The sequence below is a fragment of the Corynebacterium epidermidicanis genome (assembly GCF_001021025.1).
Taxonomy (GTDB): Bacteria; Actinomycetota; Actinomycetes; order Mycobacteriales; family Mycobacteriaceae; genus Corynebacterium; species Corynebacterium epidermidicanis.
Window position 1 is genome coordinate 1090921 of the sequence record NZ_CP011541.1, and the last position, 461373, is coordinate 1552293.

Below are 461373 nucleotides of genomic sequence, written 5' to 3' on the forward strand. Positions count from 1 at the left end.
CGGCGCCGCCGACAAAGACGTCGTACCAACCGCCGACGAATAGCACCCGCACTTCAGGGGCAATATCTCGAAGCCGGGGCGCAAAGACAACTCATCCTAATAGGCGGAGCGTTCCGGATTATTCAGCCAAGTATGGAGGTACGGCTCGTTTGCCACTTAAGGAGCTGACTCGAGCGGCAAGTGCGAAAAGATTTCCGACATCTGCGCATAAGCGGACTCAGGGATAGCTCCTACGCTTTTTACCAGCCAGCTTTCCTCAAAGGCCAGCGCGAACACGCCGCCGGGCTAGAACCAACCGTCGTAGTAGTCAACTGGGGTTTCCGCAGCGATGACCGCGGTCAAACCGCGTGGGCGTCGCACAGCGGCCTGCAACGCGGCAGTCGCCGTATAGGAAGTGCCATACAACGGCACCTCGCCAGTGCTTTCGGGAAGATTAGCAGCTCATTCAACCGCCTCAACCCCATCAGCACCCTCATTAACGAACGGCTCCCACACGCCATCCGAGGCATTCCGGCCACGCACAACCTGCGCGATAAACAAGAAACCAGCCTTGCTGAAAATCTCGCCGACCGCGGGGTACCAATCCTTGTTGTAAGGAGCACGCTGCAGAATCACCGGTGCCGGGAGCTGGTCAGGAAGATATATATCCGCCCGCAGCAACACACCATCACTTAACACCTGTTCGACATTCTTTCGGATTTCCCTAGCTTGAAATTCGGCCAGATCACAAGAGGTAATACCTAGCGATTGCCAGAATCTGCCTGGCATTCGTGGGAAAGTGCCGGTTTCTGCCGGGCTGGCCAAGTTTGCTGGGGTGGTTGGGCTAAGCTTGCTGTGCAACGCTGTACGGTAAGAATAGTGATAAAAACTAGCTGTTTTCACACCGAAGAACGCCAAAACCGGAAATGGAGTAACTGAAGGTGCCTGAGATTTCTCGCGAAGAAGTCGCTCACTTGGCCAAGCTCTCTCGCCTCGCGCTCAACGAGGAGGAACTGGACCAGTTCGCTACCCAAATCGACGACATCATTGCCTCAGTCAGCGCCGTCGGCAAAGTCGACGCTGCCGGCGTGAAGCCGATGAGCCACCCGCATGACATCGAGACGACGATGCGTGCCGACGTCGTGGAGCCGACGCTTACCGCAGCCCAGGCACTGGACCAAGCTCCAGAAGTTGCCGAACAACGTTTTGTCGTGCCACAAATCCTCGGGGAGTAGAAAACCATGAACAAATACCTAGTTGGCGCGCCGGGATCCTCTGAGCTCACCGGAATGACCGCCGCGGCCCTGGCTGAAAAGATCCATGCCCGGGAAGTTTCCGCAGTCGAGGTCACCCAGGCCCACCTGGACCGCATCACCGAAATCGACGGCGAGATTCACGCGTTCTTGCACGTCGGTGCTGAGGAAGCGCTCGCAGCCGCGCGGGAAGTCGATGAGTCGCTGGATGGCGGGGCAGACCCGGCGTCCGCGCTTGCTGGCGTACCCCTGGCCCTCAAGGACGTGCTCACAACCACGGACGCCCCAACTACGGCCGCCTCAAAAATTCTGGAAGGCTACCTTAGCCCTTATGACGCAACGGTCACACGCAAGCTGCGTGAGGCTGGTATCCCAATCTTGGGCAAGACCAACATGGACGAATTTGCCATGGGTTCTTCCACGGAGAACTCAGCCTTCGGCCCAACCCACAATCCATGGGATCTCGAGCGCACCCCAGGTGGCTCCGGGGGTGGATCTTCGGCTGCGTTGGCTTCGGGAGAGGCTCCGCTAGCTATTGGCACCGATACCGGTGGCTCGATCCGTCAGCCGGCCGCGCTGACCAACACGGTGGGCGTGAAGCCTACTTACGGCACCGTTTCGCGCTACGGTTTGATCGCCTGTGCATCTTCCCTGGACCAGGTGGGTCCTACCGCACGAACCGTGCTGGACACCGCCCTCCTGCATGAAGTGATTGCCGGTCACGACAAATTTGACGCCACATCGGTGGATCGCCCGGTCGCGCCCGTCGTGCAAGCTGCCCGCGAAGGGGCAAACGGTGACCTGTCGGGTGTGAAGGTCGGTGTGGTGAAGCAGTTTGACCGCGAAGGCTGGCAGCCTGGTGTGCTCGAACAATTCCATGCGGCCGTTGCCCAGCTCCAGGAGCAGGGCGCCGAGGTGATCGAGGTCGATTGCCCCCATTTCGACGACGCGTTGGCCGCCTACTACCTGATTCTGCCGTGTGAGGTGTCCTCCAACCTCGCACGTTTCGACGGCATGCGCTACGGACTGCGCGTCGGTGACGACGGCACCCGCTCTGCCGACGAAGTCATGGCCATGACCCGCGCAGCGGGCTTCGGCCCGGAGGTGAAGCGCCGCATCATGCTGGGCACCTATGCGTTGTCCGTCGGCTACTACGACGCCTACTACCTGCAAGCCCAGCGCGTGCGTACCTTGATCGCGCAGGACTTCGCCGCGGCATACGAGAAGTGTGACGTGCTGGTCTCGCCGACGACCCCAACCACTGCATTCAAGCTGGGGGAGAAGGTTTCGGATCCAATGGCGATGTACAACTTTGACCTGTGCACCCTGCCGTTGAACTTGGCAGGCCTGTGTGGCATGTCGCTGCCAGCTGGTTTGGCAGCGGATACGCAGCTGCCAACCGGCCTGCAGATCATGGCGCCAGCGTTCCAGGACGATCGCCTGTACCGCGTGGGCGCAGCATTTGAGGCTGGACGCGCGTAGTTTTGGCACTTAACGAAAATCGCTGCATTTATGCAGCTCAGGGGCCGGTGGCTTTACACTGGCCCCATGAGTATTTCTACCAAGGCGCTGCAAAAGACTGGGCCCAACGAACCATTCCAGATCGCCACCATTGAGCGTCGAGACCCGCGTGCCGACGATGTCGTCATCGATATCATGGCCGCGGGTATTTGCCATTCCGACATCCACACGATCCGCAACGAATGGGGACAGGCGCATTTTCCCTTGACGGTCGGGCACGAGATCGCCGGTGTAGTGTCCGCAGTGGGAGAAAACGTCACCAAATGGCAGGTCGGCGACCGCGTCGGTGTTGGCTGCTTGGTGAACTCTTGCCAAGAATGTGAGGAGTGCCGTGCCGGCTTCGAGAACAACTGCCTGAACGGCGCGGTGGGCACCTATAACTCCACGGACATCGACGGAACGATTACCCAAGGCGGGTATGCCCAGAAGATTGTCGTAAATGAGAACTTTGTGTGCCGGATCCCGGACTCGCTCGATTTTGATGAAGCGGCCCCACTGCTGTGCGCCGGAATCACCACCTACTCGCCACTGGCGACGTGGAAAGTTTCGCCAGGCCAGAAAGTTGCCGTGCTCGGATTGGGTGGCTTGGGGCACATGGGAGTCCAAATCGCAGTGGCCCGTGGGGCGGAAGTCACGGTGCTGAGCCGTTCGTTGAAGAAGGCAGCAGTGGCACAAAGTCTGGGCGCGACGCGCACCCTGGCCACCACCGAAGAGGGATTCTTCGAAAACCACCGCGGCGAGTTCGACTTCATCCTCAACACCATCAGCGCAGATATCGACCTTTCGGGATATCTGCGGTTGCTCAAGCCTCGAGGTGTCATGGCGGTGGTCGGCTTGCCACCTGAGGCACAGGCCTTGAAGTTCAACGCGCTTATCAACGGCCGAAAAGTGCTCACTGGTTCTAACATCGGTGGCATTGCCGAGACCCAGGAGATGTTGGATTTCTGCGCTGAGCACGGCTTTGGGGCGCGGATCGAGAAGATCGGTGTCGATGAAGTCGATGCTGCTTATGATCGCGTGGTCGCTGGGGATGTGCAGTTTAGGTTTGTCATCGACACCTCAACGTTTCCTGCAGAATAGCCCCTGTTATAGTTTGACAATGTAATTCATTTTCGTGGTGGGGTAGGATTCTCTGCCTCGCTCAGGGGCGACCCTGACCTCAATGAAGAGGAATTCATTGGCAACCGGGAAACAATTCCTTCGTTCTAGCCCGCTGGTACTTTGGGCAATTCTCGTAGGTCTCTTAGCCTTCGGTATCGTATCCTGGGTGTACTCGCTGACAATTGGGGCCGTATCTTTCGATTATGCCGCGGTGTGGTCGGCCGTCTTTGGTACCGGAAATCCGGATCCGTCGATAGCCAATGTGGTGTGGCAGTTGCGGGCGCCGCGTGGACTTCTGGCGATGGTGGCGGGCGCTGGCCTGGCGACGGCCGGTGTGGTGATGCAGACCCTGGTGCGAAACCCGCTGGCAGACCCCTACCTACTCGGGGTCTCCTCGGGAGCGAGCGTGGGTGCAACTGCCGTGTTGACCACAAGTTTCTTGAGCAGTTTCGGCCTGGTGGCACTCACTTCGGGGGCTTTGCTCGGCGCGGTGCTGGGCTCGGCGATCGTCTACGGCGTGACCATTCTGCAAGGCGGACTCTCTCCATTGCGGCTGGTTTTGTCTGGAGTGGTACTTTCCTCCGCCTTTTCCGCGGTCGCCAGCTTTTTGGTATTTAAGGCGCCTGACCCCCGGGCAGCCCAAAGCGTGATGTTTTGGATGCTCGGATCGGTGGCTGGGGCGCAGTGGAACAAGATTTACTTACCAGCACTTTTCGTTGTGGTTTCCATTTTGGTGGTACTGGTTTTGGCTCCCCAGCTTGATGCGCTCGCCACCGGCCCAGACACCGCGGCTGCGCTGGGGGTGCGCGTGCCCGCACTGATGAAATTGCTCTTCGTGCTACAAGCCGGTCTCGTCGGTGTGCTCGTGGCAGTGGTCGGTGGCATCGGGTTTGTAGGGCTAGTAATCCCGCACCTTGCGCGGCTGATCGTGGGCAGTAGCCATCGACGCGTTGTCCTCGTCGCGCCGTTGTTGGGTGCAGTGTTTTTGCTGTGGGTGGACATCATCGCGCGGGTGGCGGCCGTCCCGCAGGAGATCCCGCTCGGGGTCGTCACGGGTATTGTCGGCGCCCCAATTTTCTTGATGCTTATGGGGCGCAACACGTACCAATTTGGAGGTGAACGGTGAGCCCGGCCCTCAGCGTGAAAAACTTAAGCTGCGGCATTGGACGCACCACTATCCTGCGCGACATCACCTTCGCGCTAGAACCTGGCCAGAGCTGCGCGATAGTTGGTGTTAATGGCGTCGGAAAGTCGACCCTGTTGCGCGCGCTCGCCGGTCTCCGAGAGCCTCTTTCTGGCCAAGTGCTTATCGATGGCACCGACGTGCGTTCCCTCGCGCCGAAGCAGCGTGCACGCCTTGTGTCTTACGTGGGACAGGAGGAGCAACTTTCACCTGATATGAGGGTGGGGGAGGCACTGGCCTTGGGTCGATTGCCCTATGCGAAACCTTGGGAATTACATACCCGATCGTCACGCGTGCTCGTGCGCTCCGCACTGGAACAGGTCGGCTTGCCCGGCGTGCACGATCGTAACGTTAGTGACCTTTCCGGTGGGCAACGCCGCCTCGCGCTCCTAGCCCGAGCCTTGGTGCAAGACACCCCGGTGATCATCTTGGACGAGCCAACCAATCATCTCGATGTCAACCACCAACACATGCTCTTGGATGTGGTGCTCGGGGCGAACAAGACGGTCGTGGCAACCATGCACGACCTCGATTTGGCACTCGCACGTTTTGATCACGTGGTGCTTTTGGCCAACGGTGGCATTGTGGCCACTGGTGCCGGGCGGGAAGTGCTCACAGCGGCACGGCTGACGCAGTACTTCGGAGTACATGGGGTTGTGGTCACCCCGCCGGATTGTCAGCATCCGCATCTTGTCATTGATTCCGTAAAGTGAGAGAAGAGAATGAAGAAGTTTTCAGCCTTGTTGGCCGTTGTGTGTCTGACCTTGACGGGGTGTGGGGCCAAGGGGGCGTCGAAAAGCGCTGAGAGTGCCGTCGGGGTGGCAGTGGATAATTGCGGGGAGAATAAGACTTTGCCCCGCACAAATAAGCTGTGGGCTTATGACGGCAGCATCATCGCAATCTCGTTGGCAGCCGGGGCGCGCGACAATCTGCAGTATGTCAGTGGAATTGCTCGAGACAGGGACGTCTTGGAGAGCAAGTACGGCTCGCTTGATTCGATCGAAGAGGCTACCACGCAGGCACCCAGCCTCGAGGAATTGGTTGCTCGAAAGCCGGATGTTTACTTCGCCGGATGGGGCTACGGCCTTGGCGAGGCATCGGGTGTGACGCCGGATGTGTTGGCGAAGCACGGGATCGATACGTATTTGCTGAGCGAAACGTGCAAGCAGGCCAATGGCAATCGCGGGGTTTTTGATCCCTGGGAGGCGGCCAATACCGATATTCGCAATATCGCGGCTATAGCGGGTGACTCGGCGACCGCAGAGGAAACCATAGCCGACATCGATCGCAGGCGGGCTGCGTTGGAAAGCGCACCCAAAGTAGCGCAGGCTCCCAAGGTGTTCCTGTTTGACTCAGCGAAAGACACTATTTTTACGTCGGGGAAGTTCGGCGGGCCACAAGCCATCTTTGAATCGGCGGGGGTGGGAAGCGCGACCGCGGACATCGCGGATACCTGGACTGCTGTGAGCTGGGAAAAGCTCGCTGCAGCTGCACCGGATGCTATTGCTTTTGTGGACTATCCGGGGCAAGATTTTTCAACCAAGGTGGAGCTGCTCAAGAATAACCCGGCCACAAAGGACCTAGTGGCGGTGCAAGAAAACCGGTTCATCAACTTGCCCTATGCGATGTGGACGTCGGGACCATTGAACGTCGATGCTGCGGAGCATGTCCGCGCGAACATGGAGGGGTTTGGCTTCTTACCGAAGTCCGACATCGCCCCGCAGCTCACCCTCCCCGCCACGCTGGCGGGGCAGGAGTATGGCGTTAGCGGGCGTCGTTAAGGGCGTAGGCGGCGCCAGCCGCGGTCGTCGTTACGGCAATAACAGCTGGCCATGCACCAATTTTCTTAGCTAGCGGGTGGGAGGCACCGAATGCTGCAAGGTATCCGGCGGTCAGCCCTACGCAGGTAGCGACGCCGGACTTTGCGTACCAGGAGCGCCCCGCCCATGCGCCGGCGGCCGCCAATACGACACCACCCAGTGGTCGAATTCCAGTTTCGCGGGCAGTGATCCAGCCGCCGATCAATCCCGTGGCTACTACAGCCGCCGTGTTTACATTTTCCGGTTTCTTCACATCAGACATACCAGCAGCATACTCGCGGTCGGCAATGCGGGTATCCTTTCCCGGGTGAATCAAACTTATTCGCTGTCTCAAGCGTGGAAGGCGCTCGCTGCCCTGTGCACCGGCTTCTTCATGATCCTGCTAGATCAAACGATTGTGGCGGTAGCAACCCCGCAGTTTCAAAGGGAACTTGACGCGAGCCTCAACTCAGTGGTCTGGGTGACCTCGATATACCTCCTCGCCTACGCGGTACCCTTGCTGGTAACGGGGCGCTTGGGCGACCGATTCGGGCAAAAGCGTATGTATCTCGCTGGCATGACGGTATTTACGTTGAGCTCGCTGGCATGTGGTTTGGCACCCAGCGTCTGGTGGCTGATTGTTGCCCGAGCCGTGCAAGGGCTCGGCGCATCTATGCTCACTCCGCAGACGATGAGCATCATCAACCGGATTTTCCCACGCGATAAGCGTGGCGCCGCGATGGGAATTTGGGGATCGGTAGCGGGTCTGGCATCGCTGGCAGGGCCCATCCTCGGCGGAATTATTGTGGCGAATTGGGGTTGGTCGTGGATCTTTTATATCAATGTCCCAGTGGGTGTGTTGTGCCTGATCTTAGTGTGGCTGTGGGTGCCGGATGTTCACTCTACGGCTTCCGGGATTGACTTCCTCAGTGTGCTCACCTCGGTCGTCGCTGTCTTCGCGGTGGTCTTTGCACTGCAAGAGGGCCCGGGTCAGCAGTGGTCGTGGTGGATTTGGCTGCTTTTTGCCCTAGGGCTTGGGGTGTTCGGGGTCTTCCTCGCTCTGCAGCGTAGCGCGACGCGACGCGGGCGCAGTCCGTTGGTGCCCCTCGAACTGTTTGGCAACCGAAATTTCTCCCTCGGGGCGTTCTCGATCTTCACCATGGGGTTCGCGGTGGCCGGTACGATGCTGCCCATCATGATGTACTTGCAGCAAGGTCGCGGGTTGAGCTCAGAGGCAGCTGGCGTGATGATGGTCCCGATGGCAGTGATATCCGGCGTGTTGGCTCCCTTCGCCGGCCGGCTGGCGGATCGACTCCACCCGCGGGTACTTTCCATGGTTGGTTTCGGTTGGATGACGCTCGCGATGGTGGCCATGGTCGCGATCATGCGGGAGAGTGTGCCGGTGCAGTGGGTCTTTCTTGGCAGCGCTTTGCTCGGCCTGGGCAACGCCTTCGTGTGGTCGCCAAATGCCAGCACCACGATGCGTGACCTGGAAGTCCATCTCCTGGGGGCAGCGTCCGGGGTGTACAACACCGCCCGGCAAGTCGGCGCTGTGGTGGGCTCGGCCGCCATCGGCGCGGCGATGCAGATTGCGGTGCAGCACACTTCGGTGGCCAATGCGATGGGCTGGGCGATGAGCGTTCCGGCAGTCGTTTTGCTTACAGGATTTGTGGCGGTGTCCCGCTTTGAAGACCGACGCCACGCTTAGCGACGCCCAGCTGGTCCAAGCGCTCCGGGCGAACCCCACCGGCACCTACCAGAACTAGCTGATGTGTTGGGGGTAAGTGAGAAGGTAGTATCCAGGCGCTACCGGGCCTTACGCGACAATAGCTTGCTGCGGGTTTATGCCCGCACCTCGGCGCAGTTTGGTGGAGCGATCCCCTGGATGGTTCGGGTCAGTTCCGACACGGTATTTCTCACCCATTTGGCAACGAGGATCCGCACAATCCCTTGCACGAGGTGGGTGCGCATCACCGCGAACTTTAGCGAGGTTGTCTTCGGAATGGTCACTGCTTCCATTCAAGAGGAAGCACTGCTGCGCACAATTTCGGATGATAGCCGGGTCAGCAAAGTTGATATCATCCCGATTTTGGAGATTTTTACGTCGACAAGCCTGCCCACGCGCAATGCGGAAAGCGCACCCGTGGAACTGAAAAAAGTCGACCACGGCATCATCGCCGCGCTGAACGACGACGGTCGCATCCCCAATCACGAGTTGTCCGCGAGGTTAGGCGTCGATCCAACCACGGTGGCGCGACGCCGAAAGCGCCTGCTGGAAGAAAAGATTATCTACTATGACCTGGATGCTTCTTCCGCACTGTTGGGTTCGCCGGTTGATCTGATGCTGTGGCTCAAGGTTCGTCCGGGGCATATCCGGTCTCTGGGGCAACGGTTGGCTGAGCATCCGATGTGTTTGTTTGTTGCAGCCACTGGCGGGACGTATCAATTGGTCTGCAATGTCAATGTTGCTACCTCCGCGGCGGCACTGGCGTTCATCGACGAGTACTTAAGCGAGTGACCTGGAGATTATGCAGCTAGGAGCGGTGTACAAGCGAGCAGGAAGGTGACCCCTGCTTGTTCAGCCTGACAGGGTAGAGATAGCTAGACTAGAAAACATGCGTATTGCGACTCTAACTTCTGGTGGCGACTGCCCAGGCCTCAACGCGGTGATCCGCGGCATCGTTCGAACTGCATCCTCCGAATTTGGTTCCACTGTGGTGGGCTACGAGGATGGCTGGGTCGGTTTGATGGAAGACCGCCGAGTGCAGCTTTACGACGACGCCGACATCGACAAGATTTTGTTGCGCGGTGGCACCATCCTCGGTACCGGTCGTCTCCACCCGGACAAATTCAAGGCGGGACTGGATACGATCAAGGCAAACCTTGCCGACGCTGGGGTGGATGCGCTGATCCCGATCGGTGGCGAAGGAACACTCAAAGGCGCGAAGTGGCTCGCCGATAATGGCATTCCAGTTATCGGGGTACCCAAGACCATCGACAACGATGTCAATGGCACCGACTTTACTTTCGGGTTTGATACGGCGGTGGCGGTTGCTACCGACGCGATTGACCGCCTGCACACCACCGCAGAATCACATAACCGAGTCATGATCGTCGAAGTGATGGGACGCCACGTGGGTTGGATCGCCTTGCACGCTGGCATGGCTGGCGGCGCGCACTACACCGTCATCCCAGAGGTACCTTTCGATATCAACGAGGTAACCAAGGCGATGGAGCGTCGATTCCAAATGGGCGAAAAGTACGGCATCATCGTCGTGGCTGAGGGTGCGCTGCCTAAGGAGGGAACCATGGATTTCCAAGAAGGCGAAGAAGACCAGTTCGGGCACAAGACCTTCAATGGCATCGGCCAGGTCATCGCCGATGAGATTCACAAGCGTCTCGGGCACGACGTGCGCACTACGGTTCTTGGCCATATCCAGCGCGGCGGCACCCCAACCGCGTTCGACCGCGTCCTGGCTACTCGTTATGGTGTCCAAGCTGCGCGTGCCGCCCACCGGGGCGACTTCGGCAAGTGCGTGGCGTTGCACGGTGAACACATCGAGCTCATTGACCTCCAGGAAGCCGTCGGCACGCTCAAGCGGGTGCCCGAGAAGCGCTACTACACGGCTCAGGCATTGTTTGGGTAGTAGCTATTTGGGTGCGCTCGGCACCGGGTAGGCTCACCCAAGCGCACCCTTGAGGCTGCGAACTTAGTAGACTAAGTAACCATGACTGACCTCATGGATTACGACGAAGTTCTCAGCAAGTTTGACCCAGTGATGGGCATGGAAGTGCACGTAGAGCTGGCAACTGAAACCAAAATGTTTTCTGCTAGCTCCGCACACTTTGGCGCCGAGCCAAATAGCAACGTCGATCCAGTGAGCCTCGGGCTTCCGGGCGCGCTGCCGGTAGTTAATGCCAAGGGCGTGGAGTGGGCTATCAAGATCGGTCTGGCGCTCAATTGCACCATCGCCGAGTCTTCGCGTTTTGCACGCAAGAACTACTTTTACCCGGATCAGCCGAAGAATTACCAGATCTCGCAATACGATGAGCCCATCGCTTACGACGGCTACCTGGACGTAGTCCTCGACGACGGGGAGACCTGGCGGGTGGAAATTGAACGCGCCCACATGGAAGAAGACACCGCAAAGCTGACCCACCTCGGCGGCGCGGATGGTCGCATTTCCGGTGCGACCTCGTCGTTGGTGGATGCCAACCGCGCTGGTGTGCCGCTGATCGAGATCGTCACCAAGCCGATCGAGGGTGCGGGGGAGCGCGCTCCTGAGGTCGCGCGTGCTTATGTCACCGCACTCCGCGAGCTGGTCAAGGCGCTGGGCGTGTCCGACGCCCGCATGGACCAAGGATCGATGCGCGTGGACTCCAACCTTTCACTGCGTCCTATTGGGACCAAGGAATTCGGCACCCGTACCGAGACCAAAAACATCAACTCGTTGAAGTCGGTAGAACAGGCAGTGCGTTATGAAATGATGCGCCAGGCCGCGGCTATCGAAAATGGCGAAGAGATCGTGCAGGAAACCCGGCACTACCAGGAGGCTGACGGATCTACCTCCAAGGGACGTCCGAAAGAAACTGCCGAGGACTACCGCTACTTCAATGACCCGGATTTACCACCGGTGATCGCACCTCGCGAGTGGGTCGAGGAAATCCGAGCCACTCTGCCGGAACTGCCGTGGATCCGCAAGGCGCGGATCCAGAAGGAATGGGGCCTGAAGGACGCCGAGATGCGCGATCTGGTCAACGCGGGCGCGCTCGAATTGATCATCGAAACCACCGAAGCTGGGGCGACTCCTGACGAAGCCCGCTCCTGGTGGGTCTCCTACCTCGCCCAAAAGGCCAAGGAACATGGGGTTGAACTGGACGCACTGGCGATCACCCCAGCTCAGGTTGCTCGAGTCGCAGCCCTCATTAAGGAAGGCAAACTCACCAACAAGCTCGGTCGCCAGGCTGTCGACGGCGTGCTTGCGGGTGAAGGTGACGTGGATGATGTCGTCGCAAAGCGGGGCCTGGAAGTCATGCAGGATGACGGCGCGGTAGCAAAGGCCGTCGATGAAGCTTTGGCTGCAAACCCTGATGTTGTGGAGAAGATCAAGGGTGGCAATATGAAGGCGGCAGGTGCCATCGTCGGTGCTGTGATGAAGGCGACGCGTGGCAAGGCTGACCCGGCGACGGTCAACAAGTTGATTGCGGAGAAGTGCCGCTAATTTAGGCTGGTTAAACGCCGCTCCTAGAAACGGGGGCGGCGTTTCGCTTTGTCTTTAAGAGGTTCGGACGCGCTACAATCACTGTTATTCTTGTGACACAAGTGAAAGAAGTGGTCTAGTGAAGTTGTTGAGTCCGAATCGTTTCGCGGCGTTGGCGCTGGTGGCGGCGGCCATGATTTTGCTGGTCGTTGGGTTTCAGACGGTGTCGTTTAATAACACGTCGACCGCCGATGGTGTCGACGTAGGTACGGTCGCCGTTGACGACATCCCGCCGATTGCCGAGAGTGCCGCGGTGGAGATGGTGATTCCCGCGTTGAATATGCGCGCCGACTTTGAGGCCAATTCGTGCCGCTTTAAGAACGGCGCCATTGATCCCGCGACCATGGACAAAGCCTGCATCTACACTGCGCCAGATCGGCCTTACACATTGCCGGGGACGTCCGCGCCCGACCTTGCAGTAATTGCCGGGCATACTGGTGCGGGTGTTCCGGGGGTCTTTAATGTGCTTTACGACGGCGCGGCGGACAAGCACCGCGTAAGCGTCGGTGACCAGCTCTTTGTCCGCACCGTGGAATCTGGGGATCGCTGGTTGGTATATACCGCTACCGATCTGCATGCGCCGGAGAAGGCGACGTTAGGGGAAGATGTCGCTGTGTGGGGCGACGCGCCAATGCCAGGGAGGTTGCTCACTATCAGCTGCGTCCAGCCAGCTAATCCGCTTGCTGCTTCGGTGAAGAATGCCGTGGTGGGGTGGCAGTTTGCTGGGGTGTCTACCCGGGGTGCTGCGGGGGATGGGATTTCGCTCGATCGACCCGCAACGGAAATTCCGGCGTTGCCTGCGAGCGTGGTGAATGCGCCTCGCGCTACTCGATAGCCCACAACGGGTGCGGTTTGCTGTAGCGACACGCTTTCAATAGAAGATTTACCGATTTGTTACATAAAGTTTTCTTGCGGTTTTGTAGCGGTTTGAACTGGGTGTTTGCAGAATCCCGTTGGTGTAACTCGTTCGAGATTGATATTTAAATCATTAAAAACGGCTGACATTCTGGGACTGATGTTATTCAATGAGTCTCGTGGTGCTGAAGTGGTCAGCGCCGAAGGAAACAAAGGAGACTCTTCATGAAGCATGTTGTTAAGGCAGCCTCTGCGCTTGCGCTCTCTGGTGTACTGACTCTCGGCGCCATGCCAACCGCGGTGGCCCAGGCGCCGGCCGCGCCATCGGCGGCCAAGTTGAATGTGACTGGAGAATGCTCGTCACAGTTTCAGGCAAGCATTAACCAGTACAATTCGGCCACTACTGACGCTGAGCGCCAAACGGCAATGGCTCAGGTTCAGGCTGATCTCGAGGCATCGAAGTTGACCCATCCAGGTTGTGGGTTCGAAGCAGAAGCAGCAGTCTCGACAACCAGTGAAGCAACTCCAACGGAATCGGTAACCAGCGAGACGCCAGCTGTTGAGACTCCAGCAGCGGGTGAAGATGCTGCATTGCCGGGATCGCTTGCGATCTCTGGCGAGTGTCCGTCACAGCTGCAAGTCACGATCAATCAGTACAACGCAGCCAAGGATGATGCAGAGCGTAAGGAGGCTTACGCACAAGCTGCCCAAATCGTTGAAGATGCCAAGCTTACCCACCCTGACTGCAAGGTAGTAGTCCAGAAAGCGGACAAGAACAACAAGTATCTCCCGGGTGCCATCCTGCTCGGTGTTGGCGCGCTTGGAGCGCTCGCACTGGGTGCCGGTGGATCCTCCCAGGGCTCCTCTCAAGCCGGTAATGGCGCTGAGCCAGGTGCTGCGAAGCCGGAAGCCGCGAAGACAGGTACTGCTGAAGCTGCAAAGCCAGGGGCTGGGAATCCGGGCGCTGCTGCGCCTCAGAAGGGAATCGATCCAAAGGGTGCGCCTGCTAAGGGTACGGAAGCTAAGGCTGCGGAAGCTAAGGCTGCCCGCGGTGCCATGGCTCAAACCGGCAACAATGCGGTTGCGATGACGCTTGCGGCACTAGTTGCTCTAGCAATTGCTGGCGCGGGTGTATTTGTGGCCCGTCGCAACCGTGCATAACAACTGCTAACTCCATCTAGGGCTTAGGTCCCGACATCCAACTGGGTGTCGGGGCCTTTTGCGTAGCAAAAAGGCCACCTACCCCCGGATTGGGGTAATCGTGCTATGGCTAACAATCGTTCAAAGTGTATGGTAACCTGCATCAATGTGGCCAATGTTACTAATGTGACTGTTGTGACTGAAGTGAAAAATGTTCCTAAAGTGGCGTGAGGGGCTAATGTATTTCCTGTGAAGTCGATAGACCACACGTCACCAGTTTCAAACAATGTCGAAAATGCGTGACCACTTGTTAACTATTTCGTTTTTGAGAGGTTCAAATAATATGAAGCGCATCGTCACTTCGATCTCCGCTGTTGCAATGGCTGGCGTCATGTCTGTCGCAGTTCTTCCAGCAGCTTCTGCTCAATCCACGCCGTCGGCCCTGCAGTGTGCGATCGCTGCAGTTCCAGACGCTGTAAAGATCTCTATCGCCGCAGACGCGGCCGACGGCCGTATCGACGCCAAGTTGGATGCCGCAACTGCTGCAGCTGTTTACAAGTGCTTCGGTGGCAGCATCTCCATCGCTGGATTTGATGCTGCTGCGGAAGTTAACGGCAACGGCAACGATGCAGCTGGCGGTAATGCCAAGGCTGAAGCTCAGGCATCGGGCCTGTCTTCTGATTCCAATAAGAACAATGGCAACGGTGCAGCCGCCGTGGCTGGTTCTGCACTTTCTTCTGAGCTTGCTAAGCAGGCTACTGGCAATGGTGCAGCTGGCTCGTCTGCAAGCGGAGAGACGAACGCTAACGGCACCACCACCGGCAACGCTAACGGTACGACGACCGCTAACGGCACGACGACCGGCAACGGCACCGCCACCGGAGAAGGCAAGGCTGAGGCCAATGCGACTTCCTCAGAGAACTACGGTTCTTCTGGAAACGCGGCTTTCAAGATTCTCGGCGACGAAAATGCCAACAAGGCACTGATTATCGCCGGCACCACGCTGGGTTTGGTGGGCTTGGGTGGCCTGCTTTCCTCTGGCTCCCTGGGATCTTCCGCAAATGGCTCCAAGACCTCTGAGAAGCCTTCGGATACCCCTAAGCACCCAGATGCTCAGAAGCCTCGCGATGAGAAGAGCGGAAACGGTGCATCCGGCGCTAACTCCGGAAACGGTGCTGTTCAGGCTGATAAGAACAAGGACAGTGTCAAGGGCGTCAAGGCAAACCGAGGCATGCTCGCTGCAACCGGCTCGAACACGGTTGCTCAGCTGCTCGTTGGCCTGGTTGCAATCGCACTGCTGGGAGCTGCAGTCGCAGTACGTCGCAAGTTCAACTAAGTCAAGCTAAACCCCGAGGGCTGCTTCCCAAGTGATCCGTGAGGATCGCCGGAGGCAGCTTTTGCATTGTGTAAGTCAGTGCAGAATGAGGCGAACCGCGAGGAAAACCATCAGGCAGCCAATCGCGAAATTTACGCGTCGCCACATTTCCGGCTGGGATAGTGGTCCGGATAGCTTCAGTGCGCCATAGCCCAAAGCGGGGAACCAAACGCAACTTGCTAGCAATGCACCCGCAGAGAAGACCCAGCGCAATTGGGAGCCGTATTGATTCGCAATACCACCGAGCATGACGAGGGTGTCCACATAAGCTGCCGGATTTAACCAGGTAAAGGTCAATGCAGCCAATACTGGGGCTTTCCATGATGCTGCTACGGGGCGCGCTTTGGTAAGTGTTGCGGTGCTGACGCTGTTACCGGCGTCGAAAAGCTCTTCAGGCACCGGGGCTGCTTCATCGACGGTGAGCGCCTGGGAACGACGGGCGTCGCGGAAGCAGGTGTAGCCAAAGAAGAGTAGGTAAGCGACGCCGAGCCACTTCAGAACGACCAGGAACGCAGGTGCTTTGTCTACCAGAACGCCCACTCCGGCGGTGCCCCCGAGGATCAACAGGACGTCGGAAAGCAGGCAGACGATGAGGATTGGGGTAACGGGTTCTCGTTTGATTCCTTGTTTTAATATCAGAGCATTTTGGGGGCCAATTGCAATGATCAGTGATAGTCCCATCAGAAAGCCGCTCAGAAAAATGCTCATAGTAGGTATTGTGCGACACATGATGGGTTAAGGAAAGTTGGGAGAATTTAGGATACGTTAGACTATCTTCATGAATCAGACGCACTTGGCCACGCTGCTGGCTGTTTTGGAGGAAGGCAGCTTTGATGCTGCAGCTGATGTTCTGGGGATTTCGCCGTCTGCGGTAAGCCAACGTATCAAGGCCCTGGAAAGCGATATTGGGCGAGTGCTGGTGCGTCGCAGCAGCCCGGTCGTGGCAACAGAGTCCGGCGAAGTGCTGGCCCAGGCAGCGCGACGGATGGCGCTGCTGCAAGCAGAAACGGATGTGGCGCTGCGTCGGACGATCGCGCGAGTGCCATTATCGATTGCTATTAATGCTGATTCGCTTGCCACCTGGTTCCAGCCGGTGTTTAGCGAGGTCGCCAAGTGGGATAACGCCACCCTGCGGCTGCGCATCGAAGATGAATCGAGGTCGATGATGCTGCTGCGCCGCGGCGACTGTCTGGGGGCAATCACCACGGAAGCCACCGCAGTGCAAGGCTGCGAAGTTAGGCACCTCGGCGTGTTGCGCTACCGCGCGATGGCCAGCCCCGCTTTGCGGGATGCCTACACCGATCGCACCGGAACTATCGATTGGGCGCACATGCCGACGCTTCGTTACGGCCCCAATGACAAGCTACAAACCAACGATCTCGACGGGCGACTCGAAGGTAAGCCTGTCAATCGGCGAGTGTCCGAAATTCCCTCATCAGAAGCATTTCTGGAAGCCGCCCGTCGGGGCCTGGGGTGGGCGCTGGTGGCGGAACTGCAAGGTAGAGAATTGGTCGAATCCGGAGACCTGGTGCTTCTCGACGACATCGTGAGCGATGTGCATCTTTATTGGCAATACTGGCGCTTGGAATCGACCATGCTGCATGATTTGACCGCCGCAGTGGTCACTGCGGCGGCCGAGGCGCTGGATTAGTGAACAGCCGGTGGCTGTTCCGATTCCGGGACTGGTCCTGGAGCGGTGCTACCCGGAGCAAACGGCTGGCCTGGTAGCCGATCGCGGTCGTGCGGGGTGAGCAAATCAGCCATTCGTGGGCCCTTTGGGATCACGCGGGTGGGGTTGATTTCGGTGTGGGTTCCGTAATAGTGGGCCTTGACCTGATCAAGGTCAGTGGTGTCACCGAAACCCGGGGTCTGGAACAGATCGCGGAGGTAGCCCCACAGATTAGGCATGTCCTTGATCATGTTGCGGTTGCACTTAAAGTGTGAGAAATAGCAGGCGTCGAAGCGCACCAGGGTAGGGAAGAGACGTACGTCTGCCTCGGTGATGTGGTCTCCGACCAGGTAACGGCGGGTGCTCAAGCGTTCCTCGAGCCAGTCGAGCGCGGTGAAAAGGCGATCGTAGGCCTTGCCATATGCTTCTTGAGTTCCGGCGAAGCCACAGCGGTACACGCCGTTGTTCACCTCAGTGAAAACCCGTTTGTTGACCGCATCGATTTCCTCACGTAGTTCCTCAGGGTAGAGGTCTGGCGCGCCCTCGCGGTGGAATTGCTTCCATTCGCTGTTGAAATCAAGCGTGATCGACGCGTAGTCGTTGGTGACGACCTGCTTAGTTTCAATGTCCACGATCGCAGGGACAGTGATGCCACGAGGATAGTTGGGGAAGCGGTTGAAATATGCTTCTTGCAGTCGAGGGATCTGCAATACTGGGTCAAGTCCGCCTTCATCAAGTTGGAAGTTCCAAGAGCGCACATCGTGGATGGGGTGCGCCAAACCTAGGGAAATGACATTTTCCAAGCCCATGAGGCGACGCACGATAAGTGTACGGTGTGCCCACGGACATGCCCTAGCTGCGATAAGTCGGTATTTTCCAGCCGCTACTGGCCACAACTCTGCTGAATCGGCGCGGTCAGGATCCTGTCGGGTGCGCTCGGATACACTAGCGACGATTCGGTCTTCGATGTAGTTGGTGTCTCGAACAAATTCGCCGTCCGGTGAGGCATTGCGGGCATCTCCGGCCCAGTCGGCGAACAGTGCTTCATTCTCATTGTAATTTTTCATGATACGTCAACAATATTCCTTTGTTTGACGGAAAACAAGCAGATTTGGTAACAGCTTGGTTGAAAAAGCACCAACAAGACGTGTTCCTCACCGCTGTTGTGAGCGAACTCGCCTAGCCTGGTGGGCATGAACAACCCAAATAAGCCAGATCGTGCCAATGCAGACAGCCTCGACGGCCTCAGCGATGTCCCAACCTACAACAGCGCCAGCGGACAGACCTCGAACGTGTATCAACGAGCCGGGAGGAGCGCGCCGCAAAGCATCGAGCCTCAGTCACAGCACCCAGAGACGTCACGCTTGTTTGAAGTTCGCGAAGAGACGGTAAGTCTGCCAAAAGAACCAGCGCAGGCTGAACCAACTGTGACGGACATGCCGGCCCAACAAATCATGCCGGAGCCTACGTACACGTCCCCAGTCGCAGCAGCGCCTGTCGTCCCAACGACGGCCACCTCAGAGTACGAAGAAGAGGTGGAAAAGCCACTCGACCACCGGCGTGGCACGATGGATTTTGGTCTCTTTATTATCCGTTTGGTAGCCGGCCTCGTGTTGCTGTGGTCGGGTGTGCGAACCTTCTTCGAGCTGGGCGGGGCACCGGGACTCAACGGCCTGAAAGCTGAGTTCGGGGATTATGCGCTTCCGGATCTGCTGAGCATCGCTGTCCCATCGATGCAGCTGGCTGCCGGCGTTTTCTTGCTGCTCGGCCTGCTTACTCCGGTAGCGGCTGCCCTGGCAACGGTGGTCACCGCCTTTAACATGCTGCATGCCGTCGCACAGCAAGACAACTTCTCGGTGACGAACGCCAATGACAGCGTAATCCTTGCGCTGGTGATGCTGGCACTCGCTCTCGGCCTGCAATTCACCGGCCCAGGTCGGGTCTCCCTCGACGTTAACCGCAGTTGGGCACGCCGTCCGCTGGCATCGTCCTGGATCCTAGCGATCCTCGGCATCGCAGGCGCGGTAGCCCTGTGGTGGTTCGGCGCAGGAGTCAACCCACTGAGCTAACAATTACGACCTTCGTTAGTGCCCCGGTGCCACCTCCCCGTGCACCGGGGTTTTTCTTAACGCAAAATACATGGCAATTAACACGGCGAACGCCATCCAGGTGTAACCAGAAAGCACGAGCTTTTGGAAGAAAGTCATGGTGAAGGACTCATCGCCAAGGTCACCATAGAACCACAACGGTTTGATCTGCAGGCAAAACAGCGACACCAGTGATGCCGATAGGCCAATGAGCACGGGATAGCCGTCCGTAGACAGCCAGCGGAAAATGAGCACCAAGGCAACTAGAGGCAACCAGACCCAGTGATGGGACCAAGAAATCGGGGAGATCAACAGCATCAAAAGGGCGTTGACTAAGGCGGCGTCCACGACCATTTGGCGGCGAAGCATCATTGCCATGAGCACTGCGCATCCCGCTATGGTCACCAAGGAGAGGACGAACCAGATGGCGTCGATAAGGCCTTGGTGGGTGACGGCGTCGGAGGGGGAGCTGAGCCAGCGGGTCACCATGCCTTTGATCGACTGGTTGGAGATGTAGGCGGTGCTTACACCAGCGTCTTTGGTGGAATTCATCTTGAAGACAACGTCGGTGTAGTACCGGATCGTGTCCTGGAGACGGAAGCAAGCGGTTAGCCCGGTGGCAAGCAGCATTGATGCCGCGGCGACGAAAATGGCCCGGTACTTGCGATTGAGGAGGAAGAACAGGCACATTACCAAAGGGGTGAGCTTAATCGCAGCGGCGAGGCCAATGAAGGTACCTTGGGGAAGGAACCGGCGGCGTGGTACAAGGTCGAGCACGCACAACGCCATGACCACCACGTTGATCTGTCCGAAAGAGGCGTTCAGAGTTTGTGGTTCCGAAAGCAGCGCGAACGGCCAGACCAATGCTGCGATAGCGAAAGCCTCAAGATGTCGGCCCAGCGGAACCAGCGCGCGAGCCACAAAAAGAATGCACATGAGGGTCAGCAAGCCAGAAAGCACGATCATGCTGGTGGCAGCGAGATCTTCGGACAAATAATGAAACGGGGTCAGTAGGAAGGCGCCAAACGGCGGGTAAATGAATGGCAGCTGAATACCGGCGACCGGGAAAGGGCGCGAATACAGCGACTCATTGTCGAGGAAGGCATTCGCCCCCGCGCGATAGACCTCCATGTCGATATGGAGGTCCCATTCGTGAACTAAGGAGCGCAGCTGCCACCAACCGGACAAGAGGCCAGTGACAGTGATGATCCAAAGCACTGAGGTAGGCAGGTGAAGCTTGACCTGCGTGTACTCAGATGTGTGAAAACTCGTGGGCATGCCCACAAATATTAGTCGATTCGCCGCACCGCGCCCTTATCAGCCGACGTTGCCAAAGCCGCGTAGGCGCGCAAGGCCCGGCTGACAGTCCGCTCCCGGTTGCGTGGCTGCCACGGCTTGTCGCTCGCCGCCATCGCTTCTCGACGCCGCTCGAGCTCATCCTCTGGTACTGCAACGCTCAACTCGCGGGTATGCACATCGATGGTGATCAGATCGCCATCCTCGATCAGCGCAATCGTGCCTCCGTGGGCTGCTTCCGGGCTGATGTGTCCGACCGAAAGGCCCGAAGACCCGCCGGAGAAGCGGCCATCCGTGATCAGCGCACACTTCTTGCCCAAACCAGCACCCTTGAGGAATGCGGTAGGGTGCAGCATTTCCTGCATCCCCGGGCCACCCGACGGACCCTCGTAACGCACAACGAGAACCTCGCCCGGCTGGATCGTCTTGTTGAGAATGACGGAGACTGCCTCTTCTTGAGACTCGACCACGCGGGCAGGGCCGGTGAAACGCCACAGATCTTCATCGACACCAGCAGCTTTGATGATGGCGCCGTCCTCTGCGACATTGCCGCGCAATACAGCAAGGCCCCCATCCTTGGTGTAAGCATGCGCAACCGAACGGATACAGCCATGCTCGGCATCAGTGTCGAGGCTATCCCAACGATTATCAGTGGAAAAGGCCTCGGTGGTGCGCACGCCACCGGGAGCCGCATGGAAAAGCTCGAGTGCCGCTGCACTTGGCTGAGCTGCACGGATATCCCAGGTTTCCAACCATTCGGTCAACGAAGGGGAATGGACCGCGTGCACTTCAGTGTTGAGGAGATCGGCGCGGTAGAGCTCGCCCAGGATCGCCGGGATCCCGCCCGCGCGATGGACGTCTTCCATGTGGTAGTCCGAGTTGGGGGACACCTTTGCCAGGCAGCCGACGCGCTTGGACAGGGCGTCGATATCTGCCAGACCGAAGTCCAACTCGGCTTCCTGAGCCGCTGCCAAGATATGGAGCACGGTGTTGGTGGAGCCGCCCATCGCCATGTCCAGCGCCATGGCATTTTCGAACGCGGGCTTGGAGGCAATGTTGCGTGGCAAGACTGACTCGTCACCATCGCGGTAATAGCGGGTAGCCAGCTCGACAATTGTCCGGCCAGCTTCCTCGAACAGGCGACGACGCGCAGAATGGGTAGCCAAAGTTGAGCCATTACCAGGCAGGGAGAGCCCCAGGGCTTCGGTGAGGCAGTTCATGGAGTTTGCCGTGAACATTCCCGAGCAGGAACCGCAGGTCGGACACGCGGAACGTTCGACCTCATTGAGCCCATCTTCGGTCACCGCGTCCGAGGCGGAGGCCGAAATGGCGGTAACCAAATCCGTCGGAGCATGCGCGACACCGTCTACAACCACGGCCTTGCCTGCTTCCATTGGACCACCGGAGACGAAAACGACCGGAATGTTGAGCCGGAGCGCCGCGTTGAGCATTCCGGGAGTGATCTTGTCACAGTTAGAAATGCACACCAATGCGTCCGCAGTATGCGCGTTGACCATGTATTCCACTGAATCGGCGATGATCTCGCGCGATGGGAGCGAATACAACATGCCACCGTGTCCCATGGCGATGCCATCGTCGACGGCAATGGTGTGGAATTCGCGCGCGACGCCGCCAGCTGCGGTGATAGCTTCGGCGACAATATCGCCGACATTCTTCAAGTGCACGTGGCCTGGGACAAACTGGGTGTATGAGTTCGCGATGGCAATAATAGGTTTGCCAAAATCACTGTCGCCCATACCGGTGGCACGCCAGAGCGCGCGAGCGCCTGCAGCATTGCGTCCGACGGTGGTTACTCGAGATCGAAGTGGAAACATGGGCTGGTCCTAACGGGAGTTAAGGAGCTAGCTTTCTTCGGCTTCTTTCAATACTTGTCGACCGTCACGGTGAATGATGACGACCTTCTTGTTGGCAGCTTCTTTGCCGGCGCTGAGCGCGTCGACAATGCGACCGTCGGAAGCTTCGCTGAGCTTCGGCAACGAATTGAAAGTGATACCAGGAAGTGCAAACTCGGTGTTGTCTTTGGCGCGGGCAAAGGTCTTGCTGCCGCCGAATCGGATGCCGGCGAAATCTTCCCAAGTGACCTGGCGTGGGCGGTGGAAAGCATAGTGCGCGGTGATCCCGGAGTTGTCCACTACGGTCTTGGATTTCACAACCCAATACGTAAAGAGGACTGGCAACAAGAGAATCCAACCGAGCTTCAGTGGCGCGACACCGATGACGAGCAGCGAGATCATTCCCATGACCACGGCGCCGATCAGGTGGGTGCGGTCGGTGGCGAAGGTCGTTGCTGCACTAGCTTGTGGCTTGGCAGCTGGGGCAGAGGACGATGAACTCATAGCCGACATTGTAGGCAAGTGCCGGCCCCGAAACGTAATTGTACCGGCACAGGCGTACTCAAAAGGGAAGTTCCGATCGTCAAATGCGAATCACCAGGTACCGGGTTGCTGAAGCAGTGTGGTTACCCCCGGATGGAAAAAATACGTGGATCGGATCACTTTATGCAATGGGTTGTGTATTATCGAAGCCATGAACATTATTCGACTTGTACTCGTAACCTCACGGCGCTTGCCGTAGGCGACGCTACAAGTCGACCCCGCAAGCGCCCTCGACAGCACACACAAGTGCTGGCCGGGGGCTTTTGCTTTAGATTGCCCACCCGCAACAAACGAAAAGTAAGACTTTCTTGACTTGTTCGATGTCATCGCTGCTACCGCCACCCCTGGTAACTGAGGAGACAAGAACTAAGTGTTGAACTTTGATTAGGGAGTGAAGAAGTTGTGACACAGCCAGGAGCGAAGCAGGAGGCCGCCGGGCCTAACCCAGCGATGCTGGCGAGCCTTGCCAAGGCCCAGCGAGTAAACCAGCCAGAAGTAATGACGGGCGCGCAAGCAATCGTACGGTCTTTGGAAGAGCTCGGCACTGATGTCGTGTTCGGTATTCCCGGCGGAGCTGTGCTCCCGCTGTACGATCCGATCTACCACTCCACGAAGCTGCGTCACGTCCTCGCGCGGCACGAGCAGGGGGCCGGACATGCGGCCACCGGCTATGCGCAAGCCACCGGAAAAGTCGGGGTGTGTATCGCCACCTCCGGCCCCGGCGCCACCAACCTGGTCACCCCGCTTGCCGACGCCAACCTGGATTCCGTACCCCTCGTAGCCATTACCGGGCAGGTGGGAGCCAATTTATTGGGAACGGATGCGTTTCAGGAAGCGGACATCCGCGGGATCACCCTGCCTGTCACCAAGCACAATTTCATGGTGACTGATCCGAACCAGATCCCGGCGGCAATGGCGGAGGCCTTCCATTTGGCGTCGACAGGCCGGCCGGGAGCGGTGTTGGTGGACGTGCCGAAGAATGTTCAGGAGGCGCGCTGTGAGTTTAGTTGGCCGCCGGTGATTGACCTGCCAGGATACCGGCCGGTCACTACTCCGCACCCGAAGCAAATCGACGAAGCCGTCAATTTGATTACCCAGGCTCGTCAGCCGGTGTTGTATGTCGGTGGCGGCGTCATTAAGGCGGATGCGAGCGCAGAGCTCATTGAGTTCGCGGAGCTCACCAGCATCCCCGTGGTGACCACCTTGATGGCGTTGGGTGGTTTCCCTGCGTCGCACCCGCAGTTCCTGGGCATGCCGGGCATGCACGGCACCGTGCCTGCCGTGGGAGCGCTGCAGGAATCGGACCTCATCATCGCCGTCGGTGCGCGCTTTGATGACCGGGTAACTGGGCATGTGGCTTCCTTTGCTCCCAATGCGCAGGTGATCCATGCCGATATCGACCCGGCTGAAATCGGCAAGATTCGGGAAGTTGCGGTTCCGATCGTCGGCGATGCGCGCGAAGTGCTACGCGCGTTAATCGATGCCTACCGCGATAAGGGCGTGCCTGCGCCGGAAACCACACACTGGTGGAAGTTCATTAACAATCTGCGCACGCGTTTCCCACGCGGTTATGAGCCACAATCTGACGGCAAGCTATCACCGCAGTTTGTCATCGAGACGCTGTCGCAAACAGTTGGTCCGGATGCGATCTACTGCGCTGGAGTGGGACAGCATCAGATGTGGTCCGCACAGTTTGTGGATTTTGAGCATCCGCGTACCTGGCTGAACTCCGGTGGTTTGGGCACGATGGGCTACGCCGTCCCCGCCGCTATGGGTGCCAAGGCTGGCCGGCCTGACAAGGAAGTGTGGGCCATCGACGGCGATGGTTGCTTCCAGATGACCAACCAGGAACTCGTGACCTGCGCGGTCGAGGGCTTCCCGGTGAAGATCGCATTGATCAACAATGGCAACCTCGGCATGGTTCGACAGTGGCAAACCCTGTTCTACGAGGGGCGTTACTCCAACACCCGCCTGGGGCACGACACCGGCTACCTGCCGGATTTCGTGCGACTGGCCGAGGCGATGGGGTGTGTGGGGTTGCGCGTGACCAAGGAAGAAGATGTCATTCCGGCGATCAAGCAAGCCCAGGCGATTAACGATCGTCCGGTGGTCATCGACTTTGTCGTTGGCGAGGATGCCCAGGTGTGGCCGATGGTGGCAGCTGGTAAGTCGAACTCGGAAATCCAGTACGCGTTGGGGTTGAGCCCGGAATTTGATGTCGAGGCGCCGGTCAGCCCGGCAGAAATGGAGCAGCAGCGATGAGCATGACTAATCAGGCAGCGGGCGTCGAAAAGCGGCATACTCTTTCGGTGCTGGTGCAGGATGTAGACGGTATCACCTCGCGCATCGCCGGCATGTTCACCCGGCGCGGCTTCACGATGTATTCTTTCAGCTCCGCGCGGACCGAACACGAAAACATCAACCGCATCACCATCGTCGTGTACGGCGACGAGGTAGTAGTAGAGCAGATCACCAAGCAGCTCAACAAGCTTGTCGACGTGCTCAAGGTGGTGCGCCTAGATGAGGAGTCCACGATCGCCCGGGCCATGTTGCTGGTCAAGGTGAACGCCGACAACACCACGCGTCCGCACGTGGTCGATGCGGCCAACATTTTCCGCGCGCGCATTGTCGACGTCGCGCCGGAATCGGTGGTCATCGAAGCAACCGGCACTCCAGGCAAGCTCAGCGCTTTGTTGGATGTCCTAGAGCCATTCGGCATCCGGGAGTTTATCCACTCCGGTGAGATTGCCGTGGGGCGTGGTCCGAAGACCATGACCCCGCAGAAGAACTCATAAGATATATCAATTCATTTTTGAAAGGACAATTCCCATGGCTATCGAACTTTTTTATGACGACGACGCTGACCTGAGCATCATCCAGGGACGAAAAGTGGCCATCATCGGCTACGGCTCCCAGGGGCACGCCCACGCCCAGAACCTGCGGGATTCTGGTGTCGAGGTTGTCATTGGTCTGCGCGAAGGCTCCGGTTCGGCCGCTGAGGCGCAGGAGGCTGGATTTGAAGTCAAGTCCAACGCCGAGGCTGCGGCGTGGGCAGATGTGATCATGCTGCTGGCTCCGGATACGTCGCAGGCAACAATCTTCACTGAAGATCTCGCGCCAAACCTGAAGGACGGCGACGCGCTTTTCTTCGGACATGGCCTAAACATCCACTTCGGCCTGATCACCCCGCCACAGGGAGTCACCATCGGTATGGTTGCACCAAAGGGGCCCGGCCACCTGGTTCGACGCCAGTTTGTCGACGGCAAGGGCGTTCCATGCCTGATCGCAGTCGACCAAGATCCTCGTGGCGAGGGCCGCGACCTCACGCTGTCCTACGCGGCTGCCATTGGTGGCGCCCGCGCAGGTGTCATCCCTACGACCTTCAAGGACGAGACCGAAACGGACCTATTTGGTGAGCAGGCTGTGCTCTGTGGCGGTGCCGAGGAACTCATCAAGGCTGGCTTCGACGTCCTAGTCGAGGCCGGCTACGAGCCCGAAATGGCCTACTTCGAGTGCCTTCACGAGATGAAGCTGATCGTGGACCTGATGTTCGAGGGTGGCCTGTCCGCTATGAACAAATCAATCTCCGACACCGCCGAATTCGGCGGCTACCTCTCGGGCCCGCGCATTATCGATGCCCGCGTCAAGGAATCCATGCGCGAAGTTCTGCGGGATATCCAGGATGGAACCTTTACCAAGCGCCTGGTAGCCAATGTTGAGGGTGGCAACAAGGAATTGGAGCAACTGCGGGCAGAGACCGCAGGGCACCCAATTGAGGCCACCGGGGAAAAGCTGCGCGGTTTGATGTCCTGGGTGAAGTAATCTGCGCGTGACGACCGTACCCACCTATAGTTGATCTATACGTTTCTTCGTAGTCGTCTATAGGAAAGGTTGTGCCTTGCGGAGGTTTTCAGGTCTCCCCGTGCTAGCTACTATCGCTTGTTCCGCCCTAGTGCTAGCCGGGTGTCAAGGCTCTCAGCCGCCAGCACCTGACTCGGAACATGCTTTGGGTAATGAAGCTCGAGCGAACCAAGCGATAACCGTGTCGGAAAGATTCGCACGCCAGCCAGAGGTGCTGCGCGATGAGGACGGCTCCGGCGTTGAGGTAGCCACGCGAGTTTTCGAACACTCGGAAACTCTCGTGGTTAGTGATCCAACGCCCGGGGCACAATTGCGCGCAGCGTCCATTGCCGTCGCGGCCCATGCCCCGATGGTGGTGTCGCATTCGGCCAATAACTCGGCGATTCAAGAGGCGGTATCCCGCCTGAAAGTCAACACCGTGCTGCTGGTGGGGGATCCAGCTTTGCAAGATTTCGGTGCGACAAAGGTGGTACGCGACCCCGGTACTGAACAGGGGCTCACGCAGCTAACAGCCTCGAAGTTCAATTCGGTGGAAACCACGGAGCCGGTAAAAAGCCTGGCTCAACTCCAAGCCAACCAGCCGGTGCTGCTCCGGCACCCGGACTGGAACCTGCCCGAACGTGGCGATACGCCAGCCGATAATTTCCCCTTCCAAAGCGTGCAAGACGGTGGTTCCGCTCCGGTGGTGGTGGTCACGGAGGAATCTTCGCTAGCTTCGGTTGCTTCCGCGAAGGCTTTCGGGGCTCAGGTGCGGTACTTGTCTTATCCGGACCCCCGCGTCGATGACAAGGCTATGGAAGCGGTCGCGGGGCTCAGTGAAGCCCCGCTGCTTGCGCTCGGGCGCCAATTCGGTGATAGCGCGACTTTGCAGCGTCGGATACAAATGGGCGAGAAGATCACCCAGCAGCAACCCGGAGGCGGCGGTTTGGTCTTCCCTGGGCGACGCATTGTGGCGTTGTATGGGCACCCCAGTGGCCCGGCTCTTGGCGCAATGGGGGAGCAGCCACCGGCGGAGGCGGTCGCGCGGGTCAAGGATCTGGCCGCCCAGTATCAACACCATTCGGCTGAGCCTGTTGTCCCGGCTTTTGAAGTCATTGCGACGGTGGCGTCGGGCGGTCCCGGCGCGGACGGCGACTTTAGTAATGAGTCGGATCCGCAGGAGTTGGTGCCGTATATCGACGCCATCACCCAGGCTGGTGGCTACGCGATTTTGGATCTTCAACCTGGTCGAGCATCGTTGTTGCAGCAGGCACAGCGCTACGAAGAATTGTTGAAGCGGCCGAATGTAGGTTTGGCCCTGGATCCGGAGTGGAAGATCGGGCCGTCGGAAAGGCCCATGCAGCGGGTGGGCAGCGCGGAGGCGGCCGAAATCAACGAGGTTTCGGATTGGCTGGCCACGCTTACGCGCGAGAACAAGTTGCCGCAAAAGGCGTTTGTGCTGCACCAATTCCAGTTGCAAATGATCCGTGACCGGGAGCAGCTCAATCTTTCGCATGACGAGCTGGCATTTGTGTTGCATATCGATGGGCATGGCTCGACGGGTGACAAGTTTGCTACTTGGGACACAATGCGGGAGGGGCTTGATCCGCGGTTCTTCCTGGCATGGAAGAACTTCATCGACGAGGACAAGCCGATGTTTAATCCGGAGCGCACGATGAACGAGGTGCGTCCGCGGCCGTGGTTGGTGACGTACCAGTAGCTGGCGCTGACGGGTGGTAAATTTTTATCAACACTGAAAAGTTTACATCAATTAGTATATTTTCTAGTGGTTTGCGCTAGAGATATGCAAATTATGCAAAGTTTTGGCTAGGATATTCAGAAGTTGCCATCGTCGCAAGGTGTGCAACCCGCTTTGTCCCGGCGCGGTCGTGCCTGGGCCTGGCGGCGGAATACTCATCATCAGGAGATGATCACGTGAGCTCGAATGCCCGTCCTGTAGTCCTCATCGCAGATAAGCTAGCCCCGTCCACTGTGGACGCCTTGGGTGAAGGTGTGGAAGTTCGTTGGGTTGACGGTCCGAATCGAGCTGAATTGTTGGCCGCTGTGCCGGAGGCAGACGCCCTTTTGGTGCGTTCGGCCACCACGGTGGACAAGGAAGTTCTGGACGCAGCCAAGAACTTGAAGATTGTTGGTCGTGCCGGTGTTGGCCTCGACAACGTCGATATTGCCTCCGCCACCGAGCGTGGCGTCATGGTGTGCAACGCCCCGACCTCGAACATTCACTCCGCATGTGAACATGCGATTTCGCTGCTGCTCGCCACTGCCCGCCAGATTCCGGCGGCGGACGCCACCCTGCGCGACGGGGAATGGAAGCGTTCGGCGTTTAAAGGCGTGGAAATTTTCGGCAAGACCGTCGGCATCGTCGGCTTCGGCCATATCGGTCAGCTGTTTGCTCAGCGTCTCAAGGCGTTTGAAACCACTCTGATTGCATATGATCCGTACGCAAATCCGGCGCGGGCGGCGCAATTGGGTGTCGAGCTAGTGGAGCTGGAAGAGCTCATGGCGCGCGCTGACTTCGTCACGATTCACCTGCCCAAGACGAAGGAAACCGCCGGCATGTTCAACGCTGAGCTGCTGGGGAAGGCCAAGCCAGGCCAGATCATCGTCAACGCTGCTCGCGGTGGCCTTGTCGACGAACAGGCCCTGGCTGACGCAATCAAGTCCGGGCAAATCCGGGGAGCCGGCTTTGATGTCTTCGCTACGGAGCCATGCACGGATTCGCCGTTGTTTGGTTTGCCTGAGGTCGTGGTGACCCCGCACTTGGGTGCGTCTACAGAAGAGGCACAAGACCGCGCGGGGACCGATGTGGCAGCGTCCGTGCTCAAGGCGCTCTCGGGAGAATTCGTAGCAGATGCAGTGAACGTATCTGGCGGTCGCGTTGGTGAAGAAGTGGGCCGTTGGATGGAATTGACCCGCAAGCTCGGCTTGGCGGTGGGGCACCTGCTCGATGGCGCTCCAACTCGCCTGGAAGTAGAAGCGCGAGGCGAGCTGTCTACGGAGGATGTCGAGGTCCTCGGCCTTTCTGCCTTGCGTGGCCTCTTTACTGGTATCACGGACCAGCCAGTGACCTTTGTCAATGCACCGAAGATCGCGGAAGAACGTGGGGTGGAATTGGAGGTGTTGACCAATTCTGAGTCCGCTACCCACCGTTCTGATGTGGTGGTGCGTGCATTTAGTGGAGACGGCAGCAAGGCGACGGTCGTGGGTGCGTTGACCGGCGTGAATCGCCAAGACAAGATCGTTCGCATCAATGGCCGTAGCTTGGACATGCGGGCGCAGGGCCAAAATATCTTCATGTTCTACGAAGATAAGCCGGGCGCGATCGGACAAGTTGGTACGATGTTAGGCGCGCACAACATCAACATCGAGGCGGCCGCCATGTCCCTGCATGACGACGGCGGCGCGATCCTAGTGTTGCGGGTTAATCAGGAAGTGTCCGCTGATCTGCTGGATAACGTGGCGGCGCAGTTGGGTGCAAAGAAGTTCCAATTGTTCTTGGATTAGCGTTCGAGAAAGGTTGGTTCGTGTTCACCACAGATTTTCGCCAAACCGTAGGTACTTTTCCTTCCGGGGTGACTGTGGTGACCACGCACGATCCGGGTTCTACTACCTTGCAACACTTGCAGGTGGGGAGCTTCATCGGGGTGTCCGTGCTTTCCGACGGGCAATTGGAGCTAGCTCAGCGTTTTGCACGTCGTGGGGTGGACAAGTTCGCGGATACCTTTGTGCACCGAGTCGCTGATGGGGTGCCGATCTTGGACGGGGCTTCCGCTTTGTTCGTGGGGAAGGTGCAGGCGCATCATTTGGGTGGGGATCACACCATTTTGACTGTGTTGGTGGAAAAAATGGGCCACGAAGAGGCGGCGCGGACACTGTTGTATCAGCGTGGTTCGCTGCGGGAATGGCCGATTTAGCTCACTCCCAGGCTTGCTAATGAAAAAAGTTGCCATTAATGTGGCTGCTTATGAAAACGACTCCTGTTACCGTGCTTAGTGGCTTCCTGGGGACGGGGAAAACCACGCTGCTCAACCATCTGCTCGCCAATCGGCAAGGGCGCAAGATCGCCGTCATTGTCAATGACTTCTCGGAAGTTAATATCGATGCCGCGCTGATCGCCGGGGAAGGTCAGTTGACCAGGGGTGAGGATCGCTTTGTTGAGCTGTCCAATGGTTGCATCTGCTGCACTCTGCGCGAGGACTTGGTGGAATCCGTGGCCAAGCTGGCGCGCGCCGGCAAGTATGAGCACATCGTCATTGAATCCACCGGAATCTCTGAGCCGATGCCGGTTGCAGCGACTTTTGATTGGCAATTTGAGGACGGTTTTCGCCTCGGGGACCTGGCGCACATTGACACGATGGTCTCTCTGGTCGATGCATCTTCGTTTTTGTCGATGCTGAAGAAAGGGACGAAACTCGCGGAGGCAGACCGCTCAGCCGACGAGGACGACGAGCGCACCGTCTCTGACCTCTTGGTAGATCAAGTTGAGTTTGCGGACCTGCTGTTGATCACTAAATCGGACCTCGTTTCGGCCGAGGAGCTGGAAAAAGTTCAACTCGCGCTTACCGCGCTTAATCCGCGGGCTCGCCAGGAAGTGGTTGTTGCGGGGGAGATTGATCCAGCCCTCGTTCTCGACGCTCACCTTTACGATGAAGCCACCGCTCGGGCCTGTGAAGGTTTCTATGATGAGTTGGCTAACCCGCACGCGCCCGAAACTGAAGAATATGGGATTTCCTCAGTGGTGTTCCGTAGCGATCGGCCGTTTAGCAAACAGCGCCTGCTGCAGGCCCTGCGTGCGACAAGGGGATTGGTCCGGTCTAAAGGATTTTGTTGGCTGGACAATGATGTCACGGTGGTGCACGCCTGGCAGCAGGCGGGACCCAACCTGCGCATCCAGCCGGCGGCGCTGTGGGCCAGTGTAGATATGCGTCCCGGGAGCGAAATTGTCCTGATCGGCGTGGGTTTTGATGCTGACCGCACGCTGGAGCTATTTGCCGACGCAGTGCTGACCGACCAGGAGGTGGCCTCCATACTGGGGTAGCGACGCAAGGGGCATGCTACACTCACCCTAATCCCGTTAAGCGAGAAAGGTGTCCCACATGTTGAAACTTGCTGTTATTGGCGGCGACGGCATCGGCCCAGAAGTAACCGCCGAAGCACTCAAAATCCTGCAGCATGTCCGCGACGACATGAGCGTAACCGATTTCGACCTCGGCGCTCGTCGCTTTCTCACCAACGGCGAGCTGCTTACCGACGCCGACCTGGCCAGCCTACGCGAACACGACGCAATTCTGCTCGGTGCGATCGGTGCTCCGGGCGCGGTCGCCCCAGGAATCCTGGAACGCGGTCTGCTGCTCAAGCTGCGTTTTGAGCTGGATCACCATGTTAACTTGCGTCCGGCAAAGCGCTACGGGACGTCGAAAAGCCCCTTGGCGGAGCCGGGCGAGATCGACTTTGTCGTGGTGCGCGAGGGGACCGAAGGGCTGTACTGTGGCAACGGCGGAGTCTTGCGGCGGGGCACCCCGCAGGAAGTTGCGAGCGAGGTCAGCCAGAACACCCGCTTCGGGGTTGAGCGGGTGGTCCGGGATGCGTTCGCTCGGGCGCAGTCGCGGCGAGGACATCTCACCTTGGTGCACAAGACGAATGTGCTGGTCAACGCTGGGGACCTGTGGCAGCGCACCGTCAACGAGGTGGCTGCGGAATTCCCTGATGTGACCGTTGACTATCAGCATATCGATGCCGCTACGATCTATCTGGTCACTGACCCGGGGCGCTACGACGTGATCGTCACAGACAATCTGTTCGGCGACATTCTCACCGACTTGGCGGGCGCGGTGACCGGCGGAATTGGCCTGGCGGCGAGTGGAAATATCGACGCTACCGGCACGAACCCTTCGATGTTTGAACCAGTGCATGGTTCGGCGCCGGACATTGCCGGCCGCGGAATTGCGGATCCTACCGCGGCGATCTTGTCGGCTGCGATGCTGCTCCGTCATGTCGGTGATGATACCAATGCGCAACGCATTGAGGATGCCGTCACCGCAGATGTGGAAGCCCGTACCGCAGAAAGTAGTACAAAAACTACCGAAATTGGAGATCGGATCCTCGCCAGGATCTAAAGTATGAGCCATGACATTAGAGCTCGAGGCGATCACTGACTTCCTCGCCCAGGAACTGCCGTTTTCCCACCTCCCAGCGGCAGCTCTGGCTACCCTGCCACAACACATGGACATGGTGTACGCTAAGCGTGAGACGGTGCTCATCGAAACCGGACAGCCCAACGACTTCCTCTACATCATCCGGTCCGGAGCCATCGATGTCCTCGATTCCGAGGGCGGATTGCTGGACCGACGGGGAGTGGGCAGCACCTTCGGCTACTCGACACTCAACGGGTTGAACGCCAGCAACTATCGCATGGTCGCAGTCGAGGACAGCCTGCTGCTGCGACTGCCTCGCGCGGAGTTCAACGCGCTCACCGATACCTATCCGTGGCTGGGCGCCCACTTTGCGGAACACTCCCAGCGCATCCGGGCCGTCGCCGATCAGCGCACGGACGACACCTCAGCTGCGGTTTTGCGCACGAAAGCTCGGGAGTTCCTCAACCCGGATCCAGCCGTGGCGGCGAAAGAAGACACGATCGGGCAAGCTGCAGCAGTGATGGAGGAAAAGAATTGCTCCGCGTTGCTCATCATGGATCAGGGGAGGCTTGCTGGCATCGTCACGGACCGCGACCTGCGCCGAATGGTCGCCACCGGTGTCAACAGTGGGGTGCCCGTTGCACAACTCATGACGCCACAGCCACGCACCATCGGCCCAGACACTTTTGCTTTTGAAGCGATGCTCGTTATGGCTGAGCTGGGCATTCACCACCTGCCGGTGTTGGACGGAAACGAGCTGTGCGGGGTGGTGTCGTCCGCCTCGATCGTAAGTTTGTTGCGCAACAACCCGATGTACCTCACCGCAGAGCTCTCCAAAGTCAACGAACCGGCAGACATGGCCGCCACCTTTGCTGCAGCCGAGGAAATCGCCGTGCGGCTCATCGAACGCGGCGCAACCTCGCAAGACGTGGCCGGACTACTCACCGTCGCGGCCGACGCCGTAGCCCGCCGCCTCCTGGCGCTAGCCGAGGAAAAGCTAGGGCCACCACCGGTGCCGTACTGCTTCGTGGTGGTGGGCTCCCAGGGACGTCGTGGCATGGGGTTGGCCTCCGATCAAGACAACTGCCTGGTCATTTCCGATGACTACCAGCCTGAGCACGACAGCTACTTCGCGCAGCTCTCCGAATTCGTCTGTCGTGGGCTTGATACCGCTGGTCAGGTGCTGTGCCCGGGGGACATGATGGCCATGAATCCAGCGTGGCGGATGACCACTAGCCAGTGGATTTCAACCTTCCGGCAATGGATCACCGCGCCCGAACCGGATGCCTTGCTGCACGCGCAGACCTTCTTCGACTTCCGTGGCATTCATGGCGAGACTTCCCTGGCTCAGGAAGTCCACCAGGCGGCCGTCGAGATGGCGCAGCATGCCCCGCGGTTGCATGCCCACCTTGCGGCGCTGGCGGCGCGTCGTGAACCACCACTGAGTTTCTTCCGCGGCTTCGTGGTCGAGCGCAGTGGCGAGTATGCGCAGACCCTGGATGTGAAGAAGGGTGGAACCGCGGCAGTGGTGCAGATGGCGCGTCTGTACGCGTTGGCGGCGGGGTGTCCGGAGGTGGGAACGGAGGAGCGTCTGCACGCGGCTGCGGGCAAGAGCGTTTCGGAGGGTGGCGCCCGAGATCTTGGCGACGCCTTGGAATTCTTACATAGTGTCTCTTTGCGCTGGCAGGCCGAGCAACTGCGCCGGGGCGAGCGCCCCAGCTACCACATTGACCCGAAGGAACTGTCCAAGAGCGACCGCGAGCGGCTGCGGGATTCCTTCCAGGTGATTAAGTCGATGCAAACCGCCTTGGCTACCAAATTCCCTGTTCGGAGCACCTAAGTGTTTGGTTTTGGGAAGAAGAAGTCCGCACGTGGCGCCCTCGCGGAGTATCTGGCGCAGCCGGCGGTGGACCGTGATACGGCCGTCGAGAAGCTGAACCTGTTAGCTGTGGACGTGGAGACGACGGGGCTGAAGGCGGGCCGCGACGCCCTGCTGTCGATCGGCTGGGTGCCGGTCACCGCGGGCGTGATCGAGCTGGCGGCCGCGCGCCACCATGTGCTGCAGACTGGGGCGGAAGTAGGACAGTCCGCCACCGTGCACGGGCTTACCGACGACCAGGTGGCCGCCGGCAGCGACCCCCGAGAAGCACTGGGAGAGTTTCTAGACGCCCTGCAAGGACGAATCGCCCTGGTGCACTACGCGCCAATAGAGCAGAATTTCCTCTCGCATGCGTGTAACCAGCACTTCGGTGCTCCGTTGAAACTTCCGGTCGTGGACACTTTCGCTCTCGAGCGACGCCACATGGAGCGCATGGGCACCTATCCGCGCGGCGAAGATCTCCGGCTGGGACGGGTCCGCGCCCGCTATGGCTTGCCGACGTACCGCAACCACAACGCGCTCACCGACGCGCTGGCCACCGCAGAGTTGTATTTGGCGTGGGCCGCTCGCTCCACCGCCCGCACCTTGAGAGACCTGCAGGTATAGCTGCTAGCTGACTCGAAAGCAACAATAAGTGACCAGTGCCATGTATGATTCCTGCTATGCGAATTGGACGAATTGCCACCCCTGAAGGAATGACCTTCTGTGTCTTCGACGACGAAGGAACCACCGCTAAGCAGATCTCCGGCCACCCATTTGAAGCCCCGCAGTACACCGGCAAGGAATGGCCTTTGACCGAGGTACGTCTGCTGGCTCCAATGCTGCCAGGCAAGATCGTCGCGCTGGGGCGTAACTACGCCGACCACGTTGCCGAGGTTTTCCAGAAGAGTGCTGAATCCCTGCCTCCGACCATCTTCATTAAGCCGTCTACTGCGGTGATTGGGCCAGGCGCGGCCATTAAGATCCCGGACTTTGCCACCAAGGTCGAATTTGAAGGCGAAGTGGGTATGGTCATTTCCAAGGCCTGCAAGAACGTCAAGGCGGAAGATTGGCAGGACTACATCCTGGGCTTTACCATCGTCAACGATGTTTCCTCCCGTGACCTGCAGTTCGCCGACGGCCAGTGGGCGCGCGCAAAGGGCATCGATACGTTTGCTCCGATGGGGCCGTGGATTGAAACTGATCTTTCCAAGTTCGAGTTCGACAATATCTCCATCAAGGCGCACCTCACCCACGACGGTGAAACCACCACGCCGCAGGACTCCAACTCCCACCAGATGATCAAGACTTTCGGTGAGATCCTGGAAATGATCACGGCGTCCATGACGCTCCTGCCTGGCGACGTCGTCATCACCGGCTCACCGGCTGGCACCAAGGAAATGGTTCCTGGCGACTTCATCGAGATTGAAGTCCAGGGCATCGGCAAGCTTGGCAACCCGATCGAGCGCGCTTAGGTCTACGACCTTCGCGAATTGAAAGACATAGAACCCGATAGTCTGGGCATAACAGCTGCTACTTGCCTAATTCTGGCGCAGTAGTGAACGCTTTGCTCCGACTATCGGGTTTTCATCTGTTTGGAATCCGGCGAAACTCTCGTCCCACCCAACTAATGAGTAACCCCGTCACCAAAAAGACCGCCATCTCGATGATCACTAACGGGTGACGGTTTTCCACGAGGGCTAACGCAGCCAGCACCAGGTGCCCGATGAGAATAAGTTTGGGTGTGATCACAGGTCGGGTGCCCCGGAGGGATGCGATGAACCAGTCGATGACCTTGCACAATAAGGTGAGCCCCAGCGAGATGAGTACCCCGGCCATGAGGTAGAGATAGAGCACGGTAACTCCCCACACTTCTTCGAAAGGGAACACATGAACCACGATTTCGAACAATTCTACGCATCCCAGGACCAGGTGTGGTCGGGCAATCCCAATGAGAACTTGGTCAATGCCCTCGGCGATGTGCCCCCGGGCACCGCGTTGGATATCGGGTGTGGCGAAGGTGCCGACGTGAAGTGGCTGCATGACCAGGGCTGGGTAGTTACCGGAATCGATCCCTCCGCGACCGCGATCGAACGCACCCGGGCGAAATGCCCGGAGGCCACCCTGCACGTGGGAACTTTCGAGGAACTCGAACTAGGCACCTATGACCTTATCGTCGCCTCCTACGTGCCGCTGGCCAAAGACGCAGGCAAAAAGCTCAAGGCCTGCCTCAATGACGGCGGAAAGCTAGTGTTACTGCACCACGAGTTCCCGCTGCACCAAGCACCCGAGGACTACCTGATGCCGCACAACGCTCATGAGCTGCTGGGCGGGGAGTGGGACATTAAAGTGACTAAGAAGCAGCGCAGCGTGCAGCATGGAAAAGGCAAGCACCACAAGGACGATCTGCTTCTAACAGCTACAGTCCGAGAGCACGCAAAATAGTTCGGAGTTTTGCGTCAGTTTCCGCCAACTCGGCGGAAGGGGAGGAGGACGCTACAATCCCGCCACCGGCCCAGGCGCGCGCGGTGAGCCCATCGGGCTCGACCTCTGCGCAGCGGATGGCCACCATGTATTCGCCATCACCTGAAGCGTCGCACCAGCCGACGGCGCCGGCGTAAAAGCCGCGTGGGGTTTCTACGGACTCGATGAGCGCTTCGGCGGCGTCGACAGGAGTTCCGCAAATAGCTGGCGTCGGGTGGACCAAAAGGGCTAGTTCCAGCGCAGTCATCTCGCGAGCGAGCGTGCCCACGATCGGCGTGGCCAGATGCCACATCTCATCGGTCTTGGTCAGCTCCGGCACGGTCGGGGCTGAAAGGGAGGAGCACACTGGCTCCAAAAGCCGTAGCAGGTGCTCAACCACGAAGCGGTGTTCCGCCAGGTCCTTGGTGCTGGCCTGTAAATCCGCGCCGGCCACGTGGTCGGCCACGGGATCAGCTGACCTGGGTGCGGAACCTGCAAGCGGGTAAGCCGTCACCGTGGAGCCTTGCAGCTTGATCAACACCTCCGGCGAACTGCCGACCAGAAATCCGCGGCCTACTGGTCCCAAATCTGCGATGAAGCCATCGAAATTGTGGGAATTGTCGATCAGCCGGGCCGCCACGAGGCGGGGGTCGACGGGCGTCGTAAAGCTAATGTCCACGGCGCGGGCCAGCACGACCTTTTCCAGCGCGGTGTTTTTGAGCGTTGCTACCGCGGCGGCGACGCGTTCTTCGTGCTCAGCAGGGTCAGGGTCGAAGCCGGTGATGGCAGCCGTGAGCTCTGAGCCGGGGCCGATGCGGTAGTAGGAGTGGGGTTCCAGTGGGCCGTCTTCACGAACGATCTTCTCAGGGACGGTCAGCGCAGCGGGGGCGCCCCGCAGGAAGGGCAGCGCGCCCACGACCATTTCTGCCTCGCCGTTCTTCAGTGCCGCGACGGCGTCCCAGGGGTCCGTGAAGGTGCGGATGCTGCCTTGGGTGCGGACCGAACCGTGCGTGCGGGAGAGCAAGAAATCGGGCGCGGTGGACGGGCGAGGGTTACTCATAGTTAGTCAAGCTTACTGGACTAGACTTGGGTGCCATGACTGAAGTACGCGTACGATTCTGCCCGTCCCCGACCGGCGCCCCACACGTCGGCATGGTCCGCACCGCACTGTTCAACTGGGCCTACGCCCGCCACACCGGCGGTAAGCTCGTCTTCCGTATTGAGGACACCGACGCTGCTCGCGACAGCGAAGAAAGTTACCAGGCGATCATCGACTCGCTGACCTGGCTCGGCATGGACTGGGACGAAGGCGTTGTCACCGGCGGGCCGCATGAGCCGTACCGTCAGTCCCAGCGCATGGACATCTACGCAGAGGTACTGCAAAAGCTTATCGACGCCGGCCAGGTCTACCCAGCGTATTCCACCGCGGAAGAAGTGAAGGAGCGTCACATCGCCGCCGGGCGCGACCCACAGCTGGGCTACGACAACTTCGACCGGGACCTCACCGAGGAGCAGGTAGCAGCGTTCAAGGCCGAGGGGCGCGAGCCAGTGTGGCGCCTGCGTATGCCGGATCAGGACTGGACGTGGACCGACCTGGTGCGTGGGGAGATCACCTTCCAGTCTTCGACTCAGCCGGATTACGTGGTAGCCCGCTCCAACGGCGCGCCGCTGTACACGCTGGTTAACCCGGTTGACGATGCGCTGATGGGCATCACCCACGTGCTGCGTGGCGAGGACCTCCTGCCGTCGACCCCGCGCCAGTTGGCCCTCTACGAGGCGCTGAAGCGTATCGGCGTGGCTTCGTTTACGCCGGAATTCGGCCACCTGCCGTTCGTGATGGGTGAGGGCAACAAGAAGCTGTCCAAGCGCGACCCGCAGTCGAACCTGTTTAACCATCGCGATAACGGCATCATCAAGGAGGGCATGCTGAACTACCTGGCGCTGCTCGGGTGGTCCCTTTCCGCAGACAAGGACATCTTCTCGGTCGACGAGCTGGTCGCGAACTTTGACGTCCACGACGTGCTTTCGAACCCAGCTCGCTTTGACCAGAAGAAGCTGGAGGCTATCAACGCCGACCAGATCCGCCTGCTTCCGGAGTCCGAGTTTGCCGAGCGCTTCCGCGCGTGGCTGGAGGAGTACACGGACTTCCCGGCAACCTATGACGTGGACAAGTTCGCTTTCTTGGCCTCTTTGACTCAGACCCGCATCAAGACCTTGTCGGAAGGCTGGGACCTGGTGAAGTTCCTGTTTACTGCTGATGAGGACCTGGTGCTCGACGAGAAGTCCGCTCGCAAGAACTTGAAGGAAGATGCCGTCCAGCCTCTCGACGTGGCTATCTCTGTGCTGTCTGACCTGGACGTTTTTGACACCGCTGCGATCGAAGCCGCACTGTCCAAAGCGCTCATTGAAGATCTGGAGCTCAAGCCACGCAAGGCCTACGGCGCACTGCGCGTCGCGATCTCTGGAGCAGCGGTTTCACCTCCGTTGTTTGAGTCGATGGAGTTGCTGGGCAAGGAATCCACCCTGGCGCGTTTGCGCGCGGCACGTGAGGTAACTCCGTTCGCCTAAGCGGTTTTAGCTAAGGCTGGCTTCCCTTATTGGGGGCCAGCTTTTGTTATGTTTTGGGATTATGTGGAAGTTTCGTCAGGCGCTGGGGTTGGTTCAGGTTGATCCGTTGGACACATTGATTGATCTTCTGGAGCAGATGCCTGCCGAACTGCAGGAGCTGCCTGGCAACGATCCTCGCGTGGTAGCGTGGTTGCAGGATCGCGCTTTGCTGGAGCAGCCCGGAATCGCGCCCCGTTGACCTGCAGATTTGTCCAACTGACATGGTTGTGGTTATAGTATTCCTCGTTGCACAGCGCGCTTAGCGGCTGGAAAACATTGGCCTATGGTGTAATTGGCAACACTAGGGTTTCTGGTACCCTCATTCTAGGTTCGAGTCCTGGTAGGCCAGCAGCAGTTCACTGTACTGCATAAACAACAGTAGTCCTGCCCCGTTCGTCTAGCGGCCTAGGACGTCGCCCTCTCACGGCGGTAACACGGGTTCAAATCCCGTACGGGGTACACAATGAAAGAGCTCCTTCCTTGGAAGGAGCTCTTTTTTGATGGAAGAACCTCAAAATAGTCATTTCAAACTGACTATTAGAGGCTAGGTGTCTGCCCTTCTGACTAGACTGTTAGGCATGAACCAAAATAGGACAGTCGACCAGCAAATCGCGGTCTTTGGACAATCTGGAAGTGGCAAAACGGTGCTGTTGTGCTCGTTTTATGGTGCTGCTCGCGACAAAATTCAACTTGATCAGTCACTCTTTGATCTGCATGCTCAAGACAACCGGCACACCACTCTCATCTCACAATATTTAGGAATGAAAGAGGATCATAAGGTTCCGCAACTGACTCGATTTGCATCAGTCCAAACGGAGTTTAAGCTCAAGCAAAAAGGACTCGGGCTCAAAGAGTTGGCAAAAACTGATTCAGTGCGCCTTACTTGGTGGGATTACCCAGGTGACTGGTTTGAGAGGGGAACATCCACCGAATCTGAACGCCAAGATAAGGCCCAAACTTTCCGCAAACTGCTGGGATCAGATGTCGCACTATTCCTAGTCGATGGCCAACGATTGCAGGAGTACGTCGGCGAGGAAGAACGATACTTGCGGTATCTTTTCGATAGTTTTTCCAGCACCCTCAACGACATTCAAGACGACATTCTCCAAAGCGGTGGTTTGCTCAAGCAGTTTCCGAGGATTTGGGTACTAGCGTTATCCAAGGCTGATCTATGGCCCGACATGACGGTTCAGGACTTTGAAAATCTTTTGAACAAGAAGGCTGCAAGTGAGATCAATACACTTCGGTCCAAATTGCTTGAATTTATTGAGGACGACGAGGCATTTTCATTTGGCAAAGACTTTCTGCTGCTTTCCTCCGCGAAGTTTTCACTGGGGTCCATTGACATGAGTGAGCGCAAAGGGATCGATGTTCTTTTGCCATTGGCTTGTGTATTGCCAATACAACGACATCTTTGGTGGCACGAGCTCAAGATATTGCCGATGAATCTTGCAGAGAAGCTGCTGGACTTGGAGCTAGTTAAGGCTCTGGTGCCTGTTGCAATCAAAGCTTTGCGCATAGGAAAAGGTACAGGGAAAATAAAGTATTTGGCGGCGGGCGCCTTTGCAGATCTCGTCGAACAAATGGCTGATCAGTCTTTTGATAGTCTGGCGCGAATCCAAGCCGAGGCTACTGAAAAACGCGAATTTTTAAGGGCATTGGTCGCGGATTTTACTCAGCGTCTGAACCAAGCCGAAAATGATCGAGTACTGCTTAGGGATTCAAAATGACCTTGATGTGGGCCACACGAGGGCAAAACTGGGGTTTCCAGTTTCTCGAGGATGGTGGCGAACTAGATCCGTTGCCTACTTACAAACGGGCCTTTGCTAATAAGACAGATGTTGCTGAATTTGTGGGCGTTGGTAGTGAATTTACCGCAGCCAGAATTATGGACCCATTGGGGCGCACTGATCATGCCGGAAGAGTGATTCCACACGATTTTGTTTTGCGGGGAAAGATGGCCGAAGGAATTCACAGTATAGAAGACGTGCAGGAAATAATTTGGCCGATCGTTGCTGAAAAATACGATGAGATTTGGGGTCGAAAATCGTTTTAGACCCTTTGCTACTACGGGTACACCGTCGCGTCGTTTTCGCCTGCACGGGAAATCATCTTGGAGTCGTCCACGGAGCACTTCAGGGTGTAAATCTGGCAGGTCTTTGAGAAAAAGGAGCCGACCGCGGGGTTAATTGCGATTGGAACTTCTCGATACTCGAGAGGATGTCAGGCCGCCTTGAAAGCTTCCAACAAAATTCGCGAACCCGCGGGTCGCAGCGCCCCGCACCGCGCCGTCGAAAAGCCCAAACCCTAGCCCGACCCAAACTGCCGGGGTACTGTGATGAGTATCTCATCTGGTGATGCAAATTCGAGGAGGTTCCCCATGACGCACACGATTGTCATCGGCGCAGGTATGGTTGGGCTTGCTACCGCCTGGCACCTGCAGGGATACGGGCACGAGGTCACGGTTATTGATCGCGCCGGTGTGGCAGCTGGTTCGAGCTGGGGGAATGCGGGCTGGCTCACTCCGGGCAAGTCCATTCCGCTGTCGAATGCCAGCTTGTGGGCTTATGGACCGAAGGCGCTGCTCGACCCGGATGCGGCGATGTCGGTACCCACTCGCGTGGATCTGAGGCTCTGGGAATTCTGCGCGCGCTTCATGGCTCGTGCGAACCAGAAGTCGTGGGATGACACGATGGCGGGGCTGACTCCGATCGATAAGATTGCGCTGGAAGCTTTCGACGAGCTCGCGGGAGGCGGCGTCGATTCCTGGACGAAGGAAGGCCCGTTCGTCATCGCCTTTGAAAACGAAGCCCAGGCCCGCGGGTTCCATGAGGAAATTGAGGGCGCTATTCGCCACGGGCAGGATGTCCCGTATGAGCGCCTGGATAACCCGCGCGAACTGGTATCTCAGCTTTCCGATAATGCTCGCGTGGTGTATCGACTCGAAGGGCAGCGCTTTTTTGAACCCGCGCCATTTGTGGAGGCGTTGGCCCGCGCCGTGACGCAGCGTGGCGGTGTGATTGAGACTGGCGTCGCGGTGGAGGAAGTTAACTCGACGAGGCTGCCGATCATCAAGCTGTCGACCGGCGAGTACCGCACGGCCGACAATGTAGTGGTCGCTACGGGCGCGTGGCTGCCCAAGCTGGTGCGCAAGCTTGGGGTCAAGCAACTGGTGCAGGCGGGTCGGGGTTATTCCTTCACGGTTGCTACCGACGAACCCATCGAGTACCCGGTGTATCTTCCGGAGGAGAGGCTGGCCTGCACCCCTTATCAGGGCCGTTTCCGAATCGCGGGCACGATGGAATTCCGTGGCCCAGACGAGCCGTTCCAGCCGCGCCGCGTCCAGGCGATGGTCAAGCATGCCAAGAAGATGTTGCGTGGCGTGGATTTCGATGACCTGCAGGATCAATGGGTGGGCTCCCGCCCAGTCACGCCCGACGGTTTGCCACTCATTGGCGAGACGAAGGCCCCCAACGTTTATGTGGCCGGCGGCCACGGCATGTGGGGCATGGTCTTAGGTCCGGCCACCGGCAAGCTTTTGGCCGCCCAGATCGCCACCGGGGTGGTTGACCCGATGTGTCGCCGGTTTGATCCGCTGCGCTAGCGGGCGTCGATTAGGCCTCCGGCGTCAGGTTGAGTCGTCTGATGAGGCTAGTGATCGACATGTCGGGCACCTGCTCCAGCAGCACAAACTTGTAGTCGTGGTCGAGTTTGCGCAGCGGCCCTGACGAAAACGCATGCGCAAGCCCGTGGGCGACGCACCACAGGTGCAGCGAGTTTTCGTAAAGAGTCCACGAGGTGCGCGGCCCGCCACCTTTCTCGATCGCGGCCCGCACGCGCTCCAGCAAAAAGTCGAACGACGGACCAATATCAAAATCCTCCGAGCTCTTCTCAAACGTGCGTGGCACGATCGAACCGCTCGCAATTGTGGTGAGAACATTGAAGCCTGCCGGATCATTCAGCGCGGTGCAAACGAAGGCGACGCCCGTCGCCTTGCCCATGCTTATCGACGAGCTATGCTCCGGAAGCAGCGCCTGAAAAGATGCAACGGAGACATGCATCTCTTTATCCAGATAGCTTTCTAATTGCCGCTCGAACGGCACAGAGCGCGCCACCACAGAGCGCGCCAACTCTAGACTGAGCCCCGCACGGCGTGTAGCGCTTTCGAGTTGTAGCTGCTCGACGCCTCGATCGGCCACATCTTCGATAGCAGCCCTAAAGAGTGCTCTGCGCATCTGTTCAGGGGTTTCTCGTGGCATGGTTGAGGCTCTCGGAATTCCAGCGGTCGGCGAAGCCGCAGAGCTAAGAGTCGGGAGAATAGTCGGGGTTATATTGGTGCGTAAGCTGTCGCCAATACCGACCATCACATGCTCGATGAGCCCGAAGAGCAGTTGTTCTTGGGCGGTATGGTTGAGGAATCGCAAAACCCCTTGAGAAGTTAGGCAACCAAAACCGTGGATAGCCGCGAAAATGAAAATTGCTCGGGTCCGCATCAAGTTGAGATCGTGGGGCCACCGAGGCGAATGATCTCCTCGCGTACCGCGGTGACGATTGTCTTGACGAACGGGTGCACATCGAGGCGCCGAGGTCATCGTCGAAAGATTGTAGCTTGCCCCTATATACGTGCAAACAACCAAAGGCAGTGAAGGTGTCACTCTCTACCTGAGAAAACCTGAAGTATCTGCGGGCAATCGCGACGATCTGATCGGTGAATCCAGCGTCGGCGGGCAGTTGCTGCACATAGTTGTCTATATGGAGCTCGAACCGGCGTGCGGTGCGCTCCGCCACGCACTGTAGAAACTCGCGATCACTTGCGAAAAGGTCGGCAACGTCGTCCGGATGAGCGTCGAGTTCGTCAGCGATACTCGCCAAGCACAAGGTGTGCACTTGAGAGATGCTCACTTTTTCGATGCCAGCAAGAATCAGCTTCTCGCGGAGTAGCGCAAGATCGCGGTTTTCGACAGGCTTAAAGCTCACTTACAAACTCTTACTATCGGCTCATCTAAAGACCTTAAAGCAGATCTAATTGTATTCAGCGCTTAGCCCCTCGTTCTACGTTAGTGGACCCGCGGGGCGAAAGTGAACGAAAGGGCAAAAGAGTGAAAAATTTGGGTTAACTGCTGGTTAATGTATATTTTCACAAACCCTGTTTTAGGTCCGGAGTTAGCGATACAGTGCAAGTATGCGGAAACCAAAGAGGTGCCGCAGAAGTTACGTAACTTGCCTTTTCAAACTCGGAACAGATGGGAGAGTGGATGGTAGAAGATGAAGCAAAGCGACTTTTCGCCAGCGTAACTTTTCTAACGCGAGCACAGCCATAATCCAATCCTTCGACACGCGCAAGAGATGCGTGAAGGTGGAGCTAGAAGAAGGAACGCACATGCGAAACCAGTCTCGCGAGCGACTGCCTCAACGATGACCTTGCATGCGGCACCTCAATTCCCTTAAGGAATGCGCGGACGCTGCCCCGATAGCTACCGAGGGGTCAGACGACACTTCCGCACCGACGCCGACGAAGTTGCAGACTACGGTCACCTAGGCCAATTGTGCCAGCAGCAACGCGAAGCGAAAAAGGAATTGCCAGCACCTCGCCGTGTGAGCCCGCTTAGCAAAAGCGGATAGCCACGACGGGGTGTTGCGCGATTTTGGAAAGTGTAGCTGTTTCCGCCGATATGCTGCGGATTTGTATCTCCACCAAAGTGCGTTTACTATTGCCTAGTCGCTGCACATCCCTGGTGTGCGTATTACGGACATGCCCCGTTCGTCTAGCGGCCTAGGACGTCGCCCTCTCACGGCGGTAACACGGGTTCAAATCCCGTACGGGGTACTAATTACCTCGAGTCATCGATCATTCGCTGGCTCGAGGTTTTTGTTGTTGTGGCGTTCTAGGGGATAAATAAAGAAAAGTGTTTCTGATTCGTGGTTTCCGCGACGTCGTGGTCCTCAAACCGGCAGTTATTGTTGACCGGGAGCTAAGGGGCGCTCGATGTCGTCCCTTCGGTGTAGTCAGACTACCGCCGTGGAATTTTATTCATCAAAAACGGCCTCCCCACGTAGTCAGACTACGCCGAAGCGACGACATAGCACTTGCGCAGCAAACCCGCACGGCCGGCAAGAAGCCACCCGGACACACTTTTCTTTAGTCAACTTCCGTGTTTGGCAGCCACGGAGCTGCACACCTGCTAGGTCGTACTACCCCGGAGGTGCCCACTAGCACTTTTGAAGCCCTCCCGACCCGGCAAAACCGGGCACGGCACCGGTAAAACCGGGCACGGCACCGGTAAAACCGGGCACGGCACCGGCAAAACCGGGAACTTCTCCAGACGCGGCGAAAGCCACTTCGCGCCACGAACGATCGGCACCATCTCGTCCATCGGGGCTGGCAGCTTCAAGTCCAAGCGGTGGAAGATGCTCGTCGTCGAGCAGTTGAGTACCGGATCGATGAGGTCGTGCTTGAGGTCGAGGGGTAGGCAGTGGAGGGGCCGTTGGCCAGCAGCGTTGCTAGGCCGTGGGTGATGCTCCAGAGGTTCAGGCAAGTTTCGTAGAGAGTCCAGGAGGAGCGGGGGCCGCCACCAGCCTCGATGCTCATCCGAGTGATGTTGACGTGGGTTTCAAAAGCTTGTCCCATGTCGTGGTTTTCCGGGCTCTTGTCAAACGTGTTCGGCACTATCGAGCCGTTGACCATGGCGGTGTGGATATCGAAACCATCCGGGTCGCTCATCGCCATTTCGACAGCGCCTCGAAATAGCGCCTCGGCCATTTCCTCCCTGGTTTTGCGTGGATACAGCCTTGCTGGCGGCACTGATTCTTTGAGCTCACCCACGAACCGGTGTGGCATGGTGCTAAACGAACGTCCCCCCGGCATGATGAGCTCGACACCGGTGAGGATATGCGAGGTGAGGCAGCTAAATACCTGCTTCTTACCCGTCTTATGCAGGTATCGAGTCACACCAAAGGTGTTGAGATGAGCGCTGCCGTGGATACCGGAATACAGGGAAAGGGCAGCGACCGCCCACAACCAGGCGTCGCGTGGGGCGTCGATACGGCGCATTTCGGCGCGGGAGTTGTCAAGCTGATACCGGAACACCGGGCCGATGCGCATGCTGGTGAGGTCGGCCTCGAAGTCTTCGGCGAAGTCTAGTGTTTCGATCATGGCACTGAGCGCGGCGAAGTGCTCCCGGCTCGTGGTTGCGAAACAGTGGTAGGCGCGGGCGAATGCCCAGACCCGGTCGGCGAAGGACGGGCGTCGTCAAGCGAAGCTAGCTGGTCGGCGACGTGGTCGAACAGCTGCTCTGTCATGCGGTTGCCGAGCTCGGTGCGGAAGGATTCGTCGGTGGGGAAGACGCGCTGGATCTCGGCGAGGGGAAGCTCAAGCTGGTGGGAGATCTGGGACAACGTCACCTGTCGGCCGTTGATCTGACTTGCGAGAACCGTGCCGTTGGCGAGGAGGCGTTCACGGAAGAAGGCGTCTGCACGGCGTTTCTCGGGCAAGCTATTCACCCGGCAAGCAGAACGCGAATTGAATCGAATTAGGGTGACCTAGGAAGGTGTGGTGAGGAAACTCTCTAACTGAGGCAGCCCCACGGCGGCAGTGGTGCGCCAAGAATAACTTGCAAATCGCGTGAGATTCGTCTCCTGGGGTGAAATTTCAATCATCGCCGGCGCAAGCAGCGGGAGGGTGGCCGCCGGTTGCACGATTCCAGAAGTGCCTACCACCAGCAGCGCATCGCAAGAACTGATGAGGTCTTCGGCGCGCTGCCAGGCATCAGTGGGGAGCATTTCGCCGAACCACACTACGCCGGGCCGGATGAGGTTGCCACAGAGCGGGCAGGCAGGTGGTGTCGCTCGCTCAGCTGGGGATTCTGGCAACTCCACGCCACGGAAGGGCCGTGCGCAGATGGTACAGCGGAAGGAAAAGAGGCTGCCATGCAGGTGAACTACCTCAACGGAGCCACCTCGTTCATGCAGGTTGTCGATGTTTTGCGTGACAATAGGGATGGGTGCGAGCGCGCGATGCCCGGCATTTGGCTGAGCTTCGGCGGCCAGGCGAGCCCGCCACAGGTACCAGGCCCACATGGGATCCGGGTCGCGTGCCCAGGCATCAATGCTGGCCATGGCTTGCGGATCGACGTTCTCCCAGAGTCCCGTCGTGGCATCGCGGTAGGTATCCAATCCGGATTCCGCGCTCATGCCGGCGCCCGTGAATGCGACTACGCGACGGGCGTCGGCAAGCAGGCTCGTTACTTCCTCCGGAACCATGGCTACAGCCTCAGTTGGGTGGCGGCAGCTACCAGGAGCGGGCCCCATTCCTCGCCGGCAGTGCGGGGGAAACGAGCGTCCGGCCCCGAGACGGACAGTGCTGCCACCACGACGCCCGCTTGGTTAAAAACAGGGACGGAAACGGACGCTAAGCCTGCTTCGCGCTCGGAGAAGGAGGCAGCCCATCCTTGACTGCGGACCTTGTCTAGATCTTCGGCGGCAAAGTGCTCGTCGGCGTTCAAGCGCTTGCGGGTCTCGGCAGGGGAAAACGCGGCGAAAACCCGGGCAGCGGAGCCGGCGCTCAAAGAAAGTCGCGTGCCGACGGGCACGGTGTTTTGCAAGCCCGAAGCGGGAGAGACCGCTGCGACACAGATGCGGGACGTGCCAGCGATCCGGTAGAGCTGCATGGATTCGCCAATCTGCTCCATGAGGTCTTCCATGATCGGGGTCGCTGCCTTAATCAGGGCGTCGCCCTGCGAAGCGGTGAGGGCAGCGAGCCCTGGGCCGATGAGCCAACGGCCGTCCTCGTCGCGGGAGAGGAAGTCGTGCATCTCTAAAGCGCTGGCTAGTCGGTGGGTGGTGGCTCTGGGTAGGCCGGTGTCCTCGCATAGCTGGGCGAGGGTGCGGGGGCTTCCGGCGACCGCTTGGAGGATAAGCACTGAGCGGTCTAGAACCTTGATGCCACTAATGGGTGCGGACTCTGACTCGGTTATGCTAACGTGTTCCATACAGTGATATTAACATCTCAAAATATGGGACGCAATCGCTGTGGGTCGAGAAAGAACCCAGAAATAATCACCAACCGCAACACTAGGAGGTCACTGTGGCAGATCCCAACGCAACCGGGTTGACGCTTGCAGAAAAAGTTTGGCGCGACCATGTGGTCACCCGTGGTGAAAACGGCGCACCAGACCTAATCTATATCGACCTCCACCTGCTCCACGAAGTGACCTCACCACAAGCGTTCGAGGGACTGCGCCTAGCTGGACGACGGGTGCGACGCCCAGACCTCACCATCGCCACCGAAGACCACAACGTGCCCACCACCGGGGTGAGCACCGGAGCGATCGAAGAAATCACCGATCCGATCTCCCGAACACAGGTAGCCACGCTGCGCAGCAACGCCGAAGAATTTGGCATCCGGCTGCACCCAATGGGCGACATTGAACAAGGTATCGTCCATGTCGTCGGCCCGCAATTGGGACTCACCCAACCCGGCATGACGGTGGTCTGTGGAGATTCGCACACCTCCACCCACGGCGCTTTCGGTGCCATCGCCTTCGGTATCGGCACCTCCGAGGTAGAACACGTCCTGGCCACCCAAACCCTGTCCCTGCAGCCTTTCAAAACCATGGCCGTCAACGTCAGCGGGGAACTGCAGCCAGGGGTAAGTGCCAAAGACCTCATCTTGGCCATCATCGCCAAGATCGGCACCGGCGGCGGACAAGGCCACATCATCGAATACCGCGGGTCAGCGATCGAAAAGCTCAGCATGGAAGAGCGGATGACCATCTGCAACATGTCCATCGAAGCCGGTGCGCGCGCCGGGATGATCGCCCCTGACGAAATCACCTTCGCCTACCTGAAGGGCCGCCCGCATGCCCCACAAGGCGAACAATGGGAGCAAGCAGTGGCCTACTGGCGCACCTTGCGCAGCGACGACACCGCGACTTTCGATACGGTCGTCGACATCGACGGCAGCGCACTAGCGCCCTTCGTGACCTGGGGCACCAACCCCGGACAAGGTCTCCCGCTGACCGCCAACGTGCCCAACCCGGAAGACATCGCCGGGGACAGCGAACGAGCAGCCGCGGAAAAGGCCATCGAATACATGGGGCTGCACCCAGGCCAGCCCCTGCGGGAAATCGCCATCGACACGGTCTTCGTCGGATCCTGCACGAACGGCCGGATCGAAGACCTGCGTACCGCAGCCAAGGTGGTCTCCGGGCGCCACATCGCGCCGGGCACCCGCATGCTGGTCGTTCCTGGCTCGGCGCGTGTTCGGCAACAAGCGATCGAGGAAGGCTTGGACAAGATCTTTACCGAGTTCGGCGCGGAATTCCGTGCACCAGGCTGCTCCATGTGCCTAGGAATGAACCCCGACCAGCTCGCCCCTGGGGAACGTTCAGCATCCACTTCCAACCGCAACTTTGAGGGCCGCCAAGGTCCCGGCGGGCGCACCCACTTGGTATCGCCTGCGGTCGCGGCTGTAACCGCGGTGGCTGGGCATTTGGCCAGCCCGGCCGACATCTAAGCCCCGGACACATTCAAGCCCAAAGGAGCACACCATGGAAAAGTTCATCACTCACCGCGGCGTTGGCGTACCATTGCCGGTCTCCAACGTTGATACCGACCAGATTATCCCGGCGGTCTACCTCAAGCGGGTCACCCGAACGGGCTTCGACGACGCCCTGTTCGCCTCATGGCGCAAAGACCCAGCGTTTGTCCTCAATCAGCCGGAGTACACCCAGGGCAGCATTTTGGTAGCCGGCGCAGATTTCGGCACTGGTTCCTCCCGCGAGCACGCCGTCTGGGCGCTGCACGACTATGGATTCCGGGTCGTAGTATCTTCACGATTCGCCGACATCTTCCGCGGAAACGCCGGCAAGGCCGGGTTACTCGCGGCGCAGGTTTCCCCCGAGGACGCGGATCTGTTGTTCAAACTCATGGAAGCCGAACCCGGACTCGAACTCACCGTCGACCTCGAGCACAAACGCATCACGGCCGGAGGGCACACCGTCAGCTTCGACATTGACGACTACACCCGGTGGCGACTCATGGAAGGCCTCGACGACATCGGGCTGACCCTCCGGTCAGAGGAAGAGATCAAGTCGTACGAACAGGCCCGCCCCGGCTTCAAACCCGCCACCTGCTAGTGAGCGCTCCTGGCTACTTGACCGGCAGTGGGCTTTCCAGGTAGTCCGCCCCGGTCAAGTCACCGTTATTGAAGCTCAGCACCCAGGTGGATGCCTTCTTGGCCGGGAAGTCAGTCAGCGGCAGTCGCCCCTTCGCTGACATCGCCGCCACCATATCCGGGATGATGGTGCCCTGGGCCACGACCACATGGATTCCGCCCATCCGGGTGAGCTCCTCGAATCGTCGTTGCGCCTCAGCTTGCTTGGTCAGCCACGCATCGTCGCCGAACAATGGGTCGACGGTGATGTCAATGCCCAGTTCGTCGGCAAGCGGAACGGCAGTCTGCTGGCAGCGGTCAGGGAGCGCGGAGTAGACGGAGGTGGGTTTGAACGGCAGGAGCATCGGCACCAGCATTTCTGCTTGTCGACGCCCCTTCTTTTCCAACGGGCGCAGATTATCGTCACCGATCCAAGTGCGCCGGTCAAAAGCTTTGGCGTGCCGAACGTACAGGATGCGGGTATCGGCAGGCAAGCTGAATCGCTTTTCCGCCTTGGCCAGTACCTGACGGTCTACCTCATAGGACAGCAGCTCAGAAGCTTCCCGGATCGGCAACCAGCGGATCTCATCGACTTCAGCATTCGGGGTGAACTCGCCACCGAGCACCTCGCCGGTCCAGTAGTACACCACTTTGGTCCGGTCCATCACCGGGTACGTGACCTTGCCGAGCAACTTGCCAAGCCGCACCTCAAAGCCGGTTTCTTCCAGGATTTCGCGGGCAGCGGTGGTGGGGAGTGATTCTCCGGGATCAACTTTGCCTTTGGCCAGCGACCAGTCGTCGTAATGCGGGCGGTGGATGACGGCGATTTCAATCGAGGCCGGATCGGAGAGATCCCCGCGCCACAGCACCGCGCCGGCGGCCAGGGTGGCGCGCTTGAATTCCTTTGCTGGAGACGCGGAAATCGTCTGGAAGCGCCCGGTCACGGCGAGATTGTTGGAAGCATCCTTGTCTACTTCGTGAGCCGATTTTGCAGATTTGTTGGCCATCGTCACATCCATCCTTCTTCCACGACACTGCTGTGCCCATACACACCTACTATCGTAACGATAAGCTAGCGAGGCACAGTGCGCGTTCAACGGGCCGGGCAGCAACCCGCTGTTCGTCATTCGGAAATCCGTAGCTAAAGTGTCAACATACAGTGCAGCAGGCTGATCCACATCTTTTCAACAACAGCAGGGGAGCAATTGCCGTGGTAAATGTCGCAGTGATGGGAGCTGGCTCCTGGGGAACGACGATGGCGAAAGTTTTTGCCGAGGCAGGCAACACGGTGCGGCTCTGGGCGCGTCGAGAAGCCCAAGCTCAAGTCATCGAATCCACCAGGCGCAACGCGGACTACCTGCCTGACATCGAATTGCCCCCGGCCATTTCTGCAACCTCCGACCCGCAGCACGCCCTGGACAATGCGAGCATCGTCGTCCTGGCCGTGCCCAGCCAGACCGTGCGCACCAACTTGGAGGCCTGGCGGGAATACCTGCCGAGTGACGCGACCTTCGTGTCCCTAGCCAAAGGCGTGGAGCGCGACACCCGAATGCGGATGAGCCAGGTGATCGCCGAAGCTGCGGATGTGCCACCCGAGCGCATCGCGGTGCTTTCCGGGCCCAACCTGGCTCGCGAGATCGCCGAATCCCAACCTGCTGCCACGGTGATCGCTTGCCCGGATGAAAACCGCGCCAAGCTTGTCCAGGCGGCGGCGTCCGCGCCCTATTTCCGTCCCTACACCAACAGTGATGTGGTGGGCTGTGAAATCGGGGGCACCTGTAAAAACGTCATTGCTCTGGCATGTGGCATGGCCGCCGGGCGAGGCTTGGGGGAAAACACCATCGCCACGTTGATCACCCGCGGGCTCGCTGAGATCACCCGCCTGGGAGTAGAACTCGGAGCCGAACCACGGACTTTCGCAGGCCTCGCCGGGCTTGGTGACCTCGTAGCGACCTGTTCTTCGCCACTGTCGCGCAACCGCACCTTCGGGGCGCGGCTCGGCGAAGGGAAAACTCTTGCCGAAGCCAGCGCAGCCACCAACGGTCAGATAGCCGAAGGAGTCGTCGCTTCGCGGGTGGTGTTCGAACTCGCCAATGCCCACGGGGTGGATATGCCCATCACGCAGGCGGTCTTCGCGGTGTGCCACGAAGACATGGACGTCAACGAAATGATCTTGGCGCTCATGGGGCGTTCTAAGAAAGCGGAGTAGCAGCTCGGGGTAAAGTGTGCCTCGTGACTAACAACGAACGCATTACCGTCGCCGTCGTCTATGGAGGGCGCAGCTCCGAACACTCCGTGTCTTGTATTTCTGCCGGGGCCATCATGTCCCACATGGACCCGAGCAAGTACCAGGTGGTGCCCGTCGGTATCACTGAACAGGGCCAATGGAGCGCAGCCGAATTCGACCCGGAACGTTTGCGCGCCCATGGTCGCACCCTACCGACGGTGACCTGCACCCGGGAAATTTACCTCAGCACCGACCCCGCTCGCCGCGGCGAGCTTCGCTACGTGGATAACGGCGAGCTCTACGCCAAGGTCGACGTCGTCTTCCCCGTCTTGCACGGCAAATTCGGCGAAGACGGCACCATCCAGGGCCTGTTCGAACTCTCCGGCGTGCCTTATGTGGGCTGCGGGGTATTCGCGTCGGCCGCCAGCATGGACAAGGAATACACCAAGAAGCTCGCCGCTGCCGAAGGCCTGCCGGTCGGACGCGAAGTGGTGCTGCATACCCAGCGCGAGCTTCACGACGCCGAACGCGACGCCCTCGGCCTGCCCGTCTTCGTCAAGCCAGCCCGCGGTGGATCCTCCATTGGTATCTCGCGGGTGACCGACTGGGCCGATTTCCCGGCAGCCGTCGAATTAGCGTTTAACGAGGACAATAAGGTCATCGTCGAGGCGGAAATCGTCGGCTCGGAAGTAGAATGTGGTGTCCTTCAGCTGCCCGACGGCACCCTCCAGGCATCCCTGCCAGCACAGCTCGCCGGAACCGACGCCTCCGCGGAAGGGTTCTATGGCTTTGAAACCAAGTACCTCGATGACGTAGTCACCCCTCAGATTCCGGCTCCGATCGGCGAGGACAACATCGCGCTCGTGCAATCACTCGCGATCCAGACCTTCAAGGCGATGAACTGTGAAGGGTTGGCCCGCGTGGACTTCTTTGTCACTGCTAAGGGGCCGGTGCTCAATGAGATCAACACCCTGCCTGGGTTCACCCCCATCTCGATGTACCCGCAGATGTTTGCCGCTACCGGCATCGATTACCCAACGCTGCTGGACACCCTGGTCCAACGGGCGCTTGTTGGGCAGCGCTAAGCCCTTCTAGCCGCGGGGCTTGGTGTTCGCTGAAATCGCCTCGGTCAGGGACACCATCGCCGCGTTCCCGGCATTGCTTGGCAGACTTACCGCCACGTTGACCTCACGGCCCAGCGCGTACATCGTCCCGGAAGTCGTGCCATTAGCCACGGTGGTGTCCTCAAACCAAGGGACATCATTGATCTGGCTCAAGCGCGCACCCGGGGCATATCCCGCGGGATCCGCCACTCCACAGCGCAACACCACCGGCTCCATTCCCGGCGCCACCCAGGCCGCTGTCGCAGCGGAGAGGGCGACGTCACGGGTGCGTCGATAAGCCTCGCCCAAATTCTCTGGGAGGGCGAGCAACAAGGCCGCGCACTGCGGATCCGTGGCGGTTGGCGCAGCCAGCTGCGTTAAGGGAACCGGATTCGGCTTGGCCGACGCCCCGGTGAAATCGCGCACGGCCTTGCCCAGCTCCTGCACCGGCATGTCCCGCTCGCCCAGCACCTCAGCATCAGTCGTAACGGCAACGATCGGGTGCGTGTTCACACTAAACCACGTCTGCAACGTGGAACCTGGCGTGTTGTCCACCACCGGCAACCACTCAACGCCATCGACTAGGCGGGTTTGGGAGAGCTCCGTGTATTGCAATGGCGTCTCCACCCCGCAGCGGAGCGTTATACGCTTCGACGGCCCAGCGGAATATGCAGCAGTACCCGGCTGAACCGGATCCGCTAACTTCGCCCGCGACACCTTCAGCAAGGAATCTGGTAACGCCTCCACAAACCGAGCGCACTCCGCGGAATCCGCGTCCGGCGCAGGCAATGCGCTCAGCGCCACCGGTTGTTTCGCAGCATTGCCAGCCAACAACTTCGCCCCTGTCAAGACCCCAATGACCAGCGCCAGCGACAATACAAGTGCAACTATGAGTGGTACTCGGTTAAATTGGATATCTTCAGGGGTGCTCATGACCTCATAGCTTAGTCCGTCCGCAGGCGGGCAAAACCATCGAACACACAAGGACGACGCATGGCAGAACTAACCCTAGGAGATCTAGGCGAACATGCGGTGATCGAACGCATCGTCGCGGTAGCCCCATCGTCACGCAATGGCGATGACGCCGCGATCCTCGGCCAAGCCGCCCCCAACTCCCGCACGGTAGTCACCACCGACATGCTGATCGAAAACCGACACTTCCGCACCGAATGGTCCACCCCGGAAGAAATCGGACAACGCGCCATCCTGCAAAACTTCGCCGATATCGAAGCCATGGGCGCCCGCCCCATCGCAGCAGTGCTCGCCATCGCCGCCCCACCCAGCACCCCCATCAGCTTCATCGAAGGCCTCGCCCGCGGCGTGGAGCAGCGCGTCGAATACTACAATGCCGAACTCGTGGGCGGCGACCTCACCTCCGGAGACATGGTCGTCATCTCGGTCACCGCCATCGGTTCCCTCGGAGGATCCGCACCCGCCCTCGAACTACACCGTGCCAAGCCCGGGCAAACAGTTATCGCTGCCGGCAGCATCGGCTACTCCGGCGCAGGCCTGGCACTACTCAAAGCAATGCCCCGCAGCGACGTCCCCAGCTCACTCAGCCCGCTTATCGACGCCTTCGTCGCTCCCACCCTGAACCCAGGACGCGGCATGATCGCCCGCGCCACCGGGGCCACCGCCATGACCGACAACTCCGACGGCCTCGTGTTCGACCTCAGCACCATCGCCACCCGATCCAAAGTCAGTATCGACCTTGACCCCAACACCATCGCCCCCGACGCACTACTCCTAGAAGCCGGCGAACTGCTAGGCATAGACCCCTGGGACTGGATACTCGGTGGGGGAGAAGACCACACGCTGCTCGGCACCACCGCCTTCGACGTGCCCAGCGGATTCCGGGCCGTCGGGCACGTCGTAAAGCCCGGCACGCACCCCGTCACCCTCGGCGGCGAGCCCCCACGCACCACCTCAGGATGGGTCAGTTTTTAAGATGCTCACTTACCACCCCAGCTGGGAACCTGTGCTCGGCCCCATGACAGAGCACATCGAGGCCATCGGCACCCGCATCGGCGCAGACTACCTACCCCCAGAACCGGACGTCTTCCGCGCTTTCACCCTGCCCTTCGACCAGGTGCGCGTCCTCATCGTCGGCCAAGACCCCTACCCAACACCCGGACACGCAATGGGACTATCCTTTTCTGTCCGACCAGACGTCACCCCGCTCCCACGCAGCCTAAACAACATCTTCCAGGAATACCACGACGACCTCGGCCTCCCTCGGCCCACCAACGGAGACCTCAGCCCCTGGCTCGACCAAGGCGTCATGCTGCTCAACCGCGTCCTCACCGTCGCGCCGGGCCAGGCCGGTGCGCACCGTGGCCTGGGATGGGAAACAGTGACCGAACGCTGTATTACCGCGTTGGCACAGCGCCCACAGCCGATGGTGGCGGTGCTCTGGGGAAAAGACGCACAGCAGCTCGCCCCGCTCGTCGACCCATGGCCCGTCGTTGCCTCCCCGCACCCCTCACCACTGTCAGCGCGCCGGGGATTCTTTGGCTCGCGACCGTTCAGCCAGGTGAACGATCACTTGCGCTCACTTGGTGCCCAGCCAGTTATGTGGGAACTGTAAACTGACAGATTATGCTGAACAAAACGCATCTCGACGGCGCTGGGCTGCTCAGCTGGGCAACCCGCGCCGCTGAGCTGTTGACCCTGCGCTGTGCTGAGATTAACGCTCTCAACGTGTTCCCAGTGCCCGACGCTGATACGGGCTCGAACATGGCGCACACGATGGAAGCGGCGGTCGCCGAAGTAGCAAAACAGGGGCTTAGCGAGCAGGACGGGGTCGCGAGTATCGCGGGTGCACTGGCCGCGGGGTCGGTGCGGGGAGCCAGGGGAAATTCCGGGGTGGTACTGAGCCAAATGCTGTGCGGTGTCGCCCAAGCCGCCGCCGGTGGGGACCTGGACGGCGCTGCCGTAGTGGACGCGCTTAACTTCGCGCTCGACATGGTGCTCAAAGCCATCAAAGAACCTGTCGACGGCACCGTCGTAACCGTCATGCGCGCCACTGTGGTGTCCATCAATGCCCTCGATGAAACCGCGATAGAGTCAGTGGTCGCCGAGGCGCTCCAGGCGGCGCGCGCAGCCCTAATGTTGACCCCTTCGCAGTTGCCAGCGCTGCGGGAGGCTGGTGTGGTTGACGCCGGGGGACAAGGGTTTGTGGTTCTACTCGAAGCGCTTGCCGACGTCGTCTTCGACAACCTCACCAGACCCACAGGAACCACCGCTCCAAACGTGCCAAAACCGTTGACTACCACGGCGCGCAGCAACGAACTCGAGGTGATGTTCTTCTTCACCGGCGACCGGCTCGATGAGCTGGAAGAACGACTAGGCGGCATGGGCGACAGCTTGGTTGTCGCACGCACCGTTCCGCAGCTCGGTCTGGGAGAAGCTACCCCCAGCGCCCAAGTGCACATCCACAGCAACCAGGCCGGTGCGGTCATTGAATTGGCCTATGGGATGGGGGCCGTCTCCGACCTGCGCTTGGAGGTGCTTCCTCTCACGCCTGGGGCCACCGCCAAGCGGCGCCTAGTCCTGGCGATCGCCCCAGCAGGACCGATCGCTGACCTTTACGAAGAAGCCGGGGCCGAAGTCGTCGTCCCTGGCGATTCCGATGTGGTGAGCGACATCATCGCCGCCGTGCGTAAGGCAGAGGCCGAAGAAGTAATCCTGTTGCCGAACGGCATGCTGGCGTACGGTGAGCTGGTCAATGCGGAACTGGCCAGCCACGCCGTAGCGGCGTCGATGAATATTCTGCCGACGGCAAGGTTGGTATCTGGCATTGCCGCTCTCGCCGTCCACGATCCTGCCCAGCCGCTAGCCGCTGACACCTACGCCATGGCCGAAGCCGCCGGTTCCACCAGGACCGCGCTGCTACAACGCACGCCACGGGCCATGATTACCCAGGCAGGCCGGGCGGATGCCGGGGACATCATTGCTAGTTCCGGGGTGGAAATCCTCTACGTCAGCCATGACCTGCAAGCCGCCCTCGAGACGACCGTCCTGCGGCTCCTCCAAAGCGGCGGGGAATTGGTCACCCTGCTGGTCACCGCCGAAGCTGCCCGGGAAATCTCCGCGCAGGAACTGCGCTACGCCATCGGCATTGACTCCGCGGTGGAAGTAACCGTCTACCCAGCGGAAGGTATCGAGCATCTCATCGAAATCGGGGTGGAGTAGCACGTCATGTTGGGGTGGACTGATCAGCGGCCTCTAGCGACCCTACTGCCTGAAGCGGAAGCTAAGAAGATTACCTCGGCGTTTGGCTACCGCACCGCAGGGGAGTTGCTGCTGCACTTTCCACGTACCTGGTCGCACCATGGCTCTGGTGTGTCGCTCGACGGTGCCACCGAAGGCGAGCAGGTCACCATCGTGGGAATTGTGACTTATGCCAACACCACGTTCACCCGTTCGGGGAAGAAGCTCACCAAGATTGTTGTCGAGTTCGGTGCGAGCCACGCAGGGGCGACGTTCTTCAACTCTGTGGTCGCGCAGCGGCAATTGACCGTCGGCAAGGCAGTGATGCTTTCTGGGAAAGTGAAGTATTTTCAGGGGCGCGCCGAGATTTCCCATCCGGCCTTCATCGTGTTGCCGGAGGCGGGGGAGAAGCCGAAAAAAGCAGTGGGTACGCTGCGTGAACTCTCGGCCTATGGCTCGGCGAGCCAGCTGGAAGAGCTGCTTTCTAGTCTGGAGTACATCCCTATTTACCCGGCGAAGAAGGGAGTGACTGCCTGGTCGCTGCTTGGTGCGATGAGTCACGTTCTGGATCAGACGCCACCCATCCCGGAACCTCTCGATCAGGTGCCCAGTGGCCTGGTTAGTTTCGATGAGGCCCTGCGCCTTATTCACCACCCGGACAGTCGCGGGCAGCAGCCGGCTATCGATCGCATCAAATATAACGAGGCGCTGTCGTTGGCGCTGGTCATGGCGTTGAGGCGTGCCGATGCTCAGAGCTATCGCGCACCAGTCCTGCCCGCTTCTGAGGAAGGCGTGCGTGCCGAATTCTTGCGAAATCTGCCCTTCGAATTAACCGCCGGACAACGTAAGGTCATAGCCGACATCGCCCAGGACCTCGCCCAACCTCACCCCATGCAACGGCTACTGCAGGGCGAAGTCGGTTCCGGCAAGACGGTGGTGGCGCTCATCGCCATGCTGCAGGCCATCGACGCCGGCTGCCAATGCGCCCTGTTGGCACCCACGGAGGTCTTGGCGGTCCAGCATGCGCGCGACCTCACGCAACTGCTTATCGACGCCGGGCTGCCCACCAACGTTGTGGCGCTCACGGGATCGATGAGCACCGCTACGCGCAAGAAAGCCCTCTTGGACATCATGAGTGGGCAAGCGGACATAGTGGTGGGTACTCATGCCTTGATCCAGGAGTCCGTGGAGTTCTTCGATTTGGGTTTGGTTGTTGTCGATGAGCAGCATCGCTTCGGTGTGGAGCAGCGCGACATGTTGCGCGGCAAGGGCAGCCATGACCGCACCCCGCATCAGCTCGTGATGACTGCCACCCCAATTCCCCGGACCGTGGCCATGACTTCTTTTGCCGACCTCGCGGTTTCCGCACTCCACGAGTTACCTGCCGGACGTCAAGAGATCCAGACGTCGGTGGTGCCGGAGTTTAAACCGGAGTGGGTGGCGCGAGCCTGGGAGCGGATCCGTGAGGAAGTCGCTGCTGGTCGGCAAGCCTTTGTGGTGTGTCCGCGAATCGAGGGGGAAGGGGGAGTTGAGGAGACCTTTGACTACCTACGCACGCAGATTTTCCCTGAGCTCAATGTAGCGATGCTTCATGGTCGGATGCCCGCTGAGGAAAAGGACGCGATCATGGCCGATTTCGCTGCCGGGGGAATCGATATCTTGGTGGCTACCACCGTTATCGAAGTAGGCATCAACGTGCCTAATGCTTCGGTGATGTATATCCGCGAAGCACACAGTTTTGGGGTGTCGCAGCTGCACCAGCTGCGGGGCCGGGTGGGGCGTGGTGAGTACAAGTCGCTCTGTTTGCTGCACACCACCATGGAGCCGGGCACCCCGTCTGTGCAGCGGCTTTTCGACGTCGCGGCGACCTCCGACGGCTTTGGACTAGCCGAGCTTGACCTGCGGACTCGTCAGGAAGGCGATGTGTTGGGCACGGCGCAGTCCGGCACGAAACGCCGGGTGCGTCTGCTGAGCTTGCTCAGTGACCGGGCGTTGATTGAACGTGCCAATGCGGATGCCACCGCGCTTGTCGCTCGCAACCGGTCGCTGGCCGAACATCTAGTTTCGGACATCGAAGGTCAGGACTATTTGGAGAAAAGCTAGAGTAGAACACATGAAAATTTGCGCACCGTTTGCCGGTATTGTCCGCTACGTTGTGGCTGACGGCGCCGAGGTGGATACTGGAGACACCCTCGCGGTGGTGGAATCCGTCAAACTTGAAGCGCCCGTGCTTGCCCCCGGGCCGGGCGTGGTCACGCACCTTGCTGTCGCGGACTTTTCCGACGTCACCGGCGGCGATGAGCTGCTCGAACTGGGAGAGAAATAATGGGAATGACACGGATCATCTCAGGTGAAGCACGCGGCCGAAAGATCAAAGTTCCACCGGAAGGAACCCGGCCCACCTCGGATCGCGCTAGGGAGGGACTGTTTTCTTCCCTGCAGGTTCGCTTTGGCTTTGAAGGTGCGCACGTCTTGGATCTTTTTGCCGGTTCCGGCGCCCTCGGGCTCGAGGCCGCGTCCCGCGGTGCAGAATCCGTGGTGTTGGTGGACAATTCGCCACAGGCGACGGCCGTGATGCAGCACAACGCGGGCGTGGTTAAACATCCGAACGTGCGCATCGTCGAGATGAAGGCATCTACCTACCTGCCGCAAGCTCCCCGTGGACATTTTGACATGGTGCTGGCGGATCCGCCTTACGAGTTGTCGGATGAGGCGGTCGTCGAGATGCTGCACGCGCTGATCCCAGCGCTTGCCGACGGCGCTGCGGTGGTGGTCGAGCGTCACGTAGACTCGCCAGAAACGGCCTGGCCGACGTGCTTCGTGCCTACAACGCAAAAGCTGAAGAAGCGTACGTATGGCATTGCGCGGATGGACATGGCGGTATTCGATGCTGACCTCGTGGAGGAGTCCTGACATGCATGCAGTTTGCCCCGGGTCTTTCGATCCAGTGACGATGGGTCACCTCAATATTTTTGAGCGCGCCGCGGCCCAATTTGACCAGGTGACCGTGCTGGTGACGTTCAACCCGAACAAGTCCGGGATGTTTAGTTCCGAGGAGCGGATGGAGCTGATCCGTCAGTCAGTGGCGCACCTAGACAACGTGATGGTGGATTCATGGTCGGGGCTGCTCGTGGATTACTGCACTGCTCATGGGGTGACGGCGCTGGTCAAGGGCCTGCGGTCGGCGTTGGACTATGAGTACGAGTTACCGATGGCGCAGATGAATAAGCGCCTGTCCGGGGTGGACACGTTCTTCCTCATGACGGATCCTGAGCTGGGTTACATTTCTTCGACGCTGTGCAAGGAAGTCGCCCGATACGGTGGGGACATCGACGGGTTGCTGCCACCCCCGGTAGTGGCTGCCATCCGCGCAAAGGTTTCCTGATTACTGTGAATTTAAGCGTACTCTAGTGTGAGTGAACACACTTATCCTCGTTTTTTGCGTCGTGGTTTTGGGCTCGAGCCTGCAGCGGGTAGCTGGGATGGGGTTAGGGCTGATCGCGGGGCCAATACTGTCGCTCTTCATGGGGCCAGTGCACGGGGTGATGGTGGTAAATATCCTCGCGATGATTAACGCCGCGCTCACGACGGTGACGGTGCGCAAAGATGTCGATTGGCGGCGCTTCGCACTCATCGGATCTGTGATGGTTCTTGGTTCGATCCCTGGCGCGTACCTCATCAAGTCGATGTCTACGGCGTGGATGCTCGTGGCGGTGGGCACAGTTTTGCTGGCAGCGTTGTCGGTGGTGACGCTCGCCAAGCGCTACGTTCCCGCGACTCAAGCCACGTGGCCCATGATGCTCTCTGGTGTAATCGGTGGTTTTACCAACACGCTGGCAGGTGTCGCAGGCCCAGTAATTACGGTGTACGCCCAAGCTGCTCGTTGGGAGCACAAGCGGTTTGCCGCGACACTGCAGCCACTATTCGTGGTCTCAGGTGGCGTGTCTTTCGCGGTGAAATCCCTCACCGGGGCAGCGGATCTTAGCGGGACGACCTGGTTGATCTGGCCCGTTGGGATCGCCGGGATGTTCTTGGGAGTCTTCCTCGGCGGAAAACTCGCGCAGGTGATTACCCGCGACAAAGCCCACAAGCTGGCCTTAGGCCTGGCGCTTGCGGGCGGTTTTTCGGCGCTGTTGCGCGGTTTGTTGTCGCTTTAGAGCAGCTTAGATAAGAATTCCTGCGTGCGTGGGTGCTGCGGATTATCCAGGACCTCGGTTGGCGTGCCAGCCTCGAGCACCACGCCACCATCCATGAACACGACTTGGTCGGCGACTTCGCGTGCGAAACCCATTTCGTGTGTGACTACCAGCATGGTCATGCCGTCCGCCGCGAGCTCGCGCATGACACGCAGTACCTCGCCGACTAGTTCGGGGTCGAGTGCGGAGGTCGGCTCGTCGAAAAGCATGAGCTTGGGCTCCATGGCTACGGCGCGGGCAATTGCGACGCGCTGTTGCTGACCGCCGGAGAGTTGGACTGGGTAGGCGTCCGCTTTGTGCGCCATGCCGACTTGTTCGAGGAGTTCGAGGGCACGGGCGCGGGCTTGTGCCTCCGGTACGCCTTTGACCAGGATGGGCGCCTCGATGACGTTCTCGATGACTGTGCGGTGTGGGAACAGGTTGAACTGCTGGAACACCATGCCGATGCCTTGGCGCTGCTTCGCGGCGTCGCGTTCGGAGATTTCGTAGAGTTTGCCGTCGCGCTCGCGGTAACCGATGAGCTCGCCGTCCACGTAGAGACGGCCCCCGCTGACCTTCTCAAGGTGGTTGACGCAGCGCAGGATCGTGGACTTGCCAGATCCAGAAGGGCCGATCAGGCAGGTGACAGTGCCGCGCGGCACCTGCAGGTTGATTCCTTTGAGCACCTGCAACTGGCCGAAGCTTTTGGTGATGGACTGTGCATCAATCATGAGGTCAGACATTTACTTCTCCATCACGTTGTACGGGTCGGTGAGTTCTACATTGCCGGGGAGTTTCCCTTCGGCGTCGGCAAGCGCTGCGAGCTGGCGGCCGGTGAGGTGGCGGGTGGTGCCGCGCTCGTAGTACTTCTCGACGTAGTTCTGGACGACCATCAGCAGGGAAGTAATCACGAGATACCAGGTAGCGGCCACCATCAGCATCGGGACCGGCTGGAAGAGAGCGTTGGAGATGTCCATCGCACGGCCGTAGAGTTCGCCGGAGTAAGGGATGGCAACGACCAGGGAAGTGGTCTTGAGCAAGGAGATGAATTCATTGCCGGTGGGTGGGACGATAATGCGCATGGCCTGCGGCAACACCGTGCGCTTCATGGTCTGCCACCAGCTCATGCCGAGGGCCTTGGAGGCTTCGATTTGGCCCTCCGGAACTGCTTGGATGCCAGCGCGAACGATCTCTGCCATATAGGCGGATTCGTTGAGAGCGAGGCCGATCACCGCGAGGATGAAGGCATTCTGGGCGAGGCCCTCCAAGCTGATCTCGGTGACACCAAGGTTGATCGAGTGGTAAATCGCGCCGATCAGACCCCAGAACACGAGCTGGACGTACACCGGGGTGCCACGGAAAATCCATAGGTAGACCCAGGAGACACCCCGAAGAACCGGGTTGGGGGACATGCGCAGGACGGCCAGGAGCGCGCCCAGGATCACACCCGCGAGCATCGCGAGGACGGTGATGGCTAGGGTGTGCAGGGCCGCGACGGCGATCCTGCGGTCAAGGAGGTACTGGAAGTAGATGTCCCAGCTGTAAGCCTCATTTTTGGCCGAGGCGATGATAAACCAGGCTGCCAGGGCAAGCAAGATAGCGGAGGCAACCCACCGCCCGGGATGCTTGAGCGGGATTGCTTTGATTTCTTCAGGGGTAGTCATGCATTCTTCCTTGGGATGCTTAGTTGCCGTTGACGGTGGCTTTTTCCTTCAGACCCTGGTCAATACCCCAAGGCTTAAGGATTTTCTGGTAATCGCCGGTATCGATGAGGTGCTGCAAGGCGGCCTGCAAAGCTGGGGCCAAGTCGGAGCCCTTCTTCACGGGCCAGCCATAATCGGCGGCGTCAAACATCTCGCCCACGGGTTGGAGGCGACCATCGGCGCGAGCAATAGCGAAGGCGGTGACAGGGGAGTCCATGGAGGCGGCATCCGCTCGGCCTAGCACGACGGCGGTAGCGGCCTGGTCTGATAGCTCGTAGGACAAAACCTTGATCGGTGGCTGACCGGCTGCGACGCAGGCTTCTGACTTCGGCGCGACGTCATCCGTTTCCGACACCGTACCCTTCTGGACGGCTACAGTGAGCCCACAGGCGTTGTTCGGGTCGACCTCGTGGCCGGTTTGGGCGGTCCACTGCACGCCGGCGCTCAAGTAGTCGACGAAGTCATAAGACTTCTGGCGTTCCTCATTATCGGTCATGCCGGTGGCCCCGAAATCAAGGGTGTTGCCGGAAATGCTCGGCAGGATCAAGTTGAAGTCCTGCTCCTGAACCTTAAGCTCAAGGCCCATTACGGCAGCCGCTGCGCGTGCCAAATCGACGTCCACGCCGATGATCTCCCCGGTGTCGCTCTTAAATTCCATCGGGGCGAACGGAGGGTTAGTACCCATCGTGAGATATCCGCGCTGCTTGATGTCTGCGGGAACTAAAGCTTGGACCTGCGGGTTGGCAGCGGGCTTAACTACCTGCCAACCCTCCGGGTTGCCTGTTTCGCTGTTGGTGACACAGGCGGTGAGGGAGGTAACAAGGGCGACTGTGGTGAGCAGCCCCGCGACGCTTCGCCTGAATATTTTCATAGGGTGTCCTTGAAGGTGCATATTCAGCGGTTCACACGTCTGGTTGACGCAGCCTGCTGAATAATTTGCATACGCTAGTAATATATGCAGAGAAGGGGTGGGGTGCAAACTTGGTGTGTTGGCGGTGCTGGGTGGGGCCGTGAGGTGACTGCCTGAGCTTGCAGGAGTGCGTGGGGTGAAGTGTCCCAGGTTTTGTTCCGTTTGAGTAGATGGGAAAATTTGGAACATGCCAAGGAAATTTGACCAGGATGCGAAGGACCGTGTGGTCCGTCTTGTGGAAGACCGCATCTTGGCGGAAAACATGTCGATGCAAGCCGCGTGCCAGGCAGTAGCTCCAAAGCTGGGGGTTTCATGGCACACGGCCCGTCAATGGACTCAGCAGGCACGCCGTGCGGGAAACATACCAGAACCTGTGCCTGAAGATTTGGCTGCCGAGAACGCGAGGCTACGTCGTGAAAATCAAGAGCTACGCGACACTAACGAGCTGCTGAAGGCTGCCTCAGCTTTTTTCGCGTCGGAACTCGACCCAAAACGTCGGAAATGATCCGATTCATCGATGAATACCGGAATCGTTTCTCCGTCGAGTTCATCTGTAAGACGTTGAAGAATAACCGGGCTGGTGGGTTTATCACCTCGCGTGGGTATCGCCAGTCCAAGGCCCGTGGATTGAGTGCTCGTCGCCTTCGTGATGCTGTGCTGGTCGACCGCATTAGAACTGTTCATCGGGATAATTACGGCGTCTACGGCGTGCGGAAAATGTGGCATGCTCTCCGCCGTGACGGAATTGATATCGGTCGTGAACAAACTGCTCGGTTGATGCGCTTGGCTGGTGTTTCTGGCAAAGGCAGATCACCTCTCACAACCCGTAAGGCTAATGTGCCTGATCTGCGCCCGGACTTGGTCGAGCGTGAGTTCAAAGCTCAGGGCCCGAATAAACTGTGGGTGGCCGACATTACGTATGTGCGCACGAAGAAAGGCTTTGTGTACGCCGCGTTTATCACCGACGTTTACTCTCGACGGATCGTTGGGTGGGCGTTATCAGACTCGATACGGACGGAAACACTGCCGCTGCAAGCTCTTAACCAGGCGATCGTGTGTGCTGAGGAAACAACAGGTCTCATTCACCATTCGGATCACGGCTCACAGTATGTCAGCGTTGTCTACAACCAGCGACTTGCCCAGCACGGGATTGCCGCTTCCACCGGAACGGTCGGGGATTCTTATGACAATGCTCTGGCAGAAAATGTTAATGGTTCCTACAAGAACGAGCTGATCCATGCTCGCAGGTGGGATGATGTTGTCGAGGTAGAAATCGCGACGTTCGAGTGGGTGTCATGGTGGAACGAGACTAGGCTCCACCAAAGCTTGGAATACCGAACCCCGGTCGAGGTCGAAACCGAATTTTGGAAGCAGAACCCGCCACAGGAAATAATAGAAATCAAGGCAAACGCCTAGGAACAAAACCCGGGGCACTTCACTCGAGATTCTTTTCTGCCCGTGCCCGACAGGTAGGTGCGATACGGCAGAACTGGCACCAAAACCCGGGTTTGAATTCGCCCTCACCTTGTGCGGCCAGGTCGGCTGCCGGACCGACGACCTCATGGCCCCAACGCTCCAAATCGTGGGTGCTAAGGCTCCAGGTTGAGATGGACTGGCGGCGCGGCTGCACAATCGTCAACTGCACCTCAGACAGGTCATAAAGGCTGCCGAAAGCATGCAAAGCACCCAGACCATAGAGCATGAGCTGCGGGTTCTCCTCAGCCTCAACCAGCACGCCTTGGCCGTATTTGAAGTCGATGACTTCGATGCGGTTGCCGGCGATGATGATGCAGTCGGCGGTACCAAACCCACCAGGCACAAGGTGGCTGAAATCCAGTCGCTGCTCGACAGCCATCACAAACGATGGGTCATCGGCCTGGGCTTGTGAGGCTCGCTCCAAGATGAAGGTGGCGTAATCACTGGTGTGTTCTTCCATCTCCTCATCGATCAGAGGACTGGCTGGCTTTTCACCTGCATCGTCACGGAGCCTGTGGTCGAGGCGGCGGATCTTCCACTCAGCTAGTGCGTGGGCGACGGTTCCTTGCTCTGCAGCCGGTGATGAAGTATCGCCGTGTTCTGCGCGAAGGGCTGCCTCGATCAGGGCTGATGGGGTGCAGTTGATCCACCGGTGCGCACCTGACGCTGAGAGTGTTGCGTGAGCTACCGGGGCCATTTATTTCAGCTCCTTCGCCCGTGCAAAGAGTGCCGCATACTGTTCTTCAGGAACAGCAGAGAGCTTGTCGTACCCAAACTCACCCAACAGGCCGCGTACCTTTTCAGTCAGACCCGACTGGGACAGCCGGGCAAGCAAAGTGCGAAGCTCAACCAGCGTCACCTCAGCCATAACCTCTGGTGCGGCCGCAGCTGCTGCTTCTGGTGTTGCTGTCTGTTCAGCTTGGGCCTGTGCAGCCTCGTAGGCTTCTGCTTCAGCTACAAGGTCCGGGCGGTACAGCTCTGCCGCTGTGATGGGACGCGCTCCAACAGCGTCGGCGTGATCCTCGATGGCCGCCCAGGAGGTTTCTTCAATCGCCTTGCCTAGCAGGGTCACGCCTTCAGCAATTGTGTTCAGTGCGTGGATGAACTTATTTGAGTCAGTGATGTTCATTGCTTAGGCCTCCTGCTTCTTGCCAGCCGGGTGGCGCATAACCGCATCAGCCAAGGCCATCAGATCGTCTTCTGGCTTTTGGGTGATGGTGACCTGGTCGACGCTGTCGCCAGGAACAACGATGGTGAACTTCTTCTTGTCACCCAGTAGGAAACGGGCGAAGCGTTCACGCAGGGTGATGTTGCGAAGGCCAACGACCTTCTCACGGTCAACCTGGGTGCCCAGGTTGAGATTCAAGTTGTGCCGCATGATGTGGCTACCTTCCACTCGGGCAAGACCCGGTGCCGGGATTGGCTTTTTCTGTCTTGCTACTGGAAGGGCTTCAAACGGCCATGTTTTATAACCGCTCATGCCAACTTCTCCTGAAAATCTTTCGCCAGTTTCTTCAACCGCTTTGCTACAGCGGGCTGGGAGATACCAAGTTGCCGAGCGATGTCAGACTGGCCGTAGCCCATCCGCTTGCCAATGACGATGGCGCGATCGACCCGGTCAAGAGTTGCCAGGAAGTCCCGGTACTGGATTTCCGCGTCCCACTCGTCAGATGGCTCATAAATGTCATTTGACGTAGCTTCGACGATTGAAACCTGCTCAGCCTGGTCTTCTTCGGCAAAGTTCCTGGGTGCTGCTTCAAACCAGGTGTTCCGTAGGTGCTGCTTCGCGTTGTTGTAGTCCAGGTTGCCCAGCTCTTTGAAGATGTCATGGACACTGCGGCGGCTTACCGCAGCAGGATTTTCAGCCTCGTCTTTGCGTTGCTGGTAGTCGCGTTCGACCATGATCTCTGCCTCGTCAGCAGTGATGTAGTAGGACTGGTTGCGTACTGGGTAGCGTTCACTGATCCCTTCGGTGCGTTCGTACTGGAACACAATCTTGATGGTGTTTGGCTTATCAGCCATGAGCCTTGCTCCTTCACGTTGTTGGTGAAGGGGAAGACCCGATGAGCTAACACGTGTTGGGAGTCAAAAGCGTTGAGCAATAAAGAACGGGCACCTCAACCCCACAGCCAGATACGTGACTGCGGTGGTCAAGGTGCCCGTTAAGCGCTCAACGGTGACTTCCCGCTACGACAAATGCGCGCGAAAAACTAGAAACGGTGGTTCATACTGCGACTAGACCCGGGTGCCGCGGTGAGCCATATGAAGTGGAGGCGACCCAGCTACAGCTGGTCACTGGGCCGCCGAGGATGCCTTACTTACGTTTTGAAGGCTTGGCTTGTGCCAGAACGGAACCAGCCAGTTGCTTGGTTAGCTTGCTGGTGGCCTTGCTCCTTAGTGCTGCTGAAGCTGCCGTTGCAGTCTTAGCTGAGCTTTGCTTGGGGTTGTGTTTGCCCACGTCGTCACCTCCGATCAAAATCTCTAGATCCAATACCGGGATATGAGGGTTTAGTGCCAAGTAGTGTGAGATAATCAGGGTGACCCGACCGGCTCTTCTACGTGAACTTTCCTCATGTATCCACGGTATGAAGCAGTTTTGGGACGGCGGAACGGCTGTTGCTGGCCATTTTTGGGACAACCGGGTCGATTTTTGGGATGAGCTTAGAAGGAGATAGGGTGACCACACTCAAAGAGCTGTGCAGGGCCGCCTATCGCAAGTGCGATAAGCACAAGTCCCAAGGAAAGTTCGCCGTTCAGCTCTTTGAAGCATGCGGGTGCACCTATCGCTTTGATAAATCGGGTGACTACGCTAGAAAAATATGTTTTGACGCCCGTGCAATCTCAGATGACATTCGTTTAGCACTACCGAAAACTGGGGTTAAGACAGCGGCTGTTTCTCAGTTCATTCAACTCAGCATGGAATCTAGTCGTGGCGAAAAGCAAACCATGCAAGATCGTCTGCAAGAAGTGGCACGTAATTTAGGGTTTCCGAGCGACGTCGAGGTTGAGTCCGAAGCCTTTTACTGCGCATACGCGCATGCAATAAAAATTGCAGTCCAAGGCTTGAATGATCAACGGGACGTCCTTAGCCTTTATGAACTTCACGTTTCAGAAGCTGTTGATGAAGACGATCAATATTGGACACCTTTATATGAAGGCGACAGGGTGAAAGCGTCACAGCCGCCTGCGCTGCAGAACAATCAACTCGATTACTGGGAGCTGCTCACTCACGAATGGGTACTGCACAACCAAGGAAGTCTCCGGTGGGAAAACCGGACATTGGTATGTCTAAATCCAAATGACCGTTTTCTAAGGCCGATGGACACCGAACTCATAGAGATTCCAACGGTTGAACCATCTAAATTCGTCAGGATCAGTGCAACTTTCAAAGCACGTGGGCGCGACGGAACAGGGACTAGCGAGTGGAGAATGCTTGACCAACGGGGACAAGATTGTTTCCCAAATCAAAGATCTGAATTTAACGTGCAAGCACACATTGGCAACAACACCGTATTGGGCGAAGGGCAAAAGGCATGAGTGTTGAAACAGAAAAATGGGTAACCATGAAAGACGTCCAAGAACACATGGGCGTCACAAGGGAAACCATAACTCAATGGATAAACACCAAAAAAATGCCTGCCTACAAGGTGGGCCGCTCATGGAAATTTAAGCTCTCAGAAGTCGACGACTGGGTCCGCTCCAACGGCGCAGCTGACGATCAAAACGAAGTAGAAATCTAAACGAGGTACGACATGCCAGAACTTAATTGGGTCGGTAAAGACAAAGTCATCACCCACCATCTAGACGTACCATTCCGCGTTCTCGACCACCAGTATTCTTTCGATGAGAACGGTCAGCACGAAGCTGACAATGGTTCAGAAAATATGATCATTCATGGTGACAACCTCGAAGCGCTCAAAGCACTGCTTCCGCGCTACGAAGGCAAAGTTGACTGCATATACATCGACCCTCCATATAACACTGGCAACGAGGGGTGGGTCTATAACGACAATGTCAATGATCCACGTATCAAGAAGTGGCTGGGTGAAGTTGTCGGTAAAGAAGGGGAAGACCTCTCCCGGCACGACAAGTGGCTATGTATGATGTACCCGCGCCTCAGACTTCTTGGGAAGTTGCTTTCTCCGAAAGGAGTACTCATTGCAAGCTTGAGCATCCACGAGCTTCATTTCTTCTTGGAAGTGCTGAATGAAATCTTTAGCTCTCGCCAAGTAATACCGGTGACGGTGCAGACTTCTGGGGGTAAAACCAATAAGGGTTTTAATCACCAGAGCGAGTTTTTGATATTTGTAACGCCAAAAGAGTTTGTGCCAAATTCATACAGAAGCGCAAAAAATACCTATGCCAGCGGGTACCACGGAATGAATCTAGCCGGATTCAATCAGACAAACAGGCCAAATCAGGCATATCCAATTTTCGTTAACGAAAAGGGCGCGATTGTTGGAGTAGGTAAGTCTCTCAAGGAACGCGTAGAAGACGGATCCTACGATGGAGATCTTGCAAACTTTGAGTTTGATTATGATGAAGCACCATCTGGTTCGACCGCTGTTTGGCCCGTCACAGCAAAAGGTGTTCCCTGCGTATGGCGTTTGCAGGCTAAGCGCCTTCTGAAAGAGTGGGAACGAGGATTTATTAAAGTCGTTCCGTCAAAAGACAAGACCAAAAATATCTGGGCAGTTCAGTATCTATCCGATGGTATTTTGCGAAAGATTGAAAGTGGCGATTTTGTAACTTATCGGATTTCCGATGACCCAGAAATTCCAACGTTGGAGCTAAAAAATTATGAAACGAGCGGTTCGAGTATCCCGACCGTTTGGTACGAAAAGGAATACTTTACGACTAGAGGTAGTGAGCTAATTAGAGAAATTCTTGGCTCAAAGGATGCATTCACCTATCCAAAGCCAATAGATATCGTTCAAGAGGCAATAGGACGAGTTACTAAGCCTGATTCCCTTGTTTTGGATAGTTTTGCCGGCTCAGGCACCACGGCGCATGCGGTTCTGAATCTGAATTCAGAAGATCAGGGTAACCGGAAATTCATACTCATTGAACTCGACGATTATGCAGAAACGGTGACAGCGGAACGCATCCGAAAAGTCATTAAAGGATACGAAGACGTTGAAGGCGATCTCGTTCCGGGAACCGGTGGAAGCTACTCGTTCTTTTCGTTAGGAACCACATTATTTGAAGGTTCCGACCTGAACCCAGAAGTGCCACTTGATCAAATTAGAGCGTATATCTGGCATTCAGAGACAGGTATTGAGGCTGCATCAAATAAAGTTGTTGAGTTTCCAGATTTCCTCGGTATCCACAACGACACTAGCTACATCTTTGCCTACGAACTCGACAGAGCCACTGTGCTTGATCGTGAATATCTCAGCCGTATCCCAGCTGAATGCGGTGCAACCTCGTATGTCATCTATTCGGACACCTGTTTGCTGTCTGAACAGGAACTACGTGAAATGAACATTACTTTTAAGAAAATCCCGCGAGACATCACCCGCCTCTAGACCTGGAAGTACAGAACTATGGAACTGAAGAAGTATCAAAAACGGGTGATTGCAGACCTCACGGACTACCTCACCCAACTCAATGAGCAACCCACACTGACTGATGCTTTCGCTGCTCATTGGGAGTCTCGACAGATCATGGTGGGGCAAAACGGTGTTGCCGGTTACCAAAACGTCATCGATGGTGTGCCGCATGTTTGCTACAAGGTGCCAACCGGTGGCGGTAAGACCTTCCTGGCATGTGCATCGGTGAAGCCAATCTTTCAGGCACTTCCACCAACACGTAAGCAAGCTGTGGTCTGGCTGGTACCGTCAGATTCGATTCTGACCCAGACCCTTGCTGCTTTGAAGAACCCAGAGCACCCTTATCGTCAAAAGCTCAACGCTGATTTCGGTGGACGAGTTGAGGTCTACTCAAAGGAAGAACTCCTGGCTGGGCAAAACTTCAGCCCTGCAACCGTATCTGAGCAGCTATCAGTAATGGTTCTGTCCTACGATTCATTCCGTACCCGTAGCAAGGATGGTCGCAAGGCCTATCAGGCAAACGGCAACCTTGCCTCTTTCGCTACAGCTTTCGGCGCACCTGAACAGCCCATCGAGAACGCAGACGAAACCGCGTTGTTCCAGGTCATTAACCAGCTGAATCCTGTGGTGATTGTGGATGAGTCTCACCATGCAACCAGTACCTTGAGTCATGAAATGCTGGTGAACTTCAACCCAGCCTTCATCCTGGATTTGACTGCGACCCCTAAGAAGCAAGCCAACGTCATTTCATATGTAGACGCACTTGCTTTGAAGAGTGAAAATATGGTCAAACTACCCGTGATCGCTTACAATCGCTCAAGCCAAACCGAGGTAATCACTGACGCTATCGACCTGCGCAACTCACTCGAGGTCGCTGCACAGCAACAACAGGAAAAAGGCGGACGGTACATCAGGCCAATCGTGCTTTTCCAAGCGCAACCCAAAACCGGCGAGGATGCAACTTCGTTCGAGAAGCTACGCGAAAAACTCGTCAAGACAGGTATCCCTGAAGACCAGATTGCGATCAAGACTGCGGACATCAACGAACTCAAAGGCGTGGACCTGATGAGTGAAGATTGCCCGATCCGGTTCATCATCACCGTTAACGCCTTGAAAGAAGGGTGGGACTGCCCATTTGCTTACATCTTGGCCTCGTTAGCGAACAAGACTAGCCAGGTAGATGTCGAACAGATTCTTGGTCGTGTGCTGCGCCAGCCTCACGCAACCAAGCAGCGCAACTCCCTACTAAACATGAGCTACGTGTTGACCTCGTCAAATGACTTCAACGCAACTCTCAATCAGATCATCGCAGGGCTCAACAGCGCAGGTTTTTCCAAGCGCGATTTCAGGGCCGCAGATCAAGAGCAGCTCGATTTCACCCAGAATCAACAGCCGACAGCTCCAACTGAGCTGCCTGCTACCGAGCCTCAAACGGTTACAGAGACGGAGGACTTCCTGGAATTTGACGAAACTCAGGTAGCCGAAAATCTGGAAAATTGCCAGCACACAGAAACCGTTGATGAAGCTCCCGTCTCTGCTGGGCTTGCCGCAATGCTCGAACAAGCTCAAGAGCAAGGCAGCTCGTATGAACAAGAAGCTGAAGACGCAACCAGCATGGGCGACATCTTCGTCCCCACAGATCTGGAGAACGCCGTGGAAACATACAGGGTCAATATTGAGTTCGATGGCGACATTAAGTCTCTACGCTTGCCTCAGTTCGTTATCAAAGCACCGGCTTCTACCTTGTTCTCAACAGGTGAAGGCGACTTTGATTTGCTTCGACATGAAGCCCTCGCGGCAGACTTCGTATTGCTGAATAAGGACATCGAACTGGATCTCACAGCAGCAGATGAACAAATGTATCGCGTGGACGTCAACAGTAACTCTGACGTCCCTAAGGCCTTCCGCATGAGCGCAGCAGACCAGCGGTTCATGCGTGAGCACTTCGCCAAACTCAGTATCGAGAGCCAAAAACGCAATGCGGCCGATGCAATCTATGAACGCTTGAAGCCAATCAACGCGATCAATGATTCAGATCTGCGTAAATACATCGGGCGTGTAGTTGACGCCTTCGGCTCTGAAGAACTATTGACTTATCAGGAACACCCCAATGCAGTGGCTGAAAAGATCAAGCAAAAAATTCTGGGGCTACTGGAAGAACACAAGTTCAAAAAGTTCTACGCCGATATTGAGACTCGCAGGGTCGACATCCAGGACTTTTACTCACTGCCTCCAGTGATTCAGCCAGTTCAGTCCAGCTCGCTCATCGGCGGATCTCTGTATGAGGCAGAGGATCGAATGAACAACGACGAGATGGACTTCGCTGGTCGCTTCTCAGGTTTGGAAAACATCCGATGGTGGCACCGAAACATTGACCGCAAGGGTTTTTGCATCAACGGCCCTCTTAACCATTACCCAGATTTCATTCTGATGACTCAGAGCGGCACAGTCGTCATCGTCGAGCCCAAGGGCGCACACCTCAAGAACGACGATTCACGCCGCAAACTTACCCTTGGACGCAAGTGGGCGGACATGGCCGGCAACAAATTCCGCTATTTCATGGTTTTCCAAGACGGAGTAACCCCGTTGGAGGATGCGTACACCATGTCCGAGTTCCTGCGAATTCTTGAACAGCTCTAGGAAAGAACCACAGATGCTATGAACACAGCTCTCCCGACCACACTGCCCAATATCGATCTTGCCTCGGTATTCACAGAAGTAACTCTTGATGAGCAACTTCAGCTCAACAGTGATGGTTCAGGGCTGCGCTTATTTCATCTCCAAGTACGCAACAACAAATTCGATTACGCGAGCCTAGAAGATCTCCTCATGAATAGGCTTGGGCATTTTGTGCTCTCCAGAGCCCAGATTGCCCAATACGAAATAGAAGGAAACCTTGGGTCGATTGGACTACAGGCGTCGCGTTTTCTGCGGCGGCCCGAGAACCAAGAACTTAAGGAAAATGCGCTCGGTAACTTCATGCTGCACGCGTTTCTAGAATTGGCGTTGGGTGCTCCAAAACTGCTGAGCAAAATAGAAATTGCTGAGGTTTCAGGAACCAGACAGATTCTCTGTGACGCCGTCCATTTGCTTGACCAATCAACGGGATCGAAACTGCGAGCAAACCTTATTTTTGGCGCTTCGAACGTAGTGGGAGACTTCGGAGATACCGTAGACCTAGCGCTAGAACGGGCGGTGGCAATCGCTGAAAACGAGGATGCGGAGTGCAAGCTGGTAGATCAAAACATTCTCCAGCAGCGTTTCGAACCTAAGACTACCGAGTACCTTAAGAACCTCTTACTCCCAACTGCGGCTAACAGCGCCAACTACGACGTTGGATTTGGTTTGTTTCTTGCCTACGACCTAGGCCTTGATCCAACGCTCTACCAGCGTGAGGAATTTCCACAGGTGATGGAGCAAAAACTCAAACAGGATCTACGCGCACACATCGGTCACATTCGTGACGAGATCCAAAACCGCGGCTTAGGAATCTACCCTTTCTACATTTACACCCTGCCAATGAATGACGCTGAATCTGACCGCGTCACCATCACTGAGGCGGTGCTGTAACCATGACACAGAACAAAACAGGCACACTGGGCGACGAAATTTTCGCAAACATCGAGAACAACGAATACCTTATCGCGCTCTACGAACAGCTTCTCGAGCACTACGGCCACAATACGCTTGGCAAGGAATCACTGAGACTTGGTGATAAGCAGCTCGATGATGTACTCCGATTTGCTGACTTACTGTCAAAATCCACTCATCCAGAACGCCGTGAATATCACCAGGTGTGGGCTCAGGAAATCGCAGTGTTATGCATGGAACTCTACTGCGACAACCCAATCAGCTCACCATATCTAACCTCCATTTTCCAAGCTGTGGGCAACTACCAAGCTCTTGGAAGACTAGAGAACCAAGCTCTGCCTGACCTCTTTGAGCAGGCCTTTAACGAGTTTCAATCTGACTACCTTACGGTGCCAGGCGAAGAGGACAAGAAATTCTTCGCACCGCAAAAGCGCGCCTTCGACGCTTTCAAGAATGATGCCTTCAGCTTTTCTGCACCCACATCATTGGGCAAATCCTTCCTGATGCGCACCTTCATCAAAGACCGCATGCTCAAAGGAGGCAAGGAAAACTTCGCAATTCTCGTGCCCACCAAGGCACTTATCAACGAAATGCGGTCGCGGTTCATCAACGAACTGGGTGAAGAACTCGAAGCCAAGAACTATCGCGTCGTAGCCTCAGGTGGGGACATCGTTCTTGAAGGCGAGCACAACTTCATTTTTGTATTGACTCCAGAACGGATGCTTTACCTTCTGATCAACAAGCCTGACACCCACCTCGATTATCTCTTTGTGGATGAAGCTCACAAGCTCTCAGGCAAGAGCAAGCGAGCCCCGTTTTATTACCAGGTCACTACGATGCTGCTCCAGCGTCCTGAGCCGCCGAGGTTCATTTTCGCATCACCCAATATCCCAAACCCAGGAGCATTCCTTTCATTGCTCCAGTCTGCCCCTGAAAGTAGCGATGCTATGCGGACGAGGTTTTCGCCCGTATCGCAATTCAAGTTCTTTGTCGACCTTCAAACTCAAACTGTCTCCGGGTACAACCACCGGACGAAACAAACACAGCATCTTTCTACTCTGAATGGTATTTCAAGCGTTGAAGATTACTTGTTGCACTTACGTCAACTTTCGTTAGAAAAGAAGCGCGAGCAGACCATCGTCTATCACGGGTCGAAACAAAAGGCCGTTGAAAACGCGCGCCATTTCGCCTCACTACTACCGAAAATCCACGACGATGATCTTCAAACTCTCGCAGCTGACATTCGCCGTGAAGTCCATGACTCCTACTTCTTGGCAGAGCTCATTGAAAAAGGCGTCGCCTACCATGTAGGACATCTGCCAGCTTCTGTGCGGCTGCGGGTTGAGGAGCTTTTCCGCGAAGGTAAAATCCACACAATCTTCTGCACCAGCACTCTACTTGAAGGCGTGAACCTACCAGCCGACAACCTAGTTGTCACAAGCCACAAAAATGGTCGCAGCAACCTCAATGAGATTGATTTCAATAACCTGATAGGCCGAGTAGGTCGCATTGAATTCAATCTCTTTGGCAACATCTACTTTGTGATGGGTGAAGGATTCAGCGCCAAAAGCACTGTCGAGAAACTGCTCAAGACTGATGTGCCTAACCAACAGCTTGCAGTAAGCGAAGCCAGCCTTCCAAACAAAATCAAAGAAGCCATCGTGTGCGCGCTCAAGGAAGGACGCATGCCTGAACCCACTGACCTGGGTAAGGGAGAGCAAGCAGAAATGGCTCGTACCTTTTCAATCATTCTTCTGCGCGACCTTACCGCAGGAAGAGAGAGCCTAGTTACGCGATCCTTCCAGGAACTATTAACCCCTGATACTAGAGCGAGGATTTTAGAAAAATTCCGTGACTCCTACCAATCGCAACAGGATGACGACATTAACGTTTCTGTTGATCAACATGAATCGCTAGAAGCTGCTGTTAAGGCAGGTCTGAGATTTCCCCATATTGATAGAGACACAGGCCGCCCGAATTACGACGATACTCTGGGGTTTCTTCAACGACTGGCACGTATTTTTAAGTGGGACAAATATGAGAGCGCCACTATCGGTCGAACAAATAATTCAGGGTTCACCTCATTGCGCTGGTACGCAGTAATTCTTATCCAGTGGATCGAAGGTAACGGCCTGAACAGGATTCTGAAGGAATCTATTGACTATCAGCGCAAGAACCCCGATAAGTTTTGGGTTAACTACAGGCAGGTGCGATATTTGGATACGCCTTTACACAAGAACATCGTGTGCAACGATACCCTTGAAGCCATTGAGAACATCATCCTGTTCAGCTTCGCCAACTACTTTCTGCGAGTCTCAAACGAAATCAAGAAGCAAGAGGGCAAGGAAGTGATTGAGAATGACTGGTATGAGTATGTCGAGTACGGTACTACCAATACCAGCACTATCACGCTTCAGCGCATGGGGTTTACGAGAGAATCAGCCACATGGATTAGAAAGCATCATGCTGGCAACTACATGTTTCAAGATAAGGAAACGGGTAGCACCTACCTCAACCCGGCGCTCCTGGATGCTGAGAACCTCAGTGTTCGCCGTGAAGCCAACGAGATTAAGTTCAACGTCCCGAAGTCATTCGGCATGCCTTATTTCCTCTGGTAGTGGCAACCTAACCTTTCGACGTCGCGCTAAACCTTTCGACGGCTACCTTGAGTGAATGTTGAATGGGTGCGTAACGATTACTGCTTGCGTCAATCCAGCAGAGAAACAGTCTGGGTTCCGACAAGAGAGGCGAGACAGATTGCGAGCTTCGTTTTTCGCCTATGGCTAGGTTTTGCTGAAATCTACTGGAAACCAAGCTCATCAGTAAGTAGCTACGCCGCGAGCGCGTATTCGCACCCAGCGTTTGCTCGTATCATCGGGCGCATCGTCTTTTTGGTGAGGATGTAGTCAAAGGTCTGGTCCTCGAAACGGTCGTTGGTGAGCGTATTGCCGAACTGGATGGAGTCCGGGTTGTTGCCCTGCATAATCAGGTCAGCTTTACCAATGCCGTAGGCGAACTCCATGAGTTCCTGGCCGTGCAGGGAGACTTGGATGTTGCGGTTGAGTTCTTTCAACTCGTTTTTGGCCACGAGCAACATGCCGCCGGTACCAGCGCAGGGGTCGTAGACGGTTCGGACCGGCGCGTCACCGGCCAGGCCGTCATCGTCCGATGCGAACAGCACGCCGACCATCAGCGCGATGGCGTCACGCGGGGTGTAGAACGCACCGGCGGACTTGCCCTTGGTGTTAAACGCCCGGTACATCACGTCCTCGAACATGTCGCCCATGGCGGTGTCCGGCAGGTTGTCCGGGTGCATGTCGATCTTGGCGAAGTGGCCGACCACGCCGTACAGGCGCTGGGCGCGGGCAAGGGTTGTGATCTTCTCGGTGAACTTGAAACTGTCCCAGATGTCGCGCAGGTTGGGGGAGAAGTGGCCGAGGTAGGTGCTCAGCGCTTCGTCCACGTTGTCGTCGGTTTTGGCGATAGCGTCCAGGCTGAGTTTGGAGGTGTTGTAGAAATGCAGTCCCAGCTTGGTGCGGGCGTGGATGGACACAATCCGCTCGTCCGGTATGCCGTCGTACTGCTTTTTCAGCCCCTGGTAAAGCTTTAGGAACTCGGTTTTGCGGGAGTCCAACATGCACTCGATGCGGCGTAGGACGGCGAACGGGATGATATAGTCACCGTATTCTTCCGGCTCGACCACACTGCGCAGGTATTTGTCGGCGGTGTTCCATACCGCGTCGGCGATGGTGCTGCGGGCGTGGCTGAGTTGTTCCTGGGTGGGGGACACGGCTTCTTGCTTCTCCTGATTGGGTCGGGTGTTTTCTTGGTGTTACCAGCATATATGGCCCATGTGGCCGGTTTGTAGCACAAGCGCTTAGACGTGGGACGTATCACGGCTGGGGCGGGTTGTTGCTACATGTGGGGCGTCGTCTCTGGTGATGAGGTGCATACGGGGAGGCTGATGTGACAGTGTGGTCAGGCGCCCCGATGTGGGGGTGAGAAGTGGAGTTTCTCGGCTCGTTCGCGCAGCTCGTCCTGGAAGGCGTCAATCCGCCGACCGAGCGCCTGCATGCGCTCCACAGCATCAATGAGATAGTCGGTCAGTTCGCGGGTTTCGATGGCATCTCGGTATTGGCTGAGCATCTTGGCGCCGACAGCCACCGCTATCGACGTGCGGTAGGCAAACAGTAGACTATCGAGTTCGAGATCGGTGGGGTTCGTGCTCACTGCTAGGAACTGGTAGTAGGCACGCCAGGCGTTGTGATGGGTGTAGCTGCACAGCACTTCGTAGAAGCCCTCACCGACCAGCTCGCCCAAGGTTTGTTTGACCAACTTGTCATAGCCGACTTCATCGTGTTTGAGCTCGGGGATGGTGTGCTTCTTGGTGTAGCGTTGCAAGACCGTGTTGAGGCCGCCGTAAAGTTCGTCGAGCCCCTTGATCGTGTGTACTTTGTCCCGGTTCATGCCACACCGGATGGCACGAGCGGCTCGGACGGTATGCTCCTCTGGTTTGTCCTCGTCTCGGTTGATGTAGAGCAACAGCGCGATGTTTTCAATGGCGGTGCGGGCAAGTGGAGCGACGGTGGCGGGAGTGGTGAACTCGCTGTGCATAAGCTGGCCGATTTGGTTTGGGTGAGCAGCGGCGACTTGCATGATGGCTCGCGCTAGCTCGTCAGGAAGCCGCGCGACATTGCTGACGGCGGGATCGAGAATCTTGTTTACAGGTCCGGTGATGTCCGGGCCCCAAGCGGGGTGAGCGATGCCGATGCGGTTTGCCGCGTTGGCGACCCCTGTGGACAGCATGAACATGTCTTTTTTGAAGGCCGCGAACTGGGGATCGAGCTGGCCGGATTTGTCTGTTGTCATCATGGTTGCCAAGTGTGACAGCTGGGGTGGACACGTCGCTGTGCGGGTGCGAACGCATGTGCGGGTACGTTCGTTCTAGCTGGGTTTTCCTTGTCCCCCTAGCGTCTCTGCCCCGTGGTCAACCGCGCACGTCGCTCGGCAATCGGAGTGTCCGCTTCTTTTTGGAAACCACAGTCGGGGTGGGTTGCCCGGTTATAGGATCGAACTCCTCCGGGTTGACCGGCTGGCGCCGAAAATGACCAAGGTCTACGCCACACGCGGACACCCTTTTCGGCCTAGTACGTTCGGCGAGCCTGCTCGATAGCGTCATCGGGTTCGGGTGGGTGCGGGGTCGTTGGTCTCCGCGATCCGGCGCCGGTAGTCCACCCAAATGCGCCAATTCTACTTCGTTGCTATTTTGCCTAACAGAAGTGTTTGGCCACTCTAGCTGCGTTTTCCGTGTCCCCGCTACTGTGAAAGCGCAATGGCAAAGCCCGCGACTGTTTGCATTTTGGAGAAAACTCCAAGGGATTACCGAGGTTTACTGAAACCCCTCGCCCTACAGTGCCCCTGGTGAGACTCGAACTCACACTGCACGGGTTTTGAATCCGTTTCCTCTGCCAATTGGGATACAGGGGCGTTAGCGTCAAACCGGTTGGCTCGTGCGCTGGAAACAAATATTAACCCAAAGCTTGGCAGAAAATGAAATCGCCTAGACTGGGGTGTCGTGAATGCTACTCAGACCCGCCCTCGCCTTTTGCTCCTAGACGGTCATTCCATGGCTTTCCGCGCGTTTTACGCTTTGCCGGCGGAGAACTTCTCCACTAGCGGTGGTCAGCATACGAACGCGGTGTATGGCTTTATTTCCATGCTTGCGAATTTGCTTGCGGAGGAGCAGCCGACCCACGTCGGAGTGGCCTTTGATGTGGGACGAAAGACTTTCCGCGCGGAGATGTTCCCCGCGTATAAAGCGCAGCGTGAGGCTGCGCCGGAGGAGTTCCGCGGGCAGGTCGAGCTGATCGAGGAGGTGCTGCATAGCCTCGGCATCACCACCATCAAGCAGGAAAACTACGAAGCCGATGACATTATCGCTACGCTGGCCACCGCTGCCAAGCCCCTCGGCTTTGAGACCTTCATCGTCACCGGCGACCGCGATTCCTTCCAGCTGGTCAACGACACCACGACCGTGCTGTACCCCATGCGTGGGGTGTCCACCCTGCATCGGTTTACGCCGGAAGCCGTGGAGGAAAAGTACCAGCTCACGCCCGCGCAGTACCCGGACTTCGCTGCCCTTCGTGGGGACCCCTCAGATAACCTGCCGAACATCCCGGGCGTGGGGGAGAAAACTGCTGCCAAGTGGATCCAGCAGTACGGCAGCCTCGAAGAGCTGCTCGCACACGCCGACGAAATCAAAGGCAAAGCTGGCGATGCATTCCGTGAGCGGCTCGACCAAGTCCGCATGAACCGCACCCTCACCCAGATGATCATGGACATGGAGCTGCCCGTCTCCCCGGACGAACTCGAACCGAAGCCGGTCGATGTCGCCGAAGTGGCCGCCAAGTTCGACGACCTCGAATTCGGTGCCAACCTGCGCGAACGCATTCTGGCAGTCGTGAAGACACAAGGGGAGAACCCCACGGAGCAACCGGTGGCGGCGGAGGTGGTCGTCGATAAGCTCAAGCTGGCCGAGTGGCTCCCCGGTCGCGGTCCGCTCGCCGTGGCGCTAGCTGGAACGGGCGCGCCGGCCGCCGGAGACGTGCACAGCCTGGCGCTTATCGACGCCGAGGCGCACGCACTAATCGTGGACCCCGCGGACCTCGATGAGGCCGACGACCACGCACTGGGCGAATGGCTGCGCTCACCTGAGCCGAAGTTCTTCCACGACGCCAAGGCCGCCTGGCACATGCTCGCCGGGCGTGGCTATGAGGTGAAAGGAATCGCCTTCGACACGGCGCTGGCCGCCTACGTCCTCCGGCCTGGGCAGCGGACCTACGCGCTCGCCGACGTCTACCAGCGACACCTGAAGAAAACCCTCGCAAGCGCCGACGCTCAGCTCTCCTTGCTCACCGACAACACCGAACTTGCCGACCACGCGCATGCCATCTGGGAACTCACCCAGGAACTCACCAAAGAGCTACAGAGCATCGACTCCTACGAACTCTTCGCCGACCTGGAACTTCCCCTCGTGGACGTGCTCGCACGCATGGAAGCCGCGGGCATCGCCGTCTCCGTAGACACATTAGAGGAGCAGCGCGACACGTTCGTCGAGATGGTGGCCGATGAAGAAGCGGCTGCCCGTGAGCTCGCCGGCGACCCCACCCTGAACCTGTCCTCGCCGAAACAGCTACAAGTCGTGCTGTTTGAGACGCTTGGTATGCCGAAGACCAAAAAGACCAAAACGGGCTATTCCACGGCCGCGAAGGAAATCGAGCAACTAGCGGTGAACCATCCCCACCCATTTCTCGATCACCTGCTAGCGCACCGCGAATACCAGAAAATGAAAACCACCCTGGATGGGCTCATCAAATCCGTCGGTGGAGATGGGCGCATCCACACGACCTTCAACCAGACCGTCGCCTCCACCGGACGACTGTCCTCCACCGAACCCAACCTGCAAAACATCCCCGTGCGCACCCCAGCCGGCCGACGCATCCGCGCTGCTTTTATGGTGGGTTCGGGGTACGAAACTTTGCTCACCGCCGACTACTCACAAATCGAAATGCGCGTCATGGCCCACCTATCCGAAGATCCGGGCCTGATCTCCGCCTACCAATCCGGCGAAGACCTGCACAACTACGTCGGCTCCCGCGTTTTCGACGTCCCCGTCTCCGAAGTCACTCCCGAGCTGCGCCGTCGCGTCAAAGCCATGTCCTACGGCCTCGTCTACGGCCTCTCCGCGTTCGGACTAGCCGGCCAGCTCGACATCTCCGCTGGCGAGGCGAAGAAAATCATGGACGCCTACTTCGAGCGCTTCGGCGGGGTGCGCCGTTACCTCTCGACAGTCGTCGAGCAAGCCCGCAAAGACGGCTACACCGCCACCCTGTTCGGGCGCCGCCGCTACCTACCCGAGCTACTGTCCGATAACCGCGTCGCCCGCGAAAACGCCGAGCGTGCAGCGTTGAACGCACCCATCCAGGGAACCGCCGCCGACATCATAAAAGTAGCCATGCTGCGTGTCGACGCCGCCCTGGAAGGCATGAAGTCACGCATGCTGCTGCAAGTCCACGACGAACTCGTGGTCGAAGTAGCCCCCGGCGAGCTACACGACGTGCGCGAAATCCTCGAACGCGAAATGAACGCCGCCATCACCCTGCGCGTGCCACTCGAAGTGTCCGCAGGCTCCGGCGAGAACTGGGACCTAGCAGCGCACTAGGCGCAAGCTACGCGAGGTGGGCGACGAAGATAGCAGTGCCAGGGAACACCCGCCCCCGGTTCGGAGACCACTGCCCCCAGTTCTCGGTGAGGCCCACGGGCCATTCCGGCTCGATGAGATCGTCGAGGACGAAACCGGCCTGGAGGAGTTCCCGGATGCGATCACCGAGCGTCCGATGCTGCTCAGCGTAGGTGAGCCTCTCGCCCTGAAACTCCGTGTAGCCCTCGCGGTCAAAATAGCTGTACTGCACCTCGAACGATTCCGGATCATCGGCAAAAATCCACCGCATCGGATGGTTAATGGACATGACAAAACGACCGCCCCGCTTGAGCACCCGCGCGGCCTCGTCGAGCACGCTTAGCGACGACTCCACGAAAGGAATCGCACCGAAGGCCGAAAAGACGACGTCGAAGGAATTATCAGCGAAGGGCATAGCCAACGCATCGGCTTGAACAAGGGGAGCGTTGCCCGTGGAATGGGAAAGCATGCCCCACGAAATATCGAACGCAGTGATAAATTCCACACCATCGTCGTAAAGCCAATTGGCGCACGGCGCGGAGCCGCAGCCTATTTCCAAAACGCGCTTGTCAGCGACGTTGCCGAGCAACCGGACGTCCTTTTCGTGCAGCATTTCCGGGCACCAGTAGAAGCTGGACAGGTAGGACTCGTGTGACTGGTGATAAATTTGGGAATCAGAATCCCACCAGGCGCGGTTAGCCGCCGAAAAAGATGAAGACATGTGCCACATTCTATTTGAATATGCTGGGGAAACGGACTAACGTAAGGCGGGCGTATCTGCAACGATGCAACTGCGGGGCCTTAATAGGAGGGTGCCGCGAGCATTCGCTGCTAGCCCGCTGAGGGTAGATCACGCACTTCAACTGTCCATTTTCGATTTCCTATAAGGTTCACATGCCCAACCACAACGTTCCTCAGGTAGCCATCAACGACATCGGCACCGCTGAGGATTTCCTCGCAGCGATCGACGCAACCATCAAGTACTTCAACGACGGCGACATTGTCGAAGGTACCGTCGTCAAGGTTGATCACGACGAGGTTCTGCTCGACATCGGATACAAGACCGAAGGTGTCATCCCATCCCGCGAGCTGTCCATCAAGCACGACGTTGACCCAGACGAAGTCGTCCAGGTCGGCGACCAGATCGACGCCCTCGTCCTCACCAAAGAGGACAAGGAAGGCCGTCTGATCCTGTCCAAGAAGCGCGCACAGTACGAGCGTGCATGGGGTGCCATTGAAGAGCTCAAGGAAAAGGACGAGCCAGTCACCGGTACCGTTATCGAGGTTGTCAAGGGCGGCCTGATCCTCGACATCGGCCTGCGCGGCTTCCTGCCTGCATCCCTCGTTGAAATGCGTCGCGTTCGCGACCTCGACCCTTACATCGGTCAGCAGATCGAAGCCAAGATCATCGAGCTCGACAAGCACCGCAACAACGTCGTTCTGTCCCGCCGTGCATTCCTCGAGCAGACCCAGTCTGAGGTCCGCTCCGAGTTCCTCGCACAGCTGCAAAAGGGCCAGGTCCGCAAGGGTGTCGTTTCCTCCATCGTCAACTTCGGCGCATTCGTCGATCTCGGCGGTGTCGACGGCCTCGTGCACGTCTCCGAGCTGTCCTGGAAGCACATCGACCACCCATCCGAGGTTGTCTCCGTCGGTGACGAAGTCACCGTAGAGGTCATCGACGTCGTGCTCGAGCGCGAGCGCGTCTCCCTGTCACTGAAGGCTACCCAGGAAGATCCATGGCGCGTCTTCGCACGCACCCACGCTGTGGGCCAGATCGTGCCAGGCAAGGTCACGAAGCTTGTCCCATTCGGCGCCTTCGTCCGCGTCGAAGAAGGCATCGAAGGCCTCGTCCACATCTCCGAGCTCGCTGAGCGCCACGTGGAGGTCCCAGACCAGGTTGTCGGCGTTGGCGACGAAGCAATGGTCAAGGTTATCGACATCGACCTCGAGCGTCGACGTATCTCCCTCTCCCTCAAGCAGGCTGACGAGGACTACACCGAAGAGTTCGACCCATCCAAGTACGGCATGGCCGACTCCTACGACGAACAGGGCAACTACATCTTCCCAGAAGGCTTCGACCCAGAGACCAACGAATGGCTCGAAGGCTTCGAAGAGCAGCGCGCTGCTTGGGAAGCTCGCTACGCCGAATCCGAGCGTCGCCACCAGCTGCACACGGTTCAAATCGAAAAGAACCGCGCCGCTGCTGCCGAGGCCGCTGAAGCTGCACCAGCTAGCTACTCCTCCGAAGCAGCAGCTACCGAGGACACAGAAGCACCAGCAGTCGAAGAGACCACAGGTTCGCTCGCATCCGACGAGCAGCTCGCAGCTCTGCGCGAAAAGCTCGCAGGCAACTAGTTCCTAGCTAGTACACTTCCAGCCCGCCCAGGCTTCAACCTGGCGGGCTTTTTGTATGCTTGGGTACATGAAAAAGATCGGCCTCACCGGGGGCATTGGAAGTGGGAAATCGACCGTCGCGGGCATGTTGGCAGCGCGGGGAATTCCAGTGATCGATGCCGACCAAGTCGCGCGGGACGTCGTCCCTACAGCCCTCCCAGAGCTCAGGGTGGTGTTCGGCCCCGATATTATCGCCGCCGACGGCTCACTTGATCGCGCTGCTTTGGCTCGTCTGGCCTTCGCCTCACCCGCGGCGACGGAGAAGCTCAACGCCATCATGCACCCATTGATTCGGGAGGAGACGGAGCGTCGATTCGCTGCTGCCCAGGCTGCCGGTTATGCGACGGTCGTGTACGACATGCCTCTGCTAGTCGACCTCGGCTTAGATCAGGGCATGGATGAGGTATGGGTAGTGCACGTCGACCCGGAGGAACGGGTCAGGCGCCTGATCAGGCGTGGGTTGTCCGAGGAGGATGCACGACGTCGAATGGCAGCACAGATCGGCGACTCGCAGAGGAATGCGGCCGCTGATGTGCTGCTGGATAATAATGGAACGTTGGCAGACCTTCAACGTCAGGTGGAGGCTCTGGCGTAGGCGTCGTAGGTTAGGCCTCGCCATCCTGCGGTGAGGAGGTCGTTGGCGGAGTATCTGACAGGGTCGCCGGGTCTTCGTTGGTGGCCGGGGTATCCTCCGTTGCCGCGGATGATGCGGCCGTTGCGTACTGTTCTCAGGTCGTCGTTCATGCCGTTGTGTTTCTTGCACAGCGGCGCGAGGTTTTCCCAGGATGTTTCCCCACCCTGTGCGGCGGGATGGATGTGGTGGGCTTGGCAGTCCATCGCTATGTGGTGGCATCCGGGCCAGGAGCAGACGAGTGTATCTAATGCCGCGATCATGCGGTGTTCTCCGGTGGAGAATCGGGTGTTTTGGATGCGGGCGACGGTGATGGCTTGGGCGGTGCCGGTAGCATCTAATGCTGTTTGTAGGGCCCAGCCGGTGTCGTCAAGCTGTGCTTTCAGTAGCTCGACTGGGTCGACGCGGACGCCGTCGGCGGTGACGAGGTAGCCCCGTTCCCATGTTAGTGAGGAGTCAACGGGCATGAGCAGTACGGGTTTGTATGTCTTGCGGGCCTCTGATACCGGCGTGGTCAGTTGGCGCAGGAGCCACATGTGTAGCGCTTGCCCGTAGCTGAGGGTGGGGTCTTTTTCGCGGGCTGCGGCGATGTATGCTCCCGCATTTGCTTTCATGTCGGCGTGTTCCGCGTCGGTGAGATAAAAACTTACGCGTCGTCGTCCCCAGTAGTCTGGCCGCTTTGCGACGGCGACGCTGCCACGTGGGCGTGTGCGGTTTTTGCCGCGGTTCAGCTCTCTGGTGGCGGCGCGCAGGTGGTCTTCGGCTTCGGTGTAGGTGGTGTTTTCAACTGCGCGGAGGAGGACGGGGATGTCGTCGGGAAGCACGCGTTTGGACCAGGTGGAGACGAGGAGAAGCGTGTCGAGGGGGATTCCGAGGGTCGCCGCCAATTCGCGGTGGGGCGATAGCTGTTTGTGGGCTTCGAGGTGGGCGCGGATCTCTAGGGGTGGGATGCCCGTGTCGGCCGACAGTTTGTCGATGCCTAGCTTGCTCGCGTGGCGTGCGCAGGCGTCGACGATTGCGATGCCCGGGGTGTGGGCTGCTGCGAAGGCGAGGAAGGCGTCGGTCATGGCGCCTAACCTAGCGCACTGGGTGGGGAGTGTGGCGCGCGTGAAAGGCAAACCTGTGGATAACTCGAGTTATCCACAAGCGGTAGGCTGGACGCATGGCATTTCCTGCAGAGCATCCTTTGATTCCGCATTCTGAGCATCGTCCGGAGGACATCGAGCGCAGTGATGCGCGCTTTGAGGTCATCAGCGAGTTCCAGCCGGCTGGCGATCAGCCTCAGGCGATCAAGGAATTGACGGAGCGCCTGAATCGTGGTGAGCGGGACGTCGTTTTGCTGGGTGCGACGGGTACGGGTAAGTCGGCGACGGCGGCGTGGTTGATTGAGCAGGTGCAGCGACCGACTCTCGTGATGGCGCCGAATAAGACGCTGGCGGCGCAGTTGGCGAACGAGTTGCGGGAATTGCTCCCGAATAACGCGGTGGAGTATTTCGTCTCTTACTACGACTACTACCAGCCGGAGGCGTATATCGCGCAGTCGGATACGTATATCGAGAAGGATTCGTCGATCAACGAGGACGTCGAGCGCCTGCGCCACTCGGCGACGTCGAGTTTGCTGAGCCGTCGCGACGTCGTGGTCGTCAGCTCCGTGTCCTGCATTTATGGTTTGGGTACGCCGCAGTCGTACCTGGATCGCTCCGTGATGCTCCAAACAGGCGAGGAGATCGAGCGTGATAAGTTCCTGCGCTTGCTTGTCGACGTCCAATACGCCCGCAACGATGTCGCGTTCACGCGGGGCACTTTCCGGGTAAAGGGGGACACGGTGGACATCATCCCTGCGTATGAGGAGCTGGCCGTACGGGTGGAATTCTTTGGCGATGAGATCGACGCGTTGTACTACATCCACCCGCTTACCGGAGACGTGATTCGCCAGGTCAACGAGCTGCGGATTTTCCCCGCCACCCACTATGTTGCGGGCCCCGAGCGGATGGAGCGCGCGGTTAAGGCGATCAAGGAGGAGTTGGCCGAGTGTCTGAGGGACTTCGAGAACCGCGGCAAGTTGCTTGAGGCGCAGCGCCTGCGCATGCGCACGGAGTATGACCTCGAGATGATTGAGCAGGTAGGTTTCACCTCCGGTATCGAGAATTATTCGCGGCATATCGATGGCCGCCCTGCCGGCTCCGCCCCGGCCACGCTGATTGACTACTTCCCGGAAGACTTCCTGACGATCATCGACGAGTCCCATGTCACTGTGCCGCAGATCGGCGGCATGTACGAGGGCGACGCTTCCCGTAAGCGCAACCTGGTCGAGTTCGGCTTCCGCCTACCGAGTGCGTTGGATAACCGACCCTTGACGTGGGAAGAGTTCGATGCCCGCAAGGGCCAGTGTGTGTATATGTCGGCAACTCCGGGCAATTACGAGATGGCTGCTGCTGGTGGCGAGTTCGTCGAGCAGGTCATTCGTCCGACGGGGCTGGTGGACCCGAAGATCGTCGTGAAGCCAACAGAGGGGCAAATCGACGATCTCATCCACGAGATCCGGCTGCGCACGGAGAAGCAGGAACGCGTGCTCGTCACGACGCTGACCAAGAAGATGGCGGAGGACCTCACGGAGTATCTGCTGGAAAACGGCGTTAAGGTGCGCTATCTGCATTCGGACATCGATACCTTGCAGCGGGTGGAGCTGCTGCGTCAGCTGCGCCTGGGTGAGTATGACGTCCTGGTCGGCATTAACCTGCTGCGCGAGGGTTTGGACCTGCCGGAAGTCTCACTGGTAGCGATTCTGGATGCCGACAAGGAAGGTTTCCTGCGTTCGACAACTTCGCTCATCCAGACGATTGGCCGCGCGGCCCGAAACGTCTCCGGCGAGGTGCACATGTACGCCGACCGGATCACTGACTCCATGCAGCATGCGATCGAGGAGACGGAACGTCGTCGAGAGAAGCAGGTGGCCTACAACAAGGAACATGGCATCGATCCGCAGCCGTTGCGGAAGAAGATCGCGGACATCCTGGAGATGGTGGAGGAATCCGGCGAGGCGGGGGATGCAGCGGTGGTCGTCGAGAAGCGGGATACGTCCACGATGGCACAGGGCGAGATTAAGAAGCTTATCGACGACCTGACGGCGCAGATGAAAGACGCGGCCCGCGATCTGAAGTTCGAGCTCGCGGGCAGGCTGCGTGACGAGATTTACGAGCTGAAGAAGGAGCTGCGAGGTTTGAGCGACGCGGGCATCTAATAATTTCGTCTCTCGATGAGAAAGAGGTTGCAAATCACAGTCCAGGTGGCAAGGTTTGTCCATAATGTGGACTATCCTTGAAACGTGGACCGTGTATTCTGCTTTGACAGACTAGACGGCATCGAACTACCTGGAAGAAGGAATGCATATGAGCAACTACACCAAGATCGTTGTCGGTACGGACGGCTCCAAGTCCTCCATGCTCGCTGTTGAGCGCGCCGCTGCCATCGCAGCCGCTTTCGACGCCGAGTTGGTCATCGGCTGTGCTTACTACGAGTCGAAGGAAGACGCCAACAAGACCCTGCGCCAGGATTCGGTGACTGTCTTGGGCGACGACCCAGCGCAGGAGAACCTCAACAAGGCCAAGGTTGAAGCGGAGAAGGTCGGCGCCAAGAAGATCGTTACCGCGATCAAGCCGGGCACCCCAGTTGAGGCGCTCATGGCCATCGTCACCGAACACGACGCTGACCTGCTCGTCGTCGGCAACCGCGGCATCAACTCGCTGACCGGCCGTCTGCTGGGCTCCGTGCCTGCCGACGTCGCTCGCCAGTCCAACTGCGACGTCATGATTGTGCACACGGTTACGTCCTAGGTTTTGCGAACCTGGCCCGCCTTTTCGGCGGGCTTTCGCTATTTCAGGACAGTGAGTGTTTGGGTGGCGCGCGTGGCAGCGACGTACAGATCCTGCAGCGAATCAGTAGCAATCTCGTCTGGGTGCACGATCACGACATGGTCGAATTCCAGGCCCTTAATGTCTGAAACCGGCCGGTGGCCAGGTCCGATGATGGTCGCGCCCTCGATGTCGGCGAGTTCATCTATCGTGCCGAAACGCACTGGAACCCCCGTGGATCGGATGGCCCGCGCGGGCTGCTGCTCGGGCGCGATTTGTTTCAGAAGCTCGTTTGCGTATGTCATGATTTCCGCTGGGGTGCGGTAATTCACGGTGAGTTCGTGCAGGCGTATGCGCGTGCCGACGAACGGTGCCAATGTCTCCGTCCACGAATCCACGCCCGCAGGAGAGCCGGTTTGGGCGGTGTCGCCAACGATCGTCATCCAGTGGGAAGGGCAACGGCGCATGACCATGCGCCATTCCATCGGGGTGAGTTCTTGCGCCTCATCGATGATGACGTGCCCGTAGGCCCATTGCAGGTCGGCGCGGGCGCGTTCGGCGGTGGAGCGGTGGTCGCGGACTTCTTGCCGTTCGGCAAGGGTTTCGGCGTCGATGACGTCGTGCGCCATGAGGACTTCGGCGTCGAATCCGTCGTCGAGGTCTTGCACGGCAGAGCCGGTGAGAATATCCAGGGCCTCTTGGGCTTCGGCGACGCGTTCGCTCCACTCATGGTCGGCGGTGGCTTCGTGGTCGGGCAGCCCGATGAGTTGGGCGAGCTCGTCGAGAAGTGCGGCGTCGGCGGGGGAGAAGCCCGCCTGTGCGCGGTAGAGCGCGTCTTGGGTTTCGGAGTCGTACTCGGCGGCGGCTTCGGCGATGCGTTCGCGGCTGGTGAGTAGGTCGCCCAGGACGTCGATAGGGTCGAGGTTGGGCCACAGTTCCTCGCATACGGCAAGGACTGCGGGTTCTTCGGCGAGGTCGTCGTGGAGCTGGGCAACGTCTCCTTTGGAGAGGAGGTTGGCGCCTCCGAGCGGATCGGTACCGATGAGGTCAGCGAGCTGGGCGGCTAGCAGGTCGAGGAGGTAGTCGGTGAAGATGGCTCGGGCGTCGTTGTGCGGGCGGCGCGAGCGACGGGCACGGGTGCGCGCGGATTTCACCATGGCGGGCGTGACCTGAAGTTCGAGGCTGCCGAAGCGGATGGGGATGGGTGCTTCGGGCACGATTTGGTAGGCACGGACGGCTTGGGTGAGGATGTACACCATCTCTTCCGAGCCCTTGATTTCCTGGGCTATGCGGCTGTCCGCGAGGTCTGGGGTCATGCCCGGGTAGAGGTCGCCCACGGTGGAGAGCACGACGCCGGTTTCGCCAAGTTCCGGCAGCACGTGGGAGATGTATTCCAGGAATACCTTGTTGGGGCCGACGATGAGGACGCCGGTCTTGGCCAGCTGTTCGCGCCAGGTGTAGAGCAGGTAGGCAGCGCGGTGCAGCGCGACTGCGGTTTTCCCGGTTCCCGGTCCGCCCTGGACGACCATCACTCCGCGGGTGGTGTCGCGGATAATCGCGTCCTGCTCGCGCTGGATCGTCTCGACGATCGTGTTCATGTGCTCGCCGCGGGCAGCGTTGAGGGCCTTGATCAGGGCGGATTCGCTCGCGATGTCGGGTGCGCTGTCTTTGCCGTTGCGGAGGTCTTCGTCGTCGATGCTGGTGACGGTGCGGCCCTTGGTTCGGATGTGCCTGCGCGTTTCGACGCCTTCTGGGGTCACCGTGGTCGCGAGGTAGAAAGGTCGGGCTTGGGGTGCGCGCCAGTCGAGAAGAAGATTGCGGTAGTTGTCTTCCTTGGCATCGATGCCCATGCGGCCGATGTAGCGGCGCTCCAGGTCTGGGCGGCCGGGCACGGGGTTTTCGTTCGCTTCGGGTGGCGTCGCGATGTCGATCCGGCCGAAGACCAGCCCGATTTGCGCGATCGTCAGCTGGTCCAGTTTCGCGTTGAGCGCGTGGTAGGCGGTTTCGCGTTCGACGAGCGCGTCTGGATTTGCAAGGTCGATCTCTTTCAGCACTTTGTCTAGCCGCGCCTTGGACTGCTGCACTTCCGTGTCGATCCGGGCAAAGAGGCCGTCGACGTACTCTTGTTCGGCTGCTATGCGGGGATCAGAATTCATAGCAGTCCAGGATAGGCGAATGCCCCCGGAAATGCTTCCCGGGGGCGGTTCGTCGTCAAGCTGCTAGATGTCGAGCTTGGCGAACTTCTTCTGTGCCTTTGCCGTGGTCTTCTCGGCCTTTTTCTGGTACTTAGCTGCGGTCTTTTCGGCCTTCTTCTGGTACTTGCCGGAAGCCTTCGCGGCTTGCTTTTGGTACTCGTTCGCGCGATCCTGAGCAACAGCGGCTGCCTGGACGAGGCCGGACTTCGCGGTCTTTGAGTGTTCCTTGGCGCGGTCGAGCCAGTCATCCTTGTTGTCGTCAATGTAGCTCGTGGCTGCTTCGACGTACTCGGTGACCTTGGCGGAAGCGTCGTCGATGAATCCCTTGGCGTTGTCGGCGAATTTTTCCTGCTCGGTCTTGGTGGGTAGCTGCTTTTGGATCTGTTTGCCGGCGTGCTGCGCGCGCCATGCCAGCCCTGGCTTGCCCTGGGTATCAGCGGTGGCGATCATGAGGCCACCCAGAAGAGCGGTATTGGTGAGCAGGCCGTTGCGACGTTCCTGCTTCTCCTTTGGATCCTGCGTCTCCCAGAAAGCGTAGCGAGAGAGCATGGTTGGCACGGTCAGTGCTGCCAGGGTGGCGGAAGTCAAGCGAGGTGCCTTGCCCAACGCGAGGAGAGCTGCGGAAGCTGCCTGGCTGCCACCGAGCGCCCGGGTGACGGTGTCTGGGTCGGTCGGGATGTAGCTGTGGTACTCGGTTGGCACGATTGCGCGTACCTTGTTGAGCAGTTCTTGGGTGCCCTCGCGGTGCTCGGCGGTGTTCTTGATCATGTCCGCGCCGGAAGCGACGAATACGGACGCGAGCATTGGTCGAGCTAGTTTCCTCAGCATGGTGGTACTCCTTACTAAATTTCGTTCACAATCTTGTGCTATCCAGCGTAGCGACTTTTCTGCCCGCCGACGGCTGATTCACCAAACGACCCCAGACCTTCATTGCCCCTACCTGCACTGATACGTGAATGTAACAAATCGGTCAAGGGGGGATAGTTAGCATGGCTGCTATCACTTTTTCACTCGATTGAAGGAGAAGATCATGACGAAAGGTTTTTTCGTTGTTTCGGCTGCCAACGGGTGGACGCTTTCCGACGGCTCAGTGCACCCCACCGGGTTTTGGGCAGAAGAATTGACGGAACCCCACCGGGTTTTCCGGGAGGCCGGCTTCGATATTGCTATTGCGACGCCAGGTGGGGTGGCGCCCACCGTGGATAAATTGAGTTTGGGTGACAAGGAAGTCGAAGGGTACCTGGATTCCATCGCGGGTGAACTGAGCAAGCCATTGGTATTGGCTGAAGTGGAGGAAGCAGAGTATGACCTCGTGTTCTACCCAGGCGGACACGGCCCAATGGAAGATCTCGCCACGGACACCAACTCGGGTGCGCTGCTGCTGAAGCGTCTAGATGAGGGTCGCCCGGTGGCGCTGCTGTGCCATGCGCCGGCTGCGGCTTTGGCAGCTGAGCGGCCCGATGGCACGAATGCGTTCACGGGCAAGCAGATGACGGGCTTTTCCAACATTGAGGAAAAGGTGAACCCATTTGCATTGAAGGCTCAGTGGTTGCTGGAAGATCGCCTGAAGTTGCTGGGTGTTGATTACAGCAAGGCTGCGTTGCCATTCCGTCCAAACGTGGTGGTCGACGGGAATTTGTTTACCGGGCAGAATCCGCAGTCAGCAACGCAGCTGGCAGAACAGTTGGTGGAGGCACTCCAGAAATAGGAGTTCACCACCCGCGCTCGCGCCACTCGTCGAGGTGCGGGCGCTCGGCGCCCAGGGTGGTGGGGGCGCCGTGGCCGGGGTGGACGATCGTGTCATCGGGGAAAACGTCGAAGATGCGCTCGGTGACGTCGCGAAGCAAGCGGGCGAATTCGTTTTCGTTTCCGGTCTTGCCGACACCGCCGGGGAAGAGGGAGTCGCCCACGAAGAGGTGCGTGCGGTCGTCGATGGTGGCGGCGAAGGCGAGCCCGCCCGGGGTGTGTCCGCGGAGGATGATGGCGTGGAATTCGTGGCCAGCAAAGGTGAAGGTGTCGCCGTGGTTGAGGGCGATGTCGACCGGGGCGGGGAGTGCGGGGGCGTCCAGGAATGAGGCGATGTGGGTGGCTCCGGTTGCCTCGAGGACGGCGGGCAGGGCTCGTACGTGGTCGGAATGCCGGTGGGTGGTGAGCACATGGGTGATGGTGGTGTTGTGCTGCTCGGCCAGGCGAAGGAGGTCGTCGGGGGAATCTGCAGCGTCGATGAGGAGTGCGTGGGGGCCGGCGATCAGCAGGTAGCAGTTGTTGTCCATGTCGGACACGGAAATGTGGTCGAGAGTTAGGTTCATGGTTTTCCAGGGTACTGTAGGATGTTGTAATTTCGTTGACAGTTGGAAGGGTTGCGCACGTGGCTGATCGCCTGGTTGTTCGAGGAGCGCGGGAACACAATTTGAAGGGCGTGGATATTGACATTCCACGCGAGAAGCTGGTTGTGTTTACCGGCTTGTCGGGTTCAGGTAAGTCTTCCCTGGCTTTTGACACTATTTTCGCTGAGGGGCAGCGCAGGTACGTCGAGTCCCTGTCGTCGTACGCGCGCATGTTCTTGGGGCAAATGGACAAGCCGGACGTGGACTTCATCGACGGCTTATCTCCTGCGGTGTCTATCGATCAGAAGTCAACGAACCGTAACCCGCGTTCGACCGTAGGTACGATTACGGAGGTCTATGACTACCTCCGTTTGCTCTATGCGCGCGCCGGTACGGCCCATTGCCCGGTCTGCGACGCGCCGATTGAACGACAGACCCCGCAGCAGATCGTCGATCAGGTTTTGGCGATGGAGGAGGGGCTGAAATTCCAGGTCTTGGCCCCGGTGGTACGCACCCGTAAGGGCGAGTTTGTTGATCTGTTCGCTGATCTTTCAGCGCAGGGCTTCTCCCGCGTGCGGGTTGATGGCGAGGTTTATACGCTTAGCGAACCGCCAACACTAGAAAAGCAGATCAAGCATGATATTGACGTCGTGGTGGACCGCCTGCAGGTTAAGGCGTCGCAACGCCAGCGTCTGACTGATTCGGTGGAGACCGCGCTTAAGCTTGCCGACGGCGTGGTGGCCCTGGAATTCGTCTCCCTGGAGGAATCGGATCCGAACCGGGTGCGCCGATTCTCGGAGAAGATGGCCTGCCCGAACGGCCATGTGCTTACGGTGGATGAGCTGGAGCCTCGCGCGTTTTCTTTCAACTCGCCTTATGGCGCTTGCCCGACGTGTGATGGTTTGGGCACGAAGATGGAGGTGGATACGGGTCTAATCATTCCGGACCCGGATGCTCCGTTGATCAAGGCGATTCAGCCGTGGAATTCGAGCCCGAACAGTTCCTATTTTGAGAAGCTGCTGACTGGTTTCGCGGAAAGTTTGGGGGTTAGCCCCGATACTCCGTATTCGGAGTTGACGAAGGCGCAGCAGAAGAAGGTACTGCACGGCTCAAAAGACGTCGTCTCGGTGCGCTACAAGAACCGCTATGGCCGGGTGCGGAATTGGTCGGCGCCGTATGAAGGGGTTATTCCATTCCTGCATCGCAAGGCCGATGAGACGGAAAGCTCCTGGTCCAAGGATCGCTATTTGTCCTACATGCGGGATGTGCCGTGTCCGGCCTGCCAGGGCGCGCGCCTGAAGCCGGAGATCTTGGCGGTGCGGATCGCTTCCGAAGCGCATGGGGAGAAGTCGATTGCGGGGCTTTGTGAGCTTTCGATTGGTGATGCCCGCGAATTTCTGTCGACCTTGCGGTTGAGCAAACGTGACTCGATGATCGCGGGCGCAGTGCTGAAAGAGATTAATGCGCGTTTGCAGTTTCTGCTGGATGTGGGCTTGGAATACTTGACCCTGTCCCGCTCTGCCGGCACGCTTTCGGGCGGGGAGGCGCAGCGTATTCGCTTGGCCACGCAAATCGGTTCGGGTTTGGCGGGTGTGCTGTATGTGCTGGACGAGCCGTCGATTGGCCTGCATCAGCGTGATAACCAGCGGTTGATCGCTACCTTGGAGCGGCTGCGGGACATTGGCAATACGTTGATCGTCGTGGAGCACGATGAGGACACCATCAAGGCTGCGGACTGGTTGGTTGATATTGGCCCGCGGGCCGGCGAATACGGTGGCGAAGTCGTGTATCAGGGCGAACCTGCCGGGGTGTTGGACTGCGAGGAGTCGCTGACCGGGGCGTACCTGTCTGGGCGACGCACGCTGGGTGTGCCTGAGCAGCGTCGGGAGATCGACCCTGGGCGCGTGCTGCGCGTGGTGGAGGCCCGGGAAAACAACTTGAAAAACGTCAGCGTGGATATCCCGCTGGGTGTCCTCACCTGCATCACCGGTGTGTCTGGCAGTGGCAAGTCGACGCTCATCAACCGCATCTTGGCTCGGGTGTTGGCCAATGAGCTCAACGGCGCCCGCCAGGTGCCGGGGCATGTGAAGCGCGTGGAAGGTTTGGAACACCTGGACAAATTGGTGCAGGTTGACCAAAGCCCGATCGGCCGTACCCCACGGTCGAATCCGGCTACCTATACGGGCGTTTTTGACAAGATTCGTAACTTGTTTGCCGAAACGACCGAGGCCAAGGTTCGTGGCTACAAGGCGGGGCGCTTCTCCTTCAATACGAAGGGCGGCCGCTGCGAAGCCTGTCGTGGCGACGGCACCCTGAAGATCGAGATGAACTTCCTGCCGGATGTGTACGTGCCGTGCGAAGTGTGCAACGGTGCTCGCTACAACCGGGAGACTTTGGAAGTCACCTACAAGGGCAAGAACATCGCCGAGGTGTTGGACATGCCGATTTCCGAGGCCGCGGAGTTCTTCGAGCCGATCAGTTCGATTCACCGCTACCTCAACACGCTGGTGGAGGTCGGCCTCGGCTACGTACGGCTCGGCCAGTCCGCGACCACGCTATCCGGCGGCGAGGCGCAGCGCGTCAAGCTGGCGTCCGAACTGCAGAAGCGTTCGAAAGGCCGCACGGTGTACATCCTTGACGAACCAACCACGGGCCTGCATTTCGAAGATATTCGCAAGCTCATGCTGGTGATCCAAGGGCTCGTCGATAAGGGCAATTCCGTGGTGATCATCGAACACAACCTGGACGTGATCAAGGCCGCCGACTGGGTCATCGACATGGGCCCCGAGGGCGGTTCCGGCGGTGGCCTGGTAGTCGCCGAGGGAACTCCGGAGGAAGTCGCTGCTGTAGCGGGCTCGCACACGGGCTCTTTCCTCCGCGAGCTTCTCGACGCCTAACGCTGCGCCATTCGCTTGCTCCGCAGCGTCGCGATGACAAGCAGTGCGATGCCGGAGATAAGGAAGGCAATGACCCTCGGGACGCCTTCAAGGGCGCCGAGGTCGAAGAAGATCAGCTTGACTGAGGCTGCGATCGCCAGGATCAAGCCGACGTTGATTGGGCGGGAGAGGTCGAAAATCAGCAGGTAGGCTGCCAACAGCATCCAGCCGATCGACACCATCGCGTGCCCCACGAGATAGCCCAGCCACATGCCATTTTGCCCGCCGACGAGGTGGAAGAGGAAGGTGGTGAGCGTGACCACTACCAGGCTGGAAAAATAGAGCAAGATGCAACCGCTGAGGACGTTGAGTTTTTTCGCCTTCAGCAGCACGACGCTAATCAGCGCGATGATGGCGAGTGCTTGGATGGCCGCGGAGGCTCCGGTGAGCCAGACGGGCGACTTGGCCAGCACTGCGCGCCCCAGCTCCCAGCTGATAACGAGGGATGAGCCGGCCCACCAGAACCATGGTTGATTCCCTAACTTCAAACCCCAGGCTGCCGCACTGGCGATGAGGAAGAACAGAACCACGTAGAGCGGCCGGCTAAAGAGAGCGAGGTCTCCGGCTGGAGGAGAGTACCACCAGTGGGCCAGGTAGAAGACGGGGAAGGCGGAGGCCATTGTTACGGCACCCGGACGCTGCAAGAAAGCAGTTACCGGGGTACGGCGACCAAGCATGAAGTGGAACGCGACGCCACAGGAGAGGATGACCAGCAGGGCGAGCAACGAGGCGTACGGCTTGCTTCTTAGCGCGACCCCGATGGCCAGAAGTAACACCGGGGTGGCGATGGCAGCGAGTCTTTCGGCTGTGGCGCGCGTTGGAATGCGGTCCGCGAGAACCCCGAGGGCGAAGAACAGGGCTAAGGCGCCGGCCATGATTGGTGAGTCATTGACGAGAGAACGGTTGACATCGTTGACTGTCAATGAATTCAAGGTGAAAGTAGCTAGTGTTCCAACAGAAGAGATTATGCGTGCTCGAGACCACCCGAGCTGCAAGGATGCTACGAACATGAGCATAAATGGCGCGAATAACGGCACGAAGTAGTCATTGCCATCACGGACAAGCATGAGCGTCGGGATGGTGGCGCCCACTAAGCCGAGGATGGTGAGAATTTCATCGCGCCACCAGCGGGCGAGCCCGGCAAAGGTGGCGGTGCAGGCCAAGCATGCCAGGGAACCGACGAGACCCGGCCACCATTCGAGGACGAGGGTTGTTGCGCATATGGTGGTCTGGGCGGTGAGCAGTGAGGTGATAGCTAGCGCATTGCGCCCCGGGACAGACCAGCCTTTACGGTGAACCAGAATCGCCCCGATGAGGAAAACCCCGGCGAGTGCCCAGGCGCCGATGACCCGACCAAGCGGGCCAAGCAGGCCGTTCTGAATGGCCAGGGCCACAAGCAGTCCAACGCCAGCCAGAGTGATGAGCACACCACCGACGGCAACGAGCTTGATGACGTTTGCTTCTTTCCGCCACCACGGAGTGACATCGACTGGCTTGGGAGGCGCAGCCACAGGTGTGGGCTTGGGTGGCTCCGGTGCGGACTGCACTGGGGTGGAGGTGGGCGCTGTTGTATGCTCGTAGAGTTCTGCGAGCATGTGTCGGACATCCGTTAGAGCCGCTTCAGCGGTATTTAGCCGTTGTGCAATGCGTTGCAGTTGCGCGCGCTGATCGATGTTCGAGTTCATGTCTAGGCAGTGTATCGCCCTTTTAACCGTTGCACAGGGTAAGAGATTTGGTGGCTGATATGGTTGCGTGTTACTATCTACGGGCTACCGCCAATTGTGCGAATACTTGCTCGTGCAACGGCTGCAAGTGGAGGTCCCTCCCACCAGATGCCGCTTTAGAAAGTTTTCTGAGGCAGGATAACGGTCAAGAGCTTAGCTTTAACGGATCTCCCGCTTTAACCAGTGCTGGTAAAGCGGGTTTTTGTCGTGGAGTTTCAGGCAATTGTTGGGGGAAATTTACTTTCGGTCCGCGGTACTCACATTATTTACTGCGAATTGAGGAGTACACATCAGCGCTGAAGCTCGAATCAATGAACGTATCCGGGTCCCCGAGGTACGTCTTGTAGGTCCAAACGGTGAACAGGTGGGCGTCGTCCGCATTGAGGACGCTCGCAAGTTGGCATATGACGCCGACCTCGACTTGGTTGAGGTTGCGCCTAACGCGAAGCCACCAGTTGTTAAGATCATGGACTTCGGCAAGTTCAAGTACGAGCAGGACCAAAAGGCCCGTGAAGCTCGGAAGAACCAGCAGCAGACTGTGGTCAAGGAGCAGAAGCTTCGTCCCAAGATCGACGATCACGACTATGAGACGAAGAAAAGTAATGTGATCCGATTCCTGGAAAAGGGATCCAAGGTCAAAGTGACCATCATGTTCCGTGGTCGCGAGCAATCGCGACCGGAGCTTGGATTCCGACTCTTGGAGCGTCTCGCAGCTGACGTTGCCGAATACGGCACTGTCGAAACGAAGGCGAAGCAAGACGGACGCAACATGACGATGGTCATCGGTCCTGTTCGCAAGGGCAAGAAGTAACCTAACTTTTCTAAGGACGAAAAATGAAGAACAAGACCCACAAGGGCACTGCTAAGCGCGTGAAGGTCACTGGTTCCGGCAAGCTGCGTCGCGAGAAGGCGAACCGTCGCCACTTGCTCGAAGGCAAGCCTTCCACCCGTACCCGTCGTCTGAAGGGCACCGCTGACGTGTCCGGTGATGACACCAAGCGCATCAAGCGTCTGCTTGGCATGGCTTAATTCCTGCCTCGAATATCAACCCATAAGCTTTAAAGACCAGTTAAGGAAGTATCACCGTGGCACGTGTTAAGCGTTCAGTCAACGCCAAGAAGAAGCGTCGCGAAATTCTGAAGTCCGCCAAGGGCTACCGTGGCCAGCGTTCCCGCCTTTACCGCAAGGCTAAGGAACAGTGGCTGCACTCCATGACCTACGCTTACCGCGACCGTCGTAAGCGCAAGTCCGAGTTCCGTCGTCTGTGGATCACCCGTATCAACGCGGCTGCTCGCATGAACGACATCACCTACAACCGCCTCATCCAGGGCCTGCGTCTCGCCGACATCGACGTCGACCGCAAGATCCTCGCTGAGCTGGCTGTCAACGACTTCGCAGCATTCTCCGCAATCTGCGACGCCGCTAAGGCTGCACTGCCAGAGGACGTCAACGCTCCAAAGGCTGCCTAGTTCTTTAGGATTCGATTAACCCGTCACCCTTGTGGTGGCGGGTTTTTTGGTGCTTCGCCTGCTCTTTGCGGGGTTAAGCAAAGAAAAGTGTGTCCGGTCGGTGTGTCGCCGGCCGTGCGGGTTTGCTGCACAAGTGCTATGTCGTCGGTTCGGCGTAGTCCGACTACGTAGCGCAGCGTTTTTTAATGAATAAAATCCCACAGCGGTAGTCCGACTACACCGAAGGGACGACATCGAGCAGGCTACGGCTCCCAGACACCAGTAAATACTGGCTTCAGGCCCACAACGCTGCGGAAATCACGCATCAGAGTCACGCTTTTCTTTACTTAACCCTCTTTGCGGCTGCACGCCTGCTCAGCCGCTCGCTTTTCGACGACTTTTGGCCATCCTGGGTATGGGCTCTACCTAGCACCCCGGAAGGGCGTCAGCCGCGGTTGGCTTCTTGAAACGCCCCGACTGACCCAGCACCACCCACGTTTGAGGGTATGTCTAGCTAAATGAAAACAATATGCATTACGGTGGCGGACGTCCCGATCCGAAAACAACCGAAAGGATGTTGACAATGCCACACAAGGGCATTTTTTCAAGGGCACTATTGTCTGCAGCGGTCGTCGGCACGCTGGCGGTGGGTGCAGCCCCTGCTGTAGGTGCTGCTGAGGCACCGACGCAAGCCGCGGCAGAAGCAAGTAATCTTTACACTAATCAGACTGTTGCTCCTGGACACTCCGTCACCCTGGTGCCGAACACTCCGTTGGATTTCACAGACATTGCGGATGTCTCCCAGTCGGGAATTCCGGAAGGTTGGCATGTGACGATCAACGAGGACAATGGCGCAGTGGTTGTTTCTCCCGCGCCTAATGCCAAGAAGGGCGACGCAGTCACGCTCAAGATCAAAATCGTGGACATCGACGGTCGCGTCACCTGGCACCAGCCAACCGTTACAGCATCTGAGGACGGCACGGCCGATTCGGCATTGCCACCAGCCGACCCGGACGGCCCGAAGGTCACTTACCAGGATGCCATGGTGGAGCCAGGCAACTCGGTCACCGTGGCCCCCTGAAGGCATGGTTGGCGAGGACACCATTTTCGCCGTGGAACAGCACGGCATCCCGGAAGGGTGGTATGTGACAGTCGCCTCAAACGGCAAACTCACGGTGAGCGCAGACATGGATGCGAAATCCGGGGACAGCTACACCGCAACGGTGAAGGTCGTTGACATCGACGGCAAGATTAGCTATGCGAAGCCAACTTTTAAGGTCCAGTAGCTAACGCAGAAATCCGTAGGGCACTTGCCAGTGAGGCAGGTGCCCTTACTGCTAGGCTTAACGCCATGATTGTGGACTTTGAGCAGGTATTTACCGAACGAACCCCACGAGTGGTCAATGCGGCGAAGCTCCTGCGCTCAGCAGGTCGCAAGAAAGCCAACTTGTTCCTGGCGGAGGGGGAGAACGCGGTTGAAGCTGCCATCGCCACCGGAGCGGCTCAGGATGTTTTTGTCACAGAGAGCGCAGCCCGGAAATTTGAGCACCTCATTACAGCTGCGGGTCACATGAATGTCTACGTGCATCCAATCACAGACAGAGCGGCCAAATCCCTGTCGGACACTGTGACGACAACTGGCCTGTTCGCAGTGTGCAAGCCGGTGCTGTGGCCGATGAAAGACGTCATGCGGGGCAAGCCCAACCTCGTCATGGTCCCGGTAGAAACCGCCGAACCTGGCAATGCCGGCACCCTCATCCGAGTTGCGGACGCAGTAGGGGCCGATGCTGTGCTTTTCGCCGGGGAAACGGTGGATCCACAGAGCCCGAAGGCAGTTCGAGCCTCTGCTGGATCGCTCTTCCATATCCCGGTCATGCGGGAGAGCAATTTCCAAGCGATTTTTGACACCCTGAAGGCTCGCAACTTGCAGATCATCGCGACGTCTGCCGAAGGGGAAACCAGTCTCGATGACGCAGGCGAGCTGTTGAAACAACCAACCGCCTGGCTGTTTGGCAACGAGGCGCATGGCTTGAGTCCGGAGCTCCTCGCCAAGGCCGATGTTCGAGTCCGTATCCCGATCCGAGGCCGGGCCGAATCATTGAATCTAGCCACCGCGGCTTCCATCTGCATGTACGAATCTGCCAAGGAGCAAAACCGATGACCGTGAAAAGACTGCAGCCCTTTGGCGAGACGATCTTTGCCACCATGTCAGCCGAAGCTGTCAAGCACAACGCCATCAATTTGGGGCAGGGCTTCCCTGATACCGACGGGCCGGACCGGATGTTGGAGATCGCGACCGAGCAGATTACAGGGCACAACAATCAATATGCGCCGGGAATGGGCGTCGGCGAGCTGCGTTCTGCGGTGGCGGAAAGCCGGGGCGTGGATGTCGACAACGTCTTGATTACCGTCGGTGCGACCGAGGGGATTACGGCCACCGTGCTGGGCTTGGTGGAACCGGGCCAAGAGGTCATCGTTTTGGAACCGTACTATGATGCCTACGCTGCCGCAATCGCGCTAGCGGGCGCCAGCCGGGTGGCGGTACCGCTGAAGGAAGTGGGAGAGACCTGGGATGTAGACGTGGCTGCCATCTCAGCCGCGGTGAACGAGCGCACGGCCATGATCATCCTGAATTCGCCGCATAACCCCACCGGTGCCGTCTTTAGCCACGACGCCCTTCGTGCACTCGCTGAACTCTGCGTGGCGCGAAACCTGCTCGTCCTATCCGACGAAGTCTACGAAAACCTGATTTTCCCAGGTGCGACGCACACCCGCCTCGCCGAACTACCCGGCATGTGGGAGCGGACCATCACTGTGTCCTCGGCTGCGAAGAGTTTCAACTGCACGGGGTGGAAGACCGGCTGGGCGATTGGTCCGCAGGACCTGCTGGACGGCGTCGTCAAGGCCAAGCAGTTTATGACATTCGTGGGCGCGACGCCCTTCCAACCCGCGGTAGCGCACGCCCTGCGCAACGAACAAGAGTGGCTGAGGGACATGGTTGCCGGGCTCGACCGCAAACGCGCATTGCTTTCCGACGGCCTACGCGCTGCCGGCATGCGCGTCCATGACACCGCGGGAACGTATTACATCGTGGCGGATATCGCACCGCTGGGGCTTGCCGACGGCGTGGAGTTCTGCATGAACTTGCCCAAAAACATCGGCGTGGCCGCAATTCCGCTCCAGGTGTTTACCGACCACCCGGAGCAATGGCAAACCAAGGTGCGGTTCGCGTTCTGTAAGAGGGACGAGGTGCTGCGGGAAGCGGTAAACCGGCTGCGGGGGCTATCTGCAGGGATGGGCGCAGACCACGCGGTATAGTAGCTGAGTTAGTACTTTGACTTTGACGTAGGTAAGGACGAGAACTGGTGAGCGACATTGAGTTGACCGAGGCTAATCTCAACGCAGTGGCGGACGCCGCCGAACAGGCGTTTACGCAGGCGGAAAACCTCGAAGAGTTAGCGGTGGCTCGCCGGACCCACCTTGGCGACGATGCCCCGATTTCTTTGGCCCGCAAGGCTCTCGGCAGCATTCCTAAAGATCAGCGCAAGGACGCAGGTCGAATGGTCAATATGGCGCGCGGTCGCGTGGAAAAGGTATTCGCCGAGGTCAAGGTAGCGCTGGAAGAAAAGCGCAACGCCGAAGTGCTGATCGCGGAGCGGGTGGATGTTACGGTGCCAACCACGCGTCGACAAGGCGCGATGCACCCGATTACCCAGTTGTCCGAAACCATCGCGGACATTTTCGTGGGCATGGGCTGGGAAATCGCCGAAGGTCCTGAAGTGGAAGCCGAATACTTCAACTTCGACGCCTTGAACTTCCTACCTGATCACCCCGCCCGCACGTTGCAAGATACGTTCCATGTCTCGGTTGAAGGATCCAAGCAGGTGCTGCGTACGCACACCTCTCCTGTCCAGGTACGCACACTGCTGTCCCGTGACGTGCCGGTCTACATCGCTTGCCCGGGTCGCGTGTTCCGTACCGACGAACTCGATGCGACCCACACCCCGGTGTTCCACCAGATTGAGGGCCTGGCTGTCGATAAGGGGCTGACCATGGCACACCTGCGCGGCACCCTGGACCACATGGCGAAGGTCCTGTTCGGTCCGGAAACCCGCACCCGCATGCGGACGAACTTCTTCCCCTTCACCGAGCCGTCCGCTGAGGTCGACGTGTGGTTCCCGAACAAGAAGGGTGGCGCCGGCTGGATCGAGTGGGGCGGTTGTGGCATGGTCAACCCAAATGTCCTGCGTGCCGCAGGTATTGACCCGGAGGTCTACACCGGTTTCGCATTCGGCATGGGCCTCGAGCGCACTTTGCAGTTCCGCAACGGCCTAAGCGACATGCGCGACATGGTCGAAGGCGATGTCCGTTTCACCCAGCCATTTGGCGTCCAGGCCTAGATCTACCCAGAATAAGGAGAATTCAAGAACATGTTGCTTTCCCAGAACTGGGTGACCGCCCTTCTTCGCGCCCAGAACCCAGATTGGTCCGTCACAGCAGAAGAAATGGATGCCGGCTACGTCCGCGTCGGATTCGAAACCGAAGGCTACACACCCATTGAGGAAACCACCGGACCGCTCGTGCTGGGCGTGGTGGAAAACATTGAGGAGCTGACCGGATTCAAGAAACCAATCCGCTACTGCAAGGTCAACGTCGGCGATGCCAATGGCACCGGCGAACTGCAGGGAATTGTCTGTGGTGCCCGCAATTTCAAGGAAGGCGACACCGTGGTGGTCTCGCTTCCAGGCGCCGAACTCCCAGGTGGCTTCAAGATTGCCGCCCGCGAAACCTACGACCACGTCTCGGAAGGCATGATTTGCTCGGCCGCGGAATTGGGCCTAGCGAGCAAGCAGACCAAGGGCATTATCACTCTGCCCGCCACTGCGGGCGCTCCGGGCACCGATGCCCGCGCGGTCCTTGGCCTGGACGACACCATCTTCGACGTCAACGTCACTCCAGATCGCGGCTATGCGCTTTCGGCGCGTGGACTTACCCGCGAACTTGCGTCCGCGTTCAACCTGACCTACACCGACCCCGCGCAGGACCCTGCCATCGCTGGCGTGACCGTCGACGTGCCACCAGTGTCCGGTACGACTCTGGATGTCAGCGTTGCACCGGAGACCAAAACCGTCCGCTTCGGGCTACGTAAAGTTACCGGGGTTGACCCAACGGCGAAAACCCCGTTCTGGATCGAACGCGAACTGCTGCTGTCCGGGCAACGACTCGTCAACCTCCCCACGGACATCACCAACTTCGTGATGATCCTCCTGGGCCAACCGATGCACGCCTTCGACGCCAACCGGATCGACGGCTCCCTGCAGGTCCGCACCGCGCAGGCAGGGGAGAAGCTCACCACCCTGGATCACGTTGAGCGAACGCTGTCAGCCGAAGATGTCGTCATCTGCGACAACTCTGGTGTGCAGTCTCTGGCTGGAGTGATGGGCGGCTCAACCTCGGAAATCGCTGACGACACCACCGATGTCTACTTCGAGGCGGCAATCTGGGATCCGATTCTCGTGGCCCGTACGTGCCGTCGGCACAAGCTGTCCTCTGAGGCATCCCGACGCTTCGAACGTGGCGTTGACCCCACATTGGTGGAAGTCGCCCTCGACGTCGCTGCCTCGTTGCTTGCACAGTACGGTGGCGGCACGATCGAGGCTGGCCGTACCTTGATCGGCGACGTACCGGCCCCGGCCACCATCACCATGCCCGTAGATTTTCCTGGTCGCATCGCGGGCGTGACATACAGCCGCGAGACCGTAGTTAAGCGGCTCGAGGAAGTCGGGTGTACCGTGAGCGTTTCGGAATGCGGTGGCAAACTCGACGTTACCGCACCAGCGTGGCGCTCGGATCTGACCTTCAAGGAAGCCCTCGTCGAGGAAGTCCTGCGCCTGGAGGGCCTGGAAGACATCCCTTCCGTAGTTCCGACGCCACCTCCGGGCCGGGGTCTCACCCCAGCTCAGCTGCGTCGCCGCGCCATCGGCCATGCCTTGGCTTACAACGGTTACCTCGAAATCTTGCCGACGCCGTTCATCGCGAACGATGTGTTCGACGTATGGGGACTCGAGCAGGACGATCCGCGTCGCGCGACCGTGTCCGTGCAGAACCCACTGGAATCTGATCATGCGATTTTGGGCACCACCTTATTGCCATCGATGCTGGAATCCTTGCGACGCAACATTGTCCGTGGCCAGCACAACGTTGCTCTCTACGGTGTGGAACAAGTGAGCTTTGCTCGTGGCGAAGGCAAGTCGCCGATGCCGTCGGTAAGCGAGCGTCCTAGCGAGGAGACCATCGCTGAGCTGGTGGCTTCGTTGCCACACCAGCCTTTGCATGTGGCCGTTGTTGGCTGCGGCGAGATCGAACCGGAAGGGCCGTGGGGTGCGGGGCGCGCGTTCACTTATGCGGATGCCATCGAGGCCGCGCGATTGGTCGCTCGCGCTGCTGACGTTGAGCTCGAGGTGGAAAACGCCGAGATGCTGCCGTGGCACCCTGGTCGTTGCGCTGCCTTGAAGGTTTATGGCGAAGTCGTGGGTTACGCCGGCGAGCTGCACCCTCAGGTTCTCGAGCGCGCTGAACTTCCGGCCCGCACCTGCGCGATGGAACTTGACGTCACGGCCCTGCCGTTTGCCCCAAGCTTCCCAGCACCAACGCTGTCTGCTTTCCCAGCCCTGCTGCAGGATGTCGCATTGGTGGTCAGCGAAGACACTCCTGCGGAAGCTGTGCGCAAGACCGTCGTGGAAGGCGCTGGCCCACTGGTGGAAAAGGTGGAGCTTTTCGACGTCTACCGCTCCGAAACTCTCGGCGCCGACAAGAAGTCCTTGGCCTTCAACATCGTTTTCCGTGCCGCAGACCGCACTCTGACCGATGACGAATGCTCGGAAGCTCGCATGGCTGCAGTCGAGCTAGCCGCCCAGAAACATGGCGCGGAGTTGCGCGCCTAGTTCAATCAATACCCGCTACTGAGATCGCTCAGCTAGCGGGTTTTATTTTCCCATCTCACATTGATTTGGAGCATAGTTGCTATGACTAGTAGCGTCGCCGCGCTCAGCGGTGCAGAAACCTTTGATGCCGTGAAGAAGGCCATGTTGCATAAGGTGCACTCGCCTTTTCCTACGGTCGTAATTTCCGCTATGTATGCCGGTTTGATGATCGGCTTGGGTTTCGTTTTTTATACCACCTCGCAAGTTGGGGCATCCGGGATGCCGACGGGTCCTGCGAAAGTTCTCGGTGGAGTGGTGTTCTCTGTCGGGCTCGCATTAGTGATCGTTACTGGCGCTGACCTATTCACCTCAGCGTGCCTCACCCAGTTTTTGGTAGCTGAGGGCGATATTTCCTTGTCACAAATGGTCAAGCATTGGCTGACAGTGTATTTCTGTAACATGTTGGGCGCCGCCCTCTTGGTCTGCATAATTTTCGTCTCGGGATCCGCGAAGGGGAGTCATGGCGCCTGGGGTGCGGTGGTGTTGTCTACCGCTGCACACAAGGTTGAGCACTCTTTTTCCGAGGCAGTTGCGTTAGGAATTATGTGCAATTTGATGGTGTGTTTGGCAGTGTGGATGGCGTTTGCCGGGCGGACCGTGGTGGACAAAATCGTCGGCTTGACGGCGCCAGTGGCCCTGTTTGTGGCCTCTGGCTTTGAGCACTCGGTGGCCAATATGTACATGATCCCGCTGGCTTTGCTGCTCAAACACCAGGATAATCCTGAGGTTATCTCGGCGACGAACGGGTTAGACTTGAGTGGATTGACGATGTCGGGATATGTGGTGGATAACCTCATACCGGTGACGATCGGCAACATTCTTGGTGCGTCATTAGTGGCGTTGGGAATGGCATTGTGGCACCGGGATCGGGCGACACGAAAAGGTTCTGTGCACACATAGCGATTGAATACTTTTCATTCAACCGCATAAAATGCTAGGGTGGTTGGTATGAGTATTTCCGTAGCTATTGCAGGGGTCACCGGTTACGCCGGCGCCGAACTTCTCCGGCTGCTGGTAGCGCACCCGGCGTATGCGTCCGGTGAGCTCACAATTGGTGCTCTCGCAGCTGGATCCAGTGCGGGCCAACAGCTGGGCGAACTATTGCCCCACCTGCCAGAATTTGGGGACCGTGTCGTGGTGGAGACCTCGGCGGAAACCCTTGGCGGGCATGACGTCGTATTCTTAGCGCTGCCACATGGTCATTCCGCGGCACTTGCACATGAATTGGATGCCGAGGTGTCCATCATTGACTGTGCCGCTGATTTCCGGTTGCGTAGCGCTGCTGAATGGGAAAAATACTATGGGAGCCCACACGCAGGTTCGTGGGTTTATGGTCTCCCTGAAATGCCCGGGCACCGGGACGCTATCAGCCAAACGGGCCGGGTGGCAGTTCCTGGGTGCTTCCCAACGGGAGCAACTATGGCGCTCATGCCTGCGGTGCACGCTGGTCTGATTCAACCGAACATCAACGTTGTGTCGATTACGGGAGTCTCCGGCGCGGGGAAGAAAGCCAGCGTCGGGATGCTCGGTGCGGAAACGATGTCCAACGTGCGGGCCTACAACACAGCTGGTAAACATCGGCATACGCCGGAGATCAAGCAGAATCTCGGCGAGTTTATAGCAGCTGATATTCAGCTGAGTTTCACGCCGGTTTTAGCACCTATGCCAAGAGGCATACTCACTACCGCCACGGCGCCACTTGCAGCGGGAGTGGATGCCGTACAGGCCCGGGCCACCTATGAAGACTTCTATGCTGACGAGACGTTTGTCACCGTACTGCCGGAGGGCTACCAGCCACAAACGAAGTCGGTGGTGGGGTCAAACGGAGTCCAGGTGCAGGTAGAAGTCAACGAAGACGCGGGCCTACTTCTGGTGACCAGTGCCATCGACAACCTCACCAAGGGAACAGCCGGCGGAGCTGTCCAATGTATGAATCTGATGCATGGCTTCCCAGAGACCGCCGGACTGCCTGTTGCCGGGCTAGCTCCGTAAATTCTTCTTATTCCTCGCTTCCACCTCAACCCACACTTGGAGAACGACACCGATGTCTATCACTCACCCACAAGGGTTTTTAGCCGCAGCGACCACCGCGGGTATCAAACCTTCCGGAAATCCCGACATGGCCTTGGTTGTTAACCAGGGGCCTCAGTTCGTCGCAGCGGGTGTGTTCACCCGCAACCGCGTTTTCGCTGCTCCGGTCAAGCTCTCCAAGCAAGTCTTGGCGGATGGCCAGGTGCAGGCAGTTCTCTATAACTCTGGTAACGCCAACGCGTGTAACGGCGAGCAGGGATATCAGGATGCCGTGGCATCCACTGAGGCTGCGGCGGCTGCTCTCGGTGTCCCTGTGTCGGATATCGCCGCCTGCTCGACGGGGCTGATCGGTGAACCCATGCCGATGGACAAAGTACTCGTGGGCGTCGATAAGCTTGCCGAGGGCCTGGGGGATAACGGTCATGCTGCTGCGGAGGCAATCATGACCACCGATACGGTCTCGAAGGAAGTGCTTGTTCGCGGCGAAGGCTGGTCCATTGGCGGCATGGGCAAGGGGGTTGGCATGATGGCGCCGTCGCTGGCCACTATGCTGGTGTGCCTGACCACCGATGCGGTTGTCCCGGTTGACATTGCGCAGGCTGCGTTGCAGAAGGCTTGCGATCTTACGTTCAACACCCTCGACATTGACGGCTCAACCTCTACCAATGACACGGTGTTGCTGCTCGCCAACGGCGCCTCCGGCGTCTCGCCTAGCATCGCCGAATTTGAGGCGGCGGTATTGCAGGCGTGTTCCGACTTGGCGGATCAGCTGCAATCAGATGCGGAAGGGGTAACGAAGCGAGTCAAGATCACGGTGCAAGGAACCACCACTGCAGAGATGGCGCTGAATGCCGCCCGCACCCTCGGCCGGGACAACCTGTTTAAGTGCGCCATGTTTGGCTCTGACCCAAACTGGGGTCGCGTGCTCGCTGCGGTGGGAATGGCAGATGCAGACATGGAGCCGGAAAACATTTCGGTGTATTTCAATGGCGAGGCCGTCTGCGAGAAAACAACCGGTACTCCGGGTGCCCGCGACGTGGATCTTTCCGGCGTCGACATTGATGTGCTGGTTGATTTAGGCACGGGTGGACCGGGCACCGCTATGGTACGCACCACGGATCTGTCCCATGAGTACGTCGAGATTAACTCGGCATATTCGAGCTAGGAGGAGTGAGATGACGGTAGACCTGACCCCAAGCGATAGGGCACACGTTCTCGCCGAAGCTCTCCCGTGGCTGCAGCACTATCGGGACAAGATTGTCGTCGTTAAGTACGGCGGCAACGCCATGGTGGATGAAAAGCTCAAGGCGGCCTTCGCGGCGGACATGGTCTTTTTGCGCACCGTTGGCGTTAAGCCGGTGGTTGTCCACGGAGGAGGGCCACAGATTTCCACGATGCTGGATCGTCTGGGCCTGGAGGGCGAGTTCCGTGGTGGATTCCGCGTTACCACCCCTGAGGTGATGGATGTGGTTCGCATGGTGCTCTTTGGCCAGGTTGGACGAGACTTGGTGAACCTGATTAACTCCCACGGCCCCTACGCAGTGGGTATGTCGGGTGAGGACGGCGGGCTGTTCCGGGCGGAAAAGCGCCTGGTCACCGTCGAAGGTGTGCCCACTGACATTGGGCTCGTCGGAAACATTACCGACGTCCACGCCGACGCTATCCGCGACATCATCGACGCTGGCCGCATCCCCGTGGTCTCCACCGTGGCCCCTGGCGACGACGGCGAGGTCTACAACATTAACGCTGACACCGCCGCGGGCGCGCTCGCAGGAGCGTTGGGAGCCGAACGTCTGGTCATCCTCACAAACGTCGAGGGGCTGTACACCCAGTGGCCGAACCGGGACTCGCTGGTCAGTGCAATCAAGGCATCGACCTTGCGCGAGGTTTTGCCCTCGCTTGATTCCGGCATGATACCGAAAATGGAATCTTGCCTGGCAGCCGTCGACCAGGGCGTGTCCGCCTCCCATGTTATCGACGGCCGAATCGCGCACTCGGTACTGCTCGAATTGCTCACCATGGGTGGCATCGGCACCATGGTGCTGCCCGATGGTTACGACCGCGACAATTACCCCGATGGCACCGTCTTTAGGAAGGACAAGTAGATGAAACCAGACTGGGGCAACACGCTCATGGATAACTATGGCACCCCGGCGCTCAAGCTTGTCGACGCGCACGGCTGCTACGTGGTTGACGACCAGGGGCGCGAACACCTGGACTTGCTCGCCGGTATCGCGGTGAACTCACTGGGCTACGGGCATCCGGCGCTGGTCGAGGCGGTGCATCGCCAGGTGGCCTCCTTCGCGCACGTCTCCAATCTGTTCCAGTCCCAGCCGGTGATCGATGTCGCGGCCGGGCTGATCGATCGTTTCGCTGCCGGGGATGCTTCGCTTGCCGCGGAGACCCGCGTATTCTTCTGTAACTCGGGTGCCGAGGCCAATGAAGCTGCTTTCAAATTGGCACGCCTGACTGGAAAGCGCCGGATTCTGGCAGCTCACCATGGTTTCCACGGACGCACGATGGGTTCGCTGGCGATGACGGGCCAGCCAGATAAGCGCCGGGCGTTCGAGCCACTTCCTTCCGGGGTGGAATTCTACGAGTACGGCGACATCGAGTTTCTGCGCACATTGGTCGCCCAGGATCCGACAGACACCGCCGCGATCATTTTGGAACCGATCCAGGGCGAGACCGGCGTGATCCCAGCCCCGGACGGTTTCCTCGCCGACGTCCGGAAACTTTGCGACGAGCATGACATCTTGTTCGTCGTCGATGAGGTCCAAACCGGGGTAGGGCGCACCGGCACCTTCTTTGCACACCAGCACGATCACGTTCTCCCCGACGTGGTGACGATGGCTAAAGGCCTCGGCGGCGGCCTCCCCATCGGCGCGTGCCTGGCGCATGGACGCGCCGCTGGCTTGTTCGGTCCAGGTTCTCACGGCACGACTTTTGGTGGCAACCCGGTTGCCTGCGCCGCGGCAAAGGTCGTGCTCGCCGAGCTTGACGACGCCTTCCTGCAGCAAGTTCGACGCAACGGCGAACTGCTCGCCGAGCGCGTAGCGCAGCTGCCGACGGTGATGCAGGTGCGTGGCCGGGGACTCATGTTGGGTTTGGTCCTGCGTGAACCGGTAGCGAAACAAGCGGTGGCGAAGGCTGCTGAATTCGGTGTAATCATCAACGCGCCTGCCGAAGATGTGGTTCGGTTGACTCCACCACTGATAATTTCTGCCGCAGAGGTTGACCTGGCCATTGAGCGCCTGGGCAGGCTGTTCGAAGCGGTTTCTTGAGACCAACATGCGGTGGGATAGGCACGCCGTCGCGAAGCCAACTGCCGAAAGTTATTCACGATGCCGTATATTTGCAGTATCTACTTGTTTTTCGCGCACACTCGCGCACTGCAGGTGCCAGCCAGGTACCGCAAGACAGATGAGGAGTAGTACATGACGAATCCGGTGACTCGAACTGCGCGACAGGCGCGAATCCTGGATATTTTGGAGCGCTACCGCGTTTCGAGCCAGGTGCAGCTTTCGGAGCTGTTGCTCGATGAAGGCATCGACATCACGCAGGCAACGCTGTCGCGAGATCTCGACGAACTCGGCGCTAAGAAAGTGCGACCTGATGGTGGGCGTGCGTTTTATGCGGTCGGTTTGGTTGACGGTCAACGGATTGAGCAACCGCGTGGTCCGCAAGAAAAGCTACGCCGGATGCTCGAGGACCTGCTGGTTTCCGTAGATTACACCGGCAACATCGCGGTGCTGCGAACACCGCCGGGAGCCGCGCAATATTTGGCTAGTTTCATTGACCGTGTCGGCATGAACGAGGTGGTAGGCACCATCGCGGGTGATGATACGGTATTTGTACTTGCGCGAGAGCCGATGATGGGCCAAGAGCTTTCGGAGATTTTCAGCCGCAAAACCCAATAGCCACCTTATCCTTGTGGCAAGCGCGCCCCAGGTAGGGGCCGCAAAATACTATCTACGTTCCCTTAAACATTGCTAGGAGCAAAAAATGTCCAATCGTGTTGTGCTGGCTTATTCCGGTGGTTTGGATACCTCGGTAGCCATCCCTTATTTGGCTAAGATGACCGGCGGCGAGGTCATCGCGGTCTCCCTCGACCTGGGCCAGGGTGGCGAGGACATGGAGTCGGTACGCCAGCGTGCGCTCGACTGTGGTGCTGTCGAATCCATCGTGATTGACGCTAAGGACGAGTTCGCAAACGACTACTGCTTGCCTACCATCAAGGCCAATGGCATGTACATGAAGCAGTACCCGCTGGTGTCTGCGATTTCGCGCCCACTGATCGTCAAGCACCTCATTAAAGCTGCTCAGGAGCATGGTGGCACCCACGTCTCCCACGGCTGCACCGGTAAGGGCAATGACCAGGTCCGCTTCGAGGTCGGCTTCCGCGCCCTCGACCCATCCTTGGAGATCATCGCCCCAGCTCGCGACTACGCCTGGACTCGTGACAAGGCCATCGCCTTCGCTGAAGAGATCAACTTGCCGATCGAACAGTCCAAGAAGTCGCCATTTTCCATCGACCAGAATGTCTGGGGCCGTGCAGTAGAGACCGGTTTCCTGGAGGATCTGTGGAACCCACCCACCAAGGACCTGTACGCATACACCGAGGACCCAGCGCTCGGCAACGCACCAGATGAGCTCATCATCTCCTTCGAAGGCGGCAAGCCGGTGGCCATCGATGGTCGCCCAGTGACCGTCTTGGAAGCAATCGAGGAACTCAACCGTCGCGGTGGTGCCCAGGGCGTTGGACGGCTGGACATGGTGGAAGACCGCCTCGTGGGTATCAAGTCCCGCGAAATCTACGAAGCTCCAGGTGCGATGATCCTGATCGCCGCACACGAAGCGATGGAAGATGTGACCGTGGAGCGCGAGCTTGGTCGCTACAAGCGCCTTATCGACGCCCGCTGGTCCGAAGAGGTCTACGACGGCCTCTGGTTCGGCCCACTCAAGCGTTCGCTGGATGCCTTCATCGAGTCCACTCAGGAGCACGTCACCGGCGATATCCGGATCGTGCTGCACGCTGGTCGCATTGTGGTTAACGGCCGTCGTTCCAACCATTCGCTCTACGACTTCAACCTCGCCACCTACGACACCGGCGACACTTTCGATCAGACCGCAGCCAAGGGCTTTGTCCAGCTCCACGGCTTGTCCACGCAGATCGCCAACAAGCGCGACCGCGAGGCCCAGTAGTGCAATCCCACGGTACTAACGAAGGCGCACTGTGGGGCGGTCGCTTCTCCGGTGGCCCCTCGGAGGCGATGTTTGCGCTCTCGGTCTCCACCCACTTTGACTGGGTGCTCGCGCCGTACGATGTGCTGGCCTCGAAGGCACACGCCCGCGTGCTGCACAAGGCTGGACTCCTCTCCGACGCGGACCTTTCCACCATGCTCGATGGCCTCGCGCAACTGGGCGATAAGGTCGCGTCCGGGGAGTTCAAGCCGCTGCCGACTGACGAGGACGTCCATGGTGCGATGGAACGCGGTCTCATTGAGATCGTCGGCCCAGAGGTTGGGGGTCGGCTGCGTGCCGGTCGTTCTCGTAACGACCAGGTGGCTACCTTGTTCCGCATGTGGGTGCGCGACGCCATTCGGTCGATCGCCTTGGGCGTTAGTGATCTCATCGATGCGCTCGTCGCCCAGGCCAGCGCACATCCGGACGCGATCATGCCTGGTAAGACCCACTCGCAGGCGGCGCAGCCGGTGTTGCTGGCGCACCAATTATTGGCGCACGCCCACCCACTGCTTCGCGATCTGGAGCGGATCCAAGACCTGGACAAACGCTTGGCAGTTTCTCCCTATGGTTCTGGCGCACTGGCGGGCTCCTCACTCAAGCTGGACCCCGAGGCAATCGCGGCAGAGCTCGGATTTTCCGGCGCAAGTGACAACTCGATTGACGGTACTTCGGCACGCGATTTTGCTTCCGAGACGGCCTTCGTATTGGCGCAAATTGCCGTCGATATGTCCCGCTTGGCCGAGGAAATCATCTATTGGTGCACGCCGGAATATGGCTATGTGACCCTGGCTGATGCCTGGTCGACGGGATCTTCGATCATGCCACAGAAGAAGAACCCGGATGTTGCTGAGCTGACTCGTGGTAAGACAGGCCGTTTGATTGGTAATTTGGCTGGTCTGCTCGCCACGCTGAAGGCACAGCCATTGGCGTACAACCGGGATTTGCAAGAGGACAAGGAGCCTATCGTTGATTCCGTGGCGCAGTTGAATCTCTTGTTACCTGCGATGACCGGGCTGGTTGCAACGTTGACATTCCACGAGGACCGCATGCTGGAGCTTGCTCCGGCTGGATTCACGCTCGCCACCGACCTGGCTGAATGGTTGGTACGGAAGGGCGTCCCGTTCCGCGAGGCCCACGAGGCTTCCGGTTCCTGCGTGCGGATGGCCGAAGTCCGCGGGGTCGGTCTGGACGAGCTGAGTGATGCTGAGTTGGCTTCCGCGCATCCACGCCTTACGCCTGCTGTTCGGGAAGTGTTGACGGTGTCCGGCGCGGTTGCTTCTCGTGTTACCCGTGGCGGGACTGCCGGAGTAAGGGTGGCTGAACAACGCGAACGAGTTGCTGATTCTTCAGCAAACTATCGCGAATGGGCCACTCGCCCCGTTCGGGGTTAACGATTCGGGAATGCGCAGCTAGCCGGTGGCTTAGGCCGCCGGCTTCGGCATTTTCGACGAGCGGAAGTAGTCGAATAATAATTCGATTACGCCATCTCTCAAAGTTTCGGTGGCGAAAAGAAGTCTGGCCCACGCTTGGGCTCGATTGTGTTGGCCTTGATTCTGGTGCCGGTGATCGCGGTAGCGATTGTCGTCGGCAGGGGGCCGGAGATCGCCCGTTGCTCGGCTCTGGTGGGACGACCAAGGTGCGAGTAGTTATGGGTTCGGAAAAGATGTCGCACTTTGCGGACCCGGCGGTCGTCGATAGGCTCGCTGAGCTGGGTATTCAAGTTGAGGCGACGCCGAGTGGATCGCGCAAGATTGCTACTCTCCCAGATTTGAAGAATTTCGATGCGGCATTCCCGTCTTCGGCTCCCGCCGCGGAAAACATCAGCCAGGAGACAGGGCGAAAAGTTCACCTACGCTCCGTTCTTTTCGCCCATGGCCAGGCATTGCAGGCGCAACAGGTTATCGTTGAGAAGAATGGTGTGGCCTACTTAGACGTGGCCAAGTACCTGGAGCTGGCCAAGTCGGGGAAGCGCTGGTGAGAGATTTCTAGCGACTTCCAGTCGCCATTGGGGATGCAAATTTCTTCGACGGACATGCGCAGCTCCAATTCGGCCGCGATGTATTTGTCGATTGCTAGCTGGGTGGCCAACGGGGCAATGTTCCAGCGACGGACGCCGAAGTTACCTCTGCAGTACGCAAGGTTAGTCCGCTGTTTACTCACCAAGGGTTTACGGGTGGAAGTTCAGCGGGGCCTTTTGCGGAGTACATGTCGCAAGGGAAGGGGGCCCCCTATGGTGCTGATTTACGAGGCACAGTTCCCGGGCCAACAGATGATTTCGCCTGATTCAATGGGCAAAAATATGCGCCTGGTTTATCTCGATCCGACGATCTCTTCGCAGCACACACTGTTGAGCTTTAATGATGCCGGCTCCAAGTTGGGCGAGGCACTGCAAAATGACAAAAAGCTCCAGCAGCTGGCGGCCCGACATGGCTTCCGCCCGAATCAACCGGGCATCTTCGCAACTGAGCTTTCGTCTGCGGGGATCGCGCCTCCACCTGAACTGTTGTCGACGGTTACCCCGCCAGACTATGACCGACTTGAGCAGCTCATCGAAGGTGTGTCCGCCCAGTTCGCTAGTTCGGCGCCCCCGGAAGGAGCTCCTGAGCAATGATGTTGTCGCGCGCCCGCACCCAGCAACAAAAATTGGGTTTTCGGTCTTCGGCATACTTCTGATCCTTGTCCTGGTAGCCAGCACAATGCTGGTTACCTGCGATGACGGCACCCTTGGCAAAGGTAAACCACTGAAGATTGTGGCTGCCACCGAACTTGCGGGATATGGAGCCGATCATCAGCGCCGCGAGCAAGGACCTCGGTTTCCCCATCGAGATGACACACCCCGATGGCACCATCGCCAACTCAGTACGTTTACGCGATGGCGAGTTTGACGGTCAATACGACGCGACGTGGTTTGCCACCAACAAATACGTCGAGCTCTACGACGCAGGCGATAAGCTGAAAAATCCCACGAGTATTGCTACCTCGCCCATTGCGTTCGGGCTGCGGAAAGCTAAGGCTTGCGAGCTCGGTTGGGAGAACAAGCAACCGACCTGGGCGGAAATTTCCCAAGCAGTGGCCGATCGTAAGTTGACCTTCGGCATGTCGGATCCAGCGCGCAGCAACTCCGGCTTCTCGACGCTCGCGTCGGTGGCCACCGCGTTTGCCGACACCGGCGCTGCCCTGACCAACGAAGACATCGAAAGAATCAATCCTGACCTGGTGAAATTCTTTGCCGGACAGAACATGACTTCGGGTTCGTCGGGATGGTTGCAGGATGCCTTCTTGGCCGACCCGCTGCGTACCGACGCCATCGTCAACTACGAATCAGTCCTGTTAAAGCTTCAAGAGGCTCAGGACATCACGGTGGTCGTCCCGGCTGATGGTGTGATCACCGCAGACTATCCGTTAGCAGCGTTGGCGCGTCCGCACAGTGAAGATGCCGGGGAAAGGTGGCTAAGCTGACGGAATGGCTGAATAAGCACAACGAACAGATCGTCACGGAAACCAAACGACGCCCAATGAATACCAGCGTGAAGCCAGATGCCGGGCAGCAGCGGTCCACGCTGATCGAATTGCCATTCCCAGCCCGCAGCACGGTTGCCGATACCTTGGTTTCCGCGTACAACAACGAACTCCGCAACCCTGCGCAAACGGTCTTTGTACTGGACAAGTCCGGTTCGATGGCAGGCAAACGTATGGAGAGTTTGCGTTCAATCCTCACTGAACCAGTGGACGGTTCAGCGCGTACGAGGACCGGGCCGGTGGGCCTTAGAAACCGGGAGGAAGTGTCGATTATCGCCTTCGACAACAGGCCCGCCACACCGTTTAAGGCAAGGTACTCCACCACGCAGCCTGCTGAGAATCAGCAACTTCGGGCTCACATAACTGCATTGACTCCCGGCGGGGCAACGGCGATCTACGATTCGCTACAGCTTGTCTACCAGCAGTTTCCTGCCACACAGCCGGGAGGTCAACGCAGTATCCCTTCGATCGTGCTGATGTCGGATGGTGCGAGCAACACCGGCGCTACTTTTGACGAGTTCTCGCGCTTTTACGCGGGGCTGTCTCCGGAAAAGAAGCGAATTCCGGTTTTTGTCATCCTGTACGGGGAAGCCAACAAGAACGAGATGAATCAACTCGCTACGATGACTGGTGGGAAGACTTTCGATGCCACCAGTGGCGCTTTGGCGGAAGCATTCAAGGAGATCCGTGGCTACCAATAGTCCAGGGCCGATGCAATGGTTTAATTCCCGCAAGAACATCGCTGGAATGGTGCTTGCGGTGGTTATTCACCTCATCATTGGGTTGGGCCCTTTGTGTCCCGTTGTCGCCGCGGCCGCATGGGGGCTGGGTGCACTTTTGACTCCCAATCCCGCATTGCCCGTGGCACTTGCGACGACACAAAACTTCCAGTAGGCGGTGCAAAGTTCGGTCCAGCGCTTTGCTGCGTTAGGGGTTGACGCTGGAGTGATGCAACGTCTGAACGAATTGACTTGGGTCATTGGCGAGCTCGAAAACCACTTTGACTCCCTAGCCACTCAGCCAATCCTGCTCCAGACCGTCACGGATATCTCATATTCTCACCTGCAAACGTTGGAGGCTGCCTATGTGGAGGTGCCGGACATCGCGCGTCGGCAAGCAAATGCTGAGCTGGAACGCTCACTGGACTTATTGAACTCGGAAGCGAGGAAGATTCTGGCGGCGATCGTCCACCAGAAGTTCAAGGGCTTAGGGAACCAACGTGCCCTGTTGGAGCACCATGTCTCGGGCGTGCAGCTGTACCTGGATGACAACCCTGCGGGGGAGGAAGCTCCTGGGCCCGGGGGATCGACCCGGCCGTCGGCAAGCTAGTGATGGTGGGTACAATGCCAAGCATGAGTATCGATCCGAAGTTGCTGGAAATTCTGGTGTGTCCGCAGGATAAGGGCCCCCTGGTGTATCTCGAAGACGAGCAGGTTCTCGTTAACGAGCGTTTGGGCGTGGCCTATCCCATCGAGGACAACATTCCAGTCATGCTCGCCGACGAAGCCGTCGCCTGGCCCCCAGCACACAATTAAAGGATCTCTAACGTGAACATTATTGACGAACTCCAGTGGCGTGGCCTGATCAACCAGTCCACGGACCTCGATGCCCTGCGGGAGGCTTGCGAACAGCCGATCACCCTGTACTGCGGTTTTGACCCGACCGGTGATTCCTTGCACGCCGGGCACCTGGTGCCGATGATCATGCTGCGTCGTTTTCAGCAGGCCGGGCACCGGCCAATCACCTTGGCCGGTGGCGCGACCGGTTTCATCGGCGACCCGCGCGATGTGGGAGAGCGTTCCATGTTGTCGCAGGAAACTATCGAGCAAAACCTGGAAGCCATCAAAGCTCAGCTGCGGCGCTTCGTCGATTTCGAGGGCGACAACCCCGCGCTCATGGTGAACAACGCTGACTGGACCATGAATATGTCCGTGATCGACTTCTTGCGCGACGTGGGCAAAAACTTCTCCCTCAATACGATGCTGGATCGCGATACCGTCAAGCGCCGGTTGGAATCAGACGGTATTTCCTACACCGAGTTTTCCTACATGTTGTTGCAGGCAAACGACTTTGTGCAGCTGCGACGCGCGCACGACTGCGTGCTGCAGATTGGTGGTGGCGACCAGTGGGGCAACATCGTCTCTGGCGTTGATCTCAACCGCAGGGTCGACGGTGCGAAGACCCATGCCCTCACCGTACCGCTCGTCACTGACGCGCAAGGGCAAAAGTTCGGCAAGTCCACGGGCGGCGGCAAGCTATGGCTTGATCCCGAGAAAACCTCTGCATACTCCTGGTACCAGTACTTCCTCAATGCCGGTGACTCCGTGGTCATCGATTACTTGCGCTGGTTCACTTTCCTCTCACAGGAGGAGATCGCTGAGTACGAGGTCGAGGTTGCCGAGCGTCCATTTAAGCGCGAAGCGCAACGCCGACTCGCGCGCGAAATGACCGATCTTGTCCATGGGCCACAGGCGACGGTCGCGGTAGAGCTGGCCGCCCAGGCCTTGTTTGGACGCGCGTCGCTAGCGGACCTCGACGAAACGACCCTGGCCGGAGCGCTCTCCGAAACCACCATCTTCGAAGTTGCTCCCGGCGAGCCTCGCACAATCATTGATCTTCTGGTTGGTGCCGGACTTGCGGACACCAAGGGCGCCGCGCGCCGCACCATCAAAGAGGGGGGTGCGTACATCAACAACGAGCGCATCGAAACTGAAGACTGGCAACCTTCCGAAGCAGATTTGCTGCACGGAGCATGGTTGGTGCTGCGCAAGGGCAAGAAGAACTTTGCCGGAGCGCGTCTGGCTTAACGACGTCCGATGTTACTAACCGGCGGCGAGGAGAAACCTCGTCGCCGGTTCTTCCTTTCTCGGTCTGAGCGGACTAACGTGCGCAAAAGGCGGACTTGACCTGGGGATTTGTGTTGTTGGTTGTGTTTGCGTAGTTTTATCTGGGTCAGCGAGACGCCTTGTGTTGCAGGGTGGTGGTTGACAAAGTTTGTTTTGGGCGGTAGCTTGAAACGAGTCGCTTCGGGAAAGTTAATTTTTGGTTAATTTTTTTGGGGTGTGCGTGTGTTGTTTGAGAACTCAATAGTGTGCCAAGTACTTTTTTTGTTTTTGGTTGTGTGTTGGTGCCGGCAGGCCAGGAGTGGTCTGTGTAAGCATTAGTACTCAATTTTTTGTGGTGGCGGGTTTTTCCTCGTCGGATCTGTTTGTCATCACGTTTTTTTTGGACAATTTAGTGAATTTTTTTTGCTGGTTGTTTGTTTTTGTCAGGTAGTTGGGCTTTTCTTGAGTTCTGATTATTTTGATCGTTCTTTTATGGAGAGTTTGATCCTGGCTCAGGATGAACGCTGGCGGCGTGCTTAACACATGCAAGTCGAACGGAAAGGCCCTGCTTGCGGGGTACTCGAGTGGCGAACGGGTGAGTAACACGTGGGTGATCTGCCCTGCACTTTGGGATAAGCCTGGGAAACTGGGTCTAATACTGAATATTCACCATGCTTTAGTGTGTGTGGTGGAAAGCTTTTGCGGTGTGGGATGAGCTCGCGGCCTATCAGCTTGTTGGTGGGGTAATGGCCTACCAAGGCGTCGACGGGTAGCCGGCCTGAGAGGGTGTACGGCCACATTGGGACTGAGATACGGCCCAGACTCCTACGGGAGGCAGCAGTGGGGAATATTGCACAATGGGCGCAAGCCTGATGCAGCGACGCCGCGTGGGGGATGACGGCCTTCGGGTTGTAAACCTCTTTCGACAGGGACGAAGCGTTATGTGACGGTACCTGTATAAGAAGCACCGGCTAACTACGTGCCAGCAGCCGCGGTAATACGTAGGGTGCGAGCGTTGTCCGGAATTACTGGGCGTAAAGAGCTCGTAGGTGGTTTGTCGCGTCGTCTGTGAAATCCCGGGGCTTAACTTCGGGCGTGCAGGCGATACGGGCATAACTTGAGTGCTGTAGGGGAGACTGGAATTCCTGGTGTAGCGGTGAAATGCGCAGATATCAGGAGGAACACCGATGGCGAAGGCAGGTCTCTGGGCAGTAACTGACGCTGAGGAGCGAAAGCATGGGTAGCGAACAGGATTAGATACCCTGGTAGTCCATGCTGTAAACGGTGGGCGCTAGGTGTAGGGGTCTTCCACGACTTCTGTGCCGTAGCTAACGCATTAAGCGCCCCGCCTGGGGAGTACGGCCGCAAGGCTAAAACTCAAAGGAATTGACGGGGGCCCGCACAAGCGGCGGAGCATGTGGATTAATTCGATGCAACGCGAAGAACCTTACCTGGGCTTGACATACATCAGATAGGCGTAGAGATACGTCCTCCCTTGTGGTTGGTGTACAGGTGGTGCATGGTTGTCGTCAGCTCGTGTCGTGAGATGTTGGGTTAAGTCCCGCAACGAGCGCAACCCTTGTCTTATGTTGCCAGCACGTGATGGTGGGGACTCATGAGAGACTGCCGGGGTTAACTCGGAGGAAGGTGGGGATGACGTCAAATCATCATGCCCCTTATGTCCAGGGCTTCACACATGCTACAATGGTCGGTACAACGCGTTGCGAGCCTGTGAGGGTGAGCTAATCGCTGAAAGCCGGCCTCAGTTCGGATTGGGGTCTGCAACTCGACCCCATGAAGTCGGAGTCGCTAGTAATCGCAGATCAGCAACGCTGCGGTGAATACGTTCCCGGGCCTTGTACACACCGCCCGTCACGTCATGAAAGTCGGTAACACCCGAAGCCAGTGGCCTAACCCTTGTGGGGGGAGCTGTCGAAGGTGGGATCGGTGATTGGGACGAAGTCGTAACAAGGTAGCCGTACCGGAAGGTGCGGCTGGATCACCTCCTTTCTATGGAGTTTTTTTGGGCCTGTGGTTGCAGGCTTGTTTTTCGCTGCTTGAGTAAACGAGTGTTTTACTGGTGGTGTTGTAATCGGGTGGAGGCCAACCCCGCGCTGTGGTGGTGTGGGTTGTCATGATCAAAAATTGGGTGTGCTTGGTGCGCTGTTGGGTGTCTGGGGCATGCATTCGTGTGTTTCCTGTGTGTGGCTGTCTGTGCTGTGCCGCCGTGTGGGTGGTGTGGTGTGGGTGGTTGTGCGTGTTGTGTGAGAACTGTATAGTGGACGCGAGCATTTTTCTTTATTTTTTGTGTTTTAGTGTTTTTTGTGTGTTGGTTTTTTAGTAAGAGCACATGGTGGATGCCTTGGCATACTGAGCCGATGAAGGACGTGTAAGGCTGCGATAAGCCTCGGGGAGTTGCCAATAGAGCGTTGATCCGAGGGTGTCCGAATGGGGAAACCCAGCCACGGTTGTGTGTGGTTACCTGCCCATGAATCTATAGTGGGTGTGGGGGTTGACGCGGGGAAGTGAAACATCTCAGTACCCGTAGGAGAAGAAAACAAGTGTGATTCCGTTAGTAGTGGCGAGCGAACGCGGATGGTGGCTAAACTGCATGCGTGTGATACCCGGCAGGGGTTGCGTGTGTGGGGTTGTGGGGAGTGATTGTTGTGGTGCTGCCGTGCCACTCATGATGTCAATGTGTGTTAGGGGAAGTGGTGTGGAAACGCCTGCCGTAGACGGTGAGAGCCCGGTACCTGAAAATGCGTGTTGGTTGTGTGATTGCTTTCCCGAGTAGCAGCGGGCCCGTGAAATCTGCTGTGAATCTGCCGGGACCACCCGGTAAGCCTGAATACTCAGTGTGACCGATAGCGGATTAGTACCGTGAGGGAATGGTGAAAAGTACCCCGGGAGGGGAGTGAAATAGTACCTGAAACCATGTGCTTACAATCCGTCAGAGCCTCTTTGTGGGGTGATGGCGTGCCTTTTGAAGAATGAGCCTGCGAGTCAGCGGCATGTCGCGAGGTTAACCCGTTGTGGGGGAGTCGTAGCGAAAGCGAATACTAACTAGTGTGTTTTTAGTGGCATGTCTTGGACCCGAAGCGGGGTGATCTACCCATGGCCAGTGTGAAGCAGCTGTAAGAGGTTGTGGAGGCGCGAACCCACTTAGGTTGAAAACTGAGGGGATGAGTTGTGGGTAGGGGTGAAAGGCCAATCAAACTCCGTGATAGCTGGTTCTCCCCGAAATGCATTTAGGTGCAGCGTTGTGTGTTCCTTTGTGGAGGTAGAGCTACTGGTTGGTTTAGCGGGACTATCATCTTAGCGACGTCAGCCAAACTCCGAATGCCATAAAGAGCAGCATGGCAGTGAGACTGCGGGGGATAAGCTTCGTAGTCGAGAGGGAAACAGCCCAGATCGCCGGTTAAGGTCCCTAAGGGTGTACTAAGTGGAAAAGGATGTGGGATCGCGAAGACAACCAGGAGGTTGGCTTAGAAGCAGCCATCCTTGAAAGAGTGCGTAATAGCTCACTGGTCGAGTGGTTCTGCGCCGACAATGTAGTGGGGCTCAAGTACACCACCGAAACCGCGGCGACCATCTTTTGGTGGTTGGGTAGGGGAGCGTCGTGCACGTGGTGAAGCAGTAGGGTGACCTGATTGTGGAGTGTGTGCGAGTGAGAATGCAGGCATGAGTAACGAATGATAAGTGAGAAACTTATCCGCTGGATGACTAAGGGTTCCTGGGTCAAGCTAATCTTCCCAGGGTGAGTCGGGGCCTAAGGCGAGGCCGACAGGCGTAGTCGATGGATAACGGGTTGATATTCCCGTACCCGAGTGTGCGCGCCAAAGGTGAATCAGTGATACTAACCACCCAAAGCCGTGGCTATAAGTGTCTTTGACATTGTGGTTGTGGTGATGCGTGGGGCCTGATCTGGTAGTAGCTTAGTGATGGGGTGACGCAGTGAGGTAGCCGAGCCACTTATTGGATTGTGGTGTAAGCGTGTAGCCTGCAGCCTAGGTAAATCCGGGACTGCATGTAAAGGGTGAGGCGTGATGCGTAGACCGTTTGGTTGATGTTGGTGATCCTGTACTGTCGAGAAAAGCCTCTAGCGATGTGCATATTCGGCCCGTACCCCAAACCGACACAGGTAGTCAGGTAGAGAATACTAAGGCGTTCGGGTGAACTGTGGTTAAGGAACTCGGCAAAATGCCCCCGTAACTTCGGGAGAAGGGGGACCACGACTGGTGACAAACTGGTTTCGAGCTGGTTGTGGTCGCAGAGAATAGAGGGAAGCGACTGTTTATTAAAAACACAGGTCCGTGCGAAGACGATAAGTCGATGTATACGGACTGACGCCTGCCCGGTGCTGGAAGGTTAAGAGGACCTGTTAGGTGGTAACACCGAAGCGGAGAATTTAAGCCCCAGTAAACGGCGGTGGTAACTATAACCATCCTAAGGTAGCGAAATTCCTTGTCGGGTAAGTTCCGACCTGCACGAATGGCGTAACGACTTCCCTGCTGTCTCAACCACAGGCCCGGTGAAATTGCAGTACGAGTAAAGATGCTCGTTACGCGCGGCAGGACGAAAAGACCCCGGGACCTTCACTATAGCTTGGTATTGGTGTTCGGTACGGTTTGTGTAGGATAGGTGGGAGACTGTGATCACATGACGCTAGTTGTGTGTGAGTCGTTGTTGAAATACCACTCTGATCGTATTGGACATCTCAACCTCGGCCCATGATCTGGGTTAGGGACAGTGCCTGGTGGGTAGTTTAACTGGGGCGGTTGCCTCCCAAAGAGTAACGGAGGCGCCCAAAGGTTCCCTCAGCCTGGTTGGCAATCAGGTGGTGAGTGTAAGTGCACAAGGGAGCTTGACTGTGAGACTGACAGGTCGAGCAGGGACGAAAGTCGGGACTAGTGATCCGGCACTGGCTTGTGGAAGCGGTGTCGCTCAACGGATAAAAGGTACCCCGGGGATAACAGGCTGATCTTCCCCAAGAGTCCATATCGACGGGATGGTTTGGCACCTCGATGTCGGCTCGTCGCATCCTGGGGCTGGAGTAGGTCCCAAGGGTTGGGCTGTTCGCCCATTAAAGCGGCACGCGAGCTGGGTTTAGAACGTCGTGAGACAGTTCGGTCTCTATCCGCCGCGCGCGTTGAAACTTGAGAAAGGCTGTCCCTAGTACGAGAGGACCGGGACGGACGTACCTCTGGTGTGCCAGTTGTACCGCCAGGTGCATGGCTGGTTGGCTACGTACGGAAGGGATAACCGCTGAAAGCATCTAAGCGGGAAGCCTGTTTCAAGATAAGGTTTCTTTCGAGGTTCCCCATAGACTATGGGGTTGATAGGCCAGATCTGGAAGCACAGCAATGTGTGCAGGTGACTGGTACTAATACACCAACAAAAAACCAACAACACCCAACAACAAACACAAAACAAGAACAAAAAGCACGCGTCCACTATGCAGTAACTGACACAACACCACACACGCAAACAAAGATGTGTCGGTGGCAACAGCGGTGGGGTAACGCCCGGTCCCATTCCGAACCCGGAAGCTAAGCCCACCAGCGCCGATGGTACTGCACCCGGGAGGGTGTGGGAGAGTAGGTCACCGCCGACCAAAAAACTTAAATATAGATCAAGGTGTGGTACGAAGTCCGAAGCAATTAGCTAACCGGGGTTCGTGCCACACCTTTTTGTCGGCATCACTAGACTTTATGTGAAGCTTGTTTTTTCCTCACCGAAAGGTATCTGACCACATGGCCGAACACTTCTCACGCAATCGGGACTCTTCCCGCGGCAATCGTTCTAACGAGGGCGGTCGCGAATACAGCGGAGAAGGTCGTCGGTCTAGTAGTTCTCGTGGCCAAGGCCGAGGCAACACCGGTGGGCAAAGCCGCAATGGTTACGGAAGTGACAGTCGCGGTGATCACGACGAGCGGCGTCGACAAGCAGGCCCGCGAGATGGCGCGCAGAGCCGGAGTGGCAGCCGGGATGGCGATCGTCGTCGTCACGCGCAGCGCGCCGGTGCGGGGCGCAAGAACGATAACTTCGTCGCTAGCCCGCACCGTCCTGGTTACCGCGAAGAGCGGGATGCCCGACGCGCTGCGGAACCAGACATTCCAGCCGATGTAGAGGCAAAGGAATTGGATCGCTCGGTTCTGCAGGATTTGCGGAGCTTGGCTAAGGATAATGCGGATACGGTCGCTCGCCATATGATTATGGTGGCATCCTTGCTGGCCGATGACCCGAAGCTCGCGCTACAACACGCGCGTGCAGCGAAGGACCGCGGTGGTCGTGTGTCTGTGGTCCGCGAGACGGCCGGCATCGCTGCTTACCATGCTGGCGAGTGGAAAGAGGCTCTTTCTGAGCTGCGTGCGGCCCGTCGGATGAGCGGTGGGCCTGGTCTTGTTGCGGTAATGGCGGACTGTGAACGCGCACTTGGGCGCCCCGAAAAGGCTATTGAATTGGCTCGCGAAATCGATGTCACCGAGTTGGATCCCGAAACCCGGATCGAGCTAGCAATCGTTGTCGCAGGCGCACGCCGTGATCTCAGCCAAATTGATGCCGCGCTGGTGGAGCTCGAACGTGTCATGCCTCCTAAGACCGCCGGCGGTTACAGCGCCTCCCGAATTTTCTACGTTTACGCCGACTTGCTTGCGGAAAAGGGACGGACCGCCGACGCTATCGAGTGGTTCACTCTGGCAGGACGGGCCGATGAAGACGAGCTCCTCGATGTCGCGGATCGGCTGAAAGAGCTGTCATGACGCTAGCCTCTACCCACGACGCCCTACTGTTGGATTTAGACGGTACCGTGTGGGAAGGCGGTCGCGCGGTGACGCACGCCGTCGAAACGCTTTCCGAGCTTGACCTCCCACGCCTGTATGTGACTAACAATGCCTCGAAGGCGCCGTCGGTGGTTGCCCAGCAGCTCAACGACCTTGGCCTGTCGACGCGTGACGCGGACGTGATCACCTCTGCCCAAGCCGCCATCATGCTTTGTGCCCAGCAGATTCCTGCCGGCGCCAAGGTTTTGGTGCTGGGCACCGAGTCATTTCGCGTACTCGCAGAGGCAGCTGGTTTTAACGTGGTGAGCAGTGCCGATGACAAGCCAGTTGCAGTGCTGCATGGGCATAATCCGGAGACCGGGTGGGCCCAATTGTCGGAAGCTGCGCTTGCCATTCGCGCTGGAGCCCGTTATTTCGCGAGTAATGTGGATTCCACGTTGCCGATGGAGCGTGGACTGCACATTGGTAACGGTTCTATGGTGGCGGCTGTGACTCATGCGACTGGGGTTGTGCCGCAAGTGGCAGGGAAGCCGGAGCCCGCGATGTTTCACTTGGCTGCTCGTTCGATCGGAGCGAAGTGTCCACTTGCTGTAGGTGATCGCCTGGATACTGACATCGCTGGTGGTGTGGCGGCCGGCATGGATACGCTGCAAGTTATTACCGGCGTTTCGGGCCACTGGGACACAATTGCTGCCCCTCCTGAGTGGCGCGCGACATACCTGGCCGCCGATATGCGGGCATTACATGCCGAACCGGCGGATCTTGCGCCACATCCCGAGGCTGGCTTCAGTGCTAGGATGTCCGGCGCGGACATCGTGCTGGAAGGTGGGCATGACGGTGCGGACGCCATGGCTGCCTTACGTACCGTATTAAGTGTTGCGTGGCACAGCGATACCGCGTTTAGCGGTACGGTCGTGGCTGGTAGTCCCGTGGCGGACACCGCGATTTCTTCGTGGCGGTGATTGCGATGACTGCTCCAGTTCCGCATGATCCGCGCCAGCCACAATTTACTCCCGAAAAAGTTGATGCAGAGGTAGCGACAATCCTCAACGAGCCGACCAGTACTCTGGTTGAAGAAGCAGAGCAACTAGCCCGTGCGCACGAAGTGGTGCACCAAGCGCTGCAGTGACACTGCTCGGATTAGATCTTGGTTGGCAGGCGTGAGCGAGGAAAGGATTCACGAGCGAAATGGTGGCGCGGAGGCGGTTGGACGCGGAACTAGTGCGTCGCAAGATTGCGCGGTCGCGCGACCACGCCACGGAGCTTATTCGCGGGCGGCACGTCTTTGTCGGTGGCATGCTGGCGATTAAGCCCGCCACCGTCGTGGAGCCAGATGTTTCGATCAAGGTCGTTGACGTGGTGGATGACGATTGGGCATCGCGTGGAGCTCATAAGCTTCTCGGTGCATTAGCGGCATTTGAGCCACAGGGGCTATCGCTTGCCAACAAGAAAATTATCGACGCGGGCGCATCTACCGGCGGCTTTACCGATGTCCTCATTCGACGAGACGTTTCCGAGGTTGTCGCCGTGGATGTCGGATATGGCCAATTGGTGTGGCGATTGCAAAACGACGATCGGGTTCGCGTCGTGGACCGCACGAACATTCGTCACCTCACCCTTGAACACACAGCTGGACCCTGCGATGCGATGGTGGGCGACCTGTCGTTCATCTCGCTCAAGTTAGTTCTACCTGCCATTGTGGCCGTGTTACGTGACGGCGCCGATCTACTACCGATGGTCAAACCCCAGTTTGAGGTGGGTAAAGATAGATTGGGCAAAGGCGGTGTAGTAACCAGCCCTCAGCTGCGTGAGGAAGTCACCAGAGACATTGCAGAATTCGCGACCACCCTTGGTTTGAGCTTTCGTGGGTGTGTTGCCTCGCCGCTGCCAGGCCCATCGGGGAATGTGGAGTACTTCTTGTGGCTGGTCAAGGACGGTGGCGCTTCCGATCCTGGCGCAGAGGAAACTGCCGACATTATCGCAACTGCAGTGAAAGAGGGACCACAATGAGTCCAACTGGGCAACGTACGGTTTTGCTAGTACCCCACACCGGTCGTAGTTCCAATATTGAGTCGGCATCGTTGGCTGCGCAGCAGCTTGCTGAGGCAGGGATCGACGTTCGCCTCATTTCCGGAGGCGCGGACGACATGCTGAGCAAGCACCCGACCTTAAGTCAATTCCCCACTTTTGGCCATGTCGCCGAAGCAACTGAAGGCGTGGAATTGGTCCTCGTGCTTGGTGGCGATGGCACCTTCTTGCGTGCCGCTGACCTGGCCCATCAAGCTGATTTGCCGGTTTTGGGTATCAACTTGGGCCATGTCGGCTTCCTCGCGGAGTGGGAAAGCGATTCTTTACAGGAAGCTATTCGACGTGTCATCGCCAAGGACTACCGGGTGGTAGACCGCATGACTTTGCATGTGCGGGTCTTCGACGCCCAACGAAAGGTGCTGGGCACGGGCTGGGCGCTCAACGAAGTCAGTGTGGAAAACAGCAATCGACGTGGCGTCCTCGACGCCGTTTTGGAGGTGGATGCGCGCCCGGTGAGCAATTTTGGTTGTGACGGGGTGCTGATCTCCACGCCCACCGGATCCACTGCATATGCCTTTTCTGCTGGCGGCCCGGTGTTGTGGCCGGAACTCGACGCGATTTTGGTAGTGCCGAACAATGCGCATGCGCTGTTCGCGAAGCCGCTCGTCGTAAGTCCGCATTCCGCGGTAGCGGTGGAATCTCGGGTGGATACCTCGCGGGCGCTCGCGATCATGGACGGTTTCCGGACCATCGACATGCCCCCTGGCAGTCGTATTGAGGTCACTCGTGGGCACCGGCCTGTGCGCTGGGTACGGCTAGACAATTTGCCGTTTACGGATCGCCTAGTGCGCAAATTCCGGTTGCCTGTCGATGGCTGGCGGGGACCAAGCACACAATCCGTCACTGATTAGCGCTAGATTAGAAAACATGCTCGCAGACCTAGCCATTGAAAACCTCGGCGTGATTCCGAAGGCCAATATTGAGCTTTCCCCTGGCCTTACCGTCCTCACTGGCGAAACAGGTGCGGGAAAAACCATGGTGGTTACGGGTTTGCGGTTGTTGTCGGGCGCGCGCGCCGACGCGTCTCGGGTGCGCACCGGGGCGAAGTCAGCCACGGTGGAAGGGCGGTTCATCACCGATGAATTGGGCCCTGAGCAGCAACAGCTGGCACATTCGATCGTTTCCGAGGCTGGTGGACAGGCGGACGAGAATGGGGAAGTGATCGCCAGCCGAACTGTCCAAGCAAACGGGCGTTCCAAGGCATACCTCGGTGGCCGCGGTGTGCCAGCAGCAACGCTCCACGACTTTTCTGAAACCGTGCTGACTATCCACGGGCAAAACGACCAACTGAGGTTGCTAGCGCCGGAGCGTCAGTTGGAAGCGTTGGACCGTTTTGATCCAGCTATCGGGCTGCTGCGGGAGAACTACCTCGAGGTGTATCGCGAGTGGAAATCCCTGGACAAGCAGTTACGGGAGCGAGTGGAGAAGCGTCGAGAATTAGCTCAAGAAGTCGACCGGTTACAGTTTGCCGTCGAGGAGATCGACGCGATTGCTCCGGAAGAAGGGGAAGACGAAAGCCTGGTGGCAGACATTCGGCGCCTGCAGGACGTCGATACGCTGCGGGAGCAGGCCACCACCGCGCTTGTGGCGATCGACGGGGCGGAAGATGATATGGAAGGTAGCTCGGCATCCGATCTGCTGGGTGCGGCTGGAAGTGCGTTGCTGCAGTCCGATGATCCGGCCCTGCAGCAGCTTGCGGAACAACTCGTTGCGCTGACTTCTGAGTTGAGTGATGTCTCTCGTGAACTGGGGGCGTTCCTCAGCGATTTGCCTACGGACCCGGAGGCCCTTGATTCGATGTTGCAACGCCAGCAGCAGCTCAAATCGCTCACCCGGAAGTATGCGCCGGACATCGCCGGGGTGTTGCAATGGCGCGATAAAGCGCAGCAACGCCTCAATAGCATTGATGTGTCTCCTGATGCGTTGGAGAAGCTGCGCAGCCAGGCTGCCGAGGCCGAAAAGAATATGATGAGAGCGGCGCGTGCTCTCAGCAAGGCGCGCGTGAAAGCTGCTCAGGAGCTCGCAGAAGCGGTGACCAACGAGATTCATGGTCTGGCCATGCCGAAGTCGCGATTTGAGGTTTCCTTAAGCACTTCGAATCCACGGCCGACCGGCATCGACGAGGCGGAATTTCAGTTGGCCGGCGCTCCTGAACTTGAGGCACGCCCGCTGGCCACCTCCGCATCTGGTGGCGAGCTGTCGCGAGTAATGCTCGCGTTGGAAGTAATTTTGAGCGCGGGCTCCAGCGGGGAAACTTTGGTCTTTGATGAGGTAGACGCTGGGGTTGGGGGACGTGCTGCGGTGGAAATTGGGCGTCGATTAGCGCGGCTTGCCAAACATAATCAAGTTATCGTGGTCACCCACTTGCCGCAGGTGGCGGCGTATGCGGATACTCATCTGCACGTGTTGAAGTCGGTTTCGGATCAGGCGTCGACTTCGGGTGTGGAAGAACTCGATGGTGATCGCCGGGTGGAGGAGCTAGCTCGCATGTTGGCCGGGCTCGACGATACCGATACTGGGCGCGCGCACGCCAAGGAGCTGCTGGAACGAGCACAAGCGGACCGCGCTGCGGGCTAGATAGTTGCGCAGTAAGGCCGCGATGAGGGCCGGTGGCGGTGGCAAAAAATTGCGTGTTGGTTCCGCGCGCCTAGCCCACCGCTGGCGTCACACGCGCCACAATGGTGCACATGAGTCTGTTCTCCCGAAACGCTGATTTGCCTGGACTGCAAGCAACTGTGCGCGACTGCACCCCACAGGGTAAGGGCTTTAAGCGCTTGTCCTCCGGGGATATTGCGTTGATTGACGCACCGGACCTAGGGCGCGTCCTCGCACAACGCCTTGCGGATGCTTCGCCAGCAGCCGTGGTGAACATGGCGCAATTTACCACCGGGGCAATGCCCAACTACGGCCCGCAGATCCTACTCGACGGCGACACCATCCTCGTTGAGGGCGTCGGCGCGGAAATCCGCGAGCACATCAAGGATGGCAAGAAAGTTCGGTTGACCGACGACGGTCAGCTTTTCCTCGGCGATCGGCTCATTGGATCCGGCACCGTCGTTACCCCGGCGCTCGCCGAGCGTGCCTTCGCCGACGCGGAACAAAACCTCGTCGACCACATGGAGGCTTTCTTTGGCAATACCATTCAGTTCATCACCTCGGAATCTCCGCTGCTTATCGACGGGCTAGGGGTGCCGGAAACCGGGCTGGATTTCCGTGAACGCAAAGTCGTTGTACTGAGCCCGGGCCTTGGGCACCGCGCTGAGCTCAAGAGCCTGCGCAACTTCATCCGCGAGTACGACCCAGTGTTGATTGGCGTGGAATCTGCGGCGGACACGCTGGTGGAGGCCGGCTACAAGCCAGATCTGATCGTGGGAGATCCCGCAAATATCGGCAATGACGCATTGCGTTCCGGGGCGCGGGTGGTGCTCCCGGCAGCTCCGGACGGACATGCCAAGGGGTTGGAGCGCATTCAAGATCTCGGTATCGGCGCGATGACTTTCCCGGCGGCGAGTGAATCAGCGACAGACTTGGCGTTGTTGCTTGCGGATTACCACGAGGCGCAGCTAATTGTCTCGGCAGGTAGCGAACTCAGCTTGACGGATATTTTCCGCGGAACGCCAGACGCCACACCGTCTGCATTGCTCACTCGCACGAAGCTCGGTGGCAAGCTGGTGGAGGGTACGTCAATTTCAAACCTCTACACGGTAAAGTCCAGTGCCTCCTTGGCCTGGATGTGGGCGTTGCTGGGAATCCTGGTGGCTTTGGCAGTCATCGTCGGGATCGCCGGTACTTCCGGGAACGGGGACTTTGTTTCCAATTTGATCGACACCTGGAACAACATCGCGTTGAGTTTCCAAGGCCTTTTCCGCTAGCTGACGTTTAGTGAGCTTTGAATAGACGTAAACAGTAAAGGGAGCAACGCAATGGCGAAAAGTAAGAAACGCACCGGTGGTGTCGTCGCGGGTTTAGCGTTTGGCCTAGCAGCCGGGGTGGCAGCCGGCACCTACGTTTTGGCGCCGAATCTGCCGAATGGCCCAGTTCAGACCAATAACGAAAACGCCCAACAACTGGTGAAAGCGAAGTCAGATGCCGCGATCGCCGCTGCGCAGGCAGCAACCGCCGATTCCTATATCGGCTCCGTCGCGGAGAAGACCGTCGATGGCGTGCTGAAAGACCGTCCCGTGCTCGTATTGACCACTTTTGATGCCAACCCAGATGACGTAAAGAATGTCACCTGGTTGTTGCGCAAGTCGGGGGCGCGTGACGCGGGACATGTCGATTTGACGGAAAAGTTCTTTGCTCAAGATGGTGCGGACGCCCTGAAGTCGATCGTGGCCAACACTCTTCCAGCAGGAGCTCAACTGTCCACAGATAAGCTGGATCCCGGTACCCATGCTGGTGAATCTCTCGGCGCTGGCCTCATGCTCAACAAGGACAACGGTAACGTGCAGGCAACTCCGGAGGAAAGGGCTCTTCTGCTCGGCGCGCTTCGTGACGCTGGCTACCTCAATTACCAGGAAGGCAGCATTCTCCCAGGTCAACTCGTTGTGCTGATCACTGGTGATTCTGACGGCACTGCCGCTGCGGACTTCTCGGCAGCTCAACAGGCGAAGTTCGCTCAGGCGTTGGACGCTAAGGGCAACGGGGTGGTCGTCGCCGGTCGGGTGCGCACCTCAGCCGAGAGCGGAGTGATCGGTCGCTTGCGTGCCGCAAAGGCGGAAGTGTCTACTGTTGACTCGGTTGATCGTTCGTTCGGGCGGCTAGCCACTGTCCTGGCAGCACGCGAACAGCTAACGGGACATACTGGTCATTATGGAACGGCAAGCAGTGCAGAGGCAGCTGCCCCGGCCCGGCCAGAGTAGTTCAGTGCACTAGGGAAAGTACAGCAAATGACGTCCACGCCCTCCCCAGGAAGCCATGAGTTTTCGGTGGTAGATAGCCGAGTGCTTCTCGACGCCCCGATCATCGCCGTGCGACGGGACGACGTCGTGATGCCGGGTGGTGAGGTTGCTGCCCGTGAGATCGTGGAGCATTTCGGGGCAGTAGCAGTGGTGGCTTTTGATGGCGCCCGAATCGCTCTTGTGCGTCAGTATCGTCACTGTGTGCAACAGCGCTTGTGGGAGCTACCAGCGGGAATTCTCGATGTCGCTGATGAAGATCCGCTAGTCTGTGCGCAGCGTGAACTGCAAGAAGAAGCCGGATTGGCTGCAGCTCATTGGCAGTTGGTGAGCGATATTGTATCGTCGCCGGGTTTCTGCGAAGAAGCGGTCCGGATCTATTTGGCTACTGATGTGCACGAGATTGATCGCCCGGATGCTCACGATGAAGAAGCAGACCTCGAGCTGGTTTGGGTGGATCTCCACCAAGCCGTAGAGATGGTCCTTCGGGGTGAGATCGTCAATGGTATCGCTGTGGCTGGAATTATGACGGCGTCCCATCTGCTCGCGGAAAATCTTCCTGGGCGCGATGTGGCAGATGAGTTCTCTTTGCGTCCGAATGCGTTGGCGCGGCGTCGAAAAGCAGCAGGCCTGGGCGCAGACATGAAACGGCTACCGCAGGTCCATGACTGACCCGGCTGTTATTGCCGAACAGTGGCTGTCGCATTTGGCAGTTGAGCGGGGGCTTTCGGCTAATACGTTGTCCAATTATCGCCGGGATATCGCCCGATACCTCGGGTGGCTCAGCGAGATCGGGCGGACCGATTTCAGCAAGGTGAGCACCACGGATATCGAAAACTACGTGGCTGAACTGCGGCGCGCGGACCCCGACACCGAGCGCAAGCCGTTGTCAGCGGCCTCTGCCGGGCGCGCTTTGGTGGTGGCTCGGGGTTTGCATAAGTTTGCAGTCGCCGAAGGTGCGCTGGAGGTTGACGTGGCGGCCGAGGTGTCCCCACCGCAGGTCGGCAAACACTTGCCGGACACCCTAAGCATCGACGAAGTGGCCGCGCTCATCGAAAAGACACCGACAGACACCGCGGTGGGAGTGCGCGATCGGGCATTGCTGGAGCTGTTGTACGGCACGGGAATGCGCGTTTCGGAAGCTGTCGGTTTGCTTGTCGACGACCTCACGCAGCAAGACGGAGTGCTGAAAATTACTGGTAAGGGGAATAAGCAACGCATCGTGCCGGTGGGGACCCACGCGCAGGAGGCGATGGAGGCGTATCTGGTCCGCGCACGTCCAGCTCTTTCGCAAGGCAAAACGCATGCTGCGTTCCTCAACACTAGGGGCGGGGCGCTGTCGCGACAAAGCGCGTGGGGGATCATCAAGGCCGCGGCAGAGCGAGCCGGGATTGCGAAGGAAATCTCCCCACATACGTTGCGCCATTCCTATGCGACGCATCTGTTGCAGGGCGGTGCCGATGTCCGCGTGGTTCAGGAATTACTGGGCCATTCTTCGGTGACGACGACCCAAATTTACACTCATGTGAGTGCAAACAATCTGCGCGCGGTGTGGGCATCTTCCCATCCACGCGCCTAAAAGTTCAGTCACTACACTTGACTTTCGTACTTTTTGAATTCCAGCGGCGATCAAACTTACATCAGAGTGCTATGAACGCTAAAGTCTGTAGGTAGTTACATGGCTGTTATTCGAGCTCGGTAAGTTGCAGAGGTTGCCTTCGGTTGACATTATCGAGCTCGGAATCTAGCTCGGGTACTACCCGTTTACATCACTGTCAAGGAAGAGGGATTGATCATGGCTGACTCGGATCAGGACGCAGCGCTCTTCGAATCTCCCGAGCTTGGGCTAACCGGCCGTCCGGTCCGCGACATTCCCGAACCGGCCCCGTTGGCCACTCATGGGCCGGCGCACATCATCGCAATGTGCAATCAAAAGGGTGGTGTGGGCAAGACAACGTCCACGATCAACCTCGGGGCGTGTCTGGCGGAGGCTGGCCGGAAAGTACTCCTGGTCGATCTCGACCCACAAGGTGCGCTCTCAGCAGGTCTAGGCGTGCCGCACGATGAGCTGGACATTACTGTCTACAACTTGTTGGTGGACAGCCGTGCGTCGATTTTTAGCGCCATTCACCGCACGAATGTTGCTGGGTTGGATCTCGTACCAGCCAATATTGACCTGTCGGCTGCGGAAATTCAGCTGGTGAATGAGGTTGGTCGCGAGCAAACTCTCGCGCGAGTGCTGCGCCCGGTGATGAAGGACTACGACTACATTATTCTGGATTGCCAGCCTTCGCTGGGGTTGCTCACCGTTAATGCTTTGTCGTGCGCGCAGGGCGTCATCATCCCGATGGAATGCGAATATTTCTCACTGCGTGGCTTGGCACTATTGACCGACACCGTGGAGAAGGTGCGCGACCGGTTGAATTTCAACCTGGAGACCTTGGGGATTTTGGTGACGATGTTCGACCGTCGCACCAGCCACGCCCGCGAAGTAATGAGCCGGGTGGTCGAGGTGTTTGGCGACCAGGTTTTCGACACCGTTATTACCCGCACGGTGCGCTTCCCGGAGACGTCGGTAGCGGGTGAGCCAATTATTACGTGGGCTCCGAAGTCGCAGGGTGCTGAGCAATATCGCAACCTAGCTCGGGAAGTCATTGAACGCACCGCATAGTCGATCCGGTGACAATTCTCGGGTGCGACCTCGGCTCTCGCCGCCGATGCCAGCGGAAACGGAGCAGCCGGAGATCACCGGCTTTCAGGTTGCCTTGCGCAATTTTTCGGGCCCATTTGACTTGCTTTTGCAGCTGATATCGGCCAAGAAGCTGGACATTACAGATATTGCGCTGGCTGAGGTAACTGACGAATTCATTTCCTACACCAAGGCTTTAGGAGAAACCGCTGAACTGGATGTGATCACCGAATTCATCGTGATCGCCTCTACCTTGTTGGATCTCAAGGCAGCCCGACTGATTCCGCGTGGCGAGGTAGAAGATGAGGAAGACTTAGCGCTGCTGGAGACGCGTGACCTGCTATTCGCCAAGCTATTGCAGTACAAGGCGTATAAGCAGGTGGCAACCATGTTTGCCGAGTGGCAGCGTCGCGCGCAGCGTAGCTATCCGCGTGCGGTCAGCCTGGAACCTCAGTTCGTCGGCTTGCTCCCACCGGTCAAGCTCGGACTGGACCTCGGACAGTTTACGGAGCTTGCGGTGAGTGTGTTCCGGCCCAAGCCCCCCGAGCTGGTAGGCACGGACCACATCCACCAGGTTGCGGTTTCGGTGCCCGAGCAGGCCGGTCGGGTGCTCGATACCTTGCGGCTGGCAGGTAAAGATACCTGGTTGTCTTTTGCGACCCTCACCAGAGATTGCACCCACTCCATGGAAGTCATCGGTCGATTTCTCGCCTTGTTAGAGCTATACAAGGCCCGCGCGGTAGGCGTTGAGCAGGAAGAATCGCTGGGCGAGCTCAAGGTAGCCTGGACCGGAATTGAGGTGGATCCGGCGGTGGTGGCAGCTGCGAACTGGACCTAAACTGGTCGAGTATGAGCACACTACCTACCCCGCTTGTCGACGCCGCTTGGTTGATCGATCATCTAAATGATGAAGATCTAGTCGTCGTATGTGCGCTGAGCTCGCGCTCCGGCCGAATCCCGGACGCTGGCATCCCTGGCACTCGTATTGCCAACATCGAAGCGGAGTTTTCCGAACCCCACGCAGAGTTGCCCCATACGGCACCAACAAACCTGCAGGCGCCGTTCGAGCAGTTGGGGATCAGTTCCGATACGAAGGTAGTTATCTACGACAACCCCAAGGGATTTTTTGCTGCTCGCATCTGGTGGTTAGGTCTTGCTGCCGGCCTTGATCAGGTCGCGGTTCTGGATGGCGGCCTTGTCGCATGGGAAAAGGCTGGGGGAGAGTTGGCTCCATTCAATCTCAGCGCTCCGCTAGCGGGAAAGATCCAGTCTAAGCTCCGACCGCTCTTCGTCGACGCTGATGGGCTGGGGCTCGTGGTGGATGCGCGTTCCGCAGAACGGTTTGCGGGCACCGCCCCGGAGCCTCGACCCGGTCTGCGAGCGGGACATATCCCAGGCAGCGTGAATCTGCCTTATACCGAGGTCTTGAACGATGACGGCACTTTTCGAAGTCCAGTAGAACTGCAGGAGCTTTTCGCTGATTTCGGTAGCGACAACATGCACTTTAGCTGTGGCTCCGGTGTGACTGCCTGCATCGATGCGCTGGCGGCCACACTCGCAGGCTATAAAAACCTCAAAGTTTATGACGGGTCCTGGTCGGAGTGGGGTCGGCCAAATTCCGGCTTTGAGGTGGCCGAGGGTGATGCAGGCTAGCCATCAGTCTGGGGTGGATTAAGCTTGGTGTCCATGACACTTCCTGCTGTTTCCGTACTTAGATCCCAGGTGGAATCAATCCTGCTGGTGGTGGACACTCCAGTGAGCGTGGCAACTGTGGCTCGGGTCCTGGACGTGGATGAAGCGACAGTGCGCACTGTGTTGCAGCACATCGCAGCTGAGTTTGATTCTCGGGGAAACGGGTTTGACCTGCGCGAAACTGAGGAAGGGTGGCGGTTGTACACCCGAAAAGTTCATGCGACGGTCGTCGAAAAGCTGGTGTTGGATGGGGCGCAGTCCAAGCTGACGCGCGCGGCGTTGGAAACGCTGGCGGTGATCGCCTATCGGCAACCAGTGACTAGGGCGGCGGTGTCGGCGGTGCGTGGCGTGAATGTTGATGGGGTAATGCGGACTTTGGTCCAACGTGGCTTAATCCGCGAGGTCGAAACGGATGAGCCGACGCAGGCTAATTTCTATGAGACCACGCCACTATTCTTGGAGCAGCTTGGCATTGATTCTTTAGAACGGTTGCCGGATTTGGCGCCACTGCTGCCCGACATCGATTCGATTGACGAGGACTTTTAGTCGCTGGAAGCTTTGTTCCGCAGGTAGCGCTGCCAGAGCAGAAGTAAGGCGCCGAGTGTGAGGGTGACGAGTCCGGTTACTAAGAAGTAGGTGCGCTCTGCTGCGGCGTTTTCTGGGTCATAAAACCTGGAAAGCGCGCCCGATGCTGCCATACCGACGGCGAAATTCAGGAAATACAGCGCCGAAAACAACGTGCGGTGGGCGCTGGGTGCGCAAGTCGCGGTGGCTGCCATGCCGACGGGCCCAATGCACAATTCCCCGAGTGCGATGATCGCGGCGATCGCGCACATCACCACCAGCGGGGTGCTGTGTGGGCCTCCATCGCTTACGGGAACAAAGAGTAGAAACGCCACGGCGCTGGCGATAACACCCCAGGCCATGGTGCTGGCGGTGTGCGAGGCCTGCCTATGCAGGGCGGAGCGCAGCAAGGAAACCGGAATGGCGAGGGCCATGACCAAGATCGGGTTGAGGGTTTGGATCCAGGCCGCGGGGATCTCAAAACTGCCGACGTTTCGATTGAGTTTAAGATCGGCATAAACGGCAAACACACCGAAATTCTGGTAAGCCACCGACCAGAAGATGCATGCCGAGAGGAAAAGCGGCAGGAATCGCGTCAATTGACGTCGCTCGGCTGCGGTGGTCAAAGGGGATCGCCACAGGTAGCCAAACAACCCGACGATACTGAACAAGACAACCGCGAGCAGTCCGTTTGCCAGTGCGGAAATTGTCAGTGAGGTGCGCAGGGCGATGGCACCCAACAGTACCGAGCACACGATAGCGCTCGAGATGAGCGCGGTTACTTGGCTGCGTCGCAGTGGGGCGCGGGGGTTCAGCATCAGGTCGCGTTGCGCCGGGTTGAGCTCCGCCAACATGCGCGGCCTCAGCATTGCATAGCTGAAAACCCCGATTGCCATCAGGATGGCAGCGGCGAGAAATCCTAGTTGCCAGCTGTAGCGGTCGGCGAGGTAACCGGTGAGCAACGGCCCAAGCAGCGAACCAATTTGAATGCTCAGGTAAAACAGCTGAAAGCCGAAGTCCTTGCGTGCGGTCGCGTTGTGGCTATCTGCGGGATAGAGCTGGCCAAGGATAGTGATCGCGCAAGTCTTGATGAAGCCAGATCCGAGTCCAATCATGACCAGGCCGAAAGTTAGCCCGGTTGCCGTGTTGGTAAAGCTCAGGGTGGCATGGCCGACCATGACGGTTGTGGCGCCGGAGAGCAAGACACGCTCTGGCCCCCAAACCCGGTCTGCGAGGAAACCCCCGAGGATGCAGCACAGGTACACAAACGCGCCGTATGCACCGATGATCGCGGTGGCATCTTGCTTGCTGAGCCCTAGGCCGTCGTCCGCATAGAGATAAAAGACCAGGATGGCCTGCATGCCGTAGAAGCTGAATCGCTCCCACATCTCGATGCTCACCAGGGCGGGTAGGCCACGTGGTTGCGTGCGCCAAGGGGGAGCCGTTGTACCAAGCTCCGTGGCCGCGCTTAAACGTCGTTCAAGTTTGTGCATGACCATAATTAATAGCAGTTTTGCGAACGCAAGATTGGAGTTTAGGGTTAGTTTTTGAACATTGTTCAAGCGAGATTTGGTGAGGTTAACCCCTGATGGATAGTGCACAACTAATCGACATCGACCGTCAACTTATTTGGCACCCTTATAGCCCTTGTCCTAACCCCATGCTCGCGCTGCCTGTGGCATCCGCTCGGGGCACCCGCCTGACCTTGGCCGACGGCCGCGAGCTTATCGACGCCATGAGTTCCTGGTGGGCTGCAGCCCACGGCCATTCTCATCCCGCGCTCATAGCGGCAGCCACGAAGCAGATAAACACCATGAGCCATGTCATGTTCGGCGGATTGACCCACGAACCGGCCGTCGAGTTGGCGCAGCGTCTCACCGCGCTGACGGGCCTGGACAAGGTCTTCTACTCCGATTCGGGCTCTGTCGCCGTTGAAGTAGCGATCAAGATGGCGTTGCAATATCAGCGCGGGGCCGGGCAGGCGGGCCGAACTAAGCTGCTCACCTGGCGCGGCGGCTATCACGGCGATACTTTTGCACCCATGAGCGTGTGCGACCCAGAAGGCGGGATGCATGCGCTGTGGCGGGGTAGTATCGCTGAGCAAATATTCGCACCTCGCCCGCCTGACCGGGGAGCGGGCCAGGAGCACATTGACCAGTATCTAGCGGAGTTCGCTCGCCATATCGACGATACGGTGGCCGCGATAATTATTGAGCCCATCGTCCAAGGCGCAGGTGGGATGCGTTTTCACGACGCGGAGCTCCTGGTCGGGCTGCGTCAGTTGTGCGATGAACACGGTGTCCTGTTGATCGCCGATGAAATCGCTACTGGGTTTGGGCGCACTGGGCAGCTTTTCGCCACCACCGGAGCGGGGATCAAGCCAGACATCATGTGCTTGGGTAAGGCGCTAACCGGCGGATTTATGACATTCGCGGCCACATTAGCTTCGGATCGGGTGGCTGAGGCGATTAATCGTCGTGAAGCTGGGGGTGCTTTGATGCATGGCCCAACTTTCATGGCTAACCCGCTGGCTTGCGCCGTCGCCGTAGCAGCGGTGAAATTGGTGGAATCCGGACAATGGCGCGTACAAGTCCCGCGGATTGAAGCGGGTTTGAAGCGTGGTCTGGCACCTTTGCGCGATGAAGGCGCGGCACGAGCATGGGGGGTGCGGGATGTTCGTGTGCTCGGAGCGATCGGCGTTGTGGAGCTGGAAGAGTCAGTTGATATGGCTGCGACCACCAACGCGGCTGTTGAGGCCGGGGTGTGGATCCGACCGTTCGGGACGTTGATTTACGTCATGCCGCCCTTTATTTCCACGGATGAGGAAATCACTAAGATTTGTACTGCAGTGCAGTGCGCTGTCCAAGCGAACGCGGAGCAGAAAGGACACTAACTGATGGCAATTCTTATGGTGACCGGCACGAACACCGATGTCGGGAAAACCGTTGCCACCGCTGTTCTCGCTCGCGGTTACCTTGAAGCGGGATACGATGTCATCGCGATCAAGCCAGTCCAGACCGGTGAACCCGAAGGGCATGGCGATGCCGTAACCGTGCGAGCATTATCTGGGATCGAAACCTATGAGTTCATCCGGTATCCCGAGCCGTTGGCACCAAATCTGGCAGCGCAGCGCGCGGGCATGCCGACCCTCGACTTGGCGGATACGGCTGCGCGCATTCGCGGGTTGGATCGGCCCGGCCGAGTGGTATTGGTGGAGGGCGCAGGTGGCCTCTTGGTGCGCATGGCTAAAGACTGGAATATCGCCGATCTGGCGGCACAACTAGCAGCGCCGATGGTGGTGGTTACCTCCACCGAGCTGGGTTCGCTGAATCTCGCCGAGCTCACGGTCGAGGCGGCGCAACGTCGCGGGGTGGAGGTAGTGGGGTTGATTGGTGGTCGTTTGAAACGCGACAATGACCTGGCGACTGAACTGAATTTGGCGGAGTTTTCCGTTGTCACGGGAGTGCCATACCTGGGTTCTATTCGGGAGGGCGCGCTTGATGATCTGGATCGCGTCGAGGTGTTGTTGCCTGCGGTCGTCGAGAAGGCGCCGTAGCAGGACCGGGAGCTGTTTCCGTGGGAGCGCCCGCCCCTCCGGAAAGGTGACAAGGGCGGGGGTAGTCCGTTAAGCTGGGGCTCGATTTATAACTTCAAAAGAATAGGACACGATATCGTGACCCCTCCCGCTCGCCGAGAAGGCACACCGGACCGAAAGCGCGCTGGCGCGACGCCTCAGGGCGCGCGTTCCCAGTCCACACCCCGCCCGCAACGTAGCTCGGGCATCTATGGCAACGACAAAGACAAAGCTCCTCGCCCTGTTCGTGGCGAGGCCCGCACCAAGCAAATGGCAGCGGACATTTACGTCTCCAAGGCAAAACCAGCTCGCCGCCAACACGTCACCGAAGACCGCTCCCAGGTCACGCCGGGCGAACCTGTTCGCCTACAAAAGGTGCTGGCCCAGGCTGGGGTAGCGTCCCGAAGGATGGCCGAGAAGCTTATCGACGCCGGTCGCGTCGAAGTCAACGGCAAGATCGTGCTCGCGCAGGGCACGCGCATCGACCCAAACAAGGATGTCGTGCGTGTGGATGGCACCCGCATTCGTGTTGATGAGCGTCTCGAGTATTTCGTACTGAACAAGCCGTTTGGCGTGCAGTCGACCATGCATGATGACATGGGGCGCCCGTGTATCGGCGACATCGTCGGTGAAAAACTCGACGCCGGTCAACGACTTTTCCACGTCGGGCGCCTCGATGCCAACACCGAAGGGTTGATTCTGCTCACCAATGACGGCGAGCTCGCAAACCGGCTCATGCACCCAAAGTACGAGGTTTCCAAGACCTATCTGGCTACCGTCGTGGGCGAAATGGACAACAAGGACATTCGAAAGTTGCGTTCGGGCGTCGAGCTTGACGACGGCCCCGCGAAGGCCGACTTTGCCCAAATCATCGATGTGTGGCAAGGAAAGACCATCGTTCGGGTCGAGCTGCATGAGGGCCGCAAGCACATTGTGCGTCGCCTGTTGAAGGGAATTGGCTTCCCCGTCGAGCGCCTGGTTCGCACGAAGATCCACACGGTGCAGCTGGGGGAGCAAACCCCTGGCGCCATCCGTGCTTTGAATAGCGCTGAGCTGACCAGCTTGTACAAGGCGGTGGGGATGTGATGATTGCGAACATGCCCGGTGATGGGTTCATCATGGCAGTCGACGGACCCTCGGGAGCTGGCAAATCCACCGCGTGCCGCGCGGTCGCGCTGGCTACGGATTCCAAGTACCTCGACACTGGTGCGATGTACCGGGTAGCTACGCTGCACGTACTCCGCGCCGGCATTGATCCAGCCGACGAAGCCGCTGTGGTCGCAGCCACCGCCGAATTGCCATTGCAGGTCAACGATGACCCTCGCTCCACCGAGGTCATCCTCGCCGGCGAGGATGTTTCTGCTGAAATCCGTGGACCCGAGGTCACTCGCGCCGTCTCCCAGGTTTCGTCATTTCCACAGGTACGCAGCAATTTGGTGGACTTGCAACGCAGCCTGGTGTCTCAGGCGCATCGCTGTATTGTCGACGGTCGTGACATCGGCACCACCGTGTTGGTCGACGCGCCAGTGAAGGTTTTCCTCACGGCGTCGGCTGAGGTGCGGGCAACTCGTCGATACGAGCAAGATCTCCGTGCAGGACGGACCGCCGATTTCGACACAGTGTTGGCTGACGTGCAGCGTCGGGATGAGCTCGACGCCAACCGTTCCGTATCCCCTTTGCGTCCAGCTTCGGACGCTATTGTCATTGACACCTCCGACTTGTCTTTCGAGCAGGTCGTGGACCGACTTATGGAGTTGGCTCAAGCATCCCAGGAAGGAGCAAAGTAATGACGTCACGCAAGAACAACGACGACTTTGATCCCAGTAACGAACCAGAGACGATGTTCGTCTACCACACCCAAGGCGGCGAGATCGCTGCGGACAAGGCATACACCGACGAGGAGATCGTAGCTCCCGGTGGAGGCTGGGCTGCCGCTGATTTCGACGAGGACGACTTCGATTTCGAGGAAGCCGACTTTGACAAATCCGAATTCGGCGAAGCTGACTTCGGGGACGACTTCGACGAAGATTTCGATGAAGATTTTGGCGAAGATTTTGGCGAAGACGCCGTCTGGGAAGCTGTCGAGCGGGAATTCGGGGTCATTACTCCGGATTACACCGAAGAGGAACTGTGCACGGTAGCTATTGTGGGCAGGCCGAACGTCGGTAAGTCTTCGCTGGTGAATCGCTTCTTGGGGCGTCGAGAAGCAGTGGTGGAAGACCATCCGGGTGTTACTCGTGACCGCATTTCTTATGTTGCGGAGTGGAACGGCCGGAGGTTCTGGGTGCAGGACACCGGTGGTTGGGATCCGGATGCGAAGGGCATTCACGGCGCGATTGCTCGCCAGGCGGAAATTGCTATGGAGACCGCTGACGTAATCGTGATGGTCGTGGACACTCAGGTCGGCATTACTGAAACCGACTCGGTGATGGCGGCGAATCTGCAGCGCGCAGAGCAGCCGGTCATCCTTGTGGCAAACAAGTTTGATTCCGATAACCAACTGGCTGATGTCGCCGAATTCTGGGCACTCGGCCTGGACTATCCGTGGCCGGTGTCGGCGCAGCATGGTCGCGGTGGCGCGGATGTGCTTGATGAGATCTTGCGGCTGTTCCCCGATAAACCTCGGCAGCCGTCGATCGTAGAGGGCCCGCGTCGCGTGGCACTCGTGGGTCGGCCGAATGTCGGCAAGTCTTCGTTGCTGAACAAGATCACTGGCGAGGAGCGCTCGGTGGTCGACAACGTCGCCGGCACGACCGTGGACCCGGTCGACTCCCTGGTTCAGCTTGATCAGAAGCTCTGGAAGTTTATCGACACCGCCGGCCTGCGCAAGAAAGTCAAGACCGCGCAAGGACACGAGTACTACGCCTCACTGCGCACCAAGGGCGCGATCGACGCAGCTGAAGTCTGCGTCATGCTTATCGACGCTTCCCAACCGATCTCCGAGCAAGACCAGCGAGTGTTGGGCATGATCATCGAATCAGGCAAAGCTCTCGTATTGGCCTACAACAAGTGGGACCTTGTCGACGAAGATCGCCGCGACCTGCTCGAACGTGAAATCGAGCTACAAATCGCACACATTCCTTGGGTGCGACGCGTGAACATCTCAGCGGCGACAGGGCGTGCGCTGCAAAAGATCGAACCTGCGATGATCGAAGCGCTCGAGTCTTGGGACAAGCGAGTCACCACTGGTCAACTTAACAACTGGCTGCGCGCAGTGATCGCGCAAAATCCACCACCGATGCGCGGCGGACGACTGCCACGAGTGCTCTTTGCCACGCAAGCTTCCACTCGACCTCCTGTTATCGTGCTGTTTACGACCGGCTTCTTGGAAGCGGGCTACCGCCGTTACCTTGAGCGCAAGTTCCGCGAAACCTTCGGTTTTGAAGGATCCCCGGTGAAGATCGCCGTACGCGTTCGTGAGAAGCGCGTGCGCAAGTAGATTTGAGCCCACGTAGCTAGGTCCTGGCAGGTGCTGGGATAGTCCGGTTAGCGTAGGTGAAATGCCCGGAAGATGATTGCATCGACCGGGCATTGTTCGTTGGTGGGTTTGCGGGGGTTGTGTTTGGGGGCGGCGGGTGGTCCGTGTTATCGAGGGTGCGTGAGATTGCTGGAATGTAGCCGTTTCTCGAGTTGTGGTGCAGTTTGGTGCACCCTGGATGACAAGGAGCCCGAGCCACAAAGCAAAACTCAAACAAGTTAAGGTTTCAAACTTTACTTCGAGTATAAGCGGCAGCCAAGTGGTAGCGGAACCGTCGAAATCCGTAACTCAAGTGACTATAGTGGTATAAGTTGCCCATGTTTCACGTGAAACGCCTGGTAGTGACGTTATTCAAGTGAATCAAGCCGTCAAGTTCCCGTGCTTGACAATCAAAAAGATCTCGTTTTGGTCAAAAGTTCTTTAACTTTTGTTAACGCACTGATGCTGTCGGCGATGTACTAAAGGTGAACGTTGAACGTTGCGGCTTAGCTCGCAGCGGGCAACTAACATTAAAAAGCAAGATAGTAGGAAAAATGGCACAGAATTCTCACGTTGCATCGCGGCAGGTCACTACTTCAGCACCTCACGCCGGGCTCCGCTTTTTAGGCGGTCTCGCAGTGCTCGCTGGGGTCGCGGCTGTCGCTGGTTGTGCAGTCAGCAATGCTGACACGTTGACAACCCCGCACCGTGGCGGTTCTATCTTTTCTTCAGTGGCTGGGACGACCACTTCGGATGTCACTTCTACTTTTCCATCTTCGACAACGAGTCAGGTAGTCCGCGGTGATCTACCCGCTCTGCAAGACGGAACGACTGGTGGTAACTTGGCTGCGTTGTCTCCTAACGCGCAGTGGACCCTGAATGTTCAGGACGCTTTGCCTGGTTTGCGTCTCGGCCCGCTCTATGGTGCAACTGACACTGACCCAATCCAAATCGGAGACGTTATCGTCGTCGGTTTGCATAGTTCTGTGCTGAACTCCGCGGGCTCCGCCGCGTTTTCGATGACGGACGGTTCTCTGCTGTGGCAAGACCGCTCGTTGGAGTGCCAAGCGGTGGATCTCGGTGGGGCGCTGCCATGTCGTCAAAATAAGGGGCAGTGGGCACCTTTCAATCCTTCCACTGCGACTTTCGGTGAAGCTATAAACCCTGGGTTTGCACCTGAAGCGTTCGGTTTCGCTGACGGAATCCTTTACTCGGCCCGCAGCACTGGTGCCGGTGAGCTCCAAGTTGCCGCAGGAACGGTTGCGCAGCCTGCAGCTAGCTGGACCGTAACAGTGCCTCGGACCGCGGAGGCAACTGTCGCTGGAACTGCCTCGAACATCACTGTTGCGGCTGACGCCGTCGACGTGCAGCTGGGCGCAGCTACCATCGAACTGACCAAAAACGGTCAGCCACTCACTGAATTGGCTCAGCTTGCCGACGACGCGAAGCTACCGGGAGTACACGTCGAGAAGCAGGTGGGTGACCTTGTGATCTCGAATGACATGGCTGGGCTCATTACAGCGCGTCGTGGCGCGGAGGTGTTGTGGTCGGTACCGGGAGTGTTCGCCAATGACGAAGTGGTCACGGATGGTCGTGCGTTGACCTTCGTGTCGGGAACCGATACTGGAAACAAGCTCACCACGATTTCGCTCGCTACCGGCGAACTGCTGCAACAGCGTGACATCGTGGCGCTGAATTCGCAGCCTAAGAAGATTCAATCAGCAGCAAGCGGCATCTTCCATGTGGACGGACAGTTCTCCACGATTTCGTACTACCGCGCTTAGGTCAGCGCCGATAGACAAAAATATCGCTTCGATACGGCAACTCGATTTCCGAATCTGGCCGCCATCCCTGGTGCTCATAGAGAAACCAGCTGAGATTGGCGGTCATTTTTTCGCGCGTAGCGTCGCTGGCCCGCAGCCAATACGCGCGGGTAGCCATGAGGTCGAACAGCTCGCGCGCTTCTAGAGACTGCTTCCATTTCACCCGCACGAGGTCCGAAAGCTTCCAAGGGTCCCGGACATCTGGCAAAAATCCATCACGCTGGATGTCACCCGAGTGCGCAATCCGCGTAAACCGATGGGCCCACGGCTCGGTGACATCAATGGTGTTCCACGCCAAAAGCACACAGCCCTCAGCCTTGACGACACGGTCCAGTTCCGCACTCGCCCGCTCCACATCAACCCAATGCCAAGTTTGCGCACAACACGCCACGGCCACCGCATCGGATGCCAGGGCAGTCTCTTCCGCAGCAGCTTGCCAAGCCGGGACGTCCAGCCGACTCCGCAGCTCAGCGATCATCTCCCGACTCACATCCAATGCCACTACCTGCCCGGGGCGCCAGCTGTGAAGCTGCTCGGTGAGTTTTCCGGTGCCCGCGCCGATGTCGACCACCAAACCAGGTGGGGCAGTGCCCTGCAAAAGCTTCACGACGTCCGATGGATAGCCCGGCCGAACCCGAGCATAAGTGTCTGTTTCTGCAACGAAGGCTGACCCGATGGTCGTGCGGTGAGAGGAGTCCCGGAACACTGGTGCTTCGCGACGGGAAATGGGAGGAATGAAAGCCATCGTTACTTCCAAGAAAAGTTAGTGGTCGGGCTGACCGGATTCGAACCGACGACCCCTTGACCCTACTTCATTATATTGACGATGTTAGTTGAGGTTAGCGTGAAGGTGACCGGGTTTGCTGTTAGTTATGGTTTCTGCTGGTAAAACATAGTTTCAGTTTGTTAGAACTTGATACACGTTAATTCATTCCGTTGAGTAACCGTGAAGTTAGTCCCCTTCATTCTTGGCCCGTTTTCGTGCCCTTCGCTTGGCTAGGCGCTCCTCTCGATGTTCGGGGGTTTCAGCTGCTTTGCGTTGCTGATACCGTTCACGTTCTTTAGCTAGTCGGCGCTCTCGCTGCTCTGGGGTCTCTGCTTCAATTCGTCGGCGGCGGCGCTCCCGTTCAGCTGCACGACGGCGCTCAAGTTGATCTTCATCTGTTCGTTCAGACGTAGGCTTACGCTTGGCGCCACCGGCGGGTTGGATGTGGGTGCCTAGACGTTGTTCAATCTGCTCTAGTCGGTCCCGTAGTTGCTGCTCCAGAGCTTCGATGGTGTCTAGGACTTCGAGATGCTGGCGTAACGCTTGCTCCAGGCTGTCGAGTCGTTGCTTCACTGTCGGTTCCTTTGTATCGGCTTGTCGGGTGGGTGGTTCGCTGGTCGGGAATATGGCTGGTGCTGGAGGAGCTAGCGGTTCGGATACCGGGGGCTCAGATACTGGTGGGGTTGGCAGTAGCTTGAGCCGTTTCGAGCGCGGAGCGTTAGCGCATGTCTCACATACGCCCCCGCGAAGGTGCTTCACTTCACCCTGACCCGGTCGGTGGCCGATTGGCACCATAGGGCGCTGGCACTTCCTACAGTTCTTCGGGCGGCCATTGACCAGCGTTCTGTTAGTACTGCGTTTCTCCTGGCCTTTCATCGCCTTCAAGTAGGCAATTCGGCAGTTGGTACAAAAGTTGCGGGCATAGTGCATGACGTAGCCCATGGGTACTTTCCCACGTGTCCAGGGGACCATAGGCTCATGGCAGTTCACACACTGGTTGTCTGCTTTTGGTCGTGGGGCGGTGCCACGGTATGTGGGCACGGGTTCGCCCGCGATTTCTGCGAGGGCTCGCGCGGTGGCAGTATCACCTTTGCAATGCACCCCGGCCATGATCACGTCGCTGGCGGGGCTCTCGAAACACCCGTCGAGGCTGGTCCCAGCTTTGAGTGCGTCGAGGGCGCACGACGTACGCATGTGGCAGTGCTGGCACATGCGTATTGCCTCGTCACGTGACGTTTTCTTAGCCTTATTTGGGGCGCTGAAAGCAGGGTTCGTGGTTCGGTGGCAGGGCGGGAAATTCGGGTTTCTCAAGGCTGGAGTGCTCAACTGTGGCAGGCGTTGGGAGACGTGGGCGGCACCCGCGCCACGGTTGTGGGAGGGGTGCCGTCGGCGGCTGGTTAAGCCGGTACCTGGAGAGTGAAACCAACCGCGCCGGTGATCGCCTCGATCGCTGGGATCGAGGTCTCTGGGTACGAGTCTGGAGTATTTACGTCGCTGAGGAGGCGGCGGGACGCGTTGAGCCACTGCTTGAAATAGTTGTTGATCGCGGCCTCAAGGTAAGGGCGCTGCTTGATTGCCTCACCGTAGAGAGACGATGCTTCGGCAAGCAGAGCGCGGAATGTGGCCATATCGAGTGCCCCAGTCATGATCGCTTCCTGGTTGAGGATCACATCCGCATATTCAGCGGTGCCTTCAATAGCCATGCGCTCAATACGGGCCTTAGCGTCGTTGTACGAGATAGAGCCACGGTTGAGGGTGCGGGCGGCTGCAAGCTCGGCGACTACGCGCTGACTAGTAGGAATGGTGCTTGGGTTTATGTATTCGTCCTCGAGGCTGGTGGTATGCGCATCGAGGGCAGGGAGAAGCTGGTTCACCTTCGTCTCGAGTTCTGCGAGCTTAGGTGCGTATTTGGTGGCGATGTTGTTCCATTGCTGGCGCTTGCCTTCGGCGCTGTAAGCGGTGTCGGCGTTGATGGTGTCGGCGGTGGCGCGTAGTGCTGCGTAGAGGGTGCGAATATCGTTGGCTAGGGCGTTGGTGTTGATCGTTGCCATTTGTGGCAGCTCCTTCCTGGTTGGGGTGTAGGAGTGTTGTAGCAGGAAGGGCGTGGCGTTCAGTTGAGTGCGGCAAAAAGGCCCGCCGCGAGTGGGGTGGGAGGAACAAAATAGGTCAGGGCTAGTCGGTGTGACCTCGAATGCTTCGGAGCTTATCAATGACTCGATGGTCACCTTCAAGGAAATATCCCTCGGCCCACTCACATAGATGCGGTGGGATCCCGTGCCCGTTGTTGACGAGCTGGGACACTAGGGACTCGACGGCGCCTTCTTCCTCACCGTCAAGCATTTGGCTGTACGCGTCCCAGGCGGCGTCCTCAATGAACCGTTGACCGTAATCAATGATCTCGCACAGCTCCGGGTAGAACTCACGGTAAGTGGTCGGAATGGGTATCATTTTGTATCCAATTCTGTATGTCTGTATGGCTTGAAAATAAGTTGTTTTCACCCCCTCTGGTTCTAGGGATTAATCTACCTACTGCTCGGTGTAGTCGTTCTTGTAAAACTCGTTTTTACGCGGGTGGCCGTGGTGCCAGACCTCGATCTCTCCAGTGGAAGGCTTAACCGCGAAGGATAAGGATGGAGCCCCGTCGTAAAAGGTATCGGCGCAAACCATGAAGTATTCTCCGTTCCAGTTCACTTTCTTGGTAAGCATGCTCTCATGGTGAGGAATGGTGGTGTCTGCCATCACGACGTTGTAAGCCTGTTGAGCTGACTCGACTTTCATGATTGTTTCCCACGTTTGTTTATGATCTCAGTTCGGATTGATGGAGTATCCACTTTATGCAAATGGTGCATAATCGTTCCAATATGACATAACATACATTATCGGACATTTATAGATTCACAAGGGTGAAAATATGCATTCTGCAACCCTGTGGCCATTGAAAACGATGAAAATGGGGAAGTGTTCAACTGTTCAATAATCGCGGCATGTCCATTAGGGTGGAACGTATGAGCACCGAAGACAAGCGACGTTCCCCAGAACCGGCATGGCTCCTCAACATCACAACCGACTCCCGCCATGCTATCGCACAACGCCTAGGCATATCTCACACCAAACTGAACCGACAAATCAACGGCACAACACCTCTAACAGCGGACCTCGTCCTCAACATCGCGCACGCCTACAAAGCCGACCCGATCCGGGCGCTTCTCCAAGCAGGCAAGCTCACCCCCTCCGATATGCGCCCCTATTCGGCCGCCAATAACGCACTAGCAGCCCTTACAAACAAAACGCTGTTGCAAGAGCTGCTACGACGTGAGCCGGTAGAAGGGGACTAGTAATCCTGCCCGCCCATGAGCTCATCCAGGTCCAACTCCTCGATAGTCTTAAACCCTGTTCGAATCGCCTCCAAGACAGCCTCCTGGCTAGCATCCTCGGTACCTGTCGGGAGCATGTCCTGAACCAGGTTGCCGATCCTCACGTCATTAGTCGCTGCGATACCCGCTGACGTTAAGAGCTCACGGGCGGCCGCGGGTGTCAGATCTTCACCTTCAACCACCTTTTGAATGAAGATGCGGGAGATAAAGCGGAATTTCTCAGCAAGCTCGATGCGTTCCAACAAGGCGTGTGCTGTTCGATTTTGGGCAGCTCGGAGCGTGTGGGTGGCATCGAAAGTGATCCCGGCACGCTTCGCTGCTTTATCCACTTGGTAGGTGTTAGTGCCTAGCCGTCGGGCTATTTCGTTGCGGCCTAAATTCTGCTCGTAGAGCTCTCGAACTTTAGCGGCGGTGATGGTCTTTTTCTTGTCTGTACCTGTCGGTTGATTGGTCATGAGGGGTTAGTCCTCCATGCGTTCAAGTTGGGTGAGGCGTTGCTCTGTGGCTCCGCTGACTTTGGTTGCGCGGGCTTCGGTTTCTTGGGGTGTGAGGTTGGGGGCCATGAAGTAGTCGAGGTTGGGGAGTTCTCTGCAAAGCAGTAAGTTGATTGTTGGTTCTGCGTCGGCGGGGATTGCGTTGCGGATGGTCCAGTAGTTTTTGTGGTCGCGTTTGACCGTGGCTAGGAATAGGGCTTGGGCGAGCTTACTTAGGCGGATCTTTGGCATGTTCGTTGTCTTTCGGTCTGGGGTAGGTGTCCTACCTGTCCTAGGTGTCCTCCCGCTGGTCGTGGCCTATTTTGGGTGTCCTAGGTGGGTGTCCTCTGGTGTCCTAGATTGTTAGGGCGTAGGACACCTAGGACAGGGCGGTTAGGACACTGAAAACGCGGTGTGACCTGTGAAAGGACGGCTAGGACGGCTAGGACGCTTGCTTTAGCTTTGTAGGAAATCGCGGGCCCTGCCGTAACCAGTCCTGTTTGTCGCTAGTGACGATTTTGTCTGAAATGAGACCCGTGAGGATTTCGTCAAACTCTGAACGAAAACGCCGGGCCTTATCGCGGAGAGCGGAGCGTTTAACAGGTTCCTCATGTGCCAGTGAGTCCATGATTAGTGTCTCTGCCTTCTTGAGTCGATCCCGCTCGAGTTTGGCGTTAATTGAGTCTTCCTTTTGGCGCTTCTCGACACCCGCGGCTATTTCTTGAGCCTGAAGATGCGCAATGCAGCGTTCCCTAACTGCGTCGCTGTAATCCATGAGGGCCCCGGCCCGGTGCCAGTCGCCTAGGCTAACTTCCGCCTTGGAGGATAGCAGCGCAATGCCCGCGGCAAGTTTGAGTCGCGTTTGGTTACGGTGCCCGTTGTTGTCCTTAGCTGGCCCGTACTTGAGGGTGTCACGGGCTGCACTTACGGTCTCTTTCACTACCTGGTCTGGGAAAGTCACGCCGGTCTCTGCGAGTGTTCGGGAAAGACTTACAGGGGACAAATCGAGTGCTTTCGTGCTGAACTCTTTTCCATCTTCAACATCTTCAAGTTGAGGGTCTAAGGGTTCGACGGTGAGCAGTCGGTGAGCGAGGCCATCATCTTTCCCGCTGAAAAGTTCATCTGAGCGATCTGGTTGCATTCCCACCCACACGCCTACTGTGTAGCTGTTTTCGGGAATGTAGGTAGATTCTGATTTGTTGGTGAACCCTAGTGCGTTACCTGAGTACATGGATAGTAGGGTTCCGCGGAGGGTTGACCCGGTACGCCCCATGAGTGCTGCGAGGGTACCAACTTCGGAGGCCCCGAATACAGTTGGTGGTGCAGTTTGCTGGTCCTTGTTCGGTGTGATGGCTGCTACGAGTCCTTCGCCGGAACCTGGGGAGTGTCGGCGGATTTCCACGGGGATATCATCGTGAGTGATCTTTAGAGCGTTCGCTACTTGAGATGCGTGCCTGTCCTTGTGTGCGCCAGGTCCACCTACCAGCACAAGTATCTGGTTGAGTGAGCCGGGTCCTAATCCAGCGTTGAACGTGGTACCGGGAGGGACGGCGGCACACACGTTCATGATGGCAATGCACAGAGATGCGATTGGGGAAAGTGTGCATTCGCGCGTTGAACTTTTCAGCGTTGTCAACGCCGCTCCTGGTTCATATTTAACTCCTTCAATAGTGACGGTGCCGAAAACGTCCTTCTCGAGCTGCTTCCATTGCTGGAGGGTGTATGCGCTCTCAAGTCTGCGGGTCACGCTGCTGCTTCCTTCCTCTTATCTCGGAACTTGGAAGGCCACGCGTCCCGCAACAAGTCGATACGTACCTTAGCCATGCCGTCCAGCTCCTCTAGCGGGGCCGTGAACGGGGTCGGCTGGTCGAAACGAAACGTGTCCGCCACCTGCATGCGGTAATACGATTCGGCGGCTGATTCTGCGAGCTGTCGTGCTTGGTGGAAGCCCGCCACGACCACGTGACCCGGTGGGGCGATTACCTGGAGCCATGCCTGCATCGTGGTGTTGTTCTGGAGAGCCCCGGCGGCGAGGAGCACGCGGTTTACCTCTTCGCTCGTCATGCGGCCGCTGGTACCAGCGGCGGTGCTCATAGCATCGTGGATCACTGCGAGGCCGGTATGTGCCATTTTCTCGTCGGGTAGGTACTCGAGGAGTCGGGATGCGTCCTTGCCGTCGAGGCTAAGTAGGCAAGCTAGGAAGAGTACGCAAGTTTCGTAGTGCATGGCCCGGTGATGTGTTTCAGCCACCTCATATGGTGTGGGCTCGTGCCCGGCTTCGTTTTGGCCTATAATCCGTAAGGAATCGTTTGTTCTCTGTATCGTCTCGCTGGCTGCAACCATGCGGGGCGATTTTTTCTTGCTTGGGGCGGTCACTTGGTTAAGGCCCCCTTTTCAAGGCGTGCGAGTTCTACCGCAAGCGAAGAAATGAGTTCGCAGGCTTGGGAGGGGCTGAGGGCAATGCTCATAGGGGCTTGTCCTGGGTGATAGTTCACGGACACGGTGATTTCGGCGAATCCGTCGGTAGGGTCGGTGAACGTTTCGACAACGAGCCCAGTTGTGTTTTGCTCGGCCTGGATCTGGTCGAGAGCGTCGTAAATCTCCTCTAGAGTTTCGTCTTGGAAGTAGCCATTTTCATTGGCGTATTTGCTGTGTAGTTGCTCTGCTGCCCATTTGATAGATGTTGCTGGGGATTGGCTCAGTAGTGAGTCTGTACGCCTGTAGTTTTTCATGGGTAATTCCTTATGCATGGATTTGGTGCGTGTTAAACGCTTTGAAAGATCGAGACGATCCGGATTCGGTTCTGGCGTTGTGGTATGCGAATGCAAGGCCCAGAGGGGCTTGGTCGTCATTTGCTGGATGTGATGGGGGTTCGCAAAGGTGACGATCGGTCATTGCCTGGTAGTCGATCACGCGGATGCCTCGATCTGATCGGTCAGCCATGCGTCTACGTCAGTTTTGCGGTAGTAGACGCGGCCCATGATGCGAACGAATTTGGGGCCACGGCCGCGGCTGCGCCAAGTAGCGAGGGTGGTCTCAGGGAAGCCGCTGAGTTCCGACAATTCAGCGGGTCGAAGCATGGATTGGAGTGATTCCAGGGTGGTCATGAAGTCTCCTTGAAATGGGTTGAGATGGCTACCTATGCCGTCTCTCTTGAAATGAGATCGAACTCTAGCTAAGCTTCGATCTGTCTAGAATGATACAGCATAGGATGCCGTATCGTCGATCTGGACTTGAAATAACTCAATAGTGCAGGTGAAGATAGACGAATGACCTGGCATATCAAAGAAATCAGTGCAGACACCAATCACGGCGAAGCACCTCAATTCTTCGATGAAGAGCCACGGCAGCCGATTGAACGCGAGTCGCTTAGCGGGTGGCTAACGGTGGTCGGCTTACATGGAAACTCAGCCCAATTCGTTGTCGAAATCGAACTTTCCCAAGGGGATCCGACGATTAGAAGCATCGAATTCACCCCGGTGGATGGTCGTATTACGGCTACCCATCTTCGTGATTTTCATATGAATGAACTAATGGATGAAGTGAATTCATTTCTGGATCGGGAATTTCCCCGAAAAGTGGAACCACGATATTCAGTTAACCTATTGGCATTACGCGCTGAATGGCCGCATGGTGATCTAAGCAAGCTATTTCCACTGGTTGAGTGGGTATACAATGGGGCGATTTCCAAGAGAAAGCCCGCAACCCTGGAAGTCGCAAGAAGGTTTGGTGTCTCCCGTGCTACGGCCTCTCGGATGGTGGCAGCTGCCAGAGCGGCTGGACACGAACTTTCTTCACCTGCACCTTACAAAGGGAGCAGTGGAAACAATGGCGAGGCCAAAACTAGCAATCGGTGAAGTCGGAGAAATCACCACCAAACGAATCGGGCACCGTAACTGGGTTGCGCGCGCTCGGGTTGGCACAATCGCCGGTAGATCAATTCAGATAAGCAAGTCAGGGGTAACTGCTCGGGACGCCCGACAGAACCTCGAGAAAAAGGCTCGCAAAGTCGCTTACATGGGCGGTGACGCGCCAATAACGGGAAAGAGCACCCTCGAGGAACTAGTGACCGTAACGCTCGACAAGATGGAGCAATCCGGCACGAAACGCCCACAAACGATTCGGGGCTACCGGAAAGCAATCGCCACGATACAGGGCACGCACGGGGATCGGAAGATCTCTAACCTGCAACTGCATGAGTGCCAGTCGGCAATCCTCTGCAACTGGATTGAAGATGTCGCGAAGCGTGCCCCGTCGGCGGCACGTAACTGCAAGGTGGTGCTTAAGGCATCGTTCGAGCACGCGATGAAGCTCGGGATTGATCTGTGGCAGGTGAACCCGGTGGAGGCGGCCACGTTGCCATCACGCCCGGCTGAGAGCGCCGTCGAGCTGAGCGACGAGACCCTGAAAGGTATTCGTGAGAGCGTCGCGGCGTGGCAGACGGACCGTAAGCTCATGCCGCTGTCTCTTATGGTTGAGCTATTGATCGGAACAGGTATGCGCCCCGGTGAAATTTTGGCGCTGAAATGGGAGGATGTGGACCTCGAGGCCACTCCCGCAACGCTTGTTGTGGCGGGGACAGTAATCGAGGATGAAGGGCGTACTTCGGTGCGCCAGGACTTGCCTAAGACTGAGCGGGGTTTCCGGCGACTAATGCTCCCCAGCTGGCTGGTCGTTCAGCTGGAGGAGTGGCGCGGTCTAGCTACGTCGGAAAAGATATTTCCCTCGAGGGCGGGGACGTGGTACTCACTGGCAAATGTGCGCCGGGCGTTCCGTGAAGCACTGGAAGGGACGGCATACGAGGGGTGGCAGTTGAAGGGGTTCCGAAGTGGTGTCGCTACTCGCATTGCTCGAGAACTCGGGCCTGAGGAGGCGGCGCGCCAGTTGGGGCACACCTCCCCGGTGGTTACGGATCGGCATTACATTGCGAAGTGGCATGAGGCGGGGGATTACACGGCGACGTTTGATCGCATGGCCCCAATTTCAAAGCGTGCGGTAAACGTGAAATCGGAGTAGTTGGGGAACAGGAAACGGTCAAACAAAAAACACCATCTGCACTGTTCAGGTGGTGTTTTCGTGTCGGGCTGACCGGATTTGAACCGACGACCCCTTGACCCCCAGTCAAGTGCGCTACCAAACTGCGCCACAGCCCGTTGTCCAGATTCTCCGGTCTAGCTCGGGGCTAGCGGGAAAACTGAACTAGAAATATAAGATACCGTATCGGAAAACCTCGGCAAAAATCAGTCCCACTTAGCGGCCGACGGCTGCCAACCGTGCAAGAGTTGTAGCAGCTCAGTAGGGGTGTCGGCAACGATGAGGTTGTCGGCGAACCGGCTGGCGATAAAACCTTGGTCCACCATGTCGCGCACCATGGTCAGCATGGGGGCCCAGAAGTCGCGCCCGTAGAGGGCTATGGGTTTGCGATGGAGTCCGAGGATTTGCCAGGTCCATGCCTCAAAGAGTTCCTCGAGGGTGCCGGCACCGCCGGGCATGGCAATGAAGGCGTCGCAGCGCTCAGCCATTGCCATTTTCCGTTCGTGCATATCGGCTACCACTACCAGCTCACTGAGATCTTTATGGGCAATCTCGCGGTCGACGAGGTGCTGCGGGATGATTCCGACCGCACGGCCGTTCTCGGCCAACACTGCGTCCGCGATGCTCCCCATCAAGCCGACGTGCCCGCCGCCGTAGACCATATCGATGCCATTCTCGGCCATCGCGCTGCCGAGCTGTTGTGCCCGAGTGGTGAATGCGGGCGAGTTGCCGCTAGCAGAGCCACAGAACACGGTGATGGCATTGATGGCCGGAGGGAGAGTAGGGAAGACGGCGTCGGCAAGCAGGGGTGCGAGTGGCACCTGGGGAAGCTGGGGGTTGACCCAACACAGCTCGGCGATCTCATTGGCTGGAGTCGGTGTTTCGGTACATACGGCCTGAAAGACGGTGGACCGTAGGGTGGCGTCTTCGTTCGCAGCTAGAGTTTCGAAGTCGCCGAAGTGGGTCACCCGGGTGAGGCGTATCCCGAGTTCTTCGCGAACTTCGCGGTGGAGTGCGTCGAGGGGGAGCTCGTCGGGCTCCAGTTTTCCGCCTGGGAACATGAAGAATTCGGTGTCGCGTTTGCGGACTGTCAAGACATCACCACGAGCATTGCGGATAATTGCTGCAGCAACAGTAATTGTGGTCATACGAATTCTCCTTGCGTGTAAATCCAGCAACCATCGACCTTGGTAAAACTCGAGTTCTCGCGCTGGGAGCCAACGGTGCCACCAGCCCGGTAAAAGGCTTCGAATTCGACGGTGCCGTGCGTATCAAATGGTCCACCGCCGGTAGTGTGCAAAATATTGAGGCGGAAGAACTCGATCGAATCATCGAAACCCAAGGTTGCTGGCCGGGAATCCTCGTGCCAGGTCTGCAGCAGGTAGTCGGCGTTGTGGGTAGCGAAGGCGCTGAATCGTGACCTCATGAGCGCTTCAGCGGTAGGGGCGGCAGCACCTCGGTGATAGCGACCACAGCATTCGCCGTAGCTCAGCCCCGAGCAGCACGGGCAGCGGTCGGAATCGTTCACTGGACGGTGTCCTGAATCGAGGCTCCGAGCAGCGCTTGCACCCGGCCACCGGCTACGGCCGCTGCCAATTGGTTGCGCTGATCTTCGTTCAGTTCGCCAACCAGTGTGACGACACGGTTGATCGTCTCTCCATCGAGGGAGACATCGACCTTGACGTCTTCTAGGGTGCGGATACGGTGGGCCAAGGCGGCTTCACGAATGTTCTGGTTGGTATCGGCCGCCAACGCCGCCAACAGCAGCGAGGTGGGTGAGGCAGCTGTGTCCTTGCCACCGTTTTCTTTCGTGCGGTCCACGAAGTGCCTGCGGGAGCCGGCATCGACGTAGCCGGAATACTTTGTGGCCTTCGTCGAGTGCGCCTGTGCGACGTGTTCGCCGAGGTTAATCGGGTCGTCACTACCTGGTTCGGGCTTAATGAAATTGCAGAACCAATGGTAAATCAAGCTTGCTGCATATTGGGCGGAACCCTCCCTGGTCATCAGGTGGTCCACCTTATCGAGGGAAACGAGCGACTTGGGGTAGCGAGCTACCAGGTAGATCTTTTGCGCGGAATCAATGCCTACCGTTTGATCGATTGGGGAGTGTAGAATCAGGAGTGGCTTGCGCAGCTTACCGATGTAAGATTCCGGATTGATCTCAGCTAGATCTTCGAGGAACCCCCGAGAAATTGTGAGGTCACGGCCACCCAACGTGACGGTCACCGCGTCGTTTTCGTCGACCTCACTGATCTTGTCCGCAAAGTGCAGCACAGCGTGCGCCGGGTCGAAGGGAGCGCCCATCGTGGCCACCGCGCGAAGCGAAGGGATGTCTGCGCCAGCGCGCAGTGCCATCGCGCCGCCGAGAGAGTGTCCGATTAACAGCTGCGGAGCCGCATAGTTGTCCGCTAACCAAGCGGCGGCGGCCTTGAGATCTTCCACGTTCATCGAAAATGAAGTATCGCCGAACTCGCCCTCTGATTGCCCAAGTCCTGGGTAATCGAAACGCAGGCAGGCGATGCCGTGTTCTGCCAGCCACTTGGAGGTTCGAGCAGCCGCTGGGGTGAATCGAGAACCAGCGAAACAGTGCGAAAACAGTGCATAAGCCTGAGGGATGGTGTCAGGCATGTCGAGGGTGGCTGCTAGTTGGTAGCCAGCGCTGCTCGGAAACTTCACGCTGATTGATTCCATGTGGTGCGCCTTTCCGCTGGTGGGGTGGCGGTTGTGGTTTTTCGATGGTGGGATAGACCACCGTCGATGCCCACAACACCCCGATGTTAAATAATTTTTAGCCTAAGAATTAACAGCTGTTTATTGGTGCGTATCCCCACCTTACTGCACAGCAAACTGGGGTTTCCATCAGTTTGCCCGCGGGATGGCGGTGAGGTTGCTCAAGCTGACTAAACTGAGGGGGATAAGCTCACACTTTGATTAGAGGAGACCACCGCGATGGATTGGTTATGGAAAGCTCTCGGCGGTAAATCGGGACGCAACCAGAAGAAGAGCCAAGCGGTCGTCGCTAAAGCGCAGTCGGCTGCGCAAGCGTTGGCTGAGCTCGACGATGCAGCGTTGGCTGATCGCGCCCGCGCATTGACATCGCAAGGTGAGCTCGCTGATCCGGCTGAGTTTCTCGCCGTGCTCGGTGTGGCCACCCAGCGCACGCTCAAGATTGCGCCTTTTGATGTGCAATCCCAGGCGACGCTGCGTCTCCTGGAGGGCGATGTGGTCCACATGGCTACTGGCGAAGGCAAGACGCTGGTCGGCGCGATGGCCGCCACAGGTTACGCGCTGCTCGGCAAGCGGGTGCACGTTATTACTGTCAACGACTACTTGGCGCGACGCGACGCCGAGTGGAACCGCCCGCTAGTGGAGTTCTTCGGCCTGACCGTGGCATCCGTGACCGAGGGGATGATCCCGGAGGAACGACGCGTGGCCTACGCTAGCGACGTGGTCTACGCTCCAGTCAACGAAATCGGCTTTGACGTGTTGCGGGACCAGCTCATCACGCGACGTGAAGACGCAGTACAGCGGGGTGCGGATGTCGCCATCGTCGACGAAGCAGACTCCGTGCTTGTCGACGAAGCGTTGGTCCCACTCGTCCTCGCAGGAAGCGTCCCAGGTTCTGCCCCCACCGGGCAGATCACGCACATTGTCCGCGGGTTGACTGAAGACAATGACTTCACCATCGATGACGATCGCCGCAATGTGTTCCTCACGGAAGCGGGCGCGCACAAGGTCGAACGAGCCTTGGGGATAGATTCGCTGTATTCCGATGAACATGTCGGTACCACGCTGGTGCAGGTTAACCTCGCTTTGCACGCCCGAGCCTTGCTCGTGCGAGATGTGCACTACATCGTCCGCGAAGGGAAAGTGCTGCTCATCGACGAATCCAAGGGCCGCGTGGCTGATCTACAACGTTGGCCAGACGGAATTCAGGCCGCGGTGGAGGCCAAGGAGGGCCTAGACGTAACTGACGGCGGGCGTATTCTCGATTCGATTACCTTGCAAGCGCTTCTGGGCCGGTATCCGCGGGTGTGTGGCATGACAGGGACCGCAGTAGAAGCGACGGATCAGCTGCGCCAGTTTTATGACCTTCGAGTTTCGGTCATCGACCGCAATCGGGAGCTGCAACGCTTCGATCAAGCCGATCGCATCTACGCGACCAACGTCGATAAAGAACGCGCGATCATGAGCGAAATCGCGGGACTGCACGCGAAAGGTCAGCCGGTGCTCATCGGCACTCAGGATGTCGCGGAGTCGGAACAGCTGGCGACCGCGCTGCGAGAGCAAGGCATTGAGTGCTCGGTGCTGAACGCTAAGAACGACGCCGAGGAAGCCCGCATCATCGCAGAAGCAGGCGACATCGGTCGGGTGACGGTTTCTACTCAAATGGCCGGTCGTGGCACCGACATCAGGCTCGGCGGCGCGGATGAACGCGACCGCGACGCGGTGGTGGAGCTCGGCGGTCTCGCGGTGATCGGCACGGCGAAGCATCGCTCGTCCCGTCTGGACAACCAGTTGCGGGGCCGCGCTGGCCGCCAGGGCGACCCGGGGTTGAGCATGTTCTTCGTCTCGCTTGAAGATGACGTGGTCGTCTCCGGCGGCGCCGGGGAGGACGTGACCTTGACCCCGCGTGCTGACGGCTTGATCGAAAGCAGTCGCGCCCAGCGCTTCGTCGACCACTGCCAGCGCGTCACTGAAGGTCAACTGCTCGAAATCCACGCACAGACGTGGAAGTACAACAAGCTCATCTCCGACCAGCGCAGCATTATCGACGCCCGTCGTGCCCGCCTGCTCGACACCGACCTAGCCTGGCAGGAACTCGCGGAACGTGCCCCCGAGCGCGCCGCCGAACTCATGGGCCTTCCGGAAGACATTCGCGTGCAAGCGGCGCGCGACATCATGCTCTTCCACCTCGACAACGGCTGGAGCGAACACCTAGCCCTGCTCGACGACGTTCGTGAGTCCATCCACCTCAAGGCGATCGCCCGCGAAACTCCAATCGATGAGTTCCACCGTATCGCGGTAACCGAGTTCAAGACCTTGGCACAGACGGCGGTTGACGAGGCAGTGCAGACCTTCAAGTCAGTGCGGATCGATGAGGACGGCGCACATCTCAGTGACGCTGGTCTCAACCGTCCTTCGGCCACCTGGACCTACATGGTGGGCGATAATCCGCTGGCAAACAAGGGTAAATCGTTGATCTCTGGCATCGCATCGATTTTCAAGTAAGTTTGATTGTTATGGGCTATCGTCGCAATATCTGAACCAAGCTGTGCCCGAGGTGCGGCAGATTCAAGGTATGATGGAGCCACTACTTTTGACAGGCAAGTTTTAAGCCCGGAGGTTTGAATAATATGAGCGATAACACCGGTATCCCAGACGCACAGGTCGAGACCACCTCTGTTTTCCGTGCCGATCTGCTAAAGGAGATGGAATCCGGCGCCGGGTCTACCCCTGCCGCTGCGGGCAATGACAACTTGCCTGCAGGTTCAGCGCTGCTGGTAGTAAAGCGTGGCCCAAATGCTGGCTCCCGCTTCTTGCTGGACCAGGCAACCACCACTGCAGGTCGCCACCCAGAATCCGATATCTTCCTCGACGACGTCACGGTGTCTCGCCGTCACGCTGAATTCCGCCTCAACAATGGCGAGTTTGAGGTCGTTGACGTCGGATCCCTCAACGGTACCTACGTTAACCGCGAGCCAAAGAACTCCCAGGTCCTTTCTACCGGTGACGAGGTTCAAATCGGCAAATTCCGCTTGGTATTCCTCGCTGGCCCGAAGGCGTAAAACTACCGGTGGTTCGGACGACGGGCGTCGACAAGCCCGAGCGCCGACCGCGCGCACGATAACTACACCACGAGGGTTTTGGCTCTCTCATTTGGTGTAGTTATTATTGTGCATTCCACCTTTTCCCTTTCCATCAGCTACGACGAAAAGACTAGTTAATCCCGTGAGCGCTGTACCGCAATCAGAAGCTTCTGGCACCTCCGCATTGGCCGTCCCAAAGAAGGTCAAGGCCACCAAGCCCAAGGCTCCGAAAACGATGTCTATTGGCGTGGTTCTGGAGCGCTTGCGGCAGGAATTCGACGATATCACCGTGTCGAAGATCCGCTTCTTGGAATCAGAGGGATTGGTGTCGCCTCAGCGCACTGCATCCGGCTACCGGCGTTTCACTGAAGCGGACGTGGAACGGCTGCGCTACATTCTGGTGACACAGCGGGATAACTACCTGCCACTGAAAGTCATTCGGGAGCAGTTGGAGGCGATGGATGCCGGTACCGTGACCTCGCTGCTGCGGAGCGAAGTAAGCCCGCTAATCAGCCCTGAGAACTTCCGAGCTCCTGTTGCCTCGCGCCTGACTGCCGAAGACGTGGCAAACCAAGCAAACGTCCGCCTGGAGACCGTGGCTGAGATGGTCAAAGTTGGACTGATCAAGGCTGACCTTTCGGGCTTCTTTACGGCCGATGACGTGCGCATTGTCTCTACGTGTATGGCATTGGAGGAATTTGGTTTCGACGTTCGGCAGCTGCGTTCCCTGCGTAACAGCGCTGTTCGTCAAGCAGATTTGATTGCGCAGGTAGCGGCACCGATTGCGCATTCGCGTAGCGACGTTGCTCGGGAACGCGCCGCAGAGACCTCGCAAAATATGACTGCGTTGGTTGTCTCGTTGCATGCTTCTTTGGTCAAGAACGCGCTACGAGACCAGCTGGGATAGCGATGGCGCTCATTCATGTCGACTACCTGGGGGTAAGCACTCTCGGGCCAGCCGAAAAAGACTGCATGGTCTTTTGGTGGGCCGAGCAAAGTCGGGTGCTGCCGATTTGGGTGTCCCCAGAAACCGCTGCGAACCTGCGCAAACGCCCGGTGTGGGAAGATGAATTCCGTCCGGACGCTGTGTTGGCACTTTCCGACCTACTTAACGGTGGGGAAGACAAAGTAGTTTCGCTGGCGATCTCGACTTATTTCCAGGGCACCTTCTATGGTCAGATTGAGTTTGAGTCGGGGCGCAGCATAGAGCTTCGACCTTCCGATCTTGCCGGCTTGCTCTTCTATGTGGAAGTTCCGATATCAGTCGAAGAAGCGACTTTGGTGGAAAACTCGGTGTACATGCCAATTAGCGAGCTCAATCGCACGTTCGACTTCATGGTTTCCGACGGCGTCGAGATGGTAAGCACTGGCACTGCTGTTGTTGAAGAAACTACCTTCCAGGCCGAATCCGAGGCACCGACCGCTTCCGACGACGACGATTTCGCGGCCTTTATGCGTGAGCTGGGGGTATCTGACGAAGACCTCGGTGGCCCACACTAATTCTCCCTGGTGCGCCGAAAGTAAAGTTTCCAAACGACACGCCTGTGATTAAAGGTGACAATGAGGCAGTCTTCGCCTAAGCTTCAAGCTAAGGTTGAAGGTTAAGGCCCGGTGCCCAGGAATGCTTGACGACGGCGCCCCCTTGCCTAACAATAGGAACATCGCACGTTTTCGCTTGGGACCACTCGCCCCTAAGCGAAACTACAAGGGAGAAATTACGTGAATAGCCACAACGACAATGCGCGCCGTCCAGTGCAGGAATCCCTGTTCGACATGGGCCCCGACCAGGAGGTCGGCTACCGCGTGCCAATCGCATGCCAGGTAGCGGGAATCACCTACCGACAGCTCGACTACTGGGCGCGCACCAAGCTCGTCGTGCCTTCCATTCGCGGTGCCAAGGGCTCGGGCTCGCAACGCCTGTACTCTTTCAAGGACATTCTTGTGCTCAAGATCGTCAAAGGGCTCTTGGATACTGGCATCTCGCTGCAGAATATTCGACTGGCCGTCGATAAGCTGCGCGACCTTGGTGTCGATGACCTCGCCAACATCACCCTCGTCTCTGATGGCACCACCGTGTATGAGTGTCGCTCCAACGAGGAGGTCATTGACCTTCTCGGCGGCGGACAGGGCGTGTTCGGAATTGCAGTCCCCGGCATTATGAAGGAACTCACGGGCACGATTTCGGCCTTCCCATCCGAGCGTATCGACGGCATGGATGACCAAGAAGGCAAAGTCATTACCCTCGGAGATGAACTCGCAGCGCGTCGTCGCCGTCGGGTGGTAGGCCAGTAGATATATGGGCTAGGGCGCACTCAAGCTCTGCCGGCGTACTTCCAGCCACGTCAACTTCTCCCTGACGTGGCTGGTTTTTCGTCTTTGAGCCTTGGTTGTTGGTTAAGGATAGAAAAATGTGTCCGGTCGGTGTTTTGCCGGCCGTGAGGTCTTGCTGCACAAGTGCTATGTCGTCACATCGGTGTAGTCCGACTACATAGAGCAGCGTTTTTTGATGAATAAAATCCCACAGCAGTAGTCCGACTACTCCCAAGGGACGACATAGACGGCATACGGCTCCCCGGCAACAATACATGCTGGTTTTAGGACTACTTCGTTGCAGAAATCGCGAATCAAGGACACGAATTTCTTTACCTAACTCCTGGTTCTAGCTGGCCATGCTGCACGGGGATCCAAAACGCGAGTGGCCTCGACCCCACCAGGGCTGCGGAGCTAATTGACGAGACCAACCGCCTTGCGAACAGCGTTGGTGATGTCTGCATCATTCGGGGCCTTTAGCGCCGGTTGTGCGCGTTTCGCCAGCTCGGCGTCCACGCCTTCTGCGCCTACGTGAACGACCGCGACGCGTGACGCTAGCGTTCCACTGAAACCAGGGGCATCAGCTGTACCACTGGTTACAAGGAGAATGCGCACTTCGCGACCGGTTTCGCGCTGGTAGTCGGCAGCCACTTGGTCTGCGGCGGTTAGCGCTTCCACTGTGTTTGGCACGCCACCGCTGCCAAGGGCACTGACTGCGTTGGCGGCATTGATGCCTTGGCTGTCATCGATGATTGAGACATTATTTCGCCAGCTCTTGGTGACACCCAGGCTCAGCGGGGAAGAGTAGTTCCACAAGCCGATCCGTGCTCCAGCAGCGCCCAGGTCACGAGCGGTATCGGCGAGTGCTGTCTTCACCGCTGGAAGATGCGCAGCCATCGAATTGGAGGTATCCAACACGATCAGCGTGTCAGTATTTGCAGGTAGCGCAGCCGAGGTCTGTGCAGGCTGGGGCGCGGGTGCCTCGGTGGCAGCTTGACCTGCACCAGCCTGATCCGACGTCGGGAACTTCAGGGCGGAAACTACACCAGGCGTAGCTCGGAGTCCTTTCGAGTCCACGAATTTAGCAAATTCCGCTGCGCCTCGGGCCTGCTCTTCGGTGACCTTCTGCGCGGTTTGTAGTGCCACGACGCGTTCCGGCCAGGCTTCCCGCGGAGTAGCTGCGTGAAAGGAATACCCCGGAGGCATAGAAGCATTGGACAACGCAGCAAACGGCTTGTTTTGAGCTGCAACCTGGTCAAGAGATTCCAACGGCGGCCACTGATTGCTTCCGCGAAGAACAGCAGCCACGGCAGCAGCATCCGACTGGGTAGACACCAAAGCGGCATCCTTGAGGTCTGTGGCCTGCGGGCCAGCTGCCACGCCGACGTCGATAAGCTGGGCGGTTGGCCAGTTCTGGGTGGCGGCGGTCCGCTTCGCCTTCTCGAGGCGTTGCTGCGTGTCAGCATCGGTGTGCGCTGTGAGCGCGAAGGCTGCGTCCGCCAGCTCTACCTTTTGAAACCCGGTGACGCAATAGTCTTGGGTTTTGGGGTGAGTAGCGAGGTAGTCGTCGAAAAGCTGCTGCGGGGCGGAGGCGTCGATGAGTGCGTAGGGGATCGTGAGGTCCCCACGCGGGCACTCGGCGGTGGTGTCGTGTTGCTGCGCGGTGGAGTTGCGCAGTAACAGCCAGGCCACCAAGGCAACGACGAGCACGAGGGCACCAATAACCCACATGATTAACTCTTTAGACACCCCAGAGTTTGATTGTGGTGAACGGTGACGGCCCATCGTTACTCCTTTACGGTTGCCAAGGCGGGGGACAGTACTGCTAACAAATTCTGCCTCAAAACTGCAGCTCGTTGGCTTAACTGCCGTTGGCGTGTCACGTATTCGGCTTTGCCTTCGGGCGTTTCGATCGCGACCACGCCGAGGCCTAGCGGTCGGCAATCGTAGGGAGAGGCTTCCATATCGAGGCGTCGGCACTCTTTAGCGAGCTCGAAACAGTCCAGCCACATAGACCCTGGGATGAGTGGGCCAAGTTTATACGCCCATTTGTACAGGTCCATTCCTGCATGCAGGCAGCCGCGTTGGTCAAAGTCCGGCTGATCCTCCCGAGAAAGCACCCGGAAATTGAGGGAACGCGCCGGAGGAGTGAAGAACCGGAACGCGTCGTAATGCGTGCAGCGTATCGAGTGATTTTCCACCACTTGATCAGTACCCGCAGGCCCCAGCCGTAGCTGCAGGTCATGGCGAGTTTCTGCGGATCGATACACCATGGCCCACTCGTGCAAACCAAAGCAATCGTAGTGCGCCGGGTTGGTCTCGGTGCGCTGGAAGAGGTCTTCGATATAAGCAATCGCTTGACGACGCCGGTCGATGAAACCAACCTCATCAACGGTAACCGCTTTGCCATATGGCGTGTCGACAACATGATAGTCACGCCAGTTCAGGTGCGGCGGTTCGCTGGAGGCGCCGTCGAGAAGCAAGGCGGTACCGACGCCGGGGTTCCATTTCGCGAGGGTCGCTGGCTTGATGGGGTAGTAGTCGAACAGGAAGTCCCAGACAGGGTGCTTTTCGCCTGCTCGGCGGCGAGCTAGATGCTCTTTGGTCAGGTCGTGTGCGCGATCCTCATGCGCACGCAGGAGGGGTTGCCATTGCTCAGGGGAAAGCAGCATGCTAGTCGGCCTTATGCGTCCAGTCGCGGACTGTACCCACGTACTCCTCGATCAAGTCCTCCAGAGTCAGCATGCCCACGAGCTTGCCTTTGTCACGCACCTGGGCCATATGGGCGCGACGACGACGCATCAAGGCCACGGCCTCATCCATCGTGGTAGATAGCTCAATCGTGGTCAACGGGCGCAGGCTGGCTTTCGGGAGGACCGTCTCGCGCGGAGTGGAGCTGCTCACGCGGTCGAGAATGTCTTTGATGTGGACATAACCGATCGGGTTGGACGTCTTACCCATCACCGGAAAACGTGAGAAGCCGGTGGAGTTGACGGCATCAACTAGCGAGCCCAGCGTCGGACCCTGGGTGCCAAAGTGCAACACCTCGGCCTTTTCCATTGGAATGAGCACTTCGCGGACTGTTCTATTATCCGAGCGTAGTGCATTGGCCAGGCGGGTATGTTCTTCGGCATCCAACAATCCCTCCGAGCGGGATTCGCGGATCATCGTAGCCAATTGTTTCTGGTCCACTGTGGCGTCGAGCTCGTCCTTCTGCTCAATGCCAAACATTTTGAGGGTGAGCCGGGCGATCGTGTTCATCGCGTGAAGCAATGGGCGGGTGACGCGGACGAACATCATATGCGCAGGCACCAGTGCCAATGCCACGGTTTCGGGTCCCACGATGGCGATGTTCTTAGGCACCATTTCGCCAAAGAGGATGTGCAAAATCGTGACGATCAGCAGCGCGACCGCGAAGGATACCGGATGCAGAAGTGGGTCTGGAAGGCCGGCCAGCTGGAAAGGCTTCTCCAGTAGGTGGGCGATAGCTGGTTCACCTACTTTACCGAGGATCAGCGAACATACCGTGATGCCAAACTGGGCACCAGCCAGCATCATAGACAAATCCTCGCTCGCCTCAATGACCGCGCGGGCTCGCATTTTTCCTTGCGCGACGAGCGCTTCCAGGCGGTCACGTCGGGAGGTGATCAAGGCGAACTCTGCGCCCACGAAAAACGCATTGGCGGCGAGTAGAAGGACTGTTAACAAAGCTGCGGTAAAGAAACTCACTTCATCATCTCCGTAGCTTCTTCGTTACTGACCGGCTGCAATACCACGCGGTCAACGCGGCGACCTTCCATCGAGGTGATCAATGCGGTCCATCGCCCCCGGATTCCCGATTCGAATTCGCCGGAAAAGTCATTTTCCGGATCCGGAAGCAACACGAGGTCGCCTTCGACCGGGATACGGCCCAAGGTGGTCATGATGAGGCCTCCGAGTGTTTCATAAGGGCCTTCCGGTGGGTAATAGCCAGTCGTTTCTGGAAGATCGTCTACCCGGGCCAGTCCGTCGATATCCCAGGCCGCGCCATTTCGGACAAACTCGCGATCGGCGTCGTCGTCGTATTCGTCGTAGACTTCGCCGAGAATTTCTTCGACGACGTCCTCGATCGTGACTAGCCCCGCGGTACCGCCGTATTCGTCGGCGACGAGTACCACCTGCGAACCAGCGGAACGCACCGCGTTGAGGACCGCGTCTCCGTCAAGCGAATCCGGGATCACTGGAACCGGGCGGGCCAAGGTGCGCAGCGTTACGGTGCTGCGCTGTGCTGGGTCGACGGCGAACGCGTTTTTGACGTGGACCACGCCGATGGTGTTGTCCAAGTCGCCGTCGATAACCGGAAACCGCGAGTGCCCGGTTTCGCGGGCGAGTTCGAGAAGGTCAAGCACGGTGTCATCAACGCTCAAAGCCTCAATTTTGGCGCGCGGCGTCATGAATTCTTCCGCGGTGGATTCGCCGAATTCTAGAGAGTTACCCAGCAGTACCGCGGTGGATTTGTCAAGTTCACCATGCTCCGCGGAGGTCCGAACCAGGGATTGCAGCTCTTGGGGAGAACGCGCCGACGCAAGCTCGTCGACAGGCTCGATGCCGAATTTCCGGAGCACGGCATTAGCCGCCGAGTTCAGCCCCACAATGAACCACTTGAAAACCAGATTGAAAATATGCACTGGTCGGGTGACCCCGCGAGCCGTTTGGATAGGCAGCGTGATCGCGATATTTTTAGGGACCAGCTCGCCGTACACCATCGATAGCAGCGTCGCGATGAGCATCGCCAGCACTAGGGCCGTTGGCTGGGAGGCGCTCGCGGAAAGACCGCACAGCTGCAGGAGCGGTGTCAGGTACTGGGACAGGATAGGCTCGGCAAGGAAACCTGTTGCCAGCGTGGTGATCGTGATGCCTAGCTGCGCGCCGGAAAGCACGAACGACAAGTTGTTATAGTCGCGTTGTACTGCGCGGGCCAACGCATCGTTCTTGGTGGTTACGTGCTGCTCAACAGTGGAACGCTCGATGCCACTCAACGCGAATTCGATTGCGACAAAACAGCCGGTGCCCGCGGTCAGCGCGATAAAGCCCAGCAATGACAAAATGCTCATTAGGATTTCCATGTGTGGCTCCTAAGTATACTGCCTGTCGTTCCTCGCGCTTAGCGGGAGTTACGGCGTGGCCCGCGCTGGTTGCGAGGGCGCGCTATCGGCTCAGTACTTGCAGCTTTTCGACGCCGCCGCGGCCCAGAGCTTTCACCGGCTTTGTGCGTTGGCTGTGCCTGATTAGCGTGGTCCTGTTTGCCTCGTGGTTTCCTGGACTTGGTGCGTGTACCTTGCGCTGGTCTGGCTTGTGCCGCCTGCTGGCCCGGTGGCGGCAAGGGTTTGCCGGATGGGGTGCGGGCGCCGGTTAATTCAATTAGCTTCGCAGAATTGGCCGTAACCTCGAATTCCTTCGCGTTCACCCCAGCTTTCTTGATGAGGGCTTCGACTTCCGCACGCTGTTCGTCCAGGACGAGGGTAACTACCGCTCCGGTGGTTCCAGCGCGAGCGGTACGTCCAGATCGGTGCAGATATGCTTTGTGCTCAGCCGGTGGGTCGATGTGCACCACCAGAGAGACCCCGCTGATGTCGATGCCACGTGCAGCAATGTCGGTGGCTACGAGCACGGGGATGTCCCCGGAGGTAAAGCCCTCAATTGCGGACGTACGGGTGTTTTGCCCTTTATCGCCATGGATACCAACGGCATTGATGCCGACTCGTCGCAGTTTCTTTACTTGCCGGTCAACGCCGTGCTTGGTGCGCATGAACATGACCGTCTTGCCCGCACGCGCCGCGATGGCCACCACAACATCGTTGCGGTTGTCCCGATCGCCGACGAGCAGCCGGTAGTGGGCCATCGTGTCGACTGCAGCTTGAACCGGGGCGGTGGAGTGGGTGATGGGATTCGTGAGGTAGCGCTGGACTAGCTTGTCCACGTCACCATCGAGGGTGGCAGAAAAGAGTAGACGTTGCCCATCAGCGGGCGTGAGGTCGAGTAGCTTGCGAACTTGTGGCAAAAAGCCCATGTCCGCCATGTGATCGGCTTCGTCGATCGCGGTAATCTGCACGTCATCGAAGGAAATGATGCGTTGGTTAATGAGGTCTTGGGCCCGTCCCGGCGTAGCTACCAGGAGGTCTACCGGCCTAGCGAGCGATTGGATATTGCGGTTGATGCTCACACCACCGACCACATCCAAGACGTGCAGTCCAAGGGCGGCAGCTGGATCGCTCAGGCGTTCGCGGATCTGTGCGGCCAATTCTCTCGTCGGCGCGAGGACTAGTCCGCGAGGATGCCCCGGGCGGGAGGCACCCGTCGTAGCCAGCTTGGTCAGCATCGGCAGCCCGAAGGTGAAAGTCTTGCCAGAGCCGGTGGGGCCACGACCGAGGACATCTTTGCCCGCGAGGGCATCGGGGATTGCGGCGGCTTGGATCGGGAAGGGGGAGGTGATTCCTTGGTCGTTGAGGACGCGCACGATCGGCAGCGGCAGGCCAAGGTCGGAAAAAGTAGTCATTAAGTATCGAGTGTAGCCTGGTCGGGCGGTGTGACCAATAACCTAGCTTTTCTGTGCACCCCGCATTGGTAGGTTCATCCGTGCGAGTTATAATCATTTTGTTATTTATTGCGGGCGATCGCTGCGTGGAATGTGTCTAATAGGCGACCAGCCTGCACTGACCTCAACGCCAAAAGGAGCGTCCCCGTGTCAACTTTCGTTTCTGCCGCGCCTGAAAAGGCCGCGAAGAAGAAGCCAACCTTCAAAATCATCTGGTTTATCCTCTCGTTTGTCACACTTGGAGTGGTGCTTGCGCTGCCAATTGGCGGAGATTTGTCCTGGCAGGGACAAATCGCGTTGGCCGTGTTGGCGTTCGCAGTGATCATGTGGGTGAGTGAGGCGGTGTCCTATCCCGTCAGCTCGATCCTGGTTATTTCCCTGGTCGCAGTGCTGATTGGTGTGTCGCCAGATCCGAAGAAGCCAGGCGAGATCATGGGCACCGACGAGGGCCTCAAGATGGCGCTTGGAGGCTTCTCGACGTCGTCAGTTGCCCTTGTTGCTGCCGCACTGATGCTTGCTGCCGCCATGCAAACCACTGGGCTGCACAAGCGTTTGGCGTTGTATGTCTTGAAGATTTCTGGGGAAAAAGTCTCTAATGTGATTATCGGCACGATCGTGATTTCCATTATTTTGGCGTTCTTCGTGCCGTCGGCAACTGCGCGTGCTGGTGCGGTCGTTCCGATCTTGTTGGGGATGGTCGCGGCCTTCGGGATGGATAAGCGCTCTAACCTGGGCGCCATCTTGATCATTACGGCTGCGCAATCGATTTCGATTTGGAATGTTGGCATTAAGACTGCAGCAGCTCAAAACTTGGTTGCGTTAGGGTTCCTACAGTCGAAGACGGGACAAACTGTTTCGTGGGGTGACTGGTTCCTGTGGGCCGCACCGTGGTCTTTGTTGATGTCGGTGGTGCTGTACTTTGTGATGCGCGCCGTGATCAAACCAGAGGTAGATACGATTGCCGGCGGCAAGGCCAATGTGATCCAGCAGTTGAATGAGCTCGGTCCAATTAGCGGGGCAGAGAAGCGTCTGATTGGCATTTCCGTCGCACTGCTGGCCATGTGGGCAACGGAGGACTTGCTGCACCCGCTCGATTCCGCAACCGTCACGATCATCGCGATTGCATTGCTGCTGCTCCCGGGGATCGGGGTGTACAACTGGAAGGTTCTCGAGCCTCTGGTGAACTGGGGAACGTTGATCGTATTCGCCATCGGTATCTCGCTGGGTTCTGTCCTGTTGAAGACGGGTGCCGCCGAATGGCTTTCCAAGCAGATCTTCGGATCGCTGGGGCTGGAAGACAAGCCCCTCGTCGCCACCATTGCCCTCGTGTCGGTGTTCACCATTTTGATCCACCTTGGTTTCGCTTCTGCCACGGCGCTCGCTTCGGCGTTGATTCCTGTCTACATTGCGCTGGCGCTGACGCTACCTACCCCTGACGGCGGTATCGGCTTCGTGGTGATTCAACAATTCGTGATTTCCTTCGGCTTCCTGCTGCCTGTGTCGGCACCACAGAACATGTTGGCCTACGGTACTGGAACATTCACCTCCAAGCAGTTCCTGAAGTCGGGTATTCCGCTGACCGTCATCGGCTACCTACTGATTGTCCTTCTTTCGGCTACCTACTGGAAGTGGCTCGGCTTGGTTTAAGTACCTTGCTGCGAGAGAAACAACAAGGAGGCTCCCATCCATTTCGGAAGGGAGCCTCTAAAAGTTGCCAGCGGCCAGTTCAGCTAACTAGGCACTAGGAAGTCTGCACCTCGGTGCGGTCGCCAGACCACAGGGTGTGGAAGTGTCCTGGCTTGTCGGTGCGTTCGTAGGTGTGCGCGCCGAAGAAGTCGCGCTGACCCTGGATCAGTGCGGCTGGGAGGCGCTCGGAGCGCAGTGAGTCGTAGTAAGACAGCGAGGACGCAAATACCGGGATCGGCAGGCCGAGCTGGGTAGACAGGACGACAACGCGTCGCCAGGAGTCCACGAGGTTTGCCACTTCGCCCTTGAAATAAGGATCGAGCAGCAGAGACTGCAGCTCAGGGTCGGTCTCGTAGGCTTCCTTGATGCGGTTGAGGAACTTGGCGCGGATGATGCAGCCGCCCCGCCAAATGGTAGCGAGGTCACCTGGCCGCAGCTCCCAGTTGTTCTCCACGCCACCGGCCTTGATCTCGTCAAAGCCCTGAGCATAGGCCACGAGCTTGGAGGCGTAAAGTGCCCGCCGGACGTCTTCGATGAAGTCGGCCCGGTCCACGCCAAGGGCTTCCAAGGTAGTCAGCGTTCCGGCAGGCAAATTGCCTACTGCCGCAGTGCGCTGGGTGCGGGCCCCAGACAGCGCGCGCGCAAAGACTGCTTCGCCAATACCAGTGGTGGCGATGCCTAGATCGAGCGCAGCTTTCACAGTCCAGCGACCGGTACCCTTTTGGCCCGCAGAATCGACGATGACGTCGATAAGCGGCTGGCCCGTCTCGGCATCAACTTGAGCGAGCACCTCGGCAGTAATTTCGACGAGGTAAGAGTCGAGGTCGCCGGTGTTCCATTCCTTGAACACATCGGAGATTTCGGCAGGAGTCATTCTGGCGGCGTAGCGCAGCAGGTGGTAAGCCTCGCCGATGACCTGCATGTCGGCGTATTCGATGCCGTTGTGGACCATCTTCACGAAGTGGCCGGCGCCGTCAGCGCCGATGTGGGTGCAGCAAGGCACGCCGTCGACGACGGCTGCGATGGACTCAAGCAGTGGGCCGAGCGATTCGTAGGATTCCTTAGGGCCGCCGGGCATGATCGACGGGCCGTTGAGCGCACCTTCTTCGCCTCCAGAGATTCCGGCGCCGACAAAGTGCAGGCCCTTTGCGGAGATCTCCCGTTCGCGACGCATCGTGTCGGTGTAGAGTGCATTGCCGCCGTCAATAATGATGTCGCCAGGCTCCATTGCGTCGGCGAGCTGGTTAATCACAGCGTCGGTCGCAGCACCGGCCTGCACCATGATGATGGCGCGACGAGGGCGTTCGAGGGAAGCGACGAATTCTTCGATGGACTTGGCGGGCAAGAAGCTGCCCTCGTTGCCGTGCTCCTCCACGAGCAAGGCAGTCTTTTCGTAGGAGCGGTTGTACACGGCGACGGTGTGTCCGCGGGAAGCAAAATTGCGGGCTAGGTTTGAACCCATCACGGCCAAACCAACAACACCAATATGGGCGAGGGCTTGTTGCTCAGTCATAGCGACAATCGTACCGTTAGTTACTCTGACGTTGTGTGCTCAGTGCCCCTAAACTACTAAAGCTATGAGCTTTCATGACCTCCTCGCCACCGCGCAACAACGCCCGCTTACCGACGCCGAGCTAATCGATTTCAACGAAATGGCTACCGGGCTTAGCCAGTACCTGGGAATGCGATTTACGGCTGTCACCCCGACGTCGATACGTAGCGAACTGGTGGTTAGCCAGCACCACCTGCAGCCCTTTGGGCTGGTTAATGGTGGGGTGTTTGCGTCGATCGCGGAGACAGTCGCGTCGGCTGCTGGGGCCATTGTTGCGGGTCTGCCGGTGGCTGGGATCAACAACAACACGCACTTCTTCAAGTCGGCTCGTTCGGGAGTGATTTGTGCCGAAACTACCGCTTTGCATGTGGGCAAGAGCACGCACACGTGGCAAGTTGCAATGACCCAGGCTGATCGTTTGTTAGCTCAGTCCTCGGTGCAACTCATGGTCTTGACGGGCGTAAACTAGAAGGCATTATGCCTACCTGGAAAGATATCGTCGCCCGAAACCCACAGCACTCTGCCAACTATGCGCAGCGCTGGAAGGATTTCGTGGCAGCTGGCCAAGACATTAACGGCGAAGCAAGGTTTCTCGACGCACTAGCTCCGCGCGGTGCGCGCATTCTCGACGCCGGCTGCGGCACCGGCCGCGTCGGTGGGGAGCTGGCCCGGCGCGGACACGAGGTCACGGGGGTGGATGTTGACGCTGAATTGCTCAGCCACGCCAAGACGGATTTCCCGGAGACCAACTGGGTGCTTGGAGATCTCGCCACCGGGAATGTCCCCGCTGGTCCCTTCGACGTTGTGTTTACCGCCGGCAATGTGTTGACGTTCTTGGAGCCAGCGGAACGCCCGATCGCGATAGCGGCGCTGGCTGACGTGATGGCTGAGGATGCTCGCATGGTCATGGGGTTCGGTACGCAGCGTGGCTATCATTTCCGGCAATTTTTGGCCGATGCAGCTGCAGCAGGATTGAAACAGGAGCTGCTGCTGGGAACGTGGGATATTCGGCCGTTTACGCCGAAGTCTGATTTCTTGGTAGCCGTGCTGCACCGCTAGCGCAGCCACACCCCGTGGTCGATCGGTCCATTGCCTTTGCCGACGTCGAGGTGATCGGCGGCTGCGATGGCGTCGTGAAGCCAGCGCGTGGACCACTCGAGTGCTGCTTCCGGGCTACCGCTTTGGGCGAGTTTGGTGGCTAGTGCTGCACTAAGGCTGCAGCCAGTGCCGTGGGTGTTCTTCGTGGATATCCGAGGGCTGGGGGTGTGTGCCAGCACGCTGTCGGCGGACACGAGCCAGTTGCCTGCTTCGGGGCCGCTGAGGTGCCCGCCTTTCACCACTACGAGCGTTTGGCTTTCGGCGGCGAATTCCTGGGCTGCGTGCAACGCATCTTCTGCAGTGGTGAGTTCCTTTCCACACAGTACGCTCAGTTCCGGCAGGTTGGGGGTGATGATGGTTGCCTCGCGAGCGAGCTCGGTGACGACCTCCTCGGCTTCGGAATCGAGTAGGCGATGCCCGCTGGTGGCAACCATCACGGGGTCGAGGACGACGGGGGCGTCGATACGCTCGAGCCATTGGGCGACGGTGTGGGCGATTTCAGCGTTGCCGAGCATGCCGATCTTGATTGCGTCGATGCCAATGTCGTCGCTAACGCTATCGAGTTGCTGAGTGAGGAACTCGATCGGGGGTACGTGTACGCTGCGCACCCCTTGGGTGTTTTGGGCTACGAGCGCGGTGACCACGCCCATTCCGTACCCGCCAGCCGCCAGGATCGATTTGAGATCGGCGTGTAGGCCGGCCCCGCCGGTGGGATCTGTCCCGGCGATGGAAAGCACTCGCGGGATTGGTCGGGTAGTCACGGGGCGCATCTGTGGGGCCTCCTGCGGGGTCGAGGAACTAATAGACGGTGAGGCCTCGGGACCGGAAGACGTCGCGGATGGCGTCGGTGGACTCGCGCGATGGTGGGGAGAGGTTTTCGAGTTCGTATTCGATGCCGAGCTCGTGCCACTTGTCGCGCCCCATGTTGTGGAAGGGGAGGATCTCAACGCGTTCTACATTATCTTTCCAGCGGGCCACGATGTCTGCCATTGCTTCGACATTTTCGGGCGCGTCGGTGTAGCCGGGGACGTGGACGTGGCGAACCCAGACTCGTTTGCCAAGTTTGTTCAGGCGGTCGCCAAACGCGATGCTTGGAGCGAGCTCGTGGCCGGTGAGTCGTTCGTAGGTATCGGGGAGGCCGGATTTCACATCTAGGAGGACAAGGTCGATGTTTTCCAAATCCTCGTCGCTTAGGCGGGCACCCAGGTAGCCAGCGGAATCGATGCAGGTGTGAATACCGGCGGCGTGGGCCTCGGCCAGCACTCGTCGGGTGAATGCGATCTGGAAGAGCGGTTCTCCGCCAGAAATCGTGATGCCACCACCGGAGGCGTTGAATACCGGGCGGTAACGTTTGATTTTCTTCACCAGGTCTTCCACCCGGTGTAGGGTGCCCTCCTTGAGCTCCCAGGTATCCGGGTTATGGCAGTACAGGCACCGCAATGGGCAGCCGGCCATGAAAATAGTCATCCGGGTGCCGGGGCCGTCCACACTGGTGACGAGTTCCCAGGAGTGCACGAGTCCGATATCGCCGGTGCGCCGGGCTTCGAAAAGCTCCGGGCGAGACATCAGGTCGGTATCAACACTGGAAACCCCCAGGCCTGCGGCGGTGCCCCGAACTTTAGGTCCGTCGGATGGGGCGATGGTTACTTTTGCTGCGACACCGTCAGCCATGGATACTCCTTGGAAGTAAGAGATGAAAGGGAAGCCGACCCGCACTGCCAGTGAGATTGGTCGGTGGGAAGTGCTGGGTTAAATGCCCGTAGCCGGCCCAACGTGCCCGCCACCGTGAGCGTAGCAATTGCTTGGCTTTGCTCACGGCCGGCGGTGACGTCGGACCGGCTGTACTCAGGAGGAATGAGTTGTTTTCGGAGGCGCGGATTAGGCGCTCTGGTGGAAGGTGCGGTCGATGACGTCTTGCTGCTGCTCCTTGGTGAGCTTCACGAAGTTGACAGCGTAGCCGGACACGCGAACGGTGAGGTTAGGGTACTTCTCAGGGTGCTCCATGGCGTCCTTGAGGGTGTTTTCCTCGAGAACGTTGATGTTTGCGTGGTAGAGACCGCTATCCATCTTGTGCTCTTCGCGGGCAGCTTTCATATCGGCCATACGCTCGTCGAAAGACTTTGCAGACATTTTCTACTCCTAGGTGTTGAGGTGGTGGTTGTGTAGTTGTTCTTTCCGCGGGGCCAGGGCGGGCTAGAAAGCTTTGCTGACCCCGCGGAAACCCAAGGGGGGTGTGAGTGACGCTCCCGGAGAAGGCTCCGGGGTGTCATACGCCTTGTTTGCCGGAGTTGTTCCAGCTTGGCTGCGAGCGTTTTAGGTCCGCAGCCGGGGCGCGGTCAGGGGATTAGTCCTCCATGATGAAGCCAGCATCAAGGATACCGACCAGGTTCTTGACCTGCTCATCCTTAGTCCGGCCCAGACCGGACGGCGTGATGGTGTTGGTCAGCGAGATACCGTCGAGTGCGTCGTGGTAGTCCAGCTTGCCTACCGACAGCATGGAGGCGACCATGCCATGGGTATCCATGCCGTTTTCAGGGTTGGCGCCCGGTGCGAATGGGGTACCCGCCTTGTGGCCGGATGGGAAGGAACCGGTAGCCTTGCCGTACACGACGTTCGAGGTAATCGTGAGCACCGACTGCGTTGGGATAGCGTCGCGGTACATGGGGATTTCCTTGATCTTGGCCATCACGGTGTGGACGATGGTGGCGGCGATGTCGTCGGCGCGGTCGTCGTCGTTGCCGTAGACCGGGAATTCACCTTCGGTCTTGTAGTCGACCACCAATCCGGTTTCGTCGCGCACTGGGTATACCTTGGCGTACTTGATGGCGGACAGGGAATCGGCGACGATCGACAGACCAGCGATGCCACAGCCCATGGTGCGGATGATCTCGGAGTCGTGCAGCGCCATCTCAATTGCTTCGTAAGCGTAGCGATCATGGCAGTAGTGGATGATGTTCAAAGCCTCTACATACGTGCCGACAACCCAGTCCAGCATTTCTTCGTACTTTGCCCAGACCTCGTCGAAGTCGAGTGGTCCGTCGCCTTCGATTGGGGTGTGGCCAGTGGTGATCTGCTTGCCAGAAACTTCATCGCGGCCACCATTGATGGCGTAGAGCAGGGACTTAGCGGCGTTCACGCGAGCGCCGAAGAACTGCATTTGCTTGCCGACGGCCATCGGTGAGACACAGCAGGCGATAGCGGCGTCGTCGCCCCATTGTTCGCGGATCTGTGCCTCGGATTCGTACTGGATTGACGAAGTTTCGATGGAGATTGCGGAGCAGAATTCCTTGTAGCCTTCTGGCAGCTCTGGGGACCAGAAGATGGTGATGTTAGGCTCTGGTGCCGGGCCCAGATTGCGTAAGGTCTGCAGCAGGCGGAAGGAAGTCTTGGTGACCTGTGGGCGACCATCCTCGGAGAAGCCGGCGTCAGACCAGGTTGCCCAGTATGGGTCGCCGGAGAAGATCTGATCGTAGTCAATCGTGCGCAGGAAGCGGACGATGCGCAGCTTGAGCACTAGGTTGTCCATGATTTCCTGAGCTGCTTCTTCGGTGAGGACACCGGCCGCGAGATCGCGCTCGAAGTAGATGTCGAAGAATGGGGAGAGGCGGCCGATGGACATTGCGGCACCGTCTTGGGACTTGATGGCACCGAGGTAGCCGAAGTAGGTCCACTGGACTGCTTCGTGAGCATTCTTGGCTGGGCCAGAGATATCGAAGCCGTAGGAAGCTGCCATGTTCTTCAGCTTTTTCAGAGCCTTGATCTGCTCGGAGTGCTCCTCGCGGTAGCGTGCCCAGTGCTCGTCGAAAGGCTTGTTGGCTACCTTGTCCTTGGCGATCTTCTTTTCTTCGATCAGCTTGTCTACGCCGTAGAGAGCGACACGGCGGTAGTCACCGATGATGCGTCCGCGACCGTAGGCGTCGGGAAGGCCGGTGATGATGTGGGAGGAGCGAGCTGCGCGGATGCGTGGGGTGTAGATGTCAAAGACAGCGTCGTTGTGCGTCTTGCGGTACTGGGTGAAGATCTTCTTGATATCTTCGTTAGGCTCTTTGCCAGCCTCGCGGATGGCCTGTTCGACCATGCGCCAGCCACCGTTTGGCATCATGGAGCGCTTCAGCGGGGTATCGGTTTGCAGGCCGACGATGACGTCGTCGTCCTCGGAGATGAAGCCAGGCTTGAATGCGTCGACATCGGATGGGGTTTCGGTATCGACGTCGAAGACGCGACGCTTGCGCTCCTCGGAGAGGTAGTTCTTCTCGAGGTGGTCGAACAGGCGCAGGGTCTTTTCAGTTGGGCCAGCGAGGAAGCTAGCGTCGCCGAGGTATGGGGTGTAGTTGCGCTGGATGAAGTCGCGCACATTGATTTCTTCTTGCCAAGGGCCTTCGACGAAGGTGTCCCAGGCCTGGGCTGTCGTTTCGTTGGTCACGTTAACGAGCCTTTCGTATCGCTGTCTTTAATGTGGACTTTGCGCGATACCATCGCCGTTTTTCACAAATTCACACGCGTCGCGATTCTTCTCTTAGCGAACCTCGGTCGTCTTTCACACATTCTCATCGGGCGACCGCTTGGTCCCGGTTTCGCAACATTTGAAGTGATGGTGTCGCTTACAGGTCTTACTGTAGTCCTCTCAAGCCACGATTTTCTAGGCGATTTCCAGCGCTGTTACGTTTTGCTTATGAATATGTGACCGTGGTCAAAGGGTTTCGCATAATAGGGGGCAACACTTATAAGTGCGGAAATTCCTCAGAGTGATAAAAAATTACGTACCTGCGCAAATGTGAATGCGCACTGAGGAAAAATTCTCAGTGCGCATTTTTTAGTAACTAGTGAGGTTAGTCACAAGCAAGCAATTTACTTGTTCAAGTCATTGCGGGCGATCATTTGTTGGTCGGTTACAGTCATCTGCCAACGCTTTGGAGACAACACATTCAAGCCCCAAGCCCACGCTGCGGTCCAGCGGTTGCGGTAGCCGACCAGGAACATGATGTGGACTGCGAGCCATAGGATCCAGCCGATGAAGCCGGTGACTTCAATCTTGCCCATCTTCACCACAGCGGAGTAGCGAGAGACCGTCGCCATGGAACCCTTGTCAAAGTATTCGAAGGTAGGGCGTTCGGCCGCGGAACGGCCTTCGATCTCGTGGATGATCTGCTCGGCCACGTACTCGCCACCCTGCATTGCCACCTGAGCAACACCAGGCAGATTGTCGCGGTTGGCCATATCGCCCACTGCGAAAACGTCTGGGTAGGAGCCAACGGAAAGATCCGGGTTGACCAGGACACGACCCGCGCGGTCGGTCTCTGCGCCAGCTTGCTCGGCAACCATCTTGGCCAGTGGGGAGGCTGCCACGCCAGCGGACCAGATCTTGCAGTAGGACTTGATGCTCTCCACGGAGTCGTCCTTCGTGGACTTAAATGTCACGGCTTCGGCGTTGACATCGGTGACGATGCTGTTGAGCTTCACCACGACGCCAAGCTTTTCCAGGCGACGCTGTGCATTGCGGCCCAGGCGCTTGCCGAACGGTGGCAGTACCTGAGGGGCGCCGTCGAGTAGAATGATCTTGGCGGAGGCTGGGTCGAAGTTCGAGTACTGATCTTTCAGCGTGCGGTGCGCCATTTCGGCGACCTGGCCGGCAAGCTCAACACCGGTAGGGCCAGCGCCGACGATGACGAAGGTGAGGAACTGTTCGCGTTCTTCAGCAGTCTCGGCGTTCTCGGCGCGCTCGAAGGCGTCGAGAAGTCGGGCGCGGATTTCCAGCGCGTCGTCGATCGTCTTCATGCCTGGGGCAAATTCGGCGAAGTGATCGTTGCCAAAGTAGGACTGTCCGGCGCCAGCGGCGAGGATCAAGGAGTCGTACTCAATGAGGCGGTCCTTACCGCCGAGGGTAGAAGTGATGGTTTTCGCTTCGAGGTTGATGTCGGTGACTTCGCCCTTGATGACGTGTGCGTTTTCCTGCTCGGCCAAAATCTGGCGGGTCGACGGCGCGATTTCACCGGAGGCAAGCAGGCCGGTGGCTACTTGGTAGAGCAGTGGCTGGAAAAGGTGGTGGTTGGTGCGATCGATCAGCGTGACGTCAACATTTGCCTTCTTTAGACGCTGGGTGGCAAAGAGTCCGCCGAAACCAGAGCCGATGACGACGACATGGTGGCGGCCACCCTCGGGGCGGAAAGGCTTTTCAGACATAGTCAGAGTTCTCCTGAAATTGTTGAGGAAATAGTTGGCGCTTCAGCTGACGCGCCCGACAAGCTAATCGTAGTCCTGCTAGGACAAATCTCACACTTCAGGTGGGTGAAAAACTATTCGGTTACCAGCGTCAATTGTTTTCTAGTCCAAAACTACCTGGCGTTTCGTGGTGTCGCTGCACGAAAATCGGCGTAGTTTCTCTACAATATCGACAGCTATTCCACTTTGTTGGTGCTTCTGATTCGAATAGGATTTTCATCCCCGATGGCACAGTTCACCCCCGAACACTTGGCAACGGTCGACCTAGAACTATGGCCCGCTGTTGCCTGTGTCAGCGCTCCGGGTCCGCTTATCGACGTCCGCACCAGGCATGCCGAAGCCAAATTCGCTACCGCCTGCCATAAAGCTGGACTGCAACTCTCTGGCGAAGACCCCGACATCGAGGTTCTGCACGGTGAACTATTCGTGCGCCTCGCTGAACGTGGTTGGGTGGGATTAGCGGAAAGCTACTTCGCTGGCGAATGGGAATCGCCTCGCTTGGTATCTGTGCTGAGCGCGCTCGTAGCCAGTGGATATGCTCCGCAATCGCGCCCGTTAGCTGGCCGCAGACAATCCCGCCAGGCTGATTTGGGTGCGGAGCTTCCGCCCGAACTCATCGGCCTCTATTCCGGGGACGGGGTGAGCGCGTTTGGTGGGGTATTCGCCTCCGGGGTTCGCACGACCGAACGGGTTTCCATACCCAGCTTTGTGCGCGGTGCGGGACGTGGCAACGAACCTAAGGCTCATTTTGTGGATGTCACCGAAGTTTCCGCACCTGGCCCAGTTGATCGAGCCGATCTCAGCGACGCACAACAACGCGCTGCCACAGCGCTACTCGAGTTGGCACGTATAGAGCAGGGTAGTGACGTTTTGGAATACCCATCTTCGGGTGGGGCAGTGGCGTTGGCCGCAACTCATGTCGGAGCGATGGTCGATATCTTGAGTGCTGATGCGGTGCATCTCGATGCGGTGGGAGAGTACGTCACGATTAATGGAGCGGCGCATCTCGCCCGCCCACATTTGCTCCGCAACGCAGTCCCCGCGCGGGAGGAATGGGGTGCGCGCTACGATGCCATCTTGAGTGTCGAAAAGCTAGAGACAATGGGGCAACACACACGCAAGTTGTGCGTTCGCGCTTTCGACCGGATGTTGGCTGCTGATGGCTTCTTGAGCATGCAAACGGTCGTGGCTACACCGGCATTTACTCGTACCGCGCAGCAGGCCATAGACGTGTTCCGAGAATATGTTTGGCCGAATTTGGAGTATCCGCGGATGGAGGATTTGCATCGACTTTTCGATAGGGAAACCGGGCTGCGCATCACGGCAGAAACCCACTTCGGGGCGCATTACCAAGAAACTCTGCGCCTGCAGCGCGAGATTTTTGAAGGCCGACTGCGGGAAGCTGCCGCCGCTGGTTTCGATCCAGTTTTCCGGCGGCTGTGGGTGTTTAGGTTCGCGCTCCTTGAGGCACTCTTCCGCTTGGGTTGTCTCGATGCGGTCCAGCTCCGCGCAACGGCTAGGGCGCGACCGGGGCGTCGATAAGCTAAAGGACGACCGCTCCCACGAGTGCCGCACCCACCGCGACCGCCCAGGCTGGCAGATGCCATTGGGTGAGTCCCAACCAGCTCAGGGCAGCCACGCAGAGGCTGGCGGGGCCGGTGACACCATGCGTGAACACCGGATCATAAAGTGCTGCTGCCAGCAAGCCGACTACTGCGGCATTTACCGCAGCTACGCCCTGCGATACCCGAGGAAAACGCTGCAGTCGGTCCCACCAATGCATGCCAACCAGGACTAACAGTACCGATGGGGCGAAGATCGCAAGCGTTGCGATGATCGCTCCGACCACTCCACTATCGACCGCACCCAAGTAAGACGCGAAGGTAAACAGCGGGCCTGGCACAGCCTGTGCGGCCGAATATCCGGCGAGGAACTCTTGCGCAGTTACCCATTCCTGCTGGACAGTGTGCTGTTCGAGTAGCGGTAGAACTACATGTCCTCCTCCGAAAACGAGTGCTCCGGACTGAAAGAAGGCAGCCCACTGAGCTAGAACATGGGAGGGGGTAAGCCGGGTGGCAACTGGCAGGATGAGCAGCAAGCCGACCAGGATCACCAGCGCTAACCAGGCAGTTCGGGAGCCTACCTGATGTCCGGTCGTGGGATCATTGGGGTAAGTGTCCTGGGCGCGAGGCGAAGACAGGAACACGCCGATTGTGGCTGCCCCCACGATTATCGCCACTTGGGTGATTGCTGACGGAACCAAGAGAACGGCAAGCGCACTGGTGACACTGATCGTCGCGGTGAAAGGGGTGGATGCCAGGCTGCGTGCCATCGTGGACACAGCGTGAAACACCACGGCAACTGCAGCAGCCAGGAGGCCGGCAAGTAGGCCACGATGCTGGTCGAGATCAACCGAGTCCACGCCCAAACCGAAGATCCCAAGCGCTAACGCAGAAGGTGCTGTAAAAGCGAGCCAGGCTGCGAACAAGCCTCCTAGCCCTGCCTTCCGATAGCCAATTGCCATGCCTACCTGCGAGGACGCTGGACCGGGCAGGAATTGGCACAACGCGACAGTGCGGGCGTATTCTGCTTCGCTCATCCAGCGGAGCTTGTCGACGAACGTGTCTTTGAAATATCCCAAATGCGCAGTGGGGCCTCCAAACGACGTGAGTCCGAGCCGAGTGAAGGTTCGGGCTATCTCCCAGATATCGCCAATCGTGTGGCCTTTCCGCGACTTAGACATGGGGCCAAGTGTAAATGTCAGACGCCTGTTCTGCGACGCGAAAAGCCTTATCTAGCGCCCACGGTTCGGAAGCTAGATAAGGCTTGGGGGTGTTGTTACCTAGGGGAACCCTAGATCTGCGTCATGTCGTGGTCTTTCGTTTCTGGCATTGCCAGGATTGCCAGCAAGGAAATGATGGTGACCGTGACCAGGTAGATGCCAACCGAACCAACTCCGTGGTGCTTAACCAGCCACGTTGCCACGAACGGGGCGATAGCGGCGCCGAGGATGGAGGAGACGTTGTACGCAATGCCGGAGCCGGTGTAACGGACGTTGGTCGGGTAGAGCTCTGGCAGGACCGCGGACATCGGGCCGAAGATCAGACCCATGATGAACATGCCGATGGTCAAGAAGGCCAAAACAGTGTTGGTGGTAGCAGTGGATGGGGCCAGGAAGATTGGGAAGGTGAAACCAAAGCCGATCATGATGATGGAAACGACCAGCAGGATGCGACGACGGCCAAACTTGTCGGCCAACCACCCCGACAGTGGGATACCGGCGATGAAGGCAAAGATGGAGATCAGCTGCAGCTTCAAGAACTGAATGTAGGCGATTCCCAGTCCGCCATTTTCGCGTTTTCCGATTCCGTAAGACAGGATCCAGGTGGTGACCAGGTAGAACAAGGTGTAGCAGGCAACCATCACGAACGTGCCGATGATCAGTGGCTTCCAGGAAGTCTTGAAAACTTCAGTCAGCGGCGTGGAAACCTTTTTGCCGGTGTCGACGGCGTGAGCAAACACTGGGGTTTCTTCCAGTTTGAAGCGGACATACAGACCGACCAACACCATGACGGCAGACAACAAGAATGGGATACGCCAGCCCCAGGTCATGAAATCGCCGGTGGTTTCACCGTTCTTGTGGCCCAGGATGGTTACCAACACCAAGAACAGGCCGTTCGCAGCCAGGAATCCGAAAGGAGCGCCCAGCTGAGGCCACATTGCTGCCCACGCGCGCTTGCCCTTTTCGGCGGTTTCCGTAGCCAGCAACGCAGCTCCCGACCATTCGCCGCCGAGGCCCAGGCCCTGGCCGAAGCGCATCAGTGCCAGCATGGCTGGGGCTGCTACGCCGGCTTGAGCGTAGGTTGGCAGCAAGCCAATCAGGAAGGTAGCGATACCCATGGTCAGCAGGGAGCCCACCAGAGTGGCCTTGCGGCCAATCCTATCGCCGAAGTGTCCAAACAGTACCGAGCCCAGTGGGCGCGCAACGAACGCCAGGCCGAAGGTGGCAAAGGATGCCAACAGGCCAACCGTTGGATCCTGGTTCTTCGGGAAGAACAGGTATGGGAAGACCGCAACCGCTGCAGTTGCGTAAGCGTAGAAGTCGTAGAATTCGATGGTCGTGCCGACGGTTGAGGCGATGATAATGCGCCGCTTGGTTTGTCGATCGAGCGGGGCACCGGCCACCCGGGCTGGAGTAGTCGTTGCGACTGTTTGCGTCATGGGATCACCTCTTTATTGGGACTGCAATTTCATTGTGTGAGATTAAGCTAGCACAATTCTCAATGTGTGGACAAATCATTTCACAATGTAGGAAGATGGCGTGTCGCGTACATATTGTTCCCTATCCTATCTTGCTGTGTTCTTGATCACAATAGTTTTTGGGAAAGTAGTTCCGAAATTCTGGCCGACAGGTTGATAGCGTCCAGGCCGTGCGCGCGAGTATGCTCGGCGGCGGTACCATATCTCCGCAGCTCAGGGTCGGTGATTCCTAGGAAGCTCACTGTTGATTCGGGTTGGGCAAACAGCGGTCGAAGCAGTGGTGAAAGGGATCCGTCGAGCCAGGGCTCGACGACAATCGTGGCGTGACCACTGCACAGTTTCAAGATTTGGTCGAGTTCCGTCTTGTGGGATGACTTGAAGTGAACCACCCGGGCATTAAATAGTTCGGCGACCGCGAGAACAGGATCAAGCATCTCGGCACACGCCACAATGGTGGGGCCATTACCGTCATGAACCAAGGGGTGTGCGGGGCTAAGTGAGTTTCGCTGGTCGGCAATGCGAACGTAATGCAAACCGACGTCGCCAGTTGCTTTCTCGATGGCTGCCGTCGTCTCTGCCTTGCTAGAAGGGGTGTGAATCTCGATTCCTGGGAGCGTGAGCATGAGGGCAATGTCCTCGGGGCATTGATGGGTCCGCCCTGATGAGGCGTAGTCAAAAGACCCGCCGATGCCCAGCAGCACACCGCCAAGATCCTGGTGTCCGAATCCAATCTTGATTTGTTCAAACGCCCGTTCCAAAAGGAACGAAGAAAACGTGTGCATGATGGGACGCATGCCATCAAGGGCTAGTCCTGCTCCGACGCTGATTAACAGCTGCTCTCGAATACCGACGTTGATGACACGTTCCGGCCATTGCGCGAGCGCATTGCCCAGGTAGCGCCCGGAAATCTCAGCCCAGACCAGTGCTAGTTTGTCATTGGCAGCTAGAAGCTTCGTTACAGTTTGGATTGCTAGTTCTCGGTTTTCATTCATTATTCGTCTCCACAATGATTGCTTTTGGGGTGGTGTTTGAGGTTGCGAGTGCGGCGCGGATTTCGCGAGGTTCGTCGGCGACCGAAACGCATTGCCAGCCGTGAGCGCGGACAATTCCGGATAATGAGACTGCCTGCGGGTACGAGCGGGACCGGTTGTCTATGACGAGCAATGTGAGGTTATTTAGGTTGCGTGCCGTCGCTAAGGCTAAGGCTTCGTGATTGGAGCCTTCGTCCATTTCGCCGTCGCCAACCAGCACGAAAATTCGGCCGGGTTTTGCCTGGGCCTTGTGCGAAATGGCGACCCCGCAGGCGATGGGCAGGCCTTGGCCAAGAGAGCCTGAGCTGAGCTCGACACCTGGAATGAGCATGCGATCCGGGTGCGGGCCCAATGGGCTGTCGAATTGTCCGTAGGTAGCGATCCAGCTAGTAGGGAAGAATCCGGCTGCGGCGAGCGTCGCGTAGTAGGCGAGGGGGCCGTGCCCCTTGGAAAGCAAGAATTTGTCAGTGTCGTGATCGAGGATCTCGCGGTAAAGCGTCACGATGGTGTTGAGTGTGGAATGAGCTGATGGGGAGTGCTTTTCGTCGTAGTCCGTTAGTTGCATCAAGCGGAGGACGTCTTCTCGGGAAAAATTGGACATGCATTCATAGTGCAAGTTAAACTTAACTTTAAGTCAAGGAGGAGTTTTGGAGCTGTCGGTTGGAGAAGTTGCGCAACGTGCTGGAGTCAATCCTTCGGCGATCCGGTTTTATGAGGCCAAGGGGTTGATCACCTCGCATCGCAACTCGGGCAACCAGCGTCGATTTGATCGCAGTGTCTTAAGGCGAGTGTCATTCATTCTGGTAGCGCAACGCGTAGGGCTCAGTCTTGGGGAGATCGCCGCGGCGCTCGAAACTTTGCCACATGGCGAGGCGGCGCCTACTAAAGCGGACTGGCAACGCCTCAGTGAAGCGTGGCGCCCCCGTCTAGAACTGCAAATCGAAATCCTCCGACGTCTCAAAGACAATCTCGATGGCTGCATCGGCTGCGGATGCCTAAGCCTAGACAGCTGCGCACTCTACAATCCGGATGATGAACTTGCCGAGCTGGGGTCAGGGGCAGTGAAGTTGGATCCACTCAAAGACGACTAAGCAGCCGCCCACGCTTATCGACGCGGGTCCCCGTCTCAGGGAAGTCCAATTTGACATAATGTACATTATCGGACAATCATGTGCGTGGTAAATTGCCGGCTTTTATGTCACCGGTACGAAAATAAGACGTGTACTTGCCTGTCGAGCTTCATCGTATTGACGGCGTCTTCGGCATTCATTGAGTGCTGGCTGCCTGCGAGACGATCCGTAACGACGTTGATTGCCTTTGAGATTGCGCCGCAAGTTTTGTACAACCTCAAAGGCGCTCGGCGGACGCTTCATTCGTCAAACCGCCCGAGAACCGGCTTACTTCTCCAAGGCCAACCGAATGTTGATCTCGCCCTCGGTATCGATCTTTGCGGCGACGAATTCTGGAGTCTCTACGCCGTAGTCGAGACGGTTGATCGGAATCGTGGCTGCGGCGACGATTTGGTCGCCAGTGCGTAGGATTTCCATATCGGCGGTGGCAGGTTTTGCCACGCCATGAATGGTCAGGATGCCTGGTACACTCACGCGTCCGGTCGTGGCGTTGTCTGGTAGCTCTGCGAGGTCGACGTTTGCGCCGTCGGCAAGCGTGAAGGTGGCCGTTGGAAACTTGTCGGTGTGTAGCAGCTTGGAGCGGACGTTGATGTCGCGCTTTTCCCGATCTGTGGTGATTGCTGTCATGTCCACGGAGATGTTGGCGCCGGTGAGTTTCGTGTTTTGGACGTTGATGGTTCCTTCGACGTTTTTGGTGGAACCAGAGGTTTCGCGGCGTTCGCCTGGCAGGATTTCGTGGAAGGTGTAGCCGACTGACGTTGGGTTTCCTGGTACAGCTTTGATGACATGCCACTGGCCGTTGATGTCGGTCGATGCCTTCTTAGCGTTTTCGGTGGCGATGCCGTTAGTTTTCACGCCAGGTGTCATGTATGCCTTGTAGGCTACCGGGGCTACGCTCACGAGCGCGATGGCAACAATAGCAATGATTGCTCCGATGATGAGCGCCTTATTGGGAGTCTTCTGCATTTTTGTGGCCTATCGTATCTTCTCAACTGAACGGGCTAGCGTAACTAGCTCGTCACACAATTGACGCATTTCCGCTGCTGAGGCGTTCTCGGTGGCGGCGGTCGCGATGTCTTCGGCGGCGCAGCGCAGCTCAAAGAGGGAATCTTTGAGCTCGGCGTAGCGTTGTGGATGCAAAATCACTGCGTCGGCTGGGATTGAGGTGCCGGAGACGTTGTTGCGTTGTTCGTATGCACGCTGGCGACACGAATGACTGCAGTACTTCTTCGGCCGACCCCGACCCGTCGTCTCGATGGGGTTTCCACACCACGCGCACGTCACTTCGGGATTCATCTTTGCAGAGGCGGAAAACGCATTCACGCCCAATACACTAGCCGATCCGCGGGACATCTTCCTAAAGGGAGGAAAAACGGGGCTAACTTTTGCGCTATAATGGCCTTCTATGCTTATCGACGCTCGCGTGAGGCAATCACCCGTCCTTCCGTTGAGCGTAGCACTTCTCCCCTACCCCCAAGCATTTTAAGGACTGATACCGACATGGCAGATCGCGTACTTCGTGGTAGCCGAATGGGCGCCGTTTCCTACGAGACGGACCGAGATCACGACCTCGCGCCGCGCCAATTGGTCAAATACAAGACCGAAACCGGCGAAGTGTATGAGGTCCCATTCGCCGACGATGCTGAAATCCCGGGCACCTGGCTCTGCAAAAATGGCCAAGTTGGCGTGTTGATGGAAGGCGAAGGTATTGAATCTAAGCCTGCCAAGCCACCACGTACCCACTGGGATATGCTGCGGGAACGTCGCTCTATCGAGGAGTTGGACGTGCTTTTGGAGGAGCGCATCGAATTGCTCCGCAAGCGCCGTCGCAACGCTGCACGCTTGCTGAAGCAACAGCAGGATGAGCAAGCTGCTGAGGCTGCTAACTCCGAAGACTAGCAATGCTTAAGAACTACTCCCCGCAATCCTGGCTGGATCGCGGGGAGTTTTTCCTCGTATAACCAGTGGTGGCGGGCCGCCACCCCAGGATCGTGGCTTAGAACTTCCGCTTCTTGCTGCGGTTGTCGATCTCGAACTTGGCCATGCCGACTGCGATGTCAGCGATTTCCTTCAGCTGCTGCCCACGGTGGGCAATTCCCCACTTAGTCACCTCTAGCAGGGAGTCTTTGACGAAGGAGCCATCCAGCTTCGACTCGCCAATCTCACGCTCGGTGAAGGTGATAGGCACCTCGACCACATCCCAACCGGCTGTTACTGCGCGGCGGGCGATGTCTACCTGGAAGATGTAGCCTGCGGCGGAGAGTTCGTCGAAGTTGAGGGATTCCAGGAGCTCGCGTCGGAAAGCGCGGTAGCCTGCGGTCATGTCGGTGAGGCCGGAACCGAGGGCGAGACCGATGTAGAGGTTGCCGCCCTTAGACAGCGCCCAGCGCTTCTTGGGCCAGTTGACAACCTTGCCGCCCTTGACGTAGCGAGAGCCGATGACGAGGTCGGCGCCTGCGTCGATCTTCTCCAGCAGTAGGTGCAGCTGCTCGGGCGCGTGAGAGCCGTCCGCATCCATCTCACACAGCACGGTGTAACCCTGCTCCAGTCCCCACTCGAAACCAGCGAGGTAAGCGCCGAGCAAGCCACCCTTGCCCTCACGATGCAGCACCTTGATGTTGGAGTCCTCAGCTGCGAGCTTGTCGGCTGCCTCACCGGTTCCGTCTGGCGAATTATCGTCGACGATGAGGATATCTACCTCCGGAGCTGCCTTGCGGAGGCGGCCCGTGATCAGTGGCAAGTTTTCCAACTCGTTGTAGGTAGGGATGATGACGAGGGTGAGGTCGCTAGGCTTGCTCATGTGGGCTGAAAGCTCCTTGATGTGGGTGAGTTAAAAGTCTGATGTTCTAGTTTAGCGAACGCCCGCGCGTCGCCGCTGGGTAGTACGTTCCTGCCGGGCTTGTCGACGCCGGGCCCCTGGCTCCCGCTTGGCCGCCACCAGCGCAATCGCTACCCCAAGCACGCCGAGCGCGACCAGGGTCAACTCGATGTATTGGCCAAACCTGGCGGCCACGGTGACGGTGTCGCGCAGCGGGAGGGTGTCAATCAACGTCGCGTGGGTAAAAATCTCCGATTGCTGCGTCACGGAACCATCAGGCAACACGATCGCGGAAGCGCCGGAGGTCGCGGCGATGACCACCGCTCGGTCCAACTCGATGGCTCGCATCCGGCTCATCGCGAGCTGCTGATACGTCATGTCGGTGAAACCAAAGGTTGCATTGTTGGTTGGGGTGGCCAGGATCTGGGCGCCACTGCGCACGGCGCTGCGGTATGCGGCGTCGAAGGCAACCTCGTAACACGTGGCGATGCCTACGGTGACATCCCGATCCGATTGCGCCGCCGTCATATGGACAGTGCCATTTCCGGAGCCTGGTTTGAAGTCGCCGGCCAGGTCCACATAGTCGGAGAACTGCCGGAAGAAATCCCGGTACGGCATGTATTCGCCGAAGGGCTGGAGGTACTTCTTGTAGTGATAATCTCCTGGGCTGCCATCGGCTCGGAACACTTGCATGGTGTTGCGGTCCCCCACCTCGTCGCTGAGGATGGTGCCGACCAAGATTGGGGCGCGGACGTTGCGGATGGCGTCGTCGATAAGCTTGGCGGCTTGGGCGTCGGCAAACGGATTGACGTCGGAGGAGTTTTCGGGCCAGATGACCAGGTCGACGGGTTGCTGGATGCTGCTGGTTTCGCGCGCATGGTTGGCAAGTACCGCACGGCGCTGCGCATTGAAATCCAAGCCAAGTCGTGGGACGTTGCCCTGCACGGCTGCCACAGTCACCTCACCAACCGGTGCAGCATTGGGGGTAGCAACGAGGCCGACGATGACGGCTGCGACGCCGACCACCCCAAGGCCGATATGCGGTGTGAACTGGTGCGAGCGTCGGAAGCTGAGGGATGCAAGGGTTGCACCTAGCAGCGCCACCACGAAGGTCACTAAAGCGGGGCCACCGATCGCAGCTAAGTGGGCTAGGGGGCCTTCCACCTGTCCCCACGCGAGCCGCACCCAGGCGAAACCGTTGAAAGGCCAGGAACTTCGCACATACTCTACGGTGACATACCACGCAGCGAACCACAGTGCGGACAGCCGGGTGTGCCTGATGATGAGCGTGGCCAGCGCCCCAAACGCGACACTGTAGGTAGCTTCCATAACTGACAACGCCACATAAGGCAGCTTGCCGACAAACTCGCCGACCCAAGGCAGCAAGAACAAGTAGTTGCCCAACGCATGGACACCACCAAGGAGGGCGCCGAAACGCCAGGACACGGAATTTCCCCGCCACGGACACAGCGCGACAAAAAGAACCCCGATACCGAGGATCGCAGCCCACCACCAGCCCAAGGGTTCGTAGGAGCAATAGAGTAGGAATCCCGATGCGAAGCTAAGCGCAATTCTGCCGAGCTGGATCACTTGTGGTTCTTTCCGGGACCGTCCGAACTTGGCTTGTCCGAACCAGGGCCGGTGAAGTCGTCGGGGTCGATGTTTTCGGCCCAAGAGCTGATGTCTTCGTCGCTCGGTTGTGGCTCTTCATCGATAACCTGATCGTTGTTCGGCCGGTTTCCTGGAGTTGTCGTTTCAGAGCTACCGAAGCTGCCATAGGAAGTGGACGCACGGTACTTCCCCGCTGCTTCAAATCCGCGCATACCAAGCTCCTCCACGAAGCGCTTTGCCTTGCGGGCGAGAGCTGCGCGGACGAGCGCGCGGGTGGGAGCGATGATGAGGAAGATACCCATGATCGATGTGAGGAAACCCGGGACAGCAACACCGATACTGCCGGCGGTGATGAGGCCGTAGTCAACCGCCGATCCCCCGGCAGAACGCTGACCGGACAAGGCGGCGCGAGCGACCTGTTTCATTTCGATGCCGGCTAGCACGATGCCACCCACGAGCAGCAAGAACAAGGCTACAAAAGCCCAGCCGACACCGATGAGCTGGCTGACAGCCCAGAAAGCAAGAGCTTCCAGGACTAAGTAAGCGAGGAAAATTACTATTGGCACCTCACCTACCCTACCTATCGTTCTGATTGAGCATTATCTGGCTTAGGATTTTGGTGCGAAAACGAAGACGGAATCGTTGTTCAATGCCTACAGTGTATAGGTCAGTATTCCTCGCTCGAACGGATTTCTATGTTTGGAAAAAAAATAGTAGCTTCCGTTGCTTCTAGTTTCGTCATATTCTCGGGTATTGCTGCTGCGCAGACCGATTTGAACTTAGACGAGACAAACAAGTGGTACGCAGAGGTCCTTGCGGACGAAACGATGGCCCAAGCGGTCAATACGGATTCTATGGTGTCTGAGGAGCTAGCCACAAACGATGCGCAAGCAACAACCGTGGATGAGAACATTTCTATGGAGACACTTGGTCTAGTAACTGACATGCGTGTTAAACAGGACTTTGAAGGTGGTGCACGGGCTTTTGTGACACGGAATTGTCAAGCTTTTCTTCCATTCAATCACCAGGTTTGTGGGGCAATTCTTGCTAAGTACTTGTCAATGGGCGGGCCGACAAGCTGGTTGTTGTGGCCAACTAGTGGTGAGTTACTGAATCCGGATGGAGTTGGCGCGCGGTCTCAATTCCAGAATGGCTTGATCTATTGGCACCCCAATCATGGGGCGTGGTCGGTTCAGCCATTGATGATGGAGATTTGGGGTCGTACTGGATATGAGCGAGGGGTTCTCAGCTATCCGGTGACGGATAGTTTTGCGGGTGGTGACCGTATCGGTCAAAAGCAGTTGTTCGCCGGTGGTGGTGCGTATTGGAAGTTGGGGCGCGGCGCAGCAGTTTACGGAAAGATCAACGAGAAGTATGTCTCGATGGGGGCTGAAACTTCCTGGCTTGGTTACCCAGTTGCTGAAGAGGTGGGGCTTCCTGATGGCGCTGGGCGAATGTCACGCTTCGAACATGGTTGGATCTATTGGCATCCGCAGCATGGTGCGCACCCGGTAGGTATGGATATGTTTCGCCAGTGGGGAGAGCAGGGGTATGAACGTGGTGTTTGGGGTTACCCGACAGCGGACCCGGTGATGGATGCGGATGGGGCGTATGAGACCCAAGTGTTCCAAGGCGGTCAGAAAAGCGGAATGTCGCCGACGCTTTGGGTAATTTGTCAGTATTCAAATAGGCAAATTATTCCAGAAGTGGTCTCGCGGGCGATTAGATTCGCCGAGATATCTAGGAAACCCACGAAGGAGGTCTTACGAGAATCTGCTCAAGAGGTTGCTCTATTGGCATTTCAGGACGTATCACCAGGACACCAACGAAACCAAGCTGGGATTCGTGCAATTGGAACTGATGGCCCATCGGGTTCTAACCAAAGAATAATCTATTCAGATCCGGAGCCCCATAGAGTGGGCGATGTTTATAAGAACTGGGCGGGGAAAGGGAGCACGAATATCCTGATGGACATTCAATTTGATTCCTATGTTAATTACGATCACGTTGGCATATTTATTCGACCAGACACGATTGTCGAAGCAGAGGGACTCGGAAAGACTGCCAGGTCTTTTGGAATCGATCAGTCACCGATTCGCCCAGATGTTCAGCGGTTTCATGTGGATTCTGCAATAGATCCGAGGACCATTCAAGCTGCTGCTTCTTTCGCCGAACAGGCTGCAAATCGTCAGACGCCTTACGACGCAAATCCATTTGTTAACAAGGGTTCATCATCTGATGACTATGCAAAGCTCAACTGCTCAGAACTAGTTTGGAGAGCGTATCACGCATATTCAGGAATTGACTTAGACTCAAATGGTGGACCCGGGGTATGGCCTAAGGACATTGTCAATAGCGGATATCTAAAGAGCTATGGCTAGACTACGACTCCTAACTCTGCTGGTGGCGCTGTTGTTTATGGGTTCGGCCTGCGCGTCAAATAAATTGCCATTGCCTCAATCCGTGGAGGTACACAGCCCTATCGAGGTCGCCGCATCTGGGCGAGGCGGAAAGGTTTTCCTTTTCCAGTTTTCTCAAGACGGGGTTCAGAAGGACGGAGAGTTTAATAAGGCTGGTGACTTTGTTGGGCTCGCTCGATCAGAACGTGCAAAAGTTTTTAGCGCAGGCGAATTCATTACCATATTCGATAGTAATGAAACTAGAATCCCTTGGGATGGGTTGGATTTTCGGCCCGTATCGAAAAACGAGGAGTTATACTTCTTTTCCTCTATTGCTCAAAGCACCAATGTCGGTTGGCGGACACACGTAGCACAATTTGACTCCCAAGGGCAACTGGAAACGACCAGCGTTCCCGGAAGGCTTGACAACGTGATCATTTGCGAAAATGAAAAATATGGCCTGTTGAGCGAAATCGTGGCCGGGGAAGCCCCAGAACCCATGTATCTTTCGAAGCTAGCTTTGGGCGAAGAATCCGGAACAGGAGTCCTCATGGACCTTCCGGATAACAGTGCGTGGAGTGCGCTCCCCGGAATTGCGGTTTGTTCAAACACAAGGGATGGGAAACCAGTAGTGAAACAGGTTTTTCAAAGTCGTCCGTATGACGGATCCACGCCGAGATTGATGATTTTTGAGATTAGTCCAGATGATGGTAGCTTGATGGGTCAGTATCCATTACGGGAAGTGGGCGCTGACCGAAGTACGCGAGTCGTGCGCGCAAATGGGTTTGCGAAAAGCGAACCTGATGGGTCAATAATCACCGTCGATCACGATGCAATCCGACGGTACAAACTGAATTCTGATGCCATGGAAGAGATTTGGCGACCTTCTATTGAGAGCGCTGAAGGCAGTAGTCCTATACAGGCATTTGATATCCAAGGTGACATTACGGCAATTGCAACTATGACTGCCAACAAGAGCCAGGACATTCTGTATATCGACCACGAGCAAGGAAAAGTAGTCTCGCAATCCGAGTTGAATCTTCCCTCGAATGTGCAAGTCATTGACGCAATTGCTTTGGGTTAAGTCGGTAACGGGCCTATGCATTTAGCTAGGCCCTTAGCGATCCTCCAGGTCGCCTTCCATCTCCAGGAAGGTAGAACGCAGTGTCTCCAGGTCCTCGGCTGATGGCTCAGCCCACATTCCCCGGTCGGCGGCCTCTAGGAGGCGTTCGGAAATATCGCGTAGCGCCCAAGGGTTGGATTGCTTGAAGAATTCCCGCATGGTGTCGTTGCGGACGTACTCCTGTGTCAAGGTCGAGTACATCCAATCATCCATCAGCCCGGTGGTGGCGTCGTAGCCGAACAAATAATCCACGGTCGCTGACATCTCAAAGGCTCCCTTGTAGCCGTGCTTGCGCATGGCTTCCAACCAGCGTGGATTGACCACACGGGCGCGGAATACGCGGCGGGATTCCTCGTGCAAGGTGCGGGTCCTCACGGTTTCTTGACGTGTTGAATCCCCGATGAATGCCTCGGGGTCCTTGCCAGTGAGGGCGCGTACGGTGGCGACCATGCCGCCATGGAATTGGAAGTAGTCGTCGGAATCTGCGATGTCGTGCTCTTGCGAGTCCACGTTCTTAGCCGCCACGGAAATTCGCTGGTAGGCCGCGCGCATCTCCTCTTTCGCCTCGATGCCGTTCAGGCCCCGACCATAGGCGTAGCCACCCCAGTTCGTATAGACCTCGGCCAAGTCCTGGTCATCACGCCAATTACCAGACTCGATGAGCTGCAGCAGCCCAGCCCCATACGTGCCTGGCTTGGAGCCGAAAATGCGTCGCACGGGCTTATCGACGTCCGCATGAGCACGCACGTAGTTGTCTTCTGGAGATTCATCAAGGTGGGCTACCAGCTGGACGGCGTCGTCAAGCAGCGCTACCACGTGCGGGAACGCATCGCGGAAGAATCCGGAGATGCGGACGGTGACGTCGATGCGTGGGCGGCCGAGCTCTTCAAGCGGAATGACTTGGAGGTCCACCACGCGTCGCGAGGCTTCATCCCAGATAGGCCGGATGCCGAGCAGCGCGAAGACTTCGGCGATGTCGTCACCCGAGGTACGCATGGCGGAGGTTCCCCAGACAGACAGGCCAACACTCTTCGGGTAGTGGTCATGTTCCTGCTGGTAGCGCTGGATGAGGGAGTCTGCGAGCAATTGACCGGTTTCCCACGCCAGGCGCGAAGGGATGGACTTCGGGTCCACGGAGTAGAAGTTTCGGCCAGTAGGCAGCACGTTGACGAGACCACGCATCGGGCTTCCTGATGGGCCCGCTTCGATGAATTCGCCGTTGAGCGCGCGCAGAATTTGGGTGATTTCGCGTGGTGTTTGTCGCAGGCGGGGCACGATTTCGCTGGCGGCGAAGCGCAGGATGTCGCGGGCTTGCTCAGGGGCGTCGAGTGCAGCTACTGCCTCTGGGGCCCATCCGGCGGCGCTGAGTTGTGCTAGCAGCGCTTTCGCTGTGCCTTCAATTTCGTCGACGCGAGCGCGGGATTCATCTCCGGCTTCCGAGAGCCCGAAGGCTTCGCGCAAGCCAACCACGGAGCGTTCTCCACCCCAGAGTTGGCGGGCACGCAGCATGGCCAGCACGAGGTCGATGAGCATTTCTTCTTCGATCGGCTCACCCAGGATATGCAGGCCACCACGGATGGCCACGTCCTTGATTTCGCAGAGCCAGCCGTCGATATGCATGAGCATGTCGTCGAAGACTTCCTCGTCGGGGCGCTGTTCCCAACCCAGGTCTTGGTCCATTTTTGCTGCCGTGAGCAACGTCCAGATTTCCTGGCGGATGGCCGGGAGCTTGGATGGGTCCATGGCGGAAATGTTCTGGTGCTCATCCAAGAGCTGCTCAAGGCGGGTAATGTCGCCGTACGACTCTGCTCGCGACATGGGCGGGATCATGTGGTCGACCAGCACGGCGTGAGCGCGGCGCTTGGCCTGGGTGCCCTCACCCGGGTCGTTGACCAGGAACGGGTAGATGAGCGGGATGTCGGCGATGGCTTGGTCGGTGTAGCACTCGGCAGACATGCCGACGGTCTTGCCGGGCAGCCACTCCATGTTGCCGTGCTTGCCCATATGAACAATCGCATCGGCGCCGAAAACGCGACGCAACCAATAGTAGGTGCCCAGGTAGTGGTGGTTCGCAGGCAAGTCAGGGTCATGGTAGATACCGACTGGATTCTCGCCGAAGCCACGCGGTGGCTGGACCATCACCACCACGTTGCCGAACTGCAGGCCGGCGATGTAAATCTCTTGCGTTTCCGGGTTCACGTAGTGCGTGCCCGGGGCCTCGCCCCAATATTCTTGCATTTCTGCTTGGGTGGCTTCCGGCAGCGTGGCAAAGTATTCCTGGTACTGCGCACGGGACAGCTTCAGCGGATTATTGGCCAGCACTTCTTCGGTGAGCCATTCGGGATCGTGGCCTCCGGCCTCGATGATGGCGTGCATGAAGGCGTCGCCATCCATGTCGTCATAGCCAGGGATTGAGCTGGTGTCGCCCAGATCGTAGCCCGCGTTGGCCAGAGCGTGCAGCACGCGGAGCGTAGAGGCCGGGGTATCAAGACCGACGGCATTACCGATGCGAGCGTGCTTGGTCGGGTATGCCGAGAGCATGACCGCGATCTTCTTCTCGGAATTGTCCAGGTGTCGCAGTCGAGCGTGCTTAACCGCGATGCCAGCCAGGCGTTCGCAACGCTCGTGGTCCGGCACATAAGCGATCAGGCCGTCCGCGTCGTATTCCTTGAACGAGAACGGCACGGTGATGATGCGCCCGTCGAATTCAGGTACGGCAACCTGCGTTGCAACGTCCAACGGGGTCAAACCGTCGTCGTTGTCGTCCCAGGCCTCCCGAGGGGTGGTCAGCGCCAGCCCCTGAATGATCGGGATATTCAGGGCTGCGAGGTGCGCGACATCCCAAGCTTCGTCGTCGCCACCGGCCTGCGCCGTGGCCGGCTTGGTGCCGCCAGCCGCTAGAACCGTGGTGATAGCAGCATCAGTCTGGGAGAGCTCTGCGAGCAGCTCGGCGGGTGCCTGGCGGAGCGACGCGGTGAAAATCGGAATCGCCTGTGCGCCCGTGGCCTCAATCGCACGGGACAGCGCCTTGATGTACTCGGTGTTACCAGCCAAGTGTTGTGCGCGGTAGTAAAGCACGGCAATTTTAGGGCCTGCTGGACCTTCGGTGTTAGCCCATTCGTTGCGATCAAGATGACCCCACATCGGCATGTGTTCCGGCTCGTCGAAGCCGTAGCCGGTGAGCAGGATCGTGTCCGAGAGGAAGCGGTAGAGGTGCTCGAGGTTCTTGGCTGAGCCTTCCGCCAGGTAGGTGTGCGCGGTTGTCGCTACGCCTGCTGGCACGGTGGACAGCTCGGTGAGCTCAGCGTCGACGGCCAACTCGCCGGAGACGATGACAGTCGGGATCCCGGTCTTCAGTACCGCATCGAGGCCGGTTTCCCAGGCTCGCCTGCCGCCCAGGAGGCGGACAACTACCACCCGCGCGTCGGCAAGCCACTCCCCGACTTGTTCAGGCTTTATCGACATCGGGTTGGCGAACTTGAACTCGACGTTCTCGGCGCTATTTGCGGCCTTTGCGGAAAGCAGGTCAGTATCCGAAGTGGACAGGAGGGCAATCAAGGTAATCGTCCTTCCGGGGTGCGCGCCCCAAGGTGTGTGCAGTGGCCTCGCGTGCCGATTTCTCTGCGCAGGTCTGGCTGTAACAGTGGCGCGACCGCCCGGAGTTTCACCGAAAGTTCCGCCGTCAGAGAAGCCTGGTCACACGAGATGGATATGTGAGAGCTATGTTACGGCACTGGGATTTTCCGGGGTTGGAAACCCCACCGAGAGCCATTGGCCCGATGAATAAACCGCGATTGCCCGATCAATTTCATTGTCACACCTCCACGGATCACCCCAGTGTTGCAAGAAGTTTCAGTACTGCCCAACGGCTCGGACTCCCGGCGCCATCCGCAATGTCGCGCGGCGTCCGATCTGAAATCCTGGCTCAATCCGCATCACTGATGCTGCGTGCGGAGGCGAAAATCCCTTTGACGCATCGACCCCCAAGTGGTGTGGTCAGCAGGCTCTCAGACCCTATGTCGGAAGTATCTTTCCGAAAGCCCAATCGAGCTGGCCGTCAATATGCAGGTAGTACGGCAAGAAATGATTGATTGACAGCCTCCCCGGGATCCGCCACAGCTTCGACTCCCGGTACTCCACCGACACTGTGCGGTACGCTCGCCACCGATCGCGTAGCTTGCGCACCTGGCGGACCGGAATCACGTCGTCGTTACGCGAGCCCCAGAGCAACACCGGCACCCGCGGGGCCTTCGCTCCAAGTTCCTGCCGCCCCAGGGCCGCGCTTATCGACGCCGAATGGCTGGCTATCTCGCTGAGTGAGCGACCGTCCACCGTCCAGCTGCGCGTCTCCTCGAAGCCACTGGCCAGCACGGTGCCGCCAGCACAGGTGGTGATGTTGGCCATGATCTGTTGTTTGCCGTGCTCGTTGAATAGTGGCCAGAGTTCCTCCCACATGTCCTGGGATTGGATCATCAGGCCCGCGATGGAATATGCGAGGGTGCCAACCACGAGAGACCCATCAACATGCTCCATTACGTCTTGCAGCGTGGAGGGGGGTGCGCCTACAACTGCGGCCTCCACCCGCAGCTCGGGGGCATAGTCGGTGTTTTCCACACACCATCCGGCAGCGCCCCCGCCCTGGGAAAAGCCCCAGACAATGACGGGAGCGTTGGTCGGCAGGCCGAGAGATTGGGCGGCGCGAACGGCGTCGAAAAGCGATTGGCCTGCGGTGATGTGGTCAACGTAGTATTGGATGCCGGCATCGGGGTCACGTGGGTAGTCGATGAAAACGACGTCGCAACCCCGCTGCAATAAGTGCAAAATCACCGGCAACTCGTAGGCCATGATGGCATCGTAGGGCTTGCTCAGAAAGAGCTTGAAACCGATCGCTGCGGTGTGCGAAGGATCGCAATGCTGAGCCACGCCCTGGGTCGATGGAGCATACGCAATGACCGGCCGCGGTCCCGCTACTTCCCAGGGAGACCGGGACTGCACGAAAGAGGCAGTTGCCGTGAGTCCCCGGCCGTTAGAGTCGGTGGTCACGTATTCAAAACGCGTAGCCTTCCCCGGGTTTAATCGCGAATGAAGGCCCAGCATGTCCAACGGCCCGCTATCCAACACCGTTCCCGGCGCAAGGCCATACAATCGTTCGGAACCACCGAAATGGGGCACCTTCACCTCAGTGGTCAAAGTGCGCTCCACTGGCTGGCGACGTAAAAGCCGACGCAAGTAATCCTTGCGTAACGGCGTGGCCATGCGCGACAACATGATCGCGGTCCGGAAAGTGCGCCCAAAGCTCATAGTCACGACCTTAGTAGCAATCTGCCCGCCGCTACCGAGCCGATTCCCTCAACGTAAAACTGCTCACAGGAGCGCGGAAATGTCCGAACGGCGATCTAGAATCAGAACTCATGACTTCACCCAAGCATGCCTCCGCTGAAAAAGTTGCCTGCGACCTTGGCCTTGGTGATCGTTCCCGAGTAGATGGCTGCCCAGGCGCCCTTTCATTCCACCACGCAGCTGACGGCGCCATCGGACGGGTCCGCTTCCCCGGCGGACTCCTCTCCCCCGCTGACTTGGAGAGCTTCGTTGCAATCGCCAGCCAATTCGGCGACGGCGACATCCACCTCACCACCCGCGGCAACGTCCAAGTTCGGGCCATCACCGACACCGACGGCTTCTCCTTTGCGGTACAGGACGCGGGGCTCGTCCCGAGCGTGGCGCACGACAAGGTTCGCAACATCATCGCCTCTCCCCTTGCTGAGCTTGAAGAACACGTAGCAAAACTGGATCGAGCTCTGTTGAGCTCCCCAGCACTCGCGGGGCTTTCCGGCCGAACCCTCTTTGGCCTCGACGGGGGCGACGGCGCCATCCTCGCCCAACAACCAGACTTCGGCGCACTTTTCGACGAAACCGGCACCCATATCATCCTCGGTGGACGAATCATCGGCCAAGTAAACCGCGACCCCATCGCTACCATCGCCACGCTCGCACATACTTGGCAAGAACATCGGGGCGACGCCTGGCGCGTCGCGGAAAAGCCCGAACTCCACCAAGAACTCATTCGTGCTGTCTCAGTCACCCCAAGTAACAACGCGTTCACTACTTCCGAACCCACCCATATTGGTTGGTTTGATCGGGAAGACGGCAGCGTCTCCCTCGGCGCTGGGCTCATCTTCGGAATCCTGCCCGCCAAGGTGAATGAGCTGCTCGTGGCCGTCGGCAAGCCAGTGCAAGTTACACCGTGGCACAGCGTGCTCATTCACGATCTTGACGAAGGCGAAGCCGAAGCTGTAGCCAAAGTGCTAGCTCCCATGGGGCTCATTTTCGATGCGCACTCGCCAAAACTCCAGGTCACCGCCTGCACCGGGCTGCCGGGGTGCGCGAAATCGCGCTCGGACGTGCGTCGGGACGCTCTTCAGCTCATGGTGCAGGGAAACCAAAGCAGAGCGCACTTCTCCGGTTGCGAGCGCCGCTGTGGGCACCCCCGCGTGGCCTACACCGACTATCTGGCGTTGTCTGATAGCGAATATGAAGTAACCACTCGCTAACCTAGAGGCTATGCACAGCTACATCACCGACGGTAACGAGATCTACCGCCAATCCTTCGCCATGATCCGGGAAGAATCAGACCTCTCGCGCTTCGACGACTTACAGGCGCAAGTTGCGGTCCGCATGATTCACGCGGCAGGCCAAACGGACCTCGCTGAAGACATCGAGTTCTCCGACGGACTCGTTCCCGCAGCTCGCGGTGCACTGCAGGCTGGCAAACCGATCATCACTGACGTCAACATGGTTGCTTCGGGTGTCACTCGTAAGCGACTCCCCGCCGACAACGACGTGCTGTGCTTCCTCCGCGACGCGCGCGTGCCGGAACTCGCACAACAACTGGGCACCACCCGTTCCGCCGCAGCCGTCGAACTGTGGGCACCGCTTATCGACGGCGCCGTGGTCGCCGTCGGCAATGCCCCCACGGCACTCGTCCACCTGCTGCAATGGCTCGCCGCGGACAACTCACGGCCGCGCCCAGCTGCGGTACTAGGTATTCCGGTCGGGTTCGTCGGCGCTGCCGAATCCAAGGCTGATCTGGCAAATGTTGCGGCTGATCTTGGCATTGAATTCCTCACTGTTCACGGCCGCCGTGGTGGTTCCGCCATCACCTGTGCTGCCATCAATGCGCTGGCCACCGCCCAGGAGATCCTGCCATGAGCACGCTATTCGGCATTGGCGTCGGTCCCGGAGATCCTGAACTTCTCACTTTGAAGGCAATCCGCGCCCTCGAACAAGTCGACGTCGTGGCCTACCACGCCGCGCCGGGCAAAACTTCCACAGCAGCCACGATTGCGCGACCACATTTCCGGGAAGGGCTACAGGAAGAGCTGCTGGAATACCCAGTGACCGTCGGCGCGACCGATCACCCCGGTGGCTACGCCGGGGCACTGGCAGATTTTTACACCGAGGCGGTTGCTCGTCTGGCTGCTCACCTAACCGCAGGCAAGTCGGTAGCGGTGATCTCTCTTGGGGATCCGATGCTGTACTCCTCCTACCAGCACTTACATCGCGCCCTGGCAGAATTTGCCACGAAGACCGAAATCATCCCCGGCATCCCATCAATCACGGCAGCTGCTGATGTGCTTGGGTTACCTCTTGCAGAAGACGACGAAGTCCTCACCATTATCCCCGGGACTTTGCCATCAGCTGAGCTGAAAGCCCGGCTCGCGGCCACCGATACAGCGGTGATCATGAAGCTCGGGCGGACTTTCGACAAGGTGCGCGACGCACTCATCGAGGTTGGGCTTGCCGAACGCGCCTATGTCGTTGCTCGGGCCACTATGGCTGGCCAGCAGGTTTCGCCGCTTCTGGAAACCACCGAGGTGCCTTATTTCGCTTGCGTGGTCGTCCCATCCCGGGTGGTGAGCTCTCCTACCGATCAGCTTGGCGAGGTCGTCGTCGTCGGCCTCGGCCCGGGTGCCGACCGCTGGACCACCCCTGAGGTCATGGCGGAATTAGCCCAGGCCACCGACATCGTCGGCTACTCCACGTACGTCAATCGGGTGCCGCATCGCCCTGGCCAACAGCGCCACCTGTCCGACAACAAGGTCGAAGCCGAGCGCGCAGCGATGGCACTGGATATGGCCAAGCGCGGTGCCCGCGTAGCGGTGGTGTCCTCCGGTGATCCGGGCGTGTTTGCCATGGCGGCTGCGGTGTTGGAAACTGCGGACGATGACTTGTGGCGCGACGTGCCAGTGCGCATTGTACCTGGCATGACGGCAGCTCAGGCGGTGGCCTCGCGTGTGGGCGCGCCCCTGGGACATGACTTCGGCATGATTTCGCTGTCGGATCGATTGAAGCCGTGGGAGATCATCGAAAAGCGCATTAGGGCGCTGGCCAGCGCCGATATGGCCTTTGCGGTGTACAACCCGGCATCGAAGACGCGCCGGGAGCAGGTCGCCCACCTGCGGGACATCGTGGCCGAGTATCAGAAGCCGGAAACCCCGGTGATTGTGGCCCGTGCGGTGGGGTCAGATGTGGAAAACGTGGTCGTGACCTCGCTCAAGGATTTTGACCCGGAGATCGTCGATATGCGCACCATGGTGATCATTGGCGCCTCCACCACCACGGTGTACGAAGGTGTGGATGGTACCCGGGTGTTCACTTCGCGGCGCTATAGCTGAACCAGTTTTTTCACGTCCGGCAAGCCATCTTCGCGAATCTGGGCTAGGTCGTAGGCTGTCTGCATGTCAAGCCAGAGCTTTGCTGTGCCGATCCCGGCGAGCTCGAAACGAATCGCAAAGTTCGGTGAAACGGCCGCGTGACCATGCGGTACCCTGCTCAACGCGACTCGTGAAACGCCTAGGCTGCGAGCAGCTTCGGCCACACTGATCTCAAGCTCACTCAGTACGTCTTCGTAAATCACTTCGCCTGGGTGTACTAGGTTATGCATCATCAATCTCACCTTCCTCACCGTTCCTAGTGGTAGTAGAGATAATCAACTAGCTCGACGTCCTCACCTATGAATCGAAAAATAATTCTCCAGTTTCCTGACACTTTCACAGCCCAGAAGCCATCTAAGTCATGTGTTCGGAAGCCCGGAATTGCTGTGATCGGCGTGATTTCAGTAGCAGCATCAAGGACGGAGAGAATCCTTCGCAATTTGGCAGCATGAGCAACTTGGATGCCACGCTTAGACCCGGTGTGAAAATAGAGTTTTAACCCTTTGCGTTGGAAACTGACGATCACAGAACGAGTGCATCGCGTGACGATACATATGGCAATGCCGGACCCCTCCCGCCAAACTATGTCATTAGTTATTTAGCCACGCTCAACCATTGTTGGTGGTCGAATGTGGAACGAAAAGCTTGTGGATCCCGAGGGCATTGACGAGCCGAGTTCGGATACCGATCTCGATCCGTTCGATAGCATAGTGAATGAGAGTGCGCAGTTACCGGTCTGCTTCATAGAGAGCGGTGACATCCGCAAACGAGGTGCCAGGCACAAATGTGTCATTTCCCGCACGGATTCTGCAGGGGTACCAATACCCTGAAAATCGGTAATAAGAGACCTTGCTGGGCCAGAGACGGGCATTGCTTTCAACAACATCCAGGGTTAAGTAAAGAAAAGTGTGTCTCTGATGCGTGGTTTCCGCAGCGTTGTGGGCCTGAAGCCAGTATTTACTGTTGTCTGGGAGCCGTAGCCCGCTCGATGTCGTCCCTTCGGTGTAGTCGGACTACCGCTGTGGGCTTTATTTCACTAAAAAACGCTGCTCTACGTAGTCGGACTACGCCGAAGCGACGACATAGCACTTGTGCAGCAAACCCGCACGGCCGGCGACACGCCGACCGGACACACTCTTCTTTACTTAACCCAACATCCATGCCACGCTGTCGCGGCAATACACAAGGTGCTCGGCGGTGGAGACTCCCCGTTTCTGCCGACGTGCCATGTACGAACTTCTCAAAAGAGATCCAGCCCGCTCTTGTTCCGAAGAGCAAGACGGGCTGAACGATTAAGTCAATTAGATCTAAACATGTCAGCATTACGACGGCATTGGCGCTCGTTGCAAGGGGAAATAAAAGAACGCGTGCTGTATCGCACTCCATTAATGGCTGGTGAGCCGCACCGAATCTGACGCACTACATTTCCCGCAACAGTCGCAGCACTTCGACTGGGGTATGGGCCACCACTGCCCGCGAACCGCCCGGTAACGGTGGCCGCTCGACCATTACGACGGGGATCCCTAGGGATCGGGCGGCTTCCAGTTTGGCTGCGGTAAGTTGTCCGCCGGAATTCTTGGTAACCAGGCAGTCGATCTGATTGCCGACCATCAACTCCTTCTCCCCCGCCACATCGAACGGCCCGCGGGACAAAATGAGGCGATGGCGCGCTGGTAGCGGAGCTGTGGGCTTCTCGACGCACCGGATCACATACAAGTTATGCGGATCCCGAGCAAAAGGCGCCAATTGCTGGCGACCGATGGTCAGGAAAATATGGTGATAATCGCGAGCCGCAATGCTCGCCGCCTCGTCCATTGACGCCACTGGTAGCCAACGGTCCCCTGGAACCGGCTCCCAGGGTTTGCGGTGCAAGCTAATCAAGGGCACACCAGTTGCCAATGCAGCCTCGGCTGCCGACGTCGAGATCTTTTCCGCGAACGGATGCGTAGCATCGATGATGACCTCGATGTCGTTGTCAAAAATCCAGCGTGCGAGCCCTGCTGGGCCACCAAACCCGCCGATGCGCACCTCTCCTACTGGCAAATGCGGGTTTGCTACGCGGCCTGCCAGCGAAGATGTCACCCACCAGCCCTGGCCCATCATGAGCCGGGCTAGTTCTCGTGCCTCCGCGGTTCCGCCTAAAATTAGTGCATGCATGGGATTGTCCTACCGTGTTCATCGCGCGGACGATCGTCGGAGTACAGGTACGAGTCCGGGAAGCCCTCAGCACCAAGGACGCGACCTACCACGATCATTGCGGTTCGGGTGATTCCGGCCTGCTGCACCGCAGCCGCAATGTCATTGAGTGTGCCACGGATGATGGTCTCCTCGGGGCGAGAGGCGAAAGCGACCACGGCGACTGGACAGTCTGAGCCATAATTTGGCACCAATTCGGACACAACTCGCTCAATATCGTGCGCCGCTAGGTGAATGCACAAGGTAGCTCGAGAAGCGCCCAGCGTAGCAAGGTCTTCGCCTGCTGGCATGGCAGAGGCGCGCCCAGAAACCCGCGTCAGGATCACTGTCTGCCCCACCGTCGGCACCGTCAATTCGTGCCCCAAGGCAGCTGCCGTAGCCGCGAAAGACGGCACCCCAGGAACGACTTCATAGGAAATTCCGAGCTCAGTGAGACGGCGTGCCTGCTCGGCCAAGGCGGAATAGACCGAAGGATCACCAGACTGCAACCTCGCGACGTCCTTGCCTTCCGCGTCGGCGCGGGCGATGATGGTCGTGATCTCGTCCAACGGCATCCGGGCGGTATTGATAACCTCCGCTCCCTCAGGGACCCCGGCCAGCACTTCCTCCGGCACGATGCTGCCCGCGTACAGGCACACTGGACAGGAACGAATCAGGCGATCCGCTCGCAACGTGAGCAAATCCGCGGCACCTGGGCCGGCACCGATGAAGTAAACAGTCATAATTATCTAACCTAGCGTGTTGAGTCTTTGCGAACTTTCCACTGCCACACCGGCAAGGCTGGTTGCAGCGCAGTAAAGCTCCCAATGGCATGCTCATGAGATACATCAATCCTGGTCAGGGTGCCACCGTAGGCGGCACGTAGGTCAACCAAGAGAGCCTGAGATTGAATGGTCACCGCGTTGGCTACCAGCAATCCGCCGTCGATAAGCGCGGCCCACGCGGCCTCGAAAACCCCGGCCACAGTCAACCCTCCGCCGATAAATACGCAGGTGGGTCGCTCAGGACGTGCTGTTGGGAAGCTTTCCGCTACCTCCAGGCCGGGTACGCCTAGGCGGTGGGCGTTGTTGCGGATGCGCGCGCGTCGCAGCTCGGAGCGTTCAAAAGACACGGCTTGGGCACCTGGAGTCGCGCGCAGAAACTCGATCGCCACCGAACCACTACCACCCCCGATGTCCCACAAGAGGTCCCCCGGAACCCCTTCCAGCGCGCAGACGGTCAGCGCGCGAATATGTGACTTGGTGATTTGCCCGTCGTGCTCATAGGCATCGTCCGGCAGGCCCGGGAGGACACTGCGTTGCCTGCTAAGATCAGGCACCACCGCGATCACATTCAATCCGCTAGCTGGCTGTTCGACGGCTTCCGGAGTAGCATAGACGACCTCGGCCTGCGGGCCACCCAGATCGCTGAGCACGACGAGCTGAGCGGCTAAATGACCCTGATCGATGAGCAGCGAAGCTACGGCCTGTGGGGTAAACCGATCCCGGCCGAGAACGAGGAAAGGCTGTCCGGCGTCCAGATAAGGAACGATTTCCTCAACCCCAGCGCGCACCAAGGACACCACCGGAGTGCCGTGAAGGGGCCACTTCAGCTCAGCACACGCCAAGGACACCGAAGATGGAGCTGGTAGAACCCGGAAATTCTCGGCGCCGAACTCGCGCGCCAATGTCTGACCGATTCCATGAAACATCGGGTCACCAGACCCCAGCACAACGATGTTTTGGTGCCGCCAATTCTTCAAATACTCCTTGATCGCCGGCACCAACGGCGAAGGCCATGCCTTCATCTGAGCGCCTACGTGTTCCGGAATGAGGCCCAATTGTCGGGTGGAGCCAATGATGAGATCGGCGTCTTCGATGATGCTACGAGCGGTGGCAGACAGGTCATCGAAACCTCCCGGATTGATACCAATCACGTACACCCCGTGGTAGGGCACGGAAACGCTGAAATCAGGGTCGGCGTCGCCATCCACGATTGCCAAATGCGGCGGATGAGAAGCACCGTCTGCATGCGACGCGTTCGGGTCATTCGGTGGATCCGCAGGACGGTGCGCAGGGCTAGTCATGTGAATATCCTAGCTGGTCACGCTACCTAGGCATGAGGCGCCACACCGGACGAGGCACGATCGACATCACATAGGCCAGCGCCCGCAACCGCCCGGGAATCCACACGGTAGCGCTGCCGCGACGCGGAGCGAGAACTGCGTCCGCCACGTCGGCTGGAGTGACAGACATCGGCGCCGGTTTCATTCCCGCCGTCATCGAACCGATGACAAAACCAGGGCGTGCCAACGTCACTGCAACCTTGCTGCCGTGCAGCTCATCCATCAATCCCTGGCAGAATGCATCTAGCCCGGACTTGGTGGAACCGTAGACAAAGTTCGCTCGACGAGCTCGCCAGCCCGCAATCGATGAAAATGCATAGATCCGGCTCGTTGTTTTCTGGGTACGCATGCGCGCTGCCAACGCCAGCAGCGTGCTGATTTGCGCAGTGTAGTCAACCGTAGCGATGTCCCACGCGTGATCCGGGTTGCGCAGAGCACGCTCGTGCTCGCCTAGAATTCCGAAGCAAACAACGGCATGTGCAATCTCGCCCAGCTCGCTGGCCTGGTTGATCACCGTTTCGATGCTAGAAAAGTCCGTGGCCTCAAAGCACATCGTGTTCACTGTCGAAGCGCCGTCGGCAAGCAACTGCTCTTTGAGCTGCTCACAGGCCTGGGGGCGACGCGCGGCGAGAACCACCTGCTGCCCTGGCGCTAATCGACGCGCGATCTCGCCACCAATGTCACTGGTGGCGCCGAGGATGAGTACTACGGAATCGTTCATGGCTTTAGCCGGACCTTTCGGAGTGCGCGGGCGACTAGGCCAGCTGGTGGGTGTTATTGTTCAGGGATTCGCAGCCGGTTTCGGTGACCACCACGATGTCTTCAATGCGAGCCCCGAACTTTCCAGGCACGTAGATGCCTGGCTCGATGGAAAAGGCCATCCCTGGCTCCAGCACGAGGTCGTTACCAGCCATAATGAACGGTTCTTCGTGGGTGGACAGCCCGATGCCATGGCGCGTGCGATGGATAAACTCCGCGCCATAACCAGCCTTGCTGATGACATCCCGAGCCACATCGTCAATGCTTGCGGCGGTCACTCCCGGGCGGACCGCTGCCACCGCTGCACGCTGGGCCTGGTAAAGCACCTGGTAAAGACGTGCATACTCCGGATCGACCGCGGCGCCTGGCCCGCCGACCACATACGTGCGAGTGCAGTCTGAATGGTAGCCAGCACCCCAGGTCCCGCCGATGTCTACCACGACAACGTCACCGTCGGTTAGCTGGCGATCAGAAAAATCGTGGTGGGCGTTTGCCCCGTTTGGCCCCGAACCTACGATGACGAAATCAACCGCGGTGTGGCCAACGTCAAGAATAAGTTGCTCCAGTTGTTGGGCCACAGCCCGCTCGGTTATACCTGCGCGCAGTAAATTGGGAACCTGGGCGTGGACCTGGTCGATTGCCTTTCCTGCTGCCCGCAGCTGGTCGATTTCTTCCTCATCTTTACGCATGAACAGCTCCTTGAGCAGCGAGGAAGCCAAGACCGTCTCCCGTCCGGCAGCGCGCAGAATCTCTTGCAGCGGGAAAATATGATCGGCGGTGAGCGTCGCACCAAGCCCCACCCGCGCTCCGCGTTCCGAGGGGGCGGTTTCCGAGAGTCGCAAAGCCTCGATGGCCAAAGCATGTGGATCTGCGCCGTCCTCCCAGCCCACGATCTCGACGTCTAGCTCCCCCAATGCGCTGCGGGCCAATTCGCCGCGGTCAACCGCTGGAAGCAAGAAAGACGGTGTCCCCTGTGCCGGAATAACCAGCGCGGTCAAGCGTTCGTGGGTGCTGAGCCAGGAGCCCGTCAAGTAGGCAAGTTCAGCACCGGTGCCAAACACTAAACCATCCAGGCCGGCTGCGTTGGCCAGTTCGGCGGCATGACGGATTCGGCGGGCATACACAGACACAGGAAAATTGCTCATAGTTTTCCAGTGTAGGAGCTGGGGCGACTCGAGCGCGGGTTAGGCTCCGATCGCGACCACGCCACGACGAATAGCATCCACCGCCTGCCGGGCCGTCCGACAGATCTCATCGGTATAGCCAGTCTTTTTGACCTGCTCTAGTACGTCTACCACCTGGCGGCATTGCCGTACGAAGTCGCCTGGGGTGAGCTCCGCGCCGGAAGCATTCGCAGCCTGCAGGCAATAATCGAGTGGCGCGCCAGCGGTCCATTGGTGCATCGCCAATGCGAAACCGGGATCGGGCATCCGGGTCACCGGTAGGCGATGCCTGCGCTCATCGGATTCCAGTTCGGTCCAGATGCTGTAGGTGGCGGTCATCGCGGTGGCCATCTCATCTGTGGCTGCCTCGGGTTCCCCGCCGCTTTCTTTGCGGTTTTCGAAGGTGCACAGTGATACCACCCCCGCCAGCTCTGCGGGGTCTAGCTCATTCCAAATTCCCCTCCGCAGGCATTGGGCAACGAGCAGGTCTGACTCGTTGTGGATCTGGGCAAGCCGCTCCCCTTCATCGGTGATGACGGGGATGTCCCGGCCTTCGACCTCCTGGAACTCTACATAATCCAGCTCAGCCAACAAGTTGAGGATTCGATCGAAGGTGCGTCCCAACGTATCGGTGGCTGCCGAGACCTTTGAATCCAGTCGATCGAAATCGCGTTGGCGGCGGGCCAACCGTTCCGCGATTCGACTCAGTTGCTCCCGGTCGGGCCAATGGTGTGCGGGGTGGGCACGAAGCTCCGCCCGGAGTTCGTTAACTTTGCTATTGCCACGCACCCGCGGTTCCAAGCGCATCCGCTTCGGCCGCGGGTAGTTCCCGCGCTGGAACTTCTGCACGACATACTTCGCCCCTCGTCGCGGATGATGCGTGACATCACGAGGCAGCGACATGCTGCCCACGACGACCGGTGGCACCCCAAAGGACTCAGCGTCGACCCTGCCCGACCAGCCAGTTTCCATGGTGATCCAGGGCTTCGGGTCATACTTGTTGGACGCCGCGGACACTACCACTGCCAACAGCGGGTGTTTCTTGCCTGGCATCGCGATCACGTCCCCGTTCTGCAGCGAGCGCAGCACCGCGGTGGCCTCGTCAAAGCGTGACTCTAAAGCGTGCCGCTTGGCATCCTTTTCCGCATCCTTGAGCTCGCGGCGGATACGAGCATATTCCATGAATTCCGCCACCGGGTCGCCTGTCGACGGCGGATTGGTCGCCGCAATGGCGTCGGCAAGCTCGGCTTTGAGCTTATTGACCTGGTGTTCCGCGCGGTCCAGCTCGGCGACCTCGGTGACCACCGAACCGTCAGCCTGATATTGTGCGAAGGACTTCTCGATCAGCCGGTGCGCCGAATCGAAGCCGATGGTGGCCAGCAGGTTCACGCTCATGTTGTAGCCGGGAGCGAACGTCGAGATCAGCGGGTAGGTGCGGGTGGACGCAAGACCAGCTACTCCGCGGGGATCCATGGCTGGCGCCCACTGCACCACCGCGTTGCCCAAGGTATCGATGCCTCGCCGTCCCGCACGGCCCGTCAGCTGCGTGTATTGCCCGGGCGTGAGGTCAACATGCGCTTCCCCGTTGTACTTGACGAGCTTTTCTAGCACGACGCTGCGGGCGGGCATGTTGATTCCCAACGCGAGCGTTTCTGTAGCGAAGACGGCGCGCACCAAGCCTAAGGTGAACAGCTCCTCGACGATGTGTCGAAACGCGGGCAGCATACCGGCGTGGTGCGCTGCAAACCCGCGCATCAGCGCCTGTTTCCAACGCTTGAAATCCAGCACCTCAAGGTCTTCAACCGGAATGTCGGCCACGCCCTTATCGACGATCTCGGCGATGCGGTTGGCTTCGTCCTGGTCGGTCAATACAAGTTGGGAACGCATGCATTGATACAGCGCGCCGTCGCAACCCGCGCGTGAGAAGATAAACGTGATCGCAGGCAGCATGTTTTGGGCTTGCAGGATGCGTAAAACCTCTGGGCGCCCCAGCGGACGGAAACGATCCTGTGGTCGGGCTTCTCCTGAGCGCCCACGACGGTTGTCCCACTGCTCCCCGCGTCGGCTACGCGATCGGAACCCATCTTTGCGTTCGTAGCCGCGCGAGGATCCGTCGTCGCCGGATTCCAAGCGCTGGATGTAGTGCTCGAGGTCTCGATTGACTTTCCCGGTGCCGGAGCCATCGAAAAGCGGGAAAATTTTCCGTCCCACCAGCATCCATTGGTCCAGGGGGACGGGGCGACGCTCCGAGACAATGACGGTGGTATCACCCCGAACCGCAGTCAGCCAGGCGCCGAATTCCTCCGAGTTGGATACTGTGGCCGAAAGGCCGATGATGTTCACGCTGTCATCAAGATTGAGGATGACTTCTTCCCACACCGCACCTCGAGAGGCATCGGCGAGGAAGTGAATCTCGTCCATCACCACATGCGTAAGCCGATCCAGTGCGGAGGATTCGGCATAGATCATGTTGCGCAAGACTTCGGTGGTCATCACGACGATCTCGGCATCGCCATTGATGGACACGTCACCGGTGAGCAATCCGACGGCGTCATCCCCATGGACTTTTCGCAAGTCATGGAACTTCTGATTGCTGAGCGCCTTGATCGGCGTCGTATAGAAGCACTTTGTGCCCTGGCTGAGTGCCAGGGACACGGCGAACTCGCCGACGATCGTCTTGCCCGCGCCGGTTGGAGCGCATACCAACACGCCGTGGCCAGCCTCTACGGCTTCGCAGCCTTCTATTTGGAAGTCGTCGAGTGGGAAGCCGAGGTTGGCGACGAAGGTGTCAAAATGCGAGACGCCAGAAACAGTCATGCCCTCCAACCTACCTGTGAGCCGAATGCGGGGTACTTAGAGCACGTCGTCGAAAGCAGAGGTGGGCTTTTCGCCTAAGTCACCCAACTCCGCGTTGCCACGGATGAACGAACTCGGCGTCGGCGCTACTGGGCCGGATGGCTGAACTGCAGAACTGCCAAAAGGTTCCGGTGTGGGATTGATCGGTGCTGGGCGCTCCACTGGGGCCGGCGCATCGGCACCGCCCGGAACGGTGGATAATGGCGTTGCTGCGTCATCATCGACATCGAGCCAATCAGGGCGATTCTTTGCTCGGCGCTTGTCATTAATTCGGGTGAATTGCAATGCTAATTCGACGAGTAAGGACAATGCCACTGCGAGCGCCACCATCGATACGGGGTCCTGACCCGGAGTCATGAATGCAGCGAAGGCAAACAACGCAAGGATGATAATCCGGCGCTTGTCTTTGACGGCTTCGTATTCAAGCACCCCTGCGATGTTCAGCATCGCGATAACCAGTGGCACTTCAAAGCTCACGCCGAAGATCAACAGCAAAGCGAGCAGGAAGCTGTAGTACTGCTGGCCATTTAGAGCAGCCACCTGTGCGTTATCGCCAATGGAAAGCAAGACATCCAAGCCGTAAGACACCACAAAGTAAGCCAAGAACGCGCCGGAGACGAACAGTAGCACCGCGATGGACACGAAGGCAAAGGTCCACCGACGCTCATTCTTCATTAATCCTGGCGTGATAAAACCCCAGATCTGCGCCAGCCACACCGGTGAGGCGAAGACGGTCCCCGCTAGTGCGCCCACTTTTAGACGCAACATGAACATTTCAAATGGGGCGGTTGCCAGCAATTTACAGCTGCCATCGTGGGAGAAGTCGGCGCGTCGTTCAATCGGCAAGGAACAGTACGGCCCGCGCAGGATTTCGCCCAAGGACGTCACCCCGAAAAATGAGTGTTGGTACCACAGGAAGCCCGCGACGGTACCTACCGCCAACGCCAACAAGGAGATGATCAGCCGACGACGCAGCTCCTGGATGTGCTCAACCAGTGACATTGAGCCGTCTGGGTTCTTTGGGCGTCGAGTAGCCCGTCGTTTCTGCTTTATCGACGAGCTGTTGGACCCTGGAGGCATAGCCTGCGCTCCTGCGTTGGCACTTGGGGTGCTCATGGTGCGTAACAATCACTTTCCACAAAAGAATCCATCACCGGGAAAGGTGGTGGTTTGCAGCCCACCTCGTGCACGGTGAAAATGCCCGGCGTGATCTCACCAAAAGTGAGATACCACCGAGCATGAGTGCACAGATGAGCCTTGGTTAACTATCGACGGCAACCGACTACTGAGCTGGATTCTGTGGGTACTGCTGATTGCCCGGAGCCGGCTGCTGAGGGTACGCCTGCTCAACCAGCTGTTGAGGGTATGGCTGCTGAACTGGCTGTGCGTAGCCCTGAGCTTGCTGTTGCGGGTAGCCCTGTGGCAACTGTGGCTGCGCTGGTTGCTGGTCGTCATTCTGCATTTCCTTCACTTCAGACTTGAAGATGCGCATGGAGCGACCGAGGGAACGAGCAGCGTCCGGCAGCTTCTTCGCGCCGAAGAGCAGGATGACCAGGACGGCGATGATGATGAGCTCGGTAGGGCCAAGATTTGGCATGAGTTACCTCGTTTGATGGAGACGATCGGATAAATGCAGTGTTAGGAACGCATGGTGCCTATCGCGCTATCATACGCTGCCAGTCCAGCGAGTGCGCGTTGGGTGAGGGCCTGCGCGGCGGAATGATTGTCCGCTATGACGATGGACCCGCCCTGGCTCAAAATGAACCGCTGCAGCCAAGCGTCTGAGGCAACCCGCAAGGTGGCGTAACGCCATCTCGCGTCGTGCCAGTCTTTGAGTTCCATGGGAACGTAATCGGCCAGCCACAAAGCCTCGCGCGCGACCTTTATCAGGACGTCACGGCTGTTCTTGGACAAGGAAAATGGGTCCCTGGCATCGAATACCAGTTGTCTTGCGTGCGGTTCGGCAGGTTCGTCCAGAACGACGATGTCGCTCATTCGATCCAGCCGAAAGTTGCGATGGGCAGCCTTGTCGTGGTCCCACCCCACTAAGTACGTGCCAGTCTGGGCGCTGAAGATGCGGGTGATGGAAATCACTCGTTGGCTAAGGTGCTCCTCATTAAGTGAATGGTAGCTAAAGCTAATGCGGCGGCGTTCATCTACCGCTCGGCGCACCGACTCAATGGCTGTCTCCACTTCTGATTGAGAGGTATCGGCCTCTGCAATTGCGTCGACGACAGCTTCAACTGAACGTCCCATCAACCCGCGCAGCTTGGCCGCTGCACTGAGGACTGCGTCCCGGTTTATGAGCCCGGGCGATTGCTCTAAATTTTCCAACGCGAGCAGCAATGCACCGGCTTCCCGGTGGGTCAAGCGTAACGGCTTGTCCAAACCCTGAGTTTCTAGCACTCGCACCCCAGAGTAATCAATCTCGAGGTCCACGAGGTCACCCGGGTAGAGACCTGGAAGCCCGCAGCACCACAACCGGTTGAGGTCATCTTTGATCTGTTCAGGAGACATGCCAAGGTCCGCTGCCGCCTCCATCAGGGAATGATCTGGGTGGGAGGCAAAATAGGGCAACAGATTGAGCATCCGGACTAAGCCCGGAAGGTATTCGTGTCCACGCGCAGCCATTAGCTCTTCTCCTCAGTATTGGCAGTCGCCTGTTCCTCGCATGCATCCTTGTGTGCCTCAGCGACCGCTCGCAAATGCCCGATGACTGCTTCGCGCGCGGTCTGTGGGGCCAAGACCAGGGCAAAGGGAGCATGAGCCGCGGCGGACCGAACCAACCAACCCTGATCGACATTGGCTAGCTCGTAAGTGTCATAACCCGGGATATCGTCGCGAGCAACAAGCGTGCCGACCTCGGTGAGTTCCCGGGCACGCCCCGGTTGGATGGCCACGGTGGCGTCGATAAGCTGGTGCCCCCGGCGCAATGAGTTTGTCACTAGTGCCTGCAAGTCCTCGGCCGGCGGTTTTGGGTGGGTGGCTGTGCCGGACTGGGTAATGTCTGAGATTCGGTTGATGCGGAAACTTCGTGGTTCATCACGGTCGAGATCGAATCCGACCAGGTAGAGGCGATTGCGTAGTGGGACCAGGCCCCATGGGTCCATGTGGCGGGTTTGCGTCTCGCTGTCGGCCGCAGCTTGGTAAGAAAAGCTGATTGCTAGCCCTTTGCTGCAGGCACGCAGAATCCGGTCGAGATCGATGGCGGTGATGGAAGCGATGTCGCCGACGGTGGTAAATTCAGCGCCGCCGAGCTCGCGGTGTGCACCGGCGGCTGCGATTTTTGTCCAACCTGAACGGGCGAAGGCCGCGAGTTCTTGGTTCATCCCCATGTCCCCTGCCAACCCCAGGACGGTAGCCTCAGCCGGGGTGAAGTTGATTTCCGGGAGCGCATAGTCGTCGGCGGCGAGGCGATGGGCTGGTTGTACTACGCCGTCGGGAGTGCGAAACTCGGCAATCGTTTCGATGGGGACACCCACGAGCAGGAGATCCCTGCGATCCCGCGCAAAGAGCTTTTTAAAGGCCGTCTCGCCAAGGTTTTGATAGCCATCGACGTTGCTGTGGATCCATTTGCCAGTTAGGTATTTCTTGCCCAGCCGATCGGCGTTAAGAAACGCGAACGTGAGATTCATCAAGCGTTCAAGCCGGGGGTCCTTTTCGGTCATGGCATCTCCCCTCGTGGGTGCGCAGCCAGATAGGCGATGAGTTCGTCCACCCGCTCGTCCACAGCCGCAAAGGGATCGACGAGTTCCACCACCTTGGGCTCGGGCCGATTAACTTTTAGCCGCGTCCAATCCACGGTCGTGGGCGCTTGATGCTCCAGCGCGGCGGATAAGAACCGCCCCCGCAGGTGCGCCCGCGTGCTCGCAGGGGGCGTATCGACGCTCTCCGCGATCGCCTCGTCCGTGGTCCACCGATTGATCAGCCCGCGGTTCAACAGCACGGAATAAAGGCCTCTGCCTGGCCTAATGTCATGGTAAGCGAGGTCGATCTGCGCGAGCTTGGGGTGGTCGATTTCAAAACCAAAGCGATCCTGATAGCGCTGCAACAACTGCCTTTTGATAATCCAGTCGATGTCCTTGTCCACCGCACTGAAGTCGCCGGTTTCAATTGCGTCCAACACCCGACCCCACAGCTCAACAACGCGTTCGAATTCCCGCTGCGGGGTTGCGGAAACTAGGTCAGTCCGGCTGACCAAACGATCTTGACGCTGTCCTAGCCAGTCCTTGGCTGCGGTATGGAAAGTGCGCTGGATCTCGAGCGCAGTGATCGTGCGGCCGTCGCGCAGTCGCACAACGGTGCCGCCGGTGGTATCCCTAGCGATCTCGCGGATCGACTCGATATCGTCTGCCAATTCGAGGTCTGGCAGTGCGACATCGGCCTCGATCATCTCCAAGACCAGTTCCGTCGCGCCGATTTTCAACGCGAAGGTGGGCTCGGCCATATTGGAGTCGCCGACGATGACATGCAGGCGCCGATACAAGTTGGAATCCGCGTGCGGCTCGTCACGGGTATTGATGATGGGGCGGGACCGAGTGGTTGCCGAGGACACCCCTTCCCACACGTGATCCGCACGTTGTGAAACGCAGTAACCCGCGCCATACTTCGTGCTGGCCGAACCAAGGAACGGGCGGTAAACCAACCCAGCGCCCACGATCAGTTGCCGGGTGATCAAAAACGGCATGAGTTGGCGCCCCAGCGTTCGCAACACTGCGCTACGGGAGACCAGATAGTTTTCGTGGCAACCGTAGGAGTTTCCTTGCGAGTCCACGTTGTTTTTGAACAGGAACACCTTCGCCGGCATACCCTGCTTGGCTAGCTGCTGCTCCGCCTGAACCGCTAAGTCATTCAGGATCACGTCTCCCGAGCGCTCGTAGTTGAGCAGTTGCGTAATGGAGTCGCATTCCGCGGTGGCGTATTCCGGGTGAGAGCCTACGTCGAGGTAGAGGCGCGCGGCATTGCGCGTGAAGACATTTGAGGAAGCATATTCCGCTACCACCGGGCGAAACACGTAACGAGCGATGTCGTCCGGGCCCCACGGTTTGCGGCTGGGGTCGTCGAAAAGGCAGCTGATGCCGTATTCGGTTTCGATGCCTTTGATGCGTCGAAGAAGCGCCTCACCCACGAGTGGTTACTCCCCGCCTTTTTGGACGTAGGACTTTACGAATTCCTCTGCGTTGTTCTCTAGGAGGCCATCGATTTCATCCAACAGATCGTCAGTGCCGGTCGTATTGAGCTGAACCTGACCGGCGCTGGTGGTGGCGTCATCGGCATCATGGTCCCGGCCGCCGGTGGAATAAGTCTGTGGATTCGTCATGGGTTACCTTTCAACTGGCTGGACTTCTAAACAGATTACGCGCTCGGGTGCGCAATGCGTTGGACAAGTGCCGGGGCGTGGTGCTCGAGGGCATCGACTAGCTCGGGCGCGGTGGTGCCCGCTGACGCCAGCTTTTCGACGTCCGTTCGCGTCAACAAATCCAAGCGCGGGAGATAGATTCGGGCGGCGGCGGTGGCGCTGGTCGCGAGTTGAATCGTGTCCCAGGATGCCGCCAATACCTCTGATCCCCAGCGTTGCATGACCATCCCGCGGAAATAAGCCCGAGAATCAGCAGGCGGTTCATCCGCTGCGGCGGCGATGGCGCTGGCATCGACTAGGGTGCGCATTCGCTGTTTGCGAACTAAGGCATGGTAGAGCGATTTTTCCGGATCGATCGAGCAATACTGCAGGTCAATCAGGGCGATCTTGGGGTCGGACCACGTGAGACCACGATCGATAAAACCGCGCATCAACGCGAGTTTTGCGGTCCAATCCAACAGGTGCGCCGTCTGTAAGGGATCACTTTCGAGCAGATCCATGACCTCGCCCCACAGCTGATGGACTTTGAGATCAACTTCGGTGACTGGGGTGCACCGTCGATGGTATTCGCGCAGAATGTCGAGCGCAGTTATGCTGCGCCCGTCGCGTACATCTAAGCGGTGCGTGAGGGTGAGGTCCCGGGAGACGCGCTGGACTTCGCGGACGGCGTCGACAAGCTGCAGGTCGCGGAATTCTACCCCCTGTTCGATGGCATCGAGGACCAAGCTGGTCATACCGAGCTTGAGGAAGTTTGACGTATGCGACATGTTCGCATCGCCGATGATGACGTGCAGTCGGCCGAATTCACCTTCTGAGGCGTGGGGTTCGTCCCGGGTGTTGATGATGCCCCGGTTGAGGGTGGTCTCCAGGGAGATTTCCTGCTCGATGTAATCGGCGCGTTGAGAGATCTGGAAGCCGGGAATTTCGCCGCGTACCCCCAGGCCGACTCGGCCGGCACCGGTGATGACTTGCCGTGCCACGAAGAACGGGATGAGGGACTGTGCCAGCACATCGAAGTCGGTAGACCTTGAATAGAGATAGTTTTCGTGACTGCCGAAACTGGCGCCTTTGCCATCCACGTTGTGCTTATAGATCTGCAGTGGCGGGCAGGGTTCATGTCCTGCCACCGCAGACTTACCCTGGGCAGCAAGCTCCGTCGTGGCGGCTACCGCGCGAGAGACGATGAGGTCGCCAGCCGCGTCGTAGATGAACGCGTCCCACGCGTTGGTGGTCTCTGGGGCGGAATACTCCGGGTGGGCGTGGTCGACATAAAAGCGGGCGCCATTGCTGGTCACCATGTTTGCTACCCCGACAGCGTTCGGATCGATCACCGGCACGGTGTGATAGCGCTTGAGGTCGAATCCGCGCTGGTCGCGCAAGGGGTGCTCGCTGGCGAAGTCCCAGTGGGATCGTCGTGCGGAGACTTTCGCGGCGTAGCTCACCACCAGATGCGTGGAGGTAATGATCGGGCTGAGTGTTGGCATCGTCGGGCTGGCGATGCCGTATTCAGTTTCGGTGCCCAAAAATCGCGACATAATCTGTATCTCCTAACCGATGATCCGCACGTTGGTAATCGTGCCTGCGTGCCGCGAAACCCCGGTGGCTGCAATCCGCGCCCATTCATCCGGGCTGGACGTGTTCGGTAGGTCTTCGTTCTCGCGGTTTTCCGCGTCAATTGCGCTGATCAAGTGGTCCACGGTGATGCCGGAGCCACACCCGGCCAAGTGGTCTTTGATGGCGAGCTTCTTCGCTCGGCTCACCACATTCGCGATCATCGCACCGGAGACGAAGTCGCGGTAATGCAAAATTTCCTGCTCGCCCGTCGAATACGTCAGTTCTACGAAAGGGCGATCGGCGTAAATGTGGGTCACTGCGGCGTCGATAAGCAATTCGGCGGGCGCGGCGAGCGGTAGGTCGGAGCGGATGTGCTTGGCAAAAATGTCGGCGGCAGCGCTTTGCGACGGCCGATCCACGCGGATCTTGACGTCGAGGCGCCCAGGGCGCAGGATCGCGGGGTCGATGAGTTCCTCGCGGTTGGTTGCACCGATAACGATCACGTTGCTGAGCTTTTCCACGCCGTCGAGTTCTGCCAGCAGCTGTGGCACCACGGTGGTTTCCATGTCTGAGCTCACACCGGAGCCACGGGTGCGGAAGATTGATTCCATCTCATCGAAGAAGATGATGACGGGCTTGCCGTCGCTGGCCAGCTCGCGGGCACGCTCGAAAATGAGACGGATTTGGCGCTCCGTTTCGCCCACATACTTATTGAGCAGCTCCGGGCCCTTAATGTTGAGGAAGTACGAGCCAGATTCGCTGCCCATACGCACCGCCAGCGAATGGGCCACTGCCTGGGCAATCATCGTCTTGCCACAGCCGGGCGGGCCGTAAAGTAGCACGCCCTTCGGCGGGTGTAGTTCATAGGCTTGGAAAAGCTCGGGGTGGGCAAAAGGCAACTCGACGGCGTCCTGAATCTGCTCGATCTGGTTGTGCAAGCCACCGACGTCCGCGTACGTCACATCTGGGACGATCTCCAGCGCCAGGCGGTTGACTTCCGTCTTTGGAATCACCTCAAAGGCATAGCCGGCCTTGGTGTCCACCAGCAACGTGTCCCCGGGGCGGGGCGCACGATCACCAGTCTGCAGCGCGCCGGCAAGCTTGACGACGACCTCTTCGCCTGAATGGTCCTGGACCAACGCACGGTTGCCATCGATGGTCTCCGTGAGGGTGGCTAATTGGCCAGAATCAGTGTGGCCACAGGCTTCCACTACAACGCTTCCCTCCCCGAGTCGCACCCGTATGCCCGGAACCAACGAAGCACGATCCAAGGTGGGGTCGATCATCAGCCGCATGTGTCGGTTGCCGGTGAAAACCTCGGCTGAGCGGCCGTTATCTTCGGTGCCCAGGTAAGTGCCGTAGGTGGATGGCGGGGTGTTGAGCCCTTCGAGTTCCTCGTACAGCACTTGCAGCTTGTCGCGCGAGGCTTTGAGCAACTCGGCGAGCTTGGCATTGCGGGTGCCAAGCTCATGATTTTTGTTTTGGAGCGCGCGCAGCTCGGCCCGCAACTCCGTCACAGTGGGACTGGAAGAAGTCATACCCTCCAATGTAGCTGGTACAAAGGTCCGCTTGCTGCAAGGATGCTAACTGGAGAGGGAATGTGGGTGCCGCCCGTTCCCTCTCCGGGCCCCACCCCGCACTACAAATCACGCTCGCCGGGGTTCTTACGATCCTTGGCCCACTTCCTAATCCAAATTGTCCCCAGAATGAGAACAATCAGAATCAGAATGGCGGTACCAATGTAAATAGCTTCAGAGGACATGTTTTCTACCCTTTCGATAGTAATTGCTTATTGCAATTCTCCAGGATAGCGAAACCTAGCGACGGGCGCGACGCTGTGGGCGTGGCGCTACGGTGCCATCTGCTAGCCGACGAGCCCAGATTAGGAAGGCCGTGTGGGCATTCATCCGGTGCTCTGGACGGGTTGCCAACCCCTCCACTTTCCATTCACGCACAAGCGATTCCCACGCCTTCGGCTCGGTAAAGCACTTGAGTTCACGCAGCCCTTCCATGACTTTCATCAGCTGCGGCACCGTGGCCACGTAGGTCATGAATACCCCGCCCGGCACCAGCAGCTTTGAGCAGGTCTCCAGGCATTCCCATGGCTCGAGCATGTCCAAGATGATGCGGTCGACCGGTTGGCCGCCAACATCATCCAAGGTGACCTCCTTCAGGTCACCCAAACGCGGGCTCCAGGTATCAGGGCGACCACCAAACCAACCATCGACATTGGATTCGGCGTATTCCAGGTGATCCTCACGGATTTCGTAAGAAATCAGCTCGCCGGTCGGTCCGATCGCACGCAACAAGGCCATCGATAGCGCTCCGGAGCCCGCTCCGGCTTCCAGGACGCGGGCACCTGGGAAGATATCGCCCTCGACCAAGATTTGTGCGGTGTCCTTGGGGTAAATAACGGCAGCGCCTCGCGGCATGGAGAGGATATGGTCTACCAGCAGGTGGCGGAAGCACAGGTACTCCCCACCCATCGCAGTTTTGTACACGGTGCCTTCGTGCTTTCCGGCGATCTCATCGTGGGGGATGATGCCCTTGTGGGTATGAAGTGCACCTCCGGGTTCCAGGATGATCGTGAAGTGACGGCGTTTGGCGTCGGTGAGCTGGACGCGGTCGCCGTATTGAAATGGGCCGGAGTTAGCCATGCGCGGCCTTTCTGCTGGAAGGGAAATCGAATCGAAACTTCAGGCACGCGCGGCATATACCCGCGCGTGCAGGGTTACTACCTTACAGCGTGTACACCAAGTAGCTTTCCAGGGCCATCGTCATCCACGCCATGTCTGCGGCGCTGGCGAGCTCGCGCGCGGAGTGCATCGACAGCAGTGGGATTCCTACGTCTACGGTCGATACGCCCAAACGGGTGGCGGTGATCGGCCCGATGGTCGATCCGCACGGGCTATTGTTATTGCCTGCGAATACCTGGCTGGGTACCCCGGCCGCGGCGCAGGCACGCTGCCACATTCCGGCCGAGCGGGCATCGGTGGCATAGCGCTGGTTGGCGTTGACCTTCAAAACTGGTCCCTGGCCAAGTACTGGATAGTTCACGGCGTCGTGGCGGGCTGCATAGTTGGGATGGATCGAGTGCGCTGCGTCGGCAGACACGCAGGTGGAACGGGCGTACATCTGATGCAAGCCTTCCGTATCGGCACCCAGAGCGGTGCCAGTGCGCACCAACACGTCCTCTAGGATTGGGCCGGCTGCCCCGTACATCGTTGCGGAACCCACTTCCTCGTGGTCAAAAGCCGCGAGCACCAAAATGTCCTCGCCGGCATCCCCAGATTCGATTGCGTTGATAAGTGCCTGCAACGACGCGTACACGCTGGAAAGATTGTCCATCCGTCCAGCGGCAATCAGCTTTGATGGGCCGAAGATCACACCGCGCGCCCCATCAACGGTAATCAGATCGTGCCCGACGATATCCTCGGCGTTCACCCCGGCCGAGGCCGCGATGATGTCCATGATCTTCAGTTCGGGATCGTCCACCGCAAAGATTGGCTGGGTGTGGGCCTGCTTATCGACGTGTAGCGCGTCGTTCGCCCCGCGGTCGAGGTGGATAGCCAGGTGCGGAATCCGCAGCATCGCTTCCGTAGTGACGAGGCGCTGGGAGCCGTCGGCAAGCTCAATGCGGCCGGCAAGCTGGAGCTCGCGATCGAACCACGATGCCAGGATTGGCCCGCCGTAGATCTCGACGCCAATTTGCTGGAAGCCACTGCCCTGCAGTTCTGGAAGCGGCTTTGCTTTGAAACCGGGTGAATCGGTGTGGGAGCCGATGATGCGGAACCCGGAACGAGGCGAGGCATCCTCCGGCACCCACCATGCCACGACGGCGCCTCCCCGAACCATGACATGACCACCGGGGCTGGCATCCCACTGTTCGTTTTCTTCTTGGCGGACAAATCCGATGCGTTCAAGCCGATGGGCTACTTCTTCTGCAGCGTGGAAAGAGCTTGGACTAGCAGCGATGAAATCGAGGAAGGATTCAGACATACCTTATAGCTTGCCACTTCTGGCTACCGTTGGCTGGAAAAGCCACGATTGGAAAATTGCCTCATCGGGGTGCATCCCGGTCCGTACAGACGCTGAAAGAAAGGCTAGACTGGGTGGTCATTATGGCTAGCAAACCAAAACTTCTTGCGCTGTCTCCTTCGCGGGCCAGTGACTATGAACAATGCCCGCTGCTTTACCGTCTCCGCGCGATCGACCGGATCCCGGAGCCAACCACGATCGCCCAGGTCAAGGGCACTCTCGTGCATGCGGTGTTGGAAGAGATGCATAAGCTCCCGCGGGAGCAGCGAACGTATCCGGCAGCGGTAAAAAGGCTAAAGCCACATTGGGCGCTCTTGACGGCTGCAGACCCATCGCTAGATGAACTTGTTCCTGAAGCAGATTTGTACGATTTCCTCGTGGAGGCGCGCACGTTGCTGCGGGGCTACTTCCACATGGAAAACCCACAGGGTTTCGACGCCCACGAGTGCGAGATGTATGTAGATACCGTCCTGCCGAATGGTGTCCCCGTGCGTGGCTTCATCGATCGCGTTGACATCGCCCCGACCGGCGAAGTTCGCGTCGTTGATTATAAGACGGGCAAGAAGCCCAAACCGCAATACAGCCAGCAAGCAAAATTTCAGATGCGTTTCTACGCTCTCGTCTACTGGCGATTGTTCGACACCATTCCAGCCCAGCTGCGGCTGATGTACCTCAAGGTCATGGACCATTTAGTGCTGCAACCGTCCCGGGAAGAGCTAGAGTTCTTCGAGCGTGATCTGGGAGATCTTTGGGGCAAGATCGAGCAGGACGGCAAGGCTGGCACTTTCCGGCCGAAGACCTCCAAGCTGTGCGATTGGTGTTCTTTCCAGAAGATGTGCCCAGCGTTTGGTGGCACCCCACCCGAATATCCTGGTTGGCCTGGTAGTGTCGCTGATCTAGTCGAGCCCGCCGAGCAATAGCGCCACCAGGTACCACGCCAGCGCGGGGCCGATGAGAACGCTAAATAGCGCGATCGCTGCCCACTGCCCAGGCAGCGCGAGTACGAGCGCAGGCACGGTCAATAGTGCAACAGCGGCCAGGATGGATCTCGGCAGAAAACGGACTGCGGCCCACACTGCTTGCCTTATCGACGCCATCCCGCGCCCCCACAACACGAAGTACCACGCGATTAGCGCGGTCAGTAGTAAGACTCCGGAGCCAAGCGATCCCATGACTACCGTGTAGGCTTCCCGCGACACATTGGCCCGGTTGATGATCAAGTATTCATAGCTGCAGACCAGGAAAAAAATAAGTAGCACAGCCGAAGCAAGCAATCCACGGGGTATGTCGCGACGAAACTCATGAAAGAAGTCTCGAACCGGGCGGACGGCTTCTTCCCGGCTCAGGCGTTGGGTTTGGGTGGCTAGCGCTTTAGTGGCTGGCCCGATGCTTACCAATGGCAGACTGCTGATGAGGAAACAGAAGTTTAGAATCACCAGGTCAGCAGCCAAGTCGAGCGCTGCGTAGAGTCTGCCGTTGGGGTCGAACACAGTGGATGTTTAGCCCTTCACTGCACCAGCAGCGACACCTTCGATGATGTGCTTTTGGGTGGCCAGGTAGAAAATGACGATAGGAATGATAGCGAGTACGAGCATAGCCATCATGGCACCCATGTCTCGGTTACCATTGGAGCCCACGAAACTTTGCACCACGACGGGGATCGTCTTGTATTCGGTCGACAAACCGATCACTAGGTATGGCAGCAGGTAATCGTTCCACACCCACATCGCGTTGAGGATCGCAACGGTGACGGAGGTTGGCTTGAGCATTGGGAATACTACTCGGAAGTAGTTTTGGAGTGGGCCACAGCCGTCGATAAGCGCGGCTTCCTCGATCTCCATCGGAATGGACTTAACAAAACCGGCGAACATGAATACCGACAGGCCTGAGCCGAATCCCAAGTACAAGACTACGATGCCCAGCGGGTTCGATAGACCGAGCATGTCGGCGATTTTCACGGTTGGGAACATCACCATCTGGAACGGAATCACCATGGAGAACACGAAGAGGAAGTACAAGCCGGTGGTCCACCACGTCTTGACGCGGGTGATGTAATAGGCGGTGAGGCTAGAGAAGAAGACGATCGCAGCTACCGACAAAATGGTGATGACGAAAGACCACAGGATCGCCGAGAGGAACCCTTCTTTCATCAGACCCACAGTGTAGTTTTCGAAACCGGCCCACATGTCGCCCAGAGGGAGGGCAAAGGGATTGTCGGAAATGGCGAACTTCTGTTTGAACGAGTTCTGGAAGATGAAGAAAATTGGACCGAGGAACACGATAGTTAGAAACACTAACACCGCATAAATCACGCCGGTGGACGCCGGGTTCTTTTTTGAAACTGGTGCGGACATAACTAGGCCTCTACTTCCCTGCTGCGGGTAGTTTGCAGCTGGAACAGCGCAAACACCACTACTACGACGACGAAAATCACTGCTTTTGCCTGGCCGACGCCCTCAACTCCGATGCGCGTGAACATGGTGTTGACGATGTTCAGCGCGACCATTTCCGTCTTGGCCGCTGGTGCACCGTTGGTGAGCGCGAGATTCTGGTCGAAGAGCTTGAAGGTGTTCGACAGTGTCAGGAAGAGGCAGATGGTGATGGATGGCATGACCATCGGAATGGTGACGTTGCGCAAGATCTCCCACTTCCCGGCGCCATCGAGTTGAGCCGCTTCGATGAGCTCAGGTGGGACATTTTGCAGGCCAGCGATGTAGATGATCATCATATAACCGATGAGCTGCCAGTTAATCAATACCACGAGGCCAAGGTAGCCGTACTTCCAATCGGCCACGATCGTGGTGCCGTAGTGAGAGAGCACCGCATTGATCATCGATTGCCAGGTGTATCCCAACACGATGCCACCGATGAGGTTGGGCATGAAGAAGATGGTGCGGAAGAAATTCGTGCCCCGTAGCTTTCGAGTCAGGATCCACGCGATCGAGAAGGCGAAGATATTCACCGTGATGATCGAAGCCACCACAACGAGGCCAGTAAACACGAATGAGTTCAGGAACCCCTCGCGCTGGCTAAAAGCTTTCTGGTAATTGTCCAGGCCCACCCACGTCGCATCGGTGATGGTGGTGAAGTCGGTGAAGGAGAGGAAGAAGCCCATCACGAAAGGGACTAGGAATGCGATCGCGAAGGCGATGAGTGTGGGAAGCACGAAGATAGGGAAATATTTTTTTAATGATCCCTGCATAACGTCACCATCTTTAGGTAATGAATCAAAGGAAACCAGTGCGCATACGGACACCGGCGGAGCTCGCGTTGGCCGTCGGGGAAGCTAGCCTGCTATTTCTTCCCTTGCAGCCAACGCGAGCGGAACTGCTGGAGACTACTTGCCTGCGCTCTCAGCAGCCCAGCCATCAACGAAGACCTTAACTACTTCGTCCCATGGCATCTTGCCGGCAGCGTATTGTGCCAGAGCTTGGCCGAAGTCGTTCTTAAACTTCTGAGATGGGAAGTACTGGAAGTCCCAAGGGATGGTAGTCAGATCCTTGTTGTCGATCGCGGCGGCAACTTCCTTAGCCAGCGGATCGTTAGGCGTATCCGTCTTGCTGAAGTTGTTGAACGGAGCGTTGAATCCAAGGTCATTGATGACGTACTTCTTGCCTTCATCGGTGGTGAACAACCAGTTGATGAAGTCCACAGAAGCCTTGCGGTTCGCCTCAGGGGCCTTGGCGTTGACGCCTAGGTAATTCTCGGTGCCGACGGCAATGCCGGTCTTCTGCTCGTCCGGCAGCCCCATGTAAATAGGCAGGTACTTGACGTTTTCCGGCTTAACCACATTGCCGTTTACCTTGTCGATCTGGCTCCAAGCCCAGTTGCCGTTTTGTACCATGGCGGCCTTGCCGAGGGCGAACTCAGCCATCGAGTCAGTCACCGCCTTGGAAGGAGCTAGCTTCTTATCGACGGTGGAGTTGTTCAAGTACAGGTCGAAAATGTTCTTGAAGTCTTCGTTGTACTTGAACTTAAGGTCCTTGGTTTCTTTGGTGCCCAGGTCCTTGAATTCTTGGTGTACTGGCAGGTTTGCCAGGTGGGTCTGCCAACGCCAATCCTCGCCAGAAGCAAGGGACGTTGACGCAAAGACGCCTTCAATGCCGAGCTCGGCCTTCTTGGCCTGCATATCCTCGGAGACAGCCTTGAGGGTTGCGTAATCCTTGACGTCAGCTGCACTCTTAGCCTTCGCATCAGGCAGAGCGAAGTACTTGTCAAAGATAGCGGCGTTGTAGATCAGACCGTATCCTTCGACAGCGAATGGTACGCCGTAAACTTTGCCATCGGACCCCTTGAGTGCCGGGACGTCCGGGTTGAGGTTCTTGGTGATTTGTGCGTCGGTCATGTCCGCCATGTATGGCTGCCAGGTTTTCAGTCCGGTTGGGCCGTTGACCTGGAAGATCGTAGGAGCATCCTTCTTGCCGATTTCTGCCTTAAGGGTTTGTTCATAGCTGTTGGACGCAGCCGTAACCACCTTGACCTGGACGCCGGTCTTAGCGGTGTAGTCCTTGGCGATCTTCTGGTACGCGGCATCCTGTTCCGGCTTGAAATTCAGGAAATATACCGATCCCTTGTCGGAATCGCCGCCTCCGCTGGAGCAAGCTACCAATCCGCTAGCAGCAATTGCTGCAGCAGCAAGGACTGCCGAAATGCGTTTGATTGACTTCATAGGTCAAATCTCCCTATCGAGGTAAGCGAGGTTGCACTGCACGGACTGGACATAACCAATCGGAGTTAAATCCACGGAATTCCGAAGAAATCTTGCTGCAACTCGCATCGTTTTTCGATCAATTGATCGTTCCCCTTAAGGTTAGCTCATGTGACATCTCAACTAATAAAAAGATTCATATAATTTGCATCACGGTGTGCCCTGAGGCGCATTTGGGAATTATCAGCGTATTTCCCGGTGGTCAGCGGGAGCAAGAGCTCGTTGCCGTATAAAACGAGATGTCGCCCACAACCGCTACCGTGGGCAGGCCAATGGTTATTACCGGCCTGGTGACCTGTGGGGACCTCTCTCCTTGTCTCGGTTGTAAACTTCCCCAACGTCCCAAGGGGACGTGGGCAAAAAAAGAACCCGGCTGCCCCACGCATGTGGTACAACCGGGCTGCACAGTTCCAACCGCCTAGTTAGGCAGCCGCTCCCCTGTGCTGGCGAGGAAGTTGTGCTGCTCGCCTTCCTTGATTTTCACCCACACGATCGCGCCAGCCCCCGGAGCTGTGTGTGGTGCCGTGCGGATCACGATCTGGTTGTCGGCGGAGTTGTGATCCGGGTTGGAGTCCGTACCGGAGCTGATAGAGCCGCCGCCTTCGAGCACGCCGTAAATGTAGGCATCGGAGCCAAGCTCCTCGACGAGCGTAACTCGAACTGGGAATGCCCCAGGAGTGCTTTCTGCTACCAGGTCGAGGCTTTCAGGTCGGAATCCGATGACGACTTGCTTTTCACCAACGGAAGCAAGTGCTTCCTGGGTAGCGGCCGACAGCGGGATGCGGGCCTTGCCCGTGACACCAATGCCATCCTGGACATCAAAAGTGCCGAGGTTCATAGCCGGTGAGCCAATGAAACCTGCAACGAACTCATTGACGGGCGTTTCATAAAGCTCGCGTGGAGTGCCGACCTGCTGCAGGATACCTCGGTTAAGTACGGCGATGCGGTCACCCATCGTTAGGGCCTCGGTTTGGTCGTGGGTAACGTACAGGGTGGTCACGCCTAGTTCTCGTTGCAGAGCAGCGATCTGCGTACGGGTCTGCACGCGCAGCTTGGCATCCAAGTTGGACAATGGTTCGTCCATCAAGAACACCTTCGGCTTGCGGACGATTGCCCGGCCCATCGCCACGCGCTGACGCTGGCCACCAGACAGCGCCTTCGGCTTCCGGTCGAGGTATTCGGTGAGGCCCAGCGTGCGAGCGACTTCCTCTACTCGGCGATTGATTTCTTCTTTCGACTGGCCCGCGATTTTCAGCGCGAACCCCATGTTCTCGCGCACACTCATGTGTGGGTATAGCGCATAGTTCTGGAAGACCATCGCAATATCACGGTCTTTGGGCGCCTCTTTCGTGACGTCTTTGCCGTCGATAAGCACGCGCCCATCGTTGACTTCTTCCAAGCCAGCAAGCATACGCAGGGTGGTTGACTTGCCGCAGCCCGAGGGTCCGACGAGTACGAGGAACTCGCCATCTGCGACATCGAGGGTGAAGCTATCCACCGAAGGGGTGGTGGCGCCAGGATAAATCCGGGTGGCGCGGTCAAAACTAACAGTTGCCATGAGAATTTCCTCCATCGGCAGGTACGTGCCGAACGATCCGAGTGATGAGGCAGGTGCACAGCGCTTATCGACGCACACCTGTCCCCAACTCTAGCACCTAAAACAGCCCGGAAATTTGGCCTTCATCATCTACATCAATGTTGAGCGCGGCCGGTAGTTTCGGCAGGCCCGGCATCGTCATCACATCGCCAGTGAGAGCAACGACGAAGCCTGCGCCCGTGCGAGGTCGTAATGCGCGAACGTGCAGAGTATGGCCCGTCGGAGCGCCGAGAGCGCTCGGGTCGTCGGAAAAGCTGTACTGGGTTTTTGAAACACAGACGGGGAGCGTGTCCCAGCCATTAGCCTTCAAGTAAGCCAAGTCCTTCAGAGCCTGGCCACTGAGCTGAACACCGGCTGCGCCATAGATTTCGCGGGCGATGGTGTTCAAGCTTGCTTCAATGCCGAGTGCTGGATCGTAGAGTGGCTGGTTGGTGGGCTCGTGTGACTCGAGGTATTCCAGGACGGCGTCGGCAAGCTCGCGGGCCCCTTCCCCACCTTGGGACCACACCTCGGTTTCCACCACTCGGAAGCCCAGCTGAGCACCCCACGTCTTAACGAGGGCAACTTCCTCGGAAGTGTCAGCGGTGAATCGGTTCAAAGCTACGATCGGTGTTTGGCCAAACTTGGCAATGTTGGTGCAGTGTCGGGTAAGGTTTGCCAGACCTTGCTCGAGCGCGACCAAGTTTTCCTGATTGAGTTCCTCGCGGGAGAGGCCACCATTGAATTTCAATGAGCGAATCGTCGCGACCACGACAACGGCTGAGTAATCAAAACCACCGGCACGGGCCTTTATGTCGAAAAACTTCTCCGCGCCAAGGTCAGAACCGAAACCAGCCTCGGTGAGCACAATGTCCGCATACTGCATAGCCGTATTGGTAGCGATGAGCGAGTTGCAGCCGTGCGCGATGTTGGCAAATGGACCACCGTGTACGAAAGCTGGGGTTCCACCCAGGGTTTGCACCAAGTTGGGGTTGATTGCATCGCGCAGTTGGGCAGCCAGCGAGCCAGCTACCTGTAGATCTTTGACGAAAACCGGTTGCTGGTCGTAGTTTTGGCCGACGACGATATTGCCGATCCGCGTCTTCAAATCCGCGAAATCCTTGGCGAGGCACAACACTGCCATGATCTCTGAAGCGGCGGTGATGTCAAAGCCAGTTTCAATTGGCGTGCCATGGGCAGGGCCACCGAGCCCAGTGACGATATTGCGTAGGGAGCGATCGTTGACATCGAGGCAGCGACGCCACGTAATGCGACGAGGGTCGATCCGCAGCTCGTTGCCCTGCTGAATGTGATTATCAATCAGGGCGGCCAGGGTATTGTTCGCTGCAGCGATGGCATGCAAATCGCCGGTGAAGTGCAGGTTGATGTCATCCATCGGCACGATCTGGCTGTAGCCACCTCCGGCGGCGCCGCCTTTGATACCCATGACAGGGCCTTGCGATGGTTCCCGAATCGCTACGATAGTTCGCTGCCCAGCGGCACGCACCGCGTCAGACAGACCGATCAACACGGTCGACTTGCCCTCCCCTGCTGGAGTTGGTGACATTGCGGTCACCAAAACCAAGCGAGCGCAATGTGCCTTCTCACCCAAAGAAGCGACGTCGATTTTCGCCTTGTTACGGCCGTATCCAATTACCGCAGACACCGGCAGGCCTGCGCGCTCGGCTATGTCGGAGATGGGAAGAAGTGAGTGTGTAAGCGCGATTTCGGCATCGGATGGCTGGGGCTGCACAGTTGGTTCGGCAGGCTGCTTAAATGTCATGACTATTACTCTATCCAGTTGTGGCGAGTTGGGGAATGGAATATAAGCGTTGATTGCCTTCGAGGTTGCTCAGATTTGGCGGCGGCTTCAGGCGGTCAGTGCAACATTTTGTACCATCTGAAAGGCACTCGGCGCGCCGCTAGTTGATCGGCGCGACCACGCACGAAAACGCCTTCGAGCTAGCACCAGCAAGCGTCGCCGGTGCTAGCTCGAAGGCCGCATCTATCGGGGCAGTTGAACTAGATCATCACAGACCCGAAGAGGAAACCGAGAATCACTGCAAAAGTGATGGCCAGCGTACCTGGGATGATGAAGGAGTGGTTGAAGACGTATTTGCCGATTCGCGTAGAACCGGTGTCGTCCATTTCGACCGCTGCCAGTAGCGTTGGGTAAGTAGGCAGGATAAACAGTGCGGACACTGCTGCGAAGGAGGCGACAGCTGTGAGTGGGGAAACCCCGACGGCAAGAGCTGCCGGAAGCAGAGCCTTAGCGGTCGCCGCCTGGGAGTACAGCAGTGCGGCGGCGAAGAAGAGCACCACAGCGAGCATCCAAGGGTAATCCTTGAGCACGTTTCCGGACAGGCGCTTGATGTCTTCGATGTAGTGGTTAATCAGCGTGGTGCCCAACCAGGCGACACCGAGCACGCAGATGCAGGCAGACATCCCAGAGCGGAACACTGAGGTTTGCAGGATGGTGTCAGCCTTGAGCTTGCAGATGAGGGTGATTGCCGTTGCTGCGGCCAGCATGATGGCCATGATGGCTTCGTTGCGTGGGATGCTTGGATTCTTAATTAGTCCTACCTGGTCGGAGATGGCGGTGGCGTAAGCCATGACTACCAAGATGGCAACCAAGAAGATCATGACGGAAGCCTTGGCGCCCTTTACTGGGGTGTAGTCGTTTTTACCGCTCGGCGGTTGAACGGTGCCGTTGGCGAGGCGCTCCTGGTACACAGGATCGTCTTTGAGGTCCTTGCCGAGGAAGTTCGTGATGAACGCGGCGAGGATAACGGCGATGAAAGTAGACAGCAGGAACACTGCCAGCATCGACAGGTAGCCAACGCCGAGTGGCTCCATGAGGGAGGCCATGAACACTACGGCTGCGGAAATTGGTGATGCCGTAATAGCCATCTGAGAAGCGACGACAGCGATTGAAAGTGGACGGGATGGGCGCACGCCTCCTTCTTTCGCCACTTCAGCGATAACGGGGAGCGTCGAAAAGGCTGTGTGGCCGGTTCCGCAGAACACGGTCATAAGCCAGGTGACGATTGGCGCCCAAATCGTAATCTGCTTGGGGTTCTTCCTGAGTGCTTTCTCGGCGAGGTAAACGAGGTAGTCGAGACCACCAGCTTTCTGCATGGCGGCGATAGCTGCGATGACAGCCATGATGATGCCGATAACATCGAATGGAATATCTTTGATGGTCACGGGCACGCCGGTCAGTCCTAGGAGCAGAACGCCAGCGCCACCCGCGAAACCGATTGCGATGGAGCCGAGGCGCGCGCCTAGAAAGATCGCGGCGAGAACGATGATGATTTGAAGTGCGAGTAACACTTTGAAACTTCCCTTGGGTCGGTCGCAGTGGACCAGGCCAGATCACTGAACCGGCACTGCACTACGGGGTAGCCTGGCCGGGAAGGTCGATGTGGCACGAAGTGGTGGATGTCTTCGGCTCGTTTCACTCTTAGCCGCGCACGTCGTTGCGATCGTGTCTCAAGTATCCCGCTCAACCAGGACTATTCACTTATGAAAACTTACTAATACTAATTATGAATCAACTGTCCGATTGTGTCCAATGAGTGTGGGTATTCCCACAAAGCATGGCTGGGTAGTTGGCCGCTCTGCCTTATCGACGCCAGCCACCTGCGATTCCTCTAGAGTTGAACCCAACCAACCGCAAACAATCGGGCGCAACTACGGTAAACTGCCCACATTGCGCCCGATTCTGCTAGTTGTTTAATCCTCGTAGAGCTTGCCTGAGTAGCGAGGCGCCATCAGGTTTTCCTTGGAGAGGACTTCGTCGAGCTTAGCCTCGTCCATCAGCCCCTTCTCGAGAACGAGCTCACGAACACTACGACCGGTGGCCGCAGCTTCCTTGCCAATCTTGTCGCCAGCCAGGTGGCCAATGAATGGGTTGAGGTAGGTGATGATTCCGATGGAGTTGTCCACGAAAGCGCGGCAGATGTCTTCGTTTGCGGTGATGCCAACGATGCACTTTTCGCGCAGGGTTTTGACAGCGTTGGTCAGCAGGTTGATCGACTCGAAAATCGCCTGTGCCAGCGCTGGTTCCATCACGTTGAGCTGAAGCTGGCCTGCTTCTGCTGCCATCAGGACAGTGATGTCATTGCCGAAGACCTTGAAGCACACCTGGTTAACAACTTCAGGGATAACCGGGTTGACCTTCGCCGGCATGATCGAGGAGCCAGCCTGCATTTCTGGCAGGTTGATTTCCTTGAGACCAGCACGTGGGCCAGAAGCCAACAGACGAAGGTCGTTGCAGATCTTCGAGATATTCATGGCAGCTTGCTTAATCGCCGCGTGTGCGTGCATGTAGCAGGAGTTGTCATAGGTAGCAACCAGAAGATCAGGAGCGCCCTTGATCTCAAGGCCAGTCACCTCAGCCAACGCCTTGACGATGGCATCCTGGAAGCCTTCTGGGGTGTTGAGCCCAGTGCCGATTGCTGTGGCACCAAGGTTCGTGGTCAGCAAAATCTGCACTGCCTGCTCAAGGAAATCGGCCTCCTCCTTAATGCCGTGCCCGAAGGCAGCGAATTCGCCACCGAGCGTCATGGGCACTGCGTCTTGCAGCTGGGTGCGACCCATCTTAAGCACGTCTTTGAATTCTTCGCCCTTGGCAAGGAACGCCTCAGAGAGGAAATTCAGTTCTTTAATCAGGCCCTGAGATGCGTGGAAGATTCCGAGCTTGAGTCCTGTTGGGTAGGCGTCGTTGGTGGACTGCGCCATGTTGACATCGTCATTGGGGTTCAGATCATGGTAAGAACCCTTTGGTTTGCCCATGTGTTCCAGCGCCAGGTTGGCCACAACCTCGTTGGTGTTCATGTTCATCGAGGTGCCAGCGCCACCCTGGAAGGCATCGGTTGGGAACTGGTCCATGCAGCGGCCCTGTTCAAGGATCTGATCGCAGGCCCACACGATTGCCTCGTACTTGTCCTTTGGCAGGGTTTTGCAAGCGCGATTAGCCATCGCGGTGGCCTTCTTTACCTGGACCATGCCGCGAATGAAGTCAGGGACGTCATTGTGGGTCTTGCCAGAGATGGCAAAGTTTTCTACGGCACGCAGCGTATGGATGCCGTAGTAGTGTTCGTTGGATACTTCTTTGGTACCCAGCAGGTCCTCTTCGACGCGGGTGCCCGCAGCAAAGTTAGTCTCAGTCATTGTTCTCTGATCTCCTTCTACCCTCTGGGGGTATCAGTATCGTGTATCTGTTCGCGCGATTGTGTTCAGAGACCGACTATCAACACCCTGCTGGTCCCGGAACTGCCGGGGTATAAGGTCTAGCCGTCGGTGAACCGCTGTCTGCGAACGGTGGGCAGAGCTTAATGCTTTTTAAGTTCCAATTCTCAGTCTACGTACGTTTTTGGATAAAGCCACGTCCAACCGGGCAAAATCGGGTCGTCGTGATGTGACATTTCAGACAGGAACTAGAAGTTGAATGTGGGAAAACCAACCAGAATCGCCAAACGTGCCAATCAAATTGTTCAACACCCCTGCGTGCTCAGGGTGGAACCCCAAGCTGCAAGCCGCGCCTAAAGAACAGGCCCGACCCTTTGGCGGAACCAAAGTGTCGGGCCACTGTCGTATCTACCCCTCTATTGGGGCACATATGTGGGGGTTACATCCGGGCAATTCGGATTTCGGACGCCAAGATGGCACGCGCTCCAATACCGGCGAGCTCATCCATGACTGCATTTGCTTGCTTGCGTGGGACCATCGCGCGGACTGCTACCCACTCCGGGTCTGCTAATGGGGACACGGTTGGCCCATTGATGCCTGGAGTGACTGCCACCGCTTCGTCGAGAAGCGTGCGGGTGACGTTGTAGTCGAGCATGAGGAAGTTTTGTGCGTGCAAAATTCCTTCGATGCGGCCTAAGAAAACGCGGTGGGCGTCGGTGAGTTCGATTCCCTCCCGGCCCACGACGATTGCTTCCGAGTCGCAGATGACTGGACCGAACGGGACCAGGCCTTGCTTGCGCAGTGTGCGGCCGGTGGAGACGACGTCAGCGATTGCGTCGGCAACTCCGAGTCGGATTGAAATCTCTACTGCCCCATCGAGCCGGATGACTTCGGCCTCAATGCCTCGAGCAGCGAGGTCATCGCGGACCAAATTGGGGTACGAGGTGGCAATGCGCAGGCCGGATAAGCTGTCGATAGTAAATTGAGCTGACTGCGGCGCGGCATAGCGAAACTTCGATGCCCCAAACCCCAGCTTCATCACTTCGGAGACTTTTGCCTTCGCGTCGCCAGCCAGATCCCGACCGGTGATCCCTAAATCCAGGTGACCTTTGGCGACGTAGATGGCGATATCTTTCGGGCGTAGGAAGAAAAACTCCACGCCGTTTGCCTCGTCGAGAACGGTTAGCGCTTTCGTATCTCCACGCTGGGCATAGCCGGCTTCCTTGAGGATTTCTACCGTGGCGTCGGACAGAGCGCCCTTATTTGGGACTGCAACTTTGAGCATGTTTATTCACTGCTTCCTACAGATATTTGTAGACATCTTCCGGAGAAAGCCCCCGGGCGATCATCACGGTTTGGGTCCAGTAGAGCAACTGGGAGATTTCCTCCGCGAGCTCGTCGTCGGATTGGTATTCAGCAGCGATCCACACTTCGCCTGCCTCTTCGATGACTTTCTTGCCCAGATGATGCACGCCCTTATCCAAGGCAGCAACGGTGCCGGAACCTTCTGGACGGGTCTCAGCACGATGGGCAAGTTCTACAAAGAGGGAGTCAAAGTTCTTCACCCAAACTATTGTTGCATAATTTCCACGATATGCGCGTTAATTTTTGCATACCACTGCATTAAATCCACCGGGGTGACCCCCAAAAAGGAGGAACTACCGTGCAGCTGGGCTAGCGGGAGCACTTCTGGAGGTACCACTATCTCCTCGGAAGCTGGCAGACCAACAACCCGGCACCCCGCCGACGCCGCGGCTGCCATGCCGGTGGCCGAGTCCTCAAACACAAGGCATTTCGCGGGTGCCACCCCAAGCCGGGAAGCAGCCGTGGCGTAAATCTCCGGGTCGGGCTTGCCACGGGTCACTTCATCACCGCACAGCGTATCGACGAAGCGTTGCCGGCCAATCGCATCGATGGCCGGGTCGGCCAGCTCACGCGGCGTGTTGGTGACCACCATCATGGGGACTTTGTGCGCCACCAATGCGTCGAGAAGCTCGGCGACCCCAGGGACCAAAGTGAGGTCTGTGGCGAAAAGCTCACTGACCCGCCGGTACATCTGTTGCCGGTGCATCTCTCGCTGTTGTGGAGTGAGTACCACTCCGGCGAATTCCTCGCAGATCCGGATGGTGTTGGCAAAGGTGCCGCCGACGGTGAGCTCCCGAATCGCTGGGGTGAGCCGGCGACCGATCGCCTCGCTCATCTCGTAGGTTGCAATACCCCACAGTGGCTCCGAGTCCACGAGGGTTCCGTCCATGTCCCACAAGATCGCTTCATACACGTCTACCTATCTTAAACGTTAAAGTACGACGCTTCCGGGTGATACAGCACGAAGGCATCGGTGGACTGCTCTGGGTGCAGCTGTAGTTCTTCAGAAAGCTGTACGCCGATGCGGCCGGCATCCAGCAACTCGACCAGCGCTTTGCGGGAATGCAGGTCCGGGCAGGAACCGTAGCCGAATGAGTATCGAGCTCCGGAATAGTCCAGGTCGAAGAACCGACGAGGATCGGTGGCATCGGCATCTGAGACCTTCCGGTCGCCGGACAACCGCAGTTCGGCGCGAACGCGGGAGTGCAGATACTCCGCTAGCGCTTCAGTCAGCTGCACCCCAACTCCGTGCAGTTCGAGGTAGTCCCGGTAGCTGTTTTCGGCGAAGAGTTCTTGCGCTAGATCTGCGATCGGTTGCCCCATCGTCACCAGCTGGAACGGCAGCACATCAACTTTGCCAAGTTCGCGGGCACGTTTGCGACTGGCCACGAAGTCCGCAATGCACAGGAATTTCCCGCGCTGCTGCCTCGGGAAGCTAAAACGCGTGCGAACCGGTGCGTTTGGACGTGGCTCAGTCAGCACCAGCAAGTCCTGCCCTTCCGACACGACGGGGAAATAGCCGTAGACTGCCGCCGCGTGATCAAGAATCCGGCGCTGTTTGAGCTGGTCCAGCAGAAAACGCAGGCGAGGACGGCCTTCGGATTCCACCAGGTCCTCGAAAGTTTGTGAGGAACCTTTGGTAGGTTTGAGTCCCCACTGCCCCATGAACAACGCGCGCTCGTCAAGCATTGGGAGGTATTCAGACAGTGCGATCCCCTTGACCACGCGCGTCCCCCAAAACGGAGGCTCGGCAATCTCGTGGCTTTCTGATACCTCCGAGCGAGCAGGCACCTCCGGCTCGGGTGCTGCTTGTCGACGCTCCTCGGCGATTCGGAGCGAGCGTTGTCTGCGTCGCTTACGCTCCGCCTTCTTTTCCTCAGCGATCGCCGCTTGTGCGCGTTGTTCTTCGGTAGCGTCGCCGCGTTTGAGGGCCATGATGTGGTCCATCAAGCTCAAGCCCTCGAAGGCGTCTTTGGCGTAGTAGACGTCGCCGTCGTAGATCTCGTCCAAGTCATGTTCGACATAAGACCTGGTCAGTGCGGCACCGCCGAGCATCACCGGATAGTCCGACAGATCACTTGCGTTGAGTTCGACGAGGTTGTCTTTCATCACCACCGTCGACTTCACCAACAGCCCCGACATGCCGATCACGTCAGCCTGGTGCTCTTGCGCGGCTCGAGCTATCTCGGAGATGGGCTGCTTGATGCCCAGGTTGATGACTTGGTAGCCATTATTCGACAAGATAATGTCCACTAAGTTCTTGCCAATATCATGCACGTCGCCTTTAACCGTCGCGATCACCATGGTGCCCTTTTGCCCCGTGGAATCAGTCGCGGTCATGAACTGCTCGAGGTAGGCCACCGCTGCCTTCATGGTTTCTGCCGATTGCAGCACAAACGGTAGCTGCATTTGTCCAGAGCCAAACAGCTCCCCGACGGTCTTCATGCCGTTGAGCAAATCCTGGTTGATGATTTCGATCGCAGATTTGGTCTGGAGTGCTTCATCGAGGTCCGTCTCGAGGCCGTTCTTCTCGCCGTCGATAATGCGCTGCGCAAGTCGCTCAAATAAAGGCAGCGCGGCGAGTGCTTCGGCCCGGGCATCCTTGGCGGTGCTGGCGTCAACTCCTTCGAACAGCTCCATGAACACCTGCAACGGGTCATAGCCTTCGCGACGCCGGTCGTAGACCATATCTAGCGCGACCAACCGCTGACGGTCATCGATGCGGTTCATCGGAATGAGCTTCGACGAATGAGCGATGGCGGTGTCGAGGCCTGCTTCGATGCATTCGTTGAGGAAGACCGAGTTCAGCACTTGCCGGGCAGCTGGGTTGAGGCCGAATGAGATGTTAGACAGTCCCAAGGTGGTGTGGATCTCGGGGTAGGCCGCCTTGAGCTGGCGAATGGCCTCGATGGTTTCGATGCCGTCGCGTCGAGTTTCCTCCTGACCGGTAGAAATGGGGAAAGTGAGACAGTCGACGATGATGTCTTGATAGTCCAGCCCCCACTCGGTGGTGATCGTGTCGATGAGTCGGCTGGCCACAGCTACCTTGTGCTCGGCGGTGCGCGCTTGCCCTTCCTCATCGATGGTGAGCGCAACGACAGCGGCGCCGTGCTGCTGAGCGAGCCGCATGATCCGTTGAAAGCGAGAATCCGGGCCATCGCCATCTTCAAAATTGACGGAGTTCAGCACACATCGTCCCCCGAGCTGCTGCAAGCCTGCCTCCAGAACGGCCGGTTCCGTGGAGTCCAGCATGATCGGCAGCGTCGTCGCGGTGGCCAATCGTGCTGCCAATTCAGCCATGTCGTCCCGGCCGTCGCGTCCGACATAGTCGACGCAGACGTCCAGTAGGTGCGCCCCGTCTCGCGTTTGCCCTTTGGCGATATCGATGCACTTTTCCCAGTCCCCTGCGAGCATCGCCTCCCGAAACGCCTTGGAGCCGTTTGCGTTGGTGCGTTCACCGATGATCGTGATGCCGGTATCTTGCGTCAAGGGTACCGACTGGTAGAGAGAACTCACCGCGTCTGCAGGCCGACGCTTTGTCTCGTTGCCGGTGTCCGTGCCGGAAATTGCGAGTTGGTCAATACGGCGGCGAAGTTGGTGGATATGCTCCGGAGTCGTGCCACAGCATCCGCCGACCATGCGCAAGCCGAATTCACTAATGAATCCCTCGAGTGCCGTGCCCAAATCTTCAGGACTAAGCGGGTAATGCGCCCCATTCGGTCCGAGGACTGGCAGACCCGCATTGGGCATGACGGAGACAGGGATCGACGAATGCTGGCTGAGGTAGCGCAGGTGTTCGCTCATCTCGGTGGGGCCAGTGGCGCAGTTGAGACCGATCATGTCGATACCCAGCCGCTCCAACGCTGTCAAAGCTGCGCCAATTTCGGAACCTAAGAGCATCGTGCCCGTGGTTTCCACCGTCACGTGCACGACGATTGGCAATTCGCGATTGGCCTCGGCAAAAGCTGCGCGGACCCCAAGGACGGCCGCCTTGACCTGGAGCAGGTCCTGTGCTGTCTCGATCAAAATGAAATCAGCGCCGCCCCTGATCAGGCCCAAAGCAGCAAGACGATAATGGGAGCTTAATTCCGAATAGCGAGCATGCCTTAACGACGGCAACTTGGTGCCAGGGCCCAATGCTCCAGCCACGAAGGTGCCTGGGAATTCGTCAGCTACTTCCCTAGCAATGCGAGCCCCAGCCTCGGCTAGCTCTTCGCAACGTTCGGCTATGCCGTAGTCGGCTAAGTTCGGCAGGTTGCAGCCGAAAGTGTTGGTTTCTACAAAATCGGCACCGGCACGAAAGTAGTCCCGATGGATCTGTGCGATCACGTCCGGCCTGGTGACATTGAGGATCTCGTTGCAACCCTCAAGTTCGAGAAAGTCCGTGGTCAAATCCAGCTCAATTGCTTGTAGCTGGGTGCCCATCGCCCCGTCGCCCAAGAGGACGCGATCAGCGAGGGCAGTGAGAAAAGGGGATGTTTTCGGGCAAATACTGTTCATAGAATAGACAGCTTAGTATATTGTTGGTTGAGTTTGTGGCACCAACCCCCAACAAAAACGAACCGAGCTGACTATTCGAGTTCAGGTATGTTGTCAAGCACGTCAGATTCGGAGTCCACACGGGCCACCGCATTGCGGATAAGCTCGTTCAATTCAGCCTTTTCCTCGGGCTCGACAACGGCATCCGCATTCTTAGAGTTGAAGGCATCGATATCATTAATCACTGCTGTGACAGCTTCGTTGATTGCCTCCGGAACCACCGGCGCCTCCAAAGCATCAAGGGTGTCTAGAAAGCCCTCGAGGATTGCCCGAAGCTTAGGCAAGACAGCAGGGTCGAATGGCTGATCCCAGAATTCGCGCTCATCGGCACGCAAGTACGAACCAGTGGCAAATTCTTCAAGATTGGCGATGAACTCGTCTACAGCGGGTTGAAAAGAGGCACGGATCGTCATAGTTGAATATTCTCCCCTATTCGCTGTGGATCTGCAGGCTGATGTCACATTATTTAGCCCCACCGAATAATTTTTCGGTTAGAGCTTGAGCCCCAGCAAACTATCCAACGCTAGGCTGACCATGTCGCCGGCTGCGCGTGAGTTTCCCACTTCCTTACTTTCTTGCGTACCGGAGAGGATTTGTTCGGCCCAGGCGTCGATACTGCGGATGGCACGTGGCGTGTCGAGGTCGTCGGCAAGCGCGCTGCGTACCTCAGTTATAAGGGCGAGGGCGTCGGCCACAGATGACGCGGAAGCGGTGGCTTCCCGCCAGGTGGCAAGCCGGTGCTCGGCCTCGGTGAGGACCTCATCAGACCAATCGCGATCGCTGCGGTAGTGACCAGCGTAGAGCCCAAGGCGGATGGCCGCGGGGTCGTGCCCGGCAGCGGTCAGCTTGGAGACAAATACCAGGTTGCCTAAGGATTTTGACATCTTCACACCGTCGAGGGCGATCATGCCCGCGTGGGCATAAATATCCGCCATGCGACCAGCCTCTGGGTACGCGGCTTCCGCATGGGCTGCGGAAAATTCATGGTGCGGGAACTTGAGATCCGAACCACCACCCTGGATCGCGAAGTGCGGGCCCAGGCGGTTAGTGGCGATGGCAGAACATTCGATATGCCAACCAGGGCGTCCTGCCCCGAAAGGCGCATCCCAGGCGGGTTCTCTTTCTCGATGTGCGCGCCAGACCAGTGCATCCAATGGGTCGCGCTTCCCCGGTCTGTCTGGGTCACCTCCGCGCTCGGCGAACAGTGCCATCATCTGTTCGCGGTCGTAATTTGACTCGTAGCCAAATGTTTCGGTGGCTGAGACACTGGCATAGATGTCGGGGAATTGTTGGTCGTCGACAACATAGGCAGCGCCGCAATCCAAGAGTCGTTGGACCAGATCGATGACTTCGTCGACGATGTCCATCACCCCGACATAATCCCGAGGTGGGATCACGCTTAACGCCGTCATGTCTGAGCGGAACAGTTCAATCTGTGATTGCCCCAGCTCGCGCCAATCCACACCGTCTCGGGAAGCACGCTCGAACAGGGGATCATCGACATCGGTGATGTTTTGCACGTAGTGCACTGTGTGCCCATTGTCGAGGAGGACTCGTTGCGCCAGGTCGAAGGCAACATATGTGGCGGCGTGTCCTAGGTGGGTCGCGTCGTAGGGCGTAATACCGCACACGTACATGCCGGTGTCCCCGGTCTTCGGTGCCACAACTTGCTTGAGCTTTTGGTCTGCAGAATCATACAATTTCAACGGAACGGGGGCGCCAAATTCAGCTGGCAGAAATGGGACCTGCGGCTGCGACCAAGAGTACATGTTATCTACCTTACATTTAGGCGTGGTTGGAAATTGCTATCGACCGCGCCACCAAACTGGGGCGCTGAGCTGTGTACTAAGGGGTCAACACCCCGGCGGCAAGTAAACCCATGACTGCCAGTCCGGCTGGAATGCGATATGCCGCGAACCAGGAAAATGAGTTGTTCGAGACAAACTTGAGCAACCAAGCAATGGAGGCATATCCCACCACGAACGCGATTCCTGTACCCACCAATAGCTGCACGCCACTAGCCGCCTGCCCGGAAGATGGAGCGAAGGCATCTGGCAGGGAGAAAATGCCGGATGCAAGTACCGCGGGTATAGCAAGCAAGAAGGAAAAGCGCGCAGCGACTTCTCGATCCAAACCAAGGAAAAGCCCTGCTGAAATCGTGCCGCCGGAACGCGAGACGCCAGGAATCAAAGCCAGGCACTGTGCGAGACCCATCAAGATTGCGTCGCGCATGGTCAACTGGTCAAAGCTGCGCTTTTTGGTGCCATACTTTTCCGCTGCAATGAATACGAATGAAAACAAGATCAGCACTGAAGCGGTAATCCACATGTTGCGCAGTGCGTCGCGAATGAAGTCCTTGCCCAGATAACCCAGCACTGCCACCGGCAGTGTGCCGACGATAACCATCCACCCCATCGCATAATCAAAGCCCCGTTCGCTCTTGTTCACAAGGCCTTTGAGCCAGCCGGTGGCAATCTTGACGATGTCTTTGAAGAAGTAGACCAAAACCGCAGCCTCGGTGCCCAACTGGATCACTGCGGTAAACGACGCCCCAGCATCTCTGCCCCACAATAGATCAGAAATAATCCGCAAGTGTCCGGACGAACTAACCGGCAAAAATTCGGTCAGTCCCTGAACAATGGACAGCACAATCGTCTGCGACCAGGTCAGCGAATCGTGCGCGGGAGCAGCTGCTAGCAAAGTCTCGTTAATCACTTGTCATAGGTTACCCTCCGTTGGAACATAAGGAGCCCATCCGGCCTTGCGCACAGACTAGGAATCCGCTGCGAATTAGTTAGCTGTACGCCTCGACCAGCGAAATTAGTCGCTCTGCTACTCTTAGGTGCTGTGAAGAAGTCCGAAACTTTTCGACGCTTAACAGCCCACAAACGCACCGCCGCCCTTTTTCTCGCTGCCTGCACCGTGAGCTTTGCGGCGACTGCCTGCATTCCCGGCGTCCCGCAAGAACAGCAGGCTGAGCAGCAACCTTCGGGGGCGGAGACGTTGTCGAATGCCGTCGGCAAGGCCACTCCGGTCAAGTCCCCCACTGCGAAGCAGCCAGCTGGTGAGCTGCTGGACCTAGGCCCGGACTTCGCCGCTCTACAAGACGTCGAGGCCGCGGGAGACGTATTGGCGCTGCGTTCTGAATACTCAATAGCTATCGGCACAATTGAGCAGCTCAAGGCAAAGGAGTTCAAGACTCTGACGATCAATAAGAGCTGCGGCGAGCTCAGTGCCACGTCAAACGCGTTCGTGCTGGCATGTCCAACCGCACTCAACGGAGGCGGTGGCGGCGGACAAGTCGCGATCATCGATGCCCAGAATCCGGACTTGCGCAATGTCCGATCGGCGCCCATGAAGTTCACCAGTGCCGCGTTGACTAGTAATGGCGTCGTTATTGCGGGATCAAGCGAAGAAAATGATGTCTATGCCTTCCGTGGCAACGACTCGGGCAATGCCAAGCGTATCCGAACTGATCGCAAAGCAGATCAGATCGTCGCCAGCCCAATCCCGGGAAGCCGAGACGCTGTCGTCTTCATCGACCGCAACGCGACCGTGATTCAGGGAGTCGACTACCCCAACAATGCGCCCGGAGCAGCCTTGCGCATGGGAGTCGGTGTGGGAAGCATCGCCCCAGGCACTGAAGGCCTCGTCTTCGCCGCCGACACCCTCGGTCATCAGTTCGGTCTCTATACCGACACCGACGTGCTGCGTTTGCATCAAACATTGCCTACCGATGCCTCGCCCTGGGCAATCGTAGCTGATAGCAAGCACGAAGCGGTCTGGGTAGCTTCCAATGCGCACAACACTGTGCAGGCATTTACCTACAACACGGGGGTGCCGGTAGGCCATGGGAAACTCGACACCATCGCCGATGTGCGTTCCATGGCGATGACTGAAACAGGCTCGTTGGTTCTCGTGTCTGATTCCGGGCCCGGGGTTCAAGTAATTTCGGACGTGGCAGTCCAACAGGCCGTCGCAAAGCAAAACTAGAGATAAGGGAAACCACATTGTCCAAGCAGCTGCGCCCCCACCCACTACGTACCGCTGCCTACCAACGCGCGCTGAGCATGATGTTTCACCTGCGCGCCGAGCGGATCCACGTGCTGATGATGCGAGCCTTGACCGCATTGCACCGCGCCACCCCGATCAACCGTGCGCTAGAACGTGTCTTGCCAGTACATGATGTGGCGTTGGAACAAGAAGTATTCGGAGTGACTTTCCCTCGCCCGCTCGGGCTCGCCGCCGGCTTCGATAAGAATGCTTCGGCTGCAGACGCTTGGTCCCCCTTAGGTTTTGGTTATGCCGAACTCGGCACAGTTACCGCCCAGGCGCAGCCAGGAAACCCTACTCCCCGACTGTTCCGCTTGCCGGCTGACAAGGCCATCCTCAACCGGATGGGGTTCAATAACCGTGGCGCAGCTGTCGCGGCCGAAAACCTTCGGCGCCGCAAATCCGATGATGTGATTGGTATTAACATTGGGAAAACGAAGGTGGTGGCTGCGGAGGATGCAGTAGCCGACTACCGTGCCTCTGCCTCGCTCCTGGGCGATTTGGCGGATTACCTGGTGGTAAACGTGTCCTCGCCTAACACGCCAGGGTTGCGGGATCTGCAAGCAGTGTCCTCCCTACGTCCCATCTTGGCTGCAGTGGTGGAATCAACGTCTGCACCGGTGCTGGTGAAGATTGCCCCTGATCTCAGCGACGAAGACATCGTGGAGATCGCTGACCTTGCGAAGGAACTTGGCTTGGCTGGCATCGTGGCCACCAACACTACGATCTCCCGCCAAAACCTACGTACTCCAGCTGAAGATGTCGCGGATATGGGAGCCGGGGGTATCTCCGGTGCGCCCCTGAACGAACGCGCGCTCGAAGTATTGAAACTGCTGTATTCCCACGTGGGTGACGAACTCGTTATTATTTCTTCGGGTGGTATCACGAGTCCCCAAATTGCGTGGGAACGAATCGCCGCCGGCGCGACGCTCCTCCAGGGCTATACTGCGATGATTTATGGAGGACCGGACTGGATTCGTGACATCCACCTCGGAATTCTGGATCAGCTACGCCATTATGGCTTCGCTAGCATCTCCCAGGCCATTGGCTGTGGCCTGGAATGGAAAGACTAGCACTACTTGTTTTCGTGCCAACCCCAGTAGATCGACCGTGCCAGAGTATGGAAGTACAGGTTAAAGCCTAGAACGGTGGGGGTGGCATCGGCCGGAACGTCGAGTTCTGCCACGTCGAGTGCGTGGACGGCGAACAGGTAGCGGTGCGGAGCGTGGCCTGCTGGTGGGTTTGGCCCGTAGTAGCCACGTTTGCCGGAGTCACCGACCAGAGTAACCGCCTGAGCGATTCCCCCTAGGGTTTCATCACCGGCACCAGAAGGCAGCTCGGTGACGTCGGCAGGGATATTGAAAACTGCCCAGTGCCAAAAGCCGGCTGCCGTGGGAGCGTCCGGATCAAAACACGTGATTGCGAATGACTTCGTCTCTGCCGGGAAACCAGACCAAGAAAGCTGCGGTGAGACGTCGTTGCCACCGAGTTGCGGTTCTTTAAACGTGCCGCCGTTGGCAAAGTCGTCCGAGGTCAGGTCAAACGAAGGGTGTTCGCCCAGGGGTGCGTAGGGATCGGGGCCAGGGAAACGTGGATCAAGGTAATCAGTCATGTCTCCCTTATACCGAAAACTCGCCCCTACCGTTGCCAAGTTCGGAATAAATGTGCGTACTTTCCATCGAACTTCATGAGTTGTTCATGGGTGCCGGATTCGACGATCCTCCCCTGTTCCATGAAGACGATGTTGTCCGCGTCTTTTGCTTGATCTAGGCGGTGGGCAACGACCAGCGCAGTACGGCCTTGAGTTACTTTCCCGGCCGCTGCCTCCAAATCTCGAGCATTGTCACTACCTGCGTCTGCAGTTGCCTCGTCCAAGATCAACACTGGCGGATCACTGAGGAACAGTCGAGCCAGGCTAATTTGCTGGGCAACCTCTGGGCTCAATTCAGTGGCGCCCGATCCGATCAGCGTATCCAGTCCTTCTGGCAGCCAACGCTGGTAAGTAATGCTGTTTGGCTTCAGGCCTACTGCAGCAAGAGCTGTATCGAGCTCAATATCACTAGCGTGTGGAGCGGCCAGCAAAAGGTCATCGCGGACAGTGCCGGAGAACAAATGGACCTCCTGGGTAGCAAGCACTACATTGCGCGAAAGCCACTCCGCGGAAACATCCGCTGTGTTAATTCCGTCGACGCTTACTTGCCCATCCGTTGGACGAAGTCCGCCGGCAAGAATGGCTGCTAGCGTCGATTTGCCCGCCCCCGAAGCGCCCACCAGAGCGGTGGTGGAACCAGCCGGCAGCTCAAGATTGATGTCGTGCAACACCGCCGGACCGTCGCCGTAGGAAAACGAGAGGTTTCGGATTTCTACATCGGGCGCACCAGCGATGTCAGTGGGATCAGTGGAGCTACTTGTGGTGGCGTGGAACTGCGCGAGGGCCACCGCACGTCCCAGGGCGGTTAACGCGTGCTGGATTTCACCGGCGAAGAACATCAGGTTGAAGATGTGCACTTCCATCCGGGAGATCAACACCACGGATGCAGCTGCCGCACCCACCGTGATGTCGCCGCGTTGGGATAGGACCGCTGCCTCAACGAAGCCGAGGATCACCAGGGCTCCGTAGATCAGGCTGCCTTGCCAGGTCAGCCGGTTGATCAGTGGCATCCGGTCCGCTGCGGCATCGACGGTATCCCATGAGGCTGCCCGCATCCGGTTGAGTCCCCACTGTTGGAAACCAAAGGTCGTGAGTGTTTGTGCTCCGCGGATGGAATCCAGCAAAAGGTTATTGCGCTTGGCTTCCGCGACACTCACGGCATTCGCCGTGGCTGGAAAGAGGCGCAAGTTTGCGCGGGCAAATGGGAAAATGACCACGAGCAGGGCTACGAGGGTGATGCCGAATATCGGGTGGACCAGTGTCAATGCGATAAAAGTGAACGGGAACATCAGCCCTGTGATCACTAGGCGCACCCCGATTGCGTTGGCAACGCGCACTGTGGTGTCGATGTCTTTGGTCAATCGAGTAATAATGTTGCCCGTGCCAAGCGCCAGCGAGTCTGGTGTGGGCGCACGCAACGCTGAGCGGAGCGCTTGAGACCGCAGGGAGACGCTCAGTTTGCGTACGGCGGAGATCAGATAGAACTGCGCGCTGGATCGCCCCACCACTTCCACGAAAAGGACAACTATCAACACGCCGATGAGAAGGGGCACCGGCGTGTTGGATTCACCGCGGGCGGCGTCGACAAGCCAGCCGATAGCGCTTGAGCCGGTAACCAGCGACGTCATTGTGATGAGGAAGATCAGACTGACCGTCCACCACCACCGCTTGGACGGCCGGGCGGGCAAACTCGCAACGTATGCAAGGGTTTCTTTGATGGGCGCCGGGGCCAGGGCATCAGAACGCATATTTACGCAACTCCTCATCGGTGATGAAGTGATCGGCGACGGCGCGCCAGGCGCGGGAAGACGAAATGACGATCGTGGTGCGATGGCCTCGGTAGTCGTGGACACCTCGAGCAACAGCAGCGGCAGTCACCGCGTCGAGGCCGGTCGAAGGATCATCGAGTACCAGCACCTCCCCTGCATTAGCCAGCGCTCGGGCGATACACACTCGCTGTCGCTGCCCGCCGGAGAGATTCAATCCCGATTCACCCAGTGGCAACAGCGGAAGCTGACCATCCGGGCCGTAACCGCCCAGCCTATCGACGACATCATCACAGCACGCTGCCGCCAGCACTTCTCGGTGCTGGTTTGGGCTGAGCCTGCGCAACGGGTCAATGTTGTCCAACAAACTTCCTTCAAAAATTGCCGGATAGTGTGGCGGAAACGCCGCCTCCGGCCACTGTTGCCGGCTGTATTGCTGGGCGATAGCCCAGGCCTTCGAACTCTGCGCTGCCCAGACATGCAACCCGGGTTTTGCTGAGTTTTCAGCACATGTTTCTTGATTGCTCACACGTTCTGCACTCGTGTTGAGTTCGTTGTCGAGGTCTTGGACGCGTTTGCCCGAGGCGTTGGCGCGAGCCCAATACTCCGTAAAGAACCCGAGGGCATAGCCCGTCACGGTGAGTGCAGGTGGTAGCAGCAGCGCGACAGACACGAAGTGACCTGGGGCCAGCTCGCCGCTGGTTGTTTGCCAAGCAGCTAAGGACATGATGCCGGCGATGGTCACCAAAGGTATGGACTGTCGGATGAAAGTGGTGACGGCAGAGACTTTGGCGTCGGTAAGCATCGCATCGAGGGCCGTGTTGGCTGCCGTAGCGAAGCGTTGCTCGGCGAGATCAGTGGCGCCAAGCCCCTTGAGTACCCGGGCACCTTGAGCGAAGTCCGTAGCCAGAGAAATCGATGTTGATTCCGCGGCGCGACGAGTAGCGGAAATCTTTGAGATAGCCTTACCCGTGAAGAAGGAAACGATTGCGGTCGCTACCCCTCCCAGCAGAGTGGCGGTGCCGATAACCCAGCTGAACTGGTAGAAAGACACGGCCGTAGAAACCAGGTACGCGAGCATGACCAGTGGGAAATTCAACACTTGTTTTACTTGCCCGAGCTGATCAGAATCCTCGTCGATGGTATTCATTAACTCGCCTGGCGAACGCTGTATTTCGGGCCGATGCAACAACGAATCCGTCAGCCGCATCCGAATACTATGCACGGTGCGCACAACACCAAGGTCGGTGAGGGAATCAGCGGTGGAGTCAAGCAAGAAGACTAGGATCGTACAGACAGCGACAGTAACTAGCGGAGCGATCGCATCTGAAAGCAATCCGTTGCCGAACACTCGATCGGTGGCGTTACCAACAGTGGTGGACAGCACCACACCCGCGATCGCCGAAAGCACCATCGCTCCGACGACGATCCCCGCAGCCAGCGCATGAGTACGAAGCGCCCGCCACACGATGAACCGCGACTTGGATCCAGGCGCTGGCACAGAAAAAGGCTTCTCTACGCCCGGCTCCACCGGGACAAACCATGACCAGGTTTTCATTCGCGGCCACGGCCGTTCCCACCACCGTGCTGTGGGAGTTGGCTCGAGAGAAAAATCAGTCATGTGGAAATAATCTACCCTAAAATCACAACGACGAAACTAGGTTTTGAGCTGCAGATTTGTGGAAACTGAACAATTCAGGCTATTGTATTCCAAGTACCGAGCACGAGCTCGGAAACACCCAGCCCGGGTGGCGGAATGGCAGACGCGCTAGCTTGAGGTGCTAGTGTCCTACTAATGGACGTGGGGGTTCAAGTCCCCCCTCGGGCACAATGTGAAGTCTCGAGCCGCTGACTTAGATCAGTGGCTCGAGGCTTTTGTCATTGCTTACCACCACCGCGGATTGCCTTTCAGATGGTTCATTATCGCTAGCGCAGCCCCTTACAATCGAGGGTTAAGTAAAGAAAAGTGCGTCTCATCGGCGTGTCGCCGGCCGTGCGGGTTTGCTGCACAAGTGCTATGTCGTCGCTTCGGCGTAGTCCGACTACGTAGAACAGCGTTTTTTTAATGAATTAAATCCCACAGCGGTAGTCCGACTACACCGAAGGGACGACATCGAGCGAGCTACGGCCCCAACGAACAATAACAACCGAGTTTAGGGCCACTGCGCCGCGGAAATCACGCATCAGAGACACACTTCTCTTTACTTAACCCACAACCGATGCGGCCTAATTCGTTTTCTTCTCACAACATGGTTGACTACTACCTATGACGCTCGATCCACAAGATTTAGCCACCTGCCTGCGGGTCCTCGATGAAGCTGGCACACTCGATCCCCAATCTGCTGACTCGGTGACGCTACAGCGCGCCGTCGCCAAGCTGTTTAAGGAAGTGAAGCGACAGCGGCGACAGTCTGCGAAGCAAGCTCGTCGCGCAGCGGATGAGGCTGTGCTTTCGGCTACGGCCACTGCTAATCCGGCCCGCATCGACGACGAGACGGCCGGGATCCTGGTGCGTCCGGCCGGTGCGGCCCCGGTGTCTTTAGAGAAAGGTGCAGTTGCTACTCCACATGGATGGGCGGGCAAACTATACCGTGCGCAAAATTGCTATGTGTGCAAGCGGCCGTACACGCTAGTCGATTCCTTTCACCACCAGCTCTGTCCCGAGTGCGCTGCGGACAACCGGGTGCGTCGCAATGCTCGCGTAGATCTCACCGGACGGCGTGCGGTGTTGACCGGCGGACGGGCCAAGATCGGCATGTATATCGCCTTGAAGCTGCTTCGCGACGGCGCTGATCTTACCATCACCACGCGCTTCCCACGTGATGCTGCGCGTAGGTTTGCTGCTGTGGGCGATAGTGCGGATTGGTTGTCGCGGCTCCACATAGTGGGAATCGATCTCCGCGACCCAGCGGCGGTGGCAACGTTTGCTGACGAGGTAGCAGCCGCCGGCCCGCTAGACATTCTGATCAATAATGCTGCCCAGACTGTGAGGCGCTCCCCTGGGTCTTACTCCGGGCTCATCGATGGCGAGCAGGCCCCGCTGACGGGGGTGGAGAATAAGGTCGATCTACGCGCGATCGGTGCGACCTCGGATCTTCATCCGGCAGCGCTCGTGTCGGGTTCTTCCCCGTCGGCGGCCGATGCCCTGGTTAGCCAGGCGATGCTTGGCGGCTCAGCCTCGCTCGCACGTATCGCAGACGGCACCGCCGTTGACGCCGGGGGCCTCATCCCTGACTTGGTTTCGCATAACTCATGGGTCGCCACAGTTGGGGAGGTTGACCCTGTGGAGCTGTTGGAGGTGCAATTATGCAATCAAACTGCGCCATTCATTCTGGTGAACCGACTTCGGCCGGCTTTGGAAGCTGCACCTGCCCGACGCAAGTATGTTGTCAACGTCTCCGCCATGGAAGGAGTCTTTGGTCGCGGCTACAAAGGGCCGGGGCACCCACACACAAACATGTCGAAGGCGGCGCTGAATATGCTCACTCGGACTGCAGCCGGTGAGCTTTTTGAACACGGAATATTGATGACCGCCGTGGACACGGGATGGATCACCGATGAGCGCCCGCACACGGCAAAGGCACGGCTTGCTGAAGAGGGCTTCCACGCGCCGCTTGACCTCGTTGATGGCGCGGCCAGGGTCTACGATCCGATCGTGCAGGGTGAGAACGGTGTTGACCTGTACGGATGTTTCCTGAAGGATTACCGCCCACACGCCTGGTGAAGTCCTGCTGGTTGGCGCATCAGTTCAAAACACCCCTCGCATCCGCATAGGAGCAGATGCAAGGGGTGCCATGGGTCGAGGAAGCTAGTGTTGCTCGTTCGGGTCGTTGTCGGCGTCTTCTTTAGTCTTGTGGATCGTGCCCGCAACGTGGTCAGGAGCTGCGTAAATCGAGTAAACCTTGAGTGGTTCGTCGCCTTCGTTGACCACGTTATGCCACTTACCGGCGGGGACGAAAATCGCCCAATCGTCCTCAACAACTCGATCGATGTCCAGCTTGTCTGCGGAATCGCCAATCATGACGTGGCCTTTACCAGCCTCGATGCGAAGGAACTGGTCGTGATCCTCGTGCACCTCTGCGCCGATTTCGCCACCAGCCGGGATATTCATCACGGTCATTTGGAGGAATTTTCCGGTCCACAACGTGTCGCGGAAGTTCTCGTTGTCCAGGGTGGCCTTCTCAATATCCAGTACGTATGGGTGCGGGCCGTGGTCCTTCATAAGATCAGACATGATGTCTCCTTCGTTGTCGTCGTATCCGGCCCCCAGTCTAGCCTCGATCAGGCCGGGCCGGAGCAAGAAAACGAATATAGATTCGATTCCATTTTACCGAATTGCTCAGTTAACAGCAATGACATCTCGAAAAGCTAGGCAGATTCGGTGAGTCCATCGAACGCTTGGAGGATTCTTTCGGCAGCCAGAGTTGGGGTGATTTTGCCGTCGCGAAGCAAATGCTCGACGTCGGTACGGGCGGAGACAACTTCTTTATTGGTGTTGAGTCGCTGCAAGATTGTTTCGTGCACCATCGACCACATCCACCCCACCTGCTGCTCGCGTCGCCGGCGGTCAAATGCGCCGGATTGTTTCATGACCTCGTGGTGCTCAAGGATGTACTGCCAGAATTCGTCAATTCCAGTTCCGTCAACTGCTGACATCGTAAGTGTCGGCGGATGCCACAGGTCGTGTTCGCTGCGCACCATGCGCATCGCGGCTGCTAGTTCGCGTGCGGCGCGCTTTGCCTGCTTGAGGTTCGGGCCGTCAGCTTTGTTGATCGCCACGATCTCGGCCATTTCCAACACGCCTTTTTTGATTCCTTGCAGTTGGTCGCCCGCTCCCGCCAGCGCGAGAAACGCGAAGACATCGACCATCTGTGAGACCGCAACCTCAGATTGTCCTACGCCGACGGTTTCTACGATCAGCACGTCGTAGCCAGCAGCTTCGAAGACCACCATCGATTCGCGGGTTGCCTTGGCCACCCCGCCGAGCGTTCCGGCGGAAGGCGACGGCCGAATAAACGCGTTGTCCTCCGCGGAAAGCTTGGTCATGCGAGTCTTATCCCCCAGGATGGAGCCACGGGTGCGGGTGGACGAAGGATCGATTGCCAGCACGGCCACCCGGTGCCCTTCAGCGAGAAGCTTCATACCGAGGGCTTCGATAGTGGTGGATTTCCCGACCCCAGGCACGCCAGTCATGCCAACGCGCAATGCACCGCCGGAGTGCGGCAGCAATTTAACCAAAAGCTCTTGGGCCAGAACCCGGTGCGCCGGAGCGGTCGATTCCAGCAAGGTGATAGCCCGCGAGAGATTCGTGCGATCATTGTTGATGACCGCCTCGTAGAGGGCGTCAACGTCAATGCGCCGGCGGGCCCGCTGCACCACCTCGGGGGCGACCGCAGTTGCACTACCGAGGTCTGTGCCGGCGGTGGTGGTTAGCGAACCGAGGCTGTGCTCCAGAAATCCGTTGTCCACTTGATCTTCCTTTTCTTGGGTTTGGCACGCTCGAGATATGCCGAGGGCCGATGCCGGGATACGGGAAGCATCCTGCCGACATCGGCCCTGGGTAACGCGAGCTAGGGGCGAATCACCTAAGCAGGCAGCTCGAAGCCGAGGTTGGCAGCAAGCTTGGTCAGCATATCGATAGCCGACTCCGCGATGACTGTGCCCGGTGGGTAAATCGCCGCAGCGCCCATATCGTAGAGCTCCTGGAAATCACCCGGAGGGATCACGCCGCCGACGACAATCATGATGTCCTCGCGGCCCAGCTTCGCCAATTCCTCCTTGAGCGCGGGTACCAAAGTAAGGTGACCAGCCGCCAGGGAGGACACGCCCACGACGTGGACGTCGGCATCGACAGCACTGCGAGCTGCTTCTGCCGGGGTTTGGAAGAGCGGTCCGACGTCCACATCCATGCCGAGGTCGGCATATGCGGAAGCCACCACCTTTTGACCGCGGTCATGGCCGTCCTGGCCCATCTTCGCGATGAAGATACGTGGACGGCGACCTTCTTCTGCCTCAAAGGCATCGGCCAGCGCAATTGCCTTTTCGACGTTCGACACTGCGCCATCCTTTCCTACTTCGTCTTTGTACACACCCGACAGCGTCTTGATTTCCGCTTCGTGGCGGCCAAAAACCTTCTCCAAGGCTAGCGAAATCTCCCCAACCGTGGCCTTTGCGCGAGCTGCGTCGACAGCCAGCTTCAGCAGATTGGATTCAAGGTCCCCAGCTTCACGTTCTTCGGTAGCAGCAGCTGCGGTCAGGGCCTCAAGAGTGCGCTGAACTTCAGCTTCGTCGCGCTCGGCGCGCAGACGATCCAGCTTTTCGAGCTGCTCAGCACGTACCTTGGAGTTTTCGACCTTGAGCACTTCAATGGCTTCATCCTCTGCCACGATGTACTTGTTGACACCGATGAGAGCTTGGCGACCCGAGTCGATGCGGGCCTGGGTACGTGCGGCCGATTCCTCAATGCGCAGCTTAGGAATACCTTCGATGGTGGCCTGTGCCATGCCACCGGCAGCTTCGACTTCTTCGATGTGCTTGCGGGCGCGGTTTGCCAGCTCGTTGGTGAGCCACTCGACGTAGTAAGAGCCAGCCCATGGGTCGACCGGGCGCACCGTGCCGGATTCCTGCTGCAGCAGCAACTGGGTGTTGCGCGCAATGCGGGCAGAGAAGTCGGTAGGCAGCGCCAGCGCCTCATCCAGCGCGTTGGTGTGCAGCGATTGAGTATGCCCCTGCGTTGCGGCCATCGCTTCAATCGCGGTGCGTGCGACGTTGTTGTACACGTCCTGCGCAGTAAGAGACCAGCCGGAGGTCTGGGAGTGGGTACGCAACGATTGAGACTTCGGATTCTTCGGGTCGAACTTTGCCACTAGCTCACTCCAGAGCAGGCGACCAGCGCGCAGCTTCGCGATCTCCATAAGGGTGTTCATGGAAATACCCCAGAAGAAGGACAGGCGAGGCGCGAACTTGTCGACGTCCAGGCCAACGTCCTTACCAGCGCGAATGTATTCGATACCATCAGCAAGCGTGTAAGCGAGCTCGAGATCGGCCGTCGCGCCAGCTTCCTGGATGTGGTAGCCAGAAATCGAAATCGAGTTGAAGCGAGGCATCTTCAGCGACGTGTACTCGAAGATATTCGAGATAATGCGCATCGATGGCTTCGGCGGGTAAATGTAGGTGTTGCGGACCATGAACTCTTTCAGAATGTCGTTCTGAATGGTTCCAGCGAGCTGTTCCGGCGCTACGCCTTGCTCCTCAGCGGCCACGATGTAAAGCGCAAGAATCGGCAGGACGGCGCCGTTCATCGTCATGGAAACGGAGACGTTGCCGAGGTCGATGCCCTCGAACAGCTGGCGCATATCCAGGATCGAGTCGATGGCCACACCGGCCATACCGACGTCACCGATCACTCGCTCGTTATCGGAGTCGTAGCCGCGGTGAGTCGCCAAGTCGAAGGCAACCGAAAGGCCCTTCTGACCTGCGGCGAGGTTGCGACGGTAAAACGCGTTGGATTCGGCGGCCGTCGAAAAGCCCGCGTACTGACGAATCGTCCACGGCTGGTTGGTGTACATCGTCGGGTACGGCCCGCGCATGAACGGTGCGATACCTGGGAAGGAATCAAGTGGATGCCCGGCGGCTGCGGCAGCGTCGCGGTCTGCGCGGGTGTACACGCGTTTTACTTCGATGCCTTCTGGTGTCTCCCACACCTGATCGGCGGAGGATGCTGCCGGTGGCTGGGTAGCTGGGGCTTTCGCAGACGTCCGTGGGGTGTGTGCAAAATTAGGGATGGTAGTCATAGTTGCTCTTACGCTCCCAACTTGGTCAGCAGCTCAGCCAAAGTGGCCGCTGCGTCGATCTTGAGGTTGAGGTATCCGTCTGGTTGATCAGCGGCTTCCGCGAAGGTCTGTGGAGCTCCAGCGAGCAGAATTTCGCCAGCGCCGGCATCGCGAAGCGCCTTGACCACGCTTTCACCCGTCGCAGCGTATTCCTGATCAGTGCCACAGATCACGACGATGTCTGAGGCCTTGGCCGCTGCAGCAAATTCCTCGGTGCCAGGAGCGACTTGTCCAGGGTTGAGGACTTCAATTCCGCCGGAGGCCAAGAGGTTGGTGGTGAATCCAGTACGGATGTTGTGCTTGGCCAGCGGACCGATCGGAACCAATCCGATGATCGGGCGCGTGCCGTGCTCCTCAAGGTACGCGTCCGAACGGTTGCGTAGCGCCTCAAATTCCGCAGCCCAACGACGCACGCCGGCTGGTTCCACGCGGAGCTCAGCCGGCAAAGCCTTCTCGCCCAGGTTCGGGAACTCATTGATGCCGGTTAGCTGCTTGCGTCGCGAGGCGATGTCAGCACGCACCTTCTCATGCGATGCTGCGAGCTTTTCGACGATCGTGTGTTGCGCAGCGGTGAAGCCGCCAGCAGCTTCCACTTCGGTAAATACCTGCCAAGATCGGTCTGCGAGATCATCGGTGAGTCGTTCGACATAGAAGGAACCACCTGCGGGGTCTACGACATATCCCAAGTGGGACTCTTCTAGCAGCAGCAGGTTGGTGTTGCGAGCGATGCGCTTGGCGAAGGCTCGGGAAACTCCGGGCATTCCGCCAGCAACTGCGTAATCGAACGGCAGAACTTCCACATCAGAGGCACCGCCGACACCGGCCGCGAATGCGGCGACGGTTACTCGCAGCATGTTGACCCAAGGATCGCGCTGCGAGAACATCTCCGGTGCGGTGAGCGCATGCTGTGGTGCCAGTCCAGCCTCGGGGAAACCAAGTTCTTCAGCGACTCGTGCCCACAGTGATCGGGCTGCGCGGAACTTCGCGATTTGCCCGAACTGATCGTCAGTGGTGGCAAAACGGAAGGAAAGTTGTCCGAGAGCCTGTTCCACGCTTAAACCGGCTGTAGTGAGCTCGCGCAAGTACTCAACACCGGCGGCTAGGGCAAAACCGATTTCTTCCGCATCCGTAGCGCCTTGGTTGGCGAAGGATACGGCGTCGACAAGCACGGCGCGGACCCCTGGGCGCTGTGCGGCCGCCTCGGCGAGTGCGATGGTCTCGGCGAGTGAAGCGGAGGCGGAGCCATCAATCTGCGCGGTCAGCGGTGCTGCGCCAAGTTCGAGCTGAATTCCAGACTCACCTTCGGTGAGCTGAAGCAGCTGGTCCGCTACCGCAGCGGTGGCACCGCCAGCGGCAAGCCGAACTGGCATTGCGGAGAGAACGACATTATTCAATACGGCCTTTAGATCAACATCAGCTTCAGCACGAAGCACGATCTGCGAGGTACCGTTGTTCAACGCAGCTAGGATTTCTTTGTTCGCAGCGGCAGCGTCAGCGGTGTCGAAGCTTTCCGTGACCCCCCAGCCGATACGGCCGTCGGAGGGAGCAACCCCGCCGCGGACGAAAGGGAAAGCGCCCGGAGCGGCGACTTCTGCGCCCTCATCCGCTCGGGTGTACAGCGGGTTGACGTCGATGCCATCGTTAGTGGTGCGGATGAGCTTGGTCCACACGTCGGCGGGAACGTCAGCGATATCTTTCTTTTGCACACGCGCAAACACCTTGGCTACGGCTCGATACCAATCTTGTTGATTGGCGGCGAATTCCGCAGGCAAAGAAGTGGTTGCCGCGTCAGACTGGCGATCAGTCACAACGGATCTTCTCCCCTTGGGTCGAGTGGTCATGCAATTGCTGAATGGAAACCGAACCCAATTCGCTTTTCGGCGATAAGGCGGCGGCTACCAAACCTGCGGGTTTCGCCTCCGGGTAACGGCCACACCTGGCTACCCAATCCTGGAATCCAAAGCACAGTCGAACTACCGCAGAGCCAAAGCTCACACTTATCTTCCACTGTAGTCATTGAAACTTCGGCGTACGGGTCAATTCGTGCACCAGTATTCGATCCATGCTTTCGCCGACCCTCAAGCTGCGGGCAGCAGCGGGAAAACGCAATCGAAAATACCCAGCTCATTGGGAGTGTTACACGGTAACACTATCGTCAGCTCAGCGGGGCGTCGACAAGCGCCCTTCGCTATTATCAGGGTGGCAAACTCCCCCAGTTAAGGTGTGCACTAACCTAGCTGATGTGCGGATGACTCGAACAAAGAAGTTCATCGCCTTGGGCGTGCTCGTGCTCATTGGTGTATTGGTGGTGGCCTTAGTAGACATTGAATCCCCTGCGCAACTGCGTCAGTTCTTTGAAAAGTTCGGGGTTTGGTCGTGGCTCGCCTTCTTCTTCGCCTATGTTGTGCTCACGCAGTTCCCGGTTCCTCGGACAACCTTTACCGTGGCGGCTGGAGTGCTGTTTGGCCCAATTTTGGGAAGCGCGTTGGCGCTGAGTGCCACCACGATCTCGGCTGCGCTGTCGCTGACAATGTTGCGCGCATTGCTGGCTGATCCGCAAGAAGTAGCCCAACCACACGATTCCTGGCTGCAACAAATGGCCAGCAAACAGCGCGATCATCCCGCATTCGCCCGCATAAACACCCGCCTTGAGCAGCGCGGAGGCATCGCCGTATTCTTTCTCCGGATGATCGCCGGGATACCCTTCTCCGTGCTCAATTACGCCTGCGTGCTCACCCCCATCCCGTTGCGCTCGTTTGTCGTGGCAACCTTTTTCGGCTCTGCGCCTTCAACCATCGCCGGTGTGGTTTTAGGGGACGCCCTCACCGGTTCCCACGACACCCGCATGTTGTGGGTTTTCGCAGTCCTATTGGTTGTTGGTCTCTCCGGCCTTTTCATCGACTTTTTGCTGCCAGTCAAGCCTAAGGCGTAGACTCGACGGCATGTTTGCCATCTACGCCCGCTACCGAGGACGCGATGTCCGCCGTGCTGAACTGGTTCGTCGTTCAGCCGAAGCATTGTCGACGCTCCCCGGAATCGGCAATTTTGATGTTATTGACGTGGAAGACATCTGCGCCACAGCGCAGGGCGAGGATGCTGCGGTGGCAATCGCGGATGTAACTATGGCACTGCTTTCCGCAGGCGATTGGGCAGTAGGTATCGCGGTGCTGCCTACAGACAGCAACGAAGACGAGGAAGTGGCGCGGGTGATGGCTGGCAACGCGCTAGGAACTAGTGGCCGCAGTGGCACTGTCAAGGTCCGGGTCGCACCTCGATCAAGTTCAGCTGCCACGGCGGGGCTGAGAGAGCTTAAACAGCAGGCCAACACCTGGGCGTTCGATATTTCGGCTGCGTTTACCTTGCTTTCAGCCGTGCTTGCAAAACGTACGGCTGAGGGACGTGAGGCCACCGCCTTCATGCGTCGCGGTCTCACTCAGGTGGAGGCCGCTGAGGAGTTGGGTATTACGAAGCAAGCGATGTCACAGCGGTTGCAAGCTGCGGGCTGGCAAGCAGAAACCGCCGGCTGGCAGCTGGCGGTTGATCTGTTGCAAAAGGCTGAGTTAGGGGTGTGCTAGCCCTATTCGCTACTGCTGAGGTTCAGTCGGCGGGGCTTGGTCGAACTGGGGCACGGGGAATTGTGCAGGCACTGATGCGTGCGGGCTTTCCAGCGACGGAATGTCGGACGAATTATCTCGCGCGGCAGCGGTCTTCGCTGCTAGCGCAGCCCCGGGATCTTCTTCCACCGGTTTATTAGCTACCGCGTTGGCTGCGGCGACCGCAGCTGCAATTTCTGGGTCTGATTCGGTGTTGAACCACTCGTCGACGTTCTCCTGAGCGGCCATTTCCTTAGTCTCCTCGGTGACTGTGGCTGGCTCATAACGGAACACACCGTCTTCGTCCTTGTTGGCCATCGAACGAGCGAACTGCTCGAGGGAGTCCCCAAATTGGCTTGGGACGAGCCACATCTTGTTTGCACTACCTTCGGCCATCTTTGGCAACTTCTCTAGGTATTGGTAAGCCAGCACCTCAGGCGTGAGCTGTGCAGACTTGATAGCGGCATTAACCTTCTGAATCGAGCGGGCTTCACCTTGGGCCTTGAGGTACTTAGCGGCACGTTCACCCTCAGCGCGCAAAATCATTGCCTGACGCTCGGCCTCTGCGGCCAAGATAGCAGCGTGCTTTTCACCCTCGGCAGCCAGAATCTTCGCTTGCTTTTCACCTTCGGCGGTCTTGATGTCAGCTTCGCGCTGACCTTCAGCTGCGAGAATGGTGGCGCGCTTTTCGCGGTCGGCCTTCATTTGCTTTTCCATCGACTGCTGAATCGATGGTGGTGGATCGATGGCCTTTAGCTCCACGCGGGAAATGCGCAGGCCCCATTTGGTGGTGGCGGCATCCAGCTCGCCCCGCAGGCGTCGGTTGATAACTTCACGGGAGGTAAGCGTTTCTTCGAGTGTCATGCCACCGACGACGTCACGCAGCGTAGCGGTGGAAATCTGCTCGACACCCACGATGTAGTTGTCCACGCCGTAGATGGCGCGAGCCGGGTCGTTGATTTGGAAAGTTACTACCGTGTCGATCGCGACGGTGAGGTTATCCTGGGTAATCACTGCCTGCGGCGGGAAGGAAACCACTCGCTCACGGGTATCGACCTTCGCGCGCACGCGGTCGATAAACGGAACCAGGATGGTAATGCCACCCGACACCGTGCGGGTGTATTTACCGAGACGCTCGATGACAGCTGCCTCACCTTGTGGAATCAAGGCAATTGACTTGACAACGAGCAGCAGAATGAGCACTAAAAATATCAGCAGTACCGCTAGCTCTATCATGAAATGTCCTTCCATACGATGGCTGTTGAGCCATCAATTCGGGCTACATAGACGCGATCATCTTCCTCGAACAGCTCTGTGGGAAGCATGGATTTAGCAGACCAAATCTCGCCATCAATACGCACCAGTCCACCGCTTTCGCTCACGGGTTCCAACACCTCCGCTGCCTTACCGACGAGCGCCTGCACGGAAGTATCCAATGCAGGCTTTCGGTGCAAATGTCGATGCAGGATCGGACGAACGAACATGAGGTTGGCTACCGCGCACACCGCAAAAACCGCGACTTGGACCCACATTGGTACGCCCGTGAGGGCCACGCCAGCGGTCATGAGTGCCGCGGTTCCGATGAGCAACAGCGAAAACTCTCCGCCAACCAGCTCAAGGCCAGCAAAGACCAGCCCCGCTATGAACCAGATGAGTGCTTCCACAGCGATAACGCTACCTAATAGATGGGTGGCTCGCAGGAAATAGCACCAGTTAACGGAAATCTTCTTTAGTTAGCTCGGGAACGGTAACCCAATCGACGAGCTTTTCGACGGCCCCGATCAATGTGGAATCAATGTCCCTAAAACTGGTCACGGCATTGAATACTCGGTTCCATCCCTCTTTCGGATCCGACCAGCCAACTCGCTGGCAGACGCCAGTTTTCCAATCTTCGCCACGCGGGATTTCCGGCCAGGCTTTTAGTCCTAACCGTTCCGGTTTCACGGCAGCCCAAATGTCGATGTATGGATGCCCAGTAACTAGCACATGCGGACCGACAGTCTCGGTAATTCGGGTTTCTTTTGAGCCTTGCACGAGGTGATCAGCGAGAACGCCGACTCGGCGCCCTGGCCCCGGTTGAAACTCTGCCAGCCGTTCTGGCAAGTTGTCGAGTCCCTCCAGATACTCCACCACGACTCCCTCAACGCGCAGGTCATGGCCCCACACCTTCTCCACGATTGCGGCGTCGTGAATGCCCTCCACCCAGATCCGTGAAGGGGCCGCTACTTTGGCTTCCACGTTTGCTACTTTGCGCGAGCCGGAGTTTGAGCGCTGTGGCGCCTGTTTCGGCACATATCGGGTAAGTGATACTCGCTGCCCTTCGACGAGGAAGGCGCCGTCGACAAGCTTGAAGAGGCGCTCTGTGCGGTAGCGGTCCTCTAACCGGACGAAGTCGCCATCGTAAGTGCGCTCGAAGCCCGTGACTGCGCCGACGAAGCCATCTACCAGGACCTCGACTACAAGCCCCGGCTCAGCGGGAACGCGGGGATACTCCACGCGCTGTTTTCGAGAATGTCCACTAAAGATGTCACCGGCGTAGGGGTCACGGAAATTCATGTTTATTGAGCATATCCGCTAAGCTTTGCAGGCTATGGATTACCGCGCCCAAGTTTATTCTCCGCTGCAAAACCTCGCGATCTGGCTGGGTGCGTGGCTAGCTGATTATGTCGCGACGGACGAATGTCTTGGTGCCGTCACCGAGCTTGGCGGCGCGCACCTCCTTGAAGGGGAGCATCCGGAGGTGGGCAGCAATGTTGATTTCCTCAAACTGGTTCGTAACCTCGTGGACGAGCCGGCGCCTCCCACCCCACCATTGAGCTTGGTGCTGTGTGGCCCCGGCGATGCGCCGCGGCTGCCAGTAGGATCGGCAGCCTATGCAGCTACAATTGAGGGCGGATTGGGTGCGCTGGTAATGCCGCAAAGACATGCCGGTAGTCATATCCTCGTCCCACAACCCTATTCTGCTGGCCTGAGGTGGCAACGCTTCACCATCGACGAGCCACTGCCACCGGTGGACTACCTCAGCCCTGGCGACGCGGACAGGTCACTCGCAGAAGCCACTCGAGCGGCCGCGGATCTTATTGAAGCGATGGGCGACAATAATCTTACGCGGAACAAGAGTATTCCTGATCCACGCCTAACTGTCGGCCATCTCTCTGACTTCTACGATGTGCCCGGCCTCCCCCTCATCACGCCACCACGCGCTGCCAAGCTCTTTGCACGCGCCGACCGGGTGGCGGCCATCATCGAAACTGTGCAGTCGCATGTTGGGGACCATAGCCTCGATCCCCAACTCATTTCCCTCTGGCGCCATATCAGGGCCGCGCGAGTCGCTGGCGTAACGTACGCACTGCAAGAATTTCAACGCGGCTAGGGCCTGTTCCTGGGCTTATCGACGTGGTCTGGTGGGGCAACACCCCTCGGCGCAAGGAGCCCCGTTACGGGTGCAACCTCGCAATGGAGTCGTTCCGAGGCGAGCCGCCAGCTCATAGTTTCCAGGGCGCAGACCAGCCGCATATTCGTCGATAAGGCTAAGCACCATCGAAGTAAACTCCGCGGTCGGACCGGGCGTGCCTACCCGAACCACGTGCTGTCCATCCGCAGTGGCAGCGGTCTGTAGTTCGGAGTCGAGGTCCCAAATGACCTCAATATGATCGGAGATGAAGCCAATTGGGCAGACAATTAGTGTGGTCACGCCCGCTTCATGCAGCTCATGAGCATGGTCGACAATGTCTGGCTCCAGCCAAGGGATGTGAGGTGCCCCAGAACGAGATTGCCAGACCAAGTCGTAATCGGTGATGCCTAGTTCGGCGGCCACCAATCTGCTGGCCTCACCGACCTGGCTCGAATAGAGGGGGCCGTCCGCAGGAAGTCCAGAGGCTTCATCTGCGGCGGTTGGAATGGAATGGGCAGTAAAGACCAGTCGGGAATGCTCGCGCTGCTGCGAGCTAAGGCTATCGAAGGCAGCTCGAGTTGCTTCAGCGAAGGCCTTGATGAAAAGCGGATGGTCGTAGAACTGTCGCAGTTTCACAAATTCCACCTCTGGCAGCCCTTGTTCTGCCAGATGAGCACGGAGCTGGGCGATATCCTCGTTGTACTGCTTACAGCCTGAATACCCACCCCACGCCGATGTAGCAAAGACGGCCACCTTTCGATGCCCGTCGCGCGCAATACGCTCAGCTGTTTCGGTGCCAAATGGGTGCCAGTTGCGGTTGCCGAAATAGATCGGTAGTTGCCATCCTCGTTCAGCTATGGCTTGCTCCAGGTTGGCAATGATCTCGCGGTTTAGCGCGTTGAGCGGGCTGACCCCACCGAAATGAAAATAGTGAGCTCCCACCTCGTCGAGCCGCTCCGGGGGTATTCCGCGACCAGCGGTTACATTTTCTAGAAAGGGCCGGACATCATCGGGACCTTCAGGACCGCCGAAGGAAAGCACGAGCAGTGCGTCGAATGGGCTTGCGGAAACAGTCATGCCCCTAGGTTACTCGGGGGCAGTCAAAAGATTGACACTATGTACCTGCAGGCGGGGCGGGAACGAATGCAGCACAGCATTGCGCCTGGATTTTGGGTGAGTTGCCTTGACAGTTGGGAGTCGACGTAGGCAGCAAACTGGGTGACTGTCGTGGCCGCTTAATCATGTGGCTATGCTCCCCCGTGGCTTTTCGATGACGCTTTCCCGACGGGGTATGAATATCGACCTTGCAGTTCAGCAAAACGCGAAAAGAGACTAAGCCCTCTACAAAGCTCAGCCCTGGCGGTGCTTGCCCAAAGGTTATCGACGCAACCAGGTCTGTCCGCTTCAGACATTTTCCGGATGCCGTGCTTAACGAGCGCTACCCCGGAAGTAAGACTTAGTAGACATGCAGCCCCACGCGACAGTCAAATATCGCACCGCAACAACCCGTGGCCACCAGGAGCGATCCGAGCGGGTTACGTAAAGAAGAGTGTGTCTCTCATTCGTGATGTCCGCACGGTAGTGGTCCTAAGGATTTCTGAGAGCTATAGACCGGAGGTGGTCGTCCCTTCGGAGTAGTCGGACTAACGCCGTGGGATTTTATTCATCGAAAAATGCTGCTCTACGTCGTCAGACTACGCCGAAACGACGACATAGCACATCTGCATCGGGGCCGCACGCCGGCGGCACGCCGACCGGTGGCGCTTTCCTTCACCTAACCCACTTGACCCTTCCCAGAACTAAAATTGCCCCTGCAATGTGCAAGGGCAATTCCTTCAATGCTCAGTTATCCAGGAAGAATCCAAAGGAAACAGAGTCCCAGGAGATTCTAAATGAGGCGAACCGCATAAGGACTCATGCCCGCCCAGCGCACCGGGCTGATTTGCACCGTGGAGCCGGATTGCGGAGCTTCGATCATTTGGCCATTTCCCAAATAAATCGCGACGTGATGCTCGGCGTTTGGTCCCCAGAAAATGAGATCGCCTCGCTGCATATTGCTTGGGTCGATCTTTTGACCTTGGTTGTACTGGTAGCCGGTGTAGTGTGGCAGCGAAATACCGGCGGCAGCAAAGGCGTACAGCGTCAGTCCCGAGCAGTCGAAACCGATCTTGTTGTAGTCGCCGTAGCTATCGGCCACGCCGCCATCCCGGATGCCGCGAGTAGGGCCACTAGCATTACCGCCACCCCAGGCATAGGGCATGCCAATCTGGGATTGCGCGCGTGCGATGACGGCTTCAATCATCTCGGCGCGATCGCCAGTGACCTTGGCGGTAGACGCCTGAGCAGTAGCAGCTCCGGACTTAGCGGCTGCAGCCACTGCAGTCGCAGCAGCCTGCTCATCTTGTAGCACCAAATAGTCTTCTGCAGCGAAGATTCCGTTGCTCACTGTGTCAGCTACTTCAGAAGCACCATTAGCAGCACTTTCGGCAGTGCCTGCTGCGGCAGCACCATTAGCAGCTGCCCCGGCCGCAGTAGCTGCGCCGAGGGCGGTTGCGGCAGCTGCCGCTGCTTGAGCAGCTTCTTTGCGAGCTTGTTCCCGAGCTGAGGCTTCTTGCGCCTGCTTTGCTGCTTCAGCAGCAGCCTCGGCTGCGGCAGCGCGTGCTTGTTCTGCCTGGCGTTGCTTCTCGGCGCGTTCGGCAGCGGCGGCTGCTTCGGCTTGACGCTTTGCTTCTGCCTCTGCTTCTGCGCGAGCTCGGGCTTCCGCCTCGGCCTTGGCCTTCGCAGCGGCTGCTTCGGCGGCGCGCCGCTCGGCCTCTTTTCGCTCCTGCTCCGCTTTGAGGAAGTCCTGGTATTCCTTGCGTTCTTGTTGCAAGCGCGAGGACGTGTTCTTTGCGGCGTCGAGTTTCACCTGGGCTGCGACTTGCTTGGTTTTCAGTTCAGCATGCTTCGCTGACTGCTCTTGCAGGGCAGCGGCATTGCTACGGACAGCTTGTTGCGCAGCTCCCTCCGCAGTTTTTGCGTCCTGTTCGCGTGCTTCCGCAACGATACGAGCTTCCCGCAACGTGGATTCCTTGTTGGCGGATTCCGCGCGCAGCCGATCAATCTCCTCGATGGTGGCACGTTGCTTCTGGGCATTAAGCCGCAGGTAGCTTTGCCGAGCTAGCGCATCCGCGGTGTTTGCGGTGCCCGCAGCGCCTGCCACCGCGTTGTTTGCTGCACCCTGGCGGTATGCTGTCCGAGAAATCTCGTTCAGTTTTTGCTGAGCGTCGTCAATTTCGCGTTGGTTTGTGTCGAGCTCGGACTTTGCCTTGTCAACCTCAGAACGAGCATTGTCTGCCTCGGCCTGCGCTGCCTGCAAATCGACGATCGCCTTGTTAACGGCTTCACGCAACCCACCCATCAGGGATTCCAGCTGAGCAAGCTCGGATTGCGCCTGGGTTAGTTCAAGCGCCAACTTGGAGACGCTTTCGGAGCTCGTCAGCACATCTTGCTGTGCGGCGTTCAATTCGCCATCAGTGGGGTTGTTTGGAGCTTGCGGTGCACCTGCCGGTTGGGCGTGAGCTGCCGGAAGCGCGACGCTCGACAGGGTAGAAAAAGAGGCGACAGCGGTTGCTGCCGCGATGATGCTGCGGGTGCGCTGTCGACGCTCGGTCGACGTGTGTTGCGTTGCCACGTAAAGACTCCATTCCACCGCCAAGCATCGCCAGTCGATCCCTCGGGAATGAAGAATCGGCACGTGATGCTAGGGCGACCGAAATTAACATTCGATGCTGTCGTGTTTCCTCACGGTGAAAACTGAAAGCCGCTGGCACCTGGGCCGATTCTGAAAGTCAAGTGTGTGCACCTGACCAAACCTCAAAGGCCATGGTCGAATAACACCCGGACAATCAAACATGCTTCCCCACATGATCGACATGGTCAAGGTTGCTGGTGTGACTTCAGTTATCTCGTGAGCTGACAATTGAACATTAGGCCACACCACTCCCCTTCGGTAACTCTTTTCGCAGTAATCACATGCGTAGCATTCCATTACTTCCGGCGGAAACTAGCTGTGGCCTGCAGGTTATCAAAATGAAACACATTTGGTGATCTTCGTCACACTTTGACATTAGTCGGCGTGTCTTGACCCATTTTGAGAAACGGACTACCCCGCAAAGTCTCAACCCTAAAGTCAAGGTTTAACTCCTGACTTTAGGGTTGGGAGACGTATCGACTTCAGGTCGAATACTTCGATCTATGGGCGGTAGCGAACCAGTGCAAGCGCTACCTACCTGGACGGGCGCAAATGACGGCCGCCTGTTTGGGTCGCCTCCGGGCGCCCCTGCATAAACGAAAAGATCACAGCCGCTATAGCCAACAGAACTATCGCCGCGATGATGAGATTGATGCCCGCCCAGGAATAGGACGTCTCATTGACCATGTCGATCATGGTGCGGGCGCCACGTGAAAAGCTTGGATCGTCAAGGAAGTGCCATTGCGCTGATTCCAATACGGCCCTGGAATGGTTCCGACTCACCACGGAGCCCGTGGCTGGAGTGCGAACAATGATGGCTGAATAGTCCGTAGTGTTAAGCAACTCCTGCGCGATGTCTCGCACATCCGTCGGCATCTTCGGAGTCTCGTCTAAGATCACAATCCCCGTTTTCCCAAATCCTGAATCCGCAGCGTGCCGACTGACGTCGATTAGCTCGGCTTCCATTTGGGGGTATTGGCGACCAAGATCATTGATCGCCACATTATCGACGGCAAGTTCCGCCCGAAGCGTGTCGACGTCAACATCTGCAGGGATCATGAGCTCGATTTCCGATCGTCAGTGGGGGATCTATTCGTCGAGTCAATATAGTCCGCGTACCCGTCTGGTTGGCTGTGCCTCGCCGCGATGGGTGCGGTTTCCTTAGCCGTCGAAACCTTCGAAACTCACGTAGACTTTGAGGCAGTGCCAGCCCTGGTCGGGTGTGGCGGCATGGCCCCAAAATGGGTCCCTCTGCGTGTCACACTTCCCAACAGAACGACCGTACTGTTAAGCTGGACGCAGACTACGACGGTGCTTGTCGACGACAATGGCAGCCCACCCCCAGCCCGGGGACATTGGACGGCCTGAATCTTCGACCGCAAGACCACAGGTACCGCTCGTCAGCCACAGAAACTTACCCACATATATAGGAAGCGGAGCACACTGTGACGACAAGCAAGAACTCCTTTGGTGCCAAGCAGACTTTGACTGTTGGCGATAAGTCCTACGACTACTTCGCACTCAACGCAGTCGAAGGCATGGACAAGCTGCCATACTCGCTCAAGGTCCTCGGTGAAAACCTGTTGCGTACCGAAGACGGCGCCAACATTACTGAAGAACACATCAAGGCAATCGCGAACTGGGATGCATCGGCCGAGCCAAGCATCGAGATCCAGTTCACCCCTGCACGTGTCCTCATGCAGGACTTCACCGGCGTTCCTTGTGTAGTCGACCTGGCTACCATGCGCGAGGCTGTGAAGACCTTGGGTGGCGACCCAGACAAGGTTAACCCGCTCAACCCTGCCGAGATGGTTATTGACCACTCCGTCATCGTCGAGGCATTTGCCTCCCGTGAGGCACTGAAGACCAACGTTGCTATCGAATACGAGCGCAACGAAGAGCGTTACCAGTTCCTGCGTTGGGGCTCTAAGGCCTTCTCGAACTTCCGCGTTGTTCCTCCAGGAACCGGCATCGTCCACCAGGTCAACATTGAGAACCTGGCTCGCGTCGTATTCGATAACGAGGGTCTGGCATACCCAGACACTTGTATCGGTACTGACTCCCACACCACCATGGAAAACGGCCTCGGCATCCTCGGCTGGGGCGTTGGCGGCATCGAAGCTGAGGCTGCAATGCTTGGCCAGCCAGTATCCATGCTGATCCCTCGCGTCGTCGGCTTCAAGCTGACCGGCGAGATCCCTGTAGGCGTTACCGCTACCGACGTCGTCTTGACCATCACCCAGATGCTGCGTGAGCACGGCGTAGTGCAGAAGTTCGTCGAGTTCTATGGCTCCGGCGTGAAGGCTGTGCCACTGGCTAACCGCGCAACCATCGGCAACATGTCCCCAGAATTCGGCTCCACCTGTGCCATGTTCCCAATCGACGAAGAGACCACCAAGTACATGCGTCTCACCGGTCGCTCCGAGGAGCAGGTCGCTCTCGTCGAGGCTTACGCAAAGGCTCAGGGCATGTGGCTCGATGCGGACACCCCGGAAGCTGAGTACTCTGAGTACCTCGAGCTGGACCTGTCCACCGTCGTACCATCCATCGCTGGTCCGAAGCGTCCGCAGGACCGTATCCTGCTCTCCGAGGCAAAGGATCAGTTCCGTAAGGACCTGCCAACCTACACCACCGACGAGGTGTGCTTCGACGAGTCCGAGCCAGCAAAGCGCATGGAAGCTGAAGGCGACGTTAACAGCGGAACTAACCAGGTCACCGACCTCAACGTCTCCCAGGCCGGCAACGGTGAATCTGCTGCTCTCGGTCGTCTTGGTCGCCCATCCAACCCAATTACCGTGACTTCCCCGAAGGGTGGCGAATACACCCTCGACCACGGCATGGTTGCAATCGCTTCCATCACCTCTTGCACCAACACCTCTAACCCATCCGTGATGATCGGCGCTGGCCTGATCGCACGTAAGGCAGCAGAAAAGGGCCTGAAGTCCAAGCCTTGGGTCAAGACCATCTGTGCTCCAGGTTCCCAGGTTGTCGACGGCTACTACAAGCGCGCTGATCTCTGGAAGGACCTCGAGGCTCTCGGCTTCTACCTCTCCGGCTTTGGCTGCACCACCTGTATCGGTAACTCTGGCCCACTGCCAGACGAGGTTTCCAAGGCCATCAACGAAAATGACCTGGCAGCCACCGCAGTTCTCTCCGGTAACCGTAACTTCGAAGGCCGCATCTCCCCTGACGTAAAGATGAACTACTTGGCTTCGCCAATCATGGTCATCGCTTACGCTATCGCCGGCACCATGGACTTCGACTTCGAGACCCAGCCACTGGGTCAGGACCAGGACGGCAACGACGTCTTCCTGAAGGACATCTGGCCATCCACCGAGGAAATCGAAGCCACCATCGAGCAGGCTATCTCCCGCGAGCTCTACGAAGCTGACTACGCAGACGTCTTCAAGGGCGACGAGCAGTGGCAGAACCTCCCAACCCCAGAGGGCAAGACCTTCGAGTGGGATGAGAAGTCCACCTACATCCGCAAGGCTCCTTACTTCGACGGCATGGAGCTCGAGCCAGCCCCCGTCACCGACATCAAGGGCGCCCGCGTTCTGGCCAAGCTGGGCGACTCGGTCACCACCGACCACATCTCCCCTGCGTCCTCCATCAAGCCAGGCACCCCAGCGGCTCAGTACCTGGACGAAAACGGTGTTGAGCGCAAGGACTACAACTCCCTCGGTTCCCGTCGTGGTAACCACGAGGTCATGATGCGTGGCACCTTCGCCAACATCCGCCTCCAGAATCAGCTGGTAGACATCGCCGGTGGCTACACCCGTGACTTCACCAAGGGCGGCGAGCAGGCCTTCATCTTCGATGCTTGCCAGAACTACAAGGCAGCCGGTATCCCACTGGTTGTTCTTGCTGGTAAGGAATACGGCACCGGTTCTTCCCGTGACTGGGCCGCAAAGGGCACCAACCTGCTCGGCGTCAAGGCTGTTATCACCGAGTCCTTCGAGCGTATCCACCGCTCGAATCTCATCGGCATGGGCGTTATCCCACTTCAGTTCCCAGCCGGCGAGTCCCACGAGTCTCTGGGGCTGGACGGGACCGAGACCTTCGATATCGAAGGCATCGAGGAACTGAACAACGGTGTTACCCCTAAGACGGTTCACGTCACCGCTACCAAGGAGTCCGGCGACAAGGTTGAATTCGACGCCGTTGTCCGCATCGACACCCCGGGTGAAGCTGACTACTACCGCAACGGTGGCATCCTGCAGTACGTGCTGCGCAACATGATCAAGGCTTAAGTACCACTGCTGTTGGCCTAGGCCAGCAGTCTAAACCTTGACACTCCCAGCGGGGGCTGTGCGAGCTGACCTCTACGAGAGTCAGCTGTACGCCCCCGCTGTAGTTTTCGCTACCTCGCCATCAAGGAAGGTTTTCCATGCCAAAAGTCAGCTCCGCGGACCTCGCAGAACGGCGCGCCGACATCCTCGAAGGAGCCCGCAAAGCTTTCGCCGAACATGGTTACGAAGGCGCAACCGTGCGAAAATTGGAAACTGCCACCGGTAAATCGCGAGGCGCAATCTTTCACCACTTTGGCGACAAAGAAAACCTCTTCCTTGCACTAGCCCGCGAGGATGCAGCCCGCATGGCCGAAACGGTATCCACCGAGGGCCTTGTCGAAGTAATGCGCCAAATGCTGCGAACTCCACAGCGCTATGACTGGCTGGCAACCAGGCTGGAAATCGCTCGCTTACTGCGCACCGATGAGAACTTCCGTGCCCGCTGGCATAAGGAACAAGCGGTCCTCGACAAGGCTGTGCGGGATCGGCTCGAAGCAAATGCCCAAGCAGGGCGCATGCGTACCGACGTGGACGTCGATACGCTGCACGCTTACCTCGAAATTGTCTTGGATGGTTTCATCTCGCGACTGGCATCGGGGGCAGCCACCGATAATCTCGATCGGGTTTTGGATGTGGTTGAGTCCACTGTGCGCAACCATTCGACTACCTAACATGCGGACAACCAGGCGGTTTTGCAAGTTCACCCCACGCACTACAGAAACATACTAGACTAAGCGGTATGCAAAAATTTCTGCTTGTCTCAGCTCGGCCGGGAGCCGCTCAACAAGCTGCGGAGTATCGCGACTTTCTAGTTAACACGGGACTGAACCGCGCGCAGCTTGACCACGTCTGTCTGGACAGCGAGACCAGCATGATGCCTGAGTTAGACAACTACGCCGGAATTTTGCTTGGCGGTAGCCCTTTTAACGTCACCACCGAAAATCCCAGTGATGTTCAACTCCATGTCGAATCCGAGCTGTTGAAGGCCGCGAAGTCTGCTACCCCAGCGCTGTTTGTTTGTTTCGGCAATAGTCTGCTCGGTAAGCACTGCGGTGGGCGCGTCGAAAAGAAGTTCGCCGAGGAAGCAGGGATTACTTGGGTGGAACTGACATCCGCTGCGCGTCAGGATCCCCTGCTCCGTGGGCTACCTCTGCGCTTTAGTTCGTTGACCGGCCACACGGAATCAGTTGTTGAGCTCCCCACGGGAGCGACCTTGCTGGCGACCGGCCCCAGCTGCCCGGTGCAGATGTTTCGGCTCAGCGACGACGTTTGGTCCTGCCAGTTCCATGCCGACATGGATATCGAAGCCATGCTCATCCGCATGGAATTCTACCGGGACAATGGCTATTTTGACCCGGAGGAGTTCGAAGCCGTGGCCGCTGCAGTCCGGTTGGTGGAGACCCGCTTCGCCAACCAGATCCTGCAGAACTTCGTCACATATTGTCGGCAGCGCAGCAGCAAGCTACTTCTTGCGTCCGCATAAGAAATAGGCTGCTGGGCCGATGACATTGATGAAGCTCAGCAAGTACCACATCCACTTTGGTCCCCGAGTTTTCTCCGCCGGGCGATGGTAAATGAAGTGCCAGGTCGTGAGCTTTTCAATTACTTCGGCAGCAGCCAAACCGACGACGCATGCCTGTGCAGCCGGGTCCAGATCCGACCACTTCATTCCCTTAGTCTTGTGAATTTCACTCTTCATAATTGCCCAGCTTAGTCCGCTTCTTGTGGGTGGGCCCCAGGCGGGGCTATGCCACTGTTGCCTGCGCATATCTTGCGATAGTGTGTATAGAATGTACGCGATCATTTCAGTTGCAGGCCCTGATCATTCCGGCATTATCGCCGCGGTTGCCACCGAATTGGCAAGCATGGATGTCAACATCCACAACGTCTCGCAGACCATCATGGACGGCTTCTTCACCATGATTCTCCACGTGGCCTGGGATGAGTCCCAGCATTCCTTGGTGCAAATCCAAGAAGGTCTGGCGCGAGTCGGTGAGGAACAAAAGCTCTCAATCCGGGTGCAATCTGAAGCTTTGTTTACCGCAATGAACGAGATCTAGGCGGTCTCCCCCATGAACTTTGAATCACGAAGCGCGGCCATCTGGGACACCATCGAGATGATCGAGCAATACCGCCTCGACATCCGCACCGTCACCATGGGAATTTCCTTGCTCGACTGCATCCGAGGCACCATGGCCGAAACCTGCGACGCAGTCTACGATCGCCTGACCGCCCAAGCTGCACGCCTAGTCGAGGTCTGCGAAGGAATCGAAGCTGAGCTCGGCATCCCGATTGTCAACAAGCGCATCTCAGTCACCCCGATCGCGCTTCTTGCAGCTTCGGTCGAAGGCAACCCCGTCGAAATTGCCCGCGCTCTGGACCGTGCCGCCAAGGAGGTTGGCGTAAACTTCGTCGGCGGCTACTCCGCTTTGGTGGAAAAGGGTGCCACCTCTGGTGATAAGCGCCTCATCGCCTCGATCCCCGAAGCGCTATCTGACACCGACATCGTGTGCTCCTCCGTCAATATCGGCACCTCGCGCGCGGGTATCAACATGACCGCAGTTGCCGAAATGGGCCGAGTGATCAAGGAAGCCGCCGCGCTCACCGCTGATCGCAGCGCTATCGCCTGCGCCAAGCTCGTGGTGTTTGCCAATTCTGTCGGTGACAACCCATTCATGGCTGGCGCCTTCCACGGCATCGAGGAGCCAGACTGCGTGGTCTCGGTTGGCGTCTCCGGCCCGGGCGTGGTTGCCCGCGCCCTCGAGCGCATGCCTGCCGACGCCACCTTGAACGAAATAGCCGAGGAAATCAAGAAGGCCGCCTTCAAGATCACGCGTGCGGGCCAGCTGGTGGGCAACTTGGCGTCGGAACGCCTCGGCGTGCCATTCGGCATCGTAGATCTCTCGCTTGCCCCCACCGCCGAGATCGGCGACTCGGTGGCCAACATCCTCGAGGCCATGGGCCTAGACCAGGTAGGCACCCACGGCACGACCGCAGCACTCGCGCTACTCAACGACGCCGTGAAGAAGGGGGGCATGATGGCATGCTCCCGCGTCGGTGGGCTCTCCGGTTCCTTTATCCCGGTGTCAGAAGACAAGGGCATGATCGACGCGGTGCGCACTGGCTCGATATCGATCGACAAGCTCGAAGCCATGACCGCCATCTGCTCGGTAGGCCTCGACATGGTTGCCATCCCAGGTGATACTTCCGCTGAGCTCATCGCCGGCATGATCGCCGACGAAGCCGCCATCGGCATCATGAACCATAAGACCACCGCCGTGCGAGTCATCCCAGTTCCGGGCACCAAGCCTGGCGACGAGGTGAACTTCGGCGGCCTGCTCGGATATGCACCAGTGATTCCGGTGAACATGGTCGGCAACGCGCAGTTCGTCCAGCGTGGTGGCTTCATCCCAGCACCGGTGCATGGGTTTAGGAACTAGCACTCTTGGGCAGCGCTACGCGTCGGTGAAGGCGATTCGACCAGACTCTTTGCCCTCGTTAACTGCCTGCACAATCATCTGTGCAACTGCGCTGCGCGAGGTCTTCAGATCTCCCGCAGCGTTTTCTTGTTCGTGCACCGTGATGCTTGCGGTCGGATCGTCAGTAAGAGTTGCTGGAGCCAAAATCACGTGCTTGATGGTGCTGTGGGCAAGGCGCACATCGACTGTTTCTTTGGCATCGGCATACGGGTAGAACCCGTGGTGTTCCGGAACCGAGTGCCCCACCGATCCGAAATAGGACACCATGACCAGGTGAGGCGCGGAGTCTCCTAGTTGCTCTAGGGCATCAATCATGCGCATCGCGCCATCACGGTCAATCGCGTACGTGTCTGCGGAGGTGCCCTTTCCGCCTGCGCCAGCTGACCACACAACTGAGTCAAAGCCACCCAACACGTCCTGCCACCTCTCGACACTTAACGTGGTGAGGTCCTGAACCAGGGGCTGTGCGCCGGTGGCTATAACGTCGGATTCATGGTCAGGGTTTCGTATCATCGAAGTGACGTCAAAACCCGCATCTTTCAGCAACAGGGCAGCTAACAGAGCCACCTTTCCATGACCGCCAATAATCAATACTTTTCTAGTCATGACAGCCACCCTACCGATAGCTTTTTCACTGGGACGAGGAGGCGAGCCGATGATGTAGAAGTGCCTTCACCGCGGGCCACTCGGAACTAAGCATTGAATACACTACTGCGTCGTCAAGCGCACCATTCTTGTGCCGGGCGCTCGCGCGCAAGATGCCGTCTAGCTTGAAGCCAATCTTTTCAATAGCGCGACGTGATTGCTGATTGCTCCACTTCGTTCTAATGCCGACAGCCGCGCACCCGAGCTCCTCAAAAGCGTACTTCAACATGAGGAGCTTCATGGCAGGATTAATTCCACAGCCTTGTGCTGATTGTGCAAGCCACGTATAGCCAATTTCCAGGTGCGGAACCTCTTGCTGCAAGGCATAATAGGTGGTCACTCCGACAATTTGCTGAGTGAATGCCGAACGGACGGCGAAGGGAATCATGTCCCCGGCGTCGCGGCGCGCGAGCTTTCCTTCAATGTCCGCGCGCATGTTTTGCGGGCTGGGTGTTGATGTCCAGAAATGACGATAAATCTCGCCCTCGCGGACCGCTTCTTCCAGTTCGCGACTATGCGCAACGGCGAGTGGCTCGAGAACGACGTGATCATTGGCCAGGGTGAGGGTCGGTGAAATCCACATATCTCCAGGTTTACCAAGAATCGTGACGTGCTACAGGCGAAACACCACTTTCCGGACCAGTAACACCAAAACCAAGGTCTCTCAGCGCTTTGGCAGCTGCGCTCGGATTGTCCCGCACTGCAGATCGAAGTTGAATATCGAACAACTTTTCCCGCGATGCTCGGAGATTTTCCCCCACCCCTTCTTCGTAGCTGCGTTGTTCATGAGTGCCGGGCTAAGTAGGCCACCAATTTCCGTGAAATAAACATGTGCAGCCGGAGCCTTACGCTGAAGACGCTCGTACTCGAATCTAATCGCAGGCTGGGTATGAACACGAACTTCGAACGAGCTGTCCTTGACCGTCAAATGATTGCTTTCTCCGTCGGAGGTCAACTTGTATTCGATGAACACGCTGCAAAAGGTCACTGCGTGTAACAGCGTCGGCATCCTCAAGGGCAATTGGACCTGGACCATAGTGCAGTGGCACCTTAAACCACATCGGATATGCACCGTTGTCCGTGTTCTCAGTGACTTCAGTTAAAACCTGGTCAGAAGTAACAGGCATTGCGGACAAGATGATGTCCAGGACTAATTGGTGAAAGTCCTGGACACTAGTTTCATTAAATTGGCGAGGACTCGGAAATTCAATCATCGTTCGAAAGCAGCACTTCTACGAGACGCACTTCATCGTAGAGATCTCTTTTTCGATCGAAAGACAACGCATCAGGTTAAGATCTCTCAGGTCACGACGTGAGATCGGCGCCCCTTCGATCGCAGAACAGGCATCCATGAGCCGCTTAGTCAGTTCTTGTTCGTGAACAACCAATTCAGCAGTATTTGTTTTCTTGATTTGGATCTTGACGACTCCTCTGAAACTTTACCCCTCATAATAAACCGCCCGAGCGACACTTTTGGAAAGATTTGTAGGAACCGTATAGAGGTGCGTAATTAGCTCACCCAAAAAGTCAAAAAATAGCGAAAAGCAACCATTCAAAACCGGTAATTTGTCACTTCTAAGCGAGCTCCACGATCTCCATATATTCGTCATTCCACAGGTCTTCGGTGCCGTCCGGCAGTACGATGACGCGCTCCGGCTCCAAAGCGCGAACGGCGCCCGGGTCGTGGGTGACCAGGACGACGGCACCTGTATAGGTGCGTAGGGCGTCGAGGACCTGTTCGCGGGAAATCGGATCGAGGTTGTTTGTCGGCTCGTCGAGCAGCAGCACGTTGGCGCGGGAAGATACGAGGGAGGCCAACGCCAGGCGGGTCTTCTCACCACCGGACAAGGTGCCTGCTGGCTGGTCGAGTTGCTCCCCGGAGAACATGAACGCGCCGAGCAGGGAACGTAGGTCCTGCTCCCCTGCTTCTGGGCAAGCGTCGATGGTGTTCTGCCAAACGGACTTCGCAGGGTCAATAGTGTCGTGCTCCTGCGCAAAGTAGCCGATTTTCAGGCCGTGACCGGTCACAATGCCGCCTTCGCCGTCGGTACGCTCGACGCCAGCGAGCAACTTCAGCAGCGTGGTCTTGCCAGCACCGTTGAAGCCCAAAACCACCACGCGGGAGCCCTTATCAATCGCCAAGTCTACGCCCGCGAAAACCTCCAGTGAGCCATACATCTTTGTCAAACCCGTCGCATTCAGTGGAGTCTTGCCACACGGCGCGGGTTCTGGGAACTGGATGTGCGCGACGCGGTCTGCCTGGCGAATCTCGTCGGTAGCAGCCACCATCTTTTCCGCGCGCGCCAGCATCTGCTTGGCAGCGGCAGCCTTGGTGGCCTTCGCGCCGAGCTTTGCGGCCTGTTGCTTCAGTGCCGATGCTTTCTTCTCGGCGTTGGCTCGCTCGCGACGGCGACGCTGCTCGTCCGTGGCCCGCGCATCCAGGTACTTCTTCCAACCCATGTTGTACACATCAGCCTCGCCTCGCACCGCGTCGAGGAACCAGATTTTGTTGCAGACGGCGTCGAGAAGCTCCACGTCGTGCGAGATCATGATGAGCCCGCCCTCATGCTTGGACAAGAAGTCGCGCAGCCACGTAATTGAGTCGGCGTCGAGGTGGTTGGTGGGTTCGTCGAGAAGGAGGGTGGTCTGCGAACGACCCGAACCGGCGGTCGCGGCGAACAGGATCTGAGCGAGCTCGACGCGACGGCGCTGGCCACCCGACAGCGTCCCCAATTGCTGGTCGAGGATGCGGGCGGGCAGTCCCAGCGCGTCGCAAATGCGGGCGGCTTCGGAGTCGGCCTCGTACCCACCGAGGGCGTAGTATTGCTCCTCCAGCCGGGAGTATTTGTTCACAGCTTTGTTGCGCTCGGCATCCGTGCCCGTTTCGATGAGCTCCTGCTGACGCTCCATTGACGCCTTGATGCGATCCAGACCGCGTGCTGATAGCACTCGGTCGCGCGCGGTTTGGTCAATGTTGCCCTCGCGGGAATCCTGCGGCAGATATCCGATGTCACCGGAACGCACCACCTTGCCCGCGTAAGGCTCGCTCTCACCTGCCAAAATACGCATGGTTGTGGTCTTGCCGGCACCATTGCGGCCGACCAAACCGATGCGGTCGCCGGGCTGCACCCGCAGGTGCTGACCAGGGGCGTTGAGCAGGGTGCGCGCGCCGACGCGCACTTCCAAATCTTCCGAGACAATCACAGCTGGACAGTCTACAGTGTGCTACCCATCGCGTTGTCGCTGGCTCGACTGCGGGACTGGAAGTGGGCGTCGATAAGCGCTTAGGCTACGGTCTGGTCACGGCAGACAGCCACTACACTGACTGGGTAGAAACCGGACCTGGAGGGAGCGCGCACGTTGGCTACGACTTATGACTTGATCATCGTGGGACTCGGCCCCGCAGGGGCGGCACTAGGGCACCGAGCCCAGGCCCGTGGGCTCAAGGTCTTAGGCATCGACCCCCAAACCCGCTGGGTCAACACCTTTGGGCTGTTTCGAGACGAACTCCCCGATTGGCTCTCCGACATCCCGGTGAGTTCTCGCAGCTTTCCGACGGCCCGAGCGCTCCGCACCCACCAACTGGCCAGGGAATACGTGATCCTCGACAATGATGCCCTACGCCGACGCCTACTCACTTTCGAAGTAATCCAAGGTCACGCGGAAATTCAGAACTCTACCCGCGTGCAGGTCGGGCCGAACTCATTTACCGCCGATGTTGTGGTCGATGCCCGCGGCGCACGGATGGAAGAGGGAATGGTGGCGCAGCAGGCTCTGGGCTGGTTCGTGACTGAGCCGATAGCACCGAACTGGCTTGATTTTGATCCCCGCACGGGACAATTTCGCTATAGCTTTCCGACGAAACACGGCACCCTCGTCGAACAAACATTGCTCGCCACCCGCGAGGTCGTGGACTGGGACTGCCTAGCAGCGCAGTTGGAGGCTGACCTGGATGAGAAGCCACGTGCCGTCGAGAAGGTCGTTATCCCCCTCAGCCCGCCCCAGCCAACGCTTAGTGCGTTGCCGTTCGGGGCGCGGGCAGGATTCATCAACCCCATAACTGGTTTCAGCCTTGCCACCTCATTTCGAATGGTGGACCCCACCTTGGACGCGCTATGGCCAAAACAGGGCGACCACCCAAACCAGTTGCCGTTTCGAACCTGGCAGTTCCGAGTCGACCGGGCGCTGTGCACGCTCATCCAATCGGTGCTGCTCGAGCTGTCCCCGGCTAGGCTGGCCGAGGTTCTCGATGTGATCCTGGGTGCATCGATCAAAACGCAGCGCGGTTTCCTTGGACTGGGAGATCCCATCGGAACCTTATGGGGCATGATGCGGGTGTTTGTTAGCGTGCCACTGGGAACCAAAGTTTCCATTCTGCGCGTACTTGCTGCACAAATCAGGCGAGCACGATAGGTTGATGGTATGTCTGCTGAAGTGAAGGAATGGGACCACTACGTCACCTACACCTTGCGGAGTGGTCAGCAAGGCCATATTGTGCTGCGCACCCCAGCACACCCGTCGCTTCGGTTATTGCGCGGAGAGTTAGCTAAGTATGGTCTTGATCCGGCAGACGTGAAAGACGCACAGTGGCAGCCAGTGCCTTCGGTCAGGCAATCCCAGGCCTTCCAGCGCATTGTGGATCCGGCCGTCGACCAGCAGATGCCACCCCTGCAGGCGATTCAGCCACAGGGGCAGCCCATGCCAATGAGACCTGCAGCACCGGCAGTACCGGTTATCACTCATCGAACGCCTCCGGCGCAGTCAAAGCCAACTGCTGGTCTGCCAGCTCGATTGTTCATTCTTATCTTTGCTGTCTCCGCGATGTTTGTGGCGATCGTGCTGCTGGCCTCGGTGACATAGCAAAACTCCTCCCACACAAGACGCGGGAGGAGTTCAGGTGAAGCTGTTACACGGAGAATCCCAGTGCGCGTAGCTGCTCGCGACCGTCCTCGGTGATCATATCTGGACCCCACGGTGGCATCCACACCCAGTTCAGAGTGAGCTTTTCGACAACACCGCTACCCACCACCGCAGCTTCAGCCTGTTCTTCAAGCACATCGGTGAGCGGGCAGGCGGGGGACGTCAACGTCATGTTGACGACCGCATGGTTGCCATCGACGATGTAGGTGTCGTAGACCAAACCAAGATCCACCACGTTGATCCCGAGTTCCGGGTCGATGACATCGTGGAGGTATTCCTCTACATCGCTGGCCTTGGCCAGGTCGGCCTCCGACTGCTCCGGCTTCTCAGGCACCGGTGGCTTCTCGTCGAAGGTTTCCTCGCTGCTTACGTTTTCTTCGGTCATGATTTCCTCTCGGGACTAATTTTCCAGCGCTTCCGCGGTTGCAGCTTGGAAGGCTTTCCAGCCTAAAAGTGCGCACTTTACCCGTGCTGGGTACTTCGAAACTCCGGCGAACGCCACGCCATCGCCAATCACCTCTGGATCGCCTTCATCCGAGCCACGCGAGGTAACCATGTGCTCAAAAGCCTGCAGCTTCGCCATCGCTTCCGCAACCGGCAAACCGACGATCTCTTCGGCCATCACCGACGTCGAGGCCTGGCTGATCGAACAGCCCTCAGCGTCATAGGAGATGTCCTCCACGGTTGAGCCATCTTCCGACAGGTGAACCCGAAGCGTTAGCTCATCCCCGCAGGAAGTATTGACGTGGTGCACCTCAGCGGAATAAGGGTCGCGCAGCCCAGCATGCTGGGGATTCTTGTAGTGATCGAGGATCACCTCTTGATACATCTGCTCTAGTCTCATTTGCTCACTCCAAAGAAGTCCTGAGCCTGCTTGATCGCCGCCACGAGCCGATCTACCTCAGCAAACGTGTTGTAGAGGTAAAACGACGCGCGTGCCGACGCCTGAATCCCGGCAGCACGATGCACCGGCCAAGCACAATGGTGGCCAACCCGGATGGACACGCCGGCATCATCGAGCACCTGGCCGAGGTCGTGCGGGTGAATCCCCTCGACGGCGAAAGAAATCGCGCCGCCGCGTCGCTCCGCGGTCGTCGGTCCGAACACCGTCAGGCCGTCGATAAGCTGCAGCTGCTCCAACGCATACGCGGTGAGAGCATGCTCGTGCTTGGCGATGTTTTCCATCCCGATTTCGGTCAAGAAATCGACCGCTGCACCCAGACCGACAACCTGGGAGGTCATCTGCGTGCCCGCCTCGAAACGTTGTGGCGGTGCCGTGAAGGTAGTCCCTTCCATCGTGACCTTTTCAATCATCGATCCACCCGTGAGGAATGGCGGCAATTGAGCGAGCAATTCGCGACGTCCGTACAACGCACCCACGCCAGAAGGTCCGCACATCTTGTGCCCGGAAAATGCAGCGAAGTCAACGCCCAAAGCATGGAAGTCTACGGCCATGTGTGGCACAGATTGGCAGGCATCAAGTACCGTCAACGCGCCCACCTCGCGTGCACGTCGTACCAGCTCGGCGACATCAGCAACGGCACCAGTCACGTTGGACTGATGGGTAAAAGCTACGACCTTGACGCTGTGGTCGAGTTCGAGTGAGTCCATGTCGATGCGCCCGTCCTGCGTCACGTGGTACCACCGCAGGGTAGCGCCAGTGCGCTGGCAGAGTTCCTGCCACGGCACCAAGTTGGCATGGTGCTCCAGCTCGGTGACTACGACAGTGTCCCCAGGACCAACCGCCAGGTCGCCGGCGCGCGGATCACCAAGCACATAGGCCACGAGGTTCAGGGCCTCGGTTGCATTCTTGGTAAAAGCTAACTCGTCGGAGTCTGCGCCGACGAAGGCAGCGATCTTGTCCCTGGCTTCTTCGTAGGCATCGGTTGATTCTTCAGCGAGCAAGTAGGCGCCACGGTGAACCGGGGCGTTGGTGTGGAGGACAAACTGTTCCTCGGTGCGCCACACTCGTTCAGGGCGTTGCGAGGTCGCACCGGAATCCAGGTATGCCAACGGCTGGTTGTTTCGCACGGTGCGCTGCAGAATTGGGAACTGCGCGCGCACCGCGTCGATGTTTAAGGTTCCGTCAGTATTGGTGAGAGAAGTCATCACAGGTATTGGTCGTAACCGTTTGCTTCGAGCTCGTCAGCGAGCTCCGGACCACCGGTGGTAACGATCTTGCCACCAGCGAAAACATGTACGAAATCTGGCTTAACGTAGTTCAGGATGCGCTTGTAGTGGGTGATCATCAACACGCCGCCGTTTTCGCGCTCCTGGTAACGGTTGATGCCCTCGGAAACAACGCGCAGCGCGTCGACGTCCAGGCCAGAGTCCGTCTCGTCCAGCACCGCGAACTTAGGGCGCAACAGACCAAGCTGCAGCACTTCGTGGCGCTTCTTTTCGCCACCAGAGAAGCCTTCGTTCACCGAGCGCTCGGCAAACTCCTTGCCGATGGAAAGCTCATCCTGGGCCTCGCGAACTTCCTTGACCCAGTCGCGCAGCTTAGGAGCCTCACCGCGAACAGCGGTGGCAGCGGTCCGCAGGAAGTTAGCCATCGATACGCCAGGGACCTCGACTGGGTACTGCATTGCCAGGAACAGGCCAGCGCGAGCGCGCTCATCAACTTCGAGATCGAGGAGGTTCACGCCGTCGAGAAGCACTTCGCCACCGGTGACCTCGTAGCGAGGGTGGCCGGCAAGCGTGTAGGCGAGGGTTGACTTACCGGATCCGTTCGGTCCCATGATGGCATGGGTCTCGCCCGAGTTGATGGTCAAGTTAACGCCGTGGAGGATTTCTTTCGGCTCGGCGGATTCGTCGGCAGGCAAAACCTGAGCCGTCAGGTTACGAATTTCAAGGGTGCTCATGAGTTTCCTTCAATGGGAGTATAAAGTCTGGTGGTTCTTTGGGGAGAAATGGCTAGCGCGCCAACTAGAATTCGGCGCCCTCAAGTTCGTCGGCGATCTTCGATTCCAGGAGTTCGCGCAGTTCAGCGCCCGGGATTCGGTTGATTACTTCCGAGAAGAAGCCACGGACGATCAGGCGGCGGGCGTCTTCAGCTGGAATACCACGCGACAGCAGGTAGAACAATTGCTCATCGTCGAAACGACCCACCGTAGCTGCGTGGCCAGCGCCCACGATCTCGCCGGTTTCGATCTCCAGGTTCGGAACGGCATCTGCGCGTGCGCCCTCGGTGAGCACCAAGTTTCGGTTCGCCTCGTAAGTATCGGTGCCTTGCGCGTTTGCGCGAATCAGCACATCGCCGACCCATGCAGTGCGAGCCTCCGTACGCTCCGAGCTGGGATCTCCCTGCAGCGCACCCTTGTAGAGCACGTTGGACTTGCAGTTCGGTTCTGCGTGGTCGACCAGCAGTCGCTGCTCGAAGAACTGGCCGTCGTCGGCGAAGTACACACCGAGCATTTCGGCGTCACCGCCAGGAGCAGTGAATTTTACCTGCGGAACCAGTCGCACTACTTCCCCACCGAATACGGCTGCTGCGTGACGCAGGGTCGCATCGCGGCCAAGTACTGCGCGCTGAGCGCCGACATGGACGGTGTCGTCATTCCAGTTCGCGTGGACGACTACGTCGAGCTTGGCATTGTCGCCAACCACGAACTCGTGGTTATCTGCATGAGTGCCCGTTCCTACGAGCTCGAAGTTGACGCGGGCTTGCGCGCCCGGCTCAACGATGACCGCGACTGCACCAAAGGTGGTGGAGTCCAGGCCCTTGCCACGGATAGTAATCGTGACGGCATCGTTGTTGACAGAATCCTTGGCGAAAGTCACCACGGTAGCTTCCGTCATGGAGGTCCAGGCTTGGGCAGCTACACGGTCAACTGGAGCACCGGCTTGTCCCAGGCGAGCGTCGTCGCATGCAACAGTCTCGACGGTAACACCCTTGGCGCCTTCGGGAACGTCTACCGAAATATCTGGGCTGGTAGCTGGCAAGAAGGAGCCGTCGTGCAGGCCACGCAGTCGACGCAGGGGCACGAAGCGCCACACCTCGTCGCGACCCTTTGGTACTTCGAAGTCAGTGACATCGAAGGAGGAAAACAGGTCGCCCTTGTTGTTGTGGTACGTGGCGGCCTTTACGGTTTGTTCAGGTGCGGTCATTGCGGTTAGCCCACCGATCCTTCCATTTGCAGTTCAATCAGGCGGTTGAGCTCCAGCGCGTACTCCATTGGCAGCTCCTTGGCGATCGGCTCAACGAACCCGCGAACAATCATCGCCATGGCCTCATCTTCAGCCACACCGCGAGACATTAGGTAGAACAGCTGATCTTCAGAGACCTGGGAAACCTTTGCCTCATGGCCGAGGGAGACGTGGTCATTGCGAATGTCGTTGTACGGGTAGGTGTCCGAACGGGAAATGTTGTCCACCAGCAGGGCATCACATTCCACGTTGGAGGTGGAGTGGTGAGCTTCCTTGTTGATCTGTACCAAACCGCGGTAGGCGGCGCGACCGCCGGCGCGAGCCACCGACTTGGAGACAATGTTCGAGGAGGTATGTGGCGCCATGTGCACCATCTTCGCGCCAGTGTCCTGGAATTGGCCCTCTCCCGCAAAAGCCACGGAAAGCACCTCGCCCTTGGCGTATGGGCCGGTCATCCACACGGCTGGGTACTTCATGGTGACCTTGGAGCCGATGTTGCCGTCGACCCATTCCATGGTCGCGCCTTCTTCACACTTGGTGCGCTTAGTCACCAGGTTGTAGACGTTGTTCGACCAGTTCTGGATCGTGGTGTAGCGGCAACGGCCGCCCTTCTTCACGATGATCTCCACTACTGCTGAGTGCAGGGAGTCCGACTTGTAAATCGGCGCGGTACAGCCTTCCACGTAGTGGACGTAGGCATCTTCATCAACGATGATCAGGGTGCGCTCAAATTGACCCATGTTCTCGGTGTTGATGCGGAAGTAGGCCTGCAGCGGGATGTCCACGTGGACACCCTTCGGCACGTAGATGAAGGAGCCACCGGACCACACGGCAGTGTTCAGTGCAGAAAACTTGTTATCGCCCGCAGGGATGACGGTGCCGAAGTACTCCTTAAACAGTTCTTCGTGCTCGCGCAACGCGGTGTCCGTATCGACAAAGATGACACCCTTTTCCTCCAGGTCCTCGCGGATCTGATGGTAGACAACCTCAGACTCATACTGCGCGGCCACACCGGCGACCAGGCGCTGCTTTTCCGCCTCAGGAATACCCAGCTTGTCGTAGGTGTTCTTGATGTCTTCAGGCAGATCTTCCCAGGACGTTGCCTGCTTTTCAGTCGAGCGCACGAAGTACTTGATGTTATCGAAATCAATGCCGGAAAGGTCTGCACCCCACGTCGGCATCGGCTTCTTGTCAAAGATCTCCAGCGCCTTCAACCGGCGCTCGAGCATCCATTCGGGCTCGTTCTTAAGGCGCGAAATGTCCGCCACCACAGCATTGCTGAGGCCACGCTTAGCCGAAGCACCGGCTACATCGGGATCATGCCAACCGAATTGGTACGCGCCGATGGAATCGATGATCTCTTCGTCGGTGAGCTGGGTATTGACTTCTTGTGGAGTTGCCGCCTGAGTCATGAACCGCTCCTTCCCTGTCCTGGATCTTGTGGGTGTTGTCGCTTAATGGGTGTCAGTGGGATGTTGGTGGTACAGATTCCGTGGCCGTCGACGATGGTCGCCAACGGCTGCACATGTTGGCCAATCAATTCGGAAATCGCACGGTGCTCCGCCTCGCACAGCTCGGGGAATTCGGAGGCAACATGCGAAATTGGGCAGTGATGCTGACAAATCTGCACCCCTGTGCCCGCCTCGCTTGCCGACGCCGCATAGCCGCTACGCGAAAACGCCGCAACCAAATCATTCGCTGTCTTCTTGATCGACTCTTCTGTTGCCCCGGCTGGCTGAATATCCGCAACGATCGACTCGATGCGTTTGCGGGCGAACTCTCGAACTGCCGCGTCACCGCCGGTCTCGCGCAGAGCCGTGAGTGCCAAAGCTGCCAGAGTGTCGTAGTCGTGGCCGAATTGGCTGCGACCGGCGTCGGTAAGCGCAAATGCTTTGGCCGGCCGGCCTCGTCCCCGCTGGCTGCCATTGCGTGGACCGGTGACTTCGATAAGGCCTTCGGCCTGCAAGATGTCTAAGTGCCTGCGCACACCGGCTGCGGCCAGTCCCAAGTGTTCGCCAAGGAATGACGCACTTGATGGGCCGTGATGCAGCAAGGCGACGAGGATGTCGCTGCGAGTGCGTCCTTCGAATTGCTCCCTAGGCGGATCTTGGGGCTGTTGTGACGACTGTGAGTCAGCTCTCGTCATGCCTCGCGAACCTCCTTCGTGGAATCTGTTTGTCCAACGTCCATATTAGACAACACAAGTGTTCCGTAATTCATTCCACTTGTCCAATAGACACACCGAATCAAGACCATTTTCCAGGTTGACGCCTCGCCTGCAATTAGGATTGTCAGGCGTGAGCCCCTCCCCGCACAACGACCGATCAACTCAGGCAGCACGTTGGCCAGTAAGTGCACTGCCTAGAGTTGGCGCCCCTGGCTCGCGCTCCGCAGAACTCCATGAAGACCGCGCAGACACCTCCCGCGGCCTCAGTTATCTCGAAGAACAGCGCTTTGCTTATGTGCGATGGATGGGCACGCTAGGGACATTCATGATGGGACTTGGGGCGCTGGGCGCTGGAGCTTTCCCAGTGGTGGGCAATCCCTACCGGTCATTTCCGCTTGGGTCAGTAATGGCGCGTATGCTCACAACTTCTTCGATAATCACGCTGATCGGGGTAGGTTTTCTTGTTTTGGCCTGGGTGCTCATGGGTCCGTTCGTCACCACGCGCGTGCCGAAACCACACCAAGCTCGTGTGAGCATGACCATGTTGCGACGCACTTATATCGCTTGGGTTTTCCCCATCGCACTCTCCGCGCCACTTTTTACCCAAGACATTTATTCCTACCTTGCGCAGGGGTCCATCGTGCGTCAAGGAATGGATCCATATTCAGGTGGCCCCATTGATTTACTGGGGGCAAATGTTGACATTGCCCGCTCAGTACCATTCATTTGGGCACACTCTCCTTCTCCATATGGCCCGGTTGCTCTCGGGTTCGCTTCCGTGATTAGTCGGCTCACCTCGGACAGTATTGTCGCCGGAGTGTTCGCACATCGCGTGCTCGCTGTCGCAGGGTTATCCGTATCCGCCTGGGCGGTGGTTCGTTTGGCACAGCGATGCCACGTTAACCCACAGGCCGCTATGTGGCTGGGTATCCTCAATCCGCTCAGCATGCTCCATCTAATCGGCGGAATTCACAACGAGGCCATGTTGTTAGGGTTCCTCTTGGTCGGTTTGGAAGTAGGACTTCGGGGCGTCGATAAGCTAGCGCAATCGCCGGTTAGTGGATGGACACTGATTTTCATCGGGGCGGCTTTGGTGACTTGCGCTGGCCTGGTAAAGGTCACCGGGTTTATTCCCCTGGGATTCTTGGGTATGGCAATCGCGCGTTGTATGCGCGAGCGCGGACGCTCCCATGTCTTCGCTTGGCTGGTGGGCGGGCTATCCCAACTGCTTGCGCTGGTAGTCACGACCGCCGTGGTGACTATGCTCACTGGAATCGGCATGGGCTGGGTCACAGGCCAGGGCGGTGCCGCGACGATCCGCAGCTGGATGTCAATCACTACCGACATCGGAGTAATTGCCGGGGCGCTTGGCATGTTGCTCGACCTAGGAGATCACACAGACGCCATGCTCAGCATAACCCGGGGAGCTGGAGTACTTGTCGCAGGCGCTTTCATGATCCGCATGCTCTTAGCCACCTACCGCGGGACAATCCACCCAGTTGGCGGCTTAGGCATGTCGACGTTTATCTTGGTCGTCCTCTTCCCTGTCCTCCACCCGTGGTACATGTTGTGGGCGATTCTCCCCCTTGCCGCCTGGGCTAACCGCTCCGCCTTCCGGATGAGCGTGGTCGGCTATTCCGCCTTGGTCAGCTTCTTCGTTCTCCCGCGTGGATTGGCGCTACCACCATTGACTGTGGCGAGTATCTACATTGGAGCGGCAAGTATTTTCGCCGTGCTCTTGCTGTGTATGTGGTGGCTGTTGAGGAAACGCTTTCGTGGTGGCCTACACTGAAAATTTGTGGAAGCTAAGAATACCGTCCCCACGGCGAATGCCCCTGCGCTGGTGTTGGAACGAGTCACCAAGCGATTTGGGGAGAAAGTAGCTGTCAATCAGCTTTCATTCGAAGTGCCAGCTGGCTCAGTTCTGGCACTCCTAGGCCCCAACGGCGCCGGGAAAACCACAACCATCGAGATGTGTGAAGGCTTTCAGCGCCCAACGTCGGGACGCATCTCCGTGCTAGGTCTTGATCCAGCAACTCAGTCTGAACAGGTACGTTCTCGGATCGGCATCATGCTGCAAGGTAGCGGCGCCTACCCAGGTATCCGAGTCCTGGAAATGCTGAAGCTCATCGCTTCCTATAGCGCAGACCCGCACGATCCCGAGTGGCTTTTGGAGTTAGTCGGTTTGGGCGAGCATGCCAAGACGTCCTACCGACGCCTCTCCGGTGGGCAGCAGCAGCGCCTTTCCCTGGCTGCCGCGCTCATCGGACGCCCAGAGCTTGTCTTCCTAGACGAACCCACCGCAGGGATGGACGCCCAGTCCCGGCTCCGGGTATGGGACATCGTGCGCCAGCTGCGTACCGACGGCGTGACTGTCATCCTCACCACGCACCTCATGGATGAGGCGGAAGCACTTGCTGACAACGTCATCATCATCGATAAAGGCGAAATTATCGCGCAGGGCACGCCAGCCCAACTCATGGCACTGTCCTCCGCCGAGCGAGCTCACATTCAGCTCGAGACAGCGGCCGAGCTTGCCTCAGCTAGTTTCTTAGCTGACCTCGGTGACGCCGGTTTTACGCTTGACGCTGCCGCCTTCACTGCGCTCCGACCATTGCACTACCGTTTGCAGGCTGCCGCCTCGCCCGAGCTTTTGCAGGCAATTACGACGGCGGCATGCAACCAAAATGTTTTGCTGCGCCACATTAGCGTCGATTCCTCCTCACTCGAGGATGTTTTCCTTGACCTCACCGGACACGAGATGCGGAGTTAACATGTCTCAGATTTCCCATAGCCAGTTTTCTCCAGGCACTTTCGCTCCCTGGCCGCAGCGTGCGTCCATCGCGCGCATGATTTGTGCACAAGCATTAATCGAAGCCAAGCTCTTCTTGCGCCACGGGGAACAACAGCTGCTCTCGTTGATTATTCCGGCCGGTTTTCTCATCGGCCTAACGTTTATCGACATCTTGGGGGTTTCCGACCCAGTGTCGGAAGTATTCCCATTTTCGTTGGCGTTGGCAGGCATGAGCGCAGGGTTTACCGGACAGGCAATCGCAGTAGCTTTCGACCGCCGCTACGGAGCTTTGAAACGCATCGGAGCCTCTGGCGTTCCCTCGTGGACGATAATCTTCGGCAAGGTCGTGGCAGTGTTGGGCGTCGCTGCGATTCAAACCCTCATTCTGCTCACCCTGGCCCTAGTTCTTGGCTGGCGAACCAACCCCCTATACTTCCTCGGCGCAATCCCCATTCTTATTCTGGGTGTCATGGCTTTTACCGCGCTCGGCTTAGCACTCGGCGGTCGACTCAGCTCGGAAATGGTGCTGGCAACAGCAAATTTGGCGTGGTTCTTGCTCTTGGGCGCGGCAGCCTATGCAATGTTTCGAACGGGAGGCGACCCGCACCCAATGCTCAGCATTATCCCATCAGTAGCCTTCGCCGAAGCTGTCAAAGCCGCATTATCTGGCGATGTCGCCTGGGCAGATATCTTCTCCCTCGCGGTCTGGACCGCCCTGGCATCAACTGTTGCGACGAAGCTGTTCCGCTTCACGATGTAGCTTTGATCGGTGTGGTCGGCCTCACCAAGCTTCAGCGGTAGCGGATGCAGGCTTTAGGTGCTAAGCGGGCTAAGATTGATCAGCGTGACTACTTATTCTGCTGGTGAATCAACTGCTCAACCCCAAGGAATTGGGTCAATGAAGAACCAGGCCCGCTTGGCAATGGCTGTTCTCATTAGCCAAATAGCGATCCTGGTGACCGGCTCAATTGTCCGAGTGACCGGATCAGGCTTGGGTTGCGACACCTGGCCTAACTGCCACCAAGGCTCCCTTGTTCCCGTTCAAGGTGCGGCACCCTGGATCCATCAGATCATTGAGTTCGGCAACCGTGGTTTGGCTATCTTGCTCGGCCTGCTCACGGTCGCTCTGATCGTTTCTGTCTATCTGGGCCGCCGACGTCCCCTCATCAAGTATCACGCGTGGGCACAGTTCCTCGGTGTTGTGCTGCAAGCAGTCATCGGTGGTATTTCTGTACACCTCGACCTACGTTGGTGGGCGGTTGCGATCCACTTCTTGCCGTCGATGGTGCTGGTGTGGCTGGCGTCCCAGCTTTATGTTCGAATCCGTGAAGTTGACGAAGGAACTTACGAATGGACCTACCTCCGCCCACTTCGGCTCTTAGCGATTGGCTCCGCCGCTGCTTTGGCCGTGGTGCTCGTAACCGGCACGATGGTCACCGGCGCAGGGGTCCACTCTGGCGATAGTGGAGTTGGCATGGAAGGGCGCCTGGAAGTCGACATCGCCGAGATGGCCCACATCCACGCTCACTTCATGTACCTCTACCTCGGGTTAACCCTTGGCTTAGTAACAGCTCTCATTGCTACCAAAGCATCCCAACGCGCGCGAAAGCTCGGTTGGTATTTGGTTGCTTTCATCGTGATCCAGGGTGCTGTCGGCATCATCCAATATTGGTTCCACATTCCGCGCTGGACAGTGCCCTTCCACGTGGGACTGTCCGGCGTGGTCACGGCGTACAGCGGTTTGCTCTACGCAGTCGGGAAACAACGACGTTAGTCTTAAGTTCCTCCGCTGCCCCCAAGCTGGTTTCCGGCGTGGGGGCGGTTGTCATTTCACCGGTTCCCCGATGTCCTCCATGGCATGCAAAAGCTTGCCGACGCCAGAAGCCCCGGCACAATCAGCCATCAGCCTCAATCGTGCCGTGGACGACTCTTATGAAGACGTGGCCTGCTAGAACACTGACGCGTTAAGTAGCAAAAGTGTGCCCAGGCATCGCAATGCTCCTAGAATGCGCCGCGGGTTTTGTCGCTTTCCGAGAGCAATTACAGACTCCCCGTCGAACCACTGCTAGGCAGATGAAGAACACGCCTCACGTGCTGCGATCGCCGGATGAGCAGACGTCAATCCTGAGGACTCGTTGTGCTCAGATGAATCGCCGTTTTGATCTAAGCGTAGGAACTGGTTGACCAGCTCGCTTGTGACCACGCTTAGCCGACCGGGGCGCGCGTGTTTGTGTATCCCGGTCTTCGGATTGTTCTTTGTGGATCTACCTGGGACTGCACCGCTGACGAGACGCCAACCAGCCCTACCTCTTTACATGACGCGCAAACGACAGACGTCGACAAGCAGCAAAATGCCCTCCCGTAGTGTGATCGAGAGGGCTAAGTTCCGCGGAAGCTCTACGGCTACTAGAACAGCGTGAGGTTCCAACCCAAATGGCTACCCACAGTGGTGAGGCCGAGGAGGGCGTCGACGGACAAGGCGACGAAGACCAGGGCTAGGTAGTTGTTGGACAGAATAAATAGTGCCAATGGTTTAGTCTCCTGGCCTCGGGAAACTTTGTGATGCAGCGAGGTGGCCATGATGATAAACCAGATGCCAGCGATCACCGCGGCAGTGGCATAAACCCAGCCGGCGGCCGGGATAAGCAGGAAGGTGACCAGCACCGTAATCCAGGTGTACACCACGATCTGACGGGTAACTTCAGCTGCTGGCTTGACCACTGGGAGCATCGGTACGCCGGCGGCCGCGTAGTCATCGCGGTATTTCATGGCTAGCGCCCAGGTGTGTGGCGGGGTCCAGAAGAAGATGATCAAGAACAGCACGATTGCCTGCCACCACTGTGCGGGAGTGCCTGCAGGCGTATTAGATGTGATGACAGCCCAACCAACCACGACCGGCATGCATCCGGCAGCGCCACCCCAGACGATGTTCATGGGGGTCGAACGTTTCAACCACTTGGTGTAAATGAAAATGTAGAACGCGATGGTTGCCATCACGAAAACCGCAGCCAGCAAAGAGTGACAAAGCAACCACAGCCACAGGAAGCTCACAATGGTGAGGGTCCAGGCAAAGATCGTCGCATTGCGGTTGCTCACCGTAGCTTTAGCCAGCGGACGCTTCTGTGTACGTCCCATCAGCTTGTCGATATCTGAATCGGCGACCATATTAAAGGTGTTCGCCGCCGCGGCACCCATCCATCCGCCAATGACCGTGAGCAAGATTAGCACCATGTGGTTGTGTCCACGGTCGGCCTGTAGCATCGCGGGAATCGTTGCTACCAGCAAAAGTTCGATAACCCTAGGCTTCGTCAGCGCAATGTATGCCTTGATCGTCTCCAAGGATTAGCCTCCAGCAACGTTAAAGTCGAATAAAAAGATAGAAGTTGATATGCCAACTATCTAACCGTGTCCCTACTAGTCGTAAGGCGAGGCCGAAAAGTTCCCTCTATGGGAAAACTCACCAAAGTAACGGACCTCCGATCGATCAATGTTAGCCCTTCCTGGGGCAGGAACTTAAATCGACACCTCCGACTAAAGAATGAATCCTTCCTTAGATTGGGGGTATTGCAGCGTGGGCGTCGACAAGCCCAAGGGCCCCAACCATGAAAAAACCAGCCCCCGCTCGCGCGATCTTTCATTATGCTGGGTAATCGTTAGTGTTTTGAACTATTTGAGGAGCTGTTGTGGGATTGTCACCTGAGCTGGAGAAGATTGTTACGCGGAACTACCCGGCGGACTGGACGGACCTCGACACTTTGGCGGTTGACACCACCCGTGTCCTGGCCGCAGACGCAGTGCAAAAAGTTGGATCGGGTCACCCTGGCACCGCGATGAGCCTTGCTCCTCTCGCCTACACGCTTTACCAGCGGATTATGCAGCACAACCCGGCTGACCCTGAATGGGTCGGCCGTGATCGTTTCGTGCTTTCCTGTGGCCACACCTCACTCACGCAGTACATCCAGCTCTACCTCGCAGGTTTCGGGCTCGAAATGGCCGATTTGCAGGCCCTGCGCACCTGGGGTGCCCTTACCCCAGGACACCCAGAATACGGACACACCAGGGGCGTGGAAATCACCACGGGCCCACTTGGACAGGGCTTGGCCTCCGCTGTGGGCATGGCAATGGCCGCTCGACGCGAACGTGGTCTGCTTGATCCTGATGCTCCGGCGGGTGAATCCATTTGGGATCACTACATTTACGTCATCGCCTCAGATGGTGACATTCAAGAGGGCGTGACCGCAGAAGCGAGCTCGTTGGCAGGCACCCAGCAGCTGGGCAACTTGATCGTCTTCTGGGACGATAACCGCATCTCGATCGAAGACAACACCCAAATCGCATTCACCGAAGATGTTGCAGCACGCTACCGGGCTTATGGCTGGCAGGTGCTCGAGGTCGAAGGCGGTGAAGATGTCGTTGCCATCGAGGAGGCCGTTGCCCAAGCCAAGGCAGATCCTCGCCCGACTTTCATCCGCGTGCGCACCATCATTGGCTACCCCGCCCCCACGCTAATGAATACCGGGGGCGTGCACGGAGCAGCCCTGGGTGAAAAAGAAGTTGCCGAGACTAAGAAGGTGCTCGGTTTCGATCCAGAGCAGCACTTCCACATTGACGACGAGGTCCTCGCACACACCCGCAAGGCGGTCGAGCGTGGCACTGCTCTTCAAGCGAAGTGGCAGGAGCGTTTCGACGCCTGGGCCGAGGCGCACCCTGACGCCCACGAACATTTCCGACGCACCCAAGCTCGGGAGCTGCCCGAAAACTGGACAGCTGCCTTGCCTACTTGGGAACCAGATGCCAAGGGCGTAGCCACGCGTAAGGCTTCCGCCGAGGTTATCCAGGCCATCGCAGCACAGCTCCCAGAGTTCTGGGGTGGCTCGGCAGACTTGGCCGGATCGAACAACACCGTAATCAAGGGCGCGGACTCCTTCGGACCGACCGAAATTACTACGGACACTTGGACTGCGCAGCCCTACGGTCGCAATTTGCATTTTGGTATCCGCGAACATGCGATGGGTGCGATCCTCAACGGGATGGCCCTCCATGGTCGTAACCGTCCATACGGCGGTACCTTCCTGATTTTCTCCGAGTACATGCGCCCAGCTGTCCGCCTCGCCGCGCTCATGGGCATTGACGTCACCTACGTATGGACCCATGATTCCATTGGCCTCGGCGAAGATGGCCCGACACACCAACCAATCGAACAGCTCGCAGCACTGCGCGCTATTCCAGGTTTGGCAGTTCTGCGACCAGCAGACGCCAACGAGACGGCCGCTGCATGGCAGGCGTGCATCGAAGCTCAACCTGGGCCAAAGGGTCTGGCGTTAACGCGACAGGATGTGCCAGTACTAGCCGGGACCAAGGAAAAGGCCACCGAAGGCGTACGCCGGGGTGGCTACGTCCTGGTTGAAGCATCAACAGGCACCCCCGAGTTGATCTTGATTGCCACCGGCTCCGAAGTTCAAATCGCTATCGAGGCCGCCGAGGCGCTGGAAGCCGAAGGAACGCCTACCCGAGTCGTTTCTATGCCTTGCCTCGATTGGTTCCTTGGACAAGACAGCGCCTACCGCGACGAAGTGCTTCCGCCAGCGGTCACTGCACGAGTTTCCGTCGAAGCTGGCGTGGCTATGCCGTGGTACCAGCTCCTCGGCAGCCAGGGTGAAGCAGTTTCCTTGGAACACTTTGGTGCTTCCGCTGACTACCAAACGCTTTACCGTGAGTTCGGTATGACCACCGAGCATGTTTTGTCCGCAGCCCATCGCACCCTCAACCGCTAAAGGAAGTAATGTCTACTCTCGCTCAATTGCACTCTGCCGGGACCTCGGTGTGGCTCGACGACCTCTCTCGAGACCGCCTCGATTCCGGCAACCTGAGCCAACTCATCGCCGAGACCGGGATCCTCGGAGTCACCACCAATCCATCCATCTTCCAGGCCGCGATGACCACCGGCTCCGCCTACGATGCCCAGCTCGCTCAGCTCGGTTCTCGTGGACTTTCCGCCGACGACGCGGTGTATGAGCTTGCCATCCAAGACGTCCAACGTGCTTGCGATGCATTCGCCGAAACCCATCGCAAAACCAACGGTGAAGACGGCTGGGTGTCCATCGAGGTCGACCCCCGACTCGCACGTGACGCCGACGCCACATTAGCCCAAGCCAAAACGCTGCGGGATCGGATCGACCGTGACAACATCATGATCAAGATCCCTGCCACCGAGGAAGCATTGCCCGCCATCACCGCGACGCTGGCCGCAGGCATTAGCGTGAACGTAACGCTCATCTTCTCCGAAGTCCGCTACCGTGCCGTGATGGATGCCTTTGCCGCTGGATTGCAGCAAGCAGCGACGCAGGGCCACAACGTTTCCGCCATCCGCTCAGTGGCATCATTCTTCGTTTCTCGCGTCGATGCCGAAATTGATGGACGGCTCGAAGCAATTGGAACCCCAACTGCATTGGAGCTTCGGGGCAAAGCAGCGATCGCGAACGCACGCTTGGCTTACGCCGCGTTCGAAGACTTCTTTGCCACCCATGAGCTTCCCGCTGGTGCGCACGTGCAGCGACCACTGTGGGCGTCGACAAGCGTGAAGAACCCCAATTACCCTGCCGATATGTACGTCGTTGAATTGATTGGGCCGCGTACGGTGAACACCATGCCGGAGCAGACTCTGCGTGCCACTTTGGACACCGCAAGCACTCCCGAGAACTCACTACAAGGGAAAGCGGAGGAATCTCGCGAGGTTTTTGCTGCGCTGCATGAGTGTGGCATTGACTTTGAAGATGTCTTTGCGAAGCTGGAGAATGAAGGAATCGAGAAGTTTGAGGCTAGTTGGCGCGACCTGTTGTCCTCAGTAGCACAACGCCTGAATTAAGATCGGTTACCGTCGAACAAAGTGCACCCATGGTCTGGCAATCTGCAAGTTGCTAGGCTCCGGTGCACTTCATGCCTTACACCCGCAACCAAGGAGCACCGTGGTTTCCTCCCCTGTCGCAACCGGATCTGGCAACAGCGAGCAATGGGTCAACCCGTTGAAAGACCCGCATGACAAGCGCCTACCTCGCATCGCCGGCCCTTCCGGCATGGTGATCTTCGGTGTCACCGGCGACCTTGCCCGAAAGAAGTTGCTGCCAGCCATTTACGACCTCGCAAACCGAGGTCTACTTCCCGCTGGGTTTGCGCTGGTCGGTTTTGGTCGCCGTGACTGGTCGAAGCAGGATTTCGAGGACTATGTCCACGAAGCTGTTCTAGCCGGTGCCCGCACTGACATCCGCGAGCATGTGTTTAAGCGACTGGCCGAGGGCATGCATTTCGTCTCCGGCAACTTCGACGACGACCAGGCTTTTGATACCCTCGCCGAAACCCTAGCTAGCCTAGATGCCAGCCGAGGCACCGCCGGAAACTGGGCCTTCTACCTGTCGGTTCCGCCAGACTTTTTCGACGACGTAGTCAACCAACTGGACCGTTCCGGAATGGCACACGCGACGCAGCATTCCTGGCGTCGGGTGATTATTGAGAAGCCCTTCGGACACGATCAAGAAAGCGCCCGCAAGCTAAACGTCGCCGTAAACCGCGTCTTCCCGGAAGATTCAGTCTTCCGCATCGACCATTACCTAGGCAAAGAGACGGTCCAAAACATTCTGGCGCTCCGCTTTGCTAACCAACTCTTTGACCCGCTCTGGAATGCGAACTTTGTCGACCACGTCCAAATCACGATGGCCGAAGACATCGGTCTGGGCGGCCGCGCGGGCTACTACGACGGCATTGGTGCCGCTCGTGACGTGATCCAAAACCACTTGCTGCAGCTGCTGGCATTGGTGGCAATGGAAGAGCCGATTACCTACACTCCCCAAGAATTAAGGGCGGAGAAAATTAAGGTGCTGCGCGCTACCGCGCCGGTGTACCCCTTGGCGAAAACCACGGCACGTGGCCAGTACACCGCTGGGTGGCAAGGCTCCCAGGCTGTCGTGGGTCTGCGTGAAGAGGAAGGCTTTGACCCAGAATCGAATACCGAGACGTTCGCTGCTTGCACCCTGAACATCAATTCGCGACGATGGGCAGGCGTTCCGTTCTACCTGCGTTCGGGCAAGCGCCTGGGCCGACGAGTCACCGAGATCGCCATCGTGTTCAAACAAGCTCCGCATCTGACCTTTGCCGAATCCACTACCGCGGCGCAAGGACCCAACGCTCTGGTGATCCGCGTGCAACCGGATGAAGGCGTATTGATGCGTTTTGGCTCCAAGGTCCCAGGTTCCACCATGGAAGTCCGCGATGTAAATATGGATTTCTCCTACTCCGAAGCGTTCACCGAACAGTCCCCAGAAGCCTATGAACGCCTCATTCTGGATGCCCTGCTCGACGAAAACTCACTTTTCCCAACCAATGAAGAGGTGGAGCTGAGCTGGGCAATCCTGGACCCTATCTTGGAGTATTGGGCTAGCCGCGGTCGGCCAGACGATTATCCGGCAGGCACGTGGGGTCCAGAATCGGCAGATAAGATGATGGCGCGTTCCGGACGTACGTGGCGTCGCCCCTAAGCTCGCCACGCATCGTCCCCGAATCACCTTCCCTCGGCAACATTTTGCTCCTGGCACCTCGGCTACTACCTCCGAAAGCACTCTCATGATTTTTACTCTTGAAAACACCAGCACCCGCGAGATTTCGAAGCAATTGGTCTCCATCCGGGAGAAGGGCAACCAAGTCACCACAGGTCGGGTGCTCACCCTCATCGTCGTTGTCGATGTACACAAGCCGCTAGCCCCCGTTCTGGAGTCAATTCACAATTCGTCGCGGGAACACCCATCACGCGTTCTCATCATGATCAAGGGCGACTATGCCCAACCCACCAATCTCAACGCAGAAATTCGAATTGGTGGCGACGCCGGGGCCTCCGAAATCATCATCATGCATGTCGACGGCGAGGTCGCCGGCCACCTCGCGTCGCTGGTGACTCCCCTGCTGCTGCCAGACACCCCGATCGTGGCTTGGTGGCCGTACGCCGCTCCTTTCAACCCCTCCACCGACGAGATCGGAATTATCGCCCAACGTCGGATTACCGATGCCCTCGGTGACCCAGCACAGGACGCAATCTACCGCCGACGCACCCACTACACCCCAGGCGACTCAGATTTGTCTTGGTCTCGGCTCACCCCGTGGCGTGGTGTGCTGGCCTCGGCACTTGATCAGCCCCCGCACACCGAGATTACTGGCGTGGACATCTACGGACCAGCCGGCAACCCCTCCGTTGACCTCGCAGCTGGATGGCTAGCGGATCGGCTGTCCATTCCTATCAGTCGGCACACTATCGAGGCACACGGCATGGACTTTGTGGACCACAACGGCACCAGCTGCCACCCGGTATCCCGTGTAGACATTCATCGTGAAAACGGCACCGTCAGCGTTTCCGTCGTTGACGCTGAGACGATGGCGGTGTCCTTACCCGAGCGTCCACAGTCTCTCGTGGCACAGGGCCTGCGTAGCGATTCTGATTGCCTTTCCGAAGAGCTCCGCCACCTCGACCCCGACAATGCGTATGCCCGTGCCTTGCGTGGTCTTTCCCGAGTCCACTTCATCTACGGCGACGCCACAACCGACCAGCTATAAGGAGCCCACATGGTTGACGTACTCAACTTTGCCGACCAAGACAGCCTCGTAGCACAAGCAGCCCAGGATTTGGTCACACTTATCGCAGGCGTCCAGGCTGCCGGTGGACTACACGGCGATGGCGTAGCCCGAGTCGTGCTTACTGGCGGTGGAGCCGGGATCAAACTCCTCGGGGCACTGGCCGAACACCATCGAGTCGCAGAGGCGCAGGCTGAAGACTTCCCTGTGCAGCGCATCGACTGGTCCCGCGTCCACGTCTTCTTCGGCGACGAACGCGCCGTTGCTGTCAGCCACCCGGATTCCAACGAGGGCCAGGCCCGCGCAGCGCTTCTCGACGCCGTCAAGGTTCCCGAAACCGCCATCCACAGCTACGAACTGGGGTCATTGTCCCTCACAGAGTCAGCTCAGCATTACGCGCAGGAATTGGAATCTTGGGCACCCAAGGGTTTCGACGTGCACCTACTCGGTATGGGCGGAGAAGGGCACATCAACTCAATCTTCCCGCACTCCGCTGCGGTCGCCGAACAAGAAAAGCTTGTGGTAGCGGTGACGGACTCACCAAAGCCACCAGCTGAGCGAGTCAGCTTAACGCTTCCTGCGATTGCTCGCGCCCAACACGTATGGCTGCTGGTGGCCGGTGCCGAAAAGGCCACAGCTGCGAGCCATATTATTGCTGGTTCCCCCGCAGAGGACTGGCCTGCTGCCGGAGCCCACGGGGCGCTATCCACCAGGCTGTACTTGGCAGTCAACTAGGCCTACGTTCTTTGCTTTTGAGATTGCTCCCGAATGGGCAATAATGAACCATCTCAAAGCAATCCGCGCAGGTGCGAAGTGACGCACGTGCGCGGCATATAGCAGCCGAAACTTCGGCAAAACTTGAGGGCCGGTGATCACACAAGGTGGTCACCGGCCCTCAAGGTGCAGCGGGATTAAGAGTATGCCTGAATCAGGTTCAGTCCAACGATGCAGGCAATCCAAATCACGGCCGTGATGATTGTGAAACGGTCGAGGTTCTTTTCCACAACGGTCGAGCCAGCAAGGTTCGACTGCATACCGCCACCGAACAAGCTCGACAAGCCACCACCCTTGCCCTTGTGCAGCAAGACCAAGACAGTCATGAGGACGCTGGCTGCGACGAGGATAATCTGTAGTGCTAGAGCCATGGTTGGGTGATCCTTAAAATTCCTAAAATTGGTTAACTTGGACGATTATACACGCTGAACACGTCTGCGAAAGGCGGGCCCGCCCAGCGTGTTGCGAAGGCACACTCGGAACCGGTGCACATTTAGGAAACAGCCTGAGCTGCCGCCGCGCAAAGCCGTCCAAAATCGACACCATCGAGCGATGCGCCACCGACAAGTCCACCATCGATATCTGGCTGAGTAACCAGCTCACCGACCGTCTCCGTCTTAACGGAGCCGCCGTAGAGGATGCGAATACCAGTGGCGACTTCGTCGCCAGCCAGTTCAGCTACGGTGGCACGGATGGCATGGCACACCTCTTGAGCATCTGCAGCCAAAGCAACCTTGCCGGTACCGATGGCCCATACTGGCTCATAGGCAATGACTGTGTGCTCGAGGTCGGCAGCAGAAAGCCCCGCCAGAGACTGCTTGGTTTGGTTGACCACGAATTCCACGTGCTCGCCAGCCTCGCGGATATCGAGCTTCTCCCCTACACACACGATCGGAGTCAATTCGTGGGCCAGCGCAATTTTTGCCTTCGCTGCAACAATCTCGTCGGTTTCACCGTGGTACTCGCGACGCTCAGAGTGCCCAACAACCACCCAAGTGCAGCCCAATGCCTGCAGCATAGCGGCGGAGATTTCACCGGTGTAGGCGCCGGATTCGTAGCGAGATACATCCTGTGCGCCATAGGTAAATTGCAGCTTATCGGCGTCGACCAGCGTTTGCACGGAGCGGATGTCGGTGAACGGAACCATGAGGGCAACGTCGACGGCCTCGTAGCTTTCTTTTGGCAGTTTGAACGCAAGTTGTTGCGCGCTGTGCACTGCCTCAAGATGATTGAGGTTCATCTTCCAGTTGCCGGCGATGAGTGGCTTACGAGCCATGTGAGATCACTTCCTTGGGGTCAGCTTGAATTATGAGGACAAAACTGCCACGCCAGGCAGTTCCTTGCCTTCGAGGTATTCCAGCGACGCGCCACCGCCGGTGGAGATGTGGCTGAAGCCGTCTTCGTCGAGCCCGAGAACGCGCACGGAGGCAGCGGAGTCGCCACCGCCGACAACGGAGAACGCGCCGTGTGCGGTCGCATCGATGATCGCTTGTGCGACGCCACGGGTTCCGTCGGCAAACTTGTCGAACTCAAAGACACCCATCGGACCATTCCAGAAGATGGTCTTAGCAGTGCTGAGCACTTCCGCGAACTTCTTTACCGACTCAGGGCCGATGTCCAGAGAGAGTTGCCCTTCTGGAGTATCTTCCAGACCGGAGATGGTCTTTTCGGCGTCTGCGGAGAACTCCGGAGCCCAGGCGAGATCAATCGGCAGGTTGATCTTATCGCCGTAGCGCGCAAGCAGATCCTTGCAGGTATCGATCATCTCTTCCTGCAACATTGACTTCTGCACGTTGTATCCCTGCGCGGCAAGGAACGTGTAGCACATGCCGCCACCGATAATCAGCGCGTCAGTCTTGGGCGCGAGTGCCTCAATCACGCCCAGTTTATCGGACACCTTAGAGCCACCCAGCACCACAACGTACGGCTGGGTTGGTGCTTCCGCGATGGTACGCAAAACTTCAGTTTCCTTCTCGACCAGGCCGCCAGCGTAAGCAGGCAGGCGCTTTGCGACGTCGTAAACCGATGCCTGCGCCCGGTGCACTACGCCGAATCCGTCGGAAACAAATGCGCCATTGTCACCGGTTAGCGCCACAAGTTGATCTGCGAAAACACCACGCTCGGCTTCGTCCTTGGACGTTTCCCGTGCATCGAAGCGAACATTTTCCAGCAGGAGCACATCTCCGTCGTTGAGGCCATTGGCGCGTTCGTGTGCGTCCTCGCCTACGACATCCCCGGCCAAAGCCACGTATTGTCCGAGAGCTTCGGAGAGCGCCTCAGCACATGGCGCCAGGGAGAACTTTGGGTTCGCCTCGCCCTTGGGGCGACCGAGGTGAGCCATGACAATAACGCGGGCGTCAGCATCAACAAGCGCCTTGATGGTTGGCAGGGACGCGTTGATACGGCCTGGATCGGTAATGTCACCTTCGTCGTTGAGTGGGACATTGAGGTCCGATCGAACGAGAACGGTGCGGCCAGCCACACCCTCTTGGAGTAGATCATTTAGGTTCTTCATAGTGCTGTTTCTCCTAGTGGATCGCGCAAAAATAACGGCCCGTCGAGCCTGGTCGGCTGACGGGCCACTATCAAAAAAGTTTAGCCAAGTTAGCTACGGTGTTGCCCGGTGAGGCGCAACAATCGGGGGTGATTTCCGCCAACCTCACCGGAGCGTAGTGGGCAATTAGATGCGCTCGCCAACGTATTCGGTCATCTTGACCAGCTGGTTGGTGTAGCCCCACTCGTTGTCGTACCAAGAAACGACCTTGACCTGGTTGCCCATCACCTTGGTGAGGCCAGCATCAAAGATGGAAGCGTGTGGATCGGTGACGATGTCGGTGGAGACCAGGGGGTCCTCAGAGTAGTCCAGCACACCCTTGAGCTCGCCTTCGGCAGCTTCCTTCATTGCAGCGTTGATTTCTTCAACCGTTACGTCGCGAGATGCTTCGAAGGTGAGGTCGGTAGCGGAACCGGTGATGACTGGTACGCGCATGGCGAAGCCGTCGAGCTTGCCCTCGAGCTCTGGGAGTACCAGGGAGACAGCCTTAGCTGCACCAGTGGACGTAGGAACGATGTTCACGGCAGCTGCACGTGCGCGACGGAGATCACGGTGCGGTGCATCGTGCAGTCGCTGGTCACCAGTGTAAGCGTGGATGGTGGTCATCAGGCCCTTTTCGATACCGAACTTGTCGTTGAGGACCTTTGCCAGAGGTGCCAAGCAGTTAGTGGTGCACGAAGCGTTGGAAATGATGTGCATCGTCTCTGGGTCATAGGTGGTGTGGTTGACACCGATGACGAAGGTGCCATCAACCCCCTTAGCTGGTGCGGAGATGATGACCTTCTTCGCGCCAGCCTCCAAGTGAGCGGCGGCATCTTCCTTCTTGGTGAAGAAACCAGTGGATTCTACTACGACATCTACGCCCCACTCGCCCCACTTCAGGGCCTTTGGATCGCGTTCCGCAGAGGCAACGATCTTCTTGCCGTCCACGGTGATGGATTCTTCGTCAAACGTAACTTCTTTGCTCAGACGTCCCAGGACGGAGTCGTACTTGAGCAGGTTAGCCAACGTCTCGTTGTCGGTAAGGTCGTTGATTGCCACGATTTCGATGTCGGCGCCGGTCTCGAGGACGGCGCGGAAGAAGTTGCGGCCAATGCGACCAAAGCCATTGATACCTACGCGAACAGTCACAGGGTTCTCCTTAAAGGGTTGAAACGCTTATTTCACCGTGGATGCCAGGCGGCTCACTGAATAGGTGCGCAGTGCATTTTCGGTGAGCATGTGCCTTGTATCATCCGCGCCTTGGTTCCAAGCGTACCCACGGCAAGAACATTCTGCAGGGAATGTCATGGGGTGAAAATGCCCGAACGGGCATCGAAGTGGGCGAAATCCCAAGTTTGGGGGCAAAAAGCCACAATTTCTTAGCTGCAGACTAGCTACCTAAGGCGGGCTAAGTGCAGTGAAACCAGGTTCCGGGGGGACTTCCAGGCCATCGTGTTTCACCTAGCTTGCGAATGCAAACTTCGTCACATTCAGCCGAATTTTGAACCCTAGATTTCCTCTAGGAGATCTTCGGTGACCGCAGACTGTGTATTCGGGATCCGTAGTTCCGCTGCACGCTTGTCAGCCATCGAGAGCAGCCGTCGAATCCGTCCCGCCACCGCATCCTTCGTCATCTGCGGATCGGCCAGACGACCAAGCTCCTCCAGCGACGCCTGTCGGTGCGTGACGCGCAACTGACCGGCTTCCGCCAAGTGCGCGGGAATATCATCACCGAGAATCTCCAGGGCGCGCTCGACCCGCGCGGCAGCCGCCACCGCGGCACGTGCAGAACGACGCAAGTTGGCGTCGTCAAAATTGGCTAACCGTCCGCCGTCATGCTGCGATTGGCGTCGCTGTTGCTGCTGTTCCCACTGCAAGCGGGTAGAAATCGCCCCCATTCGCGTGAGCAAGGCCCCGATACCATCGGTGTCCCGAATGAAGACGCGTTCGGAACCGCGGGCCTCCTTAGTTTTGGCAGTAATACCCAACCGACGAGCACAACCTACCAACGCCAACGCAGCTTCTTGACACGGACAGCTCACCTCAAGTGTGCTGCTACGTCCGGATTCAACCAAGGTACCTTGCGCCAAAAAAGCTCCACGCCAAGCCGCCTCAGCATCGGTCACGGTTCCCGACACAATATTGGTCGGCAACCCCCGTACCAAGTGTCCAGAACGGGTGATGAGTCCGAGCCGGCGAATGAGGTCGTCGGCGCCATCGCTGAGCCTAAGCACAAACCTGGTGGTTTTAGACGTTCCACCCGGTCCAATGGTGTGGACGACGACATCCTTATGATAGAGTTCGCCGATTTCATCTTTAAGGCGATGCGCGACCGCGGCATTGTCGACCTCGATTTCAATGACGGTGCGACCTGCGATGATGTCGATGGTGCCGGCGAACCGAATGATCGTGGCAATCTCAGTAGCGCGGGCATGTTGGCGATTGCTGGCTACGCTGGCGAGTTCATCCTTAATTTTGGTTGACAGCGTCACAGCCAATCACCTCGGGCTTTCTCTAAACAACAGACCAATTCGGAACGCAAACGCACTGTGCCGACGGGTTCTTCCGCCAGCAACAGCTCGGAATTTCACGACAACAACGCCGACAGCGCATGAGCGAGCTTAGCAGGACAATGTCGATCAGTTGACCTACCGTCCTGGTCAACATACCGCACGTCCGCGTACACCACTTCAGCGCCCAATTGTTGAGCAGCCCGCTCTAGGTGGCGCCGCTCCGTGGAATCAATTTGGGCAGCTGAATCCACGAGCAACTGATCCACGCGCAAAGCAGGCGCATGCTGCAGCAGCATGTGTACGTGGCGTTCCGGACTAAAACCCGTGGTCTCAAGCTGAGTATTGCTCAAATTCATGATGACCACCCGACGCGCCTCGGCGGCACTAATCGCCTCCACGAGTTGAGGCACCAACAAGTGCGGGATGACACTGCTAAACCATGATCCCGGACCCAAAGTGATGAGATCAGCGCGCTGGACAGCATCTAGTGCATCTGGGCCAGCCTCAGGATGTTCAGGCATCAACCGCACTCGGCGCACCTCGCCTGGAGTTGTCGCAACCGCCACTTGGCCACGCAGCATGCGCATGATGCGTGGGTCGTCGGCAAGCCCCGCGACCTCTGCTTCGATGTCCAATGGCTGCTCGCACATTGGCACCACCCTGCCATGAGAGTTGGTCAATTCAGCGACAACGTCCAGCGCCCGAACCTGCGAACCTAAAATGTCGGTGAGACCGGCAATCAACAAGTTTCCGACCGCATGGCCAGCCAGCGCGCCACTGCCACCAAATCGATGTTGGAGCAACTCTTCCCACATCCGCCCGCGGTCATCCTCGCGCGAGAGAGCGGCCAAAGCCATGCGCAAATCTCCTGGAGGAATGTGTCCAAGCTCTCGGCGAATTCGTCCTGAAGATCCGCCGTCGTCTGCCACCGTGACGATTGCCGTGATGTCTGGGACAGCCAAGAGTCGGGCCGCCCGCAGCGTCTGGAATAGACCATGTCCACCGCCCAAACAGGCCATCGACTGCAAATTGGCTGGCACTGCGATCGATTGGGGGTCGGCTGAGGAGGTCATTACAACACTTTCGGCTGGATACAATGAGTTAACTTAATAATTCTACCCGCAAGGCCTAGGCACGCTTAATGTCACGGTGGATAACAGAGACATCAAGTTTGCTATCTTGCGCCAGCTGCCGACCAATCTCCTCAGCGATAGCCACTGACCGGTGATGCCCACCAGTACAACCAATGCTCACCGTGACAAAGCGCTTGCCCTCACGTTTGTAGCCATCCACCATCGTGCGGAACATCGCAATGAAGCTCGCAATGAATTCTTTCGCCGCTGGTTGCGCCAGCACGTAATCAGCCACCGGCTTATCGACGCCCCGATACTTCCGCAGCTCCCCAACCCAATAGGGATTCGGCAGGAACCGAACATCTAGGATCAGGTCAGAGTCACTTGGGGTGCCTCGTTTGAAGCCGAATGATTGCAGCGTCACATGCTGTCGCTGTTGGGCCACGGATTCAAAAGAGGACTCGATGGCCCGGCGCAAGTCATGCACCGAAAGGTCTGACGTGTCGATGACGATGTCCGCGCTTTCTTTAATCTCGAACATCGTTTGGCGTTCCCGGGCGATGCCGTGCAACAAAGTGTCGGTGCCCTGCATCGGATGGGTGCGCCGAACCGAATCGAATCGGCTGATCAACACATCATCGCGGGCTTCCATATAGAGCACTACGGGGCGCTGTCCGCGGGCATCCAACTCATTGATCACCTGCGTTAAGTTGCCGTTAAACGGACGGGAGCGAACGTCAGAAACCAAGGCGAGCTTCTTGATTGGGCTGTCCTGTTGCGCGCACAGCTCAACCATTTCCAGGATCAATTCCCCGGGGAGGTTTTGCGCTACGTACCAGCCCATATCTTCGAGGACGCGGGCGGCGGTATTCAACCCGGCACCAGACATGCCAGTAATCAATACCGGGGCCGTGCCGTCGTTAAGCAGCCCGGCTGGGTCGCGCTTTTCCGTTACCGCCCCACGGGTAACGGCTTCGTCGACTGCTTCGGTGATGACCACCGGCTCCGATGCGCTACCGGTTGGCTGATCACTAATTGCGTCCTTGGTCATGGAGACCAGCATACCGACCGGTTCCCGCTTATGCTTCGCCTCTGCTACGCAAACTGGCAAAAATTGTCTCTGCCAACTTCGGCCCAATTCCAGGCACTTCTTGGATTTCATCGATCGTGGCTGACTTCAGCCGCTTGACCGAACCAAAGTGCTTGACCAGATCCGCCTTGCGCTGTTGTCCCAAACCCTTGATTTGGTCCAGCTCGGAATACCGAAGTCGCTTGGAGCGCTGCTGGCGGTGAAAAGTGATGGCAAACCGGTGTGCTTCATCGCGAATTTGCTGCAAAAGGAACAATGCCGGTGAGTTGCGGGAGAGAATCAGTGGGTCCTCTTCCCCTGGTAGCCACACCTCTTCGAGCCGCTTGGCAAGGCCGATGAGCATGACATCATGTACACCCAGCTCATCAAACATTTCCTGTGCGGCGTTGACCTGAGGCAAGCCACCGTCCACGATGAACAGCTGGGGCGGATAGGCGAAGCGTTTGGGGTCTACCGAGAATTCTTCAACATCTTCGTCGACAAAGCGGGTGCCATCAAATTCGTCTTCGGTAGGAACTGCTGATTTGTCGCTGTTATGGCGCAGGAAGCGTCGTCGGGTAACTTCGGCGATTGAGGCGACGTCGTTGGAATGGCCGTCACCGGCGGCCTCTTTGATTTTGTATCGTCGATAGTCGGACTTCTTCGGCAGCCCATCCTCGAACACGACGAGCGAAGCCACGACATCCGTACCCTGAATATGGGAAATGTCCGTACATTCAATACGCAACGGGGCTTGGTCCATGTCCAACGCACTTTGGAGCTCCTGCAACGCCGCTGAACGCGCCGTGAGGTCCCCGTGACGTTTGAGCTTGTGCTGCCGCAATGCTTCGTTTGCGTTTTTCTCGACAGTGTCGAGCAATGCTTTTTTATCTCCACGTTGCGGAACATGCAGCCGCACGGGGCCACCCCGCAGCGAAGCAAGGACTGATTCCAATTCCACGTGATCGATGGGTAGCGCTTGCACAAAAATGTCTCGAGGAATCGCTGCCAGGCGGCCAGGAGTTTCTACGGCCACCGCAGCACTATTCTTCCGGTCTTCTGCCCATCGCTCCGCCATATCCGAATAGAACTGCAACAAGAATTCACCCAGCATCACAGCCAAGGCATCGTTTGCTTCTAGATCATCGACAGCGGGTGGACGCTCCACGACCCAACCCCGCTGCCCCTTGACCCGGCCGGCACGGATGTTAAAAATCTGGACTGCGGCTTCCAGTTCATCGAGGTGGAAACTAATGAAATCGGCATCTGTGCCGTCCCCGAGGACCACAGTTTGCTTTTCCATGACCTTATTGATGGCCTCGAGGTCGTCGCGGAGCCGGGCAGCCTTTTCAAAATCGAGCTCTTCCGCAGCCTCGTTCATCGCTGCCTGCAGCATTTTGGTCACCGGATCGGTGTGGCCGTTCATGAAGGAGACGAACCCACGCACAATCTCCAGGTGTTCGTCCCTGGAAACCTTGCCGACACACGGGGCTGCACATTTGTCGATGTACCCGAGCAGACAGGGGCGACCCAGCTGGTGATGACGGTTAAAGACACCCTTGGTACAGGTACGCATTGGAAAGACGCGGATCAGCAAGTCGAGTGTTTCTCGAATGGCCCAAGCATGAGAGTATGGACCGAAGTAGCGCACCCCACGGCGCATCGGCCCGCGATAGACGAACGCCCGTGGAAATTGTTCATTGAGGCTCACTGCCAACATTGGATAGGACTTGTCGTCCTTGTATTTGACGTTAAACCGCGGGTCATACTTCTTAATCCAGGTGTATTCCAGCTGGAGCGCCTCGACCTCGCTGCTGACCACGGTCCATTCCACTGAGGCAGCGGTAAACACCATTTGGCGCGTCCGCGGATGTAGGCCGGTGACGTCCTGGAAGTAGTTGGACAGGCGAGCACGTAGGCTCTTTGCCTTGCCGACGTAGATGACTCGGCGATTGTCGTCGCGAAAGCGATATACCCCGGGTTCAGTCGGAATCGTGCCAGCCGGCGGGCGATAGGTTGCTGGATCAGCCATAAGATACGCGGCGGGTGTCCGCTAGTCCTCCGGCATGTACTTGTCTTCGAGGTCACGGAATGCGTTGACCTTGGCTACAACTTCCTGGCCGTCCCCGCTTTGGAAAGCCCACATCGGTACGTACTCGAATTCAGGGAGCTCAAGTCGAGCCATCCGATCGCCCTTCGGAAAACTCAGCCCATAGATCACGGACCAAGGGTAGAACCGAGTACCAATAAAATTACGGACCTCTACCCCGTCAGCATTGGCCCGAACCCGAGGACGTCGTAGGTGATAGGCGAAGAAAGCAATGATCAAGCCAATGCCAATGAAAGCAAACTTGTCGATCGGGGTGACAGCAGCCCCAGTATCACCGATGTCAACTACCACCGCCATAAAAATATGCACCGCGAGAACCACCGCGACAGCAAACCAAGAAACCTTGACTAAATAACGCGAGGTGACCGTCAGTTCCCATGGCTTCGACGTGGTGGTCACCGAATCAATGGCGGCCAGTGCTTCTAATTCGCGGGGTGAATCAGTCACGTCAATTATCCTTTACATCTTTAGTTTCGTGCTCGTGCGCGACTCAGCGCCGCTAGCGGGTTCTGCGGGCGACGAAAGTCGAGCCACAGCGCTAAGACGCCGGGCGGCTTTCGACACTTCGGAGCTAGTCTAATCCTTAGCTGCCCTAATCGCGGAAAGCTGCAGCGCAGTGTGCAAGGCAGCGACCATGGATTCAGCGCCCTTATCTTCGGTTGCGCCCTCACCACCTGCTCGTTCCACTGCTTGTTCCTGGGTCAAAGTCGTCAGCACACCGTTGCCAATGGGGGTGCGGGTATCCAACGCGATCCGCGTCAACGCAGAGGTCACCGAGTCGCACACGTAGTCAAAGTGTGGGGTGCCACCTTTAATCACGCATCCAAGCGCCACAACGGCGTCATGGGCGGACGCTAGTTCTTGCACAACAACTCCGAGTTCCAAGGCTCCAACCACGCGGTACTCACTCACCTGCGCGCCACACTGCTGTGCGGTTTCTACCGCACGACGGTGCAATTGATCGCAGATCTCCGCGTTCCACGTTGCAGTCACCACCGCGACAGATAAGCCACGGGCGTCGACAAGCTGCAGTGATGGTCGTCCAGCGCCGCTCATTTACTGCTCCTCCAGTTGTTCAAAAGCTTCCAGGCCAGGAAGGATATGGCCCATCCTATCGCGCTTGGTGCGCAGGTAGTTGAGGTTGTCCTTGGTCACTTCAACATCGATGGCGGTGCGCTCGCAGATGGAAATACCATGGCCCGTTAGTCCAGCGCGCTTGTCAGGGTTGTTGGAAATCAGGTTGATGGTGCGAACACCAAGGTCGTGCAGGATCTGCGCACCAGTGCCGAACTCGCGGGCATCGGCGGGCAACCCAAGTGCCAAATTCGCATCGACGGTATCAGCACCCGCATCTTGCAGCTGGTACGCCTTGAGCTTTGCCAACAAACCAATGCCACGCCCCTCATGGCCACGCATGTACAAAATCACCCCTCGACCGGCGTCTTGCACCATCTTCATCGAAGCGTGCAGCTGCTGCCCACAATCGCACCGACGGGAGCCAAAGACATCACCGGTCAAGCACTCCGAATGCACCCGCACCAGCACTTTCTCGCCATTGTTGGCAGAAATATCGCCAACGGTAAGCGCGACATGTTCCACGTCGGTGATCGTGCTGCGGTATCCCACCGCGGTGAACTCACCGAAGTCGGTTGGTAGACGAGTCTCTACGACACGCTCAATTTGAGTTTCGTTCGCGCGGCGCCATTCGATGAGCTGCTCGATGGAAATCAGCTTCAGCCCATGGGTGTCCGCGAAACGACGCAGCTCCGGAAGCCGGGCCATCTCGACGGGGTTGTCCTCACTAACCACTTCACACAGCACTGCTGCAGGGCGCAGGCCAGCGAGTCGGGCCAAATCAACAGATGCCTCCGTATGGCCCGCGCGGACCAGCACGCCACCAGTGCGGGCACGCAGCGGCACCACGTGACCAGGACGGGTGAAATCCGCTGGACCCCTGTTCGGGTCCGCGAGACGACGCAGTGTCTCCGCCCGCGAAATTGCCGAAATACCGGTGGTGCCCGTAGCAGCGTCCACGGTAACGGTGTAGGCGGTCCCGCGCGCATCCTCATTGACGGCGATCATCGGCGGCAACTGCAGACGATCAGCATCTTCCTCCGTGATGGGCGCACAGATGTAGCCCGAGGAATAGCGAACCATGAATGCAACCAGCTCAGGGGTAGCCTTCTCCGCGGCAAAAATGATGTCGCCCTCATTTTCCCGGTCTTCATCATCGACCACCACAACGGCTTTACCCGCTGCAATGTCCGCGATGGCTTCCTCGACAGTGTCTAACTGCACAGTCACTGGTTCGTCCCTCAATTCATTACTCACAGTGTCTTAGCCTAGTCTCCATCAACCTGAGCAGGAACGCTCGCCTACCCTCGATGCCCTAGCGACCACGAACTTGCATCATGCGTTCGACGTATTTGGCGACGACATCAACTTCAATGTTGACGAGCGCGCCAACTGGCAGCTTCCCGAAAATAGTGTCACGCAACGTCACCGGAATGAGCGAGACTTCGAAGAAATCTTCCCCCAATGACGAGACCGTTAGCGAGGTGCCATTCAGGCAGATCGAACCTTTGGCCACGACATAACGAGCAAGATCTTCCGGGAGGGAAAAGCGCAGGACTTCCCAATGCTCAGATGCGGTGCGAGATAACAGCTCCGTGGTTGCATCGACGTGGCCCTGCACAATATGGCCGTCGAGACGCGAGCTCAACAAGGCAGCACGTTCCAAGTTGACCGCATCGCCAACCTGCAGTTTTCCCAGGTTGGAACGGTCTAAGGTTTCTTGCATACAGTCGGCGAAAAAGGAATTCTCGCCCAGCTCTGCAACCGTCAAACACACGCCGTTGACCGCGATCGAATCACCGAAATCCGTGCCTTCCAGCACCTTCGTGGCTGCGATCTCCAAGCGGATGGCATCACCCAAATCTTCAACCTTGCGAACCTGCCCTAATTCCTCAATGATGCCGGTAAACAACTAGTTCACGCCTTTCTAGTTTTCGAATACTCTTTGATCAAACACAGTAGAGCCCGAGCGCTATTCCCGGGCTAGCACATCTGCGACTATCAGGACGTCCTCCCCTACGCACTGGACATCCACCAGAGAAAAGCGCTGAATATCGGCTATGTTGTTCAGTTTGGTCGAATCAGGGAAGTTCACCGCGGGCAATCCCCGACCCAACAAGCTCGGGCTGAGGTAGCTATGCACCCGGTCGACAAGCCCAGCAGCTAGTGCGCCGGCGATGAGCGTCGGCCCGCCCTCCAACAAAACGTCCCGATATCCAGCAGCAAAAAGCCGCTCCAATGCCACCTTAAGATCTGCCTCCCGCCAGACGTCCGGAGCAGCGAGATGATACTCATCGGGCACCTGGCGCTTACCGACGACCACCCGCAACGGCTGCTTGTCGAGCAAAGCCCCGTCTGCCGACCGAGCCGTCAACCGAGGGTTATCAGCGAGCACCGTGCCGGTACCGACGATGATCGCGTCGCGATGCGCTCGGTCTACATGCGCGTGTGTGCGGGCAGCAGTTCCGGTAATCCACTGGGAAGACCCGTCCTGAGCGGCGGAAAAACCGTCGAGAGTGTGGGCCATTTTCGCGGTAACAGCTGGGCGGTTGTGGCGCAGCGACGTCAACCACGGCCACAGCGCGGCGACATCCAATTGCAGATTCGTAGCGGGCACGCCGTGAGCATTTAAGTAGTCCGCCCCACCGCTGGCGGCGACATTTGGATCGGACGTTGCAAAGTACACCCGCGAAATGCCTGCCTCGACCAACGCATGCGAACACGGTCCGGTTCGCCCAATATGATTGCACGGCTCGAGAGTGACTACGGCTGTGGCACCTCGGGCGCGATCTCCAGCCGCGCGTAGGGCCATGATCTCAGCATGGGCGTTATCCGTCGCCGTCGGCGGTTGCGTGGCGCCGATACCGACGATATCGCCGTGTTCGTCGATAATTGCAGCTCCTACGGGAGGGTTTGGGCTCGTCCATCCGCGGACGCTGTCCCCGGCAGCTACCGCCGCCTGGATCGCACGATTGAGAAAGTCCGGATTCACTGTCGGTTGACTTCCGGGGAGAGATCGTCAGCCGAGTTGGACGCCGGGTGCGCCGCGATGGCGAGACTGCGTAATTGGTTGATAGCTGCCGCCCGATCGTCTTTCCCAAACACGGCTGATCCCGCCACGAAGGCATCGCAACCTGCAGCTGCTGCAGATGCAATGGTTTCTGCATTGATTCCGCCATCGATTTCAATGAGTACGGGTAGCTTGGCCTCGTCGATAGCCCGCCTGAGCGTAGCGACCTTTTCCACTTGGTCCGGCATGAAGGCTTGACCTCCGAATCCGGGCTCGACGCTCATTACCAGCACCTCATCTACGTGTGGCAGGAGATCAAGATAGGGTTCGATGGGAGTTCCTGGCTTGATCGAAAAACCTGCCCGTACCCCCAGAGCGCGGATGTCTGCTGCGACTTGAGCGGGGTCTTCGGTTGCCTCCACATGGAAGATGATCGTGTGCGCTCCGGCAGCAGCGTAATCTTTGATCCAGCGACCTGGGTCTTCGATCATCAGGTGGACATCGAGAGGCAAGTCGGTCGCTGCGCGCGCAGCGGCTGTTATCGAGGGCCCGAAGGAAAGATTAGGAACGAAATGCCCGTCCATGATGTCGACGTGGATCCAATCCGCCGAGGCAACCGATGCGATCTCCGCACCCAGCTTTCCGAAATCAGCTGCAAGTATCGACGGCGCGATTATAGGGAAAGATTGGAAGTCACTCATAGCGCCATCATACGTGCTGCCCACTGAAACCAGCGTGCAGCACCACGGCAGGACCTACTCCGGCTTTCGGAGCACTGCGAAGAACATCGCGTCCGTACCGTGCCGGTGTGGCCACATCTGCACTGACTGCTCAGTGCCGACGTTTACCATCCCGCCCGCTAGCGGGTGCGCGTCTAATTCGACCATGCCCAATTCTTCCTTAGCACGCGTCACAATGGCCCGGGTTTCCCGCAGGTCTGGCGAACACGTCGAATACACGATCGCACCTCCGGGACGAACAAGCTTCGTGGCGGACTCCAAAAGCTCGAACTGCAGGTGACTCAGATCTTCGAGATCGCTTTCCTGCTTACGCCAGCGCGCTTCAGGACGGCGTCGCAAAGCGCCCAGGCCAGAGCACGGGGCGTCGACCAGGATGCGGTCGTAGCCTGGCTGCAAGTCCGGGTCTCGGCCGTCGGCAACATGGACGGTGACGGGAAGCCCCTGCACGGCCTGCGAAACCAGCTTTGCGCGGTGTGGCGCGATCTCCACCGCGTCCACGTGCGCGCCATCGATGCGAGCCAGAGCACCGATGAGTGCTGACTTCCCGCCGGGACCCGCGCAAAGATCAAGCCAGCGGCCTTGATCTTCCCCGTTCAGCTCCACCTGAGTCAACGCCCGAGCTATCAGCTGCGAACCTTCGTCCTGCACGGCCGCGAGTCCCTCCCGGACGGGCTCCAATTTGCCCGGATCCCCGGCTTCGAGATACACCCCATACGGCGAAAACTGTGCCTCCGAACCACCGGAAATCAGCGCCAACTCCTCGGCAGAGATCTCACCAGGACGGGCGACCAAATGCACAATTGGGCGCTCGGAATCTGCCTCCAGGGCGGCTCCGAGTTCTTCCATACCGACGACTTCCGCGAAACTACGAGCAATCCAGTCCGGGTGGGAATGCTTGAATGCGAGGGCGCTGAGCTCATCCGCAGGTGTGAGCCGGGTTAGCCACGTCTCTGGTTTGGTGCGAGAAACCGTACGCAAAATACCATTGACAAAGCCTTTGGCGCGTTCCTGCCCAATCGCCTCCACCGCGCGCACAGATTGGTCAACGGCGGCGTGCGCTTCCACTCGGGTAAACAGCAATTGGTAGGTGCCGAGGCGCAGAATATCGAGCAACTGCGGAGCGATTGAGGAGAGCTCCCGAGTACTGGCCGCATCAATGACGGCGTCAACTATCCGGAGGTTACGCAGCGTGCCGTAGGTAATCTCCGTAGCAAAAGCGGCATCTCGGCCAGCAATTTTGCGCTCCCGCAACAACCCAGGAAGCACCAAGTTGGCATACGCATCATCACTGCGCACTGCCTGGAGCACATGCAAGGCTGCTGCGCGCGCAGGGTCTACCCCTGCACGGCTATACACGTCGGATGCCGAACGGGTGCGCCGACCTTGCCCCTGCTGGTGGCTTTGCGACGACGTTCGATTCCCGCCCCGGTTGCCCGACGCACCGCTGGTTTGCTGCCGGTTGCCTTGCTGTTCGGGATTCTTCTTGCTCCGGGAGCGGAATCCGCCACTATTGTTGAGCGTCATTACTGAAACACCGTGCCTTCCGCCATCGTCACGCCTCGAGCCCAATCGGCCGCGTTCATCATCTTCTTTCCTGGAGGTTGGATTTCGCCCAACATGACCGCGGTCGAGCCAGTACCGACATACACACCTTGCTTAGTGACCTCGATGTGTCCCGGACGTAGTCCTTCACGTTCGGACAAAACCACCGGTCCGACCTTCATTCGCTGATCGGCGAGCATGGTCCAGGCGCCCGGAGCTGGAGTGTGAGCTCTGATTTGGCGATCAATCTGCAATGCCGGGGCCTGCCAATTGATCTGCGCGTCTTCCTTTTCAATTTTCGCCGCGTAGGTCGGCTCCCCTACCTGAGGCCTGGCCACCAATGCACCACCTGCCAGGCCGTCCATTGTGGCCACCAACAAATCTCCACCGCTTTCAGCCAAGCGATGAAGTAGCTGTGCTGCGGTTTCGTTAGCTCCGATTTCGGTTGTGATGGTCCCCAAAACATCGCCGGTATCAAGGCCGCGGTCAATGCGGAACGTAGTGGCACCGGTGATGTCATCACCGTGGTAAATCGCTGCTTGCACCGGTGCAGCCCCGCGCCACTGCGGTAGGAGGGAGAAGTGCAGGTTAATCCATCCTTGAGGTACCGCGGCGAGGAGATCTTCCGGAATAAGGTTGCCGTAAGCCACGACGGGGACGCAGTCCGGGGCCAACGAGTGCAGATCTTCTCGAAAACGGTCGCCATCCTCAGTGTCGAGTTTTAATGTCGACGGCTTGAACGTCGGAATGTCATACTCCATCGCCACCTCAGCTACGGGTGAGGGATGCAATGTCCTACCGCGCCCCTTGCGTGCGTCTGGCCGCGTCAATACCCCAATCACCTCGTGCTCGGAGACAATGAGGCGACGCAACGCCATTGCGGCAACATCCGGGGTACCAGCGAAAAGAATTCTCATGGGTTTGATAAGACGCTTTCTCTGCGATGAATCGGTTCGGCTAGAACCAGGAGGAATTACGGATTTCGGCCATGGCTTCTTTGCGTAGTTCGGGAGCCAAACGCTTCAGGAACAACACGCCATCCAAGTGGTCGGTCTCGTGCTGCACACACCGAGCGAGCAGGCCTTCCGCCTCAAAAACGACCGGGTTACCGTTAACATCACTTCCTGTGCAGCGCACCTTCGCAAACCGAGTCGTCTCCTTGTTAACATCCGGGATAGACAAACACCCCTCATTACCCGTCTGGGTCTCCTCGCCGATCGGCTCCCACACCGGATTGATCACGTGGCCCCGCAGTGTTTCTTCCTCGGTTGAGCAGTCGTAGACGAAAACCCGACGCAACACCCCGATTTGGTTCGCTGCCAGTCCTACCCCCTGGTAGTGATCCATGGTTTCCAGCATGTCGTCGACAAGCTTGGCGAGGTTTTCATCAAACGTTGTCACTTCCGACGCCGGAGTGAGCAGCACAGGGTCACCAAACAGTCGAATTTCCTGGATCGTCATGAGTTAAGCAATTCTCCTTAAGGACTAGACCGATGGCAATAGTCGCGCACGCTCCCAGCGCACACGCAAACAATTTCATCTTAGCTGTTCGGAGCTACTGCCTGTGCCCTGGGCTTAGCGACGCCATCAGGCCACCACCTCAGACGGCTAGCCAATATGTATCGGATCGACCTGCACCCGCAGCGGCACCTGGTCTTTACCAGCTGACCGCGCGATCAGCCCTTTGCGTAGCGCCAACCCGAGTTCATTGCGCGGACCTAGCGGCACTCGGATCAGGTAGCGTTGCACGGGGCCGAAGCGAGCTTCATCGATTTCCCCCGGCAGACTCACCCCCGGAGGAAGGTCCACCGGTCCCAGAACCTCCGCACCTGGTGGCAACCGAAGGCTAACCAGAAAGTCGTCGACAGTGCGCAGGGGGCCGTCAACCACAGCCATGTGCACCGTCGGCGGGAAGGCGACCTCTTTGCGCTGATAGAGCTCTGTCCGCGCGGCACCTACCATATCCCACCTGATCAAAGACTGCACTGTGGCCAAACCGGGATCAGCGACTACGATGACCTCTCCGCCTTGTGCCTGGGGCGAGACCAGGGCAGCTGCGTGCGCCCATTTGGTCAAGGTTTCCTCGCTGGCTCGCAAGTCTGCCCGGCCCAACAAGGCCCACGAGTCCAACAACACGGCGGCACCATAGGCATGACCAGCAACAACCGGCTCAGCCCCTGGGGTAGCCACAATCACAGCAGGTTCGGCGGGTACCTCGTCCAATACTCTGGAGCCACCGGACGTGTAAATGCGCACGCCACTAAAAGCTCGGCCCAATTCTTCGGCCGTTCGCTGCGCCCCGATGACGATCGCGCGCAGCTTAGGCGACCCGCATTCACCGCAACGAAAATTCAATTCGGGCCGACCACACCAGCGACAAGTAACCACACCCGGTGAAGCTCCCTCCCCCTGAGGCAACCCCAGCGGACCATTACATTGACGGCACCGGGCCGGGGTACGGCAGTTTCCGCAGGCCAGCGTGGGGACATATCCCTTGCGAGGCGTCTGAAAGAGCACCGGTTGGCCTCGGTCCAAACTCGCGCGAGCAGCCTCGAAAGCCAGTCTGGGAATTCGTGCCTGCTTAGCCATCGGATCCCGCGCCAGCTCAAAGTCTGTGTCGCCAACACCACGGATACGGGGACTCAACCTGCGCACCGTGTCCCGGGGCGCCACCAGGTCATGAGCCCAGCCCGTTTCGACGAGCAACTGCACCTCGGCACTACGCGTATAGCCACCGAGCACCAACGCAGCGCCTTCGATTACACTCCGGGTAGTGAGCACCTCCCGCGCATGCGCATAAGGTGCACGTGGATCACTCAGGCTTTCATCTTGATCTTCAAGCAAAACCATGAGCTTTAGATTCTGCACCGGGGCAAACGCAGCACTCCTGGTACCAACCACGATCCGCGCCTGGCCATGCACAATAGCCAAAAACCGCCGATACCTCGCTTGCGGTCCAATACCAGCACCCAACACAGTTACTTGCTTCGCACTCACCCACTCCCGCAGGGCCTTTTCGACGTCATCGACTGCTCGCTGATCCGGGACGACAATCAGTACCCCATCCCCTTGCATCGCCGTCTTTGCCGCCAACGCAGCAACCGCACGAATATGGCTGCGACCAGGAACAAACTGCCAAGCCGCCCGCGCAATCTTCCCCTCAAGTACTGCGTCGACAAAGCTCTGCCCGTGTTCATATAAGGCCCAGTCGGACAAATCCGGCTCACTGGCTTTTCCAAGCTCAGGCCAATCAGTGGTGAAATCGCTGCTTTCTGCGCTGGCATGGCGCGCCGGGATTGCGGTTCGGATCAGGTCGGAGCGAGTGCCGGCATAGCGGGCGCATAGCGCCTCGACCAGCCGCGCGGTGTGCTCCGGATATACAACTTCCGGGGAAATCACGCGGTCAATCCAGCTCAACTTCCCGTCGTGATCACTGTCGGCGTGACGAGATAACAGGAGGGCGTCGACAAGCCTGCCTGCAAACCTAATGCGCACCCGGACCCCGGGTTGGGCGTCGGCATCCTGGTCCTTGGTAACTAGGTAGTCGAATTCCCGGTCTAGATGCGCCAATCCGAGCAATGGTAAGACCCGTGCCACCGGCAGGACGTCAGCAGGTTCACGGGTCTTTGGCATGTTTTAGAATTCTAGGCGATTTCGACGGATCGAGTTCGAAAACTACCGGGGTGAGTTGTCACCCGGTTGCTTTACTGAATTCCGGCTGCTGCGCGCAGTTCGTCGACGCGATTGAGCTGCTCCCACGGGAGGTTGAGGTCGGAGCGACCGAAATGTCCGTAGGCTGCGGTTTGTGCGTAGATCGGACGAAGCAGGTCCAATTCCTTGATAATTGCTGCGGGGCGCAGGTCGAAGACTTCCATCACAGCTGCCTGGATTTGGGCATCACTTAGGCCATGTCGGGCGGTCCCGAAGGTCTCCACGTACAAGCCAACGGGCTTTGCTCGACCGATGGCGTACGCGACCTGCACCTCCGCACGCTTCGCAAGCCCAGCAGCAACGACGTTCTTCGCCACCCAACGCATGGCGTAGGCAGCGGAACGGTCAACCTTGCTTGGGTCCTTACCCGAGAAAGCGCCACCACCATGGCGGGCCATGCCACCGTAGGTATCGACAATAATCTTGCGTCCCGTGAGTCCGGCATCGCCCATTGGACCACCAAGGATGAAGGATCCAGACGGATTGACCAGCAAATTGAGGTCATCGCTAACAAAATGCTCCAGGCCGGCATCCTTAATGACCCACTCAACAACGTGTTCCCGCAGCTGTTCCTCCAGCCATGCCTGCGTCACCGATGGATCGTGCTGGGTAGAAATGACGACGGTATCGAGGTGAGTGGGCTTATTGTCTGCGTCATAAGCGAAAGTCACCTGAGTCTTACCGTCCGGGCGCAAGTTGGGCACGATGCCCTGCTTTCGCACCTCGGTGAGTCGACGAGCGAAACGATGAGCAAGCGCGATCGGCAATGGCATGTACTCAGTGGTCTCGTCGGTGGCATAGCCGAACATCAAACCTTGGTCGCCGGCGCCATTCCGGTCTTCGTCTTCGACCTCTGCCCCGCTGCGAACTTCCTGAGAATTGTCCACACCGGCGCCGATCTCTTGCGACTGCTCGCCAATAGCGACCATCACGCCACAGGTCGTGCCGTCAAAACCGACCTCAGAGCTTACAAAACCAATTTCGCGCAGCTTGTTACGCACCAGGATTGGGATCTCCACGTAGCCATCAGTGCGTACTTCGCCCACGACATTAACTAAGCCGGTAGTGACCATCGTTTCCACCGCGACTCGAGCTTGGGGATCGATAGTCAAGATGGCATCGAGAATGGTGTCTGAAATTGCGTCACAGATTTTGTCCGGATGACCTTCAGTAACAGACTCACTGGTAAAGAGCCGTACGGCCGCTGGGGTTTGTCCCACAACACACTTCTTTCACTGAGTTTTGCGATGTTTCGTGCTGCATCTGCGCTGGCACGACAATGAATTAGTTTCTGGTAAGACCAACTATAGACCAAGCTGTCTGTATTGGCAAGTTTCGGTTGGCTGGTTTCGGTTGGCTCGGGCTGCACTTTTTGAAGCCGAGCTGGCTGCAGAGGTACTGACTAGCAGGTTTGCAGCCCAAAGATGCTAACAGGAGGCAGCGGCAACCACGGCACCTGGTTAACCGACTATTGCGATCGGCAAGCCTTGGCGGTCCAGACTTCCGCCACTCTGTCCAGGATGGTCACGGCGCAATCGAATTTGGTGCCAGCTGGGACCACTTCCCGCTCCCCTGACGCACTCAACAAAACTCCTTGGTTGTCGAGCTGACCAAACACCTTTCCGTGCCCAACCTCGTTGAGCATGAGCAGGTCACAGCCCTTGCGCTGGAGCTTCGCCTCCGCCAGCTCCAGCGGGGTGTGCTCTGCAGAGCCGGTCTCCGCTGCAAAACCCATGATCACGCTCTGAGGCGATACTTCTCCGCGGACACGCTGCTCGACTGTGCTGGCGAGAATGTCTGGGTTTTCTACAAGTACGACACTCGCCAAGGCATCGTCATCGTTGCCCTTTTTCAGTTTGGCATCAGCCTGGGTAGCCGGTCGGAAGTCTGCGACGGCGGCGGCCATGATGAATACGTCATGGTCCCCGGCACGTTGCGCCACCGCGTCCGCCATTTCTATTGCCGAGGTGACGCGCACAACTTTCGCTTGAGGCGGGGTCGGCAAATCATCGGTGGCACCAGCCACGATAGTAACCTTTGCGCCTCGCTGCACCGCAACTTCAGCCAAAGCGAAACCCTGACGCCCTGAAGATCGATTGCCGATGAATCGCACCGGATCGATGTTTTCTTGTGTCCCACCGGCGGTAATGAGCATTCGTGCGCCTTCGAAGTCGCGAGGCAGGGCACCCGCCTTGGCGATGGCTAGGGCCACCGAGCCAATTTGTTCGGGTTCGGGCAACCGCCCTGGTCCAGAATCTACTCCGGTAAGTCGCCCTGATGCGGGTTCCAGCACGATCGTCCCACGGTCCCGCAGGGTGGAGACATTAGATACAGTGGCCGGATGCATCCACATCTCCGTATGCATTGCTGGGGCTACCACCACGGGACAGGTGGCGACGAGTACTGTGGCGCTCAATAGATCGTCGCCACGCCCGGCAACCATGCGGGCCAAGAAGTCCGCAGTTGCTGGCGCGATGACGATAAGGTCGGCTTCCTGCCCGATACGGACATGCTGGACTTCCTCCACAGCGTCGAAAACCGTGGTGGACACGCGGTTGCCACTGAGCGCCTCGAAGGTGGCTTTGCCCACGAAATTGAGGGCGTTGGGGGTGGGGACGACGCGGACGTCGTGACCCAGCTCTTTGAAATAACGCACCAGGTGACACGCCTTGTATGCCGCGATACCACCAGTGACTCCAACCACGATGTTCAACTGCTCGTCTGTGTTCACAGTGTTATAGCCTACGTCAGTACCACGACTTCAGGCGGCAGCAAGTAGATTCTACTGCCGCCTGTTCGCGAACTATGCTGGTTATACCCGCAGGATGGCCTAATTAATTGCGCGTACGAACGAGGTAGCGGTACACCGTTGGCTCGGAAACCTTCAAGCGCTGGGCCGCGGCCGCAATGCCACCCTTGAGCAGGAAGAACCCAGCTTCATCAAGGTCCGACACCACTTCGATGCGCTCAGCAACCTGCATTCGATCCGGAGCCACATGCTGCTTTGCGATCGCCGTATCCAGCATCGACTCCAACAGATTCTCCAGGCTGGAACGCAGGCTCTCCAGGGCCTCACCTTCCTGCCGGGTTTGTGCACTGGGCTGGGGCTTTGCGACGACAGACGGCACGGGCGCAAGCTTTGGCGCAGGTGTCGTCATGGTGTGCTTACTGCTCGAGCTAGCAGATGCATTCGGGTTGGTGGCAGACGCCAACTCTGCCATGGCAGTAGCCTTGTCCGGGTAGATACGCTGCTTTGGCTCCTCCCCCTCGCCGAGCAACCGCTCTACGGCGTCCCGAACGTTCACCATCTCCGTGATGTCAACGTTGATGCACAGCATGCCGCGCAGCTCACCGTTTTCGTCACGAATGAAGTAGCTCGATGACCTGCATATCCGGCCGGAGCTGTTGATCGCACGATACCCCGACAGTGAAGTAGCTTGCGAGCTCGCGCCCTGGCGCATGAAACGCAGCGCGAAGTCAGTCACCGGGCCACCAATTTCGCGGCCACTGATATGTCCGTTGGCGATGGCAACGATGGAACGGTCCGGGACGTCGAGGTCGTGGAGAACTAACTCGCAGTTCGGCCCGATAGCATCGCCCAGGAACTCGACCAAAGGGATATAACGATCGAGGAGGCCGGGTGCCTCGTCGTCGTTGTCATTCGACTCATTTAGCTGGAGATTTTGCATGGTAGACCAATCGTAGAAGAAATAAGATTCTTCCGTAGTTGAATTGAGAATTTTTTCGCTGGAAAAGGGGTACCCGGCACTTCCAGCACCGCGTACCCCTTCTTCACTGAGCGAAATCCTCGCTTGTGACCTGTGCTCCTGGCGCGCCAACCCTAGGCGCACGTGCTAAGAGCTAGGAGCAAGGCAGCATCTCTGGCATAACAACTCGTGCCAGACCACCCTGCGAGGTTTCGCGGTACTTTGCGTTCATGTCCTTGCCGGTCTGGTACATCGTCGTGATGACCTTGTCCAAGGACACGGTTGGCATTGATTCGCGTTGCAGCGCCATGCGCGCAGAGTTGACCGCGGTGACTGCGGCGACCGCGTTGCGTTCAATGCACGGAACCTGGACTTGCCCACAGACTGGGTCACAGGTGAGTCCGAGATTGTGCTCCATGCCAATTTCCGCGGCGGAACAAACTTGCTCTGGTGTTCCACCCAGCAACTGAGCTAGTCCAGCTGCTGCCATAGAACAAGCCACACCGACCTCGCCTTGGCAGCCGACCTCGGCGCCCGAGATCGAGGCATTCATCTTGTACAGTGCGCCGATCTGAGTGCAGGCCAAGAAGAAGGCTTCAAAGGTGTCCCGATCCACAGGTTGGACGAACTTGTCGTAGTAGGACAGCACCGCGGGAATTACGCCACAGGCACCATTCGTTGGCGCGGTTACGACGCGACCCCCCAAAGCGTTTTCTTCGTTGACTGCCAGGGCGAACATGTTGATCCAGCTCATGATGACGAGCGGGTCATTGAAGTCGCCTGCTTCCAACCGGCGTCGTAAAGCTGCGGCCCGGCGTGGCACATGCAGTGCACCTGGCAGGACGCCGTCGCTGCTGGAGCCACGTTCGATACCGGTGCGCATTACGTCCCACACCTTGACTAGGTGATGGTCGATCTCGTTACGAGAACGCACGGCTAACTCGTTTTGCCAAGCGATCTCTGGAATCGACATTCCCTGTCGCTTGCAGTGCTCGAGCAACTCTTCGGCTGAGGAAAACTCAAAAGGCACCTTGATGTCCTCGGAGCTTGGTTGCCCGAAGTGCTCCTCGTCGACGATGAAACCGCCGCCGATTGAATAGTAGGTTTTCTTCGCCAAGACTTCGTCGTCCTGAAACGCGGTCAGCGTCATGCCGTTTTCGTGCAGTGGCAGATTGGTGGAGTGGAATACCACGCCCTGATCCTTGGGGAAATCAACTTCCTTATCACCGCAGTTCAGACAAAGCTTCTCTGTGTTACGGACCCGCTCCAGGAAGATTGGCATGCTGTCGACGTCGACAGTCTGCGGAATGTTCCCGGCGAGGCCGAGGATGATGGCACTGTCCGTGGCGTGGCCTTTGCCGGTCAGAGACAACGAACCGTAGACATCTGCCTGGACTCGGGTCACGCTGTTGATCAGGCCGCTCTCAGAAAGCTCGTCGACGAACGCCTTGCCGGCCTTCATTGGGCCAAGCGTATGTGAGCTTGAGGGGCCGATACCGATCTTGAACATGTCGAAGGTGCTGATGAACATTTTCTTGCTCCTAGCGCAATGATGGATGCCGACGGGCTTAGAAGGCCTGGAGGACGTTGTAGAAGATGGTTCCGAAGGCGATCAGGCCCATGAAGAAGATGAAGTAGTTGGAAGCCTTGCCCTTGTACTTCTGCAGAGCTGGGACCTTGTGGATGGCATACATTGGCATCAGGAAGAGCAGGATGGCGATCGTTGGGCCGCAGAGCGTTTCGATCATGCCGAGGATTGAAGGGTTGCTCCAAGCGGTCAGCCAAGCGGTGATCAACATGAAGATCAGGGTGATGGTAGACAGCGACTTGGTGCGCTTGAGTTCCTTGCCACGAGCGTGAGCCGCTTCGATTACCAGACCCTCGAAACCTTCAGCGGCGCCCAGGTAGTGGCCGAGGAAGGACTTGGCAACAGCAACCATAGCGATGATTGGCGCAGCCCAAGCGATGACCGGGTTATCGAAGTGATTTGCCAGGTAGGACAGGATGGTGATGTTCTGTGCCTTGGCGTCAGCCAGGTTTTCTGGGGTCAGTGACAGGGCGCAAGAGAACACGAAGAACATGACGACGACAACCATGAGGCCTTCGGCAGCCATCAAGATCTGGCCCGTCTTTTTGTCTGCATGCACGCCGTATTCCTTCTTCTTCTCAACTGCGAAGGAAGAAATGATTGGCGAGTGGTTGAAGGAGAAGACCATCACGGGGACCAGCAGGAGCAGGGTGACGATCAAGCCGTGGCCGGATGCTTGCGATGCGGTCTCGAGGTCAAACGTCTTAAATAGCGCGGTATTCCAGTTTGGAATCAAGTAAAGCGACAGGGCGACCAACACAGCGATGAACGGGAACACCAGGAGGGACATGACCTTCACCACGACATCTTGTCCCAAGCGGACGATGAAGATCAGCGCGGCGACCAAGATGAACGACATCAACGCGCGTGGTGGCGGGTTGATTCCGAGCTGGTGGCTCATGAAGGAGTTGACCGTGTTGGTAATAGTCACGGAGTAGACCAGCAGGATCGGATACACGGACAGGAAGTACAGAATGGTCATGAACGAACCGGCACCCAAACCGAAGTGTTCGGTCACGACGGCGGTGAGGTCAGAATCTTCGTTCTTGCCGGAGAGCACGAAGCGAGTAAGACCGCGGTGTGCCCAGAAGGTCATCGGAAAAGCGATAGCCGTCATGATCAGCAACGGGATAATGCCACCGATACCAGCATTGATAGGCAGGAACAACACGCCGGCACCGATTGCGGTACCAAAGAGGCTGAGCGTCCACAGGGTGTCTGATTTGCCCCACTTTGGGGCGCGGGATGAGTCCGCCACGTCGGTCCGTACGGACTGCGTCTGCTGAGACATTGTTTTCTCCAAATCCTTGAAACAGGGGGTGAACCAAGAAGCTTGGGAAATTCTTTTTCAGCAGATCTCTTCGATGCCGATTGAACTCTTAGCAACAACTCTTCGGCAAGAAGTGTGTCAACCTTTGAAATCCCGTTGTTCTCGGTGATGCAATTTTTACTTTATGGTGCGAGAAACTTTGCGTCAAATAATTTCTTCTCATTTCCGCTAGACATTTATCACATTGCAACTTTCTCGGTAGCTGCTTATATGGCCCATGACCAGCTATTTTGCCAATTGGTTCAGTAAGAAAGGTTTTATTATTATAAGAATTGTTATGCATTGACCTGCTGTTTCGCTAAAAAGTGACTCACCGCACACCATCACCTGGGCATAAAAAGACCCCATATCCGCAGTTCAATGCGAATATGGGGCACTATTGTGACCTGAGGCGCAATTAGCCTTCTTCGTGGTCCAACATTCCGCGGTTGATCTCGCGCAATGCGATCGACAGTGGCTTCTCCCCTGGTTCTGGAGTTACCAATGGCCCGACGAACTCGAAGACACCCTCGTCAACCTGTTGGTTGTAGCTGTTGATTTGGCGGGCGCGCTTAGCCGCGAAAATGACAAGCGCGTACTTCGAGGAAACCTTGTCCAGCAATTCGTCGATCGGTGGATCGGTAATGCCTACTGGCTGGTCAAATACGGCAGCGGTGCCAGCAATATCGTTGCTCACTTGGGTCACAAACACCTTCATCAGGTTGAAATTATCGAAAAGGAAAATGGTGCGGGGTCCTACTCTACCCACCCCGCTGGGGTTTTAGCTAATCGCCGTCGTAAAGCGAGCTCACTAGCTTTACTTCAGCAGCAGTTCTCGGATGGCCTGCACGGCCTTATCGACGTCATCGTTGACCACTACGTGCTGGAATTCGCTTTGTGCCGCGAGTTCTTCCTTCGCAGTTGCGAGCCGACGTTCGATGACCTCGGCGGTTTCCGTACCTCGACCAGTCAGCCGTTCTACAAGTACATCCCAAGACGGCGGGGCCAGGAATACGGTGATCGCCTCCGGCTTTGCCTTAGCAACGTTGCGCGCCCCAACGAGGTCGACTTCGACGAGCACTGGACGGCCATCTGCAAGAGCTTCGGTGACGGGTTCGGCAGGAGTTCCGGAACGCTGCAAACCTCCGTGGATGTCCGCCCATTCCAGCATTTCCCCCGCGTCGATCTTGCATTGGAACTCTTCTTTGGTGACATAAAAGTAGTCTCGTCCATGTTCCTCACCGGGGCGAGGATCTCGGGTGGTCATCGAGACACTGAAGTAAAGATTAGGAACTTCTTCCCGAAGGCGACGTACCACCGTGGATTTGCCCACGGCGGAAGGGCCAGCTAGTACAACTAGATTGCCCTGATTCGCGCCACTCATAAGAATTTAGTCCTCGGAAAAGCCGAAACGCTCGAGCAGAGCCTTGCGCTGACGCTCGCCCAGGCCACGCAGACGACGGGTCTGTGCAATCTCGAGCTCGTCCATGATTTCCTTAGCCTTGACCTTACCCACCTTCGGCATTGCCTCCAGAAGAGCGGAGACCTTGGTCTTGCCGATGATTTCGTCGTCCTGAGCCTTAGCCAGAACTTCCTTCAGGTTCGTGCCGCCGCGCTTCAGGCTTTCCTTCAGCTCTGCGCGTGCCTTGCGTGCCTCAGCTGCCTTAGCAAGGGCTTCCTTGCGCTGCTCGTCGGTCAACTTTGGAAGGGCCACTTCGGTTCCTCCGATTCGTGTGGGTGATCATTTAGGTTTGGTACCAACAGTACCGATTTATCTAAGCCACAGCGCCAGAATCCCTCGAAGAAAATCGAGGTGACACCATGAACTCCAGCTAGTTTAACACCACCACGGCAAAAACCGTGGTGGCAGGTGCATATCCGCATGTCATCCTGAACAAGGTCAAGTTGGGTGACCTGGGAAAATGCTCGCGTTGGTGACGTACGTGTTGTCCAAAAAAGGCGAGTAAAAACCCCTAGGCAACTACCGGCGGGAACTGCTGCGCCGCAGCCAGAGTCGCCTTCCGAAGCTGAGAAATTTCTGGCCCGGCCTTCAGGATCCCGCGGGAGATATTGGCGATAGCTAGGTGCTGGACGCCGTCGGCTAGCCTCAATACGTCCTCCGGCCCCGCGCCCTGTGCCCCCACGCCGGGCATGAGTACGGAACCATTGAGCTGACTTAGATCAGGCGCGGACTCGAGTGTTGCGCCCACCACGACACCAATGTTTCCAGCACGTCCATGCTGAGCATGCGTGGCGTTGACCCGGGCTGCCTGATCGACGATCTGTTGAGCTAGGCTCACGCCGGATGCATTAGTGTTTGACTGTACTTCTACCCCTTCCGGGTTCGAGGTTGCCGCTAGCACATACACACCCTTGGCGTAGCGATTCCCCAGTTCGAAAGCCGCCTGTAATGAGCCGAAACCGAGGTACGGCGACACCGTAACTGCATCAGCTGCCAACGGAGAATCGGGATCAAGCCACGCCATCGCGTACGCCGCCATGGTGGAGCCAATGTCGCCTCGCTTGGCATCGGCCAGGACCAGGGTGCCACGCTCGCGAAGCGCAGCCTGCGTCTCCTCCAGTATTTGATAACCGGCTGCTCCAAATGCCTCGTAAAAGGCAACCTGAGGCTTCACCAGCGCTGCAATATCGCTGAAGGCCTCCACACAAATCTGGGAGAAGCTCCGCAAACCATCCGCAGTGAGCGCCAAACCCCAGGCTTTGAGCAAAGACGGGTGCGGATCAATACCGACGCAGAGCCTACCGCGAGTGGCAGTGAGCTCCAGAAGGCGTTCGCCGAAAGTCGTGGTCATTTCGGATCTAGCCCTTCACTCCGTGGTCAAGCTCCTGTAGCGCACGAACCCCAAGCTCACCGGCTCGAAGCGCTTCAATGCCTTGCACCGCGGCAGTAGCTCCCTGGACGGTAGTGACCAGCGCGATACCTGCGTTGATCGCTGCAGCGCGGATCTCGTAACCATCAGCGATTGCACCAGAGTCACCCGCTGGAGTGTTGAGAATCATGTCCACTTTACCGGCGTTGATGAGGTCAACGATCGAGGTTGCGCCATCCAGCTCGGCTGCCTCAGAACGCTTGAGCACTGTCTCACACGACACGCCATTGCGTCGCAGCATGCCGGCAGTACCAGAGGTGGCCAGGATTTTGAATCCCAAGGAAGCCAGGCGCTGAATTGGGAAGATCAGGGTCCGCTTGTCGCGGTTTGCCACGGACACGAAGATGGTGCCGTCGGTAGGCAATTCGCCGAAAGCAGCAGCTTCTGCCTTGTTGTAAGCCGCGCCAAAGTTGTCCGCGAGGCCCATCACTTCACCCGTAGACTTCATTTCTGGGCCGAGCAGAGAATCGAGCATGCTTCCGTCCGGACGGCGGAAGCGGTTAAACGGCAACACAGCCTCTTTCACGGCGATCGGAGCGTCGAGAGGCAAGGAGCCACCGTCGTGGTCCGAAGGAATCATGCCTTCTGCTCGCAGTTCAGCAATGGTTGCCCCGAGCGCGATGCGAGCGGCCGCCTTCGCCAGTGGGACGCCAGTTGCCTTGGAGACGAATGGCACGGTGCGGGAGGCGCGTGGGTTCGCTTCAATGACGTAGAGAATATCGTCTTTGAGAGCAAACTGAACGTTCATCAAGCCCTGCACGCCGATACCGTGGGCCAGTGCTTCAGCGGATGAGCGCACCTTGTCGATATCTTCGGCGCCCAATGTCATCGGAGGCAGCGCACAAGCCGAGTCGCCGGAGTGGATACCAGCCTCCTCAATGTGCTCCATGACACCAGCGAGGTAGACATCGTCGCCGTCGCACAGGACGTCAACATCAATTTCGATTGCGTTGTCCAGGAAGCGGTCCACCAGCACTGGGTGGTCGGAAGTGATCTCGGTGGCTCGCTCGATGTAGGACTTCAGCGACGTCTCGTCGTAGACAATCTCCATCCCTCGGCCGCCCAAGACATAGGACGGCCGCACGAGAACTGGGTAGCCGATCGAATTAGCTACCGCGCGTGCTTCCTCAAAGGAGGTGGCCGTACCGAACGCAGGTGCCGGGAGCTGCGCCTTGCGGAGCACCTCACCGAACTCACCACGATCTTCAGCCAGGTCAATTGCTTCAGGGCTGGTGCCGACGACCGGAACCCCAGCATCGCGCAGCTTAGCAGCCAAACCGAGTGGGGTCTGGCCACCCAGCTGCACGATGACACCAGCTACCGTGCCGGACTGAGACTCGGCATGGTAGACCTCCATGACGTCTTCAAAGGTTAGTGGCTCAAAGTACAGGCGGTCAGCTGTGTCGTAGTCAGTAGACACAGTCTCTGGGTTGCAGTTCACCATGACGGTTTCGTAGCCAACACGAGACAGCTCGAGAGCTGCGTGTACACAGGAGTAGTCGAACTCGATGCCCTGGCCAATACGGTTTGGGCCGGAGCCCAGGATGATGACCTTCTCGCGTTCGGTTTGTGGCGCCACCTCAGATTCTGCATCTGGGTCGAGCTCATAAGCCGAGTAGTGGTAAGGCGTCTTAGCTTCAAACTCCGCGGCACACGTGTCCACCGTCTTAAACACCGGGCGGATACCCAGTGACCAACGCAACCGGCGGATGCCGTCTTCGCCGGCGAATTCTGGCCGGAGCGCGGCAATCTGGCGGTCGGACAACCCCATGAACTTCGCTTCGCGCAGCAGCTCTTCGGAAAGCACCGGCGCATCGATCAGGGTCTGGCGGAAGTCGACGAGAGCCTTAAGCTCATAGAGGAACCATGGGTCAATACCGGAGGCTTCATATACCTCATCTACCGAAGCGCCGAGGCGGAGAGCCAACTCGGCGTCGTACAGGCGCCCTTCTGTGGGGCGTCGCAGGTCTTCGAGCACAGCCTTGACGTCGGTGGCGCGCTCCCCGGCGAAGGCCTCATCAGGCACGGTCCAGAAGCCGGCCTGCTTGTTCTCGAGCGAGCGCATGACCTTTCCGAGCGCTGCGATGTAGTTACGGCCAAGCGCCATAGCTTCACCGACGGATTTCATGGTGGTGGTCAGCGTGTCATCGGCGCCGACAAACTTTTCGAAAGCAAAGCGCGGAGCCTTGACTACCACGTAGTCCAGGGTCGGTTCGAACGCGGCCGGGGTGACCCCGGTGATGTCGTTGGTGATCTCGTCCAAGGTGTAACCGATGGCCAGTTTCGCGGCAATCTTAGCGATAGGGAAACCAGTGGCCTTCGACGCCAAAGCGGAGGAACGGGAGACGCGCGGGTTCATCTCGATGGTGATGATGCGCCCATCTTTCGGGTTGATGGCGAACTGAATATTGCAACCACCGGTGTCCACACCGACCTCGCGGATAATGGCAATGCCCTGGTCACGCATCGTTTGGAATTCGCGGTCGGTCAGCGTCATCGACGGCGCCACAGTCACAGAGTCACCGGTATGCACGCCGAGTGCGTCCACGTTCTCGATGGAACAGACGACCACGACGTTGTCGTTGCCATCACGCATGAGTTCGAGCTCAAACTCTTTCCAGCCGAGGATTGATTCTTCGATGAGCACATTTGCCTCAGGGGACGCGGCAAGACCACCACCCGCGATGCGCTCGAGGTCTTCGTTATTGTAAGCCAGACCGGAGCCCAGGCCACCCATCGTGAAGGAGGGACGAACGACAACGGGCAAACCGAGCTCTGCGACGGTCTCGTGAACTTCCTCCATGTTGTGGCAGACCCGAGAACGAGCGGACTCGCCGCCGATCTTGGCCACGATGTCCTTGAACATCTGGCGGTCTTCACCACGCTGAATAGCTGGAATATCCGCGCCGATCAGCTCAACGCCGTACTTTTCCAACGAACCGCGACGGTCAAGTTGAATCGCTGCGTTGAGAGCGGTTTGGCCACCGAGGGTAGCCAGTACCGCATCGATGGGGTGCCCCTGAGCAATTTCCTTTTCAAAAATCTTCTCGATGTATTCCGGCTGAATCGGCTCCACGTAGGTGTGGTCAGCGAACTCAGGGTCGGTCATGATGGTGGCCGGATTCGAGTTAATGAGGGTCACACGCAGACCCTCCTCTTTCAGCACACGGCACGCCTGGGTGCCGGAGTAGTCAAACTCACACGCCTGACCGATAACAATCGGGCCAGAGCCGATGACCAGGACGTGCTTAATATCGTTGCGCTTTGGCATGTTCTAGGTACCTTTCCGGGTCACTCGGTTACTTGGCGGAGTTAAGCAGGTTGAAGAATTGATCGAACAGGTCGTTCGCATCGTGCGGTCCAGCAGCAGACTCAGGATGGTACTGCACGGAGAATGCCCGGCCGTTCTTGAGAGCAACACCTTCTACGGTGCCGTCGTTCAGACAGGTGTGTGTGACGTGTGCTGCGCCAAACTCGGTGTCGAATTCCATGCCGGCCTCCCCTTCCAGGGCGAAGCCGTGGTTTTGGGAGGTGATGTAGATCGTATTGGTAGTGTGATCCAGTACTGGGATGTTGATGCCACGGTGGCCGAACTTCATCTTGTACGTATTCAGCCCCAGCGCACGGCCGAGGATCTGGTTGCCGAAGCAAATACCGAAAAGCGGCAGGTCAGCGCGCAGAATGTCCTTAACTACCGCGACCATTTCATCAGCTGTTGCTGGGTCTCCCGGACCATTGGAGATGAATACTCCATCCGGGTTGAATTGCTCGATCTCCGCCAGCGGGGTGTTAGCTGGCACCACGACGGTCTTAATGCCACGCTTCGCAAAATTGCGTGGGGTGTTTGACTTAATTCCCATGTCGTAAGCGACGACGGTGAATTTAGTGTCGCCATCCGCCTCAATGACATAGGGCTTATCGACGCTTACCTCGCTGGCCAAGTCAGCGCCGGCCATCGATGGCTGCGCCTTGACGATCTCCACCAGTTCTTCCTTTGGCTTGAGCGCATCATCACCGGCAAAAATACCCGCGGAAATTGAACCGTGGTTGCGCAGGTGACGGACCAAGCTACGGGTGTCTACGCCTGAGATACCGATGATGCCCTGCTTTTCCATTTCGGCGGCCAAGCTGGAGCTGGCGCGCCAGTTGGAGACGGTGTGGGATAGATCCCGAATTACCAGACCAGCTACCCAAATCTTGTCGGCGGCGTTCTCGTTGTCTTCGGTGTTCCAACCGGTATTGCCGATTTGTGGAGCTGCCGCCACGACAATCTGGCGGTGGTAGGACGGATCCGTCATGGTTTCCTGGTAGCCGGTCATTGCCGTGGTGAAGACTGCTTCACCCAGGTTGGAACCGGTGGCTCCGAAGCCGAAGCCGCGGAAGGTGCGACCATCAGCGAGGACAAGAATCGCCGGGACTCGGCCGGTGGAGAGTTGGTCACTGTTGTGCACTGTGGGTATTGCCTTTCGGGAGAAATCTACAAGATGTTTAAGGTCGAGCTTAAATGTGTATGCCTAATTACGTGGGCTGGCAGCTACGCCATCGACACAAGTGAGGTGTCCGCGCAATATTGTGTGCGTGACCTTGGTATGGAACTCCATACCTTCATAGGGGTTGTTTTCCGACTTCGAATCGAACTGAGCAGCCTGCGCTGTCCACGTGTAGTCTGGATCGATCAACGTCAGGTTCGCGGGCTCTCCGACTGCAATCGGCCGGCCGTGGCCAGGAAGCCGGACGATGTCCGCCGGGCGCTCCGACATTACTTTGGCTACCCAGCGCCACGAAGCCAAGCCACTTCGCACAAAGGTGTCGGCGATAACCGCCAACGATGTTTCCAGGCCAAGCATGCCAGGGCGTGCTCGGTCGAATTCAACGCACTTTTCTTCGGAGCCGTGCGGGGCGTGGTCGGTGGCTACGCAGTCGATGATGCCGTCGAGGAGGGCTTGGCGCAGAGCCATCGTGTCGCGTTGTTCGCGTAGCGGCGGGTTGACTCGCAGTACGCCATCGTAGGATTCCAACAGCTCGTCGGTAAGCACGAGGTGGTGTGGGGTGACCTCGGCGGTAAGCGGAATACCTTTTTCCTTGGCGATCTTAATAAGTTCGACGGAGCCTTCGGTGGACGTGTGACAGATGTGGAGACGCGCACCATAGTCCCGCGTGAGCAGCGCATCGCGAGCGACGACAGCTTCTTCAGCAGCCCGAGGCCAGCCACGAAGGCCGAGACGTCCGGCGACTTCGCCTTCGTGGGCCACTGCCCCATCGGTGAGGTCAATGTCTTCGCAGTGCTGTGCTAGGAGAACATCGATTCCCTTGGCGTATTCGATGGCGCGACGCATAATTTGTGCGTTGTGCACGCACTTTCCGTCATCTGAGAACATGCGCACTTTGGCACCGGAACGGGCCATCATGCCGAACTCCGTGAGTTCCTTACCCTCCAGGCCTTTCGTAATGGAGCCCACCGGGTGGACATCACACAACCCAATGCTTTGGCCTTTCGCCCACACGGATTCGGCAATCGTCGGCTGGTCCAATACGGGGTTCGTGTTAGCCATGGTAAACACAGCGGTGAAGCCGCCCTTCGCGGCTGCCGCGGAACCGGTAGCAATGGTTTCCGTGTCTTCTCGGCCGGGTTCGCGTAGGTGGACGTGCATATCGACGAGCCCTGGTAGCAATACCTTTCCAGCTGCGTCAATAACTTGATCGGCGGTCTCGGGGCAGTCCGATCCTATTGCCGAGATGACGCCATTTTCGATAAATAGGCTCGTTGGCTCACCTTCACCGTAAGGCCGGACGTTGGTCAGCAACAATGACTCAGCGCTTGCTGGGGAAAGCTGACCGGTAGCGGGGAAAGCTGGTGTTTGACTCATGTTCTTCTAGGCTCCGATCAAGGTGGTAAACAAAACGGCCATTCGCACGTGCACACCATTGCTCACCTGCTGCAACACTGCTGTCTGTGGTGCGTCGGCTACGTGGTAGTTGATTTCCATGCCACGCAACATCGGTCCCGGGTGCATCACGATGGTGTGCTCCTGCAGGGAAGCTAGTCGTTGCTTTGAAAGGCCATAGAGCGTCGCGTATTCGCGGTGGGACGGGAAGAAACCGCCCTTCATGCGTTCCTGTTGCACGCGCAGCATCATCACTACATCGGCGTTGACGATGGCAGAATCCATGTCGTAGGTGTATGTGACCGGCCAGTTTTCCACGCCGAACGGCAACAGTGTTGGGGGCGCCACGAGCGTGACTTGCGCACCCAAGGTGGTGAGCAAGTCTACGTTGGATCGCACCACACGGGAGTGCAAGCAGTCACCCACGATGGCTACCTTCAGCCCTTCGACGCGTCCCAGGCGCTGACGCATGGTTACGGCGTCGAGTAGTGCTTGGGTCGGGTGTTGGTGGGCACCATCACCGGCATTGATGATGGAAGGTCCATCCGGTCCCAACCACTGCGCAACCTGCTTTGCTGCGCCGGAGCTCGGGTGTCGCATCACAATCGCGTCCGCACCAATAGCGGCCAGTGTTGCGGCGGTGTCTTTGAGCGACTCTCCCTTCTTCACGGAGGAACTCGACGCCGAGACGTTGATTACGTCTGCGCTCATCCACTTTCCCGCGGTTTCAAACGAAGAGCGCGTTCGGGTGGAGTTTTCATAGAACATGGTGAAGATCGTGCGGCCGCGAAGGGTCGGCAGCTTCTTCAGTTCGCGACCGGTTAGTGTGTCGCGGAATTTGTCCGCCTCATCCATCAGCCCGATAATCTCGTCTTTGCTGAGATCTGCGATTGACAAGAGATGTTTCATTGTCTGTTTCTTCGCCTTTACGGTTAGTTCTCTCGAGTGATGGTCACGGCATCGCGACCGTCGATTTCCTGCAGATAAACCCGTACGTCTTCGCCACGGGAGGTAGGAATGTTCTTACCGACATAGTCAGCGCGAATCGGCAACTGACGATGTCCGCGATCCACCAAGGCAGCCAGTTGAATCATCTCGGGGCGTCCCTCATCGCGCAAAGCATCGAGCGCGGCTCGGATAGTGCGGCCGGAGAACAACACGTCGTCGACAAGCACGACCGTGGCACCGTCGAGCGGGACGTCGGGTAGGACAGTGGGTTTGAGGGCGCGGTGCCCGCCGGAACGCAGGTCATCACGGTATAGCGTGATGTCGAGCGAACCCGTCGGAACATTGACGCCGGAAAAGTCGTGGATTTTTGCGCTGAGACGCTCAGCTAGGGGGACGCCGCCTGACGGAATTCCGAGCAGAATCACGGAACTATTTCCTGGGGCATCCAGGGCAGTCTTTTCAATAATCTGGTGCGCGATGCGCGCGATAGTGCGCCCAACATCGGCTGCCGAAAGCAGTTCGATCTCGGTTGACGTATCGTTTTCGCTCATCGTGACCTCCTTCCCCGCCTCTCTGTGCGGACCATTAAAGGATGTCGAACAATGTGAACACCCCTATGCTAGCAAACTTTAGGACACAACCGATAGGATCGCTTCAGACCACGAAACCTTCTCACTCAAGGCGCATCGCATATGAGCTTCAGCACCACGCATTTTGTCCCATTCCCCCGCGAGGACGTCTGGGAGTGGCACACTCGCGCGGGCGCGGTTACTCGTCTAACACCCCCGTTTGCGCACATGTACCCGGTCAGCGTGACCGACTCCTTGGCCAGGGGCACCACCACTTTCGCTCTCCCCGGCGGGTTGCGCTGGGTGGCACGCCACGACCTGACCGGCTACCGCGAAGGGCACAACTTTGTCGACGTCTGTGTCAGCGCACCCATCAAGAAGTTTGCTGGCTGGCGTCACCAACACAGCTTTAGCGACGCCCCCGGAGGCACACTCATTACCGACACCGTCACCACTCGTGTCCCTTCGGCTACAGTACGATCGCTGTTCGCCTATCGTCAGCACCAACTTCTAGGCGACCTGGCCACAATTGATTCACTTACTCCCCTGCTAGGTGCCGAATCAACACCCCCGGTAGTAGCTCTTACCGGCTCCCGTGGCCTCGTTGGCCGCTCACTCATGGCCTTCCTGCAGACGATGGGGATAACAGTAATTCAACTCGTTCGCAGCAAGCCGAAGCCTGGCCAGCGACTGTGGGATCCACATCGTCCCGACCGCGATTTGCTCGCCGGGGTGGACGCGCTGATCCACCTCGCCGGGGAGCCGATCTTTGGCCGATTTAGTGAGAGCCACAAGCAGGCAATATATGAATCTCGGGTGCGGCCTACCTCCGAGCTCGCCCGGCTGGTGTCACAGTCGCCGACCTGCAAGAGTTTCATCGTCGCTTCCGCAATTGGCTATTACGGCCCAACAGTTACAGCAACTGCTCCCGCCGCCGAAGACCACCCCAAGGGCAGTGGGTTCTTGGCTGAAGTGGTTGCCGACTGGGAAGCAGCAGCAGCCGAGGTACAGGCACGGGTGGTGCACGTGCGCACCGGTGTCGTGCTCAGTGGCAGAGGTGGTCTGCTCCCCGTCTTTAAGACACTTTTTTCAGCCGGGTTGGGCGGAACCCTGGGTTCCGGCACCCAGAACTTGTCCTGGATTGCAATCGACGACCTGGTGGGGATCTACACCCGTGCCTTGCTGGACCCATCCTGGCGTGGTCCAATCAACGCTGTCGCACCACATCCAGTTACGAACGCGGAATTCAGCAAAATAATCGCCGGACAACTGCGCCGGCCATCTTTTATCCCAATCCCCACGCTGGGCCCTCGCATCTTGTTAGGAAGCGAAGGCACCCGCGAATTGGTGCTGGCCGATCAAATAATCAGCCCGAGTTTTCTCGCCAATGCCGGATTTAATTTCCGTTACCCGGAACTCACCCCGGCACTCGCTCACGAACTCGGCGGCGAAGAACTACTCGAAAAGGTCTAGGAGTTTCGGACGCGTTCCAGTTCTGCAGCCACATCAAAATCTGCCTCGGGCCAGTGCAGGTCCATGGAACGAAGCGCGTCAAGCAACAGATACTTCACTACCATGCGGGCATAGGGCTTGTTATCACTTGGCACTACATACCAGGGGGCTTGGTCGGTGGTCGTCCGCTGAATCGCGATTTCGTATGCCGTTTGGTAGTCATCCCACAGCTGTCGTTCATTGACGTCACCGGGGTTGTATTTCCAGTGCTTTTCGGGATTCTCCAACCGCTCGATGAGGTTTTCCTTCTGGAATTCCTTGCTGATATGTAGCATGACCTTGATTATCCGCGTACCGCTTTCGACGAGACGCTGCTCAAAATCGACAATCGCTTGATAGCGACGTTCGATCTCCTCCGCGCTGGAGAGCTGGTGCACGCGATGGACCAGCACGTCCTCATAATGCGAGCGGTCGAAGATACCGACCACTCCTGCCTCCGGCAACGCTTTTTCCACCCGCCACAGGAAATCATGACTCTTTTCTTCTTCGGTTGGCACCCCGAAGGACGCAATATGGATGCCTTGCGGATCCAAGCCAGCCAGGGTGTGCTTGACAGCGCCACCCTTGCCAGAGGTATCCATTCCCTGCAATACGATCAGGACATTGCCCGGATCATTGCCCGCGCGCTTGTTGGCGTACAACAGCTCTTGAAGATCAGCAACCTCGTCTTCGATCTTCGCGGTGGCTTTTTCAATATCTTTGCTACTGCCACTTATTCCAGGCGTGGAAGCCGGATCGATAGCTGCCAAGTCAACCTCGGGGCCGACAGCGAGGGCGCGTGCTTCTGCAATACTAAAATGGCTCATGGGACCATTGTAGTGATATAGCTAACTGATTCTTCGAAGGCCAACAAAAAAGACGCCATCGGCCAGCAATTCTGGATCCGATGGCGCCTTGAAGTAGCCGTGTTGTTACGAGCTAGCCTTCTACCTCCTCGCTGTGTGCCGCTTCTTCGCCAGCTGCGGGTTCATTGCTGGCTACGGCCTTTTTCAGCTCGTCGCGCTGCGAGAGGACGTCGTCAAGCACGGCGTTGATGTATGGCGGTGCAACATCCGTCGAGTATTGCGCGGCAAGCTCCACACCTTCGACGACGGCGGTCTTTGGTGGCACGTCGTCATTGTAGAGCAGTTCCCAGACGGAAAGTCGCAGGATCGCGCGGTCGACAGCCGGGATCCGCTCGAGCGTCCAGTCTTCGGCGAGCTTCGCGGAGATGGCTTCGTCGATCTCGTCGAGATGTTCGGCTACACCAGACACGATTTCACGGGTGTAGGGAGCAACCGGGGCTACGGGAGGTTCGGGAAGCCGGGCAAGCTCTACTCGATCAGCTACCACTGCTACGGGATCAACATCCCGGACTTCGGCTTCAAACAGGATGTCCACAGCACGGCGACGCGCCTTGAAGCGCGAGCCGTGTCGCTTTAATGAATCTCGATTGCCCACGGTTAGCCGTTGACGCGAGACAGGTAGGAACCGTCGCGGGTATCTACCTTGACCACATTGCCGGTCTCGATGAACAGTGGCACCTGGATCTCAGCGCCGGTTTCCAGGGTTGCCGGCTTGGTGCCACCGGTGGAACGGTCGCCCTGCAGGCCTGGATCGGTGTGTTCGATCTTCAGGTCAACGGAGATTGGCAGTTCAGCGAATAGTGGCTCGCCCTCGTGGAAGGACACCTGAACAACCATGTTTTCGAGCAGGAACTTAGCACCGTCACCCATGAGGTGCGGAGCAAGCTCGACCTGGTCGAAGGTCTTGGCATCCATGAGAACGTAGGAGGTGCCGTCAAAGTACAGGTAGGTCATGTCGCGACGGTCAACGGTAGCGGTCTCAACCTTCACACCTGCGTTGAAGGTCTTATCGATGATCTTGCCCGAGACCACATCCTTGAGCTTGGTGCGGACGAATGCAGGGCCCTTGCCCGGCTTGACGTGCTGGAACTCGATGATTTGCTGAAGCTTACCTTCCATCTTCAGCACGAGACCGTTTTTGAAATCAGCGGTGGTTGCCACGCTTGTGTTTCTCCCTACTTACCGAACTTGAACTTAGCCGTTTCATACTACACTATGGTCAATTCCTTGCTCATAATGGTAATGATCTCAGGCGCGCCGTCAGTAATCAGTAACGAATCTTCGATGCGCACGCCACCCCGACCAGGAACATAAATCCCCGGCTCGATCGTCAACGTCATGCCCGCAGCCAGCACGCCAGTTCCGGTCTGCGCCGCATACGGTGCCTCGTGGACATCCAAACCCAACCCATGGCCGGTAGAATGCACGAAGTACTCGCCGTAGCCGGCCGCCTCGATGATGTCTCGGCAGGCCTTATCGACGTCAACGAGCTGCGTGCCTGGTGTTGCCGCGGCCACGCCAGCCAGCTGGGCCTCCAGCACCACTTGGTAAATCTCGGCGGCGAATTCATCGGCGTGCCCCATGACGAAGGTACGCGTCATGTCAGAGTTGAAACCACGATCATGTGCACCGAAGTCAATGGTTACGAGGTCACCTGCGGTTATCACTCGATCTGAAGCCCCATGGTGTGGCTTAGCGGAATTAGGGCCGGAAGCCACGATGGTGTCAAAGCTCGGCCGTTCCGCTCCGAGCTTGCGCATCCGGTATTCCAAGTCGGCAGCCACGTCGATCTCGCGTCGCCCAACAGCTAGTTCACCAGCGGTCAACAGATCGTCTAGCGCCGTTGTTGCCAGAGCTGCCACATCGCGCAAACGCTGCTGGCTCAGGTTGTCCTTGACCAACCGAAGTTTCTCAATGACACCACTGACGGGCACCAACTGTACGTCTTCCGGCGCGGCGGCCTGCAGCTTCTCAAGTTGAGTGACGGAGAGGTAGTCTGCTTCAAACCCCACTCGACGTGGCCCCTGGACAGTCCCCAAGAGGGCAACTGCGCTGTTTCGCTCGATCAGAGCCTCGATATCAGGCACTTCGGTAGCGATCTGTGTAGTGTAACGACCATCCGTGCAGATTCGCGCTGTGAGATCCTTATTTACTAACAAGGCCGCATTGGACCCGGAAAAGTTCGACAGATAGCGCACGTGAGTGAGGTGCGTGACCAAAATAGCGTCGAGACGTTGCGCTGCGATGGCGGACGCTAAGGCACGGCGGCGGTTGCTAAAGCGAGTGTCTGCAAAGCTTGTCATTGTTATGCTCCTTCACGTGCTACGGTCGCCCGCAGCGCAAGTTCGTACCCTTGAATCCCTAAGCCTACGATGACCCCCCGCGCCAGCGGGCTGAGATAGCTGTGTGCTCGGAACGGTTCACGAGCATGCACATTGGAAATATGGACCTCGATGAACCCAGCACCCCCAGCTACCTCGGCCAACGCGTCACGTAACGCGACCGAGGTGTGTGTGAACCCGCCCGGGTTAATAATGATCGGCCACCCGGCGTCGGCAGCCTCATGAACCCAATCGATCAGCTGGCCCTCGTGGTTGCTTTGGCGGCACTCGATGTCCACACCCAGCTCGGTGGCCAGCCGTTCGATACCAGTACAGACATCTTCGAGGGTGGTGGCACCATAGATCTCCGGCTCGCGCTTGCCCAGGCGGTTCAAATTCGGGCCATTGAGTACCAGAATCATCGTCCATTCCCCTCTCTCGAAATCGCTGCGTAGGCCGCCTGTAGCTCGGCTATGCTGGGTCCGGAGATCCGGGTGGTCTCACCCACGGCCGTGAGTGCGACAAAGCGGATGTGGCCGTCGCGGTTCTTCTTATCCAGCTGCATGGCGGCCAATAGGTCGTCGAAAAGCCCAAGCCGGTAGGTCACTGGTAGTCCAGCTTTGGTGAGTAACTCACGTTGCAGGTCGACTACCTCGCTGGCCAATATTCCGCGTGCGTGGGCTAGCTCAGCTTCGAACATCATGCCCACCGCGACTGCGTTGCCGTGGCGCCAGGAGTAGTTTTCGACCTTTTCGATGGCGTGGCCGAAGGTGTGGCCGTAGTTGAGGACTTCCCGCTCTCCGGCCTCTTTCAAATCCGCCGAGACGACCTTGGCTTTGACTGAGATCGCGCGGGCGATAAGTTCCTCGATTGCATCAGTACCCTGAGCAGCAAACACCCGAAGGATTTCCGGATCCGCGATGAAACCAGCCTTGATGATCTCAGCCATACCCGAGATGTACTCGGCTTCCGGCAGGGTATCCAAATAGTTCAGCTCAACGAAAACTGCCTCTGGCTCATGGAAGCTGCCAACGAGATTCTTCCCAGCAGGAGTGTTAATGCCCGTCTTTCCCCCAACTGCAGCATCAACCATGCCGAGCAACGAGGTAGGCACGTGAATGACCGGGATCCCCCGCATCCACGTAGCAGCAGCGAAGCCAGCGAGATCGGTGGCAGCTCCCCCGCCCAGAGAGACGATGACGTCCCTGCGCCCAAACTCCAGCTCGGCGAGCCGATCCCAGACAGCGGAAAGCACCTGAACGGACTTGCCTTCCTCGGCATCCGGCACCACGAACTCCGGAAGATCAGCCATGCCGGGCAACTGTGGTTGGCGGACCAGAAGTGCCTTGCGATCACCGATCTGCGTCACGATGCGTTCGGTCAGGTCGCGTCCTATGTGCACCTCGTACGGGCTGGCGGCGGTCACCGAGATCTGCATCGTTTTCCTTTTCCCAATTAGTTATGCGTTTCCAAATAGGATAGAACCTCAGCGACCACTTGTTGTGGAGTTCGGTTACTTGTTTTTGCCCGGAAGCTCGCTACCTCCCGATAAAGGGGGTTCCGGTCCTGCAACAGCTGCAGGTAATGCGCTTGGCGATCATCACTATCCAACACCGGGCGATTGCTTCCCGACGTCCGCTGCACCCCATCTTCCGCCGATACATCCAGCCAAATGACCTGGTGATCGTCTAGGAGCTCTCTAGTGTGCTCGGTCAAAACCGCACCGCCACCCAAGCTGACGACACCGGGGCTGGCCAGCGCCTGTTCCACACAAGCCGCCTCGACCTCGCGAAACTTCTGCTCGCCGAGATGCGCAAAAACGTCGCCACAGGGCTCGCCAAATTGTTGCGCGATCAAGTCGTCTGAATCCACCACTTCTACGGCTAGCGCTCGCGCTAATCGACGAGCAATCGTCGTTTTTCCTGCCCCGGGAGGGCCCACCAACACGGCCACTGGGCTCTGTGCAGGTTCCGTCATCTAAAACTCCAACCGTTGTTCCACGGCAGCAAGATATCCTGCGATGTTTCGCTTTGTTTCTTCGAGGCTATCGCCGCCAAATTTCGCCAGCACTGCGCGGGCTAATACCAATGCGACCATGGCTTCTGCGACCACTCCGGCTGCGGGTACTGCACATACATCGCTGCGTTGATGAATTGCGTTAGCAGCATCTCCCGATGCCATGTCGATGGTGCGCAATGCGCGCGGCACAGTAGAGATGGGCTTCATCGCGGCGCGGACTACCAAAGCTTCCCCATTCGTCATGCCACCTTCCAAGCCACCAGCACGATTGCTCAAACGCTTGACTTGGCCGTCTTCTCGCATGATCTGATCGTGTGCCTGGGAACCACGCAGGCGCGCTTGCGCGAAACCATCGCCGATCTCTACACCCTTGATAGCTTGGATACCCATCAACGCGGACGCTAGTTGGGCGTCGAGTCTTAGGTCCCCAGCCACATGCGTACCCAAGCCGACTGGTAGCCCGTGGACCACGATTTCTACGACACCACCAAGGGTATCGCCAGCCTTCTTCGCAGCATCGATCTCTGCCACCATGGCAGCCTCAGCATCCTTGCCAAACGCCCGAACGGGTGAAGCATCAATCGCTTCTGCGTCGTCGATAGTAGGCAACGGCCCCGCGTATGGCTCTGAGGCACCAATCGAGATGACATGAGAGACCACATGGACTCCCAATGCCTCGACGAGGAAATTGCGGGCCAAAGTTGCCGCGGCCACCCGAGCTGCAGTTTCACGAGCGGAAGCGCGCTCGAGCACATTGCGGGCATCATCAAAGTCGTACTTCAACATGCCGGAATAGTCAGCATGTCCCGGCCGAGGGCGCGTCAAGCGAGCGCCACGGCCAGAAGCAAATGCAGCCTCAATCTCTGGGTCCGCCTGATCAACAGGGTCCGCGGACATGATCGTGGTCCACTTTGGCCATTCGGTATTGCCGATCATGATGGCCACGGGACTGCCGAGTGTCTTACCCAGACGCACGCCGCTGAGCAGCGTGACTTCGTCGGCCTCAAACTTCATTCGGGCACCACGACCATAGCCAAGACGGCGACGTGCCAATTGTTTGGCGACCTCAACGCTGGACAGTGATACACCCGCCGGCATGTTTTCCACCATGGCGATGAGTGCTTGACCGTGCGATTCCCCTGCTGTTGTCCATTGAAGCATGTGGTCATTGTCGCATAAGTGGCTAAGCCAAAGACACAAAAACCCCCTTTAGGTAGGCCCCCGACTCAAGATCACCCACAAAACTAGGCGCCAGAAAGGTAGCGACGAGCATCGAGGGCCCATGGGGCAAACGCCTCCGACGAGTAACCACGCCTATGAGCACTGTCGTCACGCTCGCCAATGTGACCGCGCACCACCAGACCACCAAACCGTGCGAGGCAGCGACCACCCCCAAGCTCAACGCAAGTTTTACATCCCCACCACCGGTGCGCCCCAGCAAGTAGAGAGCCGCCCACCCCACACCTCCGGCCACCGTCCACGGACAATTCACTGCAGCTAGGGCAATTGTTATCATCGCGGCTGGTACAGTCAGCCAGTTGGGCAGGCGCTGAAAGCAAACGTCATAGCCACACAGTGCCGTGGCCCAGACAATGATCCCCGAAAATAAAAGTGTCTCCCCCACGCTGGTTAGTGTATCCGCAACGCCTCCTCCAACGCAGCGAACATCTCCGCCTGTGGGGCCCTCTTGCCAGTAAACAACTCGAACTGAGCGAAAGCTTGATGCGCCAGCATGATGTGCCCACCCACGGCCTGGGGGGCCCGACGGACCAATTCGGTGGGCCAGGGGTCGTAGATCACATCGAACACTGGCGCATGCGGAATTAAATCCGGTAGCGACCGAGACGGCACAGTGTTGATGATGAGGTCACCGTCCAGGTCGCCAGCGTCCAGCGGCTGCCAAGTAATCTCGACATCAGCGACCTCAGCTAGTTCGGCAGCGCGATCAGTACGGTTATGCACGTTGATCTTGCTGACACCTAACTGCGACAGGGCCCAAACCACTGCTCGCGCCGTGCCACCTGCACCCAACAGCGTCACTTCGCGAAACTCCCCGCCAAGCTCCGCCAATGCACCCAAGACGCCGAGGCCATCGGTGTTGTCAGCCAGCCAGCCGTCGTCAAGGCGCACCAGGGTGTTCGCCGAACCGATCGCACGCGCCCGATCTGTGGCCCGATCTGCAAACGCGAGGGCGGCGAACTTGCCTGGCATCGTGACAGAAAAACCCGCGTGATCTGCGTGCTTTGCAACGAGCCCCGGCAACTCCTCCGCGGTGCATTCAATTGCGTGATATCGCCAGTCGAGTCCAAGAGCAGCGTAGCCTGCGTTATGCAAAACGGGTGACAACGAATGGCTGATGGGACTGCCGAGGACTGCCGCGAGCTGCGTCATTGGTTCTTCCTTTTGGAGCGAGGTCGGCCTAACGAGCGCTATCAAGCACACCGTTGTCAATGGAACGCTGGGTGTCACGCTGATGCGCCTCGAAATCGCGGTTAAACACCGTCGTCCCTTGCTTGTCGATTGTCACAAAGAATAGCCAGTCGCCAGCGGCTGGATTCTCCATGGACTTGAGGGCCTTCTCCGAGGCAGAGGCAATGGGAGTCTCCGGCAGTCCGTCCTTGGCGTAGGTGTTCCACGGGGTAACGCGCTTGCGATCCTCATCGCGGGTGGCAACCTCCTGCTCGGGCAGGCCGTAGTTGACCGTGGAATCGAATTCCAGCCGCATAGGTTCCTTCAAGCGGTTCAGGATCACGCGCGCAACCTTGTCGAAGTCGCCAGCTGGTGCTTCCCGTTCCACCAGGGAAGCTGCGGTGAGCACCTCGTACGGGGTCAAACCCACAGCCTGTGCACGAGCAACAATGTCAGTCTTGGCGTATTGCTCCGCAGAACGAGTCACCAAATCCTTGAGGATGCTCTGCGCATCGTGCTCCGGATTGATCACGTACTGACCCGGTGCAATTAAGCCTTCCAGGCGCTTCGGATCATTTCCGCGCTTATTGACTGCTTCCAATGCCCACTGTGGAACACCCAGGCTTACCGGATCCGCTGTGGACGCCACACGTTCAAGATCTGCTACTTTAACGCACTTACTGCCGTTCTTGCAGGTAACCTGCTCAATCGAGGAGTAAATTCCCTTCCGGGTTTGGCCACCGATCACGCGGACGTCGGAAAGCGTTTGCCCGCCTGGGATCTGCAGCAATTCAACTGCGTTCTTTGGATCCACCAGCGCAGCAACCGCGGACTCGGCGCTCATGCCTTCTTGTAAGCGATAGAAGCCGGGCTTTACCGACGCCGCCTTGGAGTTCGCTCCCGCTGCCTTTTGGAAAGCCGCATTGGACTTGACCACGCCTTTGTCCACCAGGGTTGGGCCCAGCTCGGAAACTGTAGAGCCTTCCGAAATCTCCACCATCACCGAATTGCCGTTGCCAGCACCCGAATAGTCGCCTGGTCCTGGAGGGTTCGCGCGCATGTAGCCCACCGTAATGACGGAGCCAATCATCAGCAACAATGCTGCTACAAGTACCGCCAGGCCGCGCTCCCGGCGCTTGCGGTACTTAGGTTCCATTCGACGCTGCATTGCTTAGCCTTTCGCGAGATTGGTATTTCGTGTGTCTAGCCAGGTTTGCAGAATTTCTACGGCAGCCACTTGGTCAATGATGTGTCTGGAATTCTTCGTCGTCCGCCCCGCCGCATGCAGCGAGTTCATCGCGGCGACCGTGGTCAGGCGTTCATCTGCCATCCGGACCGGGAAATTGCCACCCATACGACGGTTGATGCGGAACGCGATTTCTTTAGCATGTTTTACGCTCACCGAGCCGTTTCCTTTAAGGTCGCGCGGCAAACCGACGACTACCTCAACGATCTCGTTTTCCTCAATGAGTTCGATGAGCCTGTCAATATCACCCTTATCCCGGTCCTTTAAACCAGTTTCGCGACACACAGTCTCAAGGGGCATCGCCAGCGTAGCCATGCGATCGGAATAGGCCACACCAATGCGGGCGGTACCTACGTCCACACCAAGACGACGCCCAGGGCCTGGGTCGTTCTCGCCGGGAATGTCGGGTTCTACCACGTCACGCTGTCCTCTCCCTCATCGCTTTATTCAACCTAACTGTTTTTCCAGGGCTTCGGGGAGACTACGCCCCGCGTGTCATGGACTTTTTGAAGATCTCGGAGCCACTACGCGAATTAATACGAGCTGTTGAACGCAATGACAGCTATATCGTCGAATTGTGCGGGAATTGATACCGCGAAGTTGAGGTCGGTGCCATTAGCTCGTGATACTTGGCCACACCAAAGCAGCACTAACTTACCCAAAAGTGGCCCTTGAGTGCGGTGAAATTCGCCGCAGGGACTTCCGTGACTCCGCGCCGACGGCAACCCTCTTGGTGGCACCACCCAACTTTCGCCGATTGCCTTGAGATTGCCCAAAATGAGGCGCATTCCGTGGCTACTTGGGGTAAGTAAAGAAAAGTGTGTCTCTGCTGCGTGATTTCCGCAGCGTTGTGGGCCTGAAGCCAGTGTTTACTGTTGTCTGGGAGCCGTAGCCCGCTCGATGTCGTCCCTTCGGTGTAGTCGGACTACCGCTGTGGGATTTTATTCATTAAAAAACGCTGCTCTACGTAGTCGGACTACGCCGAAGCGACGACATAGCACTTATGCAGCACACCCGCACCGCCGACGACACACCGACCGGACACACTGTTATTGGCTTAACCCGCAAAGGCACTTATCGCAACAAAACAAGACCCCGACCCACCAAGAATGGCGAGCCGGGGTAGACAATGCCCTTAGGCGCTAGAGTTACAGCTTTTCCAGCTCGGACTTGACTGCCTCGAAACCTGCAGCGAGACCGTTCGCGTTAGTACCGGAACCTTGAGCCATATCTGGCTTTCCACCGCCACGGCCATTCACGAACTCGCCAACGACCTTGACTAGGTCACCGGACTTCACTCCTCGGCTCACCGCAGCAGGCGTAGCAGCAACGATATATGGTGCCTTTTCGCCGTCTTGGACGCCGAGGACGATAACAGCCGCCGAACCCGCAAGCTTGTCTTTCATCTCGGTAGCAATCGTGCGCAGGTCAGACGCTGCTACACCTGCGGGCAGTTGCGCGGCCACGACGCGGAATCCATTCACGTCGTGCGCGGCTTCCACATATTTCATGGACTTCGCAGCCAATTCGCGACGACGCAAATCTGACAGTTCCTTCTCCGCTTGCTTAAGCTTCTCACTCAGCTGCGCGATGCGTTCTGGAAGTTCCTCGGTCGGTGCCTTCATGCTCGCCGCTAGTCCAGCTGCCAAAGCCCGCTCCTTCGAGAGGTATTGGAAACTATCCAAGCCCGAGTACGCCTCAATGCGACGCACACCCGAACCCACAGAGGACTCGCCCAGAACCGCGATCGGACCGACCTGCGCGGCATGATCGACGTGCGTGCCGCCACACAGTTCCATGGAGAACGGGCCACCAATTTCGACGAGGCGCACGCGGGAGCCGTAGTTTTCACCAAAGAGAGCCATCGCACCCATGGCCTTGGCCTCATCAAGCGACGTCTCGATCGTATTTACTTGCCAGTCGGTATCGACCGCCTGGTTCGCAATGTATTCGATTTCCTTCAGCTGCTCCGGGGTCAGCGCCTCTGTGTAGTTGAAGTCGAATCGCAGGTATCCCGGCTTGTTCATCGAACCGGCCTGCACGGCCGTTGGGCCGAGAACCTGACGCAAGGCTGCATGGATCAGGTGCGTTCCGGTGTGCGCTTGGCGAGCCGCGTGTCGCCACTGCTTATCGACGCTAGCGGTGACACTGTGTCCGATGGCGAGGTCGCCCCCTTCGACAACCGCCTTATGCACCCAAAGCTTCTTGCCGATTTTCTGCACGTCGTTGACGACCAGGCGGGCGTCACCTGCGACGATCAAGCCACGGTCGCCGAGCTGGCCACCTGCCTCTGCATACATCGGGGTGACATCCAAAATCACTTCGACTTCTTGGCCGGCAGTGGCCACAGAGAGCTTTTCGCCACCTGCAACCATGCCCAAGACCTTGGCTTCGCTTTCTAGGTTGTCGTAACCAACAAAGTCTGTGGGGTGCTCGTCCACCCATTCACGGTAGATGCTGAGGTCGGTGTGGCCATGCTTCTTCGCTTGGGAGTCTGCCTTAGCGCGTGCCTTTTGTTCGGCCATCAGGGAGTGGAAGCCGGCTTCATCGACCTTAAGTCCGGCCTCGGCGGCCATTTCGAGAGTGAGGTCGATGGGGAATCCGTAAGTATCGTGCAGCGCAAACGCTTCTGCGCCGTTGAGCTCAGTGCCTCCGGCAGCTTTCACTGCTGCCGCGGCGTCGTCGAAAAGCTTGGTGCCGGACTCGAGGGTACGCAGGAAGGCCTTTTCTTCGTTGATCGCAACGTTGAGGATGCGTTCGCGGGACCCAGCGATCTCTGGGTAAGACGGGGTCATCGTGTCCATGATCGTGTTCATGAACTGGGCCATCGTCTCCCCCTGTGCTCCGAGGAGACGCGCGGAGCGGATGATGCGGCGCAGCAGTCGTCGCAAGATGTAGCCACGTCCTTCATTGCCGGGGGTAACGCCGTCGAGGATGAGCATCATTGCGGTGCGGGAGTGATCGGCGATGACGCGGAATCGAATGTTGTTTTGTGCGTCAGTGCCGTAGGTTGCACCAGTGAGCTGTTCAGCGATGTCGATGACTGGGCGCAACAAATCGGTCTCGTAGACATTATCTACGCCTTGGAGCAGGCAGGCGATGCGCTCCACGCCCATGCCGGTGTCGATGTTCTTCTTCGGCAGCGGGCCGATGATCTCGAAGTTGTCTTTGCCGATGCCTTCGCCTCGTTCATTCTCCATGAACACCAGGTTCCACACTTCGAGGTAGCGGTTGTCATCGGCAATCGGACCGCCGTCTTTTCCGTACTCCGGGCCACGGTCGTAATAGATTTCGGAGCAGGGTCCGCACGGCCCTGGCACGCCCATCGACCAATAGTTATCGGCCATGCCTAGGCGCTGAATGCGCTCAGCTGGGACGCCGACTTGCTTTTCCCAGATCTCGGCAGCTTCATCGTCATCGAGGTAGACGGTGACCCACAGTCGCTCTGGGTCGAAACCGTAACCACCCTCGGAGATGGGGTTCGTCAACAGGCTCCATGCGTGCTTGATGGCGCCTTCTTTGAAGTACTGGCCGAAGGAAAAGTTACCTGCCATCTGGAAGAAGGTGTTGTGTCGGGTCGTGATACCCACTTCTTCGATGTCGAGGGTACGCACGCACTTTTGAATCGACGTCGCCGTGCCGTTCGGAAACGGTGGGTTTTGTTGCCCAAGGAAGTAAGGCTTAAAAGGAACCATACCGGCGTTAACAAACAGCAGGTTGGGGTCATCCAGGATCAACGATGCGCTAGGTACCGCGGTGTGCCCGGCGTTGACGAAGTGCTGAGTGAAGCGTTCCCGAATTTCATGGGTCTGCACGAGGGCGTCCTCTTTTCCGATTTGCGAATAGTCGATTGCCTACTTTACCCGGTCTAGTCGCCGGGCTTAACACACACATGCCAAACTGCGTTGGCTTAACTGTCGCCGCGAACGATCCTACGCAGGCGCCCCAAAAAGTCATGCAGTCGCTGCTCTGCCCCATGTGTGGTGGGGTGGTAATACACCGCCGTATCTAGCCCTTCGGGGATGTAGCGCTGAGCGACGACCCCGCGAGGATCATCGTGTGGGTACTTATAGCCCACCGCGCGGCCCATCTTCTTGGCTCCTTCATAATGCCCGTCCCGCAAATGAGCTGGCACCGGATAGGCTTTCCCCTGGCGTACGTCGGCAAGCGCGGAGAAAATCGCAGTAGTAACGGCGTTGGATTTCGCCGCGGTGGCCAAGTGAATTGTTGCGTGCGCGAGCGTCAATTGAGCTTCGGGCATGCCGATGAATTGCACTGCTTGATGCGCAGCAACGGCCGTAGACAGCGCGGTGTTATCGGCCAGCCCTATGTCCTCGCTGGCCAAAATCACTAGTCTTCGCGCGATGAACCGCGGGTCCTCGCCGGCGTCGATCATGCGGGCCAAATAGTGCAACGCCGCATCGACGTCCGAGCCACGGATCGATTTGATGAATGCGCTGGTTACGTCGTAATGCTCGTCGCCGTCCCGGTCATAGCGAGTCACGGCGCGGTTGATGTTTTCAGCAACTAGTGCTGCGGTAAGCTTCCCGCCGTCCGGCACGGCCTCCGAGGCGGCATCAAGGTACGTCAATGCTCGGCGGGCATCCCCGCCGGCAAGCTGGACCAGGTTGGCGATGGCTTCGTCGGTTGCGCGGATACGATTGGCCAGCCCCCGTTCATCCACAAGCGCCCGCCGCAGCACCTCAGTCAATGCCTCAGTGTCCAAGGAATGCAGCTCGATGAGTAGAGAACGTGATAGCAGTGGGGCCACCACGGAAAAGGACGGGTTTTCCGTGGTCGCTGCCACCAAAAGCACGGTTCGATTTTCCACCGCGGCCAGCAACGCATCTTGTTGAGTCTTGGAAAACCGGTGCACCTCATCGATGAAGAGCACGGTTCTGATGCCGTGAATGAGATCGCGGCGAGCATCCGCGATCACACTGCGTACTTCCTTGACCCCAGAGTTAAGCGCCGACAGACCCACAAAATTGTGACCGGTAGCAGCACTGACCAAGGATGCAATCGTAGTCTTACCAGTGCCAGGAGGCCCATAGAGGATGACCGATGCTTCCCCGGAGCCTTCCACCAGACGTCGCAAAGGCTTGCCCGGGCCCAAAATATGGTCCTGGCCCACCACTTCTTCGAGGCTCCGTGGGCGCATGCGCACCGCCAAAGGGGCATCGTGGCTGGGGTGGAAATAGTCCTGGCTGTGAGAGCTGTGCGTGCGACCCGCTGCGGCGTCGTTATGGCTGTTCGGACCAGGGGTTTCCGCGGAAGGAAACAGCGAATCTTGGTTCACAACCAACACCTACCAATCACGACGTGTGAATCTCCAGTCAAGACTGGAGCTAGAACTCAGCAATTGCAAGCTGGTCGCTCACCGACCGTGCGAAATCGCGCACCGCGGTCATTTCTGACTGCCCTCCCCGCTGCGCAAAACGAGCCAGCGCCTCAAAGGTTTCGAAAAGGTCACGACGCGCCAAGACGCCACTCTCGGTGCCCGTGCTGAGGAAGGAGGCGGTAAACAGATTGAAGTCTTCCTCCACCTCGGCGGTGAGGGCAGCTTCCACCTCGACCTCGGGGAAGTCATCCAGACTATCTACCGCACTGACAACCGAGACCGCCTGGTTCATCGACCCGTGGTACAGGTAGGCGACGCTCGCCAAGGCCCAGCCAATAAGAGCGGCCACGATTCGGCTATGCAGCCGTTCAGTCTCGGCAACCCGAGGCCAAATCTCGCGAACTTCGCGGCTCCACGCCTCAACGAAGGCATCGGTTTCTTGATCGGAAATGGTCTGCGACGAGACGAACTGTGGGAAACCAGCGATCACGCAGGCCACGTCAAAGGTAGCGTCGCGGAAGCCCGCCCATTCGTAATCCAGGAACAGTGTGCGTTCAGCGCGCAGGATATTGTCCGGGGAAAGGTCGAATGGGGTGAAGGCACGGTGGTGGCCAGAGCTGAGGCGGCGTTTCGCTTGGCCGGCGAGTTCTTCGACGACTTCCGGAATAGCCACCCCAGATGAGCGCAACAAGTCCATCCCGATGTCGATCGACGCCAATAGCGACATATCCCGCAGGTCCTGCAGGTCAGCGGTGTCCGGATGCGCTTTCACCATTCGGCCGAGCAAAACGTTGAAGTCATCTTCGCGCCCAGCAGTGCCCGCATGCATCTTCCCGATTGCTTGACCTAGGTCACGCACGAGCTGACGACGAAACTCTGGTTCGGAATGGGCCAGCAGTTCTTCGTAGGTGTCGCTGTGCCCGGCGTCGGTGAGCACGATCAGGCGCTTGTCAATGTCGTATGCCAACAGCACTGGACTTGGCCGCACGTCCTCAGATAGGGAGTTGGTGAACTGATAGGCCACCACTTCACGCACCAATGCGACGTCGTCAATGCCCTCGCCGGTAGCAGGGATGTATTTCATGACTACAGAGCGCTGCTGCAGGAACGGGTTTGGTGCCACGCGTGCCCGAAGTACCACGGCGTTGCCGGAACCGCCCAGTTCCTCGACCTCGGATAACGCTTGAGTGCCCCCAAACCTCCGCGTGAGTAACTCGGCGGAAAGCCTGACGATTTCGTCTGCACTCGGCTTCATCATTCTCCCAACTTGTTGCGCTTTCCGGCTTATGCCTTCTTGCACGACTTATTCTGCCTGACTATCACCGAAAACCAAAGTGCTCTAGCTCACGCTCCACCCGAATAGTGTCGGGATACACCAGCACAACGACGGGGCGCCACAAGCATTGTGCTTATCGACGCCCCATCTCACCGCAGCTCTCGGCTAAGAAGAATCCTCTCGGACTACTCCGCTGCCTTCTTCGGCTTCGCGTCTACCCCAGCTTCCTTGCGCTGGGCCGCGGTAATCGGCGCCGGCGCATCGGTGAGCGGATCTACGCCGCCACCGGACTTCGGGAAGGCAATGACGTCACGGATTGAATCAAATCCACCAAGTAGGGACACGATGCGGTCCCAGCCGAATGCGATGCCACCGTGTGGAGGCGCACCGTAAGAAAATGCATCGAGCAGGAAGCCAAACTTTTCCCGAGCTTCTTCTTCGGTGATGCCCATGACCGCGAAAACGCGCTCTTGCACTTCGCGACGGTGAATACGGATCGAACCGCCACCGATTTCATTGCCATTGCAAACGATGTCGTAGGCGTATGCGGTTGCGTCCCCTGGGTTCTGGTCAAAGGAATCCAGCCACTCCGGTTTTGGAGAGGTGAAGGCGTGGTGCACGGCCGTCCACTTAGAATTGCCGAGCGCGACGTCGCCGGACGCGGTGGCATCGGCGGATGGTTCGAAAAGCGGTGCGTCGACAACCCACGTAAAGGCCCAGTCGCCTTCCTTGATAAGACCGAGCTTGTTGGCGATTTCACCACGAGCCGCACCGAGCAGAGCGCGGGAAGACTTAACGTCGCCGGCGGCAAAGAAGATCGCGTCGCCGGGCTTTGCGCCCACGTGAGCTGCGATGCCGGTGCGCTCTGTATCGGTGATGTTCTTGGCTACTGGGCCACCTAGCTCGCCGTCTTCACCAACGGTGATGTACGCCAGTCCCTTGGCACCGCGCTGCTTTGCCCATTCCTGCCACGCATCGAATTGGCGGCGTGGCTGGGATGCGCCACCTTCCATGACGACCGCACCAACGTAGTCGTTTTGGAACACCCGGAAAGTGGTGTCCTTGAAGAAGTCGGTACATTCGACGATCTTGATGTCAAAGCGCAGGTCAGGCTTGTCGGAGCCGTAGAACTTCATGGCGTCTGCATACGTCATCCGTGGGATCGGCGTGGAAATTTCATAGCCGATGAGCTTCCAGATTTCGGAAATGACCTGTTCAGCGAGCGCGATCACGTCATCTTGGTCTACGAACGACATCTCGACGTCGAGCTGAGTGAACTCTGGCTGGCGGTCGGCACGGAAGTCTTCGTCACGGTAGCAGCGAGCGATTTGATAGTAGCGCTCCATTCCCGCGACCATCAGCAGCTGCTTAAAGAGCTGCGGAGACTGCGGCAACGCATACCATGACCCTGGCTTCAGACGTGCTGGAACGAGGAAGTCGCGCGCACCTTCTGGGGTAGAGCGAGTAAGCGTTGGAGTCTCAATTTCGGTGAAGCCGTTCTCATCGAGCACGCGACGCGCAGCCTTGTTCACTTCCGAACGCAAGCGAAGTGCGTTGCCCTGGGATTCTCGCCGCAGGTCGAGGTAGCGGTAGCGCAAACGAGTTTCCTCGCCGACTTCGCCGGAGTTGGACTGATCGTTGATCTGGAACGGCAACGCAGCTGCTTCGTTCAAGATCTCCAACTCGCTAACGTTGACCTCGATATCGCCGGAAGCAAGGTTCGGGTTCTCCGAGCCAGCAGGTCGAGCCTCCACGACACCGGTGACCTTAACGCAGTACTCGCTGCGCAGGGAGTGCGCGAGCTCGGCGACGGCGCTTTCCCGGAAAACCACCTGTGCGATTCCAGAACGGTCACGCATATCAATAAAGATAACGCCACCATGGTCACGTCGACGAGCAACCCAGCCCGTCAATGTCACCGATTGGCCAATGGATTCCTTACGCAGTTCTCCCGCGAGGTGAGTTCGCAACACTTGCAGTCGTGTCCTTCCAGCAAAGGTACTTATTTTGTCTTTGGATATCCTACTCTGACTGGCTTGCGCATTGTCACTCGGCCTCAATAAATATCTGGTCTCAGCTGCGCAACAATTTCCTGCAATAGTGATGCACCCAACGCTGTTTGGCTATATTTAAGCCATGACTTTTCGTAATGACGCAGATATCAGCGGACACAGCGCCAGCACTGGTGGCGGTGGCCGGGGTGGCATGATTGCTGGTGGCGGTATTGGGTCGCTGGTACTCGTCGGCATCTTCTTGCTCCTAGGCGGCAACCCTGCCGACATCGGCAGTATCCTGGGGTCGCCACAACAACAGGAACAACAACCTGCCCAGCAGCTAGAAGGCTGCAACACAGGAGCAGACGCCAATAACCGTGCGGAATGTCGCGTCGCGGCCACCCAGCTCTCAGTTGATCGCATTTGGAGCAAGGTACTTCCTGAGCAAGCTGGGATTGAATACCGCGCCCCAGAACACGTCGTTGTCTTCAAGGACACCACGCTGTCCGGCTGTGGCATGGCCTCGGCGAAAACGGGCCCCTTCTACTGCCCTGGTGACCAAAAGGCCTACTTCGACGTCTCCTTCTTTGACATGCTTGAGAAATTCGGCGGCAAAAACGCTCCACTGGCGCAGGAATACATCGTGGCCCATGAGTACGGGCACCACATCCAAAACCTGGAAGGCACGCTCGGTCTCTCCAATTACAACGACCCTGGCCAGGACTCCAACGCGGTTAAGATCGAGCTGCAGGCCGACTGCTACGCGGGCATCTGGGCTCACCACGCCGACGACGGAGCAGATGCTCTGATCGAACCAATCACCGACCAGCAAGTTCAGGACGCCATGAACACCGCCCGCGCGGTTGGCGACGACAACATTCAAAAGCGCTCGGGTGGCGAGGTACGCCCCGACCTGTGGACGCATGGTTCCTCAGAACAACGCATGAATGCCTTCCTGACTGGTTACCGCGAAGGCACGATGAAGTCGTGCGACACCCTCGGCAAGAAGCAATACCGCTAGAACTAGCTAAGAACTAAATCAACGCCCCGGTGGGACTGCAATTTCGAAAAAGCGCAGGCCCACCGGGGCGTTGATTGTGGCGGTGCAAAGCAATCGGCTGGTTCTGAGGGTTGGAAAAGGGGTCTGGCTCATCAGCCACACCCCTTAACGTCTGTTTAAGCTACAGGACTAGATCTTTAGCTCTGGGTGAAGCTTTCGCTGCGGGATCAAGCGGTCCCGGTACGCGCACAGGGAAGAAATTGTGAGCCCGGCTACAAACACTGCTACCAGCACAGTTATCGATTGTCCCAAGCGATGGTCAAGCGCGGAATTCGAGCCGATAATCATCTGTCGAATCAAGTTCACCGAATATGTAATCGGATCAAAAGTATGGAACCACTGCAGGAACTTAGGCTGAGTCTCGGGCGGGTACAGGCCACCGGAAGACACAAGCTGCAAGGCCATCAGCACCAAACACACCACGCGTCCGGCCGAAGGGCCGAGCAAGGCATTGATCGACTGGGTTAGCGAGACGAAAGAGATCGAGATGCCGCAAAGCGCGATCCATAAGCCCAGCGAATGAGCGGCGTTGACCCCTAGTAGGAACGTGAGGACTGCCCACACTGCTGTGGCCTGCAAGCAACCAATCGTAATCGCCGGGAACCAGGACGCGAGCGCTGCGCGGACTGGGAACATACCGGAGTCAACCGCACGTCGTTGGAACGGTCGCAACACCAGGAACATGATGGTGCCCCCCATGAACATCGCCAAGGACGCGAAGAATGGCGTGAGGCCGACACCGAACTTGGTCAGTTCCTGACCGGTGTTCGACGTGATAACCGATTTGCCGATGACCTGTGACGTTTCCGCCCGTCGAGTGTCGCTGAGTTCAGGGACCTTCTGGGCGCCGTCGGAAAGCTTGAGGCTGAGCTCGCCACTGCCTTCGTCGAGCTGCACCAAGCCATCACGCAAGGCATTAGCGCCGACAGTGAGCTGCGATGCGCCACCCGCGAGTTTCGTGGTGCCGTCGTTAAGCGTTTGCGTACCGACGACGAGTTTCCCGGAGCCGTCGGAAAGCTGAGTGAGACCTTGGGCCAGTTGCGCAGAGGCGTCCGTGGCTTGCGCTAGACCGGCGCGGTATTCCGCGGTGGGGTCGGAAAGTTGGAATGCCAACGTGGCTGCACCGTTCTTGAGCTGGGTCAACTTCGCTTGAATATCAGAGTCCGGACCGACGCCTTGGGAATTGGCTTGGGCGATAAGTCCATCAACTTGCGCTGCGAGATCCAGAGCCGCTGGGACGTCCAGTGTTTTGAGCTGGGTGGATATGTTGACTAGTGGCGCGGTGAGCTGTGCCTGTGCTGTGCCCGCGTTTTGTGCGAGCGAGACGATCTGATCCACACCGGCAGAAATTTGGCTCGCGCCGTTGCCCAGTTGGTCGGTTGCTCCGCCCAGCTTGGTCATGCCCGTGTTCAATTGAGTTGCCCCGGCGGATGCCTTCTTGATGCCTTGGTCTAGCTCGGCGGCACCAGTCGCCAGCTTGGCTGCTCCTTGATCGAGCTCGTTGGCACCTTTGGCGAGTTCTCCGCTGCCCGTCGCCAGCTTGTCGGCACCTTCGCGTGCAGTGCCTACCCCATCGTGCAGCTTTCCGGATCCTTCCGCGGCTTGCTGCATCCCGGCACCGATGGTGTTGAATCCCACCAGCAGCTTATCGGTAACTTGTGAACCGAGCTCGGCATCCACCGTGGACACCACTTGGTTAGTCACCTGGTTACCCAGGGCGGTTGCGATCAACCCATTTGTGTTGTTGTAGATGGTATTGAGCTTCGCCGGATGCGGATTGTCAGACTGTACCGAGGCCACAGAGCGAGAGAAGTCCGTTGGCAGTTCTAACGCGAAGTAGAAGGTTCCGTCCGCGACGCCACGACTTGCTTCTTCAGCGGTTGCCGAAATGAAGTTCACCCGATCATTCTTCAACAGCTCGGACTGGATTTCCGCACCGGCGTTGATGTGCTGACCTAGAATGTCGGCACCTTCGTCCGAGTTAACAATGGCAACTGGCATATCTTTCATGCCACCGATCGGGTCCCAATAGGCCCAAGGGAACAGCCCGCCGAAGATCAGCGGTAGTAACACAAGGACGGCGAATGCGGCTTTCGGGAGTTTTCCGTGGGCAAAGCGGCGAATCTCCGTGCCGAAATGGAAGAGGTTCATGCTTGCTCCTTGAGATCCGAGATGGCGATTGTCTCGTCAAAAACATGGTCGACATCGGGGTTTGACGAAGCCACTACGATGGGCAGTTCTTCAGCCACGTCGCGCAAGTGTCCGACAATTTCTTTGCGGATATCCAGACTGTGGACTTGATCGATGTCGTCAATGAACAGCATTTGCGGCTCAACTCGAGTCATGAGCGCCAGAATGATTCGCAGATTGAATCGTTGCGAGGGTGTCAGTTCGCCAGCTTGCGCAGAGGGCTCGCCGGTAAAGTTCAACAGCTCGCGCAGCTCGTGCCAGCGTGCAATCTTGTCGATATCATGCGGCGTACGCGCATACCAGGGATTTGACCAAGCGGCGGATTCCCGCACCAAGCTCCGGACAGTGACATTGCGATCTAGGGTGTCAATTTCGTTGACGCCAGCCAGCGCAATATGTTTTGACCGAGCCCGCGGATTGAGAATTTCCTCGCCCTGATTCGACGTCAGAATAATATCTCCTTGCGCTGGTCGCATTCGACCGGCGAGCGTCAGCATTGTGGTGGTGGCCGAGGATTCACGCCCGGTACAGATCAAAGTGTACGGTCGGGTGATCTCAAAATCCCTGAGGGTCATACCCGTTTTCAACTGCAGGTTTCGCACTGCGAGGCTGGCCCGGGGTGACTCAGGGCTTACAGCTTCTTCGTTAGTGGACACTGGTTCCTTCGATTTCCAAGATTTAAGTGGAGGGTATACTATCACTTGTAACGAAACAATAGTGCGCGCATATTCCCCAATTTGCAAATTGCACCGCGTACACTTGCCAAAAGCCCTGCACATCCCAACTAAAATCGCTAGGAGTTCCGCATGCGCGCCGATGCTCTAGCCCGTCGCCAACGCATCATCTCTGCAGCCCGCGAACTATTAACCACCATGCCGGACATGGCCAGCTTGGAGGCCGTGGCTAAGCGAGCCGGCGTGGGCATAGCCACTTTGTACCGCAACTTCCCCGATCGCACCTCGCTCCTCTCCACCATTGTCGAGGAGCTTTTCGGGCAAATTTCGGCTCTACAGACTGAAACCCTAGCCAACATGCCCACCGAGCCAGCCGCCGCCTGGGAGCATTACGCGCGCGGGCTTATCGACCTGGGCCTAGCCCCTCTCGCCTCGTCTTATACCGCGGAAATGGTAGCCAATTTCCACCCAGACATGGTCCGGCTTCGCGACGCAGTATTGTCCGCGAACGACGAGATCATTACCCTTGCGCAAAAGTCGGGCCAAGTTTCCGAACATGTCACTGGCGCGTTCTTTATTCGCGGACTTCTCTCAGTTGCCCGCCCGCACCACAAGTCGGTATTCCATCTCGACGATGAGTTCACAAACACGCTGGTCGGCGTCTTTTTGTGCGGGCTTAAGAACTTTAAGAGCTAATCCCCTTGCATAAACTTCCACTAAGCGCTATCATTGTTGACATATCAACAACTAGCGAAAGGTTTAGCAATGCAATTCGGAGTTTTCACCATCGGTGACGTCACCACCGATCCAACCACCGGAAAGACCCCCACCGAAGCCGAGCGCATCCAAGCGATGACCGCTATTGCGTTGAAGGCCGAGGAAGTTGGGCTGGATGTTTTTGCCACCGGCGAGCACCACAACCCACCATTCGTTCCTTCCTCCCCGACCACACACTTGGGCTACATCGCGGCTAAGACCGAAAACCTCATCCTTTCGACGTCTACCACGCTGATCACCACGAACGATCCAGTAAAGATTGCCGAGGACTTCGCTTTCTTGCAGCACCTCTCCGGCGGTCGTGTTGACTTGATGATGGGTCGCGGCAACACCGGCCCGGTTTACCCATGGTTCGGCAAAGATATCCGCGATGGCATTCCACTGGCCGTGGAAAACTACCACTTGCTGCGTCGCTTGTGGCGCGAGGAAGTGGTCAACTGGAGTGGCAAGTACCGCACGCCACTGCAGGGCTACACGTCTACCCCTGCTCCACTCGATGGAGTCGCACCGTTCGTGTGGCATGGCTCGATCCGCTCGGTGGAAATCGCAGAACAAGCTGGTTTCTACGGCGACGGCTTCTTCCACAACAACATCTTCTGGAATAAAGAGCACACGGCCAAGATGGTCAACATCTACCGAAACCGCTTTGCCAAGTACGGCCATGGGCAGCCAGATCAGGCCATCGTTGGCCTGGGTGGCCAGGTGTTCATTGGCGACTCTGAGGCGGAAGCCAAGAAGTTCTTCCGTCCATACTTCGACAATGCACCGGTTTATGGCCATGGACCAAGCTTGGAGGAATTCACCGAGCTCACCCCACTGACCGTGGGCACCCGCGAACAGGTCATCGAACGCACCATGCAGTTCGCTGACTGGGTTGGCGATTACCAGCGCCAACTCTTCCTCATCGATCACGCTGGTCTGCCACTCGAAGTAGTCTTGAACCAGATCGAGATCCTGGGCAAGGACGTGGTCCCAGAACTGCGTCGCCGGATGGAAGCACGCCGCCCAGAGCACGTGCCATCTGATCCACCGACCCACTCCTTCCTCAAGTCACACCCAGAGCACCCTCACTTTCAAGTAATGCCAGGCAAGGAGAGCTAAATGCGTCAGGTTGTAATTGTTTCTGCCGGATTATCGAACCCATCGACGACTAAGTCGCTGGCAGATCAGCTTGGCAACACCATTCGGGCGGCGGTATCTGCCCGCGGTGAAGCAGTGGAGATCACGCATGTCGAACTGCGACTGCTCGCAACTGATCTAGCCACCGCACTCGTCACCGGAGGCACCTTGTCGCCGAACCTCAGCGCTGCGTTGGATGCTGTGGTGGAGGCCGATGGCCTGGTTGCCGTAACCCCGGTGTTCTCCGCCAGCTACTCCGGCCTGTTCAAGATGTTCTTCGACGTGTTGGATCGAGAGGCGCTCGTCGGCAAGCCGACGCTGCTGGCAGCCACTGCCGGCACGGCACGCCATTCCCTGGTGTTGGATTTTGCGATGCGCCCACTGTTTTCCTACCTAAAGGCCAACGTCATGCCGACGGCTGTCTTCGCTGCTACGGAGGATTTCGGTGGCGAGCATAGCCGTGAACTCCAGGGTCGAATTCAGCGTGCCGCTGCTGAATTCGCTCCGGCTGTGCTTGCTGAACGCACGTCTGTAGGCGGCTTGGGTGGAGTACTCGCGGATCGCAAAGCGACAGCTTCCTCGGGCGGTTTCGAAGCATTGCTCTCCCAACATATGGGGTAGGTCCTGCATAGCGCGTCGCCTAGCGACGCAAGCCACCGGCAATCGCGCTTTTCGTTAGAATTTGGCTATGACGATTAGCGCGATTGACCTGTTTAGTATTGGCATTGGCCCCTCCTCCTCGCACACCGTCGGCCCTATGCGGGCTGCACGACGCTACATCTTGGAACATCCGACCAAGAAGCTGCACGTAGAACTGCGTGGTTCGCTCGCAGCAACCGGTAAAGGCCACGGCACCGACCGCGCCGTGGTCCTAGGGTTGCTCGGCTACGAGCCCCACAACGTTGATCCGCAGGCCGAGCCTGCGCCTGGCGCAGACATTCCTACCCATTCCACCCTGGAAAACGGTATCGAGCTAGAGATCATCTTCGATTCGAAAGCCCTGCCTCAGCACCCCAACGGCATGATTTTCCGCGACACGACACCCGGCGAACCCGCCAATGAGGTGCAGTTCTTCTCGGTAGGTGGCGGCTTTATTCTGTCCGCCGAGGAACTCGCGGAGCAAGAAAAGGATGGTGGACTGGGCTCGGGCGCAGCCACCACCAAGCGTGGCGACGACGTCCCCTACTACTTCACCACCGGTGCCCGACTCATCTCACTGTGCCACAAGTACGACAAGTCAGTCTCGGAAATCATGCTCGCCAACGAGATTGCGCTGCACGACGAAGCCAAGATCAACGAGCATCTAGATAACGTGTGGCACACGATGAAGGAATGTGCGGAAAACGGCATTAAGACCACCGGGATTCTGCCAGGTGGCCTGAATGTCGCGCGACGCGCCCCGCACATTTACCAGCATCTCATGGATCACAAGTCGCTCCAGGAAGGCGATGCCCTTCGCGCCATGGAGTGGGTCAACCTCTATGCACTGGCAGTCAACGAGGAAAACGCAGCTGGTGGACGAGTTGTCACCGCTCCCACCAATGGTGCGGCCGGAATCATTCCGGCTGTGCTGCATTATTGCCGTGATTTCGTCGAAGGCTTCGACGATGCCCAGGCGCGTAAATTCCTGCTGGCAGCAGCTGCTGTTGGTGTCATCATCAAGGAAAACGCCTCTATTTCCGGCGCTGAGGTCGGTTGCCAGGGCGAGGTTGGCTCCGCCGCCTCGATGGCAGCTGCCGGCCTATGTGAGGTTTTGGGTGGCACTCCGGAGCAGGTTGCCAATGCTGCGGAGATCGCGCTGGAACACAACCTGGGCCTCACGTGCGACCCGGTAGCGGGCCTGGTGCAGATCCCATGTATCGAGCGCAACGCCATCGCCGCAGTGCAAGCGATCAACTCGGCCCGCTTGGCTCGACTAGGCACAGGTATTCACCACGTCTCGTTGGATGACTGTGTGCGCACCATGGCGGCCACCGGCCGGGACATGCTGGACAAGTACAAAGAGACCTCTACTGGTGGCCTCGCTGTAAACATCGGACTACCGATGAACCACACGTTCTGCTAGCAGCTCAACCAATAATTGAGGCCGGGTGCCATGGGTTAAGTAGAGAAAAGTGTGTCTCTGATGCGTGGTTTCCGCAGCGTAGCGGCCCTAAAATCGGTTGTTATTGTTTATTGGGGGCCGTAGCCCGCTCGATGTCGTCACTTCGGTGTAGTCGGACTACCGCTGTGGGCTTTTATTCATTAAAAAACGCTGCTCTACGTAGTCGGACTACGCCGAAGCGACGACATAGCACTTGTGCAGCACACCCGCACGACCGGCGACACCCCGACCGGACACACTTTTCTTTACTTAACCCGGTGCCATCCTAAAGATTCAGGATGGCACCCGGCCTTCGTTCACTTCAGGTAGAGCTACTAATCTAGTGCCCGCCGCAGCTCAGCGACGACCTCATCAAGTGCTACGTCTCGCTGCTCATGCGCGGAGAGATCCTTGCAAGCGATCGAATTAGCTTCCAATTCCCGGTCGCCGAGAACCAATGCGAAACGCGCCCCAGCGCGGTCAGCGCCCTTCATTGCGCCCTTCAGACCTCGTTCGCCGTAGGCCATGTCGGCGGAGATCCCAGCTTGGCGAAGTTCGTTGATGATCGTCACCATGCGTCGTTTCGCCGCAGCTCCCATCGCCACGCCGTACACTGAGACGCGCGCGCCACTGGCAGCCTGCTTCTGTTCGGCTTGCAGAGCCAACAAGGCGCGGTCAACGCCGAGCCCGAACCCGACTCCAGAGAGCTCTTGGCCACCGAGTTGCGCCATGAGGCCGTCGTAGCGGCCGCCGCCACCGATGCCGGACTGGGCACCGAGCCCGTCGTGAACAAACTCAAAGGTGGTCTTGTTGTAGTAGTCCAGGCCACGCACCATGCGAGGGTTGATCTCGTAGGCAACGCCCATGTCGTCGAGGTGCGCGAGCACGGTGTCAAAGTGGGCGCGAGCGGCGTCGGAGAGATGATCGAGCATCAGGGGAGCATCAACGAGGAGCTCTTTCATTTCTGGGCGCTTGTCATCGAGAACGCGCAGCGGGTTGATATCTGCGCGACGGCGCGTTTCCTCGTCCAACGGCAGCTTGAAGAGGAACTCCTGCAGCTTTTCACGGTAGGCGGGGCGGCAGGTGTCGTCGCCAAGGCTGGTGAGCTCCAGCCGGTAGCCGGTGAGTCCAATGCTGCTAAAGCACCGGTCAGCTAGGGCGATCACCTCGGCGTCCAAGGCTGGATCATCGATGCCGATGGCTTCGACACCAACTTGCTGGAGCTGGCGATAGCGCCCTGCCTGAGGTCGTTCGTAACGGAAGAACGGACCAGCGTAGGTGAGCTTTACCGGCAGCTGACCACGATCCAGCCCGTGTTCGATCACCGCACGCATAACGCCAGCGGTGCCCTCTGGACGCAAGGTGACGCTGCGGTCTCCACGATCGGCGAAGGTGTACATCTCTTTGCTCACCACGTCGGTAGACTCCCCGACTCCTCGGGCAAACAAGCCGGTTTCCTCGAAGATCGGCAGCTCGATATGCTCGTAGCCCGCCAGGTGGGCCTGATGCGCAAAGCCATCGCGCACAGCTAGGAACTCTGGAGACACTGGTGGCACATAGTCAGGTACGCCTTTGGGCGCCTGGAACGGCTGAAACTTTCGAGAGGTAGTCACAGTTAAGAAAATATACCCGGTCGTTCCCGCTGGCTTGTCGACGACCCGCTGTCCCCTACCGCAATGACTGCAGGAACGGGTTAGTCATCCGCTCCGCCCGGATGGTGGTGTCGGGGCCGTGACCTGGTAGCACAGCCAGCTCGTCCGGAAGAGTGAGAACTTGGCTGCGCAGCGATTCCAGCATGTCGTCGTGATTTGAGTCGGCCAGATCCGTTCGGCCGATCGATCCCTTAAACAATACGTCACCCGAGAAGCACAGCTGCAGCGTAGGCGCTACCAGCAGCACACAACCTGGAGAATGCCCGGGGGCGTGCCGGATTTCGAACTCTACCCCCAGCAGGGTCACTGTTTCGCCATGGTTCAAGTGTTGTGGGTTCGGGATGGCGGTCATGTTCTTGGCGTCGAAAAGCTCTTGGGTCTGCAGGCTTACTCCCTTGCCGTCGCTGAGCATGAATTCGTCGGCTGGGTGGATGTAGACGTTGACGCCAAACCGCTGGGCGAGTTCGCCGGCGTCGCGCGTGTGGTCGATGTGTCCGTGGGTGAGCACGATGGACTCCAGACGCAATTGTTTGTCCTCAAACATCGTCAGCAGCGGATGCACGGTGTTCATGCCCGGGTCGATGACCACGCAGGCGCCGTTGTCGGCGAGCACATAACAGTTAGTTTGGTACGGTCCGGAGGCAAAACCCATCAATTCCATGGTGCCCAGTCTAAGCAGTTTTGCTACCTTGCGGAAGTCCGGCGAGTACCGAGCAAGTAATCTTTAGCGCTGGATATCAATTACTATGTATCAAGCGCAACGTGCGCGGATGCCAACGAAATGTACGTCAACGAATGAAGGACCGTGATGTCTTCAAACAAGGAACGTCGCCAAGAGGCGATGCGGGCGCTCGACCGTGAGCTGAAGAGCCGGGACCGGGCAGAGAAAGCCAAGCCTCTCGGCGTGGTAGCGATGGCAGCGGTAGTCATCCTCGCCCTGGTGGGCGGAATCTGGTTTGCGGCCACCCGCACCAACGAACCAGATGCGCCTCAGGCACAATCAACCGAGGCCAGCTCTACGAAGGCTCCAGAAGTCAAACCCCTGGCTATGAAGCGCACAACTGCCCTGCCAGAGACCGTTTCTTGTGAATACCAAGACGCAGGTACCGCAGCAAAAGCAGTCACGAAACCAACGAAGACCGAAGGCGTTTCGACGACCGGCGAAGTGAAAGTCTCCCTTGACACCACTGCTGGCCCAATCGACCTCACGCTCGATCGTTCGGCCTCCCCTTGCACCGTCAATGCCATCGAGCACCTGGCGTACAACGGCTACTACGACAACACGGTCTGCCACCGCATAACGACGCAGGGAATCTACGTTCTGCAATGTGGCGATCCATCCGGCACAGGTTCTGGTGGCCCCGGGTTCCAATTCAAGAACGAGTACCCCACCGATGAAATGGGAGGCACCTCCCAGGTCGTCTACCCACGTGGCTCTATCGCCATGGCAAACGCCGGTGCAGACACAAACGGGTCTCAGTTCTTCCTGAACTACCAGGACTCCCCACTGGCGGCTAACTACACCTACTTCGGCAAGATCTCGGATGCTGGATTAGCCACCTTGGACAAGGTCGCCGCAGCCGGCACCAAGAACGGTGGCGGCGATGGTGCGCCTGCCACCGAAGTTAAGATCAATTCGGCCAAATTAGGCTAAGAAATAGCAGGACTGCACAAAAATGAGGGACGAATCTTCTTCGTCCCTCTTTTCTTTGGTTAACTCTTGTAACAACAGTAACAAGCTGAAAATTACAAAACGATAAATTTACTCGACCAAAGGCTTCGACCCCACAGGCGACGTATGCGTGCCAGACGCCAATGAAACTGCAGGCAACTCCTACTTTTCGGACATACATTGCGCCACAAAACTAAGGGGCAATCGTCGCACCAAACATGAACAACACCTGAACACCCCAACCCAAAACTGTTGCACAACACCCTACTGGGCATTACGCTGTTGGAAGGTTTACCGCTTCTTCTACACAAAGGATTTCTTAATATGAAGCTCATCTCCCGCAAGGCCCTGACCGCGACGATCGCAGCAGCTGCTATCTCCACCGCAACGCTGACCGCACCTGCAATGGCTCAGACCACCACCTCGGTCGCTTCCACGCCTGCAACCACCACCTCTCAGCCTGCTCCTGCTCCTGCAGATACCACGACCACTACTCCTACCAAGGAAAACGGCTCCTCCGCTTCCGGTTCTTCTGACTCTGACATCTTCAAGGACAAGGACGGCAAAGAGCTCGACGCAGCAGGCAAGATCAAGGTCATCGTCGGCATCCTGACCGGTATTGCTTCCGTGTTCACCGCTCTGGTTTCGATCTCCAACAACTTTGATCGCTTTGCAAAGGCTTTCATGCCTCGCTAAACTGCCTCGCGCAGTCGCACACAACTAAGTGCAAGAAGAAGCCTTAGTTTCCACCCGCCCCAAAGCTCACGAGCTGGAGGCGGGTTTTGTGTATCTAATGTCCCAAGAGCGAAAGCTCGGGTTAAGTAAAAAAGAGTGTGTCCGGTCGGCGTGTCGCCGGCCGTGCGGGTGTGCTGCACAAGTGCTATGTCGTCCCTTCGGCGTAGTCCGACTACGTAGAACAGCGATTTTTAATGAATAAAAACCCACAGCGGTAGTCCGACTACACCGAAGGGACGACATCGAGCGGGCTACGGCTCCCAGACAACCGTAAATACTAGCTTCAGACCCACAACACTGCGGAAAACACGCAGCAGAGACACACTTTTCTATACTTGACCCGAAAATTCGTAGGCGCGGAAAATCACCCTTAGGCATGACAGCCACGCCGCTCTGAGAGCACGGGGCACCAGCGATAATCGGCTGGCTCACCACTGTCCTCAACACGCGAGTGGAGCTCCCGTAGATAGGTCAACAAAAAACACCCCACCCTGGGAGCGCTTGCAGGAGGTGTCCTACAGCTTCTCCCCTGGTGGGGTGCAATTCATGCGCACAGCTGCGCAGTTAGGTTTGGTTTTCTCCAAGCCCAACCATTCAAAAGGTGGTTAATACACCCAGTCCAGCATTAGAAGCGAATTAACGGCTTCAAGGCATCGCGAACTGGCGCAGGCAGCGTGGTTCATGAAGTTAGCGATCAACGCCGGGTTGAGGTGATGGAACATACCAACGATTACTGCGGTGAGGCCGAACAGAGCCAGAATGCCACCGCCCAAAGAAGATCCCGCAGAGGAGGTCGAAGAACCGGTGCTGCCCGTAGTGCTGCCTGAGGTCGAGCCAGCAGGCTTCTTCACTGCCGCTTCGATTTCGATAGGAAGCTCAACCTTGGTGCCAGCATCGGTGGTGATGACCAGCGTAGCTGGGCTTTCGATGTCCTGAGGAACCGTCAGCTCGACAGTGGCCTTGCCAGCTCCAGGCAAACCTGCCTCGTAAGCCGGGTCGATGTTTGCGGTTTCTTCCACATCGCCCAGCTTGACCGTCACAGTCTTTGCTGGATCACCCACGGTGTAAATCAGGGAAGAAAGGTCGATCTTCAAAGGCTTGCCAGCAGTTGGGGTGCTTTCAAGGTGCACACCGACGCCGTTCTGGCTAGCACGTGGCGCAAGGTCCTTGTTGGCTTCGAGGTAATCGATGAGTACCTGGACATCCATCTGTCCGGTGTTTGGCAAGACGGTTTTTTCGTTGCCGAGTGCGCTGAAGCCATCGCCGCCCTGGAGCAGGAAGGTCGAACCCGCAACGATGTAGTTCTTGGTGAGGTCGATTGGCTTGCCGTCGATAAGCACGCTGGTGACGCGCTTGCCCTGTGGGGCGTCCGGATCGTAGGTGTAGGTTAAGTTATCGGACCAGCCTAGTGCCAACATTGGGCGTTCAGCATTATCTGGCCTCCACTGCTGCTCCAAGACCTGGACAATGTCGGCACCGGTGAGGGTGGTGTAGGAAATCTCGTTGCCGAAAGGCTGGGCGGCAAAGGCCTCTGCGTAAGTGACTGCACCCTTAAGCAGGTCAGCACGAACACCACCTGGGTTCATTACACCCAGGTCAGGTTTGACGCTCGTGGTGTTGGCGATACCCTGCTTCGCGGCTTCGGCGATCATGTTGGAAATCGTCGATTCGACACCGCGGTTGCTGCCAGCTTCCTTGACGGTACCGTTATTCGATCCGCGGTAGAAGTCGCTGGTCAGTTGCGCTACTTCCTTGTTGCCTTCTTCGGCTGCCTTGCTCTCGGCATCTGCTACGAGAGCTGCGACCTGAGCATCCGGTGTCGCAGCACAGGCTGCTGCGATTTCGTCGGTGCTGTAGACCTTGGAAGCGATGTTGGTGATCTTCTTGGAAGTCGGATCAAAAGTGATATCCAGGTCGGCTAGGCCCTTGCCGTAGTGACCGGCCTGTACCAGCGCGAACTTGGAGCCGTCCTTACGAGTGATCACCTGGTTGTCAATCAAGTGAGAGTCGCCAGCCATGGCGATGTCCACGAATTCATTGAACATCTCTGGGGTACGGAAGCCCTCGTGGATCAGTGCAACTACCACGTCAGCCTCGCCGGATTCCTTGAGCTTTTTCGCAGCTTCGTTGGTGGCAGCGTTTGGCTCACCAAAGTCGATGCCCACGATCCCGGCAGGAGAAACCTTGTCCTTCGTGGTTTCGGTTACGGTACCGACGAAAGCGACCTTTACGTCATTGACTTCCTGGATGGAGTAAGCAGGGAGATCTGGGCTCTCGCCATAGACGTTTGCGCCAAGGTATGGGAACTCTGCGATGTCGGTTACACGACCAGCGAGATCTGCGTAGCCAGCATCGAACTCATGGTTGCCTACCGCGGAAGCAACCAAGCCCATAGCGTTGAGGGCTCGCAATGTTGGCTCGTCCTTGAGCAGTGCCGAGTTGAACGCGGATCCACCGATGTTGTCACCCGAAGAAACGAAAAGCTGAGGCTTGCCATCGGCAGCCTTTGGCAGCATACAAGCCAGCATCGCGGCACCAGGCTCTAGTACTTTTCCGTCTTTAGCAGCTTGCTTAGAGATGTGACCGTGGAAATCAGTGATACCAGCGATGTTGAACTCCACCGGTGCGGACTGTGCGTGTGCGGCGGGAGTCATCGCCACGCCAACAGCGAGAGCTGCGGCGGCAGCAGTTGAAGTGCGGGTCAACCGCTGGAAAATGCGTCAAGACACAAGGGCTCCTTGCTCAGGAAAGCTAATAGTTACCAAATTGTTGTATCTCAATCGGTCGCTGTGCGCCCTGCAACTTTTTCCTCTTTGACACTTCGCTTGGGGATTTTCCCCAAGCGCTACAAAAAGTTCATTCCTGGTTAACCACCTGAGGTCAGCCGATACACGTCGAACACACCTTCAATATTTCGCAAACGCGTCATCAAAGCTCCCAGCTGCTTAGTATCAGATACCTCAAAGGTAAACTTCGCAATCGCAACTCGGTCGTCCGCAGTATGAATATTCAAGGCGGTCGTCGTCAAACGCTCCTCATTGATAACCCGAGTGATTTCCAGCAACAGACCTTGTCGATCCAACGCCTCCAGCTGGAGATTTGCCGAGAATACCGAGCTGCCTTCGACTCCCCACGCGACGTCGATTAGGCGCTGCGGCTCCTCGCGCAACTTGGTGGCGTTGGTGCAATCCGCCCTGTGCACTGAGACGCCTCCACCGCGAGTAACGAAACCGAAAATTTCATCACCAGGCACCGGCATGCAACACTTGGCCAGTTTCGCCATGACATCGGGGCTGCCCTGCACCAAAATCCCGCTGCCTTCACTGGCCTGGCTCCGAGCGGCACTCTTGGCTTGCACGATTTCGGAAAATGGAGCACGCGCGACAAGTGCGTCTTGGGCATCGTCCTCGGAACCAAACAGAGACGTGAGCTGTTCGACGACGTGCTTCGCAGAAATCTGCCCCTCGCCAATCGCCGTATACAGGGCATCAACATCCGCATAATTGAGCAGCGCTGCAAGTTCCTTCATGGAATGTGCGTTCAACAAGCGGTGTTTTGGCAAGCCTCCGCGCTGGATTTCCGCAGCCAACGCGTCGCGCCCCACCTCCAGGGACTCTTCTCTACGTTCCTTGGCAAACCACTGGCGAATTTTGGCCTTGGCCCGGGGCGATACCACGAACTTTTGCCAATCTTGGCTCGGGCCGGCGTTAAGGTCCTTGGAAGTAAAGATCTCCACGCGGTCGCCGTTCTTCAGCTGGGATTCCAACGCGACCAACTTGCCGTTGACCTTCGCACCGATGCAGCGGTGGCCGACCTCGGTATGCACGGCATAGGCAAAGTCCACCGGCGTCGAATTCACCGGCAAATTGATAACGTCACCCTTGGGGGTAAACGCGAAAATCTGCTTCGCGGAAAGGTCATAGCGCAACGAGTCAAGGAATTCGTTCGGATCTGCGGCCTCTTTTTGCCAGTCCAGCAACTGCCGCATCCACGCAATTTGATCCACTTCCTGCTGATCACCGGAATGCGAGCCCTTGGTTTCCTTATAACGCCAGTGCGCGGCGATGCCGTACTCTGCGTTGTAGTGCATCTCGTGCGTGCGTACTTGGACTTCCAGCGGTTTACCACCCGGCCCCATCACGGTGGTGTGCAGCGATTTATACACGCCGAACCTTGGGGCCGAAATGTAATCCTTGAAGCGACCTGGCATGGCGTTATACAACGCGTGAACAGCACCAATGGCGGCGTAGCAGTTATGGATATTATCCACCAGAATTCGGATGCCGACGAGGTCGAAAATCTCATCAAAGTCACGACCGCGCACGATCATCTTTTGATAGATCGACCAGTAGTGCTTCGGCCGGCCCATCACTTCGGCCTCAATGTGGTTTTCTTTCAGCGTCGCGGATACCGCTTGGATGATTTCCTGCAGGTAGCGGTCGCGCGATGGGGAACGGTCCGCCACCAGGCGCACGATCTCGTCATACTTCTTAGGGTACAAGATAGCAAAAGAGAGGTCTTCAAGCTCCCACTTCACCGAAGCCATACCCAATCGGTGCGCCAGCGGAGCGATCACTTCGAGAGTTTGGCGCGCTTTCTTTGCTTGCTTTTCAGGCGGCAGGAAACGCATAGTACGCATGTTGTGTAGGCGGTCGGCCACCTTGATCACCAACACCCTAGGGTCTTGGGACATCGCCACAATCATCTTGCGGATCGTCTCGGCCTCCGCCGCAGCTCCTAGCGCGACCTTGTCGAGCTTCGTCACGCCGTCGACAAGCCGAGCAACCTCGGTGCCAAATTCCTCAGACAGCTGCTCAACTGAATAGTCCGTGTCTTCGACGGTGTCGTGCAGCAACGCGGCCACCAAAGTAGTGGTGTCCATACCAATTTCCGCAGCGATGGTCGCCACAGCGAGCGGGTGAGTAATGTACGGATCGCCGGACTTGCGAAACACGCCCTCATGCAGGCGCTCAGCCGTGTTGTAGGCACGCTGCAACACGGCGCCGTCGGCTTTGGGGTGGAACTGGCGGTGAATCGAGAGCAACGGGCTCAAAACCGGGTCGACTTTTGGTTTGCCACCGCCGGTGAGGCTGCGAGCCAGCCGTGCAGAAACGCTACGCATGTTAACTTGCTGCTTCTGCTGCTTGCGATCTGCCATGAGTTCCCTCGTTAGTTGTTCACATCGTGTTCACCTAGGTGATTGCTACGATGCTACTTGAATCCTGCAACTTAGTTATCTTCATTGAGCACGATTATGGGCGCATCGCCGAGCTTTTCCCGGCCACCGAGCCCCGGGACCTCGAGCACGACCACATAACCGGCTACGATGGCTCCGCACTCACGCAAAAGCTCGGCCGCGGCTCGCAAGGTACCTCCGGTGGCCAACACATCATCCACCAACACGATCCGCTTGCCAGAGACATCGATTCCGCTCGCTGGGATTTCCAGCGCCGCCGACCCATATTCCAGGGCGTACGCGCGGGTATGAACTGGTGGTGGCAACTTCCCTTTCTTGCGAATTGCCAAGATGCCCTGGCCCAGTTTGTACGAGACTGCAGATCCCAGCAAGAATCCACGAGCGTCCAAACCACCGATCATCTCTGCCCCCAGACTTTCCGACGCAGCGGCGAGATCATCAACCAAGATCCGGAAACCTGCGGGATCAGCCAAAACTGGAGTTAGGTCTTCAAATAGCACGCCGGGTGCTGGGAAGTCCGGCACGAGACGTACCAGCGCGCGCAACGCTTCCGAAGCCGAGTTGTAGGTGGGTTCGCTCATGGCTTTTTGCCTTCCTGCCATCGCTCCATGTTCCAGCCGATGCCAGATTGAGCGGTATTGACAACAATATTTGCAACATTTTTATCGTAGATCAGGGTGCGCGGTTGCGAAGCCAATGGGATCACATCCGACTCGTCCCACAGTCGCTGTTCCTCAGCGCGCAGCTTCTCGACGTCCCCGATGTCGCCGTTGATATGACCGAAGCCAACGTTTGGATCCGCCGCATGTAACAGCGCGTCGATCGTTCCTGGCACCTCAACTTCCACACCCGACGGGGTTTGCTGAATGCGGTGAATGTCTTCAAACGATTGGTTCTCCACACTGGCATCCACCACGGTGATACCAGCGGGGGCGCACGACGCCGCGATGGCGGCGACCATTTCCTTTTTTCGCTCATCCGGCCCCAAGTACCCAACTCGGATGGTGACGCCACGTAGTCTCTCCGCAACGGCCAGATCGGTATGGCGATGCTTGGCGATCACGCCCTCCAACTGTGGATTAATCGAATCCGCCACAGAAGTCAGGTGCGTCCAAACCGGAGGCACCTCCACCCCAGCAGCCTTGGACGACGCAGCTGCCACCGCATTCTGATCGACACAGGCGGCAAACGCCTGGCGGGCAGGCGCACTGGCGAAAACACCAGCATTCCCAAGCGTCAACTGCTCGGTTAGGTGCCCCGGGGTGCGCTCAATCGTGAAGCGGTTGTTCGGATCATCTCGGTTGACCCAGCTGACTTCGCCGACCCCGATGAGATCCGCTACTTCCACCGAATTAGCCTGGTTAACCTCAGCCAAGTTGGCGGACCGTGGCCACATCATGACCTTTTCAATGGAGGCAACGTCACCGTTGAAAGACTCATTGCGCACCAACTGTAACGCGCCATTATCCGCGACTGATGCAATCTTGTACGGCCCTGCAGAAACTTGCAGTTCAGGGTCGAAGTGTTTGAGGTCGAATCCTTCCCGCCATACTTTAGCGACCGGCATAAGAGCCCCGGAGTTCTCAGACTGCAATGCGGCTACCAGCTGCTCCTCACTCATCCCCACTCGGTGCGCGATTGCATGTGAGGGAACCACAGTTCCGGGCCCAAACAAGCTACGCCACCTCGAACCAACATCTGTCTTGAACACCACCGAGAATTTCTTTTCCCCCGGCGCACATTCTAAGCGATCGACCTGCTCCATTAACGGAACGAGCGAATTAAACAGCCCGCGCAGGCTTCCCGCTTTATAAGCAAGAAGGAAATCAGTACAGGTCACTGGGACCCCATCTGAATAGCTAGCAGTGCTGTTAATGGTGTACTCCACCCGCTGTTGCGGAGCTGGAATTACCTGGGCAGTTGCAATATCGCGATTCGGGATGAACTGCCCAGACGGGCCCTTGACAAACACCGCAGGAAACATCCGACCGCCGATGATATCCGCATTTGTCGACGCCCCCAATGTCGTCGCCGCATTGGTAGTAAGCAGCGGAGTGCCAACGGCATACCCAAAGTGGTCTATCGGTGGTTGACTTAATTTCCCTCCACCACAGCTGCTCAACGTGACAACTGCCACCAGCGCCACAGCTATTTTTGCGGCCTTGTTGGTGAGTGAACCCTTGACAGTTGAAAACATCGCGTCCTTTAACAAGAAATGGGTACAAGCTACGCGCCCGGCCAGTTAAGACTAACTGGATCAAGGCACACGTATCGAGTATAGGTTTTTCAGCCATCGGGGAGAAAATGCGCCTCCACGTGTTAGAAGCGAACAGCTTAGAGAACAACGAAACCCGGCTGCACGATCGCAGCCGGGTATCAATCCGAAATCGAACTAGGAACCCTGATTCGGGCGCCAGGTTCGACCATTGCCGGTCTTGTCCAGACCTCCAGACGTGTCCACCGGTTTCGCGGGAACGACCGGGGTAGTTACCACGCGCTTTGCCGGCGACACGCCGTCGATAGGCGCCACTGCAACAGTTGCATCAGGCGTTCCGGCGCGTGCTGCGGCCACCGCAGCGTCGTGCGCACGTACCTTCTTCTGGCGACGCTTAAATGTCACCAACAGCGGTGTCGCCAACAAGACGGAGGAGAACGCACCTTCGATGATGCCGATGAGCTGGACCAACGCCAAGTCTTTCAGCGTGCCGACGCCCATCATCCACACCGCGACCACCATCAGTGCCAGGATCGGCAGTGCCGAAATCACGGTCGTGGAGATCGAACGCATCACTGTTTGGTTAACCGCCAAGTTCGCCTGTTCGGCATAGGTTCTGCGAGTTGACGCCTCATACCCAGCGGTATTTTCCTTTACTTTGTCGAAGACAACGACGGTGTCGTAAAGGGAGAACGAGAGGACCGTGAGAAGGCCGATGATAGTCGCTGGGGTCACTTCGAAACCGACGAGCGAATACGTGCCGGAGATGACGACGATGTCGACGACGAGAGCCGCGATAGCTGCCACAGCCATGTCCCGCTCGAAGCGGAACATGATGTAGATGAAGACCAAGCCAAAGAAGACCAGCATCGAAATAATCATTCGGTTGGTAATCGTCGAGCCCCAGGACTCGGAGACTGTCGAGTCGCCGATAGCGTCCGGCGTGGGTTTGCCGGTGGCATCAGCTGGCGTGAACTTCTCGTAGAGAGCGTTACGTGCGGTGGCGATTTGTTCGTCGCTCAAACGCGGGGTGTGGATTTCCAACGTGCGTGTGTCACCGGCACCGACGATTTGAACTAACTGAGGGCTAACATTAGTTGCCTCGGTAAAAGCTTCCTCGACTTGCTCAGTAGTAAGGTTCGCTGCTGGCATGTTCATCTTGGTTCCGCCCTCAAAGTCGATGCCCATGGTGAACCCACGTAACGCGATAACCAAAATCGAGCCTACAAGCAAAGCGATCGTGATGGAGTACCAAAGCTTGGTGCGACCGATGAAGTCGATTCCACCCTCGCCAGTGTAGAGGCGATTCATTGTTGACTGTGCCATGTTAGGCCTCCTCATTCTCAGCGTGGGTGTTGACGCTTGTCTTTGCTTGCTCAGCCGGTTTATGTTCATCATGGTCGAGCTCGCCGTCGGCACGTCGACGATCAGCCACCTTCATCACCGACGCTAAACCATTGACACCCGGGCGGGCGAACCAAGGATTTCGAGAGGCGAGGATAACCAACGGACCAGTGAGGAGGAAGGTAATAAGCAAGTCATAAACAGTGGTTAGGCCGAGCGTGAAGGCGAAGCCCTTGACCTCCCCCACCGCCAGGATGTAAAGCACCACGGCTGCGATGAGCGACACCATGTTACCCGTCACCACGGTACGCTTCGCGCTATCCCACGCACGTGGCACTGAAGATCGGAAGGTGCGGCCGTCGCGGATCTCGTCCTTGATGCGTTCGTAGAACACGACAAAGGAGTCTGCAGTAGTACCAATACCGATGATCAAACCTGCGACGCCCGCCAAGTCTAGCGAATAGCCAATCCATCGGCCTAGCAACACCAATGTGCCATAAACCAGTGCGCCGGAAGCCACCAAAGTAAACATCGCTAACAGGCCGAATACGCGGTAGTACGCCAAGGCATAGAGCGCCACTGCGATCAGACCTACCAACCCGGCGATCAAGCCGGCTTTCAAAGATGCCGAGCCTAGGGAAGCCGGGATTGTGGTGGCAGTGCCGCCGCGCTCGCCGTTCTCACCGGCGAAGCTCAATGGCAACGCACCGTACTTAAGGTTATTTGCCAAATCCTGGGCCTCTTGCTGTGTGAAGTCACCTGTAATCGAGGTGGCAGAGCCTGCAGGAGTAGCGCTTTGAATAACTGGGGCCGAGATGATCTGGGAGTCCAGGGTAATCGCTATCTGACGCTGCAAGTATTCCTGGGTGACCTTGGCCCACGTAGACGCGCCCTGCTCACCGCCTTCGGATTTGAAGGAGAAGTTGATTTCCATCTGGCCGGTTTGAGAATTCAGGCCACCAGCAATTTGGCGATTAGAGTCAATCTCGTTACCCGTTAAACGTTTGCCGGTCACCGGATCAGTCTGCCCGACGAGTAGCGGGGCAGGCTCTAGCACATACTTGCCTCCCTGGCCGTCACAGGTCACCAATGGTTTGGCAGGGTCGTCAGTTCCGGCGATGGGATCGAGTTCATCGGTGCACTGCAGCAGGCCTGCCGCGGCGTATTGTTTCGCGGGGTCATCACTTTGACGGTCGTCGCGAAGCATTGCGGTAACTTCTTGGCGCCGCTGTGTGGCTTCTACCGAGTTGGCTGGTTCTGCCGGAGGGGTCGCGGTGATCTCGCCTGCAGTGAATTTTTCGGCCCCTTCCTCAGTCCCGCTGTTCAGGGCCTCGACGGTAGTGGTCAGGCTCGCCTTGGCCTGTTCAGGGGTGATCACGCCTTTGGCGATCCAACGATTAGCCATATCGAGCGTCGTGTCGAGGACTGCCTTTGGTTCCGGATTACCTGGCTGTGCTACGGGACGAAACAGCAGCTGCGATGTCTGTCCCAGGGCCCGGGCTTGAGACGTGTCTTCACCAGGCACGGTAATCACCAAGGTGTTGCCGTCAGTGACCACGCTTGCGCCCGTGACCCCCATGCCATTGACGCGGTTTTCCAGGATCATTCGCGCTTGAGCAAGCTGCTCCTTGGTGGGCTCAGCTCCTTGAGGCACAAGGGTCACGCGAGTGCCTCCTTGCAGGTCAATACCCAGTTTAGGCTTGATGCTGTGGTCACCCGTTAAGAAAATTAACCCGTACACCGTGAGGAGCACTAGGATGAAAAGCCCAATGGCCTGCTTCGGCCACGACCTCCGGCTGGAAATACTTCCGGAACTTGCTGACACGTCGGTTTTCTCCTTGTGTGTTCACATTGGTAAGTGTTGCTGCGCCGCTTCCCGCACGATCAGCGAACATGATCGGTGAACATGGTCGGAAAAGCTGTTCGGGAAAGTTGCCAAATTTTCATGCTACTTCACTATGCACACCCGGCCACGGTTACGGTGCGGATTAGTGTCAGGACGTTTTCTTAATAATTGCGCGTCGTTCCCACGTAGTGGCAACTCCAGGAGCGACTTCCAGTCCGACAACTTCCTCAGTCAAGGTCACTACCTTTCCGTGTAATCCGGACGCGGTGACCACTTGATCTCCGACAGCAAGGCTAGCTTGAATGGCGTTGATTTCCTTGATTTGTTTGCTGCTCCGAAGCGAATTAAGCACTACTGGGATCGCCAATATAATCAGCATCACCAGCAATAGCACGGATTGGTTCATGTATAGCTCAACTCCCACAATGGTTTCGATGGAAAATCTCTTGCTAGAACTCTAACTGGTGTATTTCGGTGTAAGCCCCTGGGGCCTCCGGTGGCGCCTGGAGCCCCAAGTGGTTCCAAGCGGCGGACGTCGCCACTCGCCCACGCCCTGTGCGAGCAATCAGGCCGGCGCGCACCAAGAATGGCTCACACACTTCTTCCACCGTCGCAGGCTCCTCGCCGACTGCGACGGCCAAGGTTGTCAGCCCGACCGGTCCGCCCCCATGCCCTTTGATCAGTGCATTGAGGACCATTCGATCAAGCCGGTCAAGTCCCAAATCGTCTACATCAAAAACGATGAGCGCGGCTTTGGCGGCACCTAGATCGATGTGGCCATCCGCGTGAACCTCGGCGAAGTCGCGCACTCGACGCAGGAGTCGGTTCGCAATTCGCGGGGTGCCACGAGAACGAGAGGCGATCTCGTAGGCTGCATCGCCGTCGATCGTAACGCCTAAGATACGGGCGGCCCGTAGCACGACCTCGGTCAAATCTTCATCATTGTAGAACTCCATCTGCGCCACGAATCCGAAGCGATCCCGTAATGGTCCGGTGAGCATTCCAGAGCGCGTAGTAGCCCCGACCAAGGTAAAAGGCGCAATTTCTAGTGGGATCGAGGTCGCCCCTGGCCCCTTACCCACGATCACGTCAATTCGAAAGTCCTCCATCGCCATGTAGAGCATTTCTTCGGCAGGCCGAGCGATGCGGTGGATCTCATCGATAAACAGCACGTCGCCTTCAATGAGATTGGACAACATCGCCGCCAAATCTCCCGCTCGTTCCAGAGCTGGTCCGGAGGTCATCCGCAGGCTAGCCCCCATTTCCTGCGCGACGATCATTGCCATAGTGGTCTTACCCAACCCGGGGGGCCCGGAAAGCAGCACATGGTCGGGCACTACCCCGCGCTTGCGGGCACCGGTAAGCACCAGGTCCAACTGGCTTCGAACCTTCGGTTGCCCGATAAATTCATCGAGGCTTTTCGGACGCAGACTGGTTTCAACGTCTTGTTCGCCTGCCAACGCGTGCGCCTGAATAGCTGAGTCTGGATCGCGCACCGAACCCGCATCCGTCGCGCGTGGTGGCAGCCCTCCAGGAATGTCGAATACAGTTTTTTCTACATCTGACATAGCAGGTTACTTCTTTCCTAGATAAGCCAATGCGGCTCTGAGCGCCTGCGAGGTATTGGCCACCGGCGCGTCGTCAAGCACTGCATTCAGCGCATCTACGGCTGCCTTTTCGTTGAATCCAAGCCCGACCAGCGCAGCAACCACCTGCTCGTTATCGATATCCCCACTCCCGGCTGGTCGTTCAGCAGTTGGGGTCGGCGTAGCCGTAGCAAACGCTGTGACCTTGTCCTTTAGTTCGACGACCATACGATCTGCCATCCGCTTGCCGACGCCCGGGATCCGCTGCAGCGCCTTGGCATCCGAATGCGTAATAGCATTGGCTAGTTCCTCAGGGGTGAGCATCGCCAACGCAGCCATCGCTAGCTTGGGACCCAGCCCAGAAACGCTCTGCAAGACACTGAATAGTTCACGAGAGGTGGCATCTGAAAACCCGTAGAGCAACATTGCATCTTCACGCACAACCATGGTGGTGAGAATTCGTGCCTGCTCCCCACGCTTCAAAGTGCCCAATGTCCGCGGGGTGGCGGCGAAGAAATAGCCCACCCCGCCGCACTCGATCACGGCGCCGGATAGCTCAATAGCTACGACTTCTCCGTTCAGCGATGCAATCACTTATTTGCTCCTTGATGGCTTGGTAATCGAATGGCTAATCACCGGTGTGTGGGCGGTGCGAGAACGACGCTGTTCATTAAAGCTTGCTTTAGCTTGGCCCAGTTTCCGTTGCTGTGATCGCGCATGTTGAGCGAGTTCCGTTGCGGAGACACGCTGACGCTCCAGCATTGGTGCCCGCCAGCAATGACATACCGCCAAGGCGAGCGCGTCAGCGGCGTCCGCTGGCTTGGGAGGCTCGGAAAGACCCAGAATCCTGGTAATCATCACCGTCATCTGTTTCTTATCGGCTCTACCGTTGCCGGAAATTGCCTTCTTCACTTCACTAGGAGTGTACATATGCACGCTAATCCCCCGCTCAGCTGCCGCGAGAACCAGGACTCCCACTGCATGAGCGGTATGCATGACCGTAGAGACGTTGCCACGCTCAAAAATCCGCTCGATTGCAACGACGTCCGGTTGGTAGTCATCGAGCCACTCCCGAACTGCGGTGCTCAGCCGCAGAAGCCGCTCCGTAAGTTCAGCTGTCGCCGGGGTGCGCACGACGCCAACGGCGATTGGGTAAATCGCCCGACCGGTGCCAGTTTGCACCACCGAGAGGCCACACCTAGTAAGACCAGGGTCAATACCCATCACTCGTAGTCCAGCACCAGCCACTAACGCTCTCAACTTTCACCACGTCTGCCCTGCTTTCCCTTTGGCAAGACAAAGCTAGGCATTGAATTAAAACATGATCCAGGGCTAATTTAGCACAACTTTTCGAGTCGCTCGCCTTCGCGAAGCACCATTACGATTCTCCACCAATGAGACTGCCATAGAGTCGAATGAAGTAACCAAAACTGTAAACTAATGCCGAACTGATTGGGGTGAAATCCTTGGGACGCATCTACGACATGGGACTGGTCGATATTCAGCGCATCGCGCTTCTCACCAACCCTACCGCCGTCGGCTCGCACGGCGCCGTCCATCGGGCTGCGATCGCACGCCAGCGCTTTAACGACGCCGGGATCGACGTCCTAAGTATCCAAGGTAAAGATGTCGAAAGTTCGAAGCAGCTGGCAGCTGAGATGATTGCACATCCGGACATCGATGCCCTCGTTCTATGTGGTGGCGATGGATTGGCCAACTGTTGCCCTGGAAACCCAAGCCAACTCCCTCAAGCCATTGGGCTTGATCCCTGCCGATACCGGAAGTGACCTAGCTCGATCTCTCAATATTCCAGAACACCCTGAGCGCGCCGCCGACGTTATCATGCGAGGTTTTTACACCACTACCGACTTGGGCAAGGTCCACGACGGTAAGGGCACTTCCATGTGGTCCTCCACGATCGCTGCTATCGGCACCGATGCACATGCTGCCCAAAAGGCCCGCCAACTAAACCCACGGCTAGAGTCATTGCGCTACCCCTTAGCTGCAGCTAATTCACTGCCTCATTTCCGCGGACACCGGGCCAAGATCGTCCTTGACCTTGAACGCGTAATTGAGGGCGAATTTGCGCAGATCAGGATTGGAAACACACCATATTACGGTCAAGGAATGCGGATGTGCCCCGACGCAAACCACCACGATGGCTTGCTGGACATCACGATGGTGCGGCCAGCGCCTAGGCTGCAGGCATTTCGCGATCTCGCTCGTGGATACGTCCGAGGCATCAAAGATCTGCCCAACGTGTCCTTCGCGCAGGCAGCGCACATCTCGCTGGAAAAGCGAGGGCAACCGATCACTGCGGACGGCGAGCCGTTTGCCAATGACAAAGCAGAGTTTGAGGCTCTGGAAGGTGCGGGGCGTTTTCTAGTGCCAAGGCCCTAAAACGATCTCCAAATTGTGTAGGCGCCGAATCGAATGCGGCACGAGTATCACCCAACGAGCTACCTTTGCTAACTGCCTTTGAAATTGCGCCTGTAAATATGTGCAACCTCAAAGGCAATCGGCATCGTAGTAGTAATTAGACGCGAAATTTGACCCAACAAAAGCCAAACCCCAAACCCGGTCGGCAAAATGCCAACCGGGCCAGAAGGCGACTTGCTAGCTAGCGTCGAGTTCAGCCAAAACTTCGTCGGAAAGCTCCATGTTGGTGTAGACGTTTTGGACGTCGTCGGAATCTTCGAGTGCGTCGACAAGCCGGATGATTTGGCGGGCACCGTTTGCGTCCAGCGGTACGAGCACGGAGGCGCGGAAGTCAGAGTCGAAATCGTCGATGTCGATGCCTTCAGCAGTCAGGGCCTCTTTCACCGCGGTCATGTCGGCGGCCTCGGAAACAACCTCGAAGCGATCGTTGGCGTCATTGACTTCTTCAGCCCCTGCATCGAGCACAGCCATGAGGACATCGTCTTCGCTGAGCTCGCCCTTCGGTACGAACACCACACCCTTGCGGGTGAACATGTAGGCCACGGAGCCGGACTCGGCCAGGTTGCCGTTGTTTTTGTTAAAGGCGGTACGTACTTCGGTGGCCGCGCGATTACGGTTGTCGGTCAGACATTCGACCAGGATGGCGACACCATTGGGGCCATAACCTTCGTACATGATCGTTTCCCAGTCAGCGCCACCGGCTTCTTCGCCCGAACCGCGCTTGCGGGCGCGCTCGATGTTGTCATTAGGAACCGAGGCCTTCTTGGCCTTCTTGATCATGTCATCCAACGTTGGGTTTGCGGTTGGATCGCCACCACCGGTGCGTGCTGCAACCTCGATGTTCTTAATAAGCTTGGCAAATTCTTTACCTCGCTTGGCATCGTTGGCTGCTTTCTTGTGCTTAGTAGTAGCCCATTTGGAGTGGCCTGCCATGTGACACTTACCTTTCGTCGCGCCGTACGCCCATATTGCGACGCCCGACAGTTCATGTATTCCTCAAGCTCCGGAAACCCGACCTGCGCAACGCATGAAGAACTCCCGGGAGCGTATCGGCTTGCAATTATACGCTCCCGCTTCGCGGGATTTTATTTAGCCTTCTTTGCGTCCCGCACCATCTGCAAGAAGTACTCATGCACACGGGTATCTCCCGTGACCTCTGGATGGAAAGACGTAGCCAAGATATTTCCCTGGGTAACAGCCACGATCGCATTCGCATTGGGCCCATCGGGCACACGAGCCAAAACCTTTACCCCTGGACCTACTTCCTCGATCCACGGAGCCCGGATAAATACGGCGTGAACAGACTCCTCAATCCCCTCGAAAGCCAAGTCGGCTTCAAAAGAATCCACCTGTCGGCCAAAAGCGTTACGACGCACCGTCGCGTCCAACGCTCCAAAACTCACGGCATCAGGACGGGTATCCAAGACTTTGCTTGAGAGCAAGATCATGCCAGCGCAGGTGCCGTAGGCCGGTAAGCCGTCGGCAAGCGCGGCACGAAGTGGCTCATAGAGTCCCCCGATTGTCAGCAATTTGGACATCGTAGTGGATTCACCACCGGGCAAAATGATGCCGTCGATGCCTTCCAAATGCTCGATTCGACGCACCGCGCGGTGCTCGATTCCCAACGCATCCAAAGTGCGTTGGTGCTCTGCTACTCCGCCCTGTACTGCAAGAACGCCAATAATCATTACTTTTCCTTCAGTGTGTTCAACGGGATGGGTTGCTGCCCTGGAGGCAAGGACCGAGTCAAACCTTCCTGTGTTACCACCGCGACAAGGTTCCCGGATGCATCGAAAATCCGTCCATGGGTCAGTGCGCGGCCATCTGAGGCGGAAGGCGAAACTTGATCATAGAGCAGCCATTCGTCCGCGCGAAATGGTCGCAAGAACCACATGGCGTGGTCCAAAGATGCTTCCTGCACTTCGATTCCAGGATGGGGAACGAGTGCCGACTGCAACAAGGTCATGTCAGACATATAAGCCAAAGTGCAGATGTGGAACATGTCGTCGTCAGGCAGGCGGTTTTTGCTCTTGAACCACACCACCTGCTGGCTTGGAGTGTCTGGATTATGTTCGAATTGGTCCTCTGGAACATACCGAATATCCCATTCGTTCCATTCGTCCAGCAGCGCCAGCGTGGTGCGGCGCATGGTGGTAGTGTCCATGTGAATATCTTCCGGCCGGGGGACGTCGCGCATCCGGTCCATGTGTTCGAGTCCCACTTGCCCGCGGCGATGAAAGCTGGCTTGCATGATGAAGATGGTGCGACCTTCCTGAACAGCCTTGACCTGACGGGAACAAAAACTTCCACCGTCACGCACACGATCTACGATGTAAATGGCAGGATCGCTAGACTGTCCTGGCGCGATGAAATAGCCGTGGAGTGAATGGACCAGGAACTCATCACTGACCGTGTTGACAGCGGCGACCAACGCCTGGCCCGCTACCTGGCCACCAAACGTGCGCGTAAGTGCCGACTCAATGGCTCGGCCTCTGAAAATGTCCTTATCGATTCGCTCGAGGTCAAGGATCTGCTCAATCTTTGCCATTACTCGCCTTGTTCTTCGTCGATGGAGTTATCGTCGTACACTATGTTTCCATAACCCGCTGGCTACCTGTGCGATAGGCCGTACTCGCCGGCAGTTAGATATCGTTATTAGCCATGACACCACGCAAACTGTATTCTTCGCTGGCCTTCGCTGAGATGGTGACCTGGGCTCTGCTGCTTCTCGGCATTGCCTTGAAATATTCCGGGGTCACCCCCGTCGGCGTCCGCATCGCCGGGCCAATTCACGGCTTCACCTTTTTGGGTTTTGGTGCCACCACCCTGTTGATCTGGATGAATAATCGCTGGCCAGCAGTCCGAGGCGTCCTTGGGCTGCTGTCAACTATCGTCCCATTCGCCACCGTGCCCTTCGAAAAGAACACCGAAAAGGCCGGGCTTCTCGACGGCCGCTGGCGGTTCCAAGACCCCGCCGAACAGCCTAACGGTCTTCTCGATCAGCTCCTGGCTTTCATAGTTCGTAAGCCGCTACTGGCCGCAGTAATCATTCTCGTGGCCGTAGTGATCGTCTTTACCGTCTTGCTTTCCTTGGGCTCCCCGCTGGAAGCGCTGCGCAGTTAAAGGTTAAGTAATGCAAAGCGCGTCTCAGATTCGTGTTTTCCGCACCGAAGGAGTCCTAAACCCAGTATGCGTTGTTTCCGGAGAGCTATAGGCCGATCGCCGTCCCCTCGGTGTAGTCGGACTACCTTCGTGGAGTGTTATTCAACCAAACAGGCAGATCTTCGGAGTCGGACTACACCGAAACGACGACATAGCACATGTGCAGCAAATCGGCCTGGTCGGCTACCCGTCGACCGAACCCACTCTCCTTGACTAAGCACCCGGTTGGTTAGATCAACGGTAGCGAAAATCCCGATCAGCACCTCATCATTTTCGAGGGCTGACCGGGATATCCTTTGAGACCTGACTACTTAGCTCGGTTTACCAACCGCGTTCTGCGAGGCGATGTGGCACTGGTTCGTCATCAACGTTGATGCCGACCATGGCTTCGCCTAGGCCTCGGGAGACACGAGCGATGGTAGCTGGATCATCGAAGTTCTGAGTAGCCTGGACGATTGCCTTCGCGCGAGCCTCTGGGTTGCCGGACTTAAAGATACCGGAACCGACAAACACGCCCTCTGCGCCGAGCTGCATCATCATCGCCGCATCAGCAGGGGTAGCAATGCCACCAGCGGTGAACAACACTACCGGCAGCTTGCCTTCACGGGCTACCTCGCGCACCAGCTCGTATGGCGCCTGGAGCTCCTTGGCTGCTACGTACAGCTCGTCTTCGGCCATGGACTTCAACCGGTTGATCTCGGCACGGATCGTGCGCATGTGAGTCACCGCGTTGGACACGTCGCCGGTGCCTGCCTCGCCCTTGGAACGGATCATCGCAGCACCTTCGTTGATGCGGCGCAGGGCCTCCCCAAGGTTGGTCGCACCACACACGAAAGGCACGGTGAAATCGAACTTGTCGATGTGGTTAGCGTAATCTGCTGGCGAAAGGACCTCAGACTCGTCAATGAAGTCAACCCCAAGAGATTGCAGGACCTGCGCCTCCACGAAGTGTCCGATACGCGCCTTTGCCATCACGGGGATAGAAACCGCATTGATGATACCTTCGATCATGTCTGGGTCAGACATACGGGAGATGCCACCCTGGGCGCGAATGTCAGCTGGCACTCGTTCCAGAGCCATAACTGCGGTGGCCCCGGCATCTTCCGCGATCTTTGCTTGTTCTGGGGTGACCACGTCCATGATCACTCCGCCCTTCAGCATTTCTGCCAAACCACGCTTGACGCGCGCGGTACCCACTGCAGGTTCAGTATTAGTCACGATTAGATTCCTCTCCCAGCTTGCGCCAGATGCCGTCAACAATGTTTTCTATGTTAGACGTTCTCGTACAGCAACTGTTCAATGTGTCGGTGTTAACTAGAAAAACAATGGCTGTTCTAAGCTAGGAAAGTACCGGCGCGCTAGCTCGGCAGCTCGTAATATTCCGGCAACCTAGCAGTGCCACCCAAGCGAAAAATCCGTACCAATGGACGGGTGCGCAATGCCCTAGTGTCAGTTACTGCGTCATTGTAAAAGCGGTGCGCCAGCTGGACGCGGGCGGAAGCATCAACCAACAACGGGTGCGTCTGTCCTGAGATCGCCGCAAGCAATGCCCGTTCGGCCTGAGAACGCTGCTCGAAATTGTTTACTTCCAAGGGTCGCGCCAGGGCTGTTTCCGCCTCGCGCGCCGCCTGCGGGACCAATGCCTGTGCCACTACTGCTCGTCGATCCAGAGCCGCCCCTAAATTATTGCGAGCAGTATCGACGCGAATATGGAGGCGATTTAAGCGCTGGGCGGTGAAGTATGCCCACGCCAGAAAGAACGTCAAACAGACGGCAATCGCAAGGTAGCAAAGTGTCATGCTCTTCCCTTCGCGGTCACCGGTTGGCCGTCCGCAACTGCGTCATATACTCTCAGGATCTCCTGTCCGACGACTTCCCAGTCGAATCGACGACATCGCAGTTGTCCAGCCGCCTGCAAGCTCGCGACCGCCGTCGGATCGGCCAAAAGCTCGTCCAACACGCGAGCCAGAGCGAGCGGATCACCAGTTCGAAACACTCGACCAGCAGGTTGCTCCGAATTTGACGCCAGCACATCCCGAAACGCCTCGAGGTCACTAGCCACCACAGCGCAGCCGGCTGCCATCGCCTCCACGAGTACGATCCCAAAGCTCTCCCCGCCCAAGTTTGGTGCCACGTAGATGTCTGATTGTTGGAGCACGCGGATCTTCTCTGCGTCGTCGACACGCCCCAGGAACGTCGCCTCGCAGTCTGGGCGCGGCTGCCCGCTCCCGACGACCACAAACTCGCACTCGTGCTTCATCAGCTGCCTAGCCTGGCACAACACGTCGAGTCCTTTGCGCGGTTCGTCGGTGCGCCCCAAAAACACCACTTGTGGCTTTGCCTTGCGAACAGGCCGCGGATCCGCGCGAAAAGCGCCCGTGTCGACGCCGTTTGGAATAAGAACCGGGTCTCCGCCCAGGTTTTCCACCTGCCACCGGCGCGCCATCTCGGACACGGCGATGCCACCACGGATTTTTTCGAGCATCGGTCTAAGCCCCGGCGTAGCTAATTTCAGTAGCCGAGATTCCGTAGCCGAAGCATGATAGGTCGCCACAATGGCGCCCTCAGCGATTCGCAGCGCTTGCATCGAAAAACTCGGCGCGTTGGGTTCGTGGATGTGCAAGATGTCGAAGCGTCCGTCGTCGATAAAGCGCCGCAGCAGCCTGGTCACTCGTGGACCTACGGCCAGACGCGCCACCGACCCGTTATAGGGCACCGCGAATGACGCCCCGCCCGGCACGACGAAGTCCGGAAGCGTCGCGGCATCCGTCGCGGGACCAATAACCCGCACCTCATGCCCTTGCCCCAATAGATAGCGCGCTAAGTCAAGGATGTGGGCTTGAACCCCGCCGGGCTCGTCAAACGAGTACGGACAAACCAACCCAATTCGCATAACACCTCGCCTTTTCGACGTCTATCGCTTAAACATCCGCGAGCCAGATCCGCTGCAACATGTGCCAATCCTCCGGATGCGCCTTGATATTGTCGGCAAAGCGGTTGGCGATGTCTTGAGTCGTGGCTGGCACTGTCGTCACTTTCAACGGCTCAGAAATCCTCAAGCCCCAGCCATTGTCCCGAAAGTGGCAATCAACGACGTGCAAGGACGCCCCAGTTTCGATCGCTAGCAGTGCTGGTCCTGCTGGGAAACGTGCAGGCTCGCCGAAGAAGTCCACCTCTACCCCATGCTGTTTGAGGTCGCGCTCCCCGAGCAGTGCGATCGTGCCACCAGCTTCGAGGACAGCTTTCAACTGAGCGAATGGGCCCGACTCCGCAGGATCTGTGGGATGAGCTAGGACGCTAAACCCTAAGGAAGTACGGAAGTCTACAAAAGCCTCGTACAAAACTTCCGGTTTGAGCTTTTCAGCAACCGTGGTGAATCCCCCCTGCTGTGCCAGCCATAACCCCGCCATGTCCCAGTTACCACTGTGTGGCAAGGTCAGGACGACTCCTTTGCCTGCTGTCTGTGCTGCAGCGAGGTGCTCGGCACCTTCGATGCTGTCATTGAGAGCACGCAACAATGAGGGATCTGTGGCCATCCTGGGCAGTTGAAAAGCCTCGATCCAGTAACGGGCATACGATCGCATTGATGCCTGCACCAGCTTCTTGCTGACATGCTCAGCGCCGACCACCCTGGTCAGGTTCCGTCGAAGCTGCTCCATGCCTTTGCCATCCCCGCAAGCAATATCCGCAGCACAATAAGCGAGCTTTAGCGCAACCGGTCGAGGTAACCTACCGATCACCCGCCACCCGGCGAGATAGCCGATGGCGACGGGGTTCTGCCACAACTGCCTAAGCCGGTCCATTATCGCCTTCGTTGCGCGGGGCCTTCGGATGTTCAGTAGCGCCGGCAGGCGCCGCGATATGACGCGAGCCCACCGGGTCTTTCTTTGCGATCAGCAGCCGTTGGACAATCGTGGCAACCGACCCGACCGCTAGAATCCAGAGAGCCACATCGATTGCATAAGGCACGCCGAGGCCGGTCAGGCCAATCCCAGCCAAGCCAAGAATCAAGCGTTCAGGGCGTTCAACGAGCCCTCCGACGACTTTGATGCCACCAGCCTCAGCTCGTGCTTTTACATACGAAATAACCTGCGAAGACACCAGCACGATCAGCGCTGCGCACACGAGGGCCTTTGGCGCCTCATAGGTGTAGATCAGCCACCAAATAATGGCAGCAAAGAGCGCTCCGTCGGTGACACGGTCACAGGTAGCATCCAAGGTGGCTCCATAGACGGTGCCACCGCCCCGCATGCGGGCCATTGTGCCGTCAATCATGTCAAACGCTGTAAAGAGACCCGAAAGCACTGCTGCCCACACCAGCTGATCCATCGGGATGAGCACCACGCAGATCAATGATGCGATCAGCGTGCCGGCCACCGTCACGCCATTGGGCGTCCACCCGATTTTCAAGAAAGCCTGGGCTACCGGCTCGACGACCGCAGCAGCCGGTTTTCGGCCATGCACGCTAAGCATGCGCCCGTCCTGGAAAGTCCGGGTGTGCTGACCACACCTGAGCCAGCAGTGACCGAGTATCCTTGAGCAGCTGCGGCAGCACTTTTGTTCCGCCAAGCACAGTCATGAAGTTTGCATCTCCGCTCCAGCGGGGAACAATATGCAGGTGGATGTGCTCGGCAACTGAACCACCGGACGCTTTCCCCAGGTTAAATCCGACGTTGAAAGCGTCCGGAGCAGAGACTTCTTTGATGACCTTTACGGCAGTTTGCGCGAAAAGCATCAGCTCCGCCATTTCTGTCGGGGTGAGTTCTTCCAAATTCGCGACTTGTCGGTAGGGCACGACCATGCAGTGCCCAGAGTTGTAGGGGAAGAGATTGAGCACGCAATACACCTCATTGCCACGAGCAACGACAAGTCCGTCTTCGTCGGGCAGGCTCGGGATCTCCACGAACGGGTTCGACCTCTCACCCGATTTCCGGGCGGATGAAGCGATGTAGTCCATCCGATACGGAGCCCATAAGCGCTGCAGACGATCCGGCTGACCTGCACCGCTATCGGTGTAGGATGTGGCGCCGTGAGCCGGATTGTTTGACGGAGCTGGTTCCGGGACGTCAGCGTCGTGCGGCAAGACGCTCCTCGTTTGGCTGCTCGTTGTTTCGCTCACGCACCCAATTCTCAATCAAGCGCACGGCTTCTTCAACCGGCACCCCATTGATTTGGGTGCCATCGAGGAAGCGGAACGACACCGCATTGGATTCAACGTCGCGCGCACCAGCCAACAACATGAATGGCACGCGTGCCTGAGTGTGGTTGCGAATCTTCTTCTGCATGCGGTCATCTGAGGTGTCTACGTCCGCACGCAACCCGCGAGAACGCAGCTGCTGTGCGACACCCTCGAGGTGCTCTGAGAAGTCACCGGCGACAGGAATACCCACGACTTGATGTGGCGCCAACCATGCTGGGAATGCACCTGCGTAGTGTTCCAGGAGCACGCCAAAGAAGCGTTCAATAGAACCAAACAGGGCGCGGTGGATCATGATTGGGCGCTGCTTGGTACCGTCCGGTGCGGTGTATTCCAGGTTAAAGCGTTCCGGCAGGTTGAAGTCCAGCTGGACCGTCGACATCTGCCAGGTACGGCCAATGGCATCGCGGGCTTGCACGGAAATCTTCGGCCCGTAGAATGCTGCGCCAGCTGGATCTGGGACCAATTCGAGGCCCGAGCGCGTAGCAACTCGCTCGAGGATAGTAGTGGACTTCTCCCAAATTTCATCGGATCCGACGAACTTGTTCGGGTCCTTGGTGGACAACTCGAGGTAGAAGTCGTCGAGACCGTAGTCTTTGAGCAGCGAGATGATGAATTCGAGTACCGAGGTGAGTTCGGCTTCGAGCTGATCTTCGGTGCAGTAGATGTGGGCATCGTCCTGGGTAAAACCACGGGCGCGGGTGAGTCCGTGGATTACACCCGACTTTTCGTAGCGATACACAGTGCCGAACTCGAACAAGCGCAGTGGCAGTTCACGGTAAGAACGGCCACGCGAAGCAAAAATCAGATTGTGCATCGGGCAGTTCATCGGCTTCGCGTAGTAATCCTGCGGCTGCTTCGTGCAGTTGCCATGCTCATCATATTCGCCGTCGAGCTGCATCGGAGGGAACATGCCGTCCGCATAGAAATCCAGGTGACCCGACTTCTCAAACAGATCACCCTTGGTGATGTGAGGCGTGTTGACGAAAGAATAGCCAGACGCAATGTGTCGGCGACGTGAGTGTTCTTCCATTTCCAGGCGGATGATGCCACCCTTTGGGTGGAACACTGGGAAACCAGATCCGATTTCGTCGGGGAAACTGAACAGGTCAAGTTCGCTGCCGAGACGTCGGTGGTCGCGCTTTTCTGCCTCTGCCAGCATGTCTTGGTACTCGTCCAGGGCTTCTTTGGACTCCCACGCGGTGCCGTAGATGCGTTGCAGGCCAGCCTTGGACTGATCGCCGCGCCAGTAAGCGGCTGACGAACGCGTCAGCGCAAAAGCAGGAATGTACTTGGTGGTCGGCACGTGTGGACCACGGCAGAGGTCATACCACTCAACCTCGCCAGTACGTGGATTAACGTTCGAGTATGCCGTGAGTTCGCCACTGCCGACTTCCATGGCTTCGTCGGAATCGGCGTCAACATTGCCCTTGTCCTGGATGAGCTCCAGTTTGTATGGCTCATTTGCATACTCTGCTTGCGCCTCGGCCACATCTGCGTATGCTTTGCGCTCAAACTTCTGGCCAGACTTAATGATCTTCTTCATGGCCTTTTCGATGTTGGCCAAATCTTCCGGAGTAAACGGCTCTTCGACATCGAAGTCATAGTAGAAGCCATTTTCGATCGCAGGTCCGATACCTAACTTGGTTCCTGGGAATAGCTGCTGCACCGCCTGGGCCAATACGTGGGCTGTGGAGTGGCGAATAACCCCTCGGCCTTCCTCAGTGTTGGCTGGGATTGGGGTGAACTCCCCCTCGGTGCTTGGCACGAATGAGAGGTCCTTAATGGTGCCATCAGCCGCTTTCACGGCGACGATTGCTTCCGGCCCTTTATTGGGCAGATCCAGCTCTCGCATGGCCGCACCAACGGCAACGCCTGCAGGAACTAGAAATGCCTCATGGGCAATGTGGGGGGTGGTCATGGGTAGAGGCGCTCCTTCTTGCGCTCGATGCAACGCGGCAAACCTGGCCGATTGCAGTGTCCTAGTATCCCAACCACTCACGCTCGCCCGCAGCGACGACATCAAAACAAGGCACATGCGCTTATCGACGCCATCGGTAAAACGACTACCGCATTGACGTCGAAAAGCGCACTGGCATGATCGCTACAGGGCAACGCCTGAGTTGCTGTGTGCTTAGGATATTACCCCTATTGGTGTTCCCCTAGCAGCTCGGCACCCCAGTAGTCGCTCTCGGACTGGACTCCTGGCGGGATAAAGAATACCGCGGAACCGATGTGAGTAATCCACTGGTTGAGCCGATCGCCTTCGTCAAGTCGCTGCTGGATCGCTTCAAATTGGAGCTTAGGATTCTTCTGGAAGCAAATGAAAACAAGCCCAGAATTGCTCAGCTGTTCCGAACCTGGCTCAGGTGGCAGGTCATAGTTGTAGGCGCGGCGCAGGATGCGCTGTTCTGGATGGTCCGCTGGCGGATGCGAGCGCGCCATGTGGCTCATGGGGTCGATGACCGGTAGTCCGAAAGAGTCAGTTTTAGCAAAGTCAGCTTGGTCAAACTCTTCGTCTCCGGTCAAGGGAGCGCCGTTGGAAAGCTTCCGCCCCATGGAGACCTCCCGCGATTCTCGGTCAAGGATCTCCCAGGTATCCAGGTTCATTGCAATACGACGAACTACCATGCACGAACCATTGCGCGCCCAGTCGGGTCCCTCATCAATCCAGACCTGATCGAGTTGCTCCTCCGGAGTGCGCGGGTTCACCGTGCCATCCACCTGACCAAACAGATTCCGCGGGGTTTGCCCCTCATCTTTGGCGCCGTAGGCATGGAGGAAGCCACGCTGTACCCATTTGGTAGCCACGTAATCCGCACCAGCTCGAACCATGTGTCGGGTGGCATGTGCGAGCATGAGTGGGTCATCGCAGCATAGCTGCACGACAAGATCTGCTTCGCCCCACTTGGGGTCGAGTTTGTCCCGACTATATTGCTTGATCGGCGCTAGCCAATCCGGGCGCTGGTCTTGAGCACCAATAATGTCGAAAAGCCGAGGGCCGAACCCGCAAGTAATCGTGAGATTCGCGGGGGTATCGGTGAGCTCCGGCTCCAAGTCTCCCAGCGGTGTTTGGCCAGCACACAGTCTGGACGCATCAGCGGTCCACAGTCGTAACAGTCGGCGGATCCCGGCTTTGTCCACGCCCGCCCGCACGGTAAACGCAATGAGATTGAGATTTGCCTGCGCTGGCGTGACCACTCCCGCTTGGTGAGTTCCAAAGAACTCCACCTTTTCCTCGTGGAGTACCCGAATTGGGCTAATCGACGTCCCTGGGCCCGGCTGTCTCGACGGCTGTTCGGATGCGCAGGCTGCAAGAGTGCCTGCCGCCACCGTCGTGGTGGAGGCAGTGAGAAAAGCGCGTCGCGAAAGCTGCTTAGCCATGGTTGTGGGCTACTGGCGTCTCGGTCATCCCGGAGTTGCCCTGCACACCACCATTCGCGCCATAGTTTTCCTGTCCGGAAGCGATGGTGCGGACGGGTACGTCCATCACCACTGGAGCGACGCCACCGTCGAAGTTAAGAGTTACCTTCACGGTGTCACCTGCGTTAATCGGTGCTGCGAGGTCCATGATCATGAGGTGGTCACCACCAGGCTTGAGCTCGTAGGTACCACCGGCTGGGATTTCCACACCCCCCTGCTTCATCTGCATGACGCCATTGACGACCTCATGGATCTCATGCTTGGCCGCCCCGGTGTCCGTGGTGAAAGAAACCAAGTGCACGGGCTGCTTGGTGCCATTGTGGATGGTGCCAAAGATACCGGTCATGTCTTTGTCTGCTGGCTTCGCCTTGACGTAGCCTTCTTCAAAGGCCACCGAATCACCATGGGAATGCTGCGAGTTCTTCGCGGTAGCGCTCTTACTTGCGGTTGGGGCCGCAACCGTGGCCGCGGTGTCGGTTTTGATGTCCGAATCCTTCTGGGAGTTGGCACAGCCGGCCAGACTCAACGCCGCCAGTGCTACCGCAGCAAACGAATTAATTTTCTTCATGATGATTACTTCCTTTTCTTGGCAATCAAAACAATGCCGCCGATGATGGCAGCAAGCACAATAACAATCAGCCCAATACCGATTGCGAGGTAAGTACCAGGCGAGATCGGCGACTCACTAGAAGACACCGCGTCTGCGGGACCCACGCGTTGCGACGTCGCAGCTGCAGCGCTACCGTTCGTCGATACGGCAGGCGCTCCCGAGCCTCCAGCCGCGCCGGCGACTTCGAAAGTGGTCATGCCACGCGTAGCGTGCCCATCCGACGACGTGAGCTGGAAACCAATCTTGTAGCGTCCAGGACCCGGATTAAGACCTTCGGGTACTGGGAGTTTCACTACTTGCTGATCCAACTGCGGGGTTGCAGAAAATAGCACCTCACCAGTAGTTTCATTACTCAGAGCGACAGTGTTGAAAGAATCCTTCGGCACACCGGAAAACTCCAAAACCACTTCTCGAGGAAACTCTGAAACCACAGATTTATCTGCAGGCTGTGCCTTCATCACCACATCGTGGGCCGCGGCAGTGGGAGCAGCGGCAAGTGACCCCACAATCAGAGCGGAAGCCACCAAACTTGCGACGCGTTTTAGTGAAACTGGCAAATTATCGACGCCTTTCATATTGACTGTGCTCGATATTGTCCCGCACAATCGGCCAGGGTCAAAACTCCAAGACCTCATCGCGGGGCAACTACTAGTCGGCTACGAGTGCCAAATAGTTCCGAGATGTTTCCCTCACTCTAGCCCCGTAGACACCCAATCTTGCATATCAACCAGTTGAAACACGCCCCAGCCCGACACCCCAGGCACATGCAATCGACTTTTGGGCATAAAAAAGTGGTCCTAGCTGGGATCGAACCAGCGACCTTTCCGGTGTGAACGGAACGCTCTTCCACTGAGCCATAGGACCATTGTGCAGTGACGCACTGAAACTAAAGTTAACACCGCAAAGTACAATTTCCATAATCGTGCAGCTTGCACGCGGGAATTCTCACTGACCTCTTTGCTTCACAAAAGATTCGCTAATTACATAGCTGTAGTTTTCGTCGCTCATTTATGACTGGTGTTCAGACACTTGATTGCGCGAACTAGCTGGCGATTTGTTATTTCTTCCACGATCGCGCTAATGTTTGTGAACGCACCAAACAAGTGGATTGTTAGTGCATGCGGATGTAGCGCAGTTGGTAGCGCATCACCTTGCCAAGGTGAGGGTCGCGAGTTCGAGTCTCGTCATCCGCTCTGGTACTTTTACTAAAGGTATCTTTGGCGGGTTTCCCTGCCACGGTGGAATGGCCGAGTGGTGAGGCAACGGTCTGCAAAACCGTGCACACGGGTTCGATTCCCGTTTCCACCTCACACCCAGCGCGTTTAGCTCAGCGGGAGAGCGCTTCCCTGACACGGAAGAGGTCACTGGTTCAATCCCAGTATCGCGCACGGAGTCTGCACAGACTCTTAAAACAAAGTGCATGCGGATGTAGCGCAGTTGGTAGCGCATCACCTTGCCAAGGTGAGGGTCGCGAGTTCGAGTCTCGTCATCCGCTCAGGTTCTGTTATTGAGCCGTCGCTAGCGCGTTTAGCTCAGCGGGAGAGCGCTTCCCTGACACGGAAGAGGTCACTGGTTCAATCCCAGTATCGCGCACGGAGTCTGCACAGACTCTTAAAACAAAGTGCATGCGGATGTAGCGCAGTTGGTAGCGCATCACCTTGCCAAGGTGAGGGTCGCGAGTTCGAGTCTCGTCATCCGCTCAAGTCGCCGCCACGTAGAAATGCGTGGCGGTTCGTCGTTTCGTTAAGGGGTTACGTAACGAGGGTTACGTAAAGACTTGTGCGTCCAGTTGGCGTGTTAAGTAAAGAAGAGTGTGTCCGGTCGGTGTGTCGTCGGTCGTGCGGGTGTGCTGCACAAGTGCTATGTCGTCGCTTCGGCGTAGTCCGACTACGTAGAACAGCGTTTTTTAATGAATAAAATCCCACAGCGGTAGTCCGACTACACCGAAGGGACGACATCGAGCGGGCTACGGCCCCCAGACAATAGTAAAAACTGGCTTCAGGCCCACAACGCTGCGGAAAACACGCATCAGAGACACACTTTTCTTTACTTAACCCCGGTTGGCGTGTCGCCGGCCGTGCGGTCCGTTTTTGCTGCACAAGTGCTAGGTCGTACTTCCGTGGTAGTACTCCTACCCAGATCGGCGTTTTTGACAAAAATAGCCCACAGAGGTAGTACTCCTACTTCGGAAGTACTGACTAGCACCTCTGCAGCCCCACGAACCCCCTGGAACAGCCAGAGGACCAGGAACAGGCAGGGAGAACCAGAAAAGACCAGGACAACCATCCGAAATGCGTGCTAAGCACCAGGTTGTTTTTCCAGGACCCCACCCTGCCACCCCCGCGACCCGCTCAGTCCGAAAAGTCAGCAAAACGACGCCAGCAAAACAACATCAGCACAAACACGAGAAAGCCGGAGTCTATACCCCACGATTTGAAATCTTCGTTGAGTGAGGTCCATCCGGTACTAGCGCGTCGGTTCTGCTCAAGGTTTTACCCCTTCAGCTGTGTGTCTATCCACAGTTTTACCTATTCACTCGTTAGGATCGCTGGGTGATGAATGCGCTGGCCACGAAACTTAGCACCGTGTGGGTCTCTCAACGACCCTTGGGTACCGACATCACCGACCGTGCCCGACGCACTCCCTATGATCATGTGGGCAACGCAGTTTTTTGGCCGCTGGCTGTCTTACTCATCATTCATCGAGTTTTCGTTCTCGCGATAAACGGCAACATCACCGACGACTTTTCCACCGTGTACTACGCGCTTCGTCGCTTTCTCGACGGGGAGCGCATTTACAACGAGGTGTACTACTTCGTCGACCCGCACTATCTCTATTCACCGGGGGCGACGCTCTTCCTATCGCCTTTGGGCATGCTCACTGACTTTGACGCCGCTCGGTTGTGCTTCATTATAGCCAATGCAGCTTCGGTCGTCGTCGCGCTTGGCATCTTGACCCGGCTTTTTGGATTTAGCCTGCACAGCATGGTGTGGCCGGTGTCGATCGCGGGCGCTTTTGCAACCGAGTCGGTGCGAAACACGCTGGTGTTTTCCAACATCAACGGGCTACTGCTCCTTGCCTTGGTTGGTTTTTATGCCTTGCTGCTTTCAGATCGTCGCTGGTCTGCCGGACTGCTACTGGGCTGCGCCATTCTGATTAAGCCAATTTTCGCCCCACTGTTGTTCTTACCTTTCGTCAAGGCAAATTGGCAGACGATAGCGAGCGCTTTCGTCATTCCGGTAGGTTTTAATGCCGTCGCTTGGGCCACAATTCCCACCTCGCACGAATACCTCAGCCGTACCATCCCTTACCTAGGTGAAACTCGCGATTTTGCGAATTCATCGCTGCCTGGCATTGCGGTTTACTTCGGCATGCCGACGTGGCAGGAGAAGTTCTGGTTCTTCTTCTTCGCTGCGGTCGTCATCGTGGGATTGGTAGCGCTACTGCGTTATCGCTACTCCGACCCGCTCCTGTGGATGGTGTGCACCGGTTCCCTGTTACTGGCTGGGGTTTTCTTCCTCTCCTCGCTCGGACAGATGTACTACTCGATGCTGCTCTTCCCGTTGCTGTTCACCACTACGCTAGCCCGCTCCCCTATGCATACCTGGGTCGCATGGTTGGCGGCGTACGGTTTCCTTTCCGCCGACGAGTGGCGCTCAGATGAGTGGATCGACGCTGGTCGCTGGATTACTTATCTGAAACCGACTATCGGTTGGGGTCTGATTTTGCTTTGTATTGCTGTCAGCGCAACAATGTGGGTATTATCCGAACTTCACAGTAAGGAGCGACAATCATGACCGACTTCAAAATGCTTAGCGACGACCAATGGCGAGCGCGCCTCACCCCGGAAGAATTTCACGTGCTTCGAGAGGCTGGCACTGAAGCCCCACACGTCGGCGAGTACACCAACACCACTACTGCCGGTGTCTATTCCTGTCGTGCCTGCGGGGCAGAACTGTTTCGCTCCACGGAAAAATTCGATTCGCACTGCGGCTGGCCGTCATTTTTCTCGCCATTGGCAGGCGACAAAATCATCGAGCGCGAAGATAACTCGCTTGGAATGCGTCGTACAGAAGTATTGTGTGCAAACTGCAATTCTCACCTCGGGCACGTTTTTGAAGGTGAGGGCTACAACACCCCAACTGACCTGCGCTACTGCATCAACTCCATCTCAATGACTTTTGAGCCAGAGCAGTAAACTGCCTTCAGTAAGCAGTAAGCGCGTGCCAGAAATCACCTGGCACGCGCTTAGTCATTTTTTGCGGTTTAAGGCAGGACGTTAACCAGCTCAGCTACGTCAGCTACCCGACGACCGGAGAAGAATGGCACCTCTTCGCGCACGTGTAGGCGTGCCTCGGTGTAGCGCATCTTGTGCATGAGGTCGACGATCCGGTGCATTTCTGGCGCTTCGAAAGCGAGCATCCACTCATAGTCGCCGAGGGCGAAAGCAGGGACGGTGTTTGCGCGCACATCGGGGAAGTTGCGCGCAGCTTGGCCGTGCTCGGCGAGGATACGACGACGTTCCTTAGGGTCAAGCAAGTACCAGTCGTACGAACGCACGAATGGGTAGACACAAATCCAAGCGCCCGGTTCTTCGCCCATGATGAACGATGGCAGGTGCGAACGGTTGAATTCGGCCGGACGATGCAGCGACGTACCCGTCCAAAAGACCTCGGAAACCTGCCCCAGGGTGGTTTCCCGACGGAAGTCGTTGTAAGCTCGCTGAATGTCTTCGATTTCTTCAGCGATAAACCAGATCATGTAGTCAGCCTCGGCGCGCAGGCCGCTAATGTCGTAGATACCACGTACGGTTACCACTCCGGCGTCGGCAAGCCCGGCGAAGAAATCGCGCGTTTGCGTGACGATCTCCTCACGCTCGGTGCCTAACGCACCGGTGAGCACCTTGAAGGTTGCGAACATCGAGTAGCGCTGAATCTGGTTGAGCGCGTCAAAATCCAACTTTTCGGCCATCGAAAAGGGTGTCCTTTCAGTTAGTGAAGAGGTATGTCACTGACTATATCAACCTTTCGATTGATGCCGACGTTGCCGTCGCCAAGGCAGGCCCGCAAACCTGCTTGACGGAGTCACGGCGCGCCTTCACCACTGGAGGCACCGGGAACATTAGTTTTATCCACTGTGACCGATTCCCAATCTTTCGTGCCCACGACGTCCGCACCTTCCGCGGCAACTCGCGAGGCATCGACGCCGCCGGCCTTTACCGAGGCTGTTGAATCGATGCAGCGTGCGACCCTGCGCCCGGAAATCTCGCTGGGAACAATTCGCCCGCCACAACGCCTCGCGCCATACAGCTATGCGATCGGCCTCGAAGTGGAGCACGCGGACACCGACATCATTGGCGTCGATTCAGACGGCGATGCCTTTGGGCGTCTCATCCTCCTCCACGATCCAGGTGCTGATGACTCCTGGGACGGCGACATGCGCTTGGTCGCCTACATCCAGGCAGATATGGATGATTCGGTCGCCGGCGATCCATTGTTGCCGGAAGTTGCATGGGAATGGCTGCAGGAAGGGCTGGCCGAAGCCGATGCCTACTTCACCAATTTGGGCGGAACTGTGACCTCTACGTCTTCGTCACGATTCGGAGACATCGGTGGCCCCCCACGCGCTTTCCAACTCGAACTGCGTGCCTCCTGGACCGCACAAAACAATAACCTCACCCCGCATGTGGAAGCCTTTGCGCGGGTCCTGGCCAACGTCGCTGGATTGCCGCCAGAAGGCGTGGCTGAATTGCGTCGCGGGTAGCCTACCCTAACGCTTAATGCCGACCGCTTAGCTGCCAAAAGATCCGGAATAGTTGCCGTGGATGCACACGATGAAGCTTCACCTGAGCCTGTACGCCTAGATCTGCCTCGAGATGGGCTTCCGAGCGTCGGGCACACCGCAAATGACTTCAGAGCTGCGGCGCATCGGTTAGGCGCGGGACGTGGCCCAATAGCCCTCGACACGGAACGCGCTTCGGAGTTTCGTTTTGATGACCGCGCTTTCCTGGTGCAGATGCGCCGCCAAGATACCGGAACGATCCTGCTGTCCCCCGAGCATGATCGAAAGGCGTTTGAGCTTCATGTGGTGCCCGTTCTCAATGAATGTGAATGGGTCCTCCACGCAGCCGCCAGTGACCTCCCAGCCCTTACCGACCTCGGACTGGTGCCCAATCACCTGTTCGACACTGAGCTCGCAGCACGCTTGGCTGGCTTTTCCCATGTGAACCTGGGTGCGCTGGTGCGTGAGCTTCTCCACGTCGACTTGGCCAAGGGCCACTCCGATGAAAACTGGTCCCAATGGCCCCTCCCCGATGATTGGATCGCCTACGCTGCCCTGGATGTCGAGTTCTTGAACGATCTTGCACAAGCGCTGGTCGAGATCCTCGACGATCAAGGCAAGCTGGGCTGGGCTGAAGAAGAATTCGAATACATCGCCCAACAACAGTATTCCCTCTCGCATAGCGACTGGCGCAACCTCAAAGGAATTGGGAAGCTGCGCACTCCCGCTCAACTTCAAGTCGCCCACGTGCTGTGGCAGCACCGGGAGGATTTGGGGCGCGCATATGACACTGCCCCCGGAAGAATCCTCAGCAACCGCGGCTTGGTGGAGTTGGCTAGCGCCGGAGAGTACACAATCGCTAACGTTTCCAAGATCTTGCGAACTACGCGTTCCCGACGCCACCAGCAAGTACCCATTGCTCGCGAAACCAAGCTCTCAGCACCACAGTGGCACAACCTCATCGTCTCAGCTCTCGCGGAACCAGCCCACACCTGGCCAAAAACGCTTCGCCCTGAGGCCGACACCCCAGCCCCGCGGTCTTCTTGGGCACGAGAATTCCCCGAAGCCCATGCAGCGCTCAATGCTGTGCGCGCGCTTATCGACGACCTCGCCCAGGAGGTCGGGACGCCTGCAGAAAACCTGCTCCAGCCTGCCGCATTGCGAGAGCTGATCTGGCATGCCACCGTGACCCACACCATCAGCAGCAGAATAGAGTTGCTTGAGCACATGCAACGCATCGGGGTGCGCCGCTGGCAAATCCAGCTCACTGCCCCGCTGCTAGAGCGCGCGCTATTCTAGGTGACGTCCTCTGCGTCCTCAGCAATTAAGTTATCCACCCACGTGCCCACCGAGGCATAAATCCCATCGGCGTCCATGCCGAGTTCAGCCAGCAACTCTCCACGGGAAGCATGGTCCAGGAATTTCTCTGGTACAGCAATTCGACGCAATGGCGTGTCAATTTCGGCTGCCGTCAGAGATTCGTCAAGGAGTGAGCCTATTCCGCCATGGATGACGCCGTCTTCAATCACTACGACGATGTCATGGTCGGCTGCCAAGGCAACCAATGACGGGGCGACAGGTATGACCCATCGAGGATCCACTACGGTGACATTGCAACCATCGTCCACCAGCCGGTGCGCCGCCGCGAGGGTCGCATGGGCCATGGCCCCGACGGTGACCAGCAAGACGTCGACTTTCCTCGCTGTGCCATCATCTTCGCCATCTGCTTCGAACAAACCGAGGATCTCAACACCATCGGACAACGAATCAACCGCTGGCAATTCCTCTGGCAGGCTCCCTTTCGGGAAGCGCACTGCGGAGGGGCCGTCGGAAATTTCGATGGCTTCGTCGAAAAGCTCGCGCAACTGTTGACCATCTCGCGGTGCAGCCACCCGCATACCTGGGATGATGCCGAGCAGGGAGAGATCCCAAACTCCATTGTGGCTGGCGCCATCGGAGCCAGTGATACCAGCGCGGTCAAGCACCAACGTGATTGGGAGCTTGAGCAGGGCGGCATCCATCAGCAATTGATCGAAAGCTCGGTTCATGAAGGTCGCATAGAGCGCGATAACTGGATGCAACCCCCCCAACGCCATACCCGCAGCGGAAGCAACGGCGTGCTGCTCTGCAATACCAACATCAAAGAACCGGTCCGGGAATTGCGCGCCAAAAGGCGCCAGCCCAGTGGGGCCTGCCATGGCGGCAGTCGTTGCGGTTATGTCTTCGCGGCGCTGAGCGGCCTCCACAATTGCTTGTGAAAACACCCCAGTCCACGATGGACCGGACTTCGACAACGGATCCCCGGTCCGCGGATCAATAACTCCGGTTGAATGCATTAGGTCTGCTTCATTAGCCTCAGCAGGACCATAACCACGCCCCTTTTCAGTGACGACGTGCAAAATGATCGGGCCGTCGTAGTCACGTGCGTATTCCAGCGCATGCTCGACGTGACGCAGGTTGTGGCCATCAATCGGGCCAACATACTTCATGCCGAGCTCGGGGAACATCTCAGTAGGGATCACGGTGTTCTTCACGCCTTCCTTGAAGGCATGCATGACGTCGAAGGTACGACGTCCCACCCAGCCCATCGAGTTCAGCGTGGACTTGCCTTGCTCCATAACCCGGTCGTAGAAGGGCTGCATTCGCAATTCCGCGAGATTTTCCGCAAGACCGCCGATGGTCGGCGAATAGGAGCGACCGTTGTCGTTGACCACGATCACTACCCTGCTCTGAGCATCCGCAGCGATGTTGTTGAGCGCTTCCCAGCACATACCGCCGGTCAAGGCTCCATCGCCTACCACGGCAACTACCTTATTGTCCGTCTTGCCTTGCCTGACCATTGCTTTAGACAAGCCATCGGCAACAGACAGCGCAGCGGAGGCGTGACTGGACTCAGTCCAGTCGTGTTCGCTTTCGGACAAGCAGGTGTAGCCCGACAAGCCACCCTTTTGCCGCAAAGTATCAAACCGGTCCCATCGACCGGTCAAGATCTTGTGGACGTAGGACTGGTGCGAAGTATCAAAGACCACTGGGTCACTTGGCGAATCAAAAACCCGGTGAATTCCGATCGAAAGTTCAACAACCCCAAGGTTAGGGCCTAGATGTCCGCCTGTCGCAGAGACTTTCTCCACCAAGAAGTCTCGGATCTCAGTGGCAAGAAACTCCAACTGCTGGGGGGTTAGCCCCTTGACGTCAGCTGGGGAAGAAATACCGGAGAGAATTCCTTTTGCCACTTAATCGAACACCTTCTCTGTGTTGCACTGCCCACACCACAGTGGTGCGGGCAGCTAGCAGTAACTACGTTTTCGTAAGAATCTTACTAGCACTATGCCCAATCTAGTCACGACGTGCGCGGTGCCAGCGCAAAATCCTCGAGGGCCCGCGTTCGGAAACTTCGGCACTTTCGAGGCACCCAGGCACGAGGATAGTTCCGCAATACCGCGAGGTCTCACGCAGAAACCTGCACTATCGGACTATCTTCCTTAGGAACCAGGCTACGCTGAATCTTCCTGTGAATTTTCGGCGACGGGTAGGAGCAGGCCGAAGCTTTCGCTGTGGTGCGTACCCGGAAATGCGTTGCACAAGCTTAGCTTTTCGAGGTAGTAGCCATTTTCGTACCATGCGTTCAGATCTCGTGCGAAGGTCGCTGGATCACAGCCCACGTGAATGACTACCTCGGGCTGAGCTGCAGCTATGCGCGCTACTGTGTCTGCTCCCGCACCCTTGCGTGGCGGATCCAGAACCACAACCCCAGGCTTTGGCAGGTGTGGCAGAGCAGCAAAGACATCTTTGGACACAAAATCTACTTTGTTGTTTCCAAAAGTCTCGCGTCCAACCTTGGCCGCCTGAGGAGCCAATTCGACTGAATGCACGGTGGCCTTGGGCAACACTTTCTTCATCGCCGGAATGAAGAATCCCACCCCGCCATAAAGATCCCAAGCATGTTTCAGGTAATTGACATCCACATCACGCTCGTCGAGAGCCTGTTCAATCCAGGAGCTAACGATTTCGCTATAGACCTCAGGCGCGGCCTTGTGCGCCTGCCAGAAGCTCACTGCAGGCAAGGTGAACTGGTACTCTCCTACGCGCTGGACCGGCGAACCTGAGCCATCAATGACTTTTGTGGTGCGACGTGCCGTCTTCCCGCGACCCGCCTTGGAGGTTTCCACCACATGGCGATCGCCATTGGAATCGAGCGCGACCACAATTTCCGCGCCTGGTGTAAAACGCTGGGCATCAGAGCCAAGAATTCCACTCAAAGCGCCCTCCGCGGCCTGCCGACAGTCAAAATCTGTCACTAATTCATTGGACTGCGCGGCCCGGATGCCTGCGCGACCAGCCTTATCGACGCCCAGCCGGAACCGAGTCCGCCAACCACTAGCCGGCGCCATGGAAACAGTCTCGATTTCTGGGATGTCCGTCAACTTGCCGATGCGCTCCAGTTGCTCCCGCAGCACCTGAGCTTTCAGCTCAAGCTCCGCCTCTGCAGAAACAAAAGAATAGTCGCAACAGCCAGCTCCATGAGCCGCGGCGGCACAAGTGTCCGCGACGCGCCCGGGACCTGGTTCCAGGATTTCTACGACGCGCGCACGAGCGAAGCGTTTCTTCACTTCGGTCAACTCGACCAGAGCGACGTCGCCAGGCACAGTACGTGGAACGAAGATGACGAGGCCGTCGGTACGTGCCACGCTTTCACCGCCGTGGGCTGGGGATTCTAATGTGACCTGGAGCTGCTGCCCCACGCTTGGGTTTTCCATGATGATGTCTTTCCGGCGGTGTTCGCCCGGCCGAGCGACGCTACGAATGAACGTCTTCAGCCTCGAGTTGTTCTTGCTGTGCGTTAGCTTTGCGCACCAAAACGATAGTGAGCAGCGTGACTAGTCCGGTTAGAGGCCAGCCCATCGCGATACGCGCGATAGCTAGGGCATCCGTGGAATCGGCATTATAGAAGTTGTTTTGCACGATGAATCGCGCAAAGAAAACCACGGCCCACGCTGCGGTAGCCATATCGTACCAGCGCAGCACCGATTTATGGTTACGCCAATCCATGCTCTCACCATTGATGCCTCGCCAAATGACGCCCACTGCTGGCCAACGGACCACAATTGAAGCGAGAAAAGCGATTCCGAGCAGCAGACTTACCCAAATGCCATAGAGGAAGTAGCCCTTGGCGCTTCCCGTGAAATAAGCAATCCCAGCGCCGATCCCGACCCCGATCAAACCAGACACCGCTGGCTGCAGGTTCTCCTTGCGCACAATGCGCCAGGCAAAAAGTGCTATCGCCACACCTAGTGCTGCAAGAAGTGCGGTGCTTAAGCCGAACCGATTGTTGACCGGTACCAGCACCAAAATAGGCAGCGTGGAAGATACGAGACCGGAGATTCCGCCCATTTGCTCCCACATGGTGGGTTCCGCTTTGTTGTGTGCGCTGGTTTCGGTGTTCGGCTCGGAAACGGCCGCGCTGTCTTCCTCCATTGCCTGGATTTCAGTCATTTCTGCTCACTTTGGTCGTCGACGGCCTGGCGTTGTCGCATTTGTTCGACTGCGCTTCCGCTATCTCGCCCGGGCACATCCGAGTCAACCGCAGGCGTCTGTGCAACTGGTGACTGGCGTTCCGCATCGAGATTAGGCTGTGGGGTTTCAGAGGTGGTTGGCGCTGGTGCGTCTGCCCGCTGCATCATCGCCTCTTGTACTTGGGCAACGAGTTGGGACGGCATTGTCACCGGCAATACTGCGCCTGAGAGCATTGGGGTTTCTCCACGATATACGAAGCTTCGTGCAGCAACTTCGCGACCAAGCTGCGCCAGATCCGTTGCACGGTCATTGGGCGCAGCTAGGGTGAAACGAAGTGTCCAGCGGGGTCCATCAACGCCGAAAATCCGGATGGTCGCGTGCTCCGCACTTCCTACCACCTCCTCGCCCCATGGCCCCTGCTCCGTGGTAACTGCTAGCCCATCGGCTGACATTCCAGCGACGATTTCTGGCACTGATTCCGCCCAAACGCCGCCCGAACGTGGTGCAGCGAAGGCCACCGGGGTAATCCGCCCAAATTGCGTGACAATGTGCAGCATGCGAGGTCCTTCCTCACCCATCTCCACCTGCACCTCGGAGGGGTTCGGCATCGCGATCTTCATGGACCCTAAATCCAGGGTGCCGACCGAAAAATCGCTGAAATCAAAGTCATCGTAGTTGATGCTGTCGCCGTCGAAAGGCCCACGCTCTTGACCATCGTGGATCTCTGGGGCCTTGTCGACGTCCGGCTGAGTCGAAGCATCCTCCCGCGCTGCGTCCGCCGGGTTAGCTACGACATGAGTCGCAGTCGGTTCGGTGTTTGGCTGTTCTTCGTCGTTCTTTTTAGAAAATGGCCACATGTTAGTTGCTCCTAAACTCCGGTTGAACCGTACCCGCCCGTTCCGCGGACCGTCTCATCAAGTTCTGCTACTTCGGTGAATTCCACCAGCTCGACCCGCTGAATTACTAGCTGTGCGATGCGATCGCCCCGGGTGATCTCGATGGGAGTACGAGAGTCGAGATTGATGAGACAGACCTTCAACTCGCCCCGATAATCAGCGTCGATCGTGCCTGGGGTGTTGACGATGCTCAGCCCCTGCTTCGCGGCCAATCCCGAGCGTGGGTGAATCAACCCCACCATGCCCAACGGTAATGCGATGGCCACCCCAGTGCTTACCAATACGCGCTCTCCTGGGGCGATAGTCACGCTCTCTGCTGCATAGAGATCGGCGCCTGCATCGCCACGGTGCGCCCGAGTTGGCATCGGAAGCTCAGGGTCAAGTCGCTTCAGTTGGATCGTGCGGGGAAATTCTGCCTCGTAAGATTCGTTCACCTCAACCACCCTAGTAGTTAGTTGGAAACAACGCGGAGGCGACGCGAATCTGGGCGTCTCCCGCCTCTGGTCAACCTCTCAGTGTCAGGGCCTGTGGCCAGTGAAGTAGAGTTAGCTCTTGTGACTGGCTCATCTGCAAAAAATCAGGGAAACAATGCTCAGGTGCTCTATGCCGAACGCCAATGGGTTCCGTGGTATTGGTGGGGGCTCGCCATTATCGCGGCTATTCTCACGGCAACGCAGCTGGGGATGAACCGTTCCATGGCGTGGTTTGTAGCACCCCTGGTTCTCTTCTCGGTGTTCGCCCTTTGGGGGTTGTGGCAACTGTCAACTACACGACTGACTGTCGAGGTTGATCCAGATGGGACGCGTTGGTTGCGGGTGGGTACCGCTCAATTGCCTAATACCGTGGTTGAGAAAGTTTTGGCAGTTCCAGAAAGCGCCAAGCGCAATGCAATGGGTAGACAGCTTGATCCGGCAGCCTTCGTGGCGTCGAAAAGCTGGATGAAGCAAATGGCGATGATCGTGCTGGACGATCCAGAAGACCCAACCCCCTATTGGTTGGTGTCGACCAAGGATCCTGAAGCGGTTTTGGCTGCGTTCGTGCCGGAGTTGTTCTCTAGATAATTGCGTAAAGACATACAAATGTGCCGAAGGCGCCCTCAAAAACAGAAATTTTCTGAGGGCACCTTCGGCGTTATGTGGCTATGCGCAGTCGAGGCAGATGAGGGTGCCGTCTGGTTCCTCGTGCGAGATTCGGTTGCGACGCTGTACCAGGAAGCAGCTTCCGCAGGTGAATTCATCTTCGCGTCGCGGAACGACAGTGACGTTGAGTTCTTCGCCAGAGAGGTCGAGCGCTGGCAAGTCAAACGGCTCGACGATATCGCCGTCATCGTCCATGTCGCTGACGGTGTGCTCGGCGGCCTTCAAACCTTCCAGCGAGTCGGTTTCCAGTTCGTCTTCTACGCGACGTCGTGGGGCATCGTAATCAGTGGCCATGCCTGGGGTTCCTTAAACGAGATTAGTGGGTTCAAAGCAACCGCTGCGCGGCCACTTTTGTGGAACATATCGACGCGGATATTAGGCCACAATTGCGTCGTTGTCACATTCCGACACGCAAATTTTCCACCCGTGGCACACCCGGAGCAGAAAATTTAGGCAAAACCCCAGGTAGAACGACTAGCGAGCAACCGGGTTGCAGGCACCAATTTCATCCAACACGCCGTGAAATTCGTCCCAAATCCCAGGGGCAGTGACCAACATGATCTCGCCGGCATCTCCGGGCGTCGACAAGCTGGGCGTACGCACTTTAGCCCCCGCCTCGGCGGCGATGAGCGCGCCCGCCGCGAAGTCCCAGGCATTAAGCCCGTGTTCAAAATGCGCATCGACTTCGCCGGCAGCGACCATGCAAAGATCCAGCGCAGCACTGCCCAGGCGCCTAATGTCGCGGATTTGTGGCAGCAACCGAGCAACCAATGCACTTTGGGCTTGTCGACGCGTGGCGCTGTAACCGAAGCCGGTAGCAACCAAAGACTGCCGGACCTGGGTCTCCTGGGACGCCTGCAGCACCGTTTCCACTCCATTGAGCCTGCGGGTTGCGCCCCGACCGGCCGCAGCGCTGAACAATTCACCCGTGGCCACGTTGATAACCGCGCCGGCTACGACCTGCCCATCGACCGCCGCTGCGATCGAGACCGCATATTGCGGCAAACCGTAGAGGAAATTCACCGTGCCGTCGATGGGGTCGACAATCCAGGTCACCTCGGAGGTAGCAACACGCGAACTGCCTTCCTCGCCGATGAGCCCATCGGCCGGTCGAAGGCGTTCGAGCTCGCCGGAAATGAGTTCCTCAGCAAAGGTGTCTACGACTGTCACGGGGTCAACTGGAGAACTCTTGGTTTGGGTATAGGCTCGCACGTCGCCCAATTCGGCCCGCTTGCGCGCAATTTCTGTCGCGGTAAGTACCGCGATCTCCACCGCAATGTCCTTCAATTCCTCATAGTTAGTCATACCCCTATTGTGCCCCGATTCATTTGCTGACGAGCAGCCAATGCGCTTCAGCATTTAAGATGAGCAGCATGACTTCACTTGGCTTCGGCATCGACATCGGCGGATCCGGCATCAAGGGTGCGGTAGTTGACCTGGACACCGGCGAGTTGGCAACTGAGCGGATCAGGATACCGACTCCCCAACCCGCTACCCCAGACGCTGTGGCGGCCACCGTTGCGCAACTTGTCTCGCTTGCCGAATGGGAAGGACCAGTGGGCATCACCCTGCCCTCCGTCGTGCTCGCTCAACGGGCCCTCACCGCTGCGAATATTGATCCAGCCTGGGTCGATCTTGATGTTCATGAACTGTTTAGTTCGGCACTGCCCGCACGGGACCTCACCGTTCTAAACGATGCCGACGCCGCCGGCTTAGCGGAGGCAACTTTCGGAGTCACCGAAGCTCGCAGTGGTGCCTGTATCCTACTGACCTTCGGTACCGGAATCGGCTCGGCTTTTCTGCTGGAGGGCGAGCTCTTCCCCAACACCGAAATTGGTCATCTCTTGGTGGATGGCAAAGAGGCAGAACACCGTGCCAGCGCCGCGATCAAGGACAACAAGGGCCTGAGCTACGCGCAGTGGGCTAAGCGGGTGGACAAGGTCCTCCACGAGTACGAACGCCTTTTCCGGCCAACTGCATTCATTGTGGGTGGCGGCATTTCCCGAAAGCACGAGAAATGGGTTCCGTTACTCACGGTCTCTACCCCAGTTATCCCAGCTCAACTGCGCAACAATGCCGGGATCGTCGGGGCGGCGATGGCAGTGGCAAAACAGCTTCGCCCTTAACCCGACTAGTGAAGTGTGACAAATTTCTCTCCAAAAAACCAGGGCGAAATCTTGCTTCTGGAAAGTTTTAGCTATACTGGCGTGTTGACCGTTGACTTCAGGTGAGCGTCCGATAATCCCCAACGCATCACGATGATGCACACATACAGATGACAATTCGGGTGATGACATCGGACGCGCTTGATTTCTACCTCTGGCTACTTTGCGCAGCTGATTGCCCAATGCAATCAGCCCACGCGTCGAGAAGCACGCCGCTCGTCGACGCGAGTAGCACGGATACACGAACAAGCAAGGTGAAAGGGCGTACGTGGCAGCCACTGACTCTCCTGATCAGGCACAACCTGAAGGTGCCGTCGAGACTAAGACTGTGAAGAAGACCGCAGTCAAAAAGGTAGCTAAGAAAGCTGTCCGCAAGGCAAGCCCTCGGGTAGCTAAGTCCGCTGCAGACACTGGCGTGAGCACCACGCCAGACACCGCAGTACCTGTTGCTGCCGATCTCAGCGCAGTGGCTGCGGAACCAGCTGCGTCCTCCGACGACTCCGCCACCGAAACTCCTATCAAGCGGGCTGCCAAGAAGACCGCGAAGAAGGTAGCCAAGAAGACCGCTAAGAAAGCTGCGAAGAAGGCCGCCAAGAAGACCGCCAAGAAGACCGCCAAAAAGGCGTCTGCTGGTGCAGTTGCTGCGCAGTCCGAGCTCCCAGAGGATGAGATCGCGGAGTCCGTCGATGATGGACTCGATGACGAATTCAGCGCCGAGCATGACGACCTTGACACGGACTTCCCACTCGGCATCGATGAAGACGACGAGCTCGACGAAGACGAACTCGACGGCGATGTCACTGATGACGAAGATGGCCTCGCCGAAACCGACGACGATGAAGAAGACGACGGTTCCTCCGTATGGGACGAAGACGAATCCGCAGCGCTGCGCCAAGCCCGCAAGGACGCCGAGCTTTCCGCTTCCGCCGACTCCGTCCGCGCGTACCTCAAGCAGATCGGTAAGGTCGCGCTGCTGAATGCTGAGCAGGAGGTCTCCCTTGCCAAGCGTATCGAGGCCGGCCTATACGCCACCCACAAGATGGAAGAGCTTGAGGAAGCATTCGCCGCCGGAGACAAGGACGCGAAGCTCACCCCCGCTGTCAAGCGTGACCTGCGCGCAATTGCTCGCGACGGCCGCAAGGCCAAGAACCACCTTCTGGAAGCAAACTTGCGCCTGGTGGTTTCTCTGGCCAAGCGCTACACCGGACGTGGCATGGCCTTCCTGGACCTGATCCAGGAAGGTAACCTCGGTCTGATTCGCGCCGTGGAGAAGTTCGACTACACCAAGGGTTACAAGTTCTCTACCTATGCCACCTGGTGGATCCGGCAGGCGATTACTCGTGCGATGGCCGACCAAGCCCGCACTATCCGTATTCCGGTCCACATGGTGGAAGTGATCAACAAGCTTGGTCGCATCCAGCGCGAACTGCTGCAGGATCTTGGTCGCGAGCCGACGCCACAGGAGCTCGCGAAGGAAATGGACATCACCGAGGAAAAGGTCTTGGAAATCCAGCAATACGCCCGGGAGCCAATCTCTCTGGACCAGACCATCGGCGACGAAGGCGACTCCCAGCTCGGTGACTTCATCGAAGACTCCGAAGCCGTGGTCGCTGTGGACGCGGTCTCCTTCACTCTCCTCCAGGACCAGCTCCAAGATGTGCTGCAAACGCTGTCCGAGCGCGAGGCCGGCGTGGTGAAGCTCCGCTTCGGGCTTACCGACGGCATGCCGCGCACTTTAGACGAGATCGGCCAAGTCTACGGTGTCACCCGTGAGCGCATTCGCCAGATCGAGTCGAAGACAATGTCGAAGCTGCGCCACCCTTCGCGTTCCCAGGTATTGCGCGACTACCTCGATTAATGAGTTTGACCCCTAACCAATGCAGGTTAGGGGTCAAACTTTGTTGCGACTAGCTATCTTGCGGCTGGTTCCCGCCTTGGATGCCCACCGGGTGCGAAGCCCGATAGTCTGTGGCTAGTCCAGTTTTGCCATAGGAAAGCCGACGGTGGGCCCATTCAAATGGGCCTGGTTTGTTCGCAAGTTCCAGCGCGCCACAACACACCAGTGTGAGCACCCAAACGACCACTGCCATCAACGTCGATTCCGCTGCACCCTGGCCTTGAGATAGCCCCAATCCCCACGGTGCTACCAAAATCCCGAAGAACACCGATTGGAGCAGGTATCCGGTCATAGATCGTTTTCCCAAAGCCAAGACCATTCGCAGCAACACCCCAGGGCGCTGGCCGGCTGCAGCTCGGCGCTGCGCCGGCATTGTTGCCAAGATGATCGCAGCGATAATGCCTGGGCCGGTGAGCACGCCAAGAGCGTTGTTCACCATGAAGAGCGGCATGGCAAGAGCGGTAGGCAAAACGCCCACCATTGCCAGCCCAGTTGGCAAGCCGATACCCAGCATAACCGCTACGGCAATCCACATGGCGAGGAGCAGATGGCGTCGAAAAGCAGCGGGGTTTTTGAATACCCCACGCCGAGCTGCGACCATGCCAACGAGCATCAAGGGCAGTAGCATGAGTCCCTCAGCCACGAAAAGCATCGGAGACATCGCTGCTAACACCGCGCCCTCAGTGAGCTGATCGAGATAGTTTTTGATCGGGCCTGTAAGAGTGTTGCTTTCTAGTCCAACTGCCTCTGCAGTACCAAGGTTTCCGGCGAACAGCGTCAACCCAGCAATTCCGAGATACATGAGCGTGTTCGCTGCAAACATCACTCCTGCGAGTATTAGGAGCAGTTTGTCAGACATTGTGATCATCGTGGCCAGCAGCATCCCCGCCAAACCGTAGAAAAGCATGATGTCGCCATAGAAGATGAACACAGTATGTATGAGCCCGAAGACCGCCAACCAGCCATAGCGTTTGACGATCACCCTCCGGGCTTGAGCTAGTGGATAGTGGCGACGATACAAGCTGGCAGCGATCAGTCCTATACCAAACCCCAACAGTGTAGAAAACATTGGCAGGCCACGAACGTGGAAGAAAATGCAGGCAAAAATGACCGCGATCTTGTCCCAGAGGCTGTTTTCATAGACTCCACCCAGTAGCCAAGCCAGTGGGGCATCGGGTGCCTGAACCCATGCCGTGGTGACGTTAGCTCCCGCGATTCCTAACAATGTCAATCCTCGGGCAGCATCGGGAGCGATGAGCCGGGCGCCGTCGACAGCGGTGCGTGAACCTGTGGCAGTTGTAGGGCTTGGAGCGTGTGGGCTCGAGACGTGCGGATGCATAGGAATGCAGCAACTCCTTAAAGCGCAGGTCTGGTTGTGGGTGGAAACACTTTCGGGAATGATTTCGGGAAAATGGCGGCCAATTCAGAATCCATTTTCTATAACCTCCCCTATACTAACGATCGTTGCGAAAAGGCGTTGTAACGCACTCGCGAGGCCGTCCCCTCGCGGCCGCTACCACTGACGCAGATAAGCAATGCGGTCGCGCAATTGCTCCGCGGTACACATAGCGGTCGGTGGTCCGCCACAGGCCTTGCGTGCCTCGGTGTGAATGGCACCGTGAGGACGCCCGGTGCGCGATGCCATGATGGAGACCAGCGCGTTGAGTTCCTTACGTAATTGGGGAATTTCCTGGCTGGCCACCCGGGCTGTCGCTTGTTGATTACCAGCAGATTGTCGTGCCTGTTCTTCGGCTTCTTTCCGCTTGCGGTCTTCTTCAGCTCGTGCTTCCACTTGCTCCGCTTGGCGTTGACGCAGCAGGGCACGCATTTGCTCGGCATCAAGTAATCCTGGCAATCCTAGGTAATCCGCCTCCTCGGCGGAACCCGTAAACGCACCCGTGCCATAGGTGGAACCGTCGTAAATGAGGGAATCGAGCTCAGCTTCGGCCCCCAGGGATTCGAAGGTCTTTAATTCGTCCTTCTCATCCTTGCGTTTGTTGGCGTCGGCAAGAAGTTCGTCGTCCCAGCCTTCCTTCGGTCGGTCCGGCTTGCCGAGCACATGGTCGCGGGAGGTTTCTAGCTTGGCAGCCAAGTCCAGCAGCACGGGCACCGATGGGAGGAAGACCGATGCGGTCTCCCCTTCCGCCCGTTTACGTACGAATCGGCCAATGGCCTGTGCAAAGAACAGCGGCGTTGACGACGAAGTAGCGTATACCCCGACTGCGAGCCTGGGAACGTCCACACCTTCGGAGACCATACGCACCGCGACCATCCACTCGTCAGCAGAGGCAGAAAACTCAGCGATGCGTTCGGAGGCACCGGGTTCATCGGAGAGAATAACCGCCACCGGGGTGGAAGACAGGCTTTCGAGGATTTTGGCATAGGCCCTGGCGGTGGTCTTGTTCGTAGCTATCACTAGCCCACCGGCATCAGGAATCGACTCCCGCAGCTGGCGCAGACGGATGTGTGCTGCTTGGAGCACTGCAGGAATCCACTCACCGCGGGGGTCGAGTGCAGTCTGCCAGGCGCGCGTGGTTTGTTCCGCGTTCAGGGGTTCACCGAGACGCGCCGCGAACTCCTCTCCAGCCGACGTACGCCAACGCGCCTCGCCACTGTACGCGAGGAAGACCACTGGGCGCACCACGCCGTCACGTAAGGCATCCGAGTACCCATAGGTATGGTCGGATTGCGAAACGAGGTGTCCCTCCCCGTCCTCGTCATAGCGGACGAACGGGATCGCGGCATCGTCAGAGCGGAACGGAGTTCCTGTCAGGGCAAGTCGACGCTCCGCGTCACAGTAGGCAGTACGAATGCCATCGCCCCAGCTCTTGGCATCGCCACCATGGTGAATCTCGTCAAGGATCACCAGGGTTCGTTTGGCCGTAGCAATGGAATAATGCTTGTAAGGATGCATCGCGACCTGAGCGTAGGTCACCACAATCCCGTGGTATTTCGGGTGCACTACCCCGCTGGAGTTAGAAAACTCGTGGTCGAGGGACAGCCCCACCCGGGCAGCTGATTCGGCCCACTGCACTTTGAGATGCTCAGTAGGCACGACCACAATCACCCGGTCAACGGTACGATTACCCGTCAATTCCGTAGCAACTCGCAGCGCAAAAGTCGTCTTACCAGCACCAGGCGTAGCAACCGCCAAGAAGTCTTGCGGCTTTTCGGTGAGGTATTTGGTTAGTGCTGCACGCTGCCAGGCGCGAAGGTTGTCACTCACTTTTTGCGCAAGCCTCGGTAAATCCGCTCGCAATCAGGGCATACCGGCGAGCCTGGCTTGGCTTGCTTAGTCACGGGGAAGGTCTCTCCGCAGAGGGCAACCACCACACGACCGTTGACGGCTGAGTCAATGATCTGGTCTTTTTTGACGTAGTGAAAGAACTTCGGTGTGTCGTTGCTCGTGTCCAGGTTTTCCTGAACCTTTGGCCTTTCGATGGTCTTCGTTGACGTACTCACCCGATCTATCATGCCCCATAACGCCAACCAATGACACACCAGGATTAGGCTTAAGTCATGACCGAAGCGCAGGACATCCCAAATCCCCAGTCTGGGGCGGGTGGCACCCGGCGCGGCTCTGGTCGTTTTGGCCGGGCTTTACGACGCCCTTCGCCCGCTCTCATCACGGACGCCAAGCGTTCACCGCTCGATGACCTCGAGCATCGCAAGCGTGTGTACTACTTCTTGCAGAGCACACGTATCCCGTTTCTTCTAGCTTCCGCGGGAACATACATGTGGCTGCACTTGGTGTGGCTGTCCGTGCTGTTATTTGTGGTGTCGATCCCTATGCCCTGGATTGCCGTGGTGATCGCTAATGGGCACGGTGAGGCAAAGGATCGACGCACGCAACAAACATATAAGCCTCAGGCAGCGCGCCAAGTTGCCCGGCAGCAGCAGGAGGCGGTAGGCAACGATTCTTCTGCCGCATTGCTTCCAGCAAAAGATCCTCGGATTATTGATCATGATGACTAAGCTTTCTTGCTAAGCCTGCGTGAGCCCCAAATTTGTGTGTAAGGATGCCTTTGCTATGAGTTCTTCCCTGTTGCCTGCGAAACTTCCCGAAATTTCCAGGCAGTTGGTTGCAGTTTTCCGGCGCGAAAATTTCACGGTAGCCGGTGTGTCTGAGCTGTTGGGTCCGCAGGCCACTGCTGCGTGGCGTCGTGGCGAGCCCGCCGCGGTGCGTCGGCAGGCCCCTGAAGACTCGGCTTTGGGGGTTCTCATCCGTGTATTCATTCTTGGTGATGCCGTCTCGCGGGCCACGCTGGCTGACATTCTCGGCGAGTCAGTGGTTGCAACGTTGTGCCCGGGTTCTGCCAATGCGGCTGAGGTTCGAATCACCTGCGATATCATCCCGCATGTCATCGCAGGCGCTGATCATTGGGTGTTCTCGGATAAAGACGCCTCGATGGTGCAAAAGGTGGCTGGCGCGGAGCATGTGTTGGGCGTCGGGGCGGCTTCGCTTTCGTTGTTGGATAGTGTGCCACGTTCTTCTGTGGATTCTTTATTGGATGTGGGTACTGGCTCGGGGGTGCAACTGCTGGCCCAGGCACCCTACGCCGCACACCTAACAGGTACCGACATTCACCGGCGGGCGCTGGATTTCGCGGAGGCGACGGTGCTTGGCGCTGGGTTAGTCGATGTTGAGTTGGTTCAAGGATCCTGGTTTGAACCGGTCGCGGGGATGAAGTTTGACCGGATTGTTGCTAACCCGCCGTTTGTGGTCGGGTTGCCGGAGGTAGGCCATGTCTATCGAGACTCGGGCTTTAATTTGGACGGCGCAAGCGAATTAATGGTCTCGCAGGTCGCAGATTATCTAACGGAGGGCGGCACTGCCCATTTGCTCGCCGCGTGGATCCATGAGGACGGCGCCCGCTGGCAGCAGCGTATAGCGTCGTGGCTGCCAGATAACGGCGTGTGCGCGTGGGTCTTGCAACGCGATGTCGCGGATCCAGAGCTCTACGTGAGCACCTGGCTGAGTGACGAGTCTGTAGATCCGCGCTCCCCTGCGGGTCAGGAACGCACGACCTTGTGGCTGGATCACTTTGCCACGCATAAGGTCTCGGGAATTGGTTTTGGCTTTGTGGCGATCCAGCGCCTAGCTGACGACGAACCATCCGACATTGTGGTTGAGGAGCTTTCGCAGCAGTTTACTGATCCGCTTGGCGACGAAGTAGCGGAATATTTTCTGCGGGCAGGGTGGTTACGCGAGCAGACTCAGGTGTCGTTTGCGCTTGCTACTTACCAATTGCGCCCTGGCGTTGCGGTAGAGGAAGTTTCGGTGGCCGACGAAAGCACCGGCCAGGGAGTAGTGCCGGCGGCCAAACGCATTGTTCGTCTTGATGGTCCTCGGTTCAGCCATGATATCGATGAGCACGTTCTTGCCATGCTCAAAGGTTTGCACCCAAATGGGCTGTCGCTGGCAGAAATCGTTGAATTGTACTGTCAAGCCCACGGTTTCGATAGTGATGAGGTGTTAGTGGAAATGATCGGTATCATGGTCGACTTGATTCGACACGGCCTCGTTTTGCCCGCTGAATTGATTGCTGACTAGTGCCGGAAAAATGTGAGAGGAGCGAAATGAAGGCTGTTTTGACTCGGGTTAGTTCCGCTAAGGTTACCGTCGCGGGCGAAACGGTCGGCGAGATTTCCTGTCCCGAAACCGGTGGCATTTTGGCTCTCGTCGGTGTTGGCCGTGATGACGCGCCGGAAGCTTGGGAAGTCATGGTGCGCAAGATTTCTGAGCTGCGCATTCTCGAAGGTGAACGTTCCGTCCTGGAAGTCGGCGCACCGGTCCTTCTCGTCAGTCAGTTCACTTTGCTTGGCCGGACTGCGAAGGGGCGCCGGCCGTCGTGGTCTGATGCGGCGCCTGGCGATGTCGCCCAGCCTGTGATCGAGAAGATTGCTGTTGGACTGCGTGAACTGGGAATCACCGTGGAGCAGGGTCAATTTGGCGCGATGATGGAGGTCTCGAGTGTGAACATGGGCCCGTTTACGGTACTCGTCGAAGCTTAACATCTGAAGATTTCCCCAGCTAGATGCGTTTTTATTCACATTTCAAGCATGTGATTGGGGTGTTGGGGAACTATTGGGCACGGTGCGCCGTTAGGCAGATTAAGACCAACGACGAGCAGGAGGCAACCATGACTCAACCGTCCGCTTTAGATTTTGACGGAGAGGAAGTTGACCGCGGCAGTCGTCGTGGCCATACCAACGATAATCCTGCAGCGGACCTGGTCCGTGTTTACTTGAACGGCATCGGTAAGACTGCCCTGCTGACGGCCGAGGATGAGGTGCGTCTCGCCCAGACCATCGAGGTCGGGCTGTATGCCGAGTACCTGTTAGAAAATGAGCCGGAGACGTTGACTCGCGCCAAGAAGCGGGACCTAAAGGTACTGGTCAAGGAGGGCAAGAAAGCCCGTTCCCACCTCCTAGAAGCAAACCTCCGCTTGGTGGTATCGCTGGCCAAGCGCTACACCGGACGCGGGATGCCGCTATTGGACCTCATCCAAGAGGGCAACCTGGGCCTGATTCGTGCCATGGAGAAGTTTGATTATTCCAAGGGCTTTAAGTTCTCTACGTATGCCACATGGTGGATTCGTCAAGCGATTACCCGAGGCATGGCCGACCAGTCGCGTACGATCCGCCTCCCAGTCCACCTAGTGGAACAGGTCAATAAGCTTTCTCGCATCAAGCGCGAGCTGTACCAACACCTTGGCCGTGAGGCTACTAACGAAGAGCTCGCGGACGAGTCTGGCATTGATGAGTCCAAGATTGAGATGTTGTTGCGCCAATCCCGCGACCCAGTGAGCTTGGATATGCCCGTCGGCGCGGACGAAGAAGCCCCGTTGGGGGATTTCATCGAAGACTCCGAAGCAACTGATGCCGAGACCGCTGTTGTTGCATCCCTTCGGCATAGCGACATCACCTACGTGCTCGACACTCTGGAGCAGCGTGAACAAGACGTCATTCGGCTGCGTTACGGCCTCGACGACGGCGTCCCCCGCACCTTGGATCAGATCGGCCGCAAATTCGGCCTTTCTCGCGAGCGGGTACGCCAGATTGAGCGCGAAGTAATGGCAAAGCTTCGCGACGGCGAACGCGCCGACAAACTCCGTGAATACGCTCTCTAAATCTCCCCGAGAACTCACTCATTTTTATGTGGCGCTGATTGAATTTTCTCAGCGCCACATCGCGTTTGTTGTGGGCCGAGTGTAGCGCCGTTGCCCCTGAGGTTTTCCGTAGGTGCGCTAAACTGAAGTGCATTGCACCACCCCATTTATAGGGTTGGTTAAAGATTTTTCATTTTATTGAAAGGGCTGCGCGTTCGTGAAGGACCTAGTCGATACCACCGAGATGTACCTTCGTACCATCTATGAGCTTGAAGAAGAAGGCATTACCCCACTGCGTGCACGCATCGCGGAACGTCTAGAACAATCCGGCCCGACGGTCAGCCAAACCGTTGCCCGCATGGAACGAGATGGTCTCGTAACTGTCGCAGGTGATCGCAGCCTCAAGATGACTCCCACCGGAAGAACCCTGGCGATTGCTGTCATGCGCAAGCACCGTTTGGCAGAACGCCTGCTCACGGATGTCATTGGCCTTGATATCTCCAAGGTCCACGCGGAAGCTTGTCGCTGGGAGCACGTGATGAGTGATGAGGTTGAAAAGCGGCTCGTCGACGTACTCGATAATTTTCAAACCTCCCCGTTTGGCAACCCAATTCCTGGGCTGAATGAACTAGGCGTCGAGAAGCCCGAGGCTGATTTTGGCAGTCGACTCGTCGATTTGCCGGCCGGGCAAGAAATCACCGGTGTGGTCACCCAGATCAACGAGATCATCCAGGTTGATGAGGACTTAGTCTGCGCTCTTCGCGACGCCGGAGTTCGCTTGGGTAGCACGATCACGGTTTCGGCCAACCAGGGACACACGCTCCTATTGTGTGGCGAAAAGTGCGTCTCCATCCCAGAAGATCTTGCCCACGCGGTGCGGATTGCCCCCATCAAGAAGTAGTTTCGTCTTTTTGTTTCAAGTAAAGGAATATTCATGAAGGTTTTGGTTACCGGTGGCGCAGGTTATGTTGGCAGCGTGTGTACACACGTGCTGGTGGAACAAGGCCACGAGGTTACAGTCATCGATGATTTTTCCACCGGTAACCGGGACGCACTCGCTCCAGGCGCTACCCTTATCGAAGGCGATGTCTACGATCTCATCGAAGACACGCTTGCCGCTGGAAAATTTGACGCTGTCCTGCATTTTGCAGCGCGTTCCCTGGTGGGAGAATCAGTAGAGAAGCCAGATGAATACTGGCATCACAACTTTGTCACCACTCTCGAGCTGCTCGATGCGATGCGAGCGAACGGGGTTCAGAATTTGGTATTTTCTTCCACAGCTGCAACCTACGGTGAACCCGCACAGGTTCCGATTACTGAGGACATGCCCACCGCACCAACCAACCCATATGGCGCCACGAAACTAGCCATCGACCATGCCATTACCTCATATGCCAACGCTTATGGCATCGGCGCCACCAGCCTTCGTTATTTCAATGTCGCTGGCGCCTACGGCTCAGTGGGGGAAAACCGCGAGGTGGAAACTCACTTGATTCCATTGGTTTTGCAGGTTGCGATGGGGCATCGCGACAAGATCTACATTTTCGGGGACGACTGGCCGACAGCCGACGGAACTGCTGTCCGCGACTATATCCACATCCGAGATCTCGCAGATGCCCATGTGCTTGCGATGGAGTCAAACCAGCCAGGCAACCACCGCATTTTCAACTTGGGTTCAGGTGACGGTTTCTCGGTGCGTGAAGTCATCGACATGTGCCGAGAGGTCACCGGTCACCCGATTCCTGCCGAGGTGGCGCCCCGGCGCGCTGGCGATCCAGCTACACTCATCGCTTCCTCGGAAAAGGCAAAAACGGAACTCGGCTGGCAACCGCAGCGTACCGACTTGCGCACGATTGTGGAAGATGCCTGGGCTTTTACCTCACAGCTCGGTGAGGCAGCCCACTCCGCTCAACAGGGGTAGCTGATCGGCTGGGCTAGCATTGTTGCCTCGAATGATGCCCGCCCAGCTTGGGTTGGGTAACTACAGCAGGCCGAAGAGCTGTGCACGAGCTTGTTCAGAGCCTTTCACGCATGCCTGAGCCACTAGGTACAGCCCACCTGCAACATGGGCTTGGCTAAGCAAGTTGGCCAAGCCATGATCGGGTACCGTCTCCAGCGCCACCTGCAACGCAGGCGCCACATAGTGCTCCATTCCTATCGGGCCCGCCGCCAAGGCCGCTACGGCTAGTGCATTTGCCCGCACGGTCTTTTCAGTGGACCGGGCAACCGCGATCGCGACGAGAAATGCGGCTTGCCCTAGCGACGTGAACGTGGAGTCAAGAATGCAGTCACGGAACTGATGGTTTGTAAAGTAGGGAGCCGCCTGGGCGATTATGTCTGCATCGGCCATGATGTCCTCCACAGTCAGTTCCGAGTTCAAGACGTACGAAAGCAGCTCTCCCCAGTCACAGAGGATCGCCTCGGCCAGACGATACTCGTCCTCCTCCGGACAGCGCATGAGTGCAGCAAGCATTGATTCTGCATGCTGATGTGCAAACGACGTCGCCGATGTGATTTCCGCGGGGGTCATGTAGGGGTTCGGACCCGAGCAAAACTCGACGGTTTCCTGCCTGTTTAACGCTGGCAAAGTACCCGTTCGTCGATAATTGGCCATGGAGGCCGCATCCAGGATGTTCCCCACTTCGCCGGCATCCCAAAACTCCCGACCGGTGGTATTCTCCCCGAGTTCGCTTGCCGATTCCCCCGCTACTCGTAGATACGGCGCTCCCGATAGCAGTTCTGGAACCAGCCAAATCGCAGCGATGTCCAGGCCCAGATCGCGAAACGCTAGGATTGTTTCCTCTGCCACATCAGTTGCCGTATCGGCGTCCGTCCCGGTTGAGATGATCGCCCCGAGGATCAAACTTGGATCGTGAAGTTGCGCAGCCCGACAAAGCTCGACAATTGCCTCCGGGTCGTCAATATCGGCCCTAAGCACCGGGCCTAGTTCATAGAGTCTCCCTGTAGTGCGATGTGCCTGGAATACAAACAGCACGAAGGATTCGTGCGGGTAGTAGCCCAAGATGCCGGGAATGTTTGCTAAAAGATTTCCTGGAGTGACGATGTATTGATCAGGTGATGTTGTTGTCATGCCGACAGCATTGCCCATGCGCCCACCACGTCGTGAGGACAGCAGTGGACAACACTCCCCTCAGCTACACCCTGTGGATAACTTGGAGGTTTCGACTGGGAGTTTCGACCCCCGGGATGGAATACTTCAAGGCTTAGCTGCGTTATGGTGGTAGGTTCACAAACACAGTGAATCCGTGCGATCAAAATGGGTTAGCTGGCGTCGCTAGAGGCAGCTTGGGCAGTGGCGTTTCCGCCAAACTAGGGATGTGCCACAAAACCGATGGAGATGCGGATAGACTAACCCGAAGCTATCCAGTCTGGCACGGCTCAGATTTACCCGGATTCGATAGAGTGCGCACCTTTTACTGCGTCTGATACAGGAGGAAATCGATGGCTGATCACAAGCCTTCCATGTACGAGCTGGAATACCCGGCTCCTGAGGTTTCCACGCCCGAAAACAGCGGGCCGACGCTCATTATCGCCCTCCACGGCTACGCTGATGCCGGCCAAGCCGTAGAGGCCGGGGCAAAGCACCTTCGTGCTGCCCTCGACCACCGGACCTTGGCATCGTTTAATAGCGATGAGCTCATCGATTACCGCTCCCGACGCCCGGTGGTGACCATCGACCACAACGAGGTCGTGCGTTCCGACGACCTCAACCTCGGCCTTGATGTCATCCGCGACTCCCAGGGAAAGTCGTTCTTACTGTTGTCGGGCCCAGAACCAGACCTTCGCTGGGAAGCGTTCTCCCGCTCTGTTTCCGAACTCGCGGATAGGTTTAATGTTGACAAAACCGTGTGCCTCTACGCAGCACCGATGGCGGTGCCACACACTCGTCCTTTGGTCATCACCGCACACGGTTCCAACCCAGAAACCACGTCGAATTTCTTCAAGATGGACACTAAAATAACCATCCCAGGTTCCGCATCCTTGCAGATTGAACGGATGCTGACCAAGAAGGGGCGAGACGTCTCCGGCCTAACCGCGCACGTGCCACACTACCTCTCCGCCTCGGACTATCCCGAAGCTACGTGGCAGCTGCTCAACGCGGCCGCGAGTATCGCGGAGCTGGACCTGCCATTGCGTTCCTTGCAAGCCGATGCCGAACGTGTCATGGGGTTGGTTCAAGAACAAGTTGCGGAATCGCAGGAGATCCAAGCTGTTGTGCACGCACTTGAATCCCAGTACGACGAAGAGCTCGCCCGTTACCAGCAGGAACACCCTCAGCAGTTGCTCCCTGGAGTCACTGACGTACCTAGCGGCGAGGAACTAGGCCAAGAGTTTGAAAAATTCCTAGCAGAACTTGAACAAGGCGAAGACCCCTATCACGGTGACAATGGTTCTGGACCGAACGCGGAGGAAGATACCCCTTAGCCTGAACGCTAACGGCTAGGCTAGATGTCGTGAACCTATCCGCGATGTTGCCTGATCTATCCGAAGTACCTGAGTCCCTATTCGACGAATCAATTTTTGATTCTTTTCTCGCTTGGACTCAGCAGCGGGGTATTTCGTTATACCCCGCCCAGGAGGAAGCTGCGTTGGGTATTCTCGCGGGCGACAATGTCATCCTCGCCACTCCAACCGGTTCGGGTAAGTCAATGGTGGCAATCGCCGCGCATTTCATCGCTATGGCACGTAGACAACGCAGTTTTTACACTGCGCCGATCAAAGCTCTTGTGAGCGAAAAGTTTTTCGCGCTGTGCGAGATCTTCGGGCCTGAAAACGTAGGGATGATGACTGGTGATGCCACCGTTAACGGGCGCGCTCCTATCATTTGTGCCACAGCCGAAGTCGTGGCCAACATCGCCTTAAGGGAAGGCGCTGACTCCGACCTAGATCAAATTGTCATGGATGAGTTCCATTATTACTCGGAGCCAGATCGTGGCTGGGCATGGCAGGTCCCCCTCCTCGAACTCCCCAAAGCACAATTTCTACTCATGTCGGCCACTCTCGGAAACACCTCTTTCCTTGAGGCCGACCTCACCCGTCGTACCGGGCGCACCACCAATGTAGTCAGTGGTGCTGAACGCCCTGTTCCGCTGGAGTTTTCCTACGTCTACACTCCGATCCACGAAACGATCGAGCAGCTTTTGGATGCCAAGAAAGCACCCATTTATGTTGTTCATTTCACGCAGCGAGAAGCCATTGAACGCGCCCAATCGATGACGTCCATGACGATCGTTACCGCGGAGGAAAAGGCGCTCATCGCAACTGCTATCGGGGATTTTCGCTTTACCACCACTTTCGGCAAGACCCTGTCGTCGCTACTACGACGAGGTATCGGCGTCCACCATGCCGGCATGCTGCCGAAATACCGCCGCCTCGTCGAAAAGCTTGCCCAGACCGGGTTGCTCAAGGTTATCTGCGGCACGGATACGTTGGGGGTTGGGATTAACGTTCCAATCCGGACCGTGCTCTTGACCGGACTGACGAAGTTCGACGGCGCAAAGCACCGACTGCTGAAATCAAGGGAGTTCCACCAGATCGCAGGACGCGCAGGGCGAGCCGGTTTTGACACGGTCGGAACAGTCGTCATCGAGGCCCCGGAGCACGAAATCGAGAACTATCGTCTTCGTCAAAAAGCCGGCACTGATCCGGCGAAGCTAAAGAAGATCAAGAAAAAGACCGCCCAACTGGGCGTGGTGAGCTGGACAGAAAAGACCTATGAACGCCTGATCAACGCAGAGCCGGAAAACCTTAGCAGCCAATTCAAGGTAAGTACCTCCATGCTGCTCAACGTCATCGCCCGGCCAGGCGATGGCTTCACGCACATGAAATCGCTGCTGCGAGACAACCATGACAGTCGCACCAAACAGAACAAGGACATCATCACCGCGATTGAGCTTTTCCGTGGGCTACTGGCAGCTGGGATCGTCGAGAAGCAGGCGGAAGGCACCGATGAGGCGGGGCGCACCTACCACTTGACGGCCGAGCTGCAGCGAGATTTCGCCCTGAACCAACCACTTGCGCCTTTTGCTTTGGCAGCGTTGGCCTTGCTAGATAAAGAATCGGAGACGTACTCGCTGGACGTATTGTCCGTATTCGAGGCAATTTTGGACGACCCGCGCCAAATCTTGATCGCCCAACAAAAGGTGGCCCGCGGGGAAGAAATCGCTGCTTTGAAGGCAGAAGGTGTGGATTACACCGAGCGCATGGCGATCGTGGAAGACATCACCTGGCCGATGCCCTTGGCAGACCTGCTGGAACAAGCCTACGACACGTACTCCGAAACTCAGCCTTGGGTAAAAGAGTTCGCATTGTCGCCGAAGTCGGTCGTTCGAGACATGATTGAACACGCCATGACGTTTTCGGATTTGGTCGCCACCTACGGTGTCGGTCGTTCAGAAGGCGTGGTTCTGCGGTACCTCACCGACGCGTGGCGCACGCTCCAACACTCCCTGCCAGCCGAATACTCCACCCCCGAGCTCGAAGACATCATCGTCTGGTTGGGTGAATTGGTACGCCAGGTCGATAGTTCTTTGGTGGACGAATGGGCGCAGATGGGCAACGAGGATTCACCAATTTCCAAGGACGTGGTGGAACGCGAACTGGCCTTTGGTGTGGAAGACCCTACTGCCCTGTCTGCCAACCGCCGCGCCCTGACCATCATGGTACGCAACGCCATGTTCCGCCTTGTCGAGCTCTTTGCCTACGAAAAGGAAGATGAACTCGCAGCACTGACCGAATATCTTGCTGACGCACCGGACTTCGGCGCCGGGATGGACGACTACTTCGCTGACTACGCGGACCTCGATACCTCCATGGCAGCCCGTGGCGCCGACTACTTTTCGCTGGAAACTACTGGCCGAATGTGGCAAGTCCGCCAGATTATCAAGGACCCGGAAGGAGACAATTCTTTCGCCTTCAGTGGAGTGGTAGATCTTGACGCGACCGATGCTGCGGGAGAGGTTCGTTTCGCTTCACTAACCTTAGAAAAGAATTAATTCATCCATCGTCAGACACTTAAACACCCTGTTGCAGCGAGCAATAATCAAAGGTCAGAAGGGATAAAACGGGGTGAGTGAAAATTTACTTCGATTTGGCAACTATTAATAGTAATGCTAATAGTAAGATGTAATACCTGGCGATTTAAACAACCCAGCTCACGCAATCTCATCAGCAAGATGCAGGTCACTTTCACGCCGCCACATAAAACAAATTGAGATATACGCCCGAACGTTTAGAGGACTAACAAACATGGCAAGCCGAGGCTACCGCCCGACGTTGGCACAGATTCGCACCTTCGTCACCATTGCCGACACCAAGCACTTTGGTACCGCAGCAACGAAGCTCTCCATCTCGCAACCTTCGCTTTCGCAAGCGCTGGTCGCATTAGAGACTGGCCTTGGAGTCCAACTCATTGAGCGTTCGACCCGTCGCGTCATCGTAACCCCCGTCGGTGAATCCTTATTACCATTTGCCAAGGCCACCCTTGACGCTGCCGATAAGTTTCTCGCGCATGCTCAGGGCGTCGAAGGTGCCCTCGGTGGCCCGCTGACTATCGGGATGATTCCTACGGCGGCACCATATATCCTCCCCAGCTTGCTGAAGATTTTCGACGCCGAATTCAAAGAGCTTCAACCCCGCATCGTCGAGGCCCAAACGCAACCTCTCATCGATCGTCTCCGGGACGGCAATATCGACGTTGCTCTGCTCGCGATTCCATCTGGTTCCCACAGCCTGGTAGAAATCCCACTGTACGACGAAGAGTTCGTCGTCGTGGTGCAAGAAGACCATCCTTTTGCTGGTCGCACCGACCTCACCCTCGAGTCGTTGCGCGACCTCGAATTGCTATTGCTTGACGACGGCCATTGCCTCCGGGATCAGATCATCGACCTCTGCCGCATGGTCAGTGTTCACCCCACTATGACACGGTCGGCGATCGCCCAAGCATCCAGTCTCGCCACGGTTATGCAGTGCGTAGCCGGTGGCCTAGGCGCGACTTTGATACCTTTGTCTGCGATCGATGCAGAAACTATGCGCCCCGGAATCGCGACCGCTCGGTTTGCCCCTGGAGTCAATGCATACCGCACGATCGGCATCGCCTACCGCACGTCGTCAAGCCGGGCCGAAGAGTTCAACAAGTTTGGCGAGGTCGTCAAACGCGCGTTCAGCCTCGTCACTGGTGAGGCTGCACGCTAACTTCTTTGGGTAACACCGTCGTCCGTTTTACCCAAAAAGTCCAGGCGCGGATAAGATAGTTCGTTAGCTATGACTACCCCGCCTGAGATTTCCAAACAGCAGCTCTATCGCCGACTCGATGATCTGAGCCTTTCCGACGCGCGCCGGTTCCGACGTCGCGTAGCAAAAGCCCGCGCCCCGCACGCGCTAGTCGCGATCTCAAGCGATATGGACAAAGCTGCAGAAAAAGTGGCCCGGATCGAGGCCACTGTCCCCGAGATTAACTATCCATCTGCTTTGCCAGTTTCTGGACGCCGGGACGATATTTTGACCGCAATCGCGGGGCATCAAGTAGTAATCATCGCCGGGGAGACGGGGTCCGGAAAGACCACCCAGATTCCGAAAATGTGCCTGGAGCTGGGAAGGGGACGGCGAGGACTCATTGGGCATACCCAGCCACGGCGTTTGGCGGCCCGCACGGTAGCGGAGAGAATCGCCAGCGAACTGGGCCAGGATATCGGGGAATCAGTTGGCTACGCGATCCGCTACGACGACAGGGTGTCGGAATCGACCGCCGTCAAACTGATGACAGATGGCATCCTATTGGCGGAGATGCAGCGCGACAGATACCTCAATGCGTATGACACCATCATTATCGACGAAGCCCACGAACGCTCCCTCAATATCGACTTTCTCCTGGGCTATCTCAAGCAACTGCTGCCAAAACGACCTGACCTGAAGGTAATTATTACTTCGGCCACGATTGATCCAGAGCGTTTCGCGACACATTTTGCCGACGAGAACGGGCAACCAGCGCCGATCATTGAAGTTTCGGGGCGCACCTACCCCGTCGAAGTACGGTATCGCTCCCTCCAATTTGAGGCTGCCGGCAAGCTCGTCGATCAAGATGTCAACGATGGCGTCTGCGATGCAGTCGAAGAACTGATGGGCGAAGGATCCGGCGACATCTTGTGCTTCTTTGCAGGTGAGCGAGATATTCGCGACTGCATGGAAGCGATTGCGACACGGAGATGGAAAGGTGTGGAGGTAGTTCCACTCTTTGGCCGATTGTCCAATGAGGAGCAGCATCGGGTGTTCGCGCCGCATTCGCGACGTCGTGTTGTGCTCGCGACAAACATCGCCGAAACCTCCTTGACTGTGCCGGGAATCCACTATGTCGTCGATACGGGCCTGGCTCGAATTTCTCGGTTTTCAAACCGGACGAAGGTGCAGCGCCTGCCCATCGAACCGATCTCGCAGGCAAGCGCCAATCAGCGGTCAGGTCGATGCGGTCGCGTGGCAGACGGTATCGCAATTCGCCTTTATTCAAAGGAAGATTTCCTTTCGCGTCCAGAATTTACCGACCCGGAAATCCTCCGCACCAACCTGGCGAGCGTCATCCTCCATATGGCAGCGCTCGGCCTGGGCGATATCGCTGAGTTTCCGTTTTTGCAAGCGCCGGACCTTCGGGCGATTCGCGACGGTCTCCTCCTACTCCATGAACTAGGCGCACTGCGGAGCAACAAGACCGGTGACACCATCGAGCTCACCGACGTCGGGAAGCAACTTGCCCGGATCCCCGTCGATCCGCGCTTGGCCCGCATGCTCGTCGAAGCACAAAGAAACGGATGCCTAAGTGAAGTCATTGTTGTCGTCGCTGCATTGACAATCCAGGATGTCCGCGAACGCCCCCTCGAATTTCAGGCCCAAGCGGATCAACAGCACGCCCGGTTCAAGGACACCACCAGCGACTTCTTGTCATACCTTAAGCTGTGGGAGTATCTCAATGAACTTGCCGGGTCGTTATCCGGCAATCAGTTCCGCAAGAGGCTCAAGGCTGAGTTTTTGCACTATATGCGTGCCCGGGAATGGCAAGATCTTGTCCGCCAGCTGACCCAAGTTGCAAAAGACCTTGGGTGGAACGCAAAGGAATCCACTGGAGATAATCCTGATGCTCTACACCAGTCGTTGCTGGCTGGGCTCCTGTCTCACATCGGGCTTCGCGAGGGCGATTCCAAGGAGTTCCTCGGCGCTCGAAACGCAAAGTTCATGATTTTCCCGGGGTCAGCGTTAGCGAAGAAGCCCCCTCAATTCGTGATGGCCGCCGAGCTGGTGGACACCTCGCGTCTCTGGGCCCGCGATGTCGCCGCGATCGATCCGATTTGGGTAGAGAAACTGGCGGGAGACCTGTTGAAACACCAGTTTTCCGAACCGATCTGGTCGGCGAAACGCGGCGCCGCGATGGTACACCAACGCTCGACCCTGTTTGGTGTTCCCGTGATCGCCGACAAACTGGTCCCCTATCACCATGTCGATGCCGTGGCCGCCCGAGACATGTTCATCCGAAACGCACTTATCGACGGCCAATGGAACACTCACCACAAGTTCTTCCATCACAATCGTGAGCTTCTCGAAAACGCGGCCCACCTCGAGGAAAAGGCTCGCAAACGAGGGATCGTCGTCGATGAAGACACCTTGTACGCCTTTTACGACGCGAAGTTGCCTGCGGATGCCACTACTTCCCGAAACTTTGATAAGTGGTGGAAGAAACAGCGAGCTCAACAACCCACTTTGTTGGACTTCGACCCCGACAAACTCGTCACGGATGAAGCCAGCGAAATTACCGCGGTTGAATTCCCGAATGTCTGGCGGCAGGGGGACTTGGAATTCGACTTATCCTACCAATTCGATCCCACCGATCCGCTGGATGGAGTTACCTTAAGAATTCCAATGCCCCTGTTGGCCACAGTCACGGATCAGGACTTCGACTGGCTCGTGCCGGGGTTGAGATTAGAATTGGTTACGGAACTGATTCGCAGCCTCCCGAAACCGTTGCGTCGCAATATTATCCCAGCACCCGATTTTGCGGCCAGGGCGCTACCGTTGCTGAACCCGTATCACGGTGCACTCACTGCGCAGCTTGCTGATGTGTTGCGTTCCTTCGGGGCTTCGGGGATTTCAGCAGAGGATTTCCAGACAGCTAAGTTGCCTGCTCACCTACTGCTCACCTTCGCGGCTGTCGACAAGCGTGGCAAGATTGTTGATGCTGACAAGTCATTGCGCGCACTTCAGCAGCGTAATAGTTCGCGCGTGAAATCTTCGGTGGCAAAGGTTGCGGGCAAGAAAGTGCTGGCGCGGGCCACCACTTGGGATGACAGTTTGGGCGCCATTGAAAAAGAGGTGGTGACGACTGTCGATGGTCAGCGGGTGATCGCCTACCCGGCATTGGTCGTAGGGCCCGAGGGACTTAGTGTTCAAGCTATGCCCACGGAGCAGGATGCCGAAAATGCCATGCTGACTTCGGTGCTCACGTTGCTGCTTCGCGAGGTACAGGTCAATGAAAAGCAGATGGTAAATGGGCTTGCGTTGCGGCAGCGTGTCGCAGTAGAGAATTATCCGCATGGTGGTGTTTCTGGCTTAGTGGCAGATGCGACGGCGGCCGCAACGCGAGATCTGCTGATCAAATATCCCGAAAAGGTACGCAATCCGGAACAGTTTGCTCAATTAGTGTCTGTGGTCAAGCCACAAGTTCCGGGGGCGGTACGCCAGATTGTGGTCGCACTCGCGCCTGGTTTGGTCGACTACCTCGCTGTGCGACAAGAACTCGCAGCGTGGACCGGTCCCGCAATCGACGACATGAAGGCCCAATTGGAATTTCTATTACCTGCGCATGCGGTAAGTATTCATGGAATTGAGCGTTTGCGACATCTACCCAGGTATCTACGCGCGATGGCCGTTCGCCTGGAAAATATGGACCGAGATCCTGACCGAGATGCTGATATCCAAGAAGAAATTGCTCAAGTCACCCATTACTTAGATCTTCGATTGGAACGGTTGCATTCTTCGGCTGCTAAGACGAAGCCGGTTAAGGACATTTTGTGGATGATCCAGGAACTGCGGGTGAGTTTGTTTGCCCAGCAACTCGGAACAGCCCATCCGGTGTCGGCACGCAGAATCGAGAAAGCGATCGATAAGCTGGGTCGATAACCTGAAGAGTCGTGGCTGGCACCAAGCTACGAGCTTTGTCGTGCGCGCCGACGCATGAGGCGGATTTCTGACTCAAAGTCGTCTGCGCTCTCGAAAGACTTGTACACCGAAGCGAAGCGCAAATAGGCGACCTCGTCCAGCTCGCGGAGAGGCTCCAGAATTGCAAGGCCAATATCATTGGCTTGAACTTGGCTGCTTCCGTGGCTACGCACAGCTTCCTCGACCTCTTGGGCAAGTCGCTTCAGCGCGTCGTCACTGACGTCTCGTCCTTGACAAGCTCGACGAACACCAACGATGACTTTCTCACGACTGAAGGGTTCAGTTACCCCGTTCCTCTTGATCACAAGAAGAACTGCCTTCTCCACAGTAGTGAAGCGCCCTTCGCAGTTGGTGCACTCGCGACGTCGACGGATTGCGGCACCTGCGTCGATCACTCGGGAATCGATGACACGAGATGAGTCATGATGGCAGAAGGGGCAATACACGGCACGCTCTTTCGAATTTGGGGTTTAGTGCACAAACGACAAAGCGAATGTCGCCCCACATTCTATCGTGTTCTGCAAATCTGCTAATCGCAGCGATCCGATTGCGTTGTAGACCAATTCTTCGGTGACTGTTCAATACCTATTTTGCGAGTACGGCTGCGGGCACTACCCCGTTAGTAGCATGTCCGGCACCTGCCGGGGCACCCGCCGTAGCTGTCGCACCGAATTCCAAAGTCGAAGCGCTGTCCGTCTTCTCTGGGCCCGCGAGCAATAGACCGATAACGATCGCACTACCAAAGATTCCGCCAAGAATGAGTTGCTTTATTCCATTACCGAGGTTGCCCCAGTAGTTCGATCTTGTTTCAATCGCTCGCTCATCCGCCGGACGATCTCTCCGAAAGTCAACGTGGGTACTGCGAACTCGGTGGTCACGGCTCGGGTGTGTGGCCAATGCCCCGCCATCCCATACTGAAGCGGGTTGCACGATGGCTACCGTTTCGGTACGAACGGTCGGGACTTGGCGATTGCGATTAATAACGGTGGTCATGACTTCTCCTCAAATTAGGTTTATGTATTTACGCCGCTGACCTTAACCGCACCCCTAGACAAGGACAGACAAGACGTCGCGCACCTGTTCGAACTTTTTGTTGTACCCAAGTTATAGCACTGTAAATTCGAACACCGCAAGCCCATTTTCGAACATTTTCGAAAAATCTCTTAACCTACACTGAAACTACTTGGATTACCAGGTATTTTCCTTCTATCGGCGCCTTTACTCCTTCTCACACAACTCACTTGTTCGACTTTTCGGCCCACTATTTTCGAAGTCTTAGGCGCGTTGCATTGCTAAAGTGCGTTCGATCGAATAGAACTAAAGAAGAAGCAAGAATCCCACCCAATAGTTTTTTCTTCTCGCCGCTCTTGCCAAGCCGTATGCACGCCCCTAGGTCCACCACACAACCCCCTCACCAACAAACACTAAGCACAGCCCCACCACTGTCAACGAGAAAGAGATGTCGATGAACGCGCCCAAAAAGAATCAGCCAGATCTGGCCAAGTTGACCGATCGCCAGCGCCGTATCCTAGAAGTAATCCGCGATGCAGTTGTCCTGCGCGGTTACCCGCCAAGCATCCGCGAGATTGGTGATGCCGCGGGGCTACAATCCACGTCTTCTGTGGCATATCAGCTTCGTCAGCTCGAAGAAAAGGGATACCTCCGCCGGGATCCGAATAAACCACGAGCGGTAGATGTCAGGGTCATCCCCGATGCCAACAAAAAGAAGTCAGGCCCCAAGGTGGGTTGGAAAGAAGCAAAGAAGCATGCAGCGCCGGAGGGGGCGAGCCCAGCTAACTTCATCCCCATCGTCGGCAACATTGCAGCTGGCAATCCGATCCTGGCAGAGCAGCACATTGAGGACTATTTCCCCATGCCCGCGGAGATCGTCGGCGATGGTGAGCTATTCATGCTGCAGGTCGTAGGCGAGTCCATGCGCGATGTCGGCATTTTGGATGGCGACTGGGTTGTAGTTCGCTCACAACCGGTGGCAGAACAAGGTGAGTTTGTCGCTGCGATGCTCGACGGAGAGGCAACGGTCAAGGAATTTCACAAAGATTCCACCGGCATTTGGCTCTTGCCACATAACGAGTCTTTTTCGCCGATCCCAGGCGAAGAGGCACAAATTATGGGCAAGGTAGTATCAGTACTTCGCAAGCTCTAGGTCTTTTACGAACAACGCTCGAAGACTTCCCCCAACCGGGACTAAGGATGGCAGGGAGCGACGTGCATTTCTGCAGTACTACTCCCAAAACATTCCCGCAGTCGCTACACCCGAGAGCTACCCCCAATATCGGGGTAGCTTTGTGAGTTTCTCTGTGATATCGCCCTACTCTGACCGAACGGGCATTATTCCGTGCCAAAATGTAGGTACAAGTTTGGAAAAACCCACGCATGTTGTTCGGCCGCGCCCCGATGCCCACCCAATACTCTGAGCCGGTTCGCTCGAGCGCGTGTCGATGACTGCGGAGGTTTCGGCTAGCTCACCCGCTTTTGTAAACCCGGTTGATTCGGCGACAACCCACTCGCTTAACCGCTATCAACTCCGGTTACTGCCATGTAAGGAGATGCTCATGTACGCGGAAGAAAGACGTCGACAAATTGCTTCATTGACAGCCGTAGAGGGGCGCGTCAACGTCACCGAGCTGTCCCAACGTTTCGAGGTTACTGCCGAGACCATCCGTCGAGATTTGGCGGTGCTCGACCAGGAAGGCATCGTGCATCGCGTGCACGGTGGCGCGGTGGCTACCCAAAGTTTCCAAACCACCGAATTCAGCATTGATACTCGCGCGCGTTCGGCCTCGGGTGCGAAGAACGCTATCGCCCGCGAGGCCATAGCATTTGTACCGGATTCACACGGAGGTATCTTCCTCGACGCAGGAACATCCTTGGCGTCCTTCGCTGACGTTCTTGTTGCCCACCCCAATGCCCACCGCTGGTCATTAGTCACCAACAGTCTTTCTATCGCTTTGAGCTTGGCGAATTCCGGCTTGGACGAAGTTCAGTTGCTAGGCGGCACGGTACGTGCAATTACCCAGGCTGTCGTCGGCGACACTGCTTTGCGGACGTTAGCGCTGATGCGCGCCGATGTGGCATTCATCGGTACCAACGCGCTGACCCTAGACCACGGACTTTCGACGGCGGATTCCCAGGAGGCAGCTGTGAAGCGCGCTATGATCACCAATGCTCAGAAAGTCGTCGTCCTGTGCGATTCTACAAAGATGGGCAACGATTACCTGGTTAGTTTTGCAGGCATTGATGATATTGATGTTGTCATCACAGATAGCGGAGCCCCACAATCCATGGTTGATGCCTTGCGTGACCGCGAAATCCAAGTCATCGTGGCCTCATGATCGTAACCATAACTCCGACGCCATCTCTTGACCGGACCGCACACAGCGACGGCATCACACACAGCGACGATTACCACCAGCTCACCGATGTCTACATCGCGCCAGCAGGTGGCGGAATGAACATCTCACGCGTCCTTTATTTGGCGGGGCAAGAAACACTGGCTATTGTCCCCGCCCCCGATGTCAGCCAGTACATGCGCATGGTCGGTATGTTCGGGATCCCCTGCGACAATATCGATGTTCCCGGCCCGATCCCCGTGCATTTCAAGGTGCACACTCCAAGTGGACAGTTATTGGAGTTTCGCGATCCTCCCATGCCGCTCGATGTCGCTCAGCTCACGATGTTGCGCGATCACGCCGTCACCCACGCGGAAAACGCCAGCTGGGTCGTTCTCGCAGGCCAATTGCCATCAGTGGCAAATTCCGCCTGGTTTGTCGACGTCATGCGCGCCATTCGGCTCTATCACCCAGGTACGAAAATTGCAGTCGCCACCGCGGGCCAGGCCTTGAGTGCGGTGCTGCGGCAAGTGTTCACCACGAAACCCGACGTGATCGCACTGGATGCGGAACATATCAGCATCAACCAGGACGTGAGAGAGGTCGTCGCCACGCTAATCGACGCCGAAGTCCAGCACATACTTTTGTGTAAGCGACGCAATCATTTTGAACTGATTAGTGGTGGCACCAGTTTTGAGGCGACAATTGATTCGAAAGGCACAGACAGGTTGCCGTGGATCGATACCGCTCTTGCAGGGTTGCTTCTCGTCGACCCGGATCACGACCCAGCAGGAGCGCTTCGCCATAGCTTGGCTTACGCAAACTCTCCCCTTGCCACTCAAGCGGACCACGCCCCAACACCGGATTCTCTCATGCTGAACCTAGTCCGCATGAAGGCCTAGCCGTCCCATGACAACTAGGCCTAGGGGACGAACTAGGTAAGCAGTTCGAGTACTGCAGCCCGAGCAGCCTCGGCATCCGGCGCTGCGCACGCCGCCTGCGCGGCCGCCTGATAGTCGGCCACGCTGTGTGTATCCAAGCGTGAGCCAACTTGCACGATGGATGGGCTCGCCATCGACAAAGACTTAACGCCGAGGCCCACGAGAACGCAAGCCAGGTAAGGATCGGCTGCTGATTCGCCACACACCCCTACCGGCACATTGTGTGTTTCGCCAGCCGCACAGACCATCCGGATGAGTCGCAGGACAGCAGGCTGCCAAGGATCACACAGATCACCCAGCTCGGAGATCTGCCGGTCGGCAGCCATGGTGTACTGCGTGAGGTCATTGGTGCCGATCGATACAAAATCCACCTCGCGAAGCACCGCATCAGCCATGAGCGCCACAGCTGGCGTTTCAATCATGATCCCAGCTGTGAAACCATGTGCGCGGGCGCGCGAGACAAACCACTGCGCCTCCGCGACTGTATCCACCATCGGAGCCATCACCCATACCGATTCCGGCGTGCGACCGGCGAGCTCACTTGCCTGCTTAATTGCTTCCAGCTGGCGGTCGATCACGCCAGCATGTTTCCGCTCAATACGCAGGCCTCGCACACCCAAGGCGGGGTTTTCCTCTGGATCCTGGTTGAGGAACTTGACGGGCTTATCCGAACCGGCATCGACCGTGCGGATGACCACCTTCTTCCCGGCAAAGGCTTCAAAAACTTCGCGGTAGCTAGCAGCTTGCTCCGCAGTTGATGGTTCGACTTCTGCCGAGAGCAACGCGAATTCGGTACGGAACAATCCGATGCCTTCCGCAGGAGCCTGGGCTGCATCTCGAGCGCTGGCGGGGTCATGCACATTGGCTAGCAGTGCCACAGAATTTCCGTCGGTCATCGAGACGGGGCCGCGCCACATCTTCGCAGCTTCCTGCTGACGAGCAAACTGATCTGCCGCAGCTTGGGCCAGCTCAGGATCTGCTCCGACAGTGATCGTGCCCGCGGTGGCATTGACCAGCAACGGGGTACCCGCCTCAATCGCACGCAGACCATCGCCCACGGCCACCACGCATGGCAAGCCGCGCTGACGGGCCACAATCGCTGTATGGCTCGTTGGTCCACCACCTTTGGTCACGAGCCCCGCAAATGTACTCAAGTCCAAGGTGAGGGTATCTGCCGGCGCTAGGTCGTCGGCAAGCAGCACGAGCGCTCCGGAATGCGAGGTGTCGGCGCGAGGTGGGCTCGGTGGTGCTTCGCCCCGCAATTCGCTGAGAATGCGGCTACGGATGTCATTGAGGTCCGTAACACGTCCGGCAAACACGCCACCTGCTTTTTCAAATTGCGCGATGAAGGACTCCACGGCGACGTCGATAGCCCATTCTGCGTCGATTCCCCCGTTGATTTGCTTGCGCACGGCCTTGGCCAGGCCTTTGTCGCGGGCCATAGCGGCAGTCGCAGTCAAAATTGCTTGAGCGTCAGCATCTGCCGACGCAGCCAATTTATCCAGACGCTGCGCTACGGCGGCTACCGCGTTCGTAAAGCGTTCGAGTTCAGCAGGTCGAAGGTCTTCAGGGATCTCCCGCGGTGCTTGGGGGCGCTCCGGCGCCGAGGCATGCCACACTGCATCAGCGTAGATAACCCCCTCCACAACTCCGGTGCCCTGCAGCACATTGTGGGTGAGCGATGTGTTCTCGGACAAAGCGAACCTCTTTCAACGATTGGGTTACTAAAGTCAATGCTAACAGCACAAAGAAGAAACAAACGAACAATATTCATCTGTCAAAAGTGTTGACATTCCCACACAACCAGGCGTAAAACCATAAATAGCTAGAGCTTTCCCAACATCGTCTCAAACATAGGCCGAAAGCAAAGTCCACGAACACCCGCTCGCCCCTTGCGAGTGCCGTCCACAACTTCATACTTGCACACTTCAATTACCGATAAGCCCGCCCGAACTTGCGTGCCCAGTGCCGAAAAGCATCGGCACTCACGCGCCTAAGGCGTCGTTAGGATGCGCGTCATGCTCACTTCTAGAGAGCGACAAGCAGATATTGTCGCCCACGCCACTAAGACTGGCCACGTCTCGGTCACCACCTTGGCCCAACAGTTTGGGGTTACCCCGGAGACGATTCGCCGGGACTTGAAAACATTGGAGCGCCAAGGGGCGGTGTCGCGGGTGCATGGCGGGGCGGTCGCCACCCAGTCCGACGTGCAAGAACCAGGCCTGACGCAACGGCCTTTCGGTACCAATCCTGTGCAGAATATGCGCCAGAAACGTGGCATTGCCACTGCCGCAGTCCGCATTCTTCCCGATGCGGAAATCAGCTTGTTTGTTGACTCTGGCAGTACCACTTCCGAATTCATCCGCGGCATGGCGGAACATCGCCCTTCTGCGCTCTCCCAAGTGACAATTGTCACTAGCTCAATATCCATAGCCTCACTCTGCGCAGACACCGGGTTTAGCCACATCCACGTAGTGGCCGGGCGACTTCGGCCGCACTCGCGCGTGCTGGTGGGAGACCAAACGATCACCGAACTCAGTCAACTCCGCGCCGACTACGCTGTTTTCAGTGCAAATGGGGTCAGTTGCAATCATGGCTTTTCGACGCCCGACCCAGCTGAAGCTGCCGTCAAAAGCACCATGATTTCGCGGGCTCGCACCTCCGTCGCGCTGTGCGATTCTGCCAAAATCAACAAGGATTTCCTTGTCACTTTTGCTAGATTTTCCGATATTGACGTTTTTGTCACCGATACCGGTATTCCGGCAGAGTTCGCTCATTTTCTTCATGAGCACCAAATCCAGGTGGAACAAGCAACATGATTCTCACTTTTACTCCCAACCCAAGCATTGACTCCACGTTGTCTTTGGCACAGCCACTGGACCGCGGTGCCGTGCAACGTGCATCCGCAGTGTCCCGGGTAGCGGGTGGGAAAGGCGTCAATGTCGCTGTCGCTACCCACCGCGCGGGATTGAAGACACTCGCGGTTTTCCCCGCCCCCACTGATGATGCATTCTTGCGCCTCATGAGCCACTCCGGTGCCCCATTCGAGCACATCCACAACGAGGGGACAGTACGAACCAATACCACGATCATGGAGATTGATGGCACCACTACTAAATTGAATGGTCCCGGAGCGTCACTGTCTGCGGTCGCCCGCAAACGTTGTGAGACTCGGTTGGGCGCACTGTGCGTGGCTGCCGATTGGGTGGTGCTAGCAGGCTCTTTGCCGCCAGATGCTCCCCTGGATTGGTACACACAGCTCACAGCATTGGTGCGTGATCATAACCCAGCTGCTCACGTCGCGATCGATGCTTCCGATGCGCCATTGCAATCGGTGGCAGACAATCTGGAAACTGTCGCGCCTGCGTTACTGAAACCCAACGCGTTTGAGTTGGGAGTGCTGGCTGGTATCGACGGCCATTGGCTCGAGGAGCAGGCCACCGCTGGAATCTTCACCGACGTTGTCGCCGCGGCGGACGGTTTGGTCAAGCGCGGGGTTCGCTATGTTTTGGTGACTTTGGGCCAGGCAGGCGCGGTGCTGGTGACTCACCAGCGGGCGCTTCACGCCCGCCCACCCGAGATTGATGTGTTGTCTACTGTGGGAGCAGGCGATAGTGCGCTAGCCGGTTTCTTATTGGGTCTGTCGCACAATTTTGATGAGGGCCAGGCACTGTCCACTGCTGTCGCCTACGGGACGGCAGCTACCACGTTGCCGGGAACCCAGATACCTTTCCCGGCTATTGTCCACCCGGAGCTCGTCCACTTGTCTGATATTTCCGATCAACTACCTCGGGGATCGCGGTGACCGAAGAACTCATTGCCGAACAGCTAATTCGACTGGATGTCTCGGGGCTCAAATCCAGCACAGATGTTATTGACACGATCGCCGAGATCATCGGCCGATGTGACCACAATGTTGATCTCGAAGCGCTGCGGTCGGCATTCCTGGCCCGAGAGCAACAGTCCAGCACAGGTTTCCGTGGGGGTGTGGCAATTCCGCACTGCAAGACGGACGCGATTTCTTCTCCTGCCGTCGTCTTCTTGCGGCTCACCGAGGAGATCGATTTTGGTGGCCCCGACGGACCCGCTGATCTCATTTTGGCTATTGCCACTCCCGCAAGCGGTGGAAAAGCTCACCTAAAGATCCTTTCCCGCCTAGCTCGAAAATTCATTGACGCCGAGTTTCTGCGATCCCTGCGTACGGTCCCCGATCCTCCTTCAGCCGTTAGGGTCTTACGAACTGCCCTAGCGTCCAATCCAGCTGCAGCGCACCACGAACGCTTAACAATCCTCGCCGTCACATCGTGTCCGACGGGGATTGCCCATACGTACATGGCTGCCGATGCCCTCAAGGAGGCCGCGCGGAAGCGCAGCGACCTTAACCTCATCGTGGAAGCCCAAGGAGCGTCCTCGGTGGAGCCGATTCCTGAGGAAATAGCCAGCACCGCTGACTCAGTCATCTTTGCTACTGAGGTCGCGGTACGCAATGAGGAGCGTTTCCATGGCCTGCCGGTTGTTCGCACTGGGGTGAAACGCGCGATCGACACCCCGAACGAGCTGCTCGACCACGCAGTAGCCGCAGCTCACTCCCCTCATCCGGCTCGCGTGACGGCCAAGGGGGCGTCGCAAAGTTCGGGCGGTGTGCAGTCCCCCGAGCTGCTGAATTCAATCCGCAGAGCCATTATGACGGGGGTGTCTTACATGGTGCCTTTTGTCGCCGCGGGTGGCCTGCTCTTGGCATTGGGCTTTGCGGTGGGTGGCTACGACGTAGGGATGGTGTATCAGGCGGTGCTGGCGCATCACTCGCTAAGTACACTGCCGGGGCATGAGATTGTCACCCCGGAGGGGATGCTGAGCACCACCAAGTCCGGTTTGGGTCTTTATCTCGGTTCGGTGTTCTATGCCACCGGACAAGCTGCGATGAGCCTGGTGGTCGCGGCGCTGTCAGGTTATATTGCTTTTGCCATGGCTGGGCGTCCAGGTATTGCCCCCGGATTTATCGGCGGGGTGATCTCAGTCACGCTGGGGGCCGGGTTTTTGGGAGGTCTCGTAACTGGAATCATCGCCGGCACCGTCGCCTACGGATTGACGAGGCTTCGGGCCCCACACTGGATTTCCTCAATAATGCCAGTGGTGGTAATCCCGCTATTGACCAGCGCAGTTGTGGGGCTTGCGATGTTTTTGTTGTTGGGTGTTCCTCTGGCTCGTGTTTTGGCCGCCATGGAGCATTGGCTTTCAACTCTCGACGGCGTTTCCTCTATCACAATCGGCGCTCTCCTCGGTTTGATGATGTGCTCAGACCTCGGCGGCCCAATTAATAAGTCTGTCTACTTGTTTGCAACCGCTGGTTTGTCCACTCAAGAGCCCAGCAGCTTAGCGATCATGGCTACCGTCATGGCCTCAGGAATGGTGCCGCCGCTAGCATTGTCGCTAGCAACGGCCATGCGTGGCCAGCTATTTACGCCGGCTGAGCGCGACAACGGCAAATCAGCTTGGTTAATGGGGCTGTCGTTCGTGTCTGAAGGAGCGATCCCTTTTGCCGCCGCCGACCCCATTTGTGTTCTGCCGTCCTTGATGGCGGGAGGCGCACTCACGGGGGCGCTCTGCATGCTTCTCGACGTCCGTTCCAGCGCGCCACACGGAGGTATTTTCGTCATCTTCGCCATCCAACCCGTTTGGGGCTTCTTGGTGGCGATTCTGGCTGGGACAGTGGTGTCTGCACTGCTGGTCATCGCCCTAAAACAGTTTGTCCAGCCCGTGGTTTCAAAAAGAAATTCAGCCGAGTTGTATCGGAAAGAACCGTACTTTAGCTAGGCGCATCGATAAGTAGCCAAGGTAATTCACTAGACTCTCCATTAGAGCTAGAAGAACATCCGGAAAGGAAAAGTTATGAAGTCCATCAAGGTGAAGGTAGCTGCTGCAACTGGTCTGCATGCCCGCCCCGCAACTGTTATCGCTGAAGCCGCTGCCGAGTTCGACGAAGACATCTTTATCGCGCTCGTCGACAACCCTGACGATGACGAACCAGCAGATGCTTCCTCGTCGCTGATGATCATGGCGCTTGGTGCCGAAAAAGATGACGAAGTCATCGTCACTAGCGAAGACGATGCCGCTGCGGAAAAGATTGCTGAGCTCATCGCAAGCGACCTCGACGCCTAATTCATCTATTCCTCCGATTGTCGCCGCCCCAAGGTGAGCGCGACAACGTTTAAGGGCCTGCGCAACATCTGTGGGGGTGTGATACCCAGAGGTGGCGCAGGCCCTTTGGCCATGGCTTAAGCTAAGGTCACCGACTACCGATTACCTTCCCCGAGTGTGCGGTAGATCGAATTCAGAATCGGGTAGCCGATCATCACGCCAATCGATCCCCAGGCGATACCCTCTAGCTCAATGCCGGCAACAGTCAGCGTCAAATTGCCGATGCCCGCGACCAAGGCCACTGCAGCTGCAGTCAGGTTGACCGGGTTATTGAAGTTCACGTTGTTGTCTTGCCAAATCCGCACGCCCAGCATGCCGATCAAGCCATACAGCACGAGGGTGGCGCCACCGAGCACCCCGGTTGGGATGGTAAAAATGAGCGCGCCAAACTTAGGGATGAAAGCCAGAGCAACAGCGGTTAGCGCTGCCACCCAATAGGCGGCCGTTGAATACACCTTCGTCGCGGCCATCACTCCGATGTTTTCCGCGTAGGTAGTAGTTCCCGAACCGCCGAAGCCACCGGCGAGCGTCGTCGCCAAGCCATCAGCGATGAGGGCATCGCCGGCCAGGTCGTCCATATCACGGCCGGTCATAGCGGAGACTGCTTTGACGTGGCCGACATTTTCGGCGATCAACACGATTATTACTGGAAGGGTCACCAGGATTGCGGACAGTTTGAATTCTGGACTGTGGAATGTCGGCAAACCAATCCAGGCGGCTTGCGACACAGCTTCCGCGGCACCCTCGCTGAGGTTTCCGGTCAGAGCTGCGAATACCCAGCCCACAACCACACCAATCAGGATTCCGAGCCGGGCGATCATGCCCCGCCCACCGACCGTGGCTAACAGGATGACCGCGAGGGTCACACCAGCCACCAGCGGCTGCGTGGCGAAATTCTTGGCTGCGGTTGGCGCCAGGTTCAGGCCGATGAGTGCCACGATGGCACCCGTGACCGTCGGAGGCATGACAATGTCAATGATCCGCGCTCCAGCGGCTTTGACGGCAAGTCCGATCCCAATGAGCACCAGACCAGCAACCAACACGCCACCGATTTGTACGCCAATCCCCTCGCCATGCGTAGCCATCAATGGCGCAATAAATGCAAAAGAGCTGCCAAGATAGCTTGGCAGCCGGTTGCGAGTGATAAGCAAGAAGAGCATTGTGCCAATGCCGGAGAACAACAAAGTTGTGTTCACCGGGAACCCGGTAAGCGTTGGCACTAGGAGGGTCGCACCGAACATCGCGATGACATGTTGCATGCCAATCCCGATGGTTCGACCCCAACTGAGGCGCTCTTCAGGAGCGACGACTGCACCAGGTTGAATAGTCTTGCCGTCGCCGTGGACGGTCCAGCTCATAATACTCACGAATCGTTATTATCGCATACCGGCGGCACTGCTAAGAAACCGTTGCCCACCTGTGCTTTCCCAAAGGACAGCCGTTCATCACACAAAGGCCCCAGGGACCCGGAGCGTTGTGCTACCGGGTCTCTGGAGAACAATCAGGCTAGGCGCGCTTGGTGCGAAGCACTGTGGCAGCAGCCAGTGCCAACAGCACGGCAACTACGATCATGGCCACACCAGCGTAGAGCGCAATGGTGCCGACCAACCACCAGCCATAGGCAGAGAGCAGAATGCCACGCAAGGTGTCGCCTTTGAAAGAAGTTTCGCGAGCATCATTGAGCTTCTTGATTTCTTCTTCGGACTTCCCATCAGCCTTGGCCTTTTTAATGTCATCGCCAAGCTCTTGATAGGTTCGACCGTTGGCCGAGGCCATCATGTGTTCCCAAATGAAATTGTCTGCATACGCTTTGGCTTGCTCCCCTGTGGTCAATGGCTGACCGGCAAAAGGCTGCAGTGCTGCCTGGGCATCCGGATTCTTCAACGAAGTAATCGCAGCGCCTTCAGGCATCGTAATCTTTTCTTGGGTCAACTGCTCCGTCACAAAAGAGTGCGCGTAGTTGCCGCCAAACATTGCACCACAGCCGACGATGAGAAACAGCACCGCAAAAATCTGACTAAGCGCTTGGTAAATCGGCTTTTTCATGACGGTGGCCCTTCCACTCTGAGAGGGGCTGGCCACCTATCCTCGTCGCGGTGACGCTGACCCGGATTTAAGAACTTACACATTGATAATCCAACAACTCAGCTCGAAAAGTCAAAGCAGATCGGGCACAAACAAAAAAGTGTGGGCATGTTGATACGTCCACATTCTCGAGCCCATACCAGCAGGCCCACCGACCCCCAAAAGCGGGCTAATCGACGGCGAACTGACTCAATTCCGCCGCCAAGGATTGCGGCAAACGAACGTCGATAAGCGTGCCGTTCTCGCCATAGTTTTCACTGAGCACGGTCGCTTGTTCATGAAGACGAGCAATCACATCTCCCCTGGTAAACGGGACCAAAAGTTTGACGTGTGCGTCCAGGGTATTCAGGAAAAGCTCGATGCGCGCTTGCAGTTCAGCAATTCCCTCGCCCGTTCGGGCCGAAACAAACACGGCATCGTCGAGTGCGTGGCGAAGCTCCGCGAGCGTTAAGGGATCAGCCTGGTCAATCTTGTTGACGACGATTAGTTCTGGAGGCGCTTCCACCCCAGTTTCGCGGACAATATCCAAAATGACAGTCCGAACCGCATCGATCTGCTTGAGCGGAAACGGATCCGAGCCGTCCACGACGTGGAGAACCAAATCCGCCTCAACGACCTCTTCCAACGTGGAACGGAACGCTTCAACGAAGGACGTCGGCAAATGTCGGACGAAGCCAACGGTGTCCGTAAACGTCACCGCACGACCATCGGCTAGTTCGGCGCGCCGGGTCGTCGGGTCCAAGGTGGCGAACAACGCGTTTTCTACCAACACACCAGCCCCGGTCATGGCGTTGATCAGGGAGGACTTTCCTGCGTTCGTGTACCCCGCGATAGCGATTTGTGGCGTCGTCGACGCTTTGCGCCGTGCACGTTTGGTTTCGCGGGTGGTCTTCATGCCCGCGATCTCTTTGCGTAACCTAGCCATGTCAGCCCGCAGGCGCCGACGATCCGCCTCGATCTTCGTTTCACCCGGGCCACGCAGACCCACGCCGCCATTGGAACCGGCACGACCACCAGCCTGACGGGACAAGTTGCCACCCCAACCACGCACGCGGTTGAAGAGGTATTCCATCTGTGCCAATGCCACCTGAGCTTTACCCTCTTTGCTCTTTGCATGTTGCGCGAAGATGTCCAAAATGAGCATCGTGCGGTCAATGACCTTGACATTAAGCGCCTGCTCCAGCGCGATAAGTTGCGAGGGGCTGAGTTCACCATCGCAGATAACGGTGTCCGAGTCGGTGGCGGAAACTATCTCTTTGACTTCCTTCACTTTGCCGGAGCCAATAAACGTACCCGGATCCGGCTTGTCACGCTTTTGGTAGAGCATCTCAGTAACTTCGGAGCCTGCCGTCTCTGCCAACGCCTTAAGCTCTGCCATGTTGGCTTCGATCTCGGCCGTGGTACCTTCAGTCCAGACCCCAACCAGGACGACTCGCTCGAGGCGCAACTTACGATATTCAACCTCGTAGCCTTCACGGTGCTCAGTGTCACGGACGGTGCCACCGCGAGAAAGCTTGCGTAAGGAGGAACGCTCTTCCAGGTCAAGATCACCCACAGTGGGGATGTCATCCGAAGCGGTCTCGGCTACGTTTTCCGCAGCATAGGAAGGCAACACGCTGCGCTGGCTACTCCGGATCACCCCGGAGAGGTCGGTCCCAGCAGACTCTGCGGGCTCGGTGGTTGGGCGGTGGTCTTTGAACGCGTCAGAAAGCAGTTCGTCAAAATCGCGATTAGTCATTGTGTGCCATTGTCTCATGAACCGCGACCAACAGTTAAAACCGGTTTTTTAACCACCATCTAATTAGGGTTACACTTTTGGCTATGACTCGTGAATTGGCAAGCATCGGCATGAATTTTACGCGGTGGCAGGACGCGGTTGAGGCCGCTATCGCTTCCGAAAAACTTGAGGTCACCGGGGAAGTTCGGGGTGGACAGCTCATTGACTTCCTCGATGAGTCCGGCGCTACCCTCACCATCCTGGCAGCCGAGCCCTTCACCACCTTTTCCGGCTTTACCGGTAGCACCCGTAACGACGCGCATGTTTCCATGATCAACGATGTCCTCGCACTCAATGACCTAGTCAACGATGAGGGCTATCATCTTGCTTCCGTCGTCAGCACCTTGGCCCAGGGACCGCTGCTTGTCGACGAACCGACCCAGCAATGGCAGCAGCTGAATCTCTCCGCCTTGGCCATAAACGTCTCCCGCGCCACAGATGCCACCACGCCCGGCACCTTCTACTCCGCCGGCGCTGAGGTAGTCAATTCGGGGAGCGCAGCCACCCCAGATGCCACGTTCGAGGCAACCCTGAAGCTGGAAAACGTAAACGTGGCAACCAACTCTACGACCGGCGTGAACTTCATTCATGCGACCGCTTCGAGCCCCTTCCCACTGGATATCTGCCTGCCGGCGGAAGCTGGCTCGTTCCAAGAGGGCGATATCATCACCGGCCAATTCTTGCTCGCCGGACGCATCATCCCTCCAGCTGGCTGTGGCGGCGATGACGGCTGCGGATCTGGTGGGTGTGGCTGCGGATCTGGTGGGTGTGGCGGACACTAAAGTATTTGGTGATCAGCTAGCCTTAACTGCAGGTGTTTGGAAACGAGTGGGAAAGCGAGGTGGGTAAGGGCACATGCCAGATCGTGACATCTACCCGGACCCGCCCGCATGGCGCAACCCAGCGCTAATCCTTGCTGTCGTGGCAGTGTGCATCGTGTTGGTGACGCTACTAAAGACCTTGGGGGTACTCCTAGCTTTCGTTATCGTTGCTGCCGTTTCATTAGCGTTTGTCTCTCGACGCAATGATCCGGAAGCCGAGGCAGTGAAGGCTTCGGTGCGACTATCGGCTGAGGAGATTGACGAGGTGCTCAAGGACTTCGATCGCTTCCTCACTGGTCAAGATGCTGACTCCCTTGCTGATCGCACCTTGCATCGCCCCGAACTCGCCAATGCGGATTCCTTCGTGCCAGAAATTGAGAAGTTCTACTACCTCTATTCGACGAATGTGCGCTTCTTGAACCGCCTCCAAGCCCGCCTAGCGCAAAACCTCACCTTCGGCCAGGCACAACACTTGCTGGACATCACCGATCAGCGGGCCCAAGAAATCCAGGAATCATGGGTAGCAGCCCGACGGGCAGCCTTCAGGCACGGACCAGCGGCCTAGTGGGCTACCTCTAGAGACTTCACCACGTCCATCGCCTGACTAAAGGTGTCGCCACTCGCATCAATCCAGTGGATGCGCGGATCCCGGTTGAACCAACTGCGCTGTCGTCGCACATAACGACGCGTCCCCAAAATGGTTTGCTCGATTGCTTCTTCTAGGGTCAGCTCGCCAGCAAGATAGCGCAAGACCTGCGCATAACCGATTGCCCGTCCAGCCGTCGAATCAGCCACCAACCCCTGCTGGACCAACGCCTCAACTTCCCCTACAAAACCTTGCTCAAACATCAACTTGGTGCGCTGTTCGATGCGCGGATTAAGCCATTCAGCGGTAGTGCGCAACCCGACGAGCACAGTATTCCACCGCGGCGGCTGATTAATTGGTGGCTGCGACGCAGCAAACGGGCGTCCGGTAAGTTCAATGACTTCCAAAGCACGTACTGTCCGCCTGGGATCAAGCCTTTCGATGATCGCCGCGGCATCTGGATCTACCTTTGCCAACTCATCATGCAGCGCTTCCTGCCCAATTTCTCGCTGCCGGGCTTCGTATTTCGCGCGCACTTGCGCGTCGGTGGGCGGGAATTGCCAGTCGTCGATAAGCGATTGCACGTACAGCATGGACCCGCCGACCAAAATCGGACGTACTCCTCGCTGCAAGATCTCGTCTGTGGTTGCGACCGCTTCTTGCTGGTAGCGAGCGACAGAGGCCGGGGTGGTTACATCGAGGACGTCGAGTTGATGATGCACGATGGATCCACGCTCTGCCACGCTGAGTTTCGCAGTGCCGATGTCCATGCCACGATAAAGCTGCATCGAATCAACGTTGACCACCTCGCCACCAAATTCACGCGCCAACGCCAAGCTCAGAGCTGACTTTCCTGAAGCAGTTGGTCCTAAGACGGCAATGGGGCGCGGGGTAGACATGCTTACATTGTGACAATGCGCCCCACGGTTAATCAATTCTGGGATGATGCCGGCTAAGCCTGAGTTCCACAGCTTTCGTTCGCCTACGATAGCCAGCGCTACGTGCGCCCATTTGTAAACGCAGGCTTGGCTTGCGCGCTACACTTAACAGCTAGCGCAACCCTGCTTGGTTTGCGTGTGAATTGTTCAGGCAGCCGTGTCGCGCGGCGAGCACTCGAGGTAATTGAAGGACGCTCCCATGACTACCCCAACTCCAAAGCCAGCTCCACGTCCAGGCCCGCGCCCAGGCCCGCGCCCAGGAGCCGGTGTGTCCGCCAAGAAGCCAGCTGTAGCAGCTAGCCCCCAGGCATCGACTGGTGGATTTGTTGCCCCAGCTCACATCGTCAATAATCCGGCTGATTGGGGACGGGTAGCAGAAAACGGCGACGTCTTTGTGACCACCGCCGACGGCGAACGCTTGATTGGCTCCTGGCAGGCTGGCACCGCAGCGGAGGGCCTTGCTCACTACGGCACGCGTTTCGACGACCTCGTGACCGAACTCGAGTTGCTGGAAACCCGCTTGCAACAGCATCCAGAGGAATCCGTCAACATCTCCAAACAAGCCCAAGACCTCAAAGAGAGCTTGCCCACGGCGACCGTGATCGGGGATCTCGCGACCGTCGACAAGCGGTTGGCAGAGTTAATTTCCGCAGCCGAAGCTGCTGGTGTGGCCGCCAAGCAGGCGAAAGCCAAGCAACGCGAAGATGCGATTGCCCGGAAAGAAGCTCTCGCAACTGAGGCTGAGGAAATCGGCGAAAGCTCCGTGGAGTGGAAAGTTGCTGGCGACCGCCTTCGGGACATCCTCGAAGAGTGGAAAGGGATTCGTGGCATCGACCGCAAGACCGACGACGCGCTGTGGAAGCGCTACTCTCGCGCGCGCGATGCGTTCAACCGCCGCCGCGGATCGCATTTCGCTGAACTTGATCGTGGCCGGGCTGCTGCCAAGAAGGCTAAAGAAGCACTCGTAGCTCGAGCTGAAGAACTCAAGGTATCCACCGACTGGGCAGAAACTGCCCGGGCTTTCCGCGATCTGATGACGGAATGGAAAGCTGCCGGCCGTGCGCCTCGAGAAGTCGACGATAAGCTCTGGGACGCGTTCAAGGCCGCTCAAGATTTCTTCTTCTCCGCCCGCAACGCCGAGCACGACGAGCGTGAAAAGGAATTCCAAGAAAACGCCGCCGCGAAGCAGGAATTGCTCGACACCTATGACTCCCAAATCACCCCAGAAAAGGACCTAGACGGCGCGCGTGCCAAGCTGCGCGAGCTGCAGGAAAAGTGGGAAGAGATCGGCTTCGTTCCGAAGAACCGAGTGCGCGAATTTGAAGACAAGATCGCTGCCCTCGAGCACCGGGTGACTGAGGCTGCTGATGCAGAATGGCGCCGCACTGATCCTGCAGCTCAAGCTCGTGCTGCGCAGTTTATTGCTAAGGTAGAAGACTTCAACGCCCAAGCCGAGGCTGCGGAGAAGGCCGGCAAGGCGGACAAGGCGGCTAAGCTTCGTGAGCAAGCTGCGCAGTGGCAAGAGTGGGCTGACGCCGCTATGAACGCGGTCGAAGACCTCTAGTTTTTGCCCTCTTTTGGCCCCTGAAGAAGCGCTGTTTTACTGGCGTTTCCTCGGGGGTTTTGCTATCCCGGGCTAGACTACCCTCATGCACGTTGCTGTTCTCGCTGATACTGCCGACCGTCCCTCGTCTAATGCGACCGCCCCGCTAGCCCAATCGGGTGCCACCCCAGCGCCATCGGAGGTGATTCGCACGCTGGTATTCATGGCCAACCTGTCAGCCCAAGAAGCTACCGGCTCGATGGATGCTTCCCGCAACGCCGAGCAGCTCGCCACAGAGCTAGCGCTCCCCCACCCAGATCACGAAACGATCATCCTGGCGCTCTTCGACGGCGACGAGCCTATCCTTCCCGACCTAACGACTTCCGATACCGCGAATCCCACCAAGCGTCGATTCGGTTTGCCCGTCTTGCCACTGTTTGCCGACTTTTCTTGCGACAACATCCTAGGTTGGCTGGTGCTGACCGTGCCTAAGAAGGATCACCTTGAGCTAGTAGAAGCGGAGCTCATTCTTGACGCCTACCTCCAGCCACTGCCCGACAAGACGCTCACCGCAGCCGCCGAAGCTGCAGTAACGCATCTGCTGGAGCTTGGCAATTCGATCGCGCACAAGCTGGGCCGCCCACATTTCGTGCTCTGGCAACAGCAGGCAGCCTCCCCCACCGTTGCGACCGAATCCATGGCACAACTACTGCGAGACCAAGGATTTTCGCTCGGATACTCGGAACGCACCTTGGTGGTTGACGCGCCAGTGAACCATTCAATGGCATCTGCTCAGCCCAAGTGGGAGGTTTTCCACAATGCGAACTTCCCCGATCAGTTGGTACCCAAGGTGGCCGAGGTGTATGCCCACGCAAGTACCGACATTCCGCACGGTGACCTTCCGCTTCAACCCGAAGCATGGAATAGCGAACGGCTGCAGGCCAACACTGAACACATGCGCGCGATGGGCACCACAAATCTGCATGTCCTCGGACTCGACGAAGCGGGCGAAATCCTCGCCCTCGCGGAAGCGTTCCTTCCGGAAGGCAACGTCGACATTATTGATATCGGCCTGGTCTACGTCGCCCCGCAAGCCCGCAGGCAGGGCCTAGCAACCCAAGCGAGTGCGGCCCTAGCCACCGCGATTGCCGAACACCTACCCACGGTCCAGCGTGGCTACTTGTCCATCGCCGAAGAAAACCAAGCCGCACTAGCCCTGGCACAGAAATGCGGTGGCCACCCGATTTCGGTGACCACCGCTTGGCTACGTTCTCACTAGGCATCTTCGTCCGGTTGATCTGGTGTCTGAGACGCTTTTCGACTCTGTGCTGCTCGCTGACGACGTTCGTCAACAAGGTTTTCGGCTGCTCCGGACGCAGTGGCGAGCCGGTTGCCGTCGAGAAGTTCTTTTTGGACTTTGGCCACCGGGTCAAGGGATTCGCTTCTCCGGCGGGCCTCAGCGATGTCTTCTTGCTCCGCACTGCGCAAGGTGACCACGTTGTAGAGTCCATAGACTACGACCAGAATGGCCAAGGCACCCAGAATCATTCCGGGACCGGGACCTAGTCCGGAATCGCGGGTTTGGCGCATCCAGATGGCGAAGATGGAAAAGAACATCGCGATGCCACTGATGATCCAACCGATCTGGGCCAGTTTGGTTGATCGCAGGAAGTAAGCGCCGAGCGTGAGCAACACAGGGCCTAGCGCTGAGAGCCACACGAACATTCGTTCCTGGGGTGCGATGCCGTAGTCAATAGACCTTTGGGTAGAAAACGCAAGGTCAATTCCCGTGATTGGGCCAGTGTAGGGAAGGAACCAGCTCAGTACGATGAGCAGGGGGCCACCCAGCAGCGCAACTCGGTGACCCGACATGTCGAGCCTGGCCGCAATACTGCGCTCGCGAGCTGCGAGATCTTCGTATTCCTTGTCCGTAGACGTGTGGTTCACCTTGGTTACGCTTTCTATCGTTGTGAGTTAATCCAGCTGATGGTTAAGCACAGTCGCCACAGCCACTAGTGGCTGGTGCTGCTGCAGGCTGACCAATCCGAGGCAATCCGAGACCGACGCCAACTGGTTCCGTAGTTGGTACCTTACCCGCCGCGGACATATCGCCAGCCTTGGTGCGACGATGAGAATGAACTCCCGAATCAGCCAGCAAGAAGAACGGCGCTGCACCGGTAATTGTCGTGGTGATCACGTCACCGGCCCGAATCTCTCCGTCGATAGCCCCATCAGCTGCGGGGGTCGGAGCAAAGTGTACGAGTCGGCCATCGCGTGCCCGGCCGGTCATGCGGTGAGTCTGGTCGTTCTTCCGCCCACCATCAGCCTGCACTAACAGTTCAACTTCAGTGCCGATGAGCTTCTCATTTTCCTCCCGACTAATGCGCTCCTGCACAGCCAACAGGCGCTCATAGCGTTCTTGCACCACAGCCTTGGGGACCTGGTTGTCATACTCCGCTGCCGGAGTTCCTGGACGCGGGCTGTACTGGAAGGTGTATGCGCTGGTGAAACGTGCCTTTTTTACGACGTCGAGAGTCGCCTGGAAATCCTCTTCTGTCTCGCCGGGGAAACCAACGATAATGTCAGTCGTAATGGCCGCATTGGGTAGTTTGGCGCGCACTTCATCCAAAATGGCCAAGAACTTAGCCGAACGGTAGGAACGCTTCATCTCCTTGAGTACTTTGTCCGAACCGGACTGCAAAGGCATGTGCAGCTGGGGGCAAATGTTCGGCGTTTCCGCCATCGCGTCGATTACATCCGAAGTAAACTCGGCAGGGTGCGGACTGGTGAAACGCAGCCGCTCCAACCCGGAGATCTCCCCACATGCCCGCAGCAGCTTGGAAAACGCCGACCTATCCCGTTCGAGCGATTCATCCGCAAAGTTCACGCCATAGGCGTTGACGTTTTGCCCCAGCAGAGTTACCTCGGAAACTCCCTGATCAACCAGTGCTTGGACCTCGGCAAGGATGTCTCCAGGGCGGCGGTCCACTTCTTTGCCGCGTAGCGACGGCACGATGCAAAAAGTACAGGTGTTGTTGCAACCGACTGAGACACTCACCCAGCCGGCGTAGGCTGACTCACGTTTTGCTGGGAGCACGGATGGAAACTGCTCCAGCGCATCTACGATTTCAACTTGCGCCTGGTTATTATGGGCAGCTCGGTCGAGCAGGGCTGGCAGGGAGCCGATGTTGTGGGTGCCAAAGACCACATCGACCCACGGCGCCTTCTGAATAACCGTGTCTTTATCTTTCTGGGCCAAGCAGCCGCCTACGGCGATCTGCATTCGAGGGCGACTTTCCTTGTCGTTCTTTAATGCGCCGAGCGTGCCGTATAGTCGCTTGTCGGCGTTCTCCCGCACCGCGCAGGTGTTGAAAACAACGAGGTCAGGCTGTGCATCGTCGGCAACTGGCACGTAACCAGCTTCCTCTAAAAGTCCGGAGAGGCGCTCAGAGTCGTGCACGTTCATCTGGCACCCAAAGGTGCGCACTTCATAAGTCTTGGTTGCTGTATCTGGCGCTTGTTCTAACACAGCAAGCAATTCTAACCGGGAAGCGTCCTGGGGCCTAATGCGATTAGTCGTCGGAAAATTGCATGCTAAGACCTGGTCGCCGGGTGCTGCATTGCTGTTTGGATAAGTATCATATTTTATTCTGCAATTGCAGCGTGGTTGCTGAGACCTGTGCGACAAGTCGAAACGGCATCCACCAGCCACAAAGGTGTCTTCGTTCACAAAATTTGCAAAAGTGGCGGCGCCTACGGTTGGACTGTGTCGAAACTTACATTACGATAAGCCCATGACCAGTGACGCAAACCACTCCATGATCTCCCTTCGCGGAGTTAACAAATATTTTGACGACTTCCACGCCCTCAAGAACATCAACCTCGATATCCCAAAGGGCCAGGTCGTTGTCGTTTTGGGCCCCTCCGGCTCAGGCAAGTCGACCCTGTGCCGCACCATCAACCGCCTCGAGACCATAGATGAAGGCACCATCCACATCGGCGGCAAGCTGCTGCCTGAAGAAGGAAAGGAACTCGCCAAGCTCCGCGCTGACGTGGGCATGTGCTTCCAATCTTTCAACCTCTTCCCGCACCTGACGATCAAGCAAAACGTCTCCCTCGCTCCCGTGAAGGTCCGCAAGCTCGACAAGGTAGAGGCCGACCGTCAAGCATTGAAGCTCCTCGAGCGCGTCGGCATCGCCTCCCAGGCCGATAAGTACCCAGCTCAACTCTCTGGTGGTCAGCAGCAGCGCGTAGCGATCGCCCGCGCCCTCGCCATGAATCCTAAGGTCATGCTTTTCGACGAGCCGACCTCTGCCCTCGACCCGGAAATGGTTAACGAAGTCCTGGATGTCATGACGTCGCTCGCCAAGGAAGGTATGACGATGGTGTGTGTCACGCACGAAATGGGATTTGCTCGCAAGGCTGCCGACCGTATCCTCTTCATGGCCGACGGCGAGATTCTTGAGGACACCGATCCGGAAAACTTCTTCGACAATCCTCAGTCCGATCGTGCCAAGGACTTCCTCGGCAAGATCCTCGGCCACTAATTCGCGCTGAATCTCCTGGCTACTGTTAGTGACTTTCCACGCGAACTCAAGGACTACCATGAAAAAACCATTACGCACTATTGCTGCATCCGTGCTAGCAGCCGCCGCTGTTGTTAGCCTCAGCGCCTGCGGCAGTACCGAGCCACGCAGCTTGGTCAAGAGCATTGCCGCCGGCGAGGTTATCCTCGGCACTAAATATGACCAGCCAGGTCTTGGGCTCCGTCACCCTGACAAATCCATGTCTGGTCTTGACGTCGATGTTGCCACCTACGTGGTCAACGCCATCGCCGATGATCAAGGAGTGGCGCACCCCAAGATCAAGTGGCGGGAAACCCCTTCTGCTCAGCGTGAGACGCTAATTAAGAACGGCGAGGTAGACATGATTACTGCTACCTATTCCATCAACAAGGGGCGTGCTAAAGCCGTCGATTTCGGTGGCCCCTACCTCATCACCCACCAAGCACTTTTGGTCCGGCAAGATGACAACTCGCTGAACGCCCTGACTGACTTGGCTAGTGGACGCAAGCTCTGTTCGGTCACCGGCTCCACCCCAGCGCAGAAGATCAAGGACGCGCTGCCGACGGTGCAGTTGCAGGAATACGACTCCTACTCATCCTGCGTGGAAGCGTTGCACCAGAAGAAAGTGGACGCCATGACCACCGACGCCACGATTCTTTACGGCTTCGCCTCGCAATACGAAGGCGAGTTCAAGGTCGTTGAGATGAACAAAGAAGACGGCAAACCATTTACCAACGAGCGCTATGGCATCGGCCACGCTAAGGGCGATACTGCGTCAACTGAGGCGATTAACAAGGCACTCAATCAAATGTACTCCGATGGCAGCTTCGAACGGTTCTTGAAGGAGAACCTGGGCGATGACGCCAAGGTCGTCGAAAAGGGCAAGCCTGGCGATTTGTCCTTCTTGGATGCGAAGTAACCCCAACGAGAATAAGAAAGGAGACTACTCATGAATGCTCTATGGACTGACCTAGAACCGAAGTTTGTCCTCGCCTATTGGATCACGATCAAGCTGACATTCTATTCGGCGATCTTTTCCATGATCCTAGGCACGATCTTGACGGCGATGCGCGTTTCTCCGGTTGCTTTCCTACGTACCATTTCCACCTGGTACATCAACATCGTGCGTAACACGCCACTGACGCTGATTGTCCTGTTCTGTTCCGTTGGTCTCTACCAGAACCTGGGCCTTACCTTGGCTCGGGAGAACGAGAACTTCATCAAGAACAACAACTTCTGGATCGCCGTTTTGGGCTTCACACTCTACACGTCAACATTCGTGGCTGAGTCACTTCGCTCAGGCATCAATACCGTTCACTTCGGGCAAGCAGAAGCTGCCCGATCACTCGGTTTGAGCTTCGGCCAGATTTTCAGCACGATCATTTTCCCGCAGGCGCTACGCGCTGCCATTGTGCCGCTAGGTAACACCCTCATCGCTTTAACCAAGAACACCACTATTGCCTCGGTGATTGGTGTGGCCGAAGCATCCCTGTTGATGAAATCGACGATTGAGAACCACGCAGACCAGCTCTTTACGGTCTTCGGCATCTTCGCGCTCGGCTTCATCGTTCTCACCTTGCCGATGGGATTGGCCGTCGGACGAGCTTCTACCCGATTGGCGGTGAAGAAGTAATGTCAGTTCGCGCTACAGTACTTTACGACGCTCCTGGACCTAACGGACGTCGCCTCAATACCATCATCACGGTGGTTACCGTGTTGCTCGCTTTGGCTGTTGGAGCCTGGGCACTCAACATTTTGTATGTGAATGGGCAATTAGAAGGCCGCAAGTGGTCGCCATTCCTCGAGTCAACGACGTGGACTACCTATCTCCTACCTGGGTTGTTCGGCACTCTGAAATCTGCAGTTGTCTCGGTGGTTTTCGCGCTCATCATGGGTGTCGTCCTCGGGCTCGGCCGTCTCTCCGAGAACGCCTTCTTGCGCTGGATTTGCGGAATCATCGTGGAGTTCTTCCGCGCAATTCCGGTGTTGTTACTGATGATTTTCGCTTACCAGCTCTTCGCTAAGTATGCGTTGTTCCCGTCGTCTCAACTCGCCTTCGCTGCGGTCGTGTTCGGTCTGACCATGTATAACGGTTCGGTTATCGCCGAAATCTTGCGTTCGGGTATCCGTTCCCTGCCGAAGGGCCAGGTGGAAGCAGCCCGGGCGTTGGGAATGTCGCACCGCCAGACCATGTGGTCGATCTTGCTGCCGCAGTCTGTGGCGGCAATGCTGCCAGCCCTGATCTCTCAAATGGTTATTGCGCTGAAGGACTCGGCACTCGGCTACCAGATTGGTTACATCGAGTTGGTTCGCTCCGGTATGCAGTCGGCTTCTTACTACCGCAACTTCCTGGCTGCTTTGGCGGTCACTGCCGTCGTCATGATCATCATTAACTACGCGCTGACGATCCTTGCCGAGCGTATCGAACGCCAGCTTCGTGCTGGTCGTGCACGTCGCAATATTCTGGCGAAGGTTCCTGAGCATCCGAACCAGGGCCTGGAAACCAAGGATAATGTCAACGCCGACTGGCACGATCCTGACTACCACGATCTACGGTCGACTGTGGAGTAGCAGCTTTCGCTGAGTTGTTTTTCTACGCTTCCGGCCCGGACACCGCCTTACGCAGTGTCCGGGCCGGTTTCATCGTTTGCGGCAGTGCCGGCTAGTTGCTCGTCTTCTGTGAGCTCGGCGATGCGTTGCTCTAGCGCATTTCGAGCGATGTCTAGGCTCATGGACTGTGGGTATCCTCTGCGAGCGAGCACACCGACTATTTTTGCCAATGCGCGTTCATGTTGCCGGTAGTCCACTGGCGCTTCCCGGATCGTTCGGGCCTTCTTCGCGGCGAGTTCTATTGCTTTGACACGTTCATCGTCAATACTGATTTGTGCCAGAGCCTGTGCTCGCTCGCGGTCCCCGACGCCTTTTTGTCGCAGCTCGTTGTCTAATGCGAGCCGGGATTTCCCCCGTCGTTGGTGGCGTTGCCTAACCCAATCAATAGCGAACTGCGCATCGTTGAGCAGCCCAGCATTGTCAAGGTCTTCAATGACACTGTCGACGAGAGCTGCTTCGAATTCGGCGTCGATAAGCCGTTGCCTCAGCTCGGCGTGCGAACGTGACCGGACATCAAGCAGACGAAGTGCGCGATTTCGAACGGTAGCTTTGTTTGCTTCGAACTCGCGGTCAAAAAGGGGTTCGCCGCCATTGGCGGAAAAGTTGGCCAGAGCTTCCGAAAGCTGCGCCAGCTTTTCCGCCTTGTCTCCAGATGGGGTCATTTGTTGCTTAGCTGGGCCTACTCATCATCGTCATCGTCGAAGTCGACGCTTGGGATGACGTCAATGGGTTCATCGCTGAGCGAATCGGCACTGTCGGCGTACTTGCCGAAACCGATCTTCTGGTAGATCTTGTCTTCCAGTTCGTCCGCCAACTCTGGGTTTTCTTTGAGGTTCAGGCGGACTTTCTCTTTGCCCTGCCCGAGCTGCTCTCCCTCGTAGGTGAACCAAGAACCCGACTTCTTGATGACACCGT

417 protein-coding genes, 13 tRNA genes, 3 rRNA genes and 1 pseudogene (2 of these 434 cut by a window edge) are annotated in these 461373 nt (G+C 57.8%); 202 read left to right on the plus strand and 232 right to left on the minus strand.

Going from position 1 to position 461373, the window contains the following annotated elements; translation table 11 throughout:
- Window positions 1-52, minus strand: the 5' end (the start) of a protein-coding gene (locus CEPID_RS05100) for a hydrolase CocE/NonD family protein (protein ID WP_047240040.1). It extends 338 nt beyond the left edge of the window; the window shows 52 of its 390 coding nt (coding positions 1-52); the start codon lies at window positions 50-52; its stop codon lies off the left edge, out of view.
- 233 nt (window positions 53-285) lie between these two features.
- Window positions 286-768: pseudogene (locus tag CEPID_RS13560) on the minus strand (CocE/NonD family hydrolase).
- Window positions 769-920: 152 nt separating this feature from the next.
- Between CEPID_RS13560 and gatC the strand changes: the two are divergent.
- The 6 genes from gatC to CEPID_RS05135 all read left to right on the plus strand — a co-directional run bounded on the left by gatC (window position 921) and on the right by CEPID_RS05135 (window position 6818).
- Window positions 921-1214 (plus strand): Asp-tRNA(Asn)/Glu-tRNA(Gln) amidotransferase subunit GatC, encoded by a 294-nt coding sequence (gatC, locus tag CEPID_RS05110; RefSeq protein ID WP_047240042.1) that lies wholly within the window; start codon window positions 921-923, stop codon window positions 1212-1214.
- A gap of 6 nt (window positions 1215-1220) precedes the next feature.
- On the plus strand, window positions 1221-2714 hold the full coding sequence (gene gatA, locus CEPID_RS05115) for an Asp-tRNA(Asn)/Glu-tRNA(Gln) amidotransferase subunit GatA (RefSeq protein ID WP_047240043.1): 1494 nt from the start codon (window positions 1221-1223) through the stop codon (window positions 2712-2714).
- Between the two features lie 66 nt (window positions 2715-2780).
- The gene (locus CEPID_RS05120) at window positions 2781-3833 is read left to right on the plus strand and encodes an NAD(P)-dependent alcohol dehydrogenase (RefSeq protein ID WP_047240044.1); all 1053 of its coding nucleotides are present in this window, start codon (window positions 2781-2783) and stop codon (window positions 3831-3833) included.
- 82 nt (window positions 3834-3915) lie between these two features.
- The gene (locus CEPID_RS05125) at window positions 3916-4980 is read left to right on the plus strand and encodes a FecCD family ABC transporter permease (protein ID WP_083984391.1); all 1065 of its coding nucleotides are present in this window, start codon (window positions 3916-3918) and stop codon (window positions 4978-4980) included.
- Complete coding sequence (locus tag CEPID_RS05130) at window positions 4977-5750, plus strand: ABC transporter ATP-binding protein (protein ID WP_047240045.1); 774 nt, start codon at window positions 4977-4979, stop codon at window positions 5748-5750. Before CEPID_RS05125 ends, CEPID_RS05130 begins: the two co-directional genes overlap by 4 nt.
- Window positions 5751-5759: 9 nt before the next feature.
- Window positions 5760-6818, plus strand: a complete 1059-nt coding sequence (locus CEPID_RS05135; protein WP_047240046.1) for an ABC transporter substrate-binding protein — start codon at window positions 5760-5762, stop codon at window positions 6816-6818.
- Here the strand turns inward: CEPID_RS05135 and CEPID_RS05140 are convergent.
- The gene (locus CEPID_RS05140) at window positions 6802-7119 is read right to left on the minus strand and encodes a hypothetical protein (RefSeq protein ID WP_047241369.1); all 318 of its coding nucleotides are present in this window, start codon (window positions 7117-7119) and stop codon (window positions 6802-6804) included. The two genes, CEPID_RS05135 and CEPID_RS05140, sit on opposite strands and share 17 nt — an antisense overlap.
- Window positions 7120-7230: 111 nt before the next feature.
- Here CEPID_RS05140 and CEPID_RS05145 point away from each other — a divergent pair, with 111 nt between their 5' ends.
- Window positions 7231-8544 (plus strand): MDR family MFS transporter, encoded by a 1314-nt coding sequence (locus CEPID_RS05145; RefSeq protein ID WP_083984497.1) that lies wholly within the window; start codon window positions 7231-7233, stop codon window positions 8542-8544.
- A 134-nt stretch (window positions 8545-8678) separates the two neighbouring features.
- Here the strand turns inward: CEPID_RS05145 and CEPID_RS13295 are convergent, their stop codons facing one another.
- Complete coding sequence (locus tag CEPID_RS13295) at window positions 8679-8846, minus strand: hypothetical protein (protein WP_158408025.1); 168 nt, start codon at window positions 8844-8846, stop codon at window positions 8679-8681.
- Between CEPID_RS13295 and CEPID_RS12450 the strand changes: the two genes are divergently transcribed.
- From CEPID_RS12450 to CEPID_RS05175, 6 genes are all read left to right on the plus strand, one after another.
- Window positions 8839-9354 carry an Lrp/AsnC family transcriptional regulator gene (locus tag CEPID_RS12450; RefSeq protein WP_052843390.1) on the plus strand — a complete coding sequence of 172 codons (516 nt, stop codon included), beginning with the start codon at window positions 8839-8841 and terminating at the stop codon, window positions 9352-9354. The genes CEPID_RS13295 and CEPID_RS12450 overlap by 8 nt on opposite strands.
- Before the next feature lie 97 nt (window positions 9355-9451).
- On the plus strand, window positions 9452-10483 hold the full coding sequence (locus CEPID_RS05155; RefSeq protein ID WP_047240047.1) for a 6-phosphofructokinase: 1032 nt from the start codon (window positions 9452-9454) through the stop codon (window positions 10481-10483).
- Between the two features lie 81 nt (window positions 10484-10564).
- The gene (gene gatB / locus CEPID_RS05160; protein WP_047240048.1) at window positions 10565-12058 is read left to right on the plus strand and encodes an Asp-tRNA(Asn)/Glu-tRNA(Gln) amidotransferase subunit GatB; all 1494 of its coding nucleotides are present in this window, start codon (window positions 10565-10567) and stop codon (window positions 12056-12058) included.
- A gap of 118 nt (window positions 12059-12176) precedes the next feature.
- Entirely contained in the window at window positions 12177-12932 is a 756-nt protein-coding gene (locus tag CEPID_RS05165; protein ID WP_201775212.1) for a sortase family protein, read from the plus strand.
- Between the two features lie 245 nt (window positions 12933-13177).
- A complete protein-coding gene (locus CEPID_RS05170; RefSeq protein ID WP_047240049.1) occupies window positions 13178-14113 on the plus strand; it encodes an LPXTG cell wall anchor domain-containing protein in 936 nt (311 codons plus the stop codon).
- Window positions 14114-14435: 322 nt separating this feature from the next.
- Window positions 14436-15428 carry an LPXTG cell wall anchor domain-containing protein gene (locus CEPID_RS05175; protein WP_047240050.1) on the plus strand — a complete coding sequence of 331 codons (993 nt, stop codon included), beginning with the start codon at window positions 14436-14438 and terminating at the stop codon, window positions 15426-15428.
- A gap of 75 nt (window positions 15429-15503) precedes the next feature.
- Here CEPID_RS05175 and CEPID_RS05180 read toward each other — a convergent pair whose 3' ends face one another.
- Entirely contained in the window at window positions 15504-16175 is a 672-nt protein-coding gene (locus CEPID_RS05180; RefSeq protein WP_047240051.1) for a LysE/ArgO family amino acid transporter, read from the minus strand.
- Window positions 16176-16245: 70 nt separating this feature from the next.
- Here CEPID_RS05180 and CEPID_RS05185 point away from each other — a divergent pair, with 70 nt between their 5' ends.
- The gene (locus CEPID_RS05185) at window positions 16246-17118 is read left to right on the plus strand and encodes a LysR family transcriptional regulator ArgP (RefSeq protein WP_047240052.1); all 873 of its coding nucleotides are present in this window, start codon (window positions 16246-16248) and stop codon (window positions 17116-17118) included.
- On the opposite strand, the gene CEPID_RS05190 is transcribed toward CEPID_RS05185, so the two are convergent.
- The gene (locus tag CEPID_RS05190) at window positions 17115-18203 is read right to left on the minus strand and encodes a glutathione S-transferase family protein (RefSeq protein ID WP_047240053.1); all 1089 of its coding nucleotides are present in this window, start codon (window positions 18201-18203) and stop codon (window positions 17115-17117) included. The genes CEPID_RS05185 and CEPID_RS05190 overlap by 4 nt on opposite strands.
- A 126-nt stretch (window positions 18204-18329) precedes the next feature.
- On the opposite strand from CEPID_RS05190, the gene CEPID_RS05195 reads away from it, so the two are divergent.
- Window positions 18330-19205, plus strand: coding sequence for a DoxX family membrane protein (locus CEPID_RS05195; protein ID WP_047240054.1), 876 nt, complete (start codon window positions 18330-18332; stop codon window positions 19203-19205).
- 15 nt (window positions 19206-19220) lie between these two features.
- Here the strand turns inward: CEPID_RS05195 and CEPID_RS05200 are convergent, their stop codons facing one another.
- The 3 genes from CEPID_RS05200 to CEPID_RS05210 are packed head-to-tail and all read right to left on the minus strand — an operon-like array spanning window position 19221 to window position 22876.
- Window positions 19221-20501, minus strand: a complete 1281-nt coding sequence (locus CEPID_RS05200; protein WP_047240055.1) for a glycosyltransferase family 87 protein — start codon at window positions 20499-20501, stop codon at window positions 19221-19223.
- Between the two features lie 11 nt (window positions 20502-20512).
- Complete coding sequence (gene ilvD, locus CEPID_RS05205) at window positions 20513-22354, minus strand: dihydroxy-acid dehydratase (RefSeq protein ID WP_047240056.1); 1842 nt, start codon at window positions 22352-22354, stop codon at window positions 20513-20515.
- Between the two features lie 27 nt (window positions 22355-22381).
- Window positions 22382-22876, minus strand: coding sequence for a PH domain-containing protein (locus tag CEPID_RS05210; protein WP_236684301.1), 495 nt, complete (start codon window positions 22874-22876; stop codon window positions 22382-22384).
- Between the two features lie 489 nt (window positions 22877-23365).
- Between CEPID_RS05210 and CEPID_RS05215 the strand changes: the two genes are divergently transcribed.
- The 11 genes from CEPID_RS05215 to CEPID_RS05265 all read left to right on the plus strand — a co-directional run bounded on the left by CEPID_RS05215 (window position 23366) and on the right by CEPID_RS05265 (window position 36243).
- Complete coding sequence (locus CEPID_RS05215) at window positions 23366-25177, plus strand: acetolactate synthase large subunit (RefSeq protein WP_047241373.1); 1812 nt, start codon at window positions 23366-23368, stop codon at window positions 25175-25177.
- Between the two features lie 2 nt (window positions 25178-25179).
- A complete protein-coding gene (gene ilvN, locus CEPID_RS05220) occupies window positions 25180-25710 on the plus strand; it encodes an acetolactate synthase small subunit (RefSeq protein ID WP_047241374.1) in 531 nt (176 codons plus the stop codon).
- 34 nt (window positions 25711-25744) lie between these two features.
- A complete protein-coding gene (ilvC, locus tag CEPID_RS05225) occupies window positions 25745-26737 on the plus strand; it encodes a ketol-acid reductoisomerase (protein ID WP_047240058.1) in 993 nt (330 codons plus the stop codon).
- A 220-nt stretch (window positions 26738-26957) separates the two neighbouring features.
- Window positions 26958-28475 (plus strand): MBL fold metallo-hydrolase, encoded by a 1518-nt coding sequence (locus tag CEPID_RS05230; RefSeq protein ID WP_236684302.1) that lies wholly within the window; start codon window positions 26958-26960, stop codon window positions 28473-28475.
- Between the two features lie 215 nt (window positions 28476-28690).
- Complete coding sequence (gene serA / locus CEPID_RS05235; protein WP_047240060.1) at window positions 28691-30280, plus strand: phosphoglycerate dehydrogenase; 1590 nt, start codon at window positions 28691-28693, stop codon at window positions 30278-30280.
- 20 nt (window positions 30281-30300) lie between these two features.
- Window positions 30301-30690 carry a flavin reductase family protein gene (locus CEPID_RS05240; RefSeq protein ID WP_047240061.1) on the plus strand — a complete coding sequence of 130 codons (390 nt, stop codon included), beginning with the start codon at window positions 30301-30303 and terminating at the stop codon, window positions 30688-30690.
- 50 nt (window positions 30691-30740) lie between these two features.
- Window positions 30741-31814 (plus strand): GTP-binding protein, encoded by a 1074-nt coding sequence (locus tag CEPID_RS05245; RefSeq protein ID WP_047241375.1) that lies wholly within the window; start codon window positions 30741-30743, stop codon window positions 31812-31814.
- Window positions 31815-31875: 61 nt separating this feature from the next.
- On the plus strand, window positions 31876-32892 hold the full coding sequence (locus CEPID_RS05250) for a 3-isopropylmalate dehydrogenase (RefSeq protein ID WP_047241376.1): 1017 nt from the start codon (window positions 31876-31878) through the stop codon (window positions 32890-32892).
- Window positions 32893-32902: 10 nt separating this feature from the next.
- Window positions 32903-34750 carry a DUF294 nucleotidyltransferase-like domain-containing protein gene (locus tag CEPID_RS05255; RefSeq protein ID WP_047240062.1) on the plus strand — a complete coding sequence of 616 codons (1848 nt, stop codon included), beginning with the start codon at window positions 32903-32905 and terminating at the stop codon, window positions 34748-34750.
- Complete coding sequence (locus CEPID_RS05260) at window positions 34751-35395, plus strand: exonuclease domain-containing protein (protein ID WP_083984393.1); 645 nt, start codon at window positions 34751-34753, stop codon at window positions 35393-35395. It begins immediately after the preceding gene.
- 56 nt (window positions 35396-35451) lie between these two features.
- Window positions 35452-36243: a fumarylacetoacetate hydrolase family protein gene (locus CEPID_RS05265; RefSeq protein ID WP_047241378.1), complete on the plus strand. Its 792-nt coding sequence runs from the start codon at window positions 35452-35454 to the stop codon at window positions 36241-36243.
- Between the two features lie 112 nt (window positions 36244-36355).
- On the opposite strand, the gene CEPID_RS05270 is transcribed toward CEPID_RS05265, so the two are convergent.
- On the minus strand, window positions 36356-36658 hold the full coding sequence (locus tag CEPID_RS05270) for a hypothetical protein (protein WP_047240063.1): 303 nt from the start codon (window positions 36656-36658) through the stop codon (window positions 36356-36358).
- Between CEPID_RS05270 and CEPID_RS05275 the strand changes: the two genes are divergently transcribed.
- Complete coding sequence (locus CEPID_RS05275; RefSeq protein ID WP_047240064.1) at window positions 36659-37213, plus strand: class I SAM-dependent methyltransferase; 555 nt, start codon at window positions 36659-36661, stop codon at window positions 37211-37213.
- On the opposite strand, the gene CEPID_RS05280 is transcribed toward CEPID_RS05275, so the two are convergent.
- A complete protein-coding gene (locus CEPID_RS05280) occupies window positions 37188-38291 on the minus strand; it encodes an isochorismate synthase (protein ID WP_047240065.1) in 1104 nt (367 codons plus the stop codon). The genes CEPID_RS05275 and CEPID_RS05280 overlap by 26 nt on opposite strands.
- Before the next feature lie 35 nt (window positions 38292-38326).
- Here CEPID_RS05280 and gltX point away from each other — a divergent pair, with 35 nt between their 5' ends.
- The 7 genes from gltX (at window position 38327) to CEPID_RS05310 (ending at window position 43442) form a co-directional block, all read left to right on the plus strand.
- Entirely contained in the window at window positions 38327-39799 is a 1473-nt protein-coding gene (gene gltX / locus CEPID_RS05285) for a glutamate--tRNA ligase (protein ID WP_047240066.1), read from the plus strand.
- 61 nt (window positions 39800-39860) lie between these two features.
- Window positions 39861-40037: a hypothetical protein gene (locus CEPID_RS13300; RefSeq protein WP_158408026.1), complete on the plus strand. Its 177-nt coding sequence runs from the start codon at window positions 39861-39863 to the stop codon at window positions 40035-40037.
- A 78-nt stretch (window positions 40038-40115) separates the two neighbouring features.
- Window positions 40116-40187 (plus strand) — tRNA-Gln (locus tag CEPID_RS05290).
- Window positions 40188-40224: 37 nt separating this feature from the next.
- Window positions 40225-40297: transfer RNA gene (locus CEPID_RS05295), tRNA-Glu, on the plus strand.
- A gap of 119 nt (window positions 40298-40416) precedes the next feature.
- Window positions 40417-41568: a TRAFAC clade GTPase domain-containing protein gene (locus CEPID_RS05300; RefSeq protein ID WP_047240067.1), complete on the plus strand. Its 1152-nt coding sequence runs from the start codon at window positions 40417-40419 to the stop codon at window positions 41566-41568.
- Window positions 41565-41894 carry a hypothetical protein gene (locus CEPID_RS05305; protein ID WP_047240068.1) on the plus strand — a complete coding sequence of 110 codons (330 nt, stop codon included), beginning with the start codon at window positions 41565-41567 and terminating at the stop codon, window positions 41892-41894. The genes CEPID_RS05300 and CEPID_RS05305 overlap by 4 nt, the downstream gene beginning before the upstream one ends.
- Before the next feature lie 324 nt (window positions 41895-42218).
- On the plus strand, window positions 42219-43442 hold the full coding sequence (locus CEPID_RS05310; protein ID WP_047240069.1) for an NAD(P)/FAD-dependent oxidoreductase: 1224 nt from the start codon (window positions 42219-42221) through the stop codon (window positions 43440-43442).
- Window positions 43443-43452: 10 nt separating this feature from the next.
- Here the strand turns inward: CEPID_RS05310 and CEPID_RS05315 are convergent, their stop codons facing one another.
- Window positions 43453-44334 (minus strand): hypothetical protein, encoded by an 882-nt coding sequence (locus CEPID_RS05315; RefSeq protein WP_158408027.1) that lies wholly within the window; start codon window positions 44332-44334, stop codon window positions 43453-43455.
- Window positions 44335-45592: 1258 nt separating this feature from the next.
- On the opposite strand from CEPID_RS05315, the gene CEPID_RS05325 reads away from it, so the two are divergent.
- Window positions 45593-45665, plus strand: a tRNA-Glu gene (locus CEPID_RS05325).
- A 561-nt stretch (window positions 45666-46226) separates the two neighbouring features.
- Here CEPID_RS05325 and CEPID_RS05330 read toward each other — a convergent pair.
- The 4 genes from CEPID_RS05330 to CEPID_RS05345 are packed head-to-tail and all read right to left on the minus strand — an operon-like array spanning window position 46227 to window position 48825.
- Window positions 46227-46991 carry a hypothetical protein gene (locus tag CEPID_RS05330; protein ID WP_047240072.1) on the minus strand — a complete coding sequence of 255 codons (765 nt, stop codon included), beginning with the start codon at window positions 46989-46991 and terminating at the stop codon, window positions 46227-46229.
- Complete coding sequence (locus CEPID_RS05335; protein WP_144413461.1) at window positions 46988-47338, minus strand: hypothetical protein; 351 nt, start codon at window positions 47336-47338, stop codon at window positions 46988-46990. Before CEPID_RS05335 ends, CEPID_RS05330 begins: the two co-directional genes overlap by 4 nt.
- Before the next feature lie 39 nt (window positions 47339-47377).
- Window positions 47378-48097: an NAD-dependent deacylase gene (locus CEPID_RS05340; RefSeq protein ID WP_047240074.1), complete on the minus strand. Its 720-nt coding sequence runs from the start codon at window positions 48095-48097 to the stop codon at window positions 47378-47380.
- Window positions 48098-48099: 2 nt separating this feature from the next.
- Window positions 48100-48825, minus strand: coding sequence for an IclR family transcriptional regulator (locus CEPID_RS05345; RefSeq protein ID WP_047240075.1), 726 nt, complete (start codon window positions 48823-48825; stop codon window positions 48100-48102).
- A gap of 95 nt (window positions 48826-48920) precedes the next feature.
- Between CEPID_RS05345 and leuC the strand changes: the two genes are divergently transcribed.
- A complete protein-coding gene (leuC, locus tag CEPID_RS05350) occupies window positions 48921-50351 on the plus strand; it encodes a 3-isopropylmalate dehydratase large subunit (RefSeq protein WP_047240076.1) in 1431 nt (476 codons plus the stop codon).
- A 34-nt stretch (window positions 50352-50385) separates the two neighbouring features.
- On the plus strand, window positions 50386-50973 hold the full coding sequence (leuD, locus tag CEPID_RS05355) for a 3-isopropylmalate dehydratase small subunit (RefSeq protein WP_047240077.1): 588 nt from the start codon (window positions 50386-50388) through the stop codon (window positions 50971-50973).
- A 13-nt stretch (window positions 50974-50986) separates the two neighbouring features.
- On the opposite strand, the gene CEPID_RS05360 is transcribed toward leuD, so the two are convergent.
- Entirely contained in the window at window positions 50987-51997 is a 1011-nt protein-coding gene (locus tag CEPID_RS05360) for an NUDIX hydrolase (RefSeq protein WP_047240078.1), read from the minus strand.
- Between the two features lie 203 nt (window positions 51998-52200).
- Between CEPID_RS05360 and CEPID_RS05365 the strand changes: the two genes are divergently transcribed.
- On the plus strand, window positions 52201-53199 hold the full coding sequence (locus tag CEPID_RS05365) for an NAD(P)H-dependent glycerol-3-phosphate dehydrogenase (RefSeq protein ID WP_047241379.1): 999 nt from the start codon (window positions 52201-52203) through the stop codon (window positions 53197-53199).
- Between the two features lie 14 nt (window positions 53200-53213).
- On the plus strand, window positions 53214-54302 hold the full coding sequence (locus CEPID_RS05370; RefSeq protein WP_047240079.1) for a D-alanine--D-alanine ligase family protein: 1089 nt from the start codon (window positions 53214-53216) through the stop codon (window positions 54300-54302).
- A 6-nt stretch (window positions 54303-54308) separates the two neighbouring features.
- Here the strand turns inward: CEPID_RS05370 and CEPID_RS05375 are convergent, their stop codons facing one another.
- Window positions 54309-55253: a DUF3515 domain-containing protein gene (locus CEPID_RS05375; protein ID WP_047240080.1), complete on the minus strand. Its 945-nt coding sequence runs from the start codon at window positions 55251-55253 to the stop codon at window positions 54309-54311.
- Between the two features lie 60 nt (window positions 55254-55313).
- Between CEPID_RS05375 and CEPID_RS05380 the strand changes: the two genes are divergently transcribed.
- From CEPID_RS05380 to CEPID_RS05415, 8 genes are read left to right on the plus strand one after another with little or no spacing between them, the layout of a single operon-like run.
- Window positions 55314-56267 carry a thiamine-phosphate kinase gene (locus tag CEPID_RS05380; RefSeq protein ID WP_047240081.1) on the plus strand — a complete coding sequence of 318 codons (954 nt, stop codon included), beginning with the start codon at window positions 55314-55316 and terminating at the stop codon, window positions 56265-56267.
- 43 nt (window positions 56268-56310) lie between these two features.
- Entirely contained in the window at window positions 56311-56907 is a 597-nt protein-coding gene (locus CEPID_RS05385) for a uracil-DNA glycosylase (protein ID WP_236684303.1), read from the plus strand.
- 11 nt (window positions 56908-56918) lie between these two features.
- Window positions 56919-58514, plus strand: a complete 1596-nt coding sequence (locus CEPID_RS05390; protein ID WP_047240083.1) for a DAK2 domain-containing protein — start codon at window positions 56919-56921, stop codon at window positions 58512-58514.
- Window positions 58515-58520: 6 nt separating this feature from the next.
- Window positions 58521-60635: an ATP-dependent DNA helicase RecG gene (locus CEPID_RS05395; RefSeq protein ID WP_047240084.1), complete on the plus strand. Its 2115-nt coding sequence runs from the start codon at window positions 58521-58523 to the stop codon at window positions 60633-60635.
- Window positions 60636-60645: 10 nt separating this feature from the next.
- A complete protein-coding gene (locus tag CEPID_RS05400; protein ID WP_047240085.1) occupies window positions 60646-60858 on the plus strand; it encodes an acetyl-CoA carboxylase biotin carboxyl carrier protein subunit in 213 nt (70 codons plus the stop codon).
- Window positions 60859-60863: 5 nt separating this feature from the next.
- Complete coding sequence (rsmD, locus tag CEPID_RS05405) at window positions 60864-61445, plus strand: 16S rRNA (guanine(966)-N(2))-methyltransferase RsmD (protein WP_083984499.1); 582 nt, start codon at window positions 60864-60866, stop codon at window positions 61443-61445.
- A 1-nt stretch (window position 61446) separates the two neighbouring features.
- Entirely contained in the window at window positions 61447-61917 is a 471-nt protein-coding gene (gene coaD, locus CEPID_RS05410; RefSeq protein ID WP_047240087.1) for a pantetheine-phosphate adenylyltransferase, read from the plus strand.
- Between the two features lie 31 nt (window positions 61918-61948).
- Window positions 61949-62689 carry a sulfite exporter TauE/SafE family protein gene (locus tag CEPID_RS05415; RefSeq protein ID WP_047240088.1) on the plus strand — a complete coding sequence of 247 codons (741 nt, stop codon included), beginning with the start codon at window positions 61949-61951 and terminating at the stop codon, window positions 62687-62689.
- Here CEPID_RS05415 and ehuA read toward each other — a convergent pair.
- Genes ehuA through CEPID_RS05430 form a run of 3 tightly spaced genes read right to left on the minus strand, consistent with a single transcriptional unit; the run spans window position 62686 to window position 65281 of the window.
- Window positions 62686-63450: an ectoine/hydroxyectoine ABC transporter ATP-binding protein EhuA gene (gene ehuA, locus CEPID_RS05420; protein WP_047240089.1), complete on the minus strand. Its 765-nt coding sequence runs from the start codon at window positions 63448-63450 to the stop codon at window positions 62686-62688. The two genes, CEPID_RS05415 and ehuA, sit on opposite strands and share 4 nt — an antisense overlap.
- The gene (locus CEPID_RS05425; RefSeq protein WP_047240090.1) at window positions 63451-64371 is read right to left on the minus strand and encodes an amino acid ABC transporter permease; all 921 of its coding nucleotides are present in this window, start codon (window positions 64369-64371) and stop codon (window positions 63451-63453) included.
- Window positions 64372-64390: 19 nt separating this feature from the next.
- Window positions 64391-65281 carry an ABC transporter substrate-binding protein gene (locus tag CEPID_RS05430; RefSeq protein ID WP_047240091.1) on the minus strand — a complete coding sequence of 297 codons (891 nt, stop codon included), beginning with the start codon at window positions 65279-65281 and terminating at the stop codon, window positions 64391-64393.
- 226 nt (window positions 65282-65507) lie between these two features.
- Here CEPID_RS05430 and CEPID_RS05440 point away from each other — a divergent pair.
- A protein-coding gene (locus tag CEPID_RS05440) for an IS3 family transposase (protein ID WP_201775213.1) occupies window positions 65508-66736 on the plus strand; the annotation gives its coding sequence in 2 pieces (ribosomal slippage) (window positions 65508-65796 and window positions 65796-66736; 1230 coding nt in all).
- A gap of 19 nt (window positions 66737-66755) precedes the next feature.
- Here the strand turns inward: CEPID_RS05440 and CEPID_RS05445 are convergent.
- The 4 genes from CEPID_RS05445 to CEPID_RS05460 all read right to left on the minus strand — a co-directional run bounded on the left by CEPID_RS05445 (window position 66756) and on the right by CEPID_RS05460 (window position 68818).
- Window positions 66756-67493 (minus strand): DUF2800 domain-containing protein, encoded by a 738-nt coding sequence (locus CEPID_RS05445; protein ID WP_052843392.1) that lies wholly within the window; start codon window positions 67491-67493, stop codon window positions 66756-66758.
- Entirely contained in the window at window positions 67494-67925 is a 432-nt protein-coding gene (locus CEPID_RS05450; protein WP_047240093.1) for a hypothetical protein, read from the minus strand.
- A gap of 3 nt (window positions 67926-67928) precedes the next feature.
- Entirely contained in the window at window positions 67929-68174 is a 246-nt protein-coding gene (locus tag CEPID_RS05455; RefSeq protein WP_047240094.1) for a hypothetical protein, read from the minus strand.
- Between the two features lie 98 nt (window positions 68175-68272).
- Window positions 68273-68818 carry a winged helix-turn-helix transcriptional regulator gene (locus tag CEPID_RS05460; RefSeq protein ID WP_047240095.1) on the minus strand — a complete coding sequence of 182 codons (546 nt, stop codon included), beginning with the start codon at window positions 68816-68818 and terminating at the stop codon, window positions 68273-68275.
- 654 nt (window positions 68819-69472) lie between these two features.
- On the opposite strand from CEPID_RS05460, the gene CEPID_RS05465 reads away from it, so the two are divergent.
- Genes CEPID_RS05465 through CEPID_RS05490 form a run of 6 tightly spaced genes read left to right on the plus strand, consistent with a single transcriptional unit; the run spans window position 69473 to window position 78557 of the window.
- Window positions 69473-70333, plus strand: a complete 861-nt coding sequence (locus CEPID_RS05465) for an NBR1-Ig-like domain-containing protein (RefSeq protein ID WP_047240096.1) — start codon at window positions 69473-69475, stop codon at window positions 70331-70333.
- The gene (locus CEPID_RS05470) at window positions 70330-70536 is read left to right on the plus strand and encodes a helix-turn-helix transcriptional regulator (RefSeq protein WP_047240097.1); all 207 of its coding nucleotides are present in this window, start codon (window positions 70330-70332) and stop codon (window positions 70534-70536) included. Before CEPID_RS05465 ends, CEPID_RS05470 begins: the two co-directional genes overlap by 4 nt.
- A gap of 12 nt (window positions 70537-70548) precedes the next feature.
- A complete protein-coding gene (locus CEPID_RS05475) occupies window positions 70549-72324 on the plus strand; it encodes a site-specific DNA-methyltransferase (RefSeq protein ID WP_047240098.1) in 1776 nt (591 codons plus the stop codon).
- A gap of 18 nt (window positions 72325-72342) precedes the next feature.
- The gene (locus CEPID_RS05480) at window positions 72343-74988 is read left to right on the plus strand and encodes a DEAD/DEAH box helicase (RefSeq protein ID WP_047240099.1); all 2646 of its coding nucleotides are present in this window, start codon (window positions 72343-72345) and stop codon (window positions 74986-74988) included.
- An 18-nt stretch (window positions 74989-75006) separates the two neighbouring features.
- Window positions 75007-75918, plus strand: a complete 912-nt coding sequence (locus CEPID_RS05485; RefSeq protein WP_047240100.1) for a HamA C-terminal domain-containing protein — start codon at window positions 75007-75009, stop codon at window positions 75916-75918.
- 2 nt (window positions 75919-75920) lie between these two features.
- Window positions 75921-78557, plus strand: a complete 2637-nt coding sequence (locus CEPID_RS05490) for a DEAD/DEAH box helicase (protein ID WP_047240101.1) — start codon at window positions 75921-75923, stop codon at window positions 78555-78557.
- A gap of 212 nt (window positions 78558-78769) precedes the next feature.
- On the opposite strand, the gene CEPID_RS05495 is transcribed toward CEPID_RS05490, so the two are convergent.
- The 3 genes from CEPID_RS05495 to CEPID_RS05505 form a co-directional block, all read right to left on the minus strand.
- Window positions 78770-79729: a type I restriction-modification system subunit M gene (locus tag CEPID_RS05495; protein WP_236684304.1), complete on the minus strand. Its 960-nt coding sequence runs from the start codon at window positions 79727-79729 to the stop codon at window positions 78770-78772.
- Between the two features lie 188 nt (window positions 79730-79917).
- Window positions 79918-80811, minus strand: a complete 894-nt coding sequence (locus tag CEPID_RS05500) for a hypothetical protein (RefSeq protein WP_047240102.1) — start codon at window positions 80809-80811, stop codon at window positions 79918-79920.
- A 541-nt stretch (window positions 80812-81352) separates the two neighbouring features.
- A tRNA-Leu gene (locus CEPID_RS05505) sits at window positions 81353-81426 on the minus strand.
- Between the two features lie 139 nt (window positions 81427-81565).
- Here CEPID_RS05505 and polA point away from each other — a divergent pair.
- Window positions 81566-84160 carry a DNA polymerase I gene (gene polA / locus CEPID_RS05510; protein ID WP_236684316.1) on the plus strand — a complete coding sequence of 865 codons (2595 nt, stop codon included), beginning with the start codon at window positions 81566-81568 and terminating at the stop codon, window positions 84158-84160.
- Between the two features lie 7 nt (window positions 84161-84167).
- Here the strand turns inward: polA and CEPID_RS05515 are convergent, their stop codons facing one another.
- The gene (locus tag CEPID_RS05515) at window positions 84168-84899 is read right to left on the minus strand and encodes a class I SAM-dependent methyltransferase (protein WP_236684305.1); all 732 of its coding nucleotides are present in this window, start codon (window positions 84897-84899) and stop codon (window positions 84168-84170) included.
- A gap of 173 nt (window positions 84900-85072) precedes the next feature.
- Between CEPID_RS05515 and rpsA the strand changes: the two genes are divergently transcribed.
- Window positions 85073-86533 (plus strand): 30S ribosomal protein S1, encoded by a 1461-nt coding sequence (gene rpsA, locus CEPID_RS05520; protein WP_047240104.1) that lies wholly within the window; start codon window positions 85073-85075, stop codon window positions 86531-86533.
- Window positions 86534-86600: 67 nt separating this feature from the next.
- On the plus strand, window positions 86601-87167 hold the full coding sequence (coaE, locus tag CEPID_RS05525; protein WP_047241383.1) for a dephospho-CoA kinase: 567 nt from the start codon (window positions 86601-86603) through the stop codon (window positions 87165-87167).
- On the opposite strand, the gene CEPID_RS05530 is transcribed toward coaE, so the two are convergent.
- A complete protein-coding gene (locus CEPID_RS05530) occupies window positions 87146-88270 on the minus strand; it encodes an HNH endonuclease (RefSeq protein WP_047240105.1) in 1125 nt (374 codons plus the stop codon). The genes coaE and CEPID_RS05530 overlap by 22 nt on opposite strands.
- A gap of 95 nt (window positions 88271-88365) precedes the next feature.
- On the opposite strand from CEPID_RS05530, the gene uvrB reads away from it, so the two are divergent.
- Together uvrB and CEPID_RS05540 are read left to right on the plus strand one after the other, a co-directional pair.
- Window positions 88366-90444, plus strand: a complete 2079-nt coding sequence (gene uvrB, locus CEPID_RS05535; protein WP_047240106.1) for an excinuclease ABC subunit UvrB — start codon at window positions 88366-88368, stop codon at window positions 90442-90444.
- Window positions 90445-90592: 148 nt separating this feature from the next.
- Window positions 90593-91036 (plus strand): universal stress protein, encoded by a 444-nt coding sequence (locus CEPID_RS05540; protein ID WP_047240107.1) that lies wholly within the window; start codon window positions 90593-90595, stop codon window positions 91034-91036.
- Window positions 91037-91074: 38 nt separating this feature from the next.
- On the opposite strand, the gene CEPID_RS05545 is transcribed toward CEPID_RS05540, so the two are convergent.
- The gene (locus CEPID_RS05545) at window positions 91075-93210 is read right to left on the minus strand and encodes a HelD family protein (RefSeq protein ID WP_047240108.1); all 2136 of its coding nucleotides are present in this window, start codon (window positions 93208-93210) and stop codon (window positions 91075-91077) included.
- 63 nt (window positions 93211-93273) lie between these two features.
- Window positions 93274-94077: a DoxX family membrane protein gene (locus CEPID_RS05550; RefSeq protein ID WP_047240109.1), complete on the minus strand. Its 804-nt coding sequence runs from the start codon at window positions 94075-94077 to the stop codon at window positions 93274-93276.
- Between the two features lie 202 nt (window positions 94078-94279).
- Between CEPID_RS05550 and CEPID_RS05555 the strand changes: the two genes are divergently transcribed.
- Window positions 94280-94957, plus strand: coding sequence for a type 1 glutamine amidotransferase domain-containing protein (locus tag CEPID_RS05555; RefSeq protein ID WP_047240110.1), 678 nt, complete (start codon window positions 94280-94282; stop codon window positions 94955-94957).
- 4 nt (window positions 94958-94961) lie between these two features.
- On the opposite strand, the gene CEPID_RS05560 is transcribed toward CEPID_RS05555, so the two are convergent.
- Window positions 94962-95558, minus strand: a complete 597-nt coding sequence (locus CEPID_RS05560) for an MBL fold metallo-hydrolase (protein WP_047240111.1) — start codon at window positions 95556-95558, stop codon at window positions 94962-94964.
- 59 nt (window positions 95559-95617) lie between these two features.
- Here CEPID_RS05560 and uvrA point away from each other — a divergent pair, with 59 nt between their 5' ends.
- The gene (gene uvrA, locus CEPID_RS05565; protein ID WP_047240112.1) at window positions 95618-98473 is read left to right on the plus strand and encodes an excinuclease ABC subunit UvrA; all 2856 of its coding nucleotides are present in this window, start codon (window positions 95618-95620) and stop codon (window positions 98471-98473) included.
- On the opposite strand, the gene CEPID_RS05570 is transcribed toward uvrA, so the two are convergent.
- On the minus strand, window positions 98470-100197 hold the full coding sequence (locus CEPID_RS05570) for a DUF2339 domain-containing protein (RefSeq protein ID WP_047240113.1): 1728 nt from the start codon (window positions 100195-100197) through the stop codon (window positions 98470-98472). The two genes, uvrA and CEPID_RS05570, sit on opposite strands and share 4 nt — an antisense overlap.
- Window positions 100198-100525: 328 nt before the next feature.
- Between CEPID_RS05570 and infC the strand changes: the two genes are divergently transcribed.
- From infC to scpB, 42 genes are all read left to right on the plus strand, one after another.
- Window positions 100526-101047: a translation initiation factor IF-3 gene (gene infC, locus CEPID_RS05575; RefSeq protein WP_083984396.1), complete on the plus strand. Its 522-nt coding sequence runs from the start codon at window positions 100526-100528 to the stop codon at window positions 101045-101047.
- A 23-nt stretch (window positions 101048-101070) separates the two neighbouring features.
- A complete protein-coding gene (gene rpmI, locus CEPID_RS05580) occupies window positions 101071-101265 on the plus strand; it encodes a 50S ribosomal protein L35 (protein WP_047240115.1) in 195 nt (64 codons plus the stop codon).
- Window positions 101266-101321: 56 nt separating this feature from the next.
- A complete protein-coding gene (gene rplT, locus CEPID_RS05585) occupies window positions 101322-101705 on the plus strand; it encodes a 50S ribosomal protein L20 (RefSeq protein WP_047240116.1) in 384 nt (127 codons plus the stop codon).
- Window positions 101706-102267: 562 nt separating this feature from the next.
- A complete protein-coding gene (locus CEPID_RS12455) occupies window positions 102268-102765 on the plus strand; it encodes a hypothetical protein (protein WP_052843394.1) in 498 nt (165 codons plus the stop codon).
- Between the two features lie 4 nt (window positions 102766-102769).
- Window positions 102770-102970, plus strand: coding sequence for a hypothetical protein (locus CEPID_RS05595; protein WP_052843396.1), 201 nt, complete (start codon window positions 102770-102772; stop codon window positions 102968-102970).
- Between the two features lie 65 nt (window positions 102971-103035).
- Window positions 103036-103845, plus strand: a complete 810-nt coding sequence (locus tag CEPID_RS05600; protein ID WP_047240117.1) for a TrmH family RNA methyltransferase — start codon at window positions 103036-103038, stop codon at window positions 103843-103845.
- Window positions 103842-105002 carry a pyridoxal phosphate-dependent aminotransferase gene (locus tag CEPID_RS05605; RefSeq protein ID WP_047240118.1) on the plus strand — a complete coding sequence of 387 codons (1161 nt, stop codon included), beginning with the start codon at window positions 103842-103844 and terminating at the stop codon, window positions 105000-105002. Before CEPID_RS05600 ends, CEPID_RS05605 begins: the two co-directional genes overlap by 4 nt.
- A gap of 47 nt (window positions 105003-105049) precedes the next feature.
- Window positions 105050-106084: a phenylalanine--tRNA ligase subunit alpha gene (pheS, locus tag CEPID_RS05610; RefSeq protein ID WP_047240119.1), complete on the plus strand. Its 1035-nt coding sequence runs from the start codon at window positions 105050-105052 to the stop codon at window positions 106082-106084.
- A 30-nt stretch (window positions 106085-106114) separates the two neighbouring features.
- On the plus strand, window positions 106115-108628 hold the full coding sequence (pheT, locus tag CEPID_RS05615; protein ID WP_047240120.1) for a phenylalanine--tRNA ligase subunit beta: 2514 nt from the start codon (window positions 106115-106117) through the stop codon (window positions 108626-108628).
- 81 nt (window positions 108629-108709) lie between these two features.
- Entirely contained in the window at window positions 108710-109567 is an 858-nt protein-coding gene (locus tag CEPID_RS05620; protein WP_052843397.1) for a formate/nitrite transporter family protein, read from the plus strand.
- A 48-nt stretch (window positions 109568-109615) separates the two neighbouring features.
- The gene (gene argC, locus CEPID_RS05625) at window positions 109616-110659 is read left to right on the plus strand and encodes an N-acetyl-gamma-glutamyl-phosphate reductase (protein WP_047240121.1); all 1044 of its coding nucleotides are present in this window, start codon (window positions 109616-109618) and stop codon (window positions 110657-110659) included.
- Window positions 110660-110711: 52 nt separating this feature from the next.
- The gene (gene argJ / locus CEPID_RS05630) at window positions 110712-111863 is read left to right on the plus strand and encodes a bifunctional glutamate N-acetyltransferase/amino-acid acetyltransferase ArgJ (RefSeq protein WP_047240122.1); all 1152 of its coding nucleotides are present in this window, start codon (window positions 110712-110714) and stop codon (window positions 111861-111863) included.
- A gap of 10 nt (window positions 111864-111873) precedes the next feature.
- Window positions 111874-112803 (plus strand): acetylglutamate kinase, encoded by a 930-nt coding sequence (gene argB, locus CEPID_RS05635; protein WP_047240123.1) that lies wholly within the window; start codon window positions 111874-111876, stop codon window positions 112801-112803.
- Complete coding sequence (locus CEPID_RS05640) at window positions 112804-113982, plus strand: acetylornithine transaminase (protein WP_047240124.1); 1179 nt, start codon at window positions 112804-112806, stop codon at window positions 113980-113982. It begins immediately after the preceding gene.
- 153 nt (window positions 113983-114135) lie between these two features.
- Window positions 114136-114618 carry an arginine repressor gene (locus CEPID_RS05645; protein ID WP_047240125.1) on the plus strand — a complete coding sequence of 161 codons (483 nt, stop codon included), beginning with the start codon at window positions 114136-114138 and terminating at the stop codon, window positions 114616-114618.
- 85 nt (window positions 114619-114703) lie between these two features.
- Window positions 114704-115903 (plus strand): argininosuccinate synthase, encoded by a 1200-nt coding sequence (locus CEPID_RS05650; RefSeq protein WP_047240126.1) that lies wholly within the window; start codon window positions 114704-114706, stop codon window positions 115901-115903.
- Window positions 115903-117336, plus strand: a complete 1434-nt coding sequence (gene argH / locus CEPID_RS05655) for an argininosuccinate lyase (RefSeq protein ID WP_047240127.1) — start codon at window positions 115903-115905, stop codon at window positions 117334-117336. The genes CEPID_RS05650 and argH overlap by 1 nt, the downstream gene beginning before the upstream one ends.
- Before the next feature lie 257 nt (window positions 117337-117593).
- Window positions 117594-117923: a hypothetical protein gene (locus tag CEPID_RS12460; RefSeq protein ID WP_052843399.1), complete on the plus strand. Its 330-nt coding sequence runs from the start codon at window positions 117594-117596 to the stop codon at window positions 117921-117923.
- 252 nt (window positions 117924-118175) lie between these two features.
- The gene (locus CEPID_RS12465; RefSeq protein WP_052843401.1) at window positions 118176-118556 is read left to right on the plus strand and encodes a hypothetical protein; all 381 of its coding nucleotides are present in this window, start codon (window positions 118176-118178) and stop codon (window positions 118554-118556) included.
- A gap of 164 nt (window positions 118557-118720) precedes the next feature.
- Entirely contained in the window at window positions 118721-119404 is a 684-nt protein-coding gene (locus CEPID_RS13565) for a substrate-binding domain-containing protein (protein ID WP_236684306.1), read from the plus strand.
- Entirely contained in the window at window positions 119392-120165 is a 774-nt protein-coding gene (locus CEPID_RS13570) for a vWA domain-containing protein (protein ID WP_236684307.1), read from the plus strand. The genes CEPID_RS13565 and CEPID_RS13570 overlap by 13 nt, the downstream gene beginning before the upstream one ends.
- Entirely contained in the window at window positions 120152-120358 is a 207-nt protein-coding gene (locus CEPID_RS05670) for a hypothetical protein (protein ID WP_144413463.1), read from the plus strand. Before CEPID_RS13570 ends, CEPID_RS05670 begins: the two co-directional genes overlap by 14 nt.
- Window positions 120359-120412: 54 nt before the next feature.
- Complete coding sequence (locus CEPID_RS05675; protein WP_144413464.1) at window positions 120413-120793, plus strand: hypothetical protein; 381 nt, start codon at window positions 120413-120415, stop codon at window positions 120791-120793.
- Between the two features lie 14 nt (window positions 120794-120807).
- Window positions 120808-120999, plus strand: a complete 192-nt coding sequence (locus CEPID_RS05680; RefSeq protein ID WP_047240130.1) for a Trm112 family protein — start codon at window positions 120808-120810, stop codon at window positions 120997-120999.
- Window positions 121000-121011: 12 nt separating this feature from the next.
- The gene (tyrS, locus tag CEPID_RS05685; RefSeq protein WP_047240131.1) at window positions 121012-122271 is read left to right on the plus strand and encodes a tyrosine--tRNA ligase; all 1260 of its coding nucleotides are present in this window, start codon (window positions 121012-121014) and stop codon (window positions 122269-122271) included.
- A gap of 507 nt (window positions 122272-122778) precedes the next feature.
- Window positions 122779-124299, plus strand: a 16S ribosomal RNA gene (locus CEPID_RS05690).
- Window positions 124300-124619: 320 nt separating this feature from the next.
- A 23S ribosomal RNA gene (locus tag CEPID_RS05695) occupies window positions 124620-127696 on the plus strand.
- Window positions 127697-127786: 90 nt separating this feature from the next.
- Window positions 127787-127903, plus strand: a 5S ribosomal RNA gene (rrf, locus tag CEPID_RS05700).
- The 16S, 23S and 5S rRNA genes sit together here, the layout of an rRNA operon.
- A gap of 139 nt (window positions 127904-128042) precedes the next feature.
- Window positions 128043-129050 (plus strand): tetratricopeptide repeat protein, encoded by a 1008-nt coding sequence (locus CEPID_RS12905; RefSeq protein WP_083984397.1) that lies wholly within the window; start codon window positions 128043-128045, stop codon window positions 129048-129050.
- Window positions 129047-130033: an HAD-IIA family hydrolase gene (locus tag CEPID_RS05710; protein ID WP_047240132.1), complete on the plus strand. Its 987-nt coding sequence runs from the start codon at window positions 129047-129049 to the stop codon at window positions 130031-130033. Before CEPID_RS12905 ends, CEPID_RS05710 begins: the two co-directional genes overlap by 4 nt.
- A gap of 5 nt (window positions 130034-130038) precedes the next feature.
- Window positions 130039-130200 (plus strand): hypothetical protein, encoded by a 162-nt coding sequence (locus CEPID_RS13430; RefSeq protein WP_169747265.1) that lies wholly within the window; start codon window positions 130039-130041, stop codon window positions 130198-130200.
- A gap of 59 nt (window positions 130201-130259) precedes the next feature.
- Window positions 130260-131081 (plus strand): TlyA family RNA methyltransferase, encoded by an 822-nt coding sequence (locus CEPID_RS05715; protein ID WP_047240133.1) that lies wholly within the window; start codon window positions 130260-130262, stop codon window positions 131079-131081.
- On the plus strand, window positions 131078-132010 hold the full coding sequence (locus tag CEPID_RS05720; RefSeq protein WP_047240134.1) for an NAD kinase: 933 nt from the start codon (window positions 131078-131080) through the stop codon (window positions 132008-132010). Before CEPID_RS05715 ends, CEPID_RS05720 begins: the two co-directional genes overlap by 4 nt.
- A 16-nt stretch (window positions 132011-132026) precedes the next feature.
- On the plus strand, window positions 132027-133736 hold the full coding sequence (recN, locus tag CEPID_RS05725; RefSeq protein WP_047240135.1) for a DNA repair protein RecN: 1710 nt from the start codon (window positions 132027-132029) through the stop codon (window positions 133734-133736).
- Window positions 133737-133837: 101 nt separating this feature from the next.
- Window positions 133838-135031: a putative cytokinetic ring protein SteA gene (gene steA / locus CEPID_RS05730; RefSeq protein WP_047240136.1), complete on the plus strand. Its 1194-nt coding sequence runs from the start codon at window positions 133838-133840 to the stop codon at window positions 135029-135031.
- Window positions 135032-135082: 51 nt separating this feature from the next.
- A complete protein-coding gene (locus CEPID_RS05735) occupies window positions 135083-136021 on the plus strand; it encodes a copper transporter (protein WP_047240137.1) in 939 nt (312 codons plus the stop codon).
- Between the two features lie 27 nt (window positions 136022-136048).
- Window positions 136049-136729, plus strand: a complete 681-nt coding sequence (locus tag CEPID_RS05740) for an NUDIX domain-containing protein (RefSeq protein WP_047240138.1) — start codon at window positions 136049-136051, stop codon at window positions 136727-136729.
- Window positions 136722-137636, plus strand: coding sequence for a site-specific tyrosine recombinase XerD (gene xerD, locus CEPID_RS05745; protein WP_047240139.1), 915 nt, complete (start codon window positions 136722-136724; stop codon window positions 137634-137636). The genes CEPID_RS05740 and xerD overlap by 8 nt, the downstream gene beginning before the upstream one ends.
- A gap of 216 nt (window positions 137637-137852) precedes the next feature.
- Window positions 137853-138728, plus strand: coding sequence for a ParA family protein (locus CEPID_RS05750; protein ID WP_047240140.1), 876 nt, complete (start codon window positions 137853-137855; stop codon window positions 138726-138728).
- 46 nt (window positions 138729-138774) lie between these two features.
- Window positions 138775-139584, plus strand: a complete 810-nt coding sequence (locus CEPID_RS05755; protein ID WP_047240141.1) for a segregation and condensation protein A — start codon at window positions 138775-138777, stop codon at window positions 139582-139584.
- An 11-nt stretch (window positions 139585-139595) separates the two neighbouring features.
- The gene (locus tag CEPID_RS05760) at window positions 139596-140399 is read left to right on the plus strand and encodes a sulfurtransferase (protein ID WP_047240142.1); all 804 of its coding nucleotides are present in this window, start codon (window positions 139596-139598) and stop codon (window positions 140397-140399) included.
- A gap of 33 nt (window positions 140400-140432) precedes the next feature.
- Entirely contained in the window at window positions 140433-140984 is a 552-nt protein-coding gene (scpB, locus tag CEPID_RS05765; protein ID WP_047240143.1) for an SMC-Scp complex subunit ScpB, read from the plus strand.
- Here the strand turns inward: scpB and CEPID_RS05770 are convergent.
- Entirely contained in the window at window positions 140981-142495 is a 1515-nt protein-coding gene (locus tag CEPID_RS05770; protein WP_158408028.1) for a peptide MFS transporter, read from the minus strand. The genes scpB and CEPID_RS05770 overlap by 4 nt on opposite strands.
- Window positions 142496-142590: 95 nt before the next feature.
- On the opposite strand from CEPID_RS05770, the gene CEPID_RS05775 reads away from it, so the two are divergent.
- The 6 genes from CEPID_RS05775 to CEPID_RS05800 all read left to right on the plus strand — a co-directional run bounded on the left by CEPID_RS05775 (window position 142591) and on the right by CEPID_RS05800 (window position 149817).
- Window positions 142591-143895, plus strand: a complete 1305-nt coding sequence (locus CEPID_RS05775) for an adenosylmethionine--8-amino-7-oxononanoate transaminase (RefSeq protein WP_047240145.1) — start codon at window positions 142591-142593, stop codon at window positions 143893-143895.
- A 3-nt stretch (window positions 143896-143898) separates the two neighbouring features.
- A complete protein-coding gene (gene bioD / locus CEPID_RS05780; protein WP_047240146.1) occupies window positions 143899-144558 on the plus strand; it encodes a dethiobiotin synthase in 660 nt (219 codons plus the stop codon).
- Between the two features lie 288 nt (window positions 144559-144846).
- Window positions 144847-145662: a pseudouridine synthase gene (locus CEPID_RS05785; protein WP_144413549.1), complete on the plus strand. Its 816-nt coding sequence runs from the start codon at window positions 144847-144849 to the stop codon at window positions 145660-145662.
- On the plus strand, window positions 145662-146363 hold the full coding sequence (gene cmk / locus CEPID_RS05790; RefSeq protein ID WP_047240148.1) for a (d)CMP kinase: 702 nt from the start codon (window positions 145662-145664) through the stop codon (window positions 146361-146363). Before CEPID_RS05785 ends, cmk begins: the two co-directional genes overlap by 1 nt.
- Complete coding sequence (gene der / locus CEPID_RS05795) at window positions 146363-148015, plus strand: ribosome biogenesis GTPase Der (RefSeq protein ID WP_047240149.1); 1653 nt, start codon at window positions 146363-146365, stop codon at window positions 148013-148015. Before cmk ends, der begins: the two co-directional genes overlap by 1 nt.
- 572 nt (window positions 148016-148587) lie before the next feature.
- The gene (locus CEPID_RS05800) at window positions 148588-149817 is read left to right on the plus strand and encodes a hypothetical protein (RefSeq protein ID WP_047240150.1); all 1230 of its coding nucleotides are present in this window, start codon (window positions 148588-148590) and stop codon (window positions 149815-149817) included.
- Between the two features lies 1 nt (window position 149818).
- On the opposite strand, the gene CEPID_RS05805 is transcribed toward CEPID_RS05800, so the two are convergent.
- Window positions 149819-150601 carry a class I SAM-dependent methyltransferase gene (locus tag CEPID_RS05805; protein WP_047240151.1) on the minus strand — a complete coding sequence of 261 codons (783 nt, stop codon included), beginning with the start codon at window positions 150599-150601 and terminating at the stop codon, window positions 149819-149821.
- A 207-nt stretch (window positions 150602-150808) separates the two neighbouring features.
- The gene (locus CEPID_RS05810; protein WP_047240152.1) at window positions 150809-151195 is read right to left on the minus strand and encodes a hypothetical protein; all 387 of its coding nucleotides are present in this window, start codon (window positions 151193-151195) and stop codon (window positions 150809-150811) included.
- A gap of 405 nt (window positions 151196-151600) precedes the next feature.
- Between CEPID_RS05810 and CEPID_RS13120 the strand changes: the two genes are divergently transcribed.
- Window positions 151601-151855 carry a hypothetical protein gene (locus CEPID_RS13120; RefSeq protein WP_144413467.1) on the plus strand — a complete coding sequence of 85 codons (255 nt, stop codon included), beginning with the start codon at window positions 151601-151603 and terminating at the stop codon, window positions 151853-151855.
- A 164-nt stretch (window positions 151856-152019) separates the two neighbouring features.
- On the opposite strand, the gene CEPID_RS05815 is transcribed toward CEPID_RS13120, so the two are convergent.
- From CEPID_RS05815 to CEPID_RS05825, 3 genes are all read right to left on the minus strand, one after another.
- Window positions 152020-152673, minus strand: coding sequence for a hypothetical protein (locus CEPID_RS05815; protein WP_047240153.1), 654 nt, complete (start codon window positions 152671-152673; stop codon window positions 152020-152022).
- A 121-nt stretch (window positions 152674-152794) separates the two neighbouring features.
- Complete coding sequence (locus CEPID_RS05820) at window positions 152795-153070, minus strand: hypothetical protein (RefSeq protein WP_047240154.1); 276 nt, start codon at window positions 153068-153070, stop codon at window positions 152795-152797.
- Window positions 153071-153148: 78 nt separating this feature from the next.
- On the minus strand, window positions 153149-153400 hold the full coding sequence (locus tag CEPID_RS05825; RefSeq protein ID WP_047240155.1) for a hypothetical protein: 252 nt from the start codon (window positions 153398-153400) through the stop codon (window positions 153149-153151).
- A 227-nt stretch (window positions 153401-153627) separates the two neighbouring features.
- Here CEPID_RS05825 and CEPID_RS05830 point away from each other — a divergent pair, with 227 nt between their 5' ends.
- Entirely contained in the window at window positions 153628-153957 is a 330-nt protein-coding gene (locus CEPID_RS05830) for an XRE family transcriptional regulator (RefSeq protein ID WP_047240156.1), read from the plus strand.
- Here CEPID_RS05830 and CEPID_RS05835 read toward each other — a convergent pair.
- From CEPID_RS05835 to CEPID_RS05860, 6 genes are all read right to left on the minus strand, one after another.
- On the minus strand, window positions 153954-154451 hold the full coding sequence (locus CEPID_RS05835; RefSeq protein WP_047240157.1) for a sugar-binding transcriptional regulator: 498 nt from the start codon (window positions 154449-154451) through the stop codon (window positions 153954-153956). The two genes, CEPID_RS05830 and CEPID_RS05835, sit on opposite strands and share 4 nt — an antisense overlap.
- Window positions 154452-154457: 6 nt before the next feature.
- Window positions 154458-154721, minus strand: coding sequence for a hypothetical protein (locus CEPID_RS05840; RefSeq protein WP_047240158.1), 264 nt, complete (start codon window positions 154719-154721; stop codon window positions 154458-154460).
- Between the two features lie 190 nt (window positions 154722-154911).
- Window positions 154912-156216: a hypothetical protein gene (locus tag CEPID_RS05845; RefSeq protein ID WP_047240159.1), complete on the minus strand. Its 1305-nt coding sequence runs from the start codon at window positions 156214-156216 to the stop codon at window positions 154912-154914.
- Window positions 156213-156719 carry a hypothetical protein gene (locus tag CEPID_RS05850; protein WP_144413468.1) on the minus strand — a complete coding sequence of 169 codons (507 nt, stop codon included), beginning with the start codon at window positions 156717-156719 and terminating at the stop codon, window positions 156213-156215. The genes CEPID_RS05845 and CEPID_RS05850 overlap by 4 nt, the downstream gene beginning before the upstream one ends.
- Window positions 156720-156841: 122 nt before the next feature.
- Window positions 156842-157201 (minus strand): hypothetical protein, encoded by a 360-nt coding sequence (locus CEPID_RS05855; RefSeq protein WP_047240161.1) that lies wholly within the window; start codon window positions 157199-157201, stop codon window positions 156842-156844.
- Between the two features lie 177 nt (window positions 157202-157378).
- A complete protein-coding gene (locus CEPID_RS05860; protein WP_047240162.1) occupies window positions 157379-157576 on the minus strand; it encodes a helix-turn-helix transcriptional regulator in 198 nt (65 codons plus the stop codon).
- 162 nt (window positions 157577-157738) lie between these two features.
- Here CEPID_RS05860 and CEPID_RS13305 point away from each other — a divergent pair, with 162 nt between their 5' ends.
- On the plus strand, window positions 157739-158326 hold the full coding sequence (locus tag CEPID_RS13305; protein ID WP_158408029.1) for a hypothetical protein: 588 nt from the start codon (window positions 157739-157741) through the stop codon (window positions 158324-158326).
- Window positions 158298-159485, plus strand: a complete 1188-nt coding sequence (locus CEPID_RS05865; RefSeq protein WP_158408030.1) for a tyrosine-type recombinase/integrase — start codon at window positions 158298-158300, stop codon at window positions 159483-159485. Before CEPID_RS13305 ends, CEPID_RS05865 begins: the two co-directional genes overlap by 29 nt.
- Window positions 159486-159548: 63 nt before the next feature.
- Here CEPID_RS05865 and CEPID_RS05870 read toward each other — a convergent pair.
- The 4 genes from CEPID_RS05870 to CEPID_RS05890 form a co-directional block, all read right to left on the minus strand.
- Window positions 159549-159622: transfer RNA gene (locus CEPID_RS05870), tRNA-Pro, on the minus strand.
- An 87-nt stretch (window positions 159623-159709) separates the two neighbouring features.
- A complete protein-coding gene (locus CEPID_RS12910) occupies window positions 159710-160651 on the minus strand; it encodes a TIGR00730 family Rossman fold protein (RefSeq protein WP_083984400.1) in 942 nt (313 codons plus the stop codon).
- Window positions 160648-161031 carry a YchJ family protein gene (locus CEPID_RS05885; RefSeq protein ID WP_047240164.1) on the minus strand — a complete coding sequence of 128 codons (384 nt, stop codon included), beginning with the start codon at window positions 161029-161031 and terminating at the stop codon, window positions 160648-160650. The genes CEPID_RS12910 and CEPID_RS05885 overlap by 4 nt, the downstream gene beginning before the upstream one ends.
- Complete coding sequence (locus tag CEPID_RS05890) at window positions 161028-162194, minus strand: alpha/beta hydrolase family protein (RefSeq protein ID WP_047240165.1); 1167 nt, start codon at window positions 162192-162194, stop codon at window positions 161028-161030. The genes CEPID_RS05885 and CEPID_RS05890 overlap by 4 nt, the downstream gene beginning before the upstream one ends.
- Window positions 162195-162452: 258 nt before the next feature.
- On the opposite strand from CEPID_RS05890, the gene secA2 reads away from it, so the two are divergent.
- From secA2 to CEPID_RS05915, 5 genes are all read left to right on the plus strand, one after another.
- On the plus strand, window positions 162453-164735 hold the full coding sequence (gene secA2 / locus CEPID_RS05895; RefSeq protein ID WP_047240166.1) for an accessory Sec system translocase SecA2: 2283 nt from the start codon (window positions 162453-162455) through the stop codon (window positions 164733-164735).
- Between the two features lie 125 nt (window positions 164736-164860).
- Window positions 164861-165292, plus strand: coding sequence for an oxoglutarate dehydrogenase inhibitor Odhl (gene odhI, locus CEPID_RS05900; RefSeq protein WP_047240167.1), 432 nt, complete (start codon window positions 164861-164863; stop codon window positions 165290-165292).
- Between the two features lie 163 nt (window positions 165293-165455).
- Window positions 165456-166220 carry a transcriptional regulator FtsR gene (ftsR, locus tag CEPID_RS05905; RefSeq protein ID WP_047240168.1) on the plus strand — a complete coding sequence of 255 codons (765 nt, stop codon included), beginning with the start codon at window positions 165456-165458 and terminating at the stop codon, window positions 166218-166220.
- A 2-nt stretch (window positions 166221-166222) separates the two neighbouring features.
- On the plus strand, window positions 166223-166813 hold the full coding sequence (locus tag CEPID_RS05910) for a bifunctional nuclease domain-containing protein (protein ID WP_047240169.1): 591 nt from the start codon (window positions 166223-166225) through the stop codon (window positions 166811-166813).
- A 273-nt stretch (window positions 166814-167086) separates the two neighbouring features.
- Window positions 167087-167605 carry a MerR family transcriptional regulator gene (locus CEPID_RS05915; protein WP_201775220.1) on the plus strand — a complete coding sequence of 173 codons (519 nt, stop codon included), beginning with the start codon at window positions 167087-167089 and terminating at the stop codon, window positions 167603-167605.
- A gap of 432 nt (window positions 167606-168037) precedes the next feature.
- Here CEPID_RS05915 and CEPID_RS05920 read toward each other — a convergent pair whose 3' ends face one another.
- Genes CEPID_RS05920 through CEPID_RS05940 form a run of 5 tightly spaced genes read right to left on the minus strand, consistent with a single transcriptional unit; the run spans window position 168038 to window position 174158 of the window.
- Entirely contained in the window at window positions 168038-169354 is a 1317-nt protein-coding gene (locus CEPID_RS05920) for a vWA domain-containing protein (protein WP_158408031.1), read from the minus strand.
- Window positions 169355-169410: 56 nt separating this feature from the next.
- On the minus strand, window positions 169411-170295 hold the full coding sequence (locus tag CEPID_RS05925; protein ID WP_047240172.1) for a hypothetical protein: 885 nt from the start codon (window positions 170293-170295) through the stop codon (window positions 169411-169413).
- Window position 170296: 1 nt separating this feature from the next.
- Entirely contained in the window at window positions 170297-171352 is a 1056-nt protein-coding gene (locus CEPID_RS05930; RefSeq protein WP_047240173.1) for a hemolysin family protein, read from the minus strand.
- Window positions 171349-172728 (minus strand): hemolysin family protein, encoded by a 1380-nt coding sequence (locus CEPID_RS05935; protein WP_047240174.1) that lies wholly within the window; start codon window positions 172726-172728, stop codon window positions 171349-171351. The genes CEPID_RS05930 and CEPID_RS05935 overlap by 4 nt, the downstream gene beginning before the upstream one ends.
- Before the next feature lie 38 nt (window positions 172729-172766).
- The gene (locus tag CEPID_RS05940; RefSeq protein WP_047240175.1) at window positions 172767-174158 is read right to left on the minus strand and encodes a DEAD/DEAH box helicase; all 1392 of its coding nucleotides are present in this window, start codon (window positions 174156-174158) and stop codon (window positions 172767-172769) included.
- 186 nt (window positions 174159-174344) lie between these two features.
- Here CEPID_RS05940 and CEPID_RS05945 point away from each other — a divergent pair, with 186 nt between their 5' ends.
- On the plus strand, window positions 174345-175844 hold the full coding sequence (locus CEPID_RS05945; protein ID WP_047240176.1) for an SLC13 family permease: 1500 nt from the start codon (window positions 174345-174347) through the stop codon (window positions 175842-175844).
- 94 nt (window positions 175845-175938) lie between these two features.
- On the opposite strand, the gene gndA is transcribed toward CEPID_RS05945, so the two are convergent.
- Window positions 175939-177396 (minus strand): NADP-dependent phosphogluconate dehydrogenase, encoded by a 1458-nt coding sequence (gene gndA, locus CEPID_RS05950; protein WP_047240177.1) that lies wholly within the window; start codon window positions 177394-177396, stop codon window positions 175939-175941.
- A 64-nt stretch (window positions 177397-177460) separates the two neighbouring features.
- Between gndA and CEPID_RS05955 the strand changes: the two genes are divergently transcribed.
- Window positions 177461-177904 (plus strand): PaaI family thioesterase, encoded by a 444-nt coding sequence (locus tag CEPID_RS05955; protein ID WP_047240178.1) that lies wholly within the window; start codon window positions 177461-177463, stop codon window positions 177902-177904.
- Between the two features lie 8 nt (window positions 177905-177912).
- Window positions 177913-178494 (plus strand): class I SAM-dependent methyltransferase, encoded by a 582-nt coding sequence (locus CEPID_RS05960; protein WP_047240179.1) that lies wholly within the window; start codon window positions 177913-177915, stop codon window positions 178492-178494.
- Here the strand turns inward: CEPID_RS05960 and thiD are convergent.
- The 5 genes from thiD to CEPID_RS05985 form a co-directional block, all read right to left on the minus strand.
- Entirely contained in the window at window positions 178491-179303 is an 813-nt protein-coding gene (gene thiD / locus CEPID_RS05965) for a bifunctional hydroxymethylpyrimidine kinase/phosphomethylpyrimidine kinase (RefSeq protein ID WP_047240180.1), read from the minus strand. The two genes, CEPID_RS05960 and thiD, sit on opposite strands and share 4 nt — an antisense overlap.
- A 28-nt stretch (window positions 179304-179331) precedes the next feature.
- A complete protein-coding gene (pflA, locus tag CEPID_RS05970; RefSeq protein ID WP_047240181.1) occupies window positions 179332-180204 on the minus strand; it encodes a pyruvate formate-lyase-activating protein in 873 nt (290 codons plus the stop codon).
- Window positions 180205-180411: 207 nt separating this feature from the next.
- Window positions 180412-180663: an autonomous glycyl radical cofactor GrcA2 gene (grcA2, locus tag CEPID_RS05975; RefSeq protein WP_047240182.1), complete on the minus strand. Its 252-nt coding sequence runs from the start codon at window positions 180661-180663 to the stop codon at window positions 180412-180414.
- A gap of 214 nt (window positions 180664-180877) precedes the next feature.
- Window positions 180878-182956, minus strand: coding sequence for a pyruvate formate lyase family protein (locus CEPID_RS05980; RefSeq protein WP_047240183.1), 2079 nt, complete (start codon window positions 182954-182956; stop codon window positions 180878-180880).
- A 425-nt stretch (window positions 182957-183381) separates the two neighbouring features.
- Window positions 183382-184713: an NAD(P)/FAD-dependent oxidoreductase gene (locus CEPID_RS05985; RefSeq protein ID WP_047240184.1), complete on the minus strand. Its 1332-nt coding sequence runs from the start codon at window positions 184711-184713 to the stop codon at window positions 183382-183384.
- 264 nt (window positions 184714-184977) lie between these two features.
- Between CEPID_RS05985 and CEPID_RS05990 the strand changes: the two genes are divergently transcribed.
- Window positions 184978-186294: a class I SAM-dependent methyltransferase gene (locus CEPID_RS05990; protein ID WP_047240185.1), complete on the plus strand. Its 1317-nt coding sequence runs from the start codon at window positions 184978-184980 to the stop codon at window positions 186292-186294.
- Between the two features lies 1 nt (window position 186295).
- On the opposite strand, the gene chrA is transcribed toward CEPID_RS05990, so the two are convergent.
- The 4 genes from chrA to CEPID_RS06010 all read right to left on the minus strand — a co-directional run bounded on the left by chrA (window position 186296) and on the right by CEPID_RS06010 (window position 190644).
- On the minus strand, window positions 186296-187468 hold the full coding sequence (gene chrA / locus CEPID_RS05995; RefSeq protein ID WP_144413551.1) for a chromate efflux transporter: 1173 nt from the start codon (window positions 187466-187468) through the stop codon (window positions 186296-186298).
- 137 nt (window positions 187469-187605) lie between these two features.
- Window positions 187606-188973 (minus strand): MFS transporter, encoded by a 1368-nt coding sequence (locus tag CEPID_RS06000; RefSeq protein ID WP_047240187.1) that lies wholly within the window; start codon window positions 188971-188973, stop codon window positions 187606-187608.
- A 146-nt stretch (window positions 188974-189119) separates the two neighbouring features.
- Window positions 189120-190004 (minus strand): transketolase family protein, encoded by an 885-nt coding sequence (locus CEPID_RS06005; RefSeq protein WP_047240188.1) that lies wholly within the window; start codon window positions 190002-190004, stop codon window positions 189120-189122.
- Complete coding sequence (locus CEPID_RS06010) at window positions 189997-190644, minus strand: thiamine pyrophosphate-dependent enzyme (protein ID WP_052843405.1); 648 nt, start codon at window positions 190642-190644, stop codon at window positions 189997-189999. Before CEPID_RS06010 ends, CEPID_RS06005 begins: the two co-directional genes overlap by 8 nt.
- 46 nt (window positions 190645-190690) lie before the next feature.
- On the opposite strand from CEPID_RS06010, the gene soxR reads away from it, so the two are divergent.
- Entirely contained in the window at window positions 190691-191134 is a 444-nt protein-coding gene (gene soxR, locus CEPID_RS06015) for a redox-sensitive transcriptional activator SoxR (protein ID WP_047240189.1), read from the plus strand.
- Between the two features lie 306 nt (window positions 191135-191440).
- Here soxR and CEPID_RS06020 read toward each other — a convergent pair whose 3' ends face one another.
- Window positions 191441-192139 (minus strand): YceI family protein, encoded by a 699-nt coding sequence (locus CEPID_RS06020; protein WP_047240190.1) that lies wholly within the window; start codon window positions 192137-192139, stop codon window positions 191441-191443.
- 9 nt (window positions 192140-192148) lie between these two features.
- Entirely contained in the window at window positions 192149-192469 is a 321-nt protein-coding gene (locus CEPID_RS06025; protein WP_047241391.1) for a hypothetical protein, read from the minus strand.
- Window positions 192470-192673: 204 nt separating this feature from the next.
- Between CEPID_RS06025 and CEPID_RS06030 the strand changes: the two genes are divergently transcribed.
- Complete coding sequence (locus CEPID_RS06030; protein ID WP_047240191.1) at window positions 192674-193072, plus strand: RNA polymerase-binding protein RbpA; 399 nt, start codon at window positions 192674-192676, stop codon at window positions 193070-193072.
- A gap of 97 nt (window positions 193073-193169) precedes the next feature.
- Here the strand turns inward: CEPID_RS06030 and CEPID_RS06035 are convergent, their stop codons facing one another.
- The 3 genes from CEPID_RS06035 to CEPID_RS06045 are packed head-to-tail and all read right to left on the minus strand — an operon-like array spanning window position 193170 to window position 196168.
- On the minus strand, window positions 193170-193973 hold the full coding sequence (locus CEPID_RS06035) for a polyprenol monophosphomannose synthase (RefSeq protein WP_047240192.1): 804 nt from the start codon (window positions 193971-193973) through the stop codon (window positions 193170-193172).
- A gap of 51 nt (window positions 193974-194024) precedes the next feature.
- Window positions 194025-195581, minus strand: coding sequence for an apolipoprotein N-acyltransferase (gene lnt / locus CEPID_RS06040; protein WP_083984401.1), 1557 nt, complete (start codon window positions 195579-195581; stop codon window positions 194025-194027).
- On the minus strand, window positions 195578-196168 hold the full coding sequence (locus CEPID_RS06045; RefSeq protein ID WP_047240193.1) for an FxsA family protein: 591 nt from the start codon (window positions 196166-196168) through the stop codon (window positions 195578-195580). Before CEPID_RS06045 ends, lnt begins: the two co-directional genes overlap by 4 nt.
- A 129-nt stretch (window positions 196169-196297) precedes the next feature.
- On the opposite strand from CEPID_RS06045, the gene CEPID_RS12470 reads away from it, so the two are divergent.
- Window positions 196298-197983: a hypothetical protein gene (locus CEPID_RS12470; protein WP_052843407.1), complete on the plus strand. Its 1686-nt coding sequence runs from the start codon at window positions 196298-196300 to the stop codon at window positions 197981-197983.
- Window positions 197976-199085: a hypothetical protein gene (locus CEPID_RS06055; RefSeq protein WP_047240194.1), complete on the plus strand. Its 1110-nt coding sequence runs from the start codon at window positions 197976-197978 to the stop codon at window positions 199083-199085. Before CEPID_RS12470 ends, CEPID_RS06055 begins: the two co-directional genes overlap by 8 nt.
- 33 nt (window positions 199086-199118) lie before the next feature.
- Here CEPID_RS06055 and cobN read toward each other — a convergent pair whose 3' ends face one another.
- A complete protein-coding gene (gene cobN / locus CEPID_RS06060) occupies window positions 199119-202682 on the minus strand; it encodes a cobaltochelatase subunit CobN (RefSeq protein WP_047240195.1) in 3564 nt (1187 codons plus the stop codon).
- Window positions 202683-203138: 456 nt separating this feature from the next.
- The gene (locus tag CEPID_RS06065) at window positions 203139-204425 is read right to left on the minus strand and encodes a lipase family protein (protein WP_052843409.1); all 1287 of its coding nucleotides are present in this window, start codon (window positions 204423-204425) and stop codon (window positions 203139-203141) included.
- Between the two features lie 110 nt (window positions 204426-204535).
- Here CEPID_RS06065 and CEPID_RS06070 point away from each other — a divergent pair, with 110 nt between their 5' ends.
- The 3 genes from CEPID_RS06070 to cobJ are packed head-to-tail and all read left to right on the plus strand — an operon-like array spanning window position 204536 to window position 207799.
- Window positions 204536-205675 carry a hypothetical protein gene (locus CEPID_RS06070; protein WP_047240196.1) on the plus strand — a complete coding sequence of 380 codons (1140 nt, stop codon included), beginning with the start codon at window positions 204536-204538 and terminating at the stop codon, window positions 205673-205675.
- Between the two features lie 10 nt (window positions 205676-205685).
- The gene (locus CEPID_RS06075; protein ID WP_047240197.1) at window positions 205686-206333 is read left to right on the plus strand and encodes a precorrin-8X methylmutase; all 648 of its coding nucleotides are present in this window, start codon (window positions 205686-205688) and stop codon (window positions 206331-206333) included.
- Window positions 206330-207799, plus strand: coding sequence for a precorrin-3B C(17)-methyltransferase (cobJ, locus tag CEPID_RS06080; RefSeq protein ID WP_047240198.1), 1470 nt, complete (start codon window positions 206330-206332; stop codon window positions 207797-207799). The genes CEPID_RS06075 and cobJ overlap by 4 nt, the downstream gene beginning before the upstream one ends.
- Here the strand turns inward: cobJ and CEPID_RS06085 are convergent.
- The 20 genes from CEPID_RS06085 to CEPID_RS06170 form a co-directional block, all read right to left on the minus strand.
- A complete protein-coding gene (locus tag CEPID_RS06085) occupies window positions 207790-208071 on the minus strand; it encodes a HigA family addiction module antitoxin (protein WP_047240199.1) in 282 nt (93 codons plus the stop codon). The genes cobJ and CEPID_RS06085 overlap by 10 nt on opposite strands.
- A gap of 23 nt (window positions 208072-208094) precedes the next feature.
- Window positions 208095-208364, minus strand: a complete 270-nt coding sequence (locus tag CEPID_RS13735) for a type II toxin-antitoxin system RelE/ParE family toxin (protein WP_083984402.1) — start codon at window positions 208362-208364, stop codon at window positions 208095-208097.
- 202 nt (window positions 208365-208566) lie between these two features.
- Window positions 208567-208728 carry an Abi family protein gene (locus CEPID_RS13635; RefSeq protein ID WP_083984502.1) on the minus strand — a complete coding sequence of 54 codons (162 nt, stop codon included), beginning with the start codon at window positions 208726-208728 and terminating at the stop codon, window positions 208567-208569.
- 529 nt (window positions 208729-209257) lie between these two features.
- Window positions 209258-209995 (minus strand): cobalt-precorrin-6A reductase, encoded by a 738-nt coding sequence (locus CEPID_RS06095; protein ID WP_047240201.1) that lies wholly within the window; start codon window positions 209993-209995, stop codon window positions 209258-209260.
- Window positions 209983-210756 (minus strand): precorrin-4 C(11)-methyltransferase, encoded by a 774-nt coding sequence (gene cobM, locus CEPID_RS06100; RefSeq protein WP_047240202.1) that lies wholly within the window; start codon window positions 210754-210756, stop codon window positions 209983-209985. Before cobM ends, CEPID_RS06095 begins: the two co-directional genes overlap by 13 nt.
- 11 nt (window positions 210757-210767) lie before the next feature.
- Entirely contained in the window at window positions 210768-212099 is a 1332-nt protein-coding gene (gene cbiE, locus CEPID_RS06105; RefSeq protein ID WP_083984403.1) for a precorrin-6y C5,15-methyltransferase (decarboxylating) subunit CbiE, read from the minus strand.
- A 22-nt stretch (window positions 212100-212121) separates the two neighbouring features.
- Window positions 212122-212859, minus strand: coding sequence for an SDR family NAD(P)-dependent oxidoreductase (locus CEPID_RS06110; RefSeq protein ID WP_047240203.1), 738 nt, complete (start codon window positions 212857-212859; stop codon window positions 212122-212124).
- Between the two features lie 34 nt (window positions 212860-212893).
- Window positions 212894-214042, minus strand: a complete 1149-nt coding sequence (locus tag CEPID_RS06115; RefSeq protein WP_047240204.1) for a M24 family metallopeptidase — start codon at window positions 214040-214042, stop codon at window positions 212894-212896.
- A 39-nt stretch (window positions 214043-214081) separates the two neighbouring features.
- Window positions 214082-216877: a DEAD/DEAH box helicase gene (locus CEPID_RS06120; RefSeq protein ID WP_047240205.1), complete on the minus strand. Its 2796-nt coding sequence runs from the start codon at window positions 216875-216877 to the stop codon at window positions 214082-214084.
- 36 nt (window positions 216878-216913) lie between these two features.
- Window positions 216914-217996 carry a twin-arginine translocase subunit TatC gene (gene tatC / locus CEPID_RS06125; RefSeq protein ID WP_407921617.1) on the minus strand — a complete coding sequence of 361 codons (1083 nt, stop codon included), beginning with the start codon at window positions 217994-217996 and terminating at the stop codon, window positions 216914-216916.
- Window positions 217997-218198: 202 nt separating this feature from the next.
- Window positions 218199-218513, minus strand: coding sequence for a Sec-independent protein translocase subunit TatA (gene tatA / locus CEPID_RS06130; protein ID WP_047240207.1), 315 nt, complete (start codon window positions 218511-218513; stop codon window positions 218199-218201).
- A 41-nt stretch (window positions 218514-218554) separates the two neighbouring features.
- On the minus strand, window positions 218555-219547 hold the full coding sequence (locus CEPID_RS06135) for a helix-turn-helix transcriptional regulator (protein ID WP_047240208.1): 993 nt from the start codon (window positions 219545-219547) through the stop codon (window positions 218555-218557).
- A complete protein-coding gene (locus CEPID_RS06140) occupies window positions 219547-220584 on the minus strand; it encodes a helix-turn-helix transcriptional regulator (protein WP_047240209.1) in 1038 nt (345 codons plus the stop codon). Before CEPID_RS06140 ends, CEPID_RS06135 begins: the two co-directional genes overlap by 1 nt.
- Window positions 220581-222044, minus strand: a complete 1464-nt coding sequence (gene pafA, locus CEPID_RS06145) for a Pup--protein ligase (RefSeq protein WP_047240210.1) — start codon at window positions 222042-222044, stop codon at window positions 220581-220583. The genes CEPID_RS06140 and pafA overlap by 4 nt, the downstream gene beginning before the upstream one ends.
- Window positions 222045-222050: 6 nt before the next feature.
- The gene (locus CEPID_RS06150; RefSeq protein WP_047240211.1) at window positions 222051-222236 is read right to left on the minus strand and encodes a ubiquitin-like protein Pup; all 186 of its coding nucleotides are present in this window, start codon (window positions 222234-222236) and stop codon (window positions 222051-222053) included.
- Between the two features lie 35 nt (window positions 222237-222271).
- Window positions 222272-223810, minus strand: a complete 1539-nt coding sequence (gene dop / locus CEPID_RS06155; protein WP_047240212.1) for a depupylase/deamidase Dop — start codon at window positions 223808-223810, stop codon at window positions 222272-222274.
- Window positions 223811-223822: 12 nt separating this feature from the next.
- Complete coding sequence (gene arc / locus CEPID_RS06160; RefSeq protein ID WP_047240213.1) at window positions 223823-225367, minus strand: proteasome ATPase; 1545 nt, start codon at window positions 225365-225367, stop codon at window positions 223823-223825.
- 101 nt (window positions 225368-225468) lie between these two features.
- Window positions 225469-225591, minus strand: coding sequence for a hypothetical protein (locus tag CEPID_RS13640; RefSeq protein ID WP_269081783.1), 123 nt, complete (start codon window positions 225589-225591; stop codon window positions 225469-225471).
- A gap of 55 nt (window positions 225592-225646) precedes the next feature.
- Window positions 225647-226486, minus strand: coding sequence for a tRNA (adenine-N1)-methyltransferase (locus CEPID_RS06165; protein WP_047240214.1), 840 nt, complete (start codon window positions 226484-226486; stop codon window positions 225647-225649).
- Window positions 226487-226568: 82 nt separating this feature from the next.
- The gene (locus CEPID_RS06170) at window positions 226569-227828 is read right to left on the minus strand and encodes a M18 family aminopeptidase (RefSeq protein ID WP_047240215.1); all 1260 of its coding nucleotides are present in this window, start codon (window positions 227826-227828) and stop codon (window positions 226569-226571) included.
- Between the two features lie 122 nt (window positions 227829-227950).
- Here CEPID_RS06170 and CEPID_RS06175 point away from each other — a divergent pair, with 122 nt between their 5' ends.
- Entirely contained in the window at window positions 227951-228787 is an 837-nt protein-coding gene (locus tag CEPID_RS06175) for a RecB family exonuclease (RefSeq protein WP_047241396.1), read from the plus strand.
- On the opposite strand, the gene CEPID_RS06180 is transcribed toward CEPID_RS06175, so the two are convergent.
- The 15 genes from CEPID_RS06180 to CEPID_RS06250 all read right to left on the minus strand — a co-directional run bounded on the left by CEPID_RS06180 (window position 228764) and on the right by CEPID_RS06250 (window position 247963).
- The gene (locus CEPID_RS06180; RefSeq protein WP_047240216.1) at window positions 228764-229357 is read right to left on the minus strand and encodes a MusI family membrane protein; all 594 of its coding nucleotides are present in this window, start codon (window positions 229355-229357) and stop codon (window positions 228764-228766) included. The genes CEPID_RS06175 and CEPID_RS06180 overlap by 24 nt on opposite strands.
- 9 nt (window positions 229358-229366) lie before the next feature.
- A complete protein-coding gene (locus CEPID_RS06185; RefSeq protein ID WP_047240217.1) occupies window positions 229367-230221 on the minus strand; it encodes a carbohydrate ABC transporter permease in 855 nt (284 codons plus the stop codon).
- A gap of 2 nt (window positions 230222-230223) precedes the next feature.
- Window positions 230224-231069, minus strand: a complete 846-nt coding sequence (locus CEPID_RS06190) for a carbohydrate ABC transporter permease (RefSeq protein WP_047240218.1) — start codon at window positions 231067-231069, stop codon at window positions 230224-230226.
- A gap of 135 nt (window positions 231070-231204) precedes the next feature.
- Complete coding sequence (locus CEPID_RS06195) at window positions 231205-232536, minus strand: ABC transporter substrate-binding protein (RefSeq protein ID WP_047240219.1); 1332 nt, start codon at window positions 232534-232536, stop codon at window positions 231205-231207.
- A gap of 457 nt (window positions 232537-232993) precedes the next feature.
- Entirely contained in the window at window positions 232994-234133 is a 1140-nt protein-coding gene (locus tag CEPID_RS06200; protein WP_047240220.1) for an ABC transporter ATP-binding protein, read from the minus strand.
- 97 nt (window positions 234134-234230) lie between these two features.
- Window positions 234231-235934 carry a formate--tetrahydrofolate ligase gene (locus CEPID_RS06205; RefSeq protein WP_047240221.1) on the minus strand — a complete coding sequence of 568 codons (1704 nt, stop codon included), beginning with the start codon at window positions 235932-235934 and terminating at the stop codon, window positions 234231-234233.
- Window positions 235935-236173: 239 nt separating this feature from the next.
- A complete protein-coding gene (locus CEPID_RS06210) occupies window positions 236174-237484 on the minus strand; it encodes an anaerobic C4-dicarboxylate transporter (protein WP_047240222.1) in 1311 nt (436 codons plus the stop codon).
- Window positions 237485-237886: 402 nt separating this feature from the next.
- Complete coding sequence (gene aspA / locus CEPID_RS06215; protein ID WP_047240223.1) at window positions 237887-239326, minus strand: aspartate ammonia-lyase; 1440 nt, start codon at window positions 239324-239326, stop codon at window positions 237887-237889.
- Between the two features lie 457 nt (window positions 239327-239783).
- The gene (hisG, locus tag CEPID_RS06220) at window positions 239784-240629 is read right to left on the minus strand and encodes an ATP phosphoribosyltransferase (RefSeq protein ID WP_047240224.1); all 846 of its coding nucleotides are present in this window, start codon (window positions 240627-240629) and stop codon (window positions 239784-239786) included.
- A gap of 16 nt (window positions 240630-240645) precedes the next feature.
- Window positions 240646-240909: a phosphoribosyl-ATP diphosphatase gene (locus CEPID_RS06225; protein WP_047240225.1), complete on the minus strand. Its 264-nt coding sequence runs from the start codon at window positions 240907-240909 to the stop codon at window positions 240646-240648.
- A gap of 5 nt (window positions 240910-240914) precedes the next feature.
- Window positions 240915-241622, minus strand: a complete 708-nt coding sequence (locus tag CEPID_RS06230; RefSeq protein ID WP_047240226.1) for an HAD family hydrolase — start codon at window positions 241620-241622, stop codon at window positions 240915-240917.
- Window positions 241623-241633: 11 nt separating this feature from the next.
- A complete protein-coding gene (metH, locus tag CEPID_RS06235) occupies window positions 241634-245209 on the minus strand; it encodes a methionine synthase (RefSeq protein WP_047240227.1) in 3576 nt (1191 codons plus the stop codon).
- 71 nt (window positions 245210-245280) lie between these two features.
- Complete coding sequence (locus CEPID_RS06240; protein ID WP_047240228.1) at window positions 245281-245661, minus strand: hypothetical protein; 381 nt, start codon at window positions 245659-245661, stop codon at window positions 245281-245283.
- Between the two features lie 78 nt (window positions 245662-245739).
- A complete protein-coding gene (mshC, locus tag CEPID_RS06245) occupies window positions 245740-247017 on the minus strand; it encodes a cysteine--1-D-myo-inosityl 2-amino-2-deoxy-alpha-D-glucopyranoside ligase (RefSeq protein WP_047240229.1) in 1278 nt (425 codons plus the stop codon).
- A gap of 76 nt (window positions 247018-247093) precedes the next feature.
- The gene (locus CEPID_RS06250; RefSeq protein WP_407921609.1) at window positions 247094-247963 is read right to left on the minus strand and encodes an undecaprenyl-diphosphate phosphatase; all 870 of its coding nucleotides are present in this window, start codon (window positions 247961-247963) and stop codon (window positions 247094-247096) included.
- Window positions 247964-248095: 132 nt separating this feature from the next.
- Here CEPID_RS06250 and CEPID_RS06255 point away from each other — a divergent pair, with 132 nt between their 5' ends.
- Entirely contained in the window at window positions 248096-249241 is a 1146-nt protein-coding gene (locus tag CEPID_RS06255; RefSeq protein WP_047240230.1) for a YncE family protein, read from the plus strand.
- A gap of 77 nt (window positions 249242-249318) precedes the next feature.
- On the plus strand, window positions 249319-250374 hold the full coding sequence (locus CEPID_RS06260; RefSeq protein ID WP_144413552.1) for a quinone-dependent dihydroorotate dehydrogenase: 1056 nt from the start codon (window positions 249319-249321) through the stop codon (window positions 250372-250374).
- Between the two features lie 2 nt (window positions 250375-250376).
- Here the strand turns inward: CEPID_RS06260 and CEPID_RS06265 are convergent, their stop codons facing one another.
- From CEPID_RS06265 to CEPID_RS13685, 3 genes are read right to left on the minus strand one after another with little or no spacing between them, the layout of a single operon-like run.
- Window positions 250377-250913 carry a YbhB/YbcL family Raf kinase inhibitor-like protein gene (locus tag CEPID_RS06265; RefSeq protein ID WP_047240232.1) on the minus strand — a complete coding sequence of 179 codons (537 nt, stop codon included), beginning with the start codon at window positions 250911-250913 and terminating at the stop codon, window positions 250377-250379.
- Between the two features lie 26 nt (window positions 250914-250939).
- The gene (locus tag CEPID_RS06270; protein WP_047240233.1) at window positions 250940-252700 is read right to left on the minus strand and encodes an ABC transporter ATP-binding protein; all 1761 of its coding nucleotides are present in this window, start codon (window positions 252698-252700) and stop codon (window positions 250940-250942) included.
- Complete coding sequence (locus tag CEPID_RS13685; protein WP_047240234.1) at window positions 252690-254339, minus strand: ABC transporter transmembrane domain-containing protein; 1650 nt, start codon at window positions 254337-254339, stop codon at window positions 252690-252692. The genes CEPID_RS06270 and CEPID_RS13685 overlap by 11 nt, the downstream gene beginning before the upstream one ends.
- Before the next feature lie 121 nt (window positions 254340-254460).
- Here CEPID_RS13685 and CEPID_RS06280 point away from each other — a divergent pair.
- Together CEPID_RS06280 and CEPID_RS06285 are read left to right on the plus strand one after the other, a co-directional pair.
- A tRNA-Leu gene (locus CEPID_RS06280) sits at window positions 254461-254546 on the plus strand.
- A gap of 438 nt (window positions 254547-254984) precedes the next feature.
- The gene (locus CEPID_RS06285) at window positions 254985-256442 is read left to right on the plus strand and encodes an SDR family NAD(P)-dependent oxidoreductase (RefSeq protein ID WP_047240235.1); all 1458 of its coding nucleotides are present in this window, start codon (window positions 254985-254987) and stop codon (window positions 256440-256442) included.
- 84 nt (window positions 256443-256526) lie between these two features.
- Here CEPID_RS06285 and CEPID_RS06290 read toward each other — a convergent pair whose 3' ends face one another.
- From CEPID_RS06290 to CEPID_RS06305, 4 genes are all read right to left on the minus strand, one after another.
- Window positions 256527-256952 carry a cupin domain-containing protein gene (locus tag CEPID_RS06290; protein WP_047240236.1) on the minus strand — a complete coding sequence of 142 codons (426 nt, stop codon included), beginning with the start codon at window positions 256950-256952 and terminating at the stop codon, window positions 256527-256529.
- 134 nt (window positions 256953-257086) lie between these two features.
- On the minus strand, window positions 257087-258187 hold the full coding sequence (gene meaB, locus CEPID_RS06295; protein ID WP_047240237.1) for a methylmalonyl Co-A mutase-associated GTPase MeaB: 1101 nt from the start codon (window positions 258185-258187) through the stop codon (window positions 257087-257089).
- A gap of 116 nt (window positions 258188-258303) precedes the next feature.
- Complete coding sequence (scpA, locus tag CEPID_RS06300) at window positions 258304-260511, minus strand: methylmalonyl-CoA mutase (protein WP_047240238.1); 2208 nt, start codon at window positions 260509-260511, stop codon at window positions 258304-258306.
- Between the two features lie 8 nt (window positions 260512-260519).
- Complete coding sequence (locus CEPID_RS06305) at window positions 260520-262358, minus strand: methylmalonyl-CoA mutase family protein (protein WP_047240239.1); 1839 nt, start codon at window positions 262356-262358, stop codon at window positions 260520-260522.
- Window positions 262359-262798: 440 nt separating this feature from the next.
- Here CEPID_RS06305 and CEPID_RS06310 point away from each other — a divergent pair, with 440 nt between their 5' ends.
- Complete coding sequence (locus CEPID_RS06310; protein WP_047240240.1) at window positions 262799-263482, plus strand: TVP38/TMEM64 family protein; 684 nt, start codon at window positions 262799-262801, stop codon at window positions 263480-263482.
- A 10-nt stretch (window positions 263483-263492) separates the two neighbouring features.
- Window positions 263493-264125, plus strand: coding sequence for a hypothetical protein (locus CEPID_RS06315; protein WP_047240241.1), 633 nt, complete (start codon window positions 263493-263495; stop codon window positions 264123-264125).
- A gap of 9 nt (window positions 264126-264134) precedes the next feature.
- Here CEPID_RS06315 and CEPID_RS06320 read toward each other — a convergent pair whose 3' ends face one another.
- From CEPID_RS06320 to CEPID_RS06330, 3 genes are read right to left on the minus strand one after another with little or no spacing between them, the layout of a single operon-like run.
- Complete coding sequence (locus tag CEPID_RS06320; RefSeq protein WP_047240242.1) at window positions 264135-265379, minus strand: SPFH domain-containing protein; 1245 nt, start codon at window positions 265377-265379, stop codon at window positions 264135-264137.
- Window positions 265376-265807: an NfeD family protein gene (locus tag CEPID_RS06325; RefSeq protein WP_047240243.1), complete on the minus strand. Its 432-nt coding sequence runs from the start codon at window positions 265805-265807 to the stop codon at window positions 265376-265378. Before CEPID_RS06325 ends, CEPID_RS06320 begins: the two co-directional genes overlap by 4 nt.
- Window positions 265808-265856: 49 nt before the next feature.
- Window positions 265857-266699, minus strand: a complete 843-nt coding sequence (locus CEPID_RS06330; RefSeq protein WP_047240244.1) for a DUF3097 domain-containing protein — start codon at window positions 266697-266699, stop codon at window positions 265857-265859.
- A 34-nt stretch (window positions 266700-266733) separates the two neighbouring features.
- On the opposite strand from CEPID_RS06330, the gene CEPID_RS06335 reads away from it, so the two are divergent.
- On the plus strand, window positions 266734-267516 hold the full coding sequence (locus CEPID_RS06335) for a hypothetical protein (protein WP_047240245.1): 783 nt from the start codon (window positions 266734-266736) through the stop codon (window positions 267514-267516).
- 15 nt (window positions 267517-267531) lie between these two features.
- Here CEPID_RS06335 and CEPID_RS06340 read toward each other — a convergent pair whose 3' ends face one another.
- The 3 genes from CEPID_RS06340 to CEPID_RS06350 all read right to left on the minus strand — a co-directional run bounded on the left by CEPID_RS06340 (window position 267532) and on the right by CEPID_RS06350 (window position 272329).
- A complete protein-coding gene (locus CEPID_RS06340; RefSeq protein WP_047240246.1) occupies window positions 267532-268614 on the minus strand; it encodes a ferrochelatase in 1083 nt (360 codons plus the stop codon).
- Window positions 268615-269425: 811 nt separating this feature from the next.
- Entirely contained in the window at window positions 269426-271210 is a 1785-nt protein-coding gene (locus tag CEPID_RS06345) for a DIP1281 family NlpC/P60 protein (protein ID WP_047240247.1), read from the minus strand.
- Window positions 271211-271804: 594 nt separating this feature from the next.
- The gene (locus tag CEPID_RS06350) at window positions 271805-272329 is read right to left on the minus strand and encodes an Rv1476 family membrane protein (RefSeq protein ID WP_052843413.1); all 525 of its coding nucleotides are present in this window, start codon (window positions 272327-272329) and stop codon (window positions 271805-271807) included.
- A gap of 386 nt (window positions 272330-272715) precedes the next feature.
- Here CEPID_RS06350 and acnA point away from each other — a divergent pair, with 386 nt between their 5' ends.
- The 3 genes from acnA (at window position 272716) to CEPID_RS06365 (ending at window position 277045) form a co-directional block, all read left to right on the plus strand.
- Complete coding sequence (acnA, locus tag CEPID_RS06355) at window positions 272716-275523, plus strand: aconitate hydratase AcnA (RefSeq protein WP_047240248.1); 2808 nt, start codon at window positions 272716-272718, stop codon at window positions 275521-275523.
- 137 nt (window positions 275524-275660) lie between these two features.
- On the plus strand, window positions 275661-276233 hold the full coding sequence (locus CEPID_RS06360) for a TetR/AcrR family transcriptional regulator (RefSeq protein ID WP_047240249.1): 573 nt from the start codon (window positions 275661-275663) through the stop codon (window positions 276231-276233).
- Window positions 276234-276301: 68 nt separating this feature from the next.
- The gene (locus CEPID_RS06365) at window positions 276302-277045 is read left to right on the plus strand and encodes a glutamine amidotransferase (protein ID WP_047240250.1); all 744 of its coding nucleotides are present in this window, start codon (window positions 276302-276304) and stop codon (window positions 277043-277045) included.
- Here CEPID_RS06365 and CEPID_RS06370 read toward each other — a convergent pair.
- Window positions 277025-277261: a PLDc N-terminal domain-containing protein gene (locus tag CEPID_RS06370; protein WP_047240251.1), complete on the minus strand. Its 237-nt coding sequence runs from the start codon at window positions 277259-277261 to the stop codon at window positions 277025-277027. The genes CEPID_RS06365 and CEPID_RS06370 overlap by 21 nt on opposite strands.
- 91 nt (window positions 277262-277352) lie before the next feature.
- Here CEPID_RS06370 and CEPID_RS06375 point away from each other — a divergent pair, with 91 nt between their 5' ends.
- Window positions 277353-277622 (plus strand): ACT domain-containing protein, encoded by a 270-nt coding sequence (locus CEPID_RS06375; protein ID WP_047240252.1) that lies wholly within the window; start codon window positions 277353-277355, stop codon window positions 277620-277622.
- Window positions 277623-277634: 12 nt separating this feature from the next.
- Window positions 277635-279002 (plus strand): PFL family protein, encoded by a 1368-nt coding sequence (locus CEPID_RS06380; RefSeq protein ID WP_047240253.1) that lies wholly within the window; start codon window positions 277635-277637, stop codon window positions 279000-279002.
- A 15-nt stretch (window positions 279003-279017) separates the two neighbouring features.
- Here the strand turns inward: CEPID_RS06380 and CEPID_RS06385 are convergent, their stop codons facing one another.
- The 4 genes from CEPID_RS06385 to CEPID_RS06400 form a co-directional block, all read right to left on the minus strand.
- Window positions 279018-279647, minus strand: a complete 630-nt coding sequence (locus CEPID_RS06385) for an NAD(P)H-binding protein (protein ID WP_047240254.1) — start codon at window positions 279645-279647, stop codon at window positions 279018-279020.
- A 25-nt stretch (window positions 279648-279672) separates the two neighbouring features.
- Window positions 279673-280269, minus strand: a complete 597-nt coding sequence (locus CEPID_RS06390; RefSeq protein ID WP_047240255.1) for a GNAT family N-acetyltransferase — start codon at window positions 280267-280269, stop codon at window positions 279673-279675.
- 81 nt (window positions 280270-280350) lie between these two features.
- Window positions 280351-280722 (minus strand): hypothetical protein, encoded by a 372-nt coding sequence (locus CEPID_RS06395; protein WP_047240256.1) that lies wholly within the window; start codon window positions 280720-280722, stop codon window positions 280351-280353.
- 539 nt (window positions 280723-281261) lie between these two features.
- A complete protein-coding gene (locus CEPID_RS06400) occupies window positions 281262-282890 on the minus strand; it encodes an ABC-F family ATP-binding cassette domain-containing protein (RefSeq protein ID WP_047240257.1) in 1629 nt (542 codons plus the stop codon).
- Between the two features lie 156 nt (window positions 282891-283046).
- Here CEPID_RS06400 and CEPID_RS06405 point away from each other — a divergent pair, with 156 nt between their 5' ends.
- Window positions 283047-284099, plus strand: a complete 1053-nt coding sequence (locus CEPID_RS06405; protein WP_047240258.1) for a lycopene cyclase family protein — start codon at window positions 283047-283049, stop codon at window positions 284097-284099.
- A gap of 9 nt (window positions 284100-284108) precedes the next feature.
- Window positions 284109-284546, plus strand: a complete 438-nt coding sequence (locus tag CEPID_RS06410) for a hypothetical protein (RefSeq protein ID WP_047240259.1) — start codon at window positions 284109-284111, stop codon at window positions 284544-284546.
- Window positions 284547-284592: 46 nt separating this feature from the next.
- On the opposite strand, the gene CEPID_RS06415 is transcribed toward CEPID_RS06410, so the two are convergent.
- The 7 genes from CEPID_RS06415 to CEPID_RS06445 form a co-directional block, all read right to left on the minus strand.
- Complete coding sequence (locus CEPID_RS06415) at window positions 284593-284991, minus strand: metal-sulfur cluster assembly factor (protein WP_047240260.1); 399 nt, start codon at window positions 284989-284991, stop codon at window positions 284593-284595.
- A gap of 15 nt (window positions 284992-285006) precedes the next feature.
- On the minus strand, window positions 285007-285450 hold the full coding sequence (gene sufU, locus CEPID_RS06420) for a Fe-S cluster assembly sulfur transfer protein SufU (protein WP_047240261.1): 444 nt from the start codon (window positions 285448-285450) through the stop codon (window positions 285007-285009).
- Window positions 285447-286715, minus strand: a complete 1269-nt coding sequence (locus tag CEPID_RS06425; protein ID WP_047240262.1) for a cysteine desulfurase — start codon at window positions 286713-286715, stop codon at window positions 285447-285449. Before CEPID_RS06425 ends, sufU begins: the two co-directional genes overlap by 4 nt.
- On the minus strand, window positions 286715-287470 hold the full coding sequence (gene sufC / locus CEPID_RS06430; RefSeq protein WP_047240263.1) for a Fe-S cluster assembly ATPase SufC: 756 nt from the start codon (window positions 287468-287470) through the stop codon (window positions 286715-286717). Before sufC ends, CEPID_RS06425 begins: the two co-directional genes overlap by 1 nt.
- A gap of 64 nt (window positions 287471-287534) precedes the next feature.
- On the minus strand, window positions 287535-288716 hold the full coding sequence (gene sufD / locus CEPID_RS06435) for a Fe-S cluster assembly protein SufD (RefSeq protein WP_047240264.1): 1182 nt from the start codon (window positions 288714-288716) through the stop codon (window positions 287535-287537).
- A gap of 5 nt (window positions 288717-288721) precedes the next feature.
- A complete protein-coding gene (sufB, locus tag CEPID_RS06440) occupies window positions 288722-290167 on the minus strand; it encodes a Fe-S cluster assembly protein SufB (RefSeq protein WP_047240265.1) in 1446 nt (481 codons plus the stop codon).
- Complete coding sequence (locus CEPID_RS06445; RefSeq protein WP_047240266.1) at window positions 290164-290901, minus strand: helix-turn-helix transcriptional regulator; 738 nt, start codon at window positions 290899-290901, stop codon at window positions 290164-290166. Before CEPID_RS06445 ends, sufB begins: the two co-directional genes overlap by 4 nt.
- Before the next feature lie 151 nt (window positions 290902-291052).
- Between CEPID_RS06445 and mptB the strand changes: the two genes are divergently transcribed.
- The 4 genes from mptB to CEPID_RS06465 all read left to right on the plus strand — a co-directional run bounded on the left by mptB (window position 291053) and on the right by CEPID_RS06465 (window position 295490).
- Complete coding sequence (gene mptB / locus CEPID_RS06450; RefSeq protein ID WP_047240267.1) at window positions 291053-292714, plus strand: polyprenol phosphomannose-dependent alpha 1,6 mannosyltransferase MptB; 1662 nt, start codon at window positions 291053-291055, stop codon at window positions 292712-292714.
- 6 nt (window positions 292715-292720) lie between these two features.
- Window positions 292721-293695: an ABC transporter ATP-binding protein gene (locus CEPID_RS06455; RefSeq protein ID WP_047240268.1), complete on the plus strand. Its 975-nt coding sequence runs from the start codon at window positions 292721-292723 to the stop codon at window positions 293693-293695.
- Window position 293696: 1 nt separating this feature from the next.
- Complete coding sequence (locus CEPID_RS06460; RefSeq protein ID WP_047240269.1) at window positions 293697-294476, plus strand: ABC transporter permease; 780 nt, start codon at window positions 293697-293699, stop codon at window positions 294474-294476.
- Between the two features lie 84 nt (window positions 294477-294560).
- Window positions 294561-295490, plus strand: coding sequence for a COX15/CtaA family protein (locus CEPID_RS06465; RefSeq protein ID WP_407921594.1), 930 nt, complete (start codon window positions 294561-294563; stop codon window positions 295488-295490).
- Between the two features lie 632 nt (window positions 295491-296122).
- On the opposite strand, the gene CEPID_RS06470 is transcribed toward CEPID_RS06465, so the two are convergent.
- The gene (locus tag CEPID_RS06470) at window positions 296123-297055 is read right to left on the minus strand and encodes a heme o synthase (protein ID WP_047240271.1); all 933 of its coding nucleotides are present in this window, start codon (window positions 297053-297055) and stop codon (window positions 296123-296125) included.
- 344 nt (window positions 297056-297399) lie between these two features.
- On the opposite strand from CEPID_RS06470, the gene tkt reads away from it, so the two are divergent.
- From tkt to pgl, 5 genes are all read left to right on the plus strand, one after another.
- Complete coding sequence (gene tkt, locus CEPID_RS06475) at window positions 297400-299490, plus strand: transketolase (RefSeq protein WP_047240272.1); 2091 nt, start codon at window positions 297400-297402, stop codon at window positions 299488-299490.
- 8 nt (window positions 299491-299498) lie between these two features.
- Window positions 299499-300581 (plus strand): transaldolase, encoded by a 1083-nt coding sequence (gene tal / locus CEPID_RS06480; protein WP_047240273.1) that lies wholly within the window; start codon window positions 299499-299501, stop codon window positions 300579-300581.
- A 100-nt stretch (window positions 300582-300681) separates the two neighbouring features.
- Window positions 300682-302244: a glucose-6-phosphate dehydrogenase gene (gene zwf, locus CEPID_RS06485; RefSeq protein WP_047240274.1), complete on the plus strand. Its 1563-nt coding sequence runs from the start codon at window positions 300682-300684 to the stop codon at window positions 302242-302244.
- A gap of 85 nt (window positions 302245-302329) precedes the next feature.
- On the plus strand, window positions 302330-303310 hold the full coding sequence (locus CEPID_RS06490) for a glucose-6-phosphate dehydrogenase assembly protein OpcA (protein ID WP_047240275.1): 981 nt from the start codon (window positions 302330-302332) through the stop codon (window positions 303308-303310).
- Between the two features lie 9 nt (window positions 303311-303319).
- Window positions 303320-304063 (plus strand): 6-phosphogluconolactonase, encoded by a 744-nt coding sequence (pgl, locus tag CEPID_RS06495; protein ID WP_047240276.1) that lies wholly within the window; start codon window positions 303320-303322, stop codon window positions 304061-304063.
- Between the two features lie 176 nt (window positions 304064-304239).
- Here pgl and secG read toward each other — a convergent pair whose 3' ends face one another.
- The 32 genes from secG to pyrR form a co-directional block, all read right to left on the minus strand.
- Window positions 304240-304473 (minus strand): preprotein translocase subunit SecG, encoded by a 234-nt coding sequence (gene secG / locus CEPID_RS06500; RefSeq protein WP_047240277.1) that lies wholly within the window; start codon window positions 304471-304473, stop codon window positions 304240-304242.
- A 122-nt stretch (window positions 304474-304595) separates the two neighbouring features.
- Window positions 304596-305378, minus strand: coding sequence for a triose-phosphate isomerase (gene tpiA, locus CEPID_RS06505; RefSeq protein ID WP_047240278.1), 783 nt, complete (start codon window positions 305376-305378; stop codon window positions 304596-304598).
- Between the two features lie 30 nt (window positions 305379-305408).
- Window positions 305409-306617, minus strand: a complete 1209-nt coding sequence (locus CEPID_RS06510) for a phosphoglycerate kinase (protein ID WP_047240279.1) — start codon at window positions 306615-306617, stop codon at window positions 305409-305411.
- A 165-nt stretch (window positions 306618-306782) separates the two neighbouring features.
- Window positions 306783-307787: a type I glyceraldehyde-3-phosphate dehydrogenase gene (gene gap, locus CEPID_RS06515; RefSeq protein ID WP_047240280.1), complete on the minus strand. Its 1005-nt coding sequence runs from the start codon at window positions 307785-307787 to the stop codon at window positions 306783-306785.
- A gap of 359 nt (window positions 307788-308146) precedes the next feature.
- The gene (gene whiA, locus CEPID_RS06520; protein ID WP_144413471.1) at window positions 308147-309130 is read right to left on the minus strand and encodes a DNA-binding protein WhiA; all 984 of its coding nucleotides are present in this window, start codon (window positions 309128-309130) and stop codon (window positions 308147-308149) included.
- A 95-nt stretch (window positions 309131-309225) separates the two neighbouring features.
- Window positions 309226-310224, minus strand: coding sequence for a gluconeogenesis factor YvcK family protein (locus CEPID_RS06525; RefSeq protein WP_236684217.1), 999 nt, complete (start codon window positions 310222-310224; stop codon window positions 309226-309228).
- Window positions 310225-310279: 55 nt separating this feature from the next.
- Window positions 310280-311113, minus strand: coding sequence for an RNase adapter RapZ (gene rapZ / locus CEPID_RS06530; RefSeq protein ID WP_236684318.1), 834 nt, complete (start codon window positions 311111-311113; stop codon window positions 310280-310282).
- 190 nt (window positions 311114-311303) lie between these two features.
- Complete coding sequence (gene uvrC / locus CEPID_RS06535; RefSeq protein ID WP_047240282.1) at window positions 311304-313325, minus strand: excinuclease ABC subunit UvrC; 2022 nt, start codon at window positions 313323-313325, stop codon at window positions 311304-311306.
- 21 nt (window positions 313326-313346) lie between these two features.
- Window positions 313347-313850: a PH domain-containing protein gene (locus CEPID_RS06540; protein ID WP_047240283.1), complete on the minus strand. Its 504-nt coding sequence runs from the start codon at window positions 313848-313850 to the stop codon at window positions 313347-313349.
- 129 nt (window positions 313851-313979) lie between these two features.
- Complete coding sequence (gene ribH, locus CEPID_RS06545; RefSeq protein ID WP_047240284.1) at window positions 313980-314459, minus strand: 6,7-dimethyl-8-ribityllumazine synthase; 480 nt, start codon at window positions 314457-314459, stop codon at window positions 313980-313982.
- Entirely contained in the window at window positions 314460-315722 is a 1263-nt protein-coding gene (locus tag CEPID_RS06550) for a bifunctional 3,4-dihydroxy-2-butanone-4-phosphate synthase/GTP cyclohydrolase II (protein WP_047241401.1), read from the minus strand.
- A gap of 70 nt (window positions 315723-315792) precedes the next feature.
- Window positions 315793-316389: a riboflavin synthase gene (locus tag CEPID_RS06555; RefSeq protein WP_047240285.1), complete on the minus strand. Its 597-nt coding sequence runs from the start codon at window positions 316387-316389 to the stop codon at window positions 315793-315795.
- 60 nt (window positions 316390-316449) lie between these two features.
- Window positions 316450-317469: a bifunctional diaminohydroxyphosphoribosylaminopyrimidine deaminase/5-amino-6-(5-phosphoribosylamino)uracil reductase RibD gene (gene ribD, locus CEPID_RS06560; RefSeq protein WP_047240286.1), complete on the minus strand. Its 1020-nt coding sequence runs from the start codon at window positions 317467-317469 to the stop codon at window positions 316450-316452.
- A complete protein-coding gene (rpe, locus tag CEPID_RS06565; protein WP_047240287.1) occupies window positions 317466-318188 on the minus strand; it encodes a ribulose-phosphate 3-epimerase in 723 nt (240 codons plus the stop codon). The genes ribD and rpe overlap by 4 nt, the downstream gene beginning before the upstream one ends.
- A gap of 54 nt (window positions 318189-318242) precedes the next feature.
- Window positions 318243-319751 (minus strand): RsmB/NOP family class I SAM-dependent RNA methyltransferase, encoded by a 1509-nt coding sequence (locus tag CEPID_RS06570; protein WP_047240288.1) that lies wholly within the window; start codon window positions 319749-319751, stop codon window positions 318243-318245.
- Window positions 319751-320686, minus strand: a complete 936-nt coding sequence (fmt, locus tag CEPID_RS06575; RefSeq protein ID WP_047240289.1) for a methionyl-tRNA formyltransferase — start codon at window positions 320684-320686, stop codon at window positions 319751-319753. Before fmt ends, CEPID_RS06570 begins: the two co-directional genes overlap by 1 nt.
- Before the next feature lie 40 nt (window positions 320687-320726).
- Entirely contained in the window at window positions 320727-321230 is a 504-nt protein-coding gene (gene def / locus CEPID_RS06580) for a peptide deformylase (protein ID WP_047240290.1), read from the minus strand.
- 147 nt (window positions 321231-321377) lie between these two features.
- Complete coding sequence (locus CEPID_RS06585) at window positions 321378-323402, minus strand: primosomal protein N' (RefSeq protein ID WP_047240291.1); 2025 nt, start codon at window positions 323400-323402, stop codon at window positions 321378-321380.
- A gap of 71 nt (window positions 323403-323473) precedes the next feature.
- Complete coding sequence (gene metK / locus CEPID_RS06590) at window positions 323474-324700, minus strand: methionine adenosyltransferase (RefSeq protein ID WP_047240292.1); 1227 nt, start codon at window positions 324698-324700, stop codon at window positions 323474-323476.
- A gap of 248 nt (window positions 324701-324948) precedes the next feature.
- Window positions 324949-326211, minus strand: a complete 1263-nt coding sequence (coaBC, locus tag CEPID_RS06595; RefSeq protein WP_047240293.1) for a bifunctional phosphopantothenoylcysteine decarboxylase/phosphopantothenate--cysteine ligase CoaBC — start codon at window positions 326209-326211, stop codon at window positions 324949-324951.
- Window positions 326212-326314: 103 nt separating this feature from the next.
- Window positions 326315-327169 (minus strand): helix-turn-helix transcriptional regulator, encoded by an 855-nt coding sequence (locus tag CEPID_RS06600; RefSeq protein WP_047240294.1) that lies wholly within the window; start codon window positions 327167-327169, stop codon window positions 326315-326317.
- A gap of 172 nt (window positions 327170-327341) precedes the next feature.
- Window positions 327342-328718: an L-serine ammonia-lyase gene (locus tag CEPID_RS06605; protein WP_047240295.1), complete on the minus strand. Its 1377-nt coding sequence runs from the start codon at window positions 328716-328718 to the stop codon at window positions 327342-327344.
- Window positions 328719-328755: 37 nt separating this feature from the next.
- Window positions 328756-330066, minus strand: coding sequence for a serine/threonine transporter (locus tag CEPID_RS06610; RefSeq protein WP_047240296.1), 1311 nt, complete (start codon window positions 330064-330066; stop codon window positions 328756-328758).
- 436 nt (window positions 330067-330502) lie between these two features.
- Window positions 330503-330802 carry a DNA-directed RNA polymerase subunit omega gene (gene rpoZ, locus CEPID_RS06615; RefSeq protein ID WP_047241402.1) on the minus strand — a complete coding sequence of 100 codons (300 nt, stop codon included), beginning with the start codon at window positions 330800-330802 and terminating at the stop codon, window positions 330503-330505.
- Between the two features lie 99 nt (window positions 330803-330901).
- Window positions 330902-331468, minus strand: coding sequence for a guanylate kinase (gene gmk / locus CEPID_RS06620; RefSeq protein WP_047240297.1), 567 nt, complete (start codon window positions 331466-331468; stop codon window positions 330902-330904).
- A 6-nt stretch (window positions 331469-331474) separates the two neighbouring features.
- Window positions 331475-331798: an integration host factor, actinobacterial type gene (gene mihF / locus CEPID_RS06625; protein ID WP_047240298.1), complete on the minus strand. Its 324-nt coding sequence runs from the start codon at window positions 331796-331798 to the stop codon at window positions 331475-331477.
- A 259-nt stretch (window positions 331799-332057) separates the two neighbouring features.
- Window positions 332058-332897 carry an orotidine-5'-phosphate decarboxylase gene (gene pyrF, locus CEPID_RS06630; RefSeq protein WP_047240299.1) on the minus strand — a complete coding sequence of 280 codons (840 nt, stop codon included), beginning with the start codon at window positions 332895-332897 and terminating at the stop codon, window positions 332058-332060.
- A gap of 7 nt (window positions 332898-332904) precedes the next feature.
- Window positions 332905-336246, minus strand: a complete 3342-nt coding sequence (carB, locus tag CEPID_RS06635; RefSeq protein ID WP_047240300.1) for a carbamoyl-phosphate synthase large subunit — start codon at window positions 336244-336246, stop codon at window positions 332905-332907.
- Between the two features lie 28 nt (window positions 336247-336274).
- Window positions 336275-337426, minus strand: coding sequence for a glutamine-hydrolyzing carbamoyl-phosphate synthase small subunit (carA, locus tag CEPID_RS06640; RefSeq protein ID WP_236684218.1), 1152 nt, complete (start codon window positions 337424-337426; stop codon window positions 336275-336277).
- 63 nt (window positions 337427-337489) lie between these two features.
- Window positions 337490-338842 (minus strand): dihydroorotase, encoded by a 1353-nt coding sequence (locus tag CEPID_RS06645; RefSeq protein ID WP_047240302.1) that lies wholly within the window; start codon window positions 338840-338842, stop codon window positions 337490-337492.
- Between the two features lie 6 nt (window positions 338843-338848).
- Window positions 338849-339769 carry an aspartate carbamoyltransferase catalytic subunit gene (locus CEPID_RS06650; RefSeq protein WP_047240303.1) on the minus strand — a complete coding sequence of 307 codons (921 nt, stop codon included), beginning with the start codon at window positions 339767-339769 and terminating at the stop codon, window positions 338849-338851.
- 23 nt (window positions 339770-339792) lie between these two features.
- The gene (gene pyrR, locus CEPID_RS06655) at window positions 339793-340359 is read right to left on the minus strand and encodes a bifunctional pyr operon transcriptional regulator/uracil phosphoribosyltransferase PyrR (protein WP_047240304.1); all 567 of its coding nucleotides are present in this window, start codon (window positions 340357-340359) and stop codon (window positions 339793-339795) included.
- Between the two features lie 141 nt (window positions 340360-340500).
- Between pyrR and CEPID_RS06660 the strand changes: the two genes are divergently transcribed.
- The gene (locus CEPID_RS06660) at window positions 340501-341850 is read left to right on the plus strand and encodes a TIGR01777 family oxidoreductase (protein ID WP_047240305.1); all 1350 of its coding nucleotides are present in this window, start codon (window positions 340501-340503) and stop codon (window positions 341848-341850) included.
- On the opposite strand, the gene CEPID_RS06665 is transcribed toward CEPID_RS06660, so the two are convergent.
- From CEPID_RS06665 to aspS, 16 genes are all read right to left on the minus strand, one after another.
- Window positions 341847-342695 (minus strand): PPK2 family polyphosphate kinase, encoded by an 849-nt coding sequence (locus tag CEPID_RS06665; RefSeq protein ID WP_047240306.1) that lies wholly within the window; start codon window positions 342693-342695, stop codon window positions 341847-341849. The genes CEPID_RS06660 and CEPID_RS06665 overlap by 4 nt on opposite strands.
- 112 nt (window positions 342696-342807) lie before the next feature.
- A complete protein-coding gene (gene nusB, locus CEPID_RS06670; protein WP_047240307.1) occupies window positions 342808-343329 on the minus strand; it encodes a transcription antitermination factor NusB in 522 nt (173 codons plus the stop codon).
- A gap of 2 nt (window positions 343330-343331) precedes the next feature.
- A complete protein-coding gene (efp, locus tag CEPID_RS06675; protein WP_047240308.1) occupies window positions 343332-343895 on the minus strand; it encodes an elongation factor P in 564 nt (187 codons plus the stop codon).
- A gap of 47 nt (window positions 343896-343942) precedes the next feature.
- Entirely contained in the window at window positions 343943-345037 is a 1095-nt protein-coding gene (locus CEPID_RS06680; protein WP_047240309.1) for an aminopeptidase P family protein, read from the minus strand.
- A gap of 2 nt (window positions 345038-345039) precedes the next feature.
- Window positions 345040-345477, minus strand: coding sequence for a type II 3-dehydroquinate dehydratase (gene aroQ, locus CEPID_RS06685; protein WP_047240310.1), 438 nt, complete (start codon window positions 345475-345477; stop codon window positions 345040-345042).
- The gene (aroB, locus tag CEPID_RS06690; protein WP_047240311.1) at window positions 345474-346493 is read right to left on the minus strand and encodes a 3-dehydroquinate synthase; all 1020 of its coding nucleotides are present in this window, start codon (window positions 346491-346493) and stop codon (window positions 345474-345476) included. The genes aroQ and aroB overlap by 4 nt, the downstream gene beginning before the upstream one ends.
- Before the next feature lie 17 nt (window positions 346494-346510).
- Complete coding sequence (locus tag CEPID_RS06695; protein ID WP_047240312.1) at window positions 346511-347032, minus strand: shikimate kinase; 522 nt, start codon at window positions 347030-347032, stop codon at window positions 346511-346513.
- Window positions 347033-348235 carry a chorismate synthase gene (gene aroC, locus CEPID_RS06700; protein WP_047240313.1) on the minus strand — a complete coding sequence of 401 codons (1203 nt, stop codon included), beginning with the start codon at window positions 348233-348235 and terminating at the stop codon, window positions 347033-347035. It lies immediately after the preceding gene.
- A gap of 22 nt (window positions 348236-348257) precedes the next feature.
- Window positions 348258-348698 carry a prepilin peptidase gene (locus CEPID_RS06705; RefSeq protein ID WP_047240314.1) on the minus strand — a complete coding sequence of 147 codons (441 nt, stop codon included), beginning with the start codon at window positions 348696-348698 and terminating at the stop codon, window positions 348258-348260.
- 5 nt (window positions 348699-348703) lie between these two features.
- Window positions 348704-349465 carry a shikimate dehydrogenase gene (locus CEPID_RS06710; protein WP_047240315.1) on the minus strand — a complete coding sequence of 254 codons (762 nt, stop codon included), beginning with the start codon at window positions 349463-349465 and terminating at the stop codon, window positions 348704-348706.
- A 28-nt stretch (window positions 349466-349493) separates the two neighbouring features.
- Entirely contained in the window at window positions 349494-350639 is a 1146-nt protein-coding gene (gene mltG / locus CEPID_RS06715) for an endolytic transglycosylase MltG (RefSeq protein ID WP_083984508.1), read from the minus strand.
- Between the two features lie 15 nt (window positions 350640-350654).
- Entirely contained in the window at window positions 350655-351146 is a 492-nt protein-coding gene (ruvX, locus tag CEPID_RS06720; protein ID WP_047240317.1) for a Holliday junction resolvase RuvX, read from the minus strand.
- A 731-nt stretch (window positions 351147-351877) separates the two neighbouring features.
- The gene (gene alaS, locus CEPID_RS06725; protein ID WP_047240318.1) at window positions 351878-354544 is read right to left on the minus strand and encodes an alanine--tRNA ligase; all 2667 of its coding nucleotides are present in this window, start codon (window positions 354542-354544) and stop codon (window positions 351878-351880) included.
- A 95-nt stretch (window positions 354545-354639) separates the two neighbouring features.
- Entirely contained in the window at window positions 354640-356028 is a 1389-nt protein-coding gene (locus CEPID_RS06730; RefSeq protein WP_047240319.1) for a replication-associated recombination protein A, read from the minus strand.
- A 49-nt stretch (window positions 356029-356077) separates the two neighbouring features.
- Window positions 356078-357328, minus strand: a complete 1251-nt coding sequence (locus CEPID_RS06735; RefSeq protein WP_236684219.1) for a phosphotransferase family protein — start codon at window positions 357326-357328, stop codon at window positions 356078-356080.
- Window positions 357329-357531: 203 nt separating this feature from the next.
- Window positions 357532-359319 carry an aspartate--tRNA ligase gene (gene aspS, locus CEPID_RS06740; RefSeq protein ID WP_047240321.1) on the minus strand — a complete coding sequence of 596 codons (1788 nt, stop codon included), beginning with the start codon at window positions 359317-359319 and terminating at the stop codon, window positions 357532-357534.
- Between the two features lie 163 nt (window positions 359320-359482).
- Here aspS and ypfJ point away from each other — a divergent pair, with 163 nt between their 5' ends.
- Window positions 359483-360361 carry a KPN_02809 family neutral zinc metallopeptidase gene (gene ypfJ / locus CEPID_RS06745; RefSeq protein WP_047240322.1) on the plus strand — a complete coding sequence of 293 codons (879 nt, stop codon included), beginning with the start codon at window positions 359483-359485 and terminating at the stop codon, window positions 360359-360361.
- Window positions 360362-360529: 168 nt separating this feature from the next.
- Here ypfJ and CEPID_RS06750 read toward each other — a convergent pair whose 3' ends face one another.
- Window positions 360530-362551, minus strand: a complete 2022-nt coding sequence (locus tag CEPID_RS06750; protein WP_047240323.1) for a YhgE/Pip domain-containing protein — start codon at window positions 362549-362551, stop codon at window positions 360530-360532.
- Window positions 362548-363246, minus strand: coding sequence for a hypothetical protein (locus CEPID_RS06755; RefSeq protein ID WP_047240324.1), 699 nt, complete (start codon window positions 363244-363246; stop codon window positions 362548-362550). Before CEPID_RS06755 ends, CEPID_RS06750 begins: the two co-directional genes overlap by 4 nt.
- Before the next feature lie 150 nt (window positions 363247-363396).
- On the opposite strand from CEPID_RS06755, the gene CEPID_RS06760 reads away from it, so the two are divergent.
- From CEPID_RS06760 to CEPID_RS06775, 4 genes are all read left to right on the plus strand, one after another.
- Window positions 363397-363960, plus strand: a complete 564-nt coding sequence (locus CEPID_RS06760) for a TetR/AcrR family transcriptional regulator (RefSeq protein ID WP_047240325.1) — start codon at window positions 363397-363399, stop codon at window positions 363958-363960.
- Between the two features lie 69 nt (window positions 363961-364029).
- Entirely contained in the window at window positions 364030-365142 is a 1113-nt protein-coding gene (locus CEPID_RS06765; protein ID WP_047240326.1) for an LLM class flavin-dependent oxidoreductase, read from the plus strand.
- Window positions 365143-365781 (plus strand): FMN reductase, encoded by a 639-nt coding sequence (locus CEPID_RS06770; RefSeq protein WP_047240327.1) that lies wholly within the window; start codon window positions 365143-365145, stop codon window positions 365779-365781. It abuts the gene before it with no gap.
- Window positions 365782-365848: 67 nt separating this feature from the next.
- Window positions 365849-367225 carry an L-serine ammonia-lyase gene (locus CEPID_RS06775; protein WP_047240328.1) on the plus strand — a complete coding sequence of 459 codons (1377 nt, stop codon included), beginning with the start codon at window positions 365849-365851 and terminating at the stop codon, window positions 367223-367225.
- A 353-nt stretch (window positions 367226-367578) separates the two neighbouring features.
- Here CEPID_RS06775 and hisS read toward each other — a convergent pair whose 3' ends face one another.
- Together hisS and CEPID_RS06785 are read right to left on the minus strand one after the other, a co-directional pair.
- Entirely contained in the window at window positions 367579-368856 is a 1278-nt protein-coding gene (gene hisS / locus CEPID_RS06780) for a histidine--tRNA ligase (RefSeq protein WP_083984407.1), read from the minus strand.
- Between the two features lie 55 nt (window positions 368857-368911).
- Complete coding sequence (locus CEPID_RS06785) at window positions 368912-369556, minus strand: MBL fold metallo-hydrolase (protein ID WP_047240330.1); 645 nt, start codon at window positions 369554-369556, stop codon at window positions 368912-368914.
- A gap of 147 nt (window positions 369557-369703) precedes the next feature.
- Here CEPID_RS06785 and CEPID_RS06790 point away from each other — a divergent pair, with 147 nt between their 5' ends.
- Both CEPID_RS06790 and CEPID_RS12475 read left to right on the plus strand, forming a co-directional pair.
- The gene (locus CEPID_RS06790) at window positions 369704-370549 is read left to right on the plus strand and encodes a peptidylprolyl isomerase (protein WP_047240331.1); all 846 of its coding nucleotides are present in this window, start codon (window positions 369704-369706) and stop codon (window positions 370547-370549) included.
- Window positions 370550-370891: 342 nt separating this feature from the next.
- The gene (locus CEPID_RS12475; RefSeq protein ID WP_052843414.1) at window positions 370892-371263 is read left to right on the plus strand and encodes a hypothetical protein; all 372 of its coding nucleotides are present in this window, start codon (window positions 370892-370894) and stop codon (window positions 371261-371263) included.
- Window positions 371264-371907: 644 nt separating this feature from the next.
- Here CEPID_RS12475 and CEPID_RS06800 read toward each other — a convergent pair.
- The 10 genes from CEPID_RS06800 to ruvC all read right to left on the minus strand — a co-directional run bounded on the left by CEPID_RS06800 (window position 371908) and on the right by ruvC (window position 384738).
- Window positions 371908-374007, minus strand: a complete 2100-nt coding sequence (locus CEPID_RS06800; protein WP_052843416.1) for a bifunctional metallophosphatase/5'-nucleotidase — start codon at window positions 374005-374007, stop codon at window positions 371908-371910.
- 161 nt (window positions 374008-374168) lie between these two features.
- Entirely contained in the window at window positions 374169-376460 is a 2292-nt protein-coding gene (locus CEPID_RS06805) for a RelA/SpoT family protein (RefSeq protein ID WP_047240332.1), read from the minus strand.
- A gap of 71 nt (window positions 376461-376531) precedes the next feature.
- Entirely contained in the window at window positions 376532-377080 is a 549-nt protein-coding gene (locus CEPID_RS06810; protein ID WP_047240333.1) for an adenine phosphoribosyltransferase, read from the minus strand.
- Window positions 377077-378696: an ABC transporter substrate-binding protein gene (locus tag CEPID_RS06815; protein ID WP_047240334.1), complete on the minus strand. Its 1620-nt coding sequence runs from the start codon at window positions 378694-378696 to the stop codon at window positions 377077-377079. Before CEPID_RS06815 ends, CEPID_RS06810 begins: the two co-directional genes overlap by 4 nt.
- 195 nt (window positions 378697-378891) lie before the next feature.
- Complete coding sequence (gene secF, locus CEPID_RS06820; RefSeq protein ID WP_236684220.1) at window positions 378892-380040, minus strand: protein translocase subunit SecF; 1149 nt, start codon at window positions 380038-380040, stop codon at window positions 378892-378894.
- 1 nt (window position 380041) lies between these two features.
- Entirely contained in the window at window positions 380042-381883 is a 1842-nt protein-coding gene (gene secD, locus CEPID_RS06825) for a protein translocase subunit SecD (protein WP_047240336.1), read from the minus strand.
- A 169-nt stretch (window positions 381884-382052) separates the two neighbouring features.
- Entirely contained in the window at window positions 382053-382310 is a 258-nt protein-coding gene (gene yajC / locus CEPID_RS06830) for a preprotein translocase subunit YajC (RefSeq protein ID WP_052843418.1), read from the minus strand.
- Between the two features lie 43 nt (window positions 382311-382353).
- Window positions 382354-383472 (minus strand): Holliday junction branch migration DNA helicase RuvB, encoded by a 1119-nt coding sequence (ruvB, locus tag CEPID_RS06835; protein ID WP_047240337.1) that lies wholly within the window; start codon window positions 383470-383472, stop codon window positions 382354-382356.
- 6 nt (window positions 383473-383478) lie between these two features.
- Complete coding sequence (ruvA, locus tag CEPID_RS06840; RefSeq protein ID WP_047240338.1) at window positions 383479-384084, minus strand: Holliday junction branch migration protein RuvA; 606 nt, start codon at window positions 384082-384084, stop codon at window positions 383479-383481.
- A complete protein-coding gene (ruvC, locus tag CEPID_RS06845; protein WP_144413473.1) occupies window positions 384085-384738 on the minus strand; it encodes a crossover junction endodeoxyribonuclease RuvC in 654 nt (217 codons plus the stop codon).
- 209 nt (window positions 384739-384947) lie between these two features.
- Here ruvC and CEPID_RS13130 point away from each other — a divergent pair, with 209 nt between their 5' ends.
- Together CEPID_RS13130 and CEPID_RS06850 are read left to right on the plus strand one after the other, a co-directional pair.
- Window positions 384948-385277 (plus strand): diacylglycerol kinase family protein, encoded by a 330-nt coding sequence (locus CEPID_RS13130; RefSeq protein ID WP_144413474.1) that lies wholly within the window; start codon window positions 384948-384950, stop codon window positions 385275-385277.
- Window positions 385195-385890 (plus strand): diacylglycerol/lipid kinase family protein, encoded by a 696-nt coding sequence (locus tag CEPID_RS06850; protein ID WP_052843421.1) that lies wholly within the window; start codon window positions 385195-385197, stop codon window positions 385888-385890. The genes CEPID_RS13130 and CEPID_RS06850 overlap by 83 nt, the downstream gene beginning before the upstream one ends.
- 216 nt (window positions 385891-386106) lie before the next feature.
- Here CEPID_RS06850 and CEPID_RS06855 read toward each other — a convergent pair whose 3' ends face one another.
- The 3 genes from CEPID_RS06855 to CEPID_RS06865 form a co-directional block, all read right to left on the minus strand.
- The gene (locus CEPID_RS06855) at window positions 386107-386862 is read right to left on the minus strand and encodes a YebC/PmpR family DNA-binding transcriptional regulator (protein ID WP_047240339.1); all 756 of its coding nucleotides are present in this window, start codon (window positions 386860-386862) and stop codon (window positions 386107-386109) included.
- A gap of 152 nt (window positions 386863-387014) precedes the next feature.
- A complete protein-coding gene (pdxT, locus tag CEPID_RS06860) occupies window positions 387015-387617 on the minus strand; it encodes a pyridoxal 5'-phosphate synthase glutaminase subunit PdxT (protein ID WP_047240340.1) in 603 nt (200 codons plus the stop codon).
- Entirely contained in the window at window positions 387617-388477 is an 861-nt protein-coding gene (locus CEPID_RS06865; RefSeq protein ID WP_047240341.1) for an acyl-CoA thioesterase, read from the minus strand. Before CEPID_RS06865 ends, pdxT begins: the two co-directional genes overlap by 1 nt.
- 113 nt (window positions 388478-388590) lie before the next feature.
- Here CEPID_RS06865 and CEPID_RS06870 point away from each other — a divergent pair, with 113 nt between their 5' ends.
- A complete protein-coding gene (locus CEPID_RS06870; RefSeq protein WP_047240342.1) occupies window positions 388591-389052 on the plus strand; it encodes a DUF3817 domain-containing protein in 462 nt (153 codons plus the stop codon).
- 360 nt (window positions 389053-389412) lie between these two features.
- On the opposite strand, the gene pdxS is transcribed toward CEPID_RS06870, so the two are convergent.
- From pdxS to CEPID_RS06925, 11 genes are all read right to left on the minus strand, one after another.
- Complete coding sequence (pdxS, locus tag CEPID_RS06875) at window positions 389413-390252, minus strand: pyridoxal 5'-phosphate synthase lyase subunit PdxS (protein WP_047241407.1); 840 nt, start codon at window positions 390250-390252, stop codon at window positions 389413-389415.
- A 197-nt stretch (window positions 390253-390449) separates the two neighbouring features.
- Window positions 390450-390890, minus strand: a complete 441-nt coding sequence (locus CEPID_RS06880) for a hypothetical protein (protein ID WP_047240343.1) — start codon at window positions 390888-390890, stop codon at window positions 390450-390452.
- The gene (locus tag CEPID_RS06885; RefSeq protein WP_047240344.1) at window positions 390887-391984 is read right to left on the minus strand and encodes a glycosyltransferase family 4 protein; all 1098 of its coding nucleotides are present in this window, start codon (window positions 391982-391984) and stop codon (window positions 390887-390889) included. Before CEPID_RS06885 ends, CEPID_RS06880 begins: the two co-directional genes overlap by 4 nt.
- Before the next feature lie 28 nt (window positions 391985-392012).
- The gene (locus CEPID_RS06890) at window positions 392013-392894 is read right to left on the minus strand and encodes a phosphatidylinositol mannoside acyltransferase (protein WP_052843423.1); all 882 of its coding nucleotides are present in this window, start codon (window positions 392892-392894) and stop codon (window positions 392013-392015) included.
- Window positions 392881-393564: a phosphatidylinositol phosphate synthase gene (gene pgsA, locus CEPID_RS06895; protein ID WP_047240345.1), complete on the minus strand. Its 684-nt coding sequence runs from the start codon at window positions 393562-393564 to the stop codon at window positions 392881-392883. The genes CEPID_RS06890 and pgsA overlap by 14 nt, the downstream gene beginning before the upstream one ends.
- A complete protein-coding gene (locus tag CEPID_RS06900) occupies window positions 393557-394174 on the minus strand; it encodes an HIT family protein (RefSeq protein ID WP_047240346.1) in 618 nt (205 codons plus the stop codon). The genes pgsA and CEPID_RS06900 overlap by 8 nt, the downstream gene beginning before the upstream one ends.
- Window positions 394158-396209, minus strand: a complete 2052-nt coding sequence (gene thrS / locus CEPID_RS06905) for a threonine--tRNA ligase (protein WP_047240347.1) — start codon at window positions 396207-396209, stop codon at window positions 394158-394160. The genes CEPID_RS06900 and thrS overlap by 17 nt, the downstream gene beginning before the upstream one ends.
- Before the next feature lie 227 nt (window positions 396210-396436).
- The gene (locus CEPID_RS06910; protein WP_047240348.1) at window positions 396437-397672 is read right to left on the minus strand and encodes a Dyp-type peroxidase; all 1236 of its coding nucleotides are present in this window, start codon (window positions 397670-397672) and stop codon (window positions 396437-396439) included.
- Window positions 397665-398279 (minus strand): copper chaperone PCu(A)C, encoded by a 615-nt coding sequence (locus CEPID_RS06915; protein ID WP_047240349.1) that lies wholly within the window; start codon window positions 398277-398279, stop codon window positions 397665-397667. Before CEPID_RS06915 ends, CEPID_RS06910 begins: the two co-directional genes overlap by 8 nt.
- A gap of 5 nt (window positions 398280-398284) precedes the next feature.
- Window positions 398285-398878, minus strand: a complete 594-nt coding sequence (locus CEPID_RS06920; protein ID WP_236684221.1) for a copper resistance CopC family protein — start codon at window positions 398876-398878, stop codon at window positions 398285-398287.
- 235 nt (window positions 398879-399113) lie between these two features.
- Window positions 399114-399185: transfer RNA gene (locus CEPID_RS06925), tRNA-Val, on the minus strand.
- Between the two features lie 256 nt (window positions 399186-399441).
- Between CEPID_RS06925 and CEPID_RS06930 the strand changes: the two genes are divergently transcribed.
- The 8 genes from CEPID_RS06930 to msrB all read left to right on the plus strand — a co-directional run bounded on the left by CEPID_RS06930 (window position 399442) and on the right by msrB (window position 402519).
- Window positions 399442-399514 (plus strand) — tRNA-Gly (locus tag CEPID_RS06930).
- Window positions 399515-399558: 44 nt separating this feature from the next.
- Window positions 399559-399629, plus strand: a tRNA-Cys gene (locus CEPID_RS06935).
- A gap of 8 nt (window positions 399630-399637) precedes the next feature.
- A tRNA-Val gene (locus CEPID_RS06940) sits at window positions 399638-399709 on the plus strand.
- A gap of 34 nt (window positions 399710-399743) precedes the next feature.
- A tRNA-Gly gene (locus tag CEPID_RS06945) sits at window positions 399744-399816 on the plus strand.
- Between the two features lie 26 nt (window positions 399817-399842).
- A tRNA-Val gene (locus CEPID_RS06950) sits at window positions 399843-399914 on the plus strand.
- Between the two features lie 34 nt (window positions 399915-399948).
- Window positions 399949-400021, plus strand: a tRNA-Gly gene (locus CEPID_RS06955).
- Window positions 400022-400906: 885 nt separating this feature from the next.
- On the plus strand, window positions 400907-402118 hold the full coding sequence (locus tag CEPID_RS06960) for a glycosyltransferase family 87 protein (RefSeq protein ID WP_201775197.1): 1212 nt from the start codon (window positions 400907-400909) through the stop codon (window positions 402116-402118).
- Window positions 402115-402519 carry a peptide-methionine (R)-S-oxide reductase MsrB gene (msrB, locus tag CEPID_RS06965; protein ID WP_047240351.1) on the plus strand — a complete coding sequence of 135 codons (405 nt, stop codon included), beginning with the start codon at window positions 402115-402117 and terminating at the stop codon, window positions 402517-402519. Before CEPID_RS06960 ends, msrB begins: the two co-directional genes overlap by 4 nt.
- Before the next feature lie 68 nt (window positions 402520-402587).
- Here msrB and hemQ read toward each other — a convergent pair whose 3' ends face one another.
- Window positions 402588-403292, minus strand: a complete 705-nt coding sequence (hemQ, locus tag CEPID_RS06970) for a hydrogen peroxide-dependent heme synthase (protein WP_047240352.1) — start codon at window positions 403290-403292, stop codon at window positions 402588-402590.
- Window positions 403293-403478: 186 nt separating this feature from the next.
- On the opposite strand from hemQ, the gene CEPID_RS06975 reads away from it, so the two are divergent.
- Together CEPID_RS06975 and CEPID_RS06980 are read left to right on the plus strand one after the other, a co-directional pair.
- Window positions 403479-404084 carry a DUF3000 domain-containing protein gene (locus CEPID_RS06975; protein WP_236684320.1) on the plus strand — a complete coding sequence of 202 codons (606 nt, stop codon included), beginning with the start codon at window positions 403479-403481 and terminating at the stop codon, window positions 404082-404084.
- A gap of 57 nt (window positions 404085-404141) precedes the next feature.
- Entirely contained in the window at window positions 404142-405401 is a 1260-nt protein-coding gene (locus tag CEPID_RS06980; RefSeq protein WP_047240354.1) for a ribonuclease D, read from the plus strand.
- Here CEPID_RS06980 and dxs read toward each other — a convergent pair.
- From dxs to dut, 5 genes are all read right to left on the minus strand, one after another.
- Window positions 405398-407335, minus strand: coding sequence for a 1-deoxy-D-xylulose-5-phosphate synthase (dxs, locus tag CEPID_RS06985; protein WP_047240355.1), 1938 nt, complete (start codon window positions 407333-407335; stop codon window positions 405398-405400). The genes CEPID_RS06980 and dxs overlap by 4 nt on opposite strands.
- Window positions 407336-407596: 261 nt before the next feature.
- Window positions 407597-408859 (minus strand): class I SAM-dependent RNA methyltransferase, encoded by a 1263-nt coding sequence (locus tag CEPID_RS06990; protein WP_047240356.1) that lies wholly within the window; start codon window positions 408857-408859, stop codon window positions 407597-407599.
- 40 nt (window positions 408860-408899) lie between these two features.
- On the minus strand, window positions 408900-409595 hold the full coding sequence (locus CEPID_RS06995; RefSeq protein ID WP_083984410.1) for a DUF3159 domain-containing protein: 696 nt from the start codon (window positions 409593-409595) through the stop codon (window positions 408900-408902).
- A complete protein-coding gene (locus CEPID_RS07000; RefSeq protein WP_083984411.1) occupies window positions 409592-410473 on the minus strand; it encodes a DUF3710 domain-containing protein in 882 nt (293 codons plus the stop codon). The genes CEPID_RS06995 and CEPID_RS07000 overlap by 4 nt, the downstream gene beginning before the upstream one ends.
- Window positions 410474-410484: 11 nt before the next feature.
- Entirely contained in the window at window positions 410485-410877 is a 393-nt protein-coding gene (gene dut, locus CEPID_RS07005; RefSeq protein ID WP_236684322.1) for a dUTP diphosphatase, read from the minus strand.
- 162 nt (window positions 410878-411039) lie between these two features.
- On the opposite strand from dut, the gene CEPID_RS07010 reads away from it, so the two are divergent.
- Complete coding sequence (locus CEPID_RS07010) at window positions 411040-411573, plus strand: DUF3093 domain-containing protein (protein WP_052843426.1); 534 nt, start codon at window positions 411040-411042, stop codon at window positions 411571-411573.
- A 78-nt stretch (window positions 411574-411651) separates the two neighbouring features.
- On the opposite strand, the gene CEPID_RS07015 is transcribed toward CEPID_RS07010, so the two are convergent.
- Window positions 411652-411945: a DUF4193 domain-containing protein gene (locus CEPID_RS07015; RefSeq protein WP_047240359.1), complete on the minus strand. Its 294-nt coding sequence runs from the start codon at window positions 411943-411945 to the stop codon at window positions 411652-411654.
- Between the two features lie 180 nt (window positions 411946-412125).
- Complete coding sequence (locus CEPID_RS07020) at window positions 412126-412956, minus strand: inositol monophosphatase family protein (RefSeq protein ID WP_047240360.1); 831 nt, start codon at window positions 412954-412956, stop codon at window positions 412126-412128.
- 68 nt (window positions 412957-413024) lie between these two features.
- On the opposite strand from CEPID_RS07020, the gene ppgK reads away from it, so the two are divergent.
- On the plus strand, window positions 413025-413777 hold the full coding sequence (gene ppgK, locus CEPID_RS07025) for a polyphosphate--glucose phosphotransferase (protein ID WP_047240361.1): 753 nt from the start codon (window positions 413025-413027) through the stop codon (window positions 413775-413777).
- Window positions 413778-414084: 307 nt separating this feature from the next.
- Window positions 414085-415674 (plus strand): RNA polymerase sigma factor, encoded by a 1590-nt coding sequence (locus CEPID_RS07030; RefSeq protein ID WP_047240362.1) that lies wholly within the window; start codon window positions 414085-414087, stop codon window positions 415672-415674.
- A 49-nt stretch (window positions 415675-415723) separates the two neighbouring features.
- Here the strand turns inward: CEPID_RS07030 and CEPID_RS07035 are convergent, their stop codons facing one another.
- From CEPID_RS07035 to CEPID_RS07045, 3 genes are all read right to left on the minus strand, one after another.
- Complete coding sequence (locus tag CEPID_RS07035; protein WP_052843430.1) at window positions 415724-417052, minus strand: DUF418 domain-containing protein; 1329 nt, start codon at window positions 417050-417052, stop codon at window positions 415724-415726.
- A gap of 174 nt (window positions 417053-417226) precedes the next feature.
- Complete coding sequence (locus CEPID_RS07040) at window positions 417227-418939, minus strand: DEAD/DEAH box helicase (RefSeq protein ID WP_047240363.1); 1713 nt, start codon at window positions 418937-418939, stop codon at window positions 417227-417229.
- Entirely contained in the window at window positions 418936-419175 is a 240-nt protein-coding gene (locus CEPID_RS07045; RefSeq protein ID WP_144413477.1) for a DUF3039 domain-containing protein, read from the minus strand. The genes CEPID_RS07040 and CEPID_RS07045 overlap by 4 nt, the downstream gene beginning before the upstream one ends.
- A gap of 57 nt (window positions 419176-419232) precedes the next feature.
- On the opposite strand from CEPID_RS07045, the gene CEPID_RS07050 reads away from it, so the two are divergent.
- The 6 genes from CEPID_RS07050 to galE all read left to right on the plus strand — a co-directional run bounded on the left by CEPID_RS07050 (window position 419233) and on the right by galE (window position 424746).
- Window positions 419233-419688 (plus strand): DUF3099 domain-containing protein, encoded by a 456-nt coding sequence (locus CEPID_RS07050; RefSeq protein ID WP_047240365.1) that lies wholly within the window; start codon window positions 419233-419235, stop codon window positions 419686-419688.
- A gap of 55 nt (window positions 419689-419743) precedes the next feature.
- Window positions 419744-421267 (plus strand): DUF7782 domain-containing protein, encoded by a 1524-nt coding sequence (locus CEPID_RS07055; protein WP_047240366.1) that lies wholly within the window; start codon window positions 419744-419746, stop codon window positions 421265-421267.
- A gap of 26 nt (window positions 421268-421293) precedes the next feature.
- A complete protein-coding gene (gene dtd / locus CEPID_RS07060; protein ID WP_047240367.1) occupies window positions 421294-421728 on the plus strand; it encodes a D-aminoacyl-tRNA deacylase in 435 nt (144 codons plus the stop codon).
- A 128-nt stretch (window positions 421729-421856) separates the two neighbouring features.
- Window positions 421857-422846: a sigma-70 family RNA polymerase sigma factor gene (locus CEPID_RS07065; protein WP_047240368.1), complete on the plus strand. Its 990-nt coding sequence runs from the start codon at window positions 421857-421859 to the stop codon at window positions 422844-422846.
- 196 nt (window positions 422847-423042) lie between these two features.
- Entirely contained in the window at window positions 423043-423726 is a 684-nt protein-coding gene (locus CEPID_RS07070) for a metal-dependent transcriptional regulator (protein ID WP_047240369.1), read from the plus strand.
- 33 nt (window positions 423727-423759) lie between these two features.
- Window positions 423760-424746: a UDP-glucose 4-epimerase GalE gene (gene galE / locus CEPID_RS07075; RefSeq protein ID WP_047240370.1), complete on the plus strand. Its 987-nt coding sequence runs from the start codon at window positions 423760-423762 to the stop codon at window positions 424744-424746.
- Window positions 424747-424806: 60 nt separating this feature from the next.
- Here galE and CEPID_RS07080 read toward each other — a convergent pair whose 3' ends face one another.
- On the minus strand, window positions 424807-425916 hold the full coding sequence (locus tag CEPID_RS07080) for a DUF4192 family protein (protein WP_158408032.1): 1110 nt from the start codon (window positions 425914-425916) through the stop codon (window positions 424807-424809).
- A 371-nt stretch (window positions 425917-426287) separates the two neighbouring features.
- On the opposite strand from CEPID_RS07080, the gene CEPID_RS07085 reads away from it, so the two are divergent.
- The 4 genes from CEPID_RS07085 to hrpA all read left to right on the plus strand — a co-directional run bounded on the left by CEPID_RS07085 (window position 426288) and on the right by hrpA (window position 435005).
- The gene (locus CEPID_RS07085; protein WP_047240372.1) at window positions 426288-427271 is read left to right on the plus strand and encodes a PAC2 family protein; all 984 of its coding nucleotides are present in this window, start codon (window positions 426288-426290) and stop codon (window positions 427269-427271) included.
- A gap of 29 nt (window positions 427272-427300) precedes the next feature.
- The gene (locus CEPID_RS07090) at window positions 427301-429841 is read left to right on the plus strand and encodes a DEAD/DEAH box helicase (RefSeq protein WP_047240373.1); all 2541 of its coding nucleotides are present in this window, start codon (window positions 427301-427303) and stop codon (window positions 429839-429841) included.
- 253 nt (window positions 429842-430094) lie between these two features.
- Entirely contained in the window at window positions 430095-431039 is a 945-nt protein-coding gene (locus CEPID_RS07095; RefSeq protein ID WP_047240374.1) for a hydrogen peroxide-inducible genes activator, read from the plus strand.
- Between the two features lie 69 nt (window positions 431040-431108).
- A complete protein-coding gene (hrpA, locus tag CEPID_RS07100; protein WP_047240375.1) occupies window positions 431109-435005 on the plus strand; it encodes an ATP-dependent RNA helicase HrpA in 3897 nt (1298 codons plus the stop codon).
- A 26-nt stretch (window positions 435006-435031) separates the two neighbouring features.
- Here hrpA and nrdR read toward each other — a convergent pair whose 3' ends face one another.
- Window positions 435032-435490: a transcriptional regulator NrdR gene (gene nrdR, locus CEPID_RS07105; RefSeq protein ID WP_047240376.1), complete on the minus strand. Its 459-nt coding sequence runs from the start codon at window positions 435488-435490 to the stop codon at window positions 435032-435034.
- 139 nt (window positions 435491-435629) lie between these two features.
- Window positions 435630-436037, minus strand: a complete 408-nt coding sequence (locus CEPID_RS07110; protein ID WP_047240377.1) for a hypothetical protein — start codon at window positions 436035-436037, stop codon at window positions 435630-435632.
- A 466-nt stretch (window positions 436038-436503) separates the two neighbouring features.
- Between CEPID_RS07110 and lexA the strand changes: the two genes are divergently transcribed.
- The 3 genes from lexA to CEPID_RS07125 all read left to right on the plus strand — a co-directional run bounded on the left by lexA (window position 436504) and on the right by CEPID_RS07125 (window position 439296).
- A complete protein-coding gene (lexA, locus tag CEPID_RS07115) occupies window positions 436504-437208 on the plus strand; it encodes a transcriptional repressor LexA (RefSeq protein WP_047240378.1) in 705 nt (234 codons plus the stop codon).
- 409 nt (window positions 437209-437617) lie between these two features.
- Window positions 437618-438397: a DeoR/GlpR family DNA-binding transcription regulator gene (locus tag CEPID_RS07120; protein WP_047240379.1), complete on the plus strand. Its 780-nt coding sequence runs from the start codon at window positions 437618-437620 to the stop codon at window positions 438395-438397.
- On the plus strand, window positions 438394-439296 hold the full coding sequence (locus CEPID_RS07125) for a carbohydrate kinase family protein (protein WP_052843431.1): 903 nt from the start codon (window positions 438394-438396) through the stop codon (window positions 439294-439296). Before CEPID_RS07120 ends, CEPID_RS07125 begins: the two co-directional genes overlap by 4 nt.
- A 32-nt stretch (window positions 439297-439328) precedes the next feature.
- On the opposite strand, the gene ptsP is transcribed toward CEPID_RS07125, so the two are convergent.
- Window positions 439329-441032, minus strand: a complete 1704-nt coding sequence (gene ptsP / locus CEPID_RS07130) for a phosphoenolpyruvate--protein phosphotransferase (RefSeq protein WP_047240380.1) — start codon at window positions 441030-441032, stop codon at window positions 439329-439331.
- Between the two features lie 321 nt (window positions 441033-441353).
- Here ptsP and CEPID_RS07135 point away from each other — a divergent pair, with 321 nt between their 5' ends.
- From CEPID_RS07135 to CEPID_RS07150, 4 genes are all read left to right on the plus strand, one after another.
- Complete coding sequence (locus CEPID_RS07135) at window positions 441354-442154, plus strand: DeoR/GlpR family DNA-binding transcription regulator (protein WP_047241414.1); 801 nt, start codon at window positions 441354-441356, stop codon at window positions 442152-442154.
- Entirely contained in the window at window positions 442151-443140 is a 990-nt protein-coding gene (locus CEPID_RS07140; RefSeq protein ID WP_047240381.1) for a 1-phosphofructokinase family hexose kinase, read from the plus strand. Before CEPID_RS07135 ends, CEPID_RS07140 begins: the two co-directional genes overlap by 4 nt.
- A complete protein-coding gene (locus CEPID_RS07145; RefSeq protein WP_047240382.1) occupies window positions 443137-445149 on the plus strand; it encodes a PTS fructose transporter subunit IIABC in 2013 nt (670 codons plus the stop codon). The genes CEPID_RS07140 and CEPID_RS07145 overlap by 4 nt, the downstream gene beginning before the upstream one ends.
- 75 nt (window positions 445150-445224) lie before the next feature.
- Window positions 445225-445494: an HPr family phosphocarrier protein gene (locus tag CEPID_RS07150; protein ID WP_047240383.1), complete on the plus strand. Its 270-nt coding sequence runs from the start codon at window positions 445225-445227 to the stop codon at window positions 445492-445494.
- 134 nt (window positions 445495-445628) lie between these two features.
- Here the strand turns inward: CEPID_RS07150 and CEPID_RS07155 are convergent, their stop codons facing one another.
- The 3 genes from CEPID_RS07155 to hflX form a co-directional block, all read right to left on the minus strand.
- On the minus strand, window positions 445629-446891 hold the full coding sequence (locus CEPID_RS07155; protein WP_047240384.1) for a uracil-xanthine permease family protein: 1263 nt from the start codon (window positions 446889-446891) through the stop codon (window positions 445629-445631).
- A 148-nt stretch (window positions 446892-447039) separates the two neighbouring features.
- Window positions 447040-447579: a hypothetical protein gene (locus tag CEPID_RS07160; RefSeq protein WP_047240385.1), complete on the minus strand. Its 540-nt coding sequence runs from the start codon at window positions 447577-447579 to the stop codon at window positions 447040-447042.
- 208 nt (window positions 447580-447787) lie between these two features.
- Window positions 447788-449374 (minus strand): GTPase HflX, encoded by a 1587-nt coding sequence (gene hflX, locus CEPID_RS07165; RefSeq protein WP_047240386.1) that lies wholly within the window; start codon window positions 449372-449374, stop codon window positions 447788-447790.
- Window positions 449375-449439: 65 nt separating this feature from the next.
- On the opposite strand from hflX, the gene CEPID_RS07170 reads away from it, so the two are divergent.
- Both CEPID_RS07170 and CEPID_RS07175 read left to right on the plus strand, forming a co-directional pair.
- The gene (locus CEPID_RS07170; protein ID WP_047240387.1) at window positions 449440-450177 is read left to right on the plus strand and encodes a hypothetical protein; all 738 of its coding nucleotides are present in this window, start codon (window positions 449440-449442) and stop codon (window positions 450175-450177) included.
- A gap of 73 nt (window positions 450178-450250) precedes the next feature.
- Window positions 450251-450781 (plus strand): hypothetical protein, encoded by a 531-nt coding sequence (locus CEPID_RS07175; protein WP_047240388.1) that lies wholly within the window; start codon window positions 450251-450253, stop codon window positions 450779-450781.
- Here the strand turns inward: CEPID_RS07175 and miaA are convergent.
- Complete coding sequence (gene miaA / locus CEPID_RS07180) at window positions 450778-451701, minus strand: tRNA (adenosine(37)-N6)-dimethylallyltransferase MiaA (RefSeq protein WP_047240389.1); 924 nt, start codon at window positions 451699-451701, stop codon at window positions 450778-450780. The two genes, CEPID_RS07175 and miaA, sit on opposite strands and share 4 nt — an antisense overlap.
- 238 nt (window positions 451702-451939) lie before the next feature.
- On the opposite strand from miaA, the gene CEPID_RS07185 reads away from it, so the two are divergent.
- Complete coding sequence (locus CEPID_RS07185; protein WP_047240390.1) at window positions 451940-453304, plus strand: DUF349 domain-containing protein; 1365 nt, start codon at window positions 451940-451942, stop codon at window positions 453302-453304.
- An 85-nt stretch (window positions 453305-453389) separates the two neighbouring features.
- Window positions 453390-454562, plus strand: a complete 1173-nt coding sequence (locus tag CEPID_RS07190) for a GNAT family N-acetyltransferase (protein ID WP_047240391.1) — start codon at window positions 453390-453392, stop codon at window positions 454560-454562.
- On the opposite strand, the gene CEPID_RS07195 is transcribed toward CEPID_RS07190, so the two are convergent.
- Entirely contained in the window at window positions 454559-455230 is a 672-nt protein-coding gene (locus CEPID_RS07195) for an Rv2732c family membrane protein (protein WP_047240392.1), read from the minus strand. The two genes, CEPID_RS07190 and CEPID_RS07195, sit on opposite strands and share 4 nt — an antisense overlap.
- 43 nt (window positions 455231-455273) lie before the next feature.
- Window positions 455274-456749 (minus strand): tRNA (N6-isopentenyl adenosine(37)-C2)-methylthiotransferase MiaB, encoded by a 1476-nt coding sequence (gene miaB, locus CEPID_RS07200; RefSeq protein ID WP_236684324.1) that lies wholly within the window; start codon window positions 456747-456749, stop codon window positions 455274-455276.
- 352 nt (window positions 456750-457101) lie between these two features.
- Here miaB and gluA point away from each other — a divergent pair, with 352 nt between their 5' ends.
- Genes gluA through CEPID_RS07220 form a run of 4 tightly spaced genes read left to right on the plus strand, consistent with a single transcriptional unit; the run spans window position 457102 to window position 460419 of the window.
- The gene (gluA, locus tag CEPID_RS07205; protein ID WP_144413557.1) at window positions 457102-457830 is read left to right on the plus strand and encodes a glutamate ABC transporter ATP-binding protein GluA; all 729 of its coding nucleotides are present in this window, start codon (window positions 457102-457104) and stop codon (window positions 457828-457830) included.
- A 58-nt stretch (window positions 457831-457888) separates the two neighbouring features.
- Window positions 457889-458767, plus strand: a complete 879-nt coding sequence (locus CEPID_RS07210; protein ID WP_047240395.1) for a glutamate ABC transporter substrate-binding protein — start codon at window positions 457889-457891, stop codon at window positions 458765-458767.
- Window positions 458768-458797: 30 nt separating this feature from the next.
- Window positions 458798-459481: an amino acid ABC transporter permease gene (locus tag CEPID_RS07215; protein ID WP_047240396.1), complete on the plus strand. Its 684-nt coding sequence runs from the start codon at window positions 458798-458800 to the stop codon at window positions 459479-459481.
- Window positions 459481-460419 (plus strand): amino acid ABC transporter permease, encoded by a 939-nt coding sequence (locus tag CEPID_RS07220; RefSeq protein WP_047240397.1) that lies wholly within the window; start codon window positions 459481-459483, stop codon window positions 460417-460419. The genes CEPID_RS07215 and CEPID_RS07220 overlap by 1 nt, the downstream gene beginning before the upstream one ends.
- A gap of 47 nt (window positions 460420-460466) precedes the next feature.
- Here the strand turns inward: CEPID_RS07220 and CEPID_RS07225 are convergent, their stop codons facing one another.
- Together CEPID_RS07225 and recA are read right to left on the minus strand one after the other, a co-directional pair.
- The gene (locus CEPID_RS07225; RefSeq protein ID WP_047240398.1) at window positions 460467-461120 is read right to left on the minus strand and encodes a regulatory protein RecX; all 654 of its coding nucleotides are present in this window, start codon (window positions 461118-461120) and stop codon (window positions 460467-460469) included.
- A gap of 17 nt (window positions 461121-461137) precedes the next feature.
- Window positions 461138-461373 carry the final stretch of a recombinase RecA gene (recA, locus tag CEPID_RS07230; RefSeq protein ID WP_047241415.1) on the minus strand. 871 nt of this gene lie beyond the right edge of the window, so only the last 236 of its 1107 coding nucleotides appear in the window; the start codon falls outside the window, past its right edge; the stop codon is at window positions 461138-461140.

Bases quoted from the DNA above. Each gene is read 5' to 3' on its own strand.
- gatA (WP_047240043.1), top strand. From the start codon at position 1,221: ATGAACAAATACCTAGTTGGCGCGCCGGGATCCTCTGAGCTCACCGGA.
- CEPID_RS05120 (WP_047240044.1), top strand. From the start codon at position 2,781: ATGAGTATTTCTACCAAGGCGCTGCAAAAGACTGGGCCCAACGAACCA.
- CEPID_RS05125 (WP_083984391.1), top strand. From the start codon at position 3,916: ATGAAGAGGAATTCATTGGCAACCGGGAAACAATTCCTTCGTTCTAGC.
- CEPID_RS05135 (WP_047240046.1), top strand. From the start codon at position 5,760: ATGAAGAAGTTTTCAGCCTTGTTGGCCGTTGTGTGTCTGACCTTGACG.
- CEPID_RS05140 (WP_047241369.1), bottom strand. From the start codon at position 7,119: ATGTCTGATGTGAAGAAACCGGAAAATGTAAACACGGCGGCTGTAGTA.
- CEPID_RS05145 (WP_083984497.1), top strand. From the start codon at position 7,231: ATGATCCTGCTAGATCAAACGATTGTGGCGGTAGCAACCCCGCAGTTT.
- CEPID_RS12450 (WP_052843390.1), top strand. From the start codon at position 8,839: ATGGTCACTGCTTCCATTCAAGAGGAAGCACTGCTGCGCACAATTTCG.
- CEPID_RS05155 (WP_047240047.1), top strand. From the start codon at position 9,452: ATGCGTATTGCGACTCTAACTTCTGGTGGCGACTGCCCAGGCCTCAAC.
- gatB (WP_047240048.1), top strand. From the start codon at position 10,565: ATGACTGACCTCATGGATTACGACGAAGTTCTCAGCAAGTTTGACCCA.
- CEPID_RS05170 (WP_047240049.1), top strand. From the start codon at position 13,178: ATGAAGCATGTTGTTAAGGCAGCCTCTGCGCTTGCGCTCTCTGGTGTA.
- CEPID_RS05175 (WP_047240050.1), top strand. From the start codon at position 14,436: ATGAAGCGCATCGTCACTTCGATCTCCGCTGTTGCAATGGCTGGCGTC.
- CEPID_RS05180 (WP_047240051.1), bottom strand. From the start codon at position 16,175: ATGAGCATTTTTCTGAGCGGCTTTCTGATGGGACTATCACTGATCATT.
- CEPID_RS05185 (WP_047240052.1), top strand. From the start codon at position 16,246: ATGAATCAGACGCACTTGGCCACGCTGCTGGCTGTTTTGGAGGAAGGC.
- CEPID_RS05190 (WP_047240053.1), bottom strand. From the start codon at position 18,203: ATGAAAAATTACAATGAGAATGAAGCACTGTTCGCCGACTGGGCCGGA.
- CEPID_RS05195 (WP_047240054.1), top strand. From the start codon at position 18,330: ATGAACAACCCAAATAAGCCAGATCGTGCCAATGCAGACAGCCTCGAC.
- CEPID_RS05200 (WP_047240055.1), bottom strand. From the start codon at position 20,501: ATGCCCACGAGTTTTCACACATCTGAGTACACGCAGGTCAAGCTTCAC.
- ilvD (WP_047240056.1), bottom strand. From the start codon at position 22,354: ATGTTTCCACTTCGATCTCGAGTAACCACCGTCGGACGCAATGCTGCA.
- CEPID_RS05210 (WP_236684301.1), bottom strand. From the start codon at position 22,876: ATGAGTTCATCGTCCTCTGCCCCAGCTGCCAAGCCACAAGCTAGTGCA.
- CEPID_RS05215 (WP_047241373.1), top strand. From the start codon at position 23,366: ATGCTGGCGAGCCTTGCCAAGGCCCAGCGAGTAAACCAGCCAGAAGTA.
- ilvN (WP_047241374.1), top strand. From the start codon at position 25,180: ATGACTAATCAGGCAGCGGGCGTCGAAAAGCGGCATACTCTTTCGGTG.
- ilvC (WP_047240058.1), top strand. From the start codon at position 25,745: ATGGCTATCGAACTTTTTTATGACGACGACGCTGACCTGAGCATCATC.
- CEPID_RS05245 (WP_047241375.1), top strand. From the start codon at position 30,741: ATGAAAACGACTCCTGTTACCGTGCTTAGTGGCTTCCTGGGGACGGGG.
- CEPID_RS05255 (WP_047240062.1), top strand. From the start codon at position 32,903: ATGACATTAGAGCTCGAGGCGATCACTGACTTCCTCGCCCAGGAACTG.
- CEPID_RS05265 (WP_047241378.1), top strand. From the start codon at position 35,452: ATGCGAATTGGACGAATTGCCACCCCTGAAGGAATGACCTTCTGTGTC.
- CEPID_RS05275 (WP_047240064.1), top strand. From the start codon at position 36,659: ATGAACCACGATTTCGAACAATTCTACGCATCCCAGGACCAGGTGTGG.
- CEPID_RS05280 (WP_047240065.1), bottom strand. From the start codon at position 38,291: ATGAGTAACCCTCGCCCGTCCACCGCGCCCGATTTCTTGCTCTCCCGC.
- gltX (WP_047240066.1), top strand. From the start codon at position 38,327: ATGACTGAAGTACGCGTACGATTCTGCCCGTCCCCGACCGGCGCCCCA.
- CEPID_RS13300 (WP_158408026.1), top strand. From the start codon at position 39,861: ATGTGGAAGTTTCGTCAGGCGCTGGGGTTGGTTCAGGTTGATCCGTTG.
- CEPID_RS05300 (WP_047240067.1), top strand. From the start codon at position 40,417: ATGAACCAAAATAGGACAGTCGACCAGCAAATCGCGGTCTTTGGACAA.
- CEPID_RS05305 (WP_047240068.1), top strand. From the start codon at position 41,565: ATGACCTTGATGTGGGCCACACGAGGGCAAAACTGGGGTTTCCAGTTT.
- CEPID_RS05310 (WP_047240069.1), top strand. From the start codon at position 42,219: ATGACGCACACGATTGTCATCGGCGCAGGTATGGTTGGGCTTGCTACC.
- CEPID_RS05330 (WP_047240072.1), bottom strand. From the start codon at position 46,991: ATGATCGAAACACTAGACTTCGCCGAAGACTTCGAGGCCGACCTCACC.
- CEPID_RS05340 (WP_047240074.1), bottom strand. From the start codon at position 48,097: ATGGTTCCGGAGGAAGTAACGAGCCTGCTTGCCGACGCCCGTCGCGTA.
- CEPID_RS05345 (WP_047240075.1), bottom strand. From the start codon at position 48,825: ATGGAACACGTTAGCATAACCGAGTCAGAGTCCGCACCCATTAGTGGC.
- leuD (WP_047240077.1), top strand. From the start codon at position 50,386: ATGGAAAAGTTCATCACTCACCGCGGCGTTGGCGTACCATTGCCGGTC.
- CEPID_RS05360 (WP_047240078.1), bottom strand. From the start codon at position 51,997: ATGGCCAACAAATCTGCAAAATCGGCTCACGAAGTAGACAAGGATGCT.
- CEPID_RS05375 (WP_047240080.1), bottom strand. From the start codon at position 55,253: ATGAGCACCCCTGAAGATATCCAATTTAACCGAGTACCACTCATAGTT.
- CEPID_RS05380 (WP_047240081.1), top strand. From the start codon at position 55,314: ATGGCAGAACTAACCCTAGGAGATCTAGGCGAACATGCGGTGATCGAA.
- CEPID_RS05385 (WP_236684303.1), top strand. From the start codon at position 56,311: ATGACAGAGCACATCGAGGCCATCGGCACCCGCATCGGCGCAGACTAC.
- CEPID_RS05390 (WP_047240083.1), top strand. From the start codon at position 56,919: ATGCTGAACAAAACGCATCTCGACGGCGCTGGGCTGCTCAGCTGGGCA.
- CEPID_RS05395 (WP_047240084.1), top strand. From the start codon at position 58,521: ATGTTGGGGTGGACTGATCAGCGGCCTCTAGCGACCCTACTGCCTGAA.
- CEPID_RS05400 (WP_047240085.1), top strand. From the start codon at position 60,646: ATGAAAATTTGCGCACCGTTTGCCGGTATTGTCCGCTACGTTGTGGCT.
- rsmD (WP_083984499.1), top strand. From the start codon at position 60,864: ATGACACGGATCATCTCAGGTGAAGCACGCGGCCGAAAGATCAAAGTT.
- coaD (WP_047240087.1), top strand. From the start codon at position 61,447: ATGCATGCAGTTTGCCCCGGGTCTTTCGATCCAGTGACGATGGGTCAC.
- ehuA (WP_047240089.1), bottom strand. From the start codon at position 63,450: ATGTCTGACCTCATGATTGATGCACAGTCCATCACCAAAAGCTTCGGC.
- CEPID_RS05425 (WP_047240090.1), bottom strand. From the start codon at position 64,371: ATGACTACCCCTGAAGAAATCAAAGCAATCCCGCTCAAGCATCCCGGG.
- CEPID_RS05430 (WP_047240091.1), bottom strand. From the start codon at position 65,281: ATGAAAATATTCAGGCGAAGCGTCGCGGGGCTGCTCACCACAGTCGCC.
- CEPID_RS05445 (WP_052843392.1), bottom strand. From the start codon at position 67,493: ATGGCCCCGGTAGCTCACGCAACACTCTCAGCGTCAGGTGCGCACCGG.
- CEPID_RS05450 (WP_047240093.1), bottom strand. From the start codon at position 67,925: ATGAACATCACTGACTCAAATAAGTTCATCCACGCACTGAACACAATT.
- CEPID_RS05455 (WP_047240094.1), bottom strand. From the start codon at position 68,174: ATGCGGCACAACTTGAATCTCAACCTGGGCACCCAGGTTGACCGTGAG.
- CEPID_RS05460 (WP_047240095.1), bottom strand. From the start codon at position 68,818: ATGGCTGATAAGCCAAACACCATCAAGATTGTGTTCCAGTACGAACGC.
- CEPID_RS05470 (WP_047240097.1), top strand. From the start codon at position 70,330: ATGAGTGTTGAAACAGAAAAATGGGTAACCATGAAAGACGTCCAAGAA.
- CEPID_RS05475 (WP_047240098.1), top strand. From the start codon at position 70,549: ATGCCAGAACTTAATTGGGTCGGTAAAGACAAAGTCATCACCCACCAT.
- CEPID_RS05480 (WP_047240099.1), top strand. From the start codon at position 72,343: ATGGAACTGAAGAAGTATCAAAAACGGGTGATTGCAGACCTCACGGAC.
- CEPID_RS05485 (WP_047240100.1), top strand. From the start codon at position 75,007: ATGAACACAGCTCTCCCGACCACACTGCCCAATATCGATCTTGCCTCG.
- CEPID_RS05490 (WP_047240101.1), top strand. From the start codon at position 75,921: ATGACACAGAACAAAACAGGCACACTGGGCGACGAAATTTTCGCAAAC.
- CEPID_RS05500 (WP_047240102.1), bottom strand. From the start codon at position 80,811: ATGATGACAACAGACAAATCCGGCCAGCTCGATCCCCAGTTCGCGGCC.
- polA (WP_236684316.1), top strand. From the start codon at position 81,566: ATGGCTTTCCGCGCGTTTTACGCTTTGCCGGCGGAGAACTTCTCCACT.
- CEPID_RS05515 (WP_236684305.1), bottom strand. From the start codon at position 84,899: ATGTCTTCATCTTTTTCGGCGGCTAACCGCGCCTGGTGGGATTCTGAT.
- rpsA (WP_047240104.1), top strand. From the start codon at position 85,073: ATGCCCAACCACAACGTTCCTCAGGTAGCCATCAACGACATCGGCACC.
- coaE (WP_047241383.1), top strand. From the start codon at position 86,601: ATGAAAAAGATCGGCCTCACCGGGGGCATTGGAAGTGGGAAATCGACC.
- CEPID_RS05530 (WP_047240105.1), bottom strand. From the start codon at position 88,270: ATGACCGACGCCTTCCTCGCCTTCGCAGCAGCCCACACCCCGGGCATC.
- uvrB (WP_047240106.1), top strand. From the start codon at position 88,366: ATGGCATTTCCTGCAGAGCATCCTTTGATTCCGCATTCTGAGCATCGT.
- CEPID_RS05540 (WP_047240107.1), top strand. From the start codon at position 90,593: ATGAGCAACTACACCAAGATCGTTGTCGGTACGGACGGCTCCAAGTCC.
- CEPID_RS05545 (WP_047240108.1), bottom strand. From the start codon at position 93,210: ATGAATTCTGATCCCCGCATAGCAGCCGAACAAGAGTACGTCGACGGC.
- CEPID_RS05550 (WP_047240109.1), bottom strand. From the start codon at position 94,077: ATGCTGAGGAAACTAGCTCGACCAATGCTCGCGTCCGTATTCGTCGCT.
- CEPID_RS05555 (WP_047240110.1), top strand. From the start codon at position 94,280: ATGACGAAAGGTTTTTTCGTTGTTTCGGCTGCCAACGGGTGGACGCTT.
- CEPID_RS05560 (WP_047240111.1), bottom strand. From the start codon at position 95,558: ATGAACCTAACTCTCGACCACATTTCCGTGTCCGACATGGACAACAAC.
- CEPID_RS05570 (WP_047240113.1), bottom strand. From the start codon at position 100,197: ATGAACTCGAACATCGATCAGCGCGCGCAACTGCAACGCATTGCACAA.
- rpmI (WP_047240115.1), top strand. From the start codon at position 101,071: ATGAAGAACAAGACCCACAAGGGCACTGCTAAGCGCGTGAAGGTCACT.
- CEPID_RS12455 (WP_052843394.1), top strand. From the start codon at position 102,268: ATGCCACACAAGGGCATTTTTTCAAGGGCACTATTGTCTGCAGCGGTC.
- CEPID_RS05595 (WP_052843396.1), top strand. From the start codon at position 102,770: ATGGTTGGCGAGGACACCATTTTCGCCGTGGAACAGCACGGCATCCCG.
- CEPID_RS05600 (WP_047240117.1), top strand. From the start codon at position 103,036: ATGATTGTGGACTTTGAGCAGGTATTTACCGAACGAACCCCACGAGTG.
- CEPID_RS05605 (WP_047240118.1), top strand. From the start codon at position 103,842: ATGACCGTGAAAAGACTGCAGCCCTTTGGCGAGACGATCTTTGCCACC.
- pheT (WP_047240120.1), top strand. From the start codon at position 106,115: ATGTTGCTTTCCCAGAACTGGGTGACCGCCCTTCTTCGCGCCCAGAAC.
- CEPID_RS05620 (WP_052843397.1), top strand. From the start codon at position 108,710: ATGACTAGTAGCGTCGCCGCGCTCAGCGGTGCAGAAACCTTTGATGCC.
- argC (WP_047240121.1), top strand. From the start codon at position 109,616: ATGAGTATTTCCGTAGCTATTGCAGGGGTCACCGGTTACGCCGGCGCC.
- argJ (WP_047240122.1), top strand. From the start codon at position 110,712: ATGTCTATCACTCACCCACAAGGGTTTTTAGCCGCAGCGACCACCGCG.
- argB (WP_047240123.1), top strand. From the start codon at position 111,874: ATGACGGTAGACCTGACCCCAAGCGATAGGGCACACGTTCTCGCCGAA.
- CEPID_RS05640 (WP_047240124.1), top strand. From the start codon at position 112,804: ATGAAACCAGACTGGGGCAACACGCTCATGGATAACTATGGCACCCCG.
- CEPID_RS05645 (WP_047240125.1), top strand. From the start codon at position 114,136: ATGACGAATCCGGTGACTCGAACTGCGCGACAGGCGCGAATCCTGGAT.
- CEPID_RS05650 (WP_047240126.1), top strand. From the start codon at position 114,704: ATGTCCAATCGTGTTGTGCTGGCTTATTCCGGTGGTTTGGATACCTCG.
- CEPID_RS12460 (WP_052843399.1), top strand. From the start codon at position 117,594: ATGGGTTCGGAAAAGATGTCGCACTTTGCGGACCCGGCGGTCGTCGAT.
- CEPID_RS12465 (WP_052843401.1), top strand. From the start codon at position 118,176: ATGGTGCTGATTTACGAGGCACAGTTCCCGGGCCAACAGATGATTTCG.
- CEPID_RS13565 (WP_236684306.1), top strand. From the start codon at position 118,721: ATGGAGCCGATCATCAGCGCCGCGAGCAAGGACCTCGGTTTCCCCATC.
- CEPID_RS05675 (WP_144413464.1), top strand. From the start codon at position 120,413: ATGCAACGTCTGAACGAATTGACTTGGGTCATTGGCGAGCTCGAAAAC.
- CEPID_RS05680 (WP_047240130.1), top strand. From the start codon at position 120,808: ATGCCAAGCATGAGTATCGATCCGAAGTTGCTGGAAATTCTGGTGTGT.
- CEPID_RS12905 (WP_083984397.1), top strand. From the start codon at position 128,043: ATGGCCGAACACTTCTCACGCAATCGGGACTCTTCCCGCGGCAATCGT.
- CEPID_RS05710 (WP_047240132.1), top strand. From the start codon at position 129,047: ATGACGCTAGCCTCTACCCACGACGCCCTACTGTTGGATTTAGACGGT.
- CEPID_RS13430 (WP_169747265.1), top strand. From the start codon at position 130,039: ATGACTGCTCCAGTTCCGCATGATCCGCGCCAGCCACAATTTACTCCC.
- CEPID_RS05715 (WP_047240133.1), top strand. From the start codon at position 130,260: ATGGTGGCGCGGAGGCGGTTGGACGCGGAACTAGTGCGTCGCAAGATT.
- CEPID_RS05720 (WP_047240134.1), top strand. From the start codon at position 131,078: ATGAGTCCAACTGGGCAACGTACGGTTTTGCTAGTACCCCACACCGGT.
- recN (WP_047240135.1), top strand. From the start codon at position 132,027: ATGCTCGCAGACCTAGCCATTGAAAACCTCGGCGTGATTCCGAAGGCC.
- steA (WP_047240136.1), top strand. From the start codon at position 133,838: ATGGTGCACATGAGTCTGTTCTCCCGAAACGCTGATTTGCCTGGACTG.
- CEPID_RS05735 (WP_047240137.1), top strand. From the start codon at position 135,083: ATGGCGAAAAGTAAGAAACGCACCGGTGGTGTCGTCGCGGGTTTAGCG.
- CEPID_RS05740 (WP_047240138.1), top strand. From the start codon at position 136,049: ATGACGTCCACGCCCTCCCCAGGAAGCCATGAGTTTTCGGTGGTAGAT.
- xerD (WP_047240139.1), top strand. From the start codon at position 136,722: ATGACTGACCCGGCTGTTATTGCCGAACAGTGGCTGTCGCATTTGGCA.
- CEPID_RS05750 (WP_047240140.1), top strand. From the start codon at position 137,853: ATGGCTGACTCGGATCAGGACGCAGCGCTCTTCGAATCTCCCGAGCTT.
- CEPID_RS05755 (WP_047240141.1), top strand. From the start codon at position 138,775: ATGCCAGCGGAAACGGAGCAGCCGGAGATCACCGGCTTTCAGGTTGCC.
- CEPID_RS05760 (WP_047240142.1), top strand. From the start codon at position 139,596: ATGAGCACACTACCTACCCCGCTTGTCGACGCCGCTTGGTTGATCGAT.
- scpB (WP_047240143.1), top strand. From the start codon at position 140,433: ATGACACTTCCTGCTGTTTCCGTACTTAGATCCCAGGTGGAATCAATC.
- CEPID_RS05770 (WP_158408028.1), bottom strand. From the start codon at position 142,495: ATGCACAAACTTGAACGACGTTTAAGCGCGGCCACGGAGCTTGGTACA.
- CEPID_RS05775 (WP_047240145.1), top strand. From the start codon at position 142,591: ATGGATAGTGCACAACTAATCGACATCGACCGTCAACTTATTTGGCAC.
- bioD (WP_047240146.1), top strand. From the start codon at position 143,899: ATGGCAATTCTTATGGTGACCGGCACGAACACCGATGTCGGGAAAACC.
- CEPID_RS05785 (WP_144413549.1), top strand. From the start codon at position 144,847: ATGGCAGCGGACATTTACGTCTCCAAGGCAAAACCAGCTCGCCGCCAA.
- cmk (WP_047240148.1), top strand. From the start codon at position 145,662: ATGATTGCGAACATGCCCGGTGATGGGTTCATCATGGCAGTCGACGGA.
- der (WP_047240149.1), top strand. From the start codon at position 146,363: ATGACGTCACGCAAGAACAACGACGACTTTGATCCCAGTAACGAACCA.
- CEPID_RS05800 (WP_047240150.1), top strand. From the start codon at position 148,588: ATGGCACAGAATTCTCACGTTGCATCGCGGCAGGTCACTACTTCAGCA.
- CEPID_RS05805 (WP_047240151.1), bottom strand. From the start codon at position 150,601: ATGGCTTTCATTCCTCCCATTTCCCGTCGCGAAGCACCAGTGTTCCGG.
- CEPID_RS13120 (WP_144413467.1), top strand. From the start codon at position 151,601: ATGGCAGTTCACACACTGGTTGTCTGCTTTTGGTCGTGGGGCGGTGCC.
- CEPID_RS05815 (WP_047240153.1), bottom strand. From the start codon at position 152,673: ATGGCAACGATCAACACCAACGCCCTAGCCAACGATATTCGCACCCTC.
- CEPID_RS05820 (WP_047240154.1), bottom strand. From the start codon at position 153,070: ATGATACCCATTCCGACCACTTACCGTGAGTTCTACCCGGAGCTGTGC.
- CEPID_RS05825 (WP_047240155.1), bottom strand. From the start codon at position 153,400: ATGAAAGTCGAGTCAGCTCAACAGGCTTACAACGTCGTGATGGCAGAC.
- CEPID_RS05830 (WP_047240156.1), top strand. From the start codon at position 153,628: ATGAGCACCGAAGACAAGCGACGTTCCCCAGAACCGGCATGGCTCCTC.
- CEPID_RS05835 (WP_047240157.1), bottom strand. From the start codon at position 154,451: ATGACCAATCAACCGACAGGTACAGACAAGAAAAAGACCATCACCGCC.
- CEPID_RS05840 (WP_047240158.1), bottom strand. From the start codon at position 154,721: ATGCCAAAGATCCGCCTAAGTAAGCTCGCCCAAGCCCTATTCCTAGCC.
- CEPID_RS05855 (WP_047240161.1), bottom strand. From the start codon at position 157,201: ATGAAAAACTACAGGCGTACAGACTCACTACTGAGCCAATCCCCAGCA.
- CEPID_RS05860 (WP_047240162.1), bottom strand. From the start codon at position 157,576: ATGACCACCCTGGAATCACTCCAATCCATGCTTCGACCCGCTGAATTG.
- CEPID_RS13305 (WP_158408029.1), top strand. From the start codon at position 157,739: ATGACCTGGCATATCAAAGAAATCAGTGCAGACACCAATCACGGCGAA.
- CEPID_RS05865 (WP_158408030.1), top strand. From the start codon at position 158,298: ATGGCGAGGCCAAAACTAGCAATCGGTGAAGTCGGAGAAATCACCACC.
- CEPID_RS12910 (WP_083984400.1), bottom strand. From the start codon at position 160,651: ATGACCACAATTACTGTTGCTGCAGCAATTATCCGCAATGCTCGTGGT.
- CEPID_RS05890 (WP_047240165.1), bottom strand. From the start codon at position 162,194: ATGGAATCAATCAGCGTGAAGTTTCCGAGCAGCGCTGGCTACCAACTA.
- secA2 (WP_047240166.1), top strand. From the start codon at position 162,453: ATGGATTGGTTATGGAAAGCTCTCGGCGGTAAATCGGGACGCAACCAG.
- odhI (WP_047240167.1), top strand. From the start codon at position 164,861: ATGAGCGATAACACCGGTATCCCAGACGCACAGGTCGAGACCACCTCT.
- CEPID_RS05910 (WP_047240169.1), top strand. From the start codon at position 166,223: ATGGCGCTCATTCATGTCGACTACCTGGGGGTAAGCACTCTCGGGCCA.
- CEPID_RS05915 (WP_201775220.1), top strand. From the start codon at position 167,087: ATGGGCCCCGACCAGGAGGTCGGCTACCGCGTGCCAATCGCATGCCAG.
- CEPID_RS05920 (WP_158408031.1), bottom strand. From the start codon at position 169,354: ATGTGGGTTATTGGTGCCCTCGTGCTCGTCGTTGCCTTGGTGGCCTGG.
- CEPID_RS05925 (WP_047240172.1), bottom strand. From the start codon at position 170,295: ATGCTGCTTTCCCCTGAGCAATGGCAACCCCTCCTGCGTGCGCATGAG.
- CEPID_RS05935 (WP_047240174.1), bottom strand. From the start codon at position 172,728: ATGGAAATCCTAATGAGCATTTTGTCATTGCTGGGCTTTATCGCGCTG.
- CEPID_RS05940 (WP_047240175.1), bottom strand. From the start codon at position 174,158: ATGACTACTTTTTCCGACCTTGGCCTGCCGCTGCCGATCGTGCGCGTC.
- gndA (WP_047240177.1), bottom strand. From the start codon at position 177,396: ATGACTGAGCAACAAGCCCTCGCCCATATTGGTGTTGTTGGTTTGGCC.
- CEPID_RS05955 (WP_047240178.1), top strand. From the start codon at position 177,461: ATGAGCTTTCATGACCTCCTCGCCACCGCGCAACAACGCCCGCTTACC.
- CEPID_RS05960 (WP_047240179.1), top strand. From the start codon at position 177,913: ATGCCTACCTGGAAAGATATCGTCGCCCGAAACCCACAGCACTCTGCC.
- thiD (WP_047240180.1), bottom strand. From the start codon at position 179,303: ATGCGCCCCGTGACTACCCGACCAATCCCGCGAGTGCTTTCCATCGCC.
- pflA (WP_047240181.1), bottom strand. From the start codon at position 180,204: ATGGCTGACGGTGTCGCAGCAAAAGTAACCATCGCCCCATCCGACGGA.
- grcA2 (WP_047240182.1), bottom strand. From the start codon at position 180,663: ATGTCTGCAAAGTCTTTCGACGAGCGTATGGCCGATATGAAAGCTGCC.
- CEPID_RS05985 (WP_047240184.1), bottom strand. From the start codon at position 184,713: ATGTCTGAAAAGCCTTTCCGCCCCGAGGGTGGCCGCCACCATGTCGTC.
- CEPID_RS05990 (WP_047240185.1), top strand. From the start codon at position 184,978: ATGGCACAGTTCACCCCCGAACACTTGGCAACGGTCGACCTAGAACTA.
- CEPID_RS06000 (WP_047240187.1), bottom strand. From the start codon at position 188,973: ATGACGCAAACAGTCGCAACGACTACTCCAGCCCGGGTGGCCGGTGCC.
- CEPID_RS06005 (WP_047240188.1), bottom strand. From the start codon at position 190,004: ATGAATGAAAACCGAGAACTAGCAATCCAAACTGTAACGAAGCTTCTA.
- CEPID_RS06010 (WP_052843405.1), bottom strand. From the start codon at position 190,644: ATGTCCAATTTTTCCCGAGAAGACGTCCTCCGCTTGATGCAACTAACG.
- CEPID_RS06020 (WP_047240190.1), bottom strand. From the start codon at position 192,139: ATGCAGAAGACTCCCAATAAGGCGCTCATCATCGGAGCAATCATTGCT.
- CEPID_RS06025 (WP_047241391.1), bottom strand. From the start codon at position 192,469: ATGAATCCCGAAGTGACGTGCGCGTGGTGTGGAAACCCCATCGAGACG.
- CEPID_RS06030 (WP_047240191.1), top strand. From the start codon at position 192,674: ATGGCAGATCGCGTACTTCGTGGTAGCCGAATGGGCGCCGTTTCCTAC.
- CEPID_RS06035 (WP_047240192.1), bottom strand. From the start codon at position 193,973: ATGAGCAAGCCTAGCGACCTCACCCTCGTCATCATCCCTACCTACAAC.
- CEPID_RS12470 (WP_052843407.1), top strand. From the start codon at position 196,298: ATGTTTGGAAAAAAAATAGTAGCTTCCGTTGCTTCTAGTTTCGTCATA.
- CEPID_RS06055 (WP_047240194.1), top strand. From the start codon at position 197,976: ATGGCTAGACTACGACTCCTAACTCTGCTGGTGGCGCTGTTGTTTATG.
- CEPID_RS06065 (WP_052843409.1), bottom strand. From the start codon at position 204,425: ATGAGCTTTGGGCGCACTTTCCGGACCGCGATCATGTTGTCGCGCATG.
- CEPID_RS06070 (WP_047240196.1), top strand. From the start codon at position 204,536: ATGACTTCACCCAAGCATGCCTCCGCTGAAAAAGTTGCCTGCGACCTT.
- CEPID_RS06075 (WP_047240197.1), top strand. From the start codon at position 205,686: ATGCACAGCTACATCACCGACGGTAACGAGATCTACCGCCAATCCTTC.
- cobJ (WP_047240198.1), top strand. From the start codon at position 206,330: ATGAGCACGCTATTCGGCATTGGCGTCGGTCCCGGAGATCCTGAACTT.
- CEPID_RS06085 (WP_047240199.1), bottom strand. From the start codon at position 208,071: ATGATGCATAACCTAGTACACCCAGGCGAAGTGATTTACGAAGACGTA.
- CEPID_RS06095 (WP_047240201.1), bottom strand. From the start codon at position 209,995: ATGCATGCACTAATTTTAGGCGGAACCGCGGAGGCACGAGAACTAGCC.
- cobM (WP_047240202.1), bottom strand. From the start codon at position 210,756: ATGACTGTTTACTTCATCGGTGCCGGCCCAGGTGCCGCGGATTTGCTC.
- cbiE (WP_083984403.1), bottom strand. From the start codon at position 212,099: ATGACTAGCCCTGCGCACCGTCCTGCGGATCCACCGAATGACCCGAAC.
- CEPID_RS06110 (WP_047240203.1), bottom strand. From the start codon at position 212,859: ATGAACGATTCCGTAGTACTCATCCTCGGCGCCACCAGTGACATTGGT.
- CEPID_RS06115 (WP_047240204.1), bottom strand. From the start codon at position 214,042: ATGAGCAATTTTCCTGTGTCTGTGTATGCCCGCCGAATCCGTCATGCC.
- CEPID_RS06120 (WP_047240205.1), bottom strand. From the start codon at position 216,877: ATGACTGTTTCTGGCGTCTCGCATTTTGACACCTTCGTCGCCAACCTC.
- tatC (WP_407921617.1), bottom strand. From the start codon at position 217,996: ATGCCTCCAGGGTCCAACAGCTCGTCGATAAAGCAGAAACGACGGGCT.
- tatA (WP_047240207.1), bottom strand. From the start codon at position 218,513: ATGCCAAATCTTGGCCCTACCGAGCTCATCATCATCGCCGTCCTGGTC.
- CEPID_RS06135 (WP_047240208.1), bottom strand. From the start codon at position 219,547: ATGGCTGCGCGTGGACACGAATACCTTCCGGGCTTAGTCCGGATGCTC.
- CEPID_RS06140 (WP_047240209.1), bottom strand. From the start codon at position 220,584: ATGACCGAAAAGGACCCCCGGCTTGAACGCTTGATGAATCTCACGTTC.
- CEPID_RS06150 (WP_047240211.1), bottom strand. From the start codon at position 222,236: ATGACGAATCCACAGACTTATTCCACCGGCGGCCGGGACCATGATGCC.
- dop (WP_047240212.1), bottom strand. From the start codon at position 223,810: ATGTCGCGATTTTTGGGCACCGAAACTGAATACGGCATCGCCAGCCCG.
- arc (WP_047240213.1), bottom strand. From the start codon at position 225,367: ATGACTTCTTCCAGTCCCACTGTGACGGAGTTGCGGGCCGAGCTGCGC.
- CEPID_RS13640 (WP_269081783.1), bottom strand. From the start codon at position 225,591: ATGTCCTCTGAAGCTATTTACATTGGTACCGCCATTCTGATTCTGATT.
- CEPID_RS06165 (WP_047240214.1), bottom strand. From the start codon at position 226,486: ATGGCTAACTCCGGCCCATTTCAATACGGCGACCGCGTCCAGCTCACC.
- CEPID_RS06170 (WP_047240215.1), bottom strand. From the start codon at position 227,828: ATGTCTGAATCCTTCCTCGATTTCATCGCTGCTAGTCCAAGCTCTTTC.
- CEPID_RS06175 (WP_047241396.1), top strand. From the start codon at position 227,951: ATGGCTAGCAAACCAAAACTTCTTGCGCTGTCTCCTTCGCGGGCCAGT.
- CEPID_RS06185 (WP_047240217.1), bottom strand. From the start codon at position 230,221: ATGTCCGCACCAGTTTCAAAAAAGAACCCGGCGTCCACCGGCGTGATT.
- CEPID_RS06190 (WP_047240218.1), bottom strand. From the start codon at position 231,069: ATGCAGGGATCATTAAAAAAATATTTCCCTATCTTCGTGCTTCCCACA.
- CEPID_RS06195 (WP_047240219.1), bottom strand. From the start codon at position 232,536: ATGAAGTCAATCAAACGCATTTCGGCAGTCCTTGCTGCTGCAGCAATT.
- CEPID_RS06200 (WP_047240220.1), bottom strand. From the start codon at position 234,133: ATGGCAACTGTTAGTTTTGACCGCGCCACCCGGATTTATCCTGGCGCC.
- CEPID_RS06205 (WP_047240221.1), bottom strand. From the start codon at position 235,934: ATGACATTTAAGCAGCCTGCCGAACCAACTGTGCAGCCCCAGCCATCC.
- aspA (WP_047240223.1), bottom strand. From the start codon at position 239,326: ATGACTGAGACTAACTTTGCTGCGGGCACCCGCGTCGAAGAGGACCTG.
- hisG (WP_047240224.1), bottom strand. From the start codon at position 240,629: ATGCTCAAAGTTGCAGTCCCAAATAAGGGCGCTCTGTCCGACGCCACG.
- metH (WP_047240227.1), bottom strand. From the start codon at position 245,209: ATGAACAGTATTTGCCCGAAAACATCCCCTTTTCTCACTGCCCTCGCT.
- CEPID_RS06240 (WP_047240228.1), bottom strand. From the start codon at position 245,661: ATGACGATCCGTGCCTCTTTTCAACCCGCTGTAGACGAGTTCATCGCC.
- mshC (WP_047240229.1), bottom strand. From the start codon at position 247,017: ATGTACTCTTGGTCGCAGCCGCAGGTCCCATTTCTGCCAGCTGAATTT.
- CEPID_RS06260 (WP_144413552.1), top strand. From the start codon at position 249,319: ATGATGTTTCACCTGCGCGCCGAGCGGATCCACGTGCTGATGATGCGA.
- CEPID_RS06265 (WP_047240232.1), bottom strand. From the start codon at position 250,913: ATGACTGATTACCTTGATCCACGTTTCCCTGGCCCCGATCCCTACGCA.
- CEPID_RS06270 (WP_047240233.1), bottom strand. From the start codon at position 252,700: ATGCGTTCTGATGCCCTGGCCCCGGCGCCCATCAAAGAAACCCTTGCA.
- CEPID_RS13685 (WP_047240234.1), bottom strand. From the start codon at position 254,339: ATGACTGATTTTTCTCTCGAGCCAACTCCCACAGCACGGTGGTGGGAA.
- CEPID_RS06285 (WP_047240235.1), top strand. From the start codon at position 254,985: ATGACGCTCGATCCACAAGATTTAGCCACCTGCCTGCGGGTCCTCGAT.
- CEPID_RS06290 (WP_047240236.1), bottom strand. From the start codon at position 256,952: ATGTCTGATCTTATGAAGGACCACGGCCCGCACCCATACGTACTGGAT.
- scpA (WP_047240238.1), bottom strand. From the start codon at position 260,511: ATGACTACCATCCCTAATTTTGCACACACCCCACGGACGTCTGCGAAA.
- CEPID_RS06310 (WP_047240240.1), top strand. From the start codon at position 262,799: ATGACTCGAACAAAGAAGTTCATCGCCTTGGGCGTGCTCGTGCTCATT.
- CEPID_RS06315 (WP_047240241.1), top strand. From the start codon at position 263,493: ATGTTTGCCATCTACGCCCGCTACCGAGGACGCGATGTCCGCCGTGCT.
- CEPID_RS06320 (WP_047240242.1), bottom strand. From the start codon at position 265,379: ATGATAGAGCTAGCGGTACTGCTGATATTTTTAGTGCTCATTCTGCTG.
- CEPID_RS06330 (WP_047240244.1), bottom strand. From the start codon at position 266,699: ATGAATTTCCGTGACCCCTACGCCGGTGACATCTTTAGTGGACATTCT.
- CEPID_RS06335 (WP_047240245.1), top strand. From the start codon at position 266,734: ATGGATTACCGCGCCCAAGTTTATTCTCCGCTGCAAAACCTCGCGATC.
- CEPID_RS06340 (WP_047240246.1), bottom strand. From the start codon at position 268,614: ATGACTGTTTCCGCAAGCCCATTCGACGCACTGCTCGTGCTTTCCTTC.
- CEPID_RS06350 (WP_052843413.1), bottom strand. From the start codon at position 272,329: ATGATCCCTGCAGATGTTGACGTCGACACGCTTCGGGCGGAACTTGCC.
- CEPID_RS06360 (WP_047240249.1), top strand. From the start codon at position 275,661: ATGCCAAAAGTCAGCTCCGCGGACCTCGCAGAACGGCGCGCCGACATC.
- CEPID_RS06365 (WP_047240250.1), top strand. From the start codon at position 276,302: ATGCAAAAATTTCTGCTTGTCTCAGCTCGGCCGGGAGCCGCTCAACAA.
- CEPID_RS06370 (WP_047240251.1), bottom strand. From the start codon at position 277,261: ATGAAGAGTGAAATTCACAAGACTAAGGGAATGAAGTGGTCGGATCTG.
- CEPID_RS06375 (WP_047240252.1), top strand. From the start codon at position 277,353: ATGTACGCGATCATTTCAGTTGCAGGCCCTGATCATTCCGGCATTATC.
- CEPID_RS06380 (WP_047240253.1), top strand. From the start codon at position 277,635: ATGAACTTTGAATCACGAAGCGCGGCCATCTGGGACACCATCGAGATG.
- CEPID_RS06385 (WP_047240254.1), bottom strand. From the start codon at position 279,647: ATGACTAGAAAAGTATTGATTATTGGCGGTCATGGAAAGGTGGCTCTG.
- CEPID_RS06390 (WP_047240255.1), bottom strand. From the start codon at position 280,269: ATGTGGATTTCACCGACCCTCACCCTGGCCAATGATCACGTCGTTCTC.
- CEPID_RS06395 (WP_047240256.1), bottom strand. From the start codon at position 280,722: ATGGTCCAGGTCCAATTGCCCTTGAGGATGCCGACGCTGTTACACGCA.
- CEPID_RS06410 (WP_047240259.1), top strand. From the start codon at position 284,109: ATGTCTGCTGAAGTGAAGGAATGGGACCACTACGTCACCTACACCTTG.
- CEPID_RS06415 (WP_047240260.1), bottom strand. From the start codon at position 284,991: ATGACCGAAGAAAACGTAAGCAGCGAGGAAACCTTCGACGAGAAGCCA.
- sufU (WP_047240261.1), bottom strand. From the start codon at position 285,450: ATGAGACTAGAGCAGATGTATCAAGAGGTGATCCTCGATCACTACAAG.
- CEPID_RS06425 (WP_047240262.1), bottom strand. From the start codon at position 286,715: ATGACTTCTCTCACCAATACTGACGGAACCTTAAACATCGACGCGGTG.
- sufC (WP_047240263.1), bottom strand. From the start codon at position 287,470: ATGAGCACCCTTGAAATTCGTAACCTGACGGCTCAGGTTTTGCCTGCC.
- sufD (WP_047240264.1), bottom strand. From the start codon at position 288,716: ATGACCGCACCTGAACAAACCGTAAAGGCCGCCACGTACCACAACAAC.
- sufB (WP_047240265.1), bottom strand. From the start codon at position 290,167: ATGACTCAGGCGGCAACTCCACAAGAAGTCAATACCCAGCTCACCGAC.
- CEPID_RS06445 (WP_047240266.1), bottom strand. From the start codon at position 290,901: ATGACGAGAGCTGACTCACAGTCGTCACAACAGCCCCAAGATCCGCCT.
- CEPID_RS06460 (WP_047240269.1), top strand. From the start codon at position 293,697: ATGTCTCAGATTTCCCATAGCCAGTTTTCTCCAGGCACTTTCGCTCCC.
- tal (WP_047240273.1), top strand. From the start codon at position 299,499: ATGTCTACTCTCGCTCAATTGCACTCTGCCGGGACCTCGGTGTGGCTC.
- CEPID_RS06490 (WP_047240275.1), top strand. From the start codon at position 302,330: ATGATTTTTACTCTTGAAAACACCAGCACCCGCGAGATTTCGAAGCAA.
- pgl (WP_047240276.1), top strand. From the start codon at position 303,320: ATGGTTGACGTACTCAACTTTGCCGACCAAGACAGCCTCGTAGCACAA.
- secG (WP_047240277.1), bottom strand. From the start codon at position 304,473: ATGGCTCTAGCACTACAGATTATCCTCGTCGCAGCCAGCGTCCTCATG.
- tpiA (WP_047240278.1), bottom strand. From the start codon at position 305,378: ATGGCTCGTAAGCCACTCATCGCCGGCAACTGGAAGATGAACCTCAAT.
- CEPID_RS06510 (WP_047240279.1), bottom strand. From the start codon at position 306,617: ATGAAGAACCTAAATGATCTACTCCAAGAGGGTGTGGCTGGCCGCACC.
- CEPID_RS06525 (WP_236684217.1), bottom strand. From the start codon at position 310,224: ATGACCTCCTCAGCCGACCCCCAATCGATCGCAGTGCCAGCCAATTTG.
- rapZ (WP_236684318.1), bottom strand. From the start codon at position 311,113: ATGTCTGGTGCCGGGTTGAATACCGCCGCCCGCGTCCTCGAAGATATG.
- uvrC (WP_047240282.1), bottom strand. From the start codon at position 313,325: ATGGCTGATCCAGCAACCTATCGCCCGCCGGCTGGCACGATTCCGACT.
- ribH (WP_047240284.1), bottom strand. From the start codon at position 314,459: ATGAGCGGCGCTGGACGACCATCACTGCAGCTTGTCGACGCCCGTGGC.
- rpe (WP_047240287.1), bottom strand. From the start codon at position 318,188: ATGAGTGACTTCCAATCTTTCCCTATAATCGCGCCGTCGATACTTGCA.
- CEPID_RS06570 (WP_047240288.1), bottom strand. From the start codon at position 319,751: ATGACGCTCAACAATAGTGGCGGATTCCGCTCCCGGAGCAAGAAGAAT.
- fmt (WP_047240289.1), bottom strand. From the start codon at position 320,686: ATGAGAATTCTTTTCGCTGGTACCCCGGATGTTGCCGCAATGGCGTTG.
- def (WP_047240290.1), bottom strand. From the start codon at position 321,230: ATGACGATCCAGGAAATTCGACTGTTTGGTGACCCTGTGCTGCTCACT.
- CEPID_RS06585 (WP_047240291.1), bottom strand. From the start codon at position 323,402: ATGCCAAAGACCCGTGAACCTGCTGACGTCCTGCCGGTGGCACGGGTC.
- CEPID_RS06600 (WP_047240294.1), bottom strand. From the start codon at position 327,169: ATGCAAAATCTCCAGCTAAATGAGTCGAATGACAACGACGACGAGGCA.
- CEPID_RS06605 (WP_047240295.1), bottom strand. From the start codon at position 328,718: ATGTTCATCAGCACCTTCGACATGTTCAAGATCGGTATCGGCCCCTCA.
- CEPID_RS06610 (WP_047240296.1), bottom strand. From the start codon at position 330,066: ATGTCTCAGCAGACGCAGTCCGTACGGACCGACGTGGCGGACTCATCC.
- rpoZ (WP_047241402.1), bottom strand. From the start codon at position 330,802: ATGAAGGTGTTTGTGACCCAAGTGAGCAACGATATTGCTGGCACCGCT.
- gmk (WP_047240297.1), bottom strand. From the start codon at position 331,468: ATGAGTGGCGCGAATCAGGGCAATCTAGTTGTACTAGCTGGCCCTTCC.
- pyrF (WP_047240299.1), bottom strand. From the start codon at position 332,897: ATGACCACGACTTTCGGCGAACGCCTTCTGGAGCTCACTGCCACTCGC.
- carB (WP_047240300.1), bottom strand. From the start codon at position 336,246: ATGCCAAAGCGCAACGATATTAAGCACGTCCTGGTCATCGGCTCTGGC.
- CEPID_RS06645 (WP_047240302.1), bottom strand. From the start codon at position 338,842: ATGAGTCAAACACCAGCTTTCCCCGCTACCGGTCAGCTTTCCCCAGCA.
- CEPID_RS06650 (WP_047240303.1), bottom strand. From the start codon at position 339,769: ATGAAACATCTCTTGTCAATCGCAGATCTCAGCAAAGACGAGATTATC.
- pyrR (WP_047240304.1), bottom strand. From the start codon at position 340,359: ATGAGCGAAAACGATACGTCAACCGAGATCGAACTGCTTTCGGCAGCC.
- CEPID_RS06660 (WP_047240305.1), top strand. From the start codon at position 340,501: ATGAGCTTCAGCACCACGCATTTTGTCCCATTCCCCCGCGAGGACGTC.
- CEPID_RS06665 (WP_047240306.1), bottom strand. From the start codon at position 342,695: ATGAGCCATTTTAGTATTGCAGAAGCACGCGCCCTCGCTGTCGGCCCC.
- CEPID_RS06680 (WP_047240309.1), bottom strand. From the start codon at position 345,037: ATGACAAGCTTTGCAGACACTCGCTTTAGCAACCGCCGCCGTGCCTTA.
- aroQ (WP_047240310.1), bottom strand. From the start codon at position 345,477: ATGATTCTGGTACTCAATGGCCCGAATTTGAACCGCCTGGGCAAGCGC.
- aroB (WP_047240311.1), bottom strand. From the start codon at position 346,493: ATGCAGATCTCGGTGACCGCCGCCAGCCCGTACGAGGTGCACATAGGA.
- CEPID_RS06695 (WP_047240312.1), bottom strand. From the start codon at position 347,032: ATGACGGAACCTGCACAGAGCCCAGTGGCCGTGTTGGTGGGCCCTCCC.
- aroC (WP_047240313.1), bottom strand. From the start codon at position 348,235: ATGCTTCAATGGACAACAGCAGGGGAATCGCACGGTCAAGCACTCATC.
- CEPID_RS06710 (WP_047240315.1), bottom strand. From the start codon at position 349,465: ATGACGCAGCTCGCGGCAGTCCTCGGCAGTCCCATCAGCCATTCGTTG.
- mltG (WP_083984508.1), bottom strand. From the start codon at position 350,639: ATGGAACCTAAGTACCGCAAGCGCCGGGAGCGCGGCCTGGCGGTACTT.
- CEPID_RS06735 (WP_236684219.1), bottom strand. From the start codon at position 357,328: ATGATGAAGCCGAGTGCAGACGAAATCGTCAGGCTTTCCGCCGAGTTA.
- ypfJ (WP_047240322.1), top strand. From the start codon at position 359,483: ATGACTTTTCGTAATGACGCAGATATCAGCGGACACAGCGCCAGCACT.
- CEPID_RS06750 (WP_047240323.1), bottom strand. From the start codon at position 362,551: ATGAACCTCTTCCATTTCGGCACGGAGATTCGCCGCTTTGCCCACGGA.
- CEPID_RS06760 (WP_047240325.1), top strand. From the start codon at position 363,397: ATGCGCGCCGATGCTCTAGCCCGTCGCCAACGCATCATCTCTGCAGCC.
- CEPID_RS06765 (WP_047240326.1), top strand. From the start codon at position 364,030: ATGCAATTCGGAGTTTTCACCATCGGTGACGTCACCACCGATCCAACC.
- CEPID_RS06770 (WP_047240327.1), top strand. From the start codon at position 365,143: ATGCGTCAGGTTGTAATTGTTTCTGCCGGATTATCGAACCCATCGACG.
- CEPID_RS06775 (WP_047240328.1), top strand. From the start codon at position 365,849: ATGACGATTAGCGCGATTGACCTGTTTAGTATTGGCATTGGCCCCTCC.
- CEPID_RS06785 (WP_047240330.1), bottom strand. From the start codon at position 369,556: ATGGAATTGATGGGTTTTGCCTCCGGACCGTACCAAACTAACTGTTAT.
- CEPID_RS06790 (WP_047240331.1), top strand. From the start codon at position 369,704: ATGTCTTCAAACAAGGAACGTCGCCAAGAGGCGATGCGGGCGCTCGAC.
- CEPID_RS12475 (WP_052843414.1), top strand. From the start codon at position 370,892: ATGAAGCTCATCTCCCGCAAGGCCCTGACCGCGACGATCGCAGCAGCT.
- CEPID_RS06805 (WP_047240332.1), bottom strand. From the start codon at position 376,460: ATGGCAGATCGCAAGCAGCAGAAGCAGCAAGTTAACATGCGTAGCGTT.
- CEPID_RS06810 (WP_047240333.1), bottom strand. From the start codon at position 377,080: ATGAGCGAACCCACCTACAACTCGGCTTCGGAAGCGTTGCGCGCGCTG.
- CEPID_RS06815 (WP_047240334.1), bottom strand. From the start codon at position 378,696: ATGTTTTCAACTGTCAAGGGTTCACTCACCAACAAGGCCGCAAAAATA.
- secF (WP_236684220.1), bottom strand. From the start codon at position 380,040: ATGGCACAGTCAACAATGAATCGCCTCTACACTGGCGAGGGTGGAATC.
- yajC (WP_052843418.1), bottom strand. From the start codon at position 382,310: ATGAACCAATCCGTGCTATTGCTGGTGATGCTGATTATATTGGCGATC.
- ruvB (WP_047240337.1), bottom strand. From the start codon at position 383,472: ATGTCAGATGTAGAAAAAACTGTATTCGACATTCCTGGAGGGCTGCCA.
- CEPID_RS06850 (WP_052843421.1), top strand. From the start codon at position 385,195: ATGGATTGGCCAACTGTTGCCCTGGAAACCCAAGCCAACTCCCTCAAG.
- CEPID_RS06855 (WP_047240339.1), bottom strand. From the start codon at position 386,862: ATGGCAGGCCACTCCAAATGGGCTACTACTAAGCACAAGAAAGCAGCC.
- pdxT (WP_047240340.1), bottom strand. From the start codon at position 387,617: ATGATTATTGGCGTTCTTGCAGTACAGGGCGGAGTAGCAGAGCACCAA.
- CEPID_RS06865 (WP_047240341.1), bottom strand. From the start codon at position 388,477: ATGGCAAAGATTGAGCAGATCCTTGACCTCGAGCGAATCGATAAGGAC.
- CEPID_RS06870 (WP_047240342.1), top strand. From the start codon at position 388,591: ATGACACCACGCAAACTGTATTCTTCGCTGGCCTTCGCTGAGATGGTG.
- pdxS (WP_047241407.1), bottom strand. From the start codon at position 390,252: ATGCTGAAGGGCGGAGTGATCATGGACGTGGTCACCCCAGAACAAGCA.
- CEPID_RS06880 (WP_047240343.1), bottom strand. From the start codon at position 390,890: ATGACACTTTGCTACCTTGCGATTGCCGTCTGTTTGACGTTCTTTCTG.
- CEPID_RS06885 (WP_047240344.1), bottom strand. From the start codon at position 391,984: ATGCGAATTGGGTTGGTTTGTCCGTACTCGTTTGACGAGCCCGGCGGG.
- CEPID_RS06890 (WP_052843423.1), bottom strand. From the start codon at position 392,894: ATGGACCGGCTTAGGCAGTTGTGGCAGAACCCCGTCGCCATCGGCTAT.
- pgsA (WP_047240345.1), bottom strand. From the start codon at position 393,564: ATGCTTAGCGTGCATGGCCGAAAACCGGCTGCTGCGGTCGTCGAGCCG.
- thrS (WP_047240347.1), bottom strand. From the start codon at position 396,209: ATGACCACCCCCCACATTGCCCATGAGGCATTTCTAGTTCCTGCAGGC.
- CEPID_RS06910 (WP_047240348.1), bottom strand. From the start codon at position 397,672: ATGGCTAAGCAGCTTTCGCGACGCGCTTTTCTCACTGCCTCCACCACG.
- CEPID_RS06915 (WP_047240349.1), bottom strand. From the start codon at position 398,279: ATGAAGAAAATTAATTCGTTTGCTGCGGTAGCACTGGCGGCGTTGAGT.
- msrB (WP_047240351.1), top strand. From the start codon at position 402,115: ATGACCGACTTCAAAATGCTTAGCGACGACCAATGGCGAGCGCGCCTC.
- hemQ (WP_047240352.1), bottom strand. From the start codon at position 403,292: ATGGCCGAAAAGTTGGATTTTGACGCGCTCAACCAGATTCAGCGCTAC.
- CEPID_RS06990 (WP_047240356.1), bottom strand. From the start codon at position 408,859: ATGGAAAACCCAAGCGTGGGGCAGCAGCTCCAGGTCACATTAGAATCC.
- CEPID_RS06995 (WP_083984410.1), bottom strand. From the start codon at position 409,595: ATGACTGAAATCCAGGCAATGGAGGAAGACAGCGCGGCCGTTTCCGAG.
- CEPID_RS07000 (WP_083984411.1), bottom strand. From the start codon at position 410,473: ATGTGGCCATTTTCTAAAAAGAACGACGAAGAACAGCCAAACACCGAA.
- dut (WP_236684322.1), bottom strand. From the start codon at position 410,877: ATGCCAACTCGGGCGCACCGTGGCGATGCAGGCGCCGATCTCTATGCA.
- CEPID_RS07015 (WP_047240359.1), bottom strand. From the start codon at position 411,945: ATGGCCACTGATTACGATGCCCCACGACGTCGCGTAGAAGACGAACTG.
- CEPID_RS07020 (WP_047240360.1), bottom strand. From the start codon at position 412,956: ATGACTAACTATGAGGAATTGAAGGACATTGCGGTGGAGATCGCGGTA.
- ppgK (WP_047240361.1), top strand. From the start codon at position 413,025: ATGACTTCACTTGGCTTCGGCATCGACATCGGCGGATCCGGCATCAAG.
- CEPID_RS07035 (WP_052843430.1), bottom strand. From the start codon at position 417,052: ATGCATCCGCACGTCTCGAGCCCACACGCTCCAAGCCCTACAACTGCC.
- CEPID_RS07050 (WP_047240365.1), top strand. From the start codon at position 419,233: ATGACCGAAGCGCAGGACATCCCAAATCCCCAGTCTGGGGCGGGTGGC.
- CEPID_RS07055 (WP_047240366.1), top strand. From the start codon at position 419,744: ATGAGTTCTTCCCTGTTGCCTGCGAAACTTCCCGAAATTTCCAGGCAG.
- dtd (WP_047240367.1), top strand. From the start codon at position 421,294: ATGAAGGCTGTTTTGACTCGGGTTAGTTCCGCTAAGGTTACCGTCGCG.
- CEPID_RS07065 (WP_047240368.1), top strand. From the start codon at position 421,857: ATGACTCAACCGTCCGCTTTAGATTTTGACGGAGAGGAAGTTGACCGC.
- galE (WP_047240370.1), top strand. From the start codon at position 423,760: ATGAAGGTTTTGGTTACCGGTGGCGCAGGTTATGTTGGCAGCGTGTGT.
- CEPID_RS07080 (WP_158408032.1), bottom strand. From the start codon at position 425,916: ATGACAACAACATCACCTGATCAATACATCGTCACTCCAGGAAATCTT.
- CEPID_RS07085 (WP_047240372.1), top strand. From the start codon at position 426,288: ATGGCTGATCACAAGCCTTCCATGTACGAGCTGGAATACCCGGCTCCT.
- CEPID_RS07095 (WP_047240374.1), top strand. From the start codon at position 430,095: ATGGCAAGCCGAGGCTACCGCCCGACGTTGGCACAGATTCGCACCTTC.
- hrpA (WP_047240375.1), top strand. From the start codon at position 431,109: ATGACTACCCCGCCTGAGATTTCCAAACAGCAGCTCTATCGCCGACTC.
- CEPID_RS07110 (WP_047240377.1), bottom strand. From the start codon at position 436,037: ATGACCACCGTTATTAATCGCAATCGCCAAGTCCCGACCGTTCGTACC.
- lexA (WP_047240378.1), top strand. From the start codon at position 436,504: ATGTCGATGAACGCGCCCAAAAAGAATCAGCCAGATCTGGCCAAGTTG.
- CEPID_RS07120 (WP_047240379.1), top strand. From the start codon at position 437,618: ATGTACGCGGAAGAAAGACGTCGACAAATTGCTTCATTGACAGCCGTA.
- CEPID_RS07125 (WP_052843431.1), top strand. From the start codon at position 438,394: ATGATCGTAACCATAACTCCGACGCCATCTCTTGACCGGACCGCACAC.
- CEPID_RS07135 (WP_047241414.1), top strand. From the start codon at position 441,354: ATGCTCACTTCTAGAGAGCGACAAGCAGATATTGTCGCCCACGCCACT.
- CEPID_RS07140 (WP_047240381.1), top strand. From the start codon at position 442,151: ATGATTCTCACTTTTACTCCCAACCCAAGCATTGACTCCACGTTGTCT.
- CEPID_RS07150 (WP_047240383.1), top strand. From the start codon at position 445,225: ATGAAGTCCATCAAGGTGAAGGTAGCTGCTGCAACTGGTCTGCATGCC.
- CEPID_RS07155 (WP_047240384.1), bottom strand. From the start codon at position 446,891: ATGAGCTGGACCGTCCACGGCGACGGCAAGACTATTCAACCTGGTGCA.
- CEPID_RS07160 (WP_047240385.1), bottom strand. From the start codon at position 447,579: ATGAAAAAGCCGATTTACCAAGCGCTTAGTCAGATTTTTGCGGTGCTG.
- hflX (WP_047240386.1), bottom strand. From the start codon at position 449,374: ATGAGACAATGGCACACAATGACTAATCGCGATTTTGACGAACTGCTT.
- CEPID_RS07170 (WP_047240387.1), top strand. From the start codon at position 449,440: ATGACTCGTGAATTGGCAAGCATCGGCATGAATTTTACGCGGTGGCAG.
- CEPID_RS07175 (WP_047240388.1), top strand. From the start codon at position 450,251: ATGCCAGATCGTGACATCTACCCGGACCCGCCCGCATGGCGCAACCCA.
- miaA (WP_047240389.1), bottom strand. From the start codon at position 451,701: ATGTCTACCCCGCGCCCCATTGCCGTCTTAGGACCAACTGCTTCAGGA.
- CEPID_RS07185 (WP_047240390.1), top strand. From the start codon at position 451,940: ATGACTACCCCAACTCCAAAGCCAGCTCCACGTCCAGGCCCGCGCCCA.
- CEPID_RS07190 (WP_047240391.1), top strand. From the start codon at position 453,390: ATGCACGTTGCTGTTCTCGCTGATACTGCCGACCGTCCCTCGTCTAAT.
- miaB (WP_236684324.1), bottom strand. From the start codon at position 456,749: ATGAACGTGCACGACTCTGAGCGCCTCTCCGGACTTTTAGAGGAAGCT.
- gluA (WP_144413557.1), top strand. From the start codon at position 457,102: ATGATCTCCCTTCGCGGAGTTAACAAATATTTTGACGACTTCCACGCC.
- CEPID_RS07210 (WP_047240395.1), top strand. From the start codon at position 457,889: ATGAAAAAACCATTACGCACTATTGCTGCATCCGTGCTAGCAGCCGCC.
- CEPID_RS07215 (WP_047240396.1), top strand. From the start codon at position 458,798: ATGAATGCTCTATGGACTGACCTAGAACCGAAGTTTGTCCTCGCCTAT.
- CEPID_RS07220 (WP_047240397.1), top strand. From the start codon at position 459,481: ATGTCAGTTCGCGCTACAGTACTTTACGACGCTCCTGGACCTAACGGA.
- CEPID_RS07225 (WP_047240398.1), bottom strand. From the start codon at position 461,120: ATGACCCCATCTGGAGACAAGGCGGAAAAGCTGGCGCAGCTTTCGGAA.